This window comes from Opitutia bacterium (genome assembly GCA_016217545.1).
Classification (GTDB): Bacteria; Verrucomicrobiota; Verrucomicrobiia; order Opitutales; family Opitutaceae; genus Didemnitutus.
Window position 1 is genome coordinate 574515 of the sequence record JACRHT010000012.1, and the last position, 460365, is coordinate 1034879.

The window sequence follows — 460365 nt, forward strand, 5'->3', positions numbered from 1 at the left end:
CGCGTCCTCGCCGGAGTCCGGCTGCGAGACGAGCAGGTCGTCGAGGCTCACGCCGACGACCTTGGCGTATTTCGGATCGAGCGCGTGCTCGACGTCAATGAAGGCTGCGAGGCCGCCGCGGCGCTGGGCCTCGGCGATGACGCTCAAGCAGAAGGTGGTTTTGCCGGACGATTCCGGGCCGTAGATCTCGATGATGCGTCCCTTGGGCAGGCCGCCGACGCCGAGCATGAGGTCGATGGCGAGCGAACCGGTGGAGAGCGTCTCGACCTTCATCTTGGCGTTGTCGCCGAGGCGCATGATGGAGCCTTCGCCGAACTGCTTCGTGATGGAGGAGACGGCGAGGTCGAGGTTCTTCTCGCGCGCGACGATCGCGGCGGACGGGGCGGGTTTGGTTTCGGCTTTGGGGGACTTATCGGCTTTGGACATGGAAGGAATGGGTGAGGGGAGAGAGAGGCTATCAGGTCTCGTTGACAGCGGTATGTCAGGAGACTTTCGGAGCCGCGCCGCGCGTCGCAAGCGCGGAGTCGGAAAAATCACTCCCTCAATTTAGGTGTTCGAAAAAGTTGACCGGCGCGACTCAGCCCGCCGCAGGCGTCGCGGGCTTGAAGCCAAAGGCGAAATACACCGCCGCGAAGATCAGCGCGAGGCTCACCGCGTAGTTCCAGCGGAGCTTCTCGCCGAGCACCAGCCACGCGAAGATCACGAACACCACCAGCGTGATCACTTCCTGCATGATCTTCAGCTCGTAGCCGGTGAATTTGCCGTAGCCGAGGCGGTTCGCCGGCACCATCAGGCAATATTCGAAGAACGCGATGCCCCACGAGATCGCGATGGTCAGCCACAGCGGCTTGTCGTGGAGGAACTTCAGGTGGCCATACCACGCGAAGGTCATGAAAATGTTCGAAACAGTGAGGAGGACGACGGTCGTCATGCGCGCGCATCATGCGTCGCGCGTTTCGCCGCGCAAGCGGGCAGGGTGCCTTACGGCCGCCGACCCCCTCACTCCGTCAGCGTGTAGACCGCGAACGACGACAACCAGTGCGCGCGGTGGAAATCCTCGTCGCTGAGCAGCAGCAGCGCCGCGTCGTAGTGGGCGATCGCCGCCGCGGTCGCGAACGTCCGCCGCGCATCGTCGGCCGAAAAAATCGCCGCCAGCCGCCGCCACACCCACGCCTTGTTCAGGTTGAGGCCGACGAGGTGCGCGATCTTCGGATCGCGCGGATCGCTGACCGGCGCGGGTTTCAGCAGGTTCGCCGGCTCCCCGTGGCCGAGGCGCGGCAGGAATTTGCCGAACCACACCAGAAACTGCTCGCGCGGCAGGATGCGCGCCATGAGCCCCGCCTCCGTCAGGCACGGGGAAAAGAAATCCTCACCCGACGGCTCGTAGTGCGCCGGGTAGTCGACATCGTGCCCGAACCAATACGCCGAGCGCGCCGTGCACAGCAGCTTCAACTCCTGATCGTCGTGCGCCCGGGCGTGCCCCAGCGCCAGCGCGACCGCGACCGCCGTGTTGCCATGGACGCCGTTGCGGACCGGGTGGGTGAGGTTCCGCAGGTAGCGCATGAAACCGGCCCGCACATAGTCGACGAGCGGGTCGAGATTCTCGGCCAGCGCCGCGTCGTAGCCGTTCATCTCCTGCGCCAGCTTCAGGAACCAGGCCCAGCCGTAGGGACGCTCGAAAAACTGCCGCCCCGGCGCGCAGAAATACTCCAACTCCCGCTCCAAGTTCTCCCGCGTCAGGTGCTCGCGCAACACGCGGTCGATCGCCGGCCGCTCCGGCAACTGCGGAAACATGATCGCCAACCGCGCCAGCATCCAGTGCTGGTGCACGCACGAATGCCAGTCGTAGCTGCCGTAGAACGCCGGGTGCAGCGCGCGCACCTCCATCACGTCCTCCGGGCCGTTCAGCATGTGCTGGAGCAGGTGAGGGTATTCGCGCCGCACGTTCGCGAGACCGAGCCGCGCGAACGCGGAAGCTTGGGGGAGCGTGAGGGTGGGGAAGGCGTCCGACACGGGAAGCGACGCTACCGGCCAAAACTTTCAGTTGAAGAAGAAAACACCCGACCTACATTCCGCCTTCAGTCCCACCACACACACTCGCTCCACCTCTCCACGAATGAAGATCAAAGCCTACCTGAAGCCGCACTGCGGTTGGTCCAACGGCGTCCGCGCCATCATGCGCAAATACAACCTGCCGTTCGAAGACATCGACATCATCAACCAGCGCTCCAACTACGAGGAGATGGTCCGCAAGTCCGGCCAGCCGCTCTCGCCCTGCGTCGAGATCGACGGCGTGATGCTCGCCGACGTCTCCGGCGAGGAAGTGGAGAACTACATGCTCGCCAACGAGCTCGTGAAGCCCACCAGCGCCACGACCGACGTGAACACCAGCGCCGGCTGCTCCGACGAAGAGCACGCCCGCATGCAGGCGAAGCCCGTGCGCTTCTTCTGAGCACAGGAAAACATCCCGCTTTCTCGCGAAACGCCGGCCGCCGCGCCGGCGTTTTGTTTTTCGCCTTCCGTCACAAAACACCGACCAACCCCGTCTCGTGGAGGATGAACTCCTCCACTCCCGCCACCCACTCGTCCGCCCCCGCCCCGGCGCCGCGCGTGAACTACCGCCGCGTTTCTCCGGGCGCCTTCGCGGCCATGCTCGCCCTCCAGCAGGTCGTGAATCAGTCCGGCCTCGAGCACAGCCTGCTCGAACTCGTGAAGCTCCGCGCTTCCCAAATCAACAGCTGCGCCTACTGCCTCGACCTGCATTGGCGCGCCGCGAAACAGGCCGGCGAGACCGACGAGCGCCTCTACCTGCTCTCCGCCTGGGCCGAGTCGCCGGCCTACACGCCGCGCGAGCGCGCCGCGCTGCGGTGGACGGAGGATCTCACGCGCCTCTCCCCGGGTCACGTCACCGATGACACCTTCGCCGAGGCGCGCGCCCATTTCAGCGAGAACGAACTCGTGCAACTCACGCTCGCCATCGTCACCATCAACGGCTGGAACCGTTTCAGCGTCGGCTTCAAAGTGCCGCCGCGCGCCGCGTTCTGACTCCGCGCCCCCGATGTCCGCCCAGCTCTCCGCTTTCACCGCGCATCGCCGCCTCCTCTTCGATCTCGCGTATCGGATGCTCGGCCGCGTCGTGGAGGCGGAGGACGTCGTGCAAGACACCTGGCTGCGCTGGCAAAAGCAGGACCTCGCCGCCGTCGCCTCGCCCAAGGCCTGGCTCGTCACCACCGCCACGCGCCTCGCCCTCGACCAGTTGCGCTCCGCCCGCCACACGCGCGAGCGATACTACGGTGTCTGGCTGCCCGAGCCGCTGGTCGAGGCTCCCGGGCGTTCGCCAGCGGAATCCACCGCGCTCGCCGAATCGCTCACGATGGCCTTCATGCTCATGCTCGAGCGCCTCTCGCCCGACGAGCGCGTCGTGTTCCTGCTGCGCGAAGTCTTCGGCCACGACTACGCCGAGATTGCCGACATCGTGGGAAAAACCGCACCAGCCTGCCGCCAACTCGCCAGCCGCGCACGCCACCGTCTCCGCGGTGCCGCCGCGCCCGCCGCCGCACCGAGCGAACGCGCCGAGCGCATCGTCCGGCAGTTCTTCGCCGCCATGGCCTCCGGTCAGGCGCGCGAGATACTCCCGCTGCTCCGCGATGACGCCGTGCTCCTCTCCGACGGCGGCGGCCGCGTGCGCTCCGCCGGTCGCCCCATCCGCACCGCCGACCGTGTCAGCCGCCTCTTCGCGGGGTTGCGCAACCGCTTCCCCGACTACGAACACGCGGAATTTTCCTTCGCGACGATCAACGGCCGCCCCGGCGCCCTCATGTTCAGCGGCGGCCGGTTGTTCAACGTTTACTCCCTCGACGTCGTCGGCGACCGCATCCGCGCGATCTACCAAATCCGCAACCCCGACAAGCTCCGCCACCTCGCCGGCCCTAACTAGGCGGCCTTCGTCTCGCGCGCCCGCAAAACGAACGCCACGCTGAGCGTCACGCTCGTCCCGATCAACGTGAACCACGGCCAGAACACCTCGCCGCCGAACGTCGCCAGCCACCACCCGCGCACCGCCGGGATGTTCGGCGGCCAATAAAGCACGTTCATCACCGCGACCGACGCCAGCATCCCCACCACCACGGCCCGCGCGCCCACGCCGCGCGCGAACAGCGCCAGAATCAACCCGCCGAGCAGCGCGCCGCTCGTGAGCCCGCGCAACGAGAACGCCGCGTTCAGCACGAACTGCACCTCGCGCGTCAGCCACGCCACGCCGATCAGCACCGCCGCCCAAATCACGGTCGAGCGCTTGCTCCACGCGAGCAACGCCGCCTCGCTCAGCCGCGGCGCGAGCGGTTTCACGAAGTCCATCGTCGAGACCGACGCCAGCGCGGTCATCGCCGAACTGATCGACGACATCGCCGCCGACAAAATCGCGACGATGAGAAAACCCTTCAGCACATGCGGCACCTCCGTGAGCATGAACACGGGGAAAATGAAGTCGTTCGCCTTGATGCCCGGCCGCGTCTCCGGCAGCGGAATCTGCATCGGGTGCGACTGGTAGAACACCCACAGCAGCGCCCCCACGAGCAGGAAAATCAGGAACAGCGGAAAAATCACGACCGCGCTCAACGCCAGCGCCTTCCGCCCGTCCGCCACGGTCTTGCACGCCAGCACACGCTGCACGATCAGCTGCTCCGCGCCGTGCGACGACAGCACGATCAACGTCCCGCCGAGCACGCCCATCCAGATGTTGAACGGCGCGCCGAAGGAGAAAGTCGTGTTCAGCCACTCAAGTTTTCCTCCCGCGCGTGCCACCGCAAACGCCGCGTCCCAACCGCCGACGAGCGTCGGGATGTAGAGCAGCGCAAAAATGCCGCCGGCGAGAAACAGCCCGAACTGCACCGCGTCGGTCCAGATCACGGCCTTCACGCCGCCCACGTAGGTGTAGAGCAGCGACAGACCGACGAAGAGCACGATCGCACCGAGGATCGGATCCACGAGTCCGCCGAAACTGCACACCGCCTCGCCGAGCAGCAGCCGGATCGGAATGCACGCCACATACACACGCACGCCGGCCGCGAGCGTTTCGAGAAACAGAAACAACCCACCCGCCACGCGCCGCGGCCCGACGCCGAGGCGTTGCTCCAGCAGTTGGTAGGGCGAATAAATTTCCCCGCTCAGATAATGCGGCACCATCACCACAGCCAGGATCACGCGCGCGATCACATAGCCGAAGATCATCTGGAGGAACATCAGGTTGCCGCCAAACGCGATCGCCGGCACGCCGATGATCGTCAGCGCGCTCGTCTCCGCCGCGACGATCGACATTCCGATGCCCCACCAGGGAATGTTGCGGCTGCCGAGGAAGTAGTCGCGCGTGTTCTGCTGATCGCGCCCGAACCACAGGCCGAGCGCCACGACGCCACCGAGATAAAGCAGGATGACGACCCAATCGCCGATATTGAAAAAGGGGTTCATGCGGCGCCCGCGATGCAGCGCGAAGCACGTCGCGCTGGCGAGTCCGTTCTCCTTGGCCCAAAGGGTAGGGCGGGACCGCTGGGCCCGCCGCGCACCCGCGATCAGGTTCTCCGCGCGCCCAGCGGTCGCGCCCTACTTTCAAATCCGCAGGAAAATCCCGCGCCGATAGAGCCAGCCGCAGAAACCCACCGCGAGCGACGCGCCGACGAGCGCCAGCACGAGTCCGCCGAGCCCCGCCCACTGCGCGTCGAGCCATGCCGCGACCGGTCCACCCGCGAAGCGCGCCGACAGCGCCGCGAAATCCACGACATTGCTCACGAGGTAAATCAGCAGCGAGTTCGCGCCCACCCACATGAACGGCCGTGCCCAACCCTGCACGCGCCACACGTCCACCACCTGATAAAACGCCGCGAGCAACAGCAGGCTCCAGCCGCCCGCCACGAGCACGAACGACGACGTCCACAGGTTCTTGATCACGGGAAACTGCGCGCCCCACAACCAGCCGAGCGCCAACAACACCACGCCCGCACCCGCCAGCCCGCCGACTCGCACCCGCGCGCTGCGCGACGCGTCCATGATCCACTTGCTCGCGAACACGCCCAGCAAACACGTCGCGATCGCCGGCAACGTGCTCAGCAATCCCTCGGGATCGTGGTCCCCGTTCCACTTCCGCAGCGGAAGGAAGTGAGCGTCGACCCAGTTGGTCAGGTTGTGCCCCTCGCGAAAATCGCCCGCGCCGAAGCCCGGCACCGGCACGAATGCCAACAGCGCCCAATAACCGACCAACAATCCCGCCGCCACCGCCGCCAGCCCGCGCGGCCGCAGCCACAGATACAGCACGCTCGTCGCGCCGTAGCAGAGCGCGATACGCTGCAGCACGCCCAGCAGCCGCGGCTCGTGTGCCATGCCGCCGTAGTAGAAAATGCCGAGCGCGAACAACAACACGGTGCGCCGCGCGATCCGTCGCACCGCCTCCGCGCGTCCGCCGGTCGCCACGAGTTTGTCGAGCGACAGCGGGATCGCCGCGCCTACCATGAAGACGAACAGCGGAAAAATCAGGTCGTAAGCATGAAAACCCTCCCACGCCACGTGGTCCATCTGCTCGGCCACCGCGTGCAGCGCCGGCCCGCCGTGCAGGTTGTGCAGTGCGCCACCGATCGCATCCGCCCCGACAATCCAGAACATGTCGAACCCGCGCAACGCATCGAGCGCGAGCAGACGATTCGCAGGAGTTGGCGCCGGCGCGCTCATCGCGACGCCTCCGCGAACAACCGCCCGAGCGCCGGCAAAAACGGAAACTCCACCGCAGCCGCCGTGGGCTTGGCCGCCGTTTTCACCAACTCGCCCACTCGCGCCGCTTCGTCCACTGGCAGCGGCGCGTGCAAGGCGTGCTCGGCGGCGTCACACAGCGCGACGAGCCGCCGCGCCGTCTCGATGCGCCCGGCGGCGTATTTGTCCGGCGCGGGCATTTGCGCCACCCGCGCGGCAGCCACCCGCCACGCCGCCAAATTCGTCAACAGGGCATCCCGCTCTCCCGCGCGTTTCTCCGTTGGCAGCGCGAGCCACGTCTCCAAGCGCGCCGCGAATTCCCGCGCCGGCCGGCTCTCGGAGTGCGCCCAGTCCGCGAGCTCGTTCAGCGGATAATCCAAGCCGCCCTTTTGAATCTGACCGCGCTGATAGCGCTTCACCGGCTCCACCGCCGACGCCAGCACGCGCAACGCCGCCGCATCCTCCGGCGAAAATCCCTCGAACCGCGGCCAGGCGCGATGCTGCACGCCGGTTTCGACGAGCAGCTCGTCGATGCGCGCGAGCCGGCGATACATGTCGGCGACATCGCGCACTTCCCGCAGCGACCACAACCGCTCCGCCACCGCGGCGGCACGCGGCCAGATGCGAAAATCGTAGATCCGCGCGTCCGCCCACTCGCTCCACATCGGCGCCTCGCCCCCGAGCACGCGCGCCGCCTGCTCCGGCGTGAGCTTCGAATCGGCCGGCAGCGGATCCGCCGCGTAGGCGTCGGCCGCCGGATAATGCAAATCGAGATAATAGCCCGCCGACAAAATCCCCGCGAAGCCCTGCTGCGCCGCTTGCGCGAGCGATTCCGGTCCACGCCACGAATGCACCACCGCACTGCGCGGGAAATCCGGGTGCAGCACCTCGTCCCAGCCGACGAGCCGCTTGCCGTGAGGCGTCATCATCGCGGCGAGCTTCTGGTTGAACCACGCGTGCAGCGCCTCGTTCGTCGCGAAACCGTGCCCCTTCTTGAAAGCCGTGATGCGCTCGCTCGCGTTCCAGTCCTTGCCGTTGTTCTCGTCGCCGCCGATGTGGAAAAACTCGTCCGGGAACAACGCCGCCATCTCCGCAAAAAACGAACTCAGCAACGCCTCGGTCTCGAGCTTCGTCGGATCCATCACCGGATTGAGCACGCCCCAATCCTTCGCGACCGTGTAATTCCTCGGCACACTCGCGATCTCCGGATGCGACGCCAGCCACGCCGTCGCGTGACCCGGCACGTCGAACTCCGGCACCACGCGGATGCCGCGCTCGGCCGCCGCCGCGATGATCGCGCGCACCTGCTCCTGCGTGAGCACGCCGCTGCCCGCGCTCACCGCATGCAGCTCCGGATGCCGCTTGCTCTCGATGCGAAAACCTTGGTCGTCGGTCAGGTGCAGGTGCAGGACGTTCATCTTCACGGCCGCCATCGCATCGAGATTGCGGTGAATGACCTCCGGCGGCTGGAAATGCCGCGCGACATCGATCATCAACCCGCGCCACGGAAAACGCGGCGCATCCTCGATCACCACGCTCGCCGCCGCGAACGAACCGTCCGCGCGCTTCTCCACCAACTGCAAAAACGTCTCCAGTCCACGCAACGCGCCCACGACATTCGGCGCGCGCAACTCGGCACCCGCCGCGCCGACCGCGAGCGTGTAGGACTCGTCGTCGCCCAACTTCGGCAGCGACGAGCCCGCATTCTCGCACGTCACCACGAGCGTGCCGCCGCTGGCGACGAAGCGCGGCCCAAAGGTAATCCCCGCGCGCTTCTCCAGCCGGTCAAGCGCGCGCCCGATGCCGGCGCGGAGCCGCGCATCGTCGTGGCCGGCCACACGCACGCGAAACGCGGCATCGATCGCGAGCGCGCCGTCGCGCCAATCCACATGCGCGGGCCAAGGCATGAGGTTCGCCGCCGGTGCCGCATTCGAGGTCATGGCCAAACAGCCGGAGAAAAGAAGAGCGGCAACAAGGTGCTTCATTGGCGAGCGAACATCTCCTCGATTTCCTCGAGCGTGCGGCCCTTCGTTTCCGGGAGCCAGCGCGCCACGACGGCGAAGTAGGCGACGGTGCACGCCGCCCAGAACGCGAACATCGCGCCGTAGCCGTAATGCGTCGTCACCGGCAGGAAGAGCGCGGCGATCGTCGTCGAGATGCCCTGGTTGATGAGCAGGCCGATGCCCATGCCGAGCGAGCGAATGCGTGTCGGCATCAGTTCCGACAGCGCAAGCCACACGCACACGCCGGGTCCGATCGCGAACGACGCGATGAACATCATGAGCCCCGCGCTCACGACGAACGCCGAATCCGCATCGGCCGTCATGCCGTGCTCGATCCGCCAGAACGTCGCGCCGGCCGCGATCAACGCCAGCGCGATGCCGGCCGTGCCGATCTTCAGCAGCACCTTGCGTCCGAGTTTGTCGACCAGCACGAGGCCGAACACCGTGAACACCACATTCACGGCCGTCACCCACGTGCCGCGCGTCGCGGCGTCCGCGGCGGAGAGCCCGGCCTTTTGCAGCATCACAACGATGAACTGGAGAATGGAATTGATGCCCGTCGTCTGCGTGAGCCCGAGCACGGCGCACGTGAGCACGAACGGCACGATGTAGCGCCGCTGCCAAAGCGATCCCGTCGCCGCGACCGCCTCGGGCGTCGCCGGCGCCGCCGCCGCCTGCATCGCGGCGAACTCCGCCGCAGCCGCCTCGGGCGTGCGCCCGCGCAACAGCGCCGCGCGCGCGGCATCCGTTTTCCCCTTCTGCAGCAACCAGCGCGGCGATTCCGCGAGCAACAACGCACCGACGAGGAACAGCACCGCCGGATAAAACGCCGACGAGAACATCGCGCGCCACGCCGCGTCCTGCGCCTGCACGAGCTCCGCGCCAGTGGCATGCGCCGCCTCGACCTGCCGCGTGTAGTGCGCGCCGACCGCGAGCGAGATCAGGATGCCCGTCGTGAGCAGCAACTGGAATGCCGCCGTGCCGCGCCCGCGGATCGCCGGCGGGAGGCATTCGGCGAGATAGAGCGGGATCACGACCGCGATCATGCCGGCGCTGAGACCTTGCAGGGTGCGACCGGCGAAGAGCGCCACGAAACCGTGCGCCGCGACGATGAGCGCGACGCTGGCGAGGAAGATGACCGCCGCCGCGAGCATGAGCCGCTTGCGGCCGAGCACGTCCGCCAGCGCGCCCGCCACGAGCGACGACACGGTGCCGCCCGCGAGCACCGCGGCGACGACAGCGGATTCCTGCGCGGCGGTGAGCGCGATCGTCTTGTTCAGGTAGAGCAGCGCGGCGCCGATGATGCCGATGTCGTAGCCGTAGAGAAAGCCGCCCATGCCAGCGATGAAGAGCAGCAGGGCCGTGTAGAGACGCGGGGTCATTGAAAATGCCGTTCGCTCAGTGTTGTTGGTTTGTCATCGCGAGGCGCGTGAAGCGTGCCGCGGCGATCCAGCTGGATTGCTTCGTCGCTGCGCTCCTCGCAATGACCGGGAACAGAGTAGAAATTGATTCAGGGGTTCTGCCAATCGAAGCCGGCGTAACTCGCCCGGCGGACCGGCGACCATTTCTCGAACAAGGCGCGCGCGACCGCAACCGAATCTCCGCGCGTCGTCGTCGGATGAGGATCATGCCGCTCGCACCACGCGAATTCCCAGCGCGCGAGGTCGCGGTAGAAATCGTTCGCGGCGGGAAGAACGCGGCCATCGCGACGCGGCAGGGCGTGGTCGTCGAAGCCGGCGGGCTGTTGCTCGAGCCACGCGAAATACTTCCGCCAGCGCTCGAGATAGAAACCCTCCATCAAACCGGACCATTGCCGGCAGGAGTATTCGAAAAGCGCGTCGTTCTCCGGTGTGCCGCCCCAGACGGTGATGAGCTGGCGGGCGTTGCGCTCGTAGAGATCGGCCTCGGCGGACGTTTTGCCCCACGCGCGCGCGTCGGCGAGCCACGGACCAAGCAGGAACTCGCGACGTGTGCCGAGCAGGCGGTCGAGGTCGGCGCCGAGCGCGAGGAAGCGGTCGCGCGCCGCGATGAACTTCGCGCGGTCGCCCGAGCGCCACGCGGCGACGACTTCGCGATGCAGCGGCAACGAGAGGTCGGCGAGCGCCTGGCGCGCGACGTCGACGAGATCGTAGCGGAACGGGTCGACGCGACCGAGCTGCGGCGCGGCGGCGAGCAGGTCGCCCCACGCGCGCCAGACCGCTTCGACGTCGTAGTCGCGCACAAACGAGCCCCACGGCGACGCCTGTTTCAGCTCGAGCGCCGGGCGCGCCTGCAGCGGCGACTCCATCGGCGGCTCGGGGCTCTTTTGCGCGTAGACGCTGGTGCGCAGCGCGGACCACGCGCGTTGCGCAGCGGGATTGTCGGTGCCGTAGCGCGCGTGCACGTAGCGTTGCGTCCACGCCGCGAGGTCGGGCGCCGTGCGGTGCCACGCGAGGTCGGCGGCGAGATCGAAGAGCAGCGGGTTGTGCTCGATCGCCTCGGCGAAGTTGCCGACGCCGACGAGCCCGCGGCCGGCGGGCGTGCCGAGGAGCGACGGCGCGTTGGTGGCGAGTTGCGGGAGGTTGCCGCCGAGACTGTGGCGGCCGCCGTAATTTTGGATGATGCCGGCCACCCAACGACGGCCCCAGAACGAGTCGGTCTCGCGCCATTTCTGGCCGGTGAGGTCGAGCACGAGCAGGCGGTCCTCGGGGATGCCGCGCACGATGCCTTCGCGGATCGACCAGCCTTGCATGACGATCGTCGCCTGCGGATCGAACGCGGTCGTGAGGTGGAAAATCTTCGCGCCGACGTCGTGGAGGTATTGCGCGCCTTCCTGCGGCGGCTCGCCTTCGTGGAACGGATCAGCGGCGTAAAGGTGATCGCCGCCGAAGAGTTTCTGCTGCTCCTCGAGAAAGGCGCGGCCCATGCGCTCGAAGAGCGGGTCGGCGGGATCGAGTTGCGCGGGGCCGGGCGGAATTTCGCACCAGACTTTTTTCTGGAGGATGCGCGCCGACGGGAACCGCTCGGCGAGCGCGACGGGCACGCAGCCGGTGAAACCCTGCAAAATCGGCGTCATGCCGAGCTCGCGTTCGCGGCGGATGATCCACTGTCCGAGTTCGAAGTGCGAATCGATCCACGACTGCGGCAGCGGACCGCCCCACGCCTCGATGTTGGTCATCCATTGCCAGGCGAAGAACGCCGGGCCGACAAAGAAGGCTCGGATCTCGTCGTCGTTCATGCCGAAGCGCCGCAGCGTCGCCTGCCAGACGGCTTCCTGTCCGGTGATGGCGAGCGGCGTGGTGACGCCGTTCAGCGCCATCCAGTCGATCTCGCGCTCCCAGCGTGCGCGGTCCCACCACGCGGCGGTATAGTTGAAGGTGCAGTAATTCAGGTAAACGCGTTGCGCGTAGGGCGACTCGATGCGGACCTTCTCCGGGACGGCGGGCAGTTTTTCCGGCAAGGCGAGGTTGTCGCCGCACCACGAAATCTGCGCGTGGGCGACGTTTCGGAAATACCAGTTCAGTGCCGCGCCGATGGTGACGCCGTTGTGGCCGCGCAGGACGAGGCGTCCGTCGCGCGTCTCGACTTCAAACGCATCCGGTGCGCCGGGCGCGTGCTCGAGCGGCTCGAGCACGATCTGTTTCGCGTGCTGCGGCACGATCCGCGCGACGAGGGCGCGCGCGGCGTCGAGCGAGTCGGCGCGAACGGCCGTGGTGAAAAGGCAGGCGGCCAAGAGCGCGCACACGCTCTTGGCCGCACGAAGCAACACAGACCCCGATGTCATGGTTGCGAAGGATAGAATTCGCGGATGATCGCGGCAAACGAAGCTTTCGGTTTTCTTTGGGTGTCGAACACGCCCCAGTGTTTCTCGACGACTTGCGGCGGGTTCTTGTCGCCGCCGCCCTTCCAGTTCTCGTCGAAGGCCTCGAAGAGGATCGTGGGCACGCGGCGCTCGTTCACCCAGCGGTAGTGCTGGCGCAGGTAGTTTTCCTGCGCGGCGACGGAGACCTCGGCCTTCATCAGCGCGCCTTCCTCGCCGGGCTTGTTGCGCGTCGGATCGTAGCTCGTGGCCCAGCCGGTCTCGCCGATGATGACGGGAATGCCGGGATGGAGGCGGACGGTGTTGTCGTATTGCGCGGCGAGCCACGACATGCCCTCGGCGAGCGGGCGGCCGTTCCAGAGCGCGTAGCCGTGCAGGATGATGAAATCCAACTCGGCGGCGACGGCCTGCGAGGCGGGCTTGTTCCAGAAGTTGTAGTCGTCGGCGGACGTGACGGGCTGCTTCACGGCGGGGCGGACTTCGCGGGCCCAACGCGCGATGTCGGCGGGATCGACGCGGTGGTCGGACCACTCGACGCAGGGCTCGTTGCCGATCGCGACGGCGATGACGACGTCCGGATAGGCGTTCGCGACGCGCACCACGCCCGCGAGTTCGTCGCGGTTGCGCTGCTGGTGCGCGGGCGTGTCGTTCGTCACGACCCAGGCGCCGACGATGGCGCGGATCGGGAGCTTGTGCTCGTGGATGAGCCGCACGGTGCGCTCGGAAACGCCGGTGGCTTCATACATGCGAATGAAATTCCAGTAGCGCGCGACGAGCTGTAGGTCGGCGAGGATCTCGGCGTCGCTCGGCTCCGCGCCGTAGGGCGCCTGGCCGTCGCGATAGGCGCTGAACGAGATGCCGTTGCCAATCCAGCGGCCGTCGAGTTCGAGGTTCAGCGCGCGGCGACCGCCGGGCAATTCACCGGCGCGGGCAGCCGCGGCGGCGAGCAGAAGCAGCGCCGCGCTGGCGGCGAGGGAGGACAGGAGGCGTTTCATGCAGAAATTTTCAGAGCGGCCGGAACGCAGCGCCGAGTTCGACGTCGATGCGCGTGATGGCGCCGCGCCGGGCGAAGAGTTGGGCGCTCGTCTCGGCGTCCAGCGTGCTGCCGGGTTGCTCCATCATCGTGCCGTCGGCGCGGGTCCAGCGGATGCGCGGCTGACCGCGACCGAATTGATAGACCACCGGGACGCCGCAGAGCGTGAAGGCGAGCGCCTGTGCCGGGACGTAGACGGTGAGTTCGCGGCCATCGCCTTTCGCGAGCGTGAGCGAGGCGGGCGCGGTGGTGAATTCACCGGCGCGCAGGAAGGTCGGCTGGAAGGAGACGGTGCCGTTCGCGATGCGGAGGCCGAGTTCGCCGGCGCGGGTGAGGATTTCCTCTTTCACCTGGCCGGTCATGCCGGGCTGTTGCGCGCCACTGTGGCCGGGCGTGTGCGAGTAGGGATCGGTCGGGAACGCGCCGTAGGCGGCGGGCGTCTTGTTGAAGCCGAGGCCGGCGCGGATATCGTAGTAGTGCTCGGTGAGCGCGGGGACTTCGGGAGCGGACTTCGCCTGGGCGGCGAGCAGGTTTTCCTGCACGGCGAGGAGGAGTTTCGCGACCATGTGCCAGTAGATGCAGCCGAGGCCTTCGTAGCCGAACATGCTGCCGCTGCGGCCGGTGAAGGCGTGATGGTTGAAGACGCGCTCGTAGGTCTCTTCGACGCTGGTCGCGTGCAGGCTCACCAAATGGGACCACCGCGCGTCGGCCGCGAGTTCGCGCAGGCGCGCGCGCAGTCCGTCGCCGTTGGTGAGATCGGCTTGGAAACGGTGCACACCGGCGGCGTCGCGCAACACGAGGCGGGTGTCGCCGACGGCGAGCAACGCCTGCAACAGTGGCGATGCGGCCACGGCGTCGGCGGGAATCACGGCGCGATCGAGGAACGCGGGGAGCTGCCGGTCGGGGTAGAGCACGTAGCTGTTTTGATCGGCGCGGTAGAGCGCGCTGGCGCGCAAGGTGCGGAGCAGCTCGACGACTTTGGCTGGCGAAAGCAGGCCGGAGCTGAGGATCGCAACCTGGCCTTCGAGCATCGGGTAGAGTTCCTTGATGCGGAGGGCGCGCGGCTCTTCGGAGAATTCGAGGCGCAGGTAAGCTTCGTAGAGTCCGTCGGCGCGGCGTCCGCCGCGGAGCGTGTGGTCGACGTGCTGGAGCGCGAGCGTGACGGCGGCGGCAACGTCGCCCGGCGCGACGGCGAGCGGCTCGCCCGGGCCGCTGCGATAAACGGCTTCGCGGTAATCGGAGCCGGCTTGCGCGAGGGCGTCGAGGAGGCTGCGGCGTTGGCAATCGCTCGCCGCGGATTGATCGAGAATCACGCGATGAGCCGCGAGCGCGATTTGCACGCGTTGCAGGAGATCGCGCACGTGGCTCGACAGCGCGACCGGCTCGGTGCCGAGGGCGGGCAGCCACTCGTCGCGGAGTTGCGCGAGCATGCGGCGCAGGTAGCAGAGCGTGACGAAGGAAACGCCGTAGCCGACGAGGGCGTTGTTGGCGTCGTTCCACTCGGGGCGCTGCGTGTTCATCCAGATGCCGGCGCCGGCGACGTAGTTGGTCAGGCGCGTGAGCGTGAGCAGCAGGAGTTTCTCGGTGAGATTGACGTGGCGCACGCGACCGGAGGCGTCAGCGAGCAGGCGCGCGTCGGAGCCTTCGTTTTTCGCGCGGGCGAGAATTTCGCGGTGGAGCGCGGTGTCGAAGCGGATCGTCTCGCGGGGATTGCGGCGGAGCTCGGCGTAGGGCGCGATGCGGTAGGGGACGTTGGCGTAGGCGAATTGCGGCGCGCGCAGCGCGGCGTGGAGCTGGCCGGGGCGGAAGCGCGCGGACCACTCGAGGAGTTTCTGGAGATAGATGACTTGGTGATCGCCCCAATAGCCGATCGACGACCACGGGTCCTCGTGATCGGGGACTTCCCAATCGATGCCGGTGTGCGAGATGCGGTAGGGGTTATAGCCGTCGGCGGTGGAGGCGTTGAGGAACTTGGCAATGGCGCCGTCGACGAAGCCGGGGTAGCTCGCGCACAGCGCTTCCCAATTCTGGAAGATGTCGCGCCAGTTGCCTTCGTGCGCGAGGACGCGTTCGCCGCGGGCGTCGCGCACGCGGATGCTGAAGCGGTTCCACGGGCGGCTCGGATCGCCGTGGCGGCGGCTGAAGGTGAGCGGGAGGTATTCGCGGGCGAGGCGGGCGAGATCGGGATCGTTTTGCGCGGAGGCGGTGGCGACGAGTTCGTCGCACGCGATAGTGGCGGGCAGTTTTTCGAGCCAGGCGGCGTGGCGCGTGGCGACGGCGGTGCTGTGCGTGCGCACGAACGCCGCGAAGTCCGCGGCCGGGGCGCGCATGTCGTCGACGAAGACGCCGCCGCGCATGACGTTGAAGAGGACGTTGGCGAAGTGGTGCGCGGCGGTGGTTTCCTCGCCGCTGAGTTGCGCGCCGTCGGCGGCGCCCACGATGGCGCGGAGGCGCTGGGTGGCGGCGGCGATGGCGGGCGCGACTTGCGCGGGCAATTCGCCGCGAACGAGAGCGGCGTGGCGGCGCACGACTTCGGACTGTGTGAGGTCGGTGTCGACGACCATCGTCCAATCCTGCTGCGCGTCCGGGGCGAGAGTGAGCGTGGCGGCGAGGCCGTAAGCGCCGCGAACGCCGCGGGCGCGGGTCTCGGTCGCGACGGGTTCGCCGTGTTGGTGGGCTTCGATGGCGCCGTCGGAGAGCAGCACGCGCGCGCCGGGCAGGCCGTGCGACCAGACGGCGGTGGCGAGGAGCGACTCGAGCGGGATGGCGCGATCGACGATGCCGGCGGCGAGAGAGTAGACGGCGAAGGTGGAGCCGGGAAGGAGTTCGGCGGTCTTGTAGGCGTCGGCGAGGCAGGAGCTGCCGCTTTGGAGGCGGCTGTTGATGCCGGGCGGGAGGAGATTGCGCAGGCTGTCGACGACGCGGATCTCGCGGGCGGTGCGCGAGAGGTTCAGCAACTGGCATTGGCGCACGAAGCCGTGCGGCTCGGCGGTGGACCAGCCGTAGCGGAAGACGAGTTCGAGCGCGTGATGGGTTTCCTCGAACCAGAGGCGGTCGCCTTCGACGCTCTTGTAGAGGCGGCGCGAGATCGGATGGAGCTCGTCCGTGTGGGGCGCGAAGGGTTCCCAGACGACGGCGTCCTCGCCGCGGCCGATGCGGAGCATCGTCGCGGGACCGCTGAGGCCGGCGCTGTCGTAGATCTTGTCGACGGTGGTGTAGGGGAAGATCGCGTGATCGGCGTCGGTGCGGCCGGCGGTGAGCGCGCCGTTGCTGGCGACGAAGGCCCAGAGGTCGGACGCGCTGACGAGGTTGATGAAGAACGTCGGGAGCGACTGCGCCTCGTCGATGCGGTAGAAGCGACCGCCAAAGGCGTCGACAAAGGTGCCGCGGGCGGCGGTGGGAACGTTACGGGTGTCTCGAAGGACGGACGGCATGGCTGGGGGGCCGAGCAACCTTTGCCGAGCGCGGAGCGGCGCGGTTGAGCGGACGGAAAATCAGGCGCGTCGGGGCGGGGCGATGGACTGGCCTTCCACCAGCTTCGCTTCCACGAGGATTTTTCGACGCGGAGAATTGGGATGGACGATGCGGTTGAGGAGGCGGGAGATGCCGGCGATGCCGATGTCCTCGTGCGGCACTTGCATGGAAGCGACGCGGCGGAGGTGCGGCGGCGGCTCGAGGCCGTCGAAGCCGGTGATGGAAATATCCTCGGGCACACGGATGCCGCGCACCTGGAGATCAGCCATTAGTTGATAAGCTTGGTGGTCGGCGGCACAGACCCACGCGGTGACGCCACTCTCGCGCGCATGCCGCATCACGGCGTCGCAGAGCTGGGGGTTGGAGAGGCGAGGGGAGTCGCGGTGGATGTTGAGCACCCACGACGGATTGAACTCAAGGCCGAGGCTGAAGAGTCCCTCGACGTAGCCACCGAAGCGCTGCAGCGCCCAATGCCCGCCGACCGGATAGTGCCACGTGAGGTAGCCGATGCGCTTGTGCCCGGCCGCCGCGAGCTGACGCACGAGCGTCACCATGCCCGTGTCCTCATCGGTATCGATCGTGTCGACGAGGGGATTGTCGTAGTTTTCGAGGAGCGAGACGGTGGAGATTTTCTTCGCGATCGCTTCGACCGCCGGCTCGGTGAAGGGATAAATCAGCAGCACGCCGCGCCAGTCGCCGCCGCGAATGTGGCGAAAAACGGGTTGGCGGGTCGCGGCGGGATCGAATTCGCCGGGCGGCTGATAATGGATGTCGACCTTCACCCGCTCGACCTCCGCGCACTCGCGGATGCCTTTCAGCAGATACGGAAAAGTGGCCAGTGCGACGTTCTCCGCCGGCACGCCGATCAACACGCCGAGCGTCACGTCGCGGATCGCCGCCTGCGCGCGACGCGCGCGGCGTCCGGGCGACTGGCGATAACCGAGCTCCTCCGCCATCTCGAGAACCTTGGCCCGGGTGTCGGCGCTGATCGCGGGATGATTGGCCAAGCTGCGCGAGACCGTGGTGCGCGAGACGTTCAGCCGTTTGGCGATCAGACCTTGATTCAGAGACTCCATTGGGGGCGCGCCGCGATTCGTTCCGGGGTGAGCGCGGGCAACGTGCGCATGTTATTGTGCACGCGCATAAGTGTTTCAAGGACGAATTTTTTCGTGCACATAAATCGAAATGTTCGCGCGATTATGGCCACCATGTCTCCAGCGAATTAGTTCCAAGTTGTTGGTTTTCATTGAAGAAAACCTGATACGCAGGCGGCTTAATGTTCGGCAAATTTGCGCAATACTTTGTGCACATTACTGTTGACCAAACCGCACAACACAATTGCAATTCGCCCGTCGGCTCACCCTCCCCGAACCGATGCTGTCCCCGCTGTCATCCCCACTCCGCCTCGCCGCCCCGCTCAGGCGCGGCCCGTGCGAAGCCGGATTCCGGCGGTAGCAGGCACGACCTCAACTCTGCTCCATCATGCACCCCAAGCTGAACCCAATCCGCGACGTCGGATTCAAATCGTGTTTGGCCGCGCTGCTGATCGCTTCGGCCCCGAGCTTTGCTCAGGCCCAAGCGGCGGCGACGGACAACACCGCGGCTCCCGCCGCCAAGAAGACCGAAGACGAAGCCGTCGTCCTCTCTCCGTTCACCGTCACGACGGACAAGGATAATGGCTACAAAGCCACCAACACCACTTCCGGCACGCGCCTGAACACTCCGATCAAGGACCTCCCGATGCCCATCGAGGTGATCACGGAGAAATTCATCCGCGACACCGGCTCGAAGGACCTGCGCGAAACGCTCCGCTACAGCGCCGGCATCCAGCTGCAGTCGCAAAACGACTGGGGCACCACGCAGGGCTGGGCCGCGACGACGCCCGGCCGCATCAACAATCCCGAAGGCAGCACCGCCACCGCCGACCAATCGCGCGTGAAGATCCGCGGCTTCCTCACTGAAGCCTCGCTGCGCGACGGCTTCCGCCGCCAGAACTCCACCGACTCGGTCAATCTCGCCCGCGTCGAAGTCATCCGCGGCCCGTCCTCGCTCCTTTACGGCGTCGGTAACTTCGGCGGCGTGGTGAACTACCTCGTCAAGCAGCCGAGCAAGAAGAGCGGCGGCGAAGTCTCCTTCGAGTATGGCAGCTACAACCTGATGCGCGGCACGATCGACTACACCGGTCCGGTCTCGGACACGGTCGATTACCGCCTCACCGCCGCCTACCAGCGCACCGACGATTACACCGACTACAAGAAAGAGAACCACTACTTCGTCGCGCCGATCGTCACCTGGCAGCCGTTCAAGGACACGAAGATCACCTTCGACACCGAGTTCGGTAAGCAGAACCGCAGCGGCATCGGCTTCCAGAACATCCGCGCCGTGCCGACCGGCTTCGTGAACAGCTCCGACGGCTACAACGGCGGCTTCCTCACGCCCGCCGGCCGCAACCCGAAGGAATTCCGCTGGAGCGGCCCCGACACCTTCAACGACAGCAAGGCCTGGAACGTCCTGTTCAAACTAGAGCAAAAGCTCGCCGAGAACCTCTACTTCAACGTCGGCTACAACAACTCGAAGTTCAGCTACGACCAGCTCGACGTCTCCGCCTCGCTCCAGACGCCCGGCACGTCCACGCCCGCGTGGGCCATCGCCAACATCGTCTACGTTCCGCTCGTCACCGGCCAAAGCGGCATCCCGACCGGTCCCCAGCCGGCCACCATCGGCTACCAATGGAACGCCTCCACCGAGGACGACAAACACGAGCAGATCCGCGCCGACCTCACCTACAAGCTCGACCTCTTCGAGACCTCCAAGTGGTTCAAGATGGAGAACACCTTCCTCGCCGGCCTGAACTACACCAGCGAGAGCTACGAAAACGTCATCCGCGGCACCCCGTATAACCGCAACATGTTCAAGAGCCCGGCCGACAGCTCGCCCTTCAAGGCCGGCAAACAGGCCGACGGTTCCGCAGACCACGCCATGGTCGACCTCTTCCACCAGATCCAGAAGACGAAGGACTCCGCCCTCTACGCCGTCTACCAAGGCAAACTCCTCGACGAGTGGGTCACGCTCATCGCCGGTGTCCGCAAGGATCGCAGCTGGAATAAATTCTGGCACTACAACCCGCAATGGGGCGCCGGCAACGTCGGCCACAATCAGGGCTACGACGAGAAACCCGTCGAGCAATACGGCGAGCCGAGCAAGGACACGACCTACCAATACGGCATCGACGTTCGCCTCACCCGCAGCGGCAGCCTCTCGCTCTACGCGATGAAGGCCGAGTCCAGCCTGCCGAATTACGACGGCGCAAAGGACTTCAACGGCAACGTCATCAAAGCCGCCCTCGGCGAGGATAAGGAAATCGGCCTCAAGTTCGACCTCTTCAACGGCCGAGTCTCCGGCACCATCTCCAAGTTCCAGATCACCCGCACCCGCGTCGGCATCGGCAACCCGGGCGGCATCTGGTGGGCGCCCACCGCTTCCGGCACGTCCTACTTCAAGCCGGACAAGAACATCGTTTATCAGGTCAACGACCTGAATCCGACCAACAACGGCTGGAACGCCGCCGTCGTCGCCTCCACCGCCCAGTGGAATGCCGCTGTCGCCGCCGGCTCCGTCTACCAAGCGACCAACTCCGCCGGTAACACCAACTGGTATGTCAACGCCTCCTCCACGACCGGTGCCGCGCTCATGGACGCCGTGTTCGCCAACGCCATCAGCACCAACTCCACGGGCTGGTGGGGCTGGATCTACAGCTTCGACAACCTGACCAACAACGCGACGGTCGACTACAACGGCGCCTCGCCCCCGGGACCCACCGGCGGCCGCTCCGTCCCGCTCGGCTCCGATCGCTCCGAAGGCTGGGACGCGCAAGTCCTGCTCTCGCCGACCGACAACCTCCAGATCGCGCTGTCGTATTCGACCATCGAAAAGACTGTGCTCAACGCCTCCGCGTGGGCCAAGTATCCTTACCCGCAGGATCGCTGGGCGATCTGGTATGCGCCGATCGATTGGGCTGACGGCGGCACCGCTGCCTCGAAGCGCTTCACCGACCCCACCGACACCTCGACGCACATCTCGTTCGGCAACGGCCTCACGCTCGACGACACTCCGAAGAGCCAGAGCTCCGCTTGGGTGAACTACCAGTTCCCGAAGGCCAGCGCGTTCAAGGGCTTCTCCCTCGGCGCCGGCGTCGTGCACACCGGTTCGGGCGTCATCTACCCGACCTACTTCAGCCAGCCGAAGGACTCGAAGGGCAACGTCATCTTCCTGAACTCGAAGGCCAAGACCGTCTGGAACGGCATGGCGCGCTACGAGTTCAAGATGCGCGGCCACGACGCCTCGCTACAGCTCAACATCGACAACCTGACCAACAACACCGACTACTACGGCTTCATTGCTCAGGCTCCGCGGCGCTTCTCGCTCACCTATTCGCAGAAACTGTGAGCCGCGTCCGCTGATCGTTTCCTCGCGCGCACCGATTCGATTTCGGTGCGCGCTTTTTTATGCACCATTCGCGCAAAAACATCGCGAGCCCGGGACGGCTCCGCAACATCTCGCCCACGCACGCGCGGGAAATTGCAACCACGGCACAGCGCGCGGCGCGCTCCGCTGTTAGCGTCAACCCCTAACCTCGCTCCCTCGTGTCGTCCGTCCCTGAACGTCTCTCCTTCCGTGAAAAACTCGCCTACGGTCTCGGCGATACCGCGTCGAATTTCTACTTCGCGCTCTTCAACGGATTCCTCGTCTATTACTACACTGACGTCTTCGGCCTGACGCCCGGCACCGCCGGCAGCGTCGCCGGCCTCGTGCCCTCCCTCGTCTCGTGGCTCATCCCGCTGATCGGCCTGCTCGCCGACCGCACACACACGCGCTGGGGCCAATTCCGCCCGTATCTCCTCTGGGCAGCGATTCCCTACGGCATCTGCGGCTACGTGATGTTCTCCAACCCCGCGCTCAGCCCGAGCGCCAAGGTCGGCTTCGCCTACGTCACCTACGCCGCCACGCTCATCGCCTACCTGACGATCAACACGCCCTACTCCGCGCTCATGGGCGTCATGTCGCCCTCGTCTGAAGAGCGCACCGGCCTCTCCGCCTATCGTTTCGCGTGCGCCTTCACCGGCGGCCTGATCATCGGAACCTACGTGCCGTTTCTCAAAGACCACTTCGGCGCCACCGAAGCCGACAGCTTCCGCAACATGATGGCCGTCTTCGCGGTCATCTCCGTCGCGATGTTCCTCTACACCTTCTGGAACACCCGCGAGCGCGTCGCCGCCCCGGTCAGCGCGCAACAATCCGTCGCCACCGACCTCCGCGACCTCTCGCGCAACATTCCCTGGCTGATCCTGTTCTTCGCCGGCTTCCTCACGCTCGCCAACGTTGGCCTCCGCTCCGGCGCCACCGTCTATTATTTCAAATACGTCGTCGGTGACGACGCCCTGCGCGGCTTCGACGAATTCTTCGGGCCTTTCGCGCGCGTGCTCGCGTTCCTGAAAATCTCCTCGTCCGGCCTCGGCCTCTACAACTTCGCCGGCGGCCTCGCGTTCATCATCGGCTCGCTCAGCACGAAACTCTTCCTGCGCTTCTTCGCCCGCCGCCCGCTGATGATCGCGCTCACGATCCTCAACGCGCTCGCGATGGCCGCGTTCTTCGTCGTCGACCCGCACAATCTCGCCGTCCTCGCCGGGCTGAACATCTTCGCCTCCTTCGTCGCCGGCCCGACGCCCGCGATCGTCTGGTCGTTCTACGCCGACACCGCCGATTTCGGCGAATGGAAGTTCGGCCGCCGCAGCACCGGCCTCGTCTTCTCCGCCGCCGTGCTCGCGCAAAAAGTCGGCCTCGCCCTCGGCACCGCGCTGCTCGGCTGGCTCCTCAGCTACTACGGCTACGTCGCCAACGCCGTGCAGACCCCGCGCGCCATCACCGGCATCTACCTCGTCTTCGCCGTGCTGCCCGGCACCTTCGCGCTGCTCAGCGGTCTCGCCATCTTCTTCTACAAACTCGACGAACCGACCGTGAAACAGATCGAGCGCGACCTCGCCGCCCGCAAAGCCGCCCCCTCCGACGCGGCCGCAACCGTCTCCTGAATTTAGTCCCTGATTCCCATGCGTTCCTCAACCGTCATCCGCTCTGCGAGCGCCGCTGCGCTCGCCGCCCTCATGCTCACTTCAGCCCGCGCCGCCACCTGGACGGTCGTCGAGACCGCCCGCGACAACTCCCACCGCCTCGCGCCCATCGCCGCTCCGGCCAAGGCCGCCGCCGCTTCCGCCGACGCGCTCAAGGTCGACACCGCGCAGCGTTACCAGGAAATGATCGGCTTCGGCGGCGCGCTCACCGAGTCGTCCGCGTGGGTGCTCGCGCAGCTGCCCGCCGACAAACGCCTCGAAGTCATCCGCCGTTACTACGACCCGAAGGACGGCATCGGCTACACCCTCGGCCGCACGCACATGAACTCGTGCGACTTCTCGCTCAACATCTGGTCGCTCGACGACGTCCCGCACGACTACGACCTCCACGCCTTCACCCTCGAGCCGATGCGCAAATGGCTCATGCCGCTCCTACAGGACGCTCGCAAGGCCGCCGGCGGCGACGCCAACTTCAAGCTCCTCGTCTCGCCGTGGGCGCCGCCCGCGTGGATGAAGAACAACGTCCGCGCCGACGACGGCGGCGAACTCCGCTGGGACTTCGCCGCGCCGTGGGCCAACTTCTACGTGAAGTTCGTCCAAGCGATGCAGAAGGAAGAAAACTTCCCCATCTGGGCCTTCACCGTCCAAAACGAACCCGAAGCCAAACAGCGCTGGGAATCCTGCCTCTTCACGCCCGAGCAGGAACGCGACTTCGTTAAAAACCACCTCGGGCCCGCCTTCGAGAAAGCCGGCCTCCTCGGCAAAGTGAAGCTCCTCGGCTGGGACCATAACCGCGACCGCATGGAAGCCCGCGCCGACGCCATGCTCGGCGATCCGGATTGCGCAAAATACCTCTGGGGCCTCGGCCTGCACTGGTATGTGAGCGAAGACTTCGAAGCCTCCGCGCGCGTCCACGCGCGCTATCCCGACAAGGCGCTGCTCTTCACCGAAGGCTGCTGGGAAGGCGGCGACAAGCTCGGCGTCTGGGAGCACGGCGAAGGCTACGCCACGCAGATGATCGGCGACTTCAAGAACTGGGTCGGTGGCTACATCGACTGGAACATCGTCCTCGACCAGCGCGGCGGCCCCAACCACGTCGGCAACTTCTGCGACGCCCCCATCATCGTCGACGTGAACACCAAGGAAGTCCGCTACAGCGCCGCGTTCTACTACATCGGGCACTTCTCGAAGTTCGTGAAGCCCGGCGCGCACCGCATCGCCTCCGCCGGCGGCCCGGCCGCCCTCGACACGATCGCTTTCCAGAACCCCGACGGCTCCGTCGCCACGATCGTGATGAACAAGACCGCCGCGCCCGCGACGTTCCAGCTCGCCGTCGCCGGCGAAACAGTCGCCTGCCAGATCCCGGCGCGCGCGATCCAGACCTACGTGCGCTCGGCCAACTGAGCCGCACCATCCTGCCGTTCTCCCTCGAATGAGGGATTCTTGACCAGCGCGCGGGCTGTTACCTTCCCGGCCCGCGCCCCCGAATGTCCTCCCGTCCACCCGCGCCCGTCACGAGTGTCACGATCCCAGATTGCGGTTGGCGCACGCCGCCGCACCTGCCACGTTGCACGCATCGTGGCGCTTGACCCCGGCGCTCCTGATTCGGCCCCGTTAGCGATTTTCTCCCCATGACCCTGTTGCCCTTGTTCCTCGCCTCCACCGGAGGCAGCGCGTCGTCGGCATCCGCCGGTGGCGTCGTGCTCCAACTCGCCGGTGTCGACTATGCGATCCTGGCCATCTACTTCGCCTTCGTGCTCGGCATCGGCTGGGTGCTGCGCAAGCACCTGAAGACATCGACCGACTTCTTCGAATCCGGCCGCTCGCTCCCCGCGTGGATCTGCGCCCTCGGCTTCATCGGCGCCAATCTCGGCGCGCAGGAAGTCATGGGCATGGCCGCCTCCGGTGCGAAATACGGCATCGCGACCTCGCACTTCTACTGGGTCGGCGCGATTCCCGCGATGGTGTTCGTCGGCATTTTCATGATGCCGTTCTACTACGGCTCGAAGGCCCGCTCCGTCCCGGAATACCTCAAGCTCCGCTTCGACGAAAAGACCCGCACGTTCAACGCGCTCTCCTTCGCGGTAATGACGGTCTTCTCCTCGGGCATCTCGATGTTCGCCCTCGCGAAGCTCCTCAACGCGATCCTCGGCTGGAACTTCGACGCGTGCATCTTCATCTCGAGCGCCATCGTCCTCGTCTACATCTACACCGGCGGTCTCACCTCCGCGATCTACAACGAGGTTCTCCAATTCTTCCTCATCGTGCTCGGCTTCCTGCCGCTCGTCATCCTCGGCCTGCAGGACATCGGCGGCTGGGACGGCCTCATGAAGCAACTCGGCGCCTACTCCGAAACGAAAGGCATGCCGGGCGCCTGGAGCCATTCGTGGGCCCCGATGGGCAGTCCGTCCGCGAATCCGATCGGCATTGAGTGGTTCGGCATGATCGCCGGCCTGGGCTTCGTGCTCTCGTTCGGCTACTGGTGCACGGACTTCCTCGTCATCCAGCGCGCCATGGCCGCCAAGGACATGAACTCCGCGCGCCGCACGCCGCTCATCGCCGCGATTCCGAAGATGATGTTCCCCGCGCTCGTCATTCTCCCCGGCATGCTCGCCATCGCCCTCTACCACAAGGGCGGCACCGCGCAGATCGCGTTGCCCACTGGCGCGGACGGCAATCCCGACTACAACATGGTCGTGCCCGCCATGCTCGCGAAATACTTCCCCAACGGCATGCTCGGCATCGGCCTCACCGCGCTGATGGCCTCGTTCATGTCCGGCATGGCCGGCAACGTCACGGCCTTCAACACGGTCTGGACCTACGACCTCTATCAACGCTGGTTCAAGCCCGACGCCTCCGACGCGCACCTGATCAAGGTCGGCCGCATCACGACGATCGTCGGCCTGCTCATCAGCGCCGTCTGCGCCTATGCCGCCGCGAAATTCAATAACATCATGGACATGCTCCAGCTGGTGTTCGGCTTCGTGAACGCGCCGCTCTTCGCCATCTTCCTGCTCGGCATGTTCTGGAAACGCGCGACCGGCCACGGCGCCTTCTTCGGTCTGCTGATCGGCACGATCTCCGCCGCGATTTTCCAAGGCAACACGCTCCCCGTCGGCGAGACCGCCTCGATCCTCAAGGGCGGATGGATGGGCGTCCACTACACCTTCGCCAGCTCGATGGCGCAGAACTTCTGGATGGCGATCTGCGCCTTCAGCGGGTGCTTCCTCGGCACGATCTTCATCTCGCTCGCGACGACGCCCAACCGCACCGACAACGAACTCCGCGGCCTCGTCTACTCGCTCACCGAGAAGGTCGTCGATCACCACGAGACGCCCTGGTATGCGCGCCCCGCCACGCTGGGCGTCATCGTCCTCGGCCTCACTGTCCTCCTGAACATCATCTTCTGGTAACGCTCAACCCCATCCGACCATGCAACAACTCGACGTTCGCCTGCCCATGGGGCTGCTCTTCCTCGCCCTCGGCCTCATCCTCGTCGGCTACGGCCTCATGGCCGATCCCGCGATCTACGCCAAACACTCGCTCGGCCAAAACGTGAACCTGACGTGGGGCGTGATCTTCGCGCTCTTCGGCGGCCTCATGCTCTGGCTCACCAGCCGCGCCAAGAAGAGCTGAGTCCTTCCGTCGCCATCGCGGACATCGCCGCGCAAACCGCGGCAATCCCGACGACTTCTTCCGAGCCGGCCCGCCAAGGCCGGCTCTTTCATGGGTAGGGGCGGTTGCCCCCAACCGCCCTTCTCGCACGCACCGTTGTCACGTCCGTCCTTCGGCAAAGTAACCTAATAGGTTACTTTGCCGGCGACACCTCAGCTCTCCTCCGCGACGTAGTGACAGCCCTTGCTCACCGGATTCAGCGACGCGGCGTGCACGACCAGCAACGCGGTCTGCACCGCATTGCGCAGCTCGATTAGCTCCCGGCTCGGCCGGCAGTCGCGATAGAACGCCTGGATGTCCTCGCGCAACTCCAGCAGGATGCGCCGCGCCCGCGCCAGCCGGCGCGGCGACCGGATGATGCCCGCGTAATTCCACATCGTCTGCCGGATCTGATGCAGGTCCTGCTGCAACAGCAGCGGATCAGCCACCTTCGCCGGACTCCGCCACTCGCGCGCCGTGGGCCGGGCGAAGTTCTTAATGGACAACTTTTCCCTCGGAGCATCCGCGTCAAAGTTCCTAATGAGCAACTTTGCTTTTTCCAGCTCCGCGATATCCGCCGCAGCCGCAGCCCGCGCGCTGACGAGGCACTCGAGCAGCGACGTGCTCGCGAGGCGGTTCGCGCCGTGCAGGCCGGTGCAGGCCGTCTCGCCGATGGCGTTCAGGTCGCGCACGTTCGTGCGGCCCTGCAAATCCGTGTGCACGCCGCCGCAGGAGAAATGCGCCGCCGGCACGATCGGAATGCGCTCGCGCGTGATGTCGATGCCGGCCGCGAGACAGCGCGCGTGGATCGCGGGGAAACGCTCGCGGATGAACTCCGGCTTCAGCGCCGACAGATCGAGAAACGCACACGCATCGCCCGTCGCCGCGAGGTGCTGGCTGATTGCACGCGCGACGATGTCGCGCGGCGCCAGCGAACCGAGCGGATGGACCTTGTCCATGAACCGCCGGCCGCGTGCGTCGACGATCACCGCGCCCTCGCCGCGCAGCGCCTCGGTGATGAGGAACGGCGCACCGTCGCGCGGGAAGAAGACCGTCGGGTGAAACTGCACGTATTCGAGATCGATGACGCGCGCTCCCACGCGATACGCCATCGCCACACCGTGCCCGACGCTGCCGGGCTGGTTCGTCGTGTGCAGATAAACTCCGCCGAGGCCACCCGTCGCGAGGATCGTCTTCCGCGCGGTGATCGCGATCACCTCTCCGCTCGCCGTGTCGAGCGCGTAGCAGCCGAAGCAGGTCAACGGCTCGTAGCGGTGCGCGGGATCGGCCGCGTTGTGAGAGAGCGTGAGCAGGTCGACCGCCACGTGTCCGCTGCGCCGTGTGATGCCGGGCGTGGCGTCGACCTTCGCCGCGACCGCCGCGAGGATCGAGTGACCGGTGGTGTCGCGCGTGTGAATGATGCGTCGCTCGTGGTGACCGCCCTCGCGCGTGAAATCCAGTTCACCATCCGGCCGCCGGTCAAAATCGACGCGCAGTTCGTCCAACAACAGCTCCTTCACGGCGGAAGGACCCTCGCGCACGAGTTGTTCGATGGCCGCGGGATTCGCCGTGCCCGCGCTCGCTTCGAGGATGTCCCGCGCGAGCTGCTCCGGATCGGTGCCCGCGCCGTAAATGATGCCGCCCTGCGCCCAGTCGCTGTTCGCCACCAGCGGCTCCGCGAGCGAGAGGAGTTCAACGCGCAGCCCCGCGCGCGCCGCGTGCAACGCGTAGGCCGAACCGGCGAGGCCGGCGCCGAGGACGAGGCAGTCTGTTTCGATGGTTTTCATCTGGTTTAAATGGGTAGGGCGAGTCGTCCCGACGAGCCGCGGCTCATCCGGAGGATTCGCCCTACCTTTTGCTGGCGGGCTGCACGTCGAGGCTGAGATCGGCGGCGATTGCAGAGTGAGTGAGCGCGCCGATGCTGATGACGTTCACGCCGGGTTGGGCGTAGGCGCGGAGCGTGTCGAACTTCACGCCGCCGGAAATTTCCACGAGCGCACGGCCGGCGATTTCCTTCACGGCGGCGGTCACCTGCGTCGGTGTCATGTTGTCGAGGAGGATAATTTCGGCGCGGGCGCGCAGCGCTTCCTTCACCTCGGCGAGCGTCTTGGCTTCGACTTCGATTTTCGCGCCGTGGGGCGCGGCGGCGCGGCAGAGCTCGACCGCACGCGTGAGCGAGCCGGCGGCGGCGATATGGTTGTCTTTGATGAGGACGTGTTCACCGAGCGAGCTGCGGTGGTTGAAACAACCGCCGGTGCGCACGGCGTATTTTTCGAGGGCGCGCCAGCCGGGCGTGGTCTTGCGGGTGTCGACGACGCGCACGCCGGTGCCCGCCACGGCATCGGCATAGCGCCGCGCCTGCGTGGCGATGCCGGTGAGGCGTTGGAGAAAATTCAGCGCGGTGCGCTCCGCGGTGAGCATCGCCGCGGTCGGGCCTTCGACGCGGAGAACGATCGCGCCCTTCTTCACGCGGTCGCCGTCGCGCGCCAGGAGCTTGGTCTTCAACGCGGGATCGACCTTCGCGAAGACGCGCGCGGCGACTTCGAGACCGCAGAGGACGAGGTCCTGCTTGGCGTCGATCGCGCCGCGGCTGCGGTGCGCCGCCGGGAAGATCGCGCGGCTGGTGACGTCGCCGAGGCCGGCGTCTTCCTCGAGCGCGAGGTCGATGAGGTGATCGGTGCGGGGAGTGAGCATGGGAAAAGTCTAGAGCTGAGAGCTAAGAGTCTAGAGACGGAGGCTGCCGGCTCTGGACTCTTAGCTCTAGACTCTCAGCCGACTGCAGGGGTCCCCGCCATTTCGAACATCCGTTCGATGCTGCGCAGGGCGCGGCGGCGCAGGTTTTCGTCGAGCGTGATGATTTGATCCGGGCGCGGGGCGGCGAGGGCATCGCGGATTTTCTCGAGCGAGTTGAGTTTCATGTAGGGACAGAGGCGGCAGCCGCCGATGAAGTGCTTCTCGGGCGCCTCGACCTGCAGGCGGCCGACGAGGCCGCATTCGGTGAGCATGAGGAAATACGGTGCGGGTGTGTTCTTCACGTATTTCATCATGCCGCCGGTGCTGCCGACGTAATCGGCGAGCGCGGCGACCTCGGGTTCGCATTCGGGATGCGCGACGACCTTGAGGCCGGGAAAGCGCGCGCGGGCGTCGGCGATGTCGGCGGGCGTGAACTCGTCGTGCACGATGCAGGTGCCGTCGGACGTGATGATCTCCTTGTCGACACCGCGACGCTTCAGTTCGGCGCGGATGTTTTCGCCCATGAGGCGATCGGGCACGAAGAGAATGCGCCGCTGGGGCAACTGGGCAACGATATCGTAGACATTGCCGGAAGTGACGCAGACGTCGGACTCGGCTTTCACGTCGGCAGTCGAATTGATGTAGCAGACGACGGCGGCGTCTGGGTAGGCGGCCTTCAGCTGGCGCAACTGGTCGCCGGTGAGCGAGTCGGCGAGCGAGCAGCCGGAGCCGCGATCGGGCACGACGACGGTGGCATCGGGCGAGAGGATTTTCGCGGTTTCGCCCATGAAGACGACGCCGGCGAACACGATCACCTTCGCGCGCGACTCCTTGGCTTTCAGACTGAGGAAGTAGGAGTCGCCCTTGAAATCGCCCACGCCGTAGATGATCTCCGGCTCGACGTAGGAATGCGTGAGGATGACGGCGTCTTTCTCCTTTTTCAGCCGGTTGATCTCGAGCGTGAGCGGCGCGATGCGGCGGCAGGCGTCGTAGTTCCAGACGCGACCCGGCTCGCAATCCACGTGCATGAGCGCGCGAAACAGGCGCTCGGCCTCGGCTTCGATTTCGTGGTCAGTGGCGATCATTCAAGGCGCACCGTAGGCCACTCGCTCCCGACGTCAAAGCTCGCCGTCCGTCCTAGGCAATACACCCGGCGTGGCCTGGTGTTTCCGTTTGTGTTTCGGGACAGAGCGCGTTGGCTGGCGGGCATCTAACCCTGGCACCCCTGGTCATGTCCGAAAACGCGGCTCCGTCTGCCCTGTTCGCGGCTCGTTCGATGAGCCAGCACAACCGTGCGGAGATGCGGCAGATCTTCGATCACGCCATTCGCCTCGCCGAGCGCAACCGCATCATGTTGCGCGTGCCGCACGAGGTGCGCCCCGTGCAGAACAAGCGCGGGATGCACTACCACTACCGCCCGGAGATCTTCATTGGCGTGCGCGGTTGGACGGACTTCATTTTTCCGAAGGAGAGCTTCCGCGTCGCGCCGGACGAAGTGTGCGTGATCCCCGCCGGGGTGCCGCACGCCGAAAAGGTCGGGGCGGCGCCCGGCGAGTCGTTCCGCAATCTCGTCGCGGGTTTCTACAACAACACGCTGAGCATCCACCTCGCGCACGAGGCCAAGCCGGGCAAGCCGGACATCGAGGTGATCGAGTTCTTCGACGCGCCGAACCTCGACGTGTTTCTCACGCTCGCGAACAGCATCGCCTCGACGCACAACATGCACGGGCCCGCGCGCGACGCGGTGTTGCAGGGCCTCGTGCTCGCGCTGCTCGGGTTGATGCGCAACATCGTCGAGACCGGCACCGGCCAGCTGAACAGCGACATCGGCAAGGTGTTTCAGGCGAAGTGCCTCGTCCGCGAACAATTCGCCAACCCCGACCTCAGCGTGCAGCACGTCGCCGAGGTGCTCGGGTGCTCGGCGGACTATCTCTCGCACCTCTTCCACACCGAGACAAAGGAGCGGCTCACGCACTACATCCAACGCATCCGCATCGACGGCGCGATCCTCGCGCTCGAGACGACGAAGCTCACGATTTCGGAGATCGCCTATGCGAGCGGTTTCGCGGACCCCGCGTATTTCGCGCGCGTGTTCAAGCAGCACAAGGGGATGACGCCGCAGGAATTCCGCGCGCAGCTCGACGCGCGCCGCAAGGAGCAGGATCAGCAACCCAAGACCGTTTACTACGATCACGTGGATTTCACGCACGGAGTGCCGCAGAAAAAGGAAGATCCGACACCAGCCGCCAAGAGCCGCGAGTCGGCAAGCGATCCGGCGACGGCTTTCGAGCGCTAAGGCTCGTTTTCAAAATGCCTTGTCATCGCGAGGCCCGCTGAGCGGGCCGTGGCGATCCAGCTGGATGTCATGCTGTCGCTTCGCTCGGTAGCTTCGTCGTCCCGCCCGGCGGGACCCCTCGCAATGACGATTTGAAGACGCACCCTAGAAACAAGAGGGCGTCGGCACGAGGCCGACGCCCGTTGCATGCACAGAACCGTCGCGCCGCCAGCCGGCTACCCCGCCGGCCAGTTTGCGCAGCGGGGCAAAATCACTGGACCAGCACGCGGTAGCGCCAGCCCTTCATGTCGAGCGGCACAAGGCCGTTGAGCTCGACCGTCTCGCCGGTGAAGGCGTCGGTCCATTTGCCGGTGAGCGCGGCGTCGTAGAGGTCGGCTTTCGAGTCCTTCGCGGTGAGATTGAAGATGCCCACGACCTTCTTCGCGCCGGCGGAGCGCTCGACGACGTAGAACGTCGCGTTGTCCGTCGTGTCGAGGCGGCGCATCGGCGAACCGGTGTGCAGCGCGGCGTTCTCGCGGCGGAGCTTCGTCATCACCTGGTAGAGCTTGGCGGTCGGGTGCGTTTCCTTCGGCCAGACGATGGGGTCGCGCTCGAAGAAGAGCAGGCGGCGGTCGAGGTTGATTTCCTGGCCGTTGTAGATCATCGGCACGCCGTCGAGGAGGAAGGTCAGCACGGCGAACGGGGCGTAGCCGGCGCCCATGCGGTCGAACTCGGTGCCGGCCCAGCTGTTTTCGTCGTGCGAGCTGGTGAAAACCATCAGCGCGCCGCCGCGCGGGAAGGTGGCGTGAATTTTCGCGTAGGCCTCGTCGATGCCGCTGGCGGTTTTCTTGCCTTGCGCGACGGCGTTCATGGCGTGGTGCAGGTCGAAACCGTAGGAGACGTTGAAGGCGGCGACCTGTTGCTGCGGCAGCTCGGCCTCGGCGAGGAAGAAGGCGTCGGGTTTCACGGCGCGAACGCGCTGGGTTACCCCGTTCCAGAACGGCGTGGGCAAGCCCCAAGCGACGTCGCAACGGAAGCCATCGATGCCGAAGTTCTTCACCCAGTGGAGGAGAACATCGGCTTGGTAGTCGAGCAGGCCGGGGGCGTTGAAGTCGAACTGCACGACGTCGGTCCAGTCGAAGCCGTGGGGCGGCGTGAGGTTGCCTTTGTCGTCGCGCCAGAAGAATTCCGGGTGCGTCTTCGTCAGGGCGTTGTCGGGCGAGACGTGGTTGGGCACCCAATCGAGGATGACGCGCATGCCGTGCTTGTGCGCGCTGTCGACAAAGTCGCGGAGGTCCTGCTCGGTGCCGAATTCGGGGCTCACGGCCTTGTAGTCCTTCACGGCGTAGTAGGAGCCGAGGGAGCCTTTGCGGTTCAGCTCGCCGATCGGGTGGATCGGCATGAGCCAGAGGATGTCGACGCCGAGTGCCTTGAGGCGCGGGAGGTCGGCGGTGACGGCGGAGAATTTGCCGCTCTCGGAATACTGGCGGACGTTGATCTCGTAGATCGTGCTGCCGCGCGCCCAGGCTGGCACGCCGACGGCGGTGTGCATGGCGCTCGGGATGGGCTTTTCGCGCTCGGGCGCAGCGACGGCGAAGACGAGGGAGACGAGAGCCGCGTGGAGCGCGGCGAGGCGGAGGTGGCGACGAATCATGGCGGGAAAACGGATTGGAATCAGAGCGTGGAAACCGTCTCGGTGGAGGCGGCTTCGGGGACGCGTTGGAGCGCGAGCGCGGCGATCAACATGCTCGCACCGCCGACCATCACGGCAGCGACAGCGCGACCGCCGAGCAGGTGTTGCACGACGGGACCGAGCACGGTGGCGGCGAGGATTTGCGGGAGGACGATGAAGAAGTTGAATACACCCATGTAGAAACCCATCTGCGCGGGCGGGATGGAGTTCGAGAGCAGCGCGTAGGGCATCGAGAGGATCGTCGCCCAGCCGATGCCGACGCCCAGCATGGAGACGATGAGCAGCTTCGGCTCGTGCACGAAGCCAACGGAGAGCAGGCCAACGCCGGCGCAGAGCAGGCCGATGCGATGCATGACCTTGGCCGGCACGCCGCGTTGCGCGAGGGCGACGAGGAGGAACGAGACCGCGAAGGCGACGCCGTTGTAAGTGGCGAAGCACACGCCGCCCCACTCGATGCCGCGCTGGTATTCCGGCGAACCGGGACTGCCGCCGAAGACGCCGTGCGCGACCGCGGGGCTGAAATAGATCCACATGCAGAACAGGCCGAGCCAGGTGAAGAACTGCACGACGGCGAGGCGGCGCATGACGTGCGGCATGTTCGAGATGCCGTGAAGAATCTCGCTGACGAAGCCCATCGGCGCCGCGGCCGTGCCGCTCTTCGCCGCGTCGTCCACCTCAGGCGGGTGCTCCTTCGTGGTGACGATGGTGTAGAGCACGGAAAGCAGGTAGACGCCCGCGCCGATGTAGAACGCCAACCGCACGGACTGCGGGATGGCGCCGGCATGCGCGACGTCGTTCGTCACGCCGAGCTGGGTCAGCAGCCAAGGAAGCGAGGAGGAGAGCACGGCGCCGAGGCCGATGAGGAGGCTCTGCATCGCGAAACCGACCTGGCGCTGGTGCGGCGGCATGAGGTCGGCGACGAAGGCGCGGAACGGCTCCATGCTGACGTTGACCGACGCGTCGAGAATCCAGAGCAGGCCCGCGGCCATCCAAAGCGCGCCGGAGTTGGGCATCGCGAGAAGGCAGAGGCTGGCGAGGATCGCGCCGACGAGGAAATACGGACGGCGGCGGCCGAGCGTCTTGTGCCACGTGCGATCGCTGTAGTAGCCGATGATCGGCTGCACAATCAGGCCGGTGAGCGGCGCGGCGAGCCAGAGGATCGGGATGTCGCCCTCGGAGGCGCCGAGATATTGGTAGATGGCGCTCATGTTGGCCATCTGCAGGCCCCAGCCGAATTGGATGCCGAAGAATCCGAAACTCATGTTCCAGATCGCGGGCAGGGTGAGGGGTTTGAGGTCTTTCATTCGGACAACAGGGTTGGGGGCGAAAATCGGTTTTTGTAGGAGCCTGCTGGCAGGCGATGCTTGAAGAGTCGCCTGCAAGCAGGCTCCTACAAGAGGAGGCGCTCAGTGCGCGGGCGGCTCGCTGTAGTCGCGCACGGGGCGCTCGCCGGTGCGGTCGTAGAGCTGGATCCACTGCTTCAACGTCGCGACTTTGTCGGCGCGCAATTTGGCGAGGTCGTCGGCGGTGAAGCGCCAGACCCAGTTGCCGTCCATCGTGCCGGGGCGGTTGAAGGTCGCCTCGGCGCCGAGATCGAGCAGGTCCTGCATCGGGATCACGGCGAGGCGCGAGACGGTCGACAGCGTGGCGCGGATGATCGGCCAGGCGGACTTCGCGTTGCCGTTCAGCTGGAAATAGTCGGCGATTTTGCCCGCGTAAGGTTCGGCCAGCGACTCGAGCCAGCCGCGCGTGGTGACGTTGTCGTGCGTGCCGGTGTAGGCGACGCTGTCGGGCGGGTAGTAGTGCGGGAGGTTCGCGTTGTTGGCGTCGTGGCCGTAGGCGAACTGCACGATCTTCATGCCGGGCAGGCCCGCGCCGCGACGGAGCGCGACGACGCCGGGCCCGATGTAGCCGAGATCCTCGGCGATGATCTTCGCATCGGGCAGCGCCACGCGGATGGCGGCGAAAAACGCCGCGCCCGGGCCGGTGCGCCACTGGCCGGTGCGGGCGTCGGGTGCGTCGGCGGGGATTTCCCAGTAGGTGTCGAAGCCGCGGAAGTGATCGAGGCGGATGATGTCGTAGAGTTCGAACGCGGCGCGCAGGCGATCGATCCACCACACGTAGCCGGTGCCGCGCAGGTATTCCCAATCGTAGAGCGGATTGCCCCAGAGCTGGCCGAGGGCGGAGAAGTAATCCGGCGGCACGCCGGCGACGACGGTGGGCTGGCCGTCCGCGTCGAGTTGGAAGACCTCGCGGTGCGCCCAGGTGTCGGCGCTGTCGAGTGCGACGAAGATCGGCACGTCGCCGATGATGCCGACACCGCGGCGGGCGGCGTAGCGGCGGAGGCGGTCCCATTGGCCGAAGAAGACGTATTGGTAGAACGCGTGGCGCTCGACCTCCTTCTTCACGGCGTCGGGGAACAGCGCGCGCAGCTGCGGCGTCCAGCGGCGCAGCTCGGTCGGCCACGTGGTCCACGCGCGGCCCTGGAAGTGCGACTTCAACGCCATGAAGTCCGCGAACGGTTCGAGCCAGCCGGCGTTGGCGGCGCGGAATTCCTTGAATGAACCCATCGCGTCGATCTCGTCCTTGCCGCTGGCGAGGAAGCGGTCGCTCGCCTTCGCGAGCGCGGTCCAGAAGCGTTCGTAGAGCGCGCCGTAGAAAACCTGGCTGGCGGGCAACGCGCGCAGCGGGACGAGTTCAGTGTCGGTGAGGAGGCCTTCCTCCTTCAGTTCGCCGAGGTCGATGAAGTAGGGATTGCCGGCGCGGCCGGAGAAGAGCTGGTAAGGCGAGTCGCCGAAGCCGGTCGGGCCGATGGGGCAGATTTGCCAGTAGCGGACGCCGGAATCGGCGAGGAAATCGACGAAGCTGCGGGCGCCGGCACCGAGGTTGCCGATGCCGTAATCGCCGGGGAGCGACGAGACGTGCGCGAGCACGCCGGCGGCGCGGATGTTGAGCCAGGAATTCGGTGGCGCTTCCATGTTTCAGCGGAATTCAACGACCCGGGCTTTGCCGGTGTCGGGGAGGCGGAGGGAGACGGAGTCGTTCGCGCCGCGCGACCACGCGTCGGCCGGCAGGGCGCTGCCGTCGACGAACACGGCGTTCGCCGTGACGCCGTGGACGACCACTTCGAACTCGCGTGCGGCCGGCTGGAACGCGCCTTCGGCGCTGAGCGTGAGCTTGCGGTTGGCGAAGGTGAGCGTGGTGCGGCGCAGCGCGCCTTTTTGGTAGGCGGGGGAAAGGCCGTCGTCCTCATAGAGCGAGCCGGCGGCGCCGCCCTGCGCGTCGGGATAGACGTCGAAGCGGAGCGGGTTCCAGGGCTTCTCGCCGGTGTGGCTCATCGCGATGGTCGACGGGACGATCGAGCCGCCGCGGACGTAGAGCGGGAGGTGGTCGAGCGGCACGGCGACGCTGCGCATCTGGCCGCCGGGGACGAGCGCGCCGGTCCAGTAGTCGAACCAGGTGCCGGCGGGGAAGTAGACTTCGCGTTCGCGTTGGGCGGCGCGGGTGACGGGCGCGGCAAGGAGGGCGTCGCCGACCATGAATTGGTCGTCGATCGTCGCGGTGTTTTCGTCGGCTTGGAAATTCAGCACGAGCGGGCGGAAGAGCGGCACGCCGGTGCGCGAGGCTTCTTCCATCGTGGTGTAGATGAAGGGCAGGAGCGCGTAGCGGAGCTTGATGAACTTCCGCGCGATGTCCTCGTAGTAGCGGCCGAAGCGCCACGGCTCCTTGTCGTAGCTGTCGATCGCGGTGTGGTTGCGGAAGAACGGCGAGAAGGCGGCGATCTGGTAGGAGCGGGCGAGGAGTTCGCCGTCGCCGCGGCCGATGAATCCCGGGATGTCGGCGCCGATGAAGGGCTCACCGCTGAGACCGAGCGAGGCGAACATCGGGACGTTGAGCGAGAGGGAGGCGAAGGTGGCGTTGTTGTCGCCGGTCCACTTCACGGCGTAGCGCTGGATGCCGGCGTAGCCGGCGCGCGTGATGACGAAAGGGCGCTCGTTGGGCTTGAGGCGTTGGAGGCCTTCGTAGGTCGCGCGGGTCATGTTCAGCGCGAAGGTGTTTCGCATGCCGTTGTAGGGCGTCTGCTGGCCGAGGTCGTCGAAGCGGATGTTTTCGTGGAGCTTGCCGGACGGGTCGCGGAAGTCGGCGGGCTCGTTCATGTCGGTCCAGATGCCCGCGACGCCGGCGTCGACGAGCGTGCGGTGCCAATCGCCCCACCAGCGGCGGGCGGCTTCCTTGGTGTAGTCGACGAAGACGGATTTGCCGGGCCAGACTTCGCCGACGTAGACGGAGCCGTCGGTCTGTTTGAGGAAGAAGTCGTTTTTCAGGCCTTCGTCGTAGGGCGCGTAGCCGCCTTCGGGCTGATATTTCACGCCGGGGTCGACGATGGTGACGAGGCGGATGCCTTGGGCTGCGAGGCGGCGGGAGAGGGCGACGGGGTCGGGGAAGCGCGACTTGTCCCACGTGAAGACGCGGTAGCCGTCCATGTAGTGGATGTCCAAGTGCAGCACGTCGAGCGGGAGGTCGTGCGCGCGGTATTGGTCGGCGATGTGTTCGACGAGCTTGTCGGGATAGTAGCTGTAGCGGCTTTGCTGGTGACCGAGCGACCAGAGCGGCGGGAGCGGCATGCGGCCGGTGAGCTCGGTGTAGCGGGAGACGACTTTCTTCAGGGATGGGCCGGCGAAGAAATAGTAGTTCAGCTCGCCGCCATCGGCGGTGTAGTTGGCGGATTCCTGGGTGAGGTGGCCGAACTCGAAGGTGGAGCGCCAGGAGTTGTCGTAGAAGAGGCCGTAGGCGACGCCGGCTTCGAGGCCGACGTAGAACGGGATGCTCTGGTAAATCGGGTCGGTGCCTTCTACGTAGCCGGGCGTGTCGGAGGTCCACATGACGAACTTGCCGCGGCGGCGGTCGAGGCGGGCGGCTTTTTCGCCGAGGCCGTAGAAATGCTCCTCGTAGCCGAGTTTCTTGGCGGCGCCGACGGCGCCGGTCTTCGGGTCGCGGCCCATGGGGCGGGCGTCGGCGTTGAGGACGCGGCCGGTGGCGGCGTCGCGGAATTCGATGAGGAGCGGGTCGCGCATGATGACGACCTTCAGCTCGGCGGTCGCGAGCGTGACGGCGGCGGCATCCTCGGAAAACTGGAAGGGGACGGCGGGCCAGTCGGTCTTGGCGACGGCCCAGGAGTGGTCGAGCGCGGGCTTTTGCCCGGCGAAAAGGGTGCGCACGCGGACGAGGTCCGGGGCGAGGAGACTCACGGCGACGGTGGAGCCGTCGGCGGCGGTGAGTTGGACGCCTTGCGCGGTGCGGGTGGTCGACGCGACGGCCGCAATGGGTTGCAGCGAGGAAAAGTCAGCGGCGAGGATCGCGGTATGGCTGGCGATGAGCGAACTAGCGAGGGCGCACACGAGAAGACGCACGGCGAGACAGGGGTTGAGGGAGACGGCGGAGATGACGCGGCCACCAGCTTAGAACTGGTGGCCGCGCGGAAACAAACGGGGACTCAGGGTCCCGGGAATCAGAACTTGTAGGACGCGCCGACCGAGTAGGAAGCGCCGTATTTCTGATAGTTAATCACCTTGCGCGGGTCGTTGTTGTCGTAGGTGACCAGCGGCTCGTTGTTCAGGTTGTAGGCCTGGGCGAGCAGGGTGAGGTTCTTGAGCGGGCCAGTCTGGAACGTGTAGCTGACTTGGGCGTCGATGGTCTTTTCCGGCTGGGCGACGGAGAAGCCGCCGTTCGGGTTGACGTCACCACCGCGGCTCGGGGGTCCGAACGTGGTGATGTATTGGCGGTTCGAGGAACGATACTTCTCGCTCAGGCGGGCGGAGAAGCCGTGGCGCTCGTAGTAGACCGTGAACGTGGCGACCTTGCGCGAATAGCCGGAGATCGGCATGTCGGGACCGGTGGGGCCGAAGGGCTTGACCTTCGAGTCGGTGTAGGCGCCGTTGGCCCAGATGCCGAAGCCCTTGATCTCCTTGAAGAACAATTCGCTGGGGAGCGAGACGGTGGCCTCGACGCCGCGGAGCGAGCCGCCCGTGCCGTTGACCGGCTGGGAGATGATGCCCTTGCGGAGAACGGGTTCCGGACCGGATTTCACCGGGTAGCCGGTGAAGTCGGCAATGGACATCTGCTCGTAGATGTAATTCGTCAGCTTCTTGTTGAAGCCGGCGATGGCGATGTAGCCCTTGTTGTCGGCGAAGTAGCGTTCGATCGAGACGTCGATCGAGTTGGCCGCCCAGGGCTTGAGGGCCGGGTTGCCGCCGCCGCCGCTCCACGGGCTGTTGGTCGAGGAGGACGCGAAGGTCGGGTCGTAGCCCCAGGTGCGGGAGGCGCGCATATCATACATGCGCGGACGGGCATATTGGCGGGCGACGCTGAAACGGACGAGGGTGCTCTCGGCGACCTTGAAGTTAAGGGCCGCGTTCGGGGCAGCCTGGTTGTAGGTCGCACCGGCGGAGACGGCGTTCAAGCTGCTGCCGCTGGCGGAGAAGCCCTTCGACTTTTGGTCGGTGTGGATGCCGCGGACACCGATGTTGCCGGTGACCGGGATGCCGCCCCAGTTCGTCTCGAGGTTCAGCTGGACGTAGGCCTGCGTGATCTTCTCGTCGACGTCGTAGCGGTTGGCGACGATGCCGGTGTCGTTGTTGGCGGTGAAGCCGTAGATGTTGCTGTTGAGCGCGGCGAGCGGGTCGAAGGCATAGATCGAACCGAGGCCGAGGAAGCCCATGTCGGTGGTGCCGATCTTGGCCGGGAGCGGCATGGTGACCTGACCGTTCGGCGTGTTGATGTAGCCGGAGGGGCCTTCACCTTCGCGCTTGTAGCGGTCGGAGTAGAAGGCGCCGACTTCGACGTCCTTGAAGACGGCCGGGAGGGAGTGCTTGGTGGAGGCCTTGATCTGGCCGAGTTCGTCCTTGGACTTGAAGTATTTCAGGTAGCCATACATGCCGCCGCCGGGGAGGGAATCCGGGCCCCAGCCTTGCGGGTCGGAGAGCTTGAGGATGCTGCCGTCAGCGTAGTTCTTGGTCGGGGTGATCGTCGGGATGCCACCGGGGACGAGCTTGACCGTGACGGAATCAGCCGTGGTGAACGGCGTGCCGCGCTGGCTGAGGCCGGCGTAGGTCTCGAGGTTTTGGTCGGTGCGGGTGATCTTGGAGTAACCACCGTCGATCTCGATCGGCCACTCGGACTTCTCGTTGATCTTGATGTTGGCGCCGATGGCGAGCGGGGAAGCGTCGCGCACGAACACGTCGTTGCGGATGATCGGCATGACGTTGGTGAGGGTGGCGTTCGTGATGAGGCCATTGGACACCGTGTAGCCGGACTGCAGGGAGGCGGAGCTCCAGAAGGCCAGCGGAATTTCCATGCCGCGGAGGAGCTGCTTTTCCTGGAAGTCGGATTTGAAGAGGTCGAACTTCGCATGGAAGTTCTCGTTGGGCTTGAACTCCAGCACGAGCATCATGCTCTTGCGGTCCAGAATCGAATTGCGGACATAGGACTTCGTGCCGCCGAGAGCGAACGCTCCGTTCGAATCGGTCGGATAGCCCCACGCCTGGAATTGCTGACCGGCCCAGGGCGTCTTCGAGTAGGTGACACCGAGACCGATGCCGACCTTGCCGTCCGCCAGCTGGTCAATGTAGGTCAGGCCGAAACGCTCGCCCTTGGCGCTGATGCCGGGGGTGAGCTGGCCGAGCTGATTCCATTGATAGTAGCCGTTCATGTTGACCTGACGCTTGCCCTTCGAGAGGGGGTTGTAGGTCTGCATGTCGATCGTGCCGCCGATGCCGGCGCTGGTGAGGCGCGCTTCCGGCGTCTTATAGACCACGACGCCGTCGAAGAGCTCGGCCGGGTATTGGTCGAACTCGAGGGCGCGATTCAAATTGGTCGAGACCTGCTCGCGACCGCCGAGCGTGCCGACGGTGAAGTCGGCGGCGAGACCGCGGAGGCTGATCTGCTGGCTGCGTCCGTTGGTGCGCTGCGCCGCGAGGCCGGGCAGACGGGTGAGGGCGTCGGCGATGGAGACGTCCGGCAACTTGCCGAGGTCTTCCGGCGCGATCACTTCCGTGATGCTGACGGCGCTCTGCTTCTTGTCCGCAGCGGCAGCGAGCGATCCGCTGAAGCCCGCACGGACTTGATAAGCGTCGAGGACGACGACGTCGTCCTTCTTCTTTTCTTCTTCAGTGGCAGCGGCCGCTTGCGCGTAAGCCGACAAGGCCGTCTGCGAGAGCAGCAGGCCGGCGACCAGACCTCGATAGAGGAACCGGCGCGATTTCTGATGGTTGTGGGTGTGCATGGTGGGGGGATAAAAATCCGACAGCAACAAGGGTGGGGAGGGGTTAACAGCGAGAGGCGGACAGCAACCGCCTTTCTGGATGCTGCGACAAAACTCCGGTTCGCCGCCGCTCGCGACTGGGTTTCGCCGCAGAAAACCGAGATGGTTCGGACAACTCTTAGGTGACGGCCAGACCGGCCGCCGACCAGCCTCGCACAGGAGCACGCGGCCATTTCCCCTCTGAAAACCGCCCGGACGGCCACGACGAGACCCGGCGGGAGCCCTGCACCACCGCGGTTAGCCCGACCTCGTTTTCCTAAGATTTTTCCCGGCCTTGGAAGTCTTCTCGCGCCCGCGTCGTTTGACGCCCCCACCGGCCTGCGCGACCTTGCAGGCCTCCCCATGACGTCCCACCCCCCGTTCCGTCCGTGGCGCGCGTGCGCCATGCTGTGGTTGCTCTTGGTTGCCGTCGTCGCCACGGCCCAAACCGTCGCTCCGATCGTCGTGCCGCGCTTCACCCATCCCGGTGCCGGCCAGACGATCTACATCCTGATGCCCGACCGCTTCGCCAACGGCAACCCGGCCAACGACACCGGCGGCATCCCCGGCGGCCCCGAGGAGCACGGCTACGATCCGACCCGCACCGGCTATTTCCAAGGCGGCGACTTCCCCGGCCTCATCGGCAAGCTCGACTACATCGCCGGTCTCAACGTCACCACGATCTGGACGACGCCTCCCTTCAAAAACAACCCCGTCCAATCCGGCTCCGCCGGCTACCACGGCTACTGGATCAACGACTTCCTCAACGTCGACCCCCACTTCGGCACCAACGACGACTACCGCACCTTCGTCTCGCAGGCCCACGCGCGCGGCCTCCGCGTCTACCTCGACATCGTCGTCAACCACACCGGCGACGTCATCACCAACGCCGAAAACAAGTTCTCCTACATCGACACGAAGACCGCCCCCACGCGCGACGCCTCCGGCCAACCCTTCGACGAACGCGCTGCCGCCTACAACGGCCTTCCGCCTTCGCCCTCCGGGCTACGGCGAGACGACGCGAATCCCGCCGAAGCCTCGGCGAAGGCGGAGTTCCCCGCGCTCGACGCGAAAACCTCCTTCGCCCGCCCGCCCGTGCTCCCGCCCGGCAAGGAACACCTCAAAAACCCCGAGTGGCTCAACGACGTCACGCTCTACCACAACCGCGGCAACTCCACCTTCGCCGGCGAGAGCGCCGGCCGCGGCGACTTCGGCGGCCTCGACGACGTCATGACCGAGCACCCGCGCGTCGTCCGCGGCTTCATCGACGTCTTCGGCCACTGGCTCGAGCAAGGCGTGGACGGCTTCCGCATCGACACCATGCGCCACGTCAACGCCGCCTTCTGGCAGGCCTTCAACCCCGCGCTCCGCGCCAAGGCCCGCGCGCTCGGCCGCCCCGACTTCCTCCAATTCGGCGAAGTCATGCAGGAAGCCATCGACGTCGCGCACCTCGCCGAGTTCTCCACCAACACCATGGCCGCCGACGCCACGACCGATTTCTCGTTCGCCGGCGCCGCCCGCAAATTCATCTCCCAAGGCGCCCCCGCCGCCGGCCTCGCGGACTTCTTCGCCCGCGACGACTACTACACCGACCACGACAGCAACGTCCACTCGTCGGTCACGCTCCTCGGCAACTACGACATCGCCCGCTGGGGCTACTTCCTCTCGCAGGACAACCCCGGCACCTCGCTCGACCAACTCGCCGACCTCGCCCGCCTCGGCCACGGCCTGATGTATTTCGTCCGCGGCATGCCCGTCCTCCACTACGGCGACGAACAAGGCATGATCGGCGCCGGCGGCTGGGATCAACAAGCCCGCGAAACGATGTTCCCCTCGCGCGTCCCCGCCTACGTCAACGCCAAGCTCCTCGCCACCACCCGCACCGGCGCCGACGACAAGTTCGACCCCACGCACCCGTTCTACCGCCTCTTCGCCCAACTCGGCCAACTCCGCCGCGACCACCGCGCCCTCCGCACCGGCGCCATGATCGTGCGCCCCACCGCCGAGCCGGCGCTCTTTGCCTTCTCGCGCGTCGAGCGCAGTGAACGCATCGAATACCTCGCCGCCTTCAACGCCTCCCGCACCACGCCGCTCACCGTCACTGTGCCCACAAGCCAGCCCGCCGGCGCGAAATTCACTGCGGTCTTCGACTCCACCTCGGGTAGCCCGCAATCAGGTAGCCCGCGACCTCCGGGCGCGGGTGCTCCCGCCACTCAGGAAAAAGCCTCGAACTCTGCCTCCATCAACCCGCGCTCGGAGATCGCGGGCTACCCATCGACACCGCTCGCCGCCGACGCAACCGGCGCCGTGCGCGTCACGCTCGCCCCGCTCCAATTCGCCCTGTGGCGCGCCGACCGCCCCCTCGCCGCACCCGCCACCGCTCCGACCATCGCCCTCGTCACGCCCGCCAGCGGCACCGCGCTCACCTTCACCTCGCGCGAAAACGACGACCTCGTCTTCCCCAACCGCCGCGAAATCCGCGCCGAAGTCGGCACCACCGACGGCGTCGCCGAAGTGACCTTCGCCCTGACGCGTGCCTCGCGCCCCGGCCAAGTCGAACTGCTCGGCACCGACGACGCGCCGCCCTACCGCATTTTCTGGGCGCCGCCCGCCGACCTCGCACCGGACGAGAAACTCGAATTCACCGCCACCGTGAACGACCTGCGCGGCCACGTCGTCGCGACGAAAATCTCCGACCTCACCATCGCGCCCTCGAAGGGCCAGCCGATCCAATTCGGCATCGCCCACGCGCAAAGCCCGACCTTCACCGCCCAACCGCCCGCGCAACTCGCCGTCGACTTCGGCGCCGAGCTGAAACTCACCGCCGCCGCCACCGGCTCCGGCGATCTCGAATACCAGTGGTTCTGCAACGGAGAACTCATCCCCGGCGCCACCGCTGCGACCTACGTCGTGCCGCACGCCGTCACCGCGCACAGCGGCAGCTACCGCGTCGCCGTGCACAACCTCGCCGGCACGACGCTCAGCGCCGAAACGCGCGTCACCGTCGGCACCGCCCGCCTCGTGCGCCACACCGCGTTTCCGTCGCGCCACGCGGATCCGCGCACGATCGACGTCTGGCTCCCGCCCGGCTACGACGCGAACGCCACCGAGCGTTACCCGGTCATCTATTTCCACGACGGCCAGAATCTCTTCGACCCGCGCCTCGCCTACGGCGGCACGACATGGGGCATCGACGAGGCCATGCACCGCCTCATCGCGACCGGCAAGACGCGCGGCGCGATCATCGTCGGCCTCTGGAACAACGGCCTCACCCGCTTCCCCGAATACATGCCGCGCAAAGCGGTCACGACCGCCGACCTCGGTTTCGGCGTCGGCAACCAGCGCATGCCCGCCGCGATGATCCGCTCCGACGAATACCTGAAATTCATCGTCGAGGAACTGAAGCCCTTCATCGACCGCACCTATCGCACGCTTCCCGACCGCGCTCACACCAGCATCGCCGGCTCCAGCATGGGCGGACTGATTTCCGGCTACGCCCTCGCCGAATACCCGGCCGTCTTCGGCGCCGCCGCGTGCGTCTCGACGCATTGGCCCGCCGGCGACGGCTGCGTCGTGGACTACTTCGCGCAACACCTCCCGCGCGCCGGCGCACACCGCCTCTACTTCGACTTCGGCACGGCCACGCTCGACGCGCTCTACGAGCCGTTCCAGCAACGCATGGACGCCGCCCTGCGCACGCTCGGCTACACCGAAGGCCGCGACTGGCTCACCAGGAAATTCCCCGGCGCCGAGCACAACGAGAAAGCCTGGTCCGCCCGCGTCGATCTCCCGCTCGAATTCCTGCTCACCGCGCCGTAGCGCCGGCTTCCCCCCGGTTCTTTTTCTCCGCCTGTCATCGCGAGCCCGACACCGTCGGGCGTGGCGATCCAGCCGTCTTCCTCAGAAAATCGTGTAGATGAACGGCGCCAGCCCGCTGCCGCCGAGCACCACGAGCACGCCGGCCAGCAACAGCACGAGGATGATCGGCGTGAGCCACCACTTCTTGTTGTTGCGCGCGAAATCCCAGAACTCGCGGAAAAACCCGCGCTGCTCCTGTGCGGCCTGTTGCTCGAATTCGTTCGGGGCTTTCACGGTTCAGTATTGACGGAAGTAGCTCGCGGCACGCGGCGTCCCATCCCGGCGGTGCCAGTAGGAATCGGCGCGCGACGCGTCGGTTCGCTGCATGGCGTCGTGCCGGCGCAGGCGAAGGAGAAATCCGATCGGAGTCAACAACCCGAAATAGAGCGCCGCGAGCACCACGGTAGACACGACCCAGCCGATCGGGAACGTCACCCACATCAGCAGGACGTAGAACCGCCGCAGACCCTCGCGCCACACCGCGCCCACCGCCGGCACCAGCGCCGCCGCGATCCAGCACGCGACCGCGATGTTCGGCCGTTCCTCCAGCCATTGCAGCCAGCCCGCCACGCCCACGAACACCGCCCACGCCGCCGCGAACACCAGCAACTGGCGCGGCTTGGGCTGACGATCGATGCGGACGAGGGCCATGGCGTTCAGTCGATTTCGAAGTTCTTCAAGTGCGCGCGCGCATCCACGCGGTTAGCCGCGGGCTGCTCTTCCTTGCGCAGAATAAAATCTCCGACGACGAGCGCATCCATGTCCGTCGCCATGAAACACCGATACGCATCCGCCGGCGTGCAGACGATCGGCTCGCTGCGCACGTTGAAGCTCGTGTTGATCATCGCCGGGCAGCCCGTCGCGCGCTGAAACGCCTCGAGCAGTCGCCGGAATCGCGGATGCCGCTCCATGTCGACCGTCTGGATGCGTGCGCTGTAGTCGACGTGCGTGATCGCGGGCAACTCCGACCGCACTTCGTTCACGCGCGCCAATCCCGCTGTCGCTGAACCCGCCGGCGCACGCCGCCGCTCCTCGCGCACCGGCGCCACGAGCAGCATGTAGGGACTCTCCACGCCACGCGGCAGCGCGAAGTGATCCGCCGCGTGCTCCGCCAGCACCACCGGCGCGAACGGCCGGAACGACTCCCGGAATTTAATCTTCAGGTTCATCGTCGACTGCATCTCCGCGCGCCGCGCGTCGCCGAGAATGCTGCGCCCGCCGAGCGCGCGCGGGCCGTATTCCATGCGGCCCTGCACCCAGCCGACGACTTTGCCGTCCGCGATCAGCCGCGCCGTCTCCTCGCACAACGCCGCCTCGTCCGCCGCGCGCCGAAACACCGCGCCCGCACCGCGCAACGTCGCCTCGATCTCCGCCGCCGCAAAATCCGGCCCGAGCAGCGACCCGTGCTGACTGTCGCGCGCGGCCGGCACACGCGGTTTCTCCAACAGCTGATGCCAAACGAACAACGCCGCGCCGAGCGCGCCGCCCGCGTCGCCGGCCGCGGGCTGGATCCAGATGTTTTCGAACGGCCCCTCGCGCAGCAGCCGGCCGTTGCCCACGCAATTCAGCGCCACGCCACCCGCGAGACACAGGTTCTTCAAGCCGGTCTGCGCGTGGAGCTGTCGCGCCATGCGCAGATAAATTTTCTCGGTCACCTTCTGCACCGACGCCGCGAGATCGAACTCGCGCTCCGTCAACGGCGCTTCCGGCCGGCGCGGCGACCCGCCGAAGAGCGCGTCGAACTTCCGCGACGTCATCGTCAGCCCCGTGCAATAGTCGAAATACTCCAGCGCGAGCCGAAACGAGCCGTCCGGCCGCAGCTCGACGAGTTTTTCCAGAATGAGATCCACGTAGCGCGGCACGCCGTAGGGCGCGAGGCCCATGAGCTTGTATTCGCCGCTGTTGACCTTGAAGCCGCAGAAATACGTGAACGCCGAATACAACAGCCCGAGCGAGTGGGGAAACCGCAGCTCATGCGTCAGCTCGACGCGATTGCCGCGCCCGACGCCGAGGCTCGCCGTCGCCCATTCGCCGACGCCATCGACCGTGAGAATCGCCGCCTCCTCGAACGGCGAGGGGAAGAACGCGCTCGCCGCGTGCGACTCGTGGTGCTCCGTGAAAACGTAGGGCCGCCGATACGCGCCGCCGAGCCCGTCGTTCATCGCGCGCGTGAGTTGGAGCTTCTCGTGCAGCCACACCGGAGCCGCCTGGAAGAACGATTTGAAGCCGCGCGGCGCAAACGCGAGGTAGGTTTCGAGCAGTCGCTCGAACTTCAGCAGCGGCTTCTCGTAGTAAACGACGTGGTCGAGCTGCGCCGCCGTCAGTCCCGCGCGCCGCAGGCAAAAATCCACCGCGTGCTGCGGAAAGCGCGCATCGTGTTTCTTCCGCGTGAACCTCTCCTCCTGCGCCGCCGCGACGATCTCGCCGTCGACGACGAGCGCCGCCGCCGAGTCGTGGTAGAAAGCGGAGATGCCGAGGATCGCCGTCATGCGCCGCGTAGTTGTTTCAGCAATTCGTCGATCGACGCAATCGTCTCCGCGTCTCCCTCGATGACCGCGAGCCGCCGCGCGTCGGCGAGATGCTCGAGGCCTTCGAGAGGCCGCTTGAGATCGAACAACCGCCGCGCCAGCCGCAGCTCCAAGCCCGAATTCACCGGCCCGCTGCGCTCCGCCGCGCGCAGAAAACGCACCTGCGCCTCGGCATCGCCGCGCGCTTCGGCGAAAAGTGCCGCGCGCAGGTTGTTCGCCTGGTTGCGCGATTGGTGGTCGACGGTCGCGAGGGTGGCTTGCTCAGCCGCTTCGCGCTTTCCGGTCTCGAGCAGCAACGCGACGAGCTCCTCCTGCGCCGCCTGCTGCCCGGGATCGCGCTCGAGAATCGCCCGCAGCTCCCGCTCGGCGCCGGCGTTGTCGCGACCGCGCAATTCGCGCGCGCGGAAGAGCCGCGCGTTCGCGTCGTTCGGGACTAGCGCGAGCAGCGCGTCGAGATGCCGCCGGTAATCCTCCGGGCGCTTCGTCCGGGCAAAGAGATCGCCGAACGCCGGCGCCAGCGCCACCTGCTCGCGCGGCGTGCAACGCGCGGCTGTCGCGCGGAGCAGCTTTTCCGCCTCATCGTAACGACCAAGCCGCGCCAGCTTGATGGCCTCGTCGGCTGCGAGCGCGTAGCTGTAGGGCTGGAGCTTCTGCACGCGCTGCGACGCCGCCAGCGCGCCCGGCAAGTCGCCGAGATCGTCCGCGATTTCCTGTTCGAGCTTCGCGAGATCAGCACTCTCCGGATCCGACGCGACCGCTGCGACAATCACACGCTTCGCCGTCTGCAGCGCCGCCGGGCTTCGGCTCGCGACCTGCGCCATCGCCAGCTCGCGGCCGAGGCGCGCCATGTCTTCGGGGTAAGTGACCTGATTGGGAAACGGCGGGCTCTGCACGATCGGCGCGAGGCGCTGCAGGACATTGAAGCGTTCGCGCGCCGTGTAGCCGAGCGCCGCGGCGGCGGCGTTCGCGTCGAGAAACACTTTATTCTCCGGCGTCGGCAACAGCGCGACCGCGCCTTCGGCCATCGCGCGCGCGACGCGGGAATTGCCCTCCCAATCGAAATGCACGTGCTCGAACAACAGTTCGCGCCCGGCGATCGGCGCCGTGGACTCCGGGTCGGCGCCGAGCAGCCGCGCCGTATCCACGAGCCGCACCTTGCCACCTTCCGCGGCGACGGCGCGCACGATGTCGTTGACGCGCGGATCGGGCCGGAAACGCAGCGCGTCCCAGTGCAGCGCCTCGACGAAGAACTTCCGCGCTTCGCTTTCGCGTCCGGCTTGGAGCTCGAGCGAACCGAGCAGGAAGAGCGTCTCGGCGTGGTGCGCATCGATCTGCCGCGCTGCCTCGAGATGCGCGCGCCCCGACGCCGTGTCGCCGAGCTTCCACGCCACGCGTCCGGCATCGAACTCGCGTTGCCAGCGCGCCAGCTCGTCGCCGGCGAGGTCCGCGCGATGCAGCGAGAGCAGCGGCGGACAATCCTTCAGGTTCGCCACGACGGTCGTGAGCAGCACCGGCGCTCCGGCGTCGTTGGCCACGCGCACAATGTCGCGGAGGTTCTGCTCGAAGTTGCGATAGACCGTCTCGAGCCGCGGATCGTCGCCTGCCACGGCTTGGTTCACGAACATGCTCATGCCGCCCCATTCGACGGCCTTGGAGCGCGTCGCGACTTTCGCGAACAGCGCGCCGAGCAGTTGTCCGGTGCGCGTCGACTTCACCGCCACGCTCGCGCGGATGACCCACAGCGGCGGCGAACTCGACAGATACGCGCAGCCCGGGCCGTAGGGCCCGACGACCTCGTTGTTGCCGAGATAGACGACGAAGAGGTCAGGCGAAAACGCCGCGAAGCCGCGCGCGATCTGGTAAACCGCGTGCGAGTTGATCGCCACGACGCCGGCGTTGAGAACCTCGATGCGCCGGCCGGGATACAGCGCGCGGAGCTGCGCGCGCAGCTGCGGCGCGAAACCGAACATCGGCGCCGGCACGCCCTGCGCCGCCGATTCGCCGAGCACCACAACGCGCAGCGTGTTCGCGGGTTTTTCCCGCGCGACGCGGAAGTTCAGCGGCCGCAGGTCGAAACTCTCCGGCATGAACAACCGCACGTAGTCCGGATTCGTGCGAAACATGCCTGGCTCGCGGTCCGGGATCAGAAATCCGGTCGGACGCCCGTAGCCCGCGACGCGCAGCCCGATCTCCAATCCCACCACCAGCAACGCGGGCACCGCCACGAGTGCCAGCGCGCGGAACACCCACAGCCGCACGCCAGTGGTCGCGGACACGGACCGCAGCGGGGCATCGGGGCGGGGCGCACTCATGGGGGAAGGGCGCGGAGGATGCGCGACCCCGCGCAGCCGTGTCAACCGAACCGCCGCGCCCGCCGTTCAACATCCGGGAGTCCGCGAAAGCCGATGTTGCGTAATACGTATTTCGGCCGGGACGCCGCCCGGTCCTCAAAGCGCCGGCGGCCGGGACTCGGACTCCGCCAACTCCCGACGCGCCTCGGCCAACTGCGACACGATGCGCGCCTTCATCGTGTCATCCCACTGCTTCGCTTCGGCGTGAAGCTGACGGTCCTCCAGCCAGGCGATGTGCTCGCGCAGTCGTTGGAGCTCGGCCGGTCCGTGCGGCTTCTTCGTGCGCAGACGCAGCACGACCAACAGCGCCGTCGTCATCACGGCGACGAAAAGGAGGGCCAAGGCTTCCGGCATCGAAAACCACCGTGCACGCGACCGGCCGCCCGGCAAGCCGCCGCTGCCCGCGCGGGAGCTTTGGCGTTGAAGTCGCGCGCAATCCGTCCGGCAATCGCCCGCGATGCGCTCCGAAACTGCGCTCCCTGCCGGCAGCGAGGTGCTCCTCCTCGAGGACGACGCCGCGCTGCGCAAACGCCTCGCGGCCTACCTCCGTTCGCTCGGTTGCGAGATCACCGAAGCCGCCGATCTCGCCAGCGCGCGCCGCCTGCTCGCGGACCTGCGCTTCGATTTCGCGCTCGTCGACCTGCACCTGCCCGACGGCGACGTGCTCGAACTTTTCCGCCGCGGCGCGTTTTCGGAAAACACCGCCGTCGTCGTCATGACCGCGTTCGGCGGCGTGCGCGAGGCCGTCGAGGCGATGCGGCTCGGCGCGAGCGACTACCTCGCGAAACCCTTCGAGTTCGACCAGCTGCCGCTCGCGCTCCTGCGCGGTCGCCGCGGACACATCGCCGCGCGCCGCGAGGAGCACCGCGAAACGCCCGAGGAATTTTTCTTCGGCGAAAAGCTCGCCGGCCTCCGCACGCAGCTCGACTCGATCCTCGCCGCGCTCGCGCGCCTCGAAAAGCGCCTGCCGCCCGTGCTCATCGAGGGCGAGACCGGCACCGGCAAGAGCCTGCTCGCGAAATGGCTGCACGCCCACGGCCCGCGCGCCGCGCAACCGTTCGTGCGCGTGAACTGCGCCGCGCTGCCCGAGCAACTCGCCGAGTCGGAGCTCTTCGGCCACGAGCGCGGCGCGTTCACCGATGCGAAGAAAGGCCGCCTCGGGCTGTTCGAAGCGGCCGACGGCGGCACGCTGTTCCTCGACGAGATCGGTTCCCTCTCGCTCGCGACGCAGGCAAAAATTCTCACCGCCATCGACGACGGAAAAATCCGCCGCCTCGGCGCCACGCGCGAGACCGCCGTCGACGCGCACCTCATCGCCGCCAACAACCAGCCGCTCGACGCGCTGGTGCGCGCCGGCCAGTTCCGCGAGGACCTCTATCACCGGCTCCATCTGCTGCACGTGACGCTCCCGCCGCTGCGCGAGCGCGGCACCGACATCGTGCCGCTCGCGCGCCACCTGCTCACGCGTCTCGCCCAACGCCACCGCCGCGGCAACACCGCGTTCTCACCCGCCGCGGAGCGCGCGCTCGTCGCCCACGGCTGGCCCGGCAACCTCCGCGAGCTGTCGCACGAGATCGAGCGTGCCCTGATCTTCAGCAGCGGTCCCACGCTCGACCTCGCCACGCTCAGCGCGCCCGCCGAGGCAACCGGCGACGCCCCCGCCGCGACGACGACCTGGCGCAACCCCGCGTGGCGCATCCCGGAGAACGGCTTCGCGCTCGATGACGTGATCGAGTCGCTCGTGACCGACGCGTTGCGCGAGACCGACAACAACGTCTCCGCCGCCGCACGCCGCCTCGGCGTCACCCGCGAATTCCTCCGCTACCGTCTCGCCGCGCGCCGGCAAACGCCGCCGGCGAATGGGGGCTGACCACCACCTGTGCGCGCCCGGGCACGGCGGGATTGGGTGTAGCCACCCAGCGCGAAGGCAGCGCCGCGCGGCTCGTTTTCCGCCAAAAATTTTCTAAGCTCATCTTCCGCAAGCATCTCGTGCCGCTCTTCGCCGGACGGCACGTTTCCGGCAATTGTCCTCCGCATGAAATCGCTCTCCCCGCTGCCCCTTCTGCTCTCCGCGTTCGTGTTGTCGGCCGGCGCCGCCGACCAAACCAGCGCTCCAGCACCCTCGTCGTCCAGCGACACCGTGCGGGAAACGCCCCGCAGCTACACCGACCACACGTCGACCATCCAATACCGCGTCGACACCAACTTCCCGAACTATCATCCCTACTACGGCTCGCACATCGGATCGCCGCTCATGAACAGCTATTCGGGAACGATCCAGATCGAGCGCCGGCGCATCTTCCTGCCTCCGACCCCGCCCGCACTCGGCGAACCTTTGCGCGGCGATAAAACCGGCCAAACGCTCGCCAGCCTCACGCTGCCTCCGACCCTGCGCAGCTACATCTACGAAATCTTCTACGCGCCGCTCAGCGCGCTGATGTTCTCGGAGGATCTCTCGCGCAAACGCCGCGAAACGCTCGACGCCTATCTCGCCGCGCGCACGCAGGCCGTGACCGCGCTCCGCGCCAAGCTCGACTCATTGGCCGGCGCCGATCCCGACACCCGCAGCCGCGAACTGACCGCGTTCGCGTCGACGCAAGCCGCCGCTCTCGCCTCCCTCGAAAGCACCGCCGAGAGCATCCGCGACAACCTCGTCAACGGCTCCCTCTTCCAATCCGGCGTCGATTGGAACAACCTCCGCGACTGGCGCCTCGGCGACGACACCCGCTGGGAATCCCAGGCTGACGAGATCAAGGTCATCACCGGCTCGGTCTTCTTCCAGGAAGGCCTCTCCACGCCCCAGCGCCTGCTCCTGCGCGAACTCGCGATGGAGTTGTCCGACAGCCTCCGCTCACCCGATGCCGAGATCGCACTCAACGCGCCCGGACCGTATCTCTACTTCTCGCCCGCCGCCGCCCGCATCCGCCTCCCGGCCAATCTCCCGCCGGAACTCGACGCGAAGCTCGACGAATACCGTGCGAAGAAAACCGTCCTGAAAAAAGAGCTGCGCGACGCGCTCTATCGCGGCGACCGCGCTTTCTGGGAATCCACCCGCATCAACGCCCTCAAGTCCCTCGCCGCGAAACAAGCGCCTGAATTCGCCGCGATCGAACAGCTCGCCGAGGAGATCCGCGTCGGCCTTTCCGCCTTCCCGAATCCCGCGCGCCCCGCCGCGCTGCCCGTGCCGCCCGCGCTCCTGAAGCGCATCGCCGCCTACATCGGCGAGAAGGCCGCCTGGCAGAAGGCCATGGTCGAAAAACAATCCGCCCTGCGCGCCCTGTTCCCCGACGACCGCATCGAATTCTCCCGCTCCGAGGGCCGCCCCGCGCTGCAAATCGTCGCCAGCCGCCGCTCGAAGCCCGAGCTGAAGACCAAGCGTGAAGCCGCCCAGGCGGAGCTCGCCACCTTCAACGCCAGCCAGCGCAAATCCTACGACGCGCTCGTGAAGGAGAAGGAACTCGTCAGCGCGGAAATCCTCCAAATCGCCGGCAGCCTCGCCAGCCGCGCCCCGGTCAAGAGCATCGACCAGCTCCTCGTCGAATTCGGCCACTCGCTCGGCCAGCAGGAAAACTGGCTGCGCTACGCCGACTACGAGACCGCCGTGCTGCAACCCGGACTCTCGCCCGAGCAACGCCGCCTGCTCTTCGGCGCCGCGCTCGAGAAGCTCGACCTGCCGCTCACCGAACGCTGAAAACCGTCGCCCGCCAGCTCCTCCATTCGATCACCGCCCGGCCGGCCATCGTCGCCGCCGCGGCGGTGCTCGCGTTGACGGCGGTGTTCGCGGCGCTGCTCCTGCCGGCACGACGGGAGCTCCGCGAGGAGATGCAGCGCACACTGATCGAACGCGCCGGCGCGATGCTGCACCCGATCACTTTGCAGCGCTTCGGCACGGGCGCCCCGGCGGGCTCGCCCGCCGATGCGCTTCGCTCCGTGCTCCAAAGCGCCGATCAACCCGGGATGCTCGCCATGGCGGTGTTCGATGCCGACGGCACGCTCGTGCAGGCCGTGCCGGCTTCGCTGCCGTTCGTCGACCTGCCGCCCGCCGACTACCTCGAACTCACCAAACTCGAGCCGATCAGCCGCTATCACCCGGAGTTCATGCTGCACACCACCTTCGGACCCGACGACACGCCGCTCGAGAGCGCACCGGTGCTCGAAGTGCTGCTTCCGTTGCATCGCACCGGCGACACGCAACTGGCGGGCGTCGTGCAGTGCTGGCTCGATGCCCGCGCGCTCGCGCAGGACCTCGCCGCGATCGAGCGGCGCATCGCCAGCCAAACCCGGACCACGCTCGCGATCGGCATCGCGCTCGTCGGCCTCGTGGTCGGCCTGTCCTACTGGCGGCTCGCGCACGCCCAGCGCGAAATCGCGGAGCGCAACGAGCGCCTGCTGCGCACCAACCTCGAGTTCTCGCTCGCCGCCAAGGCCTCGGTGCTCGGCCAGATCACATCGCACCTCTTGCACGGCTTGCAGGCGCCCGTCGCGGGCCTGCGCGCGGTGATGGCATCGCGCGGACGCGATGAAACCAGCGACGACTGGCAAACCGCCGCCGACTACACCTCGCGCCTGCAACACATGATCCAGGACACCGTCGCGATGCTCGGCGAGCGCGACGCGCACGTTTCCTATGACGTCAGTGCGACGGAGTTCGCGGCGCTGCTGCAGGAGCGTCATCGCGCCAACGCCGCGACGCGCGGTGTGGCCCTCGCGTTCTCCGCCGCGGAGGCTTCCGGCGTCCTGCCGAGCCATCGCGCCAACTTGCTGGCGCTCGCCGCCTCCAACCTCATCGAGAACGCGATGGAAGCCAGCCCGCGCGGCGGGACGGTCGCGGTGTCGATCGGAGTGGAAGGCGACGCGTGGCGCGTGCAAGTGGCCGACACCGGCCACGGCCTGCCCGCCAACGTGCGCGCACGGCTGTTCGCGCCGGGCCAGACAACCAAAACCGGCGGCACCGGACTCGGGCTCGCCATCAGTCATCTCCTTGCCCGCCAGATCGGTGCGGAATTGACGCTGGTCGAAACCGGCGCGCACGGGACCCGTTTCGACCTCACGGTGCCGCTGCACCCGCCCACTGATTCATCTGGGGGCTGACCCACCTCTTCCGCCGTTCTTCTTCGGGTCATTATCCCGAGATTCACCGGATATTTCCCTAATTTTTCGTGGAGGAGCGCGCTTGCTTGCCAAAGAGGTGACTTCCGGCGGTAAGTGCGGGGTTGTGATCCAGGCTCCCACAGCGCAGGCGATCGAAAAATGAGCGGCGTGAAACGTCTCTCCGTGCTGATCGTGGACGACTCCGTGCCCATCCTGGAGTTCGTCTCCGAATTGCTGCGTCGGCAGGGCCACTCCGTCGTCACCGCGCGGTCCGGACGTGAGGCCGAAACCATCGTCGATTCCGTCGCGGTCGACGTGTTGATCACGGACATCCTCATGCCCGACGGCGATGGGATCGAGCTGCTCAACCGACTCCGGCGCGGCGGGAAGAAAATCGCCCGCATCGTGGCGATCTCGGGCGGTGGCCGCTACGTCGACTCGGAAAACTGCCTCTCGATCGCCACCGGTGCCGGCGCGCACGCCGTGCTGCGAAAGCCATTCACGGACGTCGAGCTGTTCGCCGCGATGGAGCCGGCGGCCACGGCGTGACCCGCGTCAGGAGCCACTTCCGGCTCACTGCGCGGTGAAGGTGAACACGGTCGTGGTGCGATAGGTCTTACCCGGGCGCAGAATCGTGTTCGGAAACGCCGGCTGGTTCGGCGAATCCGGGAAATGCTGCGTCTCGAGGCAGAACCCGCTGCGGTGCGGGTAGGCGACGCCGCTTTTGCCCACGTTGGTGCCGTCGAGAAAATTGCCGCAGTAAAACTGGAGGCCCGGCTCCTCCGTGTGCACTTCCAGCACGCGACCGGTTGTCGGTTCGGAGACGCGGGCGGCGAACGCGAGCTGCCGCGCGGGACCGTCGAGGACGAAGTTGTGATCGTAGCCGCCGGCGAATTTCAGCTGGTCGTGCGGCGCGTTCACGCGCGCGCCGATGCGATGCGGCGTCGTGAAATCGAACGGCGTGCCGCCGACGGAAGCGAGTTCGCCGATCGGAATCAGCCCGGCGTCGACCGGCGTGTAGCGCGAGGCGTTGAGCGTGAGTTCGTGGTCGAGGATGTCGCCGCGACCTTCGCCCTTCAGGTTGAAATAGGAATGCTGCGTGAGGTTCACCGGCGTCGCTCGATCGGTCGTGGCGGTGTAGTCGACGCGGAGGCGATTGTCGTTTGTCAGCGTGTAGACGACGGTGACATCGAGGTTGCCCGGATAACCTTCCTCGCCGTCGCGGCTGAAATAGCGGCAAGTGAGCGTCGGCGCGCCATCGAGCACCTCGGGCACGGCGGTCCAGAGCACCTTGTCGAAGCCGGCATCGCCGCCGTGGAGGTGGCAGGGCTTGCCGTTGGGCAGGTTGTTCGTCGCGAGCGGATGGACTTTGCCGTCGAGCGTGAAGAGGCCGTTGGCGATGCGGTTGCCGAAGCGGCCAACGATCGCGCCGAAGTAGGGTGTGGCGCGGACGTAATCCTCGACGCGGTTGTAGCCGAGCACGATGTCGTCGAGCTTCCCCGCTCGGTCGGGCACGAAAAGCCGCACGACGATCGCGCCGTAGTCGGTGATATCAGCGCGTGCACCGCGCGTGTTGGTCAGCGTGTGGAGCGTGGCCGCGCGGCCGTCGGGCAAGTGACCGAACGGAGCGGAGGCGATCGCAGCGGAAACAGGGGAGGATGGGACGGGCATGCGGAAGCGGAGGACAACGCAACCGCGAGTGTTCCGCACTCCCGGCGATCGTCAAACGCTAGCGCGAAATGCGCGCGTCAAGGCGGGAGCTGCGCCATTGACCGGAAGCGCTCGCCTCGCACCCTCGTCCCATGCCTCCCGCCGCGCGCCTCACGGATTTCCATCAATGCCCGATGCAGACTCCGGCGTTCCCCGCCCCCATCCCGCACGTCGGCGGACCGATCATCGGCCCCGGCGAGCCGACCGTTCTCATCGGCGGCCTGCCCGCTGCCAAAGTAGGCGACATGCTCGTCTGCGTCGGCCCGCCCGATTCGATCATCAAAGGCTCCTCCAACGTGATGATCGCTGGCATGCCGGCCGCGCGCATGGGCGATCAGACCGCGCACGGCGGACAGATCATGCTCGGAGACTTCACCGTGCAAATCGGCGGCTGAGTCCGCGCGCCGCGCGGCTCAGTTGATCCGCACCATCGCGCCGCGCACGACCGTCTCACCCGACGCCGAAAGCTCCGCGCTCGCGCTCCCGCGCGCCACCAAGGCGGTCTGCGCGGCGAGATTCACCGAGAGCCCGTTGACCGCGATCACTCCGGCGCTGTGGAGCGAAATGCCCTGCGCGTCGAGCCGGACGCTGTTGCCGTGCTCGTCGGTCAAACCCACCGCGACTGCCGCTGTGCCGAGTTCGAGCGTGGTGAGCCAATTTCCCTCGGCGATCAGATGCTCGACCCGCCGCACCGGCACGACTCCGCAAAATGCCGCCGCCAATCCGGCGAGCACGACGCGGTCGCCCGGCAGCACGCCGGCGCAGCCGCGAAATTTCAGCGTGCCTGTCGTGGCGAGCGACGCGCCGGTGGTGTTGGCGAGCTCGACCGCTTCGAGGTCCTGGCCATAGGTCAACGTGAGCACCGGCTCGCCAGCGGACGCGACCGGGAGCGGCGCGCCGACACACGAAAAGCCGCACGTGGCGCCCGTCGCTTGCTGGAATTGAAATTCGAGCGCGTGAACGCGCCCGGAGAAAATCGGCTGGAGCGCGCCATCGTAGCCGGCGCTGACTTCGATCTCGTCGCCCACGCTCGCGCTGGGATTCTCCTCCGCGAAAACGAGCCGCGCTTTCGGCGCCGCTCCGAGCGCCGACTCGACCAAAATCGAACTCAGGCGCCTCTCGTCCGCCATGCGGCGTCCAGCCACGGACACGGCGAAATTTACGACGGCGCCCGCGCTCGGCCCCGCTGGCGGGAGAGGATTCTGTTTTTGCGGATCGGAGGGCGAGTCGGACGGAGTGGACATGCGTGTGCGGGGTGGGGATCGGTGCGCGCTGAGTGTCACCGCCGCCCCCGCGTCGTCAAACGCTGCCGCTACTATTTCGCGCCCCACACTGCCGCCGCGAAACGACGCGGAGCGCCCGCCTCGCGCGAACCAGGCGGGCATCCGAAGGCGTCTGGCCCGAACCGGAGTGAATCCGTGCAGAACCCAGGCACGCCGCCACTCGTCACGTTTCCGCTCACTTGGTCGCAGGCGTCTGGCCTCGCAGGACGGGGAATCGCGTTCATTTGGCGGTCGGACCGGCGCGTGAATCGCCGAACCGGCTTTCGCCACATCCAACGATCCTCCCGATGAAAAATTCGCTCCTCCGATCCTCGCTCCTCTCGCTTGGCCTCTTGTCCATGCTTCTGCTCCGCGCCAACGGCGCGCCCGTGGAAATCGCCACGCCGCACGGCAAGGTCGTTTCTCCCAACCCGGAGCTGCACCGGGTTTACTACGACGAGTGGCATTTCGCGCCGGTGCGCGTCGAAGGCGACATGGTTTACGCGGCCGGCGTGGCGGCGGTCGCGGGCGAGCGCCCGGACGAGATGGGCGTGCTCGATCTCCCTAAACTGGAGAATCTGTTCCGCCGCGCGTGGCGCGACATCCAGATGCATCTCGAGGCGGCCGGCAGCGGGACGGACTGCATCGTGGAGATGACGTCGTTCCATGTGTTCGACTCGCCGCATTTCAAGGGCAGCAAATGGGATCACATCAACGCGTTTCGCCGCGTGAAGGATGAGTTCGTGTCCGCCCCGTATCCCGCGTGGACCGGCATCGGCGCGGCCTCGCTTTTCCCCGACGGCGGCATCGTGGAGATCCGCGTCGTGGCGCGCCTGAAATCCGCCGCCGCCAAGCCGGCGCGGTAAACGTCGCGCGCCGGCGCTCAACCGAAGCGCGCGCGCAGTCCATCGGCAGCATGTCGTTGGTCGGCGCGAGGCGGAGAGGAAACAGACAGTTCCCGCCCGTGTTTTGACCAAATATTGTCCAGATATTTTGTCCAATTGGCGGATGGTATCGCGTTTTATTCTGGCTACTTGCGTGAGCCAACGGCGCGATTCTGACCAGATACTTTGTTCAATCTAGCGCGGCCAATCCAATGAAGCAGCAGATGCGAAGTGGTATGTCTGGACGGCTCGGACCGGCTCGCCACAAGATGGCTTTTTTCCCTAGGTTTCGCGTGGCCTGTGTTGCTCTTGTCGCGGGCAAACCGAGAGGCTATTCCCGGCGACATGGACCCAGCGGAACTGCCTTTGATCGTTCGAAAGCCGATCTGGCCAGCGGCGGCCGTGGTCGTTGCGGCGACCGCCGGTGCCGTTTATTTGGTGAGACTCCCCAACATCTACTCGGACCCTTTGCGGTTTGGTGCGGTATTCGTGCTTTGGATGATCGTCTCAGGCGGTGTGGGACACATTTTTCAACGGAAACCCGCCCTCGAGATATCCGCCGACGGTATCGCCGCCGCCGAGTGGGGCAGCACATTCATTCGTTGGGAAGAAATTGATCGTGCGTTTGTCGTCAGCCGCAAAGAGGGCGACTACCTTTGCCTCACGTTGCTTCGCCCCGACGATTATTGCGCACGCGGTGGTTCGTTGGTTCGGTTGCTGGTGACAGCTTCTCGCACTGCGGGACTGGGGGACTTGAATCTCAGGCCCTCAGCCTTGCACTTGGATACGAACGAAACGCTGCGGTTGCTCAACCAACTCGCGAGCTGGCACCGTTCGGAACTAAAACCTCTCGCTTCCGCCGTGCGGTATCGCACGGATTGAAGCAACGACCGCCGCTCGCGACGGTCGCTTCGACAACCCACCAAAATGCGATCTGGGCCAACAAAAAGCGCGACCGTTGCGGGCCGCGCTGAGGGGAAATGAGATCGCCTGCGGGCAGGCTCCTACAGTCGAGCCGAGCTCATGCTTCCAGCTGCGGTCTGGTCGCTTCCGGCCAGTCCACATGGAAGAACTTGCCGCGCGGCTGGTCCACGCGCTCGTAGGTGTGCGCGCCGAAGTAGTCGCGCTGCGCCTGGAGCAGGTTCGCCGGGAGGCGGGCCGAGCGGTAGCTGTCATAGTAGGCGAGGGCGGACGAGAACGTCGGCGCGGCGACGCCGTATTCGGCGGCGAGCGAGACGACTTTGCGCCAGTTTTCCTGCGCGGCCTTCACGGTCTTGTTGAAATACGGGTCGAGGAGCAGGTTCGCGAGGTCCGGGTTGCGCGCGTAGGCCTCGGTGATTTTTTGGAGGAACGCCGCGCGAATGATGCAGCCGCCTCGCCAGATCTGGGCGATCTCGCCGAAGTTGAGCTTCCAGTTGTATTCCTTCTGCGCGGTGCGCATGAGCTGGAAGCCCTGCGCGTAGGAGCAAATCTTCGAGCAGTAGAGGGCGTCGTGGATCGCTTGGATGAGCGCCTTCTTCGAACCGCGATACTGTTTCTTCGCCGGGCCTTTGAGAATCTTCGAAGCGGCGACGCGCTCCTCCTTGATGGCGGAGATGCAGCGGGCGAAGACGGACTCGGCGATCGTCGGGGCGGCGACGCCCATGTCGAGCGCGTTGACCGAGGTCCATTTGCCGGTGCCTTTTTGGCCGGCGGTGTCGAGGACGACGTCGACGAAGGCCTTCTTTTTGGTCTTAGGGTCCTTCTGCTGGAGGATGTCGGCGGTGATCTCGATGAGGAAGCTGTCGAGCGCGCCCTTGTTCCATTCGGCGAAGATCGCGGACTGTTCGGCGGCTTTGAGGCCGAGGAGGCCGGACATCAGCGCGTAGGCCTCACAGATCATCTGCATGTCGCCATACTCGATGCCGTTGTGGACCATCTTCACGTAGTGGCCCGCGCCGTTCTCGCCGATGTAGGTCGTGCAGGGCACGCCGCCCTTGACGGGCTGGCCGGGCTTGGCGCCGGGGATGGGCTTGCCGGTCTTCGCGTCCACCTTGGCGGCGACGGCTTCCCAGATGGGCTTCAACTCGGCGAAGGCCGCCGGATCGCCGCCGGGCATGAGCGACGGGCCGAAGCGCGCGCCTTCTTCGCCGCCGGAGACGCCGGAGCCGATGAAGCGGAAGCCTTTTTCCTTGAGCGCCTTTTCGCGACGGATCGTGTCAGTCCAGAGCGCGTTGCCACCGTCGATGATGATGTCGCCCGGCTCGAAGACCGCGGTGAGGCCGTCGATGACGGCGTCGGTGGCCTTGCCGGCCTGGACGAGGATGATGGCCTTGCGGGGCTTCGCGAGCGACGCGGCGAATTCCTGCAGCGTCTTCGTGGCGACGAGGCCGCCGGGCGTGTTCGGGTTATCGGTGACGAACTTGTCGGTCTTCTCGACGGTGCGGTTGTAGACCGAGATCTGGAAGCCGTGGTCGGCGATGTTGAGCGCGAGGTTCTGACCCATGACGGCGAGGCCGATGAGTCCGATGTCAGAATGCGTCTTGGCCATAAGGGGAAGGAGTCGGACAAGGTAGTCCAGCCCCCGGCCAAGACCAAATCAAAAGCCGGTCAACCCGTTGCTTTATTACGCGCGGGCACCCGGAAGTTCACCGGCGAACGACCCCGTGGCGCACCGCGGCCCGCGCCGCCTTCTCAGGGCGCCTTGTGCTGCTTGTTGGAGTAGGAGCCCGCGCTCGGGAAGAACGGCGCGATCTTGTCCACGACCGGCGTCAGCCACTTCGGCTCGTTGCGGTTATAGACCCACGAGAAGAACACGATGCTCACCACCACGAAGACGATGACGCCGAGGACCACCTTGTTCATCTGCGCCACCTTGCGCAGGATGATGATCGCGATCACGAACGCCGCGACGCCGATGCCGAGCTTCAGCCAAGTGGCGGGCGGGATCTTTTGCGCGGTCTCGAGAGCGGAGGCGGCAAGCGGGAGGAGCATGTTCCCACCGCTAGCGCGAACGGCCGGCGAGACGAGCGGATTTTAGGGCGCCGGGGAGTTTCACCAGGCTTTGGCAAAGCACCACCGACGCCCCGCGCGCCGACTACCGAAACTCCGGCCGCGGCGGCGTGAAAACCTGCAACTCGTCCGCGTCCTCGAGGATTTCGATGCTGTGCTCGACTCCAGCCGGGATCGCGTAGCTGTCGCCCGGTCCGAGTTCGCGTGCGTCGTCGCGCGTCCGCACGCGCGTGCGACCGAAGAGGAGGTAGCCGATCTGCTCGTTGGGGTGCGAATGGAACGGGACCTGGTTGCCGACGCGGTAGTGCATCAGGGCCATCATGGATTGCGGCCCGCTCGCGAGCAGGTCGAACGCGACGTCGAACGATTTTCTTTTCAGCGCCTCTGCAGCGCGGGTGACGTGGATCATGGGAATTTTTCTTCCGCGCCGCGCGGCTCAGGGTTCGTAGTGCGCCGTCAGCGTCGCGCGGCCGAGCGAGTGCGTGTGCACGAAAAAACCCACCATCGCCGCGCTCGCGTCATCGGGCAGATCCAAGCGCGCCACGTCGAGGGCGTGCACCGTGAAGATGTAGCGGTGCCTCTCGCCCGCCGGCGGCGCGGCGCCGCCATAGCCCGGCCGGCCGAAATCCGTGCGCATCTCCCGCGCGCCCGCGGGCAGCACGCCACCGGCGCGACCGAGCCCGCGCGGCAACGCGCGCACCTTCTCCGGCAGATCAATCACGACCCAGTGCCACCAACCCGAGCCGGTCGGCGCATCGGGATCGTAGAGCGTCACGACGAAACTCTTCGCGCCGGCGGGCGCGTTTTCCCAATGCAGCTCCGGCGAGAGATTGCCGCCGTGCCGACCGAAGCCGTCGAGCACCTGCGCCTCCGGGAGCGCGCCGCCGTCTTTCAGATCGGCGCTGAGCAACCGAAAGCTGTCGCTCGCGCCGGCGCTGGGCGTGAGATCCTTCGCCGCGAAGGAGAAGGCGATGAAGCCGATCGTGATCGTCGCGACGAGCGCGCGACCCGCGAGGCCGGCGAGGGAGGGCAGGGGACATTTCATGGCGGCGCGCAACGTAGCGCATCCCGCCGGATCGCGCGCGCCGGCTTCGCTCAAAACGCGCCCCGCCGCGCTCAATCCGGCCCGCCCGCGCGCAGCTCGCTCGGACTTTGCCGGAAGTGGCGGCGGAAACACGCGGCGAATTGCGAGACGCTGTCGTAGCCCACCTCGAGCGCCACCTGCACGACCGGCAGCTCGCTCGATTGCAGGAGCACGAGCGCGCGCCCCATGCGGACTTCCTGCAACAGACGGCGGAAATTCGTGCGCTCCCGCTCGAGGCGGCGGCGCAGCGTGGCCTCGCTCATGCCGAGCTGTCGCGCCACCTCGCCCGCCCGCCAGCGCCGGGCGGCGTCGGAACCCACGAGGCGGCGCACGCGCGTGGAGACGCGGCTCAATTTACTCAGGTCGAACCGCAACCCGCACTCCGCCAGCCCGAGCAGCACCTCGCCGAGTTGGTGGCGCAGCAGGCGCGCGGGCACGGCGGAGGCCTCGTTGCACGACGCATGGGCGCGCGCGAAGGCTTCGCGGAGGAATGCCGGCGGCTGCGCGAGCACGCGCGCTCCTCCGACCGGCGTGAGGCGCTCGGCGGGCTGTTCGAGCTCGGCGCACAACGCGGAATCGATCGAGAGGCTTTGCCCGACGAAGGGCCCGCTCGCGGGCAGCGAATTCAGGACGCCGATCTCGCAGCCGCCGTCGAGCAACACCATCTCGCCCTCGCGGGCGACGATCTCGCGTCCGTCGAGCCGCAGGAGTTTGCCGCCGGCGCGGATGAGCACGAGCGTGGGGAACTCCACGAACACGCGCCACAGCGGGCAACCGCACTCCTGCACCACTTGCAGCGCGATGCCGAGGCCGGGGCGGACGTGGAGGACACGCCGTTGCTCCTCGGCGGACAGCCGGGGCGGACGCGCGGCGCCGGCGGGCGCGGGACGACGACGGGCGGGAGAGATCACGTCGCGGTTGTGCCCGGATTTCGCGGAGCTGGGAAGCCCGTGGTGCGTGCGCCGCGGGATTGAGCGTTTGCGGCGCGCGTTTGCGCGGAACGGGGCGGCGGCCGCGCGCGACTTCGGTTAGGGTGCGCGGCGTCATGTCCCTACCTCCGCTTCGCCGTCCGCAAGCCACGCTCGGTGGCTGCATGTGGTTGCCTCGCTTCATCGACAAATGCCGGCTGCATCTCGCGAGCGAGTTGCCGGCGGATTTCCAACTGCCGTTCTGCAATCCGCTCGCGGTGGACGGGATTTTCCTGGCGCATTTCGAAATCGCGAAAGAGGAGATCATCGCCGCCGTGGCGCGGGCGGCGGACGACGCGGCGGTCCTCGCTTGGCTGACGGAGCGCGGCGGTTTCACGGCGGAAAAAATCGCCGCGTGGAACGCGCTCGCACCGCAAATCGGCAAGCCGGGCCAGCCGGGCGCGCGCGGCCTCGCGTGGGCGCGCAAAGCGTATTTTCAGGGCGTCGTGGATCCACGCGCGGACAGCTCCTTCACCACCATCGCGTGGGACGAAGGCTACCTCGACGAACTCGTGCCGCGGTAGGGCTGGGCGGCGAGGCCCTTCGCCGTCGCGATTATCACGCTCGCCGCGGCGGCGCGGCGCGGAGTCCGCGCCCTACCAATCGCCGATGGCCGCTCAGTAGCGGCCGGCGAGGCCAAGGTAGTCGAGCTGCCAGGCCTCTTTCCAGATACGGAAGCGACCCTCGGGCGTGATTTTGCCGTGTTCCTCGCGCTCGGCGTGCGGGAGCAGGAAACCGAGTTCGGTGTTCACCTGTTCCATGGCGAGCTGCTGGCGGTTGAGATCGTCGAGCGGTTCGATGTCCCACGCCACCGGTGTCTCGCCGGCGCGGGCGAGGCGCTTCATGTGGTGCGCGACGAGTTTCGGCAGCGAGCGACGCCACGGACTGCGATCGACATACCAGTTCTCTGGATAGAAGCCGCCGAAAGGCAGGAAGAAATTATCCGTCACGTAGCGGCGCCCGCCCTGCGTCTCGGTCGAGAGGCTGTAGCACACGGTGATCGCTCCGCTGTCCTGCGGCAGGAACGCGACCTGCAGGCGCATCTTGTGGTCCGCGCTCTGATAAATCGATACGCGCAGCCAGATGCCGCCACCGACCTCGGCCTTCAGCGCCTGCACGGGCGTGAAGCGGTTGTTGCGCAGCCAATCGCGCACGCGGAGCAAGCGCTCCTGCACCGGCCACTCGTCACCGCTCGTGTTGGCCGTGAAGCGCGGGAACAGCGGCAGCGGGCTCAGGCTGATTGCAGAGACGCGCAGCCAGTTGAAACCGGACTCGACGAGAAACCAGCCGAGGAACGCACCGAGCGCCACGACCCAAAGCGGTCGGTCGATCCATTCGAAGCGAGCGTTCGTCTCGCCGATGAAAAGCGCGAACAGCACCCAGCGGAGCCAGCGGATCGGGATCGCGAGCAGCGGCGACGCGACGCGCAGGTTGATGTAGAACAGCAACAGCAGCAGCGCGGCGGCTGGCGCGAGGAAAAGCGTCAGCATCTCCGTCATGGCGCCTCAAGGAGGACACGGGCCCACGGCGACAAGCGCGCGGGCTCGCCGCGTCAGCTCAGCCGCACCGGCATGATCACGCACACGAAGCTCTCCAGCGTCTTGAACACGCCGGGGCTCACCTCGTCCTTCAGCTCGAAGAACACCTGGTCCTTCGTGAGGGCGCGGAGCGGATCCATGATGAATTGCGGGTTGAAAGCGACCTGGAGGTCCGGGCCGCTGTAGGCGATCGCCATCGATTCGTGCGACTCGCCGAAGTCCGGCGACGACGCGGTGATTTCGAGGAGGTTCGCGGAGAGTTTGATCTTCACCGAGTTCGACTTCTCGGAGGTGACGAGTGCGGCGCGGTGCACGCATTGGAGGAACAGCTCGCGCTCGAGCGCGATGCGCTGGTGCGTCTCCTTCGGGATGACCTGCTGGTAATTCGGGTAGTTGCCCTCGACGACTTTCGAGAACAGGTAGATCGCGTCGGTGAGGCCGGAGGTGTCCTTGTTCGTGTCGATCTGGAACGCGGCGCGGCGGTCGTTGAAGGCGATCTTCAGCTGGTCGCCCTTGCCGAGCAGGCGGAGCAGCTCGGAAACGGTCTTGGCGGGCAGGATGATCGCGCCGGCGCTGTTGGCGGGCACTGGCATTTCCTTCGCGACGAGCGCGAGGCGGCGGCCGTCGGTGGCGACGAGCGAGAGCTTGGCGTCCTTGAAGTTGAAGTAGACGCCGTTGAGGATGTAGCGCGTCTCGTCGGTCGACTGGGCGTAGGCGACGTTGCCGAGCATGCCGGCGAGCTCGCTTTGCTCGAGGGAGAAGGTCTTGTCGTCGCCGGTGTCGGGCAGCTTCGGGAACTCCTCGGCGCCGATGCCCATGATTTTGAAATTGGAGCCGCCGGACGCGATCTTGACCTGGTGATTGGCGGAGGCGTCGACCGTGACGTCGACGTTGGGCAGCTCGCGGACGATGGTGGCGAGGCGCTTCACGGGAAGCGTGACGCTGCCGCCTTCCTTCACCTCGGCCTTGATTTTGCAGCGGATGCCGAGGTCGAGATTGGTGGTGGAGAGCGAGATTTGATCCTTCTCTGCTTCGATGAGCACGTTGCTCAGGATGGGCATGGCCGCCTTCGATCCCACGACGTTGAGGACCTGAGCCAGGCCGTTGCTGAAGTGGTCGCGATTGATCTTAAATTTCATCGGGCGAGCAGGGTGTTAGGGTTTTCCCACAGAATGGATAGATAGAGAGGGATTCAATAAGGAAGTATCCGTATTATTATGGTCCAAGAATATCGCAGCAACTCCGGCGTTTTCCGAGGGAAAAACCGGCGGTCGGACAACTGCGAACAACTGAGGGGAACGCGCGAATAAGTCCGCAGTTGTTCACACGAAAAAGTTATTCGGGGTTTTCCCCGCGCATCTTCACAACGCGCTTGCGAAGAACTCGCATGCGCGTGTGCCGCGCGGCGCGCTGGTAGTGGGCGAAGAGTCCGTAGCCGATGTAGCCGAGGAAAACGAAGAAGAACGCCACCTCGCGGAGCTTGATGACGAGCGCCCCGATCACCACGAGCAGCACGAACGTCTGGAAACGCGTCTTCGTCTCCCAATTAACCTGCTTGAAGCTCGGGTAGCGCACCGTGCTGACCATGAGGAACGCCACGAGGATGAGGAGCAGGGGCAGCGCGATCGTGATTTCGCGGAGCTCGCGGTCGTTCTTGGCGAAATTGACCAGCAGCAGCACCAGCGACGCCACCGTGCCGGCCGCCGCGGGGATGGGGAGGCCGACGAAATCCTTGTTCGACTCCGTTTCCGCGCGGTGGAGCAGGGGATTCGTGATGACGTTGAAGCGCGCCAGCCGCACGGCACCGCACAACAGGTAGATGAACGCGATGAACCACCCAAGCTCGCGGAACCACTGGTATTCGCTCCGCGGCGCGAGGATCAGGAAGAACACCATCAGCGCCGGTGCCACGCCGAACGACACGACGTCCGCCAGCGAGTCGAATTCCGCGCCAAAGAGCGACGTGCGTCCGCCCATGCGCGCCAGCCGGCCATCGAGCGAGTCGAACACGACCGCGGCGAGGATCAGCCACACCGCCTGGGTGTAGAGTTCGAGGGCGTTTTGCCCGGCGTGCATCGCGGCGTATTCGCCCGCGTCCGTGATGAGGCGGGCCTGGATGCACCGGATGACCGCCACGAAGCCGCACAACAGGTTTCCGGCCGTCATCAGGTTCGGCAGGAAATAGATGCGGCTCGCCTGGGTGACGTTGTAGGGGTTCTCGCGATCGTCGAGATCGGGCATGGGCGCGGCGGGCGGTTACTTTTTCGCGGAGGTCAGGCTCTCGAGATACTTCCAGAACTTCGAGTCCTGCTCGAACAACTGCTTCTCGGACACCGGCAGCTTCAACCGGAACAACGCGTCTTCCAGCGACGCCTTGTGCAGGATGTAGTGCGTGTGGAGCTTGTCGCCCTCGACCGTGAAATAGAACCGAAACTCCCCCGCCCGCAGCCGGTAGAAATCGACCCCGCCGCGGTTAAACCTGCCCAACGGCTCGCGCGGGTGAGCCAGATCGGACGGCTTCACCTTGCTGATCGGCTCGATGGCCTCCAGCTGGGCGAGTTTGTCGAGCCGGTTGAGCTCGCGCATGCTTTGATCGGAGAAAGTGACTTGGAACATGGCGTGAAAGACGCAGTAACCGCCGCGCAGGCTGGCCGTCTTGCCTGAAGTCGGCAATCCACCCAACACCGCTATGGCGCCAAGGTCTCTAGCCCTCTCCCTGTTCGCAGCAACGTTAATCCCGGTCCTCGCCCCCGCGGCCGATCCCGCCCCCGCCCACTCGGCGCCGGCGCGCCCCGAACTCAACCCGCGCCAGCGTGAACTTCTCGAAAAATTCGACAAAAACCGCGACGGCCGCATCGACGACGAGGAGAAGCTCGCCGCCCGCGCTTACATGCGCGGCATGGCCGGCGGACAGAAAGAGCACTACAAGAAAACGCTGAAGCTCTTCGACAAAGACGGTGACGGCAAACTCAACGACGCCGAGCGCGCCGAAGCCGAGAAAGCCCGCGAGGAATTCCAAGCCAACCGCGAGGCTGTCATGGCGAAGTTCGACAAAGACCACGACGGCGTCCTCAACGACGAGGAACGCGCCGCCGCCATGAAGGCGCGCGAAGAGCGCCAGAAGCGCCGCTTGGATCGCAAGGACTAACGCCATCGGGATTGCGCGCCGGGAAGCGCGCGCTACCGTCCGCCGCAAAAACCCGCCGCCTGCCACCGCGCCCCGCGCGCCACGCAGCGTCTCTTCCCCCATGCTTCCCGTTTCCCTCGCCGACATCCGCGCGGCCCGCCGCCGCATCCGCGGAGGCGTCGTCGTCACGCCCTGCCCCGAATCGATCCCTCTCTCCGAGATCACCGGCGCGCACATCTACTGCAAACTGGACAACCTCCAGCGCACCGGCTCGTTCAAGGAGCGCGGCGCCCGCAACGCCCTGCTGCAGCTCACACGCGAACAGCGCAAACGCGGCGTCATCGCCGCCTCCGCCGGCAACCACGCCGCCGCGCTCGCCTACCACGGCAAGCTCCTCGGCATCCCGGTGACCGTCGTGATGCCCGACTACGCACCGCTGATCAAAATCAGCACCTGCAAGCGACTCGGTGCGCACGTCCTCGTGCACGGCGTCGACTTCGCCGCCGCCCGCGCCAAGGCCGACACACTCGTCCGCGACGAGGGACTCACCTACATCCACGGCTTCGATGCGCCGGAAATCATCGCCGGCCAGGGCACGCTCGGCCTCGAAGTCCTCGAACAGGTCCGCGACGCCGACGCCGTCGTGTGCCCGGTCGGCGGCGGCGGCCTGCTCGCCGGCGTCGCCCTCGCGATCAAATCCGTGCGTCCGAAGGTGAAGGTCATCGGCGTCGAAAGTGTCGCCACCGGCAACCTCACCGCCGCGCTGAAGGCCCGCAAACCCGTCGTCGTGCCGCGCCGCGCCACGCTCGCGGACGGCCTCGCCACGCTCACCGTCGGCGCGAACTCGTTTTCCATTCTGCGCCAGCACGTCGACCGCGTCGTGCGCGTCACCGAGGAACAGATCTCCGTCGGCATCCTCCGCATGATCGAGATGGAGAAAATCGTCGTCGAAGGCGCCGCCGCCACGCCGCTCGCCGCCATGATGTCCGGTCAACTGCCCGAACTCGCCGGCAAGAACGTCGTGCTCGTCGCCTGCGGCGGCAACATCGACCCCGCCATCCTCAGCCGCGTCATCGAAAAGGGCCTCGTCAGCGACGGCCGCATCACGCGCTTCACCGTCACGATCAGCGACCGCCCCGGCGGCCTCGCCGCGCTCTCGAGCGTCATCGCCGAATCCGGCGCCAGCGTGAAGGACATCGAGCACGACCGCGCCTTCAGCGGCCCCGACGTCCACGCCGTCAACGCCGTCTGCACGGTCGAGACGCGCGATCAGGCGCACGTCCGCGCCCTGCACCGCGCGTTGCGCGCGGCGGGTTTCCCGGTCGTCGTCGCCAATTGATGCAGGTAGGGCGGGACCGCTGGGCCCGCCGCCTCCGCCGCCCGGTAGCCCGCGACCTCCGGGCGCGGGTCGAACCATGCCCGAAGCCGAGGTAGGGGCGGTTGCCCTCAACCGCCCTTTCATTTCCGCGCGCCTCCCTTGACGCAGCTCAAGGCGCCCGCGCGCCCGCTGCGCTACGTTGGCGGCGCAATGAACACCGAATCCACGTCCCCCGTCTTCACCGTTGAAACCACCGTCGGCGCCATGGTCGCCGCGCGCCCCGCGCTCTCGCGTTTGTTCGAGAAGCTCGGGATCGACTTCTGCTGCGGCGGCAAGAAACCCCTCGCCGAACTCGCCGCCGCCCGCGGACTCGATCCCGCCACCGTCCTCGCGATGATCGAGGCCTCCCTTGCCGTCACGCCCGGCGCCGACGACGTCAACCCCGCCACGCTCTCCCTCACCGCGCTCGCCGACCATATCGAGCACACCCACCACGAATACGTGAAAGCCGAGCTGCCGCGCCTCCTCGAGATGGCCGAGCGCGTCGCGCGCAAACACGGCTGGCGCGACGCCCGCCTGCCCGAAGTCGCCGCCACCGTCAGCGCGCTCACCGAGGAAATGTTCAGCCACATGGCCAAGGAGGAGCGCATCCTCTTCCCCTTCGTCCGCCAGATCGATGGTGGCGCCGCCGATGCCTTCCACTGCGGTTCCATCGCGAATCCGATCCGCCAGATGGAGGACGAGCACGAGTCCGCCGGCCGCGCTATCGCGCGCCTGCGCGAGCTGACCGACGGTTTCCGCCCCGATGCCGAAGCCTGCAACACGCACCGTGCGCTCCTCGGCGGCCTCGAGGAATTCGAGTCCGACCTGCACCGCCACGTGCACAAGGAAAACAACCTCCTCTTCCCCCGCGCCCTCGAGCGCGCTGCCGGGATGAGCTGACGCAGGCAGATGAATTTTGGGACCCACGTTTAAGGTCGCAAAATGCGACCTTGATTCCAAATCCTCGGCGGGGAGCATCCGACGAAAAGCACTACCGGCCGATCGTGGTGCTTTGCCTTGATTCCAAATCCTCGGCGGGGAGCATCGGTCCGGTCCGGGTTGATGTCGCGCGGGGTGCTTTGCCTTGATTCCAAATCCTCGGCGGGGAGCATCTATGGCGGCGTTTGGCGTTCTCGGATTCGCGCTTTGCCTTGATTCCAAATCCTCGGCGGGGAGCATCGGCGCGGGCGCACGGGATGCGTCGTCGTTCGCTTTGCCTTGATTCCAAATCCTCGGCGGGGAGCATCGTCTCGCTCGCCGTCCCCTAAGTCATTCTCGCTTTGCCTTGATTCCAAATCCTCGGCGGGGAGCATCAAGACCGTTTTACCATAGCCTGCCGGGCTAGCTTTGCCTTGATTCCAAATCCTCGGCGGGGAGCATCTCGCTACCTCGAATGACCCGCACCTTGATGCTTTGCCTTGATTCCAAATCCTCGGCGGGGAGCATCGCGCAGTAGATGAAACCGCGCGGGTTGAGTGCTTTGCCTTGATTCCAAATCCTCGGCGGGGAGCATCGCGTGCTCATTCGAGGAGAAGAACCCGTTCGCTTTGCCTTGATTCCAAATCCTCGGCGGGGAGCATCGGTGAGCCGCGCGCGGAGGCCTTCGATGTCGCTTTGCCTTGATTCCAAATCCTCGGCGGGGAGCATCCGCCGAAGCGAAGGCCCTCCTTGCGAGGGCCTTCTGCTTTTCTACCAGAGCTGTATCTGCTCCGGCATGTCCTCGGGTGGCACCTCTTTGGCGGGGCTGCCGTAGATCACGAAGGCTCGTTCCCACTGCGCGCGGGTGACGTAGAAGGCTCGCACCTTCCCCTCCGGCGGGATGCCCTGCTTCACCCGGTCGAGGTGCGTTTGTTGCCGCGCGAAGCTCACGCACGGGCGCACATAGAGGCTGAACTGGATCATCTGAAATCCGTCATCGAGGAGGAATTTCCGGAAACCGGTCGCCTCCTTGCGCTGCTTCGGCGTGAGCACCGGCAGATCGAAGGCTACGACGAGCCAGCCCATTTTGAATTTTTCCACATCCATGGCCGGTAGTGTCGGGAAGAGCTGTTGAGCACGGCTTGACGGAAGGAACGCACGTCGCCCTCGATCACGCCGCGGATGTCGAGGTCGAGGCCGAGATAGTCCACGCGCTGAATGGCGAAGCCCGTCACCCAACGGCGAAATTCCCCGTTCACGACGAAGGCCTCTTCGTGCGACCGGTCTTTCACCCACTGATAGACGCGCCAATCCACGCAGGGGCGAAACGGTTCCATCAGGTCGTAGGCGAGCGGCGCGCTGCGTTCACGGATGGCGTGCGAGATGCCGACGGTGGGATCGAGTCCGAAGCCGTAGAGCTTTTGCAGCACGGTCGAGAGCAGCACGGCGTAGCCGTAGTTGAGGAGGTCGTTCAGGCCGCCGAGCTTTCGACCGCGTGCGAAGCCTTCGATGCGCAATCCTTCGGTGAAGGCATCCCAAAACAACTTTGCGCAGCCTCCCTCCTTGCGCGCGGTGCGCGCTTGGGCGGCGCGGGCGAGCTCGCGGGTGGCCTCGCTCTTCGGGGCGACGAGCGCGGCGACGGCGGCTTGGTTAAGGCATTTGGCGTCGATGGTCTTCTCCCAGAGCCGGCGGCGCACTTTCTCGTCCAGTGTGAGGTGGCGGCGCGTGAGTAGCGTGTCGGCCGAGCGGCACGCGGGCAGGAGCAGGCTGACGGGCTGGAAGCGCTCGCAGATGATGAGCGACACGCCGTGCTTGGCGGCTTCGAGGAACAGGTGGCTGTGGATGCGCGCGGAGAAACTCGTGACGACGATAGCCGCCACGTCTTCCAGCGGGAGCTGGCGCTTGACGCCCTTGTCGTCGGTGGAGACCAGCTGCCCGTCCCGACACGTCAGATCGGCTTGGGGTGAGTCGATGCTGACGATGTGGTAGGACATGGCCGGTGTCGTGGCGCCTAACGCGGTGAGCCGCAGAAATTGGTTCCGGCTGGCGCGGCTTGATCGCGGACCAGGCTTTTCAACAGCACGTTGATCCAGTTCGGCTTGGTGGCGTCGAGCGGAGCCAAATCTAGTGCGAGTCCGCTGGTGTTGTTCTTGATGGAGCCGACGCGCCAGCGTCCCGGGCGCTTGCCTCCACGAAGCTCGATGATCTGGCCGTTCCGCAGCAACCATGGGGCCTTGCCGCCGTTGCGCGCCTTAAGTTCCGCCAAGCTGCGCCACACTTGGCGGTGCGGCACGATGATGAAGCGCTCTTCCGGTAGCAGCGTCGCGTCGTCAAGGATGGCGACGCCGAAATTGTCGGTCACGACGCGCACGCCCTTGAGCGCGGCAAGCTTGCCGCCGACCAGACCGAAGGCTTTCGCGGTCGGCTCGTTCGTGATCTTGGCGGTCGGCCGATTGCCGTCGGCATCGCGGGGAGCGCGCTGGCGCAGCTTCACGCGGCCGTCGGCGGATTCGAGCACGCGGCGCGTGTTTTCCTCCAGTCGCAGCCCGCTCATGTCGGCGGGGACGTGCTGCACGACGCGGCGCTCGGCGAGGCGAGTGCGGATTTGCTTGTCCAGCGCCGGGTGGTTTTCGAGCAGGCCGCGCAAGCGCCACTTGCCCTCGGCGTCGATGTCCACGGGCACTTGCGAACGGAGCCAGTCGCGGTCGGCGGCGGCGATTTTGCGTTGCTGCAAGAGTGCGACGAGACGGGTCAGCAGGGCGCCGTTGTGGGGCAGGAGCGCGCTGGCGTAGCCGAGCGTGATGGCGTCCACGGCGTGGTGGAGATGGGTGATGCTGCGAATCTCGGACTTCTCGCGGAGCATCTTGCCGTCGGAGTCGAGCACCGTGGGGCAGACGGTCGCGAGGCAATCCATGAGGCGCCACTCCTTGCGCACGGCGCCGGTGACGCTGCCGGGCAACGCGACGAGATCGTGATCGGCGAGATGAGGCAGCGCGCGGCGCACGGCGATGCGCGCGAGTCGCGTGAGTTGCGAGGTCTGCGTGAGCTGACCGGGCGTGAAGTCGCGCTCTTTTTCGGTGTAGGATTCGAGGAGGAAGAATTCCTTGCGGCGGCGTTTGCGGCGCGCGTCGTCGTCGTGGCCGCGCGAGTCGAGTCGCGCGACGAACTCCTTGAACCGCTGCGGCGTCATGATCGAGAGGTGCGCCGCGCCGGGCACGGGTTGACCGCCGCACTCCTGAATAAATTGCCACGCGGTGCGTTTGTCCTTCCAGCGGTTCACGGCGGGGAAGGTGACAGCGAGCGAGTCGAGCGAATCGCTCGGGCGCATCGAACGCGGGATGATGTGGTCGAGGTCCACCACGCCGTCGCGCAGGTGGACGGCTTCGAACAACTCGCCGGTGTAGGGGCAGCGGCAGTCGAGATCGAGGGCGATGCGCGCTTTGCGGATGAGCGAGCCGTTGGGCTGGAGACCGGCGTCTTCGAGCCAGGTGACGGCGTCGTGGTGGGACTTCAAGCGCAGGCCGAGGTCCTTGGCGATGTCCTGCGCCGTGAGCCCGGAGTGGTCGCGCAGTTCGCGATTCACTTCGATGGTCACGCGGGTGAAGCGTGCGGCGTCACCGGCACCGTAGGCGGGATCGGCGACGAGGTCGCGGAGCAGGCGGCCGAGGATGAGGAGGCGGTGGCGGAGAAGATGATTGTTGGTCTGCTGGTCGAAGGGGCGGCCTTCGCGATAGGCTTTCACCCGGTCGGTTTCCTCGAGGCAACCACCGCTGGCCTTCGGATCGCCTCCGGCGATGACCTCGTTGAAGGCCTTAGCGAGCAGCGGCCGCGCATAGGGCGCGCGGCCGCTGAGTGCGGCGAGGGCTTTGCCGAGATGCAGCGGCTGGGTGAGCGGATCGACGATGGCAGCGGGCTTTTTAGAGCGGGACTTCGCCTTGGCTGGCGCAGCGGTGGAGGCGGAGGCGAGCGTAGCGTCGAAGGCGGCGATGTCGCCGCTGTAGCTCGGGAGTTCCTCGCGTAGCGCGGCGAGCGTGGTGGAGTGCGCTTTGCCGTTGGCAGGATTGATGCGCCACCAGCGGTTGCGGGTGCGGGCGCGGAGTTTTTCCGGGAGCACGGGCCAGACAGCGCGGAGGTGCGGGTTTTCCTGGATCAGGGCTTGGACGGGATCGAGCACGAGGGCGCGCTCGGCGTCGGGGTGGAGGAAGAGATTGTCGAAGTTGTCGCGCTGGCGTCCGGGGAGCGCGCGCACGGCGTCGCGGAGTTCGGTCTTGGTGAGGCGTCCGTCGGCCGACATGCGGGCGTGGAGCGTGGCGCGCTCGGCGACATTGAGCGGACGCAGCTGCGGATCGTCTCCCGTGGCGAGGCGGAGGTTGGCGAGCAGCATGGCCCAGCGGTAGCGGAGGAACTCAGGCGACTTCTTTGACGGGACCTTGGCGTCGCGCTCGGCGAGACGACGGGCTTCGGTCTCGGGGACACATTGCGCGCGCAGCTCGGCGTGGCGTGCGGCGGCGGTGTGCACGCAGCAGGCGATGATGCGGTTGTCGTAGCGCATCTGGAGTCGCCCGAAGAGCAGGCCGCCGCGAAAACGGCGTGGCAGCACGAGACCCGGAATCTTGGTGGCGCGGGCTTCATCCATCAGGGTGCGGATGAAGGTGTCGTCGAGGCCGGCGAGTTTGCCGACATGATGGGAGAGCAAGGTGCGGACTTCGGCGCGCACGATGTCGCGCGGGAAGGCGGCTTTTTGTTGGCGGAGATTCTTGGTCGGCTCGTGTGAGAGCGTGGCCGGGCCGTGCGGATCGACACCGAGCCAGCGGCAGACGGTTTCGGCCATGCTAGAGGTGCCATGTTTGGTCATCTCGTCTTTGGCGCGTTCGACTTTTTCGGTGTCATCGGCGGCGTCGGGATCGGAGGCGTCCGTTTCGCCCCAGGGTTCGTAGCCGCGATTATGCGCATACCAGCGGAGCACGGCCCACAATTCGGGCCAGATGAGGAGTGATTTGCCTTCGCTGGCGAGGACGCGCGCGGCCAGCTGCCAGGGCGCGGGGTGGCCGGTGCCGGGGGCATGGCGTGCGGCGAGGTCTGCCGTGGCGAGCGCGCCGAGGTGGGCGAGCAACTGCTCCATCCGACGGATGCGTGTCTTGGTGGCCCGGACGTGACGGCGCTGCTGGCGATGCAGACGGCGCTGCGAGGCGAGGGCGCTGTCTTTCTCGAACAGCACAACGCCGCAACCGACCAGATCGGGCGGAACGGCTGGGCCGTCGTTGGGTTGCAAGACGGCCCAGCCGATGGAGCTGTGGCCGATGTCTAACGCTAAACTTAACGTTTTCATCGAGTTAAGGAATCAAAACAAAGCCCCAGAGCGTCTGTGAACTTGAGAAGGCTGTAGGTGAGACTAGCGCTAGAGTTTGGACCTCTTTGATCAGCCCGCACCTACAGCCATGTTTCAAGAAACGTGAAAACTTACATTCCCTAGAGCAACTTAAGTCAATACCAATCTGCATCGGAAACGAACGCAAGACGGCCGCCCAGCCGATGGAGCCGTGGCCGATGTCGAGTGAGAGGCTCATAGTTTGGGGTTGCGAAGGGAGGTGGCCGCGAGCTGACTGCCGTCGGAATCAAGACAAAGTAGTGAGCGCAGGCCGTTTCCCTGCCTTCGTTGGCACATCGGCAATACCAGCGCTTCAAGCTCAGGCGGCAGCAACACTGCCGCCTGTTGCGTTTCCGGGGTCAGGCTTTCGAGGAAAGCGAAGGGCATTGTGACAAGCAGAGCGTTCCGCCTCGCTCTCGTGGGGGCGGCGGGATTCACGTGGCCCGTAGCCGCGGCAGGCTGAGGGTGGGCCGCCGAAGGGTCAAATCGGGAGTAGCCGGACGGCCACTGTGGCTCGTGTTGACTTTCAACAGGACGACCTGTTGATTTCCAACATGAGCGAGCCCGACCGCACCGAACTCCTGCAAGGCACCCTCGACCTCCTGGTCCTCAAGACGCTCGCCACGCTGGGCGAGCTGCACGGCTTCGGCATCGCGCGTCGCATCGAGCAGGTCTCCGGCGGCTCCGTGCTGCTCAATCAGGGCACAATCTATCCGGCGCTCGTGCGCCTCGAGGAGCAGGGCTGGATCGCCTCCGAGTGGGGCACGAGCGACAACAACCGCCGCGCGCGGTTCTACGCCATCACCGCGGCCGGCCGGAAACAGCTCAAGGAAGAGGTCGCCAACTGGCAGCGCGTCACCGCGCTCGTCGACGCCGTGCTCGCGGCGGAATCGTGACCCCCGCACCGGATAAATCCACCTGAGCAGGCGGGACGCCTGCGCTACTTTCCACGCCATGAAACTCTGGACGAAACTCCGCCACCTCCTCGGTCGCCGCGCCCGCGTGGCGCGCCTCGAAGAGGAAATGCGCACCCACATCGAGCAACTCACCGAGGAAAACGTCCGCCGCGGACTTGATCGCGTCGAGGCACGCCGCCAGGCGCACCTCGCGTTCGGCAACGTGCTCGCGACGCGCGAGGAGACCGAAGACGCGCTCGGCTGGCCCTCGCTCGAGGCCTGGGTGCACGATCTGCGCGTGGCGTGGCGCGGCCTGAGCCGGCGCCCGGCTTTCGCGCTCAGCCTGATTGCGGTGCTCATGTTGGGCACCGGGGCCACGACGGCGGTGTTCTCGCTCGTGCGCGGCGTGTTGCTCGAGCCGTTGCCAGTGCCGCATCCCGAGGAACTGCATCTCGTGTGCGCGCCGAATGGCGATCCCTTCGAACTCAGCGCGCCGACCGTCGATCGCCTCGGCCGCGAGGGCGTGCTCGCCGGTCGCGTGGCGGGCTACTCGTCGAATTCCCGCGCTGCGCTCCGCCTCGAAGGCGCGCCCGCGCAGCCGACGACGGTGCAATTCGTCTCCGGAAATTTCTTCGCCGCTCTCGGCGTTTCGACCGTGCGCGGTCGCGCGCTCAATCCCGCGGACGATGCGCCCGGCGCGCCGCAGGCGGTCGCGGTGGTCTCGCACGCGTTCTGGCAGAACAAGCTCGCCGGCGCCGCCGATGTGGTCGGCCGCGTGATCGATCTCAACGGCCAGAGCATCACCATCGTCGGTGTCGCGCCGAAATCGTTCACCGGCGTGTCGCTTGGCGACACGGGCGAATTGTGGCTGCCGCTCGGCTTGCACGCGCCGCTGCGCTGCAGTCCGTCGGCGTGGACGATTTCCGACGGACCGTTTCCGCTCGAAGCGTGGCGCCAATCCGACAATGCCGCGTGGCTCTCCGCGTTGGTGCGCCTGCCGGCCGGCGGCAGCGGCGCGCAGGGTCAGCTCGAGGCGGGGTGGCGGCCGCAACTCGACGCGGCGCTGCGCATCGTCACCGATCCGAAGACCGTGCAGGATTTCCGCAGTCGCGTGCCGAGCCTCGTGCCGAGCCCGCGGGGTTATTCGTCGACGCGCGACGAGTTTCGCCGCGTCGGCCTGACACTCACGTTGCTCGTCGCGGCGGTCGTGCTCGTGACGGCGGCGAATTCCGCGACGCTGCTGCTGCTGCGGGTGCTGTCGCGCGGACGCGAGCTGGGCGTGCGGCTCGCGCTCGGGGCGGGCCAATGGCGGCTCGCGCGCTCCGCGCTGATGGAGGGTCTGTTGCTCGCGCTGGCCGGCGCGACGGGCGGAGTGCTGTTGAGTTTGTGGCTGACGCCGCTGCTGACGACGTGGCTGGTGCCGTCGGCTTCCGGCAATCTGCCCGGAGTGGACTGGCAGCTCATCGGCGTGCTCGCCGCGCTCACGGTCGGGCTCGGACTCGCGATCGGTGCGGCGCCGGCGTGGCTCAGCGCGCGGCTGTCGCCGCAGAGCATCCTGCAGCAACGCGCGCTCGGCGCCGGCGGTTCGCTGCGGCTCGGTCGCGGCCTCATCGTGGCGCAGCTCGCGCTTTCGGTGATGTTGATTTCGATCGCGGGCGCGCTGGCGCTCGACCTGCGCCGGGTGTTGGCGGCGCATCCGGGTTACGAGCGGTCGACGGTCGTGCAGGCGTTCTTCAGCCTCCAGGCGGCGCGGATCCCGGCGGAAAAGCAGGACGCGGTCCTCGAGCACATTCGCCTGGCGGCGCGCGAGCTGCCGCAGGTGCGCTCCGTGGGCTTCGCCGCGAGCGGTGTGCTCAGCGGCAGCCGCTCGCGCAGCGGCACTTATTTCCGTGGCGAGGGCATCAACGCGCCGCGCGACAACATCCAGCACGAGTGCATCGATGCCGGCTACTTTGAGGCGATGGGCATGTCGCTCCGGCGCGGTCGCGCGATCGCGGCGACGGACGACGCGGCGCATCCGCCGGTGGCCGTCATCAGCGAGCGGCTGGCGCGCGAGGTGTTTGGCGGCGCGGATCCGATCGGCCGCCGGTTCGGCTTCGACACGAACGCCGGTCCGGAGGACCGCGAGATCGTCGGGATCGTGGCCGATGCGCGCGTGAATGGCGTGCGCGAGCTCCCGCCGGCGTTGATCTATACGCCGCTGGCGCAGTGGCAGTCACGACCGTCGTGCCTCGTGGTGCGGGTGGCGGGCGACGGCGTGGCCGCGCGCGTGGAATTGCAGAAGAAAATTTCGGCGGCGGAGCCGGGGATTTTGTTCACGCGTTGGGCGACACTCGAGGAGCGGACCCAGCGTTGGATCGGCAACGATCTCGCCACGGTGCGGCTGACGGCGGGTTTCGGCCTGCTGGCGACGCTGCTGGCGGTGATTGGCGTGCTCGGCGCGCTCGGTTACCTGGTGGCGAGCCGCTCGCGGGAAATCGCCGTGCGACTCGCGATCGGAGCGGAGCCGGGCCGGGTTTGGCGCGGCGTGCTCCTGGATGCGGCGACGCTCGGTGTGCTCGGCGCGACGATCGGCGTGGGACTCGCGTTTCTCCTCCCGCGGTTGCTCGGCTCGTGGATGATGGCCGGCTTGCGCGCGGATGGGACGGCGATCGCGCTGGCCGCGGCGGCAGGATTACTCGCGGCGGTGATCGGCGGGCTGTTGCCGGCGCGACGGGCGGCGAAGGTCGATCCGCTGGCGCTGCTCCGCGCGGAATGAGGACAGGAGCGATTTACCGCAGCAGGGCGTAGCGCGGATAAGTGCGCTTGGCTTCCTCCGCGAGGGCGAGATCGCAGTCGACCGTCGCGAACGGCCGGTCGGCGGACGTCGTGGCGAGGACGCGGCCGTCCGGATCGATAATCCACCCGCAGCCGCCGAAGCTCCCGTCGCTCGCGGCACGATTCGAGGAAACGGAAAATGCGCCGGAAACGATCGCGGCGACGCGGCCGCCGAGCAGCCACTTCTCCACGCTCTGCGAACCGGTGGCGCGCGGGGTGACCAGCAGATGAATGCCGGCGGCGGAGTAGGTGCGCGCGGCGTCCATGGCCCAGAGCTCGGTGCAGATGAGAAAGCCGAGGCGGGTGGCTCCGGCTTGGCCGGCCGTGAACACGTCGGGGCCGTGATGATACCACGAGGCTTCGTGGAAGCCTTCCTCCTCGGGGAGGTAGCGCTTGGCGTGGACGTCGGTGAGGCCGTGCTCGCGCGACCAAACGCAGCCGACGTTGAGGCGCGTGGCGCCTTGATTCACGGCGCGGGTGGTGAGGACGAGCGGAGCGTGCAGTTCGGCGAGTCGGTCGCGTCCGCGCTCGTGTGCGGCGACGACGTCGGCCCAGACCGTCGGCGAGAAATTCTGCTCGCGCGCGAACCACGAGTGAAACGGCAGCTCGGGCAGGACCACGAGTTCGCTGCGTTCGACGGCGGCATGTTCGGCGAGGGCGTGCCACGCGGTTTCGAACGCCGGGCGTTCGTCGGGGAGCTGGCAGACGGTGATGCGCATGGAGGAGGGCGATGGGTGGCCGGCTCAGATCCGGGCGCGGCCGTCGCGGGTGAGTTCGCCGCGGGTGTTGCCGGTGTTGACGGTGCCGGCGGGCTCAAAGAGCAGAATGCTGCACTCCTGGGGGGCGACGGGCCGGTGCTCGACGCCGCGGGGCACGACGACCATGTCGCCCTCGCGCAGCTCGACGGTGCGCTCGCGGTATTCCATGCGGAATGAGCCGCGCAGGACGAGGAACAGCTCGTCCTCGTGGTCGTGGTGGTGCCAGACGAACTCGCCTTGGATCTTCACGAGTTTCACGTGCTGGCCGTTGAGTTCGGCGACGATCTGGGGATCCCAGTGGCGCGAGAAGAGGCTGAGTTTTTCGGCGAGGTTGATGCGGTCCATGTTGGAGGGAGGGGAAAATCGACTCAGAGGTCGCGGTTGTAGGACAAATCGCAGCGGCAGGAGTGCACGCCGCTGCACTGGCGCTGGAAGCCGTGGCGTTCGTAGAGCGCGATGGCGTCTTTGAGCACGGTCGCGGTCTCGAGGGTCATGCTTCGGAAGCCGAGTTCGCGGGCGCGGGTGAGCGCCCAGTCGAGGAGTCGGCGGCCTTGGCCGTGGCCGCGCCAGGCCGGGACGAGATACATTTTGCGGAGTTCGACGACGCCGGGCTCGACGGGAAAAAGCCCGCACGTTCCGACGATCGTCCCGGTTTCGTCGACCAGCACCGCGAAATCGCCGCCGCGAGCCGCGTAGTGCGCCACGACGTCGGCGAGGTCGGCATCGGTGGCGGCGGGATCGGGCTGGAGGCCGAATTCGGCGAGCACGCCGTTGACGAGTGCGCGACACGCGGCCGAATCCTCGGTGCGGGCGGGGCGGAGTTGGGCGGCGGGACGCACGATCGAAGCATCGGAGCGGACGGACGCGATGCCAACGGTGTTTCCGTCGCGGAGCGACACAGCACGGAAGTTTTTATTGCCGCCGGCAGCTCGGCTGATGATCGCGGGAAAAATGGGTTTCGGCTCGCGGCAGCGCGCGGAGGAGGACTTTTTGGGAGTCCTGCGGGCGGGCCACTCGCGGATTCATCATGATGAAACGACTGCGATTGCTGGTAGGAGGAATGGTTTTCCTGGCTGGGGTGCTCAGCCGGGCCGAAACGGCGCCCGAATGGCCCGACGCGCCCGCGGTGATCCTGCGGGAGGATATCTTCGGCATCCGTTTCCGGCTTGCGCGAGAGGACAAAGGAGCAAAGGGCGCCGAGCGGTTTTTGCGCGAGGCGATGGCGCGCGGGATGACCTCGGAAGTGAAGGCCTATGTGGCGTGGGTGAGCCTGTGGTCGGAAGCGTGGGGCTTGCCGCCGATCCTCGAGCCCCCGGCCTGCGAGGCGCTGTTGCGTTCCGCCGTGGAGGAGGGCAGCGGCCTCGCTGCGGATGTGCTGGGCCGCGCGATGATTTACGGGCAGGGCGGCATCTCGCGCGACGTGCCCCAAGGGATGAAATTGCTGGATCTGGCGGTGCAGCGGGGCTGCGCCCGCGCGCTGGCGCGGCGGGGTTTGTTTCGCATCACCGGATTCGGCGGGCCGCCGGACGTGTTGCGCGGCGCGCTGGAAGTGCGCGAGGCCGCGGCCAAGGGTTCGGCGATCGGGTTGATCGATTTGGCGGCGGGATTCGAATCGGGCCAAATCGGCGGCGCCCCCAATCTCACGCTGGCGCTGGAGCACTACTACCTCCTCGCACTCGAAAACGAGAACACCGGCTGGAAGAAGCTGGAGGAATTCGAACAGAAGGGCGTGCCCGGCGCGCGCTTCATGCGGGCGCTGGCTTACGTGCGCTTCGCGAACGAAGGCGGCTTCATCGCGCCGTCGGTGGTGAGCCGAAAGCTGGCGGTGTTGGAAGAGGAGCAAAGCGACTCGCGCGCCTGGGTGGAACTGGGTGTGGCGCGTCTGTTCGGCGTCGACTGGATCAAGCGCAACCCGGCGTTGGCGAAGAACTATTTCACGCGCGCGGAACTCGCGGGGAACCCCGAGGCGAAGTTCTTCCTCGCTTACATGCGCCTGCGGGGCCTCGCCGGCCCGCAAGAAACCGAGGCGGCGCTCGCCGAGATGACCGCACTGGCGGACGCGGGCGACGCGCGCGCGTGCGCACGGCTGGGCTATTACTACTATTGGGGCGCGTCGGAGGCCGGCAAATTGAAGAAGGATCCGGCCAAGGCGCTCCACTACAGCCGGCGGGGAGCGGAGCTGGGCTCGAAGAACGCGGCGCTCAACCTCGCGCACCACTACAAGCACGGCATCGGCACCGCCGAAAACCCGGTGTTGGCGGCCAAACTCTACTGGATCGCGAAGGAATACGGCGTCTACGGGGCGAAGGAAGACCTGGTGCGGCAACTCGCGTTCGCCCGCGTGCGCTGACGCCATCCCTGCCGCCAGCGGGGCCCGGTTCGAAGACCGCGCCCCGCCGAGACGTGGGAGAAAGGAACGTTACCGCCCCAGGAGGGCGTCGATCGACCACTTGCCGCCGCCGAGCACGAGCAGCGCGAGCACCATGCCGAGCGCGAGGAGGTGAAATTCGATGCCTTCGCCCTTTTGGTTGCCGAACCAGTTCATGAAAAAGCCGTTTGAACGGTGCTGGAGCGCCGCCACCACCATGACGCCGCCGACGCCCAACGCGGCGACGCGGGTGCCTACGCCGGCGAGGAGCATCACGCCGCCGACCGACTCGGCGAGGATCGCGAGCAGCGCGAAGATCCACGGCGCGCCGACGGTGTTCGTCAGGTAGCCCATGGTGCCTTGGAAGCCATAGCCGCCGAACCAGCCGAGTGTTTTCTGCAGGCCGTGCGGCAGAATCATGATCCCGAGCGAAAGCCGCAGGAACAGCGGCGCGAAGGAGGCGCTGGTGGCGACGAGGGAAGCGAAGAGGGAATTTAGTTGCATATGCAATCATTGGACGGGGAACAGTTGCCTATGCAACTAAAAAGTGTAGGGTATCGGCCATGAAGCAGCCTCACCTGCCCGAAACGCACCTCGAAGCCTGGCGGCGTTACTACGTTTCCTTCTGGCGAATCTTCGCGGCGATCGAAGCGGATCTGCAGGCGGCGGGGCTGCCGTCGCTGAGCTGGTATGATGCGCTCTACGAGCTCTACCTCGCGCCCGACCGGCACCTGCGCATGAGCGAACTGGCGCGGAGCGCGTTGCTCAGCCGCAGCGGATTGACGCGGCTCGTGGACAAGCTCGAGAAGGAGAAGCTCATCCTCCGCAAATCCTGCCCGAGCGACGGGCGGGTGCAGCATGCGCAATTGACGGACAAGGGCGTCGAAGTGCTGCGCAAGATCTGGCCCGTTTACCGCGCGGGCATCGCGAAGTATTTCGCTGCGCACCTGAGCGAAGCCGAGGCGCAGGAATTCGCGCGCATGATGAGCAAAGTCGTCACCGCGATGCAGGCGACCAGCGGTCCCGTGGCCTGCGAGAAGAACAAGAAGCTGCCGGAGTGAGCACCACTGCGGCTGCGACCAGCGGGACGCGTCGGAGCGCATGGAGTCGGCGAGCGGAGGTCGTGCCGCCGGGGCGGGTGTTTGAGGTCACCGATAGCACGGATGAAGGACACGGATAAAATGCATGGACCGACTTAGTGTGCCCGTCCGCGTGATCCGTTTCCATCGGTGCAATCCGTGGCGAAATGAAACCGCATCGCGCGGCACATGCACCACTCGCCACCTCGCACCCTCGACCGGAGTCGAGTGACTCACGTCGGCGGTGACTCGAGGGAAACTGACCCGCCTCTCACTTCGCCGGCGCGCTCAAGGCCGCGCCGACCGTGCGGCGCGCGTTCGTCGCCCAGTCGGCGAGCGTCTTGATCTCCGCGTCAGTCAGCTTGGCGTCGCGGTGCACCCACGTGTAGGAGCCCAGCGGCATCTCGCCCCCGCGCACCTCCTCGGCGGTCTCCTCGAGTTTGCGCGTGGCGCGCTTGAGTGTGTAGGTGGTGAACTCGGAGAAATTCAGGTGGCGCTTGCCGTCGCGCACGTGCTTTTCGAGCCACCAGCCTACGGGCTGGATGTTGGCATACCACGGGTAGTTCGTGGCGTTCGAGTGGCAGTCGTAGCAGGCGCGCTGGAGGATCGATTCCACTTCCGCCGGGACGGGCGCGAGTTTGCCGATGTGGTTGGGGCCGGCGACCGTGCCGTGGTTGCCCATCGGGCGGACGGCCTGCGCGACGACCAGCACCGCGCCGAGGCCCAGGAGGATTTTGGCGGAAGTCTTCACGGTCGGGAAATTTCCACGGCGGCGCGCCGCGGGCAAGACTTCTGCGCTCGCGCGCCGGGCCGTGGGCGGCTTCACTACGGCCATGAATGTTCGGGCGAGAATCGTGATCGGTTTTCTCGGCGTGCTCACGGCGGCGGCGCCGTTGTCCGCCACCCAGCTCCATCTCGCGGGCGACTCGACGATGGCGACCAAAGAGCGCAAGACGCCCAATCCGGAATATGGCTGGGGCGAGGCGCTGCCGCGCTACTTCAGCGAACGGCTCACGGTCGTGAACTACGCGTTGAACGGCCGCAGCTCGAAGTCGTTCATCGCGGAAGGCGTGTGGCGAAAGCTCGTCGATGCGCTGCAGCCGGGCGATTGGGTGATCGTCCAGTTCGGCCACAACGACCAGAAACCCGACGCCGCGCGCCACACCGAGCCGCGCGGGGAGTTCGCCGGCAATCTCCGGCGCATGATCGCCGACGTGCGCGCGAAAAACGCCACGCCGGTGCTCGCCACCTCGGTCGCGCGCCGCAAATGGGCAGCCGACGGCGCGCATCTCGTCGATACGCACGGCGACTACATCGTGGCGGTCCGCGAGGTCGGCGCGGCGGAAAAGGTGCCGGTGCTCGAACTCAACGCGCTCACCACCGCGCTGGAGCAAGCGCACGGCGTCGAAGGCTCGAAGCGACTGCACCTCTGGATTGCGCCCGGCGTCTACGCGCGCAACGCGAAGAAGGGCTGGCAGGACGACACGCATTACTCCGCCTACGGCGCGGATCGCGTGGCGGCGCTGGCGGTGCAGGAAATCATCCGCCTCGGCTTGCCGCTCGGGGAATTTCTCGCCGGCGATCCGCCGGCCGGCGCGCAGCCGGACGGGAAGGCCGAACGCTAGCCCGCATCCCTCACACCGCGCAGTCGCTTCGGAGAATTTTCGCGGAAAAACTGTCTTGAGGTAGGGCGCGACCGCTGGGCGCGCCGAGTGGGTGGCATCACGTTCTCGGCGGGCCCAGCGGTCCCGCCCTACCCATGCCCTGCTGCGTCAGTCCGTCTTGGTGTGATTTATTCGTGGTAGAGGCGACCGGAAATCCCCGCGAGACGGAGGCGGGAGGCGGCGCCTTGGTCGCGCCCCGCAGCGCCGCGGGCGCGTGCTACGGTGGAGAGCGCGTGCAAGCACGCGGCCTATGGTGGGGCCCGGCTCCCAATGGCCTCTAGCATTGCCAGCCGCCACGGCGCGTCGCACGCTCCGGCGCGTGACTCGCCGTGCGTTCATCCTGGCTGTTTTCCTCGCGGGTTTTTGTCAGCTGACCGGCACGGCCCACGCCGCGACGGCGAACGAAGTGGTGCGCGACGCGATCCAGCGGCAGCGGGTGCTCCGGGTGCGTTACGCGGGGCACATGCGGATGATCGAGCCGCACGCCATCGGCATCACCACCGGCGGGCATCGCGCCGTGCTGGCCTGGCAGATCGAGGGCGGCAGCCGCTCCGATCCGCCGAGTGGCTGGCGAACCTTTTTGTTGGAAGACATCAGCGAAGCCGCGCTCACCGTGCGCGGATTCACGCGGCGCCCGAATTACAGCGGCGAGAAAGCCGGGCTGCACTCGATCGAAGTCGAGGTCACGCCGTCCGAGAACGCCGCCACCAATCCGACTGCAACAAGCCGCGACTGAAGGTTCGCCGGCCGGCCAGCGCGAAACCTCGCGCGGCGAGCAACTCGTCCGGCGGAGTGAGGCGGCGCGCCGGCAGCCGCGTCGCGAGGCGGAAGAACGCATACATCAGCGCGTGCACGGCGCGCGCCCGTTGGCGTGTCCATCCGCGGGGTGGCACGGCGAAATCGGTCACCAGCCACACGGCGTCCGGCGTCGCCGCATCGGCCAGTGACGCGACTACGGCGGCGAGCTCGCGCGGCGCGAAGCAATCGAGAAAGAAGTGCGTGGCGAGCGCGTCGAACTTTCCCGCGTCGGCGCGCCACTCGGGCAGACGCGCGTGGACGAACTGCACGCGCGTCACGTCGAGCCGCGCTTGGCGGGCGCGCTTTTCCGCTTCGCGCAACATGCCGGCGCTGGCGTCGACGCAGGTCACGTGCAGCCGGCAGTGCTGCGGGAGCAATTCGTGGAGAAACCGCCCGTGTCCGACGCCGGCGATCAGCAGGTGCTCGCGATCGGCCAGTTGGTCGACCCACGCCGTCCGCGCGCGTTGCAGCAGGCGCCCGGCGAGCACGCGCTCCATCCAGCCGTAATGCGGAGCGAGGAGATCGAAGCTCACGCGAGGCTCCACCACGCGCCGGCGCCGAGCGCGCCGACGGCGTAGGCGACGACATCGCGCCAGTCGCCGGTCGCGTGCGGGAAGACGTGCGGCGCGACCACCTCGGCGGCGAGAGACCAGGCGGCGAGATGGAATGCGATCTCGGGCCAAAGCGGGCGGCGGTCATGTTCGCGCAGGCCGAGGCGGCGCTGGACCCAGAGTGCAACCGGCAGCGCAGCCGGAATCAGGAGCAGGTCCGTGAACTGGTCGTGCCAGAAGCCGTGTGCGACGTGTGCGCGCAGCCACCAGCGTCCGAATGCGTAGGCCGCCACCGCGCCGACGCAGAGCGGATCGAGCGCGTAGCGGAAGCGTTTCACAACAGGCCGGCGATCAGCAGACCCGAGCCGACGGCGAGAGCGACGCGGACGAAGAAGTTCGCGCGGGGAGAGAGCGTGGAGAACATGCCGTCACGAAAAAGCGATTCGCGCACGGGGCAAACCGCGAAACCACGTGGCGCGCGTCACCATCGCGGCTCATGGCGATCAGAAGCGGGTGCGCGAAGGCGGAAAAATGGGTGCGGAGGAACGTGAAGGCGAGCGAGAGGTGGTTGCCGGCGTCCCGACGGCGACGGGGCGTGCCGCGGGCGTGGCGCCGCCGGGACGTCGGCGCCCACCTCGGCAAGAACGGTTTCGAAAATACCGTGGCCAGAGGCGGCGGACGCGGGCGGGATTTTTTCACGGCCCGTCAGGCGGACCGGGGACGGCCGGTGGGAAGCCGGCGCTATGCGCTCACGCGACGGCCGGGCGGCAGAGCAGGTAGAGCCACATCGGCGTGCCGTCGGGATTTTTCTGCACGGCGCCGGAGATCGTCTCGAGGCCGGCGTCGGCGACTTGCGCGCGCCACCAGTCGACGGGTTGGACCGTGAGGTGAAGCGGCGCGCCGAGGACTTTGGGGCCGAAGGCGTCGGGAAAAAGCGCGATGCCGAGAAACACGCAGCGCGTCGCGGCGGCGCGCAGGTTGCGCAACACGGCGGGCACGTGCTCGGTGGGGATGTGCTCCATGACGTCGGTGCAGACCACGGCGTCGTTCGGCGCGGGGAGCGCGCCTTCGTCCCACATGCAGCCGAGCGTGAGGAAGCCGGGCGTCATCTTGTCGGCGAACCACGGGTCGAGGCAGTTGGCGGCGATGTCGAAGCCGCGGATGGAGAAGTCCGCCTGGTTGTGCTCCATGATGCGGCGCATGAATTTCCCGGAGCCGCAGCCGGCGTCGAGGATCGTGCGCACGCCGAGGTCGCGGAAGCGCGCGGCGAGATCGAGGCGCTCGAGGGCGTGGAGGCCGGGCGAGAATTTGCGGTAATCCTCGTGCTCCCACATTTGCTCGTATTTGGCGCGTTCGTGGTCGGCGGAGGGTTCGAGAGTGGCGGTCATGGCGGTGAAGGCGGGCGCGATCGCAAACGATCCCCGCCCGGCCGCGGGAGGCCGGGAGGTGTTCGCCCAATCGGCACCATCGGCACGAACCGGGCGGACTTGCGTGCGAATTGTGGGACCGTCCGTCCGCGCTGTATGGGGAATTCGCCCTTGGCGCTGTGTCCGGGGAGCCAATTGACCGCTTGCCCGGGGCGGAGTGGAGGATTGTTTCGCTGCGCGCATGAACAACCTCGGACTGTTTATCACCTCGGTGCTGATCTGGGGTTCCACGTGGCTGGCGATCACGTTCCAACTCGGGAAGGTGCCGCCCGAGGTGTCGGTCGCGTATCGTTTCGCCCTCGCGAGCGCGATGTTGTTCGCCTGGTGCGGCGTGCGGGGGCTGCGGCTGCGCTATTCGTGGGCCGAGCACCGCTGGATGGCGTTGCAGGGGTTGTGTCTGTTCGGGCTCAACTACCTGACGATCTACCTCGCGGAGGCGGAGATCAGCTCGGGGCTGGTGGCGCTGGTGTTCTCGTTGATCGTGTTCATGAACATCGTGCTGGCGCGGGTGTTCTTCGGGACGCCGATCCGGCCGGCGATGATGCTGGCGGCGTTGCTCGGCGTGGGCGGCGTGACTCTCGTGTTCCTGCCCGAGCTGGGTCATGGCGTCGGTCGCGGCAACGCCCTGCTCGGGCTCGGACTCGCGGCGGCTTCGACGTGCTTTGCCTCGCTCGGCAACATGATCTCGGCGCGGAATCAGCGGCAGGGATTTCCGGTGATGCAGACCAACGCCTACGGCATGGCCTACGGCGCGCTCTTCGTGGCGCTCTACGCGCTGGCGCTCGGGCGGCCGTTCGTGTTCGACGCGACGCCGGCCTACGTCGGGTCGCTGATCTACCTCGCGCTGTTCGGGTCGGTCATCGCGTTCGGCGCTTACCTGACGCTGATCGGCCGCATCGGGGCGGACCGTGCGGGCTACACGGGCGCGGTGATTCCGATCGTCGCGGTGGTGCTCTCGACGTTTTTCGAGGGATTGCAGTGGCACGCGACGACCTTCGTCGGCGTGGCGCTCTGCCTCGCGGGCAACGTCGTGGTGTTGCGCGGCAAGGCTGCGGCGGCGCGAGCGGCCGCGACCGGCGCGCCCGCGAAAACTTAACGCTCTGTCGCGGGTGCGGCGGGCGGCCAGCGCACGAGCGGCTGCTTGGCGGCGACGTAGAGCGGGTGGCGCGGATGGCCGTCTTGCGTCGTGCCGAGGCACCACAGTTCGCGGCCGGAGAAGAGTTTCACGACCGCCTCCGCGCGCGCCTGGTAGACGCCGCTGACGCCCCACGCGGCGACGATCTTCTCGCACCGCGCGGCGGCGGCGAGGAGCGAGGTGTCGTTTTCCGCGCCGACCGGGTCGGGGTCTTTCATCATCTCTTCGGGGTAGGGCGTGCGCAGGCCGAAGAGATTGGCCATGAGGAAGCCGTCGAAGCCCTCGCGTTTCGAAAAATCCGCGATGCGCGTGAGCGTCGGGTCGAGCTGCGACTCGTCGGCCGTGGAGGGATTGAGCCCGATCCACATGATCAACCGGTCGCCGAAGAGCGGGTTCCACTGGTGCACCAGCGAGTAGCGGTGCCGGCGGTCGGGCGAGAAGTGACAGACGTTGTCCAAGGCACGGCATGGTTGCCTCAGCGAGAGCCCCGAGCGCAAGACCGGCGTTGCCGACACGGGTCGATTGCGCCACGGCTATTGACGCCGCGCCGGGCCAGCGCGCTAAATCCCGCCTGCGCATGACCTCACCCGCTTCGCCCGAGCGCCTGCCGCTGTCCTCCCCCGATCTCGCCGCCGAGCGCCTTGCCCGCCTGCGCGAGCTGCTCCCGGGCGCCTTCACCGAAGGCAAACTCGTCCCCGCGAAACTCGCCGAGCTCGTCGGCGCCGCGGCGCTCTCCGCCACGCCCGAGCGCTACGGGCTCTCCTACGCCGGCCGCGCCGAGGCGCTGCGCGAGATGCTCGCGCCCAGCCCCGGCACGCTGCGGCCCGACCGCGAAAAATCCGTCGCGTGGGACGCCACCGAAAACCTCATCGTCGAGGGCGACAATCTCCACGTGTTGAAGCTCCTCCAATCGGCCTACGCCGGGGCGGTGAAGCTCATCTACATCGACCCGCCCTACAACACGGGCAACGACTTCGTCTATCCCGACGATTTCCGCGCCGGCGTGCGGCACTACAAGGAGCTGACGCAGCAAACGCTCAGCACGAACGCCGAGACGAGCGGCCGCTACCACAGCGACTGGCTGAAGATGATGCACCCGCGCCTCGCCCTCGCCCGCAACCTCCTGCGCGACGATGGCGTGATCTTCGTCTCCATCGACGACCACGAGGTCCAAAGCCTCCGACCGATAATGGACGAAGTTTTCGGAGAAGAGAATTTCGTGGCGCAACTCATCTGGAAGCGAATGGACAGCCCGAGTCGCAACGATGAAGACCGGAAGTTCTCAGCCTATCACGAATACCTTCTCGTCTACGCTCGCGGTGACGCGGAAGTCGGCATCACGCGAGAACATCGCCCGGGGATTGTTGATGCCTATCCGCTGACTCTTCCCGATGGCCGAAAGGCGCGTCGTCGCCAACTTCGGAAGAACGGTAAAAGCGCGGCGCGCGAAGATCGTGAAACCATGTGGTATGATCTGACAGCGCCGGACGGCACGCAGGTTTGGCCGAAAGATCCGGTTGAAGGCTGGGAAGGTCGGTGGGCTTTGTCGCGAAAGACATGGGACGATCGAACCGCAGATGGAATGACCGAGTGGATCAAGCGGGACTACGGTTGGGTGCCCTACTACATTGAGACTGCTCCCGACGCTCCCACCGCACCCTGGTCCACTATCTGGGACGACGTTGACCAAAACCGACAAGCGAAGGCCGAGTTGAATGAACTGATGGGTTCGGTGACGGCAGACATGACGCCGAAGCCAACATCTTTGCTAAGGAAATTGATTGGATTAGCGGCCGGCCCGTCCGACCTCATCCTCGACTTCTTCGCCGGGAGCGGGACGACGGGGCAGGCGGTGCTGGAGTTGAACCGGCAGGACGGCGGGAACCGGAAGTTCATCCTCGTGCAATTCCCGGAGCCGACCGGCCGCGCGGATTTCCCCACCATCGCCGACATCACTCGCGAACGCGTGCGGCGGGTCATTAAGAAATTAAACACAGAGGACGCGGAGAACACAGAGAAGCAGAAAGCCGAGTTGCCACTCTCTGCGACGTCCGTGGCCTCTGGGTTGAAAAAATCCGTCCCCGGTTTCCGCGCCTACCAGCTCGACGACTCCAATTTCAAACTCTGGGACACCGATGCCGCGCCCACCGACGCCGCGGCGCTGGCCAAGCAGCTCGAATTGATGGCGCACAACGTCCTCGACGGACGCGGCGACGACGACTTGCTGGCCGAGCTGCTCCTGAAGTGCGGCCACCCCGGCGTCACGCTCACCAGCGCCGTGGAGACGCGCGAAGTCGCCGGCGCGCCGGTGCACTTGCTGGCGGAAGGCCGGCTGGCGCTGTGCCTCGCCCGCGCGCTGACGCAGGAGGTGTTGCGCGGCATCGTGGCCCTGAAGCCGCAACGCGTGCTGTGCCTCGACGTGGGTTTCCACGGCAACGACCAGCTCAAGACGAACACCGTGCTGGAGATGAAGAGCCACGGCGTGCAGTTCCAGACGGTCTAGGAAGTCAGTTGTCGCCTAAAACCCTATCAAAGAATAACTCCGAACTATTAGGAAATTCCGAATAGTTGCCCGCCATGAGTGAATCATCTCTTCAAGAAACGATCCGTAGCCTGACGGCGTTGCCGCGGGAGACGGAGTGGATCGAGTTCAAAGAGAATGACGCCCGTGAAGACGAAATCGGGGAGTATATCAGCGCGCTGGCGAATGCCGCGGCCCTGCTGGAGAAGGATGCGGCGTTCTTGGTGTGGGGTATTGAGGATGCCACCCATCGCGTCGTCGGCACGAGCTTCGATCCGAAGCAGGCGAAGGTCGGCAACGAGGAACTGGAAAACTGGCTGCACCGGCAGCTGCATCCTGCGGTGGATTTTGTTTTTGACGAGGGAGTCGTCGACGAGCGCCGGGTCGTGCTGCTCACCATTCAGCCGTGTCGGCACAGCCCGGTGCGGTTCCGGGAGACGGAGTTCGTGCGGATCGGCACCTACAAGAAGAAGCTGAAGGAGTATCCGGAAAAGGAGCGGGCACTGTGGGCGAAGCTCTCGGCTAAGTGTTTCGAGGAAGGAATCGCGGCCAGCGGCGTCTCGGATGACGAGGTGCTGACGTTGATCGATTATCCGTCGTTTTTCGAGCTGATGCAGGCGCCATTGCCGGCCAACAAGGCAGCGATCCTGGAGCGGCTGGCGGCGGATGAGTTGGTGGTTGCGAAGACTGGAGGACGCTACGACGTGACGAATCTCGGAGGGGTTTTGTTCGCCAAGGAGCTACGGGCGTTTGGGCGTCTGGCGCGAAAAGCGATTCGCGTGGTGCAATACAAGGGCCACGACCGGCGCGAAACCGTCCGGGAGCGCGAGGGAACGCTGGGCTACGCGGCGGGATTCCGGCGTTTGCTGCGCTACATCAACGACAGCCTGCCGGAGAACGAGATCATCGGGGAAGCGTTGCGGCAGAGCGTCAAACTCTACCCGGAGCTGGCGATACGCGAGTTGGCGGCGAATGCGCTCATCCATCAGGACTTCTCCATGAGCGGCACGGGACCGATGATCGAGCTGTTCAGCGATCGGCTGGAAATCAGCAATCCCGGACGGCCGCTGATCGATCCGCTGCGTTTCATCGACCACTCCCCGCGTTCGCGAAACGAGAAATTGGCCGACCTGATGCGCCGCGTGCGGATTTGCGAGGAGCGGGGCAGCGGATTCGACAAAATCGTGGCGCAGGTCGAGGCGTTCCAATTGCCGGCGCCGGACATCAGCGTGGACGACACTCACACACGGGTGTGGTTGTTTGCAGCGCGGCCATTTTCGGAGATGGACCGGGCGGATCGCATCCGGGCCTGCTACCAACACTGTTGCCTGCAGTGGGTTTCGCGCCAGGTGATGACCAATTCGTCACTCCGCTCGCGTTTCAAAATCGAAGAAGAGGACTACGCGGTGGCGTCGCGGATCATCCGCGATGCGATCGATGCCGGGCTCGTCAAGCCCGAGGACCCTGAAAACCGGTCCCGGAAGCACGCCAAATACATCCCGTTCTGGGGCTAATCTTATGTGCATTTCATGGTCCTGCGGTTGGCTTGACGGAACTGAGGTTGAGGGCATCGGTAGTCACATAATGCTATTATTCAGTATCTTGCGTAGATCTTCTGCCGCCTCCGGCTTATATGTGCCTCATGTGCACAGTGTGCATGGGCAGGGATTCGAACCCCCGATGGCGGCCGGACACCCAGTTGTTGCAAAAAGTGCAACAACTCAACGGACAGAGGCCCTGACCGCATGAAAATCCTCTTCGATCCTGCGCAGGAATTCCAGCTCCACGCCGTTCGCGTGAGCTGCAACCAGGTCGACCCCTCCGGAATTTCCGGATAGTTGCCCTGCCATGCTGGTCTTCATCGACGAATCAGGCGATCCCGGCATGCCGCCCGGCGGCAGTCGCTCCGAGTATTTCACGGTGACGTTGGTCACGATTCAGGACCACGAGGAAGCGACCGCCATCGAGCAGCGGATCGCCCTTCTGCGGCGCGAACTCAACCTGCCGGACACCTTTGAATTTCATTTCAGCAAGCTGAAGCAGGCGTGGCGGGAGGAGTTCCTCCGGACGCTGTCGCGCTACGAGTGGTTCTACTTCGCGGTGGTGCTCAACAAGGCGAAGCTGACAGGCAAAGGATTTCAGTTTCCCGACCCGTTCTACAAATACACCTGCGGCCTGGTTTTCCAGAATGCGAAGCCCTACCTGGAAGACGCCATCGTGGTGATCGACGGGAGCGGCGGCCGGGAATTTCGCACGCAACTCAGCACCTATCTCCGGAAACGCGTCAACGAGGCCGGCGAGGGACCCAAATCGATCCGCAAGGTGAAGCTGCAAGACTCGCGGCAGAACTCGTTGCTTCAGCTGGCCGACATGGTTTGTGGGGCGGTCGCACGCAGCTACACGGTGCCCGGCGAACAAAGTGCCTTGAGAAAGTTGATCTCCCACCGGGAGATGCAGGTGCAATTCTGGCCAAAATGAAAATCCCCCCGACCTATCCTTGCGGAAAGAGCACCATACGGAGCCGGTTCGGTCTGGGGGGCAATTCCGCTGTCACTATCGGCACGACCACCTCGAAAATCAAGTCGGCATTGTGCCACGTGGCACAGGGGGATTCGAACCCCCGAGGGTCCGGCGATCCAACTGTTGCACAAAATGCAACTGTTCAACGGACTGAGGCCCTGACCGCATGAAAATCCTCTTCGATCCCGCGCAGGACTTTCAGCTCCACGCCATCCGAGCCGTGGTGGAGGCGTTTGCCGGGCAGCGACCGGCCGGCGGAGCTTTCGAATGGCAGGCGGATGCGCTCGCGGGCGACCTCTTGACCGAGCTCGCCGCCGGCAACCGGCTCGATCTCACCGAGGCGCAGGTCGAGGCCAATGTCCGCCGCGTGCAGGCGGAGAGTTTTCGCGATCATCCCGAGGCCGCGCGCGCCGACGTGCTCGGCGCGCCGTGGGCGGGCATGAATTTCTCCGTCGAGATGGAGACGGGCACGGGCAAGACCTACGTCTATCTCCGCACGATCCTCGAGCTGCACGCGCGCTACGGTTGGCGGAAATTCATCGTCGTCGTGCCGAGCGTCGCGATCCGCGAAGGCGTGATGACGAGCGTGGAGCTGATGCGCGACCACTTCCGCGCGCTCTATGCCAACGTGCCCATCGAGGCGTGGACCTACGACTCGGCGCAGGTGTCACGGCTGCGGCATTTCGCCACCAGCCCGGCGCTCCAGCTCCTCGTCATCAACATCCAGGCCTTCGACAAGACGACGAACATCCTGAACAACCCGAACGACCGCCTGAGCGGCCGCCGCCCCATCGAGTTTCTCCAGTCGGCCAATCCGGTCGTCGTGCTCGACGAGCCGCAGAACCTCGAAAGCGAGCGCGCCCGCGCGGCCATTGCGAGCCTCGGGCCGCTCTGCACGCTGCGCTACTCGGCCACGCACAGAAACGTTTACAACCTCCTCTACCAGCTCGACCCCGTGCGCGCCTTCGAGCTGAAGCTCGTGAAGGCCATCGAGGTGGACAGCGTGCGCGAGGAAGGCGATTTCAACCGGCCCTACGTGCGCTTCAAGAAAGCCAGCCCCGGCGCGCGCGGCATCACAGCCAAGGTCGAACTCGACGTGCAGACCGCCACCGACGGCGTGCAGCGCAAGGACGTGACGTTGAAACACGGCGACGATCTCGCGGCCAAGACCGGCCGTGCGCTCTACGCCGGCCTCGTCGTGCGCGGCATCAACGCCACGCCCGGTGCCGAGCGGCTCGACCTCGGCCAGTTTTCCCTCGGCCTCGGCGAAGGCAGCGGCGTGCTCGACGACGCCATCCAGCGCGTGCAGGTGAGACAGACGATTTTGAAGCACTTTGAAAAAGAGCTGACCGTCGCGCGGCTGCCCGCCGGCCAGCGCATGAAGGTGCTCTCGCTCTTCTTCCTCGACCGCGTGGCCCACTACGCAGCCGACGACGGCAAGGTGCGCGGCTGGTTCGCCGCGGAATACGAGGCGGCGCGCGCGATGCCGCGCTTCGCGCCGCTCACGCTCCCGCCGGTGGAGCAGGTGCACGCCGGCTATTTCGCGTCGCGCGACGGCGTGGCGATCGACTCCAAGGAGAAGAGCACGCAGGCCGACGAGGCGGCCTTCGAGCTGATCATGCGCGGCAAGGAGCGGCTGCTGTCGCTGGAGGAGCCGGTGCGCTTCATCTTCAGCCACTCGGCGCTGCGCGAAGGCTGGGACAACCCCAACGTGTTTCAAATCTGCTCGCTGCGCGAAATGAGCACGGAGCGCGAGCGTCGGCAGACCATCGGCCGCGGCCTGCGCCTGCCGGTGCGCGAGGACGGCACGCGCTGCCACGACGCCACGCTCAACCGGCTCACGCTCGTGGCCAGCGAGGCATTCGAGGATTTCGCGCGCGGCCTGCAGGCTGAGTTCGCCGACGCCGGTGTGCGCTTCGAGACCAAGCTCGTGCACAACGCGCGCAAGCGCCGGAAACTGACGCTGCGCAAAGGCTGGGACGCCGATCCGGAATTCCTCGCGCTGTGGGAACGCATCAAGCACCGCACGCGCTACTCGGTGACCTACGAGACCACGCGCCTCGTCACCGAGGCGGCAGCGGCGATCCGCGCGCGCCCCGACACGATTTCGGAGGGACGCATCGCGGTGACCTCGGCGAGCGTGAGCGTCACGCGCGAAGGCGTGGCGGAGCAGGTGCAGTCGGCCTACACGGCGGCGACCGTGGAGGCGCCGCGCCGCGTGCCGGATCTGCTGAGCGAGCTGCAGAAGCGCACCGAGCTGACGCGCACGACACTCGCCGCGATCCTCGCGCAGAGCGGCCGGCTCGGCGACGCGTTGGTGAACCCGCAGCAATTCGTCGAACTCGCCGCCGGCGAGATCGAGCAGAAGAAACGCGAGCTGCTAGTGCAGGGCGTGCAATACGAGAAGCTCAGCGGCGCCGAAGCGTCATGGGAGATGATGTGGTTCCGCGACCGGGAGCTGGAGCCGTATCTCGAACGCATCCAGGACACACCGCAGCGCGGACTCTACGACGGCGTCGAGTTCGACTCGGCGGTGGAGCGGAGATTTGCCGAGCAGCTCGACGCGCGCACCGAAATCAAGCTTTTCGTGAAGCTGCCGTGGTGGTTCCGCGTCGAGACGCCGGTCGGCGACTACAATCCCGACTGGGCCATCGTGCGCGAAGTGCCGGGAGAGCCGCCGCGGCTGTATCTCGTGCGCGAGACGAAGTGCACGGACAACTTCGCCAAGCTCGGGAAAGAGGAGCAGGACAAGATCGCGTGCGGGAAACGCCACTTCAAGGCGCTGGGCTTCGCGCCGGGCGGCTATGACTGGATAGAGTCTGCGGCGAAGGTCTGAAGGACTTCCAAGCGTCTACCGGGGCGGTTTCGACACGCGCGGAACGGGTTGGGGTCAACTCGTTCCACCCAGCGCTTCGCGCACGAGGGCGGCGATGGCTTCGGGGAGCGGCAGGGCGAGCGCGAGGTCGTGCGCGCGCAGGCTCATTTTTTTCCAGGTCTTGCGCAGGATCTCGATGAACTTCGCGCGCGGGTAGTCGGCGTGTTGCGCGGCGAAATCGGCGATCTCGTTCTCGAGGAACACGAGGCACGCGGCGTCTTCGAGGGCTTGCGTGCCGGGGTTGGTCTTCAGGGCGGTCTTCGAGACCCACGTGTAGACTTCGTCCGCCTCGGCGGCGGCGACTCCGGCTTGGAGCAGCAACTCCTTCGCGCGCGCGGCTTGTTTCACGTAGAGCGATTGGCGCCACTTCAGGTAGCCGACCTTGCCGTCGGGGAACGTCGTGCGCGGCACGCTCCAACGCTCGAGATGCTGGCAGCGCGCGGCGAGGCGCAGCAGCGGCGACGCGTCGGACACGACGCGCGCGACCCACGCCTCCATGCGCTCGGCGTAGACGAGTTCCGCGGCGCGTCCGTCGACCGCGCGTTTAGGATCGGCGGCGTGAGCGGCGTCGATGAGCGAGCGGGCGGCGGCGTAGGCGTCGGACATGCGGGGAAGGGAGACGCGCGCGCCGCGCGGCGGCAAGCGGCCCCTGCGTCACCGCCGGAGCGAAGGAGGGGAGAACCGGCTGGCGCGCGACCGTTTCGCCCCCACACTGCGCGCGCATGGCTTGGCGCATCGACCAGCACGTAGTCCGGGGCGAGATCGACAATCGCATGCGCGGGCGCACGGTCGGACGCATCTGGTTCGCCGGACGCGCGGAGCCGATGGAACTGGAACTGCGGGGCGATTGCTGGCGCGATCTGGCGGGGCGGCGGCTGGAATTCGTCAATCCCGAGCCGCAGCCGGGTTTGCCGGCGAATTTCGCCGCGCGGCAGGCGGGCGAGGTCGGCGACATCACGGCTTCGCGCAAGGTGAAGGTGCGGGGCATTCCCTTCGAGGGACTGCGCGGCGACGAGGAGGGCGCCCGGGAGGTGCCGTGGCATTGGGGCAACGCGCTGCGGCTGGAGTGGTTTTCCGAAACCAACGGGCGCGTGGTGATCGAGAGCGTGGGTTTCGAGCTGAAGATCGTGGGTGAGCCGACGTGGGAAATGTCGGCGGCCGAGGAGGAGCGGCAGAAGCACGCGAACGCGGCGGCGCGCGACGGCTACATGGCGCAGCAGGAGGAGGCGTGGTTGAACGACCGCGCGCGCGACAATCCGGGGAAGCGCCCGGCCGACGTGCACGGCGATGCCGCGGGCCGGCCCGGCCAGCCGATGACGGAGGCGGAGGCCGACGCGATGCAGGCGCGCAGCGATTTGCTCAACGACCGCGTGCAGGCGCGCATCGAGCGCGAGGGCGACGCGGCGGACCACGCGAAGATCCTCGAGGAGGAGATCGAGCGCTTGAATCGCGAGTATCCCGCGCCGGAGCCGACGCCGGAGCAGCGCGCGCGGAACGAGGCATGGTTGGAGGAGTTCAATCGCGCGCCGGATGCGGACGAGGATTTGGATCATCCCGACGCGGAAGCGGAAGACGACCAGCCCTACGAGCACCCGCTGGTGGCGCGCATCACCGATTTGCTCGACACCTGGCGTGCGCAGGCGGAAGCGGAGGAATGGATTCCCGAAGACGCGGTCCCGGAGCACCCGGCGCAGGAGCTGATCCACGCGGTGTGGCGGGCGACCGTGAAGCTCGCCGTCGCGCTGAACGGGCGGAGATGGCCGCCGGATCTGGATTTCTGTGCGCTGACGATCGTGCAGTTGAAAAAGGCGCGCGAGTATCTCGACGACGCGTTGCGCGCGACCGAGTCCTGCCACGAGGAGAAGCTGCTGACGCCCGAGCAACTGGGGCCGATCCTCGTGGACCTGATCGACCTCGCGCACGACGCCAACGCGCTCATCGCGGAGCTGCGGGAGAAGCTGGAGCGCGGGACGGATTAGGCCTCGGCTCGGAATCGAAAACGTCAAAACCACTCGGACGGCTGGCTCTTCGCACGGTCCTGTGTTGAATGGCGGGGTGATTCCCGTCCCGTCGTCCACCTCCATCGAGGCTTTTGAAAAATACGTGGGCGGGACGTGCGTGAAGGCGGGAACGGGCGCCGCGTGGCAGGGCGTCAAGGCGTGGAGCATCCTGCCGCCGCGCGTGTGCGACGGACGCATGATTCCGGCCGTGAACGAGCCATTCCTGGCGTGGACCTATTCCGGCGACGTGGTCTTCGAGGAGCGCGAGACGGGCGGCCCGTGGAAAGCCTGTCGGTTGCGGCGCGGCTCGTTTTTCCTGACCAACGGCGGGGACGCCTACGAGTGCCGCTGGCGCTCCGTGGGGCGCGAAGTGTTCGACACGCTGGCGGTCTTCATCGAACTGCCGCTGCTGAAAAGCGCGTTCGAGGAGGTCTTCGGGGCCGATGCGCCGCGGGCGCGGTTGCGCGACCTCTCGGCGTTCACGGACGAGACGCTGGATTTCTACATGGTGCGCCTGCGCGAGGAATTGCTGCGCAAGACCGGCAGCCCGATCCTGATTCGCGGGCTCGGCGAGGTCATCGCGATCCACCTCGCGCGCCACTACGCAGAGGCGATCGACGACCCGCGCGGGACGGCGCCGTCGTTGCCGGGCTTCAAACTGAAGCAAATCACCGCGGCGATGGCGCGAAACCTCGCCGAGGACTTCAGCCTCGAGCGCCTCGCGGCGCAGGCGCAGCTGAGCAAGTTTCACTTCAGCCGGCTCTTCAAGGCGGCCACCGGGCGCTCGCCGTCGCGCTACCAACTCGACTTGCGCCTCAACACCGCGCGCCGGCTCCTGCGCGAGACCGACCGCAGCATCATCGAAATCGCGCTCGAGGTGGGCTACCGCAACCCGAGCCGTTTCGCCCAGCTCTTCCGGCGCGAGACCGGCCTGACGCCCAGCGAATATCGCCGTCGGCGCTGACGGCACGCGCGCTTTCGCGCAAAATCATGACAGGTCGCGCAAGGGGTTGGGCGACGGATCGGGCGCGAAGAGATAGGATGACGGCATGACTACTGAACCCCTTTCGCGACTCCCGCAGCGCACGCTGGCCCGCGGCCTGAACGTATCCGCTCTTGGCCTCGGCTGCATGGGCATGAGTTTCTCCTACGGACCGCCCAAGGATCGCGGCGAGATGATTGCGCTGCTGCGCGCCGCGGTCGATCGCGGCGTGACCTTCTTCGACACGGCCGAGATCTACGGACCCTACACCAACGAGGAACTGGTCGGCGAAGCGCTCGCGCCGGTGCGCGACCGCGTCGTGATCGCCACGAAATTTGGTTTCGCCGCCGGCACCGATCCGCGCGGTTCGCCGCAGCTCAACAGCCGCCCCGACAACATCCGCCGCGTCGCGGACGCATCGCTGAAGCGCCTGCGCACGGATGTGATCGATTTGTTCTACCAGCACCGCGTCGATCCGGACGTGCCGATCGAGGATGTGGCTGGCGCCGTCAAAGAGTTGATCCAGGCCGGCAAGGTTCGCCACTTCGGCTTGTCGGAGGCGGGCGTCCGCACGATCCGCCGTGCGCACGCCGTCCAGCCCGTCGCGGCGCTGCAAAGCGAATACTCGCTCTGGTGGCGCGAGCCGGAGGCAGAGATCATGCCCGTGCTGGCGGAGCTCGGCATCGGCTTCGTGCCCTTCAGCCCACTCGGCAAGGGTTACCTCACGGGGGCAATCAATGCCGCCACCAAGTTCGACGCCACGGATTTTCGCAGCCGTCTGCCGCGGTTCACCGAGGAGGCGTTGAAGCTGAACCAGGCCTTGGCCGATATTTTGCAGACCTTTGCCGATCGCGCCCGCGCCACGCCCGCGCAAGTCGCGCTCGCCTGGCTGCTCGCGCAGCGTCCGTGGATTGTGCCCATCCCGGGCACGACCCGGCTCGACCGACTCGAGGAGAATCTCCGCGCCGCGTCCCTCGAACTCACCGTCGCGGATTTGCGCGAGCTCACCGCGGCGTCCGATTGCATCGCCGTCCACGGCGCGCGCTATCCCGAGGCCGTGCAACGCCTCATCGACCGCTAAACCACCGCGTCATTCTCCGCGCCTCGCCCATGAAACCTGTCGCCTACAAAGTAAAAGCCTACTCCGCCACTTCCGCACAGTCACCGCTTGCGCCCGCGCTCATCGATCGCCGCGAGCCGACCGACAACGACGTCCAGATCGAGATTCTCTACTGCGGCGTCTGCCACTCCGACATCCACTTCGCGCGCAACGAGTGGAAATACACCGTCTATCCCGCCGTGCCCGGCCACGAAATCGTCGGCCGCGTCACCAAGGTCGGCCCCAAGGTCACGAAAATGAAAGTAGGCGATCTCGCCGGCGTCGGCTGCATGGTCGGCGGTGATCTGAGCTGTCCGCATTGTCGCGCGGGCAACGAGCAGTTTTCGCCCACGATGGTCGGCACCTACATGGCGACCGAGCCGGTGATCGGCGGACCGACCTTCGGCGGCTACTCGCAAAACATCGTGGTGCAGGACCACTTTGCGCTGCGCATCCCGCAGAACCTCGACCTCGCCGGGGTCGCGCCGCTGCTCTGCGCCGGCATCACCACCTACTCGCCGCTGCGCCACTGGAAAGTCGGCCCCGGTCAGAAGGTCGGCATCGTCGGCCTCGGCGGTCTCGGCCACATGGGCGTGAAATTCGCCCGGGCCTTCGGTGCGCACGTCGTGGTCTTCACGACCTCGCCCGGCAAGAAGGCCGACGCGCTCCGCCTCGGTGCGCACGAGGTGATCGTCTCCAGCAACGCGGCCGAGATGCAGGCGCACGCGGGCAGCTTTGATTTCATCCTCGATTGCGTGTCCGCGCAGCACGACCTCAACGCCTACCTCGGGATGTTGAAGGTCGACGGCAACCTCACGCTGGTCGGCGCGCCGGAGCATCCGTTGCCGGTGGCCGCGTTTCCGTTGATCATGGGTCGGCGCAGCCTCTCGGGCTCGATGATCGGCGGTATTCCGGAGACGCAGGAGATGCTCGATTTCTGCGGTCAGCACGGAATCACGGCCGACATCGAAATGATCCGCATGGACCAGATCAACGAAGCCTACGAACGGATGCTGAAGAGCGACGTGAAATACCGCTTCGTGATCGACCTCGCGACGCTCAAGTAAGCGCGCCACGCCGCGAACTTATTGGGGTCGGGCGGCGATAAACGAAAAGGGCCGGTCGGAGACCGGCCCTGCGAGGCGTGCTGAAAAGGGCCGTTGAGGGCAACGGCCCCTACCGAAAGCGTGGCTCAGTAGACTTGCTCTTCGAGGAGCGCGAAGAGCTCCGCTTCCGTGATGCGCTTCTGGCTCATGCTGTCGCGCTCGCGGAGGGTGAAGGTGTCGCCGGGCTTTTCGATGGTGTCGAAGTCGATCGTCACGCACCACGGCGTGCCGGCTTCGTCCTGGCGGCGGTAGCGTTTGCCGATGGCGCCGCCGTCGTCGTATTGCACGGCGTAGCGCTTCTTGAGTTTCGTGTAGAGGGCCTTGGCGCGGGTCGTGAGGACGTCCTTGTTCTTGAGGAGCGGGAGCACGGCGACCTTCGTCGGCGCGATGCGCGGGGAGAGGCGGAGCACGGTGCGTTGCTCGACGTTGCCCTTCTCGTCCTTCACGTCCTCGACGGCGTAGGCCGACGCGAGCACGGCGAGGAAGATGCGATCAACACCGACCGCGGGCTCGATGACGTGCGGGACGACCTTGGCCTTCGCGGCTTCGTCGAAGAACACCTGCGGCACGCCGGAGAATTTCTGGTGCTGCTGGAGATCGTAGTCGGAACGCGCGGCGATGCCCCAGAGTTCCTGCACGCCGAACGGATACTTGAACATGATGTCCACCGTGCGGCGCGAGTAGAACGCGAGTTTCTCCTTCGGGTGCTCGTGCAGCGAGAGGTGCGACTCGGGCAGGCCGATCGACTTCAGCCAGTCCTGACACCACTTGAGCCACTCTTCGTGGCAGGCGAGCCAGTCGGCGTCGGGGTGGATGAAGTATTCCATCTCCATCTGCTCGAATTCGCGGGAGCGGAAGATGAAGTTGCGCGGCGTGATCTCGTTGCGGAACGACTTGCCGATTTGCGCGATGCCGAAGGGGAGTTTCACGCGCGTCGTGTCGACGACGTTCTTGAAATCGACGAACATGCCCTGTGCGGTCTCGGGGCGGAGGTAGGCGACGGACGAAGCGTCCTTGAGCGCGCCGACGTTCGTTTCGAACATCATGTTGAAGGCGCGCGGCGGCGTGAGGCTGCCGGGTTCGCCGGTAGCGGGCGACGGGATGAGCGGGATCTCGGCCTCGGTGGCTTCGGTGAACTCCTTCGCAGGCAAGACGACCCAGACGGACCGACCACCCGAGATAAACGTCGGCATGTTCAGATCGGCGAGTTTGACAACTGCGCCGGCGAACTTGCGCGACTTCGCGAGTTTTTGGGCGGCCTCGAACAGTTTCCCCTCAGTGTCAGATTCTTCTAGATGTGACACGTAGCCCACGAGAATGCGCTCTTCTTTGACCTCCAAGTTCACCGGCTTACCCGGCTCATTAAATGGATCGGGCGTGACCAACGGCACCCATTGTTCGACTCGGGCATAAAACAACTGATCCGCGCGGTAGCGCTGCTTGCTCACCTTGCAGTCGACGAGCGGGTCGGTGAAGCCGGCGACGTGGCCGGAGGCTTCCCAGACTTTCGGGTGCATGATGATCGAGGTCTCGATGCCGACGACGTCGTCGCGGCGGTGCACCATGTCGCGCCACCAGCATTCGCGGATGTTGCGCTTGAGCTCCACGCCGAGCGGACCGTAGTCGAAGAATCCGTTGAGGCCGCCGTAGATTTCGGACGACTGGTAGATGAAGCCGCGGCGCTTCGCGAGCGACACGAGGGCTTCCATGAGATTCGGGTTTTCGGTGGAGCTGGTGGACATGGTGATGATTTCCGCCCTGCACTGGATGTGACGAGCGGTCGGCCAACAAAGCCGGCGCGCCGAGGGCGGTCAATGCCGCTGTCGGTCAGCGCACGGCGCCAAGCGCACCCCGCGGTCGCGGCTACTTTTGCGCGGTTGCGGTTTGCGTGAGGATTTCGCGGATGGCGGCGATCACGAGAGCGGGGCGCTCTTTTTGGATGTAGTGTCCGCTGTCGGGCACGAGGCGGAATTGCGTGCTCGGCGTGCCGGCGACGAGTTCGCGCTGATGGCGGACTTTGAAGGCCACGAATGCGGCGGACTCGCCCATTTGCGGCTGTTGGGCAGAGAGCAGGATGGCCGGGCAGGGCGGCGTGGGGGCGGCGTGCCATTGGCGCGAAGTCTCGGGGAGCGAGCGGAACTCGGCTCCGCCGGTCGTGGCGACTTGGAGCGTGCGGATGGTTTGCAGCAGGGCGTATTGCGCGGGCTGCTCGGCTTTCATGTTCGTGGTGTGGTCGGGCGGCGTGGGATCGACCAGCACGAGGCCGGCGACTTCGTCGGGATGGAGTTTGGCGAACAAGTGCACGTAGAGCCCGCCGAGCGAGTGGCCGACGAGCACGTAGGGCGGACGCAGCCCCTCGGCGCGCAGGCGCTCGCGCAGTTCCTCGATGGCGCGTGCGCCGCTACGGTCGCCGAGAGCGGGCAGGCTCACGCCGTAGCCGCGCCGGCTGTAGGTGTAGATGCGCGTGTCGTTCGCGATGGCGGGTGCGACTTGGCTCCAGACCGAGGCGCCGTCGCCCAGGCCCGCTTCGAAGACCACGGTCGGGCGGCCGGTGTCGCGGCCCGCTGTGCCGGCGCCGGAGTCGGCTGCGGCGCCGTCGGCGGTGGCGGTTTGGCAGCCGCCCAAGGCGAATGCGAGCAGCGCGACGCCGCCGAGAAAAAGGCCGCGCGCCACGCGGGCGCGGGTGAATGGGACGCTGGCGACGGACGCCGCGGAAAAACGCTTCATAGCTAGTGGTGTAGGACACGCTGCGACCCGCGCGTCCGCGAAAGGTTGCCTGAAGAAGCGAATGCGTCCGCGCGCGCTGCGCCGGTCGCGGCGCGCTAATTTTTCTTCGGGGCGGGATGCGCCGAGCGACCGGAGCGGTCGCGCGCTTCCGGGGAGGAGTTGCCGAGGTATTCGACGACCTGCAATTCGCCGTAGCTCACCGTGCCCTGCCGGCCGAAGGGCGTGACCGTGCGCACCGGGCGCGGGGTTTCGCGGCCGAGGTGCGGGCCGGCGATGGCGAGCATGGCGGGCAGCACGTCGGGCAGCGTCACGCCGTTGGTCGGACAGGCGATGCGCGTGATCCAGAGGTGGTCGAGCGACACGGTCGGGTTGCGCTCCATCGCGGCGAGATCGTAGGCGGTGACGACGGCGATGTAGTAGCTGTCGGTGCCGGCGGCGTAGAAATCCCGCGCCTCGTGATCCATCAGCCGCATGGAGAACGACGACGGCATCAGGCTGCCGTTGTAGTTATCCTTCGTGATGCCGAGTTTCTCGCCGCCGAGGAAACGGACGATCTGCTGGCGGTTCGTTTGCGCGCTCGGGAAGCCGCGGGTCATCGACGGGCGGATGTCGGCGTTGAGCGTGCCCCAGGCGAACACGAGGACGAGCGTGGGCGGAGGCGTTTTTTCAGAGGCGGGGAGGTAGCCGAGTTTGGCGAGTTCGCGCGCGATGATTTGCACGGCGACGTCTTCCGGGAGCGTGGGATCGCCGGCGATGGCGGCACCGATGTCGCGGTGGCCGAGGCTGACGGCGCGGTAGTATTGCGGCTGTTGCGGCGTGGGCGCGGGGCAGGCGCGGCCGCTCTCCGTCGTGTCGGTGACGGTGTAGACGTCGAGGTTGCGCGGGGGGCGGGTGAAATCGAACAGGCCAGCGTGCGCGACGAGTGGAGCCACGGCGGCGAGGCAGAGCGGGGCGAGTTTTCCGGCGAGGGTTTGGAGGGAGGCGCGCATGGGGCAGGGGGCGATCGCTTGGTTCAGCGCTTCGGTTTCTTGGCGTCCTTGGAATGATCGAGCACTTCGAGCGGCGAGTCGCCGAGGTATTCGACGAGCTGCAATTCGCCGAGCTTCACGTTCGGTTTGAATTTCTCCGAGGCCGACATCCAGACGGGGCGCTCGGTCTCGCGGCCGAGGTGCGGGCCGGCGATCGCGAGCATCGCGGGCATGGATTCGTCGAGGGCGAAGCCCAGCGATGGAGTGGCGATGCGCGTCATCCAGAGCAGGCGCTTCTGTTTGTCCTTCAGCGCCGCGAGGTCGTAGGCGCTGACGACGATGACGTAGAAATCCTCCTGCGCGATCTCGTAGAGGTTCTTCGCGTCGTAACTCATCGTCATGAGGCCGGTGGCGGGTGCGGTGAGCGGATCGAAGAAATCCCGGGTCAGGCCGACCTTCGCGCCGCCGAGGAAGCGCACGATTTGGGGGCGGTTGCGGACGGTGCCGGGGAGGTCGGGGTCGCGCCGGTCGAGGTCGGCGTTGAGCGTGCCCCAGGTGTAAGCGAGCACGAGCGTCGGCGGCGGGGATTTGGGCGTGGCGGGCAGGTAGCCTTGTTTGGCGAGTTCCGCCGCGATGAAGCGGAGCGCATCCGACGGGGGCGGTTCCTTGATGCCGCCCATGGTCGCGCCGAGATCGCGGAAGCCGAGGCTGACGCCGACGTAGTATTGCGGGTGATCCTTCGAGGCGGCGGGCATCTTTTTGCCCGCGGGAGTCATGTCGGTGACGGTGATGACCTCGAGGTCGCGTCGCCCGAGGAGCAAATTGAAGAAGCCGCGAGCGCGCAGCTCGACGCCGGTGAACAACAGGACCGCGACGGTAACAGACCGGACCCAAGGCATGGCTGGAGGAGATTGACGGCGGCGATCTTCCTCCGGTTTCGCAAGCGACGCCATCCTGAACGTGCCGGGTCGACGGCGCGGGACTTGCCAGCGCGGACCGGCCCACTACGGTGGCGCACGCGCTTTGGGCCGAGCGCACGCATGACCTCTCGTCTCCGGTTTGCTCCGCGATTTGTCGCGTTCTGCCTCGCTTGTCTTTCTCTGCCGGCTTCCGGCGCCGATGCGCCTGTGGCCGTCGACGCCGCGCTCGCGGTGACGGGAGATCCGTTGCTCCGTGCCTGGGTGCCGCCCGTCTACCCGGAAGCGGCGCGCGCCACCAAATTGGAAGGGCGCGTCATCGTGGACATGCTCGTGGACGAGCACGGCGTCGTGACCGAGGCGCGCGTGGCGCACTCGGACAACGCGGTGTTCGACGAAGCGGCGCTCGCGGCCGTGCGCCAGTGGCGTTTCAAGCCGGGCCTCGATGAGGGCAAGCCGGTGCCGTTCGGTCTGGTCGGACCGGTGGAGTTTCGACTGGCGCCGAAGGAGAAGATCGCGCCCGGCGCGCTGCCGCCCGAGCGCCTGTGGCCGACGCCGGCGAAGCGCAAGGCGGCCAAGATCGTCAATGCGATCGATCCGGACTACCCGGAGGAGCTCGATCCGCGCAAGTTGCCCGGCCGCGTCGATCTGCGGATCCAACTCGGCGCCGACGGCAAGATCTCCGGCACGCGCGTGCTGTGGGCGTCGCACGCGGCGTTGGTGGCGGAAGCGCTGCGCGTGTCGCGCACGTGGACGTTCGAGCCGGCGCGGCAGGGTTTGCTGGCGATCCCATCGGAGATGGAGGCGCCGGCGGAATTCGTCAGCGTCGGTGCGAACCGCGCGGAAATTCTCGCGGCGAACGGCATTCGCGTCGTCGACGCGGAGCCGGAAGTGTTGCCGGAGCCTTTCGTGATCACAGAGCCGGTTTTCCCGCTGGAAAAACTGCTCGCGGGCGAGGAGGGCACGGCGGAGGTGGCGTTCACGGTCGACGCGCGCGGCGTGGCCACGGCCCTCGCGCTCACGTCGTGTTCCGCGCCGGAGTTCGGCGCGGCGCTCGTGGCGGCGGTCGATGGGTGGACGTTCCGCCCGGCGATGCAAGGCGGGGCGCGCGTGCCGGTGAAAGTCGCGGTGACGTGGAGCTTCGCGCGTCCGGCGGAAGGCGCGTTGAAGCGGCTCGCGGACGCGTTGGCGCCGGGCGGCGGGGGCGTGCCTGCGGCGAAGGGCCTCGATCGTCCGCTGGCGGTCGTCTGGCGCGGGTTTCCCGTTTATCCGAGCGCGCTGGTGGAGTCGGCGGCGAGCGGGAAGGCGGACATCGAGTTCATCATCGATCGCGACGGCCGGGCGCGGTTGCCGCGGGTGTTGTCGGCGACGCAGCCGGAGTTCGGCTGGGCGGCGGCGACAGCAGTGAGCCAGTGGGTGTTCGAGCCGCCGATGCGCGGTGGCGAAGCGGTGGCGGTGCGCGTGCTGATCCCGATCGGGTTCACGCCGCCGAAGAAGTGATTTAGCCCATGAAATACCGCTTGTTCTGCATGTTCCTCGCTGCGACGGCCGTCCTCTCCGCCGCCGATCCGGCAAACGATTTTCCGAAGCCCGACGTGATGCCGCGCGCGATCCGGCAGGTTCCCCCGATCTATCCTTACGGGTTGCGCGCTGCTGGAGTGGTGGGCCGTGTAACGGTTGACGCCATTCTGGACACCCAGGGCAAGGTTGCGGAAGTGCACATTGCGCGCTCAAACAACCCGTATTTCGAGCGCCCTACGATCGATGCGATGATGAAGTGGCAGTTTTCGCCGGCGATGAAGGACGGCAAGCCGGTGAAGACCATCGTCCGGCAACAGATCAATTTTGAACTTGAGGGCGTAAGCCGCAGCGCCCTCTGGACCATAGTGCCGCCTCGCGACTGGGGCAGCACGCCGCTGGAGTTCCGCTGGGAAGTCGCGCCCGAGCCGGTGAGCACATTGATGGCGGCGTATCCGTTTGAGGCCTTGCTCGCGAAGAAATCCGGCAAGGTCACACTCAACTACCTGATCGATCGCGAAGGGCGCGTAGCCATGATCCAAGTGCGGGAGGCGAGCGCACCGGAATTCGCTGCATCGGTCGCCGCAATGATCGATGGTTGGCGCTTCAAGCCGGCGCGGAAGGCCGATGGCTCTGCGGCGATGGCTCTGGTGACAGTCACGCGCGAATTTTTTCCGAACGGTCGCGGGGATGTGCCGGTCAGCGATGGCGCGCAATCGATCGCTGATCGATTGAGGAAAAACAAACTGACGACGGTGCCGGTCGGCGAACTCGACGCGCCGCCGAAGGGCATTTCGCAACGGCCGCCGGTCTATCCAGCCCAGTTGCGCGAGGCGGGCCAGGATGGCGAGGCCACGGTGGAGTTTTTCATCGATGAGAATGGCGACGCGGTGCTCCCGCGCGTGGTGTCGGCGACGGCACCCGAATTCGGCTATGCGTCTGTGCAGGCGGTGGCGACATGGCGGTTTACCAAGCTCACGAAGGCCGGAAAAGCCGCCATCAGCCGCGTGCGGCAAACGCTGAACTTCCACCTCAAGGAGCCGTCCCCGCCGCTGCCGGAGGAATTCGTTCCGTGAGCCCGCCCTGCCCACTTCGCGCTTGCGGGGCGCAGTGGGCGGGCAACGGTTGGCCTTCGCCATGAAAGTCTCGTTCACCGCGAAGGAATACCGCCAGCTCCTCGAACTCGTGCACCTCGGCATGTGGGTCGTCACCGGCTACCAAGGCGAGGACACCGCCGCGGCGAAACGCTACTTCGATCTCGACCAGCGCCTGATGGAGATGGCGACCGAGATGGGTTGCGCCGACCTCGTCGAGGAGCGCACCGACGGCACGCTCCAGCCCTCGCCGAAACTCGCGGAGGACGAGCGCATGAAGGAGATCCAGTTGGATTTCCAGAACGACGCCTTCTGGCACGAATTCGTCCAGCGCCTCGCCGACCGCGATCAGGCCGGCGCCGCCGCCAAGCGCGCGATCGAGACGCCCGGCGTCGAGCCGCCGCCGTCGGCCGAGGACGAGTTGAAGAAGATCGAGGAACGCTACTGGCAGGAGTTCGAGAAGAACGACCTCGCCAACGTCGTCGTGCTCCGCGGCGGCCGCGGCTGAGAGCTGAGAGCTGAGAGCTGAGAGCTGAGAGCTGAGAGCTGAGAGCTGAGAGCTGAGAGTGTGCCGGCAGCTAGCACGGCGCGTTTATCGCGCAAGCGTGCGTCGATAGACACGCCCTAGGGGAGAGTTCATTAGCGAACGGTCCGCTCGTCGGAGGCGTTGCGGAGCGATGGGCGCGGGCTTAATCGTTCCGCCACGATGCTTCCCAAAAATCCCACCCCGGGCGCCAGTATGGATCGGCGTGATTTTCTAAAAACGGTCTCGGTGGCCGGCGCGGGTCTCGCGCTCGGCGGCACGCAGCTCTTCGCGGCCGAGTCGGCGTCGCGCCGCCGACGCTACGCCATCGTGGGTCTCGGCTCGCGCCACATCATGTATCAGGACGCGATCGAGAAAACCTACCGCGAGCACGCCGAGCTCGTCGCCGTGTGCGATCTCAATCCCGGCCGCATCAAGGTCGCGCAAATCCGCTCCGGCAAAAACGACGCGCCGGTGCCGCGCGGCTATCTCCACACGGATTTCCTGAAGATGATCGCGGAGACCAAGCCCGACGCGGTGATCGTCACGACGGTCGACGCCACGCACGACGATTACCTCGTCGCCGCGCTCGACGCCGGCGTCGACGCGATCACGGAAAAGCCGATGACCACCGACGCGGAAAAATGCCAGCGCATCGTCGCCGCCTGCGCCCGCTCGGGGAAACACATCCGCGTGCTCTTCAATTACCGCTATTCGCCGCATCGCACGCAGGTGAAGGACCTGCTCATGTCCGGCGTCATCGGCGAGGTGCGCTCGGTGGATTTTCACTGGATGCTCAACACGCACCACGGCGCCGACTACTTCCGCCGCTGGCACGGCGAGAAGAAGAACTCCGGCGGCCTCATGGTCCACAAGGCTACGCACCACTTCGACCTCGTGAACTGGTGGCTCGGTGCGATCCCGGTGCGCGTCACCGCCGTCGGCAAACGCGAGTTCTACACACCCGAGATGGCGAAGCGCTTCGGCCTCGAGTCGCACCACGAGCGCTGCCACACCTGCCCCGAACAGCAGAAGTGCGGGTTCTTCCTGAGCCTCGCTGCCAGCCCGAAGCTCAAGGAACTTTACCTCGATCAGGAAGGCCACGACGGCTACTTCCGCGATCGCTGCGTCTTTCATCCGCGCATCGATATCGAGGACACGATGAACGTCATCGTCGGCTACGACGACCGCACGACGCTCAGCTACTCGCTCAACGCCTTCAACGCGTGGGAAGGCTACCACGTCGTCTTCAACGGCACGCTCGGCCGGCTTGAGCACAGCGACGTCGAGTCGGTCTATGCCGACGAGACCGGCTCCTCCGTCGGCAAGACGGAGAAGGGCGTGACCACCCGCGTGTTCCCGTTGCGCGGTCCCGCGCGCAACATCGAGCCCTGGACCGGCACCGGCGGCCACGGCGGCGGCGACAAGGTGATGCTCGACGACGTGTTCCTGCCGCATCCGCCCGCCGACAAATACCTCCGGGCGGCCGACGAGCGCGCCGGCGCGCAGTCGATGCTCATCGGCGCGTCCGCGAACCTCTGTTTCAAGACCGGCCAGCCGGTCGACGTCACCAAGCTCGTGGCCGGGCTCGGCCGCCCCGTCTACGCGCCGATGCCGCCGCGCACCGGCCCGCTCCCGATGCCGCCGCCGCGCGCGTGGTCGCCCTGAGTGGAACGAAGGCCCGTCGCGCGGCGGGCCTTTTGCTTTTCAATACCGCCAGCCGAGCCGCTTGTAGACGAAGTGCATCAGCCACGCCGGGCCGATGAGCAGGAAGATCACGTCGTGGAAGAACGACGGTTTCTTGCCCTCGATCTTGTGGCCGATGAATTGGCCGATCCACGCCAGCACGAAGAGCGTGAGGCTGCTCTTCCAGATCGCCACCGGGCAGCCCGAGCCCGCCTGCCACTCGATCAGCGCGTAGCACGCGCTCATGAACAGGAACATGCCCATCGCGAGCGGGATCGACAGCCGCAGGTAGAAAAACAGCACCGCGAGCGCGATGGGTTGCGTCCAATTGAAGCCCGGCATCGCCGTGGCGAAGGCGCCGCCGACCGGGATCGACCAGATCAGGCCGAGCACGCAGTAGAAAATCGTGGGCACGCAGATCCAGTGAATGGTTTCGTTGATGCGATTCTGGTGGCTCTCGCCGTATTCGGCGAACCATTGGTCGGCTGTCTTGCGCTCGCTCATGGGGTCGTGGGGTGGAGGCGGGGCGACGGCATGCCGCACCGTGCGCCCTGAATAACTCTCCCGGGACGCAACACCACTGCGGATTTGCGGTCCACGGACGTTCGGCCCACATTCCCCCCTCCATGAAATTGCCCCGCTGGCTTCCCGTCCTCGCTTTCCTTGGCGCCGCGCTCGTGCGCGCCGTTGCCGTCGACGCTCCCGCCGAGCGCACGCTCAAGCTCGATCGCTCGAAGTCCTACGTCGACGTCGACGTGAAGGCGACCATGGCCTCGTTCACCGGCCACCTCGACCGCTACGAACTCGCCGTGCCGCTCGACGCGAACGGCAAGATCAAGGACGCGCTCCTGAAGTTCAAATTCGCCGACCTGCACACCGGCAAACCCGACCGCGATGCCGAAATGATCAAATGGCTCGGCGGCGGCGAACCCGAAGGCAGCTTCGATCTCGGTCTGCTCGCGCTCGCGCCCGACGGCCAGGGCCAGGCCAGCGGCAAGCTCACCTTCCACGGCGAGACGCAGCTCGTCGAATTCCCCGTGCTCGTGAAGATGCAGGACGGCGTCTACACCGTCACCGGCAAGACCACGATCGACTACCGCAACTGGGGCCTGAAGAAATTCCGCAAGTTCGGCGTCGCGAGCGTCGATCCGGACGTGACGATCCGTTTCCAGTTCGTCGGCGCGCTGCCGGTGGCTGCGCAAGAGTGAGCGCGGCGCTGCGACCGCAACGGCGGTCGATGCGCGCCGACCGTTCGCCACGATGACAAAAAACAAACTCGAGCTGATCGCCACCTGGCTCGCGCTCGGCGCGGGCACGCTGGATTTCTGCACCGGACTCGGACTCGTTTTTGTGCCGGGCCTGATGTTGAAGCTCATGGGCGCAGGCGCGTTGGCGGCCGAGCCGACGATCTACCTGCGTTGGGTGGGCGCGTTCGTGTGCGCGGTGGGCTTCAGTTATCTCTGGGCGCTGTGGCGCCGCGACGTCGCGCTGCTCCGGCACGTGCTGGAGCTGACCATCTTCTTCCGTCTCGCCGCCGGCGCCTACAGCGCGTGGGCGGTCGCGAGCGGCGTGCTGCCGATCGCTTGGGTCAGCGTGCCGCTGACGGATTTTTTCCTCGCCGCGACGCAGACGTGGCTGGTGCGCCGCGGCGTGTTCACGACGGCTCGCTGAGCACCTCGCGCAGGACGGCGAGCAGGCGGGCGCTGGTGGCGGAGTCCTTGACCGCGATGCGCACGCTGTGGCTGCCGAGGCTGCGGCTCATCGTCGCGGCGTCGCGCAGGAACAAGCCTTGGGCGCGACACTCCGCGACCACTTGCGCGGCGCTCGGTCCGTCGGGCGGCAGATGACAGAGCAGGAAATTGGCGACGCCCGGCAGCACTTCCCAGCCGAGTGCGCTCAGGCCGGCCGCGAGTTCGGCGCGCAGCGCGTGGGTCTCGCGATAACGCGCGGCGTAGTAGGACGGATCCTGCAGCGCGCGGACAGCCGCCACTTGCGCCGGCAAGCCGACAACCCACGGCGGCGTGATGGCGCGCAACGCCTCGAGCTGGTGCGGCCCTGCGCACAGGTAGGCGGCGCGTGCGCCGCTGAGAGCATAGACCTTCGAGAGGGATTTGCAGACGATGAGGTTTTCCGAATGGGCGGCGACGGTCTCGAGCGACTCCGGCATGCCGCCGGCGTATTCGATGTAGGTTTCGTCGATCCACACGCGCGTGGACGGCGGCGTGTCGCGGAGCAGCGGCTCGAGCACCGCACGCGGCAGGTGCCGGCCGGTGGGGCTGTTTGGATTAACGATGACGACGAGGTCGTAACCGGCGGCGAGAGCCGTGGCGAGCCGCGCGGGGTCCACGACGTAACCATCGGTGCGATGCAGTGCCAGGCGATCGATGTGGCAGCCGATCACGCGTTCGAGCACGTGGGCGTATTCGCCATAGGTCGGGTCGAGGATCAGCGCGTGCGAAGCCGGCGTGAGCCATTGCCGGAAGGCGCGGAAAATCAGGTCCGACGAACCGCCGCCAACGAGGACGTTGGCCGGTTGCACGCCGCGCGCGGACGCGATCGCCTCGATGAGTCCGGTGCAGGCGGTCGGCGGCGACGTGCGCAACAGCCACGGGAGGTGTTCGTGCAACGTCGTCAGCACGCCGGGAGCGGGGGCGAACCACGCGTCGAGCACGTCGGCGTTGATGACGTCGCGCCGTCGCTCGAGTGCGGCGAAATCCTCTCCGATGGCGTGGAAGAAGGCGCCGCCGTGGAAGCAGGCGGCCGGCTTGCGGAACGGAAACGCGAGGCGCCACTCGGTCGCGGTTTCGAGCCGGTCGAGCAGCGCGGCGTGTTCGGTGGCGCGGGCGCGCAGTTCGTCGGTGGTCGCGAGCATGAGCTCGTAGGTCACGGCACCGGCGCGGGTCGTCAGCCCGAGCGGGCGCAGGCCCACGTGGCGGTAAAGCTCCAGCACTTCGCGCCGGCCGATGGCGGCGATGCGCGTGCCGCCGTGCGCCTCGACCCAACGGAGCGCGGCATACATCAGCAGCAGCGCGATCTCGCGGCCGCGATGCGGTTTCAGCACGGTCAGCAAGCGGACTTCGTGGAGCTGCGCGTCGACGTGGAACGGCAGCGCGTCGCGCGCGAAGTATTTGTCGAGCGAGAGCGACGGGGCCGAGGGCGGTGTGATGCTGACGAACCCGGCGATCGCGCCATCGATGCGGGCGACGAGATTGAAGACGTGGGGATCCAGCGCGTCGCCGAGACGGCCGGCGGCGTTGGGCATGTGTTGACCGAGTTCGCGAGCATAGACGTCGTGGCGCAGGCGGGCGAGCTGCTCGCGGTCGGAGGCGTCGGCGAGCTCGACGGAGAAACGGGCGGCGGATTCGCGGCGGCGCGGTGCGGTGGGGCGGACGAGGACGGAGTTCATGGGCGGTTGTTCTTTCGGGCGGTCACTCGGCGCTCGCGGCCGCGCGGCATGTTTTGCGGAGCAGGCAGTGCGTCGGCACGTAGACGAGGCCGAAGGGAGCCGCGATCCAGGCGCCGAGGTAGGCCAGCGGCGGCAGCCAGGTTTGGGGCGTCTCCTCGCTGAAACCGAAAACGTAGTTCACGTTGCGCGGGATCTTCGGGTCGGCGACGGGCGCACCGGCGGCCGGCAGGAAGAAATACGACACGACGCACAGCGCCGCAGCGAGGGTCGACCACGCGGGCAACGCGCGACGATCGTAGCCGAGCCGGCGCACGGCGTAGAACAACAGGAACGGCAGCCAGCCGTGGAAGAGCGAGAGCCCGCGCAGGAAGAGCGAGCGGTTCGCGTCGAACATGTAGTCGGTCATGCCGGTCAACTTCCACCCGAACGCGTGGGCCGCGAAGTCCACGCACCAAACCAACTGCGGGAGCATGATGCCGACGGCGGGCAGCGAGAGCAGCAGAGGGCTTTCGCGCCACATGCCGACGAGCGTGAGCAGCAGCGCGACGTCGCAGAAATAGAGGAAGTTGGTCGGTCCGTAGTTGAGCCAGTAAACGGGAATGAGCACCGCGAGGAACGCCGTGTAGGCGAGCTTGAGCCAAAGCGGCAGGCGCGTGGCGCCGGGAGTTTTGGGAGCGAGGGAGTTCATGGTGGGAAAGTGGAGGAGAGAAATCCGACCGGATTTCGTCGGTTGGGTGGTAGGGCGGGACCGCCGGGCCCGCTGCGTGGGCGGCAACACGTTCCCGGCGGGCCCAGCGGCCCCGCCCTACCGCACGCGACGAGGGCGCAGGATTAAATCGCACATCACGTGGACGCAGTTTGAAGGGTTGGCTCAACCGCCGCCGCCAGCTCGCGCTGTAGCGTGCGGTGGTCGGTCTTGCCGGTGCCGAGCTTGGGGATGGCGCGGACGACGCGCAGTTCGCGCGGCGCGCAGAGGTTCGAGAGACCGCGGCTGCGGACGGCGGTGCGGACTTCGGCGAGCGTGAGGCGGGCGTCGTTTGTGGCGGCGACGAGCTTTTCGCCCTTGTCGGTGTCGGGCACGGCGACGACGGCCACCTGGCAACGCGGACCGAGATGCGGGAACGCTCCGGCGAGCGCATCCTCCACGGCGGTCAGGCTGACCATCTCGCCGCTGACCTTGGCGAAGCGCTTCATGCGGCCGAGCAGGTGCAGAAAACCGCGTGCGTCCACGAGGGCGAGGTCGCCGGTATCATACCAGCCATCGAGGGCGCGGAACGCCGCGTTCGCTTCGGCGTTGAGGTAACCCTTCATGACGTTCGGGCCGCGCACGAAGAGCCGGCCGCCTTCGGCGATGCCGTCCACCGGTTCGAGGCGGTAGTCCATGCCCGGAACGAAGCGGCCGGCGCTGCCCAACGCGGAATCGAGGCGCGTGTTCGCGGTGACGAGCGGGCTGCACTCGGTGGCGCCGTAGCCCTCGAGGATGCGCACGCCGAACTTGCGTGCCCAGAGATCGAAGGTGGCTCCTTGCACCTTTTCCGCCCCGGCGAGGAGGAAGCGCACGGAGTTGAAATCGTAGGCGTGCGCCTTGCGCGCGTAGCCGTTGAGAAACGTGTTCGTGCCGAGCAGCACGGTGCAGGCGCGGTCGTAGACGATCGTCGGCACGACGCGGTAGTGCAGCGGCGACGGGTAGAGGAAGGTGTAGCAGCCGCGCACAAGCGGAAACAGCAGGCCGCCGGTGAGGCCGAAGCTGTGGAAGAGCGGCAGCGCGTTGAAAAAGCGGTCATCGTCGGTGAGGTCGAGCACCGCGTTCGCCTGCCGGATGTTGGCGAGGAGATTGCGGTGCGAGAGTTCGACGCCCTTCGGCGTGCCTTCGGAGCCGCTGGTGAAAAGGATCACGGCGGTGTCATCGCCGCGCAGGGGCGAACGCCGCTGGCGCGCGCCGCACGCCACTAAGTGTTCGAGCGCAAAGCCGATTTTCGCGAGCGCGCCGATACGGGCGCGGACGTCTTCGAGAAAAATAAACTCTAGCCCGGCGGCTTGGAGCGGCGCGAGGTCGAGCTTGGCCTTCTCGATGAACAGGCGCGACGTGACGATCTGCCGCAGTCCGGCGAGGCGTGCGCAGGCGAGCATCGTGGCGGAGCCGGTCGAGTAGTTGAGCAGCGCAGGCACGCGGCCCGTGCGCCAGAGGCTGAGCAGCACGAGCGGCGTGGCGTTGGCGTTGGGCAGCAGGACGCCGATGCGATTGCTCGAGGCTGATGGATCGTGCGTGAGCAGCTCTCGCCACTGGCGCGCGAGCACATCAGCGCCGATCAGGACGCGGCGATAGGAGAGCGAGACGAGCGAGTGGTCCTGCAGCGCGACACGCGAGGGGATCGCGGCAGCGGTTTCGGCGACGGCGGCGAGGACGTTCGACGGGCCGAAGGCGAGGTCGGTTTCAAATTGCTGGCGCACGAGCGCGTCGCGCAGCCAAGTGGTCAGATGGATGCGCGCGTCGTGTCCGGGCAGGTCGTCGCAGCGCGGCGGCGTGAGCACGTCGCTGAAGTGCGCGGTGACGCGCGGGAACCATTTCGTCCAGCCGCGGTGGCGCACGAGGTGCAGGCGGTTCGCGCCGCGCAGGTAGCAGGTGATGACGCGCGCGCCGGTGCGACCGATGAGGAAGCCGGTGCCCTCGAAGAGCTTCATCATCGAACCGGTGAGCGAGATGCGGCCCTCGGCGAACAGCACGAGCCGCCCGCCGGCCGCGAGGTGTTCCGCCATGTCGCGGACGGCGTAGGGCGAGACGTGATCGACCGGAAAGGTGCGACGGTTGACCATGATGCGCCGCGTCAGCCAGTTGTTCTCCGCCGTGGTGGACGACGTGACGAACTTCCAGTCGTCATCGAGCACGACGTAGAGAAAGAGCCAGTCGAGCCACGACACGTGGTTGGGCACGAGCAGCACCGGGCCGGGCGCGGAAAGGCCGGCGGTGTTGTAGGCCCGGAAGCGGAACAGCAACCGAACGAGCCAACGCGCGAACGTTTTCATCGAGTGGAAGTGGCCGCCGTCACGGCGGTGGAGTTTTCTTCGCTGGCGCGCAGGCGCAGCGCGACCGAGGCGAGGGCCAGGACAATGGGCAGCGCGATGAACACCTGCGTCGGAGAAAGGCCCGCGGCGGTCAGCGCGCCGAGGAAACCGGCGCCGACGAGCATCGCGAGGTAGTCGGTGAAATTCTGGATCGCGATCGTTTTGCCGAGTTTGCCCGGGTCGCTCTCGTGTTGGAGCGCGGCGTTGAGCGGCACGATCAGCAAGCCGGCGAAGATGCCGGCGGCGACGAGCGCGGCGATGACCACAGCGAGGCCGGCGTGCCCGCCGAGCAAGCCGAGCGCGAGCACCGCCGCCGCCATCAACCATCCGTAGCGACGCGCCCACGAGAGATCGCCGAGGCGGTGGAGGCGTCCGGCAAGCACGCTGCCGGCGACGATGCCGAGCACGAGGCCGAGTTTCAGGAGCGCGAGCTGGGTGTTGGTGACGTCGTGGCGTCCGGCTTCGTGGAAGACCTGCAGGCCCCAGCCCTGGAGGTTGCTGCGCAGCGTGGCGCCCGCGAACCAGAACAAGGCGCAGCCGAACAACACGCGGCCGAGGCGCGCGTGGGTGAGGAGGCGACGGAGACTCGTGGCGAATTCGCCGGCGCTGTGCCGGAGCGAGGCCGTGGCGTTGTGCGGCGTGCGCTCCATGCGGCTGTTGCAGACGAGGGCGGCGACGTAGAGCACGGCGCTCGCGATGTAGCACGCGGGCAGGGAGCGTGTGGCGTCGTAGAGCGCGGCGCCGCCGCCGAGTCCGCCGACGATGGCGATGAGCGTGAGCATCTCGACCATGCCGTTCGCCTTCACGAGTCGTTCGGCGGGCAGGATTTCCGGCAGGATGCCGTATTTCGCCGGTGAGTAGACGCACGCGCCCAGTCCGATGATGGCGTAGCCGATGACCTGCCACGTGCGGCTGGCGTGAAAATCACCCGCGTGCAGCCAGACGCCCGCGAGCGCCAGCAGCGCGCCGAGGAGTTTCACGACGTTGCCGCCGAAGAGCCACGACGTCTTCGGCATGCGGTCGTTGAGCCAGCCCGCGAGCGGGGCGAGCACAATGAACGGGATGAAGAACACTGCGCTGAAGAGCGCGTTCTGGGCGTTGACCTCACGCTCGGTGATCGCGCCGCTGGCGAGGCTGAACGTCAGGGGTCCGAGCGCGGCGGCGAGGACGAAATTATCGCCGAAGGCGCCGAGAAACTGACCCGCGAGCAGGCGGTGGTAGTTGCGTGGGGAGTTCATGTGGGGAGGGTGCGTGGGAAAGAGCGAAAAGCCGAGGTTCGCGACGCGGCGGTTTGGTAAAGCAGCGCGGTGATGGCGCCGAGCGCGTGGGCGGCCGTGGAGGGACGGATCGCGGCGGACCCGAAATCACTGAACAGCGCGCTGCCGTTCACGGATTCCCAGACGAGTTTTGCGACGATGAGCGCGAGCGCGGCGAGCCACCATGCGCGCGCGGCGTTCGCGGCGGAGAGCTGCGTCAGCGCCAACAACGTCGCGACGCCGACCGCGAGACCGGAGAGGCCGCCGTAGAAGGCCATCGTCGGCGTGGTCGCGAGCAGGCCGAGTCCGAGCAACGGCGCGGCGAGCAGGGTGCAGCGGGCGAGCGCGCCGGGACGCCTGTGTTCAAGCCACGCGCCGGCACCGAGGAGGACGAGGAGATTCCACGCGGCGTGAGAGACGGAGAAATGCACCCAGTGACCGGTGACGAGCCGCCACCATTCGCCGTGCAGGATGGCGGCGCGGTCGTAGACGCAGGCCGCGGGCGCGAGTGCCGCGAGCGCAGCTGGCAACACGAAGAGCAGGAGCGGGGCGCGGAGGGTTTTCATTTTCGCGAGAAGGGAGAGCGCGGATTGTTGAGATTGCGCTGTAGCCGGCCTCGCCGAGGCCGGTGCCGGACGTGGGCCGGGGTCAACGACCCCGGCTACAGTTGCGAGTGCGAGCGAAGGTCGCGAAAACAGCTCCGAAGCAGAGCAGCGCGAGCGCCGCGGCGAAGGCGCCGTCGACCGCGCCGCCGCCGGTGTAGCCGGGTTTGTGTTCGATGCGGACGTTCTGCGGTTCCTCTTTGGCGCGCACCTTGAAGAGCTCGAGTTCCTGGGAGAGGTTCGCGGTCATCTGCGCGGCGGCTTCCTCGATGCTCTTGGCGGAGGCGGTGCGGAGAAAATCGTCGGTGCGGATGAGGGTGGAGTGATTTTGGACGGTGCTCGTGCCCGGCGCGCGGAAGAGCAGGCTGCGGCTCGGGATGTCGTAGACGACGGCCTCCATGAGCGTGTGCGTTGTGTTGCGCTGGGCGGGAACGATGTAGGCGCCGACGATGGTCCAGTAGGCGAGGCTGGCCTCGGTGTCGGTCGAGTTCTGGGCTTGGTCGTAGGCGATGAGGGCAATCACATCGACGCCCATCATGGCGCGGAGCTGGTCGAGATTGTCGAAGCCGCCGCCGGGACGCAGGTAGGTCGTCGGGATGATCTCGATGGATTGGACGAAGGGGAGCGCCTTGAACTGGCCCGCCACTTTGCGGAGCAGCTCGGTCTTTTGCGCTTCGGTGAAGTTGCCCTGGGCACGGTAGAACCCGCCGCGCCCGTCGCCGATGCCGGTGGGCACGAACGCCACGCCGACGCGCAGCGGCAGGCGCAGCGTGGGGATTTGCGGCTGCACGAACGGCGTCTCCTTGTTCGGGTAGAGGAACTGCACGATGCTGCTCGCCTCGTGGCGCGAGCGATGGCCCCAGACACCCACGCACCCGGTGAGGAAGCTGAGAAGGAGGACCGCGGGAAGGAGGAGCAGGAGGCGCTTTTTCATGACGCGCAGCTTACCGGAGAGCGGAACAACCGCGGTAATCGATAAACTCAATGTGGGTATTGAGAAGGCGCGTGGCGGGTTAGCGCCGGCGGGACGCCTGCGCTACGCCCCAGCACGCGCTTCACCGCTCGCGGGTTGCCAGCGCGGCGGGTGTGCGGCAGCGTGGCGGTGCGCGATGAATATCCACCACCTCGAACTGTTCTACTATGTGGCGAAACACGGCGGCATCAGCCGCGCAGTGCGGGCGATGCCCTACGGCATCCAGCAGCCGGCGGTGAGCAGCCAGATCCTGCAGCTCGAGCAGGATCTCGGGGCGAAGCTCTTCGAGCGCACGCCGTTCCGGCTCACGCCCACCGGTGAAGAGCTGATGACGTTCATCGCGCCGTTCTTCGAGAACGTCGGGGCCGTCGGCGCGCGCCTGCGCAAGAGCGCGGCGCCGCAGCTGCGCATCGGGGCGTCGGAGCTGGCGCTGCGCGATCACCTGCCGGCCATCATCGGGCATCTGCGCCAACATGAGCCGAAGGTGCGACTGAGCCTGCGCTCGGGTTTCCAACCGCAGATCGAACGCTGGCTGATCGACAAGGAAATCGATCTCGCGATCACGCCGATCGACAGCCGGCCACCGGCGGGCGTGGAGCACCGTCTGCTGTTGCGCGTGCCGATCGTGCTGCTCGTGCCGAAGAAATCGCGGTGGAAAAAGGCCGAGGAGCTTTGGGCCGGCGGCATCCCGGAGGAGTCGCTCATCTGCCTCCCAGCGAACGAGTGCATGAGCATGATTTTCCAGCGCCACTTGAAACATCATCGCACGGCGTGGACGCCGGCGATCGAGGCGAGTTCGTTGGAGTTGATCACGCAATACGTCGCGAGCGGCTACGGCGTGGGCGTGAATGTGGCGATCCCGGGCGTGATCAAGCACCGCGACGTGCGCGCGTTGCCGCTCGCGGGTTGCGGGCCGGTCGAAGTGGCGGCGCTGTGGCGCGGGAAGCCGACGCCGCTTGTGCAGGCTGTGCTCGATGCCGCGGGGGGCTACATTCGCGGGCAATGGCCGGATTGGGCGTGCGCGTGAGGGTGCGGCCACCCGCAAGCGGCGGCGAAGGTGGAGCGCGTTGACCTCAACGCGCTCGGAACCGGTTGAGGTCAACCGGTTCCACCGAAAGCAGGCTGGAAGCCTGCGCTACGACGGACGCGCGGTTACTTTTTCGGGGCGTGGCGTTTTTCGAGGATACTGAGGGCGTCTTGGAGCGAGAGGCCTTTGGTGCGCAGGAGGACGATCAGGTGGAAGAGCAAGTCGGCCGCTTCGTTGGCGAGTTCAACGTTGTCGCCGGCGGTCGCGGCGAGTGCAGTCTCGACGCCCTCTTCGCCGACTTTCTGCGCGACGCGCTTCACGCCTTCGCGGACGAGTTTGGCGGTGTAGCTCTTCTCGTCGCCGGAGCAGATGCGCTGATTCACCGTGCGTTCGAGCTGCGCGAGGAAACCGGTGCCGGTGGCGCCGCCGCCTTCGCCGAAGCACGAGCAGGTGCCGCGGTGGCAGGTCGGACCGTTGGGGCGCGCGCGGACGAGCAGCGTGTCGTTGTCGCAATCGCCCTCGACGCTCACGAAGTCGAGGAAATGGCCGGACGATTCTCCCTTGGTCCAGAGGCGGTTCTTCGAACGCGAGAAAAACGTCACTCGCTTGGTCGCGAGCGTCTGCTCGAGCGCGGCGGCGTTCATGTAGCCGAGCATGAGGACTTGCTGCGTGTCGGCGTCCTGAATGATGGCGGGCAGCAGGCCGTCGCCTTTTTGCCAGTCGAGGGCAGGGAGAGTGTTCATTGGAGGTGGGAGAAACCACGAATGGACACGAATGAACACGAATGAGGGAAGACTGGTTCGCGGGGCGGGATCATTCGTGTGAATTCGTGTCTATTCGTGGTTGAAAATTTCTTCAGGTGCGGATGCAGACGCCTTCGCGGGCGAGGTAGGATTTGAGAGTGGGAATCGGGATGGTGCCTTTGTGGAAGACCGACGCGGCGAGCGCGCCGTCGACCGAGGCTTGTTGGAAAACGTCGCGGAAGTGCTCGGGCGCGCCGGCGCCGCCGGAGGCGACGAGCGGGATTGTGAGCACGGAGCGGACGAGTTTGAGCTGCGTGAGATCGTAACCGGCGCGCACGCCGTCTTGGTTCATGCAGTTGAGGACGACTTCGCCGGCGCCGCGCTTTTGCGCTTCGGCGGCCCAGTCGATCGTGCGCCAACGCGTGGACTGCGTCTTGTCGGGATTGCCGGTGTAGGCCTTCACGAAGTAGTCGCCGTTTTCCTGGCGCGAATCGATGCCGACGACGACGGCTTGCGAGCCGAATTCGTCGGCCAGCGCGGTGATCAGATCCGGGTTTTCGAGGGCGGGAGAGTTGAGCGAGACCTTGTCGGCGCCGCTGTGGAGGATCACGCGCGCGCCATCGAGCGAGCGGATGCCGCCGGCGACGCAGAACGGAATGTCGATCACACGGGCCACGCGCTCGACCCATGCGGCGGAGACGGTGCGACCGTCGCTGCTCGCGGTGATGTCGTAGAAAACCAACTCGTCGGCGCCGGCATCGCGGTAGCGTTGGGCGAGCTCGATGATGTCACCCATGTCCTCGTGGTTGCGGAACTGGACGCCCTTCACGACGCGGCCGTCGCGGACGTCGAGGCAGGGAATGATTCTACGGGCGAGCATCTGAGAGGTTCCAAGTAACAAGAGCCAAGTGCCAAGAAATGCGAGAGAGCGAGGCGAGAGCCAAGGCAGCCGGTTTTGGCGTTTGGGCGTTTGTGATTTGAGATTTCATCGGCATGCGAGCGCCTCCTTCAGCGTGAACTTGTGCTCGTAGAGCGCGCGGCCGACAATTGCTCCCGGCGTGCCTTCGGCTTTGAGACGACGCAGATCGTCGAGCGACGAGACGCCGCCGGACGCCTGCACCTGCAACGCGGGAAAATCACGCCGGAGCTGCGCGTAGAGTTCGAAGTTCGGGCCGGTGAGTTTACCATCGCGACTGATGTCCGTGCAAAGCATGTGACGCAGGCCGCGCGCGGTGAAATTCGTCAGCACGTCGGCGAGTGCGAGGCCGCTGTCGGCCCGCCAGCCGGCGATGGCGACTTGCGGCACGCCCGCGGCGTTGAGGCGGACGTCGAGCGCGAGGACGATTTTTTCCGGACCGAATTTCTCCAGCCAACCGGCGACGAGCTCCGGTTCCTTCACGGCGAGGCTGCCGACGATGACGCGCGTCACGCCCGCAGCGAGCAGTGCGGTGACTTGCGCTTCCTCGCGGATGCCGCCGCCGGATTGCACGAGCAAGCCGCTCGCGGCGACGACGCGTTCGATGAGCGCGGTCTGGCGCTGCGCGGGATCCTTCGCGCCATCGAGGTCGACGAGGTGCAGCCAGGTGGAACCGGCGGCTTTGAACTCGCGCGCTACGACGGTCGGGTCGTCGTGGTAGGCTTTCTCGGCTTCGAAGCTGCCCTCGGTGAGGCGCACGACGCGACCGCGGCGGAGGTCGATGGCGGGATAGATGATCATGCGGGACAAGAAACTCGTTTGTTATCCATTAAGAACTTTGCCGCAGGGCGGCGGGCGCGGTCGACGTGCCGGCGCGGGCGGGAGGAAAGTTGCTCATTAAGAACTTTGGGTTGCGGCACGCGCGGCGCGGGGATCACGCGGGGAGGGTGAGGAAGTTTTTCAGGAGCTGGGCGCCGGCGGGGCCGGAGCGCTCGGGGTGGAATTGCACGCCGTAGAAGTTGCCGCGCTGCACGACGGCGGCGAACGGCGTGCCGTGCGTCGCGCTGGCGAGAGTGTGGGCGTTCACCGGGCCGGCGTAGCTGTGGACGAAATAGAAACGCGCGTCGCGGGCGATGCCGTGGAGGAGCGGCGTGTCGCGGAGGACTTCGAGCGTGTTCCAACCCATGTGCGGCACGGTGATGCCGTGCGTCTCGGGAATGCGCGTCACGCGGCCGGGGATCAGGCCGAGCGAAGTGGTGTCGCCTTCGTCGGAGGATTCGAAGAGGAGCTGCTCGCCGAGGCAGAAGCCGATGACGGGCTGCGTGAGACCGCGGATGGTCTCGACGAGATTGCGCGCGCGGAGCTTGCGCATGCCTTCCTGCGCGGAGCCCACGCCCGGCAGGATGACGCGCTCGGCCGAGCGGATGATGGCGGGATCGGCGGTGAGCTCGCTCGCGATGCCGAGCCGCTCAAGCGCGAAGCGCACCGAGGCGATGTTGGCGCCGCCGCTGTCGACGATGGCGAGCATCACAGCACTCCCTTCGAACTCGGGATGTCGCCGCCGACGGTGCGGGCGACGGCGGGACGCAGCGCGCGGCCGAAGCCTTTGAACAGCGCTTCGATCATGTGGTGCGTGTTGTCGCCGGTGACCTTCATGTGCAGCGTCGCGCCGAGCGTGTCGCTGACGGATTTGAAAAAGTGCGAGACCATCTCGGTGGGCAGCTCGCCGACGTTGCCGCGCGGGAAATCCGCCTCGAAGACCAGCCACGCGCGGCCGCTGAGATCGAGCGCGACGTCAGCGCGCGACTCGTCCATCGGCATGACGAAGCCGTAGCGGCCGATGCCGCGTTTGTCGCCGAGGGCCTGCTTGAGCGCGGTGCCGAGGGCGAGGCCGACGTCTTCGATGGTGTGGTGCTCGTCGATGTGCAGGTCGCCGTCGCAGGTGATGACGAGGCTGATGCCGGCGTTGCGGGCGATCTGCTCGAGCATGTGGTCGAAGAAGCCGAGGCCGGTGCGAAATGAGACGGGCGCGGTGGCGTCGAGGTCGACGGTGACGGTGATCTTGGTCTCCTTGGTCTCGCGTTTGATCGTGGCGCGACGCGGCGCGTCGACGAGCTGGCGGGCGATTTCGGTCCAGTTGAGTTTGGTGCGGTCGTAGCGGAGGCCGCGAATGCCGAGCGCGGCGGCAAGCTGGAGATCGGTTTCGCGATCGCCGATCACGGCGGAAGCAGCGCGGTCCCACGCGGTGTCGCGAAGGTAGTCCATCACGAGGCCGGGCTTGGGTTTTCGGCAATCGCAACGATCGGCGGCGGTGTGCGGGCAGACGCGGACGGCTTCGAAGGCGATGCCTTGCGAGGCGAGGATACTGATCAACAGGTCCTGCAGCGGGCGGAATTCGCTCTCGCGAAAACTCGGCGTGCCGAGGCCGTCCTGATTCGTCACCATCACGAAGGTGAAGCCGGCGTCGCGTAGGCGGCGGAGTGCGGGGACGACCTCGGGTTCGAGCGCGAACTTGTCGAGGCGGTCGATCTGCTGGTCGACGGGTTCGGCGATGAGCGTGCCGTCGCGGTCGAGGAAGAGGAGTTTTTTCATGGATCAGGCGCGAGGCTGGGCGATAGGGCGAATCGTCCCGATGAGCCGGTTCGGGGAGCGGCTCGTCCGGAGGACTCGCCCTACCCGTGCTGTCGCGCGAGGGGAGTTTTCGCAGCGCTTAGACACGGGCGAGGGTCTCCAGGGCGAAGTCGTTTTCGGCGCGCGTGCCGATGGTGATGCGGACGGTGTTGGGCACGTCCTTGCTGCGGTCGCGGATGACGAGGCCGGCGGCGCGGGCGATGTTCATGATGCGCGAGGCGTCGGTGACCTCGACCAGCAGGAAGTTGGCGTCGCTCGGCCAGATCTTGCGGACGTGCGGGAGTTTCACGAGCGCGACGGTGAGGCGGCGGCGTTCGCCGACGAGATCGAGGGCGGACTGGCGCGCGGCGGAAATGCCGGCGGGCGTGAGCGCATCGAGCGCGGCGCGGACGACCGGCGCGGGAATCGGGTAGGGCGCGATGATTTTCTGCAGGACGCCGACGAGCGCCGGCGAGGCGAGCGTCACGCCGACGCGTGCGCCGGCGAGGCCGTAGGCTTTCGAGAGCGTGCGGAGGACAACGAGGTTGGGATTGGCGTCGAGTTCCTGCACGAGGCTCGGCTCGGTGGAGAACTCCGCGTAAGCCTCGTCGACCACGACGACGGCGCGCGAGGCGAGCGTCGTGACGATCTTGAGCACTGCGTCGCGATCAAGGAGCTGGCCCGTCGGGTTGTTGGGTGAGCAGAGGAAAACGAGTTTGGTTTCCGGTGTCCCGCCTCCGCCATTCGGCTCCGGCGCGGCAAGCACGGCGCGGAGAACGGCGTCGGCATCGAGCGCGAAGTCCTTTTCGCGGACGAGCGGGACGGTGAGGACGCGCGCGCCCTGGATCGCGGCGGCGACGGAATACATGCCGTAGGTCGGCGGCGTGAACAGGATCGAGTCCTGGCCGGCGCGGCAGAACGCGCGCAGGAGAAGATCGATGCCTTCGTCGGAACCGCGCGTGACTAGTATGCGGTCGGGTTTGACGCCGTAGAGCGAGGCGAGGCGGGCGACGACTTCGGCCGGTTGCGGCTCGGGGTAACGGTTCAGGCGCGGCGCGCCGGCGTGCGGCGTCGAGGGATTTTCGTTGGCGTCGAGCCAGACCTTGCCGCCGGAGGCTTCCTTGCGGGCCGAGGAATACGGGGTGAGCGCGAGGATATCGGGGCGGACGAGCGCGAGAACGGGGTCGGAGTTCATCGGGAGAGTTTTTGGAGGCGGACGGTGACCGCGCGGCGGTGGGCGACGAGGCTTTCGGCCTCGGCGAGGCGCGCGACGGTGCCGCTGAGGCGGGCGAAGCCGAGCGGTGTGGCTTCCTGCACGGTCATCGTGCGCGAGAAATCTGCCAGGCCGAGGCCGCTGAAGGAACGCGCCCAGCCGTAGGTCGGCAGGACATGGTTGGTGCCGCTGGCGTAGTCGCCGAGCGACTCGGGTGTCCACGGGCCGACAAAGACCGAGCCAGCGGCGGTGATTTGCGGGAGGAGGCGGCGCGGGTTTGCGAGTTGGAGGATGAGATGCTCGGGCGCGTAGGCGTTGGCGATCTCCACGGCTTCGGCGGGCGAGGCGGCGAGGATGACGCGGCTCTTTTTCAGCGCGACTTCGGCGATTTCGCGTCGCGGAAGGAGCTTGAGCTGAGTTTGGACTTCGAGAGCGATGCGGGAGGCAATCGCCTCGGAGAAGGTGACCAATACGACCTGCGAGTCGGGGCCGTGTTCGGCTTGCGAGAGGAGATCGGCGGCGACGAACGAGGCGTCGGCGGTGCGGTCGGCGATGACCATAACCTCGGACGGGCCGGCGGGCATGTCGATGGCGGCGCCGGCGGCGGAGCGCGAGACTTGGAGCTTGGCCTCGGTGACAAAGGCGTTGCCGGGGCCGAAGAGCTTGTCGCACTTCGGGATCGTCTTCGTGCCGGCGGCCATGGCGGCGATCGCTTGCGCGCCGCCGACCTTGAAGACGTCGGTGATGCCGCAGAGTTGGGCGGCGAAAAGGATCCAGGGATTCACGCGGCCGTCGCGGCCCGGGGGCGTGCAGAGGACGCGCACGGGACAGCCGGCGAGTTGCGCGGGGACGCCGAGCATGAGTGCGGTGGAGAACAGCGGCGCGCTGCCGCCGGGGACGTAGAGGCCGACGCGCTCGATCGGGCGCGTGACTTTTTCGCAGACGATGCCGCGCATCGTCTCGACGCGGATCGGTTTCGCAACTTGCGCGGCGTGGAAGCGGCGGATGTTGCGGTAGGCGGTGCGAAGGGCGGCCTTGTCGGCGGGCGTGAGGGCTTTTTCGGCGGCGGCGAACTCCGCCGGGCTGACGCGGAGCGAGGTGAGTTTCGCGCCGTCGAACTTCGCGGTCAGGCGCTTCAGCGCGGTGTCGCCGTCGCGGGCGACCTCGGCGATGATACGCGAGACGGCGTCGGCGATGTCGGTGCGGCGCGTCTGCGCCGGCCGCTCGAGGGCGGCGGCGCGGCGGGCGGGGGAGAATTTTTTCCAGACGAGCGTTTGCATCGGCGAGGCGGCGTCGGCGGAGACGCGGGCGTCACATCATCATCTTTTCGATCGGGAGCACAAGGATGGCGCTGGCGCCGGCGCGCTTGAGGGACTCCATGGTTTCCCAGAAGACGGCTTCCTGGCAGACGGCGTGGAGCGCGACTTTGGTGTCGTCGCCGGCGAGCGGGAGGATGGTCGGGTTCTCGGAGCCGGGGAGGAGTTTCTTGATCTCGGCGAGCGCGCTCTTCGGGGCGTGGAGCATGATGTATTTCGCTTCGGCGGCGAGCTGCACGCCGTCGATGCGGCGAAGGAGGATGTCGAGGGCGTGGCGCTTGGCGGCGTCGAGCGGGCGGTCGCAGCGGATGAGCGTGGCCTTGGATTTGAAGATCGTCTCGACGGCGCGGAGGCGGTTGGCCTCGAGGGTGGAGCCGGTGGCGACGAGGTCGCAGATGGCGTCGGCGAGACCGAGGCGCGGGGCGATTTCGACGGAGCCGGTGAGGAGGACGACGTCGGCTTTCACGTTTTGCGCGGCGAGCCAGCGTTTGGTGAGACGCGGGTAGGAAGTCGCGATGCGGAGGCCGGCGAGGTCGGCGGAAGAGGCGTAGCCGCGCTCTTCGGGGAGGGCGACGGCGAGGCGGCAGCCGCCGAAGTCGAGGCGGCGGTCGACGACGTAGGGGTTGTGCGTGCCGCCGGAGGTGCGTTCGAGGGCGGTTTCCTCTAGGACGTTCTCGCCGACGATGCCGAGGTCGCACACGCCGTCCATGACGAGTTGCGGGATGTCGTCGTCGCGGACGAAGAGGATATCGATCGGGAAGTTTTCGGCGTGGAGGAGCAGCTTTTCCTTGGGCGCCTTGACCTTGATGCCGCAGCGGTTGAGCAGGTCGAGCGAGTCGGTGGAAAGGCGTCCGCTCTTCTGGATGGCGAGGCGGAGGCGGTCTTTGGCGGGAGGAGTGACGATGGGAGACATGGGAGGCTGAAGTTGAGAGTCTGGAGCTGAGAGTTGAGAGGCCGGAAAAGCAGAAACCCCGGTGGGGTGTGCCACCGGGGTTTCAGAAATTGGGTTTCATCACCACGGGAAGGCACGCTGCCTTCCCGGGCAGGGAAGGCTAGGAGGAGTGGTGATGGTGGTGGTTGAGAACCATGACGAAGCGTTCGCCAAAAAGCCGGACTGGGCCGAAAGCGGCAAGCGATTTCTTTTGCCCGCCACGGCATAAGGCACGACAAAACCCGCCGCTCCCCCTCGCGCATGATCCACCCTTCGCACAACGCCGGCGACGACCGCGGGCATTACCACGAAGAGTTTACGCCGCAACCAAGCGCGTGGGCCGGCGCGGCCGTGACGGTCGGCGCGACCTACGTGGTGTTCCTGATTTTTGCGCAGTTCGGTTTCCTGAAGCTCGTGCAGGGCGTCGTGGGCGAGGAAAGCCCGCTGCTGAAGGCGATCCTCGCGGTCATGGCTGTGGCGGGATTGGGCGGCAGCGCGTGGGCCGGGTGGACACATACGGACAACAAGAGCCAGCGCCGCTTGGTGGCGATGTTTGCGATCTGCGGCGCGGCGGCGGGATTGAGCCTGTTGGCGCGCTCGCCGTTGCCGCTCTTCGCGATCTCGCTCCTCATCGGGTGGGGCCTCGGCGGACTCACCGTCACCCTCGCCGGCACGTTGCGGCGGGTGACCGGTGGCGACCGGCTCGGTTCGGCGATCGGCGCCGGCACGGGCGCCGCTTATGCGATTTGCAATCTGCCGTTCGTCTTCAACGGCGGCCGCGAGACGCATGGCTTCGTCGCTCTCGCCGCGGCCTGTGTGGGCCTGATCGGGGTGCACCTGCTCGACTTGCGCGCACCGCGGCAGGTGCCGAACAACTTCGACTACCAAACGCCCGGGCTCGTCTCGTGGGTGCTGATCCTGCTCGCCCTCGTGTGGCTCGACAGCGGGGCGTTCAGCATCATCCAGCATTCGCCCTACTTGAAGGAGATGACGTGGGGCAGCGGACGCCTCTACGCGAACGCCGCGATCCATTTCGCGGCGGCGCTGCTGGCGGGCTACATGATGGACAAACGCTGGATCGGACGCGCCGTGCTCCTGGCCACGACGATGTTGCTGGCGGCCTGTCTCCTCATCGAACCGAACCGCGCCAAGCTCACGGAGGGTGTCCTGCTCTACACCGCGGCGGTGTCGATCTACTCGACCGCCCTGGTGTTTTATCCGTCGCGCAGCAGTCGGGCAAAATGCGCCGCCATCGTCTATGGCATCGCGGGCTGGATCGGCTCCGGACTGGGCATCGCGATGGTGGAAGGCCTGTCCGCGATCCCGCGCTGGCTGGTCATTACGGCCGGGTTGGTGGCGACGCTGGGGCTCCTGCTCCGCGGGTGGATGATGCGGCGCGAGACGCGGCGGTTCGCCGCCGGTTTGCTGACGCTGGCTTTGATGGCGGGTTTAGGGGCGCTGCCGATGGCGGCGGATGGGCGAGGGAATTGGAACTGGTCAACCGTGACGCTTTCCCACTCCGTTTAGCCAACCCTTGTGCTGATGCCTTCCGCCGTTCCTCCCGCTGATTCCGCCGCTGGCGCGAGTCGTTGGTCCAAACTGCTCGCACGCCGCCATGGCGGTGTCGCTATCTTCTTCGCGGTCTTCCTGATCGCGGCTTTCCTCACGCGCGTGGCGTTGCTCATCCAGGCGCGGCACGACGTGGTCTGGAATCCCTCGCTGCTCGCGGCATTCTTCTGGGGCGTGCTCTACGATCTCGGCGCGGCGGCGTGGGCCTCGCTGCCGCTGACGATCCTGCTCGCGGCGCTGCCGGCGCGGTTCTTCGAGTGGGCGTGGGCGCGCTGGCTCGCGGCGATCGGGGCGTTCGCGATCATCTACGCGCTGTTCTTCGGCACGGTTTCCGAGTGGACGTTCTGGGAGGAGTTCGGCGTGCGGTTCAACTTCATCGCCGTCGACTACCTCGTCTACACGACGGAGGTCGTCGGCAACATCCGCGAATCCTACAACCTCCCCGCGATTATCGGCGGCGTCGCGGCCGTCGCGGCGCTCGGCGTCTGGCTGCTCGCGCGCACCGGCTGGCCGCAGCGCTGGTTCGCGCACGCGAACGAGCCGATGGGCCGGCGCTGGAAGGCGGCCGCGATCTGGTTCGTCGCTGCGCTGGCATTCGGCTTGGTGCAGGACGACACGCGCCTGCCGGCCTTCAAAAACAACTTCAACCGCGAGATCGGCAAGAACGGCCTCTGGTCGCTCTTTGCCGCGTTCAAGAACAACATCCTCGATTACGAGCAGTTCTACAAAACGCTCCCGATCGACGAGGCGTTCGCGCAGGTGCAGGCCAAGCTCGCCGTCGACGGCGCGACGCTGCTCCGTCCCGGCGAGCGCGACACCCTGCGCTACGTGCAGAACGACGGCGGCCCGGAGCTGAAGCCCAACGTCATCCAGATCACGGTCGAGAGCCTGAGCGCGGACTTCGTCGGCATCTTCAACCACGCCTCGAAGCTCACGCCGCACCTCGAAGCGCTCGCGCGCCACAGCTTGGTGTTCGAGAATTTCTACGCCACCGGCACGCGCACCGATCGCGGCATGGAGGCGCTGACGCTCTCGCTGCCGCCGACGCCTGGTCGATCGATGATCAAGCGGCCGAACAACGAGAACATGTTCACGCTTGGCTCCGTGTTCCAGTCGAAGGGCTACGAGACGGCGTTCATCTACGGCGGCTTCGGCTACTTCGACAACATGAACTACTTTTTCGGCCACAACGGCTATCGCGTCATCGACCGCAACAGCCCCGAGGCCGACGTCACCTTCGCCAACGTCTGGGGCGCGTGCGACGAGGACCTCTATCGCTGGACCATGCGCGAGGCCGACAAGTCCTTCGCGGCCGGCAAGCCGTTCCACTACTTCGTCATGACGACGTCGAATCACCGCCCCTACACCTTCCCCGAGGGCAAGATCGACCTCCCGTCGAAAATCTCCGGCCGCGCCGGCGCCGTGAAATACACCGACTTCGCCATCGGCCAGTTCCTCAAGGACGCGGAGTCGAAGCCGTGGTTCAAGAACACCGTGTTCGTCATTGTCGCCGACCACTGCGCCTCCAGCGCCGGCCGCGCCGAGCTGCCGGTGCAGAACTACCACATCCCGCTCTTCATCTACTCGCCCGGCGGCCACATCGCGCCCGGCCGCATCAAGGGGCTCACGAGTCAGGTCGACTACGCGCCGACGCTGCTCGGCCTGCTCAACTGGAGCTACGTGTCGCGCTTCTTCGGCCACGACGTCCGCCGGGCGCCCGCCGAGACGGCCCGCGCGCTCATCGGCAACTACCAGAAGCTCGGCCACCTCGAGCGCGGTCACTTCGTCGTGCTCCGTCCGCAGCGCGGCGCCAACTCTTACACCGTCGATCTCGCCACCGGCGGACTCACACCCGCTCCGCGCGACGAGGCCAACGAGAAAGCCGCCATCGGCTACTACCAGAGCGCGAACTATCTCTACGAGCACGGGCTCTACGACGCGCTCACGCCCGAGGAACTGGCGAAGTTCACCGCCGAGGGAGAGAAGCGCGCCGCCGCCAAGTCCGCCGGCAAATGAAAACCCTCTTCGGCTGCGCCCTCGTCCTCGCTCTCGCGGCGCCGTTCGGTCGCGCTGAGGAAGCCGTCGCCGTCGCGCCCGCCGCCAACGAGCCGGCGAAAGTCCAGAAAGCCACCGACGACGACCTGCGCATCCAAGGCATCTTCAACAGCGCGCTGCCCGGCACCGAGCGGAAGAGTTCGCTGCGCCTGATCGTGCACCCGCATCTCGGCGATCTCACGAAACGCGACGAGATCCGCACCGCGCTCGGCATTCGCTACGGCCTCACGGCCAACTGGGAGGCCACCGCCGAGACCGACGCGTATTTCACCCACGGCCTGAAAGGCGGCAATTTTGGCGAGGAAGCCGGCTTCGCCTCGATCCACCTCGGCACGAAATACCGCCTCGGCGACCCGCTCAAGCTGGGCATCGATACCTCCGTCGGCATCGATTGGTCGCGTCCGCTCGGCACGCCGCCGCCCGCGGTGACCGACGGTCTGAAACACATTTCGCCGTTCTTCACGATGTCGCGCCAACTGCAGTCGCATCCGGGCTGGCGCGTGTTCTGGGGGCTCGGCTACGACGACGTCACGCAGACCGACGTGATCGGCAAACTCGAGAAAAACGACCTGCGCGACGACTCGCTCGGCCTCTCCGCCGGCGTGCTCTGGGAGCGCGGCCAGACCACCTACACGCTCGAGACGACTTACCAGACGACGAACCTCACGAGCGACAGCAACCGCTACGTGCTCGGCGTGCGGCCCGGCGTGGTGTGGACGATCCCGCCGAAATACACCTTTCGCGCCCGCGGCAAATGGCTGCTCGGTGTCGGCTTTCGCTTCACGCACGGGCCCGACGGCAACGACGTCGGCCTCAACGCCAAGCTGCGCGTGAACTTCGACTTCAAGCGCTTGCTCGGTCGGAAAAAAGCCCCAGCGTCGGCGCCATGACGCCCCGCGCGCCCGAATTTCTGGATCGCACGCTCTGGCCGGCGGTGCTGCTGCTCGCCGGCGCGCTCGCGATTTTCGAGTTCACCAACGTCGACCTCGCGCTGCAGGACCATTTCTACGATTTCGCGCAGCACCGCTGGATCGTCGACGGCAACGAGCCGGTCGGGCGCGCCGTGTTCTACAACATTCCGAAGATCGGCGTGATCGTCACCGGCGTGGCGTTGCTCGTGCTCGCGCTCGGTCCCGGGCGCTGGCGCGAGCGGCTGCGCCTCGAGCGACGCGGACTCTGGGTCGCGGTCGCGACGATCGCGACAGTGCCCGCGCTCGCCGGCCTCGGGAAGAATTTCACCAACACCTTTTGCCCCTCGGAAATCCGGCGCTACGGCGGCGGCGTGCCTTACGTGAAGCTGTGCGAACCTTATCCGAGCGACGATCGCCCGAAAGGGAAGGGGCATTGTTTTCCCGCCGGGCACGCCAGCGGCGGCTTCGCCCTGATCGCGCTCGCGTGGCTGCGGCCGTCGCGGCGCGTGCGGTTCATCGGCGTGGCGCTCGGTCTCGGATTCGGTTGGTATATGGGCACGTATCAGATGCTCAAAGGCGCGCACTATCTCAGCCACACGGTGACCACGATGTTGCTCGCGTGGATCGTGGCGCTCGCTTGGCGCCGTGCGCTGATGCACGGTCTGGGAGGAAGTCCCGCCGCGAACTGAGTAGTTTCGGCCCGGCCGCGCGCTTGACGCCATGGCACAGCGGGGGTCGGCTCGTCACCTCGCACATCCGCTCCGTGGCCAGGGGTGGCGAAGCGGAATTTTCAACGCCCCTCGCCCCGCCATGACACTTCGCACACCGATGAACGACGGCACGCCGCACGTGCTGGTGGTGGAAGACGACGAGAACGACGTGTTCTTCCTCCGGCGCGCCTTGGACAGCGTGGCTGCCGGGATCGATCTCCACGTGGCGAGCGACGGCCGCCAGGCGATGGATTATCTGCTCGGGCGCGACGGCTTCAGCGACCGCACCGAGCATCCGCTGCCGAGCGTCGTCCTGCTCGACCTGAAGGTGCCCTACATTTCCGGCTTGGAGGTGCTGCGGCAAATCCGCACGACGCCGGAGCTGCGCCGGCTGATCGTGGTGATCCTCACGTCGTCGGCGCTCGAGTCCGATGTCACGCAAGCCTACGAGATCGGCGCGAACTCGTTCCTCGTGAAGCCGAGCCGGCTCGAGGAACAGAGGGAACTCGCGCTGCGCATTGTCGGCTACTGGTTGCGGTCGAATCTCCCGCCGCCGCTGAGAACCGGCGGCGACGGAGCGTGAGCGGGTGAACGGCGCCGCGATTCCATGGCGGCGCCGTGGGCGCGAAGCGTCGCGCGGAGCGTTTACGGCAGCTTGGCCTGGATGGCCTTGCTCGCGGCGGCGAAGTCGATGAGCGGCGCCTCGGGGCGCTGCTTGAGCGCGCCGATGACCTTGCTCATTTCCTTCTTCGAGGCGGCGCCGGTGGCGGCGATCACCTCGACGATGAGCGCGTCGAGCTTCGCGGGATCGAGGCCTTGCGGGAGATATTTTTCGAGGTGCCCGATCTCCGCGGTGTTGGCAGCGACGAGGTCGGCGCGACCGCCCTTTTCGAACTCGGTGCGCGCGTCGGAGAGATTCTTCACGGCCTTGCGGATGGTCGTGATGGCGAGGGCGTCGTCGATCGGCTTGTTCGCGTCCATGGCGGCGCGCTGGATCGCGGCGTCCATGGTGCGGAGCGCGGTGGCGCGGGCGGTGGCGCGCGCCTTCATGGCGGCGACGATGTCGGCACGGAGAGTTTCGTAGACGTTGGCCATGGCGCGGAAGATGCCGGTTTCGCGCCAAAGCGAAAGCGCGGAGTGCGGCCTGCCAGTTCGCCGCTTGTCCCGTCGACGCGAAAGATGCAGAAGAGAGTCACGGGCCACGCTCGTGCCCGTCGGCGCGAGCGCAATCGAAGCACTATGCCTCCCATGAAAGCGCCCCGCTACGACCGATTGTCCCACCGTATGCTGCGTGCGTTGAGCGAGAATGAGTGGCTCAACTTGCCCGCGCTCACCCAGGCGGTGACCCGCGATCCCCTTATTATCAAAGCCAGAGTGCGCGCCGCGCTCACCTTGCTCCTGGATTGCGGCGCGGTTGTCGTCGTGAAGAAGGCGGGGAAAAAGGGATTCAGTCTAACCGAGGCCGGACGCGCACTGCTCGCCGAATGGGACCGCACCGCGCCGCTGTCGGATGAACTCTCGCGCGGGTTGCCCAAGCCGCGGATCCATTGGGTGGCTCACAAACTCAGAAGACCGCCAGCCGATCTTGCGGAGGCGGATGCGGTCCCCCTTGCGGCGGCGCTGCCGGCCGCACCGTTGCCGCAGGATTTGCTGAGCGACCCACGGATCGTGCCGGTGTGGTATGGCACGAATCGTCGGCCGGAAAACGCGGACTACGAACACGACGGCTATGGCGGCGCCACCGACGAGCGCATGCATTACGGCTATTGCACCGTGAACGTGCCGAAGCGCTACGTGAAGGGCGGCTCGGGGCGCGGCTGGCTCGGTCGCCTCATCCATCGCGAGCAAACCGAACTCGAACTCGGGAGCGTCACGCCGCTGGCGGAGGAAGAATTTTGGACGCGGCTCGCGAGCACGCTCGATGCATTGAAGGACGCGCCGGCCATGCTCCTGTTCGTCCATGGCTTTCGCACCACATTTCGCGGCGCGGCGGAGAGCGCGGGACAGTTGAGCTACGAGTTGGACTTGCCGGTGGCGCTCTTCAGCTGGGCCTCGCGCGGCAAGATCGCCGGCTATCTCGCCGACGAGGAAGCCGCCCGCGAGTCCGTGCCGGCCTTGAAGGAATTCGTGCGAACGCTCGCCACCACCGCCGCGACGCAAGGACGCAAACTCCATGTGATCGCGCACAGCATGGGCAACCGCGCGCTGCTCCAGGCCCTGCACGAAGTCGCGTTGCAGGGCGCGGCACCGGGGCTCCAGCTCGGGCAGGTCATTTTCGCGGCGCCCGACGTGCCGCAGCGCGAGTTTCTGCGGCAACTGGCGCAGATCGTCGCCGCGCCGGGACTCACGGCGGGACACACGCTTTACGCGGCCAAGGACGACCTCGCGCTGTTCGCCTCGCGCGAGCTGCACGACAACCCGCGCGCGGGCATCTGCCCGCCGGTGACGACGGCGCCGCAGCTCGAAACCGTGGACGTGTCGCAATACAACCTTTCCACGCTCGGCCACGGCTATTGCTTCAACGTCGGGCCGGTGCTCGAGGACATTTCGGTTGTGTTGCACGGGGGCAAATTCCGTCTGCGCAGCCGCGGCACCGGGGGCAGCTACTGGGTGCTCGGTTGAATCGCTAGAACAGTTCCAGCTGCGTGCCGCCGGGCCGGCGGAAGTGCGCGGTCGAGAGCGCGAACTCCTCGCGGTTCAAGCCGAGGCGACGCGTCGTGACGGCGAACACTTGCCGCAGCTGCTCCGCGAAGATGCCTTCGCCGCGACCGCGCACACCGAAGCGCGCATCGTAGAGCTGGCCGCCGCGCATCTCGCGGACGCGGTCGAGCACGCGCTCCTTTTTGCCCGGCTCGTGCGCGTCGAGCCAGTCGATGAACACGTCCTTCACCGCGTGCGGTAGGCGCAAGGTGATGTAGTTGGCGCGCCGGGCGCCGGCGTCGCGCGCGGCCTCGAGGATGGCGGGCAACTCGTGGTCGGTGAGGCCGGGAATCACCGGGGCGACGTTGACGCCGACCGGCACGCCGGCCTCCGCGAGCAGGCGGATGGCGCGGAGGCGGTGCTCGGGTCGAGCGGCGCGCGGTTCGAGTTTGCCGGCGAGCGCGGCGTCGAGCGTGGTGACGCTCACCGTGGCCGCGACGCAGCTCCAACGGGCGAGCTCAGCGAGCAGGTCGAGGTCGCGCGTGATGAGGAAGTTTTTGGTGATTACGCCGACGGGATTCCGGAATTCCGCGAACACCTCGAGGCAGGCGCGGGTGAGCCGGAAGCGCCGCTCGGCGGGTTGGTAGCAGTCGGTGACGCCGCTGAGCATGACCGGCTGCGGGCGCCATTTCTTCGCGCTCAACTCGCGCCGCAACAGCTCGGGCGCGCGGCGCTTCACCATGATCTTCGTCTCGAAATCCAGCCCGCTGCTGAAGCCGAGGTAGTCGTGGAACGGTCGCGCGAAGCAGTAGGCGCAACCGTGTTCGCAGCCGCGGTAGGGATTCAGGCCGTAGGCCGCACCGACGTCGGGGCTGTCGTTCGGGGCGAGGATGGTCTCGCTCGCGTCGTCGAAGAACTGCGTGCGTGGCTGCGGTCGTTCGATGGGCACGCCGTGGTCGTCGAACTCGGCGAAATCCGGGTCGGCCTCCACCGTGATGGACTCGAAGCGATTCGCCGGATTCACGCGCGCGCCGCGGCCAAGGGGAGCGGGCGACGAGGCGGGCGCGGTGGACATGCGGCGAACGTATGCAAGCAGGTCGCGCCGCCAGCACGAAGTGAGCGCCGCCCGCAAAAACCGCCGTGCGCAGCATTGATGTCGCGCCGCGCGCGCGGTGGAATGGCCGCAATGTCTGCCGCTGCCGATTCCCGCGCCTTCGAGATCGCGTTCGCGTATCTCGCCGCGGCGGACGCGCTGCCGGCCGCGCCGGCGGACGTCGTGTTGGGCCTCGGTCATTTAGACCGCGCGATTCCGCGGGTCTGCGCGGAGCTGGCGCTGGCGGGGCGGGCGCGCTGGATCGTGTTCTCCGGCGGCGTCGGCGCGGGCAGCGGCGATTTCGCCCAAGCGGAGGCGCTCGAGTTTCGCGACGAAGTGCGGCGACACTGGCCGACAGCGGAGGCGCGGATCGTGCTGCTCGAAACGCGTTCGACCAACACGGGCGAGAATCTCGCTTTCACGACTGCCGCGCTCGCCGCGGAGCGGCCGGATTTGCAGCCGGGCGAGGGGTTGCGTTCCGCGATCGTCGTGGCGACGCCCTGCCGCTTGCGGCGGGCGCTGGCGACGGTGCGGCGGCATTGGCCGGCGGTGCAGGTGGCCGGCGCGTGTGCGACGCGGTCGCTGGCGGAAGAGGAGACGCTCTACGCGCGCCACGGCTTGGCGCTGCGCGCGCAGGTCGCGGGCGAGTTCGAGCGATTGGCGACTTACCCTGCGCGCGGTTTCATTGCGCCCGTGGAGATGCCGGCGGACGTCGTCGCGGCGGCGCGCCGGCTCGGGGCCAAGGTTTAGAAAAACGTCGCCCGCGGACGTAAAACCGCCGCAGCATTGAACGAATATCCGCCGTCTGTGTCCTACTGCCGCGTGTCCCATCGTCTCCTTGCCCTGTGCGCCCTGCTGGCTGTGTGCGTCGTGCCGTCGTTCGCGGCCGAGACGCTGGCCGAAAAATCCCTGAAGGAAATCGTCGAGCGGCAGAAGCAGCTCTTCGAACGCGCCGAAAAGGAGGGCGACCAGCTCGACGAGGCGCGCTTCGCCGGCGAGGCGAAAGGCATCGCGAGCAGCTACGACGTGTTCATCCAGAAGAACCCGGATTTCACGCCCGGCTACGTCGCCTACGGCGTGTTTCTCGGCAAGATCGACATGACCAAGGCGGCGGTCGCGATGCTGCTGAAGGCCAACAAGCTCGACCCGAACATCCCGCTGGTGAAAAACCAGCTCGCGAAGCATCTCGCCGAGGACGGCAAGCCCCTCGAGGCGCTGCCGTATCTCACCTCGGCGATCGACCTCGCGCCGAACGAGCCGCTCTACCACTTCCACCTCGGGCAGCTCTTGCTGGCAGCCCGTGACGACTTCCTGCACGAAGGCACCTGGACGCGCGCGGCGCTCGACAAGGCTATGCTCGAGGCGTTCCAGCGCGCGGCGGACCTCGCGCCCGCCGACCTCTCGCTCGCCTACCAGCACGCGAAGGCCTACTACGAAATCGATCCGCCGCGCTGGGACGAGGCGCTGGCGGTTTGGGAAAAACTCGGCGGCCGCGCCACGACCGAATCGATGCGCCAGCTGATAAAGCTCCAGCGCGCCAATGTCCTCGTGAAGCTCGACCGGCGGGATGAGGCCCGCATGTTGCTCGACCAGGTGACGGACCTGAAGCTGACGGACGAAAAGCAGAAGCTCATCGACGCGCTCGCCGCGACCGCTGCGGCCAAACCCGCGAAATAAGCGGCGAGTTTCCATGACGCCGCTCGGCGCTTGCGCGCGGCGGGCCGGACTGGCAAGTCCCACGCATGTCTTTGCTCAATCGCCTCGAACGCACGCTCGGGCGCTTCGCGATTCCCAACCTCTCGCTCTACCTGGTGATCGGCCAGGTCTTCTTCTGGAGCGTCAGCTTTCTCGGGTATTTCGATCTCGAGCGCATCGCCCTGCTGCCGCTCGCGGTGCGCCAGGGAGAGTTCTGGCGGTTGGTGTCGTTCCTGTTTTATCCGCCGAGCTCGCACCCGGTGTTCATCGCGTTTGCGTGGTATCTGTTCTGGATGATGGGCAGCGCGCTCGAGGGCTACTGGGGCGTGTTTCGCTACAACCTCTTCGTGTTCACCGGCTGGGCGCTCACGGCCGGCGTGGCGTTCCTTTTCCCGGGGACGTATGCGATCAACCTCTTCCTGGCCGGCAGCGTGTTCCTCGCGTTCGCGTTCCTGAATCCGGATTTCGAGATGATGCTGTTCTTCATCCTGCCGGTGAAGATCAAGTGGCTCGCCCTGCTGCAATGGCTCTTCTACGGCTACGCGATCATCTTCGGCCCGTGGCCGGTGAAGCTGGCGACGCTCGCCGCGATCGGGAACTTCCTGCTCTTTTTCTCCAGCGACATCGTGCAACGGATCAAAACCGGCCGCCGCCGCATGGAGCATCAGGCCCGCGCCGCCGCCGCGCGGACGGAAGAGCGCGAGCCGCGCCACCGCTGCGTCGTGTGCGGCAAGACCGAGCTCACGCATCCGATGGAGGACTTCCGCTACGGCGACGACGACAAGTGCTACTGCTCGGAGCACCGCGGCGGCAAAAAGAGCTGAACGATGTCCACGCGTCCGCAGACCGTCGGAGAATGGCTCGATTGGGCCGTGCGGCGCTATGACCGGCAAAGCGTCGCGCTCGGCCAGGTCGCGGACAACGCGCACGACGAGGCGCTCTATCTCCTGCTGCACACGCTCGGTTTGCCGCTCGAAAGCCCGCGCAGCGTGCTGCGCCGCAAGGCCACGCCCGAGCAGGCGGCGGCGCTCGCGGAGGTTTTCCGCCGGCGCATCGACGAGCGCACGCCGGCGGCCTACCTTACGCGCGAGGCTTGGTTGGGCGGGCACAAATTTTACGTCGATGAGCGCGTGATCATCCCGCGTTCGTATTTCGTCGAGCTGTTGCCGGAGGCGATTCCGCAATGGCTGCCGGCCAAGAAGCCGGTGAAGCGCGTCGTCGACGTCTGCACCGGCAGCGGTTGTCTCGCGGTGTTGCTCGCGGACCGTTTCCCCGAGGCGAAGGTCGATGCGATCGAACTCTCGCCGGATGCCGCGGCGGTGGCTCGTTTCAATTTCGCGCAAAACGAACTCGGCGCGCGCATCAAGCTGCACCGCTCGGATGTCTTCGATGCGGTGCCGGTCGTGAAATACGACGTCATCCTCTCGAACCCGCCTTACGTGCCGTCGCGCGAGATGAAGGGCTTGCCGGAGGAATTCCGGAAAGAGCCGGCCATGGCGCTCGACGGCGGTGCGGACGGGCTCGACATCGTGCGCAAGCTCCTGCGGCAGGCCCGCGAGCGCCTGCAGCCGCACGGCATCGTGACGCTCGAGGTCGGTCAGGCAAAGGCGGCGCTGGCGGCGAAGCTGGCGGAGCTAGACCCGCATTGGCTGCCGACGCAGGACGGCGAGGATTGCGTCTGCGTGATCACCGCTAAACGATTGTTCGAATGGAAGGAATGAAGGTGACGGAAACGGCGGGACAAAAATACCTGCGTTGGTTTTTGGTGGCAGTCGCGAGCGGCGCGATGGTCTGGCTCTACTTCTGGATTCAGGCACCGGCGATTTCGCAACTGCTCGGCCGGCATAGCGCGAAAACGGCCTACTACAACCGGCTCGTGGACGGATTTCGTTCCGGACATTTGTATCTCGCGGGCGATCCGGCGCCCGAAATGGCGAAGCTGAAGAATCCCTACGACCCGCTGGAAAACGCGCCGTATCGGCTGCACGACGCCACTTACTACAAGGGGAAATACTACCTCTACTTTGGGCCGACACCGGCGCTGGTCCTGTTCTGGCCCTACGTGGCGATCACCGGCGAATACCTTTGGCACCGGCAGGCGGTGGCAGTCTTCGGCTCGGCGGCGTTTCTAATTTCCGTCGGATTGTTGTGCGCGATTCGGCGACGGTATTTCCCGCGGGCGGGAGCGTGGACCATGTTCTTCGCGGTGATCGGGCTGGGGTTTGTGAACACGATCCCGATCGTATTGCGCCGGCCGGATGTGTGGGAAGTGCCGATCACGTGTGCGGCGGTGTTCGTGTTGCTGGCCCTTGTCGCGATCTGGCGGGCGATCCATTGGCCGAGCGACCGCACGGGCTGGACGGTGATCGCGAGCGCATTCTACGGGTTGGCCATTGGCGCGCGGCCGCCGGTGTTGCTCGGTGCGGCGATGCTGCTCGTGCCGGCGCTCTACGCATGGCGACGCGATCGCGCGGACTGGGTGGGGGTGCGGCGACTGGTGCTCGCGGCGGTGCTACCGGTGACGGTGGCGGGGCTCGCGCTGTTGAGCTATAACTGGCTGCGGTTTGAGAACCCGCTCGAGTTTGGACAACGCTATCAACTCGCGGGAGTGGACAATACGCAGGTCACGTTCTTCGGTGGAAATTTCTTCTGGTATCACCTGCGGCTCTACCTCTGGGAGCCGGTGCGCTGGTTTCAGTATTTTCCGTTCGTGCGCGGCATCGAGATCCCGCCGCCGCCGGCGGGACAGCTCGGCGTTGAGAGCATGTTCGGGCTGCTGACAAACACGTCGTTCGTGTGGCTGGCGTTGCTGGCTCCGTGGCTCGGTGACCGGGGCGAGGCGAGGGCGTCGTGGCGCTGGTTTGTCTTCGCGGCGGGCGTGTATTCGGCGATCGCGGGCGCGACGGTCATGATGTTCGGCGGGGCGTGCAATCGCTACTTCGTGGACTTCGTGCCGCCGCTGGTGTTGCTCGCGGCGGCCGGCGCGTTGGCGATCGATCACTCGCTAAGCAGAGCAGCAAGGGCGTGGCGCTGGCTCGGGCGCGCGGTGTGGGTGGCGGCGACGGTGTTTTCGGCGGCATTCATTTTCTTCTCCAGTTGCGAGCACCTCGGGCTGCTGCGGTTGCGCGATCCCCTATCGTATGAGAGCTTGGCGAGGTTCTTCAATTGGCCGGTGGCAGCCGTCGAGACGTTGCGCGGGGTGCGCTCCGGGCCGCTGGAACTGACGGTGAAGCTACCGCCGTTTACCACGCGGCGTGCGGAGCCGTATCTCGTCACGGGCACGCCGAACGAAGCGGATTACCTCTGGATCGAATACGTGAGCCCGGACACCGTGCGTTTCGGAATCGAGCACACCAACTACGGCGGCCCGATCAGCGAGATGATCAAGGTCGACTACGCGCGCGAGCACACGATCACGCTGCAGTTCCGCTCGCTCTATCCGCCGGCGGAGCACGCCTATTGGGAATCGGCCGAGGGAGCGGCGCTGCTGGCGTCGCGTGACGAGCTCCGGTTGATGTTCGATGATCGCGAAGTGCTGCGCGGCAAGGTCGCTGGCTACGACGCAGCTCCGCAGACACGTTTCATCGGTTACAGTCCCTATGTGCAGGCGTTTGGCAGCCGGTTCACGGGGGAGATACTGCGGCAGCGCACGCTTTCGGCGCCCACACCGGAGCAGGCCCGTGCACCCGGGCCAGTGGCGTTCAAGTTCTGGATGCCGACCGGTGTGCCGCCGAATTGGACCGAACCCCTTGTGCAGACCGGTGAAACGGGAAAGGCGGATACGGTTTGGATTCGCTACGTCGACGATCGCCACGTCACGTTCGGCTTGGACCACTGGGGCTACGGAGGACCGGAGACGCCGCCGATCGAAGTGGATTTCGCGCAGGTGCACCGCTTCGAGATTCGCATGGGTTCGCTTTACCCGGAGGAGCTAAAGCTCCCGGCCAACGACGCGCGACGTCGCCGGCTTGAAGTGAAATTCAACGGTGTGGTCGTGCTTGAAAGAGTGCAGGATTTTCACCCCGCACAGGCCAACCAGGTGTTTTTCGGTCGTAATCCCGCAGGTGCGTCGACGACACAGGCGCGCACCTCCGGCCGCTTGGCCGAACTCTGGCGTTTGGGCGCGCAAGATTAGACGACGGATCGTCGGGCACGCCTCGCGCAGTGCGGTGGCGCGTGGTGTGACCGAGCGTGCCCTGGCACGTGGCAGAAGGGCGTCAGGTTGTCGTTTTTCGACGACAAAAGCGGGTTTCATTTTGACCGCGGTTTCGTGAGGTCTATCTGGCGAAGCACACACACGCAATGAACAGCCGATTCTTCACTCCGTTCCTGGCGCTGGCGGGCAGCGCCCTTCTCGCGATCTCTGCCCAAGCGCAGCTCACGTTCTCGTTTGATTTCCAAAATCCCGGAGTGGGTTTCAACGACCCCACTTCCGGCGCCGCGCGGCAGGCCGCGTTGCAGGATGCGGCGAACACGCTGGCGTCCTATTTCGCCGTTTCCGGTCCGGTGAACCTGACTTTCACCGTGAACTCGGAGAACAGCAGCGGTTCGAACACGCTGGCGAGCGCGGGCAGCGTGTTGGTTTCGGATGGCGCGGGATTTTTCCGCACCGTGGTGCAGAACAAGATCATCATGGGCTCGGACGCCAACGGCACGTCGGCGGACGGCACCATCAACTGGAACTGGGCCCACTCCTGGAACATCTCCGGCACCGTCGGCGGCTCCGAATACGATTTCAAGAGCACCGCGATGCACGAGTTGCTGCACTCCTTCGGCATCCTGAGCTACGTCGGCGCCTCCGGCACGAATACCGGCACCAACTGGACGACGTTCGACCAGTTCCTCACGACCAACGCCGGCGCGGGCAGCCCGTTGATCAACCAAACCACGTTCGCGTGGATCGGGCCTGATTCCGTGCTCACCGGCGGCGGCACGCCTCCGAGCTACGCGGCCAACGGCATGTTCTTCAGCGGATCCAACGCGATGGCGGCCAACTCGAACAATCCTGTTCCGATCTACTCGCCGAGCACGTGGGAAGGCGGCAGCAGCGGCAGCCACACGGCGGACAACTATTTCACCGGTTCGAATCAGCTGATGATGAATGCCGCCACGAGCTTCGGGCCTGGCATTCGCACCCTCAGCGCCATCGAGATGGGCATGCTCACCGACATGGGCTACACGCTGACTGCGGTGCCGGAGCCTTCCACTTACGCTTTGATCCTCGGCCTCGGCGCTCTTGGCGCGCTGGTGGTGCGCCGCCAGCGTCGCGGTTGTTGAACCCGTCGGAGGCTCACGCCCAGGAAGGCGGAAGAGCAACGGAGCCGCGTTCGCCCGGCGCGTAGCGTTCGCACGGGCGGCCGGGGTGGACGAGGCGCGTGGCACGGGCGGGATGCGTGCACCAGAGCCACTCTTCGGCAAACGGATCGGTGCGGATCGTCCGTGCGAACCGGCAATCGCTCCCGCAGGGCTGACCGTCGTCGGGCGGCAGCGCGGCGGCTTCGGGCTCCGCGAAAAACTCGCTCACGCGCACCTCATTTCTTGGTCTCGAGCTGGCGCACCGGCAGGCCGGCGTCGATCCACTCCTTCAGGCCGCCGGCGTTGGCGACCTGGTAGCCTTTTTCCGCGAGGGCCGCGCCGATGTTGCCGGCGCGTTTGCCGGAGCGGCAGTAGAGGATGAGCGTCTTGTCCTTCGCGGCTTTGGCGAGGAAGGGCTTCCACTCGAACTGCGCGTTCTCGAAATCGCTCTGCGGCAGCAGCACGGCGGGCGCGGCAACGCCGGTCTGGAACCACTCGGCCGGCTCGCGGACGTCGACGAGCGTGGCTTTGCCGTCGGCGACGAGTTTCGCGGCCTCGGCGGGAGTGATGCGGGCGACTTCGGCGCCGCAGAGGGTCAGGGCGCCGAGCAGGAAGAGGGCAGCGAGGGACTTGAGCATGCCCTCAGCTTGCGCGGATTCGCGCGCGGGGCAAGAGGCTCAGTCTGTCTTCGGCGGCGTGGGCGTGGCGGCGGGTGGCGGGTTTTCGTAGGAGACGCGGATGAGGCCGCGCCATTCCCAGGCTTGGTAGCCGGTCGCTTTGTCCTCCGGGTAAAGCCGCTCGAGCATGTGTTGCACCTGGGGCTGCAGCGACTCGGTGGAGCCGTGGCAGAGCAGGCATTTCGGATTCACGGCGATGGGGCGGTAGACGCGCCACTCGAGCGGTGCGCCGGGCTTATCCACTTTTTGCACGATCAGCTTCGGCGGCGATTCGCCGGATTGCATGGCGATGCGCACAAGGTCGAGGGCGGCGAAGTCGGCCGGGTCGGGCGTGTTCTTCGGGTCGCGCACGCGGAAGCTCGTCATCTTGATCGCGGTGACGACGGGTTTGCCGGCGACGGGTTTCGGCGGCGCGAGCGTCTTGAGGTGCAGCAGCTCGATGGCTTCATCAAGGCCCTTCGACGCCAGCGTGCGCTCGACTTCCATCATCAGCGATCCGCCAACGCGATCGATGAGACGTTCGCCCGACTGGCTGATGGCGGCGGCTTCGGGATCGCTGTCGGCCGCCCACGAGAATTTCATTTCGGGTTTCGCGGGTTCTTGCGCGGATAACAGCGCGCACAGGCCGACGAGCACCGCGGGGTAGGGGTAGTGCTTCATGGGGAAAGTATACACCCGGCGCGGCACTTTGCCTACGGGGCCAAGAAAGCGCAACGGATGCGCAGAGTGAAAACGGTAAGGCCCCGCCGACGGGAGTCGACGGGGCCCGCCATGTGGGCGCGGCGCGTGAACGCCGCGCCTACCCACCTGCGCTCAGGTGAAGATGATCTGGCCGCCCGCGGCCAATTCGTAGAAATCGCCGACGGTGAGAACTTTTTCCATGTGCGGCACGAAGTCGTCGTTCGTGAGGTGGAACATGTCGACCGTGGCCTTGCAGGCGTAGAGGTGGCCGCCGGCGTCGGAGATCATTTGCGTGAACTCGCTGACGGGCGGGATATCGAGCGCCTCCATTTCCTTCTGCATCATTTTCGTCGCGAAGGCGGACATGCCGGGGACGGCGCCGAGAATGGTGGGCAAAGGAAAACCTTTCGCGTCGGGGATGCGCATCGCGGGGTTGCCGACAGTGGAGATCTTGAGCGTGTCCTGGTATTTTTTCAGGACAGCGTAGAGGCCGAAGAAGGTGAAGAAGAGGTTGGCCTCGATGCCCTCCATGCGGGCGCCGTTGGCCATGATGAGGCCGGGATAAACGCCGTCGAGCGAGCCGCGCGAGACGATGATCGAGACCTTTTTGATTTTTTCGGGTGAGGACATGGGGATGGGAAGCTGAGAGCTGAGAGTCTAGAGCTGAGAGCGGGGGATAGGGCGGAGTGAATCGTTCTCGTTCTCTTACTCGTTCTCATTCTCCCGGAGATCGGCGGTGCGCTTCGAGGCGGGGAGAACGAGAAAGAGAACGAGGAACGAGAGCGAATCGCTCAGATGCAGCCGTGGGGCTTTTTGATGCCGGCGATCTTCGCGGCCTTCTTGGCGGGGCCGCCGGGGAAGAGCTCGTAGAGCTCCTTCGTTGGCACGCCGCTTTCCTTGGTGAGCTTGCGCATCGAGGGACCGTCGCCCTTCGTCTCGAATTCCTTGCGCATGTAATTCAGCACGACGAAGTGCCGTTCGGTGAGGGCGGCGATGCCTTCCTCGGTGGCGAGGGCTTGGGCGATGGTGGCGTCCCAGTCCTTGTAGTTGATCATGAAACCCTCGGCGTCGAAGTCGATGGGCTTGTTGTTGATGGTGCGGATGGCCATGGCGGGTGGTGTGGTTGAAAATTGAGTGATGAGAGTTGAGAGACGAAGAGGAGCGCGGCTCACGCGGCGGTGGTTTTCTTGCCGCTCATGCTGAAGGCGTGGCCGACGGGCATGGGGCGCGCGGGGAGGAGCATGTTCCAATAGACCCAGCGGAACATGAGTTTCCCGAAGTGATTCAGGCGCGTCTCCTTGAGCAGCGACATCGGGCCAACGTGCGGGAGCGGGTAGTGGCCGGGCAGCGGCTCGACGTCGTAGCTGAAGTCGATGAGCAGCGCCTTGCCGTCGCCGGACTCGATGAAGCAGTTGGCGTGGCCGTCGAACTTCGCCTCGGGCGCGTTGCCGGCCACGACGCTGAGGATGTTTTCCATCAGCACGTCGGCTTGGAAGTGCGCGACCGAACCGGCTTTCGAGGAGGGCAGGTCGGTGGCATCGCCGAGAGCGAAGATGTTGGGCGCGACCTTGGAGACGAGCGTGTGCTTGTCGGTCGGGACGTAGTTGAGCTCGTCGCCGATGCCGGAAGCACCGATGACGGGATCGCCCATGTTGGTGGGCACCGTCACGAGCAGGTCGTAGGCGACCTCGCGCTCGTCCCAGGAGTGGATCTTCTTCGCCTCCTGATCGACGCGACCGAGGGCGAAGTCGGCGGTGAGGTGGATGCGACGTTTGTCCAGGAAGTCGCCGAGCAGTTCCGCGGCCTTCGGCTTGGTGAACGCGGCCGGGAGCGGCGTGACGTAGTCGATCTCGACTTTGTCGCGCATGCCTTTGGCGCGGAAATACGAGTCGGCGAGGAAGGCGAACTCGAGCGGCGCGACGGGGCACTTGATCGGCATCTCGGCGATGTTCACGACGAGGCGGCCGCCCTTGAACTGGTCGAGCTGGCGTTGGAGCGCGGTGCAGCCTTCGAGCGTGTAGAACTCGCCGACGGACTTGTGCCACTCGTCGCCCAGCATGCCCTCGTTCTGCGCGGGCACGGGCTGGGTGCCGGTGGCGATGATGAGGAAGTCGTAGGCGAGCACGTGGCCGCCCTTGAGGTGCACGCGGTTGTGGTCGGGTTCGATGCGCTCGATGAGCGCTTCGACGAAATCCACGCGCGGGTGCAGCGTCTTGCGGCGGGATTTGACGAGGTCCTGCGGTTCGTAGCCGTGGAACGGCACGAAGAGGAAGCCGGGTTGGTAAGGGTGGTCGTTGTCGCGATCGACCACGGTGATGCGCCACCCGGAGGAGGGCAGCGCGCGGGCCAGTTTGTTGGCCATGATGGTGCCAGCGGTGCCGGCGCCGAGGATCACGAAGTTTTTCATGGCGGGTTTTTCGTTGAGCGCGGGTGGGGAGGCGGCGTCAGAAGCGGTAGCTATACATCAGCTGGGCGTTGTTCTGCCCGTGCGTGATGTGGATGCCGTAGCCGTTGGTCTTGCCGACCTCGAAGCCGTGGGTGAACGAGAAGTCGAGGCTGGAGCGCTCGTCGAACTTCCAGCCGAAGCCGACCATCAGGTGGCGTTCGATCGTGGCCGGGAAGAGGCAGTTCAGGAACTTGTCCGGGATCGGGTCGCTCGAGGCCGCGCCGCCGAAGCGGAGCGTGAGCTTGTCGGTCGCCTGGTAGGCGGCGCCGAGCTGCGCGACGAGCTGGTCGTCCCAGTTCTGGAAGAGCACGGCGCTGAGCTGCTGGCCGGCGAAGTTGCCGTTGCTGGCGGCGGACGACGCGGTGAAGGTCATCGCGAACTGGTTCATGACGCTCGCCCAGTAGATTTGGCGGAGGTCGGCGGCGATGAGCCAGCGCTCGTTCGGGCGGTAGGCGAGGCCGGCGCCGAGCATGGCGGGCCACTCGAAATTGTTCACCTTCATCTCGCCGTTGAGCGTCTGCGCCATGCGGCCCATGCCGGGGACGTTGAGCTGGAAGCTCATCGCGGCGCGGCTCGTCTTGAGGTCGCTGAGCGAAGACTTGGTGTGGTAGGTGAGGCCGAGGGTGAGTTGCGGGGAGGCTTGGTAAAGGACGCCGATCTTGCCGGCGTAGCCGTAGCCCTTGGCCTCGCCGGTCATCGCGTTGCCGTTGGAGAAGTTGAAATACGCGTAGTCGACGTTCGTGCCGGCGGGCAGCGTGGCCATCATGCCGCTGAAGCTCTGGACGATCGTGCCGGAGGCGCGGCCGAATTGCTGGCTGGTTGGCATCACGAGGTCGAAGAACTGCGTGCCGCTCATGGCCATCTTGAGGTCCATGCCGGCCCACAGGAAATCGGCGGTGGCGGCGACGTGGAGGCGGTCGTTCACCTTCCAGACGATCGGGGCGATGACGCGGCCGACGGAGACCTCGGTGCGATTCTCGAGGCCGAAGCCGAGGCCGCGCCAGGAATTCGCGTCGTATTGGCAGCCCATGCCGCCCTGGCCGAAGATGCCGAGGCCATAAGTGAGGTCGCCCGAGCGCCGCGCGTAGCCGAAGGCCGGCATGTAGAACGCCGTGAGCTCCGAATCAGCCTTCGCTCCGGCGGGGTTGGTCGCCGTGATGTCAGGCCCGAGGATGCCGATGGCGACATCGAGGCGGGCGCGCTCAGCCATGAGGCCGAGCGTGGCCGGGTTGTTGATGACGGCGGCGGTGCCGTTGTCGAAGGCCATGGAGGTGCCGCCCATCGCCGTGGCGATGGGGCCGTAGCCTTCCATGTTCATGCCGTTGGTCGCGACCAGCGGGCTCGTGAGACCGACCGCCGCGAGCGTGGCCGCGAGGGGGAGAAGGGAGCGCAGGGTTTTCATGGGCGGATGCCGTTTGGGGGGATTTGATCCGGCCTCCATTGTCGCACGAACCCCGCTCATCCGCTGCGCGCCCATTGGCAAAAGTGATGGCGTGAGCAAGTATATGCGCAAATGCTCAAATAGATAAGCACGGCTTGGGGGTGTTCTCCACCGTTCCGGCTCAAGTGAGGGTCCCGGTGTTCCGATGTAAGGGGAGGTCGTCACCTCATGAGAAACCTCAGTCTCCGTCTCCAGCTGTTGCTGGCTTTCGGCGTCATCGCGTCCATCGCGCTCGTCGTCGCCGGCATTGGCTACCTTGCCACCCACCGCGTCAGCGGTTACGTCAACCACATCGGAGAGCACACGATGCCCGCCATGGAGGGGCTGCTCGAATCCCGGTTCGAGCTCGAGAGCGTGCGGGTGGCCCAGCGCACGCTGCTGTCGCCCAATCTCAAGCCCGACGATCGGGCCCGACAGTTTACCAACGCCCAGGAGGCGCTGGAGCGCTACCGAAAGGAGTTCGCCGTCTACAGCGCGGAGGCGAAGAGCGGACCGCACGCCGGCGAGATCGCGCAGCTTGAGCGCCAGGTCGCCGACTGGCAGGAGGCGAACGACAAATTTTTCGCGACCGTGCACGCCCTCGAGCGCATGGACGTCACCAATCCCGTGGCACTCGAGGCGCAGCAGGAGGGCTTCCGGGGCGACCACCATCAGGCCATTGCGCGCGCGGCGACGCACATTTTCGGGGCGCAGGCCTACACCGGCGGCACTGATGCCACCGCCTGCCGCTACGGCAAATGGCTCTCCAGTTACCGCACCGCCAATCCCGCGATCAGCGGCCTCATGGAAAAATCCCGCGGGCCGCACGCGCGTTTCCACGCGGCCATCGCCGCCATCCAGGCCAAGCTCTCCGCCGGCGAAACCGCGGAGGCGCAGAAAATCTACACCGAGAACCTCGTGCCTGCGGCCGACGAGACCATCGGCATGTTCGGCGCGCTCCTGGCCGAAACCGCCAAGGCCCGCGACATTTACGACCAGCTCGACCACATCACGATGACCGAAGTGCGCGAAAAGCAGAAGATCGTGCAGGCGTCCTACTCGGCGCTGGTTGCCGCCTCGCGAACGGAGGCGGATCGCGCGGTCGATACGGCGCAGGCGGACGCCCGTTCCTCCGGACGCGGGGTGGCGATCGCCACGCTCGCCGGCGTCGTGCTCGCGCTTGTGCTCGGGTTCGGCCTCGCCTTTTCGCTGTCGAACCGCATCGGCGCCGTCAGCGCCACGCTCGATGCCGGTGCGGACCAGACCGCCGCGGCGGCCACACAGATTGCCGGCGCGAGTTCCAGCCTGGCCGAAGGTGCAAGCCGGCAGGCCGCGGCCCTCGAGGAAACCTCCGCCACGCTCGCGGAGATTTCGAGCATGACCAAGCGCGCCGCCGATCACGCCCGCGAAGCGAAATCCATCGCCCGCGACGCGCGCGGCGCGGCCGAAACCAGCTGAGAGCGACGTCGCGCAGATGAGCAAGGCGATGGAGGACATCGGCCGCGCCACCCGCGAGGTCGAGGCCATCGTCAAGACCATCGACGAGATCGCCTTTCAAACGAACATCCTCGCGCTCAACGCCTCCGTCGAGGCCGCGCGCGCGGGCGAAGCCGGCGCCGGTTTCGCCGTCGTCGCCGGCGAGGTGCGCACGCTCGCCCAACGCGCCGCCGATGCCGCGAAGGACACCGCGCAGCGCATCACCGCCGCCAGCACCGCGAGCAATTCCGGCCGCGAATACGTCGGCCGGGTGCAGGGCCGCCTGACGGAGATCCTCGCGAAGACCCGTCAGGTCGACGAGGCGATGGAAGCGATCGTCGTGGCCGCCCGCGAGCAGGACACCGGCCTCAGCCAGGTAAACACCGCGATGGCCGAGATGGACAAACTCACCCAGGAAAACGCCGCGTCGGCGGAGGAATCCGCGTCGGCCTCCGAGGAATTGCACGCCCAAACCGAGGAGTTGCGCGCGGCGATGAGCCGGTTGCACGCCATCGTTCGTGGCGTGCGTGCGGCGCAGACGGAGGACGCCGCGCACGCGGGCGCCGTGGCGGTGCCCTCGGTCAAGTCGCCCGTCCGCGAACCCGCGCGCGCCGCCGCCGTGGCCGCTCGCTAACGACGCGTGCGGCGAGCCCGCTCAGGCGGGCCGGCGCGCGAGGATCTGCACGACCGCGCTGCGTCCGGTGTGGCCGCCGCCCTCGTGCACGTCGCGCTCGAGTTCGCGTCCGATCTCGAACTTGAGCCCGGGTAACTCGGTGCGCAGCAGCTCGAGCGTGGGCAGCAACGCCGGGTCCTTCGGCCCGCCGGTGCCAAACGCGAGCTGCGCGGGCGTGTAGGCTTCCATCACGAAGACACCGCCCGGGCGCAGACCTGCGGCGACTCGGGCAAGGACGTCGCGTCGCAGCTCCGGCGGCAAGTGCATGAAAATCGCCACGATGCCGCTCCACGCGCCGGGCGCGATGGCGTAGGCCGCGAGATCGGCCGCTTCGGTCGTAAGTGCGACCCCGCGTTGCGCGGCGAGCGCTTGCGCCTTCGCGAGTCCGGTTGCGGAAAGATCGGTCGCGGTCACGGCGTGTCCGCGCGTGGCGAGGAAGACAGCGTTGCGACCCTCGCCCTCGGCGAGGCAAAGCACCGGGCCGGCGGGAATCCGGTCGGCGACGACGCGGAGAAAATCATTGGGCTCCGTCCCGAAGACGAAGTCCGGCGTGGAGTAGCGGTTGTCCCAGAATTCGGCGCCGTAAGCGGGGTTCAGTGCCATGCGTTGAACACCCAACCCACAATCGTGGTGCCGACAAGCACGACGACGGAAAAAATCACGAGCAGGCGCACGGTCATCACGCTGCGCAGCATCACGAGCTCGGGGAGCGACACGCCGACGGCGGAGAGCAGGAACGCCAGCGCGGTGCCGAGCGGCACCCCCTTGGCGACGAAGGCCTCGAGGAGCGGCACGGTGGCGTTGGCGCTGACGTAGAGCGGCAGGCCGGCGAGCGAGGCCAGCGGCACGGTCCACGCGCCGCGGCCGGCGAAGAGCGATTGGAAGAAATTCTCCGGCACGAAACCGTGGAGCCCCGCGCCGAGCACGAGCGCGCCGACGAGCCACGGCGCGATGTTGCGCAGGATGCGGCCGCTGGTTTGCGCGGCGTCGATGAGGCGCGCGCGCCAGCCTTCGGGCGGCATGTCGTCATCCTCCTCGCCGGTGAATTGAGCGTTCGGCTGCAGCCAGCGCTCGGCGCGCAACGCCCCGAGGAAGAGGCCGCCGCCGATGCCGAGGAGGATGCCGGCGGTGGCGTAGCCGAGCGCGAGTTTCCAGCCGAAGGTGGCGGCCATGATCGCGACCGCGATCTCGTTCACCAGCGGCGAGGTGATGAGGAAGGCGAACGCGACGCCGATGGGGAAACGCGCCTGCACGAAGCCGAGGAAGATCGGCACCGACGAGCACGAGCAGAACGGTGTCAGCGCGCCGAACAGCGCGGCCGCCGGATAGCCCAGCAGCCGGCCGCCGCGGCCTTCGAGCTTCGCGCGGAGTTTGTCGTGCGGGATGGCGCCGCGCACGAGCGCCATCAGGAACGAGACGCCGGCGACGAGCACGACGACCTTGAGCAGGTCGTAGACGAAAAAATGCAGCGCCGCGCCGAGGCCGCGCGCCGCATCGAGTGCGCACGCCGCGACGACGCGGTCAGCGATCCATTCTGCCCAGAACCACATGGTCGTAGTGAGATACGAGCCGCGGCGCGGGGCAACGCCGCGAGCCCGTCATTCCTTGGTCTTCAGGCCGCAGGTATTGATGCCGAGCGGCAGGTAGGCCGGGCAGAAGCCGAAGGCGGCGGTGAGCAGCGGCACGGCGCCGACGAGGCCCCACCAGCTTTTGAAGTAGTAGCCCGCGCCGAGAATGGCGCAGCCGAGGATGATGCGAACGATGCGATCGATGAAGCCGACGTTGGTTTTCATTTTGTTTTTTGGGGGGAGGAGGAAATCAGCGGTGTTTCGGCGAGCAGATGGGCCAGCCGGCCTTATCCCAGTCGCGGAGCGAGCCGGCGTTCACGGCGTCGAAGCCTTCCTTTTTCAGCGTCGAGGCGGCCATGCCGGAGCGCGTGCCAGAGGCGCAGTAGAGGAGGAGTTTCTTGCCCTTGTTTTTCTCGAGGAAGGCGCGCCATTGCGTGCGCTCGCCGCGGAGGTCGCTGAGCGGCATGAGCGCGGCGGTCTTGGCGACGCCGCTGTGCCACTCCATCGGCTCGCGGAGATCGACGAGCACGGCGGTGCCGGCTTTGAGCGCGGCCTTGGCGTCTTCGAGCGGGATGCCGGGGCGCATCATGATGAGCTGGCGCACGACCATGAAGGCCATGAACGCGAGGAGGAGGAGGAGGAACCAGTTCATGCGAACGGAGAGAAGGAAGGTAGAGGTCGGCGTGCGGCGGGTCGCCTGCAAGCAGGCTCCTACATGGAACGATTGGGGATTAGGGCTGGGTCTCGGGCAGCTCGCACGGGGGCGCGGGCGGTGGCGTGGCGGGTTGGCCGGCGTGGGTCATGTAGTAGATCAGCGGCACGGCGAGCGGGCTGATGACGAGGGAGGCGATGGCGCCGAAGAGCAGCGAGATCGCGAGGCCTTGGAAGATCGGGTCGGCGAGGATTACGAGGCCGCCGACGACCACCGCGAGCGCGGTGAGCATCATCGGACGGAAGCGCACGGCGCCGGACTCGATGCAGGCTTGGGCGAGCGTGCGGCCGTGGCTGAGACGCAGCTCGATGAAATCCACGAGGATGATCGAATTTCGCACCACGATGCCGGCGCCGGCCATGAAGCCGATCATCGACGTGGCGGTGAAGAACGCGCCCATCACCGCGTGCGCCGGCATGATGCCGACGAGCGAGAACGGAATCACCGTCATCACGATGAGCGGCGTGGAGTAGTTTTTGAACCAGCCGACCATGAGCATGTAGATGAGGATGAGCACGGCGCCGAAGGCCAGGCCGAGGTCGCGGAAGACCTCGATCGTGACTTGCCACTCGCCGTCCCACTTCATCGCGGGTTCGCGGTCGTCGAAGGGCATGGCGGAGTTGTAGAGCTTCACGGTGTCGGTCGTGCCGCCGAAGTCGGTGCCTTTGAGTTTCGCGAGTTCCTGGTTCATCGCGAGGATGGCGTAAACGGGGCTCTCGACTACGCCGGCGACGTCGCCGGTGACGTAGGTGACGTTCATCAGGTTCTTGTGGTAGATGTTCCGCTCGGCGCGGGTCTGTTCGAGAGTGACGAGCTCGCGGAGCGGCACGAGCGGCGCGGCGGGATTCATCTCCGAGCGCACGGTGAGCGCGAGGATGTCGTCGGGCCGGGCGCGGGCGGCGCGCGGGAGTTCGAGGACGATGGCCACGTCTTCGCGCTCGGCGGGAGCGTGGAGGAGCGTGACGGGGTAACCCTGCACGCCCATCTGCACGGTGCGCGCGATGGCGGCCTCGGTCAGGCCGTGGAGCGCGGCCTTGGCCTTGTCCACACGGAGAATCGTGCGCGGCTGCTCGGCTTCGACATACCAATCCACGTCCACGACGCCGGGCGAGGCTTTGAAGACGCTGCGGACTTGGTCGGCGAGTTTGAGGCGCGCTTCTTCGCTCGGGCCGTAGATTTCGGCGACGAGGGTGGAGAGGACCGGCGGGCCGGGCGGCACCTCGGCGACGACGACGACGGCGTCGTATTTCGCGGCGATGGCGGTGAGGCGCGGGCGGATGCGCTTGGCGATGTCGTGGCTCTGCGCGGAACGCTCGTGCTTCGGCACGAGGTTGACCTGGATGTCGGCGACGTTGCTGCCGCGCCGCATGAAGTAGTGGCGGACGAGGCCGTTGAAATTAAACGGCGACGCGGCGCCGGCATAAACCTGGTAGTCGCGCACCTCGGGCTCGGTGCGGAGCGAGGCGGCCATTTCTCGGGCGACGCGGGCGGATTGCTCGAGCGTCGTGCCCTCGGGGAGGTTGATGATGACTTGGAACTCCGACTTGTTGTCGAAGGGCAGCATCTTGACCTTCACGGCGCCGATGCCGACGAGACCGGCGGAGCCGACGGTGAGGAAGGCGACGACCGCGAGGAACGCCCAGCGCCACGAGCGGTGGGCGATCAAGGGCTGCATGAAACGCGTGTAGAGGCGCGTGAACGCGTTGTCCGGCATCGTGTCGTGATCCTCGGCGGCGGTGGGCACGAACTCGGAGGTGTGGCCGTCCTTGTTGTGGTGGCCGCGGAGGACCTTCAGCGCGGCCCACGGCGTGACGGCGAAGGCAACGAGCAACGAGAAGAGCATCGCGGCGCTGGAGCCGATCGGGATCGGGCGCATGTAGGGGCCCATCATGCCGCTGACGAACGCCATTGGCAGCACGGCGGCGATGACGGCCCACGTCGCGAGGATCGTGGGATTGCCGACTTCGTCCACGGCCTCGATGGCGACGTCGATGAGCGGGCGGTGGCGGCAGCTCGGGAGGTTCATGTGCCGGACGATGTTTTCGACGACGACGATCGCGTCGTCCACGAGGATGCCGATGGAGAAGATCAGCGCGAAGAGCGTGATGCGGTTCAGCGTGTAGCCGTAGAGATAGAAAACCAGCAGCGTGAGACCGAGCGTCACGGGGATGGCGAGCAACACGACGAGCGACTCGCGCCAGCCGAGGAAGAACATGATGAGGATCGCGACGCCGAAGACGGCGATGCCCATGTGGAGGAGGAGCTCGTTGGATTTCTCGGCGGCGGTGGCGCCGTAGTCGCGCGTGAGTGTCACCTCGACGTCGGCGGGAATCGTGGTGCCGCGGAGCGCGGCGATTTTCTCGTTCACGGCGGCGACGACTTCGACGGCGTTGGCGCCGGGGCGCTTGGCGAGCGAGAGTGTGACGGCGGCCTGCTCGGTGGTGTCGGTTGTAGCCGGCCTCGATGAGGCCGGGCCGGGGTCAGCGACCCCGGCTACAGGAGGCGTGGCGGCCGGGTGTGAAACGCCGCGGCCGAACAGGACGTAGTTGGACGGTTCTTCGGCGGTGTCGCTGATTGTGGCGACGTCGCGGAGATAGACGGGGCGGTCGCCAGAGACGCCGACGACGACATTGCCGACGTCACGCGCGTCGCGGAGGAAGGTGCCGGTTTGGAGAACGGTTTCCTGGTTGGCGAAGGACTGCGCGCCGGTGTGCGTCTGCGAATTCGCCTGCTGCAGCATCGGCACGAGGTAGGACGCGGCGAGGTTGCGCGCGGTGAGGGCGTTCGGGTCGAGCTGCACGCGAACTTGGCGGCGCGTGCCGCCGATGAGCGTCGTCTCGGCGACCATCGGGATGGCTTTGACGGACTCCTCGACCTGCGCGGCGATGCGGCGCAGCGTGTAGTGATCGTAGCGCGCGCTGTGGAACGTGAGGGCGACGACGGGCACGTCGTCGATCGTGCGCGGCTTGATCAGCGGCGGCGTGACGCCGAGCGGGATGTGGTCGAAGTTGGTCTGAAGCTTCTGGTTGAGGCGGACGAGCGCGGTCTCGAGATCGGTGCCGACCTTGAAACGCACGACGGTCATGCTGCCGCCGGGACTGGAGGTGGAGTAGAGGTATTCGACGCCGGCGATTTCCCAGAGGAGTTTCTCCATCGGGCGCGTGACGCGATTCTCCACCTCGGGCGCGCTGGCGCCGGGCATGGCGACCATGACGTCGATCATGGGCACCTTGATCTGCGGCTCCTCTTCGCGCGGGAGCATGAGCACGGCGAAAACGCCGAGCAGGAGCGACGCGGCGACGACGATGGGCGTCAGCTTCGAGTCGATGAACATCGCGGCCATGCGGCCGGCGATGCCGTATTGGCGGGGCGCGGTGCTCATGGGGCGATCTCGAGCGGTTGACCTTCACGGAGTCCGGCCGGAGCGCGGACGATCACGGATTCGCCGACAGAGAGACCGGAGAGAATCTCGATGCGTCCGTCGTGGGCGGCGCCGGTTTTCACGAGGCGGAGCTCGGCGCGGTTGTTGATGGCAACAAAGACGTGCTCCAACTGGCCGGCGCTACTCAAGGCGTCGGCCGGCACGACGATCGCGTGCACGGTCGCGGAGGGAACGTGGACGCGGACGAATTGGCCGGAGCGCACGGGCGCGTCGGTGGCGACGGCGAGTTTGGCGGTGACGGTGCGCGCGAAGGCGTCGGAGGCGGACGAGAGTTCGACGATGTTGGCGCGGAACGTGGCGCCGGACTCGGCTTGCACGAGGAGCGCGTCGCCGAGTTTCACGTTGGCCGCGAGGGAGTCGGGGATGCCGGTCTCGATCTGGAGGTCGCCCGCGCCCTCTACTTCGAGGAGCGGGTGGCCGGGCGCGGCGAGGTCGCCGGCGTGGACGAATTTGCGGGTGACGGTGCCGGCGAAGGGCGCGCGCAGCTCGGTGTAGCCGAGCATGGTCTCGGCTTCGCGCAGCATCGCCTCGGCGCCGGCGAAGCGGTCTTCGAGGCCGCGCACCATGTCGGCGGTGCTGGCGTTCTTGGCGAGGAGGTCGCGTTCGCGGGCGAGGTCGCGCTGGGCGACGTTGAATTGCGAGCGAGCTTGGGCGACGCGCGCGGAGATTTCAGCGGCGGAGATTTTCAACAGCACCTCGCCGGCGGCGACGCGTTGGCCGAGCGTGACGGGCAGGTCGGAGATGGTGCCCATGACCCTGGCGGCGAGTATCGCGCGCTCGGCGGGGCGGACGGTGCCGGTGACTTCGGTGAGGACGGGGGCGTCGATCGCGGCGGCTTTCGCGACGGACACGCGTGCGGTGGGGAGCGCGGGAGCGGCGGTCGCGGAATCAGCGCCGTGCTTCGCGCAGCCGGCGAGGAGCGCGAGGGCGAGGATGAGAGCGGTGGCGGGGAGTTTCATTTTTGTTAAACGGGTCGGGGAGCGGAGGTCTGGCGGGTCGCCTGCAAGCAGGCTCCTACAGGTTCGCAGCACCGAGCGGCGTGAGGCCGATGGCGCGGTGGAGTTCGGCGAGGGCGATGCGCTCGTCGGCTTCGGCGATGGTGCGGCGCATGCGCGCCTCGATGAGGCGGCTTTCGACGCCGATGAGGTCGGAGGCGAGGAGCGCGCCTTTCTCGAAGCGCGCGCGGGTGAGGACGGCGCTCTCCTCGGCTTGCGCGACGGTCTGGGCGCTGACGTCGAGGCGTTCGCGGGCCGAATCGTGGGCGAGGCGGGCCTGCTCGGCTTCGAGGGCGAAACCGAGTTCGGCTTTGCGGAGCATTTCCTTCACTTGGGCGAGCTCGGCCTCGGCTTGGCGGATTTTGCCGGAGGTCTGGCCGCCGTCGAAGACGTTCAGGTCGACGGAGACGCCGGCGAGCCAGCTGTCGGCGTGGCGGTCGAGTTGCCAGCCGCGGTCGTATTGGTAGGAGGCGAAGGCGTTGACGGTGGGGCGGCGCGCGCCGCGGGCGACGGCGACCATTTTTTCCGCGGCGGCGAGGCGCTGGCGCAGGCCGGCGAGTTCGGGGCGGTTGGCGCTGTTCGCGGCGGAGGGGACGGTGAGGGCGTCGAGCGACGGATCGGCGGCGGCGAGTTCGACGGTCTCGCCGGGTTGCGGTTCGCGGCCGAGGACGAAGAGGAAGGCGCGTTCGGCCAGCGCGGCGCCGTGGCGGGTGACGGTGAGTTGCTCGCGGGTCTGGGCGAGCTGGACCTCGAGGCTGAGGAGGTCGGCCTTGAGCAGCTGGCCGGCTTCGAAGCGGAGGCGGGCGTTGGCGAGGGCGGCTTCGTAGGCGCGGACGCCGGCGGCGACGGCGGTGGCGGCTTCGCGGGCTTTGCGGAGGTTGAGGAGGGACTTGATCGCCTCGGTGGCGAGTTGCTGTTGGGCGGCGCGGAGATCCTCGGCGGCGGCGAGGGCGCCGGCGCGGGCGGCGTTGCGTCCGGCGGTGGCGCGGCCGCCGCTGTAGAGGTTGTAGCCGACGGTGCCGGTGAGGTTGAGGTTATCGATCTTGCCCGGGTGGTTGAAATCGAGGCCGAAGTTGAAGGCCCGCTGGTTGAGGATGGAGCCGAAGGCCATCATCGGGCTGTTCGTGTCCGTGTAGCGGCCGGAGACGCTGAGCTGGGGCATCCAGGCGGCGTTGGCCTGTTCGATCATCGCCTCGGCAGCGACGGTGCGCTGGCGGGCGAGGGCGGCATCGGGGTTGTCGCGCAGGGCGGTGGCGACGGCTTCGGATGCGGTCCACGGCGCGGCGTGGGCGGCGGCGAACGACAGGAGGAGGGCCGGCAGGAGAGTCGGACGGAGCAGGGAATTCATGATCAGGAGGAACTGCGTGAGCCGGAAGACCAGAGGAGGCCGAGCACGGTGCCGTAGAGGGCGCCGCGCCACCAGGTCGAGGTGAGCGGGCAGGTGCCGGAGGAGCATTGGCCGTAGTAGCCGAGCGCCGCCCCGAAGGCGGCCCCGGCCAGGATCGGCAAGAGGAAGAGCAACCACGCGGGCATGGCGGCGGGGGATCAGCGGCGGCCGCCCCAGTGAATCACGTCGTGGTCGTCGACCCAGCCGAGTTTCGTCAAAAGCAGCGTGGGCGGGCAGAAGCCGGTGAAGACGGACTGGATGAGGTTCAACCCGACGAAGGCCGGCAGCAGCAGCCACCAGGGGCTGACCCAGTGGGTGAGGGCGACCCCGATGAGGGTGGCGGTGCCGGCGAGGAGGCGGACGAGGTGGTGCGTGGTCATGGCAATAATGCTTATTGACTTTATATGCGCATAAATGCATATACTTGCCACGATGTCAAGAGGCTGTTTCCTGCGCCACATGCCCAAACACCGCCCGCTCAACGAGGACGCCCTCCAGCTCGTCGCCGCCCGTTTCGCCGTGCTGGCGGAGCCGATGCGGTTGCGCCTGATCCAGTCGTTGTTCGAGGGCGAGCGGAACGTCACCGACCTCGTCGAGGCCACCGGCGGCACGCAGGCGAACGTCTCGCGGCACCTCCAGACGCTCACGGCGGCGCACATCCTCGCGCGGCGCAAGGAGGGGTTGCAGGTTTTCTACCGCATCAGCGATCCGACGATCCCGAAGCTGTGCGAACTCGTCTGCGGCAGCCTGGAGAAGTCGCTCAGCCGGCAGATCGGTCATCTGGCTCCGGAGTGAGGGAGGCGCAATGAGCGCAGCGTGGCAGAGGTGGCGTCGGGTGGCGGTGCTGCTGGCGCTCGCGGCGACGGTGCGCGGGGAGGCGGACACGGTGCGGGAGACGAGCACTCCTCAGCCGCACAAGGCGGCGTTGATGGTCGTCATCGCGCATCCGGACGATGAGGCGTATTTTCCCGGATTGTTGCCCTACGTGTGTCGTGTTCGACAGCTGCCGGTGGTGTTCATCGTGCTGACGAGCGGCGAGGCTGGCATCGAGCCGCGCGGAAATCGCGAGCGGCGCGAGGAGGAGCAGCGGCGCGCGTGCCGCGTCTACGGTTTGCCGAACGAGCCGATCTTCGCGCGCTTTCCGGACGGAGCGTGGCAGGGCACGCTGGAGGAGAATTGGAAACTCTGGGGCGGCGAAAATCGTGCGGCCGAGTGGCTGGTGGAGCAAATCCGCCGGTATCGGCCGGACGTGATCGTGACGCATGCGCTTGATGGAGAGTCGGGGCATGCGAATCACGTGGGTTGCGCGCTTTCCGTCACGAAGGCCGTCGCGTGGGCGGCGGATGCGGCGGTGTTGCCTGCCGCGGCGAACGGTAGCGGCCCGTGGGGGACGAAGAAACTCTACGTGCACCGCTGGCCGATCCGGTCGTTGGCGTTTCGGCAGGACGTGCCGGTCGACGGCCTCGGGCAAACTTGCCTGCAAATCGGCGAAGCGGGCGGGCGCGAACATGTTTCGCAAGGTTATGATAAACAGCCGTTTTCTGAACTCGATGAGCCAGGCGTGAGCCGTTTCGGTCTCTACGCGACGACGGTGGGCGAGGACAGTCGTTCCGGGGATTTATTCGAGCACGTCGGTCTCTCGTCGTATCGGAAGCAGGAGAGCGGCTCAGTTTTGTCCGGTTTGCGCCGATAAGGAGGGAGCATGGTTTCCCCCGGCATGTTAGCTGAAACGCTGTTCCACGATCTGGCGCAGCAACTTCCCGCCGCTCCGCGTCTCCTCGCGGAACTTGGCCGGCTCGTTCGCGCGCCGGAGACCGATGCGCGCGATGTCGTGGCGCTGCTCAAACGCGATTCGGCGCTCGTGTCACGCGTGCTGCGCATGGCGAACAGCGCGGCCTATGGACGCGCGGAGCCGATCGGCGCGATCGAGGATGCCGTCGTCGCGGTCGGCTTCGGCGAAGTGCACCGCCTCGTCGGTGCGCTGGCTTCGGTGCAGCTGGCGGAGACGCCGCTGCCGTTGCATGGCGTGAGCAGCGCGCGCTACCGGGAGAATTCGCTTTTTGTCGCGACGTTGATGGAGGAATTCGCCGTGCGCGCGAAGCTCGACGGGCAGGATTGCTACACCATCGGGCTGCTGCGGAGCCTCGGCATGCTGATCCTCGAACGTGCCGCGGTGCGCGAGAATCTTTCGGTGACGCCGTTCCACGGCAGCGGCGAGGAAAGCCTCGCGGTGTGGCAGCACCGGTTTTGGGGCACCGATTGCTGGCAGGTTTGCGCCGCCGTGCTCCAGCACTGGCACTTGCCGGCCGACATCGTGCTCGCGATCGAGCACCACGACGAAGCCATCGTGCGGTCGGAGCCGGTCGTGCATCTGCTCGATTTGGCTGCGACGGTCGCCACGCAGAACGGCTACGGTCTGCCGGGCGATCATCCGAATACGGCGCCGCAATCCCTCGCGGCGGCCGGGCTCACGATGGACCAGTTCCACGGTGCGGTGGAGCGGGCGGAGCAGACGTTCGTGCGGCTGCGGGCGTCGGTGGCCTGAGCGGAACGCGAGCCGGAAGACGTCGACCGCTGCGATGGTAGCGATGCAGGCGGGACGCTTGTGCTACGAACTCAGGTGTGCGCGGCGTCGCTGATCGCCTCGTCCATTTCGTCGTTCGAGGACACTGCTTGGACGTCCTCGTTTTCTTCGAGGGCTTCCTGGAGTCGCACGATGTTCTTCGCGATGCTGAGGTCGGCGACCGGCACGGTGACGTTCGGAATGTGGGCGATTTCGGACGAGTCGGGCTTGATGCCGGCCTGCTCGAGGGCGTGCGCGACTTTGTCGAAGGCGTGGATGCCGCAGCGCACTTCGAAGCCTTGCTCGGTGGCGATGACGTCGTCGGCACCGGCCTCGAGGGCGACTTCCATGAGCTTGTCCTCGGTGGTTTTGCCGGCGGCGATGAGGAACTGGCCGGCGTGGAGAAACTGGAACGACACCGAGCCGGTCTGCGCGAGGTTGCCGCCCCAGCGCGTGAAGATGGAGCGCACCTCCTGCGCGGCGCGCTGCTTGTTGTCGGTGAGAACCTTCACCACGAACGCGACGCCGCCGGGGCCGTAGCCTTCGTAGGTCATTTCCTCGAACACGACGCCCGGCAGTTCGCCGGTGCCCTTCTTGATGGCGCGCTCGACGTTGTCGGCGGGCATGTTGGATTCGCGCGCCTTGAGCAGGAGCGTGCGGAGTCGGGCGTTGGCGTCGGGCGAGCCGCCGCCGGATTTGGCGGCGAGCGTGATGTCGCGCGCGAGGCGCGAGAAGACCTTGCCCTTGCGCGCGTCAGTGACGGCCTTGAGGCGTTTGACTTTGGACCATTTGTTGTGGCCGGCCATGGGAGGAAACGGAGGACAGAATACTGAAAACGGCGGACAGAAAAAAGCCCGCCGGTGAAGGCGGGCGTGAGTTTATTTCTTCTTCTTCGGCGTGACGTTCTTCAGGCCGTCGGCGCCGACTGCGGTGGGCAGCTCGGGCTCGGGCATTTTGTTGATGAACATCTGCTGGCCGATCGAGAACAGCGCGTTGACGCTCGAGTAGAGCGCGAGCGCGGAGGCGAAGTTGTAGCAGAACAACGCGAACATCCACGGCATGATCTTCATCATGGTCTGCTGCGCCGGGTCGACGTTGGGGGCCGTCGGCGTGAGCTTCATCTGATAAATCATCGTCGCGCCCATGATGATGGGGAGGATGTTGATGTTGAGATGGGTCAGGCCGAGGAGCGGCAGCGTGACGGCGCCGAAGGAGTAGACCGTATCCGGCGCGGAGAGGTCGACCGCCCAGAGGAACGGCGCGTAGCGGAGTTCGGCGGCGCCCTGCAGCACGGCGAAGAAACCGATGAAGAGCGGCATCGTGATCAGGATGGGGATGCAGCCGCCGAGCGGGTTGACCTTGTTCTCCTTGTAGATGCGCATCATCGCTTCCTGCGCCTTCTGCGGGTTGTCTTTGTATTTCTCGCGCGACTCCTGGATGAGCGGCATGAGCTTTTGCATGCGCTTGGCCGAGCGGGACGCGGCGAGCGTGAAGGGCAGCGTGACGATCTTGAGGAGGATGGTCATCACGACGATGGCCCAGCCCCAGTTCGGGATGAAGCTGTGGACCTTGGCGAGGAGCCAGATCATGCCCGGGCCGAACCACTGGGAGAGGAAGATCTTGTTGAAGAAGAATGGGGCGAAATTCATCACCTTGTCCTCGTCCTTCTTGAAGTGGTCGGTGGCGGAGAGGCGGCTGTATTCCTTCGGGCCGGTGTAGTAGGTGGCGCTCCATTTGGCCGTGCCGTTGGCGGGAATGGGTTTCAGGTCGACCATCAGCTCGCCCGTGATGGCGTAGGCGGTGCGATCCTCGACGGGTTTCATCGGATCGATCTTCACGCGCTCGATGCGCAGGCCGACGCCCGGCTCATCCGGAGTGAGGATGGCGGCGAAGAACTGGTTTTTCACCGCGGCCCACGTGATCGGGGCGATCTTGTCCATGAAAGGCAGCGGCGGGCTCGAGGTGAAGAAGCCGCCGCCGGCGAGTTCGTCGCGGCCGATGAACTCCGTGCCGTTGTCGTTGTAGTAGCCGGCGTTGACATACATGCCGGAGTCGAGGGCGTTGAGCGGAGAGGCGGTGCCGAGGTTCAGCGATGTGCGCGGGAGCGGCAGCGGCTGCGCGGAGAGATTGCGGAACGTCGTCTCGTGGCGGACCTGATACGGGTCGCCGACACTGCCGCCGAGCAACTCGTAGCGGCGGGTGACCTCGAGCTTGCCGTCGACGACGGTGCGGTAGACGACCGAGTGGGCGTCGTGCGAAACGAGTTCATAGCGCGCGTCCTTGTCGGCGCCGGGCAGCGTGCCGAAGCTGAGGGCGGGCGCGGCTTGCGGGGCGTTGAGCACGTAGCCGTCAGCGGAGGGCTTGCCGTGGGCGTCGAGCGTGGCGGCGTGCTTCTTCAGCTCGATGCGGTCGATGGCGCCGCCGGCGGTGGTGAAGCGGACGCTGATGTAGTCGTTGGCGACGGTGACGTATTCCGCGGGGGCGCCGCTGGCGGGTTTGCTGGCGGAGAGCGTGGTGTCGGCCGGCGAGTGGGCGGGGCCGGTGGCGGGAGCCTCGTTGGTGGCGACGGGGCTCGTGACCGGTGAAGACGGGATCACGGGCTTCGGCGGCGGCGGCGAGAATTTCGCGCTGAAATAGAAGGCGAGCATGGCGGCCACGAGGAGCAGCACGCCGATGGCGGTGTTTTTCTTGTCCATGAATGAAAGGTTCAGCGATCAGCGGTCAGCTTTGGGCTGGCGCGGCCGGGGAGGTGATTTTGACGCAGGAGATTTTTTTCCGCGGCACCGGATCGATGCCGCCGGGGTGCCACGGGCCGCATTTGGCGAGGCGGCGCGCGGTGAGCGCGAGGCCGGACAGCAGGCCGTGTTCGCGCAGGGCTTCGCGGGCGTAGTGCGAGCAGGTCGGGGCGAAGCGGCAGCCGCACGACGGCGCGGCGACCTGGAGCGCGGGGGAGACGAGCCTTTGATAGAGCCAGAGCAACGCGTCGAGGGCCCGCGCCGGCAGGCGGGCGGCGAAACGGAGGGCGGCGTGGATCGGCTCAGGCATGGGGCGGCTTGGCGGGGACGAGCTTCCGACAGGCGGCGATGAATCTTTGCTCCACTTCGGCGTAAGGCTGGCGGAGCGCGGCGGCGCGAGCGGTCAACACGAGGTCGAGCCCGGCGGGCACGAGGTGCTGGTGCTTGCGGTAGATCTCGCGCAGCCGGCGCTTGGCGCGGTTGCGGAGGACGGCGGCGTTGCCGACCCCGGCCTTGGAAGCGACGACGCCCACGCGGGCAGGGGTCGCATCTTCCGGCGCGGGCCGGGCGCGCCAGACGAGTTGGAACGCGCCGCAATCGGCGCGGCGGCCGTGCTCGCGCGCGGCGCGGAAGTCGCGGTTGCGCTTCACGCGCTGCGCAGCGCGGAGGCGCTGCGACGGCGGAGGCGTGTCAGCGCCGGGCACGGCGGGCGGAAATCAGACGACGGTCAGGCGCTTGCGGCCCTTGCGGCGGCGGGAGGCGAGGACCTTGCGGCCACCGCGGGTGGCCTTGCGGGCGCGGAAACCGATCTTGCGAGCGCGCTTCTTGCGGTGCGGACGGAATGTAGGTTGCATGGTTTTGTTAAAAAAAGAGGGCCAACGTCAGTGGAGGGGCGGGGGGGTGTCAAGCGTCAGGATTTCGAGCAAGCGGGGCCGCGCAAGCGCTCCGTCGTTACAAGTCCGCTCGGCCTTTCGGCCAACAGGCAACCCTTCGGATCGTTCTCGTTCTCTTAGTCCTTCTCTTTCTCTCCAGCGAGAGCGCGATACAGCCGCGCCCGAGAGAACGATTAAGATCAAGAGAACGAGAAAGATCCGTGGCCTCGGCAAAGGGCTGGCCTCGCGCGGGCTTTGTGAACACGTTGCGCACAAAATAGCCTTTGCCTCCGCCTTCGCCCGACGCACGGTGGGGCTCGTGTCCGACGCATGCAAAAAGACCCCTTCACCGGAGGAGAAACATTCCTCGAAGGCCCCCGGCTCCCCGGCGGCGAAGCATGGGCAGGGATTCTGGACCGTCACGGGCAACGACTTCGGGCGCTCGATCAAGTGGGCGCGAAAGCAGCCCAATGCGCTTTCGGAACACATCAAGACCGCCCGCTCGTCCTCGCCGAAACCGACGAAGTAGGCCTGCTGGAATACGCCGAGCCGCGCTGGGCGGAGCTGGGTGATGCGATCCGGGCCTTTCGCGCGACGCTGCCGCTGGTGCGGCTGGAGGACTTCGGCTTCGACTCGGAGCTCGACGACCCGTTCGAGAGCAACACCGCGCGCCTGCACCGCATCGGCGGCGGCGTGGAAGCGCTGGCCTTCGCCGATGCGCAGCAGTCGGTCTACAAGTTCTTCCTCTTCCGCGAAGGTGGCGATGTTGGGGCGACGTTTCGCTTCGATCGCGCGGAGGACGGCCTGCTTGTCGCCACGGCCGTGCCGGGCAGCTACCGGCGGTTGTTCGAAAAACTCCGGCTCACGCACATCGTCGGCATGCCGACCGAGCTCGTGGGCATCACGCCCGAGGGCGTGCTCGTGGCAAAACAGACCTACGGCAAACCGTTGCCGGAAAAGCACGACGTCTCGGGCCTCGACCCGGATCGCTTCATCCCGATCCCGTCGCGCTTCCTGCGCGCCGACCGCGACCATCCGCGCCTCGCGTTTCTCGACGGCGAACCGTGGCTGGTGGCCGACACGCACGATCGCAATGTCGTGCGCGACGAACGCGGCGAACTGCGCGTGATCGATCTGGTGGCCGCGCCGTTGACGCGCGAGCTGCTCGACCGGGCGCCGTTGTTCAGCGATTGGATTGGGCGCGCCAAACTCGACCCGCGCGCGCAGGTGCTCGCGCCGGTGAACGACGATGAACTCTGAAACGGAGGAGCAACCACGAATGAACACGAATGGACACGAATCCTGCGCTCCGGGCCGGAAGCCAGGGGTTATGCGTGTCCATTCGTGTTCATTCGTGGTTCAAAACATCGGCACGTGAGACCGTCGGCATCATCTTGGGTCGCGACCTGGCTTCGCGCCAACGCGTTTCTCCTCGGGCTGCTCGCCGTGACGGCGCTCGCGTTCGTTTTTCCCGAGCCCGCGGCGCGGGGCGGGTGGATGCAGCCGGAATTGCTGACGAATGTCGGCGTGGCGCTGATCCTGTTCCTGCAAGGCTGGTCGCTGCCGTTCGAAAAAGTCCGCGAAGGCGCGGCCAACTGGCGGCTGCACGTCGTCGTGCAGGCGTTCACGTTCGCGGTCTTTCCGCTCGTGGGACTCGGCCTGAACGCGCTCGTGCCGACGCTGTGGCCCGCGATGCCGCCGGCGATTCGCGATGGTTTTCTTTATCTCTGCGTGTTGCCGTCCACGGTCTCGAGCTCGGTCGTCTTCACCTCGGTGGCGCGCGGCAACACCGCCGGTGCGCTCTTCAACGCCGCGTTCTCGAACGTCCTCGGCGTGCTGCTGACTCCCCTGCTCGTGCAACTGCTCATGCGCACGACGGGGCAGACCACGCCGATCGGTCCGCTGCTGCTGAAAATCACCGCGCTCACGCTCGCGCCGTTTGCGTTCGGTGCGCTGGCGCGCACGCGCGCGGCGGCGTGGATCGATGCGCGCAAGAAATGGGTCACGCGACTGAGCAACGGCGCGATCCTGTTCATGGTTTACGCGGCGTTTTGCGACTCGGTGCAGGACCGCGTGTGGCAGCGGCACGGTGCGGACGTGACGGTGAAGACGCTCGCGCTGGCGGTGGCGTTGTTCGCGTTCATGTCGGTGCTGATCGCGGCTTCGTGCCGCTCGTTGCGGCTGAGCCGCGAGGATTTCATCGCGGGCTATTTCTGTGCGGTGAAGAAGACGCTCGCGATGGGCGTGCCGCTGGCGGTGCTGATCTTCGGCGCGCGGGCGGACCTGTCGCTGATTTTGCTCCCGATCATGTTCTACCACCCGGTGCAGCTGCTCGTGAATGGCGTGCTGGCGAACCGATGGGGACGGCCCCAGGCCGAAAGGTAGGGGCGCTTGCCCTCAAGCGCCCTGCGCTCGTGCGCGAGGTGGCGCTTGCGACGCTCAAGGGCCGTTGAGGGCAACGGCCCCTACCAAAAAATAAAAGCCGCGACGTCGGTCGCGGCTCGTGGTGCGGAGGGAATCTCGTTGGCTTCAGCCCTTTTGCCCTTCGATAAATTCGAGGATGACTTTCGCCTGCTCGGTCGTCGTGCCCTTGTAGTCGGCGTAGACGATCTTGCCGTCCTTGATCAGGTAGGCGGAGCGCGACGCGAATTCGCCGACCATCGGCACGCTGCGCGTCGGAACGCCGAAGGCATTGATCACGGCCTTGTCGGTGTCGGCGATGAGCGTGAACGGCAGGTTGTATTTCTGCTTAAATTCCGCCTGCGACTTCACGTCGTCGTGACTGACGCCGATGACCGCGACACCTTTCTTCGTGAGAGTCTCGTAGCCGTCGCGCAGCGAGCAGCCCTGCTTCGTGCAGCCCGGCGTGTCGGCCTTCGGGTAGAAATAGACGAGCGTGTAGGCCTGTTGCTGGTAGACGTCGGCGAAGTTCAACTTGGCGCCGGTGTCGGTGGTGCCGGTGACGGCGGGCGCGGCGTCACCGACTTTGACGGGATCAGCGTGGGAGGTGGCAAAGAGGAGCATGGTGGCAGCGAGAGCGAGGATGGTGCGCGTGGATTTCATGAAGTCGTGCGAGGTTGGAGCGGCACGCTACGCGGGTTGATCGTTTGCGCAAGTGGAGCGTGATACCCAGAAATCGCGGCGAAATTTCGCGAGGCCTGCGCCGGACGTCCCACGCGTGGGAAAAAATCGGCGGCCCGACAAATCCGCCGCGGCGAGGTTCCGCGTCGTGCGAAAATTTTCTGCCGGAACTTCGCCGCCGCGCCCGTGTTTTTCTCCACGTGAACACGCAACCGCGTCCTCCAACGCGGCACCAAGCGTGGGCACGACCAAGCAACAAACCAAACACATGAAAAACGTTCCTTCCTTCAAAACTTTGATCCTGGCCGCGGCGGTTTCGCTCGGCCTCGCTTCCGCGTCGTTCGCGCAGAGTGCGAATGTCGCCGTGCCGAATCCGGCCGACGCCAAGGCCAACGGCCTGCTCGGCCAGAACTACACCACGCTCGGCTACGGTTACGTCGATCTCGACGCGACCAACGTCCACGCGTCGCGCTTCTCGCTCGCGGCCAACCAGAGCCTGCGCGAGGGCCTCGACGGTCTCTTCGAATACGGCTACACGCGCTCGAGCTCGTTCGCGGGCACGCGCCTCACGCAGCATGACCTCATGGCCGGCGCGCGCGCGTATCTTACTTCGGCGGGCTTCAAGCCCTACGTCGAGGCCGGCATTGGCTGGGTGTGGCAGAAGGCTGCGGGCTTCAGCGACGACTCGTTCGCGTGGGGCCTCGGCGTCGGTGCGGAAATCGACGTCGCCTCCTCGTTCACCGTCACGCCCTACGTGCGTTACGAGGACCTCACCCGCGGTTCGAACAACGACTCGTGGAACTACGGCGTGAAAGCCAACTACTGGGTCACCAGCCGCGTGGGCATCCAGGCCGGCGTCGAGCGCGACGACGACAAGAACATGACCTACTCGGTCGGCGCGAACATCCGCTTCTAAGCGGCTTCTGTCATCGCGAGGCCGGCATCGCCGGCCGTGGCGATCCAGCTGGATTGCCGCGTCGCCCTGCGGGCTCCTCGCAACGACAGGGCGAAGATTTGGGTCTAGATTAAAGTGTGTGCAGAACCAGCCGCGGCGGCCGCAAGGCGCCGCGGCTTTTTCCTGGGCGGGCCGCTGTCGCGCGGGGGAAGCGCGCTTGCGTGGCGGGCGCGAGGTGCTTGGCTCGCGGCATGTCGTCCGCCGCGGAGAATGCCCTGCTGATCGCCCTCGTGGGCGATCGCGCGAGTGGTGCGGCCGACGAGTTGGAGGATTTTTTGCGCGAGGCGTCCGCGCGTGACGAGATAACGATCGTCGAGGTGGGCGCGGTTGCGCCGATCGTTCCGGTCGCGCGAATCGTGGTGCTGCGCTGTCCGGACGCGGGCGCGGTGGCGGAGTGGCAGGGACGTCAGCCGGACATGGTTCTATCCGTCTCGGACCCGGAGACGCCGGTGCGGCTGCGGCAGGCGTGCGCCGAGTATGGCGAATGGACGCGAGTCGGCTTGTGGGGCGGCGCGTCGGGCGCGGTCGAGATGTCGATCGGTGCGACGTTGCACGCGGTGAAATTTCCGTTGCGCGGCGCGGCGCTGGCGAGCGTGCAGGCGGCGATGCTGACGGCGGCGTCGGCGAAACTGAATCCGCCGGGGCGCGTGGTGTGGGTGTCGTTCATCGCGTCGGGCTTGAAGGCGTTTTCGCCCGGCGGCGGGCGGGTGCGGCCGATGGTGGCGATCGCGATGCAGGGGACTTTGTTCGGCGCTGCGGTGCAGTTGCTCGGCTGGAACGCGGTCTCGGTGGCGCTGGGCGGGGCGTTGATCGGTTCGTGGGCGGCGCTGCAGGGCGTGGTGCTGCAGTATCTGCTCCTCGGCGACGATCTGGTCGTCACTTATTCGAAGGCGACGGAGTGGCTGTTGGCCCATCGCGAAGTGGCGGCGCCGTCGCTCGCGGCGGTGATTGTCGCTTGGGCGGTGGTGCATGCGTGTGTCGGCGCCGTGATGGCGCTGGCGGCGTGGTATTGGCGGGAGGCTCCGCACTGGCTGCAGGCGCGGTTGGTCAATCCCGCGGCGGCGATGTCCCACACCGTGCCGGAGCAGCGTCGTTGGCGGCGAGTCGCGCGCGAGCTGAGGCGTTGGCAATTCTGGGTGCCGTTGCTGGTCGTCGCGGTGGCGTTGCTGCTGATGGGGCGGCCTTGGGAAAAGGTGTTGTGGCTGACGGCGCGTTTCGTGGCGGTGGCGGTGGTCGTGCTGGCGGTGTTGTCGCTCTTCCAACCGGCCGCGATTGCGCGGGCGTTGCGTCGGCGGGGCTGGTGGGGACCGGCGGTGGCGTTCAGCGAGGCGCTGGCGCGGCGGAAGCAACCGCCGTCACCATGATGCGGGTGCGGCACATTTTCATTTCGCCCGGGCACAATTTCTTCGGGCGCTACGGCGAGCCGGCGGGCACGCACCCGACGCACGATGTCGCGGAGGTCGAGTGCGTCGCGGGCTACGGGCTGCGCGGCGACCGATTCTTCGGCTATCGGCCGGACTACAAAGGTCAGGTGACGTTGTTCGCGATGGAGGTGTGCGAGGCGTTGCGGCGGGAGTTCAAGTTGCCGGCGCTGTCGCCCGAGGTTTTTCGGCGCAACGTGGTCACGGAGGGCGTGGATTTGAACACGCTGATCGGGACGCGCTTCACGTTGCAAGGAATCGAGCTCGAGGGCGTGGACGAGTGTCGGCCGTGCCACTGGATGGACAAGGCGGTCGCGCCGGGCGCCGAGGAATGGCTGAAGGGACGCGGGGGCTTGCGCTGTCGCGTGCGTTCGAGCGGCTGGCTGCGGCGCGAGGCGTGATGCGCGCCGCAGCCGCGGCGGCAATCAAATCGGCGGATGGAAACCGGCGCTGGCGCCGACCCAGGTTTTGCCCTTGTTGAAATCGACGCCGTGCATCGCGCCTTTGGTGAGGCGGACGAGTTGGTTGAGGAGCGTCGGCATCTCGCTGCCGTCGCCGGCGAGGATGAGGCGCACCTCGGCTTTCGCGGGGCCGTCGGGCGTTTGCAGGATCGGCGCGTAGGCGACTTTGCGCTGAAGGAGCCACTCGGCGGGATTGGGGAGAGCGGAGATTTTTTCGCGGGTGGGCGCGATGTCGACGCCGAGGCCGGCGAAGGAGTAGAGCGGCTTGAGGACGTAGTTTTCGAGATCGGCGGGGATGTCGACGCCGAGTTCGCTGACGAAGCGGCAGTCGGGCACGTAGCGGCTCTTGAGGAAGGGCAGCGTGTGTTTGCTGATGCGAAAATACCAGTTCGGGTGGCTGACCCACTGCACATCAAGACGATCGTCGCGGAGATTGAAGCCGGGCTTGAAGTCGGGTTTGCGCAGGAGCTCGTCGAAGATGACGCGGTTGTAGATGCGCTGGATCGGCACCTCGCGTCCGCCGGAGAAATACACGAGCTGGCGGCCGCGCTGGCGCACCTTCGAGAGGCACATCGGGCGGACGTTGAGGAAGCTGTGGGTGCAGGCGAAATCGATGCGCGTCTTCTGTTTCTCGGGTTCGATTTCGAGGAGGACGACGTTCTCGGGCAGGCAGTCGCCGACGATGGCGGAGCGAAGGGCGTCGAGGTAGCGCTCGTCGTCGAGGCCGCCGAAGTAGGGCGTGAAGTCGGACGGGATTTCCGGAAAGTGTGCGCGGTAGGTGTTGGTGAGGAGCGTTTGCCAACAGGCGACGGTGGGGAATCCCTGCAGCTCGATCAGTTGCGGCAGCACGCGGCCGTCGGCGTCGGCGCAGAGCGCGAAGTCGATGCAGAGGAAGTGGGGGAACTCGGTCTCGTGCGGGACGGAGAGATTGGCCGGGATGGCGTTGGCGGCGTGGCGGCGAAACTCCGGCGTGGCGAGTTGGCGCGTGATGTCGGCCGCGGCGTCGACGAGCGCGCGCGTCGTGGCCTCGTCGAGAAACAGCGGTGATTCGGCGACGCGGAAATCCAGCGGCCAATACATCGAGCGGTTCAGCTCGCGCGAGAAGGCGGCGTAGCGGGCGTCGGTGAACGCGGCGTTGTAGCGCTGGCGGAGGGCGGGGATCATCGGGAGTGGTGCCGCGGGGGAGCGTTTTATTTGACCACGGATTTCACGGATAGAAACGGATTAGCCGGATAAGGCGCTTTAGCGGATGACGCGCTTCCAGCGGAGGTCGGCGAACTTGAAGTTGAGCAGGAGGGCGAGGCGGAGCTGGGTGATCGCGAGGTAGCCTTCCATCTGAGCCAGATGAGTCGGAGTGAAGAGTTCGACGACCTTCGGGTCAGCGATGACGAGGTCGTCTACGATCATGTCGGGCACCAGTGTGTCGACCAGTTCGCCTTCGTAGCGAACCTCGAAGCGACGCTGTTGGTCGACCTTGTGACCGCGTTTGCGAAGTTCGATCACGAGGGCGTTTTCGTAGGCTTTCTCATCGAGGCCCGGCTTGAGCGTATTGAGCACCTTCATCGCGGAGCCGATGACCGCCTCGCTGATTTCGGGATGAATCAGTTTTTCGGTGCTCATGGGCGGACGTGAGAGATGCGAGCGAAAGCGGTGGCGCGAGCGACAGACCTATTTGATCACGGATTTCACGGATGGAGACGGATTCATCGGATGCCGGTTTCGAGAACGAAAAGAACCTCGCTGCGTCATCCGTGGTATCCGTTTCTATCCGTCCAATCCGTGGTAAAGAAAACGCTCGAGCGCGGCTTCATCTTCGCTCGCTTGTTCAGATCAGGAATTTTCCCTGCGCCATGACTTGTTCGTCGTCGAGCCAGATGTCGAAGTTGCGGCCGACGCAGTCGATGTGGGTCGTGCTTTTCCACGGTTGGCCGGTGTGTTCGCTATAGGGGTGGCCGAAGGCGATGTGGATGCCGGGGAGTTTTTCGTCCTGCAGGATGTGGCCGATGATGTGCGTGCAGGCGAGATTGGTGCCGATGGCGAATTCGCCGACGCGGTTCGAGTTCTCGTCGGTGTGGCAATACTTGTCGAATTCCTCGAGCAACTCCTTGTTCGCGCACGACAGGCCGGCGATGCGGTTGTCCTTGATGTCGATCGTCAGCGGGGTGGCTGCGATGTCGCCGTATTTCTGGCAGAGGTAGTCACCGACGACGCCGTCGACGACGAAGCGGCCGTTGGAGTTGAAGGGCGAGGTGAAGATCTCGCCGCCGGGGAGGTTGCCCCACTTTTCGGGCGAGATGAGGCCGGAGGTTTTCACCCACTTCAGGGATTGGGAGAGTTCGGCGACGTAGTCGGTGCCGGCGGCGGTGCGGCAGGTGACGCGCGAGGCGCGGCGGCATTTCTCGATCAGTTTTTGCGAGAGGGCGTCGATGGCGAGGAAGTCGGCGCGCATGCCTTCGAGCATGATCTGCCGGTTGATGTTCACCATGTGGCCGTGGCGGATTTTGCGCGGGTTGAGCACGTCCATCATCTGCATGCGCGTGCGGAGTTCGCCGGTCTGGGTCTGGCAGGCGTAGATGGAGACCTGCGATTGGGCGAGGTGGGCGAGGATCTCGGCGGGCATGTCGCGGTGCGGGCGCGGGCCGTATTCCTCGAGGATGAAGACGTCGTAGGCGGCGCCGGTCTTCTCCACCTCGGCGACGAGCGCGGCGGCGATCTCGGCGCAGGCGTTGTCGGCGATGATCGTCATGCGCTCGTGCGGCTGCAGGCGCAGGCAGACGTGGATCGCGTTGTGCGCGCCGGGCGTGAGCTCGGAGTCGAAGGTTTTCGGGAGCGTGGCGGCGTGCATGGCGGAGGGGCGGAGCGCGGAGGGCTGAGGGCGGAGTGCCGAGGCGAGCGGCGTGCGGGAGGGAGCGTCGGAATACAAGGTGCGAGGAGGTGGTTCGGATCTTTCCTCTTTCTCTTAATCTTTCTCTTCAATCTGCCTGCGGTGCGCGGCAGCGAAGAAGATGACGGAGGGAGAAAGATTAAGAGAAAGAGGAAAGAGAAAGATTGCTAGAGCGACAGGCCGTGGTGGGTTTCGGCGATGATGTAGTCCACCACGGCTTTCAGGTCCTGGGTCTGTTCCCAGACGGCGACCTGGCGGTCGGCGCCGGTGCCTTGGGCGAGGATGGTTTGGACGTAGTTGATCTCGTTGCGCGAGCCGAGCTCGTCCACGACGTCGTCGATGAACTCGAGGAGCTCGGCGATCAAGCTGCGGGTCTCGACCTCCTCCTGTTTGCCGAAGTCGATCATCTTGCCTTTGATGCCGTAGCGGGCGGCGCGCCAGCGGTTTTCGTTGATGAGGCGGGCGCGGTAGGTGCGGAAGCTCATGTTCTGCTTGTGCAGCTTGTAGAGCTTGGCGGTGAGCGCCTGCATGATGGCGGCGAGGCAGATGGTCTCATCGACACGCATCGGGATGTCGCACATGCGGAATTCGAGGGTGCCGAAGAGCGGGTGCAGGCGGATGTCCCACCAGATTTTCTTGGCGTTATCGATGCAGCCGGTTTTCACGAGCAGGTTCACGTAGTCGTCGAATTCGTTGACCGACTCGAAGAGGTCCGGGATGCCGGTGCGTGGGAAGCGTTGGAAGATCTGCAGGCGATACGAGGCGTAGCCGGTGTTGCGGCCGACCCAGAACGGCGAGTTGGTGGACAACGCGAAGATGTGCGGGAGGAAGTAGCGCGCGGTGTTCTGGAGGTGGATGGCGGTCTCGCGGTCGGGCATGCCGAGGTGGACGTGCAGGCCGAAGATGAGGTTGGCGCGTGCGACTTGCTGGAGGTCGTTGATCACGCCGGCGTAGCGTTCGCCGGGGGAGATTTTCTGGTCGATCCAGTGCGAGAACGGATGCGTGCCGGCGGCGGCGATGCGGAGATTTTGCGAGCGGGCGAGGCGCGCGAGATCGGTGCGGAGGCCGGTGACGGAGCGGCGCGCGTCGGCGACGTTGTGGCAGATGTCGGTGCCGACCTCGACGACCGACTGGTGCATCTCGGGCTTCACGCGCTCCTTGAGGATCATCTTGCCGCCTTCGATGATCTCTTCGATGTGCGACTTCAGCTCGCGCGTCTCGGGGTCGACGATCTGGAACTCTTCTTCGATGCCGAGGGTGAACTGGTGTTTTTTGCGTGTGGCCATGGGGGCGATCGATGGAGGAAGGGCGAGGGATGAAAGAGAAGGGGAGCGCCCTGGCCCGGGCGCTCGAGCAACGGTGGGTGGAGGTTATTTTTTCTTCGCGGCCGTCGCGGCGCCGATGGATTTGCCGGCGGCGCTGGCCTGGACGTATTTGCCCCAGGTGAGGTTGTCGGCGCCGTCCTTGTGGGCCTTGGCGCGGGTGACGAGCATCTTCGCGGCGGCTTCGACGACCCACTTGAAGTTTTCCTCACCGACGGAGTTGCGGTCGGCGTCGGGCGCGGGGTTACAGAAATCGATCGCGTAGGGCACGCCCTTGCTGACGCCGAACTCGACGGTGTTGAAATCGTAGCCGAGCGCTTGGTTGAGCGTGAGGACGTCCTGCTTGATGCGCTCGAGAAGGGCGGGCGGCGCGGGCGGGCGGTCGACGACGTAGCGCAGGTGGTGCGGGTTGCGCGGCTCGTAGGGCATGATGCGGACGTCGGTGCCGCCGATGCAGTAGCAGCGGTAGTAGTCGTCGAAGATCACCTCGGATTGGAGGAGCATCACGAGCTGGCCGGTCTCGTTGTAGGCTTTGAAGAACTCCTCGCGGTTGTTGACCTTGTAGACGTTCTTCCAGCCGCCGCCGGCGTGCGGCTTGAAGTAGGCGGGGAAGCCGATGTAGCCGAAGATGCCGTCCCAATCGAGCGGGTAGGCGAGGTTGCTGAACGACTCCGCGCTGCAATCCGCCGGGTGATCCTTCGAGGGCAGGATGACTGTGTTAGGGACGGCGACACCGAGTTTGGTGGCGAGGCAGTTGTTGAAGAACTTCTCGTCGGCGGACCACCAGAACGGGTTGTTCACGACGGCGGTGCCGTTGAGCGCGGCGTTTTTCAGGTAGGCGCGGTAGAAAGGCACGTCCTGCGAGATGCGATCGAGGATGACGGCGTAGGCCGTGGGCTCGCCTTGGGCGACTTGGTTGATGTTCACCGGCTCAGCGACGATGCCGGGCTCGTTGAGGGCGTTGATGCGCTCCGCGAGCGCGAGGGGGAAAGTGCGTTCCTTGCCGTGGAGGATGCCGATTTTTTTCATGGGGAGGGTGGATTAGATCGGGAGAAGGGACAGGTAATACGGAAACATGTCGCGCCAGTAGTTCCAGTCGTGTCCACACCATTTACGGTCGTCGAGGAAGTGCGGGATGCTTTTCGAGTGGAGGAGGTGCGAGAGGTGGAGGTTGCGACCGCGGCAGACGTCGCTGTCGCCCGTGCCGAGGATGATGCCGAGGCGACGGATGTGATCGAGAAACCACGGGTCACCCAGACCGGGCAGGTAGTCGACGGGGTTGTTGAAAAAGGCGTTGTCGTCGAAATACCCGTCGAGGAACGACCGGATGTCGAACGCCCCGCTCAAGCTGATGCAATACGCGGCGACATCCGGGTGCCGCAGCGCGAAGTTCACCGCGTGATAGCCGCCGAAACTCGCCCCGGCGACCGCGATCCGGTTCCAGCCGGTCTCGTGTCGGGCACGGGGCACGACTTCGTGCAGGATCACGCGTTCGTAGGCCATATGCGTCTTCACGCGATCGGCCGGATGGATGTTCTTGTTATACCAGCTCTGCTCGTCGAGGCCGTCCGGGCAGTAGATCTTCACCTTGCCGGAATCGACCCACGATGCGACGGAGCCGACCAGGCCGAAGTCCTTGTTCTGGTAGTAGCGGCCGAGCGAAGTCGGGAAAAGGACGATGGGCAGCCCGCCATGCCCAAAGACGAGCATCTCGAAATCGCGACTGAGGTTCGGCGTATACCAGCGGACGTATTGCTCGTGCATGCGGGGGCGGCGGAGCAGGGTGTGTGCCCTTCAGTCCTAGGAGGCGAGAGAGCGGGTGCAAGCCGTTGTCGGCCGCCATGGGTGTCGGACAGCACCTCGGTGCCGGGAGGCTGGGGAGGCGGGGGTAATCGTTTTGAGCCGCCGCTTGGTAACAAAACAGACAGATGCGGGCGCTTGCCCGCGCGCGGCGCTTGGCGCACAAGTTCGCGCGCATGAACGTCCTCGTCGTCGAAGACGAAATCGCCCTCGCGCGCCCCATCGTCGCGGCCCTCCGCCGCCAGGGGCACGACGTCTCCGCCTGCCACGATGGTGCCGCGGCCCCGCGCACGATTCTCCAGCTCAACCCCGATCTCGTCGTCCTCGACCTCAACCTCCCGGGTCGCGACGGCCTCGAGATTCTCGCGCAAATCCGCTCCGCCCGCTGCGCCTGCCGCGTGCTCATCCTCACCGCGCGCGGCCAGGTCGAGGATCGCATCACCGGGCTGCGTGCCGGCGCCGACGATTACCTGCCCAAGCCTTTTGCGATGGAGGAGCTCGTCGCGCGCTGCGAAGCGCTCGGGCGCCGCCCCGCCGCTCCGGCCGCCGACGGCCGCCTCGCCTGCGCCGATCTCCAGGTGGACGCCGTGCAACGCCGCGTCGTGCGCGCCGGCGAGCCCATCGAACTCACACCGCGCGAGTTCGAACTGCTGCACATCTTCATCACCGAGCCCGGCCGCGTTTTCTCGCGCGGCGAGCTCTCCGAGCGCGTCTGGCAGCGCGATCACCGCTACGACACGCGCACGGTCGAGATCTTCATCGCCCGCCTCCGGCGCAAACTCGACCGCACCGGCCTGACGCCGCTCTTGCACACCGTCCGCGGCGCGGGCTACGTTTTGCAGCCCGATGCGCCGCACGAGTGAACTTTCCCCGCCGCTCCTCGCGTTGCTGCTCAGCGCTGCGTTCGCCCTCTCCGCTTCCGCCGCCACGCTCACCGGCCGCGTCGCGCTGCCGGCGCGCTCCGGCGCTCCCGTCGTCGAACAACGCTACGAGATCGTGATCGACGGCGGCGTGCTCCGCGCCGATCCGCCGCGCGCCATCGTCTACCTCGCGGGCGATTTTCCCGCGCCCAATGCGACCCCTTCCGCCCGCATCGAGCAAAAAGGCCTCGCGTTCGTGCCGCGCCTGTTGCCCGTGCGCGTCGGCACGCGCGTCGAGTTTCCCAACCTCGATCCGGTCTACCACAGCGTGTTCTCCTTTTCACCCACGCGCCGCTTCGACCTCGGCCGCTACCGCGCCGACGAGGCCGAGGTGCCGGCCATCGTCTTCGATCGCGCCGGCCTCGTCACGCTGCGCTGCGATATCCACGAACACATGCGCGCCGCCGTCCTCGTGCTCGAGACGCCGCACTTCGTCGTGACCGACGCCGGGGGCCGCTACCGGCTCGAAAATCTCCCCGCCGGCCGCTACGTGCTCAAGGCTTGGCTCGACAGCCGCACCGTGCGCGAGCACGCCGTGGAGCTCGCCGCCGACTCCGACCTCGTCGTCGATTTTCCCTGAATGTCCGTCGCCTCTCCAGCGCGCGCCGAGGCGCGGAGTTTTTCCCGGCGCTTGTGGGCCGCCCTCGTCGTGCTCGTCGGGTTGGCCACGGCCCTCGCGGTCTGGCTCGCGCGCGCGCAACTGCTCGCGGCGGAAACCCAGTCCGCCCGCCTGCGCTTCGCCACCGAGTCCGCCGCCGCCAGCGCGCTCCGTGCCGCCCGCGCCGCCGAACTCCAACACCACCTCGATCGCCTCGCCACGCGTCCGCGACTCCACGCCGCCCTGGAGGACGATGCGCTCGATCTCCTTTATCCCGTCGCCCTCGACGAGCTGCGCGATTTCTTCCTGCCGCGCGGTGCGGCCCCGACCGGCGGTTTCCATCGGTTCCTCGATGCCGCCGGTCACGAGATTCCGCCCGCAGGCGTGCCCTGCGGTGAACTGCCCGCCGGCTTTGCCGCCGAGCTCACCGCCTTCCGACCCACCGACCGCGCGCTCTGGCGGCTGTGGATCGATCCGCGCGACCCCGACCGCGCGTGGGAAATCACCGCCGCGCCGTTCTTCTCGCACGAAGACCGGCGCCGGCTCGGCGCCCTCCTGATCGGTGCGCCGCTCGCGGCCGGCGACGCGGTCGCGTATTGGAGCGCCGATCGTTTGCACGCGCCGGCGCTCCCTCCCGCCGCGCGGGCCGACCTCGTCGCCGCGCTCCGGCGCACGCCGCCCGTGGCGAATGAAGTGCGTGCGCTCGACCTCGCCGGTGTCTCGCAACTCCTCGCGTTTCAACCGGCCGCGGCCGACGCCGCGGCGTGGGAAATCCGCCTCGCCCCGCTCGCGCCGCTGCAAGCGCGCCAGGCCGCGCTCACCCGGCGCATCGTCGCCGTCGGCGCACTGGTCGGCCTCGCCGGCGTGCTCGCTTCCGGTTGGATCAGCGCGCGCTTCGCCGTGCGTTTCGGCCGCGTCGCCCAACGCCACGACGCCCAGCGCCGCCGCCGCGAACGCGTCGAATCCCGCCTCGAAATCACGCAGGAGGAGCGCGACCGCGCCGCGCGTTTCGCGGCCGACGCCTCGCACCAGCTCAAGACCCCCGTCGCCATCCTGCGCGCCGGTCTCGACGAGTTCGGCGCCGCGGCCGATTTCCCGCGCGAGCGCGAGGCGGAGCTGGCTGACCTTGTCCGCCAGACCGAGCGGCTCGGGCATATCGTCGACGACTTGCTCCTGCTCGCTCGCCTCGATGCCGGGCTCGTGCCCGCCATCGCTGCACCGGTCGACCTCGACGATCTGCTCGACCGCGCGCTCGACGACGCCAGCGCCTGCCCCGGCGCTGAGCAGCTCGTCTTCGCGCGCCAAGGCCTGCACGGCGCCCGCGCGCTCGGCGATGCGCGACACTACGCGCTCGCGCTCCAATCGCTCCTCGAGAACGCCGTGAAATACAGCCGCCCTGCCACGACGGTCCACGTGTCCGTGCTCGACGGCGGCGAGACGTGGATCGTCTGCGTGGACAACGTCAGCGCCGCGCCGGTCCCCGCCGAGTTGCGCGAGCGGATTTTCGAGCGTTTCCATCGCGGGCCGTCCGCCGGTTCCGCCGCCGGCTACGGTCTGGGGCTCAGTCTCGCGCGTTTGCTCGCGCGCCTGCACGGCGGCGAGGTGCGGCTCGCCGGCTCCGACGCCACGCGCACGCGCTTTGAGCTGACACTGCGCAAGGCCTGACGCCGGGAGGGCGCGCCGACGCGCGGTAACAAACCCGTTACGGTCGCGGTTTTGTCACGCGCCGGGCGGCGTGGCTCTTTCGCGCCATGCACTCGCGCCCAATCTCCCCGTCGCTCGCGCGCGTCGCCCGTCATGGCGCCGCCGTGCTTGCTCTCTCCGCCGCCGCGCTCGCCGGCCACGCGCAGACCGTATTCAGCGCCGCCGGCGCCAGCCAGTCATCGATCCAGACGAGCGTTGACTCGTTCCGCACTGCGCTCGGCACGCTCAACGCCAACAACGGCTCCTCCTTCAATTCCGGTCGTCGCGAGATCAACTGGGACGGCGTGCCCGATTCCGCCTCCGACCCGAACGCCTTCCCGGGCGACTTTTTCGGTCAGGCCTTCACCGGCGCCAACGGCGGGCGCGCGCGCGGCATCCAGTTTTCCACGCCCACGGGCGGCTTCCTCAACAGCGCGAACGTTCCCGGCCCGGTCTCCAGCCGGTCGCTCTTCAACGTCCAACTCGCGAACTCCGGCATCTCGCTCACGCCGTTTTCGGGCGATCAGGTCTTCATCGCGCAGAATTCCACGATTACCGACGTCACCTTCACCGTGGCCGGCACGTCGTCGTCCGCTGCGTTCGTGCGCGGCTTCGGCGCGGTGTTCCTCGACGTCGAGACGACGAACGCGACGTTCTTCGAATTCTTCAACACCTCCGGCGCCTCGCTCGGCACCTTCAGCGCGCCGGTGTCGGGCGCGGGCGGGTTCTCCTTCCTCGGCGTCGCCTTCGACAACGCCACGGCCATCGGCCGCGTGCGCATCACGTCGGGCTCGGAAGCGCTCGGCGCCTTCGCCGATGGCTCGAACCTGCGCCAGACCACCGGCGACTTCGTGGCCATGGACGACTTCATCTACTCCGAGCCGATCTCGGTTTCCGCCGTGCCCGAGCCGTCCACCTATGCCGCCATCTTCGGCGCGCTGGCGCTGACCGGCGTCATGGTGCAGCGCCGCCGCCGTGCCGCCGCCGCGACGCCGCCCGCGCAGGGCTGATACCGCGCCGCGCGAGACCGCTTGCTGATGTTTTCCGGGCCGCGTTAACCTCGCGGCCCTTTTTTCATGTCCCCGCGCCTTCTCCGCTTCGCGCTGGTTTGCCTCGGTGGCCTCGCCGCCGCCGCCGCCGCGACCGCGCAATGGGACGAGTGGGTCGATCGCCATCGCGCCGCACTCGAGCACAACGCACCCGCCAGCGCCTGGCGCGGCAAACTCACGGGCCGCCTTGCGCTCGCCGCCCGCCTCGCCGACCGGCCGGTGGCCGATCTCATCTATCACGGCGCGGACCGCCGCGCGGTCTTCGCCCCGACGGCGCAGCTTTTCGGCGACGCGGAAATCGGACCGCTTTATCTTTTCGCCCAAGCTCGCGCCGATCGCGGCCTCGATGCCGGCACGGTCGCGATGCAGCTCCGCATCGACGAGCTGGCGCTCCGCTGGTCGCCCGCCCGCGAGTCGCGGTTTTCCGTGCAGGCCGGGAAATTCGCCACGGTCTTCGGCAGCTGGGCGCGCCGACATGCGGCGTGGGACTATCCCTTCGCCCGCGCACCGCTCGCACAGGAATCGCTCACCGGCCTCTGGGACATCAAGGGCCTGCCCGCGCTCGCGAAGCTCGAGGAGTGGTCGCACAACACGCCCCTCGGCGACGCGGCGGCCGTCACCTCCGACGAGCGCAATCGCGTCCCGCTGATGTGGGGCGCGGTCTACGCGTTCGGCACGGCCGCGCGTTGGACAGACGAGCATTGGGACTTCGCACTGGAGGCGAAGAACGTCGGCCTGTCTTCGCGCCCCGCGTATTGGGCCGACGACCTCGCCGCCGCCTGGCAAGCGCCCGCTCTCGCGGCGCGTCTCGGCTGGCGCCCGTCGCCCACGTGGAATTTCGGTGTCTCGTGGGCCGACGGGGTTTATCTGCGGCCGCAGCCCGAAACCATCGCGCCGGGCACCCGTCGGGGCGATTACCGGCAAACGACGCTCGGCTTCGACGCGAGCTTCGCGTGGCGCGCGTGGCAGCTCTGGGCGGAGGCGCTGCATGCACGCTTTGCCCTGCCCGGCATCGGTGACGCCGCGGTGCTCGGCATCACGCTCGAAGGCAAGCGTCGCTTCACGCCCGCATGCGCGTTGGCCGCGCGCGCCGGCTGGCAGAGCTATGAACCCGTCCGTGGGCACCGCTGGGGCCGCGACACCTGGCGCGTGGAAGCCGGCCCGGTGTTCCGCCTCGCCGCCCACGCGCAAGTGAAGGTGCAAGCTTCGCTCCTGCACGAGCGCCCCGCGCCCGCGCCGTGGCAGACCGGCGTCGCCGTCGAGTGGTTGCTGCGTTTCTGAGCCGGTTTCTCCGGCGCGGCGCCTGCCGCGCCCGAGGCGGAGATCGGCGATTGCGGTCGGGGGGCGCGACCGAGGCGCGGGCTTGCTGTCGCGACCGCGGGGCCCCTAGCGTCCGCGACGTCGCATGTCCGCTCCCGAGAAACTTCCCGCCTCCTTTCGCGCCCGCCGCCTGCCACGCGGCCCGCAGCTTCGCGTGCTCGAGCGGTTTCACTCGCGGATCTTCCGCAACAGTCGCGACGTCACGATCTGGACGCCGCCGGGCTACGGCGATCCGCGGCGGCGGCATCCGGTCATCTATTTCCAGGACGGGCAGAACATCTTCGACCCCAAGACCGCGTTCAGCGGCGTGGCGTGGGGCGCCGGCGCGGCGGCGGAGAAACTGATCCGCGCCCGTGAGATCACGCCGCCGATCCTGGTGGGCATCGCCAATACCGGCACCCATCGCATCAACGAATACACGCCGACCCGCGCTGAATACGACGGCATGGACGGGGCGAAGCTGCGCAGCGCCGGCGACGCGAAGCGCTACGCGCGTTTCGTGGAGACCGAGCTGAAGCCCTTCATCGACGCCCGCTACCTCACGCTGCCGGGACCGCGCACGACGTCCATCGTCGGCTCGTCCATGGGTGGACTGGTTTCGCTCTATTTCGGCCTGTGGCACCCGCGCGTGTTCGGCAACGTCGCGGCGCTCTCGCCGTCGCTTTGGTGGGACGATCGCGTGGCGCTGCGGGATTTCGCGCGCTTGAAGCGCAAGCCGGACTTCCGCCTGTGGCTCGACATGGGCACGGCCGAGCCGGGCTGGGAAGTGGTGCAGATTTTCCGCGACACGCTCGTGGCCGCCGGCTGGGCGCAGGGTGACGATCTCGAATACCGCGAAGTCGCCGGCGGCGAACACAGCGAAGCGGCGTGGGCGGCGCGTCTGCCGGAGGTGTTGCGCTTTCTCGTCGGTCGCCGGCGCTGAGCACGCGCTGGGCGGGCCGGTTGCCGGCCGGGTGTCACCGCGCTGTCACTTTCGGCTCCACCCATCCTCGCGCTCGCGCCGCTGATCCTGCCCGGCTTGTCGGGTGGCCGGCGCTGGGTTCCTTGTCGCGGCATGGAACCGACTTCCGACCCGCGCAAGAAACCGCACGATGACGGCGGCTGGTGGATCTGGTTAACCAGTCTGTTCTCCAGCAACGACAGCGCGCCTGCCCACAACGGTGGCGGCGAGACGATGTCCGAACATGGCGCGCATCACGGCGGCGATGCCGGACACGATGGCGGTGGCGGAGGCGACGCGGGCGGGGATGCCGGTGGAGGCGATGGAGGCGGCGGTGGAGACTGAGCCCCAGGTGATTCCGCGGCTGCCGACGCCCGTGACGCGTGGGCGCAAGGCGCTTTCGCTCCCGGTGTTGGTCGGGACGGCGGTGGGCTTGGTGATCGGCGGTGTAGCCGGGTTTCTCGGCGTAAGGTTCGGCACGCACCTGCTGTTGCCGGGGTTGCCGAAATGGATCGCGATCGTGCACCTGGCGGCGCTGCCACTGGTGTGGCTGGTCGTGGTGGGGTTTCATGAGTTCGGGCACATCGTCGGTGGATGGGCGGGCGGCGGGAAATTCCTGCTCTATGTCGTCGGTCCGCTGATGTGGAAACGCACTCCGGCAGGCGTCCGCTTCTCCTGGAACAAGAACCTCAATATCGCGGGCGGTCTCGCCGCGTGCCTGCCGCTCGACCCGGCGGCGGCGACACCGCGTGGCACGGCCATCATGGTCGCCGGGGGACCGATATTCAGTCTCGTGTTGACGGTGTTGGCGGCGTGGCTCGGGGCGGGCATCGCGGCAATCGCGGTGTCGCCGGTCGCGATCTTTGCGCAACACCTCGCGCTGTTTGTCGCCGGGATGTCGCTGCTGATTTTTCTCGTGACGGTGGCTCCCGGGACGGCCGGCGGATTCAAGAGCGATGGCCTGCGCTTCTACGAGCTCCTGCGCGGCGGCCCCCGGTCGGAGCAGGAGAACGCGGTCATGACCCTCACGACCGCCGCGCTCGGCGGAGTGCGGCCCGCGGACTACGACCCGCGACTCGTGGAGCAGGCGATCTCGCTGCGTGACGGTTCACTCTTCGATCTCTACGCGCACCACACCGTCGCGCACCACTTCATCGACCTCGGCCAGCCCGGCCGGGCGCAGGCGCTGCTGGATCACGTGATGAGCGGCGAGGCGCAGTTGGTGCCGTTTGCGCGCGATGCGCTGCGTTGCGACTACGCTTGGTTGCTCGCTGAACACTCGGGCGATGCGGTCGCGGCGCGCGCGTGGCTCGACTCCGCGGGTGCGCTCGCCTTCGATCCGGCGACGCGCCTGCGCGCGGAAGCCGCGGTGTTGCTGGCGGAGGGGCGGCGGGCGGAGGCGGCCGCGAAGGCCCGTGAGGGCCTGCACGCGCTCGAGCACAAGAGCCTCAGCCCGACGGGCAACCCGTTCGCGCGCGACGTGCTGGAGGACTTGCTCGCGCGCGCCGAGGCGTGACCGCGGCGCGGCGGAGGGGCGGAAACCGGGCCTACTTCAGGAACAGCGCGGCGAGCAGCTCCGTGTCGGGCGTGCCGGTGGGTTTGCCGGCGTCGCCGCGTTGGAAGAGGCCGAAGTTGCCTTTGTAGTCCCAGTTGGCCCAGGCCATCCCCTCGCTCTCGAGCACGCCGACGAAATCGCGGTAGTAGCGCAGGCGATCCGCGCGCGGCACGGTCGGCAGGCAGCCGAATTCGCCGCAGTAGAGCTGCAGGCCGAGTTCGCGGGCGCGCTTGATGGCGGGCATCAGGTCGGCGCGGATGGCGTCGGCGTTCCACTCGTGGCGGGCGCTGGCGAATTGGTCGACGATGTGTTTTTCCTGCTGCGCTTCGATCTGGGCGAGTTCCTCGGCGGGAATCGGTCGGCCGGGATATTGCACGGGGCCGGTGTAGAGTTTCACGGGCGTCCAGTTCGCGCGATAGTGCGTGAAGGTGAACGGCTCGTAGCAGTGCGTGCTGAGGATGATGTTCGGGTCGCCGGCGGGGACTTTCAGCGCAGGAAATTTCCACGCGCCTTGCCAGCGGTTCGAGCCGATGACGATGACGCGCTGCGGCTCGGTGGCGCGGATCTGCGCGTGGGCGGCGGCGGCGAGGCGGTTCCAATCCTCGTCGTTGTCCGCGACGGCCTCGTTGAGGATTTCGTAGGCGACGGCGTCGTTCGGGTAGTCCTTCAGGCGCGCGGAGAGCTGTTGCCACAGGCCGAGGAAGTGGCGTTGCGCCGCGGGGTCGCTGAAGAGCGTGTTGGCGGGGCCGCCGTCGTTGGCGGCGTTGAAGTGGTGCGAGCGGACGGTGTGGAGGTCGACGATCACACGCAGTTGGTGCGCCCGCGCCCAGCCGAGCGCTTTGGTGAAGTAGCCGAAATTCTCCTCGTTCGGACGGCCGTCCTCGTTCCACAGCTCCTTTTCATCCACCGGCAGGCGCACGTGGTCGAAGCCGGCGCGGGCGATGAATTTGAAATCTTCCTCGGTGATAAACTTGTCGCGCGGCGCGCCCGCGTATTGCGAGAGCCAGTGGCTGAGGTTTGTGCCGCGATGGATGCGGAAGCCGGAGGGGTTGGTCGGCGCGGGCGTCGATGAGGTGGACGCCAGTGCGGTGGCGAGACCGAGACAGGAGAGAAGCAGGGCAAGTTTCATGGGGAATCAGGGATGGGGTTATTTCAGCGGAATGGAGAACAGAGCGATGCCGAGAGCGGGCGCCGCGAGGGGTTGGGTGGTGTCGATGGCGGGTTGCTCGACGATATCGACGGCGCGCGGCTGGCCGGGCGTGTTGTGGGCGAACTCAGTCGGCGCGGCGATGGTCCAGCGCGTGGCAGTGCCGGCGGCCGTGCGGCCGGCGGGCAGCGCGAGCGGGAGCGCGACGGCGGCGTCGGTCGGGTTGACGAGTGCGACGGTGAGCGTGCGGCCGTCGGCGGACAGTGCGGCGGCGACGTCGAGCGCGCCGAAGTCGCCCTCGAGTTTCAGCGGCACGGAGCCGAAGTGCGCGCGGTAGAGCTGGAGCACGAGGCCGGTGGTTTCCATCTCGGCGGCGGTGCGGCTGGTCTTGATCGCGCCGATGACGTTCACGGTCTGCGCGTAGAAGGCCATGTGGATGACGTCGCTCTGGCGGAAGTATTCGTGGAGGCCCATCGCGACGCCCAGTGCGTCGGCCTGATCGTAGACGCAGCCAAGTTCGCCGTAGACGTAGTCGCGGTGCCAGTAATTCCACTCGTCCATCGAGACGGAGATGAAGCGGCCGCGCAGATTAGGCAGCGACGCCTGGAGCGCGCGGTGGCCCTCGGCTTTCTTGCGGATCGTGTTTTTTAACTTCACGACTTCGGCGGCGAGCGCGCCGCGGCCATTCGTCGCCCACGGCAGGCGGCCTTCGTAGAAGTGTTCGGAGATGAGGCTCATGTGGTCGGCGCAGGCGAGCAGCATGCCGTGCGACCAGGTGTGACCGGATTTCACCTGCTCGGGATCGTTCTTGGCGTTGATCGTTTCGAGGTCGCCGACGGCGGCGAGCTCGAGCGTGGGATCGACGCGTCGCATGGCGTCGACGACGAGGTTGTGTTTGATGGTGTAGTGCGAGAGCTGCATGAAGCCCAGCTGCCACGGGCCGAACATCTCGTTGCCGACGCACCAGTAGCGGACGCCGTAGGGCTGCGGGTGGCCGTTCTGCGCGCGCCAGCCGCCGGCGAGCGTCGCGGCGGGGCGGTTGCAATACTCGACCCACTGCGCGGCGGAGTGCGCGTCGCCGAAGCCGGTGTTGGCGGCGATCATCGGCTCGGCGCCGATCTCACGGCAAAAGGCGATGAACTCGTCCGTGCCGAAATCGTTGTGCTCGACGCCGGTCCACGCGGGGTTCTTGCGCGGCGGGCGGCGGTCGCGGTCGCCGATGCCGTCGCGCCAGTCGTAGCCGCTGACGAAGTTGCCGCCCGGCCAGCGATAAATGGAGCCGTTGAGCTGCTTGAGCAGCGCGAGCGTGTCGCGACGCAGGCCGCGGACATTGTCGGCGGGCATGAGCGAGAGCGTGCCGAGGAGGACGTCGGCGTCCGCGACGCGCACCTCGAGCTGCGCGCGGTCGGTGGTGGCGCCGGCGGTGAAGGCGAAAGCGTGTTTCGCGTAGTCGCCTGGCGTGGCGGACACGCGCACCGTGGCGCGGTCGGCGGCGCCCTCGCCCCAGACGAGCGTGACGTCGACCGCGGCGGGTTTTTCGCCCGTCCCGCGGAGCCAGAGGTAACCGGTGTAGCCGCGGCCGGCGGCGACGCCGAGGTCGCGTTGGCGGATGCCGGCGCCGGCGCGCAGCAGCGGCGTGTGGTCGCCGACGAAGGCGTTTTCCGTCACCATGCGCACGCCGTCGGGTGCGCCGATGATTTGCCAAGGCGACGCGCCGACGACCGGATACGCGGTGTCGGCGAGGCTCTTGTAGGGCGCGTAGTCAGCGGTGACGGGGAAGTAGAATTTCCGGTCTTCGAGCATCTCGGCCCAGATGCCGCCGTAGATGCAGCGGCCGAGGTGTTCGATGAACTGCCCATAAATGAACGGGTTGATCGGCGCGCCGGTGCGAGCGGGATCGATTTTCACGACGGGAGTGGGCGCCGCGAACAGCGGCGCAGCCGCGAGCGCGCTGGCGAGCAGCAGAAAGCGAAGAAGACGCATGGGGTGGAGGGGACGGACCTTGGAGAGTCAATCCGTGCCACGCCCACCGGCAAGGGTGCCGGCTTTCTATCTATTGCACGGCTTTGAAGTCTGTTTGCCGGCGCGTCCGCGCGCGGGCGGGGTCAGGCGCGCAATTGGCGATCGATCCAAGAGGAGGCGAACTGTGTCACGACGACCGAGAACGTGAACAGATAAAGCCCGAGCCCGATCTGGAGCTTGGCGAGGCCGGCGGCCTTCATCGTGACGATCAGGATCGCAACGACGAACACGTCGAGCATCGACCACTTGCCGAGCGTGGCGACCCAGTGGTGCAGGCGCTGGATGCGCGAGAGGTCCTTGTCGCGCTCGAGCCAGATCAGCGCCAGCAACCCGAGCTTCGCGGCCGGGAAAACGAGCGTGAAGAGGGTCAACACCGCGAAGAGGAAATACTCGCCTTCCTGGAAGAGCGCGACGATGCCGCCGACGACCGAGATCGCTTCGTGGAAGATCCAGAACTTCGACACGTGGAAGAACGGGAAGAACACGCCGCTGAGAAACAGCGCCGCGGCGACGACGAGCAGCGCGGGCACGGCGGCGGTGGAGCGGTCGGGCGTGGACATGCGCGAATGCAGGCCGAAGGACGCGCGGCGCGCAAGGCCGGCCGAAAAAAAGCGGGCCCACCTCTCAGCGGGCCCGCGCACCCAGAAAAGGGCGAAAGAGTTACTCGAACTTATTCGAGACCGGTGACGTTGACGTCGTTGGGATACTCGATGGTGAATTTCACGGTGATCTCGCGCTTCTCGCCGGGCTTGAGGTCGAGCGTCCACTTCAGCGAGCCCTCATCGGTGGGCTTCAACTCGCGAGCGTCGGGCGCGAGCTGCTTGATGACGATCTTCTCGTTGCGCGAGAGCGGCAGCTGGTCGACGACGATGACGCGTTCGGCGGACTTCTTGTTGTTCTGGATCGTGAGGAGATACTCGTAGGTGACGCGCTTGCCGGAGTTGGTCAGGCCGGTGTCCTCGGTGAACTTCTGCACGCGCTTGTGCTTCACGCTGATCGCCTCGTCGGCGCCGAGCGCGAGGTCGAACTTCTCGCCGGCCATCACGGTGCGCAGCGCGCTGGTGGCGACGAAGGTGCCGTCGAGGAAGACGTTCATCGGGCCGGCGAGCAGGGGGAAGTCGGTTGAGTTGACGACCTTGGTGGTGAGGAAGGCGGTCTGCTGACGCTTCGGGACGGTGAGGTATTCGGGATTGGCGGCGAGCTTGGCAGCGGCGATCGGGACTTTTTGCGCGGAGCCGTCGCTCGGGATGGTGGACGCGGTGGCGATCTTGAAGGAGGCGCTGGTGGCGCCGGATTCCACGGTGGCGGAGGCGAGTTCGGCTTCGGGCGGCGGCGGGGCCATGTCGGCGGGCGCGGCGTTGGTGGTGAATGCCTGCATGTTGACCACGCGGGCGGCGTTGAGCTTGGCCCGTTGTTCGCGCTTGTCGGCTTCGTAAGCGTCGCGGGCCTCAGCGGCCGCCACCAGCGGGCGATTGACCCACACATCCAGATTCCACGCCGTGAGCGTCGGCGCGGCACCGCCGAGCGACGGGCGCGCGGTCGAGAGCGTGAGCGCGACGTTTTTCCAGTCCTCGCCGGTCGTCTGCGTAACAACGCCGAAGTAGCCGAGCGCGACGGCGCGTTCGCCGCTGAGGACGCGGGCGTCGTAGCTGGGCGTCCAGCGGGCGTTGCCGACGGTGTAGGAGAGCGCGAGTTCGAGGTTGCCAGCCTGCGCGGCGGAGACGCGGACGACGACGGTCTTGAAGCCCTTGCCGCCGGTGCCGCGGAGTTCGTTGAGCTGCTGCTCAAGTGCGGCGATCTTGTTGCCGAGTTCCTCGCGCTGCTGGTCGAGCTTCTGGTTGGATTGGGCGATCTCGAGGAGCTGTTTCTGTCCGAACTCGAGCGTGGCGCGCACGTCTTCGAGTTTGGGGCGACCGGCGTCCTTCGTGGCCGCGACGGCGTTCTTCATGAATTCGGTGATGCTGTCGCGCTGGCTGGCGAGGACGGCGACCTGATCGCCGAGCGTGCGGTCGTCGTTGCGGAGGGCGCGGAGCTGGTCCTCGATCTCCTTCACGCGGGAGTTGGGTGTGAAGTCGACGAACGTCCGGCGCGCGGCGACGTCGAGGATGACGGCCTGCGCCGTGCCGCGGCCGCTGACTTGGACGGATTGATCGACGAGCGACTCGGGGAGGTTGGCGAAAACGAGTTCCGCCTGGCCGCCGCCGAGGTCGATGGTGGCGGTGCGCGTGACGACCGCGCGGTCGGTGTAAACGGTGACGGCGGAGATGGTGGAGTCGACCGGCGCGGCGGCGAGCGCGGCGGCGAGCAGGGAAAGGAGGGCGGTGAGCCGGAGGAATTTCATGGATGCGATTGGGTGCACTGAGACCACGGATGGCGGGGGAGGTTCTTAGAGAAAATCTGTTCATCGCGCCGCACTTAGCTATTCCAATCCTATGCCCCAGCTTTTCGGCCAAGTCGTCATCATCACCGGAGCATCGTCCGGCATCGGCGAAGCCACGGCGCGGCGCCGTGCGCGCGGCGGCGCCCGGGTCGTGATCTCCGCGCGGCGCCAGGAACGTCTCGACACGCTCGCGCGTGAACTTGATCCGAGCGGCGCGAGCGTGCTCGCCGTCGCGGGCGACGTCACCAGCGATGCCGACCGGCGGCGGCTCGTGGAAGCGACGTTGGTTAAGTTCGGCCGCGTTGACGGTCTCGTGAACAACGCCGGTTACGGCACGCGCGGTCCGCTGGAGATCGTGCCGGTGGAGGCGATTCGCCGGAATTTCGAAACCAACGTCTTTTCGCTGATCGCGCTCACGCAACTCGTGTTGCCGACGATGCGCGCGCAAGGGAGCGGCTGCATCGTGAACATCGGCTCCGTGGCGGGCCGGATCGCGCGTCCGCTTTCGAGCATCTACGATTCGACCAAGCACGCGCTCGAGGCGTTGACCGACGGGTTGCGCGGCGAGCTGGAGCCGTTCGGCGTGCGCGTGACGCTCATCCGGCCGGGCTACATCGTGACGGAGTTCGTTTCGGCGGCGGACGCGGCGTCGGACGAGTTCCTCGCGCAGGCGGGACCCTACGAGCCGTTCCTCGCGGGCTTCCGCGTCGGCTACAAGAAGCTGCGCCGCGTCGCCGGCGCGCCGGACGACATCGCGCGGTGCATCGAGGACGCGCTCACGAGTCGCAACCCGCCGCCGCGCTACGCGGCGCCGTTTCACGCGAAGATTTTCCTGCTGTTGAAATGGCTCCTGCCGAACCGGCTTTTCGCACGCATCGTGCGGCTGCGGCGGTGACGAAGTGCGCGGATGCCAAACGGCATCCGCCCCGATGGGCAGGCAGGAGGCCTGCGCTGCTCGATCACTCGTCCTCGCTGTCGGCAGCGAGGCGGTGTTTCAGGCGGCGCATTTGCCAGATTGTCTCCGCCCGGGAGCCGATCAGCCAGAAGCTCGCGCCGAGGATCACGAAGAACACGGCCTTGTGCAGGTCGTCCCAGAAAAATTCGAAGAAGCGCGTGTAGAGGTTGATGCCGAGGAAGGTCAGGCCGAAGCCACGGAGCACGCCGTCGTCGTTCTTCAGTCCAAGGTAGATACAGCCGGCGGCAGCCGCGCCGAAGTAGAGCGACCAGTGCAATAGCTCAAGGTGCGTGGCGCGGTGCCAAGCGTCGTAGCCCTCGTAGTTGCCCCAGATCGAGAGGATCCATAGCGCGATGAACAGGTAGAGCAGCCCGACCACGCGCGTCGTGCCGAAGAACTCCGCGAAACGCGGCCGGCCACGCAGCAGGAGCGAGAGCAACGTGAGCGCCGCGCCGAAGAGCACGAAGCGCAGCGGATACGCCATGCCGAGGTAGTAGGCGCCCCAACCGGACGCGTAGCCCGTCTCCGCGCCGAACCAGCTGCCGAGCGACAGCAGACCAAAGATCCAGATGAGTTTCGACTCCAGCAACAGGCCGAGCGCGCTGTAGACGACCGCCGCGAGCAGGATGAGCAGCGAGAAGTGACCGCTGCCGTCGTCGATCGCCTTGCCCAGGCACGCGACCGACGCCGCGATGCCCAACACCCCGCCGAAGTAGATGGCCTCGTTGCTGTAGACTTTTTCAGGTGCGCGGTGGCGGCGCAGCGTGCCGAACCAGAAGAGCAGGGCGGAGACCGCGGCGCACGCGAGGCTCTTCAGGCCCCACGAGGCGTGGAAGAGGCGCGCGATCAGGTCCATGAGCCACTTGTCGGCCAGCGCGGCGCCGACGGCGATGACGACGCAGGCGATCGCGCCGGCGAACGAGTAGCGCGCGAGCCGGCGCCAGTCGAAGCTCAGCGGCACGATGCGCGCCGACAAATCCTCGGCGAGCGCTGGTGCGATCATTTCCTGGCGCGCCATTTCCTGCAGCGCGTTGCGGACGATGGCGGCTTTGCGCTTCGGGAGACTCAGGCGCGAAGCGGGCGCGGAGGCGGAGGACGAAGAAGTGGCGTCGGGAGGATTCATGGGGCGGGCGGTTCGCCGAGACCCTACCAGAACAAGTGCGCTACAGGTATTCGATAAACCCGATGCCGCACATCGGGTCGCTCAATCCGGTTGCGCGCCCGGTTCTGCCGGCGCGGCGAGGAACGCGTGCAGCTCGGCGGCGAACTTCGGGCCGATGCCTTCGGCTTGCGCGATCTCCTCCGGGGTGGCCGCGCGGAGTCGGTCGATGGAGCCGAAGTGAGCGAGGAGCGCGTTTTTCCGCTTTTCGCCGAGGCCGGGAAAGTCGTCGAGGATGCTCTCGCGGATTTTGCGCGAGCGCAGGTCGGCGTTGTAGGTGTTGGCGAAGCGGTGCGCCTCGTCGCGGAGGCGTTGCAGGATGTTCAGCCCCGGGTGGCCGAGCGGCAGGTTGAGCGGGTCGCGTCCGTCGGGGAAGATGATCGTCTCGTGCTTCTTCGCGAGACCGATCATTTTCGGTGGCGGGCATTCGAGGGCGAGGAACGCCTTCAACGCCGCCGCGATCTGGCCGCGGCCGCCGTCGATGACGACGAGGTCGGGGAACTGCTTCCGCTCCTCGATCAGCCGGCGGTAACGGCGGCCGACGACTTCCTCCATCGCGCGGAAGTCGTCGTTGCCGATGAAGCTCTTGATGGAGAAGCGGCGGTAGTTGTTCTTGTCCGGCACGCCGTCGGCGAAGTGCACCATCGAGGCGACGACGAACGTGCCGCTGATGTGTGAGATGTCGAAGCACTCCATGTGCGCCGGCGGGCCGGGCAGGCTGAGCGCCTCGCCGAGCAGGCGCAGCGCCTCCTCGTTCGGGCGCAGTTGGGTGAGGTCGCGCGTGAACTTGCGGGTTTTCGACAGCGTGCGTTCGAGGGCGAGCACGACGTCGCGGAGTTCGGCGGCTTTCTCGTATTCCTGCTTGGCGGCGCGCGCCTTCATCTCCTCGCGTAGCTCGTCGAGCCATTCGCGGCTCTTGCCGTCGAGGAAGTCGCAGGCTTGCTCCACCCGCGCGCGGTAGTCGGCGGACGTGACTTCGTTGGGCCAGCCGTAGAGTTCGGCGCGGACGTCTTCGTAGAGTTGGTAGCGGCCGTCGGGGAGCTTGATCGGGTGCGCGTCGCCGAGGAGCACGCCGTATTGCTTGCGCATCGTGGCGAGCGTGCGGCGGAGCAGGCCGGAGTGCGCGAACGGCCCGAAGTAGCGCGAGCGGTCCTCCTTGCGGAAGCGCGTGAGCGCGAAGTGCGGCATCTCGTGCTCGAGGTTCACGCGGACGAGGAGGAAGCGTTTGTCGTCGGTGAAGTCCGTGTTGTATTTCGGGCGCCACTGCTTGATCAGCTTGCCCTCGAGCAGCAGCGCCTCGGGCTCGGACTTCACGTCGATGGTCTCGAAGTCGGCGATCATCTCGATCAGCGTGCGAATCTTCGGTTGGTGGCGCAGCTGGCGCGTGCGGCCGGGCTGGAAGTAGGACGAGACGCGCTTTTTCAGGCTCTTGGCCTTGCCGACGTAGATGATGCGGCCGAGCCGGTCCTTCATCAGGTAGACGCCCGGCGTGTCCGGCAGCGCGCGGACCTTCTCGCGGATGGCGTCGATGGAGCGGGATTCGGGCATGTCGGCGTGCGGCGGCTGGATTTTTGGAAATTTAGCGCTACGGTGCGACCTCAGGTCATGGCCGCCTCTCCGTCGAACAATTCCCAGCCCGCCTCGGCTGGCAAATCATCTCCGCGCTTCGAGCTCGTCACGCTCGGCGACGAGTTGCTGCTCGGGCTGACGGCGAACTCCCACCTGACCTGGATCGGCGCGCAGCTCGGCCGGCGCGGCGTGCAACTCGACCGCAACGTCACCATTTCCGACGACGCCGACACGATCGCGCGGCAGTTCCGCGAGAGTTGGGCGCGCGCCGACGTCATCATCACGACCGGCGGCCTCGGGCCCACGTGCGACGATCGCACCCGCGAGGTCGTCGCGGAGGTGTTGGGACAGGAACTCGTGTTCGATCCCGCGCTCATGGCGGCGATCGAGGAGCGGTTCGCGAAATTCAACCGCACTTGCACGCCCAACAACCGCAAGCAGGCCTTCCGGTTTTCGCGCGGTGAAGTTTTCCCGAATCCCAACGGCACCGCGCCCGGGCTCTGGGCGCAGCAGGACGGCAAAGTGCTCGTGATGCTGCCCGGTCCGCCGAACGAGCTGCAGCCCATGTTCACCGATCAGGTGCTGCCGCTGCTGGCGCAGCTCGGGCTCGTCTCGGAAACCGAATCCTACATCCAGATCCGCACGGCCGGCGTGGGCGAATCGATGCTCGAAACGCGCTTCCAGCCGATCTTCGACCGGTTCCCCGGGCTCGGCATCGCCTATTGCGCGCACCAATGGCAGGTCGATTGCCGCGTGAGCTCGCCGGACGGCAAATACTCCCGCGCGACGCTCGAAGCCATCGCCGACGAGTGCGCGTCGCTGCTCGGCGACGACTTCGTGTGCTTCGGCCACGACTCGCTGGCGAAAGTCGCCGCGGACCACCTGCGCCAGGGCGGACGCACGCTGGCGGTGGCCGAGTCCTGCACCGGTGGATTGCTCTCAAACAGCTTCACGGACATCTGCGGCGCTTCGAAATTCTTCATGGGCGGCATCGTCGGCTACAGCAACGACGCGAAGATGCTGCTCCTCGATTGCCCCGAATGCCTGCTCTCGCAACACGGCGCGGTCAGCGCCGAGTGCGCGGTGGCGATGGCGTGCGGCGTGGCGGAACAGCTCAGCGCCGACTACGGCCTGGCGATCACGGGCTACGCCGGTCCGACCGCGAGCGGCAAGTGCTGCGACGACAACGGCGTCGGCACGATCTTCATCGGCCTGCATTCGCCGGCCGGCGACTGGTCGAAAAAACTCAGCTATCCCGGCCAGCGCCCGGCGGTGAAGCAGCGCGCGGTCACGGCCGCGATCGACTGGCTGCGCCGCGAAATCGTCCGCGAAGCGCGCCGCGCGACGAGTCCGTTGGTGAATTGAGGCGGGCGCCCGGAGCGGCGCGCGACGAGTTCATAAATAGCGGTTGCACACCGACGTGGGGAACGGCTGTCTTCCGCGCGCGGGCCAGCCAATATCCATGAAAATCGCTGCGTTTCTAGCCACGCTCGTCGTGCGTCTGATCGGTGTGAATTGGGTCTGGTCGTCGCTGACGACGGCCATCGGAGTTTTCAACACGCCGGAGCTGATGCCGGGCATCAAGATGCCACAGCAGCCCATGAACGACCGAATCCTTCTGATCGGGGCGCTCCAGTTTGGACTCGGTATCGTAGCCGTCGCCGCCGCCGGCCGCATCGTGCGCCTCTTCACCGCCGACGCGCCGCTGGGCAACGACTGAGGCTGCGCTTGCCAGCGGGCGGGGCGGGCGTTGTGTGTTGAGCGATGCCCGGCGCCAAACCCTTCGTCTTCATCTGCGGTCCCGACGACTTCCTCGTCGGGCGGCTGGGCAAGGAGCGTTTCGAGGCGATGGCGAAGGAGGCGGGCGCGGACGATTTCTCGCGCGAGATCCTCAGCGGCTTCGCCAACAACGTCGATGAGGTCGAGGCGGCCGTGAACCGCTTCCGCGACTCCGTGCAGACGGTCGCGATGTTCGGCGGCAAGCGCGTGGTATGGTTCAAGGACGTCAACTTCCTCGCCGACACTGTCACCGGCCGCGCCGACGGCACGCTCAAGCAGGTCGAGGCGTTGCAGGAAATCCTCGAAAAGGTGAACCCCGACGAGGTCGGCGTGATCGTCACCGCCGCGCCGCTGGATCGTCGCCGTAGTTTCCCCAAATGGTGCGAGTCGCACGCGGATTTCGAGTTGGTAGGCGGCGACGCCGACAGCGCGGCCGAGGGGCTCGCCGGCGTGGCGCTGGCGGAGGCGCGGGCGATCGGCGCGAGTTTCGGTGACGGTGCCGTGGAGCTGTTGCTGACCAAAGTCGGCGCCAACACCCGCCTCATCACCGAGGAAGTGCGCAAGCTCGCCACCTTCGCCGGCGAAGGCGCGACCATCGAGGAGGCGCACGTCGCCGAGCTGACGCCGAACGTGGCCGAGGGCGATTTCTTCGAGGCGGCGGATCGGTTCTTCGCGGCTGATTTGCGCGGCACGCTCGATGCGCTGCAGCGGCACTTTTTCGCCGGCGGCGACTCGCGCCCGCTGATCTCGTCGCTGCAAAACCGCAACCGCATCCTGATCCAGGCGCGCGTGCTGATCGACGCGGGCGAACTGAAGCCGCCGTCCGAGCGCTTCGGCTTCGACAAGTCGGCGTGGGCGCGCGCGCAGGGCGTCTACGCGACGCACTTCGGCGGCGATGCGGAGAAGAGCTCGTTCAACCTCTTCACGCAAAACCAGTGGTATGCCGGCAAACTCGTCGGTGGAGCCAGGCTCCCGACGCTGCGCCGTTTGATCGACAACCAGCAGGAATTCATCCGCGCGTTCGAGGAGATCATCCGCCGCCCGAGCGAGCAGGAAGCGGTGATGCGCGAGATGGTAGTGCGCTGCCTCGGCGCGTGATTTTTCCCCGTAGGCAGCGTGCTGGCGCGCGCCCCACCGATCGCCGCGGCGGAAAAATGGCGCGCCCAAGGTCGCTGCCTACCCGAACCACGAACGGTAGCCGGGGTCGCTGACCCCGGTTAAAAAGACCTTCGCCGAACAAACCGGCTTCGCCCGACCGGGCTCAGCGAGCCCGGCTACATTCGGGCAAGACGGCGCTACTCGGAGCGTGTCGGCTCCGCCTCCTTTTCCGCCGGCCACGCGAACCACCGGTGTGCGGCGGCGGCTTTGCCGAGGTCGGTGTTGGGACAGCGGAAGACGAGCGTCTTGTAGAAAAGCTGCGCGTCCTCCGGGTAACGCGCGGCGAGCCAACGGCCCGCCGTGTGGAGGATTTCCGCGGTGCGCACGTCGTCGTCGGGCAGCAACGTGGAGGCGAGCCACGCGAGTTCGGCGGCGCGTTGGCGGTAGTGGAAGCGGCGCGTGGGCAGTGTCTGCTGCCCAAAGCGCTTTCGTTCGTCCTCACTGGCAGCGAGGGCGAGATCGACGCCCTGGAGTTTTTCGTGCTGCGCATACCAAGCCCAACCGGTGGGCACACGATTCTGCTCGAAGGAGGGCCACTCGAAACTGCCGCCCCAAATCGCGAAGTCCGGCGCGAGTTCGAAGCCTTGCAGCTCCATGCCGTGCTCGCGGGCGAGGCGCGCGGCTTCCCATAGGGCGTCGGCGCGCGTGGCGGCGGGCAACTCGCGTTGGTAGCCGCGGCGCACGGCGGCGACATAGCGGTCGTAGGTCGCCACGAACTCCGCCGGGAAAAATTCGCGCGCTTCGTCGAAGCGCCCTGCGCGCACGAGCCGCCGCGCGAGCAAGTGGCGCAGGTCGCGGTCGGCCGTCGGCGCGCGTTCGGCGGTTGTGCCGCGCCATTCGTATTCTTCCGGTGGACGCATCGGCGCGCTGGCAGCGTGCGTCTCGGCACGGGCGAATGTCGTCAACTCGCCGAGCGTCAGCACGCGCTCCGCGACATAGGCGGCGTCGGGCCAGTGGCCGGCGGTGAGGAAGAGGCGGAGCGCTTCGAGGTATTGCTGGCGCTGGAGCGCGAGCGTGCCGCGCACGCCGCTGAGCTGCACCGACGGATCGTCTTCTTGGGTGCTCCTGAATCGGCGCTCGGCGTCAGTCGCGAACGCGACGGTGCTCAGCGCGGTGTCCTGCGGAAAAAATCTCGCAGCGTTCGCGAGGTGCGCGGCGGCATCCTCGATGCGGCCCTCGCGCAGCAACAGCATCGCGCGCACCCACTCGCTCGCGGCGGCGTCGGGCGCGGCGAAGCGCGCGAAGAGCCCGGCCTGATCCCAAAGTCCGTTTTGATAGGCGGCCCAGGCCCAGCGGTCGGCTTCGGCGGGCGTGAGCGAGGCGTCGGCGGGCAGCGCCTCGATCCAGCGGCGAAAACGCTGGGTGGCGTGCGCCGTCCAGGGCGTGTGCGGCCCGCCGCGGGCGACGAACCACGCCGTGACGAGCGCGCGCAAGTCGCGATCGGCGCCGAGCGCGCGGAGCGGCGACGGCGTGAAATCCGCCGAATCGGTCGGTGTGGCCGCGGCGGTGTCGTCGAGCGCAAAGACGGCTTGCAAGGTCAGTTGCAACGAGGCGAGCGCGCTGGGTTCGCCGAACGATTGCTGCTGCAGGTAGAGACGCAGCGCGCCGGCGCGGTCGTTGGCTTGAAGACGCACGCGGGCCTCCTCGCCGAGGCTGGCGAGAGCGAGACCTTGGCTGTCGGCGAAGCCTTGGGCGGCGAGTTCGTGCGTGAGTTGGAAGTGGCGGGCCGCGTCGTCGGGCCGGTCCTCGGCCAGCGCGCGGCCGAGCATGTAGGCGGCCCAGACGCTGCGGCGCGGACGCTCCGCGGCGGGCAACGCGAGCAGTTCGCGCCAGCGCGCGATGGCGGAGGGAAAATCCTTCGCGCGCCACGCCGCGGCGCCGGCGCCGTAGAGTTGGAACTCGCGCGGCAACTCCGCGGGCGGCGCGGCGCGGTCGGGTATTTCGAGGAGTGCGGTGAGGCGGTCGCTCGTCACGCCGGCGGTGGCGAGGGCGGCGCGCCATTCTTCGCGCTCGGCCGCGACGGCGGCTTCGGGAGGGACGGGACGCAGCGAGGTGACGTCCGTGCGCGGCGGGAAAACCCGCGCGAGCTCCGAGGCGAAGTCGAGCGTCGGCAACGCGGTGAGGCGGTCGCCGGGCATGACGAGGTAGGCGTTGGGGAAGTCCGGCCCGCAGGCGCGGACGACGATGGGTGCGGTCAGCGCGAGGATCGCGGGCGCGGTGTGATGGAGGAGTTTTGCGAGCGGAAACATGGAAATTCAGGGCAAAAGGGTCGCGGTGATTTCGGCGGCGCGGTCGAGGCGGAGCCAGCCCACGCGCAGCGTCTGGCCGGGCCGCAGCAGGCCGTTGGAGCCGTGCGGCGGCGGGCGGACGAGGAGCGTCGTGGGACCGGTGCGCTCGACTTGCCAGCCGGCGAGGCCGTCGGCGGCGAGGGCGCGAGCTTCGCGCCAGCTGAGACGAAACGCGGCGGGTTCGGCCGCGGCGTCTCCTTGATTGGTGACGGTCAACTCGAGCACGCCGGACGCCGCCGGTGATGCGAGGAGCGCGAGGCGGGCGCGCGGGATTTCGCCGCGCAGGACGGCGCGCAGAGTCGGCCAGCTCCACGCCAGCTCGTCTCCCGCGATCGGTAACCGAAACCAGACGATTCCCTCGCAATGCGGCGGAGGCGACGCAAGCAATTCTCCGGCGAGCGCGGAGATTTCGGCGGCGTCGGCGATGGCGAGGCGCGTCGTGTAGCCCGCGGGCCAGTCGCGCGGCTCGCCTTCGGCTTCGAGCGCGGTGAATTTCCCCGCGGTGTCGAAGATCAGCCGGTAGCCGTAGGCCGGCAGCGCGACGCGAAACGGCCGACCGAGCGCGGCGGCGCGGGCGATCCACGCGCGCGCTTTGATCGGATCGCAGAGCGTGAATGGCGCGGCGAGCGTCGCGGGTTTTTCGAGCGAGTGGACTTGCAGCGTGAAACCGTCCGCTTCGGCGATGAGCCCCGCGAAGTCCGCGCTGCGCAGCCAGTCGGGCAGCGTGGTGAGCGTGAGACGCGGCGGCTGCACGGCGGCGCGCACGGCGCGGAGCAGGTCGCGGTAGGCGGCGAGGCGCGACGTGGCGGCGTCGAAATCGAGCTGCAGTTCGGCGGGCTCGAGTCCGGCGGTGCGGGCGCGGGCGAGCGCTTGCGTGCAGGCCGCCACGACGGCGCGCGTGGCGGGCGAGTCCGGTGCCCAGGTGGAGGCGGTCGGGCCGACGCGGACGACGAGCGCGACGGAGCGAGCGTGAGCGCGCAGCGCCGCCCAGTCAGGGGCGACGGTCGTGGTGACGGCTTGGCCGCCGCGCCACGCGATCTCGGCCACGAGCACGTCGAACGCGGCGGAGTGGTTGCCGGTCTCCGCGACGGCGGCCCGCACGGCAGGAGTCCATGCGCGTTGCCAGACGTAGGCACGGTGGGGCAGGGCGGCGACGAGTGCGGTTGCGCTCACCACCGCGCAGAGCGCGGCGATACAGCGCCGGAAAAATGACCGGAGGACGGACATCGGCGCGGGAGTGTGACGGTGGCGGCGGGCGCGTCGATAGCGCCGCTCTACGCAATTGTGCGGAGAGTGGCGGCGGGTCATTGGGGGCGAGCGAGCTTGCTCGCGATTCGCGCGGGAGTGTCGCGAGCAAGCTCGCTCCCACAGGGGCGGCGGCGCAGGCCATTTTCCCCGGTAGGCAGCGTGCTGGCAGCGCCCAACGGATCGTCGCGGCGGAAAATGGCGCGACCAAGGCTGCTGCCTACCTGAACCGTAAGCTGTAGCCGGGGTCGCTGACCCCGGGAGAAAATATTCGCCGACCAAGACGGCTTCGATCAACCGGGCTCAGCGAGCCCGGCTACAGTTTTGCGAACGGACGTTCTTCGGCGCGCGTCTGCGTCGTAGTCTCAACGCGTCCCGCATGACAGGGCGGCGGCTTGTCGCGCGCGAGCGGGTTGCGCACGGTCGCGGCATGGCTCTCCCCACTGAATTCTCCGGCGTCACGGTCCACACGAAGGCGAACGTCTATTTCGACGGCAAAGTTGTCAGCCACACCGTGCTGCTGCCGGGCGGCGTGAAGAAGACGCTCGGGCTGATTTATCCGGGCTCGTATCACTTCGGCACCGGCGCGCCGGAGCGCATGGAGATCGTCGCGGGCGCGTGCCGCGTGCAGCTCGACGGGAGCGCCGAGACCCAAGACTACGCGGCCGGCACCTCCTTCGACGTCCCCGGCAAGTCGGGTTTCACCATCGAGGTGAAGAGCGGGCTCTGCGAATACATCTGCTCGTTCCTCTGAGCAACGAGCTCGCGCGGTAGGGCTCTCGTGCGCGCTCCACTGACAGGTTTTCCGCTGGCAACGGCGCCCGGCGCTCCGTAACCGTTGGCGCCTCCCATGCCCGACGCCGCTTCGCCCTCTTCCGCCGCCATCCCCAATGTCCTCGCCGAGCGCTATGCGTCGCCGGCGATGAAGGAAATTTGGTCGGCGCACGGTCGCATCCTCATTGAACGCGATTTCTGGATCGCGGTGATGAAGGCGCAGCGCGACCTCGGCGTCGCGATTCCAACCGAGGCGATCCGGGACTATGAGCGGGTGAAGGGCGACGTGAACCTCGCGCGCATCGCCGAGCGCGAGCGCACGACGCTCCACGACGTGAAGGCGCGTATCGAGGAGTTTTCCGACCTGGCGAAACGCCAGTTCATCCACCTCGGCCTCACGAGCCGCGACCTCACCGAAAACGTCGAGCAACTCCAAGTGGCCCGCGCGCTGGAACTCGTCCGCTTCAAGGCCGTCGCCGCGCTCCACCTGCTCGCCACGCGCGCCGCAGAGATGCGCGATGTGATGATCACGGGCCGCACGCACAACGTCCCGGCGCAGCCCACGACGCTCGGCAAGCGCCTCGCGATGTTCGGTCAGGAGCTGCTCATCGCCCACGCGCGTCTCGAGGAACTCATCGCGCGCTATCCGGTGCGCGGCCTCAAGGGCGCCGTCGGGACGCAGCTCGACCAGCTCACGCTGCTCGGCGGCGATGCGGCCAAGGTTGACCAACTTGAACAGCGCATCGTGAAGCACCTCGGCTTCAAGGCCTCGCTCGGCGCCGTCGGGCAGGTTTACCCGCGCTCGCTCGATTTCGACGTGGTCAGCGCGCTGCACCAAGTCGGTGCGGCCGCCGCGAGCTGCTGCACGACGATCCGCCTCATGGCTGGCGCGGGTCTGCTCACGGAGGGTTTTCAGGAAGGCCAGGTCGGCTCGTCGGCGATGCCGCACAAGGTCAACGCTCGCAACTGCGAGCGCGTCTGCGGTTTTTCCACGATCCTCAGCGGCTACGTCACGATGACCGCGAACCTCTCCGGCCACCAATGGAACGAAGGCGACGTGTCGTGCTCCGTCGTGCGCCGCGTGGCGTTGCCGGATGCGTTTTACGCGATCGACGGGTTGTTCGAGACCTATCTGACGATTCTGCGCCAGATGGAGGTTTTCCCCGCCGCCATCGCGGCCGAGAACGAGCGCAACCTGCCGTTCCTCGCCACGACGACGATCCTGATGGAAGCCGTGAAAAATGGCGCCGGCCGCGAGACCGCGCACGAAGCGATCAAGCTCCACGCCCTCGCCGCCGCCAAGGCGCTGCGCTCCGGCGGCAACGCGGATCTGCTTTCGCTGCTCGCCGGCGACAAACGCGTCGGCCTCGGCAAGAAGAAGCTCCAGGAAATCCTCGCGCAAAGCGAACGCTTCGTCGGCGCGGCGCCGCATCAAGTCGACGAGTTCGTCGCGACCGTGAAGCCGCTCGCGAAGGCGGCAAAAGGCGCCGCCGACTACCGCCCCGGCAAGTTGCTCTGAACGCTGGCGCCGACGCGCTTGCGCAGGGTTCGACGCCGACGCACTTGCGCCGTGCTTCTGCGCGGCGCGGCACTGTGCGTTTCCCCGAGGCGACCGGGTGTTTTTACTATTTCCCCGGGCCGTGGGAGAATTGGTTTGCCAGTGCTGGCGGCCCAACCTTTTTTGGACCCTCTTTCCGTTTCTTTAACAGCTTTAACTCCACACACCCATGGCAGAACTCGCAGGCAACTGTCTCATCGGCCAATCCGGCGGCCCGACCGCGGTCGTTAACGCGACCATCGCCGGCATCGTTTCCGAGGCCCTCAATCACGGCAACATCGAGGAAGTCTACGGCGCGCTCAACGGCGTCGCGGGCCTCCTCCAGGAGGATCTTGTCGACCTCGCGGCCGAGTCCCAACAGGCGATCCGCGGCCTGCGTTACACGCCGGGCGCCGCTCTGGGCAGCTGCCGCACGAAGCTGAAGAAGGACGCCGAAGTCGCCCGCGCGCTCGAGGTCCTCAAGGCGCACAACATCCGTTACTATTTCCACATCGGCGACGGCGATTCCCAGGAGTCCGCCGCCAAGATCGCCGAAGCCGCCCGCGCCGCGAATTACGACCTCAACGTCATCGGCGTCCCGAAGACGATCGACAACGACGTCCCGACGACCGACCACTGCCCCGGCTACGGCAGCGCCGCGAAGTTCATCGCCACGACCGTGCGCGAACTCTCGATCGACGCCGACGCCACCGCGCAGAACGACATCGTCACCATCGTCGAGGTCATGGGCCGCAACACCGGCTGGCTCGCTGCCGCCGCCACGCTGGCCAAGCGCCGCGATCACCCGAACGACCCGCCGCACCTCGTCTACGTGCCGGAAGTCGCGTTCGACGCCGCCAAGTTTGCCGATGACGTCCGCCGCATTCTGAAGCGCGAGAAGCACTGCGTGATCGTCGTGGGCGAAGGCCTCGTCGACAAGGACGGCAACTACGTCGCCGTCGAGTCCGGCGATGCCACCACCGCCGCGCAGTTCGGCGGCGTGGGCGATCACCTCAAGGAGATCGTCGAGTCGCAGGTCGGCGCCAAGGTCCGCCTCACGCGTCTCGGTGTCACCCAGCGCGCCGCTGCGCACCTCGCCTCCAAGACGGACGCCGACGAGGCGTTCCTCGCCGGCCAGGCTGCGGTCAAGGCCGCCATCGACGGCGAGAGCGAGAAGATGATCACGCTCGTGCGCGGCGACACCGACACCTATACCTGCGAGACGGGCCTCGTGGCGTTCGCCGACCTCGTCGGCAACACCAAGAAGCTCCCGCGCGAGTGGATCAACGAAGACGGCGTCAGCCTGAACTTCCAGTTCTACCGCTACGCCACGCCGCTGATTCAGGGCGAAGTCACGGTGCCGTATGAAAACGGCATCCCGTCCTACATCCGCCTGCACGGCGAGCGCGTCGACAAGCAACTCGCCGCCTTCGAGGGCTGAGTCGTCGCCCACGCGAAAATTTCGAGCCGGTCGCAAGACCGGCTCTTTTGTTTTCCGGATACGAAAAAGGCACCGGCGAACCGGTGCCTCGGATTGAGGTAGGGGCCGTTGCCCTCAACGGCCCTTTTTTGAGCGAGCACGAGGGCGCTTGAGGGCAAGCGCCCCTACCAGAGAGAGCGCGCGCTGCGCTTACGCTTTCGGCGCGGGAGCGGCGGCGTCCTTTTTCTCCTCAGTCTTCTTGTCGGCGTCGAAGTCGGGCTTTTCGAGCGCGGGCTTGCCGCCGATGTGGCGGCTGAGCCAGCTCTGCATTTCCCAGTGCCAGTAGATCGCGTTCTGCGGTTTCAGCACCCAGTGGTTTTCGTCGGGGAAGACGACGAGGCGCGACGGCACGCTCATCGCCTGCAGCACGCCGTAGAGTTCGAGGCCGTTGCCGTAGGGGACGCGGTAGTCCATCTCGCCGTGCAGCACGAGCGTCGGGGTCTTGAAGTTCTTCGCGTAGAACATCGGGTTCTCCTTCTGCAGGCCCTCGACGTTGTCCCACGGCTTGCCGCCCATGACCTCGGGGAAACCGTGCGGGACATCCGTGGCGTATTGCGCGTAGCTGCTGTTCACACCGGCGTGATCGATGATGGCCTTGAAGCGGTCGGTGTGGCCGAGCACCCACGCGGCCATGTAGCCGCCGTAGCTCGCGCCGGCGGCGGCGAGCCGCTGCGGGTCGAGGTTCTTGAAGCGGTCGAGCAGGAAGTCGGTCGAACGCATGATGTCCTCGAACGGCATCTCGCCCCACTGGTTCAGGATGCTGCGGGAAAATTCCTCGCCGAAGCCGGTTGAGCCGTGGCGATTGACCCAAGTGACGACGTAACCGGGCGCGGCGAACACGTGCGTGTTCCAGCGGTAGCTCCAGCTGTCGCGGCACATCGTGTGCGGGCCGCCGTGCATGAGCTGCACGAGCGGGTATTTCTTCGCGGCGTCGTAGCCGGGCGGGAACACGAGCCAGCCTTGGATCTCGACGCCGCCCGCCCCGGCGAACGAGTAGCTTTCGACCTTGCCGAGATCGAGCTGCGCCATGAACGCGTCGTTCACGTGCGTGAGCTGGCGCGCCTGGCCTGTCGTGGCGTCGAGGACGAAGAGTTCGCCCGGGCGCGAGGTGGTGTCGTTGAGGAAGACGACCGTGCCGCCTCCGACCCGCACGCTCGACGAGGTGCCGGCGCGATGGACGGCGGCGAAGCCCGAGCCGTCGGCGTTGGCCTTGAAGATCGGCACCACGCCGCGGTCCTCGGCGATGAGCCAGAGGATTTTGCCGTCGTGGGAAATTTCCACCTCGTCGATCGAGTAGTCGAGCGCGTCGGTGACCGGCAGGCTCTTGCCGCTGGCGAGATCGTAGCGCCAGAGTTTCTGGAATTCGCCGGAGTAATACGGCGTCTCCGTGCGGAGGAAGTAGACGCTCCTGCCGTCGGGCGACCACTTGGGCGAGCCGTCGCCGCCCTTGTTCTCGGGCGTGACGTTCTTCATCTCACCGGAGCCGTCGGTCGGCACGAGGTAGATGTCCTGGTTCAGGAAGTCGCGGTAGGGCGGCGGCGTGCTGTTGAAATCCAACGCGATGGTCTTGCCGTCGGGCGAGATGTCGAAATGCACCTCGCCGCTGCTGTTGAAGAGCCGGTCGACGTTGGGCGTGAGGTCCTTGATGGACTTGGTCGCGAGATCGACGAACACGAGGCGGGTCGCGGCGCTGTCGACGAGGTAGTGGTCGAAGTAGCGATACTGGCGGTTCTCGGTGACCTTCGCGGTCATCTTCGAGTCCTTGCGGCGCTTCAGCTCCTTCTTCATCGCAGCGAGGTCGTCCTTGCCGAGCTTGCCGGCGAGTTCGGGGATCACCGTCGTCGCCACCACGATGCCGCTGCCGTCGGGCATCCACTTGGGGTTCGAGATGGAGCCGGGCAATTCGAGGACCTTCTCCGCCTCACCGCCGCCAAAGGGGATCACGTAGAGCGACGCGGCCTCGTCGTCGCCGCGCTTCGACGTGAAGGCGATGCGCGTGCCGTCCGGGCTCCACACCGGCGAACCGTCACCGGCGGCAGCCGTGGTCAGGCGTCGCACGGCGCCGCTCGCCACGTCGACCGCCCACAGGTTGCTCGTGGGCTTGTTCTTTTCGATCGACCATTCCTGTTGCGAGAACACGACGGTCTTGCCGTCGGGCGAGAGGGCGGGACTGCCGAGGCGTTTGATGGCCCAGAGGTCCTGCGGCGTGATCGGGCGCTTGTCGGCCGCGATTGCGGCCACAGCGAGCACCACGGTGACGAACAACGCGACAACGCGAGGGGTTTTCATTCTGGCGCGAGCAAACCGAAGCCCGCGCGCGAGTCAAAGCCGTGTCCGCCCGATGCGACGAACGACGCGTCCGCCTCCGCGAAAAGGGCAAATTCAGCGATACTCGATCCAGTCGGCCGACGAATACTGCTCGATCAGCCCAGCGACCTCGTCCTCGTTCAGCTCCGGCCACGGCGTCTCCGCCGCTGCGGCGGCGAGCGCTCGCCCGAGCGCGGCGACGAAACGCGCGCCGAAATCGTCCCAATCGAGCACGCCGACGCTGCTCTTCTCGATCGAGCCCTGGAAGAGCAGGCCGTGCTTGTTCCGCTTCTGCGCGGCGCCGGCGACCTTGGCACCGGTGGTGGAGTTCACGACATCGAACAACTCCGCGCGCTGGAAACACACGCCTGTGGGTGGAGCGGCTTGACCACAAGACGCTCCGTCGCCGAACGCGTTGGGGTCAACGCGTTCCACCCCGGGCTCGCACACGGCTTTCAATTCCACCGGCTGGCCGAGCGCAACGAGGGTCTCCGTGAGGCATTCGTGGACCACGCGGTAGGACTGCGTGGCGCGCGCCTCCTCGAGCGGATGGCCGCGCGGGATCACGAGCGCGTAGGTCCAGTCGTTGCGATGATCGACGATGCCGCCGCCGGTCGGGCGACGGCAGAGATCGACCGGCAAATCGGCGGCGAGTTTCTCGCGCACGAAGGCGATTTTCTGGCTGAAACCGAAGGTGAACGCCGGACCGCGCCACTCGTAGTGGCGGAACCGCGCCGCCGTCGCGTCCGGGTAGCGCTGCAGGAGCAGGAAATCGATCGCCATGTTCTCGGCGGCGCCCGCGGTGCGGACAGGCAGGACGTGAAGGGGCGAAACGATGCTCATGGACTGACCACGTTTAGGCGTCGTCGCGCGCGTGTCCAATCGACGTTTAGCCCTGGCCGAAGCCGCGCCACCACGGCGGCAACACCAGTCGCGCGACGGCCGCCGCGAAACGCTCGGGTTTCACCCGCAGTTCCCGATCGAGCGGCGCCAGATCGAGCGTGAGGTCGCGCGGACGAGTCGCCGTGAACTGCGGCATCGACGCGCGCGGGGCGGACGAAATCCACTCCGGCGGAAAATTGAAATGCGCGCAGATCGCGCGGCCCATTTCCCAGCGCGAGACCGGCTCCGCGCCGGTCCAATGCAGCACGCCCGCGAGATCGGGGCGCGCGGCGAGTTCGAGCAGCGCGGCGGCGACGCTTTCGGCGCTGCACGCGGCGCGGATCTCGTCGGTGAAGAGCGCCATGGTTCGGCCAGCGGCCCACGCTTCGAGGAATTTTTCGTGCACGCTGCGCCGGCCGCCGAGGCTGTTGCCGAACATCAGCGGCACGCGCACGACCGCCGCACGCGGGTCGGCGGCGAGCACGCGTTGCTCCGACTCGAGCTTCTGCCGGCCGTAGCGGTGGAGCGGATTGACGGGTGACGCGATGGAGTAGGGCGGGTTCGCGCCGTCGAAGACCTGCTCGGTCGAGACGTGCACGCAACGCGCGGCGATCTCTCGCGCGACTTGGGCGAGTGCGGCCGGCAGGTCGACGTTCACGCGCTGCGCGAGTTCTGGCTTGGCGTCGCAGGCGGCGGGTTCCGCGACGGCGGCGCAGTTCACGATGACATTGGGCCGCACCTCGCGGGCGAGCGCGGCGACGGCGTCAGGATGCGAGAGATCGAGCGAAACCTGCCGCGCGACGCCGGGCACGGCGGCGGACCAGCGGCCGACGACGCCGATCACTTCGGCGCCTTGCGCGTTGGCGGCGCGAGCGACGGCGGCGCCGAGCAACCCAGACGCGCCCGTCAACAGCAGCTTCATCGCGTATCGAGCAGCCCGCGCACCGAGCGGAGCAGCGTGCTCAGCGCAAAAGGCTTCGGCAGGTGCGCGAACGAGCGCGGCGGGAAGTCGCGCAAGGCCGACGCCGGCGAGTCGACCGACACGGCGAGCACGCGCAGGCGCGGGCACTTTGCGGCGAGCAAATGGATGAGTTTCACCGCGTCGGCCACGCCAGCGTCGACGAGCAAGAGGTGCGGCGCGGGACCTTTGCCCACGCTGCCGATGGCGTCGGCGATGCTGGCGAACTCCTGCACCTTGTAGCCGTCGACCGCGAGGATGCCGCTGACCATTTTGCGCAGCACTTCATCCTCTTCGACGAGCCAGAGCGTTTCAGAGCCGCGCGCGCCGGGCGGCGTCGGGATCATCGTGCTGTAGACCTGCTCGGGCTCGGGTGTCTCGGGGAGCAACACCTCGAACGTCGTGCCGGAGCCCGGTTTGCTGCGGACGGTGATGCGGCCCTCGCAGCTTTTCACGACGGCGAACGCCATGGGCAAACCCAGGCCGGTGCCGTGCGGTTTGGTGGTGAAGAACGGCTCCCACATCCGTGCGAGCGTCGTGTCGTCCATGCCGGTGCCGGTGTCGGTGACCTGCAGCATGACGTAGTCGCCGGCGCGCAAATCCCCGGCCGGCGCGGCCAGCTTGTGGTTGGCGGTGCGCACGGTGAGCTTGCCGCCGTGCGGCATGGCGTCGCGGGCGTTGAAGCAGAGATTGAGCAGCACCTGCTGGAACTGCGTCGGGTCGATGCGTGTGTTGCCGAGATCGGAAGCGAGGCGCATCTCGACCTTTACGGCCTCGCCCACGACGCGGCGGAGGATGTCGGCGATCTCGCGGATGAGCGTGTTCGGGTTGACGACGCGCGCCTCGGTTTCCTGGCGGCGGCTGAACTCGAGGATTTGGCGGGCGAGGCGCGCGGCCTTTTGCCCCGCGCGGTGGATTTCCTCGAGGTCCTTCTGCGCGGCGGGCAGGCCGGTGAGCTTGGCGCTCATGATCTCGCAGTAGCCGTTGATGATCGAGAGCAGGTTGTTGAAGTCGTGCGCGACGCCGCCGGTGAGCTGGCCGACCGTGTCGAGTTTCTGCGAGTGGAACATCGCTTCCTGCAGCCGTCGCACCTCCGAGAGATCGCGAAAAACAGCGACGAGCAGGCCGTCGCCCAGCGACGAGAAATTCCAACCGGCGAAGAAGGCCGTGCCGTCCTTGCGATGCAGCCAGCCTTCCCCCGCGAGCAGGCGCTCGCTCGCCGAGCGGCCGGCGCGGGGCGTGAGCACCTCGGTCTTCGGGCCGTGCAACAGCCGGGTGTTGCGGCCGACGAGTTCGGCGACGCTGTAGCCGCAGAGCGAGGCGAAGCGGGAGTTGGCGGCGAGGATTTCCACGCCGGCTGCGTCCCATTTGTCGCGCGTGATCAGCGCGGCCTCGGGCAGCGACTCGAGCAAGGCGACGGCGGCCGGGGCGGGGCCGACGGCTTGGGGCGCAGCGGGAGTGGGCTTGCGGGCAGGCATGGGGCGCTCGTCGATGCATCGTGGGGTTGCGTCGCGGACGATGTCAAAGCCTGCGTGTTGAACGCGCGATTTGTGCCGCGCAATGTCGTTGGTGAAACGTTCTAGCTTCCCCTCGCCGCGACGGACGGGAATAAACGCAGGCCATGTTGCCCGAGTTGACCGCCGCTCATTACGCGCTGCTTTTCGCCGCCGGTTTGGTGGCGGGCGCGGTGGACGCGATCGCGGGCGGGGGCGGGTTGATCACGCTGCCGGCGATGCTCGGTGTCGGGTTGCCACCGCCGCTGGCGCTGGGCAGCAACAAGCTCGGTTCGGTCTTCGGCACGGCGTCGGCGACGTGGAGTTTCGCGCGGCAGGGCGCGGTGGACTTGCGCGAATGCGTGCGCGGTGTGGTGTTCACGGCGATCGGGGCGGTGGCAGGCGCGGTGGCCGTGCGATTGCTGGATCCGGCGCTGCTGGGGCGCGCGATTCCGTGGCTGCTGGCGGCGATCGTGATCTACATGGTTTTCCGGCCGAAGTTGGGCGAGACCGACCGCCATCATCGGATGGAGGCGCCGGCGTTCTACGCGGTGTTCGGGTTGAGTTTCGGTTTTTACGACGGCTTTTTCGGCCCGGGCGTGGGCTCGTTCTGGACCATCGCGTTCGTGATGGTGCTCGGGCACAATTTCATGAAAGCGGCGGCACACACGAAGGTGATGAATCTCGCGAGCAACGCCGCGGCGCTGGCGTTTTTCGCGGCGGCGGGGGCGGTGGTGCCCGGGCCCGGGCTGGCGGTCGGCGCCGGCCAGCTCATCGGCGCCCGGGTGGGCGCACATCTGGCGATGACGCGCGGCGCGCGGTTCGTGCGGCCGATCTTTCTGGTGATGGCGACGCTGACGATCGCGAAGCTGATCTACCAGCACTACGTGAAGTGACTCGGGTTTGCGTGGAATCGGCCGACGCGTAGGCTTGCGCCATGAAAGCCGTCCAAATCGTGGGGATCAAACAACCGGCCGTGGTGGCGGAGGTGTCGGCGCCGCAGGCGATGCCCGGTCATGCCGTGGTGCAGCTGAAGGCGGCGGCGCTGAACCACCGCGACGTTTTCATCCAGCAAGGGCTCTATCCCGGCATCAAGTTGCCGGTCACGCCCGGCTCGGACGGCGCAGGCGTCGTCACGGCGGTCGGCAGCGGGGCGGACGCGGACTGGGTCGGGCGCGAGGTGATCATCAATCCGGCGCTGGATTGGGGCGCGGATCCGCGCGCGCAGGGGCCGGCGTTTCGCATCCTCGGCATGCCGGACGCGGGGACGTTCGCCGAACAGATCGCGATCCCCGTGGCCAATCTCGTGGCGAAGCCCGCGCACCTCACTTGGGAGCAGGCCGCCGCGTTGCCGCTCGCCGGGCTGACGGCGTGGCGGGCGATGTTCACGCGCGCGCAATTGAAAGCCGGCGAACGCGTGCTCGTGACGGGCATCGGTGGCGGCGCGGCGCTCTTCGCGCTGCAATTCGCGCGCGCGGCCGGCGCGGAGGTGTGGGTGACGTCGAGTTCGCCGGAAAAGATCGCGCGGGCGCAGTCGCTCGGCGCACAGGGCGGCGTCAACTACCGCGACGCGGATTGGAGCGAACAGCTCCTGCGGGCGGCGGGCGGCGCGTTCGACGTGATCGTCGACAGCGCGGGCGGTGAGGGTTTCACGAAGCTCGTCGATTGCACGAAGCCGGGCGGGCGCATCGCGTTTTTCGGGGCGACGGCCGGCAACCCGAAGTTGTTCGAGATGCGAAAATGTTTTTTCCGGCAAATCAACGTGCTCGGCACGACGATGGGATCGCCGGTCGATTTCGCCGGGATGGCGACGTTGGTGGCGGCGGCGAAGATCGTGCCGACGGTCGATCGTGTCTTCGCGTTCGGCGACGCGGAGCAGGCGTTGCGGCACATGGAGGCGGCCGCGCAGTTCGGCAAAATCGTGCTGAAAGTCTGAGTCGGCGGACGGAGCGGTGGTTCACTTCGGCGCGTCTTTGCCGTCGCCGCGCCCGAATCCCGCCCGAATCGCCCAGTGGATCAGCTGAGGCGTGCTGTGCACGCCGATCTTCGTCATCACGTGCTGGCGGTGGGATTTCACCGTGAGGGTGCTCAGACCGATTTGTTGCGCGATTTCGGCGTCGCCGAGGCCGCTGGCGAAGTGGTGCATCAAGTCGAGTTCGCGGCTGGAGAGGATCTTGAAGAACGCGCTCGGGTCGGCCCTCAGCTCCGTCCATGCCTGACGCACGTCGGCCGGGTAGTATTTGTTGCCCTGCGCGAGGGCGGTGAGAGCGGTGAGCAGGTGGAGCTTGATGTCGCCGGTCTTCCACAGGAAGCCGTGCACGCGCTCGTCGCGCGATCGGAAGAGCGCCCACGCATCGTTGCGGACCGAGAGGATCAGGATTTTCGGCGGGCGCGGCCGGAGCTTGGCGAGCTGTTCGAGGAGGACGAAGCCGTCGATGTCGGGCAGGCGCAGGTCGAGCAGCACGATGTCCGGGCGGCGGAGCTGGGCGAGGGCGAGTCCGCCTGCGCCGTCGACGGCGGTCTCGAGCGAGCCGACTTCAGGTCGGTCTTGTAACGCGGCGGCGCAAAAATCCCGCCACAGCGGGTCGTCTTCGATCTGGAGAATGGACAAGGCCGAACACATGCGTGGATTGGCCCGGGCGGGACTGTTTCGGGGTTGCTCAGAAAATTCAAGCGCAAGCACGGCGAAATCGCGCTCCGGGCAAAGATGACGGCGCGGAGCGACGCGGCGGCGCCTCGCTGGAAATTTCGCACGGCTTTCCAAGCTGGTCCGGCTTGCGGGCGTGCGGTCGCTCGGGAATCTCGGCAGCCTCGCCATGACCGACTACATCCCGCTGTTTCCGTTCGCCGACTACTGGTGGTTCTACGGACTCTTCACGCTCTTCGTGCTGGGCATGCTCGCGCTCGATTTGGGCGTGTTTCACCGCGACGCGCACGAGGTGCGCTTCAAGGAGGCGCTGGGGTGGAGCGCGGTCTGGATCACGCTCGCGCTGCTGTTCGGCTACGGACTCTACCAGTATGCGCTCTACAAATTCCCCCTCGATCCGCGGCTGGTCGGGCTCGACCACGCGGCGCTGGCGAAGCAGACGGGACTCGAATACCTCACGGGCTTCGTCGTCGAGAAGTCGCTGTCGGTGGACAATATCTTCGTGTTCGTCGTCGTGTTCAGCTACTTCGCGGTGCCGCTGAAATACCAGCATCGTGTCCTCTTCTACGGCATCCTCGGGGCGCTGGTCTTCCGCGTGATCTTCATCGCGCTGGGCGCGGTGCTGATGAAATTCCACTGGGTGATCTGGCTGTTCGGCGGCTTCCTCGTGCTGACCGGCATCAAGATCCTGTTCGCGCCCGAAAAACCCATCGAGCCGGAGAGGAACCCCGTGATCCGCCTGCTGCGGCGGCTGATGCCCGTGACCTCGCAGCTGCAAGGCCAGAGCTTCTTCGCGAAACTCGACGGCGTGTGGCACGCGACGCCGCTGCTCGTGTGCCTCGTGTTCCTCGAGGTGACCGACATCGTGTTCGCGGTGGACAGCGTGCCGGCGATCTTCGCGCTGACGAAGGAGCCGCTGGTGGTCTTCACCTCGAACGTCTTCGCCATCCTCGGGTTGCGCGCGCTGTTCTTCCTGCTCGCGGGCATCATGCACAAGTTTCGTTTCCTGAAATACGGGCTCGGACTGATTCTGGTCTTCGTCGGCCTGAAGATGGTGTGGCTGAACGACGCCTTCGGCGGCAAGTTCCCCATCAGCTGGTCGCTCGGCATCATCGGCGCGCTGCTCGCGGGAGCGATTGCCGCCTCGCTGCTGATTCCGGCCCGGCCCGCGACGGCGGAAGCAAACCGCACTTGAGGACGCGCCGCTCCGGGCCACATTTCCTACAGTGCCTTTCTCCGCGCATTCCTCCCCGCCCGATCCGCTGCGCCGCCTCTCCGACGACCTCCACGCGCTCTCCGTCGCCTTCAGTGATCACGCGGTGACGCTCGGCGAAGTGATGGAAAAACTCGGCGCGCGCGCGTCCGCGCTGCTCATCATCGTGTGCGGCTTGCCGTTCTGCTCGCCGATCACGATCCCGGGCATGTCCACGCCGTTCGGCCTCGTGATCCTGATCCTCGCCTTGCGCTTCGCCGCCGGCCGGCCGCCCTGGCTGCCGCAGCGCCTGCGGGGCGTGAAACTGCCGCCGAAATTCTTCGCGCGCGTGCTGGAGGCGGGCAGCAAGATGGTGGGATGGATCGAGCGGCAGCTGCGGCCGCGGTGGGACTGGATTTCGAACGCCGATTGGAAAATCCGCCTGCACAGCCTCGTCGTCGCCGCGGCCGCCGCGTTGTTGCTCCTGCCGCTGCCGCCCGTGCCGCCGCTCACGAACACGTTGCCCGCGCTCGTGATCGTCGTCCTCACCATGAGCGTGCTCGAACGCGACGGCTTCGGCATCGCCGCGGGCTACACGCTCTTCGTGGGCACGCTGGGCTATTTCGCGTTTTGGGCGACAGTGATCGCGGAGACGGTGCGCCGCGTGCTCGAGCGCTTCGCGGGCTGACGCGCGGATGCCCCAGGCAGGGCGGCGGGTCCCTTCGCCGCCGGGAATTGCGGCGCGGAACGGAGTCCGCGCCCCACCTTCGCTCACGTCCCGCGCTTGTTGCCGTAAAGCTCGACGTGCAGGCGGTGTGCGTAGCGGTAACCACGCGCCTTGCACAGCTCGCTCAGCCAGCCGGCGCGCGCGCGGAGCGCCTCGAGCGTCGTGCCTTCGGGCATGAGCAGGATCTTGTGCGGCGGCACGACGCAGAGCGTGTCGCGCAACAGCTCCTCGATCTCGGCCACGTCCGCCTCGTCGCGGACCACGAACTTCAATTGATAATCCCCCGCCGCGATCCACGCCGCGATCACCTCGGGTTGCCGGCGCAGCGACTCGTGTTTCTTGCGCCACGTGTCGTCCAGTCGCGAGTCGGGCGCCGAGTGCGCGAGCTTCGGACTGAGCGAGGCCAGATCGAACGCGATGCCGCGCGGTGGCACCGTCGCTGCCGTCTCGATCGTGAGGTGGTAACCGCGCTCCTTCAGCTGAAACGCCAGCTCGTGGATTTCCGGCGCGATCATCGGCTCGCCGCCGGTCAGCACGACGTGCTTGGCCGGATATTTGGCGATCTCCGCGACGATTTGGTCGACGCTCAGCTGCGTGCCTTCGGGCGACCACGACGCATACGGTGTGTCGCACCAATTGCAGCGGAGGTTGCAGCCGCTCGTGCGCACGAACACCGACGGCACGCCCACGAGTTCGCCCTCGCCTTGGATCGAATGGAAAATTTCCGAAATCAGCATGATGGCAGTGAGCTTTCAGCTATCAGCGTTCAGCGGTCAGCTTTGGGTCGGCTGAGCGCTGGGGGCTGATGACTGACCGCTGCGCGGAGCACTCGGCAACGGCGGCGTGGCCTCGTAAACCGTCGGATCAACCAGCCCGGCCTGCTGGAACGCCTCGCGCCGCTCGACGCACGTGCCGCACTTGCCGCAGTGGACGGCGCCGCCCTTGTAGCACGACCACGTCTGCGCAAAATCCACGCCGAGCCGTGCGCCTTCCGCGGCAATCTGGCCCTTGGTCAGCGCGATGAACGGCCGCAACAGCTCGATGCCTGCGTAGGTGCCGAGCCGCAGCGCGTCGCCCATCGCGCGCATGAAATCCTCGCGGCAGTCCGGATAGATCGTGTGGTCGCCGGTGTGCGCGGCGATCACGAGGCCCGTCGCATCGACGCTCTCGGCAAAACCGCCGGCGACCGCGAGCATGATGCCGTTGCGGAAGGGGACGACCGTGCGCTTCATGTTGTCGGCCGCGTAGTGTCCCTCGGGGATCTCGCCGCCGCTCTGCAGCAAGTCCGACGTGAAATGCTCGCCGATGAACGCCAGCGGCACCACCACGTGCCGGACGCCGAGCGCCCGCGCGTGCGCCGCCGCGAAGGGCAGCTCGGAGGCGTTGTGCTTCGATCCGTAGTCGAAGCTCAGCACCGCACGCACGTCATGCTCGCGCCGCGCCCAATGGAGCGCGGTCACGGAATCCATCCCGCCGGAGCAAAGCACGACGACTTTCATGGCAGGCATTGGCCACAAAAAGCGCGGAAAGCTCAAAAACAAACTGCGAGAGCTTACGATGGGAGCCGCAGATGGACAGAGGGGCACACAGGTAGAGGCCAGCGATATAGAGGCCAGCGATGCTGGACGACGCGGCTTCTTCATCCGGATGCAGCTGTGCCCATCTGCGGTTCACTCCAGCTCTCCCCGCGAAAGTTGCCTCGCCGCCCCCTTTGTGTCTTTTGTGCCTCCTGTGGCCCCTTCCGTCCGTCCCCTGATCATCGCTCATCGCGGCGCCTCCGCCGAACGTCCGGAGAACACGCTCGCGGCCTTCCGCCGCGCGCTCGCCCTCAAGGTCGACGGTATCGAACTCGACGTGCACGTCACCCGCGACGGCGTGCCGGTGGTCTTCCACGACGCCGATCTGCGCCGCCTCACCGGTGTGCGCGGCCGCATCGCGGCGCGCACGTGGCGTGAGTTGCGCCCGCTGCGCGTGCGCGGGACGGAGCCCATCCCGCGCCTCGTCGAAGTCCTGCGTCTCACGCGCGACCGCTGCGTCGTGCAGATCGAGCTCAAGGCCGGCGTGCCGGTCGGGCCCGTCGTCCGTGCGGTGAAAGCCGCGCGCGCCGCCGACGCCGTGATCCTCGCCTCGTTCTCGGCCACCCTCGTGCGCGACGCGCGGCGCCTCGCGCCGGCCATCCCGCGCATGTTAATCTCGGAAGGCCGCGTCGCCCCCGCTGCGCTCGTCCGCCAGCTGGCGGCCTGCGCGGCAGCCGGCCTAAGCGTGGATCACCGCGCCATCCGCTCGGCGGCGTGGGTGCGCGGGATAGCTTCCCGGGGCTATTCCGTGTGGTCGTGGACCGTGAACGACGCGCGCGTCGCCCGCCGGCTGGCGGGGTGGGGCGTGGGCGGCCTCCTGGGGGACAATCCGGCCTTGCTGCGCGCCGCCGTTTAGGCTTTTTCTGCGGGCTTCCTTCCGTCCGTAGGCGGACACAGTTCATGATTCTCTTTCACGATTCATCCTGCGCTGGCTATGGCTCGCACATGCGGCCGGAACAGCCCGCGCGCATCACTCGCACCGTCCCGCATCTCCAAAACGCGCACCCCGACTGGGAGTGGCGGGTGCCGGGACAATTCGACGAAGCCGTCCTCCTGCGCGCCCACACCGCAGCGCTCCTGAAACGCATCGAGGAGCCGGGCGACATCGACGAGGACACGCCGCACTTTCCCGGCATCGCGCAACACGCCCGCCGTTCCGTCGCCGCCGCGCTGGACGCGACCGCCGCCGCGCTCGCCGGCCACCGCGCCTTCGCGCTGATGCGCCCGCCCGGCCACCACTGCACGCGCAATCAGGCGATGGGTTTCTGTTACCTCAACCAGATCGCCGTCGCCGCGCTCGAGGCGCAGGCCAATCGTGGCGTCCGCGTGGCGGTGTGGGACTTCGACGCGCATCACGGCAACGGCACCGAGGACATCCTCGAGGGCAAACCCGGTGTCTTCTTCGCGTCGGTGCACCAAAGCCCCGGCTATCCCGGCACCGGCACGCGCTCGACGGTCAACTGCCGCAACTTCCCCGTGAAGCCACACACGCCGCGCGAATTCCACCTCGGCGAACTCGCCCGCTCCTGGGAGGCCGTGCTGAGCTTCAAACCCGACCTCGTGCTCGTCTCGGCCGGCTTCGACGCGTTCGAAGGCGACCCGATCACCGAGATGACGCTCGCACTCGACGACTTTGCCGAGCTCGGCCGCTGGCTCCGCCAGAGCGGACTGCCCGCCGCCGCCGTGCTGGAGGGCGGTTACGCCGATCAACTTCCCCAACTCATCGACGCGTTCCTCACCGCCTGGGACCAGTGAACTTTTCGCCGCGTGCATACGATACCGCATTACCGACTCCTCGATAAAGCCGACCAACTTGAGCCGCTCTACGCCGCGCTCGATCGCGTCGACGAAATCGCCCTCGATACCGAGGCGGACAACCTCTTCCGCTACCGCACGAAGGTTTGCCTGCTCCAAATCCTCGCCGGCAGCGAGATCTACCTCGTCGACCTGCTCGCCGAGCTGCCGCTCGAGCCGCTTTGGCAGCGCCTCGCGACCAAGCACCTCGTGATGCACGGCAGCGACTACGACCTGCGCCTGTTGCGCGGGCTCTGCGACTTCCGGCCGCGCAGCCTGTTCGACACCATGTTCGCCGCGCAGCTGCTCAACATCCCGCGCTTCGGTCTCGCCGCGCTCCTCGAGCAGCACTTCGACGTGAAACTCGACAAGGACCACCAGAAGGCCAACTGGTCGCAGCGCCCGCTCGACCGCGACATGCTCGACTACGCCGCGATGGACGTGCACCTCCTGCCCGGCCTGCGCGACAAACTCACCGAGCAGCTCGCCGCCCTCGGCCGCATCGAGTGGCAGAAACAGAAATGCCAGTGGCAAATCGATGTCGCCGGCGATGGTTTTGCCGGCCCGGATGAGAATTCCTGGCGCGTCGGCGGCTCCGAGAAACTCGGCGGCCGCGGCCTCGCCGTCCTTTACCAAGTCTGGCACTGGCGCGAACGCTGGGCCGAGAAGCTCGACACGCCTCCCTTCAAGGTCACCGGCAACGAAATGCTCATGCGCATCGCGCGCGCAGCCGACGACGGCGCGCCCGTCGCCAAGGCGCTCGAAGTCCACCTCGGCCGCCGCCACGACCGCCTCTTCCCGAGTCTCGCCGAGGCCGTGCGCCACGGTTTCGCGACCGATCCCCGCTCTCTCCCGCGCCGGGAGCGCCGCCGCGAGTTCGCTCCGCTGACGCCCGAGGAGCTCTCGCGACAGGACAAGATCAAGGCCGACCGCGACCGCCTCGCGCAGAGCCTCAATCTCGATCCCACGATGATCGCCACGCGCTCGCAACTCGTGCAAGTCGCGCGGAGTCCCGCGACGATCGATGAGGTCCTCCTCCCGTGGCAGGCCCAGCTCCTCAAAGCCGAGCCCGCGTGGAAGAGCTGAGTTTACCATGCACCGCCGATTGCAGTCTCGCGCGGTAGCGCGGGTAGGGCGCGACCACTCGGCGCGCCGCGACCGTGAAGTCGGCGACGCTCGCCGCCGCCGATGACCGATTCCGCCAACATTGCCCGCCACCTGCCGCTGATGGCGGCGCGCCAGCCGGATCATCCCGCCGTGAAAATTCCGCGCGGCCGCACGCGCGACGGTCGCATCGACTACCTCACGCTGTCGTTTCGCGAACTCGATGCCGAAGTCGACGCCTGGGTCGCGCACCTCGCGGCCAAGGGCGTGCGCCGTGGCGACCGCGTGCTCGTGATGGTGCGCCAAGGCCTGCCGCTCATCGCCGCGGCATTCGCGCTCTTCAAGCTCGGCGCTGTGCCCGTGATCATCGATCCAGGCATGGGCAAGGAGAGTTTTCTCGCCTGCGTCGCGCGCTCGCGTCCGCGCGTGCTGCTCGGCATCCCGCTCGGCCAGTTTTTCAGCTACATCCACCGCGCGGCATTTTCGTCCATCGAGGTGCGCGTCTGGGCCAGCGGCTCTTCGACCGCGCGCCGCACTTCCCGCGCGCAACCCTCGACGCTCAACTCTCAACCCGCCCCGCTCGCGGCCACCGCTCCCAACGATCTCGCGGCCATCCTCTTCACCAGCGGTTCCACCGGCGCGCCGAAGGGCGTTTGCTACGAGCACGGCATGTTCGACGCGCAAGTGCGGCTCGTGCGCGACACCTACGGCATCCAGCCCGGCGAGGTCGACCTGCCGATGTTGCCGATCTTCGCGCTGTTCAACCCCGCGCTCGGCATGACGACCGTCGTGCCCGAGATCGATCCGTCGCGCCCCGCGACCGTCGACCCGGCGAAAATCATCCAGGCGATCCAGCAGGAGAAAGTGACGAACTCATTCGGTTCGCCGACCCTTTGGCGCAAAATCGCCGCGCACGCGAAAGCTGAGAACATCACGCTCCCGACGATGAAGCGCGTGCTCATGGCCGGCGCGCCCGTGCCACCGGGACTTTTCGCGGACGTGCAATCGCTCCTCCCCAACGGCGCGGCCCACAGCCCCTACGGCGCCACCGAGTCGCTGCCGATCGCGTCGATCTCCGCCGCTGAAGTGCTGGGCGAAACCAGCGTCGCTTCGCTCGCTGGCGAGGGCACGTGCGTCGGCCGCCCGGTGTGCGAGATCGAGGTGAAGATCATCGCCCTCACCGACGCCCCGCTCGCGACCCTCGCCGATGCCCGCGAGCTGCCGCCCGGCGAGATCGGCGAAATCATCGTGCGCGGCCCGGTCGTCACGAAACTCTACGACGCGCTCCCGGAAGCCACCGCCGCAGCCAAAATCGCCGCGGCAAGTTCCGAAGTTTCAAGTCTCAAGTCTCAAGAAGGAGATCCCGGCGAGGCTCTTGTCACTTGTTCCTCGTCACTTCCCACTTCCGGCGCGCTGCGCGCGCCGGTCTGGCACCGGATGGGTGACGCCGGTTACCTCGACGCCAAGGGTCGCCTCTGGTTCGTCGGCCGCAAAGCCGAGCGCGTCGAGATGCGCGACGGCACGCTGTTCCCCGATCAGGTCGAGCCGATCTTCAATCAACATCCCGACGTTCGTCGCACCGCGCTCATCGGTCTCGGCGAGCGCGGCGCACAGCGCCCCGCCATCGTGGCCGAACCGGTTTCACGCGAAGTCGTCGCCACGCCGTCGCTGCGCCGGAAACTGGTGCGCGAATTGCGTGCGCTCGCGGTGGGGCGGCCGCACACCGACCGCATCCGGCTCGCGTTCCTGCATCCGAGTTTTCCCGTCGATGTGCGCCACAACGCCAAGATCCACCGACTCGCGCTCACCAAGTGGGCGGAGCACACGACAGGCTACGAACTCGACAAACGCGACGTGCCGATCGAGTCGCTGAAGCGATGAAGGATGCGGTCTTCATCACCGGCGCGAGCGGCTTCATCGGCGGCAAGATCGCCGAGCGCCTCCTCGCCGCCGGACGCGAAGTGCGCGTGCTAGCGCGCCGCCCGTTGCCCGAGCTCGAAAAGCTCGGCGCACGCATCGTGCCCGGCGATCTCGACGACACCGCCGCGCTCGCACGCGGCATGGAGGGCGCCGGCACGGTCTTCCACGTCGCCGGACGCGTCGGCGTGTGGGGGCCGGAGCAGGAATTTCTCCGCGTCAATGTCGAGGGCACGCGCCACGTGATCGCCGCCTGCCGTGCCGCGCGCGTGCCGCGGCTCGTCTACACGAGTTCGCCGAGCGTCGTGTTCAACGGCGGCGACCTTGCCGGCGTCGACGAAGCCGCGCCGCTCTGCACGCAAGCGCCCTGCGCCTATCCCACGAGCAAGGCCGCCGCCGAGCGTCTCGTCACCGCCGCCAACGACGCCACGCTCGCAACCGTTTCGCTCCGCCCTCATCTCGTTTGGGGGCCGGGCGACAAGAACATCATCCCGCGCGTGCTGAAACTCGCGCGCTCCGGTCGCCTGAAAATCATCGGCGCCGGCCGCAATCTCGTCGACTGCACCCACATCATCAACGTCGTCGACGCCCACCTCCTCGCCGAGCGCTCCCTCTCCCAGTCGGCCTCCGCCCCCCAGCCGAGTAACCCAATAGGTTACCCGATGACGACTCCCTCGAGTGAAAACGGGGGGCGCACGTCCGACAACGGTAACCTATTAGGTTACTCAGGAGCAACGGCGGGCGACCCACGCGGGCGGGCCTATTTCATCACCAACGGCGAGCCGGTGGTGCTGTGGGATTGGATCAACGAGCTGCTGCGCGGTTTCGGTGAACCACCGGCGACGAAGCACATCTCGCTCGCGACGGCATATCGCGCGGCCGGCGTGCTGGAGTTTCTGTGGCGCGTGCTGCCGCTGAAAGGCGAGCCGCCCACGACGCGTTTCGTGGTGAAGGAGCTGGCGACCGACCACTGGTTCAAGATCGACGCCGCCCGCCGCGACCTCGGCTACGCACCGCGCGTCTCGATGGCTGCCGGCACGGCGGAACTGGTCGCGCACTACCGCGCCGGGAATCAGTTTTAGCCGTTCCGCTGCCGCACCGCTTCGAAGAGCGTGATGATCGTCGCCATGGCGACGTTGAGCGAGTCGGCCTGGCCGGCCATCGGGATGCGCACGAGCACGTCGCTGTTCTTCATCCAGAAATCACTCAGGCCATACTGCTCGCTGCCCATCACCACCGCGAGCGGCCCGCACAGATCGGTCTTCGTGTAAATGTTGTCCGTATGCGGCGTCGTCGCCGCCGTGCGAATGCCCTTCGCCTTCAGCCACGCGTGCACGGTCGGCGAGTCGGCGACGACCACGGGGACGGAAAACAGCACGCCGGTGGAGGCGCGCACGACGTTCGGGTTGAAGAGGTCGGTCACTGCGTCGCACAGGATGAGTGCGTCGCAACCTGCGGCGTCCGCGCTGCGCAGGATCGTGCCGAGGTTGCCGGGCTTCTCGATGGACTCGCAGACGAGCAGGAACGGCGCTTTCCCTGTAGCCGGGGTCGCTGACCCCGGACCGGCCTCACCGAGGTCGGCTACAAGCAGGTCGTCGAGCGAGCGTTTCCACTGCGGCGCCACGGCGAGCAAGCCGTCCGGCCGCTCGCGATAGGCGCACTTGGCAAAGGCGTCCTTCGACAGCTCGAACAGCTGCGCGCCACTCGCGCGCGCCTGCTCGATGAGCGCGGGCTCGTTTTCGCCGAGGAACCAGTCGGGGGAGAAATAGAGTTCCCGCAGTTTGACGCCCTTCTCGAGCGCCCGGCGCACCTCGCGGTAGCCTTCGACAAGGAAAAGCCCCAACTCGTCGCGCTCCCGCCGCTCGCGCAGCCGCACGAGCTGTTTCACGCGCGGATTCTGAAGGCTGGTGATTTTTTCGACGAAGGGACCCACGCACCCACGGAAGACACGGATGCGAGCCCCAGCAATTTCCTTTTACCGGCCCCTTCCGTGTGTTCTGTGTGTGCCGTGGGCCGAAACAAGAAATTCAACGACCATCCCTTCCCGTATCGCACCGAGCTCGAACTGGAGATCTCCACGCTGACCAACCTCGGCGTCGGGCTCGGCCGCGTCGATATCGAGGGCGGCCGCTGGGTCGTGATGGTGCCGTTCACGCTGCCGGGCGAACGCGTGAAGGCTCGCGTTTACCGCAACCACAAGAATTTTTCCGAAGCCGATATGCTCGAGGTGCTCACGCCGTCGCCGCATCGCATCGCACCCACGTGTCCGCTCTTCGGTCGCTGCGGCGGCTGCCAATACCAGCACCTCACCTACGCCGAGCAACTCGCCTGGAAACGCCGCCAAGTCGAGGAGCTGCTCCGCCACATGGCCGACGTCGAGTTCCCCGTCGCGCCCACCGTGCCCTCGCCCTGCGAATACGGTTACCGCTCGAAGATCACGCCGCACTTCCATGTCGGTCGCCCCGACGACCCGCGCACGCCGCCCGCGGCCGAGACTCCCATCGGTTTCCTGAAACAAGGCACGCGATTCGAACTCGTGGACGTGCCGGCGTGTCCGATCGCCACGCCCGAGATCAACGCCAAGCTCCCCGAAGTCCGCGCGCGCACGCGCCAGCGGCTCGCGGCGGGCGAGTTCAAGCGCGACGCCACGCTCCTCCTCCGCCACGCGCAGGAAGGCGTCATCACGGACTACGACGCCGTGATCCACGAGGTGATCGCCCCCGCGGCGAGTAACCCAATAGGTTACGCGAATCGGGAGGCTCCGAGTGGGGATGGTGCGAGCGCGAACGAGGGCGGTAACCTATTGGGTTACTCGGCGGCGGGCGGCGGGGCGCCGTTGCGCCTGCACTTCCTGGCGCGGGATTTCTTTCAGAACAATCCGTTCATCCTGCCGGCGTTCACCGGCTACGTGCGCGAGCAGGCGAAGGCCAGCGGCGCGCGCTTCCTCGTCGACGCCTACTGCGGCAGCGGACTCTTCGCGCTGAGCTGCGCGCCGGCGTTCGAGCGCGTGGCAGGTGTGGAGGTGAGCGAAACCTCGGTGAAGTTCGCGCGCGAAAACGCCGCCGCCAACGGCATCGCCAACGCGGCCTTCTCCGCGGGCGACGCCGCGACGATCTTCGCCGGACTCGACGCGTCGTTCGTGCCCGCCGACACCGCGGTGGTGATCGATCCGCCGCGCAAGGGCTGCGACGAGTCGTTCCTCGCTCAGGTATTCACGTTCGGTCCGCGCGCGGTGGTCTATGTCTCGTGCGATCCGGCGACGCAGATGCGCGATCTGAAGAGTTTCCTCGCCGCCGGCTACGAGCTGACGGCGGTGCAGCCCTTCGATCTGTTTCCGCAGACGCGCCACCTCGAGTGCGTGATCACGCTGCGCAAGAAGTGAGCAGGTTGCGTGCGCGCAACCGATGCGGAGCGCGCGGCTCCCCGCCGTGGCACGGTTCTCTTGCGCAGCTCGCTGCCCTATGGCGGCGCCGCGCACTCAACAACGCACCTATGCGCTAACGCCCCGATCCCCGCGTGATCGTCGGCCGATAAAGTAAAAGGCGCCGGCCAACGCCGACGCCTGAATTTTGCGCGCGGGGCTGAGCGCTCAGTTCTTGTTCTCGTTCACCCAGTCGATGAAGGCGTTGTAGAGCGGGTAGAACACGGTGTCGTCGTTCACGCCCTTCCACATGAAGTCCATCTTCACCTCGGCGACGAACACCTCGGCGGCGGTATCCGCCCGGATCACTTTCAGCTGGGCGTAGCTGGTGCGTCCCTCCTCACGCACTTGCGGGCGCAGAACGAGGAAGGGCTGGTAGTTGTCGGCGATTTTCTTCCACGAGAGGAGATTCGTGACGTCGCTCACGATCTCGCTTTTGCCCTCCTTGATGAGCAACTGCTCCATGTCCTCGCGGTTCACGACCTTCTCGAAATAGCCGAACTTTACCGTCTGGTCCTTGAAGAACTTTCCACCGAGCGCGAGGATCAGCCGCCGGTAGTTCTGCACCGGCACCTTCTCCTTCTTCACCACCGTGGCCTTGATCGAGCCGTAGACCGACTCGGTCTTGATCCGGCCGGTGGTGGGATCGATTTCTTTGGCTTCCCCGAATGTGGAGCAGCCGCTGATGAGCAGCGAAAGCGCGCTGCCAAGGACGATGAGCAGACAGGAACGACGAATGAGCATGGGATTGGATGGTGATACGATGGTAGCAACAGGCCCAGCCGGCTTGGCCCAAAGGCGGCGGACAATCGGGGGAAAATTGCGAAGACTTGAAATCGAGATCAACCCCGTTCCGGCCGGGGACGGGTGCCGTGCGCGAGATGCGCAGCGTGATTGGACGAAGCGCGGAATTTGGCTTTTCACCGCAGTTGTTCTGGAAATTCTGGACCGGAGGCTTGGGCCGGCCTCCACCAACTCCATTGAAAATGACTCCTGTGCGTTTGCCCAATTTCCAACGGTTTCTGGGGTGCCTTGCCCTGAGTGTCGCCGCGACGGTGTTTTCCGGGTGCGCGACGACTTGGAGCGACGGGCAGAAAGCCAAGCTGGCTTCGATAGCGGTGGAGCCGCCACGCGCGCCGGCCGGCGCCTACCAGAAGCCGGATGCGACCGACTCGCCCGGCATGGCGCAGGGTATCCCGCAAATGACCGGCGGCGGCCTGATTCCCGCGTTGATTGGATCGGCAATCGACGCCTCGGTGACGTCCAAGCAACAGAAGAAGTTCGAGGCGAAAGACGGGCACACGTTCTCCGCGCTCGCTGACGCGCTCGCTCAGGTGCCAACAGCTCAACTCGGGGAAGCGCTGCGGCGCGCACTGGCAGGTCACGAGTTTTTCGGCTCGCGGGTCAGCGATCGAGGCGGAGCGCGCATCAGCACGGAAATCGTGCGCTACGGATTTCAGAAATCGCCGCTCTCCAAGAGCGAGGACGCCATCCTTCTTCGCGTGCGTCTTACGGTGCGAGCCACTCTGACTGCGGCGGATGGTGAGGTTCTCTGGTCGGGTGTGATTTCAGGCGTTGCGTCTCAAGCGCGATCAGCTGGGGACATCGCGAGCGATGCGGCGTTCATCGCCGAGAATATCCGGGAGGCCGCCGAGGATTTCGCGCAGCAGCTGCTTGTGGAGTGGGACATCCAGCTTGGCTTGCGAAAGCCTCACTATTCGCGCTGAGCGGCGATCTCGAGGCTTGTAGTAATTCGCGCGGCTCTTGATGCAGCTCAAGGCTGCGGGCGGCGCGTTGCGGTAGTTTGGCGGCACGGCGGGCGTTCCTCATCGGGGGCGTGGCCGGCTCCTCGCATGAAACCCAACTACTTCAAACTGTGGCTCGCGTTCGCGACCGTCACCCTTGGCTCGCTCGCCGTGCTCGGTTACTACGGCGTGCAGATCTGGCAGCATAAGCCGCCGGTCCCGGAACGCGTCGTCGATGCGAGCGGCCGCGTGCTCATGACCGGCGAGCAAATCCAGGACGGCCAGAGCGTCTGGCAATCCATCGGCGGCCAGCAGCTCGGCAGCATCTGGGGCCACGGTTCCTACGTGGCGCCGGATTGGTCGGCGGACTATGTGCACCGCGAGGCGTTGTTCATGATGGAACAGCGCGCGCGGGCGATAATCGGCCGCAGCTACGCCGAGGCGACGGGTGAGCAGCAGGCGGCGATTCAGAGCTGGGTGCAGACCGCAATCCGCCGCAACGACTACGATGAGGCGACGCGCACGCTGACGCTCTCTCCCGAACGCACCGCGGCGGTCGCGGCGCTCGGGCGCTACTACCGCGCGATCTTCGGTCGCGCGGACGCGTTTCCCGACGATGTGCGCTGGCTCGCCGACGCGGGTAAGTCGCCCGCGGAGTTGCGCGAGGCTTACGCGATCGCGACGGACACGATCAAGGATCCGGCGCGGCAGGAGCTCATGAACGCTTTCTTCTTCTGGGCCGCGTGGTCGTGCAGCACGTCGCGGCCGGGCCTGAAGGCCGGCGACGTCGATCTGACTTACACGAGCAACTGGCCGTATGAGCCGCTCGTGGGCAACCGCGCCACGGGCTCGATGGTGATGTGGTCGCTCGTGAGTTTCGTGCTGCTGCTCGCCGGCATCGGCGCGCTGGTCTGGTATCGCGCGCGCGCTCACGAAGAGGAGCCGCCGCAAGCGCCCGCGACGAATCCGTTCGCCGGTCTGCAGCTGACGCCGTCGATGCGGGCGACGCTGAAATATTTCTGGGTCGTGGCGGCCTTGATTGTCGTGCAGGTGGTGCTTGGCGCGGTCACGGCGCACTATGGCGTCGAGGGCAAGGGCTTCTACGGCATCCCGCTCGCGGAGTGGCTGCCTTACTCGGTGACGCGCACGTGGCACACGCAGATCGGCATTTTCTGGATCGCGACGGCGTGGCTGGCGACGGGCCTGTTCATTGGGCCGGCGGTGTCCGGCCATGAACCGAAGTTCCAGCGCCTCGGCGTGAACTTCCTCTTCGGCTGCCTCCTCTTGATCGTCGTCGGCACGCTCTTCGGCACTTGGTATGCGACACGGCAGCGTCTCGGCCTCGCGGCGAATTCCTGGTTTGGTCACCAAGGTCTCGAATACGTCGACCTCGGCCGCTTCTGGCAGTTGTTCCTGTTCGTCGGTTTGTTCCTGTGGCTCGGACTCGTCGTGCGCTCCATCGCGCCGGCGCTGCGCAATCCTGGTCCGAATCGCCACCTGCTCGTGCTCTTCCTCGTGGCGTCGGGTGCGATCGGTCTCTTCTACGGCGCGGGCCTGATGTGGGGTCAGCGCACGCATCTCGCGATCACGGAATACTGGCGCTGGTGGGTCGTGCACCTCTGGGTCGAGGGTTTCTTCGAAGTCTTCGCGACAGTGGTGATCACGTTCCTGTTCACCCGCCTCGGCTTGCTGCGTCTCGCGAGTGCGACGGCGGCAGTCATCGGCTCGTGCACGGTTTTTCTCTTCGGCGGCATCATCGGCACGATGCATCACCTCTACTTCACGGGCACGCCGATGAGCGTGTTGGCGCTCGGCGCGGTGTTCAGCGCGCTCGAAGTCGTGCCGCTCACGCTCGTCGGACTCGAGGCGGCGGAGAACATGAAGCTCCTGCAAGGCCGCGCGTGGCTGGCGACGTTCCGCTGGCCGGTGAAGTTCTTCGTTGCGGTCGCGTTCTGGAATCTCGTGGGTGCGGGCGTCTTCGGCTTCCTCATCAACCCGCCGATCGCGCTCTATTACATGCAGGGTCTGAACACGACGGCCGTGCACGGGCACACCGCCCTCTTCGGCGTCTACGGCATGCTCGGTATCGGGCTCATGCTGTTCACGCTGCGGCTCGCCGATCTGCGTCCGCAGTGGAACGAGCGCGCGCTGAGCGTGGCCTACTGGTCGTTCAACGCGGGCCTCGTGTTGATGGTCGTGCTCTCGCTGCTGCCGATCGGCATTCTGCAAACCATCGCGAGCATCGATCACGGCACGTGGTATGCGCGCTCGGCGGAGTTCCTGGCGCAGCCGTTCATGGCGACGCTCCGCTGGTGGCGCACACCGGGCGACGTGATCTTCGGTGTCGGCGCGCTGGCGCTCGGGTGGTTCGTCTGCGGTTTGTGGACGGGCTGGTCGAAGCGCGGCGCGGCCGCTCCGGCCACCGAACTCGGCGCAGCACCGAACGAGGAGCCGCTCGAAACCGTGCAGCGCTGAGCCGGCGATTGGTTTTCGAAGCCGCGCGTCTGTATCCGGCGCGCGGCTTTTTGTTTGGTGCCGAGGCGGAGCTTAACGCTTCGCGTCGCGCAGTTCGGCGGGCAGCGCGGGAATTTCGGCCACGATTACTTGGCCGGCGGCGCGGCTGATGCCGTAGATGATGCGCCGGTCTTTCACGCTGCGGTCCCACGCCCACGATTGGCCTTCGAACGGCACGTCGATGGTCGTGACGTAGTCGAGCGCCACGCCTTGGCGCGGCAGGCGCAGGACGTAGAGCTCCTTTTCGTCGTGGCCGGTGACGTAGAGCAGACCGTCGTCGCCCCAGTCCCCGCCGGAGCTGGAGCTCTTGCCCCATGCGGCGACGACTTGCGGCGGAAAAATCCACGACTCGAGCAGCTGCCAGTTGGCGTCGAATTTTCCAAGGTAGGTCCAGCGGTTGTCGAAGCCCGGCGTCGTGCCGCTGTCGTTGTAGTTGGCGAAGCAGGCCCACCAAAAACCGTCGCGCTGCACGGCCCACGTGAGCGAACCGAGCCGGATGCCGAGGCTGTGCGACGAACGCGGCGCGAGTGTGGCAGTGTCGTGGATTTCGAGTGAGCTGGCCATGGGCAACTGCGGGAAGTTCGAGTGCGAGAGCACGAGCGCGCCGTCGCGCACGTAGCCGCCGTTGTAGTGGATGATCGGTCCGCCCTTGAGGCCGATCCACTCGGCGACTTTCTCGCCGGTGTCCTTGCGGAACTTGCCGAGGTAGAAGTTGCCGATGCCGTAGAAGTGCTCGGCGTCGACCGCGACGCCTTGATTGGCGCCGAGCGCGGGGAAGCGGCGGAGCTCCTGCGCCACGAGGCCGTGTTTCGTCAGCGCGGGTGCCGGCGCGCTCGGCAGGCGGTCGAGCCATTCGCGGTAGGCACTTTTGGTGGCGGGCGGTGGAGTGTCCGCCGCCAGCAACGAGCTGGCGGCGACGAGAGCGCTGAACGAGAGGAGGAGTTTTCTCATGTTGAGGGAGTAACCCGCGCCCGGAGGTCGCGGGCTACCGTGAAATGAACGCAGATTCGAAATGTGCGGCGCTCAGAAGGTGCGGGTGACGTCCAGCGTCCAGGTGCGGCCGGGGACGAGGTTTTGCGAGACGGACGGGTTGTAGCCGAAGCCGCCGGTGGCGAGCGGCGGAGCCTCGTCGGTGAAGTTGACGATGCCGAGGCGCACCTTCGTGTGACGCAGCAGCGGTGAGGCGTGCGGGCCGAACTTGTAGCCGATGGTGGCGTTGAAGCTCAGCGATTGCTTCGTGACGTAGCGGTAGACGAAGCGGCCGCCGGTGAACTGCTTCGCGATATACTCGGGACGGCCGAGCGATTCGTAGAGCGCTTCCGTCGTCGTGGCGCCGGAGTCCTGCGTCGCGCCGTAGTAGTAGGCGGCCAGGCCGGCCGACCACGCGCCGCGACGCCACATGAGATTCGTCGTGCCGCGCCAGCGGGCGACGCCGTCGGTGTTCAGATTGTCGTTGATCGTCGGCGCGAGATTCGCGGGCGCGGAGGTGGAGAGGGATTTGATCGTGTAGGCCCAGTCGCTCTGGAAGGCGAATTGGCCGATCGCGAGCGGCGGCAGGTCGTAGCGCAGGCCGAGGTCGACGCCGGCGTCCTCGCTGCTCGCGATGTTGATGAACGGGCGGTTGACCGAGAAAATCTTTCCGGCGGCCGCGACCGGCGCGGTGGGATTGGCGGCGTTGTAGGTGGCGAAGGTCGCGATGTCCTCCGCGGTGAGCGCGAAGCGGACGACGTCGGGGTCGCCTTTGTAGTCGGCCGTGCCGCTGCCGAGGTCGATCTGACCGATGGTTTTGCCGGCGGCGAGTTGGGCCTTGGTGTAGGCGGAGAGGAGCGCGACGTCGGAGTCGCGGATCTGCGTGACGCTGCGCTGGCCGAGGAGATCGGTGCGCTCGATGTGCCAGTAGTCGGCGCTGACGCTGAGGCCCTGGAGGCCGGGCACGTCAATCACGACGCCGAAAGTTTTGCCGACGGACTCGGAGGCGCGGAGGTTGGGGTTGCCGCCGAAATAGGTGCGCTGCACGTAGGCGCCCTCGTTCGTGACCGGGTTGCGGTAGGGATCGATGTCGCCGGCGCCGGCGGTGATCGACCAGCGCGGGCTGGTGAACAGCGCAGCGAGGCTCGGCGCCATGAAGCCTTCGTTGTAGGAGCCGCGCAGCATCAGCCACGAGGCCGGGCGCCAGTTGAGGCCGATCTTCGGCTTCGTGGTGCTGCCGAAATCGCTGTAGCGCTCGTGGCGGCCGGAGGCGGTGAGTTCGAGCGTGTGCACGAGCGGGATCTGTTGCGACTCGGCGATGAGCGGCAGCGCGAATTCCGAGTAGAGGCTCGTGACGTTGCGGTTGCCGAACACGTCGGGGCGCGGCGGGTGGAGCAGGAAATCGTTGTCGAGCGGATCGAGGCCGGAGGCGGCGCCGTTTTCGCCGCTGAGCGCCGGACGCGTGTCGGCGAGATCCTCTTTGCGATACTCGCCGCCGAGCGCGACCATGAGATCGCCGGCCCAGAGCGGCACGACGCGGCCGGTGGCGCGGAAGTCGCCGCTGGTGATCGAGCTCGTGGCCGAGCGCGTGTAGATTTCGGAGAAGGACTTCACGACCGCGGCGGGGTTCGTGTAGGGCTTGTCGACAACGACCGCGCCGCCCTCGACCTTGAACGTGTAGCCGAAGGGATTGTAGGCGCTGGCGTCGGTGCGCGCGAGGGCTTGCTGGAGCAGGCTTTCGCGGACGTCGGGGTAGGCGTTATCCTTGCCGCGAACCTCGTTGTAGAACGCGGAGCTTTCCCACGACCAAGTCTGGCCGAGCGAGCCCTTCACGCCGGCGGCGAGGCGGACGACGTCGGCTTCGGTCTCGATGTTTTCCGGGTCGAGGTCGGGCAGCGTGACGGAGACGAGGCTGATCGTGCGCGGATCGCCGGTGAGACGTGGCGCGCCGTCGGCGCGCGGGGCGCCGGTCGGGCTGTAGAAGGCGGAGCCGTAGGGATTGTAGGGATTGTCGACGGAGAGGACGGCGAGCTTGTCGGAAGTCGGCGCGTTGAGCGCGAGCGGCTGGCGCACCATGTTCGAGCGCGACTTGTAGTAGGCGGCGTCGGCATAAACGGTGACGCGCGGCGTGAGTTCGTATTCGCCGGAGACGAAGGCGTTGGCGCGGCGCACGCGCGGGGCGGACCAGCCGAACGAGTTCAGGTCGAGGAAGAATTCCGGATTGCCCGTGCGTGTCGGCGCGGAGCTGCTGAGCGTCGGCACGCCGTTGACGAGGCGCAGGTAGTTGCTCGCGGTGCCGGAGCCGATGCGGAACGTCGGATAATAACCGCGCGCGGTGCGAACGTCGAAGACGCCGCCGAGCGTGTTGAAGGGCGCGGGCACTTGGTCGGCCTGGTTCGACGTGCGGCTGAAATCGCGGTCGGAGAGCAAAATCGGTTCGCGGTAGAGCGCCTCGACCGTGCCGAAGAGCTGGCCTTTGCCGTTGGCGAAGGGCGTGCCGAAGGTGAACGACGTGCCGAAGTTCTCGCCGCCGCCCGCCTCGGGCAGGCCGACGTGCACGGAGGACTCGGCGCCGGCGAAGCGGCGGCGGAGCACGTAGTTGATGACGCCGCCGACGGCGTCGGAGCCGTAGACCGCGGACGCGCCGTCGCGCAGCACCTCGACGCGTTCGACGCCCTGCGTCGGCAGCTGGTTGACGTTCACCGCTTGCGAGAGACCGGCGGTCATCGGGTTGATCGCCATGCGGCGGCCGTTGACGAGGATGAGCGTGCCGGTGGCGCCGAGGTTGCGGAGATTGATGTTGGCGTTGTCGCCGCGCGCGCCGGAGGAGCCGAGGCGCGTTTCGTTTTCCGGCAGATTCACGACGGACGGCAACGACGTCAGCAGGTCGACGGGCAGCACGGCGTTGCGCGTCTCGATCGCGTCGCGATCGATGACGGTGAGCGGCGCGATCTTCTCCATGTCGAGGCGGCGGATGTTCGAGCCGGTGACGACGAACTCCTGAAGTTTGACGGTCTCTTTGCCCGGCGTCGCGGTTTGCGCGACGAGCGGCAAGGCGCTCGCGAAAAGCGCGAACGCGACGGAGAGAACGAGTGGAAGGGCAGGGGACGGACGAGGTGCAGGTTTCATAGGCGACCGGCCGCGGAGAAGCCGTTTTGTTTCGCCCCGCTCAAACGAAATGAGCCCGCGTCACGCGATCTTCACCGACGTAACGCAGCCGCCACGCGATCGTCACGCAGCGCGGCCGGTTCGGTCTTGTGCGGCGGGGTGCGGCTGCGCTTCGGTAGCGCCGTTTCACGCATGAAGAATCTCCGCGCGCTCCTTCTTTCGCTCGTTTGGCTGCTGCTGCCGCTCGCACTCGTCGCGGCGCCGGTGGCCGGGCGTTACCTCAAGGCCGAGGCCTACGACGTCGCCGCGCTCATCCCGCCGTCACCGGCCGACGACTCGCTGACGACGCTCGCTGATCTCACGGTCGTGCGCGCCGTGCAGGCGCGGCGCACGCCGGAGGAAGTGGCGCTGGCGGCGTATTTCGTGCGCGACACGGTTTTTCAATACGACGCGGTGATCGGGCCGTGGTTCACCGCGGCCAACCTGCCGTTCGCGGCGGAGTTTTTTGAGCAAGTGCGCGCCGACCGCTTCGCGATTTCGACCAAGGGCAAGGAACTCTGGGCGCGCAAACGTCCGCCGCTGCTCGATCCGGCGGTGCGCGCGGCGATCGAGTTGCCGGCGACCGGCTCGTATCCGAGCGGGCACGCGACGATGGCGTTCGTGTGGGCGGGATTGCTGGCGGAGATTTTTCCGGAGAAACGCGAGGCGCTCTACGAGCGAGCGCAGCTCGTCGCTTGGTCGCGCGTGGTTGGCGGCGTGCATTATCCGAGCGACATCGCTGCGGGGAGGTTGCTCGGCGAGCGGTTGACGAAGGATTTTCTCACGGTGCCGGAAGTGCGCGCGGCGCTCGAGCGCGTGCGGACGGAAGCGGCGACGGCTGCGGCGCGAAAAAACTGACGGCTCGCGGCCCGATCGATGCCGTCGTGGTGGGCAATCGGGTTTTGACTGGCGCGGCGACGCCTGTGTTCGATGGACCCGTGCTCTCGGACCTCCTCCAGGATCGCGCGGCCCAGTTCGTCTCCGGCACGATGAGTGCGGCGGAGCGCGAGAGCTTTGAGGTCATCGCGGCGTTCGACGCGGAACTCGGGGCGCACGTGGCGGCGTTGCAGGACGCGGCGATCGCGATGACGACGTCCGTCGTGCGGCGTGGGGAGACACCGCCGGTCGCGCTGAAGGCCCGCATTCTCGCGGCGGCGGAGGCGTTGCCGCAGCAACGCGAGCGCGAGGCGTTCGTCGTGACCGACCGGTCCGGCCGCATCGAGTGGGTGAATGAGTCGTTCACGGCGCTGTGCGGCTACGGGCTCGACGAGCTGCGCGGGCGCAAGCCCGGCGAATTGCTGCAGGGCATCGAGACCGATCGCACGGCGGTCGAACAGCTTCGCGAGGCGCAACGGGCCGCCGTCGCCTGCAACGTGGAGCTGGTGAATTACCACAAGAACGGTTCGCTCTATCGGGTCGCGGTGCGGATGAGCCCGTTTTTCGACGACGCGGGTGCACCGCTGTGGTTCGTCGCGCGCGAGCGGAAGCTCGCGTAGCGCGCGTCGCCCGGCTCGCTCAGCCGGCGAGGAAGCGGGCGCGCGCGCCGCCGAGTGCGGATTCGTAGGCGGCGGTCAGTCGGTCCCAGCGGTGGTTGGCCTCGGTGTCGATTTGCTGGCGCGCGGCATCGGCTTCGAACCAGGCGAGCGTGCGGCGAATGCCTTGGGCGAAAGGGGTGCGTGCGGCGAAGCCCGGGACGAAGCGCTTGATCTTGGTGTTGTCGAAGACGGAAGAGACGGCCTTGTCGCCGAGGAGTGTGCCCTCGGTGGCCGGCACGCAGGAAATGATGAAGTCGGACGGAATGTGCACGAAGCGAGGGCGAGCCACGCCCGCAGCTTCGGCGGTGAGTTGGAAGATCTGGTTCCACGGCAGCGCCTCGTTGGAGGTGATGTGGAAGGCGTGGCCGAGCGTCGCCGGGTTGCCAAAGAGGCCGACGAGGCCGGCGGCGAAATCGGTGTTGTGCGTGATCGTCCAGAGCGAGGTGCCGTCGCCCGGGATGATCACGGGTGCGCCGCGTCGCAGGCGGTCGATGGCGGTCCAGGGGAACAGCCAGGAGTTGAGCACGAGCGGGATCTGGTCGTCGCCGTAGGTGAGAGAGGGGCGGATGATCACGCCGGGGAAGCCGGACGCTTGGTGGGCTTTTTCCAGTTCCTCCTCGGCGGCGATCTTGTTGCGTGAGTAGTCCCAGTGCGGATTGGCGCGCGGGGTGGATTCAGTGATGAGGTAGTGGGCGGGCGGCTTTTGATAGACGCTGGCGGAGCTGATGAAAAAATACTGGCGCGTGCGCCCGCCGAAGAGTTCCACGTCGCGGCGCACGTCGGCGGCGTTGAAGGCGATCCATTGCACGACGACGTCCCACGTGTGACCTTCGAGCGCGGCGCGGGTCGCGGCGGGATCGGCGATGTCGGCGACGAGCGTGCGCGTGCCCGCGACCGGGGTATGGCGTCCGCGATTGAGCAGCCAGAGTTCGTGTCCGGCCGCGAGGGTGAGTTGGGCGACGGCGCGGCTGATAATGCCCGAGCCGCCGACGAAGAGGATTTTCATGCGGAGTTGTGGCCAGAGTGTGCGGCGGAAACGCTGGGGGCGACGACGGGAGGCGGCAACGTTTGGTATTTGGGACAACCGGGAAGGGTGAGGTGCGATCCGGCTGAGCTGGCGATAAACTGCACCTTGCCAGTGAGTTTTGACGCGATGCGAAGGCGCGGATGTGGGCGACGATGCGTTTGGCGAGAAAATCCTTGCGCGAGGGGGGGCTGGTCCTACTTTCGCCCTTCCGTTTTTTGCGTAACGCAAATCCGAGCTACGTCCCCATCGTCTAGCCCGGTCCAGGACACCACCCTTTCACGGTGAGAACCGGGGTTCGAATCCCCGTGGGGACGCCAATTTTGGCGAAGCCCGCGACTCGGCTGGCGAATGGCGGGGTTAGTGACGTGATCCGTCACTAACCTCGTCATGCCAATAGTGCCAAATACTTTGGCACGAGTTGCGGTCTCTGCCCTAGGCAGTGGCAACGCGCACTGTAGTTTAAGACGAAGTTGGTCGATGACGTGGAGTCCATCCTGCCTTGGCGCTTCATTAGCAGAGAAAGTCAGGTTGGCAGGTCAGGTCCCTGACGATGAATTGGCGGCCATCGGTCGCGACGACGACCGCCACCGTTCAAGGGCGAGATCAGCCCGGGCTCTGCCGAGGATCGGCGCTGCGCGGATAGGTGCGCTCCTCCTCGTAGGTGCCATCCATTTTGTGGATGCGCACCGAACCAGGGTGGTCTTGCATGAAGTCGGAGGTGGCGCGCACGGCCTCCTCCTTGGTCAGGCCCTCGAAGACCTTCGAGGCGCGTTCACCGCCCTGCTTCTGCAGTTTCCAGCTGTCACCGTCGTGGTTTAGATCGTAGCGATCCATGGTATTTCCTTGGTTTGGTTTTGATGTGGCTGCCGCCTGGACATCAGGCAGCCGGCCGCAAAGTGCCGTTGGCGGCGTGCCGCCGTTGATAGAGTTCCGGTCTTGAAGCGAATCCCAGCGAGTCGTCGCCGCGCAGGTGCAGGCGTAGCAATTCGCATCGTTGGCCACCATGCAGGCCCCGAAGAAGTTCGGCCACGACGAGTGCGGCAGCGGTGACTCCAACAAAGGATGCGGAAATCGGCTTCCGTGCCAACGTTTCGAGAACGACGCCACATTCACCTTCCTCGAGTTCGGCTCCGAACAGGGCGGGATCGAAGTCACTGGCTTCGGGCCGCGCGGTTTCCGGCCAAAGATCCCGGGGGTGCTTGCTTGCGTCGGGAAACGTGTGCAGCAGCAGCCGGTCGAACTGGTCGAGCGAAGAGCCGAGGCCGCACTCGACCACAAGATCGAAGCCGGCAGCCTCCAGGTCACGGCGGCCGGTGGCCGAATCAAAACCGCACAAAGCGATGCGAGGCTCGTCGTCGCTCACGCGGGTGTTGGCGTCGAACGCTCGCTCGATCAGCTTGGTGCGGAAGCCGCGAGCCTCCGCCCAAGCGGCGCACGTGCGGGTCTTGAGCGCCGTCACTACGGCTGGTTCGCACAGGAGCCCCGCGCTCCAGTTGCCGGACGTGATGACGTCATAGTCGTGGAGGAAAAGCAGCGCTTGGGACTGGGCGGGATACGGTAGCAAACCGAGGGTCCACAAATAGGCTTGGCCGAGATGCCCGAGACCCAGCAGCCAAACTTTTTCCGGCAGACGAGTCAGCGCTGGACCAGCGGCACGCGAGTCCAGCCAAGATTGCGCGGGCGACCATAGAGAGAGGCCGAAGGGGCGGTCACACACTCCCAAAGCGAGGCCCGCAACATCGAGAAAACAACGAGCGACCGTGATGCCGGCGGCGAGCACACCGCCAAGAGCGAAGCCTTCACCGGGCGCAAAGGAGGTGGCCAACCCGGCGGGGACAAATCCACCGCGCCAGCCATCAGCCAGCAGAACCAAGTCGTCTTCTCGGGACGTGAGCGCCTCCCCGAACCACACGGTCTTGTTGGCGTCCGGTCTTTCGGTCACCACGCTTGCCCCCAAGGCGTGGGCGACGCACGAAAGAGGCTGCCCCTGCCAGCCGGGCAGGATGCAAGTGATGCCTTCAGGAACTTGGGCGGTGACGCCGCCCAAGAACGCACGTTTGCCCGCGTTTACCGCGGTGAGCAAAGCAGCCTGATACTCGGCGCGTCGTGCCGCCGCCGGCGGGCAGATCAGGTGGAAACGTAGCTCCTCCAAGAGCGAAAGCGCCTTCGCATAGTCAACGCGATGGCGCTGCATGCCCGCCTTGGCGAGGCGGTTGAGATTGTCCACGGTCGGTAAGGAAGTTTTCACAGGAGAGAGAGGTGAAAGGCTGGGTTCCGATCAGTGCAGGCCTGCCAGCGGTGATTGCCGCGATAACGGTAGATGCCGACGCCGCGGAGAGAGAAGGTGTTGAATCGCGCAAAGTGGGGCACGATGAGGGCCAGATGGCCGGGAGTGCCGACCATCGGATGCGTTTCATCCGCGTGGCTCTGCCCCGTCCAGTCTCCGGGGTGGGTGTGCACGTCGGTGACCACGCGGAGCTGGCGGGACTCACACAGTTGCCACAGGCGAGTGTAGCCGGAGCCTTGAAATACGATGATGCCGGTGTCCAGCGCGTGGGGATCGAGATCATCGTAGCAGACGTGCGCGGCGATCCGCAGGCTGTCGGGCGGAGCCAACAGGAACGCGCCGCTTTCCCGCTCGCCCGCCCCACGGGCCCGGAGGTCGCGGACGAGTGCGCACCAACGCCAATACGAGATGGAAACCGGTTCACTCATCGGCGGCAGGGTTGAGGGTGCGGAAAACAAAGGTGAGGTAAGCCGTGATCGTGTGCTTCGGTGTCCACCACCATTGGGCGAAAGTCTGCTTCCATCCGTCATGCCCACTCATCGCCGTGCGGTCGCAGGGCATGTAGAGTGCGGTGGTATTCCAGTTCGGATTGAACACGGCGTTTACATGCGCCGAACCACGCGGCCACCGCTCTTTTGGCAGCGGAGCGTTGGCAACGGTATCCCAAGGTTGGGCGGTCGGAGCCTTTGCTGGGTAGTCGTCGAGGTTGAAACGCAGCGCGACACGGCCTTCGGCGGTGAAGCGGGGGTCGCTGCGAACCCAGATGCGGCAATGCGGCCATCGTCCGAAATCCTCGTCAGGCAGCAGCCCCCAACGGCCGGCATCGGTTCCCGCGACAAAGGGGGCCTCTTCCAGGTGCGACTGGAAGAGGCTGAGGTCTGGAGCGACGGCGTTCATCCCTGGACCTGGCAGATGTCGGCGAGATAGGCAGTGACCTCGCACTTCGGGAAGCGAGCGTAGCTGCCGATCGCCGCCTCCTCGCTCATCGACTGCCCGGAGGCGTCACCGAGGCGCAGTTCCTTGTTCTCGGCATCGGCACCGGTGAGACCAAACTCCTTCAGCGCCCACTTCAGGACCCGTCGGACACCCACGCTGGGGGCGAAGGCCTTCGTGGCACGCTTGAGGTTGAACACCACCGTGACCTCGATCTTCCGGCAGCGGTGGCAGTGGATCCGGAGGCGCTCCTTGGCCGGCTCTTTGAACCGCTCCGGCGTGAGGGGCTCGTCCTCGTCCGCCGCGAAGAGGAGGACTTCCTCAACCTTTGCGTCGGCGGAGATGATGCCGGCCTGCTGAGCGGCGACGAGCAATTCGGCCGGCGTCGCCTTGGCCGGCACTGAAACAGGAGTGGGGTTACCCTCTCCGCTGATGTGGATGTCTCTATTCATGTTCTTACGAGTTGCAGAAGTCCGTTCTGGGCTTCCTGGCACTCACGAGTATGAGCGCTGCTCACTAAATCAAGCACAATCGCTTGAGAAAGTGAGCACTGCTAAGCAACCGATAAAAATACCACGCGCCGCTTGAACAAGCCGCGAATAACTGATAGGTTATTGATACGGCAATTTTTCCCTCCTACCCGCTCTCCCATGGACACCACCGCGCAATCACTCGGCTCCGGCCTTAAATCAGCCCGAGAGGCACGTAACCTCTCGTTACGGCAAGTCGAAGAGGTGACAGGCATTTCGAACGCTTACCTAAGTCAGTTGGAAAACGACAAAGTGAAGAAGCCTTCGCCCCATTTCCTCCACAAGCTAGCCGCGCTCTACGACGTGCCCTACGAGCTGTTGATGGAGTATGCTGGCTACATCAAACGTGCAGCAGAGGCCGCCACTGAGCCGCGCACCTTGGCCGCCGCGGCGTTTCGCAGCCAAGCGCAGCTCTCTCAAGCCGGCGCGGCCCTTTACAGCCAAGCGCAGCTCACGGATGAGGAAGCCGCGCAACTGCTCGATTACCTCGGCTACCTGCGTTCGAAACAAAAAACTAAATGAGAGCGCCCGCTTTGGAGTCGGCCGCAGAGGTCGAACATATCGTTCGGAACCTGCTGCGGGAGTCCAAGGCATGGGGCAAATTTCCGACGCCGGTCGACGACATCGCTGCTTACAGCAAGCTGGCGATCGACCGAGGCGTTGATCTGCGGACGATCGATCCGGGGTTTCTACCCCGACAACTTGAACATCTGTCGAGCGCGCTGCGGAAGATTCTCGGCGTGATTGATCGTCGGCAGCGAAAAATTTATCTCGACCATTCGATGTCGTCGTCACGAAAGGCCTTCGTGAAACTGCACGAGATTGGCCACGATGTCCTGCCTTGGCAGGCGATCAACCTCAGCTACAGCGACGACGAGAAAACCATTAGCCACGAGGCGCCGGAACTTTTCGAACGCGAGGCGAGCTTCTTCGCCTCCGCAGCCCTGTTCCAACTGGAGCGCTTCGACGAGGCCCTGAAAAAACTCCCATTGTCGTTCAGCTCCGTCCGTGTGCTCGCGGAGCAGTTCGGTGGGTCCGTGCATGCCACCGCGCGCCGCTATGTCGAACGGTGCCCGAAGCGCTGCGCCCTCCTCGTCTTCAATCCCCCGGCGACTCGAACCAAGACCTGTCCGATGCCGGTCCGCAACTGCTTCGAGTCTCCACCCTTCACCGACGATTTCGGTCGGCTCGGTGTGCCCGATGTGTGCGACTCTCAGCATCCTTTCGTGCAGGATATCCTGCGCGGTCGTCGCCTTCACGAAGAGGGCACGGTGACGCTGCCGACGGCTCGCGTGCCGAGCCTCCAGCTGAACTACCACTTCTTCAACAATACCTACAACAGCTTCGTCTTCATGCTGCCACCCGGTGAGGCAATGAAATCGCGCATCACCATCGTGAATCGCGTGAACTAGGCCCCGCTCTGGGTCTGGATGCGCACCGTCGGCCGCAGAGTAAGATTCTGCGTGTGAAAACGGGTGTGAAGAATCCGCGCCATTTCGTCGTAAACCGGCGCGCGCTGGGCGGGATCCCCGATAGTCAGGATCAGAGCAAAAGGTTGCGGCGCAGTCATCGCGATATTGACGTCGTGACGGCAGAGCAACCGGACCTTGAGGCGCCAGCGTTTCCCCTTCACGCCGGTTGGCAACAGCCGGTAGTAGGTCCGCACCGGCGCCCATTTCCGCAGGTGCTTCACCTGATAGGATTCGTAGAGTTCGCTGGACCGGGAGTGTTCAACAGGCACCTGACCTTTGAAGTTCTCTTCGCCGTCGCCATCCACAAACACGCCGAAGGAAGCGTCGATGTGGGTCTCGCAGTATTCCGCACCGAAGTCGCCGTTGCGCATCGGCGGAAACGCGAGCGTCATGGCAATCTCGCCCCGATACCGGCCGTTCGTAGAAAGCGAAGGGGGATACGGAAAATCGTCCCACTCCAAGAAATAACCGGGCCGCAAGTGCTCCTCGAACACCAGTGTCATGGCGGAGGGCGTGCATTCAAGGGCGGCCCGCACTCCGAGCGGCGTGCCGAACCCAAAATAGTGATCCTCGCCGTCCGGGACGCGCTGGCGCGTGCGCAGGTCTCGTGCGCAATGGGTCAGGACCGCGCGAGCGACGGTCACCGACGGCGCCGGGGTGATCGAGTGAAAAATATGGGCGAGTTGCCGCGAAACCAACGGGGTCGCGAAACTGGTTCCAAGACTGTCGATCAAACGGGGCTGCACATCCAACGAGGTCACGCCATGGACGGGACTGCCTGCATGCCCGATATTGCCGCCGAGGTGAACGAGGTCGGGCTTGATCACATAATTAGGGCCGGGGCCATTACGGGAAAATGGTGACGGCTCACCGCGCTTAGATCCGTGCGGGGCGAGGTCCATCTGCGCCACCGAGCCTACAACGATGCCGAGCACGCTACCACCACCCGCTGGTCCTGCTACAGCTCGTAGCCGAAGTGAGCTTTCCCCGACCCGACGATGTCGACCCCGCAGATCCGGAGATGTTCGATATCGGCGAATGCCTCAAAATTGTCGGCAAGGCGCATAAGGAGAACCGATCTGATCTAGATGGCCTTCGGCGCTGGTGCCAACGTGCATTGGGCTACTATGAACAAGTGGATACACCAAATGGGTTTCACCTTACGATGCACGCTGAGTGTTTGATTCTGTTGGAGGACTTTAGCGGCGCCCATGCGATTCTGGCTCGGGTCGACGACGCGGAACGCGAGGCGCACTGGTGGCATCGACAGGCGCAGGCCTTGCGGGGGTTGCATTTGCTCGACCAAGCGGAAGCCGCGATCGATCGCGCGCTGAGCCTGCGCACATTGGCACATTTCCGAGCGGCGTTTCTCTTCGCCAAGGGCGAAATTCTCGCTGACCGGCGCGACATGCGATGTCTCGCAGTAATCGCTGAGGCACGCGCGCTGGCCACCGGACCTAAGTTCCCGGTCCAGCTGGACGAGACGCTTGCGCGGTTCCGTGCTTTATTCCCGGATCTGAGTTCACCGGCTTAGCCTGTGAGAGAGCGCGCGGATGCATCCACTGAACGCGAGCAATTTCGCCACACTGCCCCTAGCGCTTCACGTCGTCCTCACCATAGCTTCGGCGGTCTCTGGACTTCAGGTTAGGCGCGGCGTGCGGAGGCACCACTACCATTCCAAAAAACCGAGCTGTCTTGCGCGACGACGTCGTGCTCGCCTGCCCCAAAGCCGCAGTATCCGATTCGGCGAAGGCATCAAAGTTGACGTGGCCGCCCCTGGGCGGACGGCTTTGTCGAGCCGTGTGGCAGATCAACTGGCAAGAAAAGGAATATAGGCGGATCAATCTGGCATGAGCTTCTCGCACGATTGCATATGTCCGCTAGCCTCTGGCCGTTCATTCTGGCACGAGGCATTCTGGCCTTCTGGCAAAAACACGGCAAGCGGAAGGCCGACGACATCGCCGTGCGAGGTCGCCAACCCGCGGCGTGCCGCGGTATTGCACTCATACGTCACATGAAATCTTCGATCAATCGAGCGGATGCGCTCCCTGTTATAGGGCAGAAGGTGAGCTTCGGGCGCTTGCTTCGGCAACGTCTTCTCTGGCGTTGGGCGCTGGTCTTGGGCGCGGCATTCGTTGTGCTCGCGGGTGTTTTCGTCTTCGCTTACCTGCGTAACGCGGAGCGGTTTTGGCGATGGGAGGGCGTCGCGAGCTCCGCCTCGCTCGCCCTTTGGGTGGGCCTGCTTCCGCCTATCGTTTACGCCTACGTTTTCGCGCACGAGTTCGGGCATCTGCTCCCGTTCCTCCCGCGGGCAGCGTGGAACCGGCTGCGCCGGGCGCCTGATGCACACCCGCGTCCGTCCTTTCTGCTCATCGGGAGGGACGATCGCTATCCGAATTACGCGCATTTGTTTTCGATTCTGGGGACTGAGGTGAGGCTCGGCGTGGGCTTGATGGGGTGGGCTGACGAGCCTGACATGCGAGCCGAGTCGGAGTTTTTCGTGCGGTTTATGGCTGGGATGGGGCACTTCTTCCCCTGTGCCGTTGCCGGCGTTCTGTTCGTCGGCACGCACGGGTGGGCGCAGTCGACCGGCTGGGTGGACCTTTTCGTGAGGTGGGGCGTCTTGCTCTTCCCGTTCTTGGTTCTGCTCCTAGACCTGCTGCTCAGTTGGGGCGAGCGCCGGACGGACTTCCGCATTGTCGTTTTTGGTAAGCGGGAAATGTATCCCGAGGGCTAAGCCAGGCTCCCGGGCGGCCGTAGGCGCCGGAAGCTCTGGGGTAGCGAGCACCATCGTGGCGAAAACCGGCCGAGATAGTGTGCAAAAGAAGAATCGTTGGTGAAATACGATTCTAGAATGAGACTGCGACTAATTCTGCCAGTTTACATGGCGGAGGCACAGAATCAGCCAGGTTCCTAGGCCGGAAAAAATGCATTCGGTGAAATGATCGCCCATTTTCGGCCAGCAACATTGGCAAAACGACGGCACAAATCACGCCGTTCGCCATCGGCAGCGAGTCGCGGGCTTTTCGTTTTTGGGCATCCCGTTTCGCCTGCATTTTGGGGCGCGCCCTATCGGAGAGGTCGCGCCTTCGGGGCAATTGGAAAGAGGCAACCACCTAGAAGTTCACCACTAGATCGCGAAGGCGCGGGTGAGGAGGTTGCGCACTTCGCTCGCTTGTCCGCGCAGCCGCAGCACGCGCGGATGCCACGCCAGCGCCATCGCGCGGTCCAGCCGCCGCAAGGCAGGCGCATCGATCACGCGCACCTCCGCGGCCGGCAACTCGTGCAGTGCGATCGCAGGCAGCACCGCCCCATGCCCTTTGCCCCGCACGGCGGCGAGGCTCTGAGGGAAGGACTGGCAGGTGAGACGCGGACGAAGCTCGCCGCCGGCTTCGGACGCGATTTCGCGCAGGCGCTGCGAAAACTGACCGTCGCCGGTCTGCGTCACCAAAGGCACCGAGGTCAGGGCTTGGCGGAACGAGGCGCGGGGCGCGGGCACGAGGGCTCGCGGCACCACCAGTCGATACGTCAGCGTGCCCAGCGGGGCACTCTCCAGATCGGCGGTGACGGCATCTGCACGCACCAAACCGAAATCGAGGCGCCCATCCGAGAGCTGGGCAATGATGTCGTGGGTCCGTAGGTTGAAGGTCGAAAAACGCACGCGCAATTTGGCAACGCGCTCTCTCGGAAGCCGCGGGATCACCAGCCACTGCAAGAGGCTGTCTCCGGCCGCGAGTCGGTAATCGGCCTCTTGCTGTAGGCACTCGCGGCGCAGGTCGTGCAGCGACTGAAAGTGCGCCCGCGTGATTCCTGCCAGCCGCTCGCCCTCGGGCGAGAGCTTCAGCTCCTTGCCCCGGCGCTGCGTGAGCGAGACGTTGAAGAACTCGGCGAGTTCGCGCAGCTGGCGGCTGTATTGACTCTGACGCACGGGGTCACCGGGCGCGGCTTGGGCGATGCTGCCGGCCTCCTGCACCTCGAGGAGCGCGCGCAGCCGATCGAACGAGAGGCCGCGGTTGGCAAAAAGATCCTCAAACATGATTATTAAGTCAGGTATCCTGAGGACGCTGCTGTGGCAAGGCTCGGCGCGGTCAGGTAAGATGCCGTCACGTTCGATCTGCGGTGCAGGGCGAGATTAGGGAAAATGAAACCACCCCCTTGATTTCGCACCGGCTGCGGTCGTTGTAACCTAGTAGAACCAACTCTCGTCACTCACCCGCCATGAAACCCGCGACCAACCATACACTATCCGCCCTCCGGCAGCCGGAGTGGCGAGGTTCGTGCGCGGTGTTTATCGCGAAGACGACGAACCCCTTGGCGGAACGACTCGGCGATTATCGGCCGAATTCCAGCCAGGAGAACCAAGGAAGTGGTGTGACCTAGCGTCGACGGACTCACTGTAGCCGTCTGCTGCGGCCCACTTCCGCCCGGAAGTGGGTTTTTTCATGCCTGAAAAGGCCGCTTCCGGAAGCCGAGTGATCAACTCGTTTTTCCAGATTCCGTAAGCGGCTTCATCGCTGAGCCCAGTTCGATCAGCCAACGCCCGCATCAAATCCTGCGGCCATCCAAACCATACTGCGCAACCGCGCAGTGAGAGAGGGATGACGGTGTGTGTTCTTTTTTGCGAATGCATGAGGCCCAGTAGCCTCGTGCGAAACGTGCGGTGCGCCCGGATGGGCGTTCAACGGCCTGGGGCCGGCCGCACGTCCAATTTCATGCGCCCTGTCGTCTAACACGCCAGGATTCCGGTCTTTCGAGCCGGTGATGCGGGTGTGACGAAGCGCAGCGGAGATGGGCCAGCCGTAGGCTGGGCTCGTCAGAGCCGAGCGCAGCGAGCCAATCCCGTCGGGGCGACCATTTTGTTCGAACCAGCGCTGGTTGTGTTTCCGAGACCAGAATTCGCCGTGCCCCATCGGACTTTTCGGTAGCTTGCCGGCAGCCAGAGCCGGCAGGGGCTAATTTTTGCGCGCGTGGCGTAGGAGCAACGCAGCGGTCCGCCAGTCCGCAGTCCCGAGTGCGATTCTCGGCGCGCGCACCATCTTGAGGAGTTGTGGTGTAACAGCAGCACAGCGGACTTTTAATCCGCATGGCGCGGGTGCGAATCCCGCCGGCTCCACCATTTTGCCACCAGTCAGTCATCGAGGGCGGACACGCGGAGAAGTCTTCCGCTGCCGAGCGACCTGGAACTGCGCTGGCGGCTGACGCGACGTGCCCGGGAGGCCAGCAGGCCGACCGGGCCGCCGCAGGCGGAGCCCTCAGGGCCGAGCGCGACGAGCGCGAGCCAACAGCGAAGGGACCGGTCTGCAAAACCGGAATCACGCGGGTGCGAGTCCCGCCGTCGCGTCCAGACTTTGGGGTTGTGGTGCTAATAGCAGCACGCCGCGCCCGCAACGCGGAGGAGACGGAGCGTAACCGTCCAGCTCCACCATTTGTTCAGGTCCTAGATGTCCAAGCGGACGGGTTGGTTTCCAAGTCCGACCGGGAGGGTGCGAGTCCCTCAGGACCTGCCAATTTTCCGGAGGTCAGGCCGATCTAGTGATGGCGCGTGGCTGAAGCCCACGAGAGCGCGGCGCGCAACCGCGGGCCTCCACCATTTTTTGCTGCGGGTAGAACGAGGTTTCCGCCGGGTCTCATAAGCCACGGCGCCGTCGGTGCGATTGACTCGCTCGCAGACGCGGGCTCGGGCCTGTGGCCCACACCTTCGGTGTGCCGTTTCGCTTCGCTCCACCGACACCCGCACCCATTTTATATCGGGGTGTAGCGTAGCAGCCAACGCGCTCGGCTTGGGACCGAGAGATCGCAGGTGCAAATCCTGTCGCCCCGACCAATTCCATCAGGTGCGTGGCCCAGTCAGCGGGGCACCGGCCCGTGACGCCGGGGAAGCGGGTGCAAATCCCGCCCACCTGACCACCTTTTGCTCGCGGAGATGAAGAGTCGACGGAGCGCAGCGAAGGAGGGGCCGCCGTAGGCGGAGGGCGAAGCCCCGAGCGCAGCGAGCCAATCAGCCCTCCGTCGAAGGGAAGTCAGTCGGTGCGAGTCCGATCGCGAGCGCCAGTTTGAGCGGGTCGTCGAACAGCAAGACACCTCTCCCACACAGAGGAGATCACGGCGCGAATCCGTGCCTGCTCACCATTGCCAGGTAGCTCAACAGCAGAGCGGCCGTTTGTTAAACGGCGAGATGCAGGTGCGAGTCCTGCCTTGGCAGCCAATTTCGTCGCCGAGTGAGCGAGTGACCACGCCTGCCCGACATGCAGGAAGGCCAGGTGCGATTGACTCGTTTCGCTAACGCGAAACTCGGGCTGCGCCCACACCTGCGGTGTGCCGCTCCGCTCGCGGGGCGAGCTTCGCCTGGGGCGACGACCACCACGGCTCGGTGGCGCAGCAGTGAGCGCAGCTCCCTCATAGGGAGAAGGTTGCGGGTGCGAGTCCCGCCCGAGCCCCTTTTTTTCGAGACGTGGCAGACAGAGTGCGTAGCACGGAGATGGCGACAGCCCTGAGCAGGGCGAAGGGTGAGCCGAGCGGGCGCCCCTTGGGCGCGAGGCGAACAACAGCAATTGCAGCGCGCTGTAAACGCGCCGCCCGAACGGGCTGCGGAGGTGCGGGAGCGTAGCAGCGCGACCGGGCCGCCGCAGGCGGAGCCCGTAGGGCCAAGCGCGATGCGCGAGCCAATCCTTCCGTCTCGACCAATTTTCCTGCGGATGTGGCGGAACTAGCAGACGCCCCGGCCCGAGATGCCGGTGAACGCAAGTTCGTGAGGGTGCAACTCCCTCCGTCCGCACCAATTTTCGGCGAGTGGTGGAATGCATACACGCGAGTCTCAGAAACTCGTGAGCGTGAAAGCTCGTGCAGGTGCGAATCCTGTCTCGCCGACCAATTTCTGGGCAGTGAGGGTGAAGATACTTCGCCTCCAACGATACCCGTGCCCTCCGGCAAGATGGGCTGCAATAAACGAGCGCCCGTTCGAAGTGCGAACTTCGGACGGGAAGGGCTCCAGGGTGCTTCGCCTGTATTTCTCCCAGAAAATATTTCGGAGGCAGTGAGCACGCGGATACTTCGGAAAACGCGCTCGCCGATCCGGCGAGAGTTGTGGGTTCAAGTCCCACTCGGGCCGCTAGGCTCGATGGCGGAATCATCAAACGCTGCGCGCGGTTCTCTCCTCCGTCCCCTTGAGGGTAGTGAAGGCACGGTTCCTTCGGTAAAGCACTCTGTGCTCTGGTTCGACTCCAGATCCCGCGCCGACTTTTCTCCCTCCTCTTTTCGCGGGCAGTGAGTTCGCAGTTACTTCGAACTGAACTGTCGGCGGTTCAAATCCGCCCGCGCTTTGGCGCGTAGCTCAGTTGGTAGAGCACTCAGGGCCGCAAGGCCTGACTGCGCACAATCCTCTCCCGCGATCCGTCGCCGTGATTCACGGCAAAACCACCAAACCACAAGGAGCCATCATGGCCAAATTCAGCATTCTTCCCTTCCTGTCGCGCAAGCCGACCGTGCCCAACACGGTGAACTTCGCGGGCGGCGCCGCCTTCGTGCAGCCGGCGAAGCTCGAGCTCGTGTCGCTTCTGCTCACGACGTTCCTGCAGGACGAATTCTATTGCACGGAAAAGCAGACGGTCGCGCGCGTGCGCGAACTCGTGAACAAGGTCAACGACCCGCGTTTCGTCGCGAAAGCTGCGCTCTACGTGCGCCACCAGCACGGCATGCGCTCGGTCAGCCACCTCGTGGCCGCCGATCTTGCCAAGTCGGTCAAGGGCGCGCGTTGGACCAAGTCGTTCTTCGCTCAAGTCGTCCGCCGTCCCGATGACGCCGTCGAGATCCTCGCGTGTTACCTCGGTGCATACGGTCGCCCCGTTCCGAATTCCCTCAAGAAAGGTCTCGGCGCGGCGCTCGCGCGTTTCGACGAGCACCAGCTCGCGAAATACCGCCGCGACCATGGGACCTTCAAACTCGTCGATGCGGTCAACCTGGTCCGTCCGCCATCGACGGCGGCACTGAGCAAGCTCGTCAAAGGCGAACTCGCTCCGGCTCAGACGTGGGAAACGCAGCTCACGCAAGCGGGCGAGGCGGAGTCCAGCGAGCAAGTTGCTGCAGCGAAATCCAACGCCTGGGCCGGTCTGGTGCGCGAGCGCAAGCTCGGCTACCTCGCCCTGCTGCGGAACGTCCGCAACATCCTGACGCATGCGCCGGAAGTCGTGGACGAACTCTGCTCGCAACTGGCCGACGAGCGCGCCGTTCGCCGTTCGCTGGTGTTCCCGTTCCAGTTCCTCGCCGCGGTCGATGTGCTGCAGCAGGGCAACCTGCCGCATGCCTCGCGCGTGATGGAGGCGCTGAACGCGGCCGTGGATCACTCGCTGGTCAACGTGCCGAAATTCGAAGGCAACACGCTGGTCGCGCTCGACTCGTCGGGCTCGATGGTGGGTCGCCCGCAGAAGATCGGTTCGCTGTTCGCCGCGACGCTGGTGAAGGCGACGGGCGCCGACCTGATGCTGTTCAGCGATGACGCGCGTTACGTTTCGCTGAATCGTCGCGACACGACGCTGACGGCGGCGGCGAGTATCCCGTTCATCTCCGGCGGCACGAACTTCCAGGCGATCTTCCAGCGCGCGAACCGCGCCTACGATCGCGTGGTGATCTTGTCGGACATGCAGGGCTGGATCGGCGGCGGTGCGCCGGTCTCGCAGTTCGCCGAATATCAGCGTCGTCACGCGGTGACGACGCGGGTGTTCAGCTTCGATCTGAAAGGTTACGGCACGATGCAGTTTCCTCAGGAACGCGTCTACTGCCTGGCCGGTTGGAGCGACCGCGTGTTCGAGCTCATGCAGAAGCTCGACCACGACCCGCACGCCCTCGTGCGCGAAGTCGAAGCGATGGCGCTCGACGAATGACTCTGCGGGACGGGCTGCATTCCCGTCCCGCTTTCTCTCCCTGTGGTGAAAAAGCCATCACACGGCCGTGCGAAGGCCGAGGTCCAGGTGCAAGTCCTGGCAGGGGGACCAATTTCAATCCTCGCGTGGGGAAACATAGATCACCCCACGCTTCGGACGTGGTGTTGCGGGTGAGAGTCCTGCCGCGAGGTCCACTCCGCGTGGCCGAGTAGCTCAGGCTTCCGCCTTCTAAGCGGAACGACGCAGGTGCAACTCCTGCCGCGGGGACCAACGGAGAGTGCCGAGGACAGTTCCTCAAGCGGTCCCGAAAACCGTGGTGCCGCTCAGCGACAATGGTGCGATGCCATCACTCTCCGCCACTTTCCGCTCGTAGCTCAAAAGCAGAGCAGCCGACCGATAATCGGCCGACCTTGGCGCGATACCAAGCGGGCGGACCAATTGGGAGAAGTAACTCCGGAAGCCGGAGGACACGGTGCTAACGTGCGCGGCCCGATCGGGCTGAGGGGCGGGACCTCACTTCTCCGCACTGCCGGGTCGTCTAACAGCAGGACCACGGGCTTTGAACCCGTCGATGCACGTGCGAGTCGTGCCCCGGCAGCCAATTTGCTCTTCACGCATAGTCAGCGATGCAGCGGTCCCGTAAACCGCAAAGGCCGGCGCAACTCCGGCGAAGAGCTCCATTTTTCTTTCGCAAAAGAACACACACCGCGCCGGCGCAGCTGCGTCGGCGGCCGAAGCAGGAGATCCCTTTCCATGAACATCTCCCTTCTCGACAAACCGATTGTCCTCTCGCTCAACCGCGCGTGGCAGGTCATCGGCCATCGCACCGTCAAACAAGCGCTCGTCGCGCTGAATGGCGGCGGTGACGGCCTGCCGCCGGCGCTCGGCCTCGATATCGCTTACCCGAAACTCGAGGACGGCGGCTGGAACTTCGACCGCCCGCTCTACCTGACTCCGCTCGCGTGGGGCGACTGGACGAAGCTGCCCGTGCGCGATTTCGACTTCGCCGTGCACACGCCGCGCCAAGCGATCCGTGTGCCGACCGTCATCATCGCCACGCAGTTCGACCGGATGCCCGTGCGCATGCCGCGCGTGACGCGCCAAGCGATTTTCGAACGCGACGGCGGCGTCTGCCAATACACCGGCGAATACGTCGGCAAAGGTGGAGGCAATCTCGACCACGTGATCCCGCGTGACCGCGGCGGCCGCGACTCGTTCGAAAACCTCGTCTGGGCCAAACGCGAAATCAACTCACGCAAAGCCAACCGCCTGCCGCACGAGGCCGGCCTGCAACTCATCCGGCGCCCGCGCGCTCCGCTTCCGCTTCCCGCGGTGGCGGCAATTCGCGAGCCCAAGCATCCCGACTGGCGCCACTTCCTCGCTCTCTGATCGCACGCGGGTGGGGAAGCGGTCCGGCGGCCCACCGAACTCCTTCCCGATCCGTGTGCGATCTTTCACTCCCATGAACCCGCTTGCCCAAAGCCCCGTCGCCGTCGTCGACCTCCTCGACATCGTCGACACCGCGCTCGCGACCGTCTCGCGCCGCGTGCCGCTGCACGTCGCGCGCGACGACCTCGCGTCGGCCGGCAAGCTCGCGCTCATCGCAGCCTTCGGCCAAGTCGACGGCTCCGAGGACGACATCCGCGCTTACTGCTTCGTGCGCGTGCGCGGTGCGATGCTCGACGAACTGCGCCGCCTCGATTCGGTGTCCCGTCGTTCGCGTCGCGCCGCCCGTCTCGTGGCGCGCGCCCAAGCCCAGCTCGCCGGCGAATTGGGCCGCGAGGCGACACTCGACGAACTCGCGATCGCCACTGGCCTTGAAATCCGCGCGATTGCTGCCGCGCGCACCACGCTCGCGGCGGACGCCGGTGGCGACGAGTTCGCCTGGGACGACCTGGCGGACGCCGATACGCCCTGTCCGGCGACGAGTGTCGAACTCGCCGATCTGCGCGCCTCCGTCGTCGCGGCGCTCGATCGCCTGCCGGCGAACCAGTCGCTCGCGCTGCGCCTCTATTACCTCGAGGACGCGACGCTCGACGACATCGCCGCGCGCCTGAACGTCTCCCGCGAACGCGCCCGCCAAGTGCGCGAAGCCGGCGAGAAACGCCTGCGCGCCGACTTCGTCATTCTCTCCCTCTGGCAAACCCTCCTCAACGAAACCTAAACCTCCGCGCGCCGTCCCGCACGGGGCGGCGCGCCCTCTCTTATGAGCCAACTCTCCATTCGCCCGAATCCACTCCCTTTGAAGCTGGTGCGCCTGAAGCGCTCGCGCGTGCGCACCTCTCTCCGTCAATACCGTGAAAATCTTCCGCCCAAAACCAAGCACGCCCGCGTCGGTGTATCACCACCGTTCGCTCTGTAGCGTTGACTATCCACTTCCCGCTCTCGAGCGCGGTTGGCTGCATGGCCGCCAAGCCAAACTCGCCTGGGACATGAACCGCATCGCCGCGCACATGGGTGAACGCTGCTGGCTCAGTTTCTACGACGGCGACTCCAAGCGCGCCGCTGATCCGGCTTCGCCCGCACTCGTCGCCGTCGCCGGCTTCTGGCCGGGCGGCGGTTTTGTCGAGGTCGTGCCGCAGAACGGAAACACCTTGGAGGATCACCCGCGCCACGTGCTCGCCGCCTATGCCGCGACCGCGGTGGAGTGTGATCGGCTGTTTGCGGAGCTGCTGGCCGGTTTCATCCACGCGGACGCCGTGCGCGAGGGTGTGCCACGCATCGGCATCCTCAACAACGCCTATGGTTCACTCGAGGTTCAGCGCATCACGATCTCGGAAGAGCAAATCGTGGACCGCGATCTTGTGGAAATCTACTACGGCAACGGAGCCGCCGCGTGGACGGACGCTTGGGTCGCGGAACTCGGCAAACGCCGCTACGGCCTCTCAGTGCTCACGGGCGCGCCAGGCACCGGCAAGACCACGCTGCTGCGATCCCTCGCCTCCTGGCTGAGCGATACGCACATGTTCTATTTCATGCCCGCTGCGCGCTTCATGCAGGTCGAGTCCGGCGATATCGTGAACTTCTGGGCCGATGAAAACCGCAGCTCCAAGCTGCGAAAGATCCTCATTCTGGAGGACGCCGAAAGCGTCCTGCTGCGCCGGGCCGACGACAATCGCGAGAAAGTCGCCTCCCTGCTGAATCTCACCGACGGCATGATGGGCGACGCACTGGGCCTTCACGTGGTTTGCACGCTCAATTGCGGGCTCGCCGATCTCGATCCCGCGCTGTTGCGCCCCGGCCGCCTGGCCGCGCAGCGCGAGTTCGGCCCGCTTCCGCTCGATCAGGCCCGCCGTCTCGCCGCGCGACTCCATCGTCCGCTGCCCGAAAAGCCGTCCACGTTGGCCGAGATCATCCACGGCCAACCGGCGCCCGTGCCGGCACCGCTGCCGCCGCGGCGTCTCGGTTTTCACTCCCACCTTACTGCCTAAATCCACATAACGCATTCATCCCATGAACATGGAAATCAAAGCTCGTGATCTCGTCGCTGCCGGCTGGCACGAAGGCCGCCGCATGGGCCCGGCGCTGCGCCGCGCCCGCGACCTTGAGTCGTCGGGGCTCGCGCGCGCGGATGTCCTCGCGCAGCTCGAAAAGGAGTTTCCGAAGCAGCTGCCCGTCATCCTGCCGCGCTACGAGCCGGCGCCGCTCGCGGAAGCGATCGACGTCGAAACGGAGATCGAACAGGAGAACGTCGCGGCTGCCCGTGCGCGCATGCACGAGCTCCTGCATTCGCCCGTGATTCAGCGCGGCGTCATCATGCCAGACACGTGTCCGGCGGGCGGTGGTCGCGCGACGATTCCCGTTGGCGGTGCCATCGAGGTCGCCAATGCGATCATTCCGGGCGCCCACTCGGCGGACATCTGCTGCTCGATGTTCGCGTCCTTCTTCCCCGCGAACCACCCGGTCGGCGAAATGATGGATCATCTTCAGAAGGTGACGCATTTCGGCGCCGGCGGCCGTCCGCGCGGCCATCAGTGGTCGTCGCCAGTCATCGAGGAGCCGGTCTGGGACAATCCGTTCCTGACCGGTCTGACGAGCCGCGCGCGCGATTTCCTCGGGACGCAGGGCGACGGCAACCACTTCGCTTACTTCGGGCGCATCGAGTTCACCGAGGCGCAGCGCGCCGCGATCGAGGCTGCCGGCTACACCGAGCTGTCCGATTGGATCACGCGCCGCGACGGGAAGTTCAACGTGCTCGTCACGCACCACGGTTCGCGCGGCCTCGGCGCCGACGTCTACAAGCGCGGCCAGGTTGCCGCGCGCAAATGGTGCGACGAAAACGCCAAGGACATCCCCGATGCCGCCGCGTGGCTGCCGGGCGACTCACCCGAGGGCCTCGCCTATTGGGACGCCCTGCAATACATCGGCCGCTGGACGCGCGAAAACCACGCTCTCATCCACGAGGCGCTGCTGCGCCGTCTCGGCCAGCGCGCGCTCGTGCAGATCGGCAACGAGCACAACTTCGTCTGGAAGCGCGGCGATATCTTCCTGCATGGCAAGGGTGCGACGCCCGCGTGGCGCGACCGCGATGGTCGTCCGCTGCTGGGCCTGATCCCGCTCAACATGGCGAAGGAAATCCTCCTCGTCCTCGGCGCGGACAACCGCGACTACCTCTCGTTCTGCCCACACGGGGCCGGCCGCAATCAGTCGCGCTCGGCGATGCTGCGTCCCTTCAAGGATGTGGAGGGACGCATCGAGCCGGCCCGCGTGCAGCAGGTGATGGCGGAGCTGACCGCGGGCCTCGACATCCGTTGGTTCTGCGGCGCACCGGACCTTTCCGAGTCGCCCATCGGCTACAAGGACGCCGCGAAGGTGAAGGCGCAGATCGCGCGCTACGGTCTCGCCCATCTCGTCGGCGAAATCCAGCCGCTCGGCTGTATCATGGCCGGCGAGGCTCCCGAACCGCCGTGGGTTCGCGCCCGCCGTGAGAAGCAGGCGCGCCACCGCGCGGAGCGTCGCGAGGGCGCGCAGGAGGCGAAGGATCCGAGTTGATCAAGGCCACGCGCGTCCTTTCCAGGAAGGCCAAGCCCCCAGGATTTTCTAAAGAGCGTCGGCTGGGAAAATAGTTTGCGGCGCGCGGGGCCGCGCGCGCAGCCTGCATCACGATGCGCGGCGGGGCCACGAAGCGCATCCCTTCATTCATTGCCCCTCGGATCAACCTCGGCCCGCGGGGCGTTGCCTTCTTCCCCTCGATCCCCATGCGCATCAGAAATACCAGGCGGATTGCCTGCTGCCTCTTGCTCTCGGCCTTCGCCGCGACTCAAGGCGGAGCGACCTTCATCAACGGCGCTGCCGACCGGCGCAAAGCCTACACCAAGGGCGAACCCACGCCGGCCATGGAGTCGCGCGTGCGCGAGTTGGTGCCGGCAGCGATCCCGCCGCGCGTTCGCTATGTCTTCGATACGAACGAACGCATGAACGCCTTCGCGGAAAACCTGCGCAAGGGGCTGGAGGCGGGCGATGCCGCCCTGTTCAAGGACGGGGTGATGCTGCTTCCCGGAGCGAACAAACTTTTCGGCAAGACCCTCGGCACGGGAAGTTCGAACATATCGGTCAGCGATCCCGCCGACCTGAAGAACGGAAAATTCGATCGCGGGCTGAAAATGGCGTTCCTCAAGGGGGAGCAGATCCCGAAGCTGGCCACCGAGGTCTCGCGTGCCCTGAAGGAGGACGGCGGGTTTGTCGTGCGCGCGCTGCGCACCGACGAGATGGCGCATTGGTGGATCTACATCATGTTCGATATCGAGGAGCCCGCATTCGTTGTGGCCAGCAAGGAGGGCAAGCATCGCTTCGTGGTGGAGCTCAATGCGGCCGGACAAGTGGTGGTCCTCGATGAGTTGAACCACTTGCCCACGCACTGAGAGAGGGATGGGCTGATCCTAACGAGCGCCTCGAAAACCAACCGCCGCGCGGTGCGATGGAAATGTGCGGCGAGCGATGTGCAGACGAGCTCGCGCGTGCTGCACGTTCACGCGAACGTCTCCGGGAATATGGACTGCGGCAATGGTCCGACACGGCGACTTGCAATGCGCTGACGCCGCGCCGGGGCCACGGAGCGGCACGGCAAGGTTCGCCATCAGTCGCGATGACCAAGCCCGCCCGGGAATGATCCGCCTGGGCGCGATGATTTCAGGCCTGACGCGGCAGTTTCTGAAGCTCGCCGCGCTTCCGCTACGGCTCGCCGCTATCGTGTGCGCGTGATCCCGCGTCGTCGATAAGCGGCTGTGCTTCACTCGCTCTGTCCAATTCGATCCAAGGCGGCCTTGATCGCGTGCAGGTAATTCGGGTGCCAGAGTTCGTGGTCGGCGTCGGGAACGTCCGTGAAGCTGCTTTGGCGATAGAAGTCGCGCACCGCGGTCGCCCGACGGTGCATCTGCGCGTCTTCCTTTGCTCCGACGAGCACGTCGGCGGGCGTTGCCGCGTTCCCCTCGCGATAGGAGATCATCCAGCGATCCGGCTCGTCGTCGTCCTCGAGGAAAAACGGTGAGATGGAGCCGAGAATCAAATGCCGCGCGCGCAAGGCGCCGAGGTGCGCGTAGAGCGCCCCGAGCGAGAACCCCAACACCACCTTGCCCGCCGTTTGCGCGTCGACTTGGGGAAATATCTCGCGCGAGCCGAAGTTGGGTCGGGCGCTCGTCCATTCCAGACGGACGAACTCGGCATCCCAACCCGAGCGGTGCAAAAATTCGACGAAGGGCCGGAAGCGACGCTCGGCCCCCGGCATGGGCGGAACCACGGTGAGCAATGGCATCCCACCGAAATGATTACGCCCGCGAAAACGTCAACCAACCCACGCGCCTTGTCGCGAGCGGGCTCGCCGTCCAAGTGAAAGCGGGTGCGCTGTTGCTTCAGGCCTGTTGTCGCCGCCAGAGGCCGGGGCCGATCGAGACAGCCAGCGCGAGCGCGATCTCCACGGCCCAGATCAGCGCGGGTGCCGGATGCAGGAAGCGCTCGACGGCGGGGTCGGTCATGATCAGTTCGCCGCCGATCTTGCCGAGAATGGCGGCGCCGAAATAGACGAGGAGCGGATATTTTTCGGTGAGAACCGACAGCAGGTTGCTGGCGAACACGACGAGCGGAATACTGAGTCCGAGACCAAACAGCAGGAGTCCGAGATTTCCGTGCGAGGCGCCGGCGACGGCGAGGACGTTGTCCAGGGACATGGAAACATCCGCTGCGACGATCAGCCCGATCGCGCGCCAAACGCTGCGCGTCTGCACCGTCGCGGCCTCGGTCTCCTCGGTGTTGTCGAGCAGGAGCTTCACCGCGATCCACAGGATCATCAGACCGCCTGCGAGTTTGAGGTAGGTGACATTGAGAACCCGGCCGGCAACGAAGGTGAGCGCGACGCGGAGAACCACGGCGACCGCCGCGCCGAGACTGATCGCGAGCAGGCGCTTCTCCTTGGGCAGCGTCCGTGCGGCCAGGGCGATCGCGATGGCGTTGTCGCCCGCGAGCACGATGTCGATGAAAACGATGCTCAGGAACGCAACGAGCCAGTGAGCGAGTGAAGCGGAATCGGCATGCATCAGGAATCCTTCGCCTCGACCGCGATATTGTCGCGCTGCAACTGCGCGTAACGCTCGGCGTCGTAGCCGATCTCGCCAAGGAGTTCTCGGTTGTGCTCTCCGAGGCGCGGGGCCGGCGCGCGGATGCTGCCGGGCGTGCCGAGCAGGCGCGGCACGACGTGATGCATCGGCAGCTGGCCCATCTCCGGGTCCGGATAGTCGGCGACGATCTCGCGCGCGGTGAAATGCGGGTCGTCGAGGATCTGCCGCACGTCGTAGATCGGGCCCACGGTCACCTCGGCGCGTTCGAAGAACGCGACGTTCTCCGCCTGCGTGCGCTCGGCGATGAAGGTGCCGATGATCGCGTCGAGCTCCGCCGCGTGGGCGACGCGGGCGGCGTTGGTGCGGAAACGTGGATCGTCGATCAGCTCGGCGCGGCCGATGGCGCGCAGGAGCCGCTCGGCCATCGCCTGCGTCGAGCCGGAGAGGGCGACGTAGAGGCCGTCGCGGCAGCGGTAGCAATTGCGCGGCGCAGAATTCGTCGAGCGACTCCCGGTGCGCGGCTTTACTTGGCCGGTCAGGCGATAGTTGGCGGCCTGCGGACTCAGGATGGCGAAAAGCGGATCGAGCAGCGGCAGATCGATGACTTGGCCGCGTCCGCCGTTTTGCTCGACGTGGCGCAGCGAGATCATGACCGCCGAGGCGCCGTAGAGTCCGGCGACACCGTCGGCGAGATACATGGGCGGCAACACGGGTTCGCGATCGGCGAAGCCGTTGAACGAGGCGAAGCCGGACATGCCTTCGATGATCGTGCCGAAGCCCGGACGCTGGCTGTAGGGACCGTCCTGTCCCCAGCCCGAAATGCGGACGATGACCAGGCGCGGGTTGAGGCGCAGCAGCTCCTCGGGCGCGAGGCCCATTTTTTCCAGCACGCCGGGACGAAAGCTCTCGATGAACAACGTGGCGCTTGGCACGAGCTGGCGAATGATCTCAACCGCTTCCGGCCGACGCAGGTCGAGCGCGAGGCTCTTCTTGTTTCGCGCGTAGATTTTCCAATGCGTGGAGACGCCCTTCGTCTGCCAGGCGCGGAGCGTGTCGCCCTCGGGCGGCTCGACCTTGATGACTTCGGCGCCGAAGTCGCCGAGCACCTGCGTGAGCACGTTGCCGGCGAACAGGCGCGAGAGGTCGAGGACGCGCACGCCGTTCAACGGACCGGGCGTTGCGGGAGTGTAGTCGCGTTGGTGGAGCGGCATGGCTTAGCGCGTGACGGTGGCGGCAGCGGCGAGGACGGCGTGGGCGCGGCGGATGAACGGTGCGTCAATCATCCGGCCGTCGAGGGCGAAGGCACCGGCGTGGGTCTGAGCGGCTTCGACGATGCGACGCGCGAAGTCGATCTCGGCGGCGCTGGGTTGGAAAACTTCATTGGCGATCGCGATCTGGCTCGGGTGAACGCACGACTTGCCGAGGAAGCCGAGGCGCTTGGCGCCGATCGCTTCGGCGCGGAAAACGTCGGCGTCCTTGATCGCGCCGTAGGCGGCGTCGTAAGCCCAGACATCGGCCTCGCCGGCGGCGAGCCGCACGGCGAGCTGGAGTTGTTGGATGACGGCGGTGTGAGTGCGATCGATGCCGAGCGGCTCGAGCAGGTCGGCGAAGGCGAGTTGGAGGCCGGCGACACGCGGATCGGCGCTGGCGATTTCGGCGGCGCAACGCAGCGCGCGAGGCGTCTCGATGTTGACGAGGAACGCGATGCGGCGGTCGAGGCCGCGCGTCTGCTCGAGCTGAGCGAGTGCGGCGCTGGCGGTGCGGACATCGTCGGCCGAGTCGACCTTGGGCAGGTTTACGTAGTCGAGGCGCGGGTGCACGATCGCGGCGAGATCGGCGGTGAAGTGAGCGGTCGCGAGCGCGTTCACGCGCGCGATCAGGATTTTGTTCGATGCTGCGAACTCGGGCGAGGCCAGCGCGGTGGCGAGATTCGCGCGCGCGGCGGCCTTGTGTTCCTCGGCGACGGCGTCCTCGAGATCGAAGGAGAGGCTGTCGGCGGCGCTGGCGAGCGCCTTGGGGAAGAGCTCGGGACGGGAGGCGGGGACGAACAGCTTGCTGCGCATGGGAGTGGGGCTCAGGTGGCGTCGGCGGCGCAGCGGAAGCCGAGCATGCCGCTGCGGTCCTTGCACGGCGCCATGAGCAGGTATTTGCCGTGCTGGTCGAGTTGGTAGGCTTGGGGAAAATACCAGTGTGACGTCTGCGGCTGGTAGGCGCTGCCGCCGCGCAGCACCGCGGCCCGTGTGTGGGTGTCGTGGAACTCATCGGTCCACTGCCAGACGTTGCCGACGAGATCCATGATGCCGAAGGGACTGGCGCCTTCGGGGTGAGCATCGACGTCGTCCGGCGGAGTGAGGGTGCGGCCGCGGTTCGGAGTCGGCACGGCGGCGGGGCGCCAGTCGTTGCCCCAAGGGAAGAGGCGGCCGTCGGTGCCTTGGGCGGCGTATTGCCATTCCCAGGAATGCGGGAGTCGTTTGCCGGCCCAGGCGGCGTAGGCGCGGGCGTCTTCGAGAGAAACCCAAGTCACGGGTTTGTTTTCCCAACCGCGAGGCGGGGCGCCGCGGTTCCAATGGCGGAGGAAATTATGGCTGTCGGCCGGGCGATAGCGCGTCACGTCGACGAAGCGTTTGAACTCGGCGTTGGTGACGGGGAAGCGGTCGAGGTGGAAGCGCGCGATCTGCATGCGGTGCCGGTGCGCGCGGCGCGGGGAGTTTTCCCACGGGAACTGCACGTCGAGGCCGGGCCAGGTGAAACCCTCGATTTCGATGCCGGTGCAGCGGAAGTCGAAGTCGCCCGCCGGGATCGTGACCATGCCCGCGGGAGCTTGGTCGGCGGGGCGGGTCGGCGGGATCGGGACGATTTGCTGGGGCAGGAATTGCCACTGCGCGGAGAGATCTTGCAGCGGAATCCGCGTGAGAGCGCGGCGCTCGCGGAGGAAGCGGGCCAAGTTCTTCGGCTGGCTGCCGCGTTCCACGGCGAGCACGGCGCCGAAACCGCGGCGCTCGATCGGGAAGGCGAGGGTGGCGTGGCCGTCGCTCAGCTCCGGCTTCAGCTTGGTGCCGTGCCACGCGTCGTAGTAGCTCCGTCCCGGGCGATGAGCGACGCGCAACTGGTCGCCGGTCACGTCGTATTCGTTGCGGTTCACGACCGTCCAAAGGGTCGCGTCCTTGCCGGGGAACATCGAGGCGAAGACGTTTTGCTGGCAGGCGAACGCGTAGGGCTCCCAGTCGAGGCTGACGGGCAGCTCCGGGAAGTGGCGGTAGATATGCGTGATCCGTTTCAGCGCGGCGGCATCGCGCGGCGTGAACTGGTTCCAGACGCCCCAGATGTTTTCCCAGGAGTTGTAGCCGGTGCCGTTGAAGAAGATGTAGTGAAAATCGTTGGTGCGGTCGCGGCCCCAGCGATTCTCGGTGTTGGTCATGTGGCGCGGCTCGAGCCATTTCAACTTGGCCACGGGAAGCACGGTTTCGGCGGGCAGCAGCTTGCCCCAGCTCTGGAGATTCCACGCGAGGGCCTCGTCCGAGAGCGGCACGGCTTCCGGCTCGAGGACGAGCGGGTGTTTCTGTTTTTCGGCGGCGTCGAAGAAGGCGCGCGGCACTCCGCTGTAGGTATCGCCGTTGATGCCGTCCGCGCCGATCGCCTTGGCGAGACGCGCGGCTGACTCCCAGTCGGGCAAACCGGCGGGGCGCGTGCCGTTGTCCCACGCCATGGTCGGGATGAAAACTTTCACGCCGCGGCGGTGGAAGTCCGCGACGGCGCGCCGGAGGCCGGGGAGACCACCGGGCAGATCGGCGGCGAGTTCGAATTGGTTGCGATCGTCGATGCCGATGTTCGGGTAAACATACCACAGCAGCACGCTGTCGATGCCGCCGTAGCGTTGCACGAGGTCGTCAAGGTAACGATCAACCGTGTAGCGGCGCCGCACCGGGTCGTAGAAGAAACGGTCCTCGACCATCATTTGGGCGTGGACGAAGTTGCGCTGCGACCAGCGGAGTTCGGGGCGCTCGTAGTTGGCGCCGCTGTAGCCCATGCGGATGAGGTGCTCCTGACGCCACTCGCGGAAGTCGCGTCGCCAGGCTTCGGCGGCGGCGTTCACGTTTTGCTTCCACTGGCCGATGGTCTGGAAGGGCCAGCCCGGCATGCTCACCGGCAGGGGCAGATGCGGACCGTTGCGCGCGTGGGAGAGTTGAAACTCGATGAGGCGAGCGGAAGGCGCGGAGGGTGATTTGCTCATTGATGGCGGGGCGGGGAGTCGGCGTGGGCGCGGCGGACGTGGCAGGGAGAACGGGATCCAGAATGGCGTTCGGAGGCCGCAATGCAGCTCCGAACCGGGCGGAGGGCAAGAAAAGAAGCAAACGTTTGCCTAACGTTGCGCCCGGAGTCCATCCGATTAAGCCGCGCGCGACGAAGGTCGGGGCTTGCTTGGCGTCACCGGCGGGCGCACAAGTGACCCTTGCCCCTCGGGCCGCTTCATTTCCCCATGTCGAAAACTCCCAGCCTGATCGACGTCGCCCGCCGGGCGAAGGTGAACATCTCCACGGTTTCGCGCGTGCTGAACGGCACGGGCAAGATCGGTGAGGAGACGCGTGCCCGCGTGCTCAAGGTCATGCGTGAGACCGGCTACAAGCCGAACCGCGTCGCCCGCCGCCTGCGCACGACGGACGGCACCAGCCACCTGCTCGGCCTGATCATTCCGAACATCCAGAACATTTTCTTCGCCGACCTCGCGCGCGGCGTGGAGGACGTGGCCTACAGCAACAATTTCGCCGTCCTGCTCTGCAACTACGATGAGGACGAGGCGCGCGAGCGTTTCTATCTCGACGTGATGCAGTCGGAGTCGGTCGACGGCATCATCCTGCCGCCGATCCACGAGCACGACCCCGCGGTGCTCCAAGTGGTGAAATCGGGCGTGCCGGTGGTGTGCGTCGACCGCAGCCTCGCGACCGGAAACCTGGACAAGGTCGAGGTCGACAACCATCGCGGGGCGTTCGAGGCGGTGAATCACATCATCGCGCAGGGACACAAACGCATCGGGCTGATCGGCGGCCCGGCCGATTCCTCCACCGGTCGCGAACGCCTGCGCGGCTACAAGGACGCTCACGCCGAGGCCGGACTGCCCGTCAAGGCCGAGCTGATGCGCTTCGGCGACTACAAGCAGGGCTCCGGTCAGGTGCTCGCGAACGAGCTGCTTTCCCTGTCCGATCCACCGACGGCGCTCTTCGTCTGCAACGGACTGATGACCGCCGGCGCGCTCGAGGCCATCGCCTCCCGCGGGCTGAAAATTCCGAAGCAGGTGGCGATCGTCGGCTTTGACGAGATGCCGCTCGCGAGCGTGTTCAACCCGCCGCTCACGGTCGTGCGTCAGCCGGCCTACGAGGTGGGCAAGTGCGCGGCGGAGCTCCTGCTGAAGCGCATCGAGGACCCGAACCGCCCGGCGACCAGCCTGCGCCTGGTGCCGGACCTGATGGTGCGAAAATCCTGCTGAGCGCGATTCCGCGCGCGAGGTTTCGCTTGACGCCAAAGTAAGGCAAACGTTTGCTTTCGACTCGCCCCCTCAACCTCAATTTAGTGTTTCATGGCCTCCGTTCCCCAGGTCGTCGTCGTCGGCAGCATCATGCAGGATCTCACTCTCGCTTGCGCCGAATTTCCGCAACCCGGTGAGACGATCGTCGGCCAATTGCGCACGGGCCAGGGCGGCAAGGGTTCCAATCAGGCCATCGCGTGCGGCAAGACCGGCGTGCGCACGACCTTCGTCGGCGCGATGGGAGATGACGCCTACGCCCGGCAGGTCGCGGCGTTTTATCGGCGCGAAAAGATCGGCTGCCAACTCGCGCTCAAGCGCGATCGCGCCACCGGCACGGCGGTGATTCTCATCAATGGACGCGGGCAAAACGAAATCGTCATCGAGCCCGGTGCGAACGCGGCGTTGCGCGCGAGTGACCTTCCGGCCGCGTTGATCGCGGGGGCGAAAGTCCTGATTACGCAGCTCGAAGCCAATCTGGCGACCACGGCGCACGCGCTGCGCCTGGCGCGGAAGGCGGGCGTCCTCACGGTGCTGAACCCGGCACCGATGCGCGCGGATTTCGATGCGCGGTTGCTGCGCCATGTCGATGTGCTGATTCCGAACGAGAGCGAGTTTGCCGCACTGGTGCGTGTGTTGCCGCAGGTGCAGGAAACCGGTTTCGACGAGCGGCAACTGCACGCTTTGCCGGATGCGGATCTGCACGCGTTGTGCCGGCGCATCGGAGTCGGCACGGTGATCGTCACGCTCGGCGAACGCGGCTGTTTCGTCTCGGAGCGCGACGCGTTCACGCGCGTGCCGGCGCATCGCGGAGTAAAGGTGGTCGACACCACCGGCGCGGGCGACGCGTTCTGTGGCGGCTTTGCGGCGGGACTGGTGCGCAGCGGCGGACGGATCGTCGATGCAGTTCGTCTGGGCACAGCCGTCGCCGCACTGTCGGTGACCAAGGCGGGCGCGGCTCCCTCCATGCCCGCTCGGGCGGAGCTGAGAAAATTCCTCGGTCGCGAACAGGCCGCTGCTTGGCGGCTTTGAATCACTCGGGCGCGAGGGAGAACCACGTCAGGCGCCACGTGCGATCGTTTCGTCCGCCCGCTTCGAAATAGGGCTGCAGCGTGAGCGGCTCGCGGTAGCCGAGAGCGAGACGCAACGCGGGCGCGCTCGACCCTGCGGGAGGGGGCAGCGTTTCGATGCGCAGCGGATCCGGCAGGCGCAGGGTTTCCTCCGTCTTGAAGCCGTCGATCAACGCGGAGGCGTAGACGAGCGGCCCGCGCGTGATGGCGGCGTAGTCGAAGTGCAGCACTTCCTGGGCAACCGGCGAGCCGTCGGGCGCGCGCGATTCCTGAATATTGAGATTGGTCCGTCGATGCAGGTGCGGCCGCATTTCCATCTCGATCGTGACGACGTCGCCCGGCGCCCAGTCGCGATCGAGCACGAGGTAATTGGCCGCGTGCGGCTCGGCTTGGTGCATGGTGCCTCCGGCCGCGGCGCGGAAATTTTCCGCCCAGCTCGGTGTGCGCAGACGAAGCGCGAATTTTGCCGGTCGCTCGGGTGAGACGTGAAGACGAACGGAGCAGGTAAACGGATACTGTGTCTCCTGCCGCACCTGAACGCTGCCGGCGGTCGGGTGGGGGAGGGTCGCGGCTGACGCGCCGTAGAGATTCACCGCGATGCTGCCGTCGCCTGAGACCGAATACGCCGCAAGCGGCAGCTCCTCGAGGGCCATCGGGCCGCTCGATTTGCAGCAGCGCCAGTAGGTGGTGAAGACCCGGCGGCCGTTCGGAAAAGAATAGTAGCACCAATTGTCGCCCTTCGGGGCTTGGGCGCCGAGCAGGTCGTTGTAGGCGGATTTTTCGATCTCCTCCGCGAACGCGGCTTCGCCGGTTTGGAGGAGCAGTTCGCGATTCAATTGGATCCACGCCAGCGTCGAGCACGTCTCGACAAATCCCTGCGGACTGAACACGGGGCGCGGATTGAAAACTTCGCGCGAGCGATGCGCCACGCCGCCCCACGGGCCGCCGCCGAGGGTGAGATGGTGGTCGCGGATGTTCTGCCAGGCTGCGCGGACGGCGCGCGAGAGACGCTCGTCGTTGGTGGCCCGACTGAGTTTGGCGAGCCCGACGAGGTTCCAGCAGAGTTGATAGGCCTTGCCGGTGGCGAGGTTCGCGGCGTCGGTGCCCGCCATGATTTGCTCGATTAGATTGAGCGCCGGCGTGGCCTCAATCTCCGCGAGAATCAGACGTGCGAGAGCGAGATAACGTGGCTCCTGCGTGGCGAGGTAGAGCTCCATCGCGGGGTCGATCAGGACGGTGGCGGAGAGACCGTGGTGATTGCCCAGCGAGGTGACGGGAATTTTCTCGTCGTGAAAAGTGCGCCAACACAAGTCGCCGATGCGTCGGGCCGCCTGCAGGTAGCGCGGCTCGCCGAGGGACCTCGCGGCCTCGATCAGCCCAAGAATCAAATAGCTGTGCACCCAAATGTCCCACGTGCGTTGGGCGGGCGCTCCATCCCAAGTGAGAGGCGCCGGACCCTGGCGGCACATGAACCGGCGGTTGGCCGCGTAGGTGCCCAAGTAGCCATCGGCGTCCTGCCGCTGCACGAGAAAATCCGCCACGCGGCGCACGCTCGCGGCGAGAGGAGAGTCGGGTTCGTGCGCTGCGGCGCGCGCTGCGGCGATCAGCCATTTGCCCGCGTGCTCCCCATACCAATCGCCCTCCTGGTTGCCGCACACGTGCTCGGCGCGAAAGAGCGCGATGGCGGGGCTGGCCTCGTTCTCGATGAAAGTCGCGAGATGGTTTTTTCGACTCAGCTGGAGCGCGGCGCCGAGAATCCCGTCGAGAGTAACGCGAGCGGAGGTCGAGGCGGAGGGCCGATCCGGGGGATTCACTGGGCTCATGACAAAAAAGTTGACACCGGGCGTAAAACAAAAATGGTCGGGCACGCAAACGTTTGCCTTGCGCGCTACGTTCGCTGAGTCACCCCCATCCGCAAGCTCAATCATGCCCCAGCTCGCTCCGGCTTCTCGGTTCGCTCGCGTTGCGCCTGTCCATGGCCGGAGTCCGTCCACGCCCTGATTTTCTTCCCTCTCCATTCGGAGAATGAAATTTTCATCCAAAGAGCAAACGTTTGCCTAACCCCAACCCCATGAACCCAAATCAGACCAACAAAAAGACTCGCGCGGCGGCTGCCTGGTCGCTGCTTCTCGTGCTCGGCGGGTTGCCCGCATTCGCGCAGCAGGTTTCTCCGCCGCCGAAGGAGGGCACCGAACCGGAAAAGAAGGAAGAGGTGGTGAACCTCGGGACGTTCACGGTTACGACCGGCTATCGCTCGCCCAAGGCGCTCGACCAGATTCCGGGCGCGATCAAATTGATTTCTTCGGACGAGGTTTCGAACACCCAGTTGCTGACCGAAGATGCCACGGCGGTGTTGGCCCGCACGATTCCGGGTTACACTCCGGGAACGCAGCAGATGCAGAACACCGGTGAGACGCTGCGCGGTCGCGTCGCGCTTCGCCTGTTCGACGGCATTTCCCAGACGACGCCCCTGCGCGAGGGCGGCCGCAACGCGACGTTCACCGACATGGGTGTCGTTGACCGCATCGAGGTGATCAACGGCCCTTCGGCCACGGAAGGCATCGGCGCGGTGGGCGGCATCATCAACTACATCTCCAAGAGCCCGACCAAGGAGGGCAGTGAAGCGACCCTGCGGAGCAAGTTCTACGGCCAGGGCTACGACGACAGCTACGGCTGGAGCGTGGGCCTCAACTACATGAACAAGCGCGGTCCGAGCGACATCTTCGTGGGCGTCGAAACCGGCGAGCGCGGCATGGGCTTCGATGCCAACGGCCGCCGCCTCGGCATGGGCGCGAGCGGTTCGCTCAATGACACGCGCTCGAACAACGTCTTTCTCAAGGCGGGGCGCAGCTTCGGCGAAAACAACGCCCAGCGAGTCACTCTCACGGTCAGCCGCTTCCACATCGAGGGCCAGGGCCACTACGTGCCGCTGCTGGGCGATCGCGCGCGGGGCATCACGGACTCGTCCATTCGCGGCGTGCCGCCGGGCGCGCGCGCCTCGTTCAATGATTTCGATCAATATGCGCTGGCCTACAAGAACGACGCGTTGTTCGGCGGCTCGCTCAACGTCCAAGCCTACAAGGCCAGCCAGGCCATGCGGTTCGTGCCGGAGGTGGTCTCGGCCGACAAGGCCGATCCCGTCCTGGCGCCCCTGGGCGTCGGCATCGATCAATCGGAAATCAACTCCCAGAAGAAGGGCATGCGCAGCTCCTGGTCCGGCCGCGATCTCTTTGGCATCACCGGCTTGGAGCTGACTCCGGGTTTCGACTTCCTCGATGAGGTCGCCCAGCAGCGCCTGGCGCTCACGGGACGCACCTGGGTTCCGCCGATGAACTACATCAGCAAGGCTCCGTTCGCCCAAGCCTCCTACACGCAAGGCCCGATCACGGTCAGCGCCGGCGTGCGCCACGAAGGCGGCGAGTTGAAGGTCGACGACTACACCACGGTCTTTTTCGCCAACAACACTCCCGTCAAAGGCGGCACGCTGAAATACAGCGAGACGCTCCCGAACGTCGGCCTGATTGCCCGCCTGCCGCAGAACTGGTCGATCTTCGGTTCCTATAGCAAGGGCTTCACGCTCCCCAACGTCGGCATTCCGCTGCGCAACGTGAACACGCCGGGCCAATCCGTCGACGGCATCGTCGATCTGCAGGCCGTCGTCGCCGACAACAAGGAAGGCGGCATCAGCTGGCGCGGCAAAAACTTCAGCTTCAGCGGCTCCTACTACCGCTCCTACTCCGAACTGGGCGCCAGCCTCTCGGTCGACCCGGTCACGAAGGACTTCATCCTCCAGCGCCGTCCCGTGCTGTTGAAGGGCTACGAACTCACCGGCGAATACCGGCCGAACAAGCAGCTCAAGTTCACCGCGCTCTATTCGCACATCAAGGGCCTGACCCGCACCACCGAGACCGGCCCACTCACCCGCGTGCAAGGCATCTCCAACGTGAGCCCCGACAAGCTCAACTTGTCCACGACTTGGAAATTCCTGCCCAAGGCCAGCGCGACGCTCGACGTCGAGCACGTGTTCGCCCGCGACATCAACGTCGGCGCCGCCGGCGAAGAGCACACGACATCGCTCACGCTCGCGCATCTGACCGCCACCTACTCGACGCCGTGGGGCGACTTCTCGATCGGCATCGAGAACCTCATGAACAAATACTATATCCTGCCCTGGGCCCAGATCGACCAGTTCCAGAATTACTTCGCGGGCCGCGGCCGGGTCATCTCGCTCTCGCACACGATCAAATTCTGAGTTTGCCGCCGCCGACGGCGTTCAGCACCAACCCACATGCGTTTCCTGCCGGGCCGGCTTCTCGGACTCCTGCTTCTGTTTCCGGGAAGCCTGGCGATTGCGGAGAACCTGATCTCCGTCCGCACGGAAACGCTGGCCGCGCCCGACGGCGCGGGCGGACAAGGTGCGCTGATCGCGGCGGAGGCGCCGACGCTCGTCCGTGACGCGCAAGCGTGGCGGCTCGAAGGCAGTCCCGCGCACTGGACGAAAATTCCGACGCCGGCTCCCGGCGTCATCGGCGCCATCGCGCGCGGCGCGGATTCGTTCCTGATTTTGGGGGATCGGAGGCAGCCCGGGGGCGTTGAAGTCCGCACGTGGCTCAACTCCTCGGCGCTGCCTCCGTTGCCCGAGTGCTTGACGCGCGTCGTCGGCGCCCTCGCCGGAGAAACCCTGCACATCGCCGGCGCGAATACCGCGGGCGAGAACCGGTTATTCCTCGTCACTCTCGACGTGCCGAACGCCTCGTGGCAACGCGCGGCGCCGTGGCCGGTCTTCGGTGAACCGTGCGGCGCCACCGCGCAGGATGGCGCGCTGTTCCTCGCCGTGCGCGAGACGGCGGCGGATTCGCTCTGGCGCTGGACGGCGAAGGACGGCTGGGCGCGCCAAGGCGAATTTCCCGGCCGGCTCGTCGACGGCACGCTGCGCGCGATCGGTCAGGCGCACCTGCTGTTTGCGGTGCATCGCGCGGGCGCGGCCGACCATCTGGCGACGTTCCATCTCGTGACGCGCTCGTTCGCGCTCCAAGGCGCGGACCTGCCGAGCCGTGTCGAGCGCGGCGTGGCGTGGCGCAATGGCTTGTTGCTCGAGTCCCGTGACGCGGCGGGCGCGGCGGTGTTTGTGGCCTGCGAATTGGAGGGCAACAAGCAGCTGCTCCGGCCGCTCGATTGGGTGGCGCTCTTCGCCTACCTCGGCGGCATCGCGGCGATCGGCTACTGGTGCTACGTGCGCGAGAAGAAGCAGTCGACGGCGTCGTTCTTCGTCGGCGGGCGCTCGATCCCATTTTGGGCGGCGGGCATCAGCCTCTATGCGTCGAATTCGAGTTCGATCGGCTACATCGCGACGACGGCGAAGGCCTACGCGACCAACTGGCAGTATTTGCTCGGCAACATCACCAACGTGTTCGCGCTGGTGTTTGTCGCGCTCTTCATCGTGCCATTGCTGCGGCGGCTCGAGCTGATGTCGGTGTTCACCTACCTCGACCAGCGTTTCCACCGCTCCGTGCGCATGGCCGCCAGCGGCATGTGCATCCTGATGCACCTCGGCGGCCGAATGAGCGTGATCCTTTTCCTGCCCTCGCTGGCGATCTCGACCGTCACCGGGCTCGATGTGATCTGGAGCATCCTGATGATGGGCGTCGTCACGATCGCCTACACCGCCCTCGGCGGCATGAAGGCCGTGATTTGGACCGACGTCGCGCAGGTGATCGTGAAATTCGGCGGCCTGTTCTTCGCACTCGGTTTCATCATCTGGTCGCTCAAGGGCGGTTCGCGCGAGTTCGTCGCCGTCGCGGCGGCTGACGACAAGATGCGCCTCATCGACTGGAGCTTCGATCTCACCAAGGCGACGATCTGGTGTTTCGTGTTTCTCCAGTTGATGGAAACGGTCCTGACCTTCCCGAAGGACCAGGTGCTGATGCAGCGCGTGTTCGCCACGAAATCCGTCAAGGAGGCGGGACGCTCCGTCTGGATCTTCGCCGCGCTCGTGCTGCCCGGCAGCCTCATCCTCTACCTGATCGGCACGGGACTGTATGTTTACTATCACAGTTTTCCCGAGCGCATGAATCCGATGCTGCCGAACGACGCGACGCTGCCGCTCTTCATCGCCGCTGAGTTGCCGGCGGGAGTCACCGGACTCGTGCTCGCCGGCTTGTTCTCCGCCGCGATGGGCACGCTCTCGAGCATCCTCAACAGCGTGTCGACGCTCGTGTCGGTGGATTTCTACGAGCGCCTCGCCGCGAAACCCAACCCGAAGACCAGCATTCGCATCGCGGAGTGGGTGACGGTGCTCGCGGGCCTGATCGGCATCGGCCTCGCGATCCTGCTTTCGCGCTTCAACATCAACTCGTTCCTCGACGTCGCGCTCGAACTGGCGGGCCTGTTCGGCGGCGCGTTCGGCGGCGCCTACACGCTCGGCATGTTCACCCGGCGCGCGAACTGGCAGGGCGTGCTGATCGGCATGGGCTTCAGCTTCGTCGCGACCTTCGCGGTGTGGCTCGGGAAGCTCGTCCACCCGTTCCTCTACCTCGCGATCTCGATCCTCTTCTCTATCGTGGTCGGTTACGTCGCGAGCCTGTTCTTCCCGCCGCCACCGCCCGAGTCCCTCCGGGGCCTCACGATTCTGCGCGAATCCGACCATGCGCACGCGGCGGGCTGATTTTTTTCGGCGCTTCGCGGCGCTGGGCGCGGGCGTCCTCGCGGCGCTCGTCTTGCGGGCGGACGGGACTCCGGCTGCCGGAAAACTCATCGCAGGCAGTTGCGCGTCGACCGCGCTCGGCCACGTGGTGGACTACGTCGCCTATCTGCCGACGGGCTACGACGGCGCGTCGCCCCGCGCTTATCCGACGCTCTACCTGTTGCACGGTCGTGGCGACACGATGCAGGCGTGGCGACAAGTGACGCCGTTGCTCGATGCCATGATTGCGGAGGGTAAAATTCCGCCGTTGATCGCGATCATGCCCGATGCGCCGTCGAGCCGACGCGCGGGCTACTATGTCGACTCCCAATTCACCGGTGCGGACGACTTGCCCCCCGGCGAAGCCGTGGAGACGGCCCTCACGCGCGATCTGGTGACGCATATCGATCAGACGTTCCGCACCAAAGCTGATCGCTCAGAACGCGTGGTCGCGGGGTATTCGATGGGCGGGTATGGTGCCGCGCGCTTCGCCTTCGCGCATCCGGAAACGTTCGCGACGGCCATCGTGCTGAGCCCTGCGCTCTATGAGCCGTTGCCGCCGACGGACTCGAGCGTGCGGGCCTTTGGTGCGTTTGGCCGCGGTCCGCTTCGCTTCGACGAGACGATCTACCGCCGGCTCGCTGAGCCTTGGTGTGCCCGCAACGCGTCCCACCCTGCGCTGCGCATCTTCATTGCGGTCGGCGACGACGAGCCCGTGCGCGACGCGGCGGGGGAGAGTCTCACGACCGACGCCGTGCGCTTGCACCAACGCTGCCGCCAGCAACCGAACGTGACGACGCAGCTGCGAATCGTCGACGGCGGCCACGAGTGGACGGTGTGGCGCGCCGGACTCGCCGCAGGGCTCCTGTGGAGTCTAGGTCACTGACGGGTGAGCGAATCCAGGGACGTCGCCCACGCGTCTCAACCAGGCCGGCTGGCGACGCCGCAGTGGCCGCGGTAGGTTTCGCGCAGGACGGTTTTTTGGACCTTGCCGGTGCCTGAGACGGGCAGCGCGGACACGAAGACGACGTCCTCCGGGAGCCACCACTTCGGCACGCGCGACTCGAGGTGGCGGATGATTTCCGGCGCCGTGGCGGCTTGGCCGGACTTAAGCACCGCGATGACGAGCGGACGCTCGCCCCATTTCTCGTGCGCGACGCCGATGACGGCGGCTTGGGCAATTGCGGCGTGCGTGGTGACGGCGTTTTCCAGTTCGATGGAGCTGATCCACTCGCCGCCGGATTTCACGAGATCCTTCGTGCGGTCCACGATCTGGAGGAACCCGTCGGCGTCGATGGTCGCGACGTCGCCAGTCGGAAACCAGCCGCCGTCGCGCAGCGGGTCGCCGCCTTCGCCGCGAAAGTAGCTACGGCAAACCCAATGCCCGCGCGCGAGCAACTCGCCGCGACTGCGCCCGTCGTGCGGCACGGTGCGGCCGTCGTCATCCACGACGCGCAGCTCGATGCCGGCCAGCGGGCGGCCTTGGGCGCGTTGCGGTTCGTCGCCGCGTGTGTCGAGGGGCGCGCGCCGCGTCGGCGTGTTCACGACTCCGACGGGGCTGAGTTCGGTCATGCCCCAGCCGTGGCGGACTTCGATGCCGTGGTCGTCGCGCAGGGCGCGCGCGAGGGTCGGCGGCAGTGCGGCGCCGCCGATGACGGTGCGGTGCGGGCGGGGCAGGCGCTGGCCGGTCTTCTCCAAGTGTTGCAACACGCCGAGCCACACGGTCGGCACGCCGCAGGAGAACGTGACGTGCTCCTGCGTGTAGAGCTCGGTGAGGCTCGCGCCGTCGAGGCCGGCGCCGGGGAAGACGAGCTTCGCGCCGGTGAGCGGCGCGGCGTAGGGGATGCCCCAGGCGTTGACGTGAAACATCGGCACGACAGGCAGCACGGTGTCGCGTGCGGAGAGGCCGAACGAGTCGGGCAGGCTCACGGCGTAGGCGTGCAGCAGCGTGGAGCGATGCGTGTAGAGCACGCCTTTGGGATGACCGGTGGTGCCGGAGGTGTAGCAGAGCGCGGCGGCCGCGAGTTCGTCGAGGTCGGGCCACTCGAAGTCGTCGCTCTCGCCGGCGACGACATCCTCGTAGCAGAGCAATGGCACGGCGCTGGCCGGCAGGTGCGCGCGGTCGGTGAGGGCGATCCAATGCCGCACGTGCGCACAGCGTGGCGCGATGGCCTCGATCTGTTTCAGGAACGCGAGGTCGAAGAACACGACGCGGTCGTCCGCGTGGCCGACGATGTAGGCGAGTTGTTCGGTCGAAAGGCGCGGATTGATCGTGTGCACGACGGCGCCGGAGCCGGAGGCGGCGTAGTAAATCTCGAAATGTCGGTGCGTGTTCCACGCGAGCGTGCCGACGCGGTCGGTGCGTTGGACGCCGAGCGCGGCGAGCGCGCGGGCGAGTTGGCGCGCGCGGCGGTGGGCGGTGCGGTAGTCGTAGCGATAGAGGCCGCCTTCGGGGAGGCGGGAAACGATTTCAGTGGTGCCGTGGCAGCGGTCGGCGTGTTGCAGCAACGACGAAATCAGCAACGGCTGACGCATCATCAGGCCATGCATGGCGGGACGTGGGGGTTGGGGTAGTGACGTGGAAACGGTCAACGCGCGAGGAGCGTGCGCAGGCCGAGGGGAATGGGTTCGGGCAAGTGGCCGACTTCGCGCGCGAAGCGCTGGCAAATCGCGGGCGTGAGCGAGCGCAGCGACATGATCAGCGCGGCGCGCCATTCGACGCGGTCGCCACAGACGGCGAGGCCGCGCGCGAGCGCTTCGACCGGCAGCATTTCGTGGACGTTGCTCGGGCCGAAGGCGCGCGTTTGTGCGGCAAGGTTGTCGAGCGCGAGTTCGAGTGCGCGGCGCGCGGCCGGTTCCTCGGGCGCATGGGCTGCGGCGAGCGCCTCGACGTAGTCGGCGAGCGCGGTGGCGAGGATCGAGTGGTATTGCGTGCGCGCGTTGTGCGGATCGAGCCAGCGCCCGGTCTCGGTCTGGCCGGGCAACACGCCGAGCTCGAACTTGCGGCGTGCGGCGTCGAGGTAGCGTGACTCGCGAGTGACGAGGTAGAGACGGGCGAGCAAGCGCGCGGAAAAGGCGTTGTAGTTCCAGTTGGTCACGAGCGGGCGCTGCATCGCCCACTCTCCGGCACGGCGTGCGCTGTCGAGCAGCGTGGCGTCGTGCGTCAGCGCGTAGCCGGAGAGCAACGCGAGGCCGCACACGCCGTTGTCGAACTGGAGGTCGCCGTGGTCGAGGTCCTCGATCATCCACACGCCTTCGGTCATGGTGCGGCCGAGGCGCTGGCCCTCGGCGACGCGCTCGGCGGCCATCTGGCCGAGACGATCGGTGCGCGCGGCGTCGTAGGGATAACCGAAGGCGCCGCTCTTGGTCTGGACGGATTGGAGGTAGCGCAGACCGTCGAGTGCACGGGCGCGGAGTTTTTCGGCGGCCGCGGCGTCCTCGAGTAGACGCGCAGTGTCGAAGTAGGCTTCGATCATGCGCACGCTGTCGCGCAGACGTTCCGGCGCGTGGCCGGCTTGCAATGCGGCGCGCGCAGCATCCCACGGCTCGCGGCCGACGCGCGCGGCGCAGTCGGCGAGCCAGAGTTTTTCCACATCGTCGAGACTCAGCGCGTCGGCGGACGGCGGCAGATAGTCGGTCTTCGCCTCGGGCACGCTCACGTCGCGGCCGAGGGCGGAGCGCAGCGCACGCACGGCGGCGTCCACGGCGGCGCGGTCGCCGGAGCGCAACGCGGTGCGGAGTTGGTCGTTTGCGTCGCGGGCTTCGCGTGAACGCGTCGCGGTCGGCGCGTGCCACTTGGCCGGGTTCAGCGAGGAGATATTCGGACCGGCGGCGTGCGCTGAGCCGAGGAAAGCGGCGGCGAGGAGCGGCAGGAGGCGTGGAGAGAGGCGGCGCATCAGGAACGCGGGCGGGATTGGAGCGCGAGGGCGGCGAAGCCGAGCACGGCGAGACCGCCGCCGGTCCAGGCGACGGCGGGCCACGCGGTGCGCGTGGCCGGTTGCACGAGCGTGAGGAGCGTCATGGCGGCGGTGACGAGCACGCAGGCGCCCACGACGTTGAGCGGTGCGGGGAAGCCGCGGTCGTCACCCGCGAGTTCGGCGGCGGGTGCGCGGAGCGAGTCGATGAAGCGGCGGGATTTTTCCGCCTCGTCCGGAGTCGAGCGCCACCACGCGCGGCTGACGAGGAAGACGGCGGCGCTGACGAGTGCGGTGCCCGCGTTTTGCAGCAGCGTGACGACGGTCGGCGAGCAGCCCCATTGGCGCGGGAAGTAGTAGGCGAGCCACGCGGTGAGCGCGCCGGCGATCATCGCGGCGAAGGCGCTGCGGGAATTCGCCTTCCAAGTGAAGAGGCCGAGGAGCATCGGCACGGCCATCGGGATGACGAAATACGAGGCGATTTGCTGCGCGGCGTTGAGGATGAGGCCGGCGGAATGCAGGACGAGGATGCCGATGAGGATCGTCGCCGCGCCGGAGATGAGGACAGTGGCGCGACCGACGAAGACGAGGCGGCGCTCGTCGGCGTGTGGGTTGATCCGGGCGCGGTAGATGTCGAAAGCGAAGACGCCGGAGAGCGAGTTCAGCTCGGCGCTGATGGTGGACAACGTGGCGGAGAACATCGCGGCCACCATGACGGCGACGAGGCCGCCCGGTAGGATTTCGCGGCAGATCCAGCCGAAGGAGGACTCGGGATGGATGGAGGGATTGAGCGCGCGCGCGACGAGCACCGGGAGCATGGCGAGCGCGATGTGCGGGAAGTAGAGCACGCCCGCGAGCACGCCGGCCTTCGCGGCGTCCTTTTCGCTGCGCGTGCCGAGGTAGCGCGTGATGAGGCCCCATTGCGCGGCGTTGTAGTCGCAGAAAAAGATCACCGCCCACGCGAGAAACCAGAGCCACTCGCTGCTCGCGAGCGAGGGCAGGCGGAAGAAGTCCGCCGGCAGCAGGTGCAGCGCGCCGTCGATGCCGCCGATGCGACCCCACGAGAGCGCGAACAGCGCGATCAGCGCGGCGAACAAAATCACGAACTGGAGAATGTCCGCCACCACCGCGCCGTAGAGACCGCCGAGCAGCGTGTAGAGGATGACGACCGCCACGCCGCCGATGACGACGGCGTCGGGGATCGACAGGCCGCCGGCGAACGGTGCGGTGCGTTCGTAGCCGAGGATCGCGGTCATCAGCACCGCGAACGCCGCCATGCGCACGCCGTTGCCGAGCGGGCGCGAAATCAACCCGAGCCACGCGAACACCTCGCGGAAGCGCGGCGAGTAGCGCACGGCGAAGTATTCGATCGGTGTCGTGAGGCCGGTGCGGCGCCAGCGCCGGCCGAAGGTGAGCGCGCCGACGATCAGCATCGTGGGCGGCAGGCAGGTCCAGAGCAGGCCGAAGGCGCCTTTGCCGTATACGACGCCGGCGATGACGACGAACGAGTAGGCGGAGAAACTCGCCATGTATTGCGAGAGACCGACGGCCCACCACGGGATGATGTTGCCTCCCTTATAGTAGTCCGAGGTGGACTTGGCGCTGCGCGCGAAGGCCGCGCCGATGGCGACGAGCAGGATGAAGTAGGCTCCGACAACGGCGACGACGAGCTGGTTCGTGGAAAGGTCCATGCGGGGAAATCAGGGCCGGGCGGCGGGCGCGGCGAGGAGCAGGCCGCAGGCTTCCTCGATCACGGCGAGGGTGTGCGCAATTTGCTCGGGTGTGTGCGCGGCCATGAGGCAGAGCGAAATGCCCTTGGGGTCGCGGCGGAGCAGGACGCCGTGCCGTGCGGCGTGGCTGAGCACGATGGTCTGGATTTCGGCGAGCGAGAGTCTGGGAACCAGCGGTTGGAAAACGACCGCCGGCACGGCGTCGCCGTGCGTGAGCCGCACACCGGTGCGGCGCGTGATCGCGACGAGCCCGTCGTGCAACGCTCGCGCGGTGGCGTGCAGCGCGGGATAGAAACCGTCACGCGAGAGCACGTCGATCGTGGCGAGCGAGGCGCGGATCGAGAGCAGTTCGCCGGAGTAGGTGGAACTGATCCAGTTGTTCTCGATCGGGTCCATCCACTCGGCGCGGCCGACGAGCGCGGAGATGGGCATGCCGTTGGCCATGCTCTTGCCGAAGCAGGCGAGGTCGGGCGTGACGCCGTAGCGCGCTTGCGCGCCGCCGAGGCTCCAGCGGAAGCCGGTGATGATCTCGTCGAAGATGAGCGGGATTTTCGCCGCGGCGGTGCAGGAGCGGATCGTCTCGAGGAAGCCGGCCGGCGGGTGCGTGCCGTAGAGCGCGGGCGTGAGGATGACGGCGGCGAGTTCGTTTTTGTTTTCGGTGAACTTGCGCTCGAATGCAGCGGTGTCGCCGAAGGGAAAGTCGATGGAGTAGCCGGCGAGTTCGGGCGGAATGCCGCCGGTCTTGGTCGTGATCGCCCACCAGTCGTGCCAGCCGTGGTAGCCGCAGGTGAGGACCTTGCCTCTGCCGGTGACGAGGCGCGCGGCGCGCACGGCGGCGGCGGTGGCTTCGGCGCCGGTCTTGAGGAGGCGCACGCGTTCGGCGCAGGGGATGATGGCGCAGAGCTTTTCGGCGAGCTCGACCTCGAGCGTGCCGGGCAGGGAGAATAGGATGCCGTCGTCGAGTTGGGCGCGAATGGCGGCGTTCACCTCGGGGTGGTTGTAGCCGAGAATGATCGGGGCGAGTGCGGCGATGTAGTCGATGTAGTCGTTGCCGTCGGGATCGGTGACGATGGCGCCGTGGCCCTTGTTCAGGAACGCGGGGAACACATCGGCGGGAGCGAATTGGCCGACGCGTTTGCTGATGGTGTGCGTGCCGCCGGGTGCGACGGCACAGGCGCGCTGCCACCACGCGCGAGTGCGCGGGAGGCCGGCGGGATTAGGGCTGAGCACGGTGGGCATAGTCGAGGTAGGCGGCGGCGTAGGGGCCGAGTTCGGAGGAGGGGGCGCGGCGGGCGAGGCCGGTGGAAGCGAGCGCGTGCATCGCGGCGGTCCAACGCGGCGTGGTGCGCCAGCGCGAGAGCGCTTGCGCGAAAACTTCCGTGGGCACGGTGACGACGGAGACGCCGTCGCGGAGGATCTCGTCGGCGGCGTTGTCGAGACCGAGCGTGGCGGCGCGTTCGACGGCGGCGTCGGTGACGGCGAAGGCGCGGTTGGCGATGGCGAGTTCGACGAGCGCGCGGCAGAGGATGGCGTGATAGACGAGCTTGGCGTTGTGCGGGTCGAACCACCGGCCGTTGTCCATCTGGCCGGGCAGCACGCCGAAGCGGCAGCGACGCGCGGCCTCGTCAAGCCAGGCGCGGTCCTTAGTGACGAGCGCGAGGCGGGCGAGGAACCAGACGCTGAAGGAATTGTAGTTCCAGTTGGTGACGATGGGCTGCGTCTTCGCCCACTCGGCGGCGCGGAGGGCGGCGGCGAGGTAGCGGGCGTCGTGCGTGAGCGCGTGGGCTTCGAGCAGCGCGACGCCGCAGAGGCCGTTGTCGTATTGGAGGTCGCCGCGGCCGCCGTCGGAGACGAGCCAGCCGTCGGCGATGGCGTCGGGATGGGCCTCGAGGAGCTTGTCGATCATCTTGCCGAAGAACTCGCTCTTGGCGCGGATGTCGGGGAAGGCGAAGAGGCCGTTCGGGCGCTGCACGCTGCACAACGCGTCGGCGAGACGCGGGATCTCGGCGCGTTCGGCGGTGGCGGCGTCGCCGAGCGCGGCGACGGTTTGCGCGTCGGCGATGAGCAACACGGCGAGCTGGCGGAGACCGGCGGGGAGCTTGGTGGGATGCGCGACGTCGCGGAGGTAGGCCTCGATGTCGGGGGCGATGTGCGCGCGGTATTTGGCGAGGTAGGCGGCGGCGAGCTTCGCGTCGGCGGGAGCGGAGGCGTCGGCGGCGACGCGCTTGGGCGTGCCGCCTTCGACGGTGCCGACGAGATCGCCGAGCGCGGTGCGCCACTCCGCCGCCGCGGTGCGCACGGCGACGTCATCGCCGGAGGCTTGGGCGGATTGAAGTTTCGTCTGCGCGCGACGGACGGCGTGTTCGTCGGCGCGGGTGCAGGCGGCGAACGCGAGGAGAGCGAGCGCGAGGGCGGAGAGGCGGCGGAGTTGCATGATCAGAAGCGCACTTCGTAGCTGAGGTAGAGTTCGCGCGGGATGCCGGCGAAGGGGCCGCCGCGATAGTATTCCTTGTCGAAGGCGTTGCGGACGTTCACGTCGAGGCGGTGCTTGAAGCCGAGCGCCTTCCAACCGTAGCCGACGCCGAAATCCCAGAGCGTGTAGCTCGGAATGAAGAACATGTTGCCGGAGGCGTCCACGATGGACGGCGAGATTGCGGCCTGGCCTTGGTAGCGCGCGGCGGCGCGGACGTTGAGGCCCTTGAACGTGCCGGAGGCGAACTCGTAGCGCGTGGTGACGGCGAGGTTTTCCAGCGGCACGCCTTCGGGCGGGCGGCCGACGAGTGATTGCGAGCGCGGGGCGAGCGGCGAGATTTCGGCCCAGTGGACGTTGTTCTTGCCGTAGGAAACGCCGAGGAGCCATGAGCGCGACGGGATGTAGGTGAGGTCGAACTCGACGCCTTGGGAGCGTTGCGCGCCGGTGACCTTGTAGCTGCCGATGCCGCTCGCGGGTGGGAGCGAGACGCCGGCGGCGTTGGTGGCGGTGAACGGAAGGTTGGATTTCTCGATGCGGAAGACGCCGGCGGTGAAGTTCAGGTGCGAGTCGAGGAGGCTGGCCTTGATGCCGGCCTCGAGGCCTTCGCCTTCCTGGTTGCCGATGGGATTGCCGTTGTAGTCGAGGTCGGTGGCGGAGCCGGGGTTGAACGACTCGCTGTAGTTGGCGTAGAGCGAGATGTTTTCCTTGGGTTTGAAGAGCAGGCCGGACTGGAGCGTGGTGGCGGTGATCTTCGGCTGCACTTGCGCGGTCTGGGGCACTTGCGCGCCGGCGGTGAATTTGCGCGGCGTGAGCGTCTGCTCGATCTCGTCGCGGCGCGCGCCGATGAGGAGATGCAGGCGATCCTGGAAGAGGATGGCGCGCTCGCTGACGAGGAGGCCGCGAATGGTGCGGTCGTCGACGCGGTTGCGGAGCGAGTCGGTGAGGTAGGGCGGGATCGAGAGGATGGGCCCGATGCGCGAGTAGTCGGCGGCGTCGACGCGTTCGGCGGGGAGAACCTGGGCGAGGACCATGTCCTCGTTTTTCACCGTGAGATAGTCGTAGGTGGCGAGGAGCTTGTGCTTGGTCGGGCCGAGTTCGAATTGGGCGAGGAGGTCGAGCTGGGCGACGGTCTGCTTTTCGTAGAGATCCTCGTAGTATTGGATCCAGCTGGTCTTGTTCGCGATCGACGCGGTGGAGAGCGTGGCGGTGTCGACGACGGGCGTGCCGTTGACGCCGAGGACGTTTTGCTGGCGCGTGCCGTGGTTGACGACGAGGCGCGAGGAGAGGTGGGAGTTGAACGTGTGGCTGATGCTGAGGTCGCCGGCGTTGACCTTGAGCTGGTTGAAGCTCGCGGAGCCGACGAACGTCTGGCCGTAGTATTGCTCGCGCGGGAAGGCGGCGATGTCCTGCACGCCGACGATGCCCAGGACGGCTTTCGTCACGGCGTCCTGCGCGACCGGCTGCGTGATGGTCGAGGGCGAGCGCGACTCGATGGTTTCGGCGCTGTATTCGATCGTGGTCTTGCGCGTGACCTGCCAGCGGCCGGCGGTGTAGGCGCCTTTTTGGCGGGAGTTCCAGTAGTTGATCGCGCGCTGCTTCGAGTCCTCGCGGTAAGCGTCGACGCGGACGGCAAGTTTACCGTCGGCGAAGACGTCGTTCGCGCCGAAGTAATAGCGCGAGTAGTCGTCGGTGCCGACGGTGATGCGCGCCTGGACCTCGCGTTTGGCGCGCGGCTTGAGCAGGACGACGTTGCGCAGGCCGGAGGGCTCCGTTTGGCCGTAGATGGCGGCGTTGGCGCCGCGGATGAGTTCGATGCGCTCGACGAAGGCGGTGCCGAAGAGGCCGGTGTCGCGCACGCCGTTGATGTAGGTGCTGCGGCTGGCGATGCCGCGCATGAAGAACCGGCCGGTGCCCTCGGACGGACTGAACGAGCTGGCGAAGGACGCCGCGTCGTTGAAGTCGTAGGCGAGGAAGTCGTCCATCATTGCGCGGTCGAGCAGTGTGACGGGAAAGGGAATGTCTTTAATCGCGACGGCGTAGCGGGAGCCGGTGCCGACCTCGGACGCGAGGTATTTGGACGGGTCGGCGTTCACGACGAACGGATCGAGCGAGTAGGTGTCGCCGCGCGGCGACGTGGCGGTGGAGTCGGGTGCGGCGGTTTGCGCGATCGCGGGAAGCGCGAGCGCGAGACCGACGAGGAGGCCGAGTGAACAGAGGGCGAGGCGACTCACGGGGGACGGCGAGGCGAGAGGTGATGTGTTCATGGAGGACGTGCGGGGTTAGGGCGACTGAGGAAAGCCGGTGTGGGCAGCGAGCAGCGGGAAGGCGCGAAGGGCGTTGTGCGCGAAGACGCGGCGCTTTGCTTCGAGCGGCAGGCGAGCGAGCGCGACTTTGGAAAACTGCGCGCCGACGCTGAGGTAGGTGGCGTCGCTGCCGTAGAGCAGGCGGTCGGCGCCGGTGGCGGCGACGAAGTCCTCGACCGCGCCCGGCAGGCTCTGCGAGAGCGAGGTGTCGGTGAAGATATTCGCGTGCGCGGCGAAGAGCGTCGCGGCCTCGTCGGGACGGGGACGAAGGTGCGCGCAGAGGAAATTCAGGCGCGGGTGGCGGCGCGCGATGGCGGCGAGGTCGGCGACGGTGTCGGCCGGGTGCAGGTGCACGAGCACGGACAGACGGTGGACCTCGCAGCGCTCGAGGAGCGGCGTGAGCACGCGGGATTGGAGGCGCACGTCGTGCAGTTCGCCGTGGAGCTTGGCGCCGACGAAGATTTCGCCCGGTTTCAGAGCGTCGAGGCGCGCCGCGGTTTCGCGCGGGAAATGCGGATGCAGCACCAGGTGCGCGGTGAGGCGGCCGGCGCTGCGCCGGACGACCAACTCGCTGTCGGCGTGCGCGGCTTCGAGATCGGCGGCGAGCGTGGCGCGGAGGGCGTTGAGGTGGCTGAAGGTGAGATGGCGCACGCCGACGCGTTCGGCGGCGGCGAGCAGCGAGACGGCGGAACGCGGCCAGTAGGGCGAAGTGTCGCCATCGGCGGCGGCCCACGCGTCGACGTGCGCGTGGATGTCGAGGATGAGTTCGCGCTCGATCGGTGAGGCGGCGAGGGCGGCGGCGGCGAAGGGATCGGGCGCGTTCATGGCAGGCGGAGGAGGCGGCGGAGGTTGCCGCCGGCGATTTGCTGGCGTTGCGCGAGCGGCAGCGCGGCGTAGGCGACGGCGCCGCGCGCGATGGCGGGGTCGTTCCACGGCGCGGCCGAGCCGAAGAGGAAACGCTCCGCGCCAAACTCGGCGACGAACGACTCGAGTTGTCCGAAGAGCCCGAAGCGTGTGACCGCGAGGTGGAGATTGGCCGCGCGGGCGAGCGCGGCGTAGAGCTGGCGCTCGATCACGTAGGGCGCGTTGAGCAGGACGACGGGCAGCGCGGGATGGCGGCGGCAGAGCGCGACGACGTCGTCGAGGCCGTAGGCGATGCGCGCGTCGCGGTTGGGAAAATGAGCGGCGGGCACAAAGAGCGGCAGGCGTTTCCGCGCGAGCAGCGTCCAGCAGGCGGACGCGTCGGGAAAGCGGTCGAGCTCGAGCGCGCCGGACGCGGGACCGATCTCGCGCTCGAGGCGGAAGGCGCGCGCGCCGGTCGCGACGAGTTCGCGCACGAGGGAGAGCACGCGCTGGCCGCGGCGGAGCGGAAATTGCGGCAGGACGAGGCACGCGTGGAGGCGCGGCTGGGCGGAGGCGGCGTCGAGCGCGATGCGGTTCTGCGTGGCGAAGGCGTCGGGGCCGAGCGCGTGGCCGTGGACGAGGGCTTGCGCGATGCCGCAGCGGTCGAGTTCGGCGACGGCGTTCGCGGCATCGTAGCCCGGGATGCCGGCGCGCAGCGGCGAGCCGAGCATCAGGTCGCAGTCGAAGAATTCGAGCGGCGCGGCGGAATCGCTCACGGCGGCGCGGCGCGGCGGCGGGTCTTTTTTGGCGGGAGGGCGGGAGCGGCGGGCGGTCATCGAAGGGCGGCGTGCAGCGTGATCGTGGCGGTGCGGCCGTCGGCGAAGGCGACGGGCACGGCGATCGGCGAGAAGAGGGGGCTCGTGTCTGCGAGCGGAGCGACGCGGAGGAGGTAGCGACCGGGCGCGGTCGGGTCGGCTTCGACGCTGACGGAGAACGTGCCGGGTTTTTCCACGCGCGGCGCACCGAGGCGGGCGGCGACGCCGTCGGCGATTTCAAGGCGGGCGGTTTGTTCGGTGCGCGGCGTGCGCGGTGCCCAGACGAGCGACGGGTGGTCGAGCTTGAACCAGACGGGATGCTCGATGGCGAAGGAGACGGTGTCGCGGCCGGCGTCGGATTTGACGACGATGTCGCGATGGACGGTGCCCGAGCGGCCGCCGGCGCGGTAGGTGGCGTGGAGTTGCGCGGTGCCGCCGGCGGGAATCACGCGTGGCTCCACGGTGGCGGTGGTGCATCCGCAGGAAGGTTCGACGGCGTTGATCGTGACCGGCGCGGGGCCGGTGTTGCGCACGTGGAAGGTGAGCGCGATTTCCTCCTGGCCGGGAGCGAGGCGCGCCGCGAGCTGCGCGGGGCTCCACTCGAGGGCGCCGCCGCGCGTGATGGACGCGAGCGCGGCGGCGAGGAGGCAGCTGGACAGGAGGCGTTGCATGGCGCGTCCCGAGGCGGTGGTCAGGAGCCGTTGAGGCCGACTTCGACCTTCTCGATGTAGGTGGTGTGGGTGAAGAGCGTGCGGCTGTGCGCGACGCCGACGCGGATGTTGCCGTCGGAATCGCGGTAGTTGGCGAGGCCGCTCGAGACCGTGATCGAGAGATCGGATTCGGCGGTGCCGACGGAGCCGGAGGCGACTTGCGTCCACGCGCCGGAGGTGAAGTTCCAGAGGTAGATCTTGCGCGTGATGCCGGAGTTGACGCTGTCCTTGGAGCGGACCTTGACGCGGATGCTGGTGAGCGCGCCGGTGCCGACGTAATAGTCGATGCCGACGGCGGGCTGGGAGGCGCCGCCGATCGTGTAGTAGTCGTTGTCGTCCGCGGTGAACGAGGTGCGTTTACCGGCGGAGTAGGTGCCGGCTTCGATCGTGTAGCCGGTGCAGGCGGTGAAGAGGGTGCCGGAGGGCGCGGGCGGCGTGGTGCGGCTCGCGAGCGGCGTGTAGGGCACGCCGGCTTTGTAGAGGAGGTAGAGGCCGGCGTTGACGGTGTTGTCGCCGTAGGAATTCATCAGGCCGGAATTCCAGAGCGCCCAGGCGGCTTGCTCCCAATTGGTGTGCGACTCGCTCTCGTAGGCGGCGATTTTCCAGAGGCCGAGGAGGAAGGCGTAGGGAATCTCCTTCTGGCCGACGCCGACCTGCGGGATGCCTTTGTTGACGATTTCCCACGCGAGGTTGTCGAGCGTGGCGACGGCGTAGGGTTTGAGCGCGGCGGCTTGGGCGGTGTCGCCGCGGTCGCGCAGCGCGACGTAGGCTTCGACGAAGGCCCAGGCGTTCATCGGCTGGTATTGCGGGCGGGCGTTGTGACCGTCCCAGTAGCGGCCGGGGACGCGAGCGATCTCGGTGAGGCCGGAGAAGGGCTGGCTGGACATGCCGTCGACGAGGCCGTCGGCGTTAGCGTCGAAGAGCACGCCCGGCTTCAGATTGCGGTCGATCTTGTCGAGCATCGCGGTTTTGGCGGCGGTGTCGCCGTCGCGGGCGTATTTTTGCGCGAGAATCCAAACGAGCTTGGCGGTGTAGTTGTGGTCGCGGACGGGCGGCTCGTTCTCGGCCCACCCGATGGCGGCGGCGAGGGAGGTGGTCGCGCTCGTGCGCAGGGAGGCGACGGGGTGTTGGAGGGTCGACTCCATCATCATCGCGCCAACCCAGCCGTGATCGTAGGCGAGTCCGCCGTCGAAGACGCCCAGTTCCGGAATGATGTCGGCGATCATGAAGCGGTCGCCGGAGTAGAGGCCGGCATCGAAGATCGGGCAGAGCGTCGGTTTGGCGGAGTAGAACGCGTCGACGCCGGGGCCGACGGACGAGTCGTAGCACGCATCGGTGTTCGGCACGCGCAACAGGCCGTAGGCGCCGACGTAGACACCGGCGTCGGCGAGCGGCGGCCAGGGGGCGTTGGCGTCGACGTATTGCGTCGCGATATACATCTGGGTGATGTCGCGCAGCGCGGAGAGTCGGGAGGCGTAGCCGGCGAGGTGGGCGTAGTAGCCGCCGAGCGCGGGACCGGCGCCTTTGCGGCCGATTTCCGGGCAAGTGATGAGGAAGTTGCGCAGGCCGGGCGCGTGGACGTTTTCCCATTTGTCCGCGATGGCCGCGAGGGTCGGGACGGTGAAGTTCGGTGTGGTGTAGGTGTAGAGGAGGTCAGGACAGCCGACGGAGTCGCCGCGGGTCGCCTTGGCGTTGGTGATGGCGGTCGTGACGTCGGTCACCGTGCCCGCCCACATGGCGAGTTCGATGGCGTCCATGTCCGCCGAGGTGCCGTAACTGTTGCCGCACGGCGGGGTTGGGGCTGCGCCGGTGGAAGTGAGGATTCCGGCGATCATGGCGGCTGCCGACAGGTGGAAACGGGCGCGGCGGCCCGGAAACTGAGCGAGGAAGGGTAATGTGCTCATAAGCGGGGGATGGCGCACGTATTTGGTGTCGGCAGTCAATGTGTCAAGCTATATGATAGGTTGTGCACAACCACGTCGCCTCTTGGGTTGTCCGTTTATGGATTCATAGGTTATTGAATAATCGTGAGTAGGGTAGCTGCGTGTGCGGTTTGAAATCTATCAGACAGCTTGACAGAAAAGCCGCCCGGCCGAAGAAATGTGGTCTGATGAACCTCGCCCCGCTCCAAAAAGAAAGCCTCGTCGACCAAGCGGTGCGTTCGATTTTCGGGCACATTCAGAAGAACGACCTGAAGGCGGGCACGGTGCTGCCAGCGGAGGGCAAGTTGGCCGAGCTGCTGAACGTCAGCCGGCCGGTCGTGCGGGAAGCGATGCGCACGCTCGTGGGCAAAGGCGTGATCGAAATGGTCAACGGCGTGGGCGCGGTCGTGAGGCCGTTGGATGCGCGCTCGCTCGCCGAAGTGATCGAGCGCCTCGCCGCGACGCGCGTGAACAACGCGTGGGAAATCGAGGAGGCGCGCCATGGCTTGGAAATGCACGCGGCGATGCTCGCCGCGCAGAAGCGCACCGAGCAGGACCTGGAGGACTTGGAGGAAATCGTGCGGCAGATGCGCGGGGCGATGGACGACAAGTTCCGCTACGCGTCGTTGAACTCGGAATTCCATCGCCGCATCGCGCAGGCCACGGGCAATCCGCTCCTGCACACACTCGTTTGTGCGCTCCTCGACGTGTTGGGCGGTGTCATGACCGAGATCTACGGCCAAGTGATCCCGGACGATCACTGGGTGGCGATCCACCGTTACCACGAGGAAATCCTCGAACACATTCGCAACCGCGATGCGGCGAAGGCGCGCGACGCGACGCTCGAGCATCTGCTCTTCGCGGTGCGCAAACTCTGACGGCGAGCTGAACCGGTCGGTGACTCGGCCTGCGGCAAACGCGACGTGGGCGACGGGCATGCCGCGTGGTTGGAATTTTCGTGAGCGTGCACGCGGCCCGGGATTGGCATTCGCGCGGAAGAGCGTCTATGTCTCGGGCAATGACTTTTGCCGAAATCGCCGCGGCGCTGCCCCGCCAAGCCGTCAACACGATCGCCGATCTGCCGTTCCCGCGCATCGCCTCGGGCAAGGTGCGCGAGATTTTCGATCTCGGTGACGCGCTGTTGCTCGTCGCGACCGATCGGCTCTCCGCCTTCGACGTGATCATGCCCGAGGGCATCCCCGGCAAAGGCGCGATTCTCACGCAGATGAGCCTGTGGTGGTTTCAGCAGACCGAATCGCTGATCGCGAACCACCTCCTGCCCGACCAAGCGGGCGAATTCGCGCGCCGCGGCATCGTGGATCGCGACCTGCAGCTGCGCAGCATGGTCGTGCGGAAACTGAAACCCCTCACGATCGAGTGCGTCGCGCGCGGTTACCTCATCGGCAGCGGCTGGAATTCCTACCAAAAGAGCGGCGAAGTTTGCGGCATCAAGTTGCCCGCCGGGCTGCGTCAGGCGGACCGGTTGCCCGAGCCGATTTTCACGCCCACGACCAAGGCGCCGAAGGGCCAGCACGACGAGCCGATCAACGACGCGCAGGGCGCCGCCGCGATCGGCGCCGCGCTCTATGAAAAAGTGAAGGCGACCAGCCTCGCGCTCTATCGCCTCGGTCACGATCGCGCGCGCGCCGCCGGCATGATCCTCGCCGACACAAAGTTCGAGTTCGGCACCGACGCGGCCGGCAATCTCATCCTCATCGACGAAGTGCTCACGCCCGACTCGTCGCGTTACTGGCCGGCGGAGAGCTACGCGCCCGGCATGTCGCCGCCGAGTTACGACAAGCAGTTCGTGCGCGATCACCTGCTTGCGATCAAGTGGGACCAGAAGCCGCCGGCGCCGCACATCCCCGACGACATCATCCGCCGCACGCAGGAAAAATACCTCGCGGCGCTGAAGAACCTCATCGGCTGATCCCATGAGGCACGCACGGAATCTCTCTTTCATTTGCTTGTTCGCTGTGCTGGCGGCCGCTGTGCCGGCCCACGCGCGGATCGGCGAGAAGTCGGCCGAGTTGCGTGCGCGTTTCGGCAAGCCCGAGGCGACACCGCAGAAAAACATCCTCGTTTGGCTGATCGAGGAGCCGGCCGGGGCTTTGCTTTACACGGTCACGTTGGATGAGAAAGACGTGTCGATCGCCGAGGGACTGAAACCTTTCCGCTTGGCGAAGATGACGGAACAGTCGGCGCGCAACTTCATCGCCGAACAACTCTCGGCCTTGCCGGAGAACCATCAGGCGCGCGAATTCAAGCCCGGTGACGCCTACACTTTCGCCGGTGAGAAGATGACTTGTGGCGCGAACGAGAAGATCATCGTCGACGACGAGCATGGCTTGCTGGTGGTCTGGACAGTCGCGCCGCAGCCTTCGGTGCTGGCGGTATCGCGTGAGATGGTGGCTCGCACGCGGCGTTGAGGCGCCGGGCGGAAGCAGCGTGGCGCTTCAGCGAGCGAGGTAGGGAGAGAGCCACGTCGGCAGCGCGGGCGCTGTCGGGCCATCGAGTTTGGCGCGCCATTCGGTGTCGGTGAGCGGCGTGCCGGATGCGGAGTATTCGTAGTAGCTCATCACGGCGCCGGTGCAGAGGACTTCACCGTCGCCGTAGGGATAGAGCACATGGATGAGCCGCGCGCGGCCGACTCCGACGGCGAGTTGCGTGTCGGAGTTCGGATCGCGGACGACGCTGGCCCAGCGCGGGGCGTCGTCGCGCGGAACGTGCCACGAGTTGCCGAAGTAACCGTGCACGAGGGCGAGTTGCTCGCCGTATTTGCGGATGAAGTCATCTTCGGCGCTCGTCCACGCGCGTTTCCGCAGTTGCTTGTGCGACATGGATTCAAGGCGATGACATATTGAGTCGAGCTTTGCCCAGCGCCGCCTCAACGAGGACTCGTCCGTGGGAATTGGTTGTTTGCCTGAAGCAATATCTTCGGCGAGGGTGCGGATGCGTGCGATCAGTTCGCTGTGGGCGGCGTGGAATTCTTCGTCACTTTGGGTGGGGGAATGAAGATCGTGCTCGGTCACGAGATGACCATAGCGCATGTCCGCGTCAAAGTAGCGGTTGCCGATCTCACGTGGCAGCTGCTCGATATCTGCGGGCTTGGAGCCGGGCAGATGAAATCCAAGTGATTCAATTTCCCGCGCTGTCGCGCGTAGGTTTTCCGCGGCAACCATCGAGGAGGTTTCAAAAGTGCCGGCAGATTCCAAGGTATCCTTCGCCGACTCCACCAAATCTGCAAGGAGTCGGAAGAATTCAGGACACGGCTCGATGAAGCCAGAAGGCAACATTCCCATGCCCGCATACATGGCTGTTTCCTTTTGTTGGAGCGTGAACATGTGGCGCATTTGGGCCCAGCCCGCGAGGGTGGTGAGGCAGGATTTCGCCGCCCAGGCGTCGTTGCGCATGAAGGCGGGCGCGTCGGGCTCGGCGGGAGCGTGCAGGGCAGCGAGCGTGTCGAGGTAGCGGTCGTAGAGACTCGGACGTGCGCGTCGTTCGGCTTCCTTTGTCGGGTGCCAGTCTTCGCGGGCGGCGTCGAGCGCGGCGTCGAGTTGCGCGGGCTCGACTGCGGACAGCTGACGGCGCGCGAAATCGGAGCCGAGGAGCGCGGCGACGGCAAGGCCGCTGGGCAGATGGCCGGGCTCGGCGAGTTTGGCGAGGGCGAGCGCGTCGGGCAGGCGGTAGGCGGAGAGGACGCGGAATTGGATTTCGGCGAGCTTTTCGGCGGCGTCCTGTGGAAGGCGAAGCGAGTCGTTGAGTTTCTTCCACTCGTCACGCGCGATGGAGGAGCGGAGCAGCCAACGGCGTTTGGCGATGAGGTTGGATTTCCAGTCGGTTGCGCCGTGGTTCGCGCTCAGAAAATTCTGAAACTCATACGCGGCTTCGGGGAAAGCAGGGTCGTCGGGACGGCCGAGGAAGATGGCGTAGTCGCGGAAGAAGGACTCGGTGTTGTTGCGGTAGTTTTGATTCACCGCGAAGCCGAGCAGGCCGATGGCAGTGAGTTCGGCGTCGCGGTCGGCGCGGAAGGGGATGCATTGGAGCCAGCGCACGGCGCGGAAGTAGTTTTGGAGCGACTCGGTGTCGGTGTAGAAGCCGACGGGGGTGCAGCGGCGGTAGTCGATCGCGAGTAGCGTGCGCGAGGCGGGCGCGAGCCATGACGGCAGCTCGGCGGCGGTGGCGGCGCGGATTTTGCCGACTTGTTGTTCGATCTCGTCGCGCGCGGCGGCGTCGAAGAAATCGACGGGCGTGCCGAGGAGCCGGAGGGCGGGACCGACGACGAGCTGGGCGTGGCGCCAGCCGGGCGCGAGTTCGGCGGCAGGAAAGTAATTTCTGTCGGCGAGCAATTCGCGGGCTTTGGTCACGACGCTTTCGAGGTGCGTGCGGAGCATGAAAGCGCGCCGCAGTTCGAGTTCGCGAAAGGAATCCTCGAAGAGGATGTGGAAGGCGTTGAGCGCGGAGTCGCTGGTGATGAAGACCGGGCCGCGCGGCATCGTGTAGGCCTCGAAGGATTGGCGGAGCGAGATGTCTTCCAGGAGGAGCTTGTCGCGGTCGAGCTGGGCGATTTCGGCGGGAGTGAGGCCCTTTTGTTTGGCGCTCGTGTGCCAGTCGTAGTCTCGGCCGGGAGTGGGGAGACTGGGTGGGCGACCAAAGGATGAGCGGAGGCTGGCCGAGTAAGCGGCTTGTTGCTCAGACGTCAGGCTGTTGTGCCACGCCTTATGCGCCTGATTATACTGTTCGGTGAGTTGATCGATCGCGTCGGGGGATTTTCCGCGTTCTTCGGAGTGCGGATAATGTGTGGGCGGTGGCGGCAGCTCGGGTGGGGCGGCGTGGGTGCCGACGTGGGCGAGAGCGAGAATCGCGAGGGTCGCCGCGCGTAAGGTGTGGCTCGCGGAGCGGTGGGAGGCGGTCTGCGGGGCGAGAAGGCTCATCACGCCGGACAACGTGTCGCGCGCGGAAAAATTAGGCGAGTGGGTTTGGGCGGACTCGTCTTCGGAGCCACAGGTTGTTTGCGCTCCTCGCTGCGGGAAGCGGATGCTCGGGCGGTGCGGGTGGCCGGCTGGGAGCCGGCGCTACGCGCGCGTGTTCAGGCGGAGGCTTTTTCCGCCGGCGTGGCGCTGGCGGGCGTGCGGGCGAGGAGGACCTTGTCCACGCGCTGGCGATCCATGTCCATCACCTCGAAACGCCAGCCGCTCCAGTCGAAGTAGTCGCCGGCGGCGGGGATGCGGCCGAGTTGCGTGACGACGAAGCCGCCGAGCGTCTGGAAGTCGGCGGTGTCCTCGCCGGGCAATTCGCGGAGTTTCAGCAGCTCCTTGACCTCGGAAATGGCGAGGGTGGCGTCGACGAGCCAGGAGCCGTCGTCGCGGCGCTTGGCTTCGGGCTGGGCGCGGCGGATCTGGTCGGGCAGGTCGCCGACGATGGCTTCGAGGATGTCGATGAGGGTCACCATGCCTTGCACACCGCCGAATTCGTCGATGACGAGCGCGGTGTGCTTGCCGGACTTTTTGAATTGCTCGAGCGCCTGGATGGCGGTCGTGGTCTCGGGCAGCATCGTGGCGGGCGTGACGAGATTGCGGAGATTCGTCGGCAGGCCGAACGCGGCGTGCGCCCAGAGGGCCTTGATGTGCACCATGCCGAGAACGGTGTCGCGGTGCTTTTGGTAGACCGGAAAGTGAGAGTGGCCGCTGGCGACGATCTTGCGCCAGTTGGCTTCGTCGGGGTCGTCGATGTTGAGCCACACCATTTTCGGGCGCGGCGTCATGAGCGCGGTGACGGGGCAGTGGTCGAGCGCCATGACGCCTTCGACCATCGCTTTCTCGGCCTTATGAAAAACGCCCGCGTGCAGGCCTTGCTCGATGAGAGAGGCGACTTCCTCGTCCGAGACGGTGACCTTGGGCTCCGCCCGTGAGCCGAGGAGCTTGGCCACGCCGTCGGTGCACACGGTGAGCAGCCACACGAAGGGCGCGGCGACCTTCGAGATGAAGTTCATCGGTCGCGCGAGCGCGACGGCCCAGCGTTCGGGATTGGCGAGGCCGAGGCGTTTCGGGACCAGTTCGCCGAGCACGATCGTGAAGAAGGTGATGCCGAGCACGACGCTGCCGAAGCTGAGGTAGGTGCTGTATTCGGTGGCGGCTGGGAAGCGTCCGATGAGCCAGTTGTTCAGTTCCCGGGCGAGCGCCGCGCCCGAAAATGCGCCGGCGGCGATGCCGCTGAGGGTGACGCCGAATTGGACTGTGGAGAGGAACTTGGTGGGACTCTCGGCTTGCGCGAGCGCGAGCTGGGCGAGGCCGTTGCCGTGTTCGGCGAGGGCCCTCAGGCGGGACTTGCGCGAGGACACGAGCGCGATCTCGGCCAGCGCAAAAATGCCGTTGATGGCCAACAGCAGCGCGATGACGGCGAGTTCGAGTGCCACGGAGTGCATGGGGCGGCGAACGGTAGGCCGGCGGAAGGGCCGGGCAATCAATTTACCCAATCCAACGGCTCGCGCGACCGTAAATTAAGGCCGGAACTCGCTGGCGGGCAGTAATCTGCTCAGGAATCGGTCGGCTTCTCGGCGGCGAACTCGGCGGCCTTTTTGTCGTCGAACTCACCCTCCCAGCGGGCGACGACGACGGAGGCGAGGCAGTTGCCCATGACGTTCACGGACGTGCGCGCCATGTCGAGCAACGCGTCGACGCCGAGGATGAGGAACGCGCCGGCGAGCGGGAGCTTGAAGGACTCCAGCGCGGCCACGAGCACCACGAACGACGCGCGCGGCACAGCGGCCACGCCTTTGGAGGTGAGCATGAGCATCAGCATCATGGTGATCTGTTGATCGATGCTGAAATGGATGCCCGTGGTCGTCTCGGCCGCTTGGGCGACGAAGACGGAGGCGACGGCGAGGTGCAGCGTGGAGCCGTCGAGGTTGAACGAGTAGCCGGCCGGCAGCACAAAGCCGACGATGCCGCGTGGCACGCCGACCTTTTCCATGTTCTCAAACGCCTTGGGTAGCGCGGCCTCACTGTTCGCCGTGGCGAAGGCCAGCGTGAACGGCTCGCGCACGGCTTTGATGAACGGCTTCAGCGGCACCTTGGCGATCCAGATCACGCCGCCGAAGACGCCGACCACGAAAATGACGAGCGCGCCGTAGAGTGTGAACACGAGCTTCGCGAGCGTGATGAGCGAACCGAGACCTTGGTGGCCGACGGTCACGGCGATGGCCGCGCCCACGCCGAATGGCGCGAACTTCATGATGATGCCCGCGAACTTGAACATCACCTGTGTGAGGCTGCCGCAGAACTCGAGCACCGGCTTGCCCGCGTCGCCGGCGGCGATCACGGCCATCGCGAAGATGACGGCGAAGCAGACGATCTGGAGCACGTCGTTCTTCGCCATGGCGTCGATCAGGCTCACGGGGAAGATGTGCACGATGATCTCGGCGAGCGTTTGGGGCTTGGCGAGCGCGGCGGTGGACTGCGCCTGGTCCATCTGCAGGACGACGCCGGCGCCGGGTTTCACGACGTTGACGACGAGCAAGCCGACGAAGAGCGCGAGCGTGGTGACGATTTCGAAATACAGAAGCGACTTCCAGCCGATGCGCTGGGCCTTCTTCATGTCGCCGGTGCCGGCGAAACCTTGCACGATGCTCGCGAAGATGAGCGGCGCGATCATCGCTTTGATCAGGTGCAGGAAGACGTCGCGCACGACCTTGAAGCCGTCGTCCCATTTCTCGTGGGTCGCGGTCGGCAGCGTGCTCATCCACCAGCCGGCGAGGATGCCCACGAGGAGGCCGAGGACGATTTGTTGGGTCAGCGAGAGATGAAACCAACGGCGCGGTGCGGCCGGCGTGGAAGAGGCGTGGTGACTCATGGGGGAGGAGCGCCGCACGAAAACAGGCGCGTCGCCGTCTGGCCAGAGTGGAGTTGCGAACGGGTAGAACTACTCCCTCGCCGACTCAGGAGCGCCGTTCGGAAACGGGCGCTTCCCGGCGCGAGACTGGCGTCGCCGCCGGCGCCGAGCCGCGCGGAGCAGTCCAAGCCGAAACCTCGCCGCGGGTGAACTGCACCTCGCAACCGCCATCGTAGACCCAGCGCTCGTAGCCGCGCGCGGCGTTGCGCATGAGCGGCTGGCCGAGCAGTTCGCTGACTTGTTGGCGCGGGATGCCGACGCGCACCTCGGACCAGCGCAGCGTCTCGCCAGGCGCGACCGGACTGGCGGCGCCCAACACCACGAGCAGGATGCCCTCGGCTAACATGCCCGGAGTATCGCTGCGGTCGCGGCGTGGACGGAATGCTATTCGGGGAAGAGAGGTCTCATTTACCCTTTCTTCGCGTCCGGAATCGGGTCGGTTTGCCCCGTCGATCCGAAAAGCAAATTTATGCACAGTCACGCGTTTACCTGCTACCTCTGCGCAGATCTTGCGATAGCATTGCGCGGCACCGGTAAATTCATTCTCTAGCCGCCGTGGTTACCTCGGACGACACACGCCGCAGCCGCGAGCTCGTGAAACAGCTCAAAGAGTCGCAGATCTATCGCGACTATGAAGCGGCGTTTCGCGAGACGACGGGCTTGCCCATCACGTTGCGCGCGATCGAGGCGTTCGACCTCCCGCACCACGGCGATCCGAACGAGAGTCCGTTCTGCTCGCTCATGGCCAGCACCAACCACACCTGCTCCGCGTGCCTGCAGTTGCAGAAGCGCGTCGAGGAGGAGGCGCGGATCGAGCCGAAGACTTTGAAGTGCTTCGCGGGCTTCTGCGATTCGGCGGTGCCGGTGCGCGTGGGCGAGAATCTCGTGGCGTTCCTCCAGACCGGCCAGGTGCTGCTCCACAAGCCGAACAGCAAGGAGTTCAACAAGCTCGCGCGCGAAGTGATCAGTTGGGGTGTGCAGGCCGACGTGAAGAAGCTCGAGGAGGCCTACTACAACTCGCGCCTGCTCGATAAGAAGCAATACGAGGCGGTCCTGCGCCTGCTGACGATTTTCGCGCAGCACCTTTCTTCGCTCAGCAATCAGCTGATGCTCTCGGCCAAGCAGGCGGAGTCGCCGATGATCACGCGGGCGAAGACATTCATCGCCGAGCACCAGCACGAGGAGATCTCGCTGCGGCAGGTCGCGGCGTCGGTCAACACGAGCGCGTTCTACTTCTGCAAGATGTTCAAACAGGCGACCGGCCTGACCTTCACCGACTACCTCGCGCGCGTCCGCATCGAGAAGGTGAAGAACCTCCTGCTCAATCCGCACAAACGCATCAGCGAGGCGGCCTACGAGACGGGTTTCCAGTCGCTGTCGCAGTTCAACCGCGTGTTCCGCAAGATCGTCGGCGAGTCGCCCACGACTTGGCGCGCCAAGTTGAAGCAGAACTGACGCGCCCCGGCGCCGAGCCTCAGGCGAGTTTCGCGCGCCGCATCCGATGTTGATGCGTCGAGTGCACGGCCGGCGACTGGCAGGCCGAAGAGGAACGATTGAGGCAAACCGAGCACAGCGTGTCGATTTCCTGCTGGGCGAGCAGGTGGAAGCTGGTCAGCACCGCATCGAGAATGGGCTGCGGCAGGCGCTTGGCTGCCACGAGATGCAGCGCGAGCTCGCCGGTCGCGTAGTAGTTCAGCAACGGGTTTAACCCGCACGTGCAATGCCGCTGCAATGGCACCAGGAGCGCGGACGACTTCTTGAGGACCGAATCGAGCGAGTTCTCCGTCAGGGCCTTGAAGACCTGGGTGATGGTTTCATCCATCAGGTAGAGCAACGTGTCGGGGTTGCCCAAGGGGGAGGGCGCCGGCTCTGAGCGCAGCAACGCTTCCCATTCCGTCTTCACGGCGGGGCGAAGTCCCTCCAGCTGCGCATGCTCGCTCTGATCCACGGCCGGGAGTTTGCCACGGTTGAAACGCCCCAGCTCGCCACTCATTGGGTAAACGTGCGCATATCTTGGAGGGGGAGTGGCATGCCTTGCCAAGAATTGGTCGGACAATGCCAAACCGTGCGCAGCCGGATAGGGAAAAATCCGGATAGTAGATGCGACATCCTCCACGCCATGTCTGTCATTCCGATTACGGTCTTCTTCAGCCTGCTATTGGCCGCGTTTTTCGTCGTCATGTTTCTCCGCGAACAACGTCGCCACCGCTTCGCCAGTGTTGAGCGCGACTCGCTGCTGCCCCTGGCCGAAGAGCGCCCTGCGGCGCCGTCCCATTCACCCGCCATTGCTGTGTCGCCCGACGCGCCTGCGCCGGGCGACCTCTATTTCTAACCCCTCCCGTTCGCACACACCATGACGACAGGACAAAAAACCACCATCGAGTTCAACGACAAGGTCGTCCGCCAATTCATGCTCGCGTCGATTATTTTCGGCGTCGTCGGCATGCTCGTCGGCCTCCTCGTCGCGACCCAGCTGAATTTCTGGCAGGCCAACTTCGGCCTGTCGTTCACCAGCTTCGGTCGCCTGCGCCCGCTCCACACGAACGCCGTCATCTTCGCGTTCGTCGGCAATATGATGTTCGCCGGCGTCTACTATTCGACGCAGCGCCTCGTGAAGGCCCGGCTCGCGAGTGATTTCCTCTCGCAGCTCCACTTCTGGGGCTGGCAGGCGATCATCGTCGCGGCCGCCATCACGCTCCCGCTCGGCCTCACGCGCGGCAAGGAATACGCCGAGCTCATCTGGCCGATCAACGTCGCCGTCGCCCTCATCTGGGTCGTGTTCGCGGTGAACTTCTTCTGGACGCTCGCCAAGCGCAACGAGAAGTCCCTCTACGTCGCCATCTGGTTCTACATCGCGACGATCATCACCGTGGCGATGCTCTACATCGTCAACCACCTCTCGATCCCGACCTCGTGGATCCACTCCTACGGCGTGTTCGCCGGTGCGCAGGACGGCCTCGTCCAATGGTGGTATGGCCACAACGCCGTGGCGTTCTTCCTCACCACGCCGATCCTCGGCATCATGTATTACTTCCTGCCGAAGGCGGCGGAACGTCCGGTCTATTCGTATCGCCTCTCGGTCGTGCACTTCTGGTCGCTGGTGTTCCTCTACATCTGGGCCGGCCCGCACCACTTGCTGAACACCGCGCTCCCGAACTGGCTGCAACTCCTCGGCATGACCTTCTCGCTCATGCTCTGGGCGCCCTCCTGGGGTGGCATGCTCAACGGCCTGCTCACGCTTCGCGGCGGCTGGGACAAGCTCCGCACCGATCCGGTGATCAAATTCTTCGCCGCCGGCGTGACCTTCTACGGCATGGCGACCTTCGAGGGACCGCTCCTCTCCATCAAGGCCGTCAACGCCCTCGGCCACTACACCGATTGGATCATCGGTCACGTGCACGGCGGCGCCCTCGGCTGGAACGGCTTCATGGCCGCCGGCATGTTCTACTGGCTCGTCCCGCGCCTCTGGAACAAGCCCCTCTACTCGCAATCCCTCGCCAACCTCCACTTCTGGCTCGGGACCATCGGCATCCTTTTCTACATGGGCGCCATGTGGGCCTCCGGCATCGGCCAAGGCCTGATGCTCAACGCCACCGCCGAAGGCGGCACCATCCTGAAGTATCCGAACTTCCTCGAGACGCTGAACGCCATCCGCCCGCTCATGGCGCTGCGCATCGTCGGCGGCGCGTTCTACTTCATCGGCTTCCTCCTGATGGTTTACAACATCTGGAAATCCATCGCCGGCGCCAAAGTCGTGAACGGCACGATGGAAGTCTACGTCGAGAAATTCGAGGAGAAGGAAAACCTTTCGCTCCCCGCCACCTTCCTCAACGCCCCGGTCGTTTACTCCACCCTCGGCACCATCGCCGCGTGCGTGTGGATGTTCACCAGCGGCTGGGTCAACCTGCTCGGCCTCTTCGCCACCGTCATGGCGGCGCTCATGGCCATCGGCCACTTCCAGACCCGCGGCACCGCGTGGGGCGAGTGGTATGACAAGCTCCTCCTGAACGCGATGCCCTTCACGGTCCTCACGTTCCTCGCCGTCGCCGTCGGCGGCCTCATCCAGATCGTTCCGATGCTCACGATCGACAAGCAGCTGCAGACCGAAGACCGCAAGGCCGACGTCTACACGCCGCTCGAACTCGCCGGCCGCGACATCTACGTCCGCGAGGGTTGCTACACCTGCCACTCACAGATGATCCGCACGCTCGTCCCCGACGTCATGCGCTACGGCGACTACTCCCGCCTCGGCGAATCCATCTGGGACCACCCGTATCAATGGGGCTCCCGCCGCACCGGCCCCGACCTCGCCCGCGTCGGTGGAAAATACAACCACGCCTGGCACTTCGACCACATGAAGGACCCGCGCTCGATCTCGACCGGCTCCAACATGCCCACCTACGGCCACCTCCAGGAGAACGACACCAACTACTCCGTCCTTCCGAAGAAGATCGCCGTCCAAAAGATGCTCGGCGTGCCGTTCCCGAACTGGTCCGACTCGATGATCTCCACGCTCGCTCACGAGCAGGCGAAGGAAATCGCGAAGGATCTCCAGGCCCAGGGCCGCTACATCGCGCCCGACAAGGAGATCGTCGCGCTCATCAGCTACCTCCAATGCCTCGGCAAGAAGTGGACCCCCACCAACGCCGGCGCCGCCGCCACGCACTAATCTTCAACCCACTTATCCCATGCTTCGCCGCATCATCTACGAAGACTGGCAGCTGATCTTCCCTGTGGTCGCGCTCGCCGTCGCCTCCCTCGTCTACGTCGCCGCCGCCTGGCGCGCCACGAAGATGAAACCCGCGCAGATCGATCGCCTCGCGAACCTGCCCTTCGAAAAAGAATAACCTCTCCGCCGCACACGCACATGAATCCCCAACATCCCGCCGACGACCGCGACGAGAAATTCCGTCCGCACACCTACGACGGCATCCGCGAATACGACAAGCGCCTGCCGAACTGGTGGCTCTACACCCTCTACGGCACGATCGCCTTCTGGGTGTTCTACTGGTTCGCCAATCAGATCGCGCACATCGTCCCGTCGGACGGCGCGCAGGTCGACACCGCGATGGCCAAGATCAACGCCGTGAAGATGGCGTCCTCCATCGACGTCAACAACGACGACCTCTTCTGGCAGATGAGCCAGAACCCCGAGTTCGTGAACGCCGGCAAGCAGACCTTCGATTCCCTCTGCGTGCAATGCCACCTCCCGAGCATGCGCGGCAAGGGCGAGAATCCCGCCGCCGTCGGCCCGAACCTCATCGACACTGCGTGGATCCACGGCGGCACGCCGAAGGAAGTCTACGCTACCGTTTCCAAGGGCGTCCTCGTGAAAGGCATGCCCACGTGGGAACCGGTGCTCGGCCAGAAGAAAGTCGCCGAGGTCGTCGCCTACGTTCTCTCCAAGCACAAGAAAGGCGAGGAGATCACCGTCGAAGTTTCCAAGTAGTCGATCACAGGCGCGCGCCACGCCATGGGCGCCGCCACCCGCCTACGCTCTAACCACGACATGAGCGCAGATCCCAAAAACCAACCGACTCCTCCGGCCGCGCCCTTCGCGCGGCCGACGCCGCCCAAGCCCGCTGCGCCCGTGCGCCACGTGCCGTCGCGCGACTCCGTCACCACGATCAACGACGACGGGTCGCGCTACTTCCTGCAGACCGCCGATGTCCACGGCTGGTTCACGCGGGTGCGACGCTTCCTCGGTCTGTTCCTCGTCGCCGTCTACGTGCTGCTGCCGTGGATCCCCGTCGACGGCTATCCGGCGGTGTTCCTCGATCTCGCCGAGCGCCGCTTCCACTTCTTCGGTTACACGCTCGCGGCGCAGGACGCGTGGCTGCTGTTCTTCGCGCTGACCGGCGTCGGTTTCAGCCTGTTCTTCATCACCGCGCTGCTCGGCCGCCTCTGGTGCGGTTACGCCTGCCCGCAGACCGTCTTCCTCGAGCACATCTACCGCCGCATCGAGCGCATGGTGGAAGGCGACGCCATCCAGCGCCGCAAGCTCGACGCCGCACCGATGTCCGGCGCCAAGATCGCCCGCCGCGTCGTCAAGCACGCCCTCTACATCCTCACCACGCTCGTCATCACGCACCTCTTCCTCGCCTACTTCGTCAGCTGGCCTGAGGTCTGGCACATGATGTCCTCCGCCCCGCGCGACCACTGGGCGGCCTTCGTGTTCATGGGCATCGCGACGGGCATCCTCTATTTCAACTTCGCCTGGTTCCGCGAGCAGCTCTGCATCGTCATCTGCCCCTACGGTAGGATGCAATCGGCCCTCTCCGACGACCACACCGTCACGATCGGCTACGACTCCAAGCGCGGCGAGCCGCGCGGCAAAGTCGGCACGCCCGACGCCGGTGCTTGCATCGACTGCAACCGCTGCGTGCAGGTGTGCCCGACCGGCATCGACATCCGCCACGCCAGCCTCCAGCTCGAGTGCATCGCGTGCGCCGCGTGCGTCGATGCGTGCGACGAGGTGATGACCAAGGTCAAGCGCCCCACCGGCCTCATCCGCTACGATTCGCTCGCGGCGTTCGCCGGTGGCAAGACCCGCTGGGTCCGCCCGCGCACCATCGTTTACTTCGTGCTGCTGCTCATCGGCATCACCGTCGCGGCGTTCGCGTTCTCCTCGGTGAAGCCCGCCAGCATGATCGTGTTTCGCATGACCGGCGCCGCCTACTTCGTCGACCACGACGACGTGCGGAATCAGTTCATGCTGCGCATCGTCAACAAGCGCAATGTGCCGGCCACCTACCGCGTGCGCCTCGACGGCGTGCCGAAGCATGTCGAGCAAAACGGCTTCACCGCACCCCTCACCGTCGCCCCGCTGGCCGAGCAAGTCTCGCCCCTCGTGCTCACGATCGATCGCAAGCACTACGCCGGCCCCTTCAAGTTCACGGTCCTCGTCCAGGACGACAAGGGGACGTTCACGCTCTCGCGGCAGATCGAATTCCTCGGGCCCGACGCCCGCCTCCTCGAGGAAGAGGATCACGACAAGGGCATCAAACGCTGACGCCATGGACTCCTCCACGCCACAGTCCATCGCCAGCCAACCGACCGAGTCGAAATCCAGCCGCGGCCTTTGGCTGTGGGTGGCCCTCCTCTTTGCTTTCGGCGCGATCCTGTGGACCGTGATGTTCACCGCCTCGCGCCACATCGACACGCGCGAAGTCCCGCTCGCGACCAAGGGAGCCAAGCCATGATGGAGCTCGCCGGCATCCACAGCGCCTCCACCGCCTTCCTCGCCGGACTGGTCACCAGCCTGCACTGCGCCGGCATGTGCGGCCCGCTGGCGTGCGCCGTGATGCCCGCGAACCGCAACGACGCCGACCCGCAGACGGTCAGCACCGTCTACCATGTTTCGCGGCTGCTCGGCTACGGCGCCCTCGGCGCGCTCGCCGGCGGAGTCGGCCGCCTGCCGCTGAATTTTCTTAGCGACGACGTCGTGCGCTACCTGCCGTGGTTGCTCGTCCTGTTCTTCATCGCCGTTGCGATTCGCTTCGACCAGCGCCTCCCGCGCCTGCCGGTGCTCGGACGGGCCTACGGTTGGGTTGCCGGCCATCTGCGTGGTTCGCAAAACCGCTCGCGCCTGCGCGCCGCCGCCGCGCTCGGCTTCGCCACGCCGCTGCTGCCCTGCGGTCCGCTCTACTTCCTGATCTCGCTCGCGCTGCTTTCCGGTTCGGCGGCACGCGGTGCGGAGACACTGCTGGCCTTCGGCCTCGGCACGGTGCCGCTGCTGTGGTTCGCGCAGACCAACTACCACTGGCTGCGCCTGAAACTCGGCCCGGTCTGGCTCGCGCGCGCTCAGACGGCCCTCGCGCTCGTGATCGCCGGCGTGCTCGCGTGGCGCCTGCGCTCGACGCTCGGGTTTCCCGGCCCGGACGTGAACAATTTTGTCTGTCACTGAGATGTCCGATTCTTCGACATCTCGATCGAATTGGGTGGACGGGGGAGTGGCCCCGACGGAGGTGCGTGGACCTCGTGTCGGCAGGACCGCCCCCGTCCACTCCTGCCTTCACTGCGGCGCCCCGCTGAAAACCGACGCCGCGCGCGAGTCCGGCTTCTGCTGCTCGGGCTGCACCTACGTCCACCGCCTCGTGCACGAGCAAGGACTCGAGGGATACTACAAAATCCGCGACTCCGTCATCGCGCCGGTCGATCAGACCGTGTTCCAGCCGCGCGACTTCACCTGGCTGGCCGAGCTGCAACGCCACGCCGAGGTCGCGCCTGCGCCCGAGCTCACGCTCGAGGTGCAAGGCATCTCCTGCGCCGGGTGCGTCTGGCTCATTGAGAAGATTTTCCACAAGCACGCCGGCGCGCTCTTCATCGAGACCGACGCCCAGCTCGGCCGCATGCGTTTCCGCTGGGAGCGCGGCCAGTTCGACGCCACGGAGTTCGCGCGCGCGCTGCAGTCTTTCAATTACCTCGTCGGCCCGCCCGGCGAGGAGCCGGCCGTCCCCGAGAGCAAGTTCCTGATTCGTCGCATCGGCCTGTGTGCCGCGTTCGCGATGAACATCATGCTCTTCGCGTTGCCGGCCTACTTCGGTATGGAGCGGACGTTCGCCTACGCCGGACTCTTCGATACGCTCGCGATGGCCTGTGCCACGCTGAGCGTGCTGGCGGGCGGCACCTATTTCATCAGTCGCGCCGCGCGCGCCCTGCGCGATCGCGTCATGCACATCGATCTGCCGATCGCGGTCGGCATCATCGGCTCCTACGCCGGTTCGATCTACGGTTGGCTGACCGGCAACCACTCGGTGGTCTACTTCGACTTCGTCGGCACCTTCATCGTGCTGATGCTCTTTGGCCGCTGGGCGCAAGTCGTCGCCGTCGAGCGCAACCGCCGGCGCCTGCTCACGACGAACACGCGGCCGCAAAAGGTCTCCGTCGACACGCCGCGCGGCGCCGTCGATCGCCCGGTTGAGGAACTCGTTGTCGGCGACATCTACACCGTTCGCTCGGGCCAGGTCATCCCGGTCGAATCGCAGCTCGAATCCACCGCCGCCACCCTCGGCACCGCGTGGATCAGCGGCGAAGCGGACCCGCGCGAAGCGCGCACCGGCGCCCGCGTGCAATCCGGCGCGCTGAACCTTTCCCGCGGCTCGATCCGCTTGCGCGCACTGCAGCCGTGGCACGTCTCGCTCCTTGCGCAACTGCTCCGCCCGACCGGCCGCGATCAATTCCGCCACCGCCTGCTCGAACGCGTCGTCACCGGCTATCTCGTCGGCATCTTCGTCGTCGCGACGGCGACGGCCATCGGCTGGTGGGTGACGAAACACGACGTCGCGCTCACGTGGTCCGCTGTCACCGCGGTGCTCGTTGTTTCGTGCCCCTGCGCGATCGGCCTCGCATATCCGCTGGCCGACGAGATGGCGACGGTGGCGCTGCGCCGCTTCGGCGTGTTCGTGCGCGAGAACGACCTGTTCCCGCGCCTCGCGCGTCTGAAGAAAATCGTCTTCGACAAGACCGGCACGCTCACGCTGGAGACGCCGGTGTTATCCAATCCCGAGGCGCTGCACGCCCTCTCGTCGTCCGCGCGCGCCGCGCTGCTCGCGCTCGTGCGCGACAACCCGCACCCGATCAGCCAGTGCCTGAACGAGAACCTGCTCGCCGACGGCTTGGTGAATGGCGTCGAGCCGGCCGCGGGCGAGGTGAACGAAGAAACCGGCTTCGGCGTCACGCTGCGCGGCGAACTCGGCCGCTGGTCGCTCGGCCGTCCCGGCTGGCTGGGCGACGCGAAGTGTAACCTATTAGGTTACACCTCCGGTGAAGCGCACGACACGGAGTTCGCGTGCGACGGCGTCGTGCTGGCGCGATTCAAGTTCACCGATGCGGTGCGGCCCGGCGCGCGCGACGAGATCGCGGCGCTGCGCGCGGCTGGTTTCGAGACGTTCATCCTCAGTGGCGACCGGAAGGAAAAGGTCGAGGCGATGGCGGACGGACTCGGCATTCCGCCGCAGAATGCCATCGCTGAAGCCACCCCGACGGAGAAGGCGCAATGGCTGCAGCGCACCGACCGGCAGGACACGTTGATGCTCGGCGATGGCGCGAACGACTCGCTGGCGTTCGACGCGGCGTTCGTGCGCGGCACGCCGGTCGTCCATCGCGGCGTGCTCGAGGGCAAGGCCGACTTCTATTATCTCGGCCGCGGCCTCGACGGTCTGCGCCGGATGTTTGCGGTGAACGAGACACGGCGGATCACGCAGCTCGTGCTGATCGTGTTCTCCGTCGCCTACAATTGCACGACGGTGACGCTGGCGGCGTTCGGCCACATGAATCCGCTGATCGCCGCGGTGATCATGCCGGCGAGCTCGCTGTTGAGCCTGTTGATCGTCGGCGTGGGGATGCGCCGGCAGGTGTCGGTGCGTTGATCGGGCCGGAGCGGCGCGAGTTCGCTCGCCCCGCTCGTTCCGCGCGACTGCCGAGAAGCTTCCGAACGGGTATGTCCTTTGTCGCTGTGTCAGCGAGCGCGACGCCGATGAGCGGTTCCAGCGCTTGCTCGAGGGCGATCACCTGCACCGCGAACTTCTGCGGCGCCTGCCGTTGCCGGTGGCGATCAAGGATACGAAGCGGCGCTTCACGTTCGTGAGCGATGCGGCACTCGAGCTGTTGCGCGCCGCGGTCGCAGATCATCGGACAGCCCCAGCGTGCCGCCGCTGCGCTCGCTTACGGTCGGCCGCGCGGTGAATCGGCGAGCGTGCTGACGACGGCGTCGGCGAAGGCGGCGTGGCCGAGGTCGCCGATGTGCACGCGGTCGAGGGCGATCGTTTCGGGAGCGTGCAGTGCCAGCAGGCGGTCGATGATCGACTGCGTGTCGATGAAGCGCGCCCCATGTCTCGGGGCGAGGCGCGCGACGATGGCGCCGAATTCGTCCATGCGCCGGCGCATGGCGTCGGCGCGATTGGGTTCGACGTAGAACGGCGTCAGGAGCGCGATCTCGCGCACGCGCGGGCGGGCGGTGGCGATCAACCGATCGAGTGTGGCTTCGTATTCGGCGGGTGGCACGGCATCGGCCTGGCGCTGCGGATCGAAGAAGCGCCACACGTCGTTGATGCCGATCATCACGGTCAGCCAGTCGGGCGAGAGGTCGAGCACGTCGCGTTGCCAGCGGGCGGCGAGGTCGCGGACGGTGTGTCCGCCGATGCCGCGGTTGAGCACGGCGATGTTTTTCCCGGCGAGGCGTTGCGCGGTGAGGGCGACGTAGCCGTGGCCAAGCGCCGTGGGGTAGTCGGGCGCAGTGGGGGCGGGGCGGCCCCATTCCGTGATGGAGTCGCCGATCATGACGAGGCGGAGGGGATTCATGGGCTCAAGGTTGGCGCGTGAGGACGAGGGCGGAGTGGCGCGTCACGGCGCGCGTCGGCAACCGCAACGTGCCGCCGACGTGGGAAACGACGTCGGATGCCGTCACGGTGGCGTTAGCCGTGTCCCACCAGGTCACTTTCCAAGTGCCCGGCGGGACGTCCTCCAAAACCAGAGTGCCTTCGGCCGGTGCACCGGGTTCGAGGGCGAGGAGATTGGCGCGGTGGCGCAGCCAGAGCGCGATGAAGCGGTCGTTGCGCTGACCGATGGCGGCGAGCGCCGGTGCGGTGAGGCCGAGGTCGAGGTGCGACACTTGCACCCAGTCGCTGGCGCCGGTGTTTTCGATCGCGATGGTGTGCGCGCCGGCGGAGACCGCGACGGCGAGGGTGGCCGGGAAAACTCCGGTGGGTTGCCACGCGCTTTCGGCGGCAGTCTTGCCGTCCACGGTCACGCGCAGGGCGCCGCCTTTTTCGGAGACGCCGACCACTTCGAGTCGCATGGTGGTGTCGCGCGGCAGAGTGACGCGGAAGGCGGCGCGGCTGGGGAAGGATTCATTGGCTTCCGCCGCCGGAGTGACGAACGTGGCGGGCCAGTCGCCGAGTTCGAGCGGCTCGCGGCCGTCGAGCGGCAGCGTGCAATCCCGGGCGGGGCGGCGTTGCCATTGCTGGGCGCCGGCGAGTTGAAGCGGGACGCGCGGGTCGCATTCCACGGCGGCCGAGAACGGCTGCAGATCGCGGTGGCGGGACCAGCCGGAGAGCACGACGAAGCGATGCACCGCGCCGATCTCCGCGAGCCGGCGGGTGTCGCGGAGCTTTTCGCCTTCCCACGCTTGCGCGGGCAGCGAGCCGGCGCCCATGAGGCTGGCCCAGATGGCGGGCGGCTCGACGAGGCCGGACTTCTTCACGTTGTCAGGGAGGCGGAGGTGATCGTCGCCGAATTCGCCGTAGAAAATCGGACGGGCGTCGCCATTGCGGCGCGGAGCGAATGTGCGCGCGGCGGTGATGAGGTTGGCGCTGTAGAGGTGCGGCTGGAGGAAATCCATCTCCGCGTTGATGGGGCTGAGGAGGTTTTCCGTGCTGGTGGTGATGGGGTGGCGGTAAACGTCGATGGAGCGGATGAGCTTGGCCATGTCGGCGTGCCATTGGGCGACGGCGGCTTCGTCGTGGGCGATTTTCAGGGCGTCGACCCAGTGGACTTCGTTGAAGAGTTCCCAAGCGAAGACGGCGGGCGACCAGCCCCACCGCGCGACGATGTAGCGGTATTTGAGCGCGGTGAGCAGGCGGGCGCGGGAATCGGTGAAGAAATCCGACGGAGAGCGAAGGAAACCGCCGGGGTTGGCGGCGTTCCAGGGGTTGTCGACCCACGAGGGATTCACGGTGGTGCTGTATTGGCCGTGGTATTGGAGGACGATCTGGAGATAGACGCCGTGCTCCTCAGCGGCGGCGAGGAGCGCATCCCAGCGGGCGGCGACGTTGGCGTCGATGCCGCCGGGGGGCACGGGGGCGCCGTCTTCCGGGGTCACCCAGTCGAGATTGGTGCGGCCCCAGTGCACCATCCAGACGCGCATCCAGTTCAGATGGTTGGCGGCGAAGGCAGCGAGCGTGGTGCGGTAGAAATTGAGGACGTCGGGCTCGTGCGCCCAGGCGACGTTGGCGCCGAAGGGAATGAACGCGTGTCCGTCCGCGCGGGCGAAGCCACCGGGGCGACGGGGATCGATGCCGACGGGGGGCAGGCGAAGGCGCGCGGGATTTTCGAAAGTGGAGGCAGAGTGCGGCCCGGCGGCGATCGGTGCGGCGGGCGAGCCGCGCGTGCTTTCGAGGATGCGGCCGAGCGTGTAGGTGCCGCGCTGGTCGGGGCGCGCGTGGACGGCGTAGACTTGCTGGCCGACGTAGAAGGCGGGCAGCAGCAGCGTCTCGCCGGACGGCTGAGTGACTTCAGCCCAGATTTCGCGGGCGAAGGGATTGGCGATGCCGGGTGCGGGAGCGACGGTGAACTCGAAGCGCACGGGGCCGGCGTGGAGTGCGGCGACCAGCAGGAGCGAGAGCAACGCGGCGGCGAGGCGGGCAAGGGGGGCGGGGCGGCGCATGGCGACGTGGACTATCGCACGACAGTGGGGTTCGGGAAATGAGTTTGGTTGGACGCGGGTGGAGAGCGAGCGCCGGAAAAGAAGAAGGCGCCGGAATTGCTTCCGGCGCCTTTTAGCACCCCAGTTCCGCGGCGCGAATCCCAAGCCGGGCCGCGGAACCTCGGTTTACCTCAGAACGAGAACGTGTTGGTGATCTGCCAGCCGAGGCCTTCCTGAATGCGGGAGAGGGCCACGGTGCCGTCGGGCTGCAGGTTGACGGGCACGAGGTGGGTCTTCTCGCCGACGTTGCGGAGGTTGAGCTGCACGCGCCAGCCGACCTTCTTGGTGAGCCGGCGTTGGTAGCCGATCCAGAGATCGAAGTGGTCGTCGGTCGGGCCGTAGAGCGGCTGGTCGATGTCGAGCACGTCCTTGGTCTTGTTGTAGCGATAACCGAGGATGCGCTTGTCTTCCCAGCGGTAGGCGAGGCCGGCGTTCACGTCCTTCAGGACGCCTTCACGGAAGTTGTAGTTCGTGACGGCATTGAAGCGCCACGGGGAGATCTCGGGGACCTGGCTGCCGATCTGGGCTTGGAGCACGGCGTAGGGCGCGAGGATGTTGTCGGCCCAGACCTTGCGGAGGGTGTCGCCGCCCCAGAGGCGGATGAGGCCCGCGTCGCCGGCGAGGAACTTGGTGTAGGTGGAGATCCAAGTGTCGATCGTCGGGCTGATGGCGTCGCGGGTGGCCTTCGTCTTGGAGAAGTTCACGGCGACGGACCAGTTCTTGGTGGGCTGGGCGGTGATTTCGAATTCGACGCCCTTGGAGGTGGTGTCGACGGAGGCGACGGGGCCGGAGCCGAAGCTCTTCAGGCGACCGCCATAGGCGGGCTGGAGGCCGAGGGCGGCGGCGCCGTTGCCGTTGACGCCGTAGGTGGGAACCGCGGCGTAGCGTTGGGAGTTGGTGGTGGCGGCGCGCATCGCGGCGATGTTGAGGCCGAGGCCGTATTCGTCGGCGAAGGCCTGCGTGAGCGGGAAGCTCTTGAAGTAGTCGTTTACGACGGCCTGGATGCGGACGGGGTCGCCGCCTTCGATGCCGTTCCAGGGCCAGCCCCAGTTGCCTTGGCGGAGCTGCGGATCGGCGATGCCGTCGAGCGCGGCGAGGGCGTGGGTGGCGCCCCAGTAGGGGAGAGCCCAGGCGTAGTAGAGATTGCCGGAGAAGCCCGCGCTGTCGGCTTGGAGCGTGGCGTTCTGCATCTTGGTCTCATACTTGGTGATCTTGAAGGTCAGGCGGTCGTCGAGCGTGCTGATGATGACGCCGTAGTCCTTCGTTTCGGCCTTCGGGTTGTCGATCTGGTTGCCGAAGATGTCGCCGCGGGGGGCGTCGGCCTTGAAGTTCTCGGACTTGTTGGCGAAGAGGCTGAGGCTCGAGTTGAACGGGAGCTTCGCGCGGAGGCCGCGGGGGGAGTGGAGGACGACGCCCCAGCTCTTGCTCTCGCCGGCGACGTCCTGAAGGTTCGGCGTGGAGAGGCTGTAGTCGGTGCTCGAGACGTCGTTGGCGAGCTTCTTGCCTTGGCGGCTTTCGTTGGTGATCTCGTCGCGGCGCCAGCCGAAGGTCGGAACGAGGGTGCCGTCCCAGAGATACGCCTGCCAGATGAAGGCTTTGGACTCGATGACGTTCTTGGCGTATTGCGCGCTGCTGTAGAGCGAGGCGCGGTCGGCGGGATTCTCGTAGTTGAGCATCTTGAACGAGCCCGAGCGCCAGCCTGCGTAGTTGGCGGGGTTTTCGGATTGGGTGCTCGTGTTGCTGACCGGGTTGCCGTTTGCGTCGTAGGTCGTGTAGGTGTAGGGCGCGTCGAAGGCGACGTTCGAGTTCCAGTGGGAGTCGAAGTAGCGGACGTTAACGTTGCCGTTGGGGTTGATCACGCTGTTGATCCGGCTGAGGTTGGCGCCGGAGGCGCTGGACTTGGATAGCAGGGAGGGCCCGAGGTAGGCGATCCAGTCATACTGGCGGGCGCCGTTGATGATGGAGTTGTCGAGGCCGAGGCCGGTGGTGAACGCCGGATCGGAGGCCCAGCGCGAGAAGGAGCGTTGGTCGGTTTCCTTGGTGTCCTTGGACCAGAGGCCGGTGAAGACGTGGCGGCCGAGCAGTTTGCTGACCCAGTTCTTGCCGAGGTAGTCCTCGGTGTTGAGGTCGGCGAACGCGGTGAGGCGCTTGGCGTCGCGGTCGATGTAGTTCTCGGCGTTGCCGTATTGGCCGGAGTTGGCGACGTAGGGGCGGCCGACGTTCGGGTTGGCGGAGCCGTCGATCAGGTGGGTGTTGATGTCGACGGAGAGGGCGAATTGGTCGCCTTGGAGGAAGGAGAGCTGGCCGTCGCCGTAGCGCTGATAGTCGTAGACGAACTCGAAGCCGACGCGGTCGTTGAAGAAGGTCTGCGAGATGGCGACGTTGGCGGCGTCCCAGTCCTGCCATTCGCGTTTATTGTCTCCGTCGATCAGGTTGTTGAAGAAGTCGAAGATCGACGTGTCGGAGAGGGAGACGTTGGAGTAGTATTTGCCGCCGGGGACGGCGACGCGGGCGTAGTTATTGAAGGTCGCGATGCCCCACGGACGAGCGAAGGGGACGCCGGCGATGGTGGTGTCGATGGAGCCGTCGCTGCCGCGGCCGAGCGGGGTGCCGTAGTTCGGCATCTGGTTGAAGAGGCCGCCGCTGCTGGCGTCGAAGAAGCCGGCGATGTTGGAGCTCATCATGCGGCCGAGGAAGGCCTCGCGGAACCACGGATACGCGGCGTTCGTGCCGTTGTAATTTTCACCGTAGCGGGCCCAGGTGGTGACCGGGTTGAGCGTGAGCTTGTTCAGGTTGGCGACGCCGTTGGTGGTGCCGGTTTGGAACCACGGGGTGATGGCGTCGATGGGCGGGAGCGAGCGCGGGCGGTTGGCGTTGACGTTGCCGTTCTCGTAGTTCGCGCGGATGGTGGTGTGGGCGCCCTCGCCGAAGATTCTCGGCTCGTAGCGCATCGCGGCGAAGAGGCGCTTGTCGTGATTGAACGCGGGTTTTTGCTGATACTTCGTGTCGTCGTCGAGGAAGGCGGCGCGGAACGACAGCGTGTTCTTCAATGCGACGTAGTTGAAATCGCCGGAGGTGCGGATGGAGCCGTAGCGGCCGACGCGGTTCTCGATCTTGTTCGAGTTCTTGAACGTCGCCGTGTTGATGCTCGTGTTGATGATGCCCGCCGGGCTGCCCACGCCGAAGAGGATGGAGTTGGGGCCGCGCTGGAGGTCGACACGATCCACGATGTAGCCGTCCCACGGGATCTCCGTCAGGAAGTAGTCGCGGGTGTTGTCGGCGGCGTCGAGGCCGCGGACGCGGGTGTTGTTGCTGGGGCGGAGGAGATTGCTGTTTTCGTTGTAGGTGGCGGCGCCGCCGGCGGCGGAGAAGTTACCGCGCACGCCCGCGACCTCGGTGTTGGTCGTGTAGACGAGCAGGTCCTGCTGGTTCTTGGAGCCTGTGTCCTGCAGGAACTGCGAGGTCACCACGCTGATCGCGGAGGCGACGTCCTTCAGTTCCGTGCGCACGCGCGTGCCGGCGAGCGTGCTGTTTGCGGTGTAGCCGACGTCCTCGTCGGCGGTGACGACGAACGGCGAGAGCACCACGGTCTCGTCGGTCTTCTGGTCGCCCGTGGTGGGGGGCGAAGCGGGCGGCGTGCTCTGCGCGGAGGCGGAGTGCATTGCCGCGAGGGTCAGTGCGGACGTGACGCAAAGTGCGCGCAGCCGCAAGGATTGGCGGGACATGATCATCGGGGTTTGGGGGTGTAGGAGTTGGGGGGCTCGGTCGCGCGGGGGCGAACCGTGCTGCGAACTCCGGACCGGAGGCTTTCGCAGCGTGCGCACTATACCGCGCGACCGGGTCGCGGTGAATGAGTTCACTTGCACCGCAATTAAGTCTTATTGCCGGGGTGATTTAACGCTACATGCCCGGTAAATGCCCCAGGAGGGGCAGACCTCATTGGATTCTCTTTGCTTCTGTTTTCCGGCGGAATTCTCCGGGGGAATCACCCGTCAGGCGCTTGAAGACCACACACATATACTCGACGTGCTCGAAGCCGGCGAGTTCGGCGATCTTCTTCAGGGGGAAGTCGGTTTCCATGAGCAGCTGGCGGATTTTCTGCACCTGGACGCGGCGGATTTCGGCCTGCGGGGAGCGGCCGAGGTGGCGGCGGAACTTCTTTTCCAGCTGGCTGCGCGAGGCGTGGGCGTGGCGCACCACTTCGTCGACGGTGAGGCCTTGCGTGGCGCGTTCGCGGATGATGCTGAGCGCGGCGGCGACATTGCGGTCGTCAATGGCGAGGACGTCGGAGGACGGGCGCGTGACCACGCCGATGGGCTCGATGCGTTCGTCGAGATCGGTGATGCGTTCGCCCGCGAGCATCGAGGCGAGGACTTCCGCGGCGCGGTAGCCGGACTGGAAGGCGTTCGGCGCGACGCTGCTGAGCGGCGGGTAGGCGAGCTCGCAACGGATGGGATCGTTGTTGGCGCCGATGACGGCGATCTCCTCGGGCACGAGCATGCCGTGCGCGTGGGCCGCCGTGAGAATCTGGTTCGCCCGCAGGTCGAAGCACGCCATCACGCCGCAGGGTTTGGGCAGGCGCTTCAGCCAGTCGGAGAGGCCGCCGATTTGCTCGAGGTCCCAGGCGGGCGTGACGTCGCCGGGGTAGTGGATGTCGTGCAGGTGACAGGTGCGGCCGGCGAGCCGCAACGCCTCCATGAAGCCCTCGCGGCGTTCGCACGACCAACCGTCGTTGGAGAAGCCGGTGAAGCCGAAGTTCTGGAATCCGCGCTCGAGGAAATGCTCCGCGGCAAGGTGACCGATGGCGACGTTGTCGGGGCGGATTTTCGGCACGCCGGGGAAGCGCGGCACGTCGTTGAGGTCGACGAGTGGGATCTTTTGTCGGCGGCAAGTCTCGACGAGGCCCGGCGTGGTGTGGCGGCTGATGACGCCGTCCCATTGGTTGTGCTCGAGCCAGCGCGGATCGATCTCGGCGCGGGCTTGGTCGTCGTGGAACGCGGTCCAGATCTGGTGGGTGCGCTCGTAGTGCACGACGCCGCGGAGCATGGCCATGCTCTCCTCGAAGCGATTCAGGAAAACGAGCAGCACTTGCGGACGCACGGGCCGGAGAGTTAGTTCGGCGCGCGTGTTTCGCAAGCCGCGAGGTGCACGGCTAGGTCGCGGCCGTTTCGCGTTGGGCGCGGCGCGCGGTCAGGTCGGTGTTGATCGCGGCCATGCGGGCCTCGTTCAGCGGGTAGAAGAGGAAGATCACGAGCGAGAGCACGCCGAGCGCGGCGGGATAGATGCTCATGAGGCGGACGAGGCTCTCTTTCACCGCGGCGGAGGGGAGCACGTTGGCCTGGAAGCCGACGAACTGGAGCAACTGGAACGCGAGGTAGGCGGCCAGCGCCCAGCCGAATTTCTGGCTCATGGTCGAGGCGGAGAACACGAGGGCGGTGGTGCGGCGGCCGCTCTTCCATTCGCCGTAGTCGGCGGTGTCGGCATACATCGCCCACATCAGCACCGGCAGCGGCGCGCCGAGGAAACTGCCGACGATCTCGAGCACGAAGATCGCGCCGAGCTGGCCGGGTTGGAGGAACAGGTAGGCGACGGTCGTGAGAATCTGCAGCGTGAAGAGCGCGATGAAGAGGCCCTTCTTCGGGAAGCGGCCGACGATGAACGTCACGAGCAGCACGCCCGCGACCGAAGCGGCCTGTCCGAGCGTGTTGAACGCCGACAGCAAGCCTTCGAGCGCGAACGGACGGCCCAGGAAAGTGAGCGGCTGATCGGGCGCGCCGTTGTAGAGGTAGTATTTGAAGTAGTGCGCCGAGACGGAGCTGCGCAGCGCGACGAACAGGATCCACGTGAGCGTCGTGCAGAGCAGGAGCACCCAGGCGTTGTTCGCGAGAAGGAACTTGATGTCGCGGGCGACGGAGGTGTTTTCCTCGGGCGCGGGTTTGATGCGCTCCTTCGTGCCGAAGACGGTCACGAGGAAAAAGCCGATCGCGACGACGCCGACGATCGTGAACGCGAGTTGCCAGCCGAGCTGCGGGTTCTTGTCGCCGCCGAGCGCTGAGACCATCGGGAGCAGCGTCGCGGAGATGACCATGCCGGCGGAGAACGCGAAGATGAACTTGATCGACGAGAGGCGTGTGCGCTCGACGGCGTCGTTGGTCATCACGCCCATCAGCGCCGTGTAGGGGATGTTCACGGTGGTGTAGAGCATCATCAGGCCGTTGTAGGTCAGGTAGGCCCAGATGAGTTTGCCGCTCGGTCCGAAGCCGGGCGTCGTGAACGTGAGCACGCCGAAGATCGCGAAGGGCACGCAGCCGAAGAGGATGAACGGCCGGAATTTTCCCCAGCGCGTCTCGGTGCGATCGGCGAACATGCCGATGATCGGATCGTTCACGCCGTCCCAAATGCGGCTCACGAGCAACATCGTCGCCAGCGCGCCCGCCGTGATGCCGAACACCTCCGTGTAGAAGAACGGCAGGTATTTCATGAACGTCTGCCAATACAGCACCGACGCGAAGTCGCCGCAGCCGAACGCGAGCATTTCGCGCAGCGGGAGTTTGTTCTGGGAAACGGGAGCGGACATGGCGGACGGCGGGGTTGGGGAAGCGTGGAGAAATCAGACCTGGCCGCGCCGCGCCTCGAGTGCGGTGCGGACTTCGGCCATCTTTTCCTGCGTGAGGCCGAGGCGCGCGAGCAGGATGAAGGCGACGAGCAGCCCGGCGACCGGCACTGCGGCGAGCAGGAAGCGAATGGTGAAGATCGTCTGCGCGGACTGGTTGCCGCCGAGCGCGGCGTCGAAGCCGGTGAGCGCGAGCACCTCGCTCGTGAGCCAGCCCGCGATCGCCATGCCGAACTTCATGATCCACGCGCCGCACGCCGAGAACGCGCCCTCGCGGCGTTTGCCGGACTCGAGTTCGTCGTAGTCCATCACGTCCGCGCCGATCGAGCTGTAGATCATCCAGAAACCCGCGCTCGTGAACGCGATCAGGCCGGACGCGAACACCTGCAGCCAGCGCACCTCGGGCGTGTAGAGCCACCACGTGGCGATGAACACGGCCATGGCGGAGAGCTGCACGGCCATCATGCCGGTTTTCTTGCCGAGCCGGCGCGCGAGCGTCGCGTAGACCGGGATGCCGAGGAAGCCGAACACCATTCCCGAAAGGCCCATCCAGAAATTCCACGTGCCCGCGGCCGCGACGTCGCCTTGGCAGACGTAGTAAACCGTCGCGTAGTAGCCAAAGGTGCCGACGAGCGCCGTGCCCGAGCCGTAGGCGAGCGCCATGCAGAGGTTCGCGCGGAAGGGCCGGCAGCGCAGGGCGAGCACGAGCGTCTCCATGATCGTGACGCGCTCCTGATTGCGGCCCACGACGAGTTTCTCGTAGTAGCGCTCGCGGAGCAGGAAGAACATCACGACGCCCGCGACGATCATCACACTGCCGAGGAGCACCGTGTAGACCTGCGCGCCGAGGAGAATGTTGGGCTTCGCGCCCGCCACCGGCGGCAGCCAGCCGAAGAGCGTCTGCGCGAGTTGGCCGAGGCGGGGAAAATCCAGATGCAACACCCCGCCGAACACGTGCGCGAACCACGCGCCGGTCTGGTGCGCGAGCGTCGCGAGGCGCGCCGGCACGTCGGCCCAGCTCGCCGCGACCCACACTCCCGCCGTCGTGAACGCTGCGGCGGCGAACATCGCGACCTCGGGCACTTTTTGGCAGACGCTGCGGAAAGCCGCGAGCGCCGTGCGCTCGTGGTAGTCGGGCGTGAGCTCCGCGCCGATGCTCAGGAACGGCATGTAGAAGCAGCTCATGATCGGCACGAACACCGCGAGCGTCGCCACCATGAACCAGAAATACTGCACCTCGCTCCAGCCGGGGCGCGCCGCGAAGAGCAGTGGCAATGCGAAGCCCGATAGCACGGAGCCGACGAGGATGAACGGCCGGCGGCGACCGAAGCGCGTGCGGGTGTTGTCTGACCACCAGCCGAAGACGGAGTCGCAGATGGCTTCGAAGAACAGTTTGACCAGCAGCGCGCGGCCGATCCACGCCGGCGACACACCAAGATAGATGTTGAAAACTTGGTAGGCCATCCCGACGTAGAGCCAGTGGCCCCACATGTCGTGGACGGAGCCGAGGCCCATGCCGAATTTCTGGGCGAGCGGCACGCGATCGCCGGCGGCGGTGGGGGAAATCTGGCTCATGGGGTGGGGTGTGGTGGAAACAGGGGCGCGGAGAGCGCGGACGCTAGTAGGTGTCGACGAGCGACCGCCACTGCAGCGCCTCGCGCAGCCGCGCGAGCGTGATCGGCCGGGCGAAGTCGAGGGTGACGGTCTTCGCTTCGCGCGGGTAGAGTTCGAAGTAGTTGTCGCTCGCCTTGTGCGCGAGGCCGGGCAGCTCGAACGCGAAGCGGTGCTGGAAAACCGGCGAGAGGAACGACACCTGCGCCTGCCGCGGATGCAGCAGCTCCGTGCGCACCTGTGTGGCGGCGCGCGGCAGGTCCATGAAGCGCGGCGCGGTGAGGAAAACCGTGTCCTCGCTCACGCAGGTGCCTTCGACGTCGAGCGCCACGCGCAGGTAAAGCGAGCCGCGACCGTGTTCGGCGATGGGCTTGGCGAGATCGAGCGTCTGCTGGCGCACGCTCTCGCCGTAGCGGAGCGCGACTTTCTTTTCGCCGTTGAGCACGATCTTGCCGGCGACGGTGAAGAGGTCCCACCGCAACACGCCGCGCGCCGGAGCGGGGGCGTCGTAGATGGTGTGGAGATGCACCTCGTGCACGGTGGAGCGGCGGTAGTTGCCGATGCCGGCGATCTCGTCTCCGGGCAGATGCGCCGACACGAGGGCCGGGGCGAAGAAGCGCCGCGCGACGTAATGCAGCGCGCGCCAGCGGCCGGTGAACTCGATCGAACTCCATGAGGCGACGGGCCAGCAGTCGTTGAGCTGCCAGTAGAGCGCGCCCTGGCAGTGCGGCATGAGGCGGCGGTAGTGCTCGACGCCCGTCTGCATGCAATAGGCCTGATTGAGCTGCGAGAGGTAGATGAGGTCTTCCTGCGTGCGCGGGAACCGATAGCGGCGCGACACGTAGTCGAGGATCACCTGGTTGCCGCCCCGGTTCTTCTGATGGTTCTCCATCGCGGCGCCGAAAACGTTGCGGTCCGCGGGCGGGCAGAAGGTGGCCTGGGTTTCGGGCGAGCAGTAACTCTGCATGCCGAACTCCGAAACGAAACGGAAACGCCACTTCTCGTAATCCTTCACCGGATGACGCGCGTGCCACACGTCCCAGTAATGCGTGTCGCCGTGCTTCTCGCCGTCGGCGTGGCGGAAGCCGCCGTCGGGGCGATGCGGCGACGACGGCCAGTAGGGCGTCACGCCGTCGTGCGCGGCCACGACGGCGGGGAGCGCCTCGTCGAAGAGCGCGGCGTAGGCGGCGCGGTTGGCGGGCAGGTCGAGCAGCGGCGGGTTGCTTTGCGCGGGGTCCTTGTTGAGCGCCTCGATCTCGTTGTTGCCGCACCAGAGCGCCAGGCAGGCGCGGTGGCGGAGACGGCGGACCTGTTGCTCGGCTTCGGTCTTCACGCTGCGGACGAAGTCGCGGTCGCCCGGATAGATCGCGCAGGCGAACATGAAATCCTGCCAGACGAGCAGGCCGAGTTCGTCGCACAGGTCGTAGAACTCCTCGTGTTCGTAGATGCCGCCGCCCCAGACGCGGATCATGTTCATGTGCGCCTCGACCGCGCTGCGCAGATCGCGCTCGTAGTCGGAGCGTTTCAGCGTGGTGACGAAGGCGTGCGCGGGGATCCAGTTGGCACCCTTGGCGAAAATGACCCGGCCGTTGACCTTGAACTGGAACGTCTCGCCCGCCGCGTCGGCGTGGCGGTCGAGCTCGATCGTCCGCAAGCCCACGCGGTGCACGCGCGCGCCGATCGGCGTGCCATCGGCGCGGCGAATCTCGATCGCGAGCGTGTAGAGCGGTTGCGCGCCGTGGCCGTTGGGCCACCAGAGCTGCGGGTGATCGATGACGATGCGCGTGCCCACGCCTTCGGCGACGACGATGCCGCTGAGCTTGAGCCGGTAGTGGCAGGTGGCGGAGCGATCGGCGCGGGCGAGCTCGGGCGCGAGCGCGAGCGTGACGGGGCCGTCGGCGGCGTGTTCCTGCGTGATGCGCACACCGAGCAGGCGGTTCTGGCTCCAGCCTTCGAGACGGAGGTCGCGCCAGATGCCGGCGGTGACGAAGCGCGGGCCCCAGTCCCAGCCGAATTGGCACTGCTGCTTGCGGATGACTTGGCTGCGGCCGACGGGGTCGTTGAACTCCTTCGGTGCGTGGGTGCGGCGCGTGCGGCGGATGTAGGCCATCGCGCTGTCGAAGCGGATCGTGAGTTCGTTGGCGCCGGCGCGGAGCAGTTTCTTCACGTCCCACCGGTGCGCGATGAACATGTTGGCCGTGCGCGCGACCTTGCGGCCGTTGAGCGTGACGGTGGCGATCGTGTCGAGGCCGTCCGCGACGAGTTCGACGTTATCCTCGGCGAGCAGCTCGGCGGAAACGTGCAGTTTCGCGGTGTATTCCCAGTCGTGTTCCTCGATCCATTGGAGGTCGAGTTCGTTGGTGCCCCAGAACGGATCGGGGATGAGTTCGTGGCGGCGGAGATCGGTGTGGACGCAGCCGGGCACGATGGCTTCGCGCCACGGACCGCCGGCGGTCGCGTCGCGGAAGCGCCACGGCGCGGTGTTGAGCGGGAGTTGCTGCATGGCGGCGGAGCGGGAGCGCCGTCAGCGCTGCAAGGGGTTTTCCTTGATGAACTGGATCACGTCCTGCGCCGTGCAGAAGCACAGCGCGGAGAACGTGTCGGCCGCGCCGTAGTAGATCGCGATGCGGCCGGTGGCGGCGTCGCAGAGGCAGCCGACGGGGAAGCACACGCCGGGGACGAAGCCGGAGAGTTCATACGGCGCCTCGGGGCAGAGCAGCGCCTGGTTCGCGGAGGCGATGACTTTCCACGGTTGATCGAGGTCGAGCAGCGCGGCGCTCATCGAGTAGACGAAGCCGTTACAAGTGCTCGTGACCGCGTGGTAGAAGAGCAACCAGCCTTCGCTGGTCTCGATGGGCGACGGACCGGCGCCGACCTTGACGCCTTGGAACCACGGCCAGCCGCGGCCCATGACGTGCCGGTGTTTGCCCCAATAGACCATGTCGGGCGACTCGGAGATGAAGATGTCGCCGAAGGGCGTGTGTGCCGTGTCGGACGGGCGCGAGAACATCAGATACTTGCCGTTGACCTTGCGCGGGAAGAGCACGCCGTTGCGGTTGTAGGGCAGGAAGGCGTTCTCGAGCTGCTCGAAGTGCACGAAGTCCTTCGTCTTCGCGATGCCGATGGTGGGGCCGTGGTAGCCGTTGCACCAGGTGACGTAGTGCGTGTCGTCGATCAGCGTGACGCGCGGATCGTAGGCGTATTCGTGGCGGCGCACCTCGGGGTCGTCGCACTGGAAATCGATTGGCTTGGGCTCGAAGGTGAACTTGAAGCCGTCCGCGCTGCGGCCGACGTGGAGATGCGGCACGCGGTCCATGCCCTCGGTGCGGAACACGCCGATGAAACCGCCCTGCCACGGCACGACGGCGCTGTTGTAGATGCCGGTGACGCGGGGCAGCGGGCGGCGGCCGATGACCGGGTTGGCGTCGTAGCGCCAGACGAGGTCCGGGTTGCCGGCCGGGCGGGGCTGCCACGGAATGTTGGGGAGAGCGGGACCGACGATCTTGAGTTGCATAGCTAACAGGAGGGGCGGACGCCCGACGGCTCCGTGGGGTGCCGGCGGCCGAGCGATGGAAGGGGTGGGAAAACTACGGTGACAGTCTACGCGGTGCGCGCGCCGCCGTTAATGAGTTTTATTGTTCGCCACTTGAGACGTTGTGCGGTGCCTGCGGCCGGAGTTCGACCAGCCAGACGTCGTTTTCGCGCTGGGGAAAGGTGCGGGTGAACAAGCCGTCGGCGCCGATCTCGACCGCTTCGTCGATGCGCGGGACACCCGCCGAGGCGGTGCGCAGCGTGGCGACTTGCGCGCGGGTGAGCTGCGCGGGCGAGCCGAGGTCGCGCCAAGCGGATTGGACGTCGTTTTGCCGGTAGCCGACGAGCGTGGCGGTGAGCCGATAGCGGCCGGGCTTCAGGCCGGCGAGGCGCAGCGCGACTTCGCCCTTCGCTTTCGCGGGCTGATCCTTGGCGTAGAACTGCTGATTGATCGCCGAAGGGCCCGGATGCGTGATCGTGAAGTCCCAGAACAGCGCCTGCACGCCGCCGCCGGTGTCGCGGCAGACGAACGACTCCGTGTCGTTGTTCGCGAGCTCCGTCTCGCCGAGGCGATGAAGGAAACGATAGGCGAAATACGAGGGCTTGGGCAGATCCTGGTAGTTGAGCAGTCCGAAGCCGCCGTGGAACGGCGTGGTGCGCGGACCGGCTTCCTCAAAGATGTCGGTGAAGGTCCAATACGACATCGATTGCGCGGCCGCGCCGATGTGGCGGATCTTGTCCAGGATGAAGGCGGCGCTGTGGTAGCTGTCGTGCAGCGGATCCGACGGCGTGTAGGAGCTGCTCCACTCGGTGTAGTGCAGCTCGGTGCCGGCGAAGGACGAGCGCTCGATCTTGGCGCGCGTGCCGCGGACCTCGCCCGTGACGGCATTGCGGTCGGGCGAGAACACGGTGCCGGCGTTGCCCGTCTCGTCGAGGTAACCGCTGGAGGTGGCGTAGGTGTGCGTGCTGAGGAAATCGAGCGGCACCTTCTGCTCGGCGCAGAACGCAAGCGTCTCGTCGATCCAGCCGCTGCCAGCGGTGGCCGGGCCGCCGACGCGATAGGTGGCGTCGACGGACTTCACGGCGCGCGCGGTGGTGGCGTAGAGCTTCTTGTATTCGGCGAGACCGATGGGGAGGAACTCCTCGAAGGTGCGACCGCTGCTCTTGCCGAGCCAGAAGCCGTCAAGGTTGGGTTCGTTCCACACTTCGAAATACCACGAGCGCACTTCGTCGGCACCGTAGCGCTCGGTGACGTGGCGCACGAACGCGGCGATGAACGCCTCCCATTTCGCGTAGTCCTTCGGCGGCGTGACGTTCGCGCGATACCAGAAGATCGTGTCCTTCCCACTCGCGAGCGCCTCGGGCATGAAGCCGAGCTCGACGAACGGCTTCATGCCGATGCCGGTGATGAAGTCGAAGAGCTCGTCGACATACTGCCAGTTGTAGACCGCGCCGCCCTGCTTGTCCTCGTGGTAGACGCCCATGTCGTCGCAAAACAGGCCGTGGAAACGGATGTAGCGGAAGCCACAGTTCTCGCGGACGAAGCGCAGCTGACGCTGCCAGTCGGCGCGGAGGCCCTCGTTGGCGCGCCCGGCGCCGACGCAGAAGTTATACATCCGGCTCATCGGGCCGCGCGCTTGCGTGGCGTCGGCGGCGATGGTGCGAAGGGGTGATTCCGTCGCGGCGAGCGTTGCCAATGCGCCGAGGGAAAACAGGAGAGCGAGGCGGCGCATGGGCGGCGAAGGCGGGCGCGTTCTAGCGTGCGGCCGGTGTGAGCCGGAACAGCGCGACGTCGTGCGACTCGACGCGCACGGTGAGCGGCTTGCTCGTGTCGCCCGCGTCTTTCTTCGCCCACACGTCGCGCACTTGGTAGGTGCGGCGGTCGAGCGTCCAGAGTCGATCCCACTCGATCGTGAGATCGGCGGCCGCGGTGGAGGTGTTGAGCGCGCAGACGGCCCAGTCGCCGCCGCTGAGGGGCTTGATCCAGACTTCGATGTTCTTCGCGGGTTCGGCGAGGGCGCGGAAGCCCTGTTTGCCGAGCTTGTCCTGATCGATGGCGATGACGTCCTTGTCCGTGAGGATCGCGCGAATCTCGGGCTTCATGTGCGTGACGTCATTGCCGGCCATGAGCGGCGCGGCGAGCATGCACCAGAGGGAAAAATGTGCGCGCGACTCGGCGAGCGAGAGGCCGCCGTTGCCGACTTCGAGCATGTCGGGGTCGTTCCAGTGACCGGGACCGGCGAACTTGTTCAGGCCGTCGGCGCCGACGTTTTCGACGAGGCTGTATTGGAGATCGAGCAGGCGTTTCCAGCCCGACTCCCAGCCTTTGCGGCCGTCGTAGGAGTCGTAGATGTCGCCGGTGGTGCGCCAGAGGTGGCCGATGTCGGCGGCCCACTCCCAGGGTTTGTTCTGGCCCCATTCGCAGATGGAGAAGACCACGGGCCGGCCGGCGGCGAAGAGGGCGTCGCGCATGCGCGTGTAGGCGTCCTTGGCGTTCGCGTCGCCGTGGTTGCACCAGTCGTATTTGAGGTAGTCGACGCCCCAGGAGGCAAAGAGGCGCGCGTCCTGGAATTCGTGGCCCCAGCTGCCCGGGTAATCGCCGCAGGTGCGCGTGCCGGCGCAGGAATAGATGCCGAACTTGAAGCCGCGCTCGTGCAGGTAGTCGCCGAGCGCCTTCATGCCGCTCGGGAATTTCTGCGGATCGGGGACGAGGCTGCCGTTGGCGTCGCGCTGTTTGAGCGACCAGCAGTCGTCGATCACGATGTAGACGTAGCCGGCGTCGCGCATGCCGTTCGCGACCATGGCGTCGGCGGTCTGCTTGATCAGCGTTTCGTGGATGTCGGACGCGAACGTGTTCCACGTGTTCCAGCCCATGGGCGGCGTGAGCGCGAGATTGTCGAATTTCTTGGCCATGGCGGTGAAAGCTAGGGCGGAGGAGAGAACGAACGCGGAAAGAATTTTCATGGGGGAGGAAGAGGAGAAACCACGAATGAACACGAATGGACACGAATGAACTGGCGTGCGATTGCCGACGCGAGAGACCGCGGCGACGATCTTGGCTCCCGGTATTCGTGTGAATTCGTGTCCATTCGTGGTTGGACGGTTGGGTCGGAAATCACGCCGGCAGGTTCGCGCCGTTGGTGCGGATGAGCTCGCGATACCAGTAATAAGAATCCTTGGGCGTGCGCTTCTGCGTCTGGTAGTCGACGTGGATGAGGCCGAAGCGGTCCTTGTAGCCTTCCTTCCACTCGAAGTTGTCCATCACGGACCAATAGAAATAGCCGGCCACGGGCACGCCCTCGACGACAGCGCGCTTCATCGCGCCGAGGTAGCGCGCCATGAAGTCGATGCGTTGCGGGTCGTGGACCTTGCCGTCGAGGTGGACGAAGTCGGTGTTGCAGTAGCCGTTTTCGGTGAAGACGACGGGGAGCTGGTAACGCTCGTGGATGAACCGCGCGGCCCAATACGTCGCATCGGGTGCGATGTTCAGCCACGGGAGCGTGCCGCGCGCGTTGCCGATGCCCCACGGATTCGGGACGTTCTCCGGCGAGCCGTCGGGCTTCGCGCGCACGAGCCAGCCGGAGTAGCAGTTGTAGCCGGTGAAATCGATCGGCTGCGCGATGAGCTTGAGATCGGCGTCGGTGACCTGCGGCATGTCGGCGCCGAACGCGGCTGCGGCGTCGTGCGGGTAGTGGCCAAGGTGCACGGGATCCATCCACCACGAGATGTTCCACATGTTTTTGTTCGTGCACCCGAAGTAGTCGCGGCGCGCGGCCTCGATGTCGGCGGCGGAATTCGTAGCGGGGATGCGCTCGCGGCCGGTGTGCGCGATGGAGACCTGGATCGGGCCCTTGCAACGGGCGCGCAGCGCCTGCGTGGCGCGGCCGTGCGCCATGAGCAGGTGGTGCGAACCGAGCAGACACTCGCGGAAACTGAGGCGCTGGCCGGGCGCGAACATGCCTTCGTGATAGCCGAGGCCGATGACGACGGGCGGCTCGTTGAGCGTCATCCAGTGCTTCACGCGATCGCCGAGTTTGTCGGCCACGACGGCGGCGTAGTCGCCGAACCATTCGACGATCTCGCGATTGCCCCACGCGCCGCGCAATTGCAGCGCCTGCGGCAAATCCCAGTGAAACAGCGTCACCCACGGCGTGACGCCGGCGGCGAGCAGTTCGTCGACGAGGCGATCGTAGAAGGCGAGGCCCTGGTCGTTCACGCGGCCGGTGCCTTCGGGCATCACTCGCGGCCAGGAGACGGAGAGACGGTAGGCTCGCGCGCCCATGTCGCGCATGAGCGCGACGTCCTCCGCGTAACGGTGGTAGTGGTCGCAGGCGACGTCGCCATTGTGGTCCTCGAAGATTTTGCCGGGCTCGTGCGTAAACACGTCCCACACGGACGGACCGCGACCGTCGGTCGCGACGGCGCCTTCGATTTGGTAGGCGGCCGCAGCGGCGCCCCAGGTGAAGTCTTTCGGAAACGACATGGTGGCGATGGCTTACTTCAGTCCAAGGAACTGCCGGATGTGCTCCTGAATCGCCTCGCCCTGCTCCGGCGTGTAGACGTGCGCGAGCTCGAGCGTGAGGCCGAGCGTTTTGGGCGCGCGGATGAGGTTGTAGGCGGCGTAGATCGAGGTCGGCGTGCAGACGTCGTCGTTGTAACCCCACGTGTAGTAGCCGGGGACTTTGATGCGTTTGGCGAAGTTCACGCCGTCGTAGTAGGAGGTCGTGGCGATCTTTGCGGGCGTCGCGTGCGGCGCCGGATCGGGGAAGTGCCATTGGCGGAACGGCCACGGCCAGCCCGAGGCGCGACCATGCAAGTCGCCGGTGAGGTCGCAGCCGGCCGGATGCGTGACCGCAATCGCCGTGACGCGCGAGTCGAGCGCGCCCGCGACGAGCGAGAGCCAGCCGCCCTGACTGCCGCCGGCGACGACGAGACGTTTGCCGTCCCAGTTGCCGCGCGAGGCGAGAAAATCGTTCGCGCGCAGCACACCGAGGAACACGCGGCGGTAGTAATAGGCTTCCTTGTCGTCGAAGTTGAAGAAGCAGTAGTCGTTCAACGCGCCGGCGCCGAGCTGGTCGTAGACTTCCTGCGGCAGGTTGACCGGGATGCCGTGGATGCCGATCTCGAGTGTGATCGCGCCCTCGGCGGCGGTGCCTTTGTCGCCGGCATACGGCCGCACGCCGGCGCCGGGGACGCGGAGGAGCGCGGGATATTTGCCCGGTTGCTTCGGCTCGCAATAGATGCCGTAGATGCGGCCCTTGATCGCGTTCCAGTCGGGGCTGACGACACGGAAGCTGACGTGATAGACGTTCACCTTGTCGGTGCATTGGTCCGGCAGGAGCGTGAGTTTGGCCTCCATCGGAACCTTCGCGAGATCCTCGCGGCCCTTTTGCCAGAACGCGTCGAAGTCGGCGGGCTCGGTCTGCGTCGGCGCGATTTTTTCGGGCGCGAACGCGGCGGTGGCGACGCCTTTCACTTCGCGGCCGGCGACCTTGGCGGTGACGATGCAGCGGAGGAAGCCCGGCTCCTTGAGCGTGCCGCCGTCGATCACGAGTCCGTCGAGCGGCACGATGGCGCTCTTCGTTTCCGTGGGACGCAGTTCCTGGCCCGCTTGGTAGGTGACGGCGACATTCTCGATCGGCTCGTTGTCGGCGACGACGCTGACGCGGAACTTCGCCGACTCGCCGAGCTGATAGGTCCAGTCGCGATGGTCGGGCGCGACGCGCACCTGGACGGTGGCGATGCGCAGCTGGGCCTGCGGCGGGACGGGCGTGATGGCGGAGTTGGCGGACAAGTCGCCGGCGGAGACGTTCATGGCGGCAAGGACGAGTGCGCTCGCGAACAGGAAACGAGGCGTGTGCATGGGGTGAAGAGTGGGGGAGACGACAGTTTAGGGCAAAGTGCGCGGCGGGGGAATGAGGTCGTTTGTTGCGGGATTGAGAGGTGGAGCACGTTGACCTCAACGCGCTCGGACGTCGCGCCGGCGGCGGGAGCCCTTGAACGCGTTGGGGTCAACGCGTTCCACCGTGCTCAAACCCGGCCGCGCCGCGCCTCGAGCTGGCGGCGGATGTCGAGCATCACGTCCTGCGTGAGCGGAAATTTCGCCAGCGCCACCAAGGCGAGCAGCAGGCCGGCGATCGGAATCGTCGCGAGCAGGAAGCGCATCATGAACAGCGCGTGCTCGGTCTGGTTGCCGCCGAGGGCGACGTCGAAGCCGGTGCCGGCGAGGATGAAGCCCGCCGCGCCCGCGCCGAGCGCCATGCCGCACTTCATGATCCACGAGGCGGCGGACGAGAACACGCCTTCACGGCGCTGGCCGGTTTGCAGTTCGTCGTAGTCGATCACGTCCGCGAGCATCGAGCCGTCGAGCGTCCAGAAGCCGGCGCCGGTGAACGCGATGAAGCCCGACGCCAGCGGCTGCAGCCACGGATGCGCCGGGTCGTAGAACCACCACGTCGCCACGAACACGCCGATCGCGGTCAGCATCACCGCGCGCATGCCGTGGCGTTTGCCGAGTCGGTGCGCGATCGCCGTGAAGGTCGGAATGCCCGCGAAGCCGAGCAGCATGCCCGAGACGCCCATCCAAAAATTCCAGCCCGCGCCCGCCGCAAGGTCGCCGCGGCAGACGTAGTAGACGGTGTCGTAGTAACCCAGCGTGCCGACCATGCTCAGGCCCATGCCGTAGGCGAGGCGCATGCCGATGAGCAGCAGGAACGGCCGGCACGATGCCGTCTGTTTCACCGACGTGATGAGCGACGTGCGCTCCTGTTTGCCCGCGACGAGCTTGTCGTAGTAGCGCTCGCGCACCGTGAGGAACAACACGACGCCGGCCACGACCATCAGCGCGCCGAGGATCATGCAGTAAACCTGCGCGGCGAGAACGATGTTGGGGTGCGAACCCGCCGGTGCGGGCGCCCACGCGGCGGTGCTGTGCAAAAGCGAGAGGACGCGCTCGCCGGCGTTGGTGGAGGTGGCGCCGACCCAGAGCGCGAGCGTGGTGAACTGCGCGGCGAAAAACAGGCCGAGTTCCGGCAGCTTCTGCACGGCGTATTTGTAGGACTGCACGCTCGTGCGCTCGTGGTAGTCCGGCGTCAGCTCGGACCCGAGGCTGACATACGGCATGTAGAAGCAGCTCATCACGGGGATGTAGAGCGCCGACGAGATCACCATGAACCAGAAGTAACTCATCTGGCTCCAACCCGGGTGCACCCAGAACAAGAGCGGCAGGCAAACGCCCGCGATGATCGAGCCGACGAGCATGAACGGCCGACGCCGCCCCCAGCGCGTGCGCGTGTTGTCCGACCACCAGCCGAACAGCGGATCCGAGAACGCGTCGAACACGCGGTTCAGCATGATCGCCGTGCTCACGAGTGCCGGCGAGACCCCGAGCCCGATGTTGAAGACCTGGTTGACCAGCGTCGGGTAGAGCCAGTGGCCCCACATATCGAGGACGGTGCCGAGGCCGTAGCCGAGCTTCTGCGGCACGGGCACGCGATCTTCCAGAGCGGTGACATGCGGGGCGGGGGAACTCATGGGAGATTTCTTCAGCGTGCGTTGATCGTGACTTCGGCGGACGCGAGTCCGACGGCGTGGGCGGTGAGCTTGATCGGGCCGACGTGGCGCGGGGCTTGAACGATGACCTGCGCGTAGCCGCTGAACAGGCTGCGCGCGCTCGCGGCGTCGGGCTCATGGCAACTCGGGTCGCCGTTGCCGACGCCGAGGACGCGTCCGCCCTCGACGGAGAATTCGACGAAGTTCGCCGCCGTCGGCACGTGCCGCCCGTGCGCATCCACGGCCGAGACAGCGAACACGGACACGTCCGTGCCGTCGGCGCGGAGCTCCGTGCGGTCCGGCGTGAGCACGAGTCGCGCGGGAGCGCCGGTGGTTTCGACGCGCGTGGTCTGCACGATCGCGCCGCCGCGGTAGCCGCGCGCTTCAAGCACACCCGGTTGGTAGGTGACTGGCCACTCGAGGTGGCCGTTGCGCGGCATTTCCTTTTTTCCGAGCGAGGCACCGTTGAGGAACAGCTCGACGGCTTCGTGGTTGCTGTAGCACGTGACCTTCAGCTCCTGACCGATGCGGTCGGGCCAATTCCAGTGCGGTGCGACGTGCAACACAGGGCGGTCGGTCCACCACGATTGCAGATAATAGAAGCTGTCCTTCGGAAAACCGCAGGTGTCGAGAATGCCGAACTGCGAGCTGATCGCCGGGAAGCTGAACGGCGTCGATTCGCCGCGGTAGTCGAAGCCCGTCCAGAAAAACAGGCCGGCGAGGAACGGACGCGCCGCGTAGTATTGCCAGCCGATCTCGCAATTGCCGCCGCTGTCACCCTTCGCGAGCGGTGCCATGTGTCCGCGCGGCTTGTCGTCGAAATAGATGCCGCGCGTGCCCTGCGTCGTGGTCTCCTCGGTGCCGACGCCGGGTTGTTGCGGGAACTTCTTGTGCTGCTCGTCGGGGTTCGATTGCGCGATGTAGTTGTAGCCGACGACGCCGGTGGTCGTGGAGCTGCCGCCCCAGCCGCCGCTGATGGCGACGGTCGAGCGTCGCGTGGGATCGAGGCGGCGCGCGAGCGCTTGCATCGTCGCGGTGAGGCGCGCGCCGAGGATGTTGCCCTCGATGCGCCACTCCTCGTTGCCGACGGACCACAGGATGATGCTCGGGTGATTGCGGTCGCGGCGGATCATCGCTTCGAGGCGGCCCAGTTGGTCGGGGCTCGCGCCCATGAGGCGGTTCTCGTCGATCACGAGGAAGCCGAGGCGGTCGCATGCGTCGAGAAACGCGGGGCTTGGCGGCTCATGCGAGGTGCGGATGGCGTTGCAGCCGAATTCGCGCAGGCGGCGCAGACGGAACTCGATCAACGCGTCCGGCACCGCGACACCGACGCCGGCGTGATCCTGGTGGAGATTCACGCCTTTGAGCGTGACGCGTTGGCCGTTGAGAAAGAAGCCGCGGTCCGGATCGAAGCGCACCGAGCGGATGCCGAACGGCGTCTCGTAACGGTCGACTTCCACGCCCGCGGCGTCGCGCACGATCGTGATCAAGCGGTGCATCACTGGCGTCTCGATCGACCAGAGCTGAGGCTGCGCGACGTTCATCGTGGCGACGATTTCCTGCTGCTTGCCCGCGTCGATGGTTGCGGGGGCGCCGAGGAACGTCGCAGCGGTGCTGCCATCCGGACGCAGGATGGTTTGCTCGAGCTGAAAAGCGGCCGCGGCGGGGCCGTCGTTCGCGAGCGTGGCGCGCGCGGTGACGACGGCGGCGGACTGGTTGGCGCTGAGCTCCGTTGAAACGAACGTGCTCCAGTGTCCGACGTGGAGCGGAGCGGTTTTCGTCAACCAGACGTGGCGGTGGATGCCCGCGCCCTCGTAATACCAACCTTCCTCGAGCGTGACGTCCACGCGCACGGCCACGACATTCTCGCCGCCGTAGTTCAGGTAGTCGGTGAGGTCGTAGCGAAAGCTCGTCGACCCGCTCGGCTGGCGACCGAGGAAAAAGCCGTTCACGAACACCTGCGAATCGCGGTGCACGCCGTCGAATTCCAGTGCGATGCGCCGCCCGAGGTCGCTCTCCGGCACGCGGAAGGTTTTGCGATACCAGCCGACGCTGCGCTCGGGGAAATTGCGGCCGATCGCCTTGTAGCCGTGGCTGTGACTGCCCTTGGCATCGAACGGCGCCTCGACCGCCCAATCGTGGGGGAGATCAAGTTCGCGCCACGCGCTGGCGTCGAACTTCGGGTCGGCGGGACCGTCGCCGTAGCCGGCTTTCGCGAGATGGGAGAAGTAGCCGGTGCCGTGGTTGAAATCCTTCGTCGCGTCCGAGGGATGGCCGAACGCGAAGCGCCAGCTCGCGTCGAAATTCAATCGCTCGCGTGCCGGTGCGGCGGTCAAACTCGTCGCACACAACACGGCGAAGAGCACTGGGAGAATCAGTCGCTTCATGGGGAAGGAGGAGCTTGCGGCGCGCCGCGGGGTGGGCGACGACCGTGGGCGATGGTCCGAAAAACCGCAAGTTTTTCGTTAAATCAGGCTTTTCTCGACGTTCATTTCGCGCAGACTCCCCGTTTTAGTTCGCCTGTCGTCCCGCTCAACGCATGCCCTCAACGCTCCCTTCATCGTCCTTTCCTCAACGCTTCGTCTGGGGCGTGGCCACCGCCGCGCCGCAGATCGAGGGCGCCGCTCGAGAGGACGGCAAGGGCGAGTCGATCTGGGATCGCTTCGCGCGCCAGCCGGGGAAAATCCACGGCGGCGACACGCTCGATGTCGCGTGCGATCACTACCACCGTTACGCGGAAGACTTCGCGCTGATGCGCTCGCTTGGCATCCGCCACTACCGCCTCTCGCTCGCGTGGCCCCGGATTTTCCCGCAAGGCGACGGCGCGGTGAATCAGGCGGGCATCGACTACTACCGTCGGCTCTTCGCTTCGATGGCGGAGCACGGCATCACGCCGTGGGTGACGCTGTTTCACTGGGACCTGCCACAGGCGCTCGAGGACCGGGGCGGCTGGGTGAATCGGGTGACGGTCGAGGCGTTCGCGCGTTACGCGGACACCGTCGTGCAGGCCTTCGGTGACGTGGTGAAAAACTGGATCACGCTGAACGAGATTCGCTGCTTCACCACGCTGGGCTACGGTTTCGGCGGCAAGGCGCCCGGCCGCAAAGTCACGGCGCAGGAACTCAACCAAACCTATCACCACGCGATCCTCTGCCACGGCCACGCGGTGCGCGCGGTGCGGCAGTTCGGCGGGCCCGGGGCACGCGTCGGCCTCACGGACAACAGCGACATCTGCATGCCGGCGACGGAGACCGAGGCCGACATCGCGGCGGCGCGCACGTGGTTCAGCTGGCGCAACGACTTCCTCCTCGGCGCGATCTACCGCGGCGGCTACTCGCCGGAATACCTCGCGCGCTGCGGCGCGGCGGCGCCGGTGGTGCACGACGGCGATTTTGCGCTGATCAGCGCGCCGACGGATTTTCTCGGCCTCAACCTCTACACCGGCACGTTCGTGCGCGCCGGGCGCGACGGCAAAGTCGAGGAGCTGCCGTTGCCCGCGCATTATCCCAAGGCCGACAGCCCGTGGCTGCACTGGGCGCCGCAGGTGATGTATTGGGGCACGCGTCTGGCGTTCGAGACCTACGGCGCACGACCGATCTACATCACGGAAAATGGCTGCGGCTACAACGAGGAGCCCGTCGTGAACGGCGAAGTATTCGACCTGCACCGCCGCGACTTCCTGCGCGCGCACCTGCGCGAACTCGAGCGCGCGATCCGCGACGGCGTGCCGGTCGCCGGCTATTTCCTCTGGTCGTTCATGGACAACTTCGAGTGGGAAGACGGCTACGAGCGGCGCTTCGGCATCGTGCATGTCGACTACGCGACCCAGAAGCGCACGCCGAAGTTCTCCGCGCGCTACTACGCCGAGATCGTCGCGCGCAACGCGATCGTGTGACGCTCGCGCTACGGTTTGGCCGGTAGCGGATCGCCGACCAGAATGCCGCGCCCGCTCGTGCCGAGGTAGACGCGGCCGTGCACGCGGGCGTCGCCCGTGAGACAGCGCAGCCAGCCGAGGCGCAGGCGCGCGTCGCTGATCCGCACCCAGCTCTCGCCGCCGTCATCGCTGCGGAAGAATGCTTCTTCGCCGCGCACCTTGCCGTCGAGAAACACCGCCGGATTGGTCCGCCCGGGCGCGGACGCCCCGAAGCCGACTTGGCGGGCGCTCTCCACTCCGGGCAGTGCGCGAAAGGATTTCCCGCCGTCGCTCGAAACGAGCAACGCTTCGGCCGTGGGCAGCCAGAGGTGGCCTTCGGCACCGGGTTCCGCGCGGAGCTTGCCGCCCTCGGTGGGGAGCGACTTCACCTTCGCGAAGCTCTCGCCGCCATCGGCGCTGGCGTGCAGTTCCCCGGCGATCGGGTCGTAGATGTAGAAGCGGCGCGGGTTCACCGGATCGGCGATCGGGCCGTAGGTTTGCCACTCGGTGGTGGCGACGAGATCGGCGCGGCTCTCCGTCCAAGTGCGGCCTTCGTCGGTGGAGTAGAACGGCTTCGCGCCCTTGGGGAGCCAGACGAGACGCTGTCCGTCGGCGGAGAGGGCGGCGATGCCGGGGCCGAATTTGGCGGCGGCTTCGGGCGTGCCGGCGAAGTTTTCCCAAGTCGTGCCTCCGTCGCGCGAGAGTGCGCCGCGCGCCGGGCCCCAGTGCGTCCGCACGACCAGCGCGGGTTTGAGCGAGGCGAACGCGATGCTCGGATTGCCGCCGTGAAACGGCTGGAACACGCCGCTCTTCGGCGACACCGCAAGGTCGTCGTGGCGGAAGCCGCCGAGATCGCCGATGGCGCTCAGCAGCGGCGCGCCTTCGGGCGGACTGACGAGTTCGTCGATGACGGTTTCCTCGAGGCCTTTGTTGGGGAAGAGCCACGTGATGGTCTTGCCGGCGGCGACGTCGGCGTTGGCCTGATCGGTCGCCCACACGCCGTAGCCGGTGACGAACCACAGGCGTTCCGGATGCGCGGGATCGACGGCGACGTCGCTGATCCAGTGCGGCTTGAAGTCCTTCACGTAAGGCGTGCCGGCCCGGTTCCACTGCGAGTGGGCGAGCAGCGCCGTCCACGTCGCACCGCCGTCCGTGCTGCGAAAAATCTCATCGCCCTTGGACCAGCGATCGAGAGTCGAGACATAGATCGTGCCGGGTCGCGACGGGTCGAGCGTGAGCCCCGCGTAACCGAAGCCGCTCTTCGCGGCTGCATCGGGATGTTCGGGCGTGATGTCGGTCCACGCGTCGGTCGCGGGGTCGAGTTTCCAGACGGCGCCGTGCGTGACATTGTTCGGTCCCGGACCGTCGCCGCATGCGAGGTAGAGCCTCCCGCGCGCATCGAGGGCGGCGTGATGCACGAGCAGTCCTGCGGGTTGTCCGGGCACGGGGCTCCAGGATTTGCCGGCATCGGTCGAGCGGTAGAGGACGGGGCGCTGCGGATCGGCGGCACCGGCGTAGATCGTGTTGGTGGGTTTGCCGCTCTCGCCGGCGCGCGGATCGAAGAGCACGAACGTGACGCCCGGCGCGGGAAAGCGACCGACGCGCGACCAGGTGCGTCCGGCATCGTGGCTGCGCCACAGTCCATCGTGATTGGTGCCGAGGAGGAGATGGGAGCCATCGTGCGGATCGACCTGCAAGCGCTCCCCCATGCCGCGGCCGTCCTGGTTGCCGCCGAGCTTGAGCGGCAAGTCGACGGCTTCCCACGATTGCCCGCCGTCGCTGGAGCGGAGCACCGCGGCGTTGCGCGCCCACTCGGAGAAATACGCGCCGCAGGCGAGGTAGACGTTCCGCGCGTCGCGCGGATCGATGGCGAGACTGAGCACGCCGTAGAGATCGCCGTTGGCGCGATCGATGCCGTCGTTCAGCGGCTGCCAGGCGCGGCGCGCGGCGTCCCAGCGGTAGGCACCGCCGACGTCGGTGCGTGCGAAGAGCACGTCCGGCGCGCTCGGGTGAAACACGAGCCCGGTCACGTAGCCGCCGCCGCGGATCGCGACATTGCGCCATGCGTAGGGCTCGGCGGCGGATGTTGCCGCGAGCATCGGTGAAGCAACTAAGGAGAGAAGAAACGACGCGCTCAGTAGCGCGCAGCACGAGCGGAGACGGACCGGCCAGTTCATGGGGGAGGGGAGCAGCGGGGCGGCGATTGAGAGGAAGAATCGGGTTGCGTTGCAAGATTTAACGCTACATCACGATATTCCGCCCCTGGAATCCCATGAAGTTCACCGATGGCGCCTGGTTGCTGCAGCCGGGCGTGCAAGCCCACTATCCCGCCGAAGCGCACACCGTGACCCGTGAAGGCGATTCGCTGGTCATCCACGCGGCGACGCGTCCGATCCGCCATCGCGGCGACACCTTGCAGGGGCCGCTGCTGACGATCCGGTTGAGTTCACCGCTCGAAAATGTCGTGCGCGTGCGCATCGAACACTTCACGGGCGGACTCGATCGCGGTCCGCGTCTGCCGCTGCTCGCAGAAAATGCCGCCGACGTGCGCATCACGAGCGACGAGCAGGGGGCTGCGCTCACCAGCGGCGCGCTCACCGCGCGGGTCGAACGCCAGGGCGGTTGGGCGCTGAGTTTTCTCGATGGGCAACGCGTGATCACCCGCAGTGGCTGGCGTGGCTCGGCCTACATGCAGTGCGCCGACGGAAAGAATCACGTTGTCGAAAGCCTCGGGCTCGGCGTCGGCGAAAACGTCTACGGTCTCGGCGAGCGTTTCACGAGCTTCGTGAAGAACGGCCAGACGGTGGAGATCGCCAACAAGGATGGCGGCACCGGCAGCGAGCAGGCCTACAAGAATGTCCCGTTCTATCTTACGAACCGCGGCTATGGCGTGCTCGTGAACGAGTGTGGGCATGTCTCGTTCGAGATCGCCTCGGAAAAAGTCTCGCGCGTGCAGTTTTCGATTCCGGGCGAGAGCCTCGAGTATTTCGTGATCCTCGGCCCCGATCCGAAGGATGTGCTGCGCCGTCTCGCCGCGCTGACCGGCCGGCCCGCGTTGCCGCCGCCATGGTCGTTCGGCCTGTGGCTTTCGACGTCGTTCACCACGAACTACGACGAGGAGACCGTCACGAGCTTCATCGACGGGATGAAGGAGCGCGACCTGCCGCTCCACGTTTTCCACTTCGATTGCTTTTGGATGCGCGAGTTCGACTGGTGCAGCTTCGAGTGGGATCCGCGCGTGTTTCCCGATCCGGCGGGACTGCTGCAGCGGCTCCACGCACGCGGCCTCCGCGTGAGCGCGTGGATCAACTCCTACGTCGCGCAGCGCTCGCCGCTCTTCGCGGAAGGCGCGGCGAAAGGCTATTTCCTCAAGCGCACTGACGGCTCCGTCTGGCAGACCGATCTCTGGCAACCCGGCATGGCGATCGTGGATTTCACGAATCCCGCCGCCGCCGAGTGGTTCGCCGGCCATATCACGCGACTGCTGCGCATGGGCGTCGACGCCATCAAGACCGACTTCGGCGAGCGCATCCCGACGGAGGGCGTCGTCTACCACGACGGCTCCGATCCGGTGAAGATGCACAACTTCTACCCGATTCTCTACAACGAATGCGTCTTCCGCGCGGTCGAGGCTGCGCGCGGCCGCGGTGACGCGGTGCTCTTTGCGCGCTCGAGTTACGCGACCGGCCAGCGCTTCCCCGTGCACTGGGGCGGCGACTGCTGGTCGACGATGGAGTCGATGGCCGAGTCGCTGCGCGGCGGACTCTCGCTCAGCCTGTGCGGCTTCGGTTTTTGGAGCCACGACATCGGCGGCTTCGAGGGCACGGCGCCCGCCTACATCTACAAACGCTGGGCGGCGTTCGGCCTGCTCTCGTCCCACAGCCGCCTGCACGGCAGCGGCAGCTACCGCGTGCCCTGGGTCTACGACGACGAGGCGTGCGACGTGGTGCGTTTCTTCACCAAGTTGAAGTGCCGCCTCATGCCTTGTCTGTGGAGCGCCGCGCTCGAGGCGCACCGCGAAGGCGTGCCGACGATGCGCGCGATGCTGCTCGAGTTTCCCGGCGACCCGGCCTGCGACACGCTCGATCGCCAATACCTGCTCGGCCCGTCGCTGCTCGTCGCGCCGGTCTTCACCGAGGACGGCACAGTCGACTACTACCTGCCGGCCGGCCGTTGGACGCATGTGCTCACGGGCGAAGTCCTCGAAGGCGGGCGCTGGCACCACGCGCGACACGGTTTCCTTAGCCTGCCGCTCTTCGCTCGGCCCGGCAGCCTCATTGCGTTCGGCGCCCGGGATGACCGGCCCGACTACGATTTCGCCGAGGGGGTCAACCTTCGCGTTTACGAACTCGCCGATGGTGCCGTCGCAACGTGCGAACTCTTCGATGCGCGCGGCGAATCCCGCGCTCGCGCGCAAGCTCGCCGCAGCGGTTCGCAGATCGAGGTGAAATGGTTGGGCGCCCCGCCCGCTCGTTGGTCCGCCCAGATTGCGAATGGTCCCGCGGTCGCCGCTGCCACAGGTGGCGACGTGGTGTTTCTCACCCTCGCATGACGCCGATGCGCGCGCACGCAGCGGCTTGCACCGGAGCACATCAACCGTGAGATTGTCCGCCTAACCATGCCGCGCCCCGCGAAGAAGAAGACCAAGCCTGTGCGCGCCGCCACGCTTGCCGATGTCGGTCGCGTTGCCGGCGTGTCCGCCATGGCCGCATCCGCGGTGCTCAATGGCGCGCGCACGTCGTCACGCATCTCGCCGGAAACGCGGGAGCGCATCCTCGCCGCCGCGAGCAAGCTCGCCTACCGCCCCAACGCCGCCGCCCGCGCGCTCGCCAACCGCCGCATGGACACCATCGGCGTCGCTGCGGTCATCACCGACGGCGAGCTCAACCACTACTTCCTCGAGGTGTTCAATGGGATCCTCGAGGCTGCGGCGCGTCACGACCAGAATACGACCGTCTTTTCGCTGCACGATTGGCAGAAGGATCCGGAACGGCTGCACCGCTTCTGCGACGGCCGCATCGACGGACTCATCCTGCTCGCGCCGACGTTTCACGAAGACCACGTGCCGTTGCCGACGCACACGCCGTTCGTCTCGATCCACGCTAACATTCCCTTGCCGGGCGTTCTGAACGTCGAGAGCGACGAGGAGCGCGGTGCCTACGAAATCACGCGCCGCCTGCTCGTGCAGGGCCACCGCCGCATTCTGCACCTGGCCGGCCCGGAGGACCTGATCGGGCCCCAGCGCCGCGTCAGCGGCTACACACGCGCGCTCGCCGCGTTGCGCCAGCCTTTCGACCCCGCGTTGGTCGTGCCGTCGGGCTTCAATACCCATGAGGGTGCCGCGGCGCTCCGCGCTTGGCTGCGCCAGCACGCGGGCGCGCCGCTGCCGGAGGCGATTTTCTGTGTGAATGACGGCGTCGCCATCGGCTGCATCGAGGTGCTGGCCGAGTGCGGTTTTCGCGTGCCGGAGGATGTTTCCGTCGCGGGCTTCGACGACTCGCTCGCCGCCCGCATGTGCGTCCCGCAACTGACAACCGTTCGCCAGCCACTCCGCGCCATGGGCGCGCGCGCCGTCGACGTTTTGCTCAACCGCATCACCCGGCCTGACACCATCGCCGGGTCCACCGACAAGCCCATCGTCTTCCCGGTTGAACTCGTCACGCGCGCTTCGGTCGGTGCGCCGGCTTCCGAGCCGAAGCTCATCCCGGTGCTTCGCTGACAAGCTTCTCGGTCAGCGCTTGGCGGTGTGGCGCGGTTTTTCGATTGTCCACAAACCGTGGGCGATGCCGAACTCCGCGACCGCCAGCACGAAGAAGCCCGGATACATCGATTTCCGGCTCGGCCACCAAACGGTTTTCAAGCGATCCAGCGTGAGCGTCATGCTTCCGCCGCGTTCCCGGACGAACACCAAGAACTCATCGCGCAGCACCTCGTCGTCCCGCAACGCTTGCAGCACGGGCGCCAACCGGCGCTCGAGGTAGGCGCGTTCCGCTTCGGTGATGGCCCTCACTTTCGGCATGACCGCAGGTTGCGGCGCCGCGGTTGTAAATTCAAGGCGCAATTTAATTAAGCATTATCGAGATACAATAAAGCAGTGTAGTTTTAAACCAGTTTGCGTTGTCGCCCGCCCGGCGGCGGTCATGCTGGGCGGCGTCGAACCCGTTCCCACCATGAATACACTCCTGATCGTTCTCGCGTCCGCCGGCCTGCTGGCGGTCCTTCTCCTCGCCACCTACCGGCTGTGGCTGCGCCTCTTCGGCGTGGTCATCGTGCCGAACAACGGCGTGGGCATCGTGACCAAGAAATTCGGCCTCAGCGGCGCCAGCTCGCGTCTGCCCGATGGCCGCATCATCGCGCTCAATGCCGAGGCCGGCATCCAAGCCGACACGCTCGCGCCGGGCCTGCATTGCTGGCTCTGGCCGTGGCAATACACCGTGGACATCGTGCCGTTCGTCACCGTGCCCGAGGGCAAGCTCGGCGTGGTCGAGGCGCGGGACGGCGAGCCGCTTTCCGGCGGCCGCGTGCTTGGCCGCAAGGTCGATTGCGATTCCTTCCAGGACGCGCGCGCCTTCCTCCAGAAGGGCGGCCAGCGCGGCCCGCAGATCGCGATCATTCCGCCCGGCACTTACCGTATCAACACGGCGCTCTTCACCGTGGGCGACGCGTCGGTGCTCGAAATCAAGGAGAACCGCGTCGGCATCGTGACGACCAAGGAAGGCCGCAGCCTTCCGCAAGGTGAGATCGCGGGTCGGACCATCGATGGCCATAACTCCTTCCAGGACGGCGAAACCTTCGTCACCGCTGGCGGCTTCAAGGGCTTACAGGAACAAGTGCTCCTCGCGGGCCGCTACTTCATCAATCCCGCCTTCGCCACCGTCGAGACCGTCGACATGACCGAAGTGCCGATCGCTCACGCCGGCGTCGTCATCGCCTACGTGGGCGAGGCCGGCCGCGACGTCACGGGCGAGTCGTTCAAGCACGGCAACCTCGTTGAGAAGGGCAAGAAGGGTGTCTGGGCCGAGCCGCTCGACCCGGGTCGCTACGCGATCAACCCGCGCACGCACCGCGTCGAAAACGTTCCGACGGCCAACGTCGTCCTCAACTGGGCCACGGGAAAAACCGAATCGCACCGCCTCGACGAGAAGCTCTCGACGATCACCGTGCGCTCCTCCGACGGCTTCAAGTTCAACCTCGATGTCTCGCAGATCATCCACATCCCGCGCAACGACGCGCCCAAGGTCATCGCGCGCTTCGGCAACATGGTGAACCTCGTCACGCAGGTCCTCGAGCCGACCATCGGCAACTACTTCCGCAACGCGGCGCAGAGTTCCGACGTGATCGAGTTCCTCAAGGCCCGCTCGGAAAAGCAGGCCGACGCGCGCAAACAGATCAGCGCCGCGCTCGAGCACTACAACGTCGGCGCCGTCGACACGCTCATCGGCGACATCGTTCCGCCCGAGGATCTCATGAAAACCCTCACGGACCGCAAAATCGCCGAGCAGGAGCGCGTCACCTACGAGACGCAGCGCCAGGCCGAGGTCGTGCGCAAGGAACTCGAGCAAGCCAAGGCCGTTGCCGCCACGCAGGCCAAGGTTGTCGACTCCGAGCGCTCGGTCGCCATCGCCGAGTTCGCCGCGCAGGCCTCCATCCGCAAAGCCGAGGGTGAGGCCAAGGCGCGCACTGCGATCGCCGAGGCCGATTCCGCGGTCATCAAGCTCGTCGGCGCCGCCGAAGCCGAAAAGACCCAGAAGATCGGTTTGGCCGAGGCCGCCGTCATCAAGCAGAAGGCCGAGGCCACGAGCCGCGAGAGCTTCGTCGCGATCGAAGTCGCTCGCGCCCTCGCCAGCAGCGGCCAGAAACTCGTGCCCGACATCGTCGCCGGCGCGGGCAGCGGCAGCGGTGCCAGCAACATCGTCGAGCTTCTCGCCGCGCAGCTCCTGCGCGACAAGCTCGTGAACCCCGCGACTGCGGCAAAGAACTGAGCGCCCGCTCGTCGTTTCGAGAACTCAACGCCGGACCGTTTGGTCCGGCGTTTTTATTTCCCCCCGTAAGTGAGTCCTTTCGTAAGTGCGGCGCGTGACCCGCGGATCGCGTCCGAGCGGGGATGCCGCGCCGTGCGGCGTCCTCTTCGTCGTGCCGTTCGCTGCGGGCACGATGCGTTTCACTGCGCGCCTGCGGGAGTGGTCGCGTCGGCGTTCTCAACTCGCCGCGGCTTTGCCTGAAACGGTTCCGCGCGAATGGCGCCGCCTTCGGTGGCCCGCGCGTCCCAACACATGAACACCAACCAAACCTCCCTCCCTCGGGGCGGATGGCGTGCGCGCATCTGGCGCACTCCGTTGCTCCTGGGTGCCGTGCTGCTGCCGGCGCTCGCCTTCGGTCAGAATTCCACCGCGGCAAAATCCGACCCGGAATCCGAGCCCGTGAAGCTCGACGCATTTGTGACAACCGGCACGCGCATCGGCACGGCGGCGAGCCAGAGCGACATGCCGGTGACGGTCGTGTCGCGTGCGCAGTTCGAGCACACCTCGTTCGTCGAGGTTGCCGACCTGCTCAAGACGCTCCCGGCCTTCACCGGCGCGGGCAACCTCAACGACTCCTCGACCAACGGTGGCGACGGCAGCCGCTACGTCGACCTGCGCGGCCTCGGCTCGCAATACACGCTCGTCCTTCTCAACGGCCGGCGCCTCGCCTACAGCGGCGTCCAAAACATCGTGAACGTGAACCAGATTCCCGTCACCGCCGTCGAGCGGGTGGAGGTCCTCGCCAGCGGCGCCTCCGCCGTCTACGGCACCGACGCCATCGGCGGCGTGATCAACGTCATCACGCGCAAGATGAACGGCGGCGAGCTCAGCGCCTACTACGGCGACACCGACCACCAGACCGCGCTCTCGCGTCGCCAGTTCGCGCTCTCGTGGGGCGGCTCCGAAGGGCGGATCGATTTCGTCGTCGGCGCCCAATACTACAAGCAGAACGGCATCTACAGTTCCGACTTCGACTGGAGCCGCCAGCCCGGCACGACCGGCAACAACTTTCCCTACACCATGACGTATCCGAACAGCCTGTTCACGCCGGGCGCGACCGGCTCGTCGTCCTACGTCGTGAAATGGAAGCCGGGCGAGGGCGGCCCGCGCGACGCGACGTCGATCGCGGATTTCCGTCCCTACAACGGCACGCTGCCGAACCTCGCCAACCCCGACGCAGGCGGCGACATGTTCCCGTTCTTCCTCTTCACGCCGCTCATCCGCCCCGAGGAGCGGTGGAACGTGTCGGCCTTCACGAATTTTCATCTCAACGACGACACCACGTTCTACGCGGACGTGATGTATAACTACTCGTATTCCTACAACCAGCTCGCGCCGGCCGCGCAGCCCATGCGCAACACCATCGTCATCCCGGCGACGAACTACTGGAATCAGCGCATCTTCGGCGCGTCCGCGGTGCCGATCACCACCGGCGGCTGGCGCCTTCTCGGCCTCGGCACGCGCATCGACACGAACGAAGTCACCTCCGGTTGGTTCAACTTCGGTGTGAAGGGCAAAATCCGCGACTGGCGCTACGAGCTGAGCAACACCTTCACGCAGGAAAACCGCCAGGACCTCAACGGCAACGGCGGCTCGATCACCGTGCTCAACCAGCTCCTCGCGCTCACCACGCCCGATGCGTTCAATCCCTTCACGAGCAATCCCGCCACCAACGCCGCCTACTGGGGCCGGATTCGCCGCGACGCCTACACCAACGTCCGCAGCCGCATGATGAACACCGAACTCTCGGTCCACGGCCCGCTCTTCGCGGTGCCAGCCGGCGAGGCTCAAGGCGCGCTCACGGTGAATTACCAGAACCAGTCCGCCTACTCGCGTCCCGACGCCCAGGCGCTCGAAGGCTCCGCCGGCTGGAACCGCGTCGGCGAAGCCACCGAAGGCAGCCGCCGCATCTACGGCGCCGCCGCCGAACTCCAGGCGCCGCTCACCAAGGAAGTTTCCCTCCGCGTCGCCGGCCGCTGGGACCACTACAGCGATTTCGGCAACGCGCGCGTGTGGCAGGCCGCCGCCCGCTACCAGCCGGCCAAGGAACTCGTGCTGCGCGCCTCCTTCGGCAAGGGCTACATCGCCCCCTCGATCCTCCAGCTCTACGAGGGCGAGCAGGAAACCAATCCGACGCTCTACGATCCCACCACGAAGAACTCCGATGGCACGTGGGGCTCCGCCCGCCAGATCGGCATGAGCCGCATCGGTAATCGCGCGCTCAAGTCCGAACAGGCCAACTCCTACAACGCCGGCTTCGCCTGGTCGCCGCCGGAAATCCGCGGCCTCACCGTCTCGGTCGACTACTACCGCATCGAGCAGAAGGACGTCATCGCCAGCGCCGAGTCCACCGCGACGCGGCTCATCGACGAGTTCTGGAGCTCCCTCGGCGCGACCGACGCCGCGCGCGACGCTGCGGCCCGCATTCCCGCGCGCCGCGATGCCGCGATTGCCGCCATCGCCGCGCGCACCGGCATCGTGCTCGAATACAGCGATGTCGGCGGCGATGCCGGACTCGGCGGCATCGACTTCATCAACCGCGCCTACCGCTCGAACCTCAGCCTCAACACCACCGAGGGCGTCGACGTGAACCTCAACTACGTCCGCAGCCTCCAGGATTGGGGCAACCTCACGCTCGATTGGAACAACTCCTTCATGTTCCACTCCCGGCAACGCTCCTTCGCCGGCGCCCCCGACGAGGAATTCGCCGGTTCGTATTCCGCCGCGGCCGAGGGCGGCTGGCCGAAGTTCCGCTCGCGCTTCTCGCCCACGTGGACCTTCAAGGCCCTGCAAGTCACCGCCGCGGTCAACTACCTGTCCGGGCTCAAGCTCGACGACTTCGACTCCAGCTACGACCGCGACGCGCTGCCGTCGTGGACGACCTACGACGCGCAGATCAGCTACCAGCTGCCGTGGTTCCACACCACCGTCGCGATCGGCTGCGAGAACATCGGCAACAAGCCGCCCCAACAGACCAGCCTCGCCACGAACAACGACACGCCCGCCGGCCTCTACGATGTGAAAGGCCGCTACTACTACGCGCGTCTCACCACGCGATTCTGAGCGCGCGCTCGGCGCCGGTTCCTGCTCCGCGGTCCGCCTGAAACGGCGGGCCGCTTTTTTGCGCCGCCCCGCGCCCGGCGGACCACGGACCACGGACCGCGGCCGCGCGCCGCGTGCGGTTCGCTGCACGGCCGCCGCGGTTGGCTGCGTCGATTTCCGCGCCGGTCGCAGTGCGTTTTCCAACCGCCCGCGCTTGCGCGACAACGGCGCATCCTCGGCGGACGGCGCGCTCCGGCGCGCGTCCGCCCTCTCGCACACCACCACACCATGAACCAACCCCGATCCGTCATTCGCGGAGCGGCGCCGCGCCTGCTTGCCAGCGCGCTCGCGCTCTCCTTCGTCTCGGCCTTCGCCCAGACCTCGTCCACCGACGAGCCCGAAAAGAAAGACAACACCGTGAAAATGGAGGCGTTCTCCGTCACCGGTTCGCGCATCAAGCGCATCGACGACGAGACGCCGCAACCGGTCGTCCGCCTCACCGAAGCCGATTTCAAGGCGACCGGTTTTAGCACGCTCGGCGACGCCCTCCGCGCGATGCCAGCCGCGTCCGGCTCCTCGCTCAACCCGATCGCCAGCGGCACGAGCTTCACGCCCGGCGTGAACTCCTTCAACCTCCGCGGCCTCGGCAACAACAACACGCTCGTGCTCATCAACGGCCGCCGCGCGGCGCCGTTCGCCTCCGCGGGCTTTAACGGCTTCCAATCCGTCTTCGACTTCAACTCGATCCCGGCGTCCGCGCTCGAATCGCTCGAGGTTCTCAAGGATGGCGCCTCCGCCATCTACGGTTCCGACGCCGTCGCCGGCGTGGTGAACATCAAGCTCAAGAAGAACTACACCGGCTTCGCCACCGAGCTCTCCTTCGGCAACACCTTCGGCACCGATTCGAACGAACGCTCCGGCTTCCTCATGTTCGGCACCCATCACGACAAGACGTCCGTGATGATGACGTTCGACATCCAGCGCCGCGCGTCGCTTTACGCGCGCGATCTGAGCTACGCGCGCTCGGCCGACGGCTCCACGCTCGGCGGCCTCGACCAGCGCAGCACCTCGACGCCCATCGCCGGCGTGCGCGGTTTGACCGGTTTGCCGCAATTTCCCAACGGCCGCGCCACGTTCCTGACGCCGCAGACCAATCCCACGCTCGCCAACGCCGTCAACGCCACGCCGCTCTACGACTTCAACGAAGATCAGCAGTGGACGCCGGAGACGTTCTCCTACGGTTTCTACAGCCGCGGCTCCTACGACTTCAGCGACGCGCTCTCGGCCTTCGCGGAGGTTTCGTTCCGCCGCAGCCGCACCGGCATCGACAGCGCGCCCGTGCCGTATGTCGCGCTGCAGGAATTGGGCGATGCGCCTTCGGGCCTCGGCATGATGCCGGCGAACAATCCCTACAATCCGTTCGGCCAACCCATCTTCGACCTGCGCTGGCGCATGCGCGACCTGGGCAATCGCCTGCAGGACGTGATCGCTGACTCGCCGCGCATGGTCTTCGGCCTCGAGGGCAAGATCCCCGGCGGCGATTGGACGTGGGAAGGCGCGCTGAATTACTCGAAGAACACCGTGACGACGCTCTCGACCACGACCTCCGACCGGCTCGTGCAGAACGCGCTCAACGGCGTGACGATCGACGGCGTCCTGAAATACGCGAATCCCTTCGGGCCGAACGATCCCGCGGTCATCAAATACCTCCGCATCGTGAACCCGAACTACGATGAGTTCGAGGTGCGCGGCGCCGATTTCAGCGCCTCGGGTCCGCTCTTCAACCTGCCCGCCGGCGCGGTGGAAATGGCGGGCGGTTTGGAGATGCGCACCGAGCGCATGAAGAACATCGGCACGGCGCTCAATCGCGAGTCCCAGATCGTCGGCGGCAGCACCGGCAGCGACACCTACGGCGACCGCCGGCTCTACTCCGCCTACGCGGAACTCAACCTGCCCGTGCTGAAGAACAGCCCGGCCGGTTCACTCGAGATGCAGCTCGCCGGCCGCTTCGAGAGCTACAGCGATTTCGGCGAGACGACGAAACCGAAGGCCGCGCTCGTCTGGCGGCCGGTCCCCGAAGTCCTCGTCCGCGGTTCCTACGGCGAGTCGTTCCTCGCGCCGAACCTCGCGTTTCTCTACACGACACAAAGCGTCAGCTTCACCTCCAACACGCTCGCCGATCCGCTGCGGCCCAACGACCCGCGGGTCCAGATCCGGCAATTCGGCGGCGGCAATCCCAACCTCCAGCCCGAGAACACCAAGGTCTATTACCTCGGCGTCGTCGTCCAACCGTTCGCGCGCAGCAAGGACAGTCCGCTGCGCGAACTCTCGTTCAGCGCGGACTACTACAAGTTCAACCAGTCCGACCTGATCAACCGACCCAGCGCGAGCACGATTCTGACGAATCCCGGCATCTTCGGACACCTCATCCTCCGCAATCCTCCCGTCGCCGGCGAGACGGTCGGCACCATCAGTGGCGTCGTCACCACCTGGCAGAACATCAGCCGCGGCGAATACGAGGGCTACGATTTCAACGTCCGCTGGGTCTCGCCCAAATACCATTGGGGCAAACTGCGCGTCGATCTCTCGGCCACCTACCTGGACAACTACGAGCAGTCCGACACCCTCGGCAACCTGCTCGACGGCGACGCCGATTACCTGTTCCCCCTCCTGCGCGGCAACGCCACGCTGGCGTGGAGCAAGGGCGACTGGGCGGCTTCGCTCTTCGTCAACTACGTCGGGCCCTACACCACCATCGGTTCCGGCATCGCCGGCCTGCCCGACGTGAAGCGGCAGGTCACGCTGAATCCCCAGATTTCCTACCGCGGATTCATGAACTGCAACCTCACGCTCGGCGTCCGCAACGCCCTGAACTCCAACCCGCCGCTCGATCTCTCCAGCACCTCGCTGGTCAATACCAACGGCGTCAATAGCACGGAGCCGGCCTTCTGGTATTTCCGCATCGGGCGCGAATTCTGACCGCCCGCGGCCTGAATTCCGTTCCCCCGGCGCGCCCCGCAAGGGCGCGCCTTTTTTTGCGGCGACGCCCGACGCGTCAGCCGAGCCGTTCCTTCAGCCGCTGCCGGTGGTTGCGGCTGGCGCGGACCTGCGTGCCGTCGTTCAGCTCCACGACCCAGTCGCCCGACGTGCGCGCGCGGATGCGCGTCACGTAGTCGAGGTTCACGATCGTCGACTTGTGGATGCGCACGAAATTCCCCGCCAGTTGCGCGGCGAGGCTCGTGAGCGTGCGGCGCACGAGCACGGAGCCCTTCGGCAGGTGCACGCGCGCGTAATCGCTCTGCCCTTCGATCCAGCGGATCTCCTGCGGATTCAACAGCAGCCGGTCGTGCCCGGTCTTGAGCAGGAACGGCGCGGGCGGCACCGGCTTGGCCGCCGCGGCAGGGGCTGTGTTCGCCGCCGGCCCGGCGCCGAACCGCGCGATCAACGCATCAATCTCCTGGGCCACCGTCGCGAGATCCGGCGCCGTCGCCTGCGACTTCGCGCGCGCAAGGCTCTGGAGGAAGCGGTCGTCGGTGAACGGCTTCAACAGGTAGTCGATCGCGAGGAGCTCGAAGGCGCGCACGGCGAACTCGTCGTAGGCGGTCGCGAAGATCACGCTCGGCCGATCGCGCGGCAGGATGCGGTCGAGCACGGAAATGCCGGACAGGCCCGGCATGCGGATGTCGAGGTAGACGAGCTGGGGTTTCAGCTCCTGCAGCGCCTTGAGCGCGCTCCAGCCGTCGCCGCACTCGCCGACGATCTCGATCTGCGGATCGGTCGCGAGCAGGCGACGCACGGTTTTCCGGGCCAGCGGTTCGTCATCGACGATGAGAGTGGTGATGCGCGATGGGGCGTTCATGGTTTGTCCTCGGCGGTGCGGAAGGGCAGGCGCACCTCCACGTGCGCGCCGCGTTCGACGTCGATGTCCAGCGTGAGGGCATGGTCGGCGCCGTGGAGCCGGGCGAGGCGCTGGCGCAGATTCGGGAGACCGATGCCCGAGTGTCCCTCGAACAGGTCCGCCTCGGCGCGCGCCTCCGGGACGTCGTTTTCCACCCGCACGACGAGCCACCGGCCGTCGCGCCGGGCGCTGATCGCGATGCGGCCGGGTGCAAGCCGGCGGGCGATGCCGTGCTTCGCGGCGTTTTCCACCAGCGGCTGCAGCAGCAGGCACGGAGCAAGCGCGGCCTCCGCCGCCGGGTCCACGTCGAAGACCACGGTCAGGCGATCGCCGAAGCGCAGGCGTTCCAAGTCCAGGTAGTCGGCGACGAAGGCGAGTTCGTCGCGCAGCGGCCCCTCGCGATCGGTGACGTTGCCCATCAGGCGGCGCTGCAGGCGGCTGAGTTTGACGATGGCCTCGACCGCCGCGGCGTTCTCGCCGCCGCGCACGAGCTCGGCGATGGCGTTGAGGGCGTTGTGCAGGAAGTGCGGGTGCATCTGCTGCCGCAGCGCCCCGAGCTGGGCCTCCACGAGGTGCGTCTCCATCTGCGCCCGCTCGATCGATTCGTGCTGGCGCGCGCGCTGGAGATCGAGCGTGTAGCCGACGCCGAGCACCAACCAGTAGATGACGAAGTCCGCCAGCGTGCGCACCGCGAAGCTGTCGAGCAGGACATCGATGCCGAAATACTCCAGCGGCAGCCCGAGGTGCAGGTGCAGGCACCAGAGCCGCACGATGTAGATCCACATCATGAACGCCGTGGCAAACGCCGCGTGGATCGCGAGCCCGGGCAGGAAGCCCCAGCCCGCGAACGGCACGCGCCGACGTAGTTCGAAGACCACCGGCGTGAGCGGGATCCACAGCAGCGCGCGAGCGACCTGCGTGAAGAACATCCAACCCGGCATCTCGCGCAGCGCGACAGTGTCGAGCGGGAAGTAGACCTCGAGGTAGAGCAGTCCGCTCAGCAGCAATCCGACAATGCTCCAGACGAGCGCGAGCTGGAGCCACGGCGTGCGGTGCGGCGGAGAGTCCACGCGCGAACCACGCCGTGGCCCGACACGCGACTCAAGCGTTTATTCGTTCGTGCATCGGGGTGCGACCTGCGTGCGCCGGAGCCCGGGACGACTCGTCGCAGAAAACCATCCGTTCGCTGCGTCCGGGGCCGGAGTGGAAGTGCCGTCGTTGCGGCCATGCCAGTTCGGGAAAAATTTTCGCGAACCCGCCCACGCCCCATGCTCACCGACCTATCGCTCGCGTTTCGGCAGTTGCGCAAGAATCCCCTCGTCTCGCTCGCAGCCGTCGTGTCGCTGGCGCTCGCCCTCGGGGCGAACACGACGCTGTTCAGCGTCTTCGAGCGGCTGGTGCTGCGTCCGCACACCTTTCGCGAACCCGAGACGCTGGTGCGGGTGTGGATCAACAACCCGGCGCGCAACCTCGTGGCGCCCGCCGTCTCCCGGGCGCGTTACGAGCAACTGCGCGAGCACAGCACGGTGTTCGCCTGCCTCGGGGCCTCGGTGTCCGGCTCGTTCGCCTTTGCGCCGGCGCACGGCGAACCGGAGCAGGTGCCCGCGTTGCAGCTGTCGCGGGAGTTTTTTCCGGCGCTCGGCGTCGAGATGGCGCGCGGGCGGAATTTCCTTCCGGAGGAGGACGTCCCCGGCGCCGCGCCGGTGGCGGTGGTGAGCCATGAATTCTGGCGGACGCGCCTCGGCGGCCGCGAGACGGTGCTCGGCGAATCGGTGTCGTTGAACGGCGTGCCGCACACCGTGATCGGCGTGTTGCCGCCGCGGCTGAGCCTGCCGTTCAGCCAGTTTTCCGTGTTCACCTCGCGCTGGTGGGAACCGAACTACCTGACGGCGGCGCAGGTGCAGGTCGGGGCGACCTACCTGCAGGTCACCGCCCGCCTGAAGCCGGGCGTCGCGCTCGAGCGGGCCAACGAGGAACTCGCCGCGTTGAGCCGGCGCTACAAGGTCGATTTCGCCACCCGGCTCGATGCCGACAGCCTGATCGACGTGCGCACGTTGACCGAGGAGCTCAGCGGCAATGTCCGGCCCACGGTGCACATGCTGCTCGCCGCCGTGGCGGCGGTGCTGCTGATCGCCATCGCCAACGTTTCGAATCTCTTCCTCGCCCGGCTCTCCACGCGGCAGAAGGAAATCGCCGTGCGACTCGCGCTGGGCGCCAGGCCGGGCGACCTCGTGCGCCAGTTCCTGGTCGAGGGCGGGCTCTTCGCCGCGCTGGCGACCGGCGGCGGCGTGCTGCTCGGCCATGTTGGGCTCCGGTTGATCGAGCAGTTCGCGGCGAATCAACTCCTGCCCAACACTCATTTCACCATCGGCGGTCCGGTGCTGCTGTTTTCCGCCGGCATCGGTGCGCTCACCGCGGTCGGCGTGGCGGCGGCGCCGGCTTGGCAAGCGACGCGCATCGGAGTGGCCGAAGTGTTGAAAGACACGGCGCGCGGTCAGCCCGGTGGCACGCGGGGCGGGCGGTTCCGCGCGGCGCTGATCGTCGCGGAGGTCGCGCTGTCGGTTGTGTTGCTCGTTGGCTCGGGGTTGTTGCTCGTGAGTTTTTTCCGCCTGCAGCAGGCGCCGGCGGGCCTGGATCCCATCGGCGTTGGCTACGCGCAGATCGGCATTCCGATCGAGCGCTACCGGACCGTCGCGCAACAGGGGGAATTCTACGAGCGCGTCGTCGAGCGATTGAAAGCGGTGCCGCAGGTGCGGTTCGCGGCGGCGGGGGTCGGCCTGCCGCTCGGCGGCATTCCGCTCGCGCCTTACACCGTGGACGGCGAGCCGATCAAGCCGCTGTCGGAGCGGTCGCTCGTTGGCTTGCAGCTCGTGATGCCGGAATTTTTTCAGGTGCTCGGGATCCCGTTGCGCGAGGGCCGGTTCTTCACGGCGCGCGACCGGGAAGGCGCGCCGGGCGTGTGCATCATCAACGAGTCGTTGGCGCGCCGGCTGTTTCCCCACAGGTCGGCGCTCGGCCGGCATCTCCGTCGCGGGCGCGATGCGGAGATCGTGAACGAGATCGTCGGCGTCGTGGGCGACGTGAGTTCCAACGGACTCGGCGTGCCGGCGCCGGACGTGATCTACTATTCGTTTTTTCAGCTCTCGCGCGCGTCGGCCCTGTTGTTCGTGCGCGTGGACGGAGAGCCGGAGAGCGCGCAGGCCTTGATTCGCACCGCAGTGCGCGAGGTCGATCGCGCGCAACCGGTGGCGTCTTTCAGCACGATGCCGAATCTCGTGGCCGCGAACACCGGCTTCCAGCGCCTCGTGGCCGGACTGACGGGGTTTTTCGCCGGTGTGGCGTTGCTTCTCACCGCGGTCGGACTCTACAGCGTGCTGGCGTATTCCGTGGGGCAGCGCACCGGTGAGATCGGCATCCGCATGGCGCTCGGCGCGGAGCGCGGCGACATTGTGCGGATGGTGCTGCGACAGGGCCTGTGGCTCGTCGGCGCGGGGCTGGTGCTCGGCATTGCCGCGGCGGCGGGCAGCGCGTGGCTCATCCGCGCGCTGCTGTTCGGCGTGGAGCCGTTCAACCCGCTGGTTTTCGCCGTGGTGGCGGTCCTGTTTCTCGGCATCGCTTTGCTCGCGTGCCTGCTGCCGGCGCGTCGCGCGGCGCGGGTCGATCCGCTCGTCGCATTGCGCACGGAGTGAGCATCGATGCGATGGCTGCGCTATTTGACGCCAGGGAGGCCGCCCGCGTAGCGGGATGGGGGCCGGCGCGTGGTGGGCCCACTGGGATTCGAACCCAGAACCAAGGGATTATGAGTCCCCTGCTCTAACCGTTGAGCTATAGGCCCGGTTGCGCGGTGCACTCCCACAGTGCGTTCCGAGTCGAAGCGAGCGAGCAATTTTCGGTTGGGGGTGGTGCGCATCTCCCCGCGTGCGGACCCGACCTGAAAATATTTTCAGACGGGCTTCAGTTTCCCTTAAAATTCAGAGACTACCTTCGCGGCGCACCTCCGGGCATTTCCGCCCGATCACCCCAAGCTCTCATGAACTCTTCGGCCGCACACCCCACGCGCTGCGTCGCGCTCGTCGCCGGTCTTCTCCTTTGCCCATCGCTCTTGCTCGCGCAGGCGGCGACGCCTGTCTCGGCAACGAGCGGCGATGCTGAAAACGTCGTCCATCTCGACGCCTACAAGGTCACCACGACGCTCGGCCGCTACACCGACGCCACCACGACGGGCGCGATGAAGATGCCGGTCGCGCAAGTCGACTTGCCGTTCAGCGTGCAGGTGCTGAACCGCGCCTTCCTCGACGACGTGCGCTCCTCGCGGCTCGAGGACGCTTTCGGCTACGTCGTGGGCCTGAACAAGCAGGGCACGAACGCCAACGCCTTCACGCTGCGCGGCTTTTCCGCGGCCGGTTCGAATCTGCAGAGCATCCAGGTCGACGGCCTCCCGGGTCCGCCGTCGCGCTTCGCCTCGCCGCCGACCGTCAACGTCGAGCGTCTCGAGGTGATCAAGGGCCCGACGTCCGTCCTCTACGGCCAGGCCAATCCCGGCGGCTTGCTCAACATCGTCACGAAATCCCCGCTCGCGCGTGCGCAGACCACGCTCTCGGTTTTCGCCAGCACCTACTCCGGCAACACCAGCAGCCTCGGCGACGCCAACAGTCTCACCACGTCCTTCGACTCCACCGGTCCGATCGACCGGGCGGGCAAGTGGCTCTATCGCATCGTCGCCAGCTACGAGGACAAGACCTCGTTCCGCGACTACGCGATGGAACGCAACAAATACCTCTACCCCTCGCTCACCTATCGCTGGAACAAGGACACCTTCGTCACCCTGAAAACCGAGTATGTCCGCGAGAATCGCCACGCGGACGACGGCCTCGCCGTGCCGTTCCTGAACGTCGCGCTGCTCCCGCCGATCAACGTCACCTATCAGGCGCCCGACGCTCGCGACACCGACTACGGCGAGTCCGCGAGCCTCAGTTTCCAGACGCGCGTGCTCGACACGTGGACGGTGCGCGCGGCGTATCGCACGACCTATCACACCGATTCCCGGCTCGCGCTCGAGACCGCCCAAGGCGCCATCGTCAGCAACACCACCAACTATCTCCTCTCGACCATCCGTCCGCGCTACCGCGTTCAGTTGAACACCAAGCGCTACAACTTCGTCGACGCGAACGCCGTCGGCGAGTTCGCCACCGGCAAGGTCAAGCACACGGTCATCCTCGGCGCGAACGGCGGACACGAGTTCCTCGACACCAATCGCAAGGCCTTCGGTCCGCAGGTCACGCCCGTCAACCTCTACGTTTCTGTTCCCGACGCGCCCGGCAACTACGCGCTCACGCCCTCCGGCTTGCAGGATCGCCGCACGCAATTCTGGAACTACGGCCTCTACGCCTCCGACGTGATGAAGCTCGGCGAGCGCTTCGACGCCTCCATCGGCTGGCGCTGGGACAAACAGGATTCCTACCAGCTCGACGTGATTCCCAACAAGGGCCTCAAGCCGTCCGAGTCGAAGAGCCTGCCCTCGCTCGGTCTCGTGTTTCATCCCACCACCGAGTGGTCGGTCTACGGCAGCTATTGCGAGGGTTTCAAACCGCAGTCGCCGGGCAACGTCGACCTCAACGACAACCCGAGCTTCCCACCCGAGACCTCCAGCCAGGTCGAAGCCGGCGTGAAACTCGAATTGCCCGCGCACGGCCTCACCGCCTCGGTCGCGCTCTACGACATCAAGAAGAAGAACGTCCTCACCACCACCGGCACCACGTCGCCGTCGGGCAACTCCATCGCGAACCTCTCCGGCCTGCAGGAAAGCCGCGGCGTCGAGGTCTCCGCCGCATGGCTGCCGAAGCCCCATTGGCAAATCCAAGTCGGCTACACTTACATCGACGCGACGGTGAAAACCTCCACGACCGCCGCCCTGGTCGACGCGCTCCTCGACAACACGCCGCATCACGGCGCGAGCTTCTGGACGCGCTACAACATCCCCGACGGCCGCCTCAAGGGCCTCGGCTTCGGTCTCGGCGGCGTCTACGCCGGCCAGCGGCAAGCCGTCATCACCAACGTAGCGACCTCGCGGCTCGAGCTGCCGAGCTACGCGCGCATCGACGCCGGCCTCTACTACCGCACGAAGCACTTCGACTACGCCCTGAACATCGGCAACGTGCTCGACCGCGCCTACATCGCCGGCGCGCTCCCGGGCGACGCGACGCGCCTCAATCCCGGCGAGCCGCGCAAGATCACCTTCAGCGCGCGCTACATTTTCTGAGCGCGCCCGCCGATCCTGCACCGCGCATCGATTTATCGCCGCCTCTCCCGCCTCCTCACCGCATGACTCCCGCCGCGCGCAAATGGTTTCTGAACTTCCACCTGTGGGCGGGCCTCGTGCTCGGCGTGCTGCTGCTGATCGTCTCGCTCACGGGCGCGCTGCTGGTTTTCCGCAGCAATCTCGAACGCCGGCTCGATCCGCATCGCTGGTTCGTCCCGCCCGGTGCCACGCGCCTCGCGCCGGAGGAACTCGTCGCGCGCGCCGTCGCCGCTCATCCCGCCGGTGAACTCGAGAGCCTGCGCTATTTCGGCGACGCCACCGCGCCGTTCCTCGTCTATTTTTCCAACAAGGACTACGTGCACCTGAACCCCTACACCGGCGAAGTGCTCGGCGTCCGCGCCCGCTATGGCGAGGGCTTCGGCTGGATCGAGGGGCTGCACAAATATTTCCAAATCGCGCCTTCCTCCGTCGGCGAAACGATCAGCGGCTACAACGCGCTCGCCTTCGTGCTCATTGTCGCCACCGGCGTCGTGCTCTGGTGGCCCGCGACGCGGCGCGCGCTCATGGCTGGCCTCACGCTCAACTGGAAACTCACCGGCCGCCCGTGGAATCTCAGCCTGCACAAGACCGTCGGCATCTACGCGGCGCTCGTGCTGGCCGTGCTCGCGCTCACCGGCTCGCCCATCTCGATCGATTGGCTGAAGAACGCGCTTTATCCGCTCACGGGGTCCACGAAAGCCACGCCGCCCCCGGCGCACGCGCCCGGCGCGAAGTCGTTCGTCGGTTTCAACCGCCTCGCCGCGGCGATGGCGGCGCAATTTCCCGCCGCGCGTGAAACCTACCTTCCGTTGCCGAAGAAAGGACTCGTCGCTGCCTACAGCATCGAGGCCGGTGCCGCGCATCCCAATGCTCGCTCCTACGCCTATTGGGACGGCGCGAGCGGGACGCTGTTGCGCGCGCAGCCTTGCGCGACGGCACCGACCGGACTGCGCGTCTACTATTTCATGATGTCGCTCCACACGGGCGTCTGGGGCGGACCGGTGATGCAGATCGTGCTGCTGCTCGGTGCGCTCTCGGTGCCGCTGCTCACTTACACCGGCGTCGCGAGCTGGCTGCGGCGCCGCTCGAACCGAGCCGCACCAGGTGTCGCTCGCGTCAATCCCGCCGCCGCGTCGAGCGCGGCTTTCCCGGAGGTTCCCCGTGTCCACTGAACCGGTGACGCGCCCGCCGCGCGCGGAAGATTCCGCCGCCACGCCCGCCAACCCGCCCGCGCGCGAGCCGTTCTGGCCGCAGGGCTGGTGGCGCTGGATGGAGCGGCGCGTCGGCGTCGTGCCGCTGCCGGTGCTCGTGGCGCTGATCGGCATCGTCGGGTATTTCGTGTGGCTCGGCAAAGTGCCGGCCGAAATGTGCATGATGATCGCGGTGATCGGCGTCGGCGGCTTCCTTTGCGCCGAGATCGGCAAGCATGTGCCGCTGCTCCGACACATCGGAGGCGCGGCGATCTGCGCGACGTTTGTGCCGTCGGCGCTGGCGTTCTACGGCATCCTGCCGAACACGCTCATGCAGCCGGTGGCGGAGTTCACGAAGTCCTCGCAATTCCTCTACGTGTTCATCACCGCCGTGATCGTCGGCAGCATCCTCGGCATGGACCGGCGCGTGTTGATCCGGGGATTCGTGAAAATCTTCGTGCCGCTCGCGGCGGGCTCGATCGCAGCGTTGATCGTCGGCACCGCGGTCGGCACGGCGCTCGGGCTCGGCGCGCGGCACACGCTGCTCTTCGTCGTCGTGCCGATCATGGCGGGCGGAGTGGGCGAGGGGGCGATCCCGCTCTCCGCCGGTTACGCGGACCTGCTGCGCGTCGACCAGGGCGAGCTGTTTGCGCAGATCCTTCCCCCCGTCATGTTCGGCAGCCTGACGGCCGTGGTCTTCTCCGGGCTGTTGAATTTCCTCGGGAAGAAATTTCCCCACCTCACCGGCGAGGGCCGCCTGCAGCCCGGCGAGCAGGATGACCTGAAGGCCGGCGAACACGAGGTGCCGGACCACATGGACATCGATCACATCGCCGCTGCCGGCATGTTCGCGGTCACGCTCTATCTCGCGGGATTGATGGGCAAGGAGGCCTTCGGTTTTCCGGCGCCGGTCACGATGCTGGTCCTCGCGGTGGCGGCGAAGCTCGCGTTTGTCGTTCCGCCGCGCACGCAGGCCGGCGCCTATGTCGTGTATCGCTTCTTCCGCATCGCGGTGACCTACCCGCTGCTCTTCGCCATCGGTGGCGTGATGACGCCGTGGGACAAGCTGATCGCCGCGTTCCACTGGGCGAATCTCGTGACGATCGTCGCGACGGTCGCGACGCTGATGACGACCGGTTGGATCGTCGGGCGCTGGGTGAAACTCTACCCGCTCGAAGCTGCGATCGTGAACGCCTGCCACAGTGGCCAAGGCGGCACGGGCGACGTTGCGATCCTCACCGCCGCGAACCGCATGCAACTGATGCCGTTCGCGCAAATCGCGACGCGCATCGGCGGCGCGATCACGGTCACGGTAACACTTCTCGCCCTCCGGGCGCTGGGCTGAGCGCGCAACTCCCTTGCCTCCGTGCGAGGCGTCTCGCAGCGTCGGGGCCGCGGTGATCACCCCTCAGCCGATGAAACTTTCCGCCGCGACGACGTTGCGCCGTTGGGCGCTCGTGCTGGTGCCGGGACTCGCGCTGTATTTCGCGCCCGTCGGGCCGTTCACGGAGCCGCAACGGCACCTGCTCGCGATTTTCGCGGCGACGATCCTCGCGCTCGTCGTGCGTCCAGTGGAGATGGGGGTCAGCGTCTTTCTCGCGACGGTGCTCCTGATCCTCACCGGCACGCTCGGGGCGGAGACGGCCCTCGCGGCATTCGGCAACACCACGGTGTGGCTCATCTTCGCGGCGTTTCTTTTTGCGCGGGCGATCCACACGACGCGGCTCGGCGCGCGTATCGCCTATTTTTTCATCAGTTGGTTCGGACGCACCTCGCTCACGCTCGGCTATTCGGTGGCGGTCTCCGATCTCGTGCTCGCGCCGGTCGTGCCATCCGACACCGCGCGCGGCGGCGGCATCATCGCGCCAATCGTCCGCAGCCTGGCCGAGGCGCTCGATTCGCGACCGGGCCCGACGGCAAATCGCATCGGCGCCTACCTGACGCTCGTCGGCTTTCATTGCACCTACACCGCTTCGGCGATGTTCCTCACTGGCATGGCGGCGAACCCGCTGATCGCGCGCCTCGCGAAGACGACCGCGGGCATCGACATGACTTGGGGGCGCTGGGCGCTGGCGGCGTCCGTGCCGGGGCTGTGCTCCTTCGCGTTGATCCCGTGGTTGCTCCATGAGCTCAGCCCGCCCGATCTGCGCGAAACGGAGCACGCGCGCGCGCATGCACGGGCGAAGCTGCACGATCTCGGACCGATGAGTCGCAGCGAACGCATGCTGGTCGGCATCATGCTGCTCGTGCTCGGCGCGTGGGTGACGGCGCCGTGGCACGGTTTGGGTAACACCACGGTGGCGCTCACCGGCGTGAGCTTGGTTTTGCTCTGTCGCGTCGTGACCTGGGACGAGTTGCTCGGCGACAAGATGGCGTGGGATGCACTGATCTGGTTCGCACCGCTGTTGATGATGGCCGAGCAACTCCAGCAACAGGGCGTCATTCGTCTGCTCTCCGCCGAGGTTTTCGCCCATCTGCACGGCTGGCCATGGGCCATGGCGCTCGGCGCGCTGGTGGTGGCCTACCTGTATGCGCACTACACGTTCGCCAGCATGACGGCGCATGTGTCGGCGCTGTATCCCGGCTTCCTCGGCGCGGCGCTTGCGGCAGGCGTGCCGCCGGCGCTGGCGGTGTGGCCGCTGGCGTTTTTCTCCAACCTGAACGCCGGCATCACGCACTACGGCACGGGCTCGGCGCCGGTGTATTTCGGCGCCGGCTACGTGCGCCAAGGCCACTGGTGGCAGCTCGGTTTCATCGTCTCGGTCGCGAACCTCGGCATCTGGCTCGGCGTCGGGCTGCCGTGGTGGCGGATGATCGGGCTGTGGTGAACCTCAGGCTCCCGCCCGTGCGCCGTCGCCCACGCGGCGCTCGAGCACGGGGAGTTCGAAGACGATGCGCAGACCGCGGCCGGATTCGCCGGCTTCGGCGCGGATCGTGCCGCCGTGCAGGCCGACGATGCTGCGGGAAATCGTCAGGCCGAGCCCGCTGCCTTTCGGCGCGGTGGGAGTCCCGTCCGGTTCGAGCCGCACAAACCGGTCGAAGATCCGTTCGCGTTGTTCCGGCGCCACGCCCGGGCCCTCGTCCTCGAGTGCGACGCGCCACGACTCGACGGTGAAGTCCGACACCAACCGGATCGCGCCGCCCGCGGGTGAAACGTTGAGCGCGTTTTGCACGAGGTTGAACAGCACCTGCCGCAGCCAGCTGGGATCGAATTCCACCAAGCCGTCGCCTTCGAGCCGCAGCGCAAAGTTCACGCCGCGGTGTTCCGCCAGCGCGCGCGCATCCTGGGCGAAGGACTGCAGAAACGCCCGCGGATCCTCGCGGCGGAAATCGAGACGCACCGCCCGCGCCTCGGCGCGCGAGAGGAAGAGCAGTTCCTCGATGATCTTGTTCAGTCGCGCGATTTCCTCGAGTTGCACCTGCACCGCTTCCTCCTGCGCGGGCGTGAGGCCGCCCTCGACCAGCAGCTTCTCCGCCTGCAGCCGGACCAGCGAGAGGGGCGTCTTCAGTTCGTGCGAGGCCTCGGCGGTGAAGCGGCGGATCTGGTTGAACGAGATTTCCAGGCGGTCGAACATTTCGTTGAGCAACCGGGCGAGATTGGCGATTTCGTCCTGCACCTCGCCCACGGGAATCCGCTCGCTGAGATTGTCGGAACGGATGCGATGGGCGGTCTCCTGGATCGCGCGCACCGGACTGAGCGCCGCGCGGCTGAGCACGAGACCGGTGATGAGACTGAGCACGAGCATCAGGCAGACGAGAATGAGGCTGATCTCGGCGTAGCCGTTCATGACCTGGCGCACCTGATCGGCCGAAGTCGCGACCAGGATGTCCATCGGCCCGAGGAAAAATTCGCCGATGCGCACGGCGCCCAGGCCTTCAAGCCGCCCGTCGAACTCGTGTTCGCCCGGCACATCCTGCAGTCGTCGCGGACCGAGGTTGGGCGAGGCGAAGAGCAGGCTTTTGTCCTTCGCGTGAATCTCGACGTAGAACAGCACCGACGCCACCTCGGCGACGCCGCGCATGCGTTCCTCGACCTCAGCGCGGGTGAGTTTGGCGTAGTCGGGGCCGAGGCTGGATTTGATTTGCTCGAACTCGGCGCGGTTGAGCGCGTCGAGGCCGCGCACGAGATGCTGTTGCAGCAGGTAGTATCCGGCGATGAAGAGCAGCACCAGCGTCGCGGTCGAAACGCTGGCATACCAGAGGGCCAGCCGCGCACCGATCGATCTCATGGCAACAGCTGATAGCCCACGCCGCGCACGGTTTTGAACAGCGGCCGCGCGGGGTCCGTGTCGAACTTCGCGCGCAGCTTGCTCATGTAGACGTCGAGCAGGTTGCCATCGATGTCGTAGTGCGCCTCCCAGATTTTCTCCGCGATGAGCGTGCGCGGCAGGAGGCGGCCGGCGTTTTGCAGGAACACCTCGAGGAGCGCGAACTCGCGCGTGGTCAGGTCGACCGGCCGGCCGTCCTGCGCGACGGTGCGCGCGAGGAGGTCCATGCGGATGTTCCGGTGTTCGAGCACAGTGTCCTTCACGGCGCTGTGCCGACGCAGCAGCGAGCGCACGCGCGCGAGGAGTTCCTCGAGCGAGAAGGGCTTCGCGAGATAATCGTCCGCCCCGACGTCGAGACCCTTGATGCGATCCTCGACGGCGTCGCGCGCGCTGAGGATGAGCACGGGCTCATTGAAGCCGCTGCGCCGCCACTCGCGCAGCAACTCCAGGCCGTCGCCATCCGGCAGGCCGAGGTCGAGGATGATGACGTCGTAACCGGTCTCGCACAGCGCATCGCGCGCGGCGGCGCAACTCGCCACCCACGTCGCGGTATAGCTTCGTTCCACGAGACTCTTCCGGATGAATTGGCCGAGCCGACGCTCGTCTTCGACGATCAGGATTTTCACGGGGTGGGGTGACGGAAAAATGAAAGCCCGCGGGGCGCAGCGTCGCGAGGGCAAACTCGATTAAGAATATTTCAGGTTTCGCGGCGCCGGCGCCACCCGGCGACTCTGGCATTGCCCGTCGACACCGGGCGATTTTGATTCGCGCGATGCGCATCGCGGTCCTCTCCGACACGCACGATCGATACCCCGCCGATCTCCCCGCCCGGCTCGCGGCGGCGGACGAGATCTGGCATCTCGGTGACGTGTGCGAGCCCGAGGTGCTGGTGGAGTTCGAGCAGCTCGGCAAACCGCTGCACGTCGTGCTCGGCAATAACGAGGCGCACAATCTCTGGCCGCTGGAGCTGACGCTCGAGCGCGCGGGCTGGCGTTTTTTTCTCACCCACATTCCGCCGCGTCGGGCGCCGCGGGGAGCGCAGTTCGTGCTGCACGGGCATACGCACGTGCCGCGCGACGAGGTCGACGCGGCCGGCGTGCGCTGGCTGAATCCCGGCTGCGTCTCCCGGCCCAATCGCGGCGCGCCGGCGAGTTTCGCGTGGCTCACCCTCGAGGCGGGCGCGCCTCCGGAGTGGAAACTGATGCGTTTGTGAGGCGGCGCGCTGGCGCGTTTCCTGCAAAACGAAGGCATGCAAATCGTCCGTTTCTCCGCCCCGCAGCTGGTCGCCCGCCTGCGGGATTTCGAAAATCTCCTCGCCGACGCCGTCGCCCACGGCGCATCGATCGGTTTCATGCTGCCGCTCGGCGACGGTGAAGCGAAGGCCTATTGGGAAAACGTGGCCGCGCAGCTGGCCGCGGAGGGCAAGGTCCTCGTCGCGGCGCTCGGTGCCGATGGCACGCTGCTCGGCAGCGGGCAGATCGCGTTCGAGTCGCGCGCCAACGGCCGGCATCGCGCGGAAATCCAGAAACTCATGGTGCTCCACGCGGCGCGCGGTCGCGGCATCGGCGCGGCGTTGATGCGCGGGCTGGAAGCCGAGGGCGTGCGCGCGGGTCGCACGTTGCTCTTCCTCGACACGAGCGTGGGCGCGAGCGGCGCGGTGCGCTTCTACGAGAAGCTCGGCTACACGCACTGCGGCGGCATTCCCGACTACGCGCGCGACCCCGACGGCACTTTCGCGACGAACGCAATCTTCTTTAAGCGAATTTAGGAGCCGCGAGTTTTCGTTGGAAAACCGGGGCGGCCGAATTTAGCTCACGGATTGTGAATAGCGGGGAGCAGGAATTTTTTCAGCTGGGCACGGCCATCGCGCCGTCGCCTGAGATCATCTATGTGCGCAGCGCGCAGGCGCGGCGCTACCGGCTGACGTTGCGGCGCGACGGTGTGGGGGTGGCGACGATTCCCTTGCGCGGCAACGAGCGCGAGGCGCAGCGGTTCGTCGAGCAGCACCGCGATTGGCTCGAGCGCGCGCGCGCCCGCCAGGCGAAACGGCCGCGCGCCGCGGAAATCTGGACCATCGGCACGCACGTGCTCTGGCGCGGCGAGATGCATCAGGTGCGTGTCGCCGTGGAGGGCGAAAAGCCGCAGGTGAGCGTGGCGGCGGATGTGTTTCGCGTCGCGTCGCTGGAAGGCGACCTGCGGCCGACGCTCGAGGCGCATTTCGCCCGACGCGCGAAGATCGAGCTGCCCGCGCGCACGTGGGAACTCGCGGCGGAGACCGGCGTCGATTTAAAGAGCGTGAGCGTGCGCAACCAGCGCGCGCGCTGGGGCTCGTGCTCGGCGGCCGGCGGCGTGTCGCTCAACTGGCGGCTCGTGCAGACGCCGGACACGGTGCGCGACTACATCATCTACCACGAGCTGATGCACCTGAAGGAAATGAACCACAGTGAGCGCTTCTGGGCGCGCGTGGAGGAGGTTTGCCCGTGGTGGAAGGACGCCGAGCGCTGGCTGAAACGGAACGGCTCGCTGCTGGGGTTGTGAGCGCGGCGCGGGTGCCGCGCCGATCGGCCGGGCGGGACGCGGAAGCGGTCAGCGCCCGTTGCCGGCGGTGAAGACCCGCTGCAATTCGGCGGCGAGCGTCTCGACCTGGAAGGGTTTTTGGACGAAGCCGGCGAGTCCCTTGCCGATGAAACGATTGATGGCGTCGACGCGGTTGTAGCCGCTCATCAGGATGACTTTCAGGTCCGGCTGGAGCTTGCGCAGCTGGAGAAACGTCTCCTCGCCGTCGATGCGCGGCATCGTGAGGTCGAGGAGCACGGCGGCGTAGCGGCCGGGGCCGGCTTCGAATTTCTCGATGCCTTCGATGCCGTCGTGCGCCGCGTCGGCTTCGAAACCGAGTGCGCGCAGGATGGAGAGGGTCACTTCGCGCACCGCCTCCTCGTCGTCGATCACGAGCACGCGTCCGCTGCCTTTCCACTCCGAGTGCGGCGGCGTCGGTGGAGCGATTGGTTGGGCTGATCCCTTGGCGGCGGGAAAGAGCAGGCGGAACGTCGTGCCGGATCCCGGTTCGCTGTCGACCTTGATGGCGCCCTTGTGTCCGCGGATGATGCCGAGGACGGCGGCGAGGCCGAGACCGCGTCCGGTGAATTTCGTGGTGAAGAACGGATCGAAGATGCGGGCGATGGTCTCGCGCGACATGCCGGTGCCCGTGTCGGTGACGGCGAGAAACACGGCCGGTCCGGGACGGAGGTCGCCGGTGAATTGCGCGGTCGCAAGATAGGCCGGATCCACCGCGAGCTTCCCGGTGGTGACGGTGATCTGGCCGGCGGCGCCCTCGAGGGCCTCGGAGGCGTTGATGACGAGATTCATGACGACCTGCCGCAGTTGCGTGGCGTCGGCGGAGACAGGCGGGAGATCGGGGGCGGCTTCGAAGCGCAGCGTGGCTTTCTTGGAAATGGAAACGGAGAGCAGCGCGAGCGACTCCTCGACGAGTTCGTTGAGGTCGAGGGTTTGGACGACGAAGCGGCCTTTGCCGGAGTAGGCGAGCATCTGCTTGCAGAGGTCGGCGGCGCGCTGCGCGGCGTGCTCGATCTGGGCGATTTGCCTGCGCGCGGTGGAATCGGCAGGCAGGTCGATGCGGGCGAGGCCGGCGTTGCCGAGGACGCCGGTGAGCAGGTTGTTGAAATCGTGCGCGATGCCGCCGGCGAGGACACCGAGACTCTCGAGCTTCTGGGTCTCGAGCAGTTTCTTGTCGAGTTGCTGGCGCTCGAGCTCGACGCGCCGGCGCTCGGTGATGTCGGTCATGCGGCCGACCATGCGGTAGACGACGCCGTCGGGCCGGCGGAGCACCGCACCGCGTTCGTCGACGAGATGATAGTTGCCGTCGCGGTGGCGCAGGCGGTATTCGGCCTGGCACGGCTCGCCGGTGTGGAGGGAATGTTCGAGACGGGCGATCGCAGCTTCGCGGTCCTCCGGGTGCAGGAGAGAGCGCCAGCCATCGATGCCGAGGCGGGAAAATTCCTCCGCGGTGCAGCCGAGGATTTGCTCGGCGGCCGCGGTGCCGAACCAGCGGACACGCTGCGCCTCGACGTCGAGATCGTAGATCAACTGACCGGTCTGCTCCATGACCAGCCGGTAGCGTTGCTCGCTTTCGCGCAACGCGTCTTCCGTCCGGCGCCGCGCGGTGATGTCGCTCATGCGGCCGAGCAGGCGGTGCGGTTTTCCGTCCGCGCCGGTCAGCACGACGCCGAAGTCCTCGACGATGCGGAACGTGCCGTCGTTGCGCTGGAACCGATACTCGGCGAGGAAGGGCTCGCGCGTGGCGAAGGAATGGCGGGACTCGGCGAGCACGCGCGCGCGGTCGTCAGGGTGGATGCGTTCCTCCCAGCCAGGGCCGTCCACGCGGGAGAATTCCTCGGCCGTGTGCCCCGTGATCTCGGCGATGGCGCGCTCGCCGAACCACTCGATGCGGCCGCTCGGGATGTCGAGGTCGTAGACGAGTTGTCCGGACTGGTCCACGACTGTGCGGTAGCGCAGCTCGCTCTCCACCAAGCCGGCCTGCGCCTGCTCGCGTGCCGCAGCCATTTCGTTGAACGCGCGCGCGGTGTCGGCGATTTCCTCGGGGCCGGCCACCGGGGCGAGGCGCTGGTGGTCGCCGGTCGCGTGGGCCCGGGCCACCTCGGCGAGCGCCGCGACGGGCCGGATCAAGGTGTGGGCGTAGAAATGGATCAACACGGCGACGGCCAGCAACACGACGGTCACAGCGACGAGAGCGAGGCGGAGTTTGCGCCAGGCGCCGGCGTAGATCTCGTCCGTGGGCACGGTGGCGACGATGAGCCAGTCGGCGATGCGGCACCGGGCCGCGTCGAAAGTGCGGCGCGTGCCGTCCTCGCTCACGAACTCGCCGACACTCGAGCCGGCGGCGAGGACGCGACGCACCTCGTCGCCGACCGGCCGGATTTGGCCGATCCGACTTTGCGGAAGATACGAGGAAAGCACCACGGTGTTGCGGGCGTCGATGACGCTGACGACGAGCGCCGAGCTGTTCGGGGCGAAGAACAGCTGTCGGGAAAGCCGCGCGAGATCGATGGGCGCGGCGAGGATCAGGTTCGGTTGCTCGCGGAGGGGATGCGCGGCGACGCAGCCCCACTGGCCGGTGGTCACGCCCTTGGCGGCGCCGCTCACGACGAAATCGCGCGTGTTCAGCACCTCCGCGATGTTGGCCATGCCGCGGTAGTTTTGCGGCGGGTTGGCGACGGGGAATGCCGAGGAAAAGCGCAGCGTGCCGCCGCGATCCAGCACGGCGACGTTGATGAATTCCGGATGCAGGCGGAGGAACTGCTCCGTTCGCTCGTGGGCGCGTGCGGAGGCGAGGTCGCTGAAGCCGACGACGCCTTCGAGTTCCTCGAGCATGAAGTGCACGTGCTCAAGGTAGTTGTTCAGCGTCTGCTCGGCCGTGACGCGCTGGGCATGCAGCCGCTGCAGTGCGGCGGCGCGGTCGTCGACGAATTTCTTCCGGATGCCGACGCCGATGAGTCCGATCAGGGGGACGGCCAGTGCCAGCGAAAGCAGGACCAATCGAAGCTTCAACGTGTCGCGCACGCCAAGCGCGCGCAGGGGGAGAAGCGGTGACTTCACGGCAGCCACGGCCTCCAGTAGGCTCGGCGCGGCTCGGCGCGGCGAGCTAATTTCCCGACTCGACGGGAGCGCAGCCTATTGGATGTCCACCAACTCGACCTCGAAAACCAGCGTGGCGCGCGCCGGGATCGGCCCCTTGCCTTGCACGCCGTAACCCAGCCACGACGGCACAATCAACGTGCGGCTTTCGCCTTTTTTCATGTGCGCGAACGCTTCGTCCCAGCCCTTGATGACCTCACCCGTGCCGACGCGGAAGGCATACGGCGCGCCGCGATCGTAGCTGCTGTCGAACTTCGTGCCGTTGATGAGCCGGCCGTCGTAGTGTGCCGAGACGGTCGCGCCGAACGACGGCGGCGATCCGGCGCCCTCGCGGCGCACGACGTAGCGCAGGCCCGAGGGAGTGACGATCGCGTCCGGGTATTTCTCTTTGATGACCGCGATGTCCTCGGGCGCCAGCTCCTGCGCCTCCTGCATCTCGCGCACGTATTTGTTGGCGGGCTTGCCCGGATTGGCGCGGCGGAAGACGCCCGTGCGCGCCTGAATTGCGATGAACGCCAGCACGCCGCCGAGGATGAGGATGAAACCGAATTTGCGCATGGAGAGGAAGGACCGGTCCGCGACCCTGCCGGTTTTCGCAACGTGAAGAAAGCGCGATTTGCCGATTATTCGGGCGAATAATCACAGGTGTTCACCGCCTCATGGTTGCGGCGGCGCGGGGTTTTGCCCTTGGGTTGGCGCTCCGCCCCCAAAAAATCCCCCCATGCAAAATTTCCGTCTGCCCAGCCGCCTCGTCGCCGAGCCGGTGAAAGGCGAAGCCATCGAACAGCGCTTCAAAATTGCCCGCAACGAATTCGGGCCCGAGTGCATCTACCGCATTCACGACCCCGCCGACGACACGACGTGGGGCTTCGTGGCGGTGGACAATCTCGTGCGCGGCCGCGGCCTCGGCGGCGTGCGCCTCGCGCCCGATGTGACGGTCGATGAGGTCTACGGCCTCGCCGCCGCGATGACGATGAAGAGCTCCGCCGCCATGCTCCCGCTCGGCGGCGCGAAGAGCGGCCTCCGCGTGGAGCCGCGCTACTTTGCCGACAAGCCCGACGAGAAACGCGCGCTGGTGGCCATGCTCGCCGAGGCGCTGTGGGGCATCCCGGAATACATCCCCGGTCCCGACATGGGCACGAACGAGACCGACATGCAGACGATCTACGAGGTCTTCGCGCAGAAGAACGGCGCGGCGAACCACGGTCGCGGCGGCGTCGGCCGTCCGCCCGCGAAGGGCGGATTCCCGCTCGACGAGTGGGCGATCACCGCGCACGGCCTCTTCGCCGCGGCCATCGCGTCGGAGAAACACATCCCGGATTTCCGCATCAAGGACTCGAGCGTGGTCATCCAGGGCTTCGGCAACGTCGGTGCGCCGATCGCCGAGAAGCTTGCCTCGCTCGGCGCGCGCATCGTCGGCGCGTCGGACATCAACGCCGGCCTCTACAACCCCGCCGGCCTCGATGTCCCGCAATTACTCGCGCTCCGCAAGACCAAGACCGGTCTCGCCGGCTACACCGGCCCGGTGAAGCATCGCTTCGACGGCGAGCATCTCGATCGCATGATGGAGATGCCGTGCACGATCCTCGTGCCCGCCGCGCGCCCGCACGCGATCCACCCGGACAACGCGCCGCACATCCACACGCGCATCGTGCTGCAGGGCGCGAACAACCCGGCCGACCTCGTCAGCGAGTATTTCCTGCAACACCGTCGCGGCATCGTGTGCCTCACGGACTTCATCGCGAACTCCGGCGGCGTGATCGCGGCGTTCATCGAAGCCAAGGCCGACGTCGACGCGGCGTTCCGCGCGCGCGTCATGGCCGAGGACGGCATCGGTCGCGCGTTCATCGAGAAGGTCGTCACGCGCATCATCACCGAGAACATCGATGAGATGTTCGCCCGCCGCGCGTCGCACCGCGCGAAGGACATCACGTGGCGCGAGATCGCGCACGAGATGGCGCGCGACCGCTTGCGCCCCGCCGCCGACGGCAAGCTGAAGATCCTGCCCGAGCTGCTCTGAGCGCCCGGTCATCCGTCCGATGAAATGCGAGGCCCGCGACAGCGCGGGCTTTTTTCATTCAGACGCGCGCTTCCGCGAGCGGCGCCATCCTGTGGCCACCAGGGCGACGGCTCCGACCAAGGCAGTCCAAGTCGCGGGTTCTGGAACAGGCGTCAATAGGTAGGCCCGCGTCTGGCTCAGCGAGCTGTTGTAGATGGTCCCGACAATCTGGCCGGCGTCGTTGATGTCGTAGGCGTTGTTGATCACCCAGCCAGTAGGGACAGTGGTGAGAGAATTCAGGTCTAGCATCTGTCCGCTGGAATAGATGAAGCCGTGATTGCCGGAAGGACTCCCCGAGTAGCCGACGATCGTGTCGGACGAGTTGATTGCGAAGGCGGCGCTGTTGTAGGTAGCGCCCAGTGCGCCGAGGTCGGTCATAGTTCCTCCGGAGTAGATATAGGCGTGATAGTGGGCGTCGCCTGCCACGTTGGAGTGGCCGAGAACCTGCCCTGCCTCGCCCACGCCGAACACGAAGGTGTTGCTGCCGCCCAAGGTTCCCAGCGAGGTCGTGGTGCCGTTGTCATAGATCACGCCGCCATAGACGCTAAGGCCGTAGGTCTGCACGCCGACTTGGCCGGCATTGTTGACCGCATTGCCGTAGCTCTGCGTGCCGCCCAAGCTGCCAAGTGCAGTCATGGTCCCGCTCAGGTAGGAGAACGCATTCGTTCCTCCCGTTACACCGGTGTAGCCGACGATAAGTCCGTTGTCATTGATGCCTTTGGCATATGAGTTACCGGTGATGGCGCCTAGGTCCGTCGTGGTTCCGCTTTGATAGACGAATCCGTGCGTGACGGTATTGCCGGCCAGAGTCGAATCTCCGACTACGACGCCGGCGTTGTTGATGCCGGTCGCATTCCCGGTGGTGCCACCCAGGGTTGCCAGACCGGTCATCACGCCGCCGGAGTAGATATACGCGCGCGATTGGCCGCTACCGTTCTTGGAAGTCCCGACGATCTGACCGGCATTGTTGATCGCAACGGCAGTGGCGTAGTTGCCGCCGAGGGTGCCGAGATCGGTGAAAGCGTAGGTCACTTGGGCGAGCAACGTGACCGGGACCGCAACGAAGAGCAGGGCGATGAGCCGAATTTTCATAGGAAGAAGAGCCTCGGTGCGTGGCCCAAGCGCGCTCGAAGCGTGCGCAACACATCCCAGCCACCCGCCATCGACAAGCCGGAACTATGCGCGATTTTTGGGAATCACTTCCCGCCGCTCGAGGTGTGGTCGGCGGCGACGCGCCAGCCTTCGGGGAGCTTCTTCACGAGCAGGGTGAACAGGCCCCACGGTTTGTCGGCGGCGCGTTGGAGCTCCCATCGGCCGAAGACGATCGCGGTGTCGGGCGCGACGACATTGATGTCGTGGTAGGTGCAAGTGAGCGTGCCCATCGTCGCCTTGTCCGGGTAACTCTTGCGGTAGCGTTCGAGCGTTTCCTTCCAGCCGTAGGTGATCGTGCCGCCCGAGGCGAAGCGGAGCTGCTCGGACTTCACGTAGTAATCCATGTAGCGCGCCACATCGCCGCTGTTCCAGCCCGCGACCTGCGCGTCGAGCATCGCGCGGATGTCGGCCGCGTCCTGCGATTCAGCGGCAACGAGCCGGCCGGCCACGCAGAATGCGCACGCGAGAAGAAATCCGAGTGCGGCGCGTTTCATTTCTTGGCGAGCAAGTCCAGCGCCGCGGCGCTCATTGCGGTGATGGCCGTCTTGATCGTCGGCTCGGGGAGCGGCGCCCAGAAGGCGCTGTGGTTCGACGGCGCGAGCTGACCTTTGGCGGTCGCGTCGGCGAGGACCTTCGGGTCGCTGCCGCCGACCCAGAAAATCGAGATCGGGATGCGCGGTTGGGTGCGGCCATATTCGGCGAAATCCTCACCGTAGGTGCCGGCCTCCGCCGTGCCGAGTTGCTCGGCGGGGAACCATTGCGCGAACACGCCGGTCAGGCGGCGCGTGAGCGCCGGGTCGTTGAACGTGAAAGGCGTCCGCGTTTGCTCGACCGTGATGACGGGCAGCAGGTCGTCCGGCACGCCGGCGGCGCGCGCGGTGTTTTCCGCGATGCGCTTGATCGAGGCGAGCAGGTGCGCGGCCACTTCGTCGCTGTAGCTGCGCAGCGTGAGCTCGAGCCGCACTTCGGCGGGGATGATGTTGCGCTTCGTGCCGCCATGGATGGCGCCGACGGTGATCACGGCGGGCGTGCCGGGCTTCAGCTCGCGGCTGACGACGGTCTGGAGCGCGAGGATGATTTCCGAGGCGAGCACGACCGGATCGCGGGTCGAGTGGGGGCGCGCGCCATGGCCGCCGATGCCGCGCACGAGGATGTCGATCGAATCGACGTTGGCGTAGCTCGGGCCTTCGAGCGTGGCGACCTGGCCGGCGGGTGAGTCGCCGCCGACGTGGAACGCGATCACGTTGTCTGGGCGCGGAAACTTGGTGAACAGGCCGTCCTTCAACATCGCGCGCGCGCCGCCGCCGATTTCCTCGGCGGGTTGAGCGAATAGCACGAGCGTGCCGGACCAGTGCGCCTTCAACGCCGCCATCGTGCGCGCGGTGCCGATGAGCGTGGTGACGTGCGTGTCGTGGCCGCAGGCGTGCATCGCCGGCTGCTCCTTGCCGGTGACGTCGGCCATCTTGACCTGGCTCGCGTAGGGCAGGCCGGTCGCCTCCTTGATCGGCAGCGCGTCCATGTCGGCACGGATGGCGAGCGTGGGACCGGCGCCGTTTTGCAGGACGGCGACCACGCCCGTGTTGCCGACGTTTTCGGTCACGGTGAAACCGGCCGCGCGCAGCTGCTTGGCGGCGATGCCTGCGGTGCGTTTCTCGACGAACGAGAGTTCCGGGTGCGTGTGCAGGTCGCGGTAGATGATTTCGAGCGAGGGATACTCGGCGTTCACCTTGGCGGCGACGGCGTCCTTGAGTTCGGGGCCGGCGAACGCGGTCAAGGGCGCGCAGAGAGCGAGCGCGAGGAGGGTGGGGCGGGGGAGCATGAGGATCGGATTTAAGGAGGGGTGACGGGCCGGTTGGGAATGCGAGCGCCGGCTGGGCGGCGCTCGCCTGTCGCCGCACGCTTCCGGTCGCCTGCAAGCAGGCTCCTACAGTCGCGAACGCGCAGGATCACTTCTTCGGCTCGAAGAGATAGATCAGGCCGTCGAGCACTTCGTCGACGGTGAGCTTGATGCGCTGGGCATCGTTCACGGGGCGGCCTTCGGCGATGACTTGCTTGGCAAAGGCGTCGCCGCGCGCGACGGCGGCGTCGATGAACGCCATCTTGGCGTTGTGCAGCGGGCCATCGAGCGCGAGGTCGGCGGCGGTGGGCTTGCGGCCGAGGAAGATCGCGACGGCCTCGTCGCCGAACCAGATGCGCCAGTCCTTCTCGTCGGCGAAATAGACGGCGAGCACGCCGTCGCGATCGGTGCCGAGTTTCTTGGCGAGCGTGCTCATGTAGGCGCCGGGTTGGGCGTCCTCGGCTTCGGTCGGGGACTTGGCGAAGACGCGCGCGTAGATTTTCTTGCCGGTGAAGCGCTCGAAGTTCGCGAGCTTGTAGTTGAAATACATGGCGCGCGGCGGCTCGGTGGGCAGCACCTTGTCGGGATCGTCGAAGTGCGCCGTCGGGCCCGGCTCGCGCGCGGCGGTGTATTTCTTCGCGGCGTCGATGTAGCCGGCGAAGGCGATCTGGTCGGCCTTGAAGGCTCTCGCGGCCGCGCCGACGCGGAGGATTTTCACCGTGAAGCCCTCGTCCTGCTTGATCTGCGGGAGCAACTCGCCGCCGCGCACGACGCGGCCGAAGACGCTGTGCAGGTAGTTCAGGCGGTTCGTGTCGCGGAGCGTGATGAAAAACTCACTGCTGTTCGTGTCGGGGCCGCCGTTGGCCATCGAGAGGATGCCGGCCGACTCGTGGTGCAGGCCCGGCGCGATCTCGTCGGGGAAGGGAAATGGGTGGCCTGCCGCGTCGTCGGCCTCGGTGGGTTTCGCATCGGGCTTCATCGCGCTGCGGATCGGGTCGCCGCTTTGGATGACGAAGTTGGGCACAACGCGATACCAGGTCAGGCCGCTGAAGAACGGCTGGCCGTCGCGCCCGGCGATGCCGGTCTCGGCGCGCCCGACGAAGGACGCGACCGTCATCGGTGTTTTCCGATAATACAGCTCGGCCACGAATGCGCCGTGCGACGTCGTGAACTCAGCGTAGAGGCCGTCGGGCAGTGTGGGCGAGGGAGCCGGCGCGGCGGCGATCGCCGCGGGAGATTTTTCCTGGGCGCCGAGTGAAAGCACGGCGCACGCGAACACGAACAGGAGTCGTCGCATGGTGGAGGAGGGTGTGCTGGTTGTAGGGACGCGCAGCGCTTTGGCCAGCGCGCATGCGCGCGCGAGGGAGTAATTCTACTCCATCCATTTCGATTGGCGGGGAAACTCCGGCTGTGCAACGTCGCGGCACTATGCTGCTTCGCCGCCTGCTACCCCTCGCGCTCGCGTTGTTCGCCTCCGCTGCCCCGGCACTGCGCGCCGGTGTGTCGCTCGACTACTACCTGCCCGCCGGCACGACCTACAACCCGAAGGTCCCGACGCCGGAGCAGTTCTTCGGCTTCCAAGTCGGCGACTGGCACATTCGCAGCGAGCTCAACACCGCCTACCTCCGCGCCGTCGCCGCCGCCGCGCCCGACCGCGTGAAGTTCGAAATCATGGGCTACACTCACGAGCGCAAGCCGCTCGTGCTGCTCACGATCACCGCGCCGGACAACCACGCGAAGCTCGAGCAGATCCGCGCCGACCACCTGGCGTTGTTCGATCCGGCGAAAAGCGCCGCGCTCGACGTCGCGGCGATGCCCGTCGTGATCGACCTCGGCTACAGCGTCCACGGCAACGAGCCGAGCGGCGTGAACGCCATGCCGCTCGTCGTCTATTACCTCGCCGCCGCGCAGGACGCGAAGGTCGCGGAAATCCTCCGCCGCTCTGTCATCCTCGTCGAAGCCCAGCGCAACCCCGACGGCGGCGATCGCGCCGCGCAGTGGTTCAACCAGCACAAGTCGCTCAGCGCGCCCTCCGTCGACCCGCTCGATCGCGAGCACAACGAGGCGTGGCCGCGCGGCCGGTTCAACCACTACTGGTTCGACCCGAATCGCGACTGGCTTCCGCTCGTGCACCCCGAGGCGCAGGCCCGCGCGGAGTTGTTCCACCGCTGGCGTCCGAACCTCCTCACCGACCACCACGAAATGGGCACGAACGGCACGTTCTTCTTCCAGCCCGGCGTGCCAACGCGCAACAACCCCAGTTCGCCCGCCAAAGTCTTCGAGCTCACCGCCAAGGTCGCCGCGTTCCACGAGCGCGCGCTGAACGGCAAAGGCATCTTCTACTACAGCGAGCAGAGCTTCGACGATTTCTATCCGGGCAAAGGCTCCACGTATCCGGACCTGCACGGCACGATCGGCATCCTCTTCGAACAGGCCAGCGCGCGCGGTCACGCGCAGGAGAGCGCCAACGGCGTGCTCACGTTCGCCTTCGCGATCCGCAACCACGTGCTCTCCTCGCTCAGTTCGGTCGATGCCTCCGTCGCGCTCCGCACCGAGTTGCTCGACCTGCAAAAGGACTTCCCGCGCGAAACCGCCGACCTCGCCGCGAAGAGCAAGGTGAAGGCCTACGTCTTCGGCGACGACGGCGACCCCGCGCGCGCCTGGGCGTTCCTCTCTCTTCTCGCGAAACACCACATCGAAGTCCGCGCGCTCGGCGAGGACGTCACCGCGGACGGCCGCACCTACAAGGCCGGAGCGGCCTGGGTCGCGCTGACCAACCAAGCGCAATTCCGCCTGCTCACGGAGATGTTCGTGAAACGCACGACGTTCGAGGATTCGGTTTTCTACGACGTCTCCGCGTGGACGCTGCCGCTCGCGTTCAACCTGCCTTACGCCGAGCTCGAACGCGCCCCCGCCGCCGGCCAGCCGCTCGGCGCGCCGGAATTCCCCGCCGGCCAGCTCGTCGGCGGACACAGCGACTACGCCTACCTTTTCAACTGGAACGGCTACTTCGCCCCGCGCGCGCTGCAACGCCTCCACGCCGCCGGCGTCCTCGTGAAAGGTCTCACGTCGCCCATCGAGGCGCTCACGGCCGATGGCGCACGCCACGCCTTCGGCTACGGCGCCGTGCTCGTGCCGGTCGGCCTGCAACCGGAGCGCGCCGCTGCGATTCGAGCCGTCGTCGACACGATCGTGAAAGAGGACGCCGTCACCGTCTACGGTTGCGGCACGGGCCTCACCCCGAAGGGCGTGGATCTCGGCAGCGCTTCGTTCGCCGTGTTGCCCGCCCCGCGCGTGGCGCTCATCACCGGCGACGGCGTGGACCCGCACGACATCGGCGCGGCGTGGCACGTGCTCGATCAACGCGTCGGCCTCACACCCACGCTCCTCGACGTCGCGCAACTCGGCCGGGCCGATCTCGCGCGCTACACCACGATCATCTTCGCCGACGGGCGCTACGACGACAACGTGAACGACACGACCGTCGCCAATCTCAAGCGCTGGGTCCGCGACGGCGGCACGCTCGTGCTCATGGGCCGCGCCGCGCCCTGGGCCGCGAAAAAGGAACTCGCCACGCTCGAATTCGCTGGCCGCGGCTCGACGGAAACGGCGGCGACGAGCGGCGGTCGCACGCGCGCGAGCGCCGCGGCGGACGAGAGCGAGGGTGCCGGCAAGCGCTTCCCCTACGCCTCCGCCAGCGACCGCGAGGCGCAGCGCCTGATCGCCGGCGCCGTCGTGGCCGCATCCATCGACCCGACGCACCCACTCGGCTACGGTTTCAGCGACGAGCGCGTCTCGTTCTGCCGCAAGAACGGCATTTTCCTGAAGCACGCCAAGTCGCCCTACGAGACGCCCGCCGTCTACACCGCGAAGCCGCTTCAATCCGGCTTTGTCTCCGAGGCCAACCAGACCGCCCTCGCCAACACCGCCGCGATCGTCGCCTTGCCGGTGGGGCGCGGCGCCGTGGTGGCGATGCCCGACGACCCGAACTTCCGCGGCTTCTGGTATGGCGGCAACCGCGTGTTCTTCAACGCGGTGTTCTACGGCAGCGTCATCCGCCCACCGAGCGGCGGCGACGGCGGCGATTGAGTCGCCGCTGCTAGTCCGATTTTTCCGGCGCGCGCTGGATGCGGCGTGTTGGGGGTTCGTGCTTGCTGCCCCCGTGGCGTCGCTTTGTCTAGGGCAACTCACGGGCCAGGTTGAGTGACGAATCTCCGTATCTGCCTGCTCCATGTTGAAGACGACTACCTTTGGCAAACGACCATCGCTGCGGCGGTGGCCGGGATGTCTGACATCCGAAAATTCGAGACGGTAACCAGTGCCGCCGCCGCGCTCGACCGGGCGCCGGTGTTGCGGCCCGACGTGGTTGTCCTCGATGTCGTGTTGCCCGACGGCGACGGCTTGGCGGTGGCGCGGACGCTCGCGGCGCTGAAGACGCCGCCACGGATCGTGCTGCTCTCGGTCCGCCGGGACGACGTGGTGTTGCAGGCGGCGTGCAGCCCTCACATCGCGGCGTTGCTCTGGAAGACCGGCGACGTGCTGGACAAACTGCCCGAGGCGATCCGCACGGTCGCGGCGGGCGGCAAATACCATCCGCCTGACGTGCGCGAGGCGTTGCGGAAATTCCGCGCGGACCCGCAGGCCTACTTCAAGATACTGTCCGACCGCGAACTCGAGCTGCTCCCGCGTTTCGGCGAGGGATTGTCGGATGAGGAGGTTGCGACGCTTTTCGGACTCAGCATCCACACCGTGAAGTCGCACCGGCAGAACATCCTCACTAAACTCGGCCTGCACAGCACGGCGCGGCTGATCCACTGGGCCATCATGCGCGGCTTCGTCCGCCCGCCGAGCGACGGCTGGGTCGTGCGGGAGGACGGCGAGCCGTTTGAGACCGGCCAATCAGGTCCCCCATGATTTTCGCTGCCGCCGAGGCGATCGCGACGATCGCTAAGGTGCACAAATACGACCGCTCCTCCGTCGAGGCGCACCTCCCTCCGTGCGGCAGCCCGCCGCGTTGCCTTAATTAATAGGTTCCTGAACGGAGCGCGCTCCCGCCCGATTGGCGCGGAATGGATGAACGGACGAATATCGTGCGTGAGGTGCTCGCGGGTGTCATGGTGCGGTAGGGCTCTTTGAGCGAGGTGTGCTTATTTAAGGCCAAGTGGCTGGGGCGGCACTTGAGCACAGGGGCGGGCGCAGATTCGGCAGCGGAAGCTACGGAGGGTAATGCGGCCCCGTCACCGCGAATTGACACACATGCCGGCGGCGGGCGGCGCGGCGGGGCTTTTCGTTTCGCCTTAACACGTTGCACGCAACAGATGCGCAAACTTCGCCCATATGCGCGCAAGTTTGAACACAGTTGGGGGTTGAGCGGCCCGATACGTTGAGGTGAACTGTCAGCTCCACTCTTCCCTCATTTTCCTTTAACCACACCCACGCATGAAAGAACGCATTGGTATCGTCACTGGCGGCGGCGACTGCCCGGGATTGAACGCAGTCATCTACGCGGTCGTTAAGGCCGCGGACCGTCGCGGCTGGGAAACCCTCGGTATTTACGGCGGCTTCGACGGCCTTCTGTCGCCTGTCCAGGCCCGTCCGATGAACTACCAGGAGATGGACGGCCTGCTCTATCTCGGTGGCACCGTGCTCGGCACGTCCAACAAGGGTCGCTTCGTCGCCAAGGCCGGTCACGGCGAAAAGCGCGAGATCGACCCCGCCGTCCTCGCCGAGGCGAAACGCAATTTCGACGCGCTCGGTCTGCGCGCACTCGTGGTCGTCGGCGGCGACGGCTCGCTCTCCATCGGCCTGCAATGCATGGGCGCCGGCATCCCGATCGTCGGTGTGCCGAAGACCATCGACAACGACATCGACGGCACGGCCGTGACCTTCGGCTTCGACACCGCGGTCTCGTTCGCGACCGACGCCATTGATCGCCTCCGCACACACGCCGAGAGCCATAAGCGCGTGATCGTCGTCGAGATGATGGGCCGTTACGCCGGCTGGATCGCGGCGCACGCCGGCATCGCCGGTGGCGCGAGCGTCGTGCTCATCCCCGAGATCGAATTCACCTACGAGAGCATCGTGCGCAAGATCGTGGAGCGCGAGGCCGAGGGCCGGCACTTCACCATGGTCGTCGTCGCCGAGGGCGCGCGCCAGAAGGGGGGCGACTTCACCACCCACGGCGGCCCCGAGGAAAAGAACCGCGAGGCTCGCCTGGGCGGCATCAGCGCCGTCGTGGCGGAGGAGATCGGTCGCCGCACCGGCAAGGAAGTGCGCAATTGCGTGCTCGGTCACTTGCAGCGCGGCGGCGTGCCGACGACGTTCGATCGCCTGCTCTGCACGCGCTTCGGTGCGAACGCCGTGCGCCTGATCGACGAGGGCTGCTACGGCCACATGGTCGCCTCGCGCCCGCCCGACATCGTGCCGATCCCGATCGCCGATGCTGTCGGCAAGCTGAAGACGGTCCCGACGGACGGAGATTTGATTCGCACCGGCCGGGCACTCGGTATCTGTTGGGGCGACTAAGGCTGCTCGCGGCTGACGTCGAACCCCCGGTTTTCGACGAACACGGAAAATTCCACGACCAACACGGGTGCTGCGGCGTCCAATCCCGTTGCCGTTGAGGCTGGGTTGAGTGCGTCTGCGCGCCCGGGGCTTGCGTCGGACGGACTGGCCCGGTTTACGACCGCGATGTCCGAGCCCCGGCGGCACAACTGGCTTTTCATCTTCGGCGTCTGGACCGCCGTGGGCGTGCTGTTGTCGCTGCAGACCTACATCAGTCTGTCGCAGATGCCGGACTCGCCCCGTGCGCACGTGGTGCTCTGGGTCGCGCAGATGTATCGCGCGTGGTTGTGGGCGCTGTTGACGCCGGCGGTATTTTTGCTCCGACGCGAACTGGTGCGGCGGCATCCGAACCACGTCGTGCGCTTCGCGCTGCACATGCTCACGGCGCTCACGCTGCTCGCGTGGTGCAACATCGTGCGGCTGTGGGCGCTCAACATCACCTTCGGCTGGTGGCGGCTGGAGGATTACGGGATCGACGCGATCTGGAACATGCTCAGCGCGCGCTCGTTCATCGATTTCTACGTCTACTGGATCGTCGTCACCGCCGACTACATCCGCTACCTCGTCAATCACAAGGTCCAGACCGATCTGCGCGAGGAGCAGCTCCAGACGCAGCTCGTGCAGGCGGAGCTCGCGGCGCTCAAGCAACAGGTGCAGCCGCACTTTCTGTTTAATTCCCTCAACGCCATCTCGTCGCTCATGCGCGAGGGCGAGCGCGACAAGGCCGTGGAGGCCATCTCGCTGCTCTCGCAACTGCTCCGCCAGCTCATGGCCAACGGCGGCAAGCAGGAGATCGAACTGTGGCGCGAACTCGACTACGCCCAGTGCTACCTTTCGGTCGAGAAGGTGCGCTTCGAGGAGAAGCTCGTCACGAGTTTCGAGGCCGACGAGGAATGCCTCAACGCCCTCGTGCCCACGCTCATTCTCCAGCCGCTGGTCGAGAACGCAGTGAAACACGGCATCGCGCAGCGCCGCAACCCCGGCCGCGTGCGGGTGATCGCGCAACGCCTGGATGCGGGCCGGATGCGCCTCGAGGTGTTCAACGATCCCGCCGAAGGCGGACGCAAAGCCGACGCGCGGGACAGCCACGGCATCGGCCTGCAGGCGACGCGCGCCCGTCTCGAGCGCGCCTTCGGCCCGACCCACAAGCTTACCTACGACCTCAGCAACCCCGCCGGCTGCGTGGTGACGATCGAACTGCCGTTCCGCACCGCCGGCGCCGCCAGCCAACTCAACTGACCATGGAAAAGATCCGCGTCCTCATCGTCGATGACGAGCGCCCCGCCCGGCGAGCGCTGCGCACTTTGCTAGAGAACGAAACCGACATCGAAGTCGTCGGCGAAGCGACGGACGGAGAGGGTGGGCTCGAGATGATCCGCAAGCTGCGCCCGCAGCTCGTGTTCCTCGATATCCAGATGCCGCTCCTCACGGGCCTCGAATTGCTGCAAAAGCTGCCGGCCGGCGAGCGTCCCGAGATCATCTTCGTGACCGCCTACGACGAGTTCGCGCTGCGCGCCTTCGAACTGCAGGCCACGGATTATCTCGTGAAGCCCTACAGCGACGAACGGTTCCACGCTGCGCTCGATCGCGCCAAGCGCCGCATCCGCGCCGGATCGTTCGGCGCCACCGAGCAGGCTTTGCGCGCGTTGCTGGAAAAACTCCAACCCACCCTCGCTCCCGGTGGCTCGGCCTCCGCGCCGGCGCCGGGCGTGGCGGACTTTTCGCGCCTCGTGGTGAAGGCGGACGGCCAGCTCCATTTCCTAAACCAACCTGACATCCGCTGGGTGGAAGGGCAGGGGGATTTCGTGAAGCTCCACCTCAAGGAACGCGGCCTGATGGTGCGCATGACCCTCACGAAGATCGAGGAGATGCTCGATCCCGAGATTTTCGTCCGCATCCACAAGAGCACGATCGTGAACCTGAATTACGTGCGCCGCGTCATGCCGATGCTCGCGCGCAGTCACGGAATGGAGCTCGACGACGGCACGGCGTTGCCAATCGGGCCGAGCTATCGCGGCGTGCTCGATAGACTGAAGTGACTTTGTGCGGCGCTTTGTAGCGCATTCTCGCTGATTCCAGCGCGGGACTCCGACGTGCCGGTTTTGACGGTTGGCCGTGAGTCTGGCGCGGTTGACCTGTTTTTTTCCGTGTTCGTCGTAAGGCCGGCAGGCTGAGTCGACGGCGCGTTGTCCGCCGAAGGACAGGAGAGTGAGGTGTGCGTTGCCCTCGTGCGTTCCTGCGCAGCGGGCCACCAACCTAACATATGAACAAGAACAACTCGCATCCCTCGCGGATGGCGAGCGCCTCGGTTTTGAGCGCGCTCCTGGCCATCCTCTCCGCGACGCCTGGATTTGCCCAGACGAGCGACGCCAAGCCGGAAGAAACCGTCAAGCTGCAGCAGTTCGAAGTCACCGGTTCGCGCATTCGCCGCGTCGACGCCGAGACGCCCAGCCCCGTTGTCCGCATCACTCAAGAAAGCCTGCAGGCCACGGGCTTCTCGACGGTGGACGACGCGCTCCGCGCCATGCCGTTCAACACCGGTCAATCCATCACCCCGATCAGTTCCAGCACCGGCTTTGCCTCCGGCACGTCCACGGTCAACCTCCGCGGCCTCGGCAACAACAACACCCTCGTCCTCATCAACGGTCGCCGTGCGGCTCCGTCGGGCGCGGGCACGTTCAACGGCTTCCAGACCGTCGTCGACCTCCGCCAGATCCCGGCCGCCGCGGTCGAGAGCATCGAAATCGTCAAGGACGGCGCCTCCGCCATCTACGGTTCCGACGCGGTCGCCGGCGTGCTCAACATCAAGCTGAAGCAGGACTACACGGGCGTCGGCACGGACCTGTCGATCGGCAACACCTTCGGCAACGACTCCCTCGAAACCTCCGCCTTCATCATCGCCGGCGCGCGCACGGGCAAGACCAGCCTCACCGCGATGGCCGACATCTATAAGCGCAACGCGATCGCGGACCGCGACTACTCGTGGTCCAACACCGCGGACCTCCGCGCCGACAAGAAGGGCACCGACCAGGTTGAAGTCAGCGATGAGGGCGCCGGCGGCACCATCCTCGGCACCGTCACCGGCGTCGACTGGCGCTCGTCCAGCACGTTCCCGGCCCGCTTCTTCATCCCCGGCACGAACACGATCCGCTCGTTCCTCAATCCGACGACCGATCCGCGCGTCGCTGACGCCGTCGCGACCAGCCGCGTGACCGGCGCCGGTCTCTACGACTTCCAGAAGGACACGCTCCTCTCGCCGGAAGAGAGCCGCTTCGGGTTCCAGATGTATATCAATCACGAATTCTCGGACACCATCCGTGGCTTCGCCGATCTGTTCTACCGCCGCATCACCGGCATCAACAACGCCGCCCCGTCGCCGTTCACCACGACCGACAAGGGCGCCGGCACCAACGGCCGCCTTCGCGTTTCCGCCGACAATCCCTACAACCCGTATGGCAACCGCTATTTCCCGGGCGCCGGTCAAACCATCGAGCTCAGCACCTACCGCCTCGTGAACGCCGGCCCTCGAGTCAGCGACACCACGTCGGATTACCCGCGCATGCTCGTCGGCCTCAAGGGTGACCTCCCGAACGACTGGGCTTGGCAGACCTCCGCCATGTATGCCCAGGGCAGCTTCTACAATTCCTCGCCCGGCACCGCGTTCGACAGCCGCGTCCAGGAAGCGCTCAATGGCGTCGTCATCAACGGCTCCTTGCTGTATGCCAATCCGTTCGGCCCCGAAGACCCGCGCATCACGGACTACTACTCCGGCGCGAATCCGACCAAGACCACCTTCACGAGCAACATCTACGAACTGAGCGCCAACGGCTTCCTCTTCGACCTGCCCGCGGGCAAGGTCGGCGTCGCCGCCGGCACCGAGTTCCGCAAGGAGAGCATCACCGATACCCGCACGCTCGAGAACGAGAACGGCAACGTCGTCGGCGGCTCCGAAGGCTTCGGCTACACCGGCAAGCGCAACGTCACGTCGGCCTACGCCGAGTTGAGCGTGCCGATCCTCGCCCGCAGCTCCGGCGTCGGCGCCCTCGAGGCCCAGCTCGCCGCCCGCTTCGAGGACTACTCCGACTTCGGCACCACCACCAAGCCGAAGATCGCCCTCGCTTACCGCCCGAACAAGTGGCTCCTCCTCCGCGGTTCCTACTCGGAGTCCTTCCGCGCGCCGGACCTGCAGTATCTCTACAGCGCTGGTTCCGTTAGCTTCACCTCCGGCGCCGTGTTCGACCCGCGCCGTCCGGATCAGCCCTCCGCCCAGATCAAGACGCTCGGCAAGGGCAACCCGGGCCTCCAGCCCGAGGAGACCAACACCTACTCGATCTCCACGGTGATCGAAGTTCCCTCCGGCCTCCTCAAGGGCCTCGTGATGGAAGCCGGTTACTTCAAGTTCGACCAGCGCAACCTCATCACGCGCGACAGCGCCACGTTCACGCTTAACAACGAGCTCACGCTCCCCGCTGGCCGCGTCGTCCGCAAGCCGCTCACGCCCGCCGAAATCGCCCTCGGCTATCCCGTCGGCATCATCGATTACGTGAGCACCGACTGGTATAACTCCAGCAAGCAGGTCTACGAAGGCTACGACTTCGAGATCGGCTACCAGTGGAAGACCGCGCGCTGGGGCAACTTCCGCGCCCGCGCTGCCGCGACCTACGTCGCGAACTTCGAGCGCACGAACATCAACTCGCTCGGCACCGCCAGCGTCACCGACCTTGACGGCACCGACGGTTCCGCTCTCTGGCGCGGCAACGTCACCCTGGCGTGGAACAAGGCCGATTGGGCCGCCTCCGTGTTCGTGAACTACCTCGGCGAGATGCCGACGAGCACGATCGTCACGAACTACCTCTCGCCGAAGCAGGACGCGCAGATCCTCGTCAACCCGCAGGTCAGCTACGCCGGCCTCTGGAAGACCCGGATCACGGTCGGTGTCCGCAACGTGTTCGACTCCGAGCCGCCGCTCTATCTGCCCGCCAGCCAGGGCTACAACGCCGGCATCGCGATGATCGATCCGCGCTTCTGGTATGTTCGCATCTCCCGCGAATTCTAAGCGCCGCTTTAGTTGTTAGTGTGTGTGTCTAAATCGAGCCGGGCCTCACCGCCCGGCTCTTTTTTTGTCGTCGTTGGGACGCGGCCCCAAACCCGCGAAACTCCGCTCGACTCCATCGCCGCGGCTCCAATGCTGCGCCCGCTCCCATGAAAGACGTCGTGCGCAACACCCTCGCCGCCCTCGCTGGCGCGCTCACCGCCCTGCTGTTGATCTCCGCTCTCCAGATTTTCAGCCAACGCGTGCTCTACCCGCTGCCGGCCGGCCTCAACCCGCGCGATCCCGCCGCCATGGCCGCCTACTTCAAGACGCTGCCCGTCGGTGCATTCGTGGCCGTGCTCGTCAGCTACTTCGTCGGCGTGACAGCCGGAGCCCACGTCGCCGGTCGCTTCTCCTCCGACGGCGGTCCGCGTCAGGCCGTGATGGTCACCGGTCTCTTCGTCGTCGCCTCCCTGATGAACCTCCTCGCGCTCCCGCACCCGGCTTGGTTTTGGGTCGCGAACTTCGTCACCGTGCTCTTCGCCGGCTGGCTCGCCATCAAGCTCCTGCCGAAACGCGCCGCCGCCTGAGACCGACATCGCCCCGCCGCACCGAAGCGTGCGGTAGGGCGAGACCGCCGGGCCGCCGCGAGCCCGACAAGCTTCTCTCGCGCTTCGCCCGCGCCTCCTCCTCCCGGGCAACAATGCGCCCGAGCACAGCGTTGCCCCGCCGCCGCACCTCGCCGTAGCGTCCGCGTCCATGGCGACGATTCTCGGCATCGATGTCGGCTCCTCCTCGGTCATCGCGGGCATCCTCCGCGGCAAAACCACCCTCGCGGAATCCCCCCGCGCCTTCTTCAAGTCCCGCTGCGACGGCCCCAAGGTCGAGGTCGAGCCCGACGAACTCCTCCGCGCCGTCCGCACCGCCATCGCCGGCCTGAAAGGCCTCGCCCAAAGCGTCGACGCCATCCACCTCGCCGTCATGTGCCCCGCGTGGGTCGCCCTCGACGCCAAGGGCAACGCCCTCACGCCCATCGTCACCCACCAGGATCGCCGCAGCGTCGCCCAAGCCGAGGAACTCGAAGCCCGCATGGGCAAGGAGGCGCACCTCCACACCTGCGGCTGCCGGCCATTCCCCGGCGGCATCAGCTCGACCACTTGGGCCTGGTTCAAGCAACACGAGCCGCAACGCCTCCGCCGCGCCGACCTCGTCGGCCACCTCAACACCTTCCTCCACCGCCGCCTGACTGGCGCGCGCGTCACCGATCCATCGAACGCGTCGTTCACCGGCCTCTACCGCACGCTGAAACTCGACGGCTGGAGCGACGAACTCTGCGCCAACCTCGGCGTCGACCAAGCGCTCCTGCCCGAAGTCCACGACGCCGACCGCATCGGCGGCCGCATCACACCCGAAGCCGCCCGCGCCTTCGGCCTGCGCGCCGGCACGCCGATGATCGTCGGTCTCATGGACGGCAGCGCCGGCATGATCCTTGCGGGCGCCAAGGTCGGCCAACTCTTCAACGTCACCGGCTCCACCGACGTCCTCGCGCTCTGCACGAACAAGCCGAAGCCGCACGAACGCCTCCTCACCCGCGCGCTCGGCATCGAAGGAAAATTCCTCCAAGTCAGCACGCTCGCCGCCGTCGCGTCCGCGATCTACTGGGTGCGCGACCAGATGTGTCCGACGATGCCGATCGCGGAATTTCAGGCGGAGTTCCGCCGCCTCGCCAAGCTCGGTCCGAAAGCCTCCGGCTCCGTTCGCTTCGAGCCCTACATGGCCGGCGAGCGCACGAGCATCGTGCAACGCCAGGGCGCTTTCACCGGGCTCACGCTCGCCAGCACGCGCGAGCAGATGCTTTCCGCCGTCGTCGAGAGTCTCATCCGCGCCAGCGCCGAGCGCTTGCCGCTGCTCGCCGAGTCCGGCACGCCGCTCCTGCGCAACGTTGCCGTCTCCGGCGGCTCCGACCGCCTCGACGTCATCCTGCGCCGCGACTGGCCCGGCAAGTGGACCTACCGCGCCGTCACCGACGCCACGATGCGCGGCCTCGCGATGCTCGAGCCGAAGGAACTCTGAGCGCCGGCCGCCCGGTAACCTAATAGGTTACTCGTTCGCCTCCGTCCCTCTCTGGAACTCGTCGCGCGCGCCGCACCACGGGTAACCTATTGGGTTACTCGGCGCAGGCCGGGTCTCTTCGCGGTCGCAGGCGGCTGTTTGTCGGGCTCGACCTCGCGTCGAGCCTCGCCGTCGAACGCGGCGTGATCCGCGCTCGGCCGCGCTCGCTCCCGCAAGCGGGAGCCCGTCGTGGCTCAGACCCTCACCCGCGCTCGGCGTAGAGGCGCCAGAGGACTTGCGTGCCGCAGTCGTCGTAGCCTTTCGCGCGGGCGAGGTCGTAGAGTTTCTTCGCGGCGGCGAGGCCGGGCAGGTCGAGCTTCAGCTCGGCGGCCGTCTCGAGCGCGAGGTTCATGTCCTTGATGAAATGCTTCACGTAGAAGCCCGGCGCGAAATCCCCCCGCAACGCCCGCGGCGCGAGCACCGTCATGCCGACGCTGCCGGCCGCGCCTCCGCCGATGTTCTCCAACACGCGCTGCGGCTCCAGCCCGGCGGACTTCGCGAAGGCCAGCGCTTCGCACCACGACATCATCACCGAGGCGATGCCGATCTGGTTGGCGAGCTTGCAGAGCTGGCCGTTGCCGGGCGCGCCGTGGAAGACGACGATCTTGCCCATCGCCTCGAAGAGCGGCTTCGCGCGGTCGAATGACGCCGCGTCGCCGCCGACCATGATCGAGAGCCGCGCCTCGCGCGCGCCGACATCTCCGCCGGTGACGGGCGCGTCGAGCGCCGTGACGCCCTTCGCCGCCGCAGCTGCGGCGATGCGGCGCGCGAGCGCGGGGCTGGAAGTGGTCATGTCGATCAACACGGCGCCGGGCCGCGCGTGCGCGAGCACGCCGGTCGACGCGAAGTAGGTCTCCTCCACGTCGCGCGGATAGCCGACGATCGTGATGACGAAGTCCGCCTGCGCGGCGGCGCCGCCGGGCGTGTCGTGCCACACGGCGCCGGCGGCGAGCAGATCCTCCGCTTTGGCCTTCGTTCGGTTGTGCACGTGCAGCCGATGGCCCGCCTTCTGGAGGTGGCCGGCCATGCTGCGGCCCATGACACCCGTGCCGATGAACGCGATCGAGAGAGTCGACATGCCGGCGAGCCGAGCAAGTTTGGTCCGGCGACGCGAAGCAAAATCCCCCGCTTTCAGCGTGCTGCGTCGCGCGCGACGGCGAGTAGCTTTTCGCCGCTCACGCGGACCTTGTAGTCCGGATCGGCGTGCGCGAAACGCACGGTGCCGTCGCGCGCGATCACGAATGCGGCGGGCACGGGCAGCCAGCGCGCCGCGGCGTCGCCCGGGATGGCGGGGAGATCGATGCCCCACTCGGCGTATTTCTTCTGCATCGCGCTATCGACGCGGTAGGCCAAACCGAGCGCGCGCGAGGCGTGCATGTCGCGATCGGAAAAGAGGCGGTAGGGCAGATGCTTTTCCTCGGTGAGGAAGCGGATGTTCTTCGGCTGGTCGGTGCTGAGCGCGACGATTTGGAAACCGAGTTCCATCAGCTTCGGTTCGGCTGCGGCCAGCTCCGCCAGGTGTTGCGTGCAATACGGGCACCAGCCGCCGCGGAACACGATCAGCACCGTTGGCTTGCCGGCGAGCAGGGCGGCGAGCGAGGCGTCGGTGCCGTCCATCGCTTTGATCGCAGCGTCAGGCACGCGCGCGCCGACAGCCAGCGGATGCGCGGTCGCGGGCGAGGCGGCGATGTCGGTGGCGGCGCGGACCGGCAAAGGCAGCAGCAGGGTCAGGAGCGACGCGGAGAGGAAGAGCGAGCGGCGAAGCGTGGCGAAGGTGTTCATGGGTGAAGTTCGGAGCATCGTCGCGCGTCGTTTATTCCTGCGCGCGGCGCGCGCGGTCGGACTTTCGACGTGGACGCCCCGGGATGCGCCACGCAAAGTCCGGCACCATGCTCGTGCTCAACGCGCTTGCCCCGGTGTTCCTGATGATCGCGCTCGGCGCGTGGATGCAACGCACGGAGTTCGTGTCCGCGAGCTTCCTGCGCGAGGCCAACCGCGTGACCTACTGGCTCGGCCTGCCGGCGCTGTTGTTCAGCCAGCTCGTGAGTTCGTTGCATCAGGCGGCGGGGGCCGAGAAACTGCTCGGCGCGATGGGAGCGGTGCTCGCGCTGTCGCTCGTCGCGGGCTACGCGCTGGCGGTGCTGTTGCGTGTGCCGGGTGCGGCGATGGGCACGTTTGTGCAGGGCGCGTTTCGCGGGAACCTGGCGTTCGTGGGCCTGCCGATCGTGTTCGCGTTGCCGAACGTGCCGGTGCTCGGCGGCATCCCGCTGCATTCCGCGGCGGTGCTCGTGGTGGCGCCTACGATGGTGGTCTACAATCTCGGCGCCGTGATCGTGCTCGTGGCGAGCCAGCATGAACTCGGCTGGGCGTCCGTGCGGCCGGTGGTGAAGCAGCTGGCGGTGACGCCGCCGCTGTTGGCGACGCTGGCGGGCATCGGCTTCGCGGTCATGGGCTGGACGCTGCCGCACGCGATCGCGCAGACGCTCGAAGCGCTCGGCGAGATGGCGCTGCCGCTCGGCTTGCTCGGCGTTGGCGGATCGCTCGTGACGGCGCGATTCGGCGCGTCGTGGCAGGCGCCGGTCGGCTCCGCGTTGTTGAAGACATTCGGCGGGCCGTTGCTGGCGTGGGCGGCGGCGCGGATGTTCGGCCTCGGCGCGGTCGAGACGAGTTTGCTGATGATCCTCTCCGCTTCGCCGACCGCGATCGTCTCCTACACGATGGCGGTGGAGATGAAGGGCGACGAGCAACTCGCCTCGACGACGATCGTCGTGAGCGTGGTCACTTCGCTGGCGGCGCTGGCGGTGTGCGTGGCGCTGTTCCCGCAGTGAAAACAAAAAGGCCCGCGCGCGGCGGGCCTTGGGAGTGGGAGGTGCGGAGCCGGCTTACGGGATGCGGAGCACCTGGCCGACCTTGAGCTGGCCTTGCGGTCCGATGAGCTCGCGGTTCGCGCCGTAGATTTCCTGCCAGCGGCCGGTGTTGCCGTAGTAGCGCTGGCTGATCTTCGAGAGGGAATCGCCGGCCTCGACCGTGTGCGTGCGGACATTCGCCGCGGCGGCGACGGTCGCAGCGCTGCGTGCGGCGGGGTTGTTGGCGAGCGCGGCCTTGAGCTGGTAGTTCTCCTGGGCGAGCAGCGCGTTGGTGCCTTGGACCTGCTGGAGCAGGGCGCGCGTCGAAGCGAGCTCGGTGCCGGCTTGGCTGCTGCCGCGTTGCGTGGCCGCAAGGGCTTCGTTCAGGCGAGCGACTTCGGCTTGGGCGTTGCGCGCGGATTCCTCGGCGGCGACGAGACGCGAGGAGAGGGAATCCTTCTCGTTGCTCAGCGCGCCGGTGGACTTCGTCACGCTCTCCTGGAGTGCGTCGTAGTCTTTCTGAAGTTGCGAGTAGCCGCTGAGCGCGGTGGCGAGTTTGTCCTCGGCGGTGGCGAGCTTCTCCTTCAGCGCGGCGGGATCCTCGGTCGGCGTGGCCGGCGTCTCGCGCTGGGCGACGGCGAGCTGGGCGCGCGTGGTGGCGAGGGCCGACTCGAGCTGCGCGACCCGCGCGGAGAGATCCGGGTAGGCCGGTGTGCTGGGGAGGGACGCACGGGCGAGCTGATGCTCCAAATCGGCGACGCGCTCGCGGAGGTCCGGGTAGCCGGGCTTGGCGTCGCGGGCGGCGGCGAGTTGGCGACGGAGATCGGCGACGTCGTTGCGGAGGTCGGGATAGTTCGGGGCAGCCGGGCGGGCCGCGAGTTGCTGTGTCAGGTCGGCGACGCGTTCGCGCAAGTCGGGATACGCGGGCGGAGCGTTGCGCAGCGCGGTGACTTGGGCTTCGAGCTCAGCCACGCGCTCGCGGAGATCCGGATAACTGGGGGCGGTGGGACGGGCACTGGTCGCGGCGAGCTGGGTTTCGAGTTCGCTGACGCGGCGGCGGAGGTCGGGGTAGGCGGGCGCGGCGCTTTGCGCGGCGGCGAGCTGGCGTTGGAGATCGGCGACCTGGCTGCGGAGATCGGGATAGGCCGGTGCGGCGTTTTTCGCGGACGCGAGTTGTTCCTCGAGGGCGCGATTGGCGGCGCCGAGTTTGTCGGCGGCTTCCTGCGCGACGCCGGCTTGTTGCAGGCTGCGGCTGAGTTGGGCGCGGACGGTGGCGAGGTCGTTCTCGAGGGCGGCCCGGGCGTTCGTGAGTTCGGTGGCGCGGGTGTCGAGCGTGTCGGCGCGGCGGTTGGTCTCGACGAGTTGTTTCTCGAGCGTGGCGACGCGGTCGCGGAGATCGGGATAGCCGGGCGCAGCCGGTCTGGCGGCGCCGGAACTCGCGGCGGCGGAGAGTTGGTTCTCCAGTTGGGCGACGCGGTCACGCAGGTCCGGGTAAGCGGGCGGGGCGTTGCGGAGGGCCGTGACTTGCGCCTGCAGGTCGGCGACGCGTTCGCGCAAATCGGGGTAGGCCGGTGGTGCGTTGCGCAGCGCGGTGACCTGGGCCTCGAGATCGGCGACGCGCTCGCGGAGGTCGGGGAAGGCCGCGACGGCGGGCTTTTGTTTGAGGGCGGCGACCTCGGCGTTGAGGGCGTCGATCTGCTTGCCGAAATCGATCGCGGCGGTCTGCGCCTGGGTGAGCATGCGTTCGAGGTTGGCGCGGTCCTGCGCGGCTTTGGTGAGCGTGGCGTTCAGCTGGGCGTTGGCGGCGCGGGCGGTCTCGATCTCGGCTTGGGCGGCCTGGAGCTCGCGGATTTTTTGCGCGAGTTCGGGCGATTCCTTGGCGGTGGCGGGCGCGGCCTGGAGCGACTTGAGGGCTTCGTCGGCGCGGGCGAGTTCGGCTTTCTGTGACTCGACTTGGCGGACCAGTTCGCCGATGCGCTGTTCGGAGGTGCGGGCTTGTTCCTCGGCGGCGCGCGTGGTGTCGCGCGAATCGGAAACTTCCTTCTGCATCTGCGCGGCGAGTTTCTGCAGGCGCTCGCGCTCGGAGCGGAGGGTGGCGAGGTCGCCGGCGAGCTCGGTGAGCTTGGCGGAGAGGGAGTCGCGCTCGCGGCGGAGTTGCTCGACGTCGCCGGCGGAAGCGGCGGCGGCTTTCGCTTTCTCGAGTTCGGCTTTCAGCTGGTCGGTCTCCTTCCAGGCGGCGGCGAGCTCGGTGCTGAGCTGCTTTTGGTCGGACTTGGTTTGCGCGAGTTCGGCTTCGAGATTGGAAACGGGAACGGAGGCCGGCGTGGTTGCGGGGGTGGCCGGCGCGGCTTTCGCGCCACGGCGCTCGGCGAGGCGGGACTTGGCGGCGTCGAGTTCGGGGGCGCTGAGCTGCGCGGTGAGTGCGTCGAGCGCGCGGCCGCGGGCGCCGTTATCGAGGGCGAGGGAAAGCCAGACGTAGGCTTCGACGCGGTCGACCGGGGTGTCGCGGCCCTCGGCGTAGGCGAGGCCGAGGTTGTATTGCGCGATGGCGTTGCCCTTCTCGGCCTTGGCGCGGAGGGCGGCGAGGTCGCTCTCGGCGGCGGACAGGCCGGCGGTGAGCGCGGAGGCGAGGAAGGCGTGGCGGAGGACGCGGGAAAACTTCATGGCAAAAGTCAGATGGCGACTTGTGCCGGTTCGCGCGGGCGGCGGCAAGCCCGGTGGCGGTCTTCCCGCGCGATATTCAGCGGGAATTTACGGGCGGCTCGGCTGACTTCACTCCTGCCAGTCGAGCGTGCGCTCCACGGCGCGCTGCCAGTTGCGGCGGAGCCGGGCGGTGGCGGCGGGTTTGGCGCGGGCGGTGAAGGTGCGGTCGGCTTGCCAGAGCGCGGCGATTTCGGCGCGATTTTTCCAGAAGCCCGCGGCGAGGCCGGCGAGGTAGGCGGCGCCGAGCGCGGTCGTCTCGGTGGTGCGCGGGCGCACGACGGGCACACGGAGGAGGTCGGCTTGGAATTGCATCAGCGCGTCGTTCACGGTGGCGCCGCCGTCGACGCGGAGCTGGCGCAGCGGTCGGCCGCAGTCGGCGCGCATCGCGGCGAGGAGGTCGGCGCTTTGGTAGGCGATGCTTTCGAGCGCGGCGCGGGCGACGTGGCCGGCGTTGCTGCCGCGCGTGAGGCCGATGATCGCGCCGCGCGCGGCGGCGTCCCAATGCGGCGCGCCGAGGCCGGTGAACGCGGGCACGAGGTAGACGCCGCCGTTGTCGGGGACGCGCGCGGCGAGTTGCTCGACGTCGCCCGAGCGCGCGATGAGGCCGAGGCCGTCGCGGAGCCATTGCACCACGGCGCCGCCGACGAAGACGGAGCCTTCGAGGGCGTATTCGAGGCGGCCGTCGAGGCGCCACGCCACGGTGGTGAGGAGCTGGTTTTTCGAAGCGACAGGCTTGTCGCCGGTGTGCAGGAGCAGGAAGCAGCCGGTGCCGTAAGTGTTTTTCGCCATGCCGGGGCGGAAGCAGGCCTGCCCGAAGAGCGCGGCTTGCTGGTCGCCGGCGATGCCGGTGATGGGCACGCCGCGCAGTGCGGGCACGGCGGTGACTTCGCCGAAGGCGCCGGAGCTGTCGCGGATTTCGGGGAGGACCTCGCGCGGGACGCGGAGGATTTTGAGGAGCTCGTCGTCCCACGCGCCGGTGCGGAGATTGAAGAGGAGCGTGCGCGAGGCGTTGGAGGCGTCGGTCGCGTGCACGGTGCCACCGGTGAGGCGCCAGAGCAGCCACGTGTCCACGGTGCCGAAGGCGAGTTCGCCTCGCTCGGCGCGACGGCGGGCGCCTGGAATATGATCGAGGAGCCACGCCAGCTTCGTGCCGGAAAAATACGGATCGAGGAGCAGGCCGGTCTTGCGGCGGAAAAGCGGCGCGAGGCCGGCGCGTTTTAGTTTTTCGCAGGCGTCGGCGGTGCGGCGATCCTGCCAGACGATGGCGCGGTGGAGCGGCCGGCCGGTGCGGCGGTCCCAGAGCAGTGTGGTCTCGCGCTGGTTGGTGAGGCCGATCGCGGCGATGCTGCGCGCGGTGAGATTCGCCTTCGCGAGGGCGCCGAGGGCGGTGAGGCGCGTGGTTTCCCAGAGGTCGTGCGCGTCGTGTTCGACCCAGCCGGGGCGGGGGAAGTGTTGGGCGAACTCCTGCTGCGCCGTGCCGTGCGCGCGGCCGCGGCGGTCGAAGACGATGGCGCGGGATGAAGTGGTGCCTTGATCGAGCGCGAGGACGTAGCGGGGTTGGCTCATGGGGCGCGGGCGGGGCGAGCGGCAAACTGACGCGTCCGCGCGCGCGGAGCAAGCCGCCACGCCGGGCGGGCGCAGCGCCGCGGCGGACGGGGGCGATGGATTTTTCGGTGGAAAATGTCCGGATGGCGCGGGTTCGTTCGTTAATAAATGGGGCTGAAAATATCCCGTGGCGTGTCTCGCGCGACGGACTCCTTCCTCCTCTATGCTTATCCCGCTCCTTGTTTTCCTCGCCGCGCTCCTGGCCGGACTCGCGCTCGTGGTCGCGCGGCAACCGGCGGATTTCCGCTACGCGCGCAGCGTGGCGATCGCGGCGCCGCCGGGCGCGGTGTTCCCGCACCTGAACGACCTGCGCCGCCACGCGGCGTGGCAGCCGTGGGTGAAGACGGAGTGCGATCCGACGATCCAGCGCAGCTACACGGGGCCGGAGAGCGGCGTCGGCGCGACGTATGCCTGGCGCGGCAACGCGGCGGCCGGCGCCGGCCGCATGGTCGTGATCGAGAGCCGCGCCGGCGAATTGGTGCGGCTGCGCGAGGACTACGAGAAGCCGCTGGCGGCGAGTTGCCAGATGGAGTTCGCGCTGGCGGCGGAGGGCGGAGCCACGCGCGCGACCTGGACGATGACGGGGCGGAACAGTTTCCTGATGAAGGCGATTCACCTGCTCATGCGGCGCTCCATCGAGCGTGAGCTGGAGAAAGGTCTGGCCGCGCTGAAGGCGTTGGTGGAGGGTCGCGCCCGCGCCTAAGGCTCGCCGTGCAAAAACCCTCCACGCAAGTGATGCTGCTCTTCCGGGATTCGCAGCCGGAAGCCTACCGGGCGCTATCTCCCGAAGAGCGCCAACGGCTCATGCAGCGCTGGGGCGCATGGCTCGACGAGCTGACGGCGGCGGGCCAGCTCCTGCATGGCCAGCCGCTCGAGCAGCGCGGCTGCGTGGTCTCGGGCGCGGCCGGCGGGCTCGTGACCGACGGCCCGTTCGCGGAATCCAAAGAAGGTGTCGGCGGATACTTCCTCCTGTCGGTCCGCGATTTTGCGGAGGCGGTCGCGATTGCGAAACAGTGCCCGAGCCTGCCGCTCGGCCTCAGCGTCGAAGTGCGGCCGGTCGCGGAATTCAGCCCCAACCTGACCGAGCTGCGCGGCCGCCCGGCGGTCCCGGGAAACGAGCCTCTCCACCCATGAAAAACGACTCACCGGACAACCGGTCCGACGCTCCGGCGCCGCGCCACATCGGCCGCAGCATTCTGGCGGTGGCGGGCGGATTCATCCTCGTCGCTGTGCTCTCGACCGCGACGGATCAGCTCTGCCACGCTACGGGCCTGTATCCGCCGGCGGGCCGGCCCATGCCCGATGCGCTGTGGCTGTTGGCGTGGGGCTACCGGCTGGTGTTCCAGACGATCGGTGGCGGGTTGACGGCGCGGTGGGCGCCGCACCATCCCATGCGGCATGTGTGGATCCAGGGCTGGATCGGCACGGCGCTCTGCGCGGTGGCGGTCGCGGCGACTTGGAACCAGGGACCGGATTTCGGACCGAAATGGTATTCCATCGGCCTGACGTTGACGGCGCTGCCCTCGGTGTGGATCGGCGGCCGGTGGCTGGGGCCGCGCGGAGGTTGACGCCTGGGCGGAGGCGCGGCGGGCGGCGGTCCGGGTTTCCTCCGCGTCGCGAGGCCGGCTAGTTGGGCGCGGCGTTGAGGTCGGCGAGCGCGCCGAGCGCGGGGAGCCGCGTGGTTTCCCACAGATCGTGGGCGTTGTGCTCGACCCAGCCGGGGCGGGGGAAGTGCTGGGCAAATTCCTGCTGCGCCGTGCCGTGTGCGCGGCCGCGGCGGTCGAAGACGATGGCGCGGGATGAAGTGGTGCCTTGATCGAGCGCGAGGACGTAGCGCGGCATGGCGACAACCTAGCGAGGCTGCATCCCCGCACCCAAGTTCCAAAACGCGCGCCCCTGGAGTCGAGGATGTTCGTAATACGAACATTGAGGCGGGGCGCTGAGAGTGGGTGAAGGCGGAGGTTTTCCTGGGGGCGGTTGAGTGGGGGCAGGGTGGCGTGCCGCGGTGGGCTGTGTCGCGGGAAAGCTGTGCTGAGGGGGCTGTGCCGCGGTGTGATGGCGGTAACTGTGCGCCGGGCGCCGGCGTCGTCGGACTTGCCACCGATAGTAAGCTAGCTTACCGATGCCGCCTCCCGTGCCACGCCTCCACGCCGCCGACACCCGCCAGGTCTCGCTGTTGCTCGCTGACATCAACCGGCAGGTGCGGCGCGTCTTCGACCGGCGCGTGCGGCATCTCGGGCTGACGCGTGCGCAGTGGATGTTCCTGTTCTATCTCGGGCGGGAGCCGGGCATCACCCAAAGCCAGCTCGCGGAGCTGATGCAGATGGAAAAGATCAGCGTGAGCCGGCAGGCGGACCGCCTCGAGCGTGCTGGCTGGATCGAGCGGCGCGACGACCGGGCGGACGCGCGGGCTTACCGGCTTTATCCGACGGCGCGCGCTGGCCGCGTGGTGGCGAAGCTCAACGAACTCGCGGACGAACTGCGGGCCGATTACCTCGACGGCGTTCCGCCGGAGCGGCTGACGGAGTTGATCGAGGACCTCACTCGCATTCGCGGCAATCTTCTCCGCCTGCGCGACGCCGAATCGGCCGGGCGCAACGGCACCTCCCTTTCATGAAAACGTTCGTTTCCTCTCGTCTGTGTTTCGTTGCGAGTTTGGCGCTCGCGCTCGGCTTGCTTGCCGGCTGCGGCAAGTCCGGTTCCGCCGCGCGCGGCGGAAGCGCGCCCGCCGTGCCGGTGCAGGTCGCGAAAGCGAGCAAGGCCGACGTGCCCCGTTGGATCGAATCCATCGGCAACGTGCAGGCGCAGCGCTCCGTCGTCGTGAAATCCCAGGTCGACGGCATCATCGCGCAGGTGCACCTCCAGGAAGGCGACGAGGTCCAGGCGGGCGACCGCATCGTCACGCTCGATCGCCGGCCGTTCGAGAACGCCGTGCTCGTCGCCCGGGCCGCGCTTGCCACCGCGAAGGCGCAGGCCGAGCAGGCGACGATCGACGCCGAACGCTATTCCCATCTCGACCAGCAATCGGCGATTTCGAAGGAGGCCTACGCGCAATACATGACGCGCGCGCAGACGACGAAAGCCGACGTGCAGGCCAAGGAAGCCGCGCTTGCCAACGCCGAGCTGCAGCTCGGCTACACCGAGATCAAGGCGCCGTTCGCGGGCCGCGCCGGCCAGCTGTTGTTGCACGAAGGCGCGCTCGTGAAGGCCAACGACGCCAACACCTCGATCGTCTCGATCAACCAGCTCGCGCCGATCGCTGTCAGTTTCTCCGTGCCGGAAACCGCGCTGCCGCTCATCCGCTCGGCCATGGCCAGCGGCACGGCAGCGGTCGCCGTCACTGAGCGCGCCTCGGGTGTGCGACGCACGGACGGCAAACTCGGCTTCATCGACAATACCGTCGACGCGACGACGGGCTCCGTGACTTTGAAGGCGGTCTTCGCGAATACCGATCACGTGCTCTGGCCCGGGCAGTTCGTGCACGTGAAGACGCTCGTCGACGTGACCAAGGGAGTCTTCGTCGTGCCCACGACGGCGGTGCAGACGACGCAGGACGGCTCGACGCTCTACGTCGTGAAGGCAGACAAGACCGTCGAGCTGCGCAACGTGAAGGTCGTGCGCACCGACGGCGACCGCACGCTGCTCGCCTCGGGCGTGCAGGATGGCGAGACGGTCGTCACCGACGGCCAGCTCCGCCTGCTGCCGGGCGCGAAAGTCGAGTTCGCCACTCTCGCCACCACCAACAGCGGAAACGGAGCTGCCGCCGCGGCCGCCGCCGCCGCGCAGGACTGAGCCATGAATCTCCCCGCCCTCTGCATCCGCCGGCCGGTGATGACGACGCTGTTGACCGCAGCGCTGTGCATCTTCGGCGCGATGGCCTACAAGCTTCTCCCGGTCTCCGACCTGCCGAACATTGATTTCCCCACGATCGTCGTCACCGCGAGCCTTCCCGGCGCCACTCCGGAAACGATGGCCAGCGCGGTCGCGACGCCGCTCGAACAACAGTTTTCCACCATTGCCGGCATCGACTCGATGACGTCGACCAGCGCGCTCGGCAGCACGACGATCACGATCCAATTTTCCCTCGATCGCACGATCGACGCCGCAGCGCAGGACGTGCAGGCCGCCATCGCGGCCGTGCAGCGCCGGTTGCCCACGGACATGCCGGCGCCGCCGTCGTTTCGCAAAACCAACCCCGCCGACCAGCCGATCCTCTACCTCGCGCTCGCTTCGCCGACGTTGCCGCTCTCGGTGGTCAACGAATACGCCGAAACCATCCTCGGCCAGCGCATCTCGACCGTCGACGGCGTGGCGCAGGTGCAGATTTACGGCGCGCAGAAATACGCGCTGCGCGTCCGCCTCGATCCGCGCGCGCTCGCGGCCAAGGGCATCGCTCTCGAGGAAGTTCGGGCTGCGCTCTCCTCGCATAACGTCAACCTGCCGACGGGCGTCCTCGACGGCCCGCAGCAGGCGATGACGGTCGTCGCCACCGGCCAGCTCGCGAGCAGCGGCGAGTTTTCCAACATCGCCGTCGCCTACCGCAACGGCGCGCCGGTGCGCCTGAGCGAACTCGCGCAGGTGATCGACAGCGTGCAGGACAACCGCGTCGCCAGCTGGTTCTATCGCAACGGCCAGGGCAACCGCTCCGTCGTGCTCGCCGTGCAGAAACAACCCGGCACGAACACCGTCGCGGTCGTCGACCGCGTGCGCGCGCTGCTGCCGGCGTTCGTGGCGCAGTTGCCGGCGTCGGTGCAGTTGAACGTCCTCGCGGATCGTTCCGAGACGGTGCGCGAGTCGGTGAACGACGTGCAGTTCACGCTCACGCTCGCGATCGTCCTCGTGGTGCTCGTGATCTTCGTGTTCCTGCGCAACGTCCGCGCGACCGTCATCCCGGGCATCGCCATCCCGCTGGCGCTCGCAGGCACATTCGTCGCGATGTATTTCGCGGGCTTCACGCTCGATAACCTTTCGCTGCTCGCGCTGACGCTCTCGGTCGGCTTCGTCGTGGACGACGCGATCGTCATGCTCGAGAACATCGTCCGCTACACCGAGCAGGGCATGCCGGTGCGCGAGGCGGCATTCAAGGGGTCGGGCGAGATTGGATTCACGATTCTCTCGATGACGCTGTCGCTGGTCGCGGTGTTCATTCCCGTGCTGTTCATGGGCGGCATTCTCGGTCGGTTGCTGCACGAGTTCGCGGTGACGATCACGGCGTCGATTCTCGTGTCGGGCGTCGTGTCGCTCACGCTTACGCCGATGCTGTGCAGCCGCTTCCTGCAGGCGCATCCGGTCGGCTCGGTCGAGAAACACGGCCGCCTCTACGAGGCGTTCGAGACGTTTTTCAACCGCATGCGCGATTTCTACGAGCGGACGCTGCGCCTCGCACTGCGGCATCGCCTCATCACGGTCGGCGTCGCGCTGCTCATGGCGATCCTGACGGTCGTGGTCGCGCGCGTGTTGCCGACGGGCTTCATCCCGACCGACGACACGGGGCAGATCTTCGCGTTCACGGAGGCGGCGCAGGACGTGTCGTTCGCGGAAATGGTGAAGCACCAGCAGGCCGCCGCCGCGATCCTCGCGAAGAACCCGAACGTCACGATGTTCATGTCCGCGATCGGCGGCGGTCCGTCGGCGACGAACAGCAACCAAGGCCGCTTCTTTATCATCTTGAAGGATCGCCACGAACGGCCGCACGCCGCCGTCATCGCGCAGCAGCTGCGCGTGCAGCTGGCGGGCATCCCGGGCTTGCGGGTGTTCCCGCAGTTGCTCCCGCCGATCCGCCTCGGCGGCTCGCTCACGAAGGCGCTGTATCAGTTCACGCTCTTCGGCAGCGATCTCAACGAACTCTACGCCGCCGCGCGCAAGATGGAGGGCAAGATGCGCGACCTCGGCGGGCTGCAGGACGTGAACTCGGATTTGCAGATCTCGAATCCGCAGCTGCGCGTCGACATCAACCGCGACCGCGCGGCCGCGCTCGGCGTCACACCGGCGCAGATCGAGGATGCACTCTACAGCGCCTACGGTTCGCGGCAGGTCTCCACGATCTACACGCCGACGAACCAATACTACGTCATCATGGAGACGGCGCCGGAATTCCAGAAGAGCCCCGAGTCACTCTCGCTCATCTACATCAAGGGCCGGAACGGCAAACTCGTGCCGCTCGACACCGTGGCCGCGCTGCGCCGCGAAGTCGGCCCGCTCACCGTCAACCACCTCGGGCAACTGCCAGCGGTCACGATCTCGTTCAACCTGAAGCCCGGTTACTCACTCGGCGAAGCGTCCGCCGTCGTGAGCGAACTTGCGCGCAAGGAGTTGCCCGCGACGATCAGCTACGGCTTCCAGGGCTCGGCGCAGGCGTTCGCGTCGTCGCTGCAAGGACTCGGCCTGCTGCTGATCATGGCGGTGCTCGTGATCTACGTCGTGCTCGGCATCCTCTACGAGGATTTCATTCACCCGCTGACCATTCTCTCGGGCCTGCCCGCGGCGAGCTTCGGCGCGTTGTTCACGCTCTGGGCGTTCCGCGAGGAGCTGAACGTGATGGGCTATGTCGGTGTGATCCTGCTCATCGGCATCGTGAAGAAGAACGCGATCATGATGATCGATTTCGCGATCGCGAAGGAGCGCGAGCAGGGCGAGGCGTTCGTGGCGGAGAAAGCGATCTTCGAGGCGTGCCTCGTGCGCTTTCGTCCGATCATGATGACCACCTTCGCGGCGCTCGCGGGCGCCGTGCCGATCGCACTCGGTCTCGGTGCCGGCGCCGATTCGCGCCGGCCGCTCGGTCTTGCGGTGGTCGGCGGCCTGGTCGTTTCGCAGGCGCTGACGCTCTACATCACGCCGGCGATCTACGTCTACATGGATCGTTTCACGCGCTGGCTCGCGACGCGTCGCGGTCGTCCGGTGCACGGCAGTTCCACCGCCGAGGCGCTGGCGAAGTGAGTTTGCGAGGGTAGGGCGCGACCGCTGGGCGCGCCGGGTGAGCGGCATCACGTTTCGGCGGGCCCAGCGGTCCCGCCCTACCACACACGAGCGCGAACCGACGGAGTAGGGCGGCGGGTCGCTTCGCCGCCGTGGTGGAGCGCGTTGTCCCGAACGCGTTCTCGCTTGAGCGCGTTGAGGTCAACGCGCTCCACCTTTCTTCAGAATCGGTAGCTGAGGCGCAGTCCGGCCCCGACGTCGGGGCTGGCATCAGTGAAGCCCTTGAGCGCGTAGGCGAACACGCGCCAGCGGTCGTTGACGTCGTGCGTCACGGCCAGCATCGCATCACTCGCCGCGTCAGCGCCGTCGGCGATGCGCGAGCTCCAATCGTAACCGACGGTGACGACCGTCCGGTCGGATGTGCGGAAGTGTGCGCCGGCGGACGCGTAGGGACCGTCGCGCAATTGATAGCGGTCGCTATCGCCGAGCACGCGGTAGCCACCCGTCACGTAGGGCGTCACGTTGTCGAACGTGCGATAGACGTTCAGCTGGCCGTAGTAGTCGGCTTCGCCCGTGCCGAGTCCGCGCGCTTCGTCGGCGGTCGGGATTTTTGCGCGGAAGGTCGTGTCGATGCGCACGCCGTTGGCGAACGGATCGGCGCGATAGGTGGCGTCGGCGAAGAGGTCGCCGAGACCAGACTCCGAGGCCGCGGTCGGGCGCGTGAGGTTGCCGGAGCCGCCGGTGAGCGCGGCGGCGGAGGGGCCCTTGATCGTGAGCCAGGAGGTGAAGGCGCGGAAGATCCACGGGCCCGAATCGTAGGTGAGTTCGACGGGCACCGAGGTGACGGTCGTGTCGCTCGCGAGGCCGTAGCTGCCGCGCGAATAGTCGAAGCCGGTGGCGAGGCTGGTCTTGGCGGTGGGTGCGTCGGTTTGCGCGAGCAAGGCGCCGGCCGTGAGCGCACCGCCGAGGAGGAGGGGGCGGAGATTTTTCATGGGTGAAGGCTCCGATTCACGCCGGGGCGTGCGCCGCCCCGGCGGAAAGGGAGAGGATGTCCGGGTGGTGGGTGCGGATGCGGGTCAGGACTTCGGCTCGGTCGCGGACGCGCTGCTGTCGACCGCGGCGCTGGCAGCCACGACTGCATCCGCGTAGGCGGAGTAGTCCTGGGCCAGTTGGGCCTGCACTTCGCCCCACGTGGTTTCCTTCGCGGATTTCACGGCGGTGCGCAGGGAGGCGCGCAGCTCCTTTTCCTTGGCGCGGACGTTCCGCATCGCGCGGGCGAGGTCGTCGCGGGCGCGATCGCCGGCGGCGTTGGCGCGGGTCTTGAGGTTGGCGAGCGCCTTTTCGCTCATCTCGATCCTCGCTTCGATGTCGGCGGAGAGCTGCTTCCGCGATTCGAACGTCGCTTGTTGGATCTGCGTGGTGGTCGCGGCCGTGTTGACGGTGGCGTTGATGCCTTGGGTCGCGGCGACGTCGAGTCCAGCGGCGCCATGCAGCTGGCCGGTCGCCGAGGCGTTGGCGCTGCCCACGACGGTGGGATAATTCGAGGCGCTGGCGGAGGCGCCGACGGCGCTCGTGGTGGCCGTGGCCGCTGTCGCGGCGTTGGTGGCGGGCGGCAGAACCGGCGCGCGGACGGTGGCTGCGGTGGCGGCGGCGTTCTGCGCGGCCGCCGAGGCGTTCACGGCGGCGGGCGGAGGCGGCATCGGCGGCACGACGGGACGGACGCTGGCAGCGGCATTGGTCGCCGAGTTGACCAGCTGAGCGGAACCACTGGCGGCGACACCGGCGACGGAAGCGGCAACGAGGAGGCAACGGATCGTGGTATTCATGCTGTATCCTTGGTTTGAGGGTTGGGTTCGCATTCCCTCGGACTAGGCGCGCGGCGGCGAAGTTCGCGGCGGGGCGAAACTATTCCCGTCGGTTGGTCGGAACCTTCCGCGCCGCCGGCGGTAGCGCGGAATGGCCGGCAAATCACCGGAGAAAAATCCCCGATGGACCGAGCGGCTCTCTGGCCGGCGAATGCGCGCGGGACTAGGTCCGCCCGGGGCGCGGCTCGTCGTCGTTTTCGAAAATCGAGCCGGAGGACACCGGCGCGGTGCGCCAGTTGAAGCGGATGGTCAGCGCGCGGAAGACGAACGTGAGCACGACCGCGACGATGGCCGCGCGGTTGGCGGACATCTCGAGGTTCACGCTGCAGAAGACGAAGGTGACGGCGCCCGCGAGCGCGGTGAGCAGGTAGAATTGGCCGGGCTTGAAAACGAGCGGCTCCTCGCGGCAGAGCAAGTCGCGCAGGACGCCGCCGCCGACGGCGTTGACGACGCCGACGAGGATGGCGGCGGGCGCGGACAAGCCGGCGTGGAGAGATTTTTGGACGCCGAACGCCGCGTAAGCGCCGAGGCCGAGCGCGTCCACGACGGCGATGAGGCGCGCGAAATGATGGATGCGCGAACCGAACAGGATGCCGCACACGACCGCCGCGCCGATGAGTTGGATGTAGCGCGGGTTGGTGAGGAGCGGGGTGGGGCCTTGGACGAGGAAAAGTCCGTCGCGGATGAGGCCGCCGCCGAGGCCCGTGACCAGCGCCAGCGCGAGCACGCCCACAATGTCATAGTGCCGCTTGATGCCGGCGAGCGCAGCCGACAGGCCGAACGCGAAGGTCGCGCCGTAGTCGAAGAGCACCGGAAGATCGAATGTGCCGCGGATCACGTGGGCTAAGTGGTTGTTTTGACGAGAAATCCAAGTAGCTTCCCTTGCTGTCCAACGCAACTGCGGGCTGTGCCCTAAGGCTCCGTGCGCTCATCCGTTGATTCTGGGTGAAACACTTCCCTAGGGTATGTGTCCCATCCGTCGGCCCTCACCAACCATGAAGAAATTCCTCGCCATCGCCTTGCTGGGCGCGACCGCATTGTCGGTTTCCGCGCAGACGTTTCGTCCCAACGCCGTCAGCGGCGCCGTGCTCGGCGGCATCGCTGGCGCGGTGATCGGCAACAACAGCGGTCATGGTAACGGCGGCAAGGGCGCGCTTATCGGTGCCGCGGCCGGCGCGGTGCTCGGCGCGGCGGCGGACGACGCCAACAGCTCGCGCTCGGCGTGGCGCGGCGAGTCGCGGACGAACGTGCGCGTCGGCGTCGGCTACGGTTACCACGACGGCTGGGGTCGTCGCGATCACCGCCGCCATGGTGGCAGCTACGGCTACTGGAACGTCGGCTACCGGCCGTTCACGCCCTACTACGGCTATTACTCTCCGCGCTACTCGGCTTGGCCGAGCAGCTACTACGGCACCTACGACTACCCGAGCTACGCCTACAGCTACCCGAGCTACAGCTACGACACGGGTTACTACGGCTCCGGTGACAGCGCCCTCGGTGGCGCGCTTGTCGGCGCCGGCCTCGGGGCGATCATCGGCAACAACACCGGCAGCGGCAACGGCGCCCGCGGTGCGCTTTGGGGCGCGCTCGCCGGTGCGGTCCTCGGCTCGACCCGCGACGCGGCCGTCGCGCGTCCGTATCGCCGCGTCGTCCCGGCCCGTGCTTATGCGACCGAGGTCGTCGCCGCGCAGCCCGTGCAGCAGCAACAGCAGCCGCAGCAGGTGACGATCATCAACAATTACTACGGCAACTCGTCGCCGATGAGCAGCGCGAACAGTCTTTTCGGGCGTTGACCGCGCCGTCGCGCCTTCCGTTTTTCGTTACCAAGCACCCATGAACCCTCGTCTCCTGATTGTTTCCTCCTGCGCGCTCGGCGCCGCGGTTCTCGCGGGCTGCCAACAACCCGTCGGCGGCGTGCAGAATCCCAACGGCGTCCCCGTGACTGAAATGCGTCCCGATGAACGCGGCTTCGTCGCCGGCACCGGCGTCGAATCGCAGGACCTCGTCACCGTCACCGACAAGATGGTCCGCGGCATCCTCGGCATCCCCGAGGTCGCCAACGCCAAGACCACGCCGCGCGTCGTCCTCGAGCCGGTGGTCAACGAGACCCGCTTCCCGATCAACAAGGACATTTTTCTCACCCGCATCCGCTCGAACCTGAACGAGCATGCCGCCGGCCGCGTGCGCTTCCTCGATCGCGAAATGATGAAGACGCTCGAACGCGAGCGTGAACTCAAGATGAACGGCCAGGTCACCGCCAGCAGCGACCCGAACGTCGTCGAGTTCCGCGGCGCCGACTACTTCCTCACCGGCAAGCTCCAGGGCATGACCACGCGCACGTCCGCCGGCGTGAGCGACTACGTCCTCTACAGCTTCCGCCTGACCGACGCCCGCACCAGCGAGATCGTCTGGGAGAGCTCCGCCGAGATCAAGAAACAGGGTCTCGAGGACGCCGCTTATCGTTGAGCGTGACGCACGGCGGTTTGCCGTGCTCACTTTCTCGCGATGTCGCGTCTCCGCTCCATGGGGCCACGGGCGATTCTGCTCGTGGCCGTTGTCGTCACCCTCGCCGGTTGCGTTGGCCCCGCGCTGCCCACCGACCAACTGCTCGTCACCAACGACCCCAAGCTCGCCGGCACCGTCGTGCGCGACAAGGTCCTCTGGCAATACCGCCTCGGCCTCGCCGCGCTCCGCGCCGGCGCCTACGACGAGGCGAAAGAGCGCTTCGACGACGCCATTCTCACCATGGGCGGCATCCTCGCCAACCGCGAGGACGCCCAGCGCGCGCGCAGCCTGTGGTCAGGCGAAGAGCGCAAAACCTTCATCGGCGAACCCTACGAGCGCGTGATGGCCTATTACTACCGCGCGCTCCTCTACTGGCGCGACGGCGAACCGGATAACGCCCGCGCCTGCTACCGTTCCGGCCAGCTCATCGACAGCGTGGCCGAGGAAGGTGATTACCGCGCCGACTACATCCTGCTCGATTACCTCGACGGACTTGCCAGCGCCAAACTCGCCGCCGACGGCAGCGACGCGCTCCAACGCGCGGAGAAAAACGCGAAGCACACTCTCCCCGCCTACAATCTGAAGGCCAACGTGCTCGTCTTCGCCGAGTGGGGCCAAGGCCCGCTCAAATACGCCGACGGCGCCTACGGCGAGAAACTGCGTTTCTCCGAGCGCGAGTCCGCCGCGCGCCGCGCGCGCCTCGAAGTTGCCGGCCGCACGTTCGAACTCGCACCGTGGGACGACCTCTACTTTCAGGCGACGACGCGCGGCGGCCGCGTGATGGATTACATCCTCGGCAACAAGGCGGTGTTCAAAGGCGCGACCGACACTGTGGGCGACCTCTCGTTGATCGGCGCCGCCATCGCCCACGAACGCGCCGAGCGCAAACGCGACGAAGGCGAGAGCAGTCGCGGCTCCGACCAAACCGCCGTGGCGCTCGCCGCCATCGGCCTCCTGAGCAAAGCGCTCTCCGCCTCGACCGTCGCCCACGCCGACCTCCGCGCTTGGGACAACCTGCCGCGCTACCTCGGTTTCACCGCGCTCAAATTGGCTCCCGGCGATTACCCGGCCAAGATCACCTACCTCGACGCCGACGGCCGCGTGCTCGATGCCCACACCCGCGATTTCACTCTGCACGTGCCCGCCGACCGCGATCGGGACACCGTCCTGTTTCTCAGCGAATTAGCAAAAAACCCCGCCGCTGGGTGAACTTTCCCCTCTGGCGCTGTCCAACACCTCAACACCAGACCGCTCCGTTATGAACACCGTCAAGACGCCCCTCTGCCTCGCCGCGTTGGCCGCCACCGCCTTTCTCGCCGGTTGCCAGCAGCCGCCCGGCCCATTCCTCCCGCAGGAAACCACCCGCTACACGCTCGAGAGCACGGAGAAATTCGTGCTCATGGATCGTCCCACGCAGATCTCCGTCACCTGCACCGGCCTCCAGGAACGCACCACGAGTGACGGCCGCCTCGAGGTCCTCGCCAACATCAAGAACCGCGAAGCGCGCCGCATCCAGGTCCAGATCCGCTGCGTGTTCAAGGACGACGCGGGCTTCTCCACCGGCGACGAAACGCCGTGGCAGACGCTCATCCTCGGTGAGAACGCGACCGAGACCGCGACGTTCACGGCGCACACCAACGCCGCGCACAAATACACCATCGCCGTCCGCCAGGCGCGCTGAGCCGACCATGAAACACACACCCGCTCTCGTTTTCCTCGCGGCGATCGGCGCCGCCGTTGCCGCCCACGCGCAATCCCGCACCGACGGCGAACGCCCGCCACTCGCGCAGCAAGTCGTCGCCACGCCGCCCTCGCTCGCGCCCACCGATGCCGGGCAGAAACTCTACGCTCCGGAAAATCGCTCGATCGTCGCGCCGGAGCAGGCGCGTGCGGTCGTCGACAAATTCGCCGAAGCCTACGGCAAGCTCGGCAAGCCGCGCCTCCTGTTCTACGTGAACCGCGACCTCGTCGACGCCAGCTCCGGCCTGCGCCTCACCAAACGCTCAGAGCGCACCGAAGCCGATCGCGGCGAAACCAAGAGCGACGTCGATGCCGCCGCGCAGCCGACCAACGCGCCGCAGGTGCAGGTGAACGTGAACTCCGGTTCGCAGCCTGGCACCGTCGTCGCGGCCGGTCGTGGCACCACGACCTCGACCAAGGAGCATGTCTCCGCCGAGAACACTTACGAATCCAGCGGCGCGACCAAGGAAGCGCTCGCCGACAAGCAGACCGTGCGCGACGTCGAGCGGCTCTTCGGCCGTCCGTTCCGCGCTGCCGGAGCGCAGCTGGCCGATCAACGCGTCGCCGCCGCGCTCATCGCCGACAAACCCTTCGATCACTTCACCGCGTCCGGCAACGAGCAGGCCCGCAAGGACCGCGAGGCGCTGGCCAAGGTCGCCGACATCGTCATCGAGGTTCTGATTTCCAGCCGCGAGATCCTGCTCCCGAAGGTTTCGGGCGACACGACGACCGTGATCCCCGACATCCAGGCGACCGCCATTCGCCTCAGTGATTCCGCCATCGTCGGCCAAGCCAGCTCGCGCGACGTGATCGGCAAGGATCGCGATGCCGGCCGCATCGTCTCGCGCTTCGATGTGCAGGATATCGCCGAAGCCACCGCGCTCGCGCTCATGGAAGACATGGCGCTCGGCGGGAAGTAGGCCCAGCGCTCTCCGCCTCGCAGACTCAAGCCGCGCCATCACGCGGCTTTTTTTGCGCCCTACGCCTACGGTCGAGCGCTGTTGGTCGCCGTGGATTTGACTCGGTGGTTGTCGGTAGATTTTGTGCCGGCGTGATCCACGCGCGCGCCATCCTCCCGCTCGCCGGCTTGCTCTTGTTCGTGGCAAGCGGCTGGACCGCGGAGTTGACGGATACGATCGACGCAGCGCGGCTCGACCAACCGCTCCTGGCCCGCGCCATTTTCGACGAGACTAACCGCGTCCGCGTGGAGCTCGGCCGCAAGCCTTTCGCGCGGGAGCAAAGGCTGGATGAGGCCGCCGACACCCAGGCCAACATCGGGGCGCTGTTCCGCCCGCCGAGCCACACCAATCCGTTTCCGCTCATCGCCACGCCCGAGGATCGCGTCCGGTTCGCCGGACTGGATCCGTTGCGAGTCTCGGAGAACATCGCGCTGCTCTCGATCTACGACGTCCCGAGAAACACGACCGTCTACTGGCTGAAAAACGATTCCACGCTACGCGACTCGCGCACGGGCGGGCCGGTGCGCTTGCACACCTACGCGAGCTTCGCGAAAGCCATCGTGAGCGAATGGATGAATTCACCGGGGCATCGCGCCAACATCGTGGATGAAAAGCTGCGTTATCTCGGCTGCGCCGTGCGCGCGTCGAAAAGCAAGGATGACATGGACATGATTTTCGCCGTGCAGGCCTTTTTTACGCCGCGCCGCAAAAACGCGTTCGCGCAAAGCCAGCGCCCGCCCGCCAACGACGGACCCCTGCGCAGCCCAGGCGGATACTGAGCGGTCTCAGACCTCGACTTGCAGCTGCGCGAGAGCGGCGAGCTGGCGGGCGCGTCGGTCCTCGCGCTGGCGGATGGCGGCCGGCACGGCCCGCGACTCGCAGTCGGCGATGCCGCAGCGCTCGCACGTGTCGCCGACGAGCGCGCTGGGCAACGTGGGATCGTTCCAGAAATTGACGGACTTCTTGAGCGCGTCGTTCATCACGAACCCGAGCGTGACGCAGGAGTTCATCTCGGGATTGGCCGAGCGCGGGTGCGCGAGCGAGATGGAGAAGTATTCGTCGTTGCTGGCGTAGAAGCGCGAGCGCTGGGCGCCGGCGACGATGAGCGCGGAGCCTTCGCGGGCGCGACGGGCGTCGAGTTCCACGAGCGAACGGAGCGAGACCCAGCGGCGGCAATAGTGCTCGTTCACGCCGACGCTGTGCGTGCCGTGCATGCGCTGGTAGTGCAGCTCCTTGCCGATGCGGACGTCGGTGGTGCCGCGGTGGTGGTCGAAGCGCACGAAATACATCTGCTCGAGGCCGAAGAAGCGCGGCACGATTTGCGAGAGGCGGTGAAAGAACATTTCCGGCGTGGCCTGATAGCGGCGGTTGATCGCCACGAGCATGTTGCCGTCCCATTGCGTGCGGGCGAAGAACTGGCGCAGGTCGGACACGAGCAGGTGGCGGTCGAGCAGCATCGCGCCGGCGAAGTAGGAGCCGCGGAAATTGTTCAGGAGCTGGTCGAACGAGGTGACCTTCACGATGGGCGAGGTCGTGACCGGCTCGACGAGGTCCATCTCGCGGTAGCCGATTTCGCGCGCGAGGAGGAAGGCCTGTTGCCAGAGCGAGAGCCGCGAGTTGAGGAACATGCGGGGCTGCGGCGACTCGCCGCCGAACGTGACCGCGCGCATGTCCTGGAGATCCGGACGGTTGGGCAGCGCGGAGTCGTCGATCGTGTAGCCGTAGCGTTTCGTGAGGTGTTCGCGGAGCTTGGCGAGATCGGGCGTTTGCGTGCGCGCCCATTCGTGCTTCGAGCGGAATTTCTCCGCGGTGAGCTCGATGTCCTCGAAGTAGTTCTGGTTCTGCTCGACGTAGGAGCGCATCGCGGCGAGCAGCAGGTGCTCGATCGTGACGTCGAAGCGGTGCGCGATCTTCACGAAGGTGTCGAAGAGCGCGCTGATTTTCTCCGGCGAGGCGGACATCATCTCGAGCAGGCCGGTCGGCGTGAGGCCGAAAACTTCGAGCGGGATTTCCTCGAGCACGCCGGACTTCAACACGCCGGAGAGCGGGTGGAGTCTTTCGCCGAGCTGGAGCGAGACGAGTTCGTCGTAGGTCGTGCCGAGGGCCTTGGCGAGGGCGAGGATCTTCTCGGGCTTGGGGTATTTTTTCCCCTTCTCGATTTCGTTGAGGTAGGAGATCGCGAGGTCGGCGCGCGAGGCGACGTCCTTCAGCGGGAGGCCCTTTTGCTTGCGCAGCTGGCTGAGTTTGAGGCCGAGGATGAAGCGGAGGTTTTGCTCGCTGGGCGGCGACTTGGCGGGCGAGGCGGGTTCGGACGTATCGGAGAGCGGGCGCATGGGCGGTTGAATTGGCAGAGTGGGAGCGGATAATTTGCCGTAATACGGCAAATCGCGGTTTCAGACGTCGAGGAAGAGATCGGGATAGAGCCGGGCGGCGTTCGCGGGCTCGACGGCGTAGCGGTCGAAGTTGGTCTGGCCGCGCTCGCGGAGGAGATCCTCGTCGAGCAGCGTGCGGCCGTTGAGCGAGCCATCCGCGGTGGTGAGGATCGCGAGCGCGGCGTCGGCCATGATGTCGGCGGTGCGGGAGAAGCGCATGAGCTCGGCGCCGACCGCGAATTCGATCGCAGCCGTCGCGATCGTGGTGCGTGGCCAGAGGGTCGTCACGGAGATGCGATCACGGCCGAATTCGTCCGCCATGCCGAGCGCGAGGAGCGTCATGCCGTATTTCGAGAGCGTGTAGGGTGCGTGGGGAGCGATCCAGCGCGGCTTGAGGTTCAGCGGCGGGGAGAGGCTCACGATGTGGCCGCCGCGACCGGTAGCGCGCAGGAGCGGGAGGGCGTTTTTCGCGCAGACGAAGAGCGCGCGGGCGTTGACCTCCTGCATGAGGTCGAAGCGTTTGATAGGCGTGTTCTCGACGTTGGTGAGCGAGATGGCGCCGGCGTTGTTCACGAGGGCGTCGAGGCGGCCGAATTTCTGTGCGACGGCGGCGAAGGCGTCCTGCACGGCGATCTCGTCGCGCACGTCGAGTTGCAGCGGCAGCGCTTCGCGGCCGAGCGCGCGGACTTCGTCGGCGACCGTGTGAATCGTGCCGGGCAGCTTCGGATGCGGCTCGGTGGTCTTGGCGGCCACGACGATGTGGGCGCCCGCTTGAGCGGCGGCGAGGGCGATGGCGCGGCCGATGCCGCGGCTGGCACCGGTGATGAAGACGACTTGATCGGCGAGGGGAGCGGTCATCGGGTGAAAACGAGTTCTTCCATCGGGGCTTCGTGCGCGCCGCGGCGTTTGATGTGCACGGTGAATATGAAATGCGCGGACACCTGGCCGGACTCGTCGACGAGGTTGAGGGTGAAGTTGCGGTCGAGCTTGGCGGTGTGGCGCAGGGCCTCGCGGATTTCCTCGATCTCGTGCTTGCTGACCCGGGCGTGCGCGAAGAGGTCGCCGCGGCCCGGGCGCTTGAAGTCGATTTGGGCGGACTTCATCCACACGTGGTAGTCGGGGCCGAGATTGGCCGCGACGATCACGGCGTGCAAGGGGTCGACCGCCGCATACATGGCCCCGCCGTAGATCGTGCCGTGGAGGTTCCGCGTGCTGCGGTTCAGCGGGAGCCGGACGATGATTTCCCGGAAGTCTTCCGCGATGCGCACGACGCGCGCTCCCGATTGTCGGTAGGCGGGGTAGCGATTGAAGCGCCACCGGAGCAGTTTCATTTTCCAGGATTCAGCCATGTCGCGGACTTGCGGAGCGGTCGGGTTGTTTACGCTTGGAGCGAACTATCTGGGCACTTTTCGTCAATGGCGAATTTTCGCTTGCACACGATAAAAGGCTAACCAAGGTGCGCTTGCGAACTACCCCTGACGTGCGCTTTGGCGCCGTTCCGCTATGTCCCCCACACAACTCACCACGCACTGGCACCGCCTGGATCGCGACCGCACGCGCGCGCTCCAAGGCGAGAAACTCCACCGCTACCTCCGCGACTGCGTGCTGCCGTTTTCCAGCCACTACCAGCGCCTCTTCGCCCAAGCGGGCTTGACCGCGCGCGATGTCCGCTCGCTGGACGACCTCGCCAAGATCCCCTTCACGACCAAGGAGGACCTCCTGCCGACGCCCGAGAACCCGCGGCGCGCGCTCGAGTTCGTGTTGAAGCCCGACCCCGCGGTCCTGCGCAAGCGCCCCTCGACGATCGTCCGCGCGCTCCTGCGTGGCCCCGCGCGCGTGAAGGAGGAACTCGACCGCGAGTGGCGCCCGACGTTCATGACGGCCACGACCGGCCGCTCGACCGAATCGGTGGCGTTCCTCTACACGCAACACGACATCGCCCACCTCGGCCTCGGCAGCGGCCGCATCGCGGAGCTCGGCGGGCGCACGCGTGACGATCGCATGCTGAACATGTTCCCCTTCGCGCCGCACCTGGCGTTTTGGTATATGTTCTACTCCGGCATCGACCGGAACATCTTCTGCCTTTCCACCGGCGGCGGCAAAGTCATGGGCACCGAGGGCAACCTCCGCGCGATGCAGAAAATCCGCCCGACCGTCATCACGGGCATGCCGACCTTCCTCTACCACGTGCTCAGCGAGGCCGTGAACGAAGGCCTGCGCATCGAAGGCGTGAAATGCGTCCTCCTCGGCGGCGAGAAAGTCGCCGAAGGCACCCGCCGCAAACTCGCCGAGCTTTGCGCCCAAGTCGGCTCACCCGACGTGAAAGTAGTCGCCACCTACGGCTTCACCGAGGCGAAGCTCGCGTGGGCCGAGTGCCCGTTCACGCCCGGCCACACGCCGCCGGGTTACCACCTGTTCCCCGATCTCGGCATCTTCGAAGTGATCGATCCCGAGACCGGCAAGACTGTCCCCGACGGCACCGGCGGCGAACTCGTCTACACCCCGCTCGAGCAGCGCGGCACCGTCGTCCTCCGCTACCGCACGGGCGACCACATCGAACAGGGCATCACCTATGAGCCGTGCCCGTATTGCGGCCATCGCATGCCGCGCCTCATGGGCCGCATCTCGCGCGTGTCGGATTTCCGCGCCATGCGCTTCCAGAAGATCAAGGGCACGATCATCGACTTCAACGAGCTCGAGCACGCCCTCGACGACGTGCGCACCATCGGCTCCTGGCAGATCGAGATGCGCAAAGTGAACGACGACCCGCTCGATCTCGACGAGATCCACCTCCACGTCACGCGCGCCAGCGATCTGCCCGAGGAGACGCTGCGCACGCAGATCAGCAACATGCTCCACTCGCACTTCGAGATTCGACCGAACAAGATCACCTTCCACACCGCCGAGGAGATGCGCACCCTGCAGAAGGTGGGCGTCGCGTTGAAGGAACAGAAGGTCGTCGACAATCGCCCCAAGGCCACCGCCGCGCCGCACCAGCCGCCGCCGGCATCCCGCCTCCAAACCGTGAAATCATGAAAGAACCCCTCTACATCGTCGACGGCGTGCGAACGCCCTTCGCCAAAATGGGCACCACGCTCGCCGCGTGCGACGCCGCCGAACTCGGCCGCACCGCCACCGCCGCGCTGCTCGCCCGCACCGGATTCGACCCCGCGCTGATCGACGAAGTCGTCTTCGGCTGCGTCGGCAACCCCGTCGACGCGGCCAATGTCGCGCGCGTCATCGCGCTGCGCGCCGGCATTCCGCAAGCCGTCCCCGCCATCACCGTCTCGCGCAACTGCGCGTCCGGTTTCGAGGCGATCACGCAAGCCGCCGACAAGGCCGCGGCCGGTCGCGGCGACATCTTCCTCGTCGGCGGCGCCGAGAGCATGAGCAACTACCCGCTCATCTACAACGAGGGCGCCGTGAAGAAGTTCGCCGCGCTCGGCAAAGCCAAGTCGCTCGGCCAGAAGCTCGCCGCCTTCGCCGCCTTCCGTCCGAAGGACCTCTTTGCGCCCAAAATCGCCCTTATGCTCGGCCTCACCGATCCGGTGTGCGGCCTCGGCATGGGCCAGACGGCGGAAAACCTCGCTCGCGACTGGCGACTCTCGCGTGACGCCCAGGACGAGTTCGCGATGCGTTCGCACCAGAAAGCCGAGGCGGCGCGCGCGAAATTCAAGGAGGAGATCACGCCCGTCTATCCGCGCCGCGGCAAGGACGCGTCGGCCGTCGACGCCGACAACGGCATCCGCGAAGGCCAGACGATGGAGGCGTTGGGCAAGCTGAAAGCCGTCTTCGAAAAACGCGGCGGCACCGTCACCGCCGGCAACGCCTCGCAAGTCACCGACGGCGCCGTCGCGCTGCTCGTCGCCACCGAAGCCGGCGTGAAACGCCTTGGCCTCACGCCGCTCGGCAAACTCACCGGGTTTGCCTACGCCGGCTGCGATCCCACGCGGATGGGCATCGGTCCGGTTCACGCCTTCGCCAAGGCCGAGAAACTCACCGGTCTCACGCTCGCCGACGCCGATCTGATCGAAATCAACGAAGCTTTCGCCGCGCAGGTGATGGCGTGTTGCGCCGCCGCGGCGTCCGACGACTACGCCCGCCAGCACCTCGGACGCGACCGCGCGCTCGGCGTCATCCCGCCGGAGAAACTCAACGTCAACGGCGGCGCTATCGCGCTCGGCCACCCGGTCGGCGCCTCGGGCGCGCGTCTCGCGCTCACCGCGCTGAAGGAACTCAAACGTCGCAACGCTCGCCGCGCGCTCGTCTCGCTCTGCGTCGGCGGCGGACAAGGCGGAGCACTCTGGCTGGAGGTCGTATGAGCAACATCACTCTCACTTTCGAGCGCGACGCCATCGCCACGCTCACTTTCGACCGCGCCAATTCCTCGGCGAACGTCTTTGACGTCGCCACGCTGCACGAGCTCGACGCCCACCTCGCCACGCTCGAGAAGCGCGGCGATCTGAACGGCGTCGTGCTCGTCAGCGCGAAGCCAAAGATCTTCGTCGCCGGCGCCGATTTGAACGCCTTTGCCGGCGCCACCGTCGCGCAGCTCGGCGACATCGTCGACCTCGGCCATCGCGTTTTCCGGCGGCTCGAGGCGCTGAAAATCCCGTCGGTCGCCGCCATCAACGGCGTGTGCCTCGGCGGCGGCTGCGAACTCGCGCTCGCCTGCGACTGGCGCGTCGGCTCGACCGACAAGTCGACCAAGATCGGTCTGCCCGAGACGCAACTCGGCATCCTCCCTGCGTGGGGCGGCTCCGTGCGTTTGCCGCGCCTCATCGGTCTGCCGCAGGCGCTCGGCATCATTCTCACGGGCAAACAACTCGTGGCGCAACAAGCGCTGAAGGTCGGTTTGGTCGACGAGGTCGCGCATCCCGAATACCTCGTCGCCGCCGCGCGCCAGCAACTGGCCAAGGGCAAGCGCCCGACGCCCGCGCCGCGCGGCTGGATGAATTCCGCGCTGCTCCGCCCGATCGTCGTTTCGAAGGCGCGCAAGGATGTCCTCGCGAAGACGCGCGGCCATTATCCGGCGCCGCTCAAAGCCATCGATGCCGCCGTCGGCGCGCTCGGCCAGCCGCTCGAGACCGCACTCGCGATTGAGAAAGCCGCATTTCTCAGTCTCGTGCAGACGAGTGAGTGCCACAGTCTGATGAGCATTTTTTTCCTGCAGGAGCGCGCGAAGAAATTGAAGGCCGCTGACGCCGACGGCGCCGCGATCCGGGTGAAACGCGTGGCCGTGATCGGCGCGGGCGTCATGGGCGCCGGCATCGCGCAATGGACCAGCTCGCGCGGTTACCCGACGATCCTCAAGGACGTCGCGCCCGAGGCGCTCGCGAAGGGCCTCAAGTCGGCGGAGAAAATCTATCAGGACGGCGTGAAGAAAAAGAAACTCACGCTCGCCGAGGCCACCGCCGCCCTCGACCGCATCACGCCCGTGCACACCGACGTGCCGTTCACCGGCGTCGATCTCGTCATCGAGGCCGCCGTCGAGAAGCTCGAGCTCAAGCAGAAGATTTTCCAGCAGCTCGAGCGACGCGCCGGTCCGCAAACGATCCTCGCGACGAACACCTCCGCGCTTTCGATCGATGCCATCGCGGGCGGCCTCGCCGATCCGACGCGCGTCGTCGGCATCCATTTCTTCAATCCGGTGCATCGGATGCAGCTGGTCGAGATCGTCCGCGGCCCGCGCACTTCCGCCGCCGCGCTCGATACCGCGCTGACGTTCGTGAAAGCCATCGGGAAACTCCCGGTGCTCGTGAAGGACAGCCCCGGCTTCCTCGTGAACCGCATCCTGCTCCCCTACATGGTCGAGTCGGTCCGGCTGTTCAACGAGGGCGTCGACGCCGCGCGCCTCGACCGAATCATGCTCGATTTCGGCATGCCGATGGGCCCGCTGCGCCTCACCGACGAAGTGGGCCTCGACGTCGCGCAACACGTCGCCGTCGATCTCCAGAACCGTCTCGCGAAGCCCGTGCCGATCAACGACACGCTCGCGCAGATGATCGCGAAAGGCTGGCTCGGCAAAAAATCCGGCACCGGCTTCTACGTTTTCCCGAAGGAAAAGGGCGCGAAGGAAACACCGAACGAAGGCCTCGCGTTCCTCCAGACCAACGGCAAAGGCCGCGCGCAGGACGACGCCACGCTGCTCGACCGCATGGTGCTCGTGATGGTCAACGAAGCCGCGCGCTGCCTCGAGGAAGGCGTCGTCGCCGCGCCCGAGGATGTGGACTTCGGCATGATCTTCGGCACTGGCTGGGCGCCGTTCCGCGGCGGCCCGTTGCGCTACGCCGACGCGCGCGGAGTAGCGGACGTTGTAGCCCAGCTACAGAAACTTCAAACGGACGTGGCGCCGTATTTTGAGCCGTGCGCGAAGCTGGTCCATATGGCCCAATCGCAGGCCCGTTTCTACCCCTCCCGCTGACTTCCCTCCACGATGTCTCACACCCTCGTCATTGCTGAACACGATCAGGGCACCCTGAAGACGGCGAGCCTCGCGGCCGCCGCCGCCGCGCAAAAAGCCGGCGCGCCCTTCGACATCCTGCTCCTCGGTTCCGGCATCGGTGCCGCCGCGGAGGCCCTGCGCCACGCCGGTGCCGCGGCCGTGCTCGTCGCCGACCACGCCGACCTCGCGCAGCCGCTCGCCGATCGCTACGCCGCCGTCGTCGCCGACGTCGTCCGCGCGCGTGGCGCGAAGCTCGTCCTCGGCGCCGTCTCGACGTTCACGAAGGACGTCCTTCCACGCGCTGCCGCGCTCGTCGACGCCGCGATGGTCAGCGACGTCATCGGTCTCGACAATGCATCCGGCACGCTCGCGTTTCGCCGCGTGATGTTCGCCGGCAACGTCATCGCCACCGTCCAGCTCGAGGGCGAAGTGCGTTTTGCCACGGTGCGCAGCGCGGCGTTCTCCGCCGCGACTCCGATCGACGCGCAATCGCCGGTCGAGACCGTTGCCTTCGACGCCGCGAAACTCCCGCGCTTCGCCACATTCGAAAGCCGCGAGGTGAAGAAGAGCGCGCGGCCCGACGCCACCGAGGCACGCATCATCGTTTCCGGCGGTCGTGCCCTCAAAAACGCCGAGGATTTCGAGCGCCTCGTCGGCGGTCTCGCCGACACGCTCGGCGCCGCGGTCGGTTCGTCCCGCGCGCTCGTTGATGCGGGCATCACGCCCAATTCCCTGCAAATCGGCCAGACCGGCAAAATCGTCGCGCCCGAACTCTACATCGCGGTCGGCATTTCCGGCGCCATCCAGCACATGGCCGGCATGAAAGACACGAAGGTCATCGCCGCGATCAACAAGGACGCCGAGGCGCCGATCTTCGAAGTCGCCGACTACGGCCTTGTCGCCGACGTCTACGAAGCCGTTCCCGAGCTGATTCAGAAACTCAAGAAGTGAGCACGCGCGGCACAGAACGATTTGCCGGAGGTAGGGCGAGGCGTCCCCGCCGAGCCGCGGCTCACCGAGGACGGTTCGCCCTACCGCAAGCCCACCCATGACCCCGACCCGCGAGACTTTCGGCAACATCCCGTTGTCGTCGCAGCTGGCGTTCTACGCCCTGGCCGCGGCGTCGATGGCTGTGTTTGCGTGGGGCGTCTATCGCCGCTGGAAGCTCTGGCGGCTCGGCACGTCCATCAACGCGCGCGATTTGATCACCGGCAGTCTCGCGGCCGTGTGGCAGAAGATTCGTGGCGGCGCGAAGCGCGTGGCGGTCGACGCGGGCGCGCAAAAGCGCGTGTTCGGCCACGGCATCGGCACGTTCGCGCACGTCAGCATGTATGTCGGCTTCATGGCGCTGTTCGTCGGCACCGTGCTGCTCGAGGCCGACAACGTTCTCTCGCACATCCACCACGCGCTGAAATTCCACGAAGGTGCCTACTACGTCGCCTACGAATTCACGCTCGATGTGCTCGGACTGCTGTTCCTGCTCGGCACGCTGTTCTTCCTCGGGCGCCGACTGGTGAAGCCACCAGCACTCGGACATCGCGCGACCGATTGGTATGTGTTGCTCGGCTTTCTCGCGATCGGCGTGACCGGCTACATCGTCGAGGCGTTGCGCATCCTCTGGCAGCAGCCGACGGGCATCGGCGCGCACTGCTCACCAGTCGGGCTCTGGCTCGCGGGCGTGCTGCATCTCGACGTCGCGGCGGCGCGCTCCTCGCACTTCCTCGTGTGGTGGATCCACTCGTTCCTCGTGTTCGGCTTCATCGCCTCGATTCCGTTCACGCGGCTCTTCCATTTCGTCGCGGGACCGATGCACATCTTCCTCGCGAAAAACGTCCTCGGCGCGATGCCGCCGGTGACGATGGAGGAGGTCGAGGCGACAGGTCGCGTCGGCCCGGCCGACATTCGGCATTTTTCCCAACAACAGCTCCTCAGTCTCGACGCCTGCATGGAATGCGGTCGCTGCGAGGAAGTCTGCCCGGCCTTCGCCACCGCCAAGCCGCTCTCGCCCAAGCGCGTCGTGCAGGACCTCAAGGGCGCGATGGAGAAGACCGCCGCCGCGCTCGCCGCCGGCAAGGAGGCCGATGTGCCGCCGTTGCACGGCACCGTGATCGCGCCCGAGACGCTCTGGAGCTGCACGGCTTGCAGCGCCTGCGTGAACACCTGCCCCGTGCGCATCGACCAGCTCACTTTTATTCTCACGCTGCGCCGCCATCTCGTGGCCGAAGGCGCGCTCAGCGGCACCGCGGCGACAGCGCTGCGCCGCATGCAATCCAACTCCAACCCTTGGGGCCTGCCCGCCGCCGAGCGCACCAACTGGACCGACGCCCTCACGCCGAAATCATGAGCACGCCCGCTGACCTTCCCGCCGCGCCGACCGTGAAGGAGAATCCGTCCTTCGAAATCCTCTATTGGGTCGGCTGCGCCGCTTCCTACGACCGGCGCGCGCAACGCATCGCGCGTGCGATGGTGCGGTTGCTGCGGCACGCCGGCGTGAACTTCGCGATCCTCGGCAAGGAGGAGAAATGCACTGGCGACTCCGCACGCCGGCTTGGTGATGAATTCCTCTTCCAAGAGCTGGCCACGGCGAACATCGAGACGCTGAACAAATACAACGTGAAGCGCATCGTCGCGCACTGCCCGCATTGCGTGAACGCGCTGCTGAAGGATTACGCGCAGTTCGGCGGCCACTATGAAGTCGTCCACCACACGCAGCTTCTCGCCGAGCTAATTAGCGCGGGCAAGCTGCCCGCCGTCGCCGGCGCGAGCGCGCCTGCCGCGGCCGGCGCGGTGACTTACCACGACCCCTGCTATCTCGCTCGCGTGAACGGCATCCACGAGGCGCCGCGCGAAGTGCTGAACACCGCCATCGGTGGCCAGTCGCTTTGCGAAATGAAACGCAATCGCGCCAACACTTCCTGCTGCGGTGCCGGCGGCGGCCGCATGTGGATGGAAGAGGATCCGAAGCAGCGCGTCTCCACGCAGCGCGCGGGCGAAGCGCTCGCCACCGGCGCCAAGACCGTTGCGACGGGTTGTCCGTTTTGCCTGACGATGATGTCCGACGGCGTCGCCGCGAACGGCGGCGAGGCGCGTGTCCTCGATATCGCCGAGCTGCTCGTGGAGCGCCTCGGCCTCAATCCGCCTGCCGCGCCCGCCAATAACGCCCCCGCCACTTCTTAACCCCCGCTCCCCATGGCCGAAAAAGAACTCCCCGCGCACCTCATCGGTGGCAACTTCCTCTTCAGCGACACCAAGCCCGAACTCGTCTTCACGCCCGAAGACCTCGGCGGCGACGAACGCGAGATGGCCGCGACCGCCGAGAAGTTCATGGACAAGGACGTCCTCCCGCACCTCGAAGCGCTCGAGCACCGCGAGGAAGGACTCGCCCGCAAAGTCTTCACCCAAGCCTGCGAACTCGGCCTGCTCGGGCTCGAAGTCCCCGAGCAATACGGCGGCCTCGGTGTCGGCAAGGTCGCGGCCGTCGGCGTCGCCGAGCAGTTGAGCCGCCTCGCCGGCTTCGGCATCACGTGCGGCGCGCACAGCGGCATCGGCACGGGCCCGATCACGTTTTTCGGCAACGACGCGCAGAAAGCGAAATACCTCCCGAAGCTCGCCAGCGGCGAGTGGATGGCGGCGTATTGCTTGAGCGAAGCCGGCTCCGGTTCCGACGCGCTCGGCATGAAAACCAAGGCCGTGCTCTCGCCCGACGGGAAACACTACATCCTCAACGGCGCGAAAATGTGGATCACCAACGCCGCGTGGGCCGACGTGTTCGTGATTTTCGCGAAGGTGGACGGCGAGCACGTCACTGCGTTCATCGTCGAGAAGACGTTCCCCGGCGTCTCGACCGGACGCGAGGAGCACAAGCTCGGCCTCAAGACGTCGTCCACGCGCCGCGTCATCCTCGAGGACACGCCGGTGCCTGTCGAAAACGTCCTCGGCGAAGTCGGCAAGGGCGCCTACATCGCGTTCAACATTCTCAACCTCGGCCGCTTCAGCCTCGGCGCCGGCACGATGGGCGGAGCGAAGGACATGCTGCGCGTCGCGGTCAAATATGCCGGCGAGCGCCAGCAATTCGGCAAGCCGCTCGTCACGTTCGGCATGATCCAGCACAAGCTCGGCGAAATGGCCGCGCGCATCTACGCGATCGAGTCCGCGCTCTACCGCACGGCGAAGCAGATGGACGACGTCAAGGCCACCGGCGAACTCGTCACGACGACCAAGCCCGGCTATTTCCGCGCCATCGAGGAATTCGCGCTCGAGTGCTCGGCCGTGAAGGTCGCCGGCTCGGAGATTCTCACCTTCGTCGCCGACGAGGCGCTGCAGATCCACGGCGGCTACGGCTTCACCGAGGAGTATTCACCCGCGCGTGCCACGCGCGACGCGCGCATCAATCGCATTTTCGAGGGCACGAACGAGATCAACCGCCTGTTCATCCCCACCAATCTCCTGCGCCGCGCCGCCAAGGGTAAGCTCGCGCTCATGGCCGCCGCGATGGGCGCCTTCGCCGAGGCGCAGAAGGAACCGCCTTCGGAAAAATCCGGCGATGACCTCGCGACCGCACAATTCCTCCTCGGTCGCGCGAAGAAGGCGGTGCTGCTGCTCTTCGGCGGCGCGCACCAGAAATTCGGTGACAAGATCATCCACGAGCAGGAAGTCCTCGCCGTGCTCAGCGACATTTGCATCGACCTTTTCCTCGGCGAAAGCGCCGTGCTGCGCGCGCTCAAGGCGCGTGCGCGCGGCGGCGCTGCGGCGGCGGTGCAGGCCGACCTCGCGCTCACGTGGGTGAACGACTCCGTCGCCCGCATGGAAAACCGCGCGCGCGATGCCATTGCGCACATGGCCAGCGGCGACGAGCTGAAGATGCAGCTCGGCCTCGCGCGCAAGATGCTCCGCTGGACTCCGCTCGACACCGTCGCGATGCGCCGCCGCATCGCCGCGCGCCTCCACACCGTCGGCAGCTACTCGGCGCTGATCGCCGCGAAATGAGAATGTCGCGCTTAGTTCCTCGTCATGTAGGAGCCTGCTTGCAGGCGACTGCCGGCAACGCTGCCAATGATGCAGCTGAACGTTCTTTGTCGCCTGCAAGCAGGCTCCTACAGACCAATCCTCGCTGACTGCCGATTATGAAAATCCTCGTTCCCCTGAAACGCGTTCCCGATCCCGACACGAAGATCCGCGTCTTCGCCGATGGCTCCGGCATCGACACCGACGGTGTGAAGTTCGCCGTGAATCCGTTCGACGCCATCGCCATCGAGGAAGCACTTCGCCTGAAGGAAAAAGGCGCCGCGACCGAAGTTGTGGTCGTCACCATCGGCGGCGATGAGTGCGCGGAGCAGCTGCGCAGCGGTCTCGCCATGGGTGCCGACCGCGCGATCCTCGTGAAATCCGCCGCGTCGCTCGACTCGCTTGCCGTCGCGAAAGTGCTCGCTGCCGTCTACAAGAAGGAGGCGCCCGGCCTCGTGCTCATGGGCAAGCAGGCGATCGACGACGATTCGAGCCAGGCCGGCCAGATGCTCGCGGCGCTGCTCGGCGTCGGACAGGTGACGTTCATGTCGAAACTGGAAATCGCGGGCGCGACCGCGCGCTGCTCACGCGAGACCGACGCCGGCATCGAAACGCTCAGCGTCGCATTGCCCGCCGTGCTCACCGCCGATCTCCGCCTGAATGAGCCGCGCTACGTCTCGCTCCCCGGCATCATGAAGGCGAAGAAGAAGCCGCTCGAGGAGACGACCGTCGACGCGCTCGGCGTCGCTGCCGCGAGCCGCACGAAGGTGCTGAAGCTCGAGAAACCCGCCGGCCGCAAGGCGGGCGTGAAGGTGAAGACCGTGGACGAGCTGATCGCGAAACTCCGCGACGAGGCGAAGGTGCTGTGAAAAGGGTCGCGAAAGAGGGACTACGAAACAAGAAACCTGAGTTGGCAAAAGACCAAGGCGCGGTGAATGAGCACTACCTGCTCGCACGATGCGTTGTGGACTTCATGAGGCGCTTTGAGGAAGCCCGGAGCATAGCAGATCAGTTCGCTGCCGTAGTAGAATCGCTACGGGCGAGTAACTCGGAGCGGAAAATGAAACAGGCGCTCGATGAGTTGCTGCAGTGCGTTGATCACTTTGATCCACGTGACCTCGCTGCGTTTGAGGCGTTTGTTGCGGCGCGAGGCTTAACCTATTCTAGACGAGTGCGACGGCGACAGATCGAGAAGCTGATCAGGAAAAGAAGTCTAAAATCAGACGAAGAGTATTATCAGGTGAGGGAATTCGTTGAACGTGAGCACATGAATCCGAAAGAATCCGATCAAGTGAATCGCGGGATCCGTCTGATCGAGGCATACGAAGTCACAAAGAAGCCGCAGCCAATTCGTCACCGGCGGGACGAGAGTTAACAATAAGACTGAGAGGCCGGTCGGAGACCGACCCTACTCCGGACCGAAGGCCTGGATGCCGGTCTGCGCGCGGCCGAGGATGAGGGCGTGGATGTCGTGTGTGCCTTCGTAGGTGTTCACCGACTCGAGGTTCATCACGTGGCGGATGACGTGGAACTCGTCGACGATGCCGTTGCCGCCGTGCATGTCGCGGGCGAGGCGGGCGATCTCGAGCGCCTTGCCGCAGGAGTTGCGCTTGATGAGCGAGACCATCTCCGGCGTGGCGCGGCCTTCGTCCATCAGGCGGCCGACGCGGAGCGCGCCTTGGAGCGCGAGCGCGATCTCGGTCTGCATGTTGGCGAGTTTGAGCTGAATGAGCTGTGTGGCGGCGAGAGGGCGGCCGAATTGCTTGCGGTCGAGTGTGTATTGGCGGGCGGCGTGCCAGCAGAACTCCGCGGCGCCGAGCGCGCCCCACGCGATGCCGTAGCGCGCCTTCGTGAGGCAGCCCAGCGGGCCTTTCAGGCCTTTCACGTTCGGGAGGAGATTCGCGTCGGGGACGAAGACATCGTCCATCATGATCATGCCGGTGGGCGAGGCGCGGAGGGAGAATTTGCCTTCGATCTTCGGCGCGGTGAGGCCGGCCATGCCTTTTTCGAGGATGAAGCCGCGGACCTCGCCATCGTCATCCTTCGCCCACACGACGAAGACGTCGGCGACGGGTGAGTTGGTGATCCAAGTCTTGGTGCCGCTGAGCTTGTAGCCGCCGTCGGTGCGGCGGGCGCGAGTCGCCATGCTCGCGGGATCGGAGCCGGAGCCCGGCTCGGTGAGACCGAAGCAGCCGACGATTTCGCCCTTCGCGAGGCGCGGCAGAAATTTTTGCCGCTGTTCCTCGGAGCCGTAGGCGTGGATCGGGAACATCACGAGCGACGACTGCACGCTCATGACCGAGCGATAGCCGGAGTCCACGCGCTCCACCTCGCGCGCGATGAGGCCGTAGGCGACGTAGCTGACGCCGGCGCAATCGTAGCCGTTGATGGTGGCGCCGAGCAGGCCGAGTTCGCCGAAGCCGGAGATGATGTTGCGGTCGAATTTCTCGTGGCGGTTCGCCTCGATGATGCCGGGCATGAGCTGGCCCTGGCAAAAGTCGCGCGCGGAATCGCGCACCATGCGTTCTTCTTCGGTGAGCTGGTCTTCGAGGAGGAACGGATCTTCCCAACGGAACGACGGCTTCTTGGCGGGGGTGGTCATGGGGGAGGCCGCCACCCTACGACGCGCTGCGTCGCGCGCAATTCAACTTCCGCGAACTAGCCGATAGGCGGTGATCACCGGATAGTCCGCAGCGGCGAGATCGTAGGTCGCGAGTTCGTCGAGCGCGACCCATGCGATCGCGATATGCTCGTGCGGGTGCGGTGCGGGCGAGCCGGGCACGAGTGTGCAGACGAAAGGAATCATCTCGATCACGACGCGTCCGTAGTCGTGCGTGAACGGCGGCAAAGCGTGCGTGATCGCGATGTCGCAGCCGAGTTCCTCGCGAATCTCGCGCAAGATGGCGGCGGCGGGGTCTTCGCCCGGCTCGACTTTCCCGCCGGCAAATTCCCATTTCAACGGGAGCAGTTTGTTTGGCGGGCGCTGCGCGAGCAGGACGAGGCCGTCTTTTTCGATGACCGCGCAAACGACTGGAACAGGCTGATTCACGCGAGGTTTTGAACCGGCCCAATGCGCGCGCTGCAACTTTTCTCGGTGGTGCCGTGTTGTTGAATCACCATGAAAACTTTCCTCAAAGTTCTCCTCGCTGCGGTCCTCCTCATCGTGGCGATCAAGTTAAGCCCGATCCTCTTCGTCGCCGCGCTGGCCGGTCTGATTGTGGCCGCCGTGCTGGGTGCGGTGGGTATCTCTCTCCTCGCGGCGCTGGTCGCGGTGGTCATCGCCTTCGCGGTCGCGCTGTCGCCGATCTGGATTCCGGTCCTGTGCGTGATCGGCCTCGTCAGCCTCTTCCGCCGCAACGGCAATGCGACCCCCACGCCGCCGCCCGCGGCGAATGTCCCGCCGCCGATTCCGGCCTGATTTTCTGCAAGCAACAGGGGTAAAGCAACGAACGGCGGCCTTTGCGGGCCGCCGTTTCCGTTTGCGCAGGTTCCTTGATTCCGACGGGGCGGCATGCCTGACTGCGCGGCGTGTCGAAATCGAAAACCAGCTCCGCGTCGCCGGTGTCGCGCATCAGTTTTATCGGGCGGAGCAGTGGCGCAGTCAAAAATCTCGGTGGCTTTCGCAAGCAGCACCACACGTTGCCGGACGCAGTGAACGCGGCGACGTCGGCGTTTCTCGCGAAGCTTTGCGGGGGCGAACTGGCGGAGGAGGGCGAGGCGATGTTTCAGCGGGTGCGCGCGGCCTTCGGCTACAAGCGCGCGGAGCTTTCGTTGGACGTCGCGAGTCCGCACGCGGTGCTGACGGCGAAGGATTTTGTTTTCGAGATCGGCTATGCGTTGATCGAGCGCGAGCCGACGGAGTTCGAGGTTACGCGCACGCTGCACGGCGTGGCGTCATCTGCGGTGCTGGAGCGGACGGAACTGGACGAAGTGTTCGCCGGCGCGTTCGGCGGCATCGTATTCGGTCTCGGCAAGGGCGTGAGCGTCGAGGCGGTGATCGATGCGGTGGAGGAGCTGCCGGACGGCGCGAAGTTGACGGTGACTTATCCGTCGAGTTGCGCGCACTGCGTGTTGCGCGTGGATGGCGTCGCGGCGGAAGTGATCTGCGACGGCACGACGCTGGAGATGCGTTTCCCGAGGAGTGGTTCCCCGAGCGAACTGGCGCGGGAGTTTCTGGCGGTGCGGGATGCATTTGCGCTGACGAAGAAGCGCGTGCTGGCGGGGTTGATTTGAGAAATCTCTCTCGTCCGACAATCGCTTTGACGATACGGCGAGTCGCTGCCTTTCTCGGACTGCGGGCCAAACGCAACTAGGACACTATTGCTAAAATGGCCTCTATTCCCGCTAAGGTTGAAACTCGCATCAAAGAATCGCTGAAGAGATTTCAGCCGGTTCTGGCTCAAGCGAAGGCAAGAGATGTTGGCGAAGCTGACACGTCCACGCTGTGCAAGGACATCATCGCCGAAATGTTCGGCTTCGACAAATACTCCGAAATCACTGCCGAGTATCAGATCAAGAGCACCTACTGCGACCTCGCGATCAAGATCGAGGGCAAGTTGGTTCTCCTGATCGAAGTTAAAGCGATCAACACCGAACTAAAAGAGGCCCAGATCAAGCAGGCCGTAGATTACGGAGCCAACCAAGGCATCGAATGGGTGGTGCTGACCAATGCGCAGCACTGGCAAATCTACAAAATCACATACGGTCAGCCGATTGGCAGCGAACTTCTCGTCACACTGGACCTGAATACGCTGAATCCTAAATCGAAGGATGATGTCGAAGCATTGTTTCTTCTTTCCCGTGAAGCTCAGTCGAAATCACTTCTGAGCGAGTATCACCAACAGCGCCAAGCGCTGAGCCGATTCGCCATCGGAGCCGTTGTGTTAAGCGACCCTGTGCTTGCTGTGATTCGGCGCGAACTGAAACGGCTTTCGCCTGATGTGAAGATAGAGATTGAGGAGATTACGCACGTCATCACCGAGGAAGTAATCAAACGAGATGTTCTGGAGGGTGATCGCGCCGCTGAGGCCAAACGAAAGGTTTCCAAAGCCGCCTCGAAGCAACTTCGCGCCAAGCCCGAATCAGCTGAGGTCACACCGGACGCGCCGCCGCCGTCTGCAACAGTTACAGCTGCCGCTGCGACACCGCTTCCACCCTCTGCCTGATAGACTGCCAAGCAACCTTGAGTGGCGTGAAGCCACTCAAGTAACAAAAACGGCGCCCGTTGCGGGGCGCCGTGGGAGGAAAGAGAAAGATTGAGAGAAAGAGGAAAGAGCTTCCGCTTACTTGATCATCTCGGCCACGAAGGCGCGCTCTTCGACGAGCTCCTTGTTCGTCGCGGCGAGCTTCGACTTCGCGAAGTCGTCCATGGCGTAGCCGGTGATGACTTCGTAGCTGCCGGGGGTCGTCGTGCGGACGGGGACGCCGGCCCAGACTTCGGGATCGAAGCCGTAAACGCCGTTCGATTTCACGGCGATGGAGTGGATGGCGCCGGGCGTGACGAGCGAGCGGACGTGGTCGACGAGGGCGTTGGCGGCGGAGGCGGCCGAGGAGGCGCCGCGAGCGGCGATGATGGCGGCGCCGCGCTTGCCGACGGTTTCGCAGAAGGGGCCTTGGAGCCAGGCGGCGTCGTTGATGACGGCGGCGGCTGGTTTGCCGGAGATCGTCGCGTGGGCGAAGGCCGGGAACATGGTCGGGCTGTGGTTGCCGTAGATGAAGATGTCTTTGACCTCGGTGAGGTCGACGCCGGCTTTCTTGGCGAGCTGGGTCTGGGCGCGGTTCTGGTCGAGGCGCACCATGGCGGTGAAGCGGTCGGCCGGGAGGCGCTTGGCCTGCGAGGCGGCGATCATGCAGTTCGTGTTGGCCGGGTTGCCGACGACGGCGATGCGGGCATCGGCGGCGGCGACGGCGTCGATGATGCGGCCCTGTTCGATGAAGATCTTGCCGTTGTCCTTGAGGAGGTCGGCGCGCTCCATGCCGGGGCCGCGCGGCTTGGCGCCGACGAGGAGGCACCAGTTGGCGTCCTTGAAGCCGACGGAGGCGTCGGAGGTCTGGACGATGCCCTTAAGGAGAGGGAAGGCGCAGTCGTCGAGTTCCATGGCGACGCCTTCGAGGGCCTTGAGGGCCTTTTCGATGGGAGCTTCGATCAGCTGGAGGATGACCGGCTGGTCGGGGCCGAACATCGCGCCCGAGGCGATGCGGAACAGGAGCGAGTAGCCGATTTGGCCGGCGGCGCCGGTAACTGCGACACGGATAGGGGCTTTCATAGAGAGGGCGGGCAGTTAACCACGAATCGCGTGAAAAACACGCGCGAAGTTTGTCCGTGCGGCGAGTTTAGCCGGCTTGGCGCGCGGACCAAGGGAACTACTTTGTGCGCGCGGGAGGGCGACAATCCGTGTGTCAGGCGAACCGCGGCGCGAGTGCGGCGTGGATTTCCCGGACGAGCCGTTCGGTGGAGTCCCAATCGATGCAGCCGTCAGTGATCGATACGCCGTAGCGGAGCTTGTCCAACGGTTGCGGGAAGGGCTGGTTGCCGGCGCCGAGGTTGCTCTCGACCATGGCGCCCATGATGGAGGTGTTGCCGGCGGCGATCTGCTCGAGGACGGCGCGCAGGACGTCGGGTTGGAGCTCGGGTTTCTTGGCGGAGTTGTCGTGCGAGCAGTCGACGAGGATGGATTTCGGGAGCTTGGCGGCGGCGAGGAGCTGCTCGGTGCGCGCGATGTGCTCGGGCGAGAAGTTCGGGCCCGCGGTGCCGCCGCGGAGGACGACGTGGCAGTTCGGGTTGCCGCGCGTGACGATGACGGAGGATGCGCCGTCGAGGTTGATGCCGAGGAAGGTCTGGGGATGCGCGGCGGCGCGGATGGCGTTGATGGCGGTCTGAATGGAGCCGTCGGTGCCGTTCTTGAAGCCGAGGGGCATCGAGAGGCCGGAAGCCATTTGGCGATGCGTCTGCGACTCGGCGGTGCGGGCGCCGATGGCCGACCAGCAAATGAGGTCGGCGATGTATTGCGGGGTGATGGGATCGAGGAGCTCGGTGGCGGTGGGCAGGCCGAGGTCGAGGACGTCGCGGAGAAACGTCCGCGCGAGGCGGAGACCGGCGGCGATGTCGTGGGAGCCGTCGAGGTGCGGGTCCATGATGAGCCCCTTCCAGCCGACGGTGGTCCGGGGTTTCTCGAAATAGACGCGCATGACGATGAGGATGCGGTCGGAAACCTGGCGCGAGAGGGCGGCGAGGCGGCGGGCGTAGTCGCGGCCGGCTTCGGGGTCGTGGATCGAGCAGGGGCCGACGACGAAGAGGAAGCGGCGGTCGTCGGTGAAGATGACCCGATGGATGTCCTCGCGGGCGCGCGCGATCAGTTCGGATTGCGCGTCGGTCTTGGGAAGCTCCGCCAACAGTTGGGCGGGCGAGGGGAGCGTGCGGGTTTCGAGGACGTTGATGTCCGAGGTGCGTTGCATGCGAGGCGGCCAGATTGGTGGGCTTTGCTCGCGGCGGGCAATGGGGGGCTGACCTTTTGACAGGAAAAGAAAAGGCGGGCCGCCTACCCCTAAGCGGCCCGCCATTGCTTTCTTAGTTACCCCAAAACTCCCGCTAGGCGGGAGAAGCGAAAAGTGAGATTGCTTACGAGGTAGTTTGTTCCGACCGTCCGTCAAATCAAACGGTGGTCACCTGATAAAAGTCACTCGCCTGCCACAATTAACGCATGGGTCCATCGTCCGCCAACGTCGCTTTGCAAACGTTATCAGTCAGGGACTTGGAAGTCGCATCAGCCACGCTCCGGATAAGAGGCCCTGATTCTAATACGTTCCTTCAGGGTCAGTTCACCCAGGATCTCCGGAAGCCCGTCGGAGGCGTTTCGTATGGCTTGTGGTTGAACCAGAAGGGGAAATGCATCGCCGACAGCTTCGTTTTGCGGGTGGCGGAGAACGAATTCGTCATTTGGGCCCCGCGAGTCGAGGGGTCGGTAATTGGGCAACGTCTTGGAGAGTATATCATTGCGGATGACGTGGAGATTGTGGATGCGACTCCGGCCGTAGGCGGGGCGGCAGTGATTTGGGGCGATGGGGCGGCGGCGGTCGTCGCGAAGCGCTTCGGCGCTGCGCCGAAGCCGGACCGATTCATGCAGGGGCCGGACGGCTTGGTTTTCAGGGGACGGTTCGCGCGCGGGGAGAACTTCGTGTGCCTCACGGCGGACGCGGAGGCGACCGTGCGGGAGCTGGAGCAAGCGGGTGCGAGGCGCGGCACGCGGGATTCGCTCGAGGCCGAGCGCATTGCCGGTGCGTTGCCGGCGGTTCCGGACGATATCGGACTAAACGACCTGCCCAACGAAGGAGGTTTGGATGTCGATGCGATCTCCTACACCAAGGGCTGCTACCTCGGCCAGGAGGTCATGTCGCGCCTGAAGAACCTCGGCCAAATTCGCCGTCGGCTCATGGTGATTGCCGGTGCGGGCGGGCGGCCGGCCGCGCTCGCCTCTGTGCAGCAGGAGGGCAAGTCGGTTGGCCAGATCCGTTCGAGCGCGCGGGTGGGCGAGGGATTTGTCGCGACGGCGATGGTCTCGCTCGTGAGTTTCAACCGCGCCGCGCCGCTCGCGCTGGAAGACGGACGCGCGCTGGAGGTTTGTCATGGATGAACTGGCAAAACTGACCGCGCTCTGTCGCAACCTCGGCGCAGCCACCGAAGCGCAGGCGGAGACGATGGCGCGTCAGCTGCAAAAACGCGCCGACCAACTCGCCGCCGAGCGGGGCATCACGCGCGTCGCCGCGATGGAGCACCTGCTCAATCTCGTCGTCCACGGGCGACGCGGCGAGACGCCGCCGGGCTTCGCTCCGCCGCGTTCAGAATAGGAAACGCAGGCTGGCGAAGTAGGGATCGACCCAGCGGTGCAGCACGAAGAAGTAGAGCAGCGCCCCGAGCCCCAGCATCGGCCCGAAACTCACGTGCACGCCCAATCCGACGCGCTCCGTCTGTTGGCCGTCGGGCGTCTCGAGTCGCGCGCCCGCGGCAGCCTTGCCGAAGAACTGCTGCCACGCGCCCGCGAAGAGAATCCAGACGCAGCCGATCATCGCTCCGCCGAACATCGCGAACACCGCGCCCTGCCAGCCGACGAACGCGCCCAGCGCGCCGAGAAACTTCACGTCGCCGAAGCCCATCGCCTCCTTCTTGAGCACCGCTTCGGCAACAAGTGCGATCCACAGCACCAAGCCCGAGCCGACGAGCAGCCCGAGCACCGCGTCGAGCGTGCTGCGCAGACTCGCAACGAAAAACAACTCGTGCGCCTGCCCGTGCAGCGCCGGCAACGCCGCTGACAACACCACGCCGACCACGCCGCCGCCGATCGTGAACACGTCGGGGATGATCATGTGGTCGAGATCGATGAACGTTGCGCAGATCACGGTCGAGACGAGCACCATGCCTCCGAGCGCCTTCGCGGGCGGGAACAGCATCCAACACGCGACGAACAGCAGCGCCGTGAGTAACTCGATCGCGGGATAACGGAAACTGAACTGCCGTCCGCAACACCGCGCGCGTCCACGCAGAAGCAGCCAGCTCAGAATGGGAATGTTGTCGTGCCACGCGATCGGTTGGCCGCACGCGCAATGCGAGCCGGGCGTCACCACCGATTCATCCTTCGGGATGCGGTAGATGCAGACGTTGAGAAAACTGCCGACACACGCGCCGAACAGGAACGCGCAGAGCGGAAAAAACCACGGCCAGACGGCGGCGACTTCGTGGAATGTGGCGGCGTTCATCGGGCAAGGGCGGCGCGCATGACGTCCGCCGGGACCTCGGCGCCGGTCCAAATTTCAAGTGCGCGCACCCCTTGATGCACGAGCATCGAGAGGCCGTTGGAGTGGCGCAGACCGAGCGACGCCGCCTCGCGAAGCAGCGCGGTTTGCGGCGGGTTGTAGACCATGTCGTAGACGCTGAGACCGGCGGGCAGGCTCCGCAACGCGATTGGCGGCGGCTCGTCGGGCTTCAGGCCGGCGGACGTCGCGTTCACCAGCACGGCGCCGGCGGGCAACCCGGCGGGAGGCGCCGCGGGGTCGAAGCCGTGCAGCGGCACTTCGCGTGCGAGCGGGCGGAGCGCGTCGAGGAGCGTGTCGAGGTTGGCGCGCGTGCGGTTGCCGATCCAGAGCGACGCGCAACCCTGGCGCAGGCACTCGACCGCGGCCCCGCGCGCGGCGCCGCCGGCGCCGAGCAGGATCACGTGCGCTCCGGCGAGCGTGACGCCGAGATCGGCGCGCAACGCCGTGGCGAGGCCGTAGCCGTCGGTGTTGTAGCCGCGCCAGCCGGTGGCGGTGCGACGCAGCGTGTTGACCGCGCCGACGCTGCGCGCGCTGGGATCGATCTCGGCGACGAGTTCGAACGCGAGCACCTTGTGCGGCACGGTGAGATTGAGGCCGAGCAGGCCGGCGGCGTGCAGTCGCGGCAAGGCCTCGGCGAGGCGCTCGGGCGGCACGTCGAAGCGAAAATAGCGCCACGTCGCGAAGGCGCGGTCGCGCGCGGTCATCGCCTGCAGCGCGGCGTTGTGCATGCGCGGGCTGAGCGAGTGACCGATGGGGTGCCCGAGCACGGCGAGTGCGGTGCCGTCGAACGCCCACGTCGCGAGGTCGTCGAGCGTCAGGGTCGTTTCGCCGTTCCAGCTAGTCATGGGCCCCTTTGCATGGGCGGAAACGCGACCGACGCCGAGAATTATCTTCAGGGACTGGCGTGCCGTTCGTAGGTGGCGTCGAACTCGGCGACGAACTCAGCGAACAACCGCGCATGCGCCGCGTCGTCTGCGGCGGCGTAGTGGTTGACAAGGTTGCGGCACAGGCGGCTCAGCACCTCGCGCACGGGCGTGGGGGCGAGATCGGCGAGTTGCGGGGTGTGTTGCAACGAGCGGATGCGCTCGAAGACGTCCTCGGGAGAGAGCAGCCGGCCGCCGTTGAACGCGTCGACGAAGAACGGTCCTTCGGGCTCGTAGCCGCCGACGAGAAAATGGCCGGGCACGCCGACAGGTTCGAGTTCGAGTCCGATGCGTTGCGCGACCAGCAGGTAGACGATCGAGAGCGAGATCGGCAGGCCGAGGCGGCGGGCGAGCACCTGATCGATGAAGCTGTTCTTCGGGTCCGTGTAGTGATCGACGTTGCCGCGCAGCCGGTATTCCTCGAACAGCACGCGGTTGAGCACGCGCGCCTGCGTGCGCATGGTCGCGGTGCGCGGCATGAGCTTGCGCGCGCGAGCGGCGAAGGCGTCGAGCTGCGCGCAGACGGACACGACATCGAGCGCGGGATTCACCGTGCGGCTGAGGAGCAGGATGCCGGTCTCGAGTTCGTAGTTGAGCGACTGGATGAAGCCGCGGAACTCGGCCACGGGGTCGCTGAATTTCAACTCGCGCAGAAACCAGCCGGCGCTGAGCGCGGCGACGCGGTTGGGGCCGCGCGCGACCTCCTGCAGAAAGATCCGGCCGGCGTCGCCGAGCTGGAGAAACTGCGCCAGCAATGCCTGGCGGATGGCGGGGGATTCGTCGTCGAGGAGCGTGATCAACGCGTCTTTTTCGGCAGTCGTGAGCGTCCTCGGTTCCACGTTCAGGAGGGAAGTCGATTGCGTGAGAGTGGCAACGCGGAATCCCGCCCGGGACACACTGCGGCCGCTCCGCTACTCGCGCGCGCCGAACAGCGCTGTGCCGACGCGGACGAGCGTGCTGCCGGCTGCGATCGCGAGCGCGAAGTCGCCGGACATGCCCATCGAGAGTTCGCGCAGCGGCGTGCCCGCGCGCGCGGCCAGGTCGTCGCGGATCGAACGCAGATTCGCGAAGGTGCGGCGCGCGTGCTCTTCGGTTTCGGCGGGCGTGGCGCCGAGCGGCGCGATGGTCATCAGGCCGTCGATCCGGAGGCTTTTCTTCGCGAGCGCGGCGTCGAGCAGGCGCGGCGCGTCGGCGGGCTCGGCGCCGAATTTGGCGGGATCGTTGCCGGCGTTGATTTGGAGCAAGACGGGCAGGGTCTTGCCGAGTTCGGCGGCGGCGCGATCGAGGTGATTGAGGAGCTTCTCGCTGTCGACGCTTTGCACGCGGTCGAAGTGCTGCGCGGCGAGCCGGGCCTTGTTCGATTGGAGATGGCCGATGAGTTCCCAGTGCAGCGACGCGGCGCTGGCGCTGAGGCCGGCGCGTTTTTCGATCGCCTCCTGCACGCGATTCTCGCCCACGGCGGGCAAGCCATAGCGGGCGACATACTCCGCGGCGGCAGCGGGATGCGTCTTCGTCACGGGCAACAGGAGCACGTCGCGCGGATCGCGGCCCGCCTGTCGGCAGGCTTCGTCCATCAGAGCCCGCAACTTATCGGCGCGGGCTTGGAAGGTCTCGAAATCGATAAACATCTATGAGGGCCGCTTTTAGATTGGTTTCCAGATAAGTGCCGTTTATACGGGTGCTCCATTTCGCCGCCATGCAAATCGAAAACTTCAAGATTTTCGCGGACCTTGTGGAGACCAAGTCGTTCTCCAAGGCCGCGAAGTTAAATGGCATCACGCAGTCGGCGGTCAGTCAGCAGGCGCGCTCCATGGAGCGCAACTTCAAGACCCTGATGATCGACCGCTCGCAGAAGCAGTTCAATCTGACGCGTGAGGGCCAGCGCATCTACGACGCGGCGAAGGAGATCCTCCACGTCTACGAGAAGCTCCTCAGCGAGCTCCAGGAGATGAAGAAGGTCATCAGCGGCACGATCCGCATCTCGACCATCTACTCCATCGGCCTCCACGAGCTGCCGCCCTATATCAAGAAATTCCTGCACGATTACCCCTCGGTCAACGTGCGCATCGAGTATCGCCGCTCGAACCTCGTCTACGAAGACATCCTGCACAACTCGGTCGACTTCGGCCTCGTGGCGTTCCCGCAGAAGCTTCGCCAGATCGAGACGATCCCATTCCGCAACGACCGCCTCGTGCTCATCACGCACCCGAATCACGCGCTCGCGAAGACGACCGACGTCGACCTCAAGACGCTCGCCGGCCACAAGTTCATCGGCTTCGACCCCGACATCCCGACGCGCAAGGCCGTCGACCAGATTTTCCGCGACAACAAGCTCGAGATCACGCCGGTCATGGAATTCGACAACATCGAGACGGTGAAGCGCGCCGTCGAGATCGACCACGGCATCGCCATCGTCCCGCAGGCGACTGTCGTGCAGGAAGTGCGGCAGGGGACGCTTTCGGCCATCGCTTTCAAGGGCAAGGAATTCACCCGTCCGCTCGCCATCCTTCACCGCAAGGGCCGCGTGCTCACCCCGGCGATGAAGAAATTCATCGAGACGCTCAGCGCCGAGGCGGCCGCGGCCGACGCGGCGGCGTCGAAGCCGCTCGTCTGAGTGGAATTCGTCTTTGTTCGCATCCGAGCGCGCCCGCAACGGCGCGCTTTTGTTTTGCCGGGCAATGGCCCGGGAAAATTCGCTGGAAGAATCCGCCGGCCTGCATCCTCTCACGAACATGCGATCCCTCTTTCGTTTCCTCGTAGCCACGGCGACTTTCGCGGTGGCCAGCCTGATTCCCGCGCTCGCCGCGGATCTTCCCGTCGTCAAGAAGGCCCCCGAGATCAACGTCACGACCCTCGACGGCAAACCGCTCACCGCCGCCGACCTGAAGGGCAAGGTCGTGGTCGTCGATTTCTGGGCCACGTGGTGCGGTCCGTGCGTTGCGGAGATTCCCGGCTACGTCGCGCTGCAGAAGAAATACGGCAAGGACGGCCTCGTGATCATCGGGGTGTCGATGGACCGTCCACCGCTCGACAAGGTGAAGAAATTCGCCGCGAAGAACGGCATGAACTACGCCATCGTGATGGGCGAGGACGGGGCGCTCGCCGAAGCCTTCGGCGGCTTCGACGCGATCCCGACGACCTTCCTCATCGATCGCCAAGGCAACATCCGCCACCAGAAGACGGGTTCGATGGAGCACGATGAATACGAGGCGCTCGTGAAGCAGCTGCTCTGAGCCGCGCCGCGCTTTTGACGTTGAAGCCGGACCCTCGGGTCCGGCTTTCTCTTTGTTTCGCGTGAACTTCCCGCTGCATCTGCTGATTCCGGTCGCCTGCGCGCTGCTCTACGTGCTGGCGGCGCTCACCATCAAGCGCGCATCGGCGTTCGGCGTTGGCGTGTGGCGCACGAGCTTCGTGGCGAACTGGATCATGTTCGCCGTTTTTCTCCCGTGGTGGTTCTGGCAGGGTGGACGAATGCACCCGCTTGCGGACTACTGGCAACCCGCCGTGACCGCGCTGTGTTTCCTCGGCGGACAAATCTTCATCTTTCTCGCGCTGAGCAAGGGCGACGTCTCGGTCACGACACCGGTAATGGGCACGAAGGTGATTCTCGTCGCGCTTTTCAGCAGCTTGCTGCGCGTCGGCGACGTGCCGCTGAAGTGGTGGTTCGGTGCCGCGCTCAGCGCTGGTGCGGTGGCGCTGTTGCACGCCGGCGAGAAGCACGGGCAACGTCGCCACGTCGGCACTGCGGTGGCGCTCGCGACGGCCAGCGCGTTGTCCTACGGCCTCGGCGACGTGCTCATGCAGAAGTGGGTGCCGGCGTGGGGCACGGCGAGCTACTTCCCGGCGATGTTCTTCCTCGTCGGCGTCTACTCCTTCGCGTTCGTGCCGTTTTTCAGCGCGCCGCTGTCGGCGCTCGATGGCCAGGCGTGGCGCTGGGTTTCGCTCGGCGGCGTGTTTCTCGCGCTCAACAACGCCGGCATCGTGCTGACGCTCGGCATCTGGGGCGGCGCGACGGCAGTGAACATCGTCTACAGCGTGCGCGGGCTGTTCAGCGTGCTCGCGGTGTGGGCGATCGGGCACTGGTTCGCCAGCACGGAGCAACACCTCGCGCCCGGCGTGCTGCGGTTCCGTTTCATCGGCGCGGCGCTGATGATCGGCGCGATTGCCCTCGTGTTAGTCTAGCTTCGCGAAGGCTTCGCGCGCCCGCACCTTGGCGGGCTCGTCGTGCTTGCTGCGCGAGGGCATGGCGAGTCCGCGCTGCCAGGCGGTGCGTGCTTGGGCGGTGTCTCCAGTCGCAAGGTAGGCGAAACCCAGGTCGAGCCAGTGATTGAGTTCGTCGGGCTCGAGTTGGGTCGCGCGCTCCAAATGAGTTACCGCCTCGTTCGGGTTGGCCGGCGGCAAGCCGCCGTAGATGAGCCGGACGAGGAGACGCGCCGTGGCGCCGAGCTCGCTCACCTCGTAGTGCCAGCGTCCGAGGACGTGGTGCGCCCACGCGTAGGTCGGATCGATTTCGAGAGCGCGTTCGGCGTCAGCCTTAACGAGGCGCGACAACCGGATCTTCTCGCGCGTGCCGCTGTAGACGGCGAGCTTGCCGCGTGCGATGGCGACCGAGAGCACGTTGACGGCATTGCGCGGTTCGAGCGCGGCGGCCTTTTCGGCGTAGGCGAGCGCCAGCGTGGCGTAGCGGCGGCGCTCCTCGTCGGTCATCTGCTCGACGACCAAGTCGGAGTATTGCCGGGCAATTTTTTGCAGGATGAACGCGCTCTGGGGCACCTCTTTTTCCGCCGCGAGGAAGCCCGCGAGTGCAGCGCGCGAATCGAGCCGGGCCTCGGCGGCGAGCGCGTCCGCGAGCGACGTGGCGCGGCCGCTGGCGACGGCGCCGAGGGCGAGCAGAAGAATCGCGGGTAGCCGCCACATGCGGGAGTTACGCCCGACCGACCGCCTCGGGCGCACGAAAAATTGCATTTGGAGCGAAAGCGGCTGACTTGGCGGCATGCAACTTCCCCCGCGCATCGAAGGTGTCGTCGAAACCATCCTTTACGTCGACGACGTGCCGCGTGCGGTGGCGTTTTATCGCGATGTGCTCGGTCTGAATGTCCTGGGCGGCGACGGCGTGCGCTTTCAGGCGCTGAATCCCGGTGGCCGTCAGGTGCTGCTGCTCTTCAAGCGAGGTGGCACGCTCGTGTCTTTGACCCTGCCGGGAGGCGTGATTCCGCCGCACGACGGCAGCGGCTCGTCGCACATCGGCCTCGCGATCATGCACGAGGCCTACGAACCGTGGAAGGCGAAGCTCGCGGCCGCGGGCGTGTCGATCGAGAGTGAGGCGAAATGGGAGCGTGGAGGCCGCAGCATGTATTTCCGCGACCCGGACGGTCACTTGCTCGAACTCGTCACGCCCGGCATCTGGCCGAACTACTGAGGGCGCTCAGCGTTTCTGGAAGAGGTAGTGGCTGACGTGCCACTCCTCGCCGTCGCGGAACCACCAGAGCTCGGCGCAGGCGAGATAGAACACGCGCCACCACACCCACCAGCGCGTCGCGTTCTCGCGGCCGTAGGTGGCGGCGAAGAGCGGCAGGATCGCTTCGCGGTGTCGATCCATGTTTTGCAGCCAGTGCTCGGCGGTGCGCGCGTAGTGCGTGCCGTTGACCTTCCAGTCGCTCACGAGACGGAGGTCATCCTGAAACTGTTTGAACAGGTCGTGCGACGGCATCATGCCGCCGGTGAAAAAGTAGCGGCTCATCCAGTCGGTATCGTCGCGCGCCACGAAATGATACGGGAAACGCGAGTGCGTGAACACGTGGGCGAAGAACATGCCACCCGGTCGCAGCCAGCGCGCGATGTTGGCCATCAGACGCGGCCAGTTTTTCATGTGCTCGAACATCTCGACCGAGACGACGCGGTCGAATTGGCCCGCGGCGATGTCGAACTCGTTCATGTCGCAGGTGACGATCTGGACATTGGTCAGGCCGCGCCGTTTGGCTTCGCCGAGGATGTGAGTGCGCTGCGTGCGCGAGTGGGAGACCCCGGTGATCCGCGCAGCGGGATATTTTTCCGCCATCCAGAGCGTGAGCGAGCCCCAGCCGCAGCCGAGTTCGAGGATGTCGAGCCCGTCGCGGAGCTGCGCGCGTTCGCAGGTGAGCGCGAGCATGGCTTCCTCGGCTTCGGCCAGAGTTTCACGGCCGGTTGCGTAGAAGCACGAGGAGTATTTCAGGCGAGGCCCGAGGCAGAGTTCGTAGAAGCGCGTCGGCACCTCGTAGTGCTGCTCCTTCGACTCGGCGGTGTTGATCGCGATCGGCATCGCGCGCAACTCCTCGGCGAAGCGCACCGTGGCGGCGTTGGCCGACGGGGCGTCGATTTCGTGCAGGCGCTGGCGGAGCAGGCGGCGGATGCCGAAGCGGATGACCGGATCGGGCAGGAGATCGCGGCGGAGCAGGGAATCGATCATGGGAGATGGCGCGGAAACCACGGCACGAAGGCGCTCGTGGTTTGCTGGTAGCGGCGGTAGGCGTCGCCTTTCGAGCGGAGCGACTGTTCCTCGGTGAGTGGAATGCCGGTGACCCGCAGCAGGAGAAACAGAATCGATGCGGGAGCAACGAGGCCGAGCCAGCCCCACGACGAGCCAAGTGCGAAGAGCGCGTAGGCGACCCACACGAGCCATTCGAAGAAATAGTTCGGATGCCGGCTGTAGCGCCAGAGGCCGGCGTCGCAGACGCGGGCGCGGTTGGCTGGGTCGCGTTTGAAGGCTGCGAGTTGGGCGTCCGCGATGGTTTCACCGGTGAGGGCGCACAACCAGAGCGCCACGCCGGCGATTTCCAGCGCGGAGAACGCCGGGGCGGGGTTCACGACTGGCAGGAGAAACGGAAGCGTGAGGAGAACGATCGAACCGGCCTGCAGCTGGAAGAAGCCGAACATCTTCGGCGCAAAATTGCCGGCCCAGTCGCGCCGCAGCTGCACGTAGCGGCCGTCTTCCACGGGGTGGTGGCTCGCGACCCGTCGCAGCAAGTGCGTGCCAAGGCGTCCGGCCCAAAGCGTGACGAGCGCCGCCACGACCAATCGCCGCGGGAGCCAGCCCGGTCCGGCCAAGGCATAGAACCACGCGACCGGTGCGAAGGCGTAGGACCACGCGACGTCGACAATGCCGTAGTTGTCGATTCGCCGCGCAACGAAATAGAGCCCAGCGAAAGCGAGGCATAGCGCGGCGAGCGCGACGGAGGCGAGGAGGACAGCGGTCACTTCCCACTTACGGGTGAGCGGAGCGGGCGGATGCGAGGCGTTTCAGGATGGGCCGCGTCACGAGCCAGACGCCGCCCACCAAGAGCGGTAGGGAGAGAACCCAGGCGCTGAGGGCGTGCAGCCCCATGAGACCGAAGCGGGACCAAAACTCACGTTGGGAGGCGAGAAACACGCGGCTGACCTCCTGCGGATCGAAGGGCAGCGCTTCCGCACCGTAGAGCGCCGCGCCGAGTTTCACGTAGACGGGGATCAGTGCGAGCTGCACGGGCCAAAGGAGCTGATTGACGAGGTGAATGATCGGCTGGTTCAGCCGCAGTGCCGCCGCGGCCACGAAGCACAAGGCGGTGGTGAAGCCGAGAAAGGGAAACACGCCGCACGCGAGTCCGACGCCGAGGGTGAGCGCGATGCGGTCGGGCGTGATGCCTTGCGTGAGTTGCGCGACGATGGGTTGGACGACGCGGCGCTGCCAGAAACCGGGGCGCACGGGCTCCTTCACGCGAGAAGATAAATGCCCACGGAGATGGCGGCGAGTGCGCCGGGCAACGCGAGGCGGCCGTCGTTGCGGTGCGCGAAGACGTCGACGAGCGGGGCGTTCGCCGGCACGGCGAAGAGCTCGCGCAACATGTAGGTCGCCATGGCGATGTTGCCGAGCAACACGATGCTGACGAACCAGAGCACGCGGGCGCCGAGTGAGCCCTCTTTCCACGCCACCCAGACGAAGAAGGTGATGAACGCCCAATAGGCGTCGAAGAGCGTGGCTATCACCCACGGCTCGCGGAACGTGGCGCTGCGCGCAAACTCGCCGAGCGGCTGATGCAGGCTGGCCCAGCTCGTGACGGCGAGCATCGAGGCGATGACGGCGATGAAGAGAAAGCGGAGGAACCAAATCATTGAAGTAGCCAGTAGACGGGGAGGGTGGGAACGCTAGGCCCGCCGCGTGGGTGTCATCACGTGCTCGGCGGGCCCAGCGGTCCCGCCCTACCTCACGCGGCGCGGGTGGTCAGAAACTCAAATTGTTCGGGCGGGTGTGGACGGTTTGGACGACGGAGATGTTGCGGAGGGCGAAGGCTGCTTCGCAGTAGGCGAGGTAGTAATCCCACTTGCGGACAAACCGGTCGTCGAATCCGAGCGCGCGCACGCGATCGAGTTTCTGATGGAAGCCGTCGCGCCACGTGCGGAGCGTGCGCGCGTAGTCGCGGCCCATGTCCTCGAGACCGTGGAGCACGAAGCCGCCCTCGCGGGCGAAGAGGTCGTTGAGGCGATTGGCCGAGAGGAGGAGCGAGCCGGGGAAAATATGTTTCTGGATGAAATCGACGCCGCGGCGGAAGGCGTCGTAGCGCGAATCCGGGCAGGTGATGAACTGGAGTGCGATGAGGCCCTCGGGCTTGAGGAGACGGGCGCAGGCGGCGGCGTAGTCGCGGAGGAATTCGTGGCCGACCGCCTCGAGCATTTCGATGGAGACGATCTTGTCGAACTGGCCGGTGACGTCGCGGTAGTCCTGCAGGCGCACCTCGATGCGGTCGCTCAATCCCGCGGCGGCGATGCGTTTGACGGCGAGATCGTGCTGCTGCTGCGAAATCGTGAGCGTGGTGACGCGGCAGCCGTAGTGTTGCGCGGCGTGCAGGCTCCAGCCGCCCCAGCCGGTGCCGATCTCGAGCACGTGATCGGTCGGGCGAAGGTGGAGCTTGCGGCACAGCGCGTCGTTTTTGGCGACTTGGGCCTCGCGGAGCGTCGCTTCCGTCGACTGCCACTTCGCGGCGGAATACATCATCGTGTCGTCAAGCCAGAGGGAAAAGAAGTCGTTGGAGAGGTCGTAGTGCTCCGCGATGTTGCGGCGCGAGTTCTCGCGCGTGTTGGCGCGCAGCGCGTGGCTGAAGCGGTTGGCGAAGCGGAGCAGGTTGAGCGCGAGATTCTTCGCGCGTTTCGAGCCGGAGAGCGTGGGCGCGTGCTCGACGTTGAGGATGAACCAGCCGATGAGCGAGGTGAGGTCCGGTGTGTCCCAATCGCCGTCGATGAACGATTCGGCGAAGCCGATGTCGCCGCCGAGGAGGCATTGCTGGAAGAAGCGCGCGCGGCGGACGCGGAGCACGGCGCCGTTGGAGACGGCGGGAGCGACTTCGCGCGCGACGAAGGCGCGCTCGCCGAAGAGGCGGGCGGTGCCGTCGGGCAGCTCGACCCGCAGCTGGCCGCGCGGCATCTGCGCGAAGGCGTCGAGCACGGCGCGTTCGGCGAACGAAGAGGGGCGGGAAATTTCGGGGGCGAGCGACGGAGCGGTGGTGGCTTTGGACGAGCTCATGACTTGGCGGAGGCGACAGAGGCGTGGGGACGGTAGAGGTCGCGCTGATCGGCGGCGCGGGCGGCTTTCGCGAACCAAGGGATGCGCTTCAGCCAAAGAATCAAGGCGTGCCAGTGAATGAGGGTGATGACGCGCAGCGTGAGGAGCGGATATTTCAACGTGAACCAAGCGAGGCGCGCGTCGGTAAGGTCGGCGCGCGGGCCGTGCAACATGCTGATGAGCGAGCGTTCGCCAGCGATGTAGTCGTCGATCTGGACGGAGAGGCGTTCGCCGGGCGTGCGCAGCGTGAAATCGAACTCCACGTCGACGTCGGAGAAGGGCGAGACGTAGAAATTCTTCGGCGCGCGGAGATGAAAGGTCGTTTCGCCGGCGCGTTCGCTGACGTGGAACGGCTTCATCTCGCGAAAGGTGTTAGTCACTTCGGCGATGGCGGTGAGCGGCGCGCCGGTGCGGTCGAAGCAGAAGTAGAACGAAACGGGATTGAAGAGATAGCCGGCGACGCGGGGAAGCGTCACGAGGACGACGCGGCCGCCAGCGAGGTCGATGCCCCGGTCGGCGAGCCAGGCGAGGACGCGTTGTTTTAGGTTGAGGCCGGGCGCGGCGGCTGGGCGCGTCGATGACGTGGATCGCGGCGGGCCCAATGGTCCCGCCCTACCGCCAGCGTCGAGGTTGTGGAGGGGTTCGTGTGTCGGAAAGAAATCGGACTCGCGGAGGCTGTAGAGGTTGGCGCGGCCGACGGAAAAGAGGCGGAGGCGGGCGTGCAGCGACTCCAGCTCGTCGAGGTCGACGGCGAAGTAGAATAGCCGGTAGTCGAAGCGGTGAGGCTTCGGCGTGAGGCGGTGGTGCATCACGCGGCATTCGTAGAGACAGGAATTCACGTCGGACTCAGGCGGTGGCGAGTTCAGCGGCGGCGGTGGAGCCGTCGCTGCTCCATGGGTCGCGGCCGAGGAGGAGTTGGGCGAGGTTCACGGCGGAGAGCAGGCCGTCTTCGTGGAAACCGTAGCGCGTCCACGCGCCGCAGAAGAACGTCTCCGTGGCGCCGAGGGCGCGCGAGTTGAGCGTGGGAATCTCGCGTTGCGCGCGGATGGCGCCGAGCGTGAACAGCGGGTGCTCGTAGGCGATCGTGCGGAGGGTCTTTTTCGGATCGATGCGATCGGCTCCGTTGATGGAGACGAAATAGTTCTCGCGCTCGGAGACGCCTTGGAGGCGGTTCATCCAATAGATGGTCATCGGCTCGGCGACGCCGTGCGGGTCGCGGGCGATGGAGTAGTTCCAAGCGGACCAGGCCATCTTGGTGCGTGGCATGACGGCGTCGTCGGTGTGGAGCGTGGCGACATTGGGCTGGTATTGGAACTCGGAGAGCAGGCGCGTCTCGTCGGGCGTGGCGTCGGCGAGGAGCGCGAGGGATTCGTGGCCGTGCGCGGCGAGGATGACTTTGTCGAAGCGCTCGGTGCGGCGGTCCTCGGTGGTGAGGAGCGCGCCGTCGGGAGTGCGGCGCACGGCGATGACGCGTGCGTCGTGACGGATGCGGTCCCGCCAGGGTGTGGTGAGGCGCGTGACGTATTGTTGCGCGCCGCCGTCGACGGTCCACCACTGGTGTTGCGTGTGCAGGCCGAGGAAGCCGTGGTTGTGGAAAAAGCGGAGCAGTGTGCGCGCGGGGAACTGGAGCATCTTCGCCGGCGGCGTGGACCACACGGCGCTGCTCATGGGAATGACGTAGAGATTGAGGAAGTCGGCGCCGTAGCCGCGGCGGCGCACGTAGTCGGCGAGGGTGACGTCGGCCCACTCGGGGTGGTCGAGGGCGTCGAGCGCCTCGCGGTTGAAGCGGTCGATCTGCAGCAGCATGCGGTAGAACGACGGGCGCAGGAGATTGCGGCGCTGGCAGAAGAGGTGGTTGAGCGACGAGCCGCAGAACTCGAGGCCGGTGTCCTCGTGGCGCACGCTGAAGGACATGTCGGTTTTCTTCACGGGCACGTCGAGCTGCGCGAAGAGCCGCGTGAGCTGCGGGTAGGTCTCGTAGTTGAAGACCATGAAGCCGGTGTCGATCGGGAGCGGACGTCCTGTGCCGCGCTCGGGCACGGTGACGGTGTTGGTGTGGCCGCCCGTGTAGCGGTTCTGCTCGAAGAGCGTGACGTCGAAGTCGCGATGGAGGAAATGCGCGCAACCGAGGCCGGAGATGCCGGTGCCGACGATTGCGAGAGTGGGGCGAGCCATGCCCATCTTACGGGCGGATGGCGGGGATGGATTCAGCGCGCCGGAAGATTTCCGTTCCGCGGGGCGTCTGGCGACCGGTCTGGCGACGTAGCTAGGGTTTTCCCCAAGCCATGATATCTGAAGCGCGGATTGCCCTGCGATCGTTGGCCAAGACGCCGGGTTTCACGGCGGCGGCGGTGCTTACGTTGGCGGCGGCGATCGCGGCGGCCAGCGCGCTGTTCAGCGCGCTCCAGCAGTTTGTCCTCAATCCGGTCTCGTTGCCGGAGCCGCAGCGGCTGGTGCACGTTTGGTCGAGGAATGTGTCGCGCAACACGGATTTCCCGACGATTTCCTGGCCGCGGGCCGAGGCGATCCAAAGGGCGCAGACGAGCTGCGCGGTGGTGTCGGTTTCGGCGTTCGACGCCCGCACCTTGACCGGTGTCGGCGAACCCACGCAGTTGACGCTCACGCGGGCGGCGCCGGAATCTCACGCGCGAAGAAAGCGTCGCGGGCGGGGCGAACGCGATCATGCTGAGTCACAAAATTTGGCAGACTCGTTTTGGTGGACGCGATGATGTGGTCGGCACGACGATCCGTCTCGGCGGCGCTGCCTACCAAGTGATCGGCGTGCTGCCACCGCTGGGACGTCCTTTCGCGGAGGTGGACGGTGTCGTCGGAAAACCGCTCGAGCTGTCGGATGCGACGCCGCAACAGATCCAAAACGGCGTGGGCTACTTCGAAATCTACGCCCGATTGCGGCCGGGCGTGACGCTCGAGCAGGCGAATGAGGAATTGCGCACGATCGCGGCTAACGATGCGCGGGAGCAACCGGCGCGCGCGGATGCGGAGAACGTGAACGCGTATCACGAAGTGATCGACGACGTGGCGGGGGATCTCCGCCCGGCTTTCTACGCGCTGCTCGGCGCGGTCGTGGCGGTGCTGCTGATCGCGTGCGCCAACAACAGCCTACACCGTCGAAGGACAACCGGTGCGGCCGGCGGCGCAGCGCGGTCGCGCGGCGATGACGATGATCGCGCAATGGGCGGAGGCTGGCGATCCGGCCGCGGCGCGCGATCCAGCGGCGTTGCAGGCGGTGATGCGTCAAGCCGTGGCGAGCGTCGATCCGCAGCAGGCGATTTCGTATTTCTACACGTTGGATTTTCTGCGCGAGCGGGCGATGGGCGGGCTGCGCCTCGTGGCGGTGGGGTTGTTGCTTGGGTTGGCCGGTGCGATGGCGGCCTCGCGGGCGATCCGCAGCTTGTTGGTCGATGTGCCGGCTTTTGATGCAGGCATATATTTGGCGGCGGCGGGGCTGTTCGGCGCGGTGGCTTTGGTGGCGTGTCTCGTGCCGGCGTTGCGGGCGTCGCGGGTGGATCCGATCGTGGCCTTGCGCAACGAGTGAGGCGGGCAGGGCGGCAAAACAAAGCCCCGCGGTAAGGCGGGGCTCGGTGGGTCAGGCGCGCGAAAGGCGCTGGGGCGAAGTGTGGCTGCCGCTCAGGTCGTCGGCGGGAGCGGGTTCTGGTTTTGCGGGGAAGTCGCGGGCGGTTGCTGCGCGAGTTCGGAGACGTCCTTGTGGATCGCGGGGCCGTCTTTCTTCTGCATCTGCGCGGCGACTTCGGGCGAGTTCACCGTCGCGATGGCGATGGCGGCGGCGGTGGGAACGACGCGGCGGAGAGTGTTGATCTCCTCCTGCACGGAAGAAATGGAGACGCGGCGGATGGTGTCGGCGTGGGCGTTGCGCTCGGCTTCCTCGTAGATGGATTTCGGGACGGACTTGAGGCCCCAGATGAAGCCGGTGAGTGAGAGGGCCTTCAGGCCGTAGTAGGTGGGATCGATTTCCCACCAATAGAAACCGTTGCGCGTGGAGGATTGGTAGCGGTGGTGGTTGTTGTGCCAGCCTTCGCCGAGGCAGACGATCGCGAGGATGAAACTGTTGCGCGAGTCGTCGGTGGTGTGGAAGCGGCGCTTGCCCCAGAGATGGGTGAAGGAGTTGATCGACGCGGTGCCGTGGAAGAGGGCGGTGGTGCTGATGAAGAAGCCCCAGACGAGGAGTTGTGAAGCGCTGGTGCCCAGCGAGGGCGCGACGGTCTCGAGCAGCGCGCCGAGGCCAAACAGGCCGAGCGCGAAGAGCACGGGGACCACGATGTCGAAGCGGTTCAGCCAGACGAGCTCGGGGTATTTGGTGAGGTCCTTGACCTTCGAGTAGTCGGTGGGGAAGTTGCGCTTCGAGGTGATCCAACCGATGTGCGACCAGAGGAAGCCGTGGACGTGCGGCGAGTGGGCGTCTTCCTCGTCGTCGGAGTGCAGGTGGTGGTGGCGGTGGTGATAGGCCCACCAGAGCGGACCGCGCTGGACGGTGGTGCCTGCCCAGAGCGCGAGGAGGAATTGGCCAAAGCGCGACGTGCTGTAGGTTTTGTGCGAGAAGTAGCGGTGCAGGATGCCGGTGACGGCAAACATGCGCACGACGTAGAGGAACACCGCGGTCCAGACGGCGAACCAGCTCCAGCCCACCCAGATCACTCCGAGGCAGCCGAGGTGGAGCACGATGAACGGAATGCAGCGGACGAGGTTCACGCCGTCCGGCTGGGCGCGGATGGCTTCGGGGGATTCAAGGGTGTAGTCGGAATCGACCCACTGAACGAGCGAGGCGCCGAAGCGGCGGAGAGAAGCGAGAGGAGATGACACGAGACGGAGACGAGAGGTTGAATCCGGACGGAAGCTCCACCTCACGGTGGGCGCAAGCGCCCAATGCGAGCAGCGGAGATTTTGTTGCTGGTTTCTACGTGTCGCTCAGAGGCACGAAGGCAAAAAGAAAGCCGCCTCCGAGGAGGCGGCTGAAAGTGAAATCGCTGACGCGAAGCGGTGTCGATCAGCGCGGGCTGGCCGAACCTTGGTTGACCGGCTGCTCGGCCGGCTGCTGCTGCTGCTGGTCCTGGTCCTGCTGCTGCTGCTGCCCCGCATCGTTGCCCTGCTGCTGCTGCGTATTCTGCTGGGTGGCCTGCGCGACTTGCTGAGTGACACTCGGAGCTGCGGCCACAACGACGGGGTTTAGCGAAATGGCGGTGGCGCTTTGGGTGATAGCGTTCGCGATAGCCGGAGCGGCGGCCTGAACGGCGGGCGAGGCAGCAACGGTAGCGGTGCTCACCGCAATTTGCGCAGCCGTTGCGGGCGCAGCGGCGATGACGTTCGGTTGCGAAGCGACAGAGACCGCGGATTGTGCCACTTGGGCGGCGACCTGCGGAGCAGCGGCGGAGACGGTGGGGTTGGCCACGATCGAGGCGGCCGAGGCGGCGAGGCTGGCCGCTTGGGCGGGATTCGAGGCGGCCAGCGTGGTGGCGATCTGCGCCACTGTTTGGGCGAGGGCGGCGGCGGCGGCAGGTGTGGCCGTGTTGGCGGCTTGCGCGACGGCTTGGCCGATTTGGGCGGCCAGCGCGGGATTGGTGCGCGCCAGAGCCGCGAGCGCTGGGGCATTACCCGTGGCGATGGCCCGCTGGACCTGAGCCGCGAGCGGGGGCGGCAGAGCTTGGTTTGACCGGGGCGGCGCTCCAATATCCGGTGGCGGCGTGCCCTGGGCGAACGAATTGACGGAGGAAAGAACCAAACCGGCGGCGACGCCGAGGATCGAGAGTGTGCGTGTGAGTTTCATGGTCAGCGAGTGGGTCAACGTCGGATTCAATGACGAAAGGTTAGGAAGAACAAAAGCAAATTCTTTGCCCGCTTGGACATAGTTAGCTCTCCGGCTCAGTGGCGACGAGCAGGGAGAGCAAAGCGAGGATGATAACGGACACTAACATGACGGGTGTTTCGGTGCTGATTCAGAGCGACTTGAGCAGGATTTGTTCCTGCGCTCGCCGCTTGTGACGCGTGGAAGGGTCTGAATGGAGGCGGAGTGGTCGCGTGCGCAAGCAAATCGTGCGTCCTCCCAGTCCAATGGCCCATGTTACCAAACATCGCTGGCGTTTTCGGGTCTGTTGGCTCATCTTCGGCGCATGAAAGCTTTGCGCCCACTCCTAATCCTCGCGGGAGCGCTTTGCGGCACGTTGGCCTTCGCCGCCGAAAAGACCTCCACGCCGTCGCCCGTCGAAGTCACCTTCCAGAATCCGGCGGAATTTTCCGATTTCACCGACAGCTCGACATCGCGCGATTCCGGGCAGGAACATCTGATGGATCAGATGCGCGCCCACTTGCAGGATCGGGCTGCGGCTCGCCTCGCGCCGGGCCAGAAGCTCCAAATCAAATTCACGAACGTCGATCTTGCCGGCGATTTTGAGCCGTGGCGCGGTCCGCAGATGAACGACATCCGCATCGTGAAGGACCTCTATCCCCCGCGGGCTACGATCGAGTTCAAGCTGATCAACGCCGACGGCTCGATCGCGGCCCAGGGCGAACGCAAACTCCAGAATCTCGGTTTCCTGATGAGTTCGCCGTTCCCGCGCGACGATTCGCTGCGTTGGGACAAGGATATGCTGAACGACTGGCTCGCGCAGGAATTCCCGCGCAAGAAGTAACCGCGCGGCCGGTTGTGCTTTTTAAATCTTTGAGCGCCGCATGAAGCGGCGCTCTTTCGTTTTGGAGAACGGAGCACGCCTCGCCGGGCGCAGGAAAGTTGGCTTAACGTCTTCGCGGCAAGGGTCTAAAGGTCCGGCGTCCGGAATTGCCCTTGCGTTTACGCCCAGACCGTGGACTGTTCCCGCCGTTCGTTTAGAGTTTTCGAGTTAGATGACAGGATCTGGTGAGTCGTTGGCTGAGCTGCTTGGCTTAAGTGATGATTTGAAACCCACAGTGGGAACGGACTGGCAGCAGACGAGAGCCCTCAACGACATCATCACATGAGCAACTCCAAACTCTACGTCGGTAACCTCTCGTTCCAGACCACCGAAGAAGAACTGCGCGCTCACTTCGAGCAGTTCGGCGCCGTCACCGACATCTATGTCGCGATGGACAAGTTCACGGGCCGCCCGCGCGGCTTCGCGTTCGTGACCATGGGCACGCCGGAAGAGGCGAAGGCCGCCATCGAGAAGACCAACGGTGTCCAACTCGGCGGTCGCGCCCTCCAGGTCAATGAAGCCCGTCCGAAGGAAGACCGTCCGGCTGGCGGCGGCTTCGGCGGCGGCGGCGAGCGTCGCGGCTTCGGCGGCGGCGGTCGCGGTGGCTTCGGCGGTGGCCGTGGCGGCCGCGGCGGCGACCGTGGCGATCGCGGTGGCTTCGGTGGCGGTCGCGACCGTTACTAAGCCGTCTCGTTTGCGCCTCGCAAACTGACTGATTTTCGGGGCGGAGCCCAAGCGGCTCCGCCCTTTTGTTTTTTCCGGGCGAGTCACTCATCCGCTAGTTCGCTAGTCGTCGCCGCATTTATCATCCGCGTGTGCGAGCCCCAAGCTCGTCGCGCCCCTCGCGGGTTCCGCGCTCATCGCGGCCGCGTTTTCCATTTTAGCGTCGATCTGTGCGCGACAGTGGTTCGTTCCTCTCATGCCTTTTAAAGCTCTCAATCTCTCCGAGTCCGTCCTCCGCGGCATCCAAGCCGCCGGCTACACCGACCCGACTCCCATCCAACTCCGCGCGATTCCCGTCGTGCTCGGCGGCGGCGACCTCATCGGCTCGGCCCAGACCGGCACCGGCAAGACCGCGGCCTTCGCGCTTCCGATCCTCTCGCGCCTCGAAAAACACGCCGCCAAGCCGCGCGTGCTCGTGCTCGAGCCCACGCGCGAACTCGCCGCGCAAGTCGAGACCGCGTTCCGAGATTTCGCGCGCTTCACCGATCTCCGCACCGTCGCCGTCTTCGGCGGCGTCGGCTACGGCCTCCAACGCAGCGAACTGCGCAAAGGCGTCGACGTCATCTGCGCCACGCCCGGCCGCCTCATGGATTACGTGAAGGACGGTTCGATCAACCTGCGCGACATCCAGATTCTCGTCCTCGACGAAGTCGACCGCATGCTCGACATGGGCTTCCTGCCCGTCGTGAAGGACATCATCAGCCGCTGCCCGCGCGAGCGGCAGACGCTGTTCTTCTCCGCGACCGTTCCGCCTGAAATCCAGGCCGTCGCGTCCTTCGCTCTGCGCAATCCGGCGCGCGTTGAAGTCGGCGTGAACCGCTCGGTCAACCGCTCGATCAATCACGCACTCTATCCCGTCGCGCTCGCGCAGAAGTTCGACCTCCTAGTTGCGCTCCTCGCGAAAACCGATTTCGACAGCGTGCTCGTCTTCTCGCGCACGAAGCACGGCGCCGACAAGATCGCCCGCAAGCTCAAGGCCGCGAACCACAGCGTCGCCGTCCTCCACGCGAACCGCTCGCAGAACCAGCGCATCGAGGCACTCGCCGGCTTCAAGTCCGGCAAATACGAGGTGATGGTCGCGACCGACATCGCCGCGCGCGGCATCGACGTCGCCGGCGTCACGCACGTCATCAATTACGACGTCCCGGAAAATCCCGAGGACTATGTCCACCGCATCGGCCGCACCGGCCGCGCGCAGGCCGTCGGCGACGCGTTCACGCTCGTCACGCCGGAAAACGCCGACGACATCCGCGACATCCAGCGCTTCATCGGCCAAAAGATCCCCGAGCTTCGCCTCGAGGGCTTCGATTACCTGCCGTTCGGCGTCGCGCAGCCCAAGCAGCCGCGCGGTCAGCACGGCGGTGGCGGCCATCGCAACGGCGGCCATCGTGGGGGTGGTGGCGGCGGTGGCGGTGGCGGTCAGCGCGGTGGCTTTCGCGGCGGACGCGGTGGCGGTCACCCGAACCGCGACAGCAACGGCGGCAAAGTCGGCTTCAGCTTCCGCGGGCGCCGCTGAGGCGCGCGGACATCTTTGCGAATCACGAGGCGCACTTCGGTGCGCCTTTTTTGCGCGTGGACGAAGCTTGCCCGGCGACGCGGCAGGCTGTTCTGCTCGCCGGCCCCACCGGTCATGCCCGCTTCCGTCGCCGCAGTCCAAAAACACCTCGCGCGCCTCGCGGCGTGTCGCGCTTGCCCGCGCATGCACAAACCCGTGGTCGTCGGGCGCCCCGTGGCCTCGCGCATCCTGCTCGTCGGCCAGGCGCCCGGCGACAAGGAGCCCGTCCTCGGCCGACCCTTCGCGTGGACCGCCGGCAAGACGCTCTTCAAGTGGTTTAACGAAGCGCTCGGCTGGACCGAAGACGAGACGCGCGACCGCATCTACTTCGCGGCGATGTGCCGCTGTTTCCCCGGCAAAAAAGCCACCGGCGGCGACCGCGTGCCCGACGAAGACGAGATCGCTGCTTGCGGACGCTGGCTCGATGCGGAACTCGACCTCCTCGAGCCCGCGCTCGTGCTCCCCGTCGGCAAGCTCGCCATCACGCGCTTCCTGCCGCCCGCGCCGTTGAACGACATCATCGGAAAGAAATTCCGCATCGAGCACCGCGGCCGCGCGCTCGATTGCATCCCGCTGCCGCACCCGAGCGGCGCCTCGCCTTGGCACCGCATGGAGCCCGGCAAAACGCTCCTCCGCCAGGCGCTCGCGCAGGTGGCGAAACACCCCGCGATTCGCGCCTGCGTGTAACCCGGGGTTTTCGGTTGCGTCGTCTGGAGCGCGACGCTGTGTTGCGCGCACTATTTTCATGAAGTTTCGGTTCCGGCTTTTGCTCCTCCCACTGCTCGCGCTGACGTCGCTCGCGCTCGCGAAAACCAAGGCGACCACGCACGCCACGCCGTCGCCCGGCAGCTATGCCGGCGCCATCGTGATCGACGCCGCCACCGGCCAGGCGATTTGGGAAGACAGCGCCGACGTGGCCAACCCGCCCGCGAGCATGACGAAGCTCATGACCTTCGCCGTGCTGCACGACAAACTAGCCGACGGCTCGCTCACGCTCCAGACGATGGTGCAAGTCGACGCGTCCGACGCCAAAATGGGCGGCACGCAGGTCTATCTCGATCCGCGCGAGCAATTCACAGTCGAAGAGCTCATCTACGCGATGATGATCCAGTCCGCCAACGACGCCGCGCACGCGCTCGCGCGCACTGCCGCCGGCTCCGTCGAGGGCTTCGTCGAGCAGATGAACGCCAAGGCGCGCAGCCTCGGCATGAACAGCACGACGTTCCGCTCGCCGCACGGCTTGCCGCCGCCGAGCCGCCGCGTCAGCGAGGGCGACCTCTCGACGCCGCGCGACTTCGCCAAGCTCTGCCGCTACCTCGTGCAGAACACCGACGTCCTGAAATACACTTCGGTTCGCGAGCGCGCCTTCGCCCCCGCGCGCGCGAAGGGTCCGGTCGTGATGATCAACCATAACAAGCTTCTCGGCAAAATCGCCGGCGTGGACGGTCTCAAAACGGGCTACACCGAGGCCGCCGGCTACTGCCTCAGCGCCACCGCCGAGCGCAACGGCCGTCGCATCGTCGCCGTGATCATGGGCTCGTTCGGCCCGAACCGCTCGGTCGACAAGGGCCGCGCGCGCGACCTGAAGATGATCGAGCTGATCGATCGCGCCTTCGCCAATCTGCCGCCGAAGCCGGTGGATTTGGGCGCCGCGGGCGCGCCCGCGGCGCATCCCGCCGCCAGCGCCTCCGCTGCCGATACCATGCCCACCGTCAAGACCGCCGCGGTTCCCGCCGCGCCGGCCACCCCGGCCGCGCATGCGTCGAACGATGATTCCTCGACGGCGAAGGAACCGGCGGTAGTCTTCCGCGTCATTACTCCTGCCACTTCGCCGAAGAAACCATGAGCCCCGTCGTCCGCCGTCTCGTTTTCGTTTTTGCCAGCTTCGTTCTCCTGAGCGGTTCGCCGCTGTTCGCCCAGCGCGAGCGACTGCCGGTCGAGGACCTCGAAGTGGTCGAGAGCCGCTGGCCCAACGCCAAGAAGACCTCCACCGGCCTCCGCTACATCGTCCTCAAGGAAGGCGACCCAAAGAGCGCGACTCCGCAGGCTGGCGATCGCGCCGCGGTGCTCTACAAGGGCATGCTGCTCGATGGGACCGTCTTCGACCAATCGCTCGATCCCGCGCACGCCTTCAAGCCGCGCGTCGGTCGCGACGAGTTGATCCCGGCCTGGGATCAGGCGCTCACGCGCATGCACAAGGGCGACAAGTGGCTCCTGATCGTGCCCTACGAACTCGGCTACGGCACCCGCGGCAACCCGCCGAAAATCCCGAAGCGCGCGACGCTCGTGTTCGAGATGGAGCTGCTCGATTTCGGCAAGGACCTGCCGTTGAACTGAGTCTCGCGCGCCGCGCGAGCCCACGAAAAAGCGCCGGTGTTTCGCCGGCGCTTGTTTTTTGTCCGAAGGCAGGAGCGGGCGCGTGCGCCGCTCACTTCATCATCTCTTCCAGCAACGGGCGCATGGCGTCGGCCCAGATTTGGTAGCCGGCGGCGTTCGGGTGCAGCTGGTCGGGCATGATGGCGTCGGGGATCTTGCCGTCGGCGCCGAGGAATTTCGCGCCGATGTCGAGGAAGCGGACGTTCTTCCCGTCGTCGAGCTTGGCGAGGATCGTGTTGGCCTCGTGGATGGTCTGCATCCGTTTCACGGCGTCGTCGACGATCTTGCCGTCCTTGTCCTTGCGCGGGCCGCGGGGGAAGATGGCGAGCAGCAGCACCTTCGCCTCCGGGATATTGGCGCGGATGAGTTCGACGATCTTCGTGTCGGCGGCGGCGATTTGCTCGCTCGTGTGGTCGCCGGAGTTGTTCGTGCCGAGCATCAGCACCACGACTTTCGGCTTCACGCCCTTCAGCACGCCGTCCTCGATGCGCCAGATGACGTGTTCGGTGCGGTCGCCGCCGATGCCGAAGTTGGCCGCCTGGAATTTCTCGTAGTTGGCCTTCCAGACCTCGGGCGCCTTGCCCCAGCCCTCGGTGATCGAGTCGCCGAGGAAGAGCAGCTGCATCGGCTCCTTGGCGCGCTTCAGGTGCTGCGCGTGCAGTTCGTAGAAGCGGGCGTTGCCGCGTTTGGGCGCGCCGACGCTGGGATCGTAGGCGCGGGCGAGCGGGGCGAGGGTGGTGAGCGCGGCCGCGGCGAGCGCGACCGTCAGGACGAGACGGCGGACGGGGTTTTTCATATCAGCGGACAAGACGCTGGAGCGGGCGACGCGGTCACCGCAAGCCCGCGCGCGTCGGACGGTCGGGCCGCGTCAGCCGAAGAGCGCCTTGCGCTGCGACCAGAAACTGTCGGCCGTGTAGCAGGCGAGCCCGCACCAAATCAGCCCGAACGAGACGGCGCGCAGGGCGTCGAAGGTCTCGTGATAGACGAGCCAGCCGAGCAGGAAGGCGAGCGAAGGCCCGATGTATTGCAGCAGTCCGAGCGTGGTGAGCCGGATGCGCACGGCGCCGTAGGCGAACCACACGAGCGGGATTGCGGTGATCCAGCCGGAGCAGAGCACGAGGACGTGATCGCGCGCGCTCACGTGCCCGAGTGCGCCTTTCCCCTGCGCCGCGAGCCAGATCAAGTAGCCCGCCGTAAGCGGCAGGTAGAGCAGCGTCTCGACCGTCAGGCCATCGAGCGCGCCCATGGGAGATTTTTTCCGGATGAGGCCGTAGCCGCTCCACGTCGCGACGATGATCAACGAGACCCACGGCACGTGATCGACGCGGAACAGCAGCCACGCCACGCCGCTGGCCGCGAGCGCGATGGCGAGCCATTGCAGCGGACGCGGCCGCTCGTGGAAGAAAATGAAACCCGCCGCGACGTTGAAGAGCGGCACGAGGAAGTAGCCGAGGCTGGAGTCGAGGATGTGGCCGTTGTTCACCGCCCAGATGAACGTCAGCCAGTTGCCCATCAGCAGCGTGCCCGTGGCGAAATTGAAGCCCAGGGTGCGCGCCGAGCGAAACGCGGTCCACACGCTCGCGAGTCGACCTTGCCAGCGCAGCACACCGAGCAGGAACACCAGCGACCACACGGCGCGGTGCATGATGAGCTCCACCGGACTGATGTGCGCGAGGAACTTCCAGTAGATCGGGATGATGCCCCAGAACGTGAACGCCCCGACTGCAGCGAGAGCGCCGCGACGTGCTTCGGGATGCTGTGGTGCGAGAGCCAAGCGAAAAGAGATGCCGCGAGCGGCGCGAGGCGTCAACGGGCGCGTGCAGCTGGCCGCGAGTTATGGCGCGAACTGTTCGGAGTGGTCGCGGTCGGCGAGGGCGGCGTGGAGGGCGCGCCTGACTCAACGGATTCGGCGCCCGAATTGGGCCAACCGGCTAGCGACCGGGAGCAGCCGGGGCGTTGGTCGACTGGTAGGAGACGAGCAGCCAGCGATCGTGGATCATCGCGTAGACGGCCGTGACGAGGAGAGTGGGTTTCACCGTTTTCCCGTCCGGTCCGGCGATTTCAATCTGCGTCGTGCCTTGCAACACCGCCGCTTCACCGTAGAGCCGAACTTGGGGCGGCGTCGTGTAGCGCACAGCGACGTATTTGAGCTGGCCAGATTTCAGCGCCGTGAGGAACTGCGGCTTCGTTTGCACCACGCCGTTCGAGTGCACGTAGACGCAGTCGGCGGCGAGCATGTCGTCGAGCGCGGGGACGTCGGCGGCCAGCATGGCGTAGATGCGCGTCTCGTCGGTGCGCAACACCGCGGCCTTCAGGGCGTCCGCCAGCGTGGCCTTTTGCGCGGAGGCAGGCAGGGCCGCGCCGAGCGCGAGCAGGAGGATCGCGAGGAGTTTCATTCGCGGTGGACCGGGTGGGGGCGGCCTTGGTCGTTGATGGCGACGTAGGTGAAGACGCCTTCGGTGACCTGCAGCAGCTTGCCGTCGCGGCCGCGTTGGACCCACGCCTCGATGTGGATGCGCATCGACGTGCGGCCGACGCGGAGGAGATGTGCGTGGCAGTTCACGATGTCGCCGACGTAGACGGGATTGTGGAAGACCATGCCGTCGACGGCGACGGTCGTGACGCGGCTGTGCGAAATGTTTTTCGCGACGATGGCGGCGCCGAGGTCCATCTGCGACATGAGCCAGCCGCCGAAGATGTCGCCATTGGCGTTCGTGTCGGCCGGCATCGCGATGGTGCGGATGACGAGCTCGCCTTGCGGCTCGGTGCGTGCAGGTGCGGTCGGTTCCATGGAGGGCAGGTTGGGGCCAATGGACGACGACGCCACCCCAATCACCGCCGGTCGTAGCGCAGGAGCGTCATCGATTCCTCGGAGGCAACGAAAAGCGCCCGTCCATCGGCCGCGAAGCACGCGCCTTCGGCTTGGGGCAGGTCGTGCGGCGCGAGAACCACGGGCGGTTTCGCGAGGGCGTCGGCCCACGATTCGCCGGCTGCCCGGGGAAAGAGCAACAGGTCGCCGTAGGTGAGCACGAGCGCCGCGGAGCCGTCGGGTGCGAAGTCCATGGCCGTGGGCGATGCGCGGTAGGCGCCGGTGGGTTTCTTGAACAGCCGCTGGAAGAAATCCGGCTGCGGCAAATGCGGGACGGTGCCGATGCGCCGGGCGACGACGGTCTCGCGGCTCGGCGCGAGCGGCAGGCGGTAGAGGCGCGGCACCGCTTCGCGTTTCGAGAGCAGGTAGACGGCGCCGTCCCGGGCGTCGACGGCGAGCGATTCGCAGTCGCGCGCGAGGTCTTCGTAGACGACACGCAGCGTGTAGGCGGGGGCGATTTCGGTTTCGCGCGCGGGCGCGAGAGCGCTCGCGGCGGGCTCCTCGATGAAATGGAGCAGGATGAACGGTCGTTGGGCGAAATTGTCGCCGACGTCGCCGACGACGAGCCACGCCTGGCCGTCGCGCTCGAACGACGCGATGTCCTCCCAGTCGGTGTTCGCGACGCCTTTAATGCGCACCTTGCCGCGCAGGTCGCCGGTGTCGGGCGAGACGGCGTAGAGCACCGGCTCACCGCCGCTGTCGTTGTGGGTCCAGAGCAGGCCCGGCGTGCGGCGCGAGGCGGCGAGGCCACTGGCTTCGCGGTTGCGGGGCTCGGCGAGCGTGGCGGCCGCGACCGGACCGGCAAATTGCGGGGCGGGCGGAGCGGTTTCGGCCACGGCCGCGACCCAGGCGAAGGCGAGTAAAATCGCCGTGGCGCCGTATGACTTTGCCATTGTTTTCAGAGGGGAACCGCCGAATAGTCCGCGCATCATGTCACTCTCTGGGAATGCGGCGTTCCGGCGTTTGTTCAACGAAATCGGCACGGTGGATCAGGTGGGAATCGAGGAGCGCGTGGCCAAATACGGCACACGCAGCATCAAGAAAGCCTCAAAGGTCAAAGGCCTCAAGCTCGCGGCCTCGATGGTCGACCTGACGACGCTCGAGGGCAAAGACACTCCGGGAAAAGTCGCCTCGCTCTGCCAGAAAGCGCTGCACCCGCACGAAGGACTGGATTGCCCGCAGGTCGCCGCGGTTTGCGTCTATCCGTCGATGGTCAAACACGCCCGCCGCGCGCTGGGCGAAGACACGGCGGTGCGCATCGCGTCGGTCGCGACGGCGTTTCCCAGCGGCCAGGCGCCGTTGAAAACCCGCCTCGCCGAAGTGCGCGCGGCTGTCGAGGACGGTGCGGACGAGATCGACATGGTGATCAACCGCGGGGCGTTTCTCGCGGGCGATTTTCAGCTCGTGCAGGACGAAATCGCGGCGGTCGTCGAGGCCTGCGGCGAGGCGACGCTCAAGGTCATCCTCGAGGTTAGCGAACTCGAGACCTACGACAACATCCGTGCGGCGTCCTTCATCGCGATGCGCGCGATCCGGCCGAACGACTTCATCAAAACCAGCACCGGCAAGACCTCGCTCAACGCCACGCTCGGCAACAACCAGGTGATGATCGAGGCGATCCGCGACTACTACCTCGACACCGGCATCCCCATCGCGATGAAGCCCGCCGGCGGCATCCGCACGGCGAAGCAAGCGCTCACGTTCCTCATCGCGGTGAAGGAAACGCTCGGCGACGAGTGGCTCAACAACACGCGCTACCGTTTCGGCGCGTCGTCGCTGTTGAACGATCTGCTCCGCCAACTCGAAAAAGAGAAGACCGGCGCCTACCAAGCGCCCTATTATTTCAGCGAAGCCTCCGAGTCCTACTGAGTTCTTTAAACCACGAATGGACACGAATGAACACGAATAGGAATCCAGCTGCGCTGCGTGATTCGTGTGAATTCGTGTCCATTCGTGGTTAACCCCTTTCTGCCTTTTCGCCCATGCCCACTCTGACTGACAAAAAAGCCGCCCGCCCGACCAAGCGTTCCATCGGCCGCCCCGCCGCCGAGCTGATCTTCGGCGACCTCTGGGAATTCGATCCGTCGCCCGAGACCGCCGACCCGAAGCTCAAGCCGCGCTACGAACTCTTCATCGGCGGCGAGTTCGTCGCGCCGGCGTCGGGCAAGTATTTCGACTCCATCAATCCGTCCAACGAGACGAAGATCGCCGAGTTCGCGCTCGGTGGCGCTGCCGACGTCGAGGCTGCGTTCGCCGCCGCGCAGAAAGCGCAGCCCGCGTGGGCGAAGCTACCGGGCAAGGAGCGCGCGAAATACATCTACCGCGTCGCGCGCCTGCTGCAGGACCGCGCTCGCGAGTTCGCCGTCGCGGAGACGATGGACAACGGCAAGCCGATCAAGGAAACGCGCGACTTCGACGTGCCGATGGCCGCCGCGCACTTTTTCTATCACGCAGGTTGGGCCGATAAGCTCGAATACGTCGCGCCCGGCCGCCGCGTCGCGCCGCTCGGCATCGTTGGTCAGGTTATTCCGTGGAATTTTCCGCTGTTGATGATGGCTTGGAAACTCGCGCCTGCGCTCGCCGTGGGCAACTGCGCCGTCATCAAGCCCGCGACCAACACGCCGCTCTGCGCGATCAAGCTCGCCGAGATCATCCAGGACGCCGGTCTGCCTCCGGGCGTCGTCAACATCATCACCGGTCCCGGCTCGACCGGCGGCGCGATCATGGCGCACCCGCTTGCGGCCAAGATTGCTTTCACCGGTTCGACGGAAGTCGGCAAGGTCATCATGCGCTCCGTCGCCGGCACCGAGAAGCGCATGACGATGGAGCTCGGCGGCAAGGCGGCGAACATCGTCTTCGATGACGCGCCGCTCGACCAAGCCGTGGAGGGCATCGTCAACGGCATCTTCTTCAACCAGGGCCAAGTCTGCTGCGCCGGCTCGCGCCTGCTCGTGCACGAACCGGTCGCTGACGAAGTCGTCGCGAAATTGAAGAACCGCCTGCGCGTGCTCCGCGTCGGCGATCCCCTCGACAAGAACACCGACGTCGGCGCCATCGTCTCGCGCGACCAGCTCGAGACCGTGCAGAGCTACCTCGACGCAGGCACGAAGGAAGGCGCCACGATGTGGCAGCCGTCGTGCCGCCTGCCGAAGAAGGGTTTTTATCTGCCGCCGACGATCTTCACCAATGTGACGATGAGCCACCGCATCGCGCGCGAGGAAATCTTCGGGCCGGTGCTCTCGATCATCACGTTCCGCACCGTCGACGAGGCGATCGAGAAGGCCAACAACACCGCCTACGGCCTCAGCGCCGGCGTGTGGACCGACAAGGGCTCGCGCATCCTCAAGATGTCGACCGAGCTGAAAGCCGGCGTCGTCTGGGCGAACACGTTCAACAAGTTCGACCCGACCTCGCCCTTCGGCGGCTACAAGGAATCCGGCTTCGGCCGCGAAGGCGGCCGCCAGGGCCTGCTCGATTACTGCAAGCTCGTCTGAGCACGCCAGCAGTTTGGAACCACGAATGGACACGAATGGACACGAATCCGAGCCGCTCCTGCACAAGGAATTGGTTTATTCGGTCGTGGGCGGCGCGATGGAGGTGCTCAACGGGCTGGGTCACGGTTTGCATGAGAAGCCCTATGAAAACGCGCTCGTGGTTGAATTCGGACTGAAGCGGATCGCGCTCGAGCAGCAGCGTAGGTTTCCGATTCTCTACAAGTCGGTGCAGGTGGGTGAATATGTGCCGGACCTGCTTGTCGCCTCCGCTCTCGTGGTGGACGCGAAGGTCATCGACCGCATCACTGACGTCGAACGAGGCCAGATGTTGAATTATCTTCGCATCACCAAGCTCCGCGTCGGCGTCATTCTCAATTTCAAACGCCCGAAGCTCGAATGGGAGCGCGTAGTCCTCTGACCCATTCGTGTTAATTCGTGTCCATTCGTGGTTAAAAATTCCTTCCAGTCTCCTTCCGAGTGTCCCGTCTGCGGTGCGGCCGTGCCGCGCGACGCGCGCGCTTGCCCGGAGTGCGGCGCCGACGAGCGCTCGGGCTGGAACGAGGACGACACGCGTTACGACGGCCTCGATCTGCCGGACGAGGCGTTCGACGACGGTCGCCCGCCCAAGCCGGTCGCACGCCGCAATGCCAGCGTCGTTTGGTCCGTCGTCGCCAGCCTCGTTGTCCTCGCCGTGATCCTCGCCTTCGTCTTCCGCCGTTAGTTATCCGCTCACATGTCCGCCCCGCTTCGCACCGCCCCCGTTGAAACCAACCAGATGCCGCCCGGCATCCCCTACATCGTCGGCAATGAAGCCGCCGAGCGGTTCAACTTCTACGGGCTGAAGGCGATTCTCGTCATCTACATGACCCAATATCTGCGCGACCGCTCCGGGGCGCTCGCGCCGATGAACGAGAACGAGGCCAACGCGTGGTATCACCTCTTCGTCGGTTCGAACTATTTTTTCCCGATGATGGGTGCGATCATCGCCGACGTTTTCTGGGGCAAGTTCCGCACGGTGTTCTGGATTTCGCTCGTCTATTGCGTCGGCTGCCTCGCGCTTGCCCTCGATCACACTCGGACGGGACTGTTCGTCGGTCTCGGTCTGATCGCGCTGGGTGCCGGCGGCATCAAGCCCTGCGTCGCGGCGAATGTCGGCGATCAATTCGGCGCGGCCAACCAACACCTCGTCTCGCGCGCGTTCGGCTGGTTCTACTGGGCGGTCAATTTCGGGTCGTTCTTCTCGATTTCGCTCACGCCGTGGCTGCTGCAAAAACACGGGCCTGGCCTCGCGTTCGGCATTCCCGCGGGACTGATGCTGCTCGCGACCGTCATCTTCTGGGCGGGTCGGCGCCAGTTCGTGCACGTGCCGCCGAAGGGCAAGGCGTTCATCGCCGAGACCTTCAACCGCGCGAGCCTCACCACGCTCGGGCGGCTGGCGATGATCTTCGTGTTCATGGTGCCGTTCTGGGCGCTGTGGGACCAGAGCGGCGGCGAGTGGGTGCTGCAGGCCGACAAGATGGAGCGCAACCTCTTCGGCTTCGAGATCCTCGCGCCTCAGCTGCAAGCGGTGAATGCGATCATGATCCTAAGCTTCATCCCGCTGTTCCAATATCTCATCTATCCCGCGATCGATCGGGTCTGGAAACTCACCGCGCTCCGCAAGATCGGCCTCGGCATCTTCACCATCGGCCTCTCGTTCCTCGTCACCGCATGGATCGAGTCGCAGATTCAGGCCGGACTGAAGCCCAATATCGCGTGGCAACTGCCGGCCTTCGCGCTGCTCTCGGCGGGCGAAGTCATGGCGTCGATCACCGCGCTCGAGTTCGCCTACACGCAGGCGCCGAAACACCTGAAGGCGGTCGTGCAGGCGATTTTCTACCTATCGATCACCGGCGGCAATTTCTTCACCGCGGCCGTCCACTGGTTCATCGCCAATCCCGACGGCACCGCGAAGCTGCAGGGACCGGCGTTCTACATTTTCTTTGCGGTGCTCTCGATGACTGCCGCCATCGCCTTCAGCTTCGTCGCGCGCCGCTACAAGGAGGTCAATTACCTCCAAGCCGACGCGCCCGCTCAAACCTGAGTAAACCAACCACGAATGAACACGAATAGACACGAATCGCTGCGCCGCGCCCGATGCCTCGGCCATTCATTCGTGTCCATTGGTGTCCATTCGTGGTTCAACTCCTTCCTCCCCTTTCCGCCATGACCCGTCTGCCCGTCACCAAAACGCCCAAGTGCTACGTCGGAGGAGCATTCATCCGCTCCGAGAGTTCGCGCGTGTTCCCGCTCAAGGACGCCGCTGGCAATTTCTTCGCCAACATCCCGCAGTGCACGCGCAAGGACCTGCGCAACGCCGTCGAGGCCGCCGCCAAGGCCGGTCCCGGCTGGGCCAAACGCACGGCCTACAACCGCGGCCAGATCATCTACCGCCTCGCCGAGATGCTCGAGGCGCGCCAAGCCGACATGGCCGACGCGCTCGCCATCGGCGGCGCCTCGAAGGCGGCCGCGGCCAAGGAGATCGTCGCGACGATCGACCGTCTCATTTACTACGCCGGCTGGACCGATAAATACGAGTCGCTGCTCGGCAGCGTGAACCCGGTCGCCGCGCCGTATTTCAATTTCACCGTGACCGATCCGATGGGCATCGTCGGCGTGATCGCGCCCGATGAGGCGCCGTTGCTCGCGCTCGTGTCGCTCATCGCGCCGATCATCACGAGCGGCAACCCGGTCGTCGCGCTCGCGTCGTCCACGCAACCGTATCCGAGCATCGTGCTCGGCGAAATGCTCGCCACGAGCGACCTGCCCGGCGGCGTCGTGAATCTGCTCACCGGTTTCCGCAAGGAGATCGTGCCGACGATGGCCACGCATACGCACCTGCGCGCGCTGGCCGGCGTGGCCAATGCCGAGGAGCGCAAGACGCTCAAGCTCGGTGCCGCCGAGAGCGTGAAGCGCGTGAAGCTGCACGCCGCCGAGGACAAGACCGACTGGTTCTCCGATCGCGCGCAGAGCCTCTACGAGATCCGCGACTTCGTGGAGTTCAAGACGACCTGGCATCCGGTCGGCGCCTGAGTCTGGTTCAAGC

General features: G+C 66.6%; 393 protein-coding genes, 15 tRNA genes, 2 pseudogenes and 1 CRISPR repeat array (1 of these 411 cut by a window edge). Of the genes and pseudogenes, 203 read left to right on the forward strand and 207 right to left on the reverse strand.

Annotated features, from left to right (window positions below):
- The 3 genes from recA to HZA32_09365 form a co-directional block, all read right to left on the reverse strand.
- On the reverse strand, positions 1–426 hold the 5' portion of the coding sequence (gene recA, locus HZA32_09355) for a recombinase RecA (GenBank protein ID MBI5424286.1). It extends 654 nt beyond the left edge of the window; only the first 426 of its 1080 coding nucleotides appear in the window; it begins with the start codon at positions 424–426; its stop codon lies off the left edge, out of view.
- Between the two features lie 151 nt (positions 427–577).
- Positions 578–931, reverse strand: coding sequence for a DMT family protein (locus HZA32_09360; protein MBI5424287.1), 354 nt, complete (start codon positions 929–931; stop codon positions 578–580).
- Positions 932–999: 68 nt separating this feature from the next.
- The gene (locus HZA32_09365) at positions 1000–2013 is read right to left on the reverse strand and encodes a DUF2891 domain-containing protein (GenBank protein MBI5424288.1); all 1014 of its coding nucleotides are present in this window, start codon (positions 2011–2013) and stop codon (positions 1000–1002) included.
- 103 nt (positions 2014–2116) lie between these two features.
- Here HZA32_09365 and HZA32_09370 point away from each other — a divergent pair, with 103 nt between their 5' ends.
- The 3 genes from HZA32_09370 (at position 2117) to sigJ (ending at position 3937) form a co-directional block, all read left to right on the forward strand.
- Positions 2117–2452 (forward strand): glutaredoxin, encoded by a 336-nt coding sequence (locus tag HZA32_09370; protein ID MBI5424289.1) that lies wholly within the window; start codon positions 2117–2119, stop codon positions 2450–2452.
- Positions 2453–2556: 104 nt separating this feature from the next.
- Positions 2557–3045 (forward strand): carboxymuconolactone decarboxylase family protein, encoded by a 489-nt coding sequence (locus tag HZA32_09375; protein ID MBI5424290.1) that lies wholly within the window; start codon positions 2557–2559, stop codon positions 3043–3045.
- A gap of 13 nt (positions 3046–3058) precedes the next feature.
- On the forward strand, positions 3059–3937 hold the full coding sequence (gene sigJ / locus HZA32_09380) for an RNA polymerase sigma factor SigJ (GenBank protein ID MBI5424291.1): 879 nt from the start codon (positions 3059–3061) through the stop codon (positions 3935–3937).
- Here the strand turns inward: sigJ and HZA32_09385 are convergent.
- The 8 genes from HZA32_09385 to HZA32_09420 form a co-directional block, all read right to left on the reverse strand.
- On the reverse strand, positions 3934–5466 hold the full coding sequence (locus tag HZA32_09385) for a hypothetical protein (protein MBI5424292.1): 1533 nt from the start codon (positions 5464–5466) through the stop codon (positions 3934–3936). The two genes, sigJ and HZA32_09385, sit on opposite strands and share 4 nt — an antisense overlap.
- Before the next feature lie 138 nt (positions 5467–5604).
- Positions 5605–6717 (reverse strand): DUF5009 domain-containing protein, encoded by a 1113-nt coding sequence (locus HZA32_09390; protein ID MBI5424293.1) that lies wholly within the window; start codon positions 6715–6717, stop codon positions 5605–5607.
- Entirely contained in the window at positions 6714–8675 is a 1962-nt protein-coding gene (locus HZA32_09395) for a family 20 glycosylhydrolase (protein ID MBI5424294.1), read from the reverse strand. The genes HZA32_09390 and HZA32_09395 overlap by 4 nt, the downstream gene beginning before the upstream one ends.
- 41 nt (positions 8676–8716) lie before the next feature.
- Positions 8717–10120 carry a sugar porter family MFS transporter gene (locus HZA32_09400; GenBank protein MBI5424295.1) on the reverse strand — a complete coding sequence of 468 codons (1404 nt, stop codon included), beginning with the start codon at positions 10118–10120 and terminating at the stop codon, positions 8717–8719.
- Positions 10121–10248: 128 nt separating this feature from the next.
- Positions 10249–12501, reverse strand: a complete 2253-nt coding sequence (locus tag HZA32_09405) for an alpha-N-acetylglucosaminidase (GenBank protein ID MBI5424296.1) — start codon at positions 12499–12501, stop codon at positions 10249–10251.
- Entirely contained in the window at positions 12498–13532 is a 1035-nt protein-coding gene (locus HZA32_09410; protein MBI5424297.1) for a glycosyl hydrolase family 17, read from the reverse strand. Before HZA32_09410 ends, HZA32_09405 begins: the two co-directional genes overlap by 4 nt.
- A gap of 10 nt (positions 13533–13542) precedes the next feature.
- Entirely contained in the window at positions 13543–17004 is a 3462-nt protein-coding gene (locus HZA32_09415; GenBank protein MBI5424298.1) for a hypothetical protein, read from the reverse strand.
- Between the two features lie 60 nt (positions 17005–17064).
- Positions 17065–18120 carry a LacI family DNA-binding transcriptional regulator gene (locus HZA32_09420; GenBank protein ID MBI5424299.1) on the reverse strand — a complete coding sequence of 352 codons (1056 nt, stop codon included), beginning with the start codon at positions 18118–18120 and terminating at the stop codon, positions 17065–17067.
- Positions 18121–18526: 406 nt separating this feature from the next.
- Here HZA32_09420 and HZA32_09425 point away from each other — a divergent pair, with 406 nt between their 5' ends.
- From HZA32_09425 to HZA32_09445, 5 genes are all read left to right on the forward strand, one after another.
- Positions 18527–21490 (forward strand): TonB-dependent receptor plug domain-containing protein, encoded by a 2964-nt coding sequence (locus HZA32_09425; protein ID MBI5424300.1) that lies wholly within the window; start codon positions 18527–18529, stop codon positions 21488–21490.
- A gap of 197 nt (positions 21491–21687) precedes the next feature.
- Entirely contained in the window at positions 21688–23130 is a 1443-nt protein-coding gene (locus tag HZA32_09430) for an MFS transporter (protein ID MBI5424301.1), read from the forward strand.
- Between the two features lie 18 nt (positions 23131–23148).
- On the forward strand, positions 23149–24573 hold the full coding sequence (locus tag HZA32_09435; GenBank protein ID MBI5424302.1) for a glycoside hydrolase family 30 protein: 1425 nt from the start codon (positions 23149–23151) through the stop codon (positions 24571–24573).
- A 227-nt stretch (positions 24574–24800) separates the two neighbouring features.
- The gene (locus tag HZA32_09440; GenBank protein ID MBI5424303.1) at positions 24801–26582 is read left to right on the forward strand and encodes a sodium:solute symporter family protein; all 1782 of its coding nucleotides are present in this window, start codon (positions 24801–24803) and stop codon (positions 26580–26582) included.
- Positions 26583–26601: 19 nt separating this feature from the next.
- The gene (locus tag HZA32_09445) at positions 26602–26805 is read left to right on the forward strand and encodes a hypothetical protein (GenBank protein ID MBI5424304.1); all 204 of its coding nucleotides are present in this window, start codon (positions 26602–26604) and stop codon (positions 26803–26805) included.
- Positions 26806–26996: 191 nt separating this feature from the next.
- Here HZA32_09445 and HZA32_09450 read toward each other — a convergent pair whose 3' ends face one another.
- From HZA32_09450 to nadA, 3 genes are all read right to left on the reverse strand, one after another.
- Entirely contained in the window at positions 26997–28610 is a 1614-nt protein-coding gene (locus HZA32_09450; protein MBI5424305.1) for an FAD-binding protein, read from the reverse strand.
- Positions 28611–28671: 61 nt separating this feature from the next.
- A complete protein-coding gene (gene nadC, locus HZA32_09455; GenBank protein MBI5424306.1) occupies positions 28672–29517 on the reverse strand; it encodes a carboxylating nicotinate-nucleotide diphosphorylase in 846 nt (281 codons plus the stop codon).
- Positions 29518–29591: 74 nt separating this feature from the next.
- Entirely contained in the window at positions 29592–30641 is a 1050-nt protein-coding gene (gene nadA, locus HZA32_09460) for a quinolinate synthase NadA (GenBank protein MBI5424307.1), read from the reverse strand.
- Between the two features lie 146 nt (positions 30642–30787).
- Here nadA and HZA32_09465 point away from each other — a divergent pair, with 146 nt between their 5' ends.
- Positions 30788–31852: an AraC family transcriptional regulator gene (locus HZA32_09465; protein MBI5424308.1), complete on the forward strand. Its 1065-nt coding sequence runs from the start codon at positions 30788–30790 to the stop codon at positions 31850–31852.
- Between the two features lie 250 nt (positions 31853–32102).
- Here the strand turns inward: HZA32_09465 and HZA32_09470 are convergent, their stop codons facing one another.
- The 5 genes from HZA32_09470 to HZA32_09490 all read right to left on the reverse strand — a co-directional run bounded on the left by HZA32_09470 (position 32103) and on the right by HZA32_09490 (position 41805).
- On the reverse strand, positions 32103–33485 hold the full coding sequence (locus tag HZA32_09470; protein ID MBI5424309.1) for an alpha-amylase: 1383 nt from the start codon (positions 33483–33485) through the stop codon (positions 32103–32105).
- A 20-nt stretch (positions 33486–33505) separates the two neighbouring features.
- Positions 33506–34828, reverse strand: a complete 1323-nt coding sequence (locus HZA32_09475) for an MFS transporter (GenBank protein MBI5424310.1) — start codon at positions 34826–34828, stop codon at positions 33506–33508.
- A 102-nt stretch (positions 34829–34930) separates the two neighbouring features.
- A complete protein-coding gene (malQ, locus tag HZA32_09480; protein MBI5424311.1) occupies positions 34931–36502 on the reverse strand; it encodes a 4-alpha-glucanotransferase in 1572 nt (523 codons plus the stop codon).
- A gap of 3 nt (positions 36503–36505) precedes the next feature.
- Positions 36506–38923 (reverse strand): glycoside hydrolase family 31 protein, encoded by a 2418-nt coding sequence (locus HZA32_09485; protein MBI5424312.1) that lies wholly within the window; start codon positions 38921–38923, stop codon positions 36506–36508.
- 110 nt (positions 38924–39033) lie between these two features.
- A complete protein-coding gene (locus tag HZA32_09490; GenBank protein ID MBI5424313.1) occupies positions 39034–41805 on the reverse strand; it encodes a TonB-dependent receptor in 2772 nt (923 codons plus the stop codon).
- A gap of 381 nt (positions 41806–42186) precedes the next feature.
- Here HZA32_09490 and HZA32_09495 point away from each other — a divergent pair, with 381 nt between their 5' ends.
- Positions 42187–45642, forward strand: a complete 3456-nt coding sequence (locus HZA32_09495) for a hypothetical protein (GenBank protein MBI5424314.1) — start codon at positions 42187–42189, stop codon at positions 45640–45642.
- An 81-nt stretch (positions 45643–45723) separates the two neighbouring features.
- Here the strand turns inward: HZA32_09495 and HZA32_09500 are convergent, their stop codons facing one another.
- The 5 genes from HZA32_09500 to HZA32_09520 form a co-directional block, all read right to left on the reverse strand.
- A complete protein-coding gene (locus tag HZA32_09500) occupies positions 45724–45915 on the reverse strand; it encodes a hypothetical protein (GenBank protein ID MBI5424315.1) in 192 nt (63 codons plus the stop codon).
- 3 nt (positions 45916–45918) lie between these two features.
- Positions 45919–46332 (reverse strand): hypothetical protein, encoded by a 414-nt coding sequence (locus HZA32_09505; protein MBI5424316.1) that lies wholly within the window; start codon positions 46330–46332, stop codon positions 45919–45921.
- A 5-nt stretch (positions 46333–46337) separates the two neighbouring features.
- Positions 46338–48170 carry a carbamoyltransferase gene (locus HZA32_09510; GenBank protein MBI5424317.1) on the reverse strand — a complete coding sequence of 611 codons (1833 nt, stop codon included), beginning with the start codon at positions 48168–48170 and terminating at the stop codon, positions 46338–46340.
- The gene (locus HZA32_09515) at positions 48167–50521 is read right to left on the reverse strand and encodes a hypothetical protein (protein ID MBI5424318.1); all 2355 of its coding nucleotides are present in this window, start codon (positions 50519–50521) and stop codon (positions 48167–48169) included. Before HZA32_09515 ends, HZA32_09510 begins: the two co-directional genes overlap by 4 nt.
- A gap of 135 nt (positions 50522–50656) precedes the next feature.
- Complete coding sequence (locus HZA32_09520) at positions 50657–50902, reverse strand: hypothetical protein (protein MBI5424319.1); 246 nt, start codon at positions 50900–50902, stop codon at positions 50657–50659.
- A gap of 115 nt (positions 50903–51017) precedes the next feature.
- Here HZA32_09520 and HZA32_09525 point away from each other — a divergent pair, with 115 nt between their 5' ends.
- From HZA32_09525 to HZA32_09540, 4 genes are all read left to right on the forward strand, one after another.
- Entirely contained in the window at positions 51018–52430 is a 1413-nt protein-coding gene (locus HZA32_09525; GenBank protein ID MBI5424320.1) for a sigma-54-dependent Fis family transcriptional regulator, read from the forward strand.
- A 165-nt stretch (positions 52431–52595) separates the two neighbouring features.
- Positions 52596–54251: a hypothetical protein gene (locus HZA32_09530; protein ID MBI5424321.1), complete on the forward strand. Its 1656-nt coding sequence runs from the start codon at positions 52596–52598 to the stop codon at positions 54249–54251.
- A gap of 65 nt (positions 54252–54316) precedes the next feature.
- Complete coding sequence (locus HZA32_09535; protein MBI5424322.1) at positions 54317–55651, forward strand: sensor histidine kinase; 1335 nt, start codon at positions 54317–54319, stop codon at positions 55649–55651.
- A 168-nt stretch (positions 55652–55819) separates the two neighbouring features.
- Entirely contained in the window at positions 55820–56200 is a 381-nt protein-coding gene (locus HZA32_09540; GenBank protein ID MBI5424323.1) for a response regulator, read from the forward strand.
- 24 nt (positions 56201–56224) lie between these two features.
- Here the strand turns inward: HZA32_09540 and HZA32_09545 are convergent, their stop codons facing one another.
- Complete coding sequence (locus HZA32_09545) at positions 56225–57322, reverse strand: galactose mutarotase (protein MBI5424324.1); 1098 nt, start codon at positions 57320–57322, stop codon at positions 56225–56227.
- Between the two features lie 131 nt (positions 57323–57453).
- Here HZA32_09545 and HZA32_09550 point away from each other — a divergent pair, with 131 nt between their 5' ends.
- Positions 57454–57756, forward strand: a complete 303-nt coding sequence (locus HZA32_09550; GenBank protein MBI5424325.1) for a PAAR domain-containing protein — start codon at positions 57454–57456, stop codon at positions 57754–57756.
- An 18-nt stretch (positions 57757–57774) separates the two neighbouring features.
- Here the strand turns inward: HZA32_09550 and HZA32_09555 are convergent, their stop codons facing one another.
- Positions 57775–58605 carry a hypothetical protein gene (locus HZA32_09555; protein MBI5424326.1) on the reverse strand — a complete coding sequence of 277 codons (831 nt, stop codon included), beginning with the start codon at positions 58603–58605 and terminating at the stop codon, positions 57775–57777.
- Positions 58606–58982: 377 nt separating this feature from the next.
- On the opposite strand from HZA32_09555, the gene HZA32_09560 reads away from it, so the two are divergent.
- On the forward strand, positions 58983–59489 hold the full coding sequence (locus HZA32_09560; GenBank protein MBI5424327.1) for a RidA family protein: 507 nt from the start codon (positions 58983–58985) through the stop codon (positions 59487–59489).
- A 363-nt stretch (positions 59490–59852) separates the two neighbouring features.
- Positions 59853–60389, forward strand: a complete 537-nt coding sequence (locus tag HZA32_09565; protein ID MBI5424328.1) for a hypothetical protein — start codon at positions 59853–59855, stop codon at positions 60387–60389.
- 139 nt (positions 60390–60528) lie between these two features.
- On the opposite strand, the gene gndA is transcribed toward HZA32_09565, so the two are convergent.
- The 5 genes from gndA to HZA32_09590 form a co-directional block, all read right to left on the reverse strand.
- Complete coding sequence (gene gndA, locus HZA32_09570) at positions 60529–62037, reverse strand: NADP-dependent phosphogluconate dehydrogenase (protein ID MBI5424329.1); 1509 nt, start codon at positions 62035–62037, stop codon at positions 60529–60531.
- 143 nt (positions 62038–62180) lie between these two features.
- On the reverse strand, positions 62181–62480 hold the full coding sequence (locus HZA32_09575; GenBank protein MBI5424330.1) for a hypothetical protein: 300 nt from the start codon (positions 62478–62480) through the stop codon (positions 62181–62183).
- Between the two features lie 103 nt (positions 62481–62583).
- Entirely contained in the window at positions 62584–62907 is a 324-nt protein-coding gene (locus tag HZA32_09580; protein MBI5424331.1) for a cupin domain-containing protein, read from the reverse strand.
- A gap of 27 nt (positions 62908–62934) precedes the next feature.
- Positions 62935–63543: a kinase inhibitor gene (locus HZA32_09585; protein ID MBI5424332.1), complete on the reverse strand. Its 609-nt coding sequence runs from the start codon at positions 63541–63543 to the stop codon at positions 62935–62937.
- A 71-nt stretch (positions 63544–63614) separates the two neighbouring features.
- A complete protein-coding gene (locus tag HZA32_09590) occupies positions 63615–64493 on the reverse strand; it encodes a helix-turn-helix transcriptional regulator (protein MBI5424333.1) in 879 nt (292 codons plus the stop codon).
- Between the two features lie 134 nt (positions 64494–64627).
- Between HZA32_09590 and HZA32_09595 the strand changes: the two genes are divergently transcribed.
- Positions 64628–65074 (forward strand): DUF5069 domain-containing protein, encoded by a 447-nt coding sequence (locus HZA32_09595; protein MBI5424334.1) that lies wholly within the window; start codon positions 64628–64630, stop codon positions 65072–65074.
- A 93-nt stretch (positions 65075–65167) separates the two neighbouring features.
- Here the strand turns inward: HZA32_09595 and HZA32_09600 are convergent, their stop codons facing one another.
- The 4 genes from HZA32_09600 to HZA32_09615 all read right to left on the reverse strand — a co-directional run bounded on the left by HZA32_09600 (position 65168) and on the right by HZA32_09615 (position 68704).
- On the reverse strand, positions 65168–66049 hold the full coding sequence (locus HZA32_09600) for a hypothetical protein (protein MBI5424335.1): 882 nt from the start codon (positions 66047–66049) through the stop codon (positions 65168–65170).
- A gap of 53 nt (positions 66050–66102) precedes the next feature.
- Positions 66103–67227: a DNA polymerase III subunit beta gene (locus HZA32_09605; protein MBI5424336.1), complete on the reverse strand. Its 1125-nt coding sequence runs from the start codon at positions 67225–67227 to the stop codon at positions 66103–66105.
- Positions 67228–67423: 196 nt separating this feature from the next.
- Positions 67424–68329: a CDP-diacylglycerol--serine O-phosphatidyltransferase gene (pssA, locus tag HZA32_09610; protein ID MBI5424337.1), complete on the reverse strand. Its 906-nt coding sequence runs from the start codon at positions 68327–68329 to the stop codon at positions 67424–67426.
- Between the two features lie 15 nt (positions 68330–68344).
- Positions 68345–68704 (reverse strand): cytotoxic translational repressor of toxin-antitoxin stability system, encoded by a 360-nt coding sequence (locus HZA32_09615; GenBank protein MBI5424338.1) that lies wholly within the window; start codon positions 68702–68704, stop codon positions 68345–68347.
- Between the two features lie 73 nt (positions 68705–68777).
- On the opposite strand from HZA32_09615, the gene HZA32_09620 reads away from it, so the two are divergent.
- The 3 genes from HZA32_09620 to ric all read left to right on the forward strand — a co-directional run bounded on the left by HZA32_09620 (position 68778) and on the right by ric (position 71475).
- On the forward strand, positions 68778–69236 hold the full coding sequence (locus HZA32_09620) for a hypothetical protein (GenBank protein MBI5424339.1): 459 nt from the start codon (positions 68778–68780) through the stop codon (positions 69234–69236).
- A 100-nt stretch (positions 69237–69336) separates the two neighbouring features.
- Entirely contained in the window at positions 69337–70554 is a 1218-nt protein-coding gene (locus HZA32_09625) for a threonine ammonia-lyase (GenBank protein ID MBI5424340.1), read from the forward strand.
- 189 nt (positions 70555–70743) lie between these two features.
- Positions 70744–71475, forward strand: a complete 732-nt coding sequence (gene ric, locus HZA32_09630) for an iron-sulfur cluster repair di-iron protein (protein MBI5424341.1) — start codon at positions 70744–70746, stop codon at positions 71473–71475.
- A 42-nt stretch (positions 71476–71517) separates the two neighbouring features.
- Positions 71518–72223: a CRISPR direct-repeat array (repeat unit 37 nt; unit sequence GCTTTGCCTTGATTCCAAATCCTCGGCGGGGAGCATC).
- Between the two features lie 41 nt (positions 72224–72264).
- Here the strand turns inward: ric and cas2 are convergent.
- The 4 genes from cas2 to HZA32_09650 all read right to left on the reverse strand — a co-directional run bounded on the left by cas2 (position 72265) and on the right by HZA32_09650 (position 77248).
- Positions 72265–72579 (reverse strand): CRISPR-associated endonuclease Cas2, encoded by a 315-nt coding sequence (cas2, locus tag HZA32_09635; protein MBI5424342.1) that lies wholly within the window; start codon positions 72577–72579, stop codon positions 72265–72267.
- A complete protein-coding gene (cas1, locus tag HZA32_09640) occupies positions 72561–73487 on the reverse strand; it encodes a type II CRISPR-associated endonuclease Cas1 (GenBank protein ID MBI5424343.1) in 927 nt (308 codons plus the stop codon). The genes cas2 and cas1 overlap by 19 nt, the downstream gene beginning before the upstream one ends.
- A gap of 17 nt (positions 73488–73504) precedes the next feature.
- Positions 73505–76822, reverse strand: a complete 3318-nt coding sequence (locus tag HZA32_09645) for a hypothetical protein (protein MBI5424344.1) — start codon at positions 76820–76822, stop codon at positions 73505–73507.
- Between the two features lie 234 nt (positions 76823–77056).
- Positions 77057–77248: a hypothetical protein gene (locus tag HZA32_09650; GenBank protein ID MBI5424345.1), complete on the reverse strand. Its 192-nt coding sequence runs from the start codon at positions 77246–77248 to the stop codon at positions 77057–77059.
- A 167-nt stretch (positions 77249–77415) separates the two neighbouring features.
- Between HZA32_09650 and HZA32_09655 the strand changes: the two genes are divergently transcribed.
- Both HZA32_09655 and HZA32_09660 read left to right on the forward strand, forming a co-directional pair.
- Entirely contained in the window at positions 77416–77757 is a 342-nt protein-coding gene (locus HZA32_09655; GenBank protein ID MBI5424346.1) for a PadR family transcriptional regulator, read from the forward strand.
- Positions 77758–77815: 58 nt separating this feature from the next.
- The gene (locus tag HZA32_09660; protein ID MBI5424347.1) at positions 77816–80515 is read left to right on the forward strand and encodes an ABC transporter permease; all 2700 of its coding nucleotides are present in this window, start codon (positions 77816–77818) and stop codon (positions 80513–80515) included.
- A 13-nt stretch (positions 80516–80528) separates the two neighbouring features.
- Here the strand turns inward: HZA32_09660 and HZA32_09665 are convergent, their stop codons facing one another.
- Genes HZA32_09665 through HZA32_09675 form a run of 3 tightly spaced genes read right to left on the reverse strand, consistent with a single transcriptional unit; the run spans position 80529 to position 82231 of the window.
- Positions 80529–81293: a carbon-nitrogen hydrolase family protein gene (locus HZA32_09665; GenBank protein ID MBI5424348.1), complete on the reverse strand. Its 765-nt coding sequence runs from the start codon at positions 81291–81293 to the stop codon at positions 80529–80531.
- Between the two features lie 24 nt (positions 81294–81317).
- The gene (locus HZA32_09670) at positions 81318–81677 is read right to left on the reverse strand and encodes a cupin domain-containing protein (protein ID MBI5424349.1); all 360 of its coding nucleotides are present in this window, start codon (positions 81675–81677) and stop codon (positions 81318–81320) included.
- A 23-nt stretch (positions 81678–81700) separates the two neighbouring features.
- Positions 81701–82231 (reverse strand): GNAT family N-acetyltransferase, encoded by a 531-nt coding sequence (locus tag HZA32_09675; GenBank protein ID MBI5424350.1) that lies wholly within the window; start codon positions 82229–82231, stop codon positions 81701–81703.
- 161 nt (positions 82232–82392) lie between these two features.
- On the opposite strand from HZA32_09675, the gene HZA32_09680 reads away from it, so the two are divergent.
- Positions 82393–83682, forward strand: a complete 1290-nt coding sequence (locus tag HZA32_09680; protein ID MBI5424351.1) for a sel1 repeat family protein — start codon at positions 82393–82395, stop codon at positions 83680–83682.
- A 69-nt stretch (positions 83683–83751) separates the two neighbouring features.
- Here HZA32_09680 and HZA32_09685 read toward each other — a convergent pair whose 3' ends face one another.
- Positions 83752–84204, reverse strand: a complete 453-nt coding sequence (locus HZA32_09685; protein MBI5424352.1) for a DoxX family protein — start codon at positions 84202–84204, stop codon at positions 83752–83754.
- A 59-nt stretch (positions 84205–84263) separates the two neighbouring features.
- Between HZA32_09685 and HZA32_09690 the strand changes: the two genes are divergently transcribed.
- On the forward strand, positions 84264–84761 hold the full coding sequence (locus HZA32_09690) for a MarR family transcriptional regulator (protein ID MBI5424353.1): 498 nt from the start codon (positions 84264–84266) through the stop codon (positions 84759–84761).
- 289 nt (positions 84762–85050) lie between these two features.
- Here HZA32_09690 and HZA32_09695 read toward each other — a convergent pair whose 3' ends face one another.
- A complete protein-coding gene (locus HZA32_09695) occupies positions 85051–85614 on the reverse strand; it encodes a heme-binding domain-containing protein (GenBank protein ID MBI5424354.1) in 564 nt (187 codons plus the stop codon).
- 19 nt (positions 85615–85633) lie between these two features.
- On the opposite strand from HZA32_09695, the gene HZA32_09700 reads away from it, so the two are divergent.
- Positions 85634–86404: a rhamnogalacturonan acetylesterase gene (locus HZA32_09700; protein ID MBI5424355.1), complete on the forward strand. Its 771-nt coding sequence runs from the start codon at positions 85634–85636 to the stop codon at positions 86402–86404.
- Positions 86405–86762: 358 nt separating this feature from the next.
- Positions 86763–87179, forward strand: a complete 417-nt coding sequence (locus HZA32_09705) for a hypothetical protein (protein MBI5424356.1) — start codon at positions 86763–86765, stop codon at positions 87177–87179.
- Here HZA32_09705 and HZA32_09710 read toward each other — a convergent pair.
- From HZA32_09710 to HZA32_09720, 3 genes are all read right to left on the reverse strand, one after another.
- Complete coding sequence (locus tag HZA32_09710) at positions 87127–87774, reverse strand: methyltransferase domain-containing protein (protein MBI5424357.1); 648 nt, start codon at positions 87772–87774, stop codon at positions 87127–87129. The genes HZA32_09705 and HZA32_09710 overlap by 53 nt on opposite strands.
- Positions 87771–88130, reverse strand: coding sequence for a hypothetical protein (locus HZA32_09715; protein MBI5424358.1), 360 nt, complete (start codon positions 88128–88130; stop codon positions 87771–87773). The genes HZA32_09710 and HZA32_09715 overlap by 4 nt, the downstream gene beginning before the upstream one ends.
- Positions 88131–88541: 411 nt before the next feature.
- Entirely contained in the window at positions 88542–89180 is a 639-nt protein-coding gene (locus HZA32_09720; protein MBI5424359.1) for a methyltransferase domain-containing protein, read from the reverse strand.
- A gap of 220 nt (positions 89181–89400) precedes the next feature.
- Between HZA32_09720 and HZA32_09725 the strand changes: the two genes are divergently transcribed.
- A complete protein-coding gene (locus HZA32_09725) occupies positions 89401–90315 on the forward strand; it encodes an EamA family transporter (GenBank protein MBI5424360.1) in 915 nt (304 codons plus the stop codon).
- Here the strand turns inward: HZA32_09725 and HZA32_09730 are convergent.
- The gene (locus HZA32_09730) at positions 90312–90812 is read right to left on the reverse strand and encodes a DUF1643 domain-containing protein (GenBank protein ID MBI5424361.1); all 501 of its coding nucleotides are present in this window, start codon (positions 90810–90812) and stop codon (positions 90312–90314) included. The two genes, HZA32_09725 and HZA32_09730, sit on opposite strands and share 4 nt — an antisense overlap.
- A gap of 119 nt (positions 90813–90931) precedes the next feature.
- Between HZA32_09730 and HZA32_09735 the strand changes: the two genes are divergently transcribed.
- The 4 genes from HZA32_09735 (at position 90932) to HZA32_09750 (ending at position 98231) form a co-directional block, all read left to right on the forward strand.
- Positions 90932–92857, forward strand: coding sequence for a site-specific DNA-methyltransferase (locus tag HZA32_09735; GenBank protein ID MBI5424362.1), 1926 nt, complete (start codon positions 90932–90934; stop codon positions 92855–92857).
- A gap of 74 nt (positions 92858–92931) precedes the next feature.
- Positions 92932–94389 carry a putative DNA binding domain-containing protein gene (locus tag HZA32_09740; GenBank protein MBI5424363.1) on the forward strand — a complete coding sequence of 486 codons (1458 nt, stop codon included), beginning with the start codon at positions 92932–92934 and terminating at the stop codon, positions 94387–94389.
- Between the two features lie 334 nt (positions 94390–94723).
- Positions 94724–95353, forward strand: coding sequence for a DUF3800 domain-containing protein (locus HZA32_09745; protein MBI5424364.1), 630 nt, complete (start codon positions 94724–94726; stop codon positions 95351–95353).
- Between the two features lie 208 nt (positions 95354–95561).
- Positions 95562–98231 carry a DEAD/DEAH box helicase family protein gene (locus HZA32_09750; GenBank protein ID MBI5424365.1) on the forward strand — a complete coding sequence of 890 codons (2670 nt, stop codon included), beginning with the start codon at positions 95562–95564 and terminating at the stop codon, positions 98229–98231.
- Between the two features lie 54 nt (positions 98232–98285).
- Here HZA32_09750 and HZA32_09755 read toward each other — a convergent pair whose 3' ends face one another.
- On the reverse strand, positions 98286–98876 hold the full coding sequence (locus HZA32_09755) for a DUF4202 domain-containing protein (protein MBI5424366.1): 591 nt from the start codon (positions 98874–98876) through the stop codon (positions 98286–98288).
- Positions 98877–98992: 116 nt separating this feature from the next.
- On the opposite strand from HZA32_09755, the gene HZA32_09760 reads away from it, so the two are divergent.
- The 4 genes from HZA32_09760 (at position 98993) to HZA32_09775 (ending at position 103418) form a co-directional block, all read left to right on the forward strand.
- A complete protein-coding gene (locus tag HZA32_09760) occupies positions 98993–100249 on the forward strand; it encodes a hypothetical protein (GenBank protein MBI5424367.1) in 1257 nt (418 codons plus the stop codon).
- A gap of 76 nt (positions 100250–100325) precedes the next feature.
- Positions 100326–101234: a helix-turn-helix domain-containing protein gene (locus tag HZA32_09765; protein MBI5424368.1), complete on the forward strand. Its 909-nt coding sequence runs from the start codon at positions 100326–100328 to the stop codon at positions 101232–101234.
- An 85-nt stretch (positions 101235–101319) separates the two neighbouring features.
- A complete protein-coding gene (locus tag HZA32_09770; GenBank protein MBI5424369.1) occupies positions 101320–102333 on the forward strand; it encodes an aldo/keto reductase in 1014 nt (337 codons plus the stop codon).
- A 29-nt stretch (positions 102334–102362) separates the two neighbouring features.
- On the forward strand, positions 102363–103418 hold the full coding sequence (locus tag HZA32_09775; GenBank protein MBI5424370.1) for an NAD(P)-dependent alcohol dehydrogenase: 1056 nt from the start codon (positions 102363–102365) through the stop codon (positions 103416–103418).
- Positions 103419–103543: 125 nt separating this feature from the next.
- Here HZA32_09775 and HZA32_09780 read toward each other — a convergent pair whose 3' ends face one another.
- The 4 genes from HZA32_09780 to HZA32_09795 all read right to left on the reverse strand — a co-directional run bounded on the left by HZA32_09780 (position 103544) and on the right by HZA32_09795 (position 108051).
- A complete protein-coding gene (locus HZA32_09780; protein MBI5424371.1) occupies positions 103544–105199 on the reverse strand; it encodes a glycine--tRNA ligase in 1656 nt (551 codons plus the stop codon).
- A 121-nt stretch (positions 105200–105320) separates the two neighbouring features.
- The gene (locus tag HZA32_09785) at positions 105321–106184 is read right to left on the reverse strand and encodes an alpha/beta fold hydrolase (GenBank protein ID MBI5424372.1); all 864 of its coding nucleotides are present in this window, start codon (positions 106182–106184) and stop codon (positions 105321–105323) included.
- Between the two features lie 95 nt (positions 106185–106279).
- A complete protein-coding gene (locus HZA32_09790) occupies positions 106280–107173 on the reverse strand; it encodes a hypothetical protein (GenBank protein ID MBI5424373.1) in 894 nt (297 codons plus the stop codon).
- A 23-nt stretch (positions 107174–107196) separates the two neighbouring features.
- A complete protein-coding gene (locus tag HZA32_09795) occupies positions 107197–108051 on the reverse strand; it encodes a hypothetical protein (GenBank protein MBI5424374.1) in 855 nt (284 codons plus the stop codon).
- A gap of 141 nt (positions 108052–108192) precedes the next feature.
- Between HZA32_09795 and HZA32_09800 the strand changes: the two genes are divergently transcribed.
- From HZA32_09800 to HZA32_09815, 4 genes are all read left to right on the forward strand, one after another.
- On the forward strand, positions 108193–109569 hold the full coding sequence (locus HZA32_09800; GenBank protein MBI5424375.1) for a TonB family protein: 1377 nt from the start codon (positions 108193–108195) through the stop codon (positions 109567–109569).
- Positions 109570–109598: 29 nt separating this feature from the next.
- Positions 109599–110663, forward strand: coding sequence for a TonB family protein (locus HZA32_09805; GenBank protein ID MBI5424376.1), 1065 nt, complete (start codon positions 109599–109601; stop codon positions 110661–110663).
- A gap of 61 nt (positions 110664–110724) precedes the next feature.
- Positions 110725–111189, forward strand: a complete 465-nt coding sequence (locus HZA32_09810) for a hypothetical protein (protein ID MBI5424377.1) — start codon at positions 110725–110727, stop codon at positions 111187–111189.
- A 198-nt stretch (positions 111190–111387) separates the two neighbouring features.
- Complete coding sequence (locus HZA32_09815; protein ID MBI5424378.1) at positions 111388–112872, forward strand: Gfo/Idh/MocA family oxidoreductase; 1485 nt, start codon at positions 111388–111390, stop codon at positions 112870–112872.
- 39 nt (positions 112873–112911) lie between these two features.
- Here HZA32_09815 and HZA32_09820 read toward each other — a convergent pair whose 3' ends face one another.
- Complete coding sequence (locus tag HZA32_09820) at positions 112912–113394, reverse strand: DUF962 domain-containing protein (GenBank protein ID MBI5424379.1); 483 nt, start codon at positions 113392–113394, stop codon at positions 112912–112914.
- 122 nt (positions 113395–113516) lie between these two features.
- Between HZA32_09820 and HZA32_09825 the strand changes: the two genes are divergently transcribed.
- Positions 113517–114098: a YceI family protein gene (locus HZA32_09825; GenBank protein ID MBI5424380.1), complete on the forward strand. Its 582-nt coding sequence runs from the start codon at positions 113517–113519 to the stop codon at positions 114096–114098.
- Between the two features lie 52 nt (positions 114099–114150).
- On the forward strand, positions 114151–114561 hold the full coding sequence (locus HZA32_09830) for a hypothetical protein (protein ID MBI5424381.1): 411 nt from the start codon (positions 114151–114153) through the stop codon (positions 114559–114561).
- Here HZA32_09830 and HZA32_09835 read toward each other — a convergent pair.
- The 6 genes from HZA32_09835 to rhlP form a co-directional block, all read right to left on the reverse strand.
- The gene (locus tag HZA32_09835) at positions 114545–116296 is read right to left on the reverse strand and encodes an aminotransferase class I/II-fold pyridoxal phosphate-dependent enzyme (GenBank protein ID MBI5424382.1); all 1752 of its coding nucleotides are present in this window, start codon (positions 116294–116296) and stop codon (positions 114545–114547) included. The genes HZA32_09830 and HZA32_09835 overlap by 17 nt on opposite strands.
- Positions 116297–116318: 22 nt before the next feature.
- A complete protein-coding gene (locus HZA32_09840) occupies positions 116319–116984 on the reverse strand; it encodes a hypothetical protein (GenBank protein ID MBI5424383.1) in 666 nt (221 codons plus the stop codon).
- 155 nt (positions 116985–117139) lie between these two features.
- Positions 117140–119320 (reverse strand): AMP-binding protein, encoded by a 2181-nt coding sequence (locus HZA32_09845; protein ID MBI5424384.1) that lies wholly within the window; start codon positions 119318–119320, stop codon positions 117140–117142.
- Entirely contained in the window at positions 119317–120597 is a 1281-nt protein-coding gene (locus HZA32_09850; protein MBI5424385.1) for an MFS transporter, read from the reverse strand. The genes HZA32_09845 and HZA32_09850 overlap by 4 nt, the downstream gene beginning before the upstream one ends.
- Positions 120594–121181 (reverse strand): rhombosortase, encoded by a 588-nt coding sequence (rrtA, locus tag HZA32_09855; protein MBI5424386.1) that lies wholly within the window; start codon positions 121179–121181, stop codon positions 120594–120596. The genes HZA32_09850 and rrtA overlap by 4 nt, the downstream gene beginning before the upstream one ends.
- A gap of 82 nt (positions 121182–121263) precedes the next feature.
- Complete coding sequence (gene rhlP, locus HZA32_09860) at positions 121264–122151, reverse strand: rhombotarget lipoprotein (GenBank protein ID MBI5424387.1); 888 nt, start codon at positions 122149–122151, stop codon at positions 121264–121266.
- 175 nt (positions 122152–122326) lie between these two features.
- Here rhlP and HZA32_09865 point away from each other — a divergent pair, with 175 nt between their 5' ends.
- On the forward strand, positions 122327–123217 hold the full coding sequence (locus tag HZA32_09865) for a LysR family transcriptional regulator (protein ID MBI5424388.1): 891 nt from the start codon (positions 122327–122329) through the stop codon (positions 123215–123217).
- Positions 123218–123342: 125 nt separating this feature from the next.
- Here the strand turns inward: HZA32_09865 and HZA32_09870 are convergent, their stop codons facing one another.
- The 8 genes from HZA32_09870 to hisG form a co-directional block, all read right to left on the reverse strand.
- The gene (locus HZA32_09870; GenBank protein MBI5424389.1) at positions 123343–123960 is read right to left on the reverse strand and encodes a bifunctional phosphoribosyl-AMP cyclohydrolase/phosphoribosyl-ATP diphosphatase HisIE; all 618 of its coding nucleotides are present in this window, start codon (positions 123958–123960) and stop codon (positions 123343–123345) included.
- Between the two features lie 112 nt (positions 123961–124072).
- On the reverse strand, positions 124073–124840 hold the full coding sequence (gene hisF, locus HZA32_09875; protein MBI5424390.1) for an imidazole glycerol phosphate synthase subunit HisF: 768 nt from the start codon (positions 124838–124840) through the stop codon (positions 124073–124075).
- Between the two features lie 105 nt (positions 124841–124945).
- The gene (gene hisA, locus HZA32_09880) at positions 124946–125674 is read right to left on the reverse strand and encodes a 1-(5-phosphoribosyl)-5-[(5-phosphoribosylamino)methylideneamino]imidazole-4-carboxamide isomerase (protein MBI5424391.1); all 729 of its coding nucleotides are present in this window, start codon (positions 125672–125674) and stop codon (positions 124946–124948) included.
- A 136-nt stretch (positions 125675–125810) separates the two neighbouring features.
- On the reverse strand, positions 125811–126404 hold the full coding sequence (gene hisH, locus HZA32_09885; protein ID MBI5424392.1) for an imidazole glycerol phosphate synthase subunit HisH: 594 nt from the start codon (positions 126402–126404) through the stop codon (positions 125811–125813).
- Entirely contained in the window at positions 126404–127468 is a 1065-nt protein-coding gene (gene hisB, locus HZA32_09890) for a bifunctional histidinol-phosphatase/imidazoleglycerol-phosphate dehydratase HisB (protein ID MBI5424393.1), read from the reverse strand. The genes hisH and hisB overlap by 1 nt, the downstream gene beginning before the upstream one ends.
- Positions 127469–127586: 118 nt before the next feature.
- Complete coding sequence (gene hisC / locus HZA32_09895) at positions 127587–128681, reverse strand: histidinol-phosphate transaminase (protein ID MBI5424394.1); 1095 nt, start codon at positions 128679–128681, stop codon at positions 127587–127589.
- On the reverse strand, positions 128678–129979 hold the full coding sequence (gene hisD, locus HZA32_09900; GenBank protein ID MBI5424395.1) for a histidinol dehydrogenase: 1302 nt from the start codon (positions 129977–129979) through the stop codon (positions 128678–128680). Before hisD ends, hisC begins: the two co-directional genes overlap by 4 nt.
- Positions 129980–130010: 31 nt before the next feature.
- On the reverse strand, positions 130011–130928 hold the full coding sequence (hisG, locus tag HZA32_09905; protein ID MBI5424396.1) for an ATP phosphoribosyltransferase: 918 nt from the start codon (positions 130926–130928) through the stop codon (positions 130011–130013).
- Between the two features lie 279 nt (positions 130929–131207).
- On the opposite strand from hisG, the gene HZA32_09910 reads away from it, so the two are divergent.
- The 5 genes from HZA32_09910 (at position 131208) to HZA32_09930 (ending at position 136774) form a co-directional block, all read left to right on the forward strand.
- A complete protein-coding gene (locus HZA32_09910; protein ID MBI5424397.1) occupies positions 131208–132473 on the forward strand; it encodes a hypothetical protein in 1266 nt (421 codons plus the stop codon).
- A 15-nt stretch (positions 132474–132488) separates the two neighbouring features.
- Entirely contained in the window at positions 132489–134531 is a 2043-nt protein-coding gene (locus HZA32_09915; protein MBI5424398.1) for a sulfatase-like hydrolase/transferase, read from the forward strand.
- Positions 134528–135460, forward strand: coding sequence for a hypothetical protein (locus HZA32_09920; GenBank protein MBI5424399.1), 933 nt, complete (start codon positions 134528–134530; stop codon positions 135458–135460). The genes HZA32_09915 and HZA32_09920 overlap by 4 nt, the downstream gene beginning before the upstream one ends.
- On the forward strand, positions 135457–136170 hold the full coding sequence (locus tag HZA32_09925) for a phosphatase PAP2 family protein (GenBank protein ID MBI5424400.1): 714 nt from the start codon (positions 135457–135459) through the stop codon (positions 136168–136170). The genes HZA32_09920 and HZA32_09925 overlap by 4 nt, the downstream gene beginning before the upstream one ends.
- A 139-nt stretch (positions 136171–136309) precedes the next feature.
- Positions 136310–136774, forward strand: a complete 465-nt coding sequence (locus HZA32_09930; GenBank protein MBI5424401.1) for a response regulator — start codon at positions 136310–136312, stop codon at positions 136772–136774.
- A gap of 62 nt (positions 136775–136836) precedes the next feature.
- Here the strand turns inward: HZA32_09930 and HZA32_09935 are convergent, their stop codons facing one another.
- Positions 136837–137286 carry a GatB/YqeY domain-containing protein gene (locus HZA32_09935; GenBank protein ID MBI5424402.1) on the reverse strand — a complete coding sequence of 150 codons (450 nt, stop codon included), beginning with the start codon at positions 137284–137286 and terminating at the stop codon, positions 136837–136839.
- Positions 137287–137439: 153 nt separating this feature from the next.
- Here HZA32_09935 and HZA32_09940 point away from each other — a divergent pair, with 153 nt between their 5' ends.
- Positions 137440–138813: an alpha/beta fold hydrolase gene (locus HZA32_09940; GenBank protein ID MBI5424403.1), complete on the forward strand. Its 1374-nt coding sequence runs from the start codon at positions 137440–137442 to the stop codon at positions 138811–138813.
- A gap of 4 nt (positions 138814–138817) precedes the next feature.
- Here the strand turns inward: HZA32_09940 and HZA32_09945 are convergent, their stop codons facing one another.
- Entirely contained in the window at positions 138818–139906 is a 1089-nt protein-coding gene (locus HZA32_09945; GenBank protein MBI5424404.1) for a PA0069 family radical SAM protein, read from the reverse strand.
- A gap of 111 nt (positions 139907–140017) precedes the next feature.
- Between HZA32_09945 and HZA32_09950 the strand changes: the two genes are divergently transcribed.
- The 6 genes from HZA32_09950 (at position 140018) to HZA32_09975 (ending at position 146896) form a co-directional block, all read left to right on the forward strand.
- The gene (locus HZA32_09950) at positions 140018–140674 is read left to right on the forward strand and encodes a YdcF family protein (GenBank protein ID MBI5424405.1); all 657 of its coding nucleotides are present in this window, start codon (positions 140018–140020) and stop codon (positions 140672–140674) included.
- Between the two features lie 72 nt (positions 140675–140746).
- Complete coding sequence (locus tag HZA32_09955; GenBank protein ID MBI5424406.1) at positions 140747–141601, forward strand: hypothetical protein; 855 nt, start codon at positions 140747–140749, stop codon at positions 141599–141601.
- Positions 141602–141666: 65 nt separating this feature from the next.
- Positions 141667–142443 (forward strand): hypothetical protein, encoded by a 777-nt coding sequence (locus HZA32_09960; GenBank protein ID MBI5424407.1) that lies wholly within the window; start codon positions 141667–141669, stop codon positions 142441–142443.
- Between the two features lie 3 nt (positions 142444–142446).
- Positions 142447–143340: a 50S ribosomal protein L3 N(5)-glutamine methyltransferase gene (prmB, locus tag HZA32_09965; GenBank protein ID MBI5424408.1), complete on the forward strand. Its 894-nt coding sequence runs from the start codon at positions 142447–142449 to the stop codon at positions 143338–143340.
- A complete protein-coding gene (locus HZA32_09970; GenBank protein ID MBI5424409.1) occupies positions 143337–145754 on the forward strand; it encodes a hypothetical protein in 2418 nt (805 codons plus the stop codon). The genes prmB and HZA32_09970 overlap by 4 nt, the downstream gene beginning before the upstream one ends.
- A gap of 497 nt (positions 145755–146251) precedes the next feature.
- Positions 146252–146896, forward strand: a complete 645-nt coding sequence (locus HZA32_09975; protein ID MBI5424410.1) for a PEP-CTERM sorting domain-containing protein — start codon at positions 146252–146254, stop codon at positions 146894–146896.
- A gap of 13 nt (positions 146897–146909) precedes the next feature.
- On the opposite strand, the gene HZA32_09980 is transcribed toward HZA32_09975, so the two are convergent.
- From HZA32_09980 to HZA32_10010, 7 genes are all read right to left on the reverse strand, one after another.
- Entirely contained in the window at positions 146910–147143 is a 234-nt protein-coding gene (locus tag HZA32_09980) for a hypothetical protein (protein MBI5424411.1), read from the reverse strand.
- A 7-nt stretch (positions 147144–147150) separates the two neighbouring features.
- The gene (locus HZA32_09985; protein MBI5424412.1) at positions 147151–147552 is read right to left on the reverse strand and encodes a rhodanese-like domain-containing protein; all 402 of its coding nucleotides are present in this window, start codon (positions 147550–147552) and stop codon (positions 147151–147153) included.
- A 39-nt stretch (positions 147553–147591) separates the two neighbouring features.
- Positions 147592–148251: a DUF3365 domain-containing protein gene (locus tag HZA32_09990; protein ID MBI5424413.1), complete on the reverse strand. Its 660-nt coding sequence runs from the start codon at positions 148249–148251 to the stop codon at positions 147592–147594.
- Positions 148252–148404: 153 nt separating this feature from the next.
- On the reverse strand, positions 148405–148902 hold the full coding sequence (locus HZA32_09995) for a DsrE/DsrF/DrsH-like family protein (protein MBI5424414.1): 498 nt from the start codon (positions 148900–148902) through the stop codon (positions 148405–148407).
- Positions 148903–149063: 161 nt separating this feature from the next.
- Positions 149064–149381 carry a TusE/DsrC/DsvC family sulfur relay protein gene (locus HZA32_10000; protein ID MBI5424415.1) on the reverse strand — a complete coding sequence of 106 codons (318 nt, stop codon included), beginning with the start codon at positions 149379–149381 and terminating at the stop codon, positions 149064–149066.
- 59 nt (positions 149382–149440) lie between these two features.
- Entirely contained in the window at positions 149441–150679 is a 1239-nt protein-coding gene (locus HZA32_10005) for an NAD(P)/FAD-dependent oxidoreductase (protein ID MBI5424416.1), read from the reverse strand.
- 37 nt (positions 150680–150716) lie between these two features.
- Entirely contained in the window at positions 150717–152120 is a 1404-nt protein-coding gene (locus HZA32_10010) for an outer membrane protein transport protein (GenBank protein ID MBI5424417.1), read from the reverse strand.
- 207 nt (positions 152121–152327) lie between these two features.
- On the opposite strand from HZA32_10010, the gene HZA32_10015 reads away from it, so the two are divergent.
- Both HZA32_10015 and HZA32_10020 read left to right on the forward strand, forming a co-directional pair.
- The gene (locus tag HZA32_10015) at positions 152328–153596 is read left to right on the forward strand and encodes a Tar ligand binding domain-containing protein (protein MBI5424418.1); all 1269 of its coding nucleotides are present in this window, start codon (positions 152328–152330) and stop codon (positions 153594–153596) included.
- A gap of 16 nt (positions 153597–153612) precedes the next feature.
- Entirely contained in the window at positions 153613–154248 is a 636-nt protein-coding gene (locus HZA32_10020; protein MBI5424419.1) for a hypothetical protein, read from the forward strand.
- A gap of 21 nt (positions 154249–154269) precedes the next feature.
- Here the strand turns inward: HZA32_10020 and HZA32_10025 are convergent, their stop codons facing one another.
- From HZA32_10025 to HZA32_10065, 9 genes are all read right to left on the reverse strand, one after another.
- The gene (locus tag HZA32_10025; GenBank protein ID MBI5424420.1) at positions 154270–154890 is read right to left on the reverse strand and encodes a class I SAM-dependent methyltransferase; all 621 of its coding nucleotides are present in this window, start codon (positions 154888–154890) and stop codon (positions 154270–154272) included.
- Positions 154881–155837 carry a permease gene (locus tag HZA32_10030; GenBank protein ID MBI5424421.1) on the reverse strand — a complete coding sequence of 319 codons (957 nt, stop codon included), beginning with the start codon at positions 155835–155837 and terminating at the stop codon, positions 154881–154883. The genes HZA32_10025 and HZA32_10030 overlap by 10 nt, the downstream gene beginning before the upstream one ends.
- 48 nt (positions 155838–155885) lie before the next feature.
- Positions 155886–156080 (reverse strand): DUF2892 domain-containing protein, encoded by a 195-nt coding sequence (locus HZA32_10035; GenBank protein MBI5424422.1) that lies wholly within the window; start codon positions 156078–156080, stop codon positions 155886–155888.
- Between the two features lie 25 nt (positions 156081–156105).
- Entirely contained in the window at positions 156106–156507 is a 402-nt protein-coding gene (locus tag HZA32_10040; GenBank protein ID MBI5424423.1) for a rhodanese-like domain-containing protein, read from the reverse strand.
- A gap of 79 nt (positions 156508–156586) precedes the next feature.
- Positions 156587–159949, reverse strand: coding sequence for an efflux RND transporter permease subunit (locus tag HZA32_10045; GenBank protein MBI5424424.1), 3363 nt, complete (start codon positions 159947–159949; stop codon positions 156587–156589).
- Positions 159946–160968: an efflux RND transporter periplasmic adaptor subunit gene (locus HZA32_10050; GenBank protein MBI5424425.1), complete on the reverse strand. Its 1023-nt coding sequence runs from the start codon at positions 160966–160968 to the stop codon at positions 159946–159948. Before HZA32_10050 ends, HZA32_10045 begins: the two co-directional genes overlap by 4 nt.
- A gap of 55 nt (positions 160969–161023) precedes the next feature.
- Entirely contained in the window at positions 161024–162352 is a 1329-nt protein-coding gene (locus HZA32_10055) for a TolC family protein (protein ID MBI5424426.1), read from the reverse strand.
- A gap of 2 nt (positions 162353–162354) precedes the next feature.
- Positions 162355–162537 carry a hypothetical protein gene (locus HZA32_10060; GenBank protein MBI5424427.1) on the reverse strand — a complete coding sequence of 61 codons (183 nt, stop codon included), beginning with the start codon at positions 162535–162537 and terminating at the stop codon, positions 162355–162357.
- Between the two features lie 12 nt (positions 162538–162549).
- A complete protein-coding gene (locus tag HZA32_10065; protein ID MBI5424428.1) occupies positions 162550–162771 on the reverse strand; it encodes a DUF2892 domain-containing protein in 222 nt (73 codons plus the stop codon).
- A 79-nt stretch (positions 162772–162850) separates the two neighbouring features.
- Between HZA32_10065 and HZA32_10070 the strand changes: the two genes are divergently transcribed.
- The 3 genes from HZA32_10070 to HZA32_10080 are packed head-to-tail and all read left to right on the forward strand — an operon-like array spanning position 162851 to position 164936.
- Entirely contained in the window at positions 162851–163186 is a 336-nt protein-coding gene (locus HZA32_10070; GenBank protein MBI5424429.1) for a helix-turn-helix transcriptional regulator, read from the forward strand.
- Between the two features lie 10 nt (positions 163187–163196).
- The gene (locus tag HZA32_10075; protein ID MBI5424430.1) at positions 163197–164084 is read left to right on the forward strand and encodes a PIG-L family deacetylase; all 888 of its coding nucleotides are present in this window, start codon (positions 163197–163199) and stop codon (positions 164082–164084) included.
- 24 nt (positions 164085–164108) lie between these two features.
- Entirely contained in the window at positions 164109–164936 is an 828-nt protein-coding gene (locus tag HZA32_10080) for an HDOD domain-containing protein (GenBank protein MBI5424431.1), read from the forward strand.
- Positions 164937–165007: 71 nt separating this feature from the next.
- Here HZA32_10080 and HZA32_10085 read toward each other — a convergent pair whose 3' ends face one another.
- From HZA32_10085 to rpmH, 5 genes are all read right to left on the reverse strand, one after another.
- The gene (locus HZA32_10085) at positions 165008–165760 is read right to left on the reverse strand and encodes a YebC/PmpR family DNA-binding transcriptional regulator (protein MBI5424432.1); all 753 of its coding nucleotides are present in this window, start codon (positions 165758–165760) and stop codon (positions 165008–165010) included.
- A 72-nt stretch (positions 165761–165832) separates the two neighbouring features.
- Positions 165833–167650 carry a membrane protein insertase YidC gene (yidC, locus tag HZA32_10090; GenBank protein MBI5424433.1) on the reverse strand — a complete coding sequence of 606 codons (1818 nt, stop codon included), beginning with the start codon at positions 167648–167650 and terminating at the stop codon, positions 165833–165835.
- 25 nt (positions 167651–167675) lie between these two features.
- Complete coding sequence (gene yidD / locus HZA32_10095) at positions 167676–167999, reverse strand: membrane protein insertion efficiency factor YidD (GenBank protein ID MBI5424434.1); 324 nt, start codon at positions 167997–167999, stop codon at positions 167676–167678.
- On the reverse strand, positions 167992–168393 hold the full coding sequence (rnpA, locus tag HZA32_10100; GenBank protein ID MBI5424435.1) for a ribonuclease P protein component: 402 nt from the start codon (positions 168391–168393) through the stop codon (positions 167992–167994). Before rnpA ends, yidD begins: the two co-directional genes overlap by 8 nt.
- Positions 168394–168405: 12 nt before the next feature.
- Positions 168406–168543 carry a 50S ribosomal protein L34 gene (gene rpmH, locus HZA32_10105; GenBank protein MBI5424436.1) on the reverse strand — a complete coding sequence of 46 codons (138 nt, stop codon included), beginning with the start codon at positions 168541–168543 and terminating at the stop codon, positions 168406–168408.
- A gap of 348 nt (positions 168544–168891) precedes the next feature.
- On the opposite strand from rpmH, the gene HZA32_10110 reads away from it, so the two are divergent.
- The gene (locus HZA32_10110; protein MBI5424437.1) at positions 168892–169821 is read left to right on the forward strand and encodes a hypothetical protein; all 930 of its coding nucleotides are present in this window, start codon (positions 168892–168894) and stop codon (positions 169819–169821) included.
- Positions 169822–169935: 114 nt separating this feature from the next.
- Positions 169936–170946 (forward strand): bile acid:sodium symporter, encoded by a 1011-nt coding sequence (locus HZA32_10115; protein MBI5424438.1) that lies wholly within the window; start codon positions 169936–169938, stop codon positions 170944–170946.
- A 144-nt stretch (positions 170947–171090) separates the two neighbouring features.
- On the opposite strand, the gene HZA32_10120 is transcribed toward HZA32_10115, so the two are convergent.
- Positions 171091–171624 (reverse strand): peroxiredoxin, encoded by a 534-nt coding sequence (locus HZA32_10120; protein ID MBI5424439.1) that lies wholly within the window; start codon positions 171622–171624, stop codon positions 171091–171093.
- Positions 171625–171910: 286 nt separating this feature from the next.
- On the opposite strand from HZA32_10120, the gene HZA32_10125 reads away from it, so the two are divergent.
- The 3 genes from HZA32_10125 to HZA32_10135 all read left to right on the forward strand — a co-directional run bounded on the left by HZA32_10125 (position 171911) and on the right by HZA32_10135 (position 174419).
- Complete coding sequence (locus tag HZA32_10125) at positions 171911–172558, forward strand: hypothetical protein (protein MBI5424440.1); 648 nt, start codon at positions 171911–171913, stop codon at positions 172556–172558.
- Positions 172559–172788: 230 nt separating this feature from the next.
- On the forward strand, positions 172789–173961 hold the full coding sequence (locus HZA32_10130) for a hypothetical protein (GenBank protein MBI5424441.1): 1173 nt from the start codon (positions 172789–172791) through the stop codon (positions 173959–173961).
- Positions 173958–174419: an MOSC domain-containing protein gene (locus tag HZA32_10135; protein ID MBI5424442.1), complete on the forward strand. Its 462-nt coding sequence runs from the start codon at positions 173958–173960 to the stop codon at positions 174417–174419. Before HZA32_10130 ends, HZA32_10135 begins: the two co-directional genes overlap by 4 nt.
- Positions 174420–174443: 24 nt before the next feature.
- Here the strand turns inward: HZA32_10135 and HZA32_10140 are convergent, their stop codons facing one another.
- The 6 genes from HZA32_10140 to HZA32_10165 all read right to left on the reverse strand — a co-directional run bounded on the left by HZA32_10140 (position 174444) and on the right by HZA32_10165 (position 180449).
- On the reverse strand, positions 174444–175643 hold the full coding sequence (locus HZA32_10140; GenBank protein MBI5424443.1) for a hypothetical protein: 1200 nt from the start codon (positions 175641–175643) through the stop codon (positions 174444–174446).
- 78 nt (positions 175644–175721) lie between these two features.
- Complete coding sequence (locus HZA32_10145; GenBank protein ID MBI5424444.1) at positions 175722–176099, reverse strand: GxxExxY protein; 378 nt, start codon at positions 176097–176099, stop codon at positions 175722–175724.
- Positions 176100–176304: 205 nt separating this feature from the next.
- A complete protein-coding gene (locus tag HZA32_10150; protein ID MBI5424445.1) occupies positions 176305–177324 on the reverse strand; it encodes an aminopeptidase in 1020 nt (339 codons plus the stop codon).
- A gap of 206 nt (positions 177325–177530) precedes the next feature.
- A complete protein-coding gene (locus HZA32_10155; protein ID MBI5424446.1) occupies positions 177531–178649 on the reverse strand; it encodes a carboxylate-amine ligase in 1119 nt (372 codons plus the stop codon).
- Positions 178650–178733: 84 nt separating this feature from the next.
- A complete protein-coding gene (locus HZA32_10160) occupies positions 178734–179714 on the reverse strand; it encodes a hypothetical protein (protein MBI5424447.1) in 981 nt (326 codons plus the stop codon).
- Positions 179715–179726: 12 nt separating this feature from the next.
- The gene (locus HZA32_10165) at positions 179727–180449 is read right to left on the reverse strand and encodes an esterase family protein (protein ID MBI5424448.1); all 723 of its coding nucleotides are present in this window, start codon (positions 180447–180449) and stop codon (positions 179727–179729) included.
- A 212-nt stretch (positions 180450–180661) separates the two neighbouring features.
- Here HZA32_10165 and HZA32_10170 point away from each other — a divergent pair, with 212 nt between their 5' ends.
- The 7 genes from HZA32_10170 to HZA32_10200 all read left to right on the forward strand — a co-directional run bounded on the left by HZA32_10170 (position 180662) and on the right by HZA32_10200 (position 188511).
- The gene (locus HZA32_10170; GenBank protein MBI5424449.1) at positions 180662–181348 is read left to right on the forward strand and encodes a response regulator transcription factor; all 687 of its coding nucleotides are present in this window, start codon (positions 180662–180664) and stop codon (positions 181346–181348) included.
- Positions 181332–181985, forward strand: coding sequence for a hypothetical protein (locus HZA32_10175; protein MBI5424450.1), 654 nt, complete (start codon positions 181332–181334; stop codon positions 181983–181985). The genes HZA32_10170 and HZA32_10175 overlap by 17 nt, the downstream gene beginning before the upstream one ends.
- Positions 181986–183668, forward strand: a complete 1683-nt coding sequence (locus HZA32_10180; GenBank protein MBI5424451.1) for a sensor histidine kinase — start codon at positions 181986–181988, stop codon at positions 183666–183668.
- Positions 183669–183754: 86 nt separating this feature from the next.
- Positions 183755–184696 carry a PEP-CTERM sorting domain-containing protein gene (locus tag HZA32_10185; protein ID MBI5424452.1) on the forward strand — a complete coding sequence of 314 codons (942 nt, stop codon included), beginning with the start codon at positions 183755–183757 and terminating at the stop codon, positions 184694–184696.
- Between the two features lie 66 nt (positions 184697–184762).
- Positions 184763–186016: a hypothetical protein gene (locus HZA32_10190; protein MBI5424453.1), complete on the forward strand. Its 1254-nt coding sequence runs from the start codon at positions 184763–184765 to the stop codon at positions 186014–186016.
- Positions 186017–186140: 124 nt separating this feature from the next.
- Positions 186141–186977: an alpha/beta hydrolase gene (locus HZA32_10195; GenBank protein MBI5424454.1), complete on the forward strand. Its 837-nt coding sequence runs from the start codon at positions 186141–186143 to the stop codon at positions 186975–186977.
- A 262-nt stretch (positions 186978–187239) separates the two neighbouring features.
- Positions 187240–188511 carry a M50 family metallopeptidase gene (locus HZA32_10200; protein MBI5424455.1) on the forward strand — a complete coding sequence of 424 codons (1272 nt, stop codon included), beginning with the start codon at positions 187240–187242 and terminating at the stop codon, positions 188509–188511.
- Positions 188512–188542: 31 nt separating this feature from the next.
- On the opposite strand, the gene HZA32_10205 is transcribed toward HZA32_10200, so the two are convergent.
- The 4 genes from HZA32_10205 to HZA32_10220 all read right to left on the reverse strand — a co-directional run bounded on the left by HZA32_10205 (position 188543) and on the right by HZA32_10220 (position 194060).
- Positions 188543–189679 (reverse strand): cellulase family glycosylhydrolase, encoded by a 1137-nt coding sequence (locus HZA32_10205; GenBank protein MBI5424456.1) that lies wholly within the window; start codon positions 189677–189679, stop codon positions 188543–188545.
- 18 nt (positions 189680–189697) lie between these two features.
- On the reverse strand, positions 189698–191680 hold the full coding sequence (locus HZA32_10210) for an alpha-N-arabinofuranosidase (protein ID MBI5424457.1): 1983 nt from the start codon (positions 191678–191680) through the stop codon (positions 189698–189700).
- A 122-nt stretch (positions 191681–191802) separates the two neighbouring features.
- Positions 191803–192279, reverse strand: a complete 477-nt coding sequence (locus tag HZA32_10215) for a paraquat-inducible protein A (GenBank protein MBI5424458.1) — start codon at positions 192277–192279, stop codon at positions 191803–191805.
- Between the two features lie 110 nt (positions 192280–192389).
- Positions 192390–194060 (reverse strand): mucoidy inhibitor MuiA family protein, encoded by a 1671-nt coding sequence (locus HZA32_10220; GenBank protein MBI5424459.1) that lies wholly within the window; start codon positions 194058–194060, stop codon positions 192390–192392.
- A gap of 91 nt (positions 194061–194151) precedes the next feature.
- On the opposite strand from HZA32_10220, the gene HZA32_10225 reads away from it, so the two are divergent.
- Positions 194152–194994: an SDR family NAD(P)-dependent oxidoreductase gene (locus HZA32_10225; GenBank protein ID MBI5424460.1), complete on the forward strand. Its 843-nt coding sequence runs from the start codon at positions 194152–194154 to the stop codon at positions 194992–194994.
- 64 nt (positions 194995–195058) lie between these two features.
- Here HZA32_10225 and HZA32_10230 read toward each other — a convergent pair whose 3' ends face one another.
- Together HZA32_10230 and HZA32_10235 are read right to left on the reverse strand one after the other, a co-directional pair.
- A complete protein-coding gene (locus HZA32_10230) occupies positions 195059–196072 on the reverse strand; it encodes a DUF2157 domain-containing protein (GenBank protein MBI5424461.1) in 1014 nt (337 codons plus the stop codon).
- Positions 196073–196258: 186 nt separating this feature from the next.
- Complete coding sequence (locus HZA32_10235; GenBank protein MBI5424462.1) at positions 196259–197761, reverse strand: excinuclease ABC subunit UvrC; 1503 nt, start codon at positions 197759–197761, stop codon at positions 196259–196261.
- 57 nt (positions 197762–197818) lie between these two features.
- Here HZA32_10235 and HZA32_10240 point away from each other — a divergent pair, with 57 nt between their 5' ends.
- The 3 genes from HZA32_10240 to HZA32_10250 all read left to right on the forward strand — a co-directional run bounded on the left by HZA32_10240 (position 197819) and on the right by HZA32_10250 (position 200659).
- Positions 197819–199147, forward strand: coding sequence for a CinA family nicotinamide mononucleotide deamidase-related protein (locus HZA32_10240; GenBank protein ID MBI5424463.1), 1329 nt, complete (start codon positions 197819–197821; stop codon positions 199145–199147).
- Positions 199148–199244: 97 nt separating this feature from the next.
- Positions 199245–199502: a hypothetical protein gene (locus HZA32_10245; GenBank protein ID MBI5424464.1), complete on the forward strand. Its 258-nt coding sequence runs from the start codon at positions 199245–199247 to the stop codon at positions 199500–199502.
- A gap of 44 nt (positions 199503–199546) precedes the next feature.
- Entirely contained in the window at positions 199547–200659 is a 1113-nt protein-coding gene (locus tag HZA32_10250) for a DNA polymerase III subunit delta (protein ID MBI5424465.1), read from the forward strand.
- 197 nt (positions 200660–200856) lie between these two features.
- On the opposite strand, the gene HZA32_10255 is transcribed toward HZA32_10250, so the two are convergent.
- Positions 200857–202968: a hypothetical protein gene (locus HZA32_10255; GenBank protein ID MBI5424466.1), complete on the reverse strand. Its 2112-nt coding sequence runs from the start codon at positions 202966–202968 to the stop codon at positions 200857–200859.
- Positions 202969–202974: 6 nt separating this feature from the next.
- Positions 202975–204234, reverse strand: coding sequence for a DUF3142 domain-containing protein (locus tag HZA32_10260; protein ID MBI5424467.1), 1260 nt, complete (start codon positions 204232–204234; stop codon positions 202975–202977).
- A 448-nt stretch (positions 204235–204682) separates the two neighbouring features.
- Between HZA32_10260 and HZA32_10265 the strand changes: the two genes are divergently transcribed.
- The 3 genes from HZA32_10265 (at position 204683) to HZA32_10275 (ending at position 208004) form a co-directional block, all read left to right on the forward strand.
- Positions 204683–205006, forward strand: coding sequence for a pyrimidine/purine nucleoside phosphorylase (locus HZA32_10265; GenBank protein MBI5424468.1), 324 nt, complete (start codon positions 204683–204685; stop codon positions 205004–205006).
- 96 nt (positions 205007–205102) lie between these two features.
- Positions 205103–206545: an adenylosuccinate lyase gene (locus tag HZA32_10270; GenBank protein MBI5424469.1), complete on the forward strand. Its 1443-nt coding sequence runs from the start codon at positions 205103–205105 to the stop codon at positions 206543–206545.
- A gap of 208 nt (positions 206546–206753) precedes the next feature.
- Positions 206754–208004 (forward strand): 6-phosphofructokinase, encoded by a 1251-nt coding sequence (locus HZA32_10275; protein ID MBI5424470.1) that lies wholly within the window; start codon positions 206754–206756, stop codon positions 208002–208004.
- A gap of 189 nt (positions 208005–208193) precedes the next feature.
- Here HZA32_10275 and HZA32_10280 read toward each other — a convergent pair whose 3' ends face one another.
- From HZA32_10280 to HZA32_10295, 4 genes are all read right to left on the reverse strand, one after another.
- Positions 208194–210332, reverse strand: a complete 2139-nt coding sequence (locus HZA32_10280; protein MBI5424471.1) for a S9 family peptidase — start codon at positions 210330–210332, stop codon at positions 208194–208196.
- Positions 210333–210425: 93 nt separating this feature from the next.
- Positions 210426–211193, reverse strand: coding sequence for a lipoate--protein ligase family protein (locus HZA32_10285; protein ID MBI5424472.1), 768 nt, complete (start codon positions 211191–211193; stop codon positions 210426–210428).
- Positions 211194–211239: 46 nt separating this feature from the next.
- Positions 211240–212154 carry an SDR family oxidoreductase gene (locus tag HZA32_10290; protein ID MBI5424473.1) on the reverse strand — a complete coding sequence of 305 codons (915 nt, stop codon included), beginning with the start codon at positions 212152–212154 and terminating at the stop codon, positions 211240–211242.
- Positions 212151–213668 (reverse strand): PAS domain S-box protein, encoded by a 1518-nt coding sequence (locus HZA32_10295; protein MBI5424474.1) that lies wholly within the window; start codon positions 213666–213668, stop codon positions 212151–212153. Before HZA32_10295 ends, HZA32_10290 begins: the two co-directional genes overlap by 4 nt.
- A gap of 143 nt (positions 213669–213811) precedes the next feature.
- Here HZA32_10295 and HZA32_10300 point away from each other — a divergent pair, with 143 nt between their 5' ends.
- Both HZA32_10300 and HZA32_10305 read left to right on the forward strand, forming a co-directional pair.
- The gene (locus HZA32_10300; protein MBI5424475.1) at positions 213812–214579 is read left to right on the forward strand and encodes a TSUP family transporter; all 768 of its coding nucleotides are present in this window, start codon (positions 213812–213814) and stop codon (positions 214577–214579) included.
- Between the two features lie 41 nt (positions 214580–214620).
- A complete protein-coding gene (locus tag HZA32_10305) occupies positions 214621–215619 on the forward strand; it encodes a zinc-binding dehydrogenase (GenBank protein MBI5424476.1) in 999 nt (332 codons plus the stop codon).
- Positions 215620–215640: 21 nt separating this feature from the next.
- Here the strand turns inward: HZA32_10305 and HZA32_10310 are convergent, their stop codons facing one another.
- Positions 215641–216306, reverse strand: a complete 666-nt coding sequence (locus tag HZA32_10310; protein MBI5424477.1) for a response regulator transcription factor — start codon at positions 216304–216306, stop codon at positions 215641–215643.
- 193 nt (positions 216307–216499) lie between these two features.
- Between HZA32_10310 and HZA32_10315 the strand changes: the two genes are divergently transcribed.
- Both HZA32_10315 and HZA32_10320 read left to right on the forward strand, forming a co-directional pair.
- The gene (locus HZA32_10315) at positions 216500–217525 is read left to right on the forward strand and encodes a TerC family protein (GenBank protein ID MBI5424478.1); all 1026 of its coding nucleotides are present in this window, start codon (positions 216500–216502) and stop codon (positions 217523–217525) included.
- 31 nt (positions 217526–217556) lie between these two features.
- The gene (locus HZA32_10320; protein MBI5424479.1) at positions 217557–218210 is read left to right on the forward strand and encodes an exopolysaccharide biosynthesis protein; all 654 of its coding nucleotides are present in this window, start codon (positions 217557–217559) and stop codon (positions 218208–218210) included.
- A gap of 83 nt (positions 218211–218293) precedes the next feature.
- Here HZA32_10320 and HZA32_10325 read toward each other — a convergent pair whose 3' ends face one another.
- Together HZA32_10325 and queC are read right to left on the reverse strand one after the other, a co-directional pair.
- Entirely contained in the window at positions 218294–218986 is a 693-nt protein-coding gene (locus HZA32_10325; GenBank protein ID MBI5424480.1) for a 7-carboxy-7-deazaguanine synthase QueE, read from the reverse strand.
- A 36-nt stretch (positions 218987–219022) separates the two neighbouring features.
- On the reverse strand, positions 219023–219748 hold the full coding sequence (gene queC / locus HZA32_10330) for a 7-cyano-7-deazaguanine synthase QueC (protein MBI5424481.1): 726 nt from the start codon (positions 219746–219748) through the stop codon (positions 219023–219025).
- A 232-nt stretch (positions 219749–219980) separates the two neighbouring features.
- Here queC and HZA32_10335 point away from each other — a divergent pair, with 232 nt between their 5' ends.
- The 5 genes from HZA32_10335 to HZA32_10355 all read left to right on the forward strand — a co-directional run bounded on the left by HZA32_10335 (position 219981) and on the right by HZA32_10355 (position 225723).
- On the forward strand, positions 219981–220682 hold the full coding sequence (locus tag HZA32_10335; protein MBI5424482.1) for a glycerophosphodiester phosphodiesterase: 702 nt from the start codon (positions 219981–219983) through the stop codon (positions 220680–220682).
- Between the two features lie 89 nt (positions 220683–220771).
- Positions 220772–221581: a histone deacetylase gene (locus HZA32_10340; GenBank protein ID MBI5424483.1), complete on the forward strand. Its 810-nt coding sequence runs from the start codon at positions 220772–220774 to the stop codon at positions 221579–221581.
- A 12-nt stretch (positions 221582–221593) separates the two neighbouring features.
- A complete protein-coding gene (locus HZA32_10345; protein MBI5424484.1) occupies positions 221594–222706 on the forward strand; it encodes an HRDC domain-containing protein in 1113 nt (370 codons plus the stop codon).
- Positions 222707–222847: 141 nt separating this feature from the next.
- The gene (locus HZA32_10350) at positions 222848–224605 is read left to right on the forward strand and encodes an AMP-binding protein (GenBank protein ID MBI5424485.1); all 1758 of its coding nucleotides are present in this window, start codon (positions 222848–222850) and stop codon (positions 224603–224605) included.
- Positions 224602–225723, forward strand: a complete 1122-nt coding sequence (locus HZA32_10355) for an NAD-dependent epimerase/dehydratase family protein (protein ID MBI5424486.1) — start codon at positions 224602–224604, stop codon at positions 225721–225723. The genes HZA32_10350 and HZA32_10355 overlap by 4 nt, the downstream gene beginning before the upstream one ends.
- Here HZA32_10355 and HZA32_10360 read toward each other — a convergent pair.
- Positions 225720–226574 (reverse strand): RNA methyltransferase, encoded by an 855-nt coding sequence (locus tag HZA32_10360; GenBank protein ID MBI5424487.1) that lies wholly within the window; start codon positions 226572–226574, stop codon positions 225720–225722. The genes HZA32_10355 and HZA32_10360 overlap by 4 nt on opposite strands.
- A gap of 57 nt (positions 226575–226631) precedes the next feature.
- Here HZA32_10360 and HZA32_10365 point away from each other — a divergent pair, with 57 nt between their 5' ends.
- Positions 226632–228023, forward strand: coding sequence for a class I SAM-dependent RNA methyltransferase (locus HZA32_10365; protein ID MBI5424488.1), 1392 nt, complete (start codon positions 226632–226634; stop codon positions 228021–228023).
- Positions 228024–228230: 207 nt separating this feature from the next.
- Here the strand turns inward: HZA32_10365 and HZA32_10370 are convergent, their stop codons facing one another.
- Positions 228231–228806, reverse strand: coding sequence for a hypothetical protein (locus HZA32_10370; GenBank protein MBI5424489.1), 576 nt, complete (start codon positions 228804–228806; stop codon positions 228231–228233).
- A gap of 242 nt (positions 228807–229048) precedes the next feature.
- On the opposite strand from HZA32_10370, the gene HZA32_10375 reads away from it, so the two are divergent.
- Entirely contained in the window at positions 229049–229789 is a 741-nt protein-coding gene (locus HZA32_10375) for a hypothetical protein (GenBank protein ID MBI5424490.1), read from the forward strand.
- A 126-nt stretch (positions 229790–229915) separates the two neighbouring features.
- Complete coding sequence (locus HZA32_10380) at positions 229916–232282, forward strand: nitric-oxide reductase large subunit (protein MBI5424491.1); 2367 nt, start codon at positions 229916–229918, stop codon at positions 232280–232282.
- A 72-nt stretch (positions 232283–232354) separates the two neighbouring features.
- On the opposite strand, the gene HZA32_10385 is transcribed toward HZA32_10380, so the two are convergent.
- Both HZA32_10385 and HZA32_10390 read right to left on the reverse strand, forming a co-directional pair.
- Complete coding sequence (locus HZA32_10385) at positions 232355–233161, reverse strand: hypothetical protein (GenBank protein ID MBI5424492.1); 807 nt, start codon at positions 233159–233161, stop codon at positions 232355–232357.
- Positions 233162–233344: 183 nt separating this feature from the next.
- Positions 233345–236419 (reverse strand): TonB-dependent receptor, encoded by a 3075-nt coding sequence (locus HZA32_10390; GenBank protein ID MBI5424493.1) that lies wholly within the window; start codon positions 236417–236419, stop codon positions 233345–233347.
- Between the two features lie 171 nt (positions 236420–236590).
- Between HZA32_10390 and HZA32_10395 the strand changes: the two genes are divergently transcribed.
- Together HZA32_10395 and HZA32_10400 are read left to right on the forward strand one after the other, a co-directional pair.
- Positions 236591–237295 (forward strand): phosphatase PAP2 family protein, encoded by a 705-nt coding sequence (locus tag HZA32_10395; GenBank protein MBI5424494.1) that lies wholly within the window; start codon positions 236591–236593, stop codon positions 237293–237295.
- An 80-nt stretch (positions 237296–237375) separates the two neighbouring features.
- On the forward strand, positions 237376–237933 hold the full coding sequence (locus HZA32_10400) for a PAS domain-containing protein (protein ID MBI5424495.1): 558 nt from the start codon (positions 237376–237378) through the stop codon (positions 237931–237933).
- 19 nt (positions 237934–237952) lie between these two features.
- Here HZA32_10400 and HZA32_10405 read toward each other — a convergent pair whose 3' ends face one another.
- The gene (locus tag HZA32_10405; protein MBI5424496.1) at positions 237953–238978 is read right to left on the reverse strand and encodes an SDR family oxidoreductase; all 1026 of its coding nucleotides are present in this window, start codon (positions 238976–238978) and stop codon (positions 237953–237955) included.
- Positions 238979–239238: 260 nt separating this feature from the next.
- Between HZA32_10405 and HZA32_10410 the strand changes: the two genes are divergently transcribed.
- Positions 239239–239316: transfer RNA gene (locus tag HZA32_10410), tRNA-Glu, on the forward strand.
- 286 nt (positions 239317–239602) lie between these two features.
- On the opposite strand, the gene HZA32_10415 is transcribed toward HZA32_10410, so the two are convergent.
- Genes HZA32_10415 through HZA32_10435 form a run of 5 tightly spaced genes read right to left on the reverse strand, consistent with a single transcriptional unit; the run spans position 239603 to position 242671 of the window.
- Positions 239603–239833 (reverse strand): DUF2188 domain-containing protein, encoded by a 231-nt coding sequence (locus tag HZA32_10415; protein MBI5424497.1) that lies wholly within the window; start codon positions 239831–239833, stop codon positions 239603–239605.
- A gap of 43 nt (positions 239834–239876) precedes the next feature.
- Positions 239877–241226, reverse strand: coding sequence for a hypothetical protein (locus HZA32_10420; protein ID MBI5424498.1), 1350 nt, complete (start codon positions 241224–241226; stop codon positions 239877–239879).
- A 17-nt stretch (positions 241227–241243) separates the two neighbouring features.
- Positions 241244–241714, reverse strand: a complete 471-nt coding sequence (locus tag HZA32_10425) for a hypothetical protein (GenBank protein MBI5424499.1) — start codon at positions 241712–241714, stop codon at positions 241244–241246.
- Positions 241707–242183, reverse strand: coding sequence for a hypothetical protein (locus HZA32_10430; protein ID MBI5424500.1), 477 nt, complete (start codon positions 242181–242183; stop codon positions 241707–241709). Before HZA32_10430 ends, HZA32_10425 begins: the two co-directional genes overlap by 8 nt.
- Entirely contained in the window at positions 242180–242671 is a 492-nt protein-coding gene (locus HZA32_10435) for a hypothetical protein (GenBank protein ID MBI5424501.1), read from the reverse strand. Before HZA32_10435 ends, HZA32_10430 begins: the two co-directional genes overlap by 4 nt.
- Positions 242672–242869: 198 nt before the next feature.
- On the opposite strand from HZA32_10435, the gene HZA32_10440 reads away from it, so the two are divergent.
- Positions 242870–243271: a helix-turn-helix transcriptional regulator gene (locus HZA32_10440; GenBank protein MBI5424502.1), complete on the forward strand. Its 402-nt coding sequence runs from the start codon at positions 242870–242872 to the stop codon at positions 243269–243271.
- Entirely contained in the window at positions 243268–244161 is an 894-nt protein-coding gene (locus HZA32_10445) for an ImmA/IrrE family metallo-endopeptidase (protein ID MBI5424503.1), read from the forward strand. The genes HZA32_10440 and HZA32_10445 overlap by 4 nt, the downstream gene beginning before the upstream one ends.
- Here HZA32_10445 and HZA32_10450 read toward each other — a convergent pair.
- The gene (locus tag HZA32_10450) at positions 244158–245156 is read right to left on the reverse strand and encodes a S8 family serine peptidase (protein ID MBI5424504.1); all 999 of its coding nucleotides are present in this window, start codon (positions 245154–245156) and stop codon (positions 244158–244160) included. The genes HZA32_10445 and HZA32_10450 overlap by 4 nt on opposite strands.
- 86 nt (positions 245157–245242) lie before the next feature.
- Here HZA32_10450 and HZA32_10455 point away from each other — a divergent pair, with 86 nt between their 5' ends.
- Complete coding sequence (locus tag HZA32_10455) at positions 245243–245755, forward strand: hypothetical protein (protein MBI5424505.1); 513 nt, start codon at positions 245243–245245, stop codon at positions 245753–245755.
- Between the two features lie 339 nt (positions 245756–246094).
- Positions 246095–246958, forward strand: a complete 864-nt coding sequence (locus HZA32_10460) for a hypothetical protein (protein ID MBI5424506.1) — start codon at positions 246095–246097, stop codon at positions 246956–246958.
- 393 nt (positions 246959–247351) lie between these two features.
- Here HZA32_10460 and HZA32_10465 read toward each other — a convergent pair whose 3' ends face one another.
- A complete protein-coding gene (locus tag HZA32_10465) occupies positions 247352–248257 on the reverse strand; it encodes a LysR family transcriptional regulator (protein ID MBI5424507.1) in 906 nt (301 codons plus the stop codon).
- Positions 248258–249182: 925 nt separating this feature from the next.
- Between HZA32_10465 and HZA32_10470 the strand changes: the two genes are divergently transcribed.
- The 19 genes from HZA32_10470 (at position 249183) to HZA32_10560 (ending at position 258958) form a co-directional block, all read left to right on the forward strand.
- A tRNA-Gly gene (locus HZA32_10470) sits at positions 249183–249256 on the forward strand.
- A 6-nt stretch (positions 249257–249262) separates the two neighbouring features.
- A tRNA-Lys gene (locus HZA32_10475) sits at positions 249263–249337 on the forward strand.
- Between the two features lie 147 nt (positions 249338–249484).
- Positions 249485–249565: transfer RNA gene (locus tag HZA32_10480), tRNA-Cys, on the forward strand.
- A 6-nt stretch (positions 249566–249571) separates the two neighbouring features.
- A tRNA-Ala gene (locus tag HZA32_10485) sits at positions 249572–249646 on the forward strand.
- A 323-nt stretch (positions 249647–249969) separates the two neighbouring features.
- Positions 249970–250045: transfer RNA gene (locus HZA32_10490), tRNA-Pro, on the forward strand.
- Positions 250046–250052: 7 nt separating this feature from the next.
- Positions 250053–250128, forward strand: a tRNA-His gene (locus HZA32_10495).
- A 148-nt stretch (positions 250129–250276) separates the two neighbouring features.
- A tRNA-Val gene (locus HZA32_10500) sits at positions 250277–250350 on the forward strand.
- Position 250351: 1 nt separating this feature from the next.
- A tRNA-Asn gene (locus HZA32_10505) sits at positions 250352–250426 on the forward strand.
- A 159-nt stretch (positions 250427–250585) separates the two neighbouring features.
- Positions 250586–250658 (forward strand) — tRNA-Met (locus HZA32_10510).
- Between the two features lie 254 nt (positions 250659–250912).
- Positions 250913–250999, forward strand: a tRNA-Leu gene (locus HZA32_10515).
- A 5-nt stretch (positions 251000–251004) separates the two neighbouring features.
- Positions 251005–251091: transfer RNA gene (locus tag HZA32_10520), tRNA-Leu, on the forward strand.
- A gap of 566 nt (positions 251092–251657) precedes the next feature.
- The gene (locus tag HZA32_10525; GenBank protein MBI5424508.1) at positions 251658–253097 is read left to right on the forward strand and encodes a TROVE domain-containing protein; all 1440 of its coding nucleotides are present in this window, start codon (positions 251658–251660) and stop codon (positions 253095–253097) included.
- 194 nt (positions 253098–253291) lie between these two features.
- Positions 253292–253367 (forward strand) — tRNA-Arg (locus tag HZA32_10530).
- Between the two features lie 257 nt (positions 253368–253624).
- Positions 253625–253698: transfer RNA gene (locus HZA32_10535), tRNA-Gln, on the forward strand.
- Positions 253699–253850: 152 nt separating this feature from the next.
- Positions 253851–254486 (forward strand): HNH endonuclease, encoded by a 636-nt coding sequence (locus tag HZA32_10540; protein ID MBI5424509.1) that lies wholly within the window; start codon positions 253851–253853, stop codon positions 254484–254486.
- Positions 254487–254559: 73 nt separating this feature from the next.
- Positions 254560–255261: a sigma-70 family RNA polymerase sigma factor gene (locus tag HZA32_10545; GenBank protein MBI5424510.1), complete on the forward strand. Its 702-nt coding sequence runs from the start codon at positions 254560–254562 to the stop codon at positions 255259–255261.
- 268 nt (positions 255262–255529) lie between these two features.
- Positions 255530–256528, forward strand: a complete 999-nt coding sequence (locus HZA32_10550) for an AAA family ATPase (protein ID MBI5424511.1) — start codon at positions 255530–255532, stop codon at positions 256526–256528.
- Between the two features lie 22 nt (positions 256529–256550).
- Positions 256551–258089 (forward strand): RtcB family protein, encoded by a 1539-nt coding sequence (locus HZA32_10555; GenBank protein ID MBI5424512.1) that lies wholly within the window; start codon positions 256551–256553, stop codon positions 258087–258089.
- A 206-nt stretch (positions 258090–258295) separates the two neighbouring features.
- Positions 258296–258958 (forward strand): hypothetical protein, encoded by a 663-nt coding sequence (locus HZA32_10560; protein MBI5424513.1) that lies wholly within the window; start codon positions 258296–258298, stop codon positions 258956–258958.
- A 368-nt stretch (positions 258959–259326) separates the two neighbouring features.
- Here HZA32_10560 and HZA32_10565 read toward each other — a convergent pair whose 3' ends face one another.
- The 5 genes from HZA32_10565 to HZA32_10585 all read right to left on the reverse strand — a co-directional run bounded on the left by HZA32_10565 (position 259327) and on the right by HZA32_10585 (position 264878).
- Entirely contained in the window at positions 259327–259848 is a 522-nt protein-coding gene (locus tag HZA32_10565) for a hypothetical protein (protein MBI5424514.1), read from the reverse strand.
- A gap of 97 nt (positions 259849–259945) precedes the next feature.
- Positions 259946–260626, reverse strand: a complete 681-nt coding sequence (locus HZA32_10570) for a YjbE family putative metal transport protein (protein ID MBI5424515.1) — start codon at positions 260624–260626, stop codon at positions 259946–259948.
- Complete coding sequence (locus HZA32_10575) at positions 260626–261858, reverse strand: CoA transferase (GenBank protein ID MBI5424516.1); 1233 nt, start codon at positions 261856–261858, stop codon at positions 260626–260628. The genes HZA32_10570 and HZA32_10575 overlap by 1 nt, the downstream gene beginning before the upstream one ends.
- Before the next feature lie 3 nt (positions 261859–261861).
- Positions 261862–262710: a CoA ester lyase gene (locus HZA32_10580; protein ID MBI5424517.1), complete on the reverse strand. Its 849-nt coding sequence runs from the start codon at positions 262708–262710 to the stop codon at positions 261862–261864.
- 11 nt (positions 262711–262721) lie between these two features.
- Positions 262722–264878, reverse strand: coding sequence for an SUMF1/EgtB/PvdO family nonheme iron enzyme (locus HZA32_10585; GenBank protein MBI5424518.1), 2157 nt, complete (start codon positions 264876–264878; stop codon positions 262722–262724).
- 246 nt (positions 264879–265124) lie between these two features.
- Between HZA32_10585 and HZA32_10590 the strand changes: the two genes are divergently transcribed.
- Positions 265125–266129: a LacI family DNA-binding transcriptional regulator gene (locus HZA32_10590; protein ID MBI5424519.1), complete on the forward strand. Its 1005-nt coding sequence runs from the start codon at positions 265125–265127 to the stop codon at positions 266127–266129.
- 90 nt (positions 266130–266219) lie between these two features.
- Positions 266220–267197, forward strand: coding sequence for a ribokinase (locus tag HZA32_10595; GenBank protein ID MBI5424520.1), 978 nt, complete (start codon positions 266220–266222; stop codon positions 267195–267197).
- Between the two features lies 1 nt (position 267198).
- Here the strand turns inward: HZA32_10595 and HZA32_10600 are convergent, their stop codons facing one another.
- The gene (locus tag HZA32_10600; protein MBI5424521.1) at positions 267199–269058 is read right to left on the reverse strand and encodes a glycoside hydrolase family 127 protein; all 1860 of its coding nucleotides are present in this window, start codon (positions 269056–269058) and stop codon (positions 267199–267201) included.
- Between the two features lie 248 nt (positions 269059–269306).
- Here HZA32_10600 and HZA32_10605 point away from each other — a divergent pair, with 248 nt between their 5' ends.
- From HZA32_10605 to HZA32_10615, 3 genes are read left to right on the forward strand one after another with little or no spacing between them, the layout of a single operon-like run.
- Positions 269307–271487, forward strand: coding sequence for a TonB-dependent receptor (locus HZA32_10605; protein MBI5424522.1), 2181 nt, complete (start codon positions 269307–269309; stop codon positions 271485–271487).
- Positions 271488–271523: 36 nt separating this feature from the next.
- Positions 271524–273899, forward strand: coding sequence for a sodium:solute symporter (locus HZA32_10610; GenBank protein MBI5424523.1), 2376 nt, complete (start codon positions 271524–271526; stop codon positions 273897–273899).
- Positions 273880–274803, forward strand: coding sequence for an esterase family protein (locus HZA32_10615; protein MBI5424524.1), 924 nt, complete (start codon positions 273880–273882; stop codon positions 274801–274803). The genes HZA32_10610 and HZA32_10615 overlap by 20 nt, the downstream gene beginning before the upstream one ends.
- Before the next feature lie 35 nt (positions 274804–274838).
- Here the strand turns inward: HZA32_10615 and HZA32_10620 are convergent, their stop codons facing one another.
- The 10 genes from HZA32_10620 to HZA32_10665 are packed head-to-tail and all read right to left on the reverse strand — an operon-like array spanning position 274839 to position 288609.
- On the reverse strand, positions 274839–276467 hold the full coding sequence (locus tag HZA32_10620; protein ID MBI5424525.1) for a long-chain-fatty-acid--CoA ligase: 1629 nt from the start codon (positions 276465–276467) through the stop codon (positions 274839–274841).
- A gap of 38 nt (positions 276468–276505) precedes the next feature.
- Positions 276506–277813, reverse strand: a complete 1308-nt coding sequence (locus HZA32_10625) for a hypothetical protein (GenBank protein MBI5424526.1) — start codon at positions 277811–277813, stop codon at positions 276506–276508.
- A complete protein-coding gene (locus HZA32_10630; protein ID MBI5424527.1) occupies positions 277813–279522 on the reverse strand; it encodes a hypothetical protein in 1710 nt (569 codons plus the stop codon). Before HZA32_10630 ends, HZA32_10625 begins: the two co-directional genes overlap by 1 nt.
- 9 nt (positions 279523–279531) lie before the next feature.
- Positions 279532–280800, reverse strand: a complete 1269-nt coding sequence (locus HZA32_10635; GenBank protein ID MBI5424528.1) for an aminotransferase class III-fold pyridoxal phosphate-dependent enzyme — start codon at positions 280798–280800, stop codon at positions 279532–279534.
- Positions 280778–281995, reverse strand: coding sequence for a hypothetical protein (locus tag HZA32_10640; GenBank protein MBI5424529.1), 1218 nt, complete (start codon positions 281993–281995; stop codon positions 280778–280780). The genes HZA32_10635 and HZA32_10640 overlap by 23 nt, the downstream gene beginning before the upstream one ends.
- Positions 281996–281997: 2 nt before the next feature.
- Positions 281998–284298 carry a TonB-dependent receptor gene (locus tag HZA32_10645; GenBank protein ID MBI5424530.1) on the reverse strand — a complete coding sequence of 767 codons (2301 nt, stop codon included), beginning with the start codon at positions 284296–284298 and terminating at the stop codon, positions 281998–282000.
- A gap of 15 nt (positions 284299–284313) precedes the next feature.
- Complete coding sequence (locus HZA32_10650; GenBank protein ID MBI5424531.1) at positions 284314–285162, reverse strand: amidohydrolase family protein; 849 nt, start codon at positions 285160–285162, stop codon at positions 284314–284316.
- Positions 285159–286016 (reverse strand): amidohydrolase family protein, encoded by an 858-nt coding sequence (locus tag HZA32_10655; GenBank protein ID MBI5424532.1) that lies wholly within the window; start codon positions 286014–286016, stop codon positions 285159–285161. Before HZA32_10655 ends, HZA32_10650 begins: the two co-directional genes overlap by 4 nt.
- Entirely contained in the window at positions 286013–286666 is a 654-nt protein-coding gene (locus tag HZA32_10660) for a DUF1573 domain-containing protein (GenBank protein ID MBI5424533.1), read from the reverse strand. Before HZA32_10660 ends, HZA32_10655 begins: the two co-directional genes overlap by 4 nt.
- A gap of 20 nt (positions 286667–286686) precedes the next feature.
- A complete protein-coding gene (locus HZA32_10665) occupies positions 286687–288609 on the reverse strand; it encodes a hypothetical protein (protein ID MBI5424534.1) in 1923 nt (640 codons plus the stop codon).
- Positions 288610–288815: 206 nt separating this feature from the next.
- On the opposite strand from HZA32_10665, the gene HZA32_10670 reads away from it, so the two are divergent.
- The 3 genes from HZA32_10670 (at position 288816) to HZA32_10680 (ending at position 291056) form a co-directional block, all read left to right on the forward strand.
- Positions 288816–289505, forward strand: coding sequence for a FadR family transcriptional regulator (locus HZA32_10670; protein MBI5424535.1), 690 nt, complete (start codon positions 288816–288818; stop codon positions 289503–289505).
- 140 nt (positions 289506–289645) lie between these two features.
- On the forward strand, positions 289646–290557 hold the full coding sequence (locus HZA32_10675; protein MBI5424536.1) for a phosphoribosylaminoimidazolesuccinocarboxamide synthase: 912 nt from the start codon (positions 289646–289648) through the stop codon (positions 290555–290557).
- A gap of 37 nt (positions 290558–290594) precedes the next feature.
- A complete protein-coding gene (locus tag HZA32_10680) occupies positions 290595–291056 on the forward strand; it encodes a hypothetical protein (GenBank protein MBI5424537.1) in 462 nt (153 codons plus the stop codon).
- Between the two features lie 27 nt (positions 291057–291083).
- Here the strand turns inward: HZA32_10680 and HZA32_10685 are convergent, their stop codons facing one another.
- From HZA32_10685 to HZA32_10700, 4 genes are all read right to left on the reverse strand, one after another.
- Entirely contained in the window at positions 291084–293561 is a 2478-nt protein-coding gene (locus HZA32_10685; GenBank protein MBI5424538.1) for a DUF3160 domain-containing protein, read from the reverse strand.
- Positions 293562–293716: 155 nt separating this feature from the next.
- Complete coding sequence (locus HZA32_10690) at positions 293717–295042, reverse strand: HlyC/CorC family transporter (protein MBI5424539.1); 1326 nt, start codon at positions 295040–295042, stop codon at positions 293717–293719.
- Between the two features lie 119 nt (positions 295043–295161).
- On the reverse strand, positions 295162–296478 hold the full coding sequence (locus HZA32_10695) for a cation:dicarboxylase symporter family transporter (protein MBI5424540.1): 1317 nt from the start codon (positions 296476–296478) through the stop codon (positions 295162–295164).
- 85 nt (positions 296479–296563) lie between these two features.
- Positions 296564–296863 (reverse strand): hypothetical protein, encoded by a 300-nt coding sequence (locus HZA32_10700; protein MBI5424541.1) that lies wholly within the window; start codon positions 296861–296863, stop codon positions 296564–296566.
- A gap of 209 nt (positions 296864–297072) precedes the next feature.
- Here HZA32_10700 and HZA32_10705 point away from each other — a divergent pair, with 209 nt between their 5' ends.
- Positions 297073–297972, forward strand: a complete 900-nt coding sequence (locus tag HZA32_10705) for a PocR ligand-binding domain-containing protein (protein MBI5424542.1) — start codon at positions 297073–297075, stop codon at positions 297970–297972.
- 19 nt (positions 297973–297991) lie between these two features.
- Here the strand turns inward: HZA32_10705 and HZA32_10710 are convergent, their stop codons facing one another.
- A complete protein-coding gene (locus tag HZA32_10710) occupies positions 297992–298510 on the reverse strand; it encodes a hypothetical protein (protein MBI5424543.1) in 519 nt (172 codons plus the stop codon).
- Between the two features lie 126 nt (positions 298511–298636).
- Between HZA32_10710 and HZA32_10715 the strand changes: the two genes are divergently transcribed.
- From HZA32_10715 to HZA32_10750, 8 genes are read left to right on the forward strand one after another with little or no spacing between them, the layout of a single operon-like run.
- Entirely contained in the window at positions 298637–298849 is a 213-nt protein-coding gene (locus tag HZA32_10715) for a hypothetical protein (protein ID MBI5424544.1), read from the forward strand.
- Positions 298850–298870: 21 nt separating this feature from the next.
- Entirely contained in the window at positions 298871–301186 is a 2316-nt protein-coding gene (gene ccoN, locus HZA32_10720; protein MBI5424545.1) for a cytochrome-c oxidase, cbb3-type subunit I, read from the forward strand.
- A 19-nt stretch (positions 301187–301205) separates the two neighbouring features.
- Complete coding sequence (locus tag HZA32_10725) at positions 301206–301364, forward strand: hypothetical protein (GenBank protein ID MBI5424546.1); 159 nt, start codon at positions 301206–301208, stop codon at positions 301362–301364.
- Positions 301365–301384: 20 nt separating this feature from the next.
- A complete protein-coding gene (locus tag HZA32_10730; GenBank protein ID MBI5424547.1) occupies positions 301385–301966 on the forward strand; it encodes a c-type cytochrome in 582 nt (193 codons plus the stop codon).
- Positions 301967–302026: 60 nt separating this feature from the next.
- Entirely contained in the window at positions 302027–303529 is a 1503-nt protein-coding gene (ccoG, locus tag HZA32_10735; protein MBI5424548.1) for a cytochrome c oxidase accessory protein CcoG, read from the forward strand.
- Positions 303530–303533: 4 nt separating this feature from the next.
- Entirely contained in the window at positions 303534–303719 is a 186-nt protein-coding gene (locus HZA32_10740) for a hypothetical protein (protein MBI5424549.1), read from the forward strand.
- A complete protein-coding gene (locus tag HZA32_10745; GenBank protein MBI5424550.1) occupies positions 303719–304423 on the forward strand; it encodes a sulfite exporter TauE/SafE family protein in 705 nt (234 codons plus the stop codon). Before HZA32_10740 ends, HZA32_10745 begins: the two co-directional genes overlap by 1 nt.
- A 1-nt stretch (position 304424) precedes the next feature.
- Positions 304425–306887, forward strand: a complete 2463-nt coding sequence (locus HZA32_10750; GenBank protein MBI5424551.1) for a heavy metal translocating P-type ATPase metal-binding domain-containing protein — start codon at positions 304425–304427, stop codon at positions 306885–306887.
- A 295-nt stretch (positions 306888–307182) separates the two neighbouring features.
- Here HZA32_10750 and HZA32_10755 read toward each other — a convergent pair whose 3' ends face one another.
- From HZA32_10755 to HZA32_10820, 14 genes are all read right to left on the reverse strand, one after another.
- Positions 307183–307818, reverse strand: coding sequence for an SGNH/GDSL hydrolase family protein (locus HZA32_10755; protein MBI5424552.1), 636 nt, complete (start codon positions 307816–307818; stop codon positions 307183–307185).
- Positions 307819–307822: 4 nt separating this feature from the next.
- On the reverse strand, positions 307823–309901 hold the full coding sequence (locus tag HZA32_10760; GenBank protein ID MBI5424553.1) for a DUF5060 domain-containing protein: 2079 nt from the start codon (positions 309899–309901) through the stop codon (positions 307823–307825).
- A 170-nt stretch (positions 309902–310071) separates the two neighbouring features.
- Positions 310072–313602 carry a hypothetical protein gene (locus HZA32_10765; protein MBI5424554.1) on the reverse strand — a complete coding sequence of 1177 codons (3531 nt, stop codon included), beginning with the start codon at positions 313600–313602 and terminating at the stop codon, positions 310072–310074.
- A 274-nt stretch (positions 313603–313876) separates the two neighbouring features.
- Entirely contained in the window at positions 313877–315040 is a 1164-nt protein-coding gene (locus HZA32_10770; protein ID MBI5424555.1) for a XylR family transcriptional regulator, read from the reverse strand.
- 52 nt (positions 315041–315092) lie between these two features.
- Positions 315093–316517 (reverse strand): MFS transporter, encoded by a 1425-nt coding sequence (locus HZA32_10775; protein ID MBI5424556.1) that lies wholly within the window; start codon positions 316515–316517, stop codon positions 315093–315095.
- Positions 316518–316550: 33 nt separating this feature from the next.
- Positions 316551–318128, reverse strand: a complete 1578-nt coding sequence (locus HZA32_10780; protein MBI5424557.1) for an MFS transporter — start codon at positions 318126–318128, stop codon at positions 316551–316553.
- Between the two features lie 43 nt (positions 318129–318171).
- Positions 318172–320667, reverse strand: coding sequence for a glycoside hydrolase family 2 protein (locus tag HZA32_10785; protein MBI5424558.1), 2496 nt, complete (start codon positions 320665–320667; stop codon positions 318172–318174).
- A gap of 21 nt (positions 320668–320688) precedes the next feature.
- On the reverse strand, positions 320689–321678 hold the full coding sequence (locus tag HZA32_10790; protein MBI5424559.1) for a glycoside hydrolase family 130 protein: 990 nt from the start codon (positions 321676–321678) through the stop codon (positions 320689–320691).
- A 118-nt stretch (positions 321679–321796) separates the two neighbouring features.
- On the reverse strand, positions 321797–323428 hold the full coding sequence (locus HZA32_10795; protein ID MBI5424560.1) for a glycoside hydrolase: 1632 nt from the start codon (positions 323426–323428) through the stop codon (positions 321797–321799).
- Positions 323429–323450: 22 nt separating this feature from the next.
- Positions 323451–324659, reverse strand: coding sequence for a glycoside hydrolase family 27 protein (locus tag HZA32_10800; GenBank protein MBI5424561.1), 1209 nt, complete (start codon positions 324657–324659; stop codon positions 323451–323453).
- A gap of 151 nt (positions 324660–324810) precedes the next feature.
- Entirely contained in the window at positions 324811–326178 is a 1368-nt protein-coding gene (locus tag HZA32_10805) for a beta-glucosidase (protein MBI5424562.1), read from the reverse strand.
- A gap of 12 nt (positions 326179–326190) precedes the next feature.
- Entirely contained in the window at positions 326191–327558 is a 1368-nt protein-coding gene (locus HZA32_10810; GenBank protein ID MBI5424563.1) for an acetylxylan esterase, read from the reverse strand.
- Positions 327559–327725: 167 nt separating this feature from the next.
- Positions 327726–329228, reverse strand: a complete 1503-nt coding sequence (locus HZA32_10815; protein MBI5424564.1) for an MFS transporter — start codon at positions 329226–329228, stop codon at positions 327726–327728.
- An 11-nt stretch (positions 329229–329239) separates the two neighbouring features.
- A complete protein-coding gene (locus tag HZA32_10820; GenBank protein ID MBI5424565.1) occupies positions 329240–331633 on the reverse strand; it encodes a glycoside hydrolase family 2 protein in 2394 nt (797 codons plus the stop codon).
- A 152-nt stretch (positions 331634–331785) separates the two neighbouring features.
- Between HZA32_10820 and HZA32_10825 the strand changes: the two genes are divergently transcribed.
- Positions 331786–333141, forward strand: a complete 1356-nt coding sequence (locus HZA32_10825; GenBank protein MBI5424566.1) for a beta-glucosidase — start codon at positions 331786–331788, stop codon at positions 333139–333141.
- Positions 333142–333149: 8 nt separating this feature from the next.
- Here HZA32_10825 and HZA32_10830 read toward each other — a convergent pair whose 3' ends face one another.
- Positions 333150–335258 (reverse strand): hypothetical protein, encoded by a 2109-nt coding sequence (locus tag HZA32_10830; GenBank protein ID MBI5424567.1) that lies wholly within the window; start codon positions 335256–335258, stop codon positions 333150–333152.
- 173 nt (positions 335259–335431) lie between these two features.
- Here HZA32_10830 and yicI point away from each other — a divergent pair, with 173 nt between their 5' ends.
- Both yicI and HZA32_10840 read left to right on the forward strand, forming a co-directional pair.
- Positions 335432–337711 (forward strand): alpha-xylosidase, encoded by a 2280-nt coding sequence (gene yicI / locus HZA32_10835; protein MBI5424568.1) that lies wholly within the window; start codon positions 335432–335434, stop codon positions 337709–337711.
- A 66-nt stretch (positions 337712–337777) separates the two neighbouring features.
- A complete protein-coding gene (locus HZA32_10840) occupies positions 337778–338878 on the forward strand; it encodes a LacI family DNA-binding transcriptional regulator (GenBank protein ID MBI5424569.1) in 1101 nt (366 codons plus the stop codon).
- 12 nt (positions 338879–338890) lie between these two features.
- Here the strand turns inward: HZA32_10840 and HZA32_10845 are convergent, their stop codons facing one another.
- The gene (locus tag HZA32_10845; protein MBI5424570.1) at positions 338891–339178 is read right to left on the reverse strand and encodes a hypothetical protein; all 288 of its coding nucleotides are present in this window, start codon (positions 339176–339178) and stop codon (positions 338891–338893) included.
- A gap of 151 nt (positions 339179–339329) precedes the next feature.
- On the opposite strand from HZA32_10845, the gene HZA32_10850 reads away from it, so the two are divergent.
- The 3 genes from HZA32_10850 to HZA32_10860 all read left to right on the forward strand — a co-directional run bounded on the left by HZA32_10850 (position 339330) and on the right by HZA32_10860 (position 347201).
- A complete protein-coding gene (locus tag HZA32_10850; protein MBI5424571.1) occupies positions 339330–341141 on the forward strand; it encodes a hypothetical protein in 1812 nt (603 codons plus the stop codon).
- A gap of 291 nt (positions 341142–341432) precedes the next feature.
- Positions 341433–344243: a TonB-dependent receptor gene (locus tag HZA32_10855; protein ID MBI5424572.1), complete on the forward strand. Its 2811-nt coding sequence runs from the start codon at positions 341433–341435 to the stop codon at positions 344241–344243.
- A gap of 267 nt (positions 344244–344510) precedes the next feature.
- Positions 344511–347201 carry a TonB-dependent receptor gene (locus tag HZA32_10860; protein ID MBI5424573.1) on the forward strand — a complete coding sequence of 897 codons (2691 nt, stop codon included), beginning with the start codon at positions 344511–344513 and terminating at the stop codon, positions 347199–347201.
- A 76-nt stretch (positions 347202–347277) separates the two neighbouring features.
- Here the strand turns inward: HZA32_10860 and HZA32_10865 are convergent, their stop codons facing one another.
- Positions 347278–348081 carry a LytTR family transcriptional regulator DNA-binding domain-containing protein gene (locus HZA32_10865; GenBank protein MBI5424574.1) on the reverse strand — a complete coding sequence of 268 codons (804 nt, stop codon included), beginning with the start codon at positions 348079–348081 and terminating at the stop codon, positions 347278–347280.
- Positions 348078–349190, reverse strand: a complete 1113-nt coding sequence (locus HZA32_10870) for a histidine kinase (protein ID MBI5424575.1) — start codon at positions 349188–349190, stop codon at positions 348078–348080. The genes HZA32_10865 and HZA32_10870 overlap by 4 nt, the downstream gene beginning before the upstream one ends.
- 198 nt (positions 349191–349388) lie before the next feature.
- Here HZA32_10870 and HZA32_10875 point away from each other — a divergent pair, with 198 nt between their 5' ends.
- Complete coding sequence (locus tag HZA32_10875; protein MBI5424576.1) at positions 349389–351809, forward strand: ABC transporter permease; 2421 nt, start codon at positions 349389–349391, stop codon at positions 351807–351809.
- 70 nt (positions 351810–351879) lie between these two features.
- Here the strand turns inward: HZA32_10875 and HZA32_10880 are convergent.
- Positions 351880–351955 (reverse strand) — tRNA-Ile (locus HZA32_10880).
- A gap of 195 nt (positions 351956–352150) precedes the next feature.
- Here HZA32_10880 and HZA32_10885 point away from each other — a divergent pair.
- The 4 genes from HZA32_10885 to HZA32_10900 all read left to right on the forward strand — a co-directional run bounded on the left by HZA32_10885 (position 352151) and on the right by HZA32_10900 (position 358436).
- Entirely contained in the window at positions 352151–354379 is a 2229-nt protein-coding gene (locus tag HZA32_10885; protein ID MBI5424577.1) for a TonB-dependent siderophore receptor, read from the forward strand.
- Between the two features lie 62 nt (positions 354380–354441).
- A complete protein-coding gene (locus HZA32_10890; protein ID MBI5424578.1) occupies positions 354442–355590 on the forward strand; it encodes a PepSY domain-containing protein in 1149 nt (382 codons plus the stop codon).
- 97 nt (positions 355591–355687) lie between these two features.
- Positions 355688–356953 carry a 2-hydroxycarboxylate transporter family protein gene (locus HZA32_10895; protein ID MBI5424579.1) on the forward strand — a complete coding sequence of 422 codons (1266 nt, stop codon included), beginning with the start codon at positions 355688–355690 and terminating at the stop codon, positions 356951–356953.
- A gap of 70 nt (positions 356954–357023) precedes the next feature.
- Positions 357024–358436, forward strand: coding sequence for a DASS family sodium-coupled anion symporter (locus tag HZA32_10900; GenBank protein ID MBI5424580.1), 1413 nt, complete (start codon positions 357024–357026; stop codon positions 358434–358436).
- Between the two features lie 3 nt (positions 358437–358439).
- On the opposite strand, the gene HZA32_10905 is transcribed toward HZA32_10900, so the two are convergent.
- Together HZA32_10905 and HZA32_10910 are read right to left on the reverse strand one after the other, a co-directional pair.
- On the reverse strand, positions 358440–359837 hold the full coding sequence (locus tag HZA32_10905) for a HAMP domain-containing protein (protein MBI5424581.1): 1398 nt from the start codon (positions 359835–359837) through the stop codon (positions 358440–358442).
- On the reverse strand, positions 359834–360502 hold the full coding sequence (locus HZA32_10910; protein MBI5424582.1) for a response regulator transcription factor: 669 nt from the start codon (positions 360500–360502) through the stop codon (positions 359834–359836). The genes HZA32_10905 and HZA32_10910 overlap by 4 nt, the downstream gene beginning before the upstream one ends.
- A 146-nt stretch (positions 360503–360648) precedes the next feature.
- On the opposite strand from HZA32_10910, the gene HZA32_10915 reads away from it, so the two are divergent.
- Genes HZA32_10915 through HZA32_10925 form a run of 3 tightly spaced genes read left to right on the forward strand, consistent with a single transcriptional unit; the run spans position 360649 to position 362414 of the window.
- Complete coding sequence (locus tag HZA32_10915) at positions 360649–361089, forward strand: metallophosphoesterase family protein (GenBank protein MBI5424583.1); 441 nt, start codon at positions 360649–360651, stop codon at positions 361087–361089.
- 36 nt (positions 361090–361125) lie between these two features.
- Positions 361126–361644: a GNAT family N-acetyltransferase gene (locus HZA32_10920; GenBank protein MBI5424584.1), complete on the forward strand. Its 519-nt coding sequence runs from the start codon at positions 361126–361128 to the stop codon at positions 361642–361644.
- A gap of 50 nt (positions 361645–361694) precedes the next feature.
- The gene (locus HZA32_10925) at positions 361695–362414 is read left to right on the forward strand and encodes a M48 family metallopeptidase (GenBank protein MBI5424585.1); all 720 of its coding nucleotides are present in this window, start codon (positions 361695–361697) and stop codon (positions 362412–362414) included.
- A gap of 48 nt (positions 362415–362462) precedes the next feature.
- On the opposite strand, the gene HZA32_10930 is transcribed toward HZA32_10925, so the two are convergent.
- On the reverse strand, positions 362463–365510 hold the full coding sequence (locus tag HZA32_10930) for a PAS domain-containing protein (GenBank protein ID MBI5424586.1): 3048 nt from the start codon (positions 365508–365510) through the stop codon (positions 362463–362465).
- Positions 365511–365585: 75 nt separating this feature from the next.
- The gene (locus HZA32_10935) at positions 365586–366107 is read right to left on the reverse strand and encodes an FKBP-type peptidyl-prolyl cis-trans isomerase (protein ID MBI5424587.1); all 522 of its coding nucleotides are present in this window, start codon (positions 366105–366107) and stop codon (positions 365586–365588) included.
- A 163-nt stretch (positions 366108–366270) separates the two neighbouring features.
- Here HZA32_10935 and HZA32_10940 point away from each other — a divergent pair, with 163 nt between their 5' ends.
- On the forward strand, positions 366271–367569 hold the full coding sequence (locus HZA32_10940) for a Glu/Leu/Phe/Val dehydrogenase (GenBank protein MBI5424588.1): 1299 nt from the start codon (positions 366271–366273) through the stop codon (positions 367567–367569).
- A gap of 54 nt (positions 367570–367623) precedes the next feature.
- Here HZA32_10940 and HZA32_10945 read toward each other — a convergent pair whose 3' ends face one another.
- The 4 genes from HZA32_10945 to HZA32_10960 all read right to left on the reverse strand — a co-directional run bounded on the left by HZA32_10945 (position 367624) and on the right by HZA32_10960 (position 371894).
- Entirely contained in the window at positions 367624–368700 is a 1077-nt protein-coding gene (locus HZA32_10945) for a PEP-CTERM sorting domain-containing protein (GenBank protein ID MBI5424589.1), read from the reverse strand.
- A gap of 104 nt (positions 368701–368804) precedes the next feature.
- Positions 368805–369254 carry a DUF4440 domain-containing protein gene (locus HZA32_10950; protein ID MBI5424590.1) on the reverse strand — a complete coding sequence of 150 codons (450 nt, stop codon included), beginning with the start codon at positions 369252–369254 and terminating at the stop codon, positions 368805–368807.
- On the reverse strand, positions 369251–370579 hold the full coding sequence (locus tag HZA32_10955; protein ID MBI5424591.1) for an amidohydrolase: 1329 nt from the start codon (positions 370577–370579) through the stop codon (positions 369251–369253). The genes HZA32_10950 and HZA32_10955 overlap by 4 nt, the downstream gene beginning before the upstream one ends.
- A gap of 127 nt (positions 370580–370706) precedes the next feature.
- Positions 370707–371894, reverse strand: coding sequence for a peptidylprolyl isomerase (locus tag HZA32_10960; GenBank protein ID MBI5424592.1), 1188 nt, complete (start codon positions 371892–371894; stop codon positions 370707–370709).
- Between the two features lie 131 nt (positions 371895–372025).
- On the opposite strand from HZA32_10960, the gene HZA32_10965 reads away from it, so the two are divergent.
- From HZA32_10965 to HZA32_11000, 8 genes are all read left to right on the forward strand, one after another.
- A complete protein-coding gene (locus HZA32_10965) occupies positions 372026–374686 on the forward strand; it encodes a zinc carboxypeptidase (protein ID MBI5424593.1) in 2661 nt (886 codons plus the stop codon).
- A 114-nt stretch (positions 374687–374800) separates the two neighbouring features.
- Positions 374801–375511: a response regulator transcription factor gene (locus HZA32_10970; protein ID MBI5424594.1), complete on the forward strand. Its 711-nt coding sequence runs from the start codon at positions 374801–374803 to the stop codon at positions 375509–375511.
- A gap of 525 nt (positions 375512–376036) precedes the next feature.
- Positions 376037–377122: an ATP-dependent 6-phosphofructokinase gene (locus HZA32_10975; GenBank protein ID MBI5424595.1), complete on the forward strand. Its 1086-nt coding sequence runs from the start codon at positions 376037–376039 to the stop codon at positions 377120–377122.
- Positions 377123–377287: 165 nt separating this feature from the next.
- Positions 377288–378400 carry a histidine kinase gene (locus tag HZA32_10980; GenBank protein ID MBI5424596.1) on the forward strand — a complete coding sequence of 371 codons (1113 nt, stop codon included), beginning with the start codon at positions 377288–377290 and terminating at the stop codon, positions 378398–378400.
- A 2-nt stretch (positions 378401–378402) separates the two neighbouring features.
- Entirely contained in the window at positions 378403–379200 is a 798-nt protein-coding gene (locus HZA32_10985; protein ID MBI5424597.1) for a response regulator transcription factor, read from the forward strand.
- Positions 379201–379424: 224 nt separating this feature from the next.
- Positions 379425–382217: a TonB-dependent receptor gene (locus HZA32_10990; protein MBI5424598.1), complete on the forward strand. Its 2793-nt coding sequence runs from the start codon at positions 379425–379427 to the stop codon at positions 382215–382217.
- A gap of 146 nt (positions 382218–382363) precedes the next feature.
- Entirely contained in the window at positions 382364–382783 is a 420-nt protein-coding gene (locus HZA32_10995; protein ID MBI5424599.1) for a hypothetical protein, read from the forward strand.
- Between the two features lie 169 nt (positions 382784–382952).
- Positions 382953–384266, forward strand: coding sequence for a hypothetical protein (locus HZA32_11000; protein ID MBI5424600.1), 1314 nt, complete (start codon positions 382953–382955; stop codon positions 384264–384266).
- Positions 384267–384507: 241 nt separating this feature from the next.
- Here the strand turns inward: HZA32_11000 and HZA32_11005 are convergent.
- Together HZA32_11005 and HZA32_11010 are read right to left on the reverse strand one after the other, a co-directional pair.
- Positions 384508–385371, reverse strand: a pseudogene (locus HZA32_11005) (NAD(P)-dependent oxidoreductase).
- Positions 385372–385436: 65 nt separating this feature from the next.
- The gene (locus tag HZA32_11010; GenBank protein MBI5424601.1) at positions 385437–386087 is read right to left on the reverse strand and encodes an AhpC/TSA family protein; all 651 of its coding nucleotides are present in this window, start codon (positions 386085–386087) and stop codon (positions 385437–385439) included.
- Positions 386088–386194: 107 nt separating this feature from the next.
- On the opposite strand from HZA32_11010, the gene HZA32_11015 reads away from it, so the two are divergent.
- Positions 386195–387133, forward strand: coding sequence for an AEC family transporter (locus tag HZA32_11015; protein MBI5424602.1), 939 nt, complete (start codon positions 386195–386197; stop codon positions 387131–387133).
- Positions 387134–387187: 54 nt separating this feature from the next.
- On the opposite strand, the gene HZA32_11020 is transcribed toward HZA32_11015, so the two are convergent.
- Both HZA32_11020 and glpK read right to left on the reverse strand, forming a co-directional pair.
- Entirely contained in the window at positions 387188–389815 is a 2628-nt protein-coding gene (locus tag HZA32_11020) for a LysM peptidoglycan-binding domain-containing protein (GenBank protein ID MBI5424603.1), read from the reverse strand.
- A gap of 108 nt (positions 389816–389923) precedes the next feature.
- Complete coding sequence (gene glpK / locus HZA32_11025) at positions 389924–391420, reverse strand: glycerol kinase GlpK (protein ID MBI5424604.1); 1497 nt, start codon at positions 391418–391420, stop codon at positions 389924–389926.
- Positions 391421–391622: 202 nt separating this feature from the next.
- On the opposite strand from glpK, the gene HZA32_11030 reads away from it, so the two are divergent.
- From HZA32_11030 to HZA32_11040, 3 genes are read left to right on the forward strand one after another with little or no spacing between them, the layout of a single operon-like run.
- A complete protein-coding gene (locus HZA32_11030; GenBank protein MBI5424605.1) occupies positions 391623–392162 on the forward strand; it encodes an SRPBCC family protein in 540 nt (179 codons plus the stop codon).
- Between the two features lie 32 nt (positions 392163–392194).
- On the forward strand, positions 392195–392593 hold the full coding sequence (locus tag HZA32_11035) for a hypothetical protein (protein ID MBI5424606.1): 399 nt from the start codon (positions 392195–392197) through the stop codon (positions 392591–392593).
- On the forward strand, positions 392590–393027 hold the full coding sequence (locus tag HZA32_11040) for a hypothetical protein (GenBank protein MBI5424607.1): 438 nt from the start codon (positions 392590–392592) through the stop codon (positions 393025–393027). Before HZA32_11035 ends, HZA32_11040 begins: the two co-directional genes overlap by 4 nt.
- Before the next feature lie 58 nt (positions 393028–393085).
- Here the strand turns inward: HZA32_11040 and HZA32_11045 are convergent, their stop codons facing one another.
- Positions 393086–393301, reverse strand: a complete 216-nt coding sequence (locus tag HZA32_11045) for a hypothetical protein (GenBank protein ID MBI5424608.1) — start codon at positions 393299–393301, stop codon at positions 393086–393088.
- A 280-nt stretch (positions 393302–393581) separates the two neighbouring features.
- Between HZA32_11045 and HZA32_11050 the strand changes: the two genes are divergently transcribed.
- From HZA32_11050 to HZA32_11060, 3 genes are read left to right on the forward strand one after another with little or no spacing between them, the layout of a single operon-like run.
- Positions 393582–394076, forward strand: a complete 495-nt coding sequence (locus tag HZA32_11050; protein MBI5424609.1) for a MarR family transcriptional regulator — start codon at positions 393582–393584, stop codon at positions 394074–394076.
- Positions 394073–395251 carry an efflux RND transporter periplasmic adaptor subunit gene (locus HZA32_11055; protein MBI5424610.1) on the forward strand — a complete coding sequence of 393 codons (1179 nt, stop codon included), beginning with the start codon at positions 394073–394075 and terminating at the stop codon, positions 395249–395251. Before HZA32_11050 ends, HZA32_11055 begins: the two co-directional genes overlap by 4 nt.
- Before the next feature lie 3 nt (positions 395252–395254).
- Entirely contained in the window at positions 395255–398395 is a 3141-nt protein-coding gene (locus HZA32_11060; GenBank protein ID MBI5424611.1) for an efflux RND transporter permease subunit, read from the forward strand.
- Between the two features lie 200 nt (positions 398396–398595).
- On the opposite strand, the gene HZA32_11065 is transcribed toward HZA32_11060, so the two are convergent.
- The 3 genes from HZA32_11065 to HZA32_11075 form a co-directional block, all read right to left on the reverse strand.
- Positions 398596–399366, reverse strand: a complete 771-nt coding sequence (locus HZA32_11065) for a hypothetical protein (protein MBI5424612.1) — start codon at positions 399364–399366, stop codon at positions 398596–398598.
- A gap of 84 nt (positions 399367–399450) precedes the next feature.
- Positions 399451–400200, reverse strand: coding sequence for a hypothetical protein (locus HZA32_11070; GenBank protein MBI5424613.1), 750 nt, complete (start codon positions 400198–400200; stop codon positions 399451–399453).
- A 202-nt stretch (positions 400201–400402) separates the two neighbouring features.
- A complete protein-coding gene (locus HZA32_11075; protein MBI5424614.1) occupies positions 400403–401077 on the reverse strand; it encodes a TRIC cation channel family protein in 675 nt (224 codons plus the stop codon).
- 157 nt (positions 401078–401234) lie between these two features.
- On the opposite strand from HZA32_11075, the pseudogene HZA32_11080 reads away from it, so the two are divergent.
- The 7 genes and pseudogenes from HZA32_11080 to HZA32_11110 all read left to right on the forward strand — a co-directional run bounded on the left by HZA32_11080 (position 401235) and on the right by HZA32_11110 (position 406222).
- A pseudogene (locus tag HZA32_11080) lies at positions 401235–401438 on the forward strand (glycine zipper 2TM domain-containing protein).
- Positions 401439–401486: 48 nt separating this feature from the next.
- Positions 401487–402032, forward strand: a complete 546-nt coding sequence (locus HZA32_11085; protein MBI5424615.1) for a glycine zipper 2TM domain-containing protein — start codon at positions 401487–401489, stop codon at positions 402030–402032.
- 40 nt (positions 402033–402072) lie between these two features.
- A complete protein-coding gene (locus HZA32_11090; protein ID MBI5424616.1) occupies positions 402073–402705 on the forward strand; it encodes a penicillin-binding protein activator LpoB in 633 nt (210 codons plus the stop codon).
- A gap of 39 nt (positions 402706–402744) precedes the next feature.
- Positions 402745–403953: a hypothetical protein gene (locus HZA32_11095; protein ID MBI5424617.1), complete on the forward strand. Its 1209-nt coding sequence runs from the start codon at positions 402745–402747 to the stop codon at positions 403951–403953.
- Positions 403954–404002: 49 nt separating this feature from the next.
- Positions 404003–404425 (forward strand): YcfL family protein, encoded by a 423-nt coding sequence (locus tag HZA32_11100; protein MBI5424618.1) that lies wholly within the window; start codon positions 404003–404005, stop codon positions 404423–404425.
- A 7-nt stretch (positions 404426–404432) separates the two neighbouring features.
- Positions 404433–405404: a hypothetical protein gene (locus tag HZA32_11105; protein MBI5424619.1), complete on the forward strand. Its 972-nt coding sequence runs from the start codon at positions 404433–404435 to the stop codon at positions 405402–405404.
- A 131-nt stretch (positions 405405–405535) separates the two neighbouring features.
- On the forward strand, positions 405536–406222 hold the full coding sequence (locus HZA32_11110; GenBank protein MBI5424620.1) for a CAP domain-containing protein: 687 nt from the start codon (positions 405536–405538) through the stop codon (positions 406220–406222).
- Positions 406223–406228: 6 nt separating this feature from the next.
- Here the strand turns inward: HZA32_11110 and HZA32_11115 are convergent, their stop codons facing one another.
- Genes HZA32_11115 through HZA32_11125 form a run of 3 tightly spaced genes read right to left on the reverse strand, consistent with a single transcriptional unit; the run spans position 406229 to position 409146 of the window.
- A complete protein-coding gene (locus HZA32_11115) occupies positions 406229–407776 on the reverse strand; it encodes a helix-turn-helix domain-containing protein (GenBank protein ID MBI5424621.1) in 1548 nt (515 codons plus the stop codon).
- Positions 407777–407836: 60 nt separating this feature from the next.
- Positions 407837–408673 (reverse strand): SDR family oxidoreductase, encoded by an 837-nt coding sequence (locus HZA32_11120; GenBank protein ID MBI5424622.1) that lies wholly within the window; start codon positions 408671–408673, stop codon positions 407837–407839.
- Positions 408670–409146 (reverse strand): YiiD C-terminal domain-containing protein, encoded by a 477-nt coding sequence (locus HZA32_11125; GenBank protein ID MBI5424623.1) that lies wholly within the window; start codon positions 409144–409146, stop codon positions 408670–408672. Before HZA32_11125 ends, HZA32_11120 begins: the two co-directional genes overlap by 4 nt.
- 172 nt (positions 409147–409318) lie before the next feature.
- On the opposite strand from HZA32_11125, the gene HZA32_11130 reads away from it, so the two are divergent.
- The 9 genes from HZA32_11130 (at position 409319) to HZA32_11170 (ending at position 420639) form a co-directional block, all read left to right on the forward strand.
- Positions 409319–410851: an AMP-binding protein gene (locus HZA32_11130; GenBank protein MBI5424624.1), complete on the forward strand. Its 1533-nt coding sequence runs from the start codon at positions 409319–409321 to the stop codon at positions 410849–410851.
- Positions 410848–412137, forward strand: coding sequence for a thiolase family protein (locus tag HZA32_11135; GenBank protein ID MBI5424625.1), 1290 nt, complete (start codon positions 410848–410850; stop codon positions 412135–412137). The genes HZA32_11130 and HZA32_11135 overlap by 4 nt, the downstream gene beginning before the upstream one ends.
- A complete protein-coding gene (locus HZA32_11140) occupies positions 412134–414239 on the forward strand; it encodes an enoyl-CoA hydratase/isomerase family protein (protein ID MBI5424626.1) in 2106 nt (701 codons plus the stop codon). Before HZA32_11135 ends, HZA32_11140 begins: the two co-directional genes overlap by 4 nt.
- Before the next feature lie 12 nt (positions 414240–414251).
- Complete coding sequence (locus tag HZA32_11145) at positions 414252–415211, forward strand: electron transfer flavoprotein subunit alpha/FixB family protein (protein MBI5424627.1); 960 nt, start codon at positions 414252–414254, stop codon at positions 415209–415211.
- A 97-nt stretch (positions 415212–415308) separates the two neighbouring features.
- A complete protein-coding gene (locus tag HZA32_11150) occupies positions 415309–416604 on the forward strand; it encodes a (Fe-S)-binding protein (protein MBI5424628.1) in 1296 nt (431 codons plus the stop codon).
- The gene (locus HZA32_11155; protein ID MBI5424629.1) at positions 416601–417437 is read left to right on the forward strand and encodes a (Fe-S)-binding protein; all 837 of its coding nucleotides are present in this window, start codon (positions 416601–416603) and stop codon (positions 417435–417437) included. Before HZA32_11150 ends, HZA32_11155 begins: the two co-directional genes overlap by 4 nt.
- A gap of 12 nt (positions 417438–417449) precedes the next feature.
- Entirely contained in the window at positions 417450–419246 is a 1797-nt protein-coding gene (locus HZA32_11160) for an acyl-CoA dehydrogenase family protein (GenBank protein ID MBI5424630.1), read from the forward strand.
- 137 nt (positions 419247–419383) lie between these two features.
- Complete coding sequence (locus HZA32_11165) at positions 419384–420133, forward strand: electron transfer flavoprotein subunit beta/FixA family protein (GenBank protein ID MBI5424631.1); 750 nt, start codon at positions 419384–419386, stop codon at positions 420131–420133.
- Between the two features lie 191 nt (positions 420134–420324).
- Positions 420325–420639, forward strand: coding sequence for a hypothetical protein (locus tag HZA32_11170; GenBank protein ID MBI5424632.1), 315 nt, complete (start codon positions 420325–420327; stop codon positions 420637–420639).
- A 33-nt stretch (positions 420640–420672) separates the two neighbouring features.
- Here the strand turns inward: HZA32_11170 and HZA32_11175 are convergent, their stop codons facing one another.
- Positions 420673–421866 carry an acyl-CoA dehydrogenase gene (locus HZA32_11175; GenBank protein MBI5424633.1) on the reverse strand — a complete coding sequence of 398 codons (1194 nt, stop codon included), beginning with the start codon at positions 421864–421866 and terminating at the stop codon, positions 420673–420675.
- Positions 421867–421908: 42 nt separating this feature from the next.
- The gene (locus tag HZA32_11180; protein MBI5424634.1) at positions 421909–422313 is read right to left on the reverse strand and encodes a (deoxy)nucleoside triphosphate pyrophosphohydrolase; all 405 of its coding nucleotides are present in this window, start codon (positions 422311–422313) and stop codon (positions 421909–421911) included.
- 69 nt (positions 422314–422382) lie between these two features.
- Here HZA32_11180 and HZA32_11185 point away from each other — a divergent pair, with 69 nt between their 5' ends.
- The 3 genes from HZA32_11185 to HZA32_11195 all read left to right on the forward strand — a co-directional run bounded on the left by HZA32_11185 (position 422383) and on the right by HZA32_11195 (position 424429).
- Positions 422383–422682, forward strand: a complete 300-nt coding sequence (locus HZA32_11185; GenBank protein ID MBI5424635.1) for a hypothetical protein — start codon at positions 422383–422385, stop codon at positions 422680–422682.
- 110 nt (positions 422683–422792) lie between these two features.
- Positions 422793–423497 (forward strand): hypothetical protein, encoded by a 705-nt coding sequence (locus HZA32_11190; GenBank protein MBI5424636.1) that lies wholly within the window; start codon positions 422793–422795, stop codon positions 423495–423497.
- Between the two features lie 95 nt (positions 423498–423592).
- Entirely contained in the window at positions 423593–424429 is an 837-nt protein-coding gene (locus tag HZA32_11195; GenBank protein ID MBI5424637.1) for a type I restriction enzyme HsdR N-terminal domain-containing protein, read from the forward strand.
- Between the two features lie 117 nt (positions 424430–424546).
- Here the strand turns inward: HZA32_11195 and HZA32_11200 are convergent, their stop codons facing one another.
- A complete protein-coding gene (locus tag HZA32_11200) occupies positions 424547–425530 on the reverse strand; it encodes a malate dehydrogenase (protein ID MBI5424638.1) in 984 nt (327 codons plus the stop codon).
- Positions 425531–425663: 133 nt separating this feature from the next.
- The gene (locus HZA32_11205) at positions 425664–426719 is read right to left on the reverse strand and encodes a 3-deoxy-7-phosphoheptulonate synthase (GenBank protein MBI5424639.1); all 1056 of its coding nucleotides are present in this window, start codon (positions 426717–426719) and stop codon (positions 425664–425666) included.
- Positions 426720–427015: 296 nt separating this feature from the next.
- On the opposite strand from HZA32_11205, the gene HZA32_11210 reads away from it, so the two are divergent.
- Both HZA32_11210 and HZA32_11215 read left to right on the forward strand, forming a co-directional pair.
- Complete coding sequence (locus tag HZA32_11210; protein ID MBI5424640.1) at positions 427016–427894, forward strand: folate-binding protein YgfZ; 879 nt, start codon at positions 427016–427018, stop codon at positions 427892–427894.
- Positions 427887–428108, forward strand: a complete 222-nt coding sequence (locus HZA32_11215; GenBank protein MBI5424641.1) for a hypothetical protein — start codon at positions 427887–427889, stop codon at positions 428106–428108. The genes HZA32_11210 and HZA32_11215 overlap by 8 nt, the downstream gene beginning before the upstream one ends.
- On the opposite strand, the gene HZA32_11220 is transcribed toward HZA32_11215, so the two are convergent.
- The 4 genes from HZA32_11220 to HZA32_11235 form a co-directional block, all read right to left on the reverse strand.
- Positions 428100–429014, reverse strand: coding sequence for a prepilin peptidase (locus tag HZA32_11220; protein ID MBI5424642.1), 915 nt, complete (start codon positions 429012–429014; stop codon positions 428100–428102). The two genes, HZA32_11215 and HZA32_11220, sit on opposite strands and share 9 nt — an antisense overlap.
- Positions 429011–429916: a shikimate dehydrogenase gene (gene aroE, locus HZA32_11225; GenBank protein ID MBI5424643.1), complete on the reverse strand. Its 906-nt coding sequence runs from the start codon at positions 429914–429916 to the stop codon at positions 429011–429013. Before aroE ends, HZA32_11220 begins: the two co-directional genes overlap by 4 nt.
- Positions 429917–429963: 47 nt before the next feature.
- On the reverse strand, positions 429964–430833 hold the full coding sequence (locus HZA32_11230; GenBank protein ID MBI5424644.1) for a hypothetical protein: 870 nt from the start codon (positions 430831–430833) through the stop codon (positions 429964–429966).
- Positions 430834–430905: 72 nt separating this feature from the next.
- Positions 430906–431622 carry a YggS family pyridoxal phosphate-dependent enzyme gene (locus HZA32_11235; protein ID MBI5424645.1) on the reverse strand — a complete coding sequence of 239 codons (717 nt, stop codon included), beginning with the start codon at positions 431620–431622 and terminating at the stop codon, positions 430906–430908.
- Between the two features lie 68 nt (positions 431623–431690).
- Between HZA32_11235 and HZA32_11240 the strand changes: the two genes are divergently transcribed.
- The 3 genes from HZA32_11240 to HZA32_11250 all read left to right on the forward strand — a co-directional run bounded on the left by HZA32_11240 (position 431691) and on the right by HZA32_11250 (position 434176).
- Complete coding sequence (locus HZA32_11240) at positions 431691–432608, forward strand: LysR family transcriptional regulator (protein ID MBI5424646.1); 918 nt, start codon at positions 431691–431693, stop codon at positions 432606–432608.
- Positions 432609–432726: 118 nt separating this feature from the next.
- The gene (locus tag HZA32_11245) at positions 432727–433227 is read left to right on the forward strand and encodes a TlpA family protein disulfide reductase (protein MBI5424647.1); all 501 of its coding nucleotides are present in this window, start codon (positions 432727–432729) and stop codon (positions 433225–433227) included.
- A 61-nt stretch (positions 433228–433288) separates the two neighbouring features.
- Positions 433289–434176: a DMT family transporter gene (locus tag HZA32_11250; protein MBI5424648.1), complete on the forward strand. Its 888-nt coding sequence runs from the start codon at positions 433289–433291 to the stop codon at positions 434174–434176.
- On the opposite strand, the gene HZA32_11255 is transcribed toward HZA32_11250, so the two are convergent.
- The gene (locus HZA32_11255) at positions 434168–434911 is read right to left on the reverse strand and encodes a hypothetical protein (GenBank protein ID MBI5424649.1); all 744 of its coding nucleotides are present in this window, start codon (positions 434909–434911) and stop codon (positions 434168–434170) included. The two genes, HZA32_11250 and HZA32_11255, sit on opposite strands and share 9 nt — an antisense overlap.
- Before the next feature lie 76 nt (positions 434912–434987).
- Here HZA32_11255 and HZA32_11260 point away from each other — a divergent pair, with 76 nt between their 5' ends.
- Positions 434988–435413, forward strand: a complete 426-nt coding sequence (locus HZA32_11260) for a VOC family protein (GenBank protein ID MBI5424650.1) — start codon at positions 434988–434990, stop codon at positions 435411–435413.
- 6 nt (positions 435414–435419) lie between these two features.
- Here the strand turns inward: HZA32_11260 and HZA32_11265 are convergent, their stop codons facing one another.
- The 7 genes from HZA32_11265 to HZA32_11295 form a co-directional block, all read right to left on the reverse strand.
- Positions 435420–436439 carry a class I SAM-dependent methyltransferase gene (locus HZA32_11265; protein ID MBI5424651.1) on the reverse strand — a complete coding sequence of 340 codons (1020 nt, stop codon included), beginning with the start codon at positions 436437–436439 and terminating at the stop codon, positions 435420–435422.
- Entirely contained in the window at positions 436436–437227 is a 792-nt protein-coding gene (locus HZA32_11270; protein MBI5424652.1) for a DUF1295 domain-containing protein, read from the reverse strand. The genes HZA32_11265 and HZA32_11270 overlap by 4 nt, the downstream gene beginning before the upstream one ends.
- 7 nt (positions 437228–437234) lie before the next feature.
- Positions 437235–437723 (reverse strand): DUF2062 domain-containing protein, encoded by a 489-nt coding sequence (locus tag HZA32_11275; GenBank protein MBI5424653.1) that lies wholly within the window; start codon positions 437721–437723, stop codon positions 437235–437237.
- Positions 437720–438118 (reverse strand): DUF1475 family protein, encoded by a 399-nt coding sequence (locus HZA32_11280; GenBank protein MBI5424654.1) that lies wholly within the window; start codon positions 438116–438118, stop codon positions 437720–437722. Before HZA32_11280 ends, HZA32_11275 begins: the two co-directional genes overlap by 4 nt.
- Before the next feature lie 109 nt (positions 438119–438227).
- Complete coding sequence (locus tag HZA32_11285; protein ID MBI5424655.1) at positions 438228–439523, reverse strand: class I SAM-dependent methyltransferase; 1296 nt, start codon at positions 439521–439523, stop codon at positions 438228–438230.
- Positions 439520–440401 (reverse strand): DUF1365 domain-containing protein, encoded by an 882-nt coding sequence (locus tag HZA32_11290; GenBank protein MBI5424656.1) that lies wholly within the window; start codon positions 440399–440401, stop codon positions 439520–439522. Before HZA32_11290 ends, HZA32_11285 begins: the two co-directional genes overlap by 4 nt.
- A gap of 7 nt (positions 440402–440408) precedes the next feature.
- The gene (locus HZA32_11295; protein ID MBI5424657.1) at positions 440409–441737 is read right to left on the reverse strand and encodes an FAD-dependent oxidoreductase; all 1329 of its coding nucleotides are present in this window, start codon (positions 441735–441737) and stop codon (positions 440409–440411) included.
- A gap of 110 nt (positions 441738–441847) precedes the next feature.
- Between HZA32_11295 and HZA32_11300 the strand changes: the two genes are divergently transcribed.
- Positions 441848–442291, forward strand: a complete 444-nt coding sequence (locus tag HZA32_11300; protein ID MBI5424658.1) for a hypothetical protein — start codon at positions 441848–441850, stop codon at positions 442289–442291.
- Positions 442242–443000, forward strand: a complete 759-nt coding sequence (locus HZA32_11305; protein ID MBI5424659.1) for an ABC transporter permease — start codon at positions 442242–442244, stop codon at positions 442998–443000. Before HZA32_11300 ends, HZA32_11305 begins: the two co-directional genes overlap by 50 nt.
- Positions 443001–443210: 210 nt before the next feature.
- Here HZA32_11305 and HZA32_11310 read toward each other — a convergent pair whose 3' ends face one another.
- Both HZA32_11310 and HZA32_11315 read right to left on the reverse strand, forming a co-directional pair.
- The gene (locus HZA32_11310; protein MBI5424660.1) at positions 443211–444401 is read right to left on the reverse strand and encodes an acyl-CoA desaturase; all 1191 of its coding nucleotides are present in this window, start codon (positions 444399–444401) and stop codon (positions 443211–443213) included.
- A gap of 184 nt (positions 444402–444585) precedes the next feature.
- On the reverse strand, positions 444586–445362 hold the full coding sequence (locus HZA32_11315) for a hypothetical protein (GenBank protein ID MBI5424661.1): 777 nt from the start codon (positions 445360–445362) through the stop codon (positions 444586–444588).
- A 343-nt stretch (positions 445363–445705) separates the two neighbouring features.
- Here HZA32_11315 and HZA32_11320 point away from each other — a divergent pair, with 343 nt between their 5' ends.
- The 6 genes from HZA32_11320 to HZA32_11345 all read left to right on the forward strand — a co-directional run bounded on the left by HZA32_11320 (position 445706) and on the right by HZA32_11345 (position 450878).
- A complete protein-coding gene (locus tag HZA32_11320) occupies positions 445706–446224 on the forward strand; it encodes a DUF3016 domain-containing protein (GenBank protein ID MBI5424662.1) in 519 nt (172 codons plus the stop codon).
- 321 nt (positions 446225–446545) lie between these two features.
- A complete protein-coding gene (locus tag HZA32_11325; protein ID MBI5424663.1) occupies positions 446546–446947 on the forward strand; it encodes an RNA-binding protein in 402 nt (133 codons plus the stop codon).
- A 235-nt stretch (positions 446948–447182) separates the two neighbouring features.
- Positions 447183–448502 (forward strand): DEAD/DEAH box helicase, encoded by a 1320-nt coding sequence (locus HZA32_11330; protein ID MBI5424664.1) that lies wholly within the window; start codon positions 447183–447185, stop codon positions 448500–448502.
- A 183-nt stretch (positions 448503–448685) separates the two neighbouring features.
- Complete coding sequence (locus HZA32_11335; protein MBI5424665.1) at positions 448686–449228, forward strand: uracil-DNA glycosylase family protein; 543 nt, start codon at positions 448686–448688, stop codon at positions 449226–449228.
- 58 nt (positions 449229–449286) lie between these two features.
- Positions 449287–450387 carry a D-alanyl-D-alanine carboxypeptidase gene (locus HZA32_11340; GenBank protein ID MBI5424666.1) on the forward strand — a complete coding sequence of 367 codons (1101 nt, stop codon included), beginning with the start codon at positions 449287–449289 and terminating at the stop codon, positions 450385–450387.
- A complete protein-coding gene (locus tag HZA32_11345; protein MBI5424667.1) occupies positions 450384–450878 on the forward strand; it encodes an FKBP-type peptidyl-prolyl cis-trans isomerase in 495 nt (164 codons plus the stop codon). Before HZA32_11340 ends, HZA32_11345 begins: the two co-directional genes overlap by 4 nt.
- A gap of 91 nt (positions 450879–450969) precedes the next feature.
- Here the strand turns inward: HZA32_11345 and HZA32_11350 are convergent, their stop codons facing one another.
- The 5 genes from HZA32_11350 to HZA32_11370 form a co-directional block, all read right to left on the reverse strand.
- Complete coding sequence (locus tag HZA32_11350; protein MBI5424668.1) at positions 450970–451536, reverse strand: GDSL family lipase; 567 nt, start codon at positions 451534–451536, stop codon at positions 450970–450972.
- 249 nt (positions 451537–451785) lie between these two features.
- Positions 451786–452691, reverse strand: coding sequence for an EamA family transporter RarD (gene rarD / locus HZA32_11355; protein MBI5424669.1), 906 nt, complete (start codon positions 452689–452691; stop codon positions 451786–451788).
- Positions 452692–452848: 157 nt separating this feature from the next.
- Positions 452849–453313: a nuclear transport factor 2 family protein gene (locus HZA32_11360; protein ID MBI5424670.1), complete on the reverse strand. Its 465-nt coding sequence runs from the start codon at positions 453311–453313 to the stop codon at positions 452849–452851.
- Positions 453310–453708: an acyl-CoA thioester hydrolase YciA gene (gene yciA, locus HZA32_11365; GenBank protein ID MBI5424671.1), complete on the reverse strand. Its 399-nt coding sequence runs from the start codon at positions 453706–453708 to the stop codon at positions 453310–453312. The genes HZA32_11360 and yciA overlap by 4 nt, the downstream gene beginning before the upstream one ends.
- Positions 453709–453749: 41 nt before the next feature.
- On the reverse strand, positions 453750–454679 hold the full coding sequence (locus HZA32_11370) for a hypothetical protein (protein ID MBI5424672.1): 930 nt from the start codon (positions 454677–454679) through the stop codon (positions 453750–453752).
- 37 nt (positions 454680–454716) lie between these two features.
- On the opposite strand from HZA32_11370, the gene deoC reads away from it, so the two are divergent.
- From deoC to HZA32_11400, 6 genes are all read left to right on the forward strand, one after another.
- On the forward strand, positions 454717–455655 hold the full coding sequence (gene deoC / locus HZA32_11375) for a deoxyribose-phosphate aldolase (GenBank protein MBI5424673.1): 939 nt from the start codon (positions 454717–454719) through the stop codon (positions 455653–455655).
- Positions 455656–455768: 113 nt separating this feature from the next.
- Positions 455769–457280 carry an aldehyde dehydrogenase family protein gene (locus tag HZA32_11380; GenBank protein ID MBI5424674.1) on the forward strand — a complete coding sequence of 504 codons (1512 nt, stop codon included), beginning with the start codon at positions 455769–455771 and terminating at the stop codon, positions 457278–457280.
- A gap of 25 nt (positions 457281–457305) precedes the next feature.
- Positions 457306–457698 (forward strand): GxxExxY protein, encoded by a 393-nt coding sequence (locus tag HZA32_11385; protein ID MBI5424675.1) that lies wholly within the window; start codon positions 457306–457308, stop codon positions 457696–457698.
- Positions 457699–457725: 27 nt separating this feature from the next.
- On the forward strand, positions 457726–458001 hold the full coding sequence (locus HZA32_11390) for a zinc ribbon domain-containing protein (protein MBI5424676.1): 276 nt from the start codon (positions 457726–457728) through the stop codon (positions 457999–458001).
- A gap of 12 nt (positions 458002–458013) precedes the next feature.
- Positions 458014–459363, forward strand: a complete 1350-nt coding sequence (locus tag HZA32_11395; protein MBI5424677.1) for a POT family MFS transporter — start codon at positions 458014–458016, stop codon at positions 459361–459363.
- Positions 459364–459485: 122 nt separating this feature from the next.
- Positions 459486–460352: an aldehyde dehydrogenase family protein gene (locus HZA32_11400; GenBank protein ID MBI5424678.1), complete on the forward strand. Its 867-nt coding sequence runs from the start codon at positions 459486–459488 to the stop codon at positions 460350–460352.
- Positions 460353–460365 lie beyond the last annotated feature (13 nt).

Bases quoted from the DNA above. Each gene is read 5' to 3' on its own strand.
- HZA32_11060 (MBI5424611.1), top strand. From the start codon at position 395,255: ATGAATCTCCCCGCCCTCTGCATCCGCCGGCCGGTGATGACGACGCTG.
- HZA32_10440 (MBI5424502.1), top strand. From the start codon at position 242,870: ATGGACACCACCGCGCAATCACTCGGCTCCGGCCTTAAATCAGCCCGA.
- HZA32_10270 (MBI5424469.1), top strand. From the start codon at position 205,103: ATGCCCGACGCCGCTTCGCCCTCTTCCGCCGCCATCCCCAATGTCCTC.
- HZA32_10815 (MBI5424564.1), bottom strand. From the start codon at position 329,228: ATGAGTTCCCCCGCCCCGCATGTCACCGCTCTGGAAGATCGCGTGCCC.
- HZA32_09490 (MBI5424313.1), bottom strand. From the start codon at position 41,805: ATGCACACCCACAACCATCAGAAATCGCGCCGGTTCCTCTATCGAGGT.
- HZA32_10840 (MBI5424569.1), top strand. From the start codon at position 337,778: ATGCCGCGCCCCGCGAAGAAGAAGACCAAGCCTGTGCGCGCCGCCACG.
- HZA32_09545 (MBI5424324.1), bottom strand. From the start codon at position 57,322: ATGCCCGTCCCATCCTCCCCTGTTTCCGCTGCGATCGCCTCCGCTCCG.
- HZA32_10265 (MBI5424468.1), top strand. From the start codon at position 204,683: ATGGCTCTCCCCACTGAATTCTCCGGCGTCACGGTCCACACGAAGGCG.
- HZA32_10975 (MBI5424595.1), top strand. From the start codon at position 376,037: ATGAAAGAACGCATTGGTATCGTCACTGGCGGCGGCGACTGCCCGGGA.
- HZA32_10630 (MBI5424527.1), bottom strand. From the start codon at position 279,522: ATGGACCTTTCCACGAACCAGCTCGTCGTCGCCGTTGTCGGAGCCTAC.
- yciA (MBI5424671.1), bottom strand. From the start codon at position 453,708: ATGGAACCGACCGCACCTGCACGCACCGAGCCGCAAGGCGAGCTCGTC.
- HZA32_09915 (MBI5424398.1), top strand. From the start codon at position 132,489: ATGCCTTCCGCCGTTCCTCCCGCTGATTCCGCCGCTGGCGCGAGTCGT.
- HZA32_09760 (MBI5424367.1), top strand. From the start codon at position 98,993: ATGGCTTGGCGCATCGACCAGCACGTAGTCCGGGGCGAGATCGACAAT.
- HZA32_09925 (MBI5424400.1), top strand. From the start codon at position 135,457: ATGACGCCCCGCGCGCCCGAATTTCTGGATCGCACGCTCTGGCCGGCG.
- HZA32_10950 (MBI5424590.1), bottom strand. From the start codon at position 369,254: ATGAAACGCGCCGCACTCGGATTTCTTCTCGCGTGCGCATTCTGCGTG.
- HZA32_10125 (MBI5424440.1), top strand. From the start codon at position 171,911: ATGAAAAACGTTCCTTCCTTCAAAACTTTGATCCTGGCCGCGGCGGTT.
- HZA32_10355 (MBI5424486.1), top strand. From the start codon at position 224,602: ATGAAGGATGCGGTCTTCATCACCGGCGCGAGCGGCTTCATCGGCGGC.
- HZA32_10890 (MBI5424578.1), top strand. From the start codon at position 354,442: ATGACTCCCGCCGCGCGCAAATGGTTTCTGAACTTCCACCTGTGGGCG.
- hisB (MBI5424393.1), bottom strand. From the start codon at position 127,468: ATGAAAAAACTCCTCTTCCTCGACCGCGACGGCACGCTCATCGCCGAA.
- HZA32_10955 (MBI5424591.1), bottom strand. From the start codon at position 370,579: ATGCTCCCCCGCCCCACCCTCCTCGCGCTCGCTCTCTGCGCGCCCTTG.
- HZA32_09850 (MBI5424385.1), bottom strand. From the start codon at position 120,597: ATGAACTCCCCACGCAACTACCACCGCCTGCTCGCGGGTCAGTTTCTC.
- HZA32_09515 (MBI5424318.1), bottom strand. From the start codon at position 50,521: ATGAGTGCGCCCCGCCCCGATGCCCCGCTGCGGTCCGTGTCCGCGACC.
- HZA32_09970 (MBI5424409.1), top strand. From the start codon at position 143,337: ATGAAGGTGACGGAAACGGCGGGACAAAAATACCTGCGTTGGTTTTTG.
- HZA32_09585 (MBI5424332.1), bottom strand. From the start codon at position 63,543: ATGAAATGTCCCCTGCCCTCCCTCGCCGGCCTCGCGGGTCGCGCGCTC.
- HZA32_10855 (MBI5424572.1), top strand. From the start codon at position 341,433: ATGAACACCAACCAAACCTCCCTCCCTCGGGGCGGATGGCGTGCGCGC.
- HZA32_09555 (MBI5424326.1), bottom strand. From the start codon at position 58,605: ATGTCCACTCCGTCCGACTCGCCCTCCGATCCGCAAAAACAGAATCCT.
- HZA32_10080 (MBI5424431.1), top strand. From the start codon at position 164,109: ATGTTAGCTGAAACGCTGTTCCACGATCTGGCGCAGCAACTTCCCGCC.
- HZA32_10275 (MBI5424470.1), top strand. From the start codon at position 206,754: ATGGCAGAACTCGCAGGCAACTGTCTCATCGGCCAATCCGGCGGCCCG.
- HZA32_09790 (MBI5424373.1), bottom strand. From the start codon at position 107,173: ATGCGCGCCTCCCTCCAAACCCTCGCCGGAAAACTCGCCCCGCTCTGC.
- HZA32_09795 (MBI5424374.1), bottom strand. From the start codon at position 108,051: ATGCCTTGGGTCCGGTCTGTTACCGTCGCGGTCCTGTTGTTCACCGGC.
- HZA32_11360 (MBI5424670.1), bottom strand. From the start codon at position 453,313: ATGAAACTCCTCGCGATCCTCCTGCTCGCGCTCGGCGCGGCCCTGCCT.
- HZA32_11175 (MBI5424633.1), bottom strand. From the start codon at position 421,866: ATGACCACCCCCGCCAAGAAGCCGTCGTTCCGTTGGGAAGATCCGTTC.
- HZA32_09985 (MBI5424412.1), bottom strand. From the start codon at position 147,552: ATGCTCAAGTCCCTCGCTGCCCTCTTCCTGCTCGGCGCCCTGACCCTC.
- HZA32_10340 (MBI5424483.1), top strand. From the start codon at position 220,772: ATGCGGCCGGAACAGCCCGCGCGCATCACTCGCACCGTCCCGCATCTC.
- HZA32_10325 (MBI5424480.1), bottom strand. From the start codon at position 218,986: ATGCTGATTTCGGAAATTTTCCATTCGATCCAAGGCGAGGGCGAACTC.
- HZA32_09625 (MBI5424340.1), top strand. From the start codon at position 69,337: ATGCTTCCCGTTTCCCTCGCCGACATCCGCGCGGCCCGCCGCCGCATC.
- HZA32_11220 (MBI5424642.1), bottom strand. From the start codon at position 429,014: ATGAACGCCGCCACATTCCACGAAGTCGCCGCCGTCTGGCCGTGGTTT.
- HZA32_11020 (MBI5424603.1), bottom strand. From the start codon at position 389,815: ATGAAGTTTTCCCGCGTCCTCCGCCACGCCTTCCTCGCCTCCGCGCTC.
- HZA32_11160 (MBI5424630.1), top strand. From the start codon at position 417,450: ATGGCCGAAAAAGAACTCCCCGCGCACCTCATCGGTGGCAACTTCCTC.
- HZA32_10820 (MBI5424565.1), bottom strand. From the start codon at position 331,633: ATGAAGCGACTGATTCTCCCAGTGCTCTTCGCCGTGTTGTGTGCGACG.
- HZA32_10465 (MBI5424507.1), bottom strand. From the start codon at position 248,257: ATGTTTGAGGATCTTTTTGCCAACCGCGGCCTCTCGTTCGATCGGCTG.
- nadC (MBI5424306.1), bottom strand. From the start codon at position 29,517: ATGCTCACTCCCCGCACCGATCACCTCATCGACCTCGCGCTCGAGGAA.
- HZA32_09410 (MBI5424297.1), bottom strand. From the start codon at position 13,532: ATGAAACGCCTCCTGTCCTCCCTCGCCGCCAGCGCGGCGCTGCTTCTG.
- HZA32_09390 (MBI5424293.1), bottom strand. From the start codon at position 6,717: ATGAGCGCGCCGGCGCCAACTCCTGCGAATCGTCTGCTCGCGCTCGAT.
- yidC (MBI5424433.1), bottom strand. From the start codon at position 167,650: ATGGACAAGAAAAACACCGCCATCGGCGTGCTGCTCCTCGTGGCCGCC.
- HZA32_10025 (MBI5424420.1), bottom strand. From the start codon at position 154,890: ATGGCACTGAACCCCGCTTACGGCGCCGAATTCTGGGACAACCGCTAC.
- HZA32_10245 (MBI5424464.1), top strand. From the start codon at position 199,245: ATGAAAATCGCTGCGTTTCTAGCCACGCTCGTCGTGCGTCTGATCGGT.
- HZA32_10800 (MBI5424561.1), bottom strand. From the start codon at position 324,659: ATGAAAATTCTTTCCGCGTTCGTTCTCTCCTCCGCCCTAGCTTTCACC.
- HZA32_09685 (MBI5424352.1), bottom strand. From the start codon at position 84,204: ATGCAACTAAATTCCCTCTTCGCTTCCCTCGTCGCCACCAGCGCCTCC.
- HZA32_09450 (MBI5424305.1), bottom strand. From the start codon at position 28,610: ATGAAAACCATCGAAACAGACTGCCTCGTCCTCGGCGCCGGCCTCGCC.
- HZA32_09525 (MBI5424320.1), top strand. From the start codon at position 51,018: ATGCGCTCCGAAACTGCGCTCCCTGCCGGCAGCGAGGTGCTCCTCCTC.
- HZA32_10695 (MBI5424540.1), bottom strand. From the start codon at position 296,478: ATGAGTCACCACGCCTCTTCCACGCCGGCCGCACCGCGCCGTTGGTTT.
- HZA32_09670 (MBI5424349.1), bottom strand. From the start codon at position 81,677: ATGGACCGCATCAACCTCGCCGAAAAACTCAGCCTCTTCTCGCGCCAC.
- HZA32_10460 (MBI5424506.1), top strand. From the start codon at position 246,095: ATGTCCGCTAGCCTCTGGCCGTTCATTCTGGCACGAGGCATTCTGGCC.
- HZA32_09385 (MBI5424292.1), bottom strand. From the start codon at position 5,466: ATGAACCCCTTTTTCAATATCGGCGATTGGGTCGTCATCCTGCTTTAT.
- HZA32_09375 (MBI5424290.1), top strand. From the start codon at position 2,557: ATGAACTCCTCCACTCCCGCCACCCACTCGTCCGCCCCCGCCCCGGCG.
- HZA32_10795 (MBI5424560.1), bottom strand. From the start codon at position 323,428: ATGCGCCGCCTCGCTCTCCTGTTTTCCCTCGGCGCATTGGCAACGCTC.
- malQ (MBI5424311.1), bottom strand. From the start codon at position 36,502: ATGGAAGCGCCACCGAATTCCTGGCTCAACATCCGCGCCGCCGGCGTG.
- HZA32_11000 (MBI5424600.1), top strand. From the start codon at position 382,953: ATGGCGACGATTCTCGGCATCGATGTCGGCTCCTCCTCGGTCATCGCG.
- HZA32_10875 (MBI5424576.1), top strand. From the start codon at position 349,389: ATGCTCACCGACCTATCGCTCGCGTTTCGGCAGTTGCGCAAGAATCCC.
- HZA32_11070 (MBI5424613.1), bottom strand. From the start codon at position 400,200: ATGAATACCACGATCCGTTGCCTCCTCGTTGCCGCTTCCGTCGCCGGT.
- HZA32_09770 (MBI5424369.1), top strand. From the start codon at position 101,320: ATGACTACTGAACCCCTTTCGCGACTCCCGCAGCGCACGCTGGCCCGC.
- yicI (MBI5424568.1), top strand. From the start codon at position 335,432: ATGAAGTTCACCGATGGCGCCTGGTTGCTGCAGCCGGGCGTGCAAGCC.
- HZA32_09820 (MBI5424379.1), bottom strand. From the start codon at position 113,394: ATGAGCGAGCGCAAGACAGCCGACCAATGGTTCGCCGAATACGGCGAG.
- HZA32_10415 (MBI5424497.1), bottom strand. From the start codon at position 239,833: ATGGATCGCTACGATCTAAACCACGACGGTGACAGCTGGAAACTGCAG.
- HZA32_10865 (MBI5424574.1), bottom strand. From the start codon at position 348,081: ATGAACGCCCCATCGCGCATCACCACTCTCATCGTCGATGACGAACCG.
- HZA32_11240 (MBI5424646.1), top strand. From the start codon at position 431,691: ATGCAAATCGAAAACTTCAAGATTTTCGCGGACCTTGTGGAGACCAAG.
- sigJ (MBI5424291.1), top strand. From the start codon at position 3,059: ATGTCCGCCCAGCTCTCCGCTTTCACCGCGCATCGCCGCCTCCTCTTC.
- HZA32_10015 (MBI5424418.1), top strand. From the start codon at position 152,328: ATGAGAAACCTCAGTCTCCGTCTCCAGCTGTTGCTGGCTTTCGGCGTC.
- HZA32_09840 (MBI5424383.1), bottom strand. From the start codon at position 116,984: ATGAACTCCCTCGCTCCCAAAACTCCCGGCGCCACGCGCCTGCCGCTT.
- HZA32_10725 (MBI5424546.1), top strand. From the start codon at position 301,206: ATGCTTCGCCGCATCATCTACGAAGACTGGCAGCTGATCTTCCCTGTG.
- HZA32_09620 (MBI5424339.1), top strand. From the start codon at position 68,778: ATGGCGCCAAGGTCTCTAGCCCTCTCCCTGTTCGCAGCAACGTTAATC.
- HZA32_10775 (MBI5424556.1), bottom strand. From the start codon at position 316,517: ATGTCCGCTCCCGTTTCCCAGAACAAACTCCCGCTGCGCGAAATGCTC.
- HZA32_09695 (MBI5424354.1), bottom strand. From the start codon at position 85,614: ATGGCCGTAGTGAAGCCGCCCACGGCCCGGCGCGCGAGCGCAGAAGTC.
- HZA32_10635 (MBI5424528.1), bottom strand. From the start codon at position 280,800: ATGCCCACCGTGCTCAGCCCTAATCCCGCCGGCCTCCCGCGCACTCGC.
- HZA32_11170 (MBI5424632.1), top strand. From the start codon at position 420,325: ATGAAACAGGCGCTCGATGAGTTGCTGCAGTGCGTTGATCACTTTGAT.
- HZA32_11255 (MBI5424649.1), bottom strand. From the start codon at position 434,911: ATGTGGCGGCTACCCGCGATTCTTCTGCTCGCCCTCGGCGCCGTCGCC.
- HZA32_10135 (MBI5424442.1), top strand. From the start codon at position 173,958: ATGATGCGGGTGCGGCACATTTTCATTTCGCCCGGGCACAATTTCTTC.
- HZA32_10005 (MBI5424416.1), bottom strand. From the start codon at position 150,679: ATGAAAAACTTCGTGATCCTCGGCGCCGGCACCGCTGGCACCATCATG.
- HZA32_09615 (MBI5424338.1), bottom strand. From the start codon at position 68,704: ATGTTCCAAGTCACTTTCTCCGATCAAAGCATGCGCGAGCTCAACCGG.
- HZA32_11295 (MBI5424657.1), bottom strand. From the start codon at position 441,737: ATGGCTCGCCCCACTCTCGCAATCGTCGGCACCGGCATCTCCGGCCTC.
- HZA32_11140 (MBI5424626.1), top strand. From the start codon at position 412,134: ATGAGCAACATCACTCTCACTTTCGAGCGCGACGCCATCGCCACGCTC.
- HZA32_11040 (MBI5424607.1), top strand. From the start codon at position 392,590: ATGAAAAACGACTCACCGGACAACCGGTCCGACGCTCCGGCGCCGCGC.
- HZA32_10035 (MBI5424422.1), bottom strand. From the start codon at position 156,080: ATGAAAACCAACGTCGGCTTCATCGATCGCATCGTTCGCATCATCCTC.
- HZA32_10140 (MBI5424443.1), bottom strand. From the start codon at position 175,643: ATGATCCCCGCCCTCCGCCAGCGCTACAACGCCGCGTTCACCGACGCC.
- HZA32_10255 (MBI5424466.1), bottom strand. From the start codon at position 202,968: ATGTTTCCGCTCGCAAAACTCCTCCATCACACCGCGCCCGCGATCCTC.
- HZA32_11135 (MBI5424625.1), top strand. From the start codon at position 410,848: ATGAAAGAACCCCTCTACATCGTCGACGGCGTGCGAACGCCCTTCGCC.
- cas2 (MBI5424342.1), bottom strand. From the start codon at position 72,579: ATGGGCTGGCTCGTCGTAGCCTTCGATCTGCCGGTGCTCACGCCGAAG.
- HZA32_10745 (MBI5424550.1), top strand. From the start codon at position 303,719: ATGGAGCTCGCCGGCATCCACAGCGCCTCCACCGCCTTCCTCGCCGGA.
- HZA32_10085 (MBI5424432.1), bottom strand. From the start codon at position 165,760: ATGGCCGGCCACAACAAATGGTCCAAAGTCAAACGCCTCAAGGCCGTC.
- HZA32_10220 (MBI5424459.1), bottom strand. From the start codon at position 194,060: ATGAAATTCCTCCGGCTCACCGCCCTCCTTTCCCTGCTCGCCGCCGCG.
- HZA32_10670 (MBI5424535.1), top strand. From the start codon at position 288,816: ATGAACCTCGCCCCGCTCCAAAAAGAAAGCCTCGTCGACCAAGCGGTG.
- HZA32_11150 (MBI5424628.1), top strand. From the start codon at position 415,309: ATGACCCCGACCCGCGAGACTTTCGGCAACATCCCGTTGTCGTCGCAG.
- HZA32_09445 (MBI5424304.1), top strand. From the start codon at position 26,602: ATGCAACAACTCGACGTTCGCCTGCCCATGGGGCTGCTCTTCCTCGCC.
- HZA32_10685 (MBI5424538.1), bottom strand. From the start codon at position 293,561: ATGAGCCTTCTCGCCCCGCAGACCGCCTCCCACCGCTCCGCGAGCCAC.
- HZA32_11200 (MBI5424638.1), bottom strand. From the start codon at position 425,530: ATGAAAGCCCCTATCCGTGTCGCAGTTACCGGCGCCGCCGGCCAAATC.
- HZA32_09835 (MBI5424382.1), bottom strand. From the start codon at position 116,296: ATGAACTCCGTCCTCGTCCGCCCCACCGCACCGCGCCGCCGCGAATCC.
- HZA32_11380 (MBI5424674.1), top strand. From the start codon at position 455,769: ATGCCCACTCTGACTGACAAAAAAGCCGCCCGCCCGACCAAGCGTTCC.
- HZA32_10210 (MBI5424457.1), bottom strand. From the start codon at position 191,680: ATGCGTCTTCTTCGCTTTCTGCTGCTCGCCAGCGCGCTCGCGGCTGCG.
- HZA32_10070 (MBI5424429.1), top strand. From the start codon at position 162,851: ATGCCCAAACACCGCCCGCTCAACGAGGACGCCCTCCAGCTCGTCGCC.
- ccoN (MBI5424545.1), top strand. From the start codon at position 298,871: ATGACGACAGGACAAAAAACCACCATCGAGTTCAACGACAAGGTCGTC.
- HZA32_09420 (MBI5424299.1), bottom strand. From the start codon at position 18,120: ATGGAGTCTCTGAATCAAGGTCTGATCGCCAAACGGCTGAACGTCTCG.
- HZA32_09530 (MBI5424321.1), top strand. From the start codon at position 52,596: ATGAAATCGCTCTCCCCGCTGCCCCTTCTGCTCTCCGCGTTCGTGTTG.
- HZA32_10055 (MBI5424426.1), bottom strand. From the start codon at position 162,352: ATGAATTCCCTGCTCCGTCCGACTCTCCTGCCGGCCCTCCTCCTGTCG.
- HZA32_09960 (MBI5424407.1), top strand. From the start codon at position 141,667: ATGTCTTTGCTCAATCGCCTCGAACGCACGCTCGGGCGCTTCGCGATT.
- HZA32_09370 (MBI5424289.1), top strand. From the start codon at position 2,117: ATGAAGATCAAAGCCTACCTGAAGCCGCACTGCGGTTGGTCCAACGGC.
- HZA32_09785 (MBI5424372.1), bottom strand. From the start codon at position 106,184: ATGAAGCGTTTTTCCGCGGCGTCCGTCGCCAGCGTCCCATTCACCCGC.
- HZA32_11245 (MBI5424647.1), top strand. From the start codon at position 432,727: ATGCGATCCCTCTTTCGTTTCCTCGTAGCCACGGCGACTTTCGCGGTG.
- HZA32_10020 (MBI5424419.1), top strand. From the start codon at position 153,613: ATGAGCAAGGCGATGGAGGACATCGGCCGCGCCACCCGCGAGGTCGAG.
- HZA32_10715 (MBI5424544.1), top strand. From the start codon at position 298,637: ATGTCTGTCATTCCGATTACGGTCTTCTTCAGCCTGCTATTGGCCGCG.
- HZA32_10205 (MBI5424456.1), bottom strand. From the start codon at position 189,679: ATGAAACTTGCCCTGCTTCTCTCCTGTCTCGGTCTCGCCACCGCACTG.
- HZA32_11335 (MBI5424665.1), top strand. From the start codon at position 448,686: ATGCACAAACCCGTGGTCGTCGGGCGCCCCGTGGCCTCGCGCATCCTG.
- HZA32_10660 (MBI5424533.1), bottom strand. From the start codon at position 286,666: ATGCAACGCCTCCTGTCCAGCTGCCTCCTCGCCGCCGCGCTCGCGTCC.
- HZA32_10185 (MBI5424452.1), top strand. From the start codon at position 183,755: ATGCACTCGCGCCCAATCTCCCCGTCGCTCGCGCGCGTCGCCCGTCAT.
- HZA32_09815 (MBI5424378.1), top strand. From the start codon at position 111,388: ATGCTTCCCAAAAATCCCACCCCGGGCGCCAGTATGGATCGGCGTGAT.
- HZA32_10580 (MBI5424517.1), bottom strand. From the start codon at position 262,710: ATGCGCAGCAAGCTGTTCGTCCCCGCCTCCCGTCCCGAGCTCTTCCCC.
- HZA32_10310 (MBI5424477.1), bottom strand. From the start codon at position 216,306: ATGTGTTCGGCCTTGTCCATTCTCCAGATCGAAGACGACCCGCTGTGG.
- HZA32_10145 (MBI5424444.1), bottom strand. From the start codon at position 176,099: ATGAGCACCGAAAAACTGATTCATCCCGAAATCAGCGAGGCGGTCATC.
- ric (MBI5424341.1), top strand. From the start codon at position 70,744: ATGAACACCGAATCCACGTCCCCCGTCTTCACCGTTGAAACCACCGTC.
- HZA32_10845 (MBI5424570.1), bottom strand. From the start codon at position 339,178: ATGCCGAAAGTGAGGGCCATCACCGAAGCGGAACGCGCCTACCTCGAG.
- HZA32_09665 (MBI5424348.1), bottom strand. From the start codon at position 81,293: ATGCGCATCACCGTCTGCCAGCTCCCCGACGAACGCCCGGCGTTCGAA.
- HZA32_09750 (MBI5424365.1), top strand. From the start codon at position 95,562: ATGAAAATCCTCTTCGATCCCGCGCAGGACTTTCAGCTCCACGCCATC.
- HZA32_11330 (MBI5424664.1), top strand. From the start codon at position 447,183: ATGCCTTTTAAAGCTCTCAATCTCTCCGAGTCCGTCCTCCGCGGCATC.
- HZA32_10235 (MBI5424462.1), bottom strand. From the start codon at position 197,761: ATGCCCGAATCCCGCTCCATCGACGCCATCCGCGAGAAGGTCCGCGCG.
- HZA32_10050 (MBI5424425.1), bottom strand. From the start codon at position 160,968: ATGAAACTCCCCGCCACCGCTCTCATCCTCGCCCTCGCGCTCCTCGCC.
- HZA32_09360 (MBI5424287.1), bottom strand. From the start codon at position 931: ATGACGACCGTCGTCCTCCTCACTGTTTCGAACATTTTCATGACCTTC.
- HZA32_10585 (MBI5424518.1), bottom strand. From the start codon at position 264,878: ATGAGCAAATCACCCTCCGCGCCTTCCGCTCGCCTCATCGAGTTTCAA.
- HZA32_10370 (MBI5424489.1), bottom strand. From the start codon at position 228,806: ATGCTCATTCGTCGTTCCTGTCTGCTCATCGTCCTTGGCAGCGCGCTT.
- HZA32_10230 (MBI5424461.1), bottom strand. From the start codon at position 196,072: ATGGCGCGCCAGGAAATGATCGCACCAGCGCTCGCCGAGGATTTGTCG.
- HZA32_11015 (MBI5424602.1), top strand. From the start codon at position 386,195: ATGCTCGTGCTCAACGCGCTTGCCCCGGTGTTCCTGATGATCGCGCTC.
- HZA32_10295 (MBI5424474.1), bottom strand. From the start codon at position 213,668: ATGCCTGCCCGCAAGCCCACTCCCGCTGCGCCCCAAGCCGTCGGCCCC.
- hisH (MBI5424392.1), bottom strand. From the start codon at position 126,404: ATGCTCGCCATCGTCGACAGCGGCGGCGCCAACATCGCCTCGGTGCGC.
- HZA32_10595 (MBI5424520.1), top strand. From the start codon at position 266,220: ATGGCCTCCGTTCCCCAGGTCGTCGTCGTCGGCAGCATCATGCAGGAT.
- glpK (MBI5424604.1), bottom strand. From the start codon at position 391,420: ATGAGCCAACCCCGCTACGTCCTCGCGCTCGATCAAGGCACCACTTCA.
- HZA32_10380 (MBI5424491.1), top strand. From the start codon at position 229,916: ATGAAACCCAACTACTTCAAACTGTGGCTCGCGTTCGCGACCGTCACC.
- HZA32_09560 (MBI5424327.1), top strand. From the start codon at position 58,983: ATGCTTCTGCTCCGCGCCAACGGCGCGCCCGTGGAAATCGCCACGCCG.
- HZA32_10305 (MBI5424476.1), top strand. From the start codon at position 214,621: ATGAAAGCCGTCCAAATCGTGGGGATCAAACAACCGGCCGTGGTGGCG.
- HZA32_10620 (MBI5424525.1), bottom strand. From the start codon at position 276,467: ATGCATGGCCTGATGATGCGTCAGCCGTTGCTGATTTCGTCGTTGCTG.
- prmB (MBI5424408.1), top strand. From the start codon at position 142,447: ATGTCCACGCGTCCGCAGACCGTCGGAGAATGGCTCGATTGGGCCGTG.
- HZA32_10555 (MBI5424512.1), top strand. From the start codon at position 256,551: ATGAACATGGAAATCAAAGCTCGTGATCTCGTCGCTGCCGGCTGGCAC.
- HZA32_10290 (MBI5424473.1), bottom strand. From the start codon at position 212,154: ATGAAGCTGCTGTTGACGGGCGCGTCTGGGTTGCTCGGCGCCGCCGTC.
- HZA32_10285 (MBI5424472.1), bottom strand. From the start codon at position 211,193: ATGAGCATCGTTTCGCCCCTTCACGTCCTGCCTGTCCGCACCGCGGGC.
- HZA32_10000 (MBI5424415.1), bottom strand. From the start codon at position 149,381: ATGGCCATCCGCACCATCAACAACAAGCCCATCGACTTCGACGCCGAG.
- HZA32_09415 (MBI5424298.1), bottom strand. From the start codon at position 17,004: ATGCCGTCCGTCCTTCGAGACACCCGTAACGTTCCCACCGCCGCCCGC.
- HZA32_09470 (MBI5424309.1), bottom strand. From the start codon at position 33,485: ATGATTCGTCGCCACCTCCGCCTCGCCGCGCTCCACGCGGCTCTCGTC.
- HZA32_09935 (MBI5424402.1), bottom strand. From the start codon at position 137,286: ATGGCCAACGTCTACGAAACTCTCCGTGCCGACATCGTCGCCGCCATG.
- HZA32_09930 (MBI5424401.1), top strand. From the start codon at position 136,310: ATGAACGACGGCACGCCGCACGTGCTGGTGGTGGAAGACGACGAGAAC.
- HZA32_10165 (MBI5424448.1), bottom strand. From the start codon at position 180,449: ATGCACGAGCAATACGTCCGCTGGTATACGCCGAACCTCAGTCGCGAT.
- deoC (MBI5424673.1), top strand. From the start codon at position 454,717: ATGTCACTCTCTGGGAATGCGGCGTTCCGGCGTTTGTTCAACGAAATC.
- HZA32_11115 (MBI5424621.1), bottom strand. From the start codon at position 407,776: ATGCGCCCGCTCTCCGATACGTCCGAACCCGCCTCGCCCGCCAAGTCG.
- HZA32_09600 (MBI5424335.1), bottom strand. From the start codon at position 66,049: ATGACGGAGATGCTGACGCTTTTCCTCGCGCCAGCCGCCGCGCTGCTG.
- HZA32_10675 (MBI5424536.1), top strand. From the start codon at position 289,646: ATGACTTTTGCCGAAATCGCCGCGGCGCTGCCCCGCCAAGCCGTCAAC.
- HZA32_09810 (MBI5424377.1), top strand. From the start codon at position 110,725: ATGAAAGTCTCGTTCACCGCGAAGGAATACCGCCAGCTCCTCGAACTC.
- HZA32_09510 (MBI5424317.1), bottom strand. From the start codon at position 48,170: ATGACGGCGATCCTCGGCATCTCCGCTTTCTACCACGACTCGGCGGCG.
- HZA32_11205 (MBI5424639.1), bottom strand. From the start codon at position 426,719: ATGCAACGCACCTCGGACATCAACGTCCTCGAAACCCGCACGCTCCCC.
- HZA32_11165 (MBI5424631.1), top strand. From the start codon at position 419,384: ATGAAAATCCTCGTTCCCCTGAAACGCGTTCCCGATCCCGACACGAAG.
- nadA (MBI5424307.1), bottom strand. From the start codon at position 30,641: ATGATCGCCACTGACCACGAAATCGAAGCCGAGGCCGAGCGCCTGTTT.
- HZA32_11300 (MBI5424658.1), top strand. From the start codon at position 441,848: ATGATATCTGAAGCGCGGATTGCCCTGCGATCGTTGGCCAAGACGCCG.
- HZA32_10575 (MBI5424516.1), bottom strand. From the start codon at position 261,858: ATGCCGCTCCACCAACGCGACTACACTCCCGCAACGCCCGGTCCGTTG.
- HZA32_09650 (MBI5424345.1), bottom strand. From the start codon at position 77,248: ATGCCCTTCGCTTTCCTCGAAAGCCTGACCCCGGAAACGCAACAGGCG.
- HZA32_11145 (MBI5424627.1), top strand. From the start codon at position 414,252: ATGTCTCACACCCTCGTCATTGCTGAACACGATCAGGGCACCCTGAAG.
- HZA32_10780 (MBI5424557.1), bottom strand. From the start codon at position 318,128: ATGAGCCAGATTTCCCCCACCGCCGCCGGCGATCGCGTGCCGCTCGCC.
- HZA32_09755 (MBI5424366.1), bottom strand. From the start codon at position 98,876: ATGTCCGACGCCTACGCCGCCGCCCGCTCGCTCATCGACGCCGCTCAC.
- HZA32_10215 (MBI5424458.1), bottom strand. From the start codon at position 192,279: ATGTCCACGCCCGACCGCTCCACCGCCGCCGTGCCCGCGCTGCTCGTC.
- HZA32_09995 (MBI5424414.1), bottom strand. From the start codon at position 148,902: ATGTCCTCACCCGAAAAAATCAAAAAGGTCTCGATCATCGTCTCGCGC.
- HZA32_11400 (MBI5424678.1), top strand. From the start codon at position 459,486: ATGACCCGTCTGCCCGTCACCAAAACGCCCAAGTGCTACGTCGGAGGA.
- HZA32_11280 (MBI5424654.1), bottom strand. From the start codon at position 438,118: ATGATTTGGTTCCTCCGCTTTCTCTTCATCGCCGTCATCGCCTCGATG.
- HZA32_10905 (MBI5424581.1), bottom strand. From the start codon at position 359,837: ATGAGATCGATCGGTGCGCGGCTGGCCCTCTGGTATGCCAGCGTTTCG.
- HZA32_09990 (MBI5424413.1), bottom strand. From the start codon at position 148,251: ATGAAGCACTACCCCTACCCCGCGGTGCTCGTCGGCCTGTGCGCGCTG.
- HZA32_11325 (MBI5424663.1), top strand. From the start codon at position 446,546: ATGAGCAACTCCAAACTCTACGTCGGTAACCTCTCGTTCCAGACCACC.
- HZA32_10405 (MBI5424496.1), bottom strand. From the start codon at position 238,978: ATGAAAATCCTCTTCGTCGGCGGCTCGGGCATTATCAGCCGCGCCGTC.
- HZA32_11370 (MBI5424672.1), bottom strand. From the start codon at position 454,679: ATGGCAAAGTCATACGGCGCCACGGCGATTTTACTCGCCTTCGCCTGG.
- HZA32_10645 (MBI5424530.1), bottom strand. From the start codon at position 284,298: ATGAACACATCACCTCTCGCCTCGCCGTCCCCCGTGAGTCGCCTCGCC.
- HZA32_11045 (MBI5424608.1), bottom strand. From the start codon at position 393,301: ATGCCGCGCTACGTCCTCGCGCTCGATCAAGGCACCACTTCATCCCGC.
- HZA32_10040 (MBI5424423.1), bottom strand. From the start codon at position 156,507: ATGAACTGGTTCCTCCTCCTCCTCCTCGCGTTCATGGCCTTCATGGTC.
- HZA32_09735 (MBI5424362.1), top strand. From the start codon at position 90,932: ATGACCTCACCCGCTTCGCCCGAGCGCCTGCCGCTGTCCTCCCCCGAT.
- HZA32_10445 (MBI5424503.1), top strand. From the start codon at position 243,268: ATGAGAGCGCCCGCTTTGGAGTCGGCCGCAGAGGTCGAACATATCGTT.
- HZA32_10750 (MBI5424551.1), top strand. From the start codon at position 304,425: ATGTCCGATTCTTCGACATCTCGATCGAATTGGGTGGACGGGGGAGTG.
- rpmH (MBI5424436.1), bottom strand. From the start codon at position 168,543: ATGCAACCTACATTCCGTCCGCACCGCAAGAAGCGCGCTCGCAAGATC.
- HZA32_10640 (MBI5424529.1), bottom strand. From the start codon at position 281,995: ATGCAACTCCGCCGCCTCTCCGCCCTCGCGCTCGCTCTCCTCGCGTTC.
- HZA32_10755 (MBI5424552.1), bottom strand. From the start codon at position 307,818: ATGAATCCCCTCCGCCTCGTCATGATCGGCGACTCCATCACGGAATGG.
- HZA32_09845 (MBI5424384.1), bottom strand. From the start codon at position 119,320: ATGAAAACGTTCGCGCGTTGGCTCGTTCGGTTGCTGTTCCGCTTCCGG.
- HZA32_11125 (MBI5424623.1), bottom strand. From the start codon at position 409,146: ATGAAACTGCTCCGGTGGCGCTTCAATCGCTACCCCGCCTACCGACAA.
- HZA32_10990 (MBI5424598.1), top strand. From the start codon at position 379,425: ATGAACAAGAACAACTCGCATCCCTCGCGGATGGCGAGCGCCTCGGTT.
- HZA32_10965 (MBI5424593.1), top strand. From the start codon at position 372,026: ATGCTGCTTCGCCGCCTGCTACCCCTCGCGCTCGCGTTGTTCGCCTCC.
- HZA32_10810 (MBI5424563.1), bottom strand. From the start codon at position 327,558: ATGCACACGCCTCGTTTCCTGTTCGCGAGCGCACTCGTCCTTGCCGCC.
- HZA32_09565 (MBI5424328.1), top strand. From the start codon at position 59,853: ATGGACCCAGCGGAACTGCCTTTGATCGTTCGAAAGCCGATCTGGCCA.
- HZA32_10625 (MBI5424526.1), bottom strand. From the start codon at position 277,813: ATGCGCCGCCTCTCTCCACGCCTCCTGCCGCTCCTCGCCGCCGCTTTC.
- HZA32_09920 (MBI5424399.1), top strand. From the start codon at position 134,528: ATGAAAACCCTCTTCGGCTGCGCCCTCGTCCTCGCTCTCGCGGCGCCG.
- HZA32_09660 (MBI5424347.1), top strand. From the start codon at position 77,816: ATGAAACTCTGGACGAAACTCCGCCACCTCCTCGGTCGCCGCGCCCGC.
- HZA32_10225 (MBI5424460.1), top strand. From the start codon at position 194,152: ATGCCCCAGCTTTTCGGCCAAGTCGTCATCATCACCGGAGCATCGTCC.
- queC (MBI5424481.1), bottom strand. From the start codon at position 219,748: ATGAAAGTCGTCGTGCTTTGCTCCGGCGGGATGGATTCCGTGACCGCG.
- HZA32_09465 (MBI5424308.1), top strand. From the start codon at position 30,788: ATGTCCGAAAACGCGGCTCCGTCTGCCCTGTTCGCGGCTCGTTCGATG.
- HZA32_11235 (MBI5424645.1), bottom strand. From the start codon at position 431,622: ATGTTTATCGATTTCGAGACCTTCCAAGCCCGCGCCGATAAGTTGCGG.
- HZA32_10655 (MBI5424532.1), bottom strand. From the start codon at position 286,016: ATGACCGCCCGCCGCTCCCGCCCTCCCGCCAAAAAAGACCCGCCGCCG.
- HZA32_11105 (MBI5424619.1), top strand. From the start codon at position 404,433: ATGAAACACACACCCGCTCTCGTTTTCCTCGCGGCGATCGGCGCCGCC.
- HZA32_09580 (MBI5424331.1), bottom strand. From the start codon at position 62,907: ATGATCCACGTCACCCGCGCTGCAGAGGCGCTGAAAAGAAAATCGTTC.
- hisG (MBI5424396.1), bottom strand. From the start codon at position 130,928: ATGTCTCCCATCGTCACTCCTCCCGCCAAAGACCGCCTCCGCCTCGCC.
- HZA32_10740 (MBI5424549.1), top strand. From the start codon at position 303,534: ATGGACTCCTCCACGCCACAGTCCATCGCCAGCCAACCGACCGAGTCG.
- HZA32_10710 (MBI5424543.1), bottom strand. From the start codon at position 298,510: ATGAGTGGCGAGCTGGGGCGTTTCAACCGTGGCAAACTCCCGGCCGTG.
- HZA32_11385 (MBI5424675.1), top strand. From the start codon at position 457,306: ATGGACACGAATGGACACGAATCCGAGCCGCTCCTGCACAAGGAATTG.
- HZA32_10830 (MBI5424567.1), bottom strand. From the start codon at position 335,258: ATGCTCGCGGCAACATCCGCCGCCGAGCCCTACGCATGGCGCAATGTC.
- HZA32_10615 (MBI5424524.1), top strand. From the start codon at position 273,880: ATGCGCACGCGGCGGGCTGATTTTTTTCGGCGCTTCGCGGCGCTGGGC.
- HZA32_10390 (MBI5424493.1), bottom strand. From the start codon at position 236,419: ATGAAACCTGCACCTCGTCCGTCCCCTGCCCTTCCACTCGTTCTCTCC.
- HZA32_10150 (MBI5424445.1), bottom strand. From the start codon at position 177,324: ATGCACGCCGCCACGCTCCCGAAAACCTTCGACTCCGAGCTCACGCCC.
- HZA32_10570 (MBI5424515.1), bottom strand. From the start codon at position 260,626: ATGCATGCCGATTCCGCTTCACTCGCTCACTGGCTCGTTGCGTTCCTG.
- HZA32_10885 (MBI5424577.1), top strand. From the start codon at position 352,151: ATGAACTCTTCGGCCGCACACCCCACGCGCTGCGTCGCGCTCGTCGCC.
- HZA32_10760 (MBI5424553.1), bottom strand. From the start codon at position 309,901: ATGCGCCGCCCCGCCCCCCTTGCCCGCCTCGCCGCCGCGTTGCTCTCG.
- HZA32_10980 (MBI5424596.1), top strand. From the start codon at position 377,288: ATGTCCGAGCCCCGGCGGCACAACTGGCTTTTCATCTTCGGCGTCTGG.
- HZA32_10665 (MBI5424534.1), bottom strand. From the start codon at position 288,609: ATGAGCACATTACCCTTCCTCGCTCAGTTTCCGGGCCGCCGCGCCCGT.
- HZA32_09495 (MBI5424314.1), top strand. From the start codon at position 42,187: ATGACGTCCCACCCCCCGTTCCGTCCGTGGCGCGCGTGCGCCATGCTG.
- HZA32_11260 (MBI5424650.1), top strand. From the start codon at position 434,988: ATGCAACTTCCCCCGCGCATCGAAGGTGTCGTCGAAACCATCCTTTAC.
- hisF (MBI5424390.1), bottom strand. From the start codon at position 124,840: ATGCTCGCCCGTAGAATCATTCCCTGCCTCGACGTCCGCGACGGCCGC.
- HZA32_10900 (MBI5424580.1), top strand. From the start codon at position 357,024: ATGAAACTTTCCGCCGCGACGACGTTGCGCCGTTGGGCGCTCGTGCTG.
- HZA32_11265 (MBI5424651.1), bottom strand. From the start codon at position 436,439: ATGATCGATTCCCTGCTCCGCCGCGATCTCCTGCCCGATCCGGTCATC.
- HZA32_11055 (MBI5424610.1), top strand. From the start codon at position 394,073: ATGAAAACGTTCGTTTCCTCTCGTCTGTGTTTCGTTGCGAGTTTGGCG.
- HZA32_09945 (MBI5424404.1), bottom strand. From the start codon at position 139,906: ATGTCCACCGCGCCCGCCTCGTCGCCCGCTCCCCTTGGCCGCGGCGCG.
- HZA32_11345 (MBI5424667.1), top strand. From the start codon at position 450,384: ATGAGCCCCGTCGTCCGCCGTCTCGTTTTCGTTTTTGCCAGCTTCGTT.
- HZA32_09830 (MBI5424381.1), top strand. From the start codon at position 114,151: ATGACAAAAAACAAACTCGAGCTGATCGCCACCTGGCTCGCGCTCGGC.
- HZA32_09865 (MBI5424388.1), top strand. From the start codon at position 122,327: ATGAATATCCACCACCTCGAACTGTTCTACTATGTGGCGAAACACGGC.
- HZA32_10995 (MBI5424599.1), top strand. From the start codon at position 382,364: ATGAAAGACGTCGTGCGCAACACCCTCGCCGCCCTCGCTGGCGCGCTC.
- HZA32_11195 (MBI5424637.1), top strand. From the start codon at position 423,593: ATGGCCTCTATTCCCGCTAAGGTTGAAACTCGCATCAAAGAATCGCTG.
- HZA32_10825 (MBI5424566.1), top strand. From the start codon at position 331,786: ATGCCCTCAACGCTCCCTTCATCGTCCTTTCCTCAACGCTTCGTCTGG.
- HZA32_10315 (MBI5424478.1), top strand. From the start codon at position 216,500: ATGACCGACTACATCCCGCTGTTTCCGTTCGCCGACTACTGGTGGTTC.
- hisD (MBI5424395.1), bottom strand. From the start codon at position 129,979: ATGCAAACGCTCGTCTGGAAAAAATTCTCCCCCGCCCGCCGCGCCGCC.
- HZA32_10170 (MBI5424449.1), top strand. From the start codon at position 180,662: ATGAACGTCCTCGTCGTCGAAGACGAAATCGCCCTCGCGCGCCCCATC.
- HZA32_11100 (MBI5424618.1), top strand. From the start codon at position 404,003: ATGAACACCGTCAAGACGCCCCTCTGCCTCGCCGCGTTGGCCGCCACC.
- aroE (MBI5424643.1), bottom strand. From the start codon at position 429,916: ATGACTAGCTGGAACGGCGAAACGACCCTGACGCTCGACGACCTCGCG.
- HZA32_11155 (MBI5424629.1), top strand. From the start codon at position 416,601: ATGAGCACGCCCGCTGACCTTCCCGCCGCGCCGACCGTGAAGGAGAAT.
- HZA32_09910 (MBI5424397.1), top strand. From the start codon at position 131,208: ATGATCCACCCTTCGCACAACGCCGGCGACGACCGCGGGCATTACCAC.
- HZA32_11010 (MBI5424601.1), bottom strand. From the start codon at position 386,087: ATGAACACCTTCGCCACGCTTCGCCGCTCGCTCTTCCTCTCCGCGTCG.
- HZA32_10765 (MBI5424554.1), bottom strand. From the start codon at position 313,602: ATGCACTCCGCCTCCGCGCAGAGCACGCCGCCCGCTTCGCCCCCCACC.
- HZA32_10350 (MBI5424485.1), top strand. From the start codon at position 222,848: ATGGCGGCGCGCCAGCCGGATCATCCCGCCGTGAAAATTCCGCGCGGC.
- HZA32_10605 (MBI5424522.1), top strand. From the start codon at position 269,307: ATGAACCCAAATCAGACCAACAAAAAGACTCGCGCGGCGGCTGCCTGG.
- cas1 (MBI5424343.1), bottom strand. From the start codon at position 73,487: ATGTCCTACCACATCGTCAGCATCGACTCACCCCAAGCCGATCTGACG.
- HZA32_11090 (MBI5424616.1), top strand. From the start codon at position 402,073: ATGAACCCTCGTCTCCTGATTGTTTCCTCCTGCGCGCTCGGCGCCGCG.
- HZA32_11130 (MBI5424624.1), top strand. From the start codon at position 409,319: ATGTCCCCCACACAACTCACCACGCACTGGCACCGCCTGGATCGCGAC.
- HZA32_10790 (MBI5424559.1), bottom strand. From the start codon at position 321,678: ATGCAACTCAAGATCGTCGGTCCCGCTCTCCCCAACATTCCGTGGCAG.
- HZA32_09595 (MBI5424334.1), top strand. From the start codon at position 64,628: ATGTCCCTACCTCCGCTTCGCCGTCCGCAAGCCACGCTCGGTGGCTGC.
- HZA32_10650 (MBI5424531.1), bottom strand. From the start codon at position 285,162: ATGAACGCGCCCGATCCCTTCGCCGCCGCCGCCCTCGCCGCCTCACCG.
- HZA32_10395 (MBI5424494.1), top strand. From the start codon at position 236,591: ATGAAGAATCTCCGCGCGCTCCTTCTTTCGCTCGTTTGGCTGCTGCTG.
- HZA32_09780 (MBI5424371.1), bottom strand. From the start codon at position 105,199: ATGTCCACCAGCTCCACCGAAAACCCGAATCTCATGGAAGCCCTCGTG.
- HZA32_10610 (MBI5424523.1), top strand. From the start codon at position 271,524: ATGCGTTTCCTGCCGGGCCGGCTTCTCGGACTCCTGCTTCTGTTTCCG.
- HZA32_10175 (MBI5424450.1), top strand. From the start codon at position 181,332: ATGCGCCGCACGAGTGAACTTTCCCCGCCGCTCCTCGCGTTGCTGCTC.
- HZA32_10010 (MBI5424417.1), bottom strand. From the start codon at position 152,120: ATGAAAACCCTGCGCTCCCTTCTCCCCCTCGCGGCCACGCTCGCGGCG.
- HZA32_10540 (MBI5424509.1), top strand. From the start codon at position 253,851: ATGAACATCTCCCTTCTCGACAAACCGATTGTCCTCTCGCTCAACCGC.
- HZA32_10960 (MBI5424592.1), bottom strand. From the start codon at position 371,894: ATGCGACGACTCCTGTTCGTGTTCGCGTGCGCCGTGCTTTCACTCGGC.
- HZA32_10560 (MBI5424513.1), top strand. From the start codon at position 258,296: ATGCGCATCAGAAATACCAGGCGGATTGCCTGCTGCCTCTTGCTCTCG.
- HZA32_11395 (MBI5424677.1), top strand. From the start codon at position 458,014: ATGTCCGCCCCGCTTCGCACCGCCCCCGTTGAAACCAACCAGATGCCG.
- HZA32_11215 (MBI5424641.1), top strand. From the start codon at position 427,887: ATGGATGAACTGGCAAAACTGACCGCGCTCTGTCGCAACCTCGGCGCA.
- HZA32_09395 (MBI5424294.1), bottom strand. From the start codon at position 8,675: ATGACCTCGAATGCGGCACCGGCGGCGAACCTCATGCCTTGGCCCGCG.
- HZA32_09655 (MBI5424346.1), top strand. From the start codon at position 77,416: ATGAGCGAGCCCGACCGCACCGAACTCCTGCAAGGCACCCTCGACCTC.
- HZA32_09405 (MBI5424296.1), bottom strand. From the start codon at position 12,501: ATGACATCGGGGTCTGTGTTGCTTCGTGCGGCCAAGAGCGTGTGCGCG.
- HZA32_10430 (MBI5424500.1), bottom strand. From the start codon at position 242,183: ATGAACGCCGTCGCTCCAGACCTCAGCCTCTTCCAGTCGCACCTGGAA.
- HZA32_11340 (MBI5424666.1), top strand. From the start codon at position 449,287: ATGAAGTTTCGGTTCCGGCTTTTGCTCCTCCCACTGCTCGCGCTGACG.
- HZA32_10805 (MBI5424562.1), bottom strand. From the start codon at position 326,178: ATGTCGTTTCCGAAAGACTTCACCTGGGGCGCCGCTGCGGCCGCCTAC.
- HZA32_10940 (MBI5424588.1), top strand. From the start codon at position 366,271: ATGCAAAATTTCCGTCTGCCCAGCCGCCTCGTCGCCGAGCCGGTGAAA.
- HZA32_10155 (MBI5424446.1), bottom strand. From the start codon at position 178,649: ATGGCCACACGCAAAAAACACCAGTTCACCCTCGGCATCGAAGAAGAG.
- HZA32_09740 (MBI5424363.1), top strand. From the start codon at position 92,932: ATGAGTGAATCATCTCTTCAAGAAACGATCCGTAGCCTGACGGCGTTG.
- HZA32_09975 (MBI5424410.1), top strand. From the start codon at position 146,252: ATGGGCTCGGACGCCAACGGCACGTCGGCGGACGGCACCATCAACTGG.
- HZA32_11315 (MBI5424661.1), bottom strand. From the start codon at position 445,362: ATGAAACTCACACGCACACTCTCGATCCTCGGCGTCGCCGCCGGTTTG.
- HZA32_09680 (MBI5424351.1), top strand. From the start codon at position 82,393: ATGGTTTTCCTGGCTGGGGTGCTCAGCCGGGCCGAAACGGCGCCCGAA.
- HZA32_09725 (MBI5424360.1), top strand. From the start codon at position 89,401: ATGAACAACCTCGGACTGTTTATCACCTCGGTGCTGATCTGGGGTTCC.
- HZA32_10110 (MBI5424437.1), top strand. From the start codon at position 168,892: ATGCAAAAAGACCCCTTCACCGGAGGAGAAACATTCCTCGAAGGCCCC.
- HZA32_10045 (MBI5424424.1), bottom strand. From the start codon at position 159,949: ATGAGCACCGCGCCCCGCCAATACGGCATCGCCGGCCGCATGGCCGCG.
- HZA32_09425 (MBI5424300.1), top strand. From the start codon at position 18,527: ATGCACCCCAAGCTGAACCCAATCCGCGACGTCGGATTCAAATCGTGT.
- HZA32_10920 (MBI5424584.1), top strand. From the start codon at position 361,126: ATGCAAATCGTCCGTTTCTCCGCCCCGCAGCTGGTCGCCCGCCTGCGG.
- HZA32_10895 (MBI5424579.1), top strand. From the start codon at position 355,688: ATGGAGCGGCGCGTCGGCGTCGTGCCGCTGCCGGTGCTCGTGGCGCTG.
- HZA32_10600 (MBI5424521.1), bottom strand. From the start codon at position 269,058: ATGAGCCCAGTGAATCCCCCGGATCGGCCCTCCGCCTCGACCTCCGCT.
- HZA32_11185 (MBI5424635.1), top strand. From the start codon at position 422,383: ATGAAAACTTTCCTCAAAGTTCTCCTCGCTGCGGTCCTCCTCATCGTG.
- HZA32_10550 (MBI5424511.1), top strand. From the start codon at position 255,530: ATGAACCGCATCGCCGCGCACATGGGTGAACGCTGCTGGCTCAGTTTC.
- HZA32_10935 (MBI5424587.1), bottom strand. From the start codon at position 366,107: ATGCGCAAATTCGGTTTCATCCTCATCCTCGGCGGCGTGCTGGCGTTC.
- ccoG (MBI5424548.1), top strand. From the start codon at position 302,027: ATGAGCGCAGATCCCAAAAACCAACCGACTCCTCCGGCCGCGCCCTTC.
- HZA32_09745 (MBI5424364.1), top strand. From the start codon at position 94,724: ATGCTGGTCTTCATCGACGAATCAGGCGATCCCGGCATGCCGCCCGGC.
- HZA32_10435 (MBI5424501.1), bottom strand. From the start codon at position 242,671: ATGAATAGAGACATCCACATCAGCGGAGAGGGTAACCCCACTCCTGTT.
- HZA32_10785 (MBI5424558.1), bottom strand. From the start codon at position 320,667: ATGCAGCAACTCCCGCTCAACACCGCGCCGTGGCGCTTCCGCGACGCG.
- HZA32_10260 (MBI5424467.1), bottom strand. From the start codon at position 204,234: ATGTCCGTCCTCCGGTCATTTTTCCGGCGCTGTATCGCCGCGCTCTGC.
- HZA32_10860 (MBI5424573.1), top strand. From the start codon at position 344,511: ATGAACCAACCCCGATCCGTCATTCGCGGAGCGGCGCCGCGCCTGCTT.
- HZA32_09605 (MBI5424336.1), bottom strand. From the start codon at position 67,227: ATGAAATTTAAGATCAATCGCGACCACTTCAGCAACGGCCTGGCTCAG.
- HZA32_09720 (MBI5424359.1), bottom strand. From the start codon at position 89,180: ATGACCGCCACTCTCGAACCCTCCGCCGACCACGAACGCGCCAAATAC.
- HZA32_10300 (MBI5424475.1), top strand. From the start codon at position 213,812: ATGTTGCCCGAGTTGACCGCCGCTCATTACGCGCTGCTTTTCGCCGCC.
- gndA (MBI5424329.1), bottom strand. From the start codon at position 62,037: ATGGCCAAGACGCATTCTGACATCGGACTCATCGGCCTCGCCGTCATG.
- HZA32_09435 (MBI5424302.1), top strand. From the start codon at position 23,149: ATGCGTTCCTCAACCGTCATCCGCTCTGCGAGCGCCGCTGCGCTCGCC.
- HZA32_10545 (MBI5424510.1), top strand. From the start codon at position 254,560: ATGAACCCGCTTGCCCAAAGCCCCGTCGCCGTCGTCGACCTCCTCGAC.
- HZA32_09870 (MBI5424389.1), bottom strand. From the start codon at position 123,960: ATGAACACTCTCCCTGCCCTCGACTGGCAAAAAGGCGACGGCCTGCTG.
- HZA32_10525 (MBI5424508.1), top strand. From the start codon at position 251,658: ATGGCCAAATTCAGCATTCTTCCCTTCCTGTCGCGCAAGCCGACCGTG.
- HZA32_09800 (MBI5424375.1), top strand. From the start codon at position 108,193: ATGACCTCTCGTCTCCGGTTTGCTCCGCGATTTGTCGCGTTCTGCCTC.
- hisC (MBI5424394.1), bottom strand. From the start codon at position 128,681: ATGAACTCCGACCCCGTTCTCGCGCTCGTCCGCCCCGATATCCTCGCG.
- HZA32_11285 (MBI5424655.1), bottom strand. From the start codon at position 439,523: ATGAGCTCGTCCAAAGCCACCACCGCTCCGTCGCTCGCCCCCGAAATT.
- HZA32_10075 (MBI5424430.1), top strand. From the start codon at position 163,197: ATGAGCGCAGCGTGGCAGAGGTGGCGTCGGGTGGCGGTGCTGCTGGCG.
- HZA32_09940 (MBI5424403.1), top strand. From the start codon at position 137,440: ATGAAAGCGCCCCGCTACGACCGATTGTCCCACCGTATGCTGCGTGCG.
- HZA32_10200 (MBI5424455.1), top strand. From the start codon at position 187,240: ATGGCGCGCATCACGGCGGCGATGCCGGACACGATGGCGGTGGCGGAG.
- HZA32_09440 (MBI5424303.1), top strand. From the start codon at position 24,801: ATGACCCTGTTGCCCTTGTTCCTCGCCTCCACCGGAGGCAGCGCGTCG.
- HZA32_10280 (MBI5424471.1), bottom strand. From the start codon at position 210,332: ATGAAAACCCCTCGCGTTGTCGCGTTGTTCGTCACCGTGGTGCTCGCT.
- HZA32_09805 (MBI5424376.1), top strand. From the start codon at position 109,599: ATGTTCCTCGCTGCGACGGCCGTCCTCTCCGCCGCCGATCCGGCAAAC.
- yidD (MBI5424434.1), bottom strand. From the start codon at position 167,999: ATGCCTGAGCCGATCCACGCCGCCCTCCGTTTCGCCGCCCGCCTGCCG.
- HZA32_10130 (MBI5424441.1), top strand. From the start codon at position 172,789: ATGTCGTCCGCCGCGGAGAATGCCCTGCTGATCGCCCTCGTGGGCGAT.
- HZA32_10945 (MBI5424589.1), bottom strand. From the start codon at position 368,700: ATGAAAATTCGGCTCATCGCCCTGCTCTTCGTTGCGGTCCCGGTCACG.
- HZA32_09550 (MBI5424325.1), top strand. From the start codon at position 57,454: ATGCCTCCCGCCGCGCGCCTCACGGATTTCCATCAATGCCCGATGCAG.
- HZA32_09400 (MBI5424295.1), bottom strand. From the start codon at position 10,120: ATGACCCCGCGTCTCTACACGGCCCTGCTGCTCTTCATCGCTGGCATG.
- HZA32_10565 (MBI5424514.1), bottom strand. From the start codon at position 259,848: ATGCCATTGCTCACCGTGGTTCCGCCCATGCCGGGGGCCGAGCGTCGC.
- HZA32_10180 (MBI5424451.1), top strand. From the start codon at position 181,986: ATGTCCGTCGCCTCTCCAGCGCGCGCCGAGGCGCGGAGTTTTTCCCGG.
- HZA32_10120 (MBI5424439.1), bottom strand. From the start codon at position 171,624: ATGAAATCCACGCGCACCATCCTCGCTCTCGCTGCCACCATGCTCCTC.
- HZA32_11320 (MBI5424662.1), top strand. From the start codon at position 445,706: ATGAAAGCTTTGCGCCCACTCCTAATCCTCGCGGGAGCGCTTTGCGGC.
- HZA32_10590 (MBI5424519.1), top strand. From the start codon at position 265,125: ATGTCGAAAACTCCCAGCCTGATCGACGTCGCCCGCCGGGCGAAGGTG.
- rhlP (MBI5424387.1), bottom strand. From the start codon at position 122,151: ATGAAAAAGCGCCTCCTGCTCCTCCTTCCCGCGGTCCTCCTTCTCAGC.
- HZA32_10190 (MBI5424453.1), top strand. From the start codon at position 184,763: ATGTCCCCGCGCCTTCTCCGCTTCGCGCTGGTTTGCCTCGGTGGCCTC.
- HZA32_11095 (MBI5424617.1), top strand. From the start codon at position 402,745: ATGTCGCGTCTCCGCTCCATGGGGCCACGGGCGATTCTGCTCGTGGCC.
- HZA32_10030 (MBI5424421.1), bottom strand. From the start codon at position 155,837: ATGTGGTTCTGGGCAGAATGGATCGCTGACCGCGTCGTCGCGGCGTGC.
- HZA32_09950 (MBI5424405.1), top strand. From the start codon at position 140,018: ATGTCTGCCGCTGCCGATTCCCGCGCCTTCGAGATCGCGTTCGCGTAT.
- HZA32_11065 (MBI5424612.1), bottom strand. From the start codon at position 399,366: ATGAAAAATCTCCGCCCCCTCCTCCTCGGCGGTGCGCTCACGGCCGGC.
- HZA32_10425 (MBI5424499.1), bottom strand. From the start codon at position 241,714: ATGAGTGAACCGGTTTCCATCTCGTATTGGCGTTGGTGCGCACTCGTC.
- HZA32_11050 (MBI5424609.1), top strand. From the start codon at position 393,582: ATGCCGCCTCCCGTGCCACGCCTCCACGCCGCCGACACCCGCCAGGTC.
- pssA (MBI5424337.1), bottom strand. From the start codon at position 68,329: ATGCCCGATCTCGACGATCGCGAGAACCCCTACAACGTCACCCAGGCG.
- HZA32_09475 (MBI5424310.1), bottom strand. From the start codon at position 34,828: ATGAAAGACCTCAAACCCCTCACCCTGCCCGCGATCTGGAACATGAGT.
- HZA32_10060 (MBI5424427.1), bottom strand. From the start codon at position 162,537: ATGCCCGCGTGGTTGCTCTTCCTCTTGCCGATCCTGGCCGGGGCCGCC.
- HZA32_10700 (MBI5424541.1), bottom strand. From the start codon at position 296,863: ATGTTAGCCGAGGGCATCCTGCTCGTGGTGTTGGGCGCCGCCAGTCCG.
- HZA32_09690 (MBI5424353.1), top strand. From the start codon at position 84,264: ATGAAGCAGCCTCACCTGCCCGAAACGCACCTCGAAGCCTGGCGGCGT.
- HZA32_10850 (MBI5424571.1), top strand. From the start codon at position 339,330: ATGAATACACTCCTGATCGTTCTCGCGTCCGCCGGCCTGCTGGCGGTC.
- HZA32_11035 (MBI5424606.1), top strand. From the start codon at position 392,195: ATGCTGCTCTTCCGGGATTCGCAGCCGGAAGCCTACCGGGCGCTATCT.
- HZA32_09645 (MBI5424344.1), bottom strand. From the start codon at position 76,822: ATGAAAACGTTAAGTTTAGCGTTAGACATCGGCCACAGCTCCATCGGC.
- HZA32_10915 (MBI5424583.1), top strand. From the start codon at position 360,649: ATGCGCATCGCGGTCCTCTCCGACACGCACGATCGATACCCCGCCGAT.
- HZA32_09575 (MBI5424330.1), bottom strand. From the start codon at position 62,480: ATGCTCCTCCCGCTTGCCGCCTCCGCTCTCGAGACCGCGCAAAAGATC.
- HZA32_10240 (MBI5424463.1), top strand. From the start codon at position 197,819: ATGGCCGCCTCTCCGTCGAACAATTCCCAGCCCGCCTCGGCTGGCAAA.
- HZA32_11120 (MBI5424622.1), bottom strand. From the start codon at position 408,673: ATGACCGCTCCCCTCGCCGATCAAGTCGTCTTCATCACCGGTGCCAGC.
- rrtA (MBI5424386.1), bottom strand. From the start codon at position 121,181: ATGAAAACCCTCCGCGCCCCGCTCCTGCTCTTCGTGTTGCCAGCTGCG.
- HZA32_09505 (MBI5424316.1), bottom strand. From the start codon at position 46,332: ATGGCCCTCGTCCGCATCGATCGTCAGCCCAAGCCGCGCCAGTTGCTG.
- HZA32_10065 (MBI5424428.1), bottom strand. From the start codon at position 162,771: ATGACCACGCACCACCTCGTCCGCCTCCTCGCCGGCACCGCCACCCTC.
- HZA32_10985 (MBI5424597.1), top strand. From the start codon at position 378,403: ATGGAAAAGATCCGCGTCCTCATCGTCGATGACGAGCGCCCCGCCCGG.
- HZA32_09775 (MBI5424370.1), top strand. From the start codon at position 102,363: ATGAAACCTGTCGCCTACAAAGTAAAAGCCTACTCCGCCACTTCCGCA.
- HZA32_10195 (MBI5424454.1), top strand. From the start codon at position 186,141: ATGTCCGCTCCCGAGAAACTTCCCGCCTCCTTTCGCGCCCGCCGCCTG.
- HZA32_11030 (MBI5424605.1), top strand. From the start codon at position 391,623: ATGCTTATCCCGCTCCTTGTTTTCCTCGCCGCGCTCCTGGCCGGACTC.
- HZA32_10375 (MBI5424490.1), top strand. From the start codon at position 229,049: ATGACTCCTGTGCGTTTGCCCAATTTCCAACGGTTTCTGGGGTGCCTT.
- HZA32_09825 (MBI5424380.1), top strand. From the start codon at position 113,517: ATGAAATTGCCCCGCTGGCTTCCCGTCCTCGCTTTCCTTGGCGCCGCG.
- HZA32_10160 (MBI5424447.1), bottom strand. From the start codon at position 179,714: ATGAAAAAAATCGGCATCCTCCACGGCAAGGAACGCACTTTCCCCCTC.
- HZA32_10730 (MBI5424547.1), top strand. From the start codon at position 301,385: ATGAATCCCCAACATCCCGCCGACGACCGCGACGAGAAATTCCGTCCG.
- HZA32_10455 (MBI5424505.1), top strand. From the start codon at position 245,243: ATGTTCGATATCGGCGAATGCCTCAAAATTGTCGGCAAGGCGCATAAG.
- HZA32_10250 (MBI5424465.1), top strand. From the start codon at position 199,547: ATGCCCGGCGCCAAACCCTTCGTCTTCATCTGCGGTCCCGACGACTTC.